This is a genomic window from Marvinbryantia formatexigens DSM 14469, from assembly GCF_025148285.1.
GTDB lineage: Bacteria > Bacillota > Clostridia > Lachnospirales > Lachnospiraceae > Marvinbryantia > Marvinbryantia formatexigens.
Map to the genome: position 1 here is coordinate 2774223 of NZ_CP102268.1, position 461373 is coordinate 3235595.

General features: G+C 48.7%; 425 protein-coding genes, 1 tRNA gene and 5 pseudogenes (2 of these 431 running past the window's edge). 339 read left to right on the plus strand and 92 right to left on the minus strand.

Annotated elements, in window-relative coordinates:
* From NQ534_RS13025 to truA, 16 genes are all read left to right on the plus strand, one after another.
* Nucleotides 1-1034, plus strand: the 3' portion of a protein-coding gene (locus NQ534_RS13025; RefSeq protein ID WP_040785182.1) for a sugar ABC transporter ATP-binding protein. It extends 478 nt beyond the left edge of the window; only the last 1034 of its 1512 coding nucleotides appear in the window; its start codon lies off the left edge, out of view; its stop codon occupies nt 1032-1034.
* Between the two features lie 16 nt (nt 1035-1050).
* Nucleotides 1051-2067 carry an ABC transporter permease gene (locus NQ534_RS13030; protein ID WP_006864130.1) on the plus strand — a complete coding sequence of 339 codons (1017 nt, stop codon included), beginning with the start codon at nt 1051-1053 and terminating at the stop codon, nt 2065-2067.
* A 69-nt stretch (nt 2068-2136) separates the two neighbouring features.
* Nucleotides 2137-3090: an ABC transporter substrate-binding protein gene (locus tag NQ534_RS13035; protein WP_006864131.1), complete on the plus strand. Its 954-nt coding sequence runs from the start codon at nt 2137-2139 to the stop codon at nt 3088-3090.
* 127 nt (nt 3091-3217) lie between these two features.
* Nucleotides 3218-4807, plus strand: a complete 1590-nt coding sequence (locus NQ534_RS13040) for a response regulator transcription factor (RefSeq protein WP_006864132.1) — start codon at nt 3218-3220, stop codon at nt 4805-4807.
* Nucleotides 4808-4821: 14 nt separating this feature from the next.
* The gene (locus NQ534_RS13045; RefSeq protein ID WP_006864133.1) at nt 4822-5874 is read left to right on the plus strand and encodes a sensor histidine kinase; all 1053 of its coding nucleotides are present in this window, start codon (nt 4822-4824) and stop codon (nt 5872-5874) included.
* Nucleotides 5871-7349, plus strand: coding sequence for an ATP-binding cassette domain-containing protein (locus tag NQ534_RS13050; protein WP_006864134.1), 1479 nt, complete (start codon nt 5871-5873; stop codon nt 7347-7349). Before NQ534_RS13045 ends, NQ534_RS13050 begins: the two co-directional genes overlap by 4 nt.
* An 84-nt stretch (nt 7350-7433) precedes the next feature.
* Nucleotides 7434-7952, plus strand: a complete 519-nt coding sequence (locus NQ534_RS13055; RefSeq protein ID WP_006864135.1) for a peptidylprolyl isomerase — start codon at nt 7434-7436, stop codon at nt 7950-7952.
* Nucleotides 7946-8875 (plus strand): GNAT family N-acetyltransferase, encoded by a 930-nt coding sequence (locus NQ534_RS13060; RefSeq protein WP_006864136.1) that lies wholly within the window; start codon nt 7946-7948, stop codon nt 8873-8875. The genes NQ534_RS13055 and NQ534_RS13060 overlap by 7 nt, the downstream gene beginning before the upstream one ends.
* 72 nt (nt 8876-8947) lie before the next feature.
* Nucleotides 8948-9844: a MetQ/NlpA family ABC transporter substrate-binding protein gene (locus tag NQ534_RS13065; protein WP_040785185.1), complete on the plus strand. Its 897-nt coding sequence runs from the start codon at nt 8948-8950 to the stop codon at nt 9842-9844.
* Between the two features lie 183 nt (nt 9845-10027).
* Nucleotides 10028-11038 carry a methionine ABC transporter ATP-binding protein gene (locus tag NQ534_RS13070; protein ID WP_040785220.1) on the plus strand — a complete coding sequence of 337 codons (1011 nt, stop codon included), beginning with the start codon at nt 10028-10030 and terminating at the stop codon, nt 11036-11038.
* Nucleotides 11028-11693 (plus strand): methionine ABC transporter permease, encoded by a 666-nt coding sequence (locus NQ534_RS13075; protein ID WP_006864139.1) that lies wholly within the window; start codon nt 11028-11030, stop codon nt 11691-11693. Before NQ534_RS13070 ends, NQ534_RS13075 begins: the two co-directional genes overlap by 11 nt.
* An 81-nt stretch (nt 11694-11774) precedes the next feature.
* Nucleotides 11775-13259 (plus strand): 4-alpha-glucanotransferase, encoded by a 1485-nt coding sequence (malQ, locus tag NQ534_RS13080; RefSeq protein WP_040785188.1) that lies wholly within the window; start codon nt 11775-11777, stop codon nt 13257-13259.
* Between the two features lie 113 nt (nt 13260-13372).
* Nucleotides 13373-14236, plus strand: coding sequence for an energy-coupling factor transporter ATPase (locus NQ534_RS13085; protein ID WP_006864141.1), 864 nt, complete (start codon nt 13373-13375; stop codon nt 14234-14236).
* Nucleotides 14227-15084 carry an energy-coupling factor transporter ATPase gene (locus NQ534_RS13090; protein WP_006864142.1) on the plus strand — a complete coding sequence of 286 codons (858 nt, stop codon included), beginning with the start codon at nt 14227-14229 and terminating at the stop codon, nt 15082-15084. Before NQ534_RS13085 ends, NQ534_RS13090 begins: the two co-directional genes overlap by 10 nt.
* A complete protein-coding gene (locus NQ534_RS13095) occupies nt 15081-15887 on the plus strand; it encodes an energy-coupling factor transporter transmembrane component T family protein (RefSeq protein ID WP_006864143.1) in 807 nt (268 codons plus the stop codon). The genes NQ534_RS13090 and NQ534_RS13095 overlap by 4 nt, the downstream gene beginning before the upstream one ends.
* A gap of 3 nt (nt 15888-15890) precedes the next feature.
* Complete coding sequence (truA, locus tag NQ534_RS13100) at nt 15891-16628, plus strand: tRNA pseudouridine(38-40) synthase TruA (protein WP_006864144.1); 738 nt, start codon at nt 15891-15893, stop codon at nt 16626-16628.
* A 318-nt stretch (nt 16629-16946) separates the two neighbouring features.
* Here the strand turns inward: truA and NQ534_RS13105 are convergent, their stop codons facing one another.
* Complete coding sequence (locus NQ534_RS13105) at nt 16947-17285, minus strand: helix-turn-helix domain-containing protein (RefSeq protein WP_006864146.1); 339 nt, start codon at nt 17283-17285, stop codon at nt 16947-16949.
* A 71-nt stretch (nt 17286-17356) separates the two neighbouring features.
* Nucleotides 17357-17806, minus strand: a complete 450-nt coding sequence (locus NQ534_RS13110) for a CYTH domain-containing protein (protein ID WP_040785224.1) — start codon at nt 17804-17806, stop codon at nt 17357-17359.
* Nucleotides 17807-18003: 197 nt separating this feature from the next.
* On the opposite strand from NQ534_RS13110, the gene NQ534_RS13115 reads away from it, so the two are divergent.
* Nucleotides 18004-18555, plus strand: coding sequence for a DJ-1 family glyoxalase III (locus NQ534_RS13115; RefSeq protein ID WP_006864148.1), 552 nt, complete (start codon nt 18004-18006; stop codon nt 18553-18555).
* Between the two features lie 24 nt (nt 18556-18579).
* Here NQ534_RS13115 and NQ534_RS13120 read toward each other — a convergent pair whose 3' ends face one another.
* Both NQ534_RS13120 and NQ534_RS13125 read right to left on the minus strand, forming a co-directional pair.
* Entirely contained in the window at nt 18580-19065 is a 486-nt protein-coding gene (locus tag NQ534_RS13120; protein ID WP_006864149.1) for a helix-turn-helix transcriptional regulator, read from the minus strand.
* On the minus strand, nt 19062-19532 hold the full coding sequence (locus NQ534_RS13125; RefSeq protein ID WP_006864150.1) for a cupin domain-containing protein: 471 nt from the start codon (nt 19530-19532) through the stop codon (nt 19062-19064). Before NQ534_RS13125 ends, NQ534_RS13120 begins: the two co-directional genes overlap by 4 nt.
* A gap of 229 nt (nt 19533-19761) precedes the next feature.
* On the opposite strand from NQ534_RS13125, the gene NQ534_RS13130 reads away from it, so the two are divergent.
* The 10 genes from NQ534_RS13130 (at nt 19762) to yihA (ending at nt 33283) form a co-directional block, all read left to right on the plus strand.
* Nucleotides 19762-21657, plus strand: a complete 1896-nt coding sequence (locus tag NQ534_RS13130; protein WP_006864152.1) for a DUF5696 domain-containing protein — start codon at nt 19762-19764, stop codon at nt 21655-21657.
* Nucleotides 21658-21842: 185 nt separating this feature from the next.
* Nucleotides 21843-23156: a Gfo/Idh/MocA family protein gene (locus tag NQ534_RS13135; RefSeq protein ID WP_040785190.1), complete on the plus strand. Its 1314-nt coding sequence runs from the start codon at nt 21843-21845 to the stop codon at nt 23154-23156.
* Between the two features lie 144 nt (nt 23157-23300).
* On the plus strand, nt 23301-24548 hold the full coding sequence (locus NQ534_RS13140; protein ID WP_006864154.1) for an ABC transporter substrate-binding protein: 1248 nt from the start codon (nt 23301-23303) through the stop codon (nt 24546-24548).
* 20 nt (nt 24549-24568) lie between these two features.
* A complete protein-coding gene (locus NQ534_RS13145) occupies nt 24569-25495 on the plus strand; it encodes a carbohydrate ABC transporter permease (RefSeq protein WP_006864155.1) in 927 nt (308 codons plus the stop codon).
* A 14-nt stretch (nt 25496-25509) separates the two neighbouring features.
* Entirely contained in the window at nt 25510-26337 is an 828-nt protein-coding gene (locus NQ534_RS13150) for a carbohydrate ABC transporter permease (protein WP_006864156.1), read from the plus strand.
* Between the two features lie 310 nt (nt 26338-26647).
* The gene (gene tig, locus NQ534_RS13155) at nt 26648-27934 is read left to right on the plus strand and encodes a trigger factor (RefSeq protein ID WP_040785193.1); all 1287 of its coding nucleotides are present in this window, start codon (nt 26648-26650) and stop codon (nt 27932-27934) included.
* A 33-nt stretch (nt 27935-27967) separates the two neighbouring features.
* Nucleotides 27968-28552: an ATP-dependent Clp endopeptidase proteolytic subunit ClpP gene (clpP, locus tag NQ534_RS13160; protein ID WP_006864159.1), complete on the plus strand. Its 585-nt coding sequence runs from the start codon at nt 27968-27970 to the stop codon at nt 28550-28552.
* 165 nt (nt 28553-28717) lie between these two features.
* Nucleotides 28718-30016 (plus strand): ATP-dependent Clp protease ATP-binding subunit ClpX, encoded by a 1299-nt coding sequence (clpX, locus tag NQ534_RS13165; protein ID WP_006864160.1) that lies wholly within the window; start codon nt 28718-28720, stop codon nt 30014-30016.
* 17 nt (nt 30017-30033) lie between these two features.
* Nucleotides 30034-32382, plus strand: a complete 2349-nt coding sequence (gene lon / locus NQ534_RS13170; RefSeq protein ID WP_040785228.1) for an endopeptidase La — start codon at nt 30034-30036, stop codon at nt 32380-32382.
* Nucleotides 32383-32665: 283 nt separating this feature from the next.
* Nucleotides 32666-33283, plus strand: a complete 618-nt coding sequence (yihA, locus tag NQ534_RS13175; RefSeq protein ID WP_050778379.1) for a ribosome biogenesis GTP-binding protein YihA/YsxC — start codon at nt 32666-32668, stop codon at nt 33281-33283.
* A 176-nt stretch (nt 33284-33459) separates the two neighbouring features.
* On the opposite strand, the gene NQ534_RS13180 is transcribed toward yihA, so the two are convergent.
* Nucleotides 33460-33786: a helix-turn-helix domain-containing protein gene (locus NQ534_RS13180; RefSeq protein ID WP_040785196.1), complete on the minus strand. Its 327-nt coding sequence runs from the start codon at nt 33784-33786 to the stop codon at nt 33460-33462.
* Between the two features lie 231 nt (nt 33787-34017).
* Between NQ534_RS13180 and NQ534_RS13185 the strand changes: the two genes are divergently transcribed.
* The 19 genes from NQ534_RS13185 to NQ534_RS13275 all read left to right on the plus strand — a co-directional run bounded on the left by NQ534_RS13185 (nt 34018) and on the right by NQ534_RS13275 (nt 53449).
* A complete protein-coding gene (locus NQ534_RS13185) occupies nt 34018-35178 on the plus strand; it encodes an Ig-like domain-containing protein (RefSeq protein ID WP_050778380.1) in 1161 nt (386 codons plus the stop codon).
* Nucleotides 35179-35256: 78 nt separating this feature from the next.
* Nucleotides 35257-36648 carry a hypothetical protein gene (locus tag NQ534_RS13190; protein ID WP_006864165.1) on the plus strand — a complete coding sequence of 464 codons (1392 nt, stop codon included), beginning with the start codon at nt 35257-35259 and terminating at the stop codon, nt 36646-36648.
* Nucleotides 36649-36769: 121 nt separating this feature from the next.
* Complete coding sequence (locus NQ534_RS13195; RefSeq protein WP_040785200.1) at nt 36770-38830, plus strand: zinc ribbon domain-containing protein; 2061 nt, start codon at nt 36770-36772, stop codon at nt 38828-38830.
* On the plus strand, nt 38757-39491 hold the full coding sequence (locus NQ534_RS13200) for a zinc ribbon domain-containing protein (protein WP_157200766.1): 735 nt from the start codon (nt 38757-38759) through the stop codon (nt 39489-39491). Before NQ534_RS13195 ends, NQ534_RS13200 begins: the two co-directional genes overlap by 74 nt.
* Nucleotides 39492-39506: 15 nt before the next feature.
* Nucleotides 39507-40031, plus strand: coding sequence for a hypothetical protein (locus NQ534_RS13205; RefSeq protein WP_006864168.1), 525 nt, complete (start codon nt 39507-39509; stop codon nt 40029-40031).
* 116 nt (nt 40032-40147) lie between these two features.
* Nucleotides 40148-41437 (plus strand): IS110 family RNA-guided transposase, encoded by a 1290-nt coding sequence (locus tag NQ534_RS13210; RefSeq protein WP_006863856.1) that lies wholly within the window; start codon nt 40148-40150, stop codon nt 41435-41437.
* A gap of 564 nt (nt 41438-42001) precedes the next feature.
* Entirely contained in the window at nt 42002-43441 is a 1440-nt protein-coding gene (locus NQ534_RS13215; protein WP_006863855.1) for a hypothetical protein, read from the plus strand.
* A 134-nt stretch (nt 43442-43575) separates the two neighbouring features.
* Nucleotides 43576-44202 (plus strand): hypothetical protein, encoded by a 627-nt coding sequence (locus tag NQ534_RS13220; protein WP_006863854.1) that lies wholly within the window; start codon nt 43576-43578, stop codon nt 44200-44202.
* Nucleotides 44203-44282: 80 nt separating this feature from the next.
* Complete coding sequence (locus tag NQ534_RS13225) at nt 44283-46025, plus strand: YARHG domain-containing protein (RefSeq protein WP_006863853.1); 1743 nt, start codon at nt 44283-44285, stop codon at nt 46023-46025.
* 93 nt (nt 46026-46118) lie between these two features.
* Entirely contained in the window at nt 46119-47225 is a 1107-nt protein-coding gene (locus NQ534_RS13230; protein ID WP_006863852.1) for an Ig-like domain-containing protein, read from the plus strand.
* A gap of 82 nt (nt 47226-47307) precedes the next feature.
* Complete coding sequence (locus tag NQ534_RS13235; protein WP_260042697.1) at nt 47308-47715, plus strand: XRE family transcriptional regulator; 408 nt, start codon at nt 47308-47310, stop codon at nt 47713-47715.
* 68 nt (nt 47716-47783) lie between these two features.
* Entirely contained in the window at nt 47784-47915 is a 132-nt protein-coding gene (locus NQ534_RS13240) for a hypothetical protein (RefSeq protein WP_006863850.1), read from the plus strand.
* 153 nt (nt 47916-48068) lie between these two features.
* Nucleotides 48069-49436, plus strand: coding sequence for a sodium-dependent transporter (locus tag NQ534_RS13245; RefSeq protein WP_006863849.1), 1368 nt, complete (start codon nt 48069-48071; stop codon nt 49434-49436).
* Nucleotides 49437-49592: 156 nt separating this feature from the next.
* Nucleotides 49593-49706, plus strand: a complete 114-nt coding sequence (gene rpmJ / locus NQ534_RS13250) for a 50S ribosomal protein L36 (RefSeq protein WP_003497809.1) — start codon at nt 49593-49595, stop codon at nt 49704-49706.
* Between the two features lie 414 nt (nt 49707-50120).
* Entirely contained in the window at nt 50121-50489 is a 369-nt protein-coding gene (rpsM, locus tag NQ534_RS13255; RefSeq protein ID WP_006863847.1) for a 30S ribosomal protein S13, read from the plus strand.
* A gap of 30 nt (nt 50490-50519) precedes the next feature.
* Nucleotides 50520-50915: a 30S ribosomal protein S11 gene (gene rpsK, locus NQ534_RS13260; protein ID WP_006863846.1), complete on the plus strand. Its 396-nt coding sequence runs from the start codon at nt 50520-50522 to the stop codon at nt 50913-50915.
* Between the two features lie 17 nt (nt 50916-50932).
* Nucleotides 50933-51526, plus strand: coding sequence for a 30S ribosomal protein S4 (rpsD, locus tag NQ534_RS13265; RefSeq protein WP_006863845.1), 594 nt, complete (start codon nt 50933-50935; stop codon nt 51524-51526).
* Nucleotides 51527-51843: 317 nt separating this feature from the next.
* Nucleotides 51844-52803 carry a DNA-directed RNA polymerase subunit alpha gene (locus NQ534_RS13270; protein WP_040784909.1) on the plus strand — a complete coding sequence of 320 codons (960 nt, stop codon included), beginning with the start codon at nt 51844-51846 and terminating at the stop codon, nt 52801-52803.
* Between the two features lie 109 nt (nt 52804-52912).
* The gene (locus NQ534_RS13275; protein WP_040784939.1) at nt 52913-53449 is read left to right on the plus strand and encodes a bL17 family ribosomal protein; all 537 of its coding nucleotides are present in this window, start codon (nt 52913-52915) and stop codon (nt 53447-53449) included.
* A gap of 134 nt (nt 53450-53583) precedes the next feature.
* Here the strand turns inward: NQ534_RS13275 and NQ534_RS21435 are convergent, their stop codons facing one another.
* Nucleotides 53584-54828: a VanZ family protein gene (locus tag NQ534_RS21435; RefSeq protein WP_074680274.1), complete on the minus strand. Its 1245-nt coding sequence runs from the start codon at nt 54826-54828 to the stop codon at nt 53584-53586.
* A gap of 267 nt (nt 54829-55095) precedes the next feature.
* Here NQ534_RS21435 and rpsL point away from each other — a divergent pair, with 267 nt between their 5' ends.
* The 4 genes from rpsL to tuf all read left to right on the plus strand — a co-directional run bounded on the left by rpsL (nt 55096) and on the right by tuf (nt 59756).
* A complete protein-coding gene (rpsL, locus tag NQ534_RS13285) occupies nt 55096-55518 on the plus strand; it encodes a 30S ribosomal protein S12 (RefSeq protein WP_006863839.1) in 423 nt (140 codons plus the stop codon).
* Nucleotides 55519-55854: 336 nt separating this feature from the next.
* On the plus strand, nt 55855-56325 hold the full coding sequence (gene rpsG / locus NQ534_RS13290) for a 30S ribosomal protein S7 (protein ID WP_040784907.1): 471 nt from the start codon (nt 55855-55857) through the stop codon (nt 56323-56325).
* Nucleotides 56326-56343: 18 nt separating this feature from the next.
* Nucleotides 56344-58461: an elongation factor G gene (gene fusA / locus NQ534_RS13295; RefSeq protein WP_040784905.1), complete on the plus strand. Its 2118-nt coding sequence runs from the start codon at nt 56344-56346 to the stop codon at nt 58459-58461.
* Nucleotides 58462-58562: 101 nt separating this feature from the next.
* The gene (tuf, locus tag NQ534_RS13300) at nt 58563-59756 is read left to right on the plus strand and encodes an elongation factor Tu (protein ID WP_006863836.1); all 1194 of its coding nucleotides are present in this window, start codon (nt 58563-58565) and stop codon (nt 59754-59756) included.
* Nucleotides 59757-60197: 441 nt separating this feature from the next.
* On the opposite strand, the gene NQ534_RS13305 is transcribed toward tuf, so the two are convergent.
* On the minus strand, nt 60198-61970 hold the full coding sequence (locus NQ534_RS13305) for an IS1634 family transposase (protein ID WP_006863835.1): 1773 nt from the start codon (nt 61968-61970) through the stop codon (nt 60198-60200).
* Between the two features lie 282 nt (nt 61971-62252).
* Between NQ534_RS13305 and NQ534_RS13310 the strand changes: the two genes are divergently transcribed.
* From NQ534_RS13310 to NQ534_RS13335, 6 genes are all read left to right on the plus strand, one after another.
* Nucleotides 62253-62723 (plus strand): very short patch repair endonuclease, encoded by a 471-nt coding sequence (locus tag NQ534_RS13310; RefSeq protein WP_006863834.1) that lies wholly within the window; start codon nt 62253-62255, stop codon nt 62721-62723.
* A gap of 2 nt (nt 62724-62725) precedes the next feature.
* Nucleotides 62726-64153: a Sau3AI family type II restriction endonuclease gene (locus NQ534_RS13315; protein WP_006863833.1), complete on the plus strand. Its 1428-nt coding sequence runs from the start codon at nt 62726-62728 to the stop codon at nt 64151-64153.
* A gap of 3 nt (nt 64154-64156) precedes the next feature.
* Complete coding sequence (locus NQ534_RS13320; protein ID WP_006863832.1) at nt 64157-65665, plus strand: Sau3AI family type II restriction endonuclease; 1509 nt, start codon at nt 64157-64159, stop codon at nt 65663-65665.
* Between the two features lie 89 nt (nt 65666-65754).
* Nucleotides 65755-67140: a DNA (cytosine-5-)-methyltransferase gene (dcm, locus tag NQ534_RS13325; RefSeq protein ID WP_006863831.1), complete on the plus strand. Its 1386-nt coding sequence runs from the start codon at nt 65755-65757 to the stop codon at nt 67138-67140.
* A 49-nt stretch (nt 67141-67189) separates the two neighbouring features.
* A complete protein-coding gene (locus NQ534_RS13330; RefSeq protein ID WP_006863830.1) occupies nt 67190-68605 on the plus strand; it encodes an SIR2 family NAD-dependent protein deacylase in 1416 nt (471 codons plus the stop codon).
* Nucleotides 68606-68637: 32 nt separating this feature from the next.
* The gene (locus tag NQ534_RS13335) at nt 68638-69000 is read left to right on the plus strand and encodes a hypothetical protein (protein WP_006863829.1); all 363 of its coding nucleotides are present in this window, start codon (nt 68638-68640) and stop codon (nt 68998-69000) included.
* Between the two features lie 75 nt (nt 69001-69075).
* Here NQ534_RS13335 and NQ534_RS13340 read toward each other — a convergent pair whose 3' ends face one another.
* Nucleotides 69076-70338: an IS110 family RNA-guided transposase gene (locus NQ534_RS13340; RefSeq protein ID WP_260042701.1), complete on the minus strand. Its 1263-nt coding sequence runs from the start codon at nt 70336-70338 to the stop codon at nt 69076-69078.
* Between the two features lie 315 nt (nt 70339-70653).
* Here NQ534_RS13340 and NQ534_RS13345 point away from each other — a divergent pair, with 315 nt between their 5' ends.
* From NQ534_RS13345 to NQ534_RS13360, 4 genes are all read left to right on the plus strand, one after another.
* Nucleotides 70654-71760, plus strand: coding sequence for a hypothetical protein (locus tag NQ534_RS13345; RefSeq protein ID WP_006863827.1), 1107 nt, complete (start codon nt 70654-70656; stop codon nt 71758-71760).
* Nucleotides 71761-72009: 249 nt separating this feature from the next.
* Nucleotides 72010-72714 (plus strand): response regulator transcription factor, encoded by a 705-nt coding sequence (locus NQ534_RS13350; protein WP_040784901.1) that lies wholly within the window; start codon nt 72010-72012, stop codon nt 72712-72714.
* On the plus strand, nt 72711-74141 hold the full coding sequence (locus tag NQ534_RS13355) for a sensor histidine kinase (protein ID WP_006863824.1): 1431 nt from the start codon (nt 72711-72713) through the stop codon (nt 74139-74141). Before NQ534_RS13350 ends, NQ534_RS13355 begins: the two co-directional genes overlap by 4 nt.
* A 116-nt stretch (nt 74142-74257) precedes the next feature.
* Nucleotides 74258-75841, plus strand: coding sequence for an urease accessory protein UreH domain-containing protein (locus NQ534_RS13360; RefSeq protein WP_006863823.1), 1584 nt, complete (start codon nt 74258-74260; stop codon nt 75839-75841).
* A gap of 349 nt (nt 75842-76190) precedes the next feature.
* Here the strand turns inward: NQ534_RS13360 and NQ534_RS13365 are convergent, their stop codons facing one another.
* Nucleotides 76191-76538, minus strand: coding sequence for a GNAT family N-acetyltransferase (locus NQ534_RS13365; RefSeq protein WP_006863821.1), 348 nt, complete (start codon nt 76536-76538; stop codon nt 76191-76193).
* 19 nt (nt 76539-76557) lie between these two features.
* Nucleotides 76558-77364 (minus strand): GNAT family N-acetyltransferase, encoded by an 807-nt coding sequence (locus NQ534_RS13370; RefSeq protein WP_006863820.1) that lies wholly within the window; start codon nt 77362-77364, stop codon nt 76558-76560.
* 335 nt (nt 77365-77699) lie between these two features.
* Here NQ534_RS13370 and NQ534_RS13375 point away from each other — a divergent pair, with 335 nt between their 5' ends.
* The 8 genes from NQ534_RS13375 to NQ534_RS13410 all read left to right on the plus strand — a co-directional run bounded on the left by NQ534_RS13375 (nt 77700) and on the right by NQ534_RS13410 (nt 84600).
* The gene (locus tag NQ534_RS13375; protein ID WP_006863819.1) at nt 77700-77951 is read left to right on the plus strand and encodes a fatty acid kinase subunit FakA-related protein; all 252 of its coding nucleotides are present in this window, start codon (nt 77700-77702) and stop codon (nt 77949-77951) included.
* Nucleotides 77952-78094: 143 nt separating this feature from the next.
* Nucleotides 78095-78823 carry a MerR family transcriptional regulator gene (locus NQ534_RS13380; RefSeq protein ID WP_006863818.1) on the plus strand — a complete coding sequence of 243 codons (729 nt, stop codon included), beginning with the start codon at nt 78095-78097 and terminating at the stop codon, nt 78821-78823.
* A gap of 176 nt (nt 78824-78999) precedes the next feature.
* Entirely contained in the window at nt 79000-80760 is a 1761-nt protein-coding gene (locus tag NQ534_RS13385) for a DUF2075 domain-containing protein (protein WP_006863817.1), read from the plus strand.
* Nucleotides 80761-80772: 12 nt separating this feature from the next.
* Nucleotides 80773-81135 carry a nucleotide pyrophosphohydrolase gene (locus NQ534_RS13390; protein ID WP_006863816.1) on the plus strand — a complete coding sequence of 121 codons (363 nt, stop codon included), beginning with the start codon at nt 80773-80775 and terminating at the stop codon, nt 81133-81135.
* Nucleotides 81136-81157: 22 nt separating this feature from the next.
* A complete protein-coding gene (locus NQ534_RS13395; RefSeq protein ID WP_006863815.1) occupies nt 81158-82192 on the plus strand; it encodes an alcohol dehydrogenase in 1035 nt (344 codons plus the stop codon).
* Nucleotides 82193-82414: 222 nt separating this feature from the next.
* A complete protein-coding gene (locus NQ534_RS13400) occupies nt 82415-83395 on the plus strand; it encodes a hypothetical protein (RefSeq protein WP_006863814.1) in 981 nt (326 codons plus the stop codon).
* Nucleotides 83396-83411: 16 nt separating this feature from the next.
* Entirely contained in the window at nt 83412-83645 is a 234-nt protein-coding gene (locus tag NQ534_RS13405) for a helix-turn-helix domain-containing protein (RefSeq protein ID WP_006863813.1), read from the plus strand.
* Nucleotides 83635-84600, plus strand: coding sequence for a hypothetical protein (locus NQ534_RS13410; RefSeq protein ID WP_006863812.1), 966 nt, complete (start codon nt 83635-83637; stop codon nt 84598-84600). Before NQ534_RS13405 ends, NQ534_RS13410 begins: the two co-directional genes overlap by 11 nt.
* A 61-nt stretch (nt 84601-84661) precedes the next feature.
* Here the strand turns inward: NQ534_RS13410 and NQ534_RS13415 are convergent, their stop codons facing one another.
* Nucleotides 84662-85495 carry a TrmH family RNA methyltransferase gene (locus NQ534_RS13415; RefSeq protein ID WP_006863811.1) on the minus strand — a complete coding sequence of 278 codons (834 nt, stop codon included), beginning with the start codon at nt 85493-85495 and terminating at the stop codon, nt 84662-84664.
* 168 nt (nt 85496-85663) lie between these two features.
* Between NQ534_RS13415 and NQ534_RS13420 the strand changes: the two genes are divergently transcribed.
* From NQ534_RS13420 to NQ534_RS13585, 34 genes are all read left to right on the plus strand, one after another.
* Nucleotides 85664-86386: an AzlC family ABC transporter permease gene (locus NQ534_RS13420; protein ID WP_040784900.1), complete on the plus strand. Its 723-nt coding sequence runs from the start codon at nt 85664-85666 to the stop codon at nt 86384-86386.
* A complete protein-coding gene (locus tag NQ534_RS13425) occupies nt 86376-86693 on the plus strand; it encodes a branched-chain amino acid transport AzlD family protein (RefSeq protein ID WP_006863809.1) in 318 nt (105 codons plus the stop codon). The genes NQ534_RS13420 and NQ534_RS13425 overlap by 11 nt, the downstream gene beginning before the upstream one ends.
* 343 nt (nt 86694-87036) lie before the next feature.
* A complete protein-coding gene (locus tag NQ534_RS13430) occupies nt 87037-87624 on the plus strand; it encodes a 50S ribosomal protein L25 (RefSeq protein WP_006863807.1) in 588 nt (195 codons plus the stop codon).
* A gap of 408 nt (nt 87625-88032) precedes the next feature.
* Nucleotides 88033-89604 (plus strand): asparagine synthase (glutamine-hydrolyzing), encoded by a 1572-nt coding sequence (gene asnB, locus NQ534_RS13435; protein ID WP_050778373.1) that lies wholly within the window; start codon nt 88033-88035, stop codon nt 89602-89604.
* Between the two features lie 8 nt (nt 89605-89612).
* The gene (locus NQ534_RS13440) at nt 89613-90422 is read left to right on the plus strand and encodes an HAD hydrolase family protein (RefSeq protein ID WP_242655407.1); all 810 of its coding nucleotides are present in this window, start codon (nt 89613-89615) and stop codon (nt 90420-90422) included.
* Nucleotides 90423-90527: 105 nt separating this feature from the next.
* Nucleotides 90528-90932, plus strand: coding sequence for a CGGC domain-containing protein (locus tag NQ534_RS13445; protein WP_006863803.1), 405 nt, complete (start codon nt 90528-90530; stop codon nt 90930-90932).
* 12 nt (nt 90933-90944) lie between these two features.
* A complete protein-coding gene (gene fliB, locus NQ534_RS13450) occupies nt 90945-92066 on the plus strand; it encodes a flagellin lysine-N-methylase (protein ID WP_006863802.1) in 1122 nt (373 codons plus the stop codon).
* 117 nt (nt 92067-92183) lie between these two features.
* Nucleotides 92184-93008, plus strand: coding sequence for a DUF5685 family protein (locus NQ534_RS13455; protein WP_006863801.1), 825 nt, complete (start codon nt 92184-92186; stop codon nt 93006-93008).
* A complete protein-coding gene (locus NQ534_RS13460) occupies nt 93001-93846 on the plus strand; it encodes a J domain-containing protein (protein WP_006863800.1) in 846 nt (281 codons plus the stop codon). Before NQ534_RS13455 ends, NQ534_RS13460 begins: the two co-directional genes overlap by 8 nt.
* Nucleotides 93847-93948: 102 nt before the next feature.
* Entirely contained in the window at nt 93949-95709 is a 1761-nt protein-coding gene (gene dnaK / locus NQ534_RS13465) for a molecular chaperone DnaK (RefSeq protein ID WP_040784898.1), read from the plus strand.
* 112 nt (nt 95710-95821) lie between these two features.
* Entirely contained in the window at nt 95822-97402 is a 1581-nt protein-coding gene (locus NQ534_RS13470) for an ABC transporter substrate-binding protein (protein ID WP_006863798.1), read from the plus strand.
* A gap of 9 nt (nt 97403-97411) precedes the next feature.
* Nucleotides 97412-98404, plus strand: coding sequence for an ABC transporter permease (locus NQ534_RS13475; RefSeq protein WP_006863797.1), 993 nt, complete (start codon nt 97412-97414; stop codon nt 98402-98404).
* A complete protein-coding gene (locus NQ534_RS13480; RefSeq protein WP_006863796.1) occupies nt 98401-99267 on the plus strand; it encodes an ABC transporter permease in 867 nt (288 codons plus the stop codon). Before NQ534_RS13475 ends, NQ534_RS13480 begins: the two co-directional genes overlap by 4 nt.
* 70 nt (nt 99268-99337) lie before the next feature.
* Nucleotides 99338-100399, plus strand: a complete 1062-nt coding sequence (locus NQ534_RS13485) for an ABC transporter ATP-binding protein (protein ID WP_081455630.1) — start codon at nt 99338-99340, stop codon at nt 100397-100399.
* Nucleotides 100396-100992 carry an ABC transporter ATP-binding protein gene (locus NQ534_RS13490; RefSeq protein ID WP_006863794.1) on the plus strand — a complete coding sequence of 199 codons (597 nt, stop codon included), beginning with the start codon at nt 100396-100398 and terminating at the stop codon, nt 100990-100992. The genes NQ534_RS13485 and NQ534_RS13490 overlap by 4 nt, the downstream gene beginning before the upstream one ends.
* 164 nt (nt 100993-101156) lie before the next feature.
* Nucleotides 101157-101573, plus strand: a complete 417-nt coding sequence (locus tag NQ534_RS13495; RefSeq protein ID WP_006863793.1) for a hypothetical protein — start codon at nt 101157-101159, stop codon at nt 101571-101573.
* 214 nt (nt 101574-101787) lie between these two features.
* Nucleotides 101788-102747: a fibronectin type III-like domain-contianing protein gene (locus tag NQ534_RS13500; protein ID WP_006863792.1), complete on the plus strand. Its 960-nt coding sequence runs from the start codon at nt 101788-101790 to the stop codon at nt 102745-102747.
* A gap of 208 nt (nt 102748-102955) precedes the next feature.
* Entirely contained in the window at nt 102956-103846 is an 891-nt protein-coding gene (locus NQ534_RS13505) for a LysR family transcriptional regulator (protein WP_006863790.1), read from the plus strand.
* Nucleotides 103847-103983: 137 nt separating this feature from the next.
* Nucleotides 103984-105327, plus strand: a complete 1344-nt coding sequence (locus NQ534_RS13510) for an MATE family efflux transporter (RefSeq protein WP_006863789.1) — start codon at nt 103984-103986, stop codon at nt 105325-105327.
* A gap of 555 nt (nt 105328-105882) precedes the next feature.
* Nucleotides 105883-107151, plus strand: coding sequence for a M56 family metallopeptidase (locus tag NQ534_RS13515; protein ID WP_260044002.1), 1269 nt, complete (start codon nt 105883-105885; stop codon nt 107149-107151).
* Nucleotides 107152-107173: 22 nt separating this feature from the next.
* Nucleotides 107174-107554: a BlaI/MecI/CopY family transcriptional regulator gene (locus tag NQ534_RS13520; RefSeq protein ID WP_006860019.1), complete on the plus strand. Its 381-nt coding sequence runs from the start codon at nt 107174-107176 to the stop codon at nt 107552-107554.
* 193 nt (nt 107555-107747) lie between these two features.
* Entirely contained in the window at nt 107748-108206 is a 459-nt protein-coding gene (locus tag NQ534_RS13525) for a DUF2712 domain-containing protein (protein WP_143115816.1), read from the plus strand.
* Between the two features lie 64 nt (nt 108207-108270).
* Nucleotides 108271-109083 carry a hypothetical protein gene (locus NQ534_RS13530; protein WP_006860021.1) on the plus strand — a complete coding sequence of 271 codons (813 nt, stop codon included), beginning with the start codon at nt 108271-108273 and terminating at the stop codon, nt 109081-109083.
* Nucleotides 109067-109900 (plus strand): hypothetical protein, encoded by an 834-nt coding sequence (locus tag NQ534_RS13535; protein ID WP_006860022.1) that lies wholly within the window; start codon nt 109067-109069, stop codon nt 109898-109900. The genes NQ534_RS13530 and NQ534_RS13535 overlap by 17 nt, the downstream gene beginning before the upstream one ends.
* Nucleotides 109901-109953: 53 nt before the next feature.
* Nucleotides 109954-110640, plus strand: coding sequence for a hypothetical protein (locus tag NQ534_RS13540; RefSeq protein ID WP_143115815.1), 687 nt, complete (start codon nt 109954-109956; stop codon nt 110638-110640).
* A 403-nt stretch (nt 110641-111043) separates the two neighbouring features.
* Nucleotides 111044-111376 (plus strand): hypothetical protein, encoded by a 333-nt coding sequence (locus tag NQ534_RS13545; RefSeq protein ID WP_157200709.1) that lies wholly within the window; start codon nt 111044-111046, stop codon nt 111374-111376.
* Nucleotide 111377: 1 nt separating this feature from the next.
* Nucleotides 111378-112025: an ABC transporter ATP-binding protein gene (locus NQ534_RS13550; protein ID WP_006860025.1), complete on the plus strand. Its 648-nt coding sequence runs from the start codon at nt 111378-111380 to the stop codon at nt 112023-112025.
* Nucleotides 112022-112582, plus strand: a complete 561-nt coding sequence (locus NQ534_RS13555; RefSeq protein WP_040781290.1) for a DUF5028 domain-containing protein — start codon at nt 112022-112024, stop codon at nt 112580-112582. Before NQ534_RS13550 ends, NQ534_RS13555 begins: the two co-directional genes overlap by 4 nt.
* A 233-nt stretch (nt 112583-112815) precedes the next feature.
* Nucleotides 112816-114978 carry an ABC transporter ATP-binding protein gene (locus NQ534_RS13560; protein WP_006860027.1) on the plus strand — a complete coding sequence of 721 codons (2163 nt, stop codon included), beginning with the start codon at nt 112816-112818 and terminating at the stop codon, nt 114976-114978.
* Entirely contained in the window at nt 114975-116801 is a 1827-nt protein-coding gene (locus tag NQ534_RS13565) for an ABC transporter ATP-binding protein (protein ID WP_006860028.1), read from the plus strand. The genes NQ534_RS13560 and NQ534_RS13565 overlap by 4 nt, the downstream gene beginning before the upstream one ends.
* A gap of 166 nt (nt 116802-116967) precedes the next feature.
* Nucleotides 116968-117465, plus strand: a complete 498-nt coding sequence (locus tag NQ534_RS13570) for a Uma2 family endonuclease (RefSeq protein ID WP_006860029.1) — start codon at nt 116968-116970, stop codon at nt 117463-117465.
* A 318-nt stretch (nt 117466-117783) separates the two neighbouring features.
* Nucleotides 117784-119052, plus strand: a complete 1269-nt coding sequence (locus NQ534_RS13575) for an NPCBM/NEW2 domain-containing protein (protein WP_006860030.1) — start codon at nt 117784-117786, stop codon at nt 119050-119052.
* A 43-nt stretch (nt 119053-119095) separates the two neighbouring features.
* On the plus strand, nt 119096-123751 hold the full coding sequence (locus NQ534_RS13580) for an NPCBM/NEW2 domain-containing protein (RefSeq protein ID WP_040781292.1): 4656 nt from the start codon (nt 119096-119098) through the stop codon (nt 123749-123751).
* 35 nt (nt 123752-123786) lie between these two features.
* Nucleotides 123787-125967, plus strand: a complete 2181-nt coding sequence (locus tag NQ534_RS13585) for a YARHG domain-containing protein (protein ID WP_006860032.1) — start codon at nt 123787-123789, stop codon at nt 125965-125967.
* Between the two features lie 237 nt (nt 125968-126204).
* Here the strand turns inward: NQ534_RS13585 and NQ534_RS13590 are convergent, their stop codons facing one another.
* The 4 genes from NQ534_RS13590 to NQ534_RS13605 all read right to left on the minus strand — a co-directional run bounded on the left by NQ534_RS13590 (nt 126205) and on the right by NQ534_RS13605 (nt 128420).
* Nucleotides 126205-126378, minus strand: a complete 174-nt coding sequence (locus NQ534_RS13590) for a hypothetical protein (protein ID WP_006860033.1) — start codon at nt 126376-126378, stop codon at nt 126205-126207.
* Nucleotides 126379-126504: 126 nt separating this feature from the next.
* Nucleotides 126505-127137, minus strand: coding sequence for a lactate utilization protein (locus tag NQ534_RS13595; protein WP_006860034.1), 633 nt, complete (start codon nt 127135-127137; stop codon nt 126505-126507).
* A 329-nt stretch (nt 127138-127466) separates the two neighbouring features.
* Complete coding sequence (locus tag NQ534_RS13600) at nt 127467-127739, minus strand: helix-turn-helix domain-containing protein (protein WP_176944201.1); 273 nt, start codon at nt 127737-127739, stop codon at nt 127467-127469.
* A 12-nt stretch (nt 127740-127751) separates the two neighbouring features.
* Nucleotides 127752-128420 (minus strand): GOLPH3/VPS74 family protein, encoded by a 669-nt coding sequence (locus NQ534_RS13605; RefSeq protein WP_006860037.1) that lies wholly within the window; start codon nt 128418-128420, stop codon nt 127752-127754.
* A gap of 824 nt (nt 128421-129244) precedes the next feature.
* Here NQ534_RS13605 and argS point away from each other — a divergent pair.
* From argS to NQ534_RS13715, 22 genes are all read left to right on the plus strand, one after another.
* Nucleotides 129245-131011 (plus strand): arginine--tRNA ligase, encoded by a 1767-nt coding sequence (gene argS, locus NQ534_RS13610; RefSeq protein ID WP_006860040.1) that lies wholly within the window; start codon nt 129245-129247, stop codon nt 131009-131011.
* Between the two features lie 163 nt (nt 131012-131174).
* A complete protein-coding gene (locus tag NQ534_RS13615) occupies nt 131175-132437 on the plus strand; it encodes an SH3 domain-containing protein (protein WP_050778256.1) in 1263 nt (420 codons plus the stop codon).
* 13 nt (nt 132438-132450) lie between these two features.
* Nucleotides 132451-133539 (plus strand): hypothetical protein, encoded by a 1089-nt coding sequence (locus NQ534_RS13620; protein ID WP_040781302.1) that lies wholly within the window; start codon nt 132451-132453, stop codon nt 133537-133539.
* A gap of 77 nt (nt 133540-133616) precedes the next feature.
* Complete coding sequence (locus NQ534_RS13625; RefSeq protein ID WP_006860043.1) at nt 133617-134573, plus strand: N-acetylmuramoyl-L-alanine amidase family protein; 957 nt, start codon at nt 133617-133619, stop codon at nt 134571-134573.
* Nucleotides 134574-134582: 9 nt separating this feature from the next.
* Entirely contained in the window at nt 134583-135224 is a 642-nt protein-coding gene (locus tag NQ534_RS13630) for a CPBP family intramembrane glutamic endopeptidase (RefSeq protein WP_006860044.1), read from the plus strand.
* Between the two features lie 11 nt (nt 135225-135235).
* Complete coding sequence (lepB, locus tag NQ534_RS13635) at nt 135236-135763, plus strand: signal peptidase I (protein ID WP_006860045.1); 528 nt, start codon at nt 135236-135238, stop codon at nt 135761-135763.
* A gap of 12 nt (nt 135764-135775) precedes the next feature.
* A complete protein-coding gene (locus tag NQ534_RS13640; RefSeq protein ID WP_006860046.1) occupies nt 135776-137152 on the plus strand; it encodes an aminopeptidase in 1377 nt (458 codons plus the stop codon).
* Between the two features lie 5 nt (nt 137153-137157).
* Entirely contained in the window at nt 137158-137799 is a 642-nt protein-coding gene (gene pduL, locus NQ534_RS13645) for a phosphate propanoyltransferase (protein ID WP_006860047.1), read from the plus strand.
* A gap of 72 nt (nt 137800-137871) precedes the next feature.
* Nucleotides 137872-141783 carry a phosphoribosylformylglycinamidine synthase gene (locus NQ534_RS13650; protein ID WP_006860048.1) on the plus strand — a complete coding sequence of 1304 codons (3912 nt, stop codon included), beginning with the start codon at nt 137872-137874 and terminating at the stop codon, nt 141781-141783.
* A gap of 176 nt (nt 141784-141959) precedes the next feature.
* Nucleotides 141960-142745, plus strand: coding sequence for a DUF7402 domain-containing protein (locus NQ534_RS13655; RefSeq protein ID WP_040781412.1), 786 nt, complete (start codon nt 141960-141962; stop codon nt 142743-142745).
* A 325-nt stretch (nt 142746-143070) separates the two neighbouring features.
* Nucleotides 143071-143496, plus strand: coding sequence for a MarR family winged helix-turn-helix transcriptional regulator (locus NQ534_RS13660; protein WP_006860051.1), 426 nt, complete (start codon nt 143071-143073; stop codon nt 143494-143496).
* A 1-nt stretch (nt 143497) separates the two neighbouring features.
* Nucleotides 143498-144871 carry an MATE family efflux transporter gene (locus NQ534_RS13665; protein WP_006860052.1) on the plus strand — a complete coding sequence of 458 codons (1374 nt, stop codon included), beginning with the start codon at nt 143498-143500 and terminating at the stop codon, nt 144869-144871.
* 326 nt (nt 144872-145197) lie between these two features.
* Nucleotides 145198-145488 (plus strand): DUF2316 family protein, encoded by a 291-nt coding sequence (locus NQ534_RS13670; protein WP_006860053.1) that lies wholly within the window; start codon nt 145198-145200, stop codon nt 145486-145488.
* 384 nt (nt 145489-145872) lie between these two features.
* Nucleotides 145873-146529 (plus strand): hypothetical protein, encoded by a 657-nt coding sequence (locus tag NQ534_RS13675; protein ID WP_040781304.1) that lies wholly within the window; start codon nt 145873-145875, stop codon nt 146527-146529.
* 381 nt (nt 146530-146910) lie between these two features.
* A complete protein-coding gene (locus NQ534_RS13680; protein WP_006860057.1) occupies nt 146911-147621 on the plus strand; it encodes a response regulator transcription factor in 711 nt (236 codons plus the stop codon).
* Nucleotides 147605-148930 (plus strand): sensor histidine kinase, encoded by a 1326-nt coding sequence (locus NQ534_RS13685; protein WP_006860058.1) that lies wholly within the window; start codon nt 147605-147607, stop codon nt 148928-148930. Before NQ534_RS13680 ends, NQ534_RS13685 begins: the two co-directional genes overlap by 17 nt.
* Nucleotides 148931-149108: 178 nt before the next feature.
* Nucleotides 149109-150578, plus strand: coding sequence for a biotin/lipoyl-binding protein (locus NQ534_RS13690; RefSeq protein ID WP_006860059.1), 1470 nt, complete (start codon nt 149109-149111; stop codon nt 150576-150578).
* On the plus strand, nt 150575-151258 hold the full coding sequence (locus NQ534_RS13695; RefSeq protein ID WP_006860060.1) for an ABC transporter ATP-binding protein: 684 nt from the start codon (nt 150575-150577) through the stop codon (nt 151256-151258). Before NQ534_RS13690 ends, NQ534_RS13695 begins: the two co-directional genes overlap by 4 nt.
* Complete coding sequence (locus NQ534_RS13700; protein ID WP_006860061.1) at nt 151255-153744, plus strand: hypothetical protein; 2490 nt, start codon at nt 151255-151257, stop codon at nt 153742-153744. The genes NQ534_RS13695 and NQ534_RS13700 overlap by 4 nt, the downstream gene beginning before the upstream one ends.
* Nucleotides 153745-153755: 11 nt before the next feature.
* The gene (locus NQ534_RS13705; protein ID WP_006860062.1) at nt 153756-155012 is read left to right on the plus strand and encodes an ABC transporter permease; all 1257 of its coding nucleotides are present in this window, start codon (nt 153756-153758) and stop codon (nt 155010-155012) included.
* 311 nt (nt 155013-155323) lie between these two features.
* Nucleotides 155324-155740 (plus strand): hypothetical protein, encoded by a 417-nt coding sequence (locus tag NQ534_RS13710; RefSeq protein WP_006860063.1) that lies wholly within the window; start codon nt 155324-155326, stop codon nt 155738-155740.
* Nucleotides 155741-155911: 171 nt separating this feature from the next.
* Nucleotides 155912-156271: a YccF domain-containing protein gene (locus NQ534_RS13715; RefSeq protein ID WP_040781307.1), complete on the plus strand. Its 360-nt coding sequence runs from the start codon at nt 155912-155914 to the stop codon at nt 156269-156271.
* A 180-nt stretch (nt 156272-156451) separates the two neighbouring features.
* On the opposite strand, the gene mscL is transcribed toward NQ534_RS13715, so the two are convergent.
* Nucleotides 156452-156910: a large conductance mechanosensitive channel protein MscL gene (gene mscL, locus NQ534_RS13720; RefSeq protein ID WP_006860066.1), complete on the minus strand. Its 459-nt coding sequence runs from the start codon at nt 156908-156910 to the stop codon at nt 156452-156454.
* A 186-nt stretch (nt 156911-157096) separates the two neighbouring features.
* Between mscL and NQ534_RS13725 the strand changes: the two genes are divergently transcribed.
* From NQ534_RS13725 to NQ534_RS13735, 3 genes are read left to right on the plus strand one after another with little or no spacing between them, the layout of a single operon-like run.
* Nucleotides 157097-159025 (plus strand): AAA family ATPase, encoded by a 1929-nt coding sequence (locus NQ534_RS13725; RefSeq protein ID WP_006860067.1) that lies wholly within the window; start codon nt 157097-157099, stop codon nt 159023-159025.
* Nucleotides 159022-160086, plus strand: a complete 1065-nt coding sequence (locus tag NQ534_RS13730; protein WP_040781309.1) for a metallophosphoesterase family protein — start codon at nt 159022-159024, stop codon at nt 160084-160086. Before NQ534_RS13725 ends, NQ534_RS13730 begins: the two co-directional genes overlap by 4 nt.
* Before the next feature lie 3 nt (nt 160087-160089).
* A complete protein-coding gene (locus tag NQ534_RS13735) occupies nt 160090-161676 on the plus strand; it encodes an ATP-binding protein (RefSeq protein ID WP_006860069.1) in 1587 nt (528 codons plus the stop codon).
* An 89-nt stretch (nt 161677-161765) separates the two neighbouring features.
* On the opposite strand, the gene prs is transcribed toward NQ534_RS13735, so the two are convergent.
* The 4 genes from prs to murC form a co-directional block, all read right to left on the minus strand.
* Complete coding sequence (gene prs, locus NQ534_RS13740) at nt 161766-162935, minus strand: ribose-phosphate pyrophosphokinase (protein ID WP_006860070.1); 1170 nt, start codon at nt 162933-162935, stop codon at nt 161766-161768.
* A gap of 91 nt (nt 162936-163026) precedes the next feature.
* Complete coding sequence (locus NQ534_RS13745) at nt 163027-164022, minus strand: ATP-binding protein (protein WP_040781312.1); 996 nt, start codon at nt 164020-164022, stop codon at nt 163027-163029.
* Between the two features lie 11 nt (nt 164023-164033).
* Entirely contained in the window at nt 164034-165299 is a 1266-nt protein-coding gene (locus NQ534_RS13750) for a DnaD domain protein (protein WP_040781315.1), read from the minus strand.
* A 381-nt stretch (nt 165300-165680) separates the two neighbouring features.
* The gene (gene murC / locus NQ534_RS13755) at nt 165681-167060 is read right to left on the minus strand and encodes a UDP-N-acetylmuramate--L-alanine ligase (RefSeq protein ID WP_006860075.1); all 1380 of its coding nucleotides are present in this window, start codon (nt 167058-167060) and stop codon (nt 165681-165683) included.
* A 348-nt stretch (nt 167061-167408) separates the two neighbouring features.
* On the opposite strand from murC, the gene NQ534_RS13760 reads away from it, so the two are divergent.
* From NQ534_RS13760 to NQ534_RS13775, 4 genes are all read left to right on the plus strand, one after another.
* Nucleotides 167409-168683: a glucose-1-phosphate adenylyltransferase gene (locus NQ534_RS13760; protein ID WP_040781318.1), complete on the plus strand. Its 1275-nt coding sequence runs from the start codon at nt 167409-167411 to the stop codon at nt 168681-168683.
* Entirely contained in the window at nt 168680-169798 is a 1119-nt protein-coding gene (glgD, locus tag NQ534_RS13765) for a glucose-1-phosphate adenylyltransferase subunit GlgD (RefSeq protein ID WP_006860079.1), read from the plus strand. Before NQ534_RS13760 ends, glgD begins: the two co-directional genes overlap by 4 nt.
* Nucleotides 169799-169889: 91 nt before the next feature.
* Complete coding sequence (gene spoVG, locus NQ534_RS13770; protein ID WP_006860080.1) at nt 169890-170168, plus strand: septation regulator SpoVG; 279 nt, start codon at nt 169890-169892, stop codon at nt 170166-170168.
* A gap of 140 nt (nt 170169-170308) precedes the next feature.
* Nucleotides 170309-171823 carry an alpha-N-arabinofuranosidase gene (locus tag NQ534_RS13775; protein WP_006860081.1) on the plus strand — a complete coding sequence of 505 codons (1515 nt, stop codon included), beginning with the start codon at nt 170309-170311 and terminating at the stop codon, nt 171821-171823.
* Nucleotides 171824-171912: 89 nt separating this feature from the next.
* Here the strand turns inward: NQ534_RS13775 and NQ534_RS13780 are convergent, their stop codons facing one another.
* Nucleotides 171913-172833, minus strand: coding sequence for an ArsR/SmtB family transcription factor (locus tag NQ534_RS13780; RefSeq protein ID WP_006860082.1), 921 nt, complete (start codon nt 172831-172833; stop codon nt 171913-171915).
* Between the two features lie 137 nt (nt 172834-172970).
* On the opposite strand from NQ534_RS13780, the gene NQ534_RS13785 reads away from it, so the two are divergent.
* The 9 genes from NQ534_RS13785 (at nt 172971) to NQ534_RS13825 (ending at nt 184396) form a co-directional block, all read left to right on the plus strand.
* Entirely contained in the window at nt 172971-173924 is a 954-nt protein-coding gene (locus tag NQ534_RS13785) for a glycoside hydrolase family 43 protein (RefSeq protein ID WP_006860083.1), read from the plus strand.
* A gap of 185 nt (nt 173925-174109) precedes the next feature.
* A complete protein-coding gene (locus NQ534_RS13790; RefSeq protein ID WP_006860085.1) occupies nt 174110-174307 on the plus strand; it encodes a hypothetical protein in 198 nt (65 codons plus the stop codon).
* Nucleotides 174308-175243 carry a DNA cytosine methyltransferase gene (gene dcm, locus NQ534_RS13795; protein ID WP_006860086.1) on the plus strand — a complete coding sequence of 312 codons (936 nt, stop codon included), beginning with the start codon at nt 174308-174310 and terminating at the stop codon, nt 175241-175243. It begins immediately after the preceding gene.
* A complete protein-coding gene (gene dcm, locus NQ534_RS13800; protein ID WP_006860087.1) occupies nt 175244-176671 on the plus strand; it encodes a DNA cytosine methyltransferase in 1428 nt (475 codons plus the stop codon).
* Between the two features lie 182 nt (nt 176672-176853).
* Nucleotides 176854-177324, plus strand: a complete 471-nt coding sequence (locus NQ534_RS13805) for a very short patch repair endonuclease (RefSeq protein WP_006860089.1) — start codon at nt 176854-176856, stop codon at nt 177322-177324.
* Between the two features lie 309 nt (nt 177325-177633).
* Nucleotides 177634-178971 (plus strand): MFS transporter, encoded by a 1338-nt coding sequence (locus NQ534_RS13810; RefSeq protein ID WP_040781319.1) that lies wholly within the window; start codon nt 177634-177636, stop codon nt 178969-178971.
* A gap of 15 nt (nt 178972-178986) precedes the next feature.
* Complete coding sequence (locus NQ534_RS13815; protein ID WP_006860092.1) at nt 178987-179697, plus strand: LytR/AlgR family response regulator transcription factor; 711 nt, start codon at nt 178987-178989, stop codon at nt 179695-179697.
* 3 nt (nt 179698-179700) lie between these two features.
* Nucleotides 179701-181032, plus strand: a complete 1332-nt coding sequence (locus tag NQ534_RS13820; protein WP_006860093.1) for an ATP-binding protein — start codon at nt 179701-179703, stop codon at nt 181030-181032.
* 295 nt (nt 181033-181327) lie between these two features.
* On the plus strand, nt 181328-184396 hold the full coding sequence (locus NQ534_RS13825) for a glycoside hydrolase family 3 N-terminal domain-containing protein (protein WP_006860096.1): 3069 nt from the start codon (nt 181328-181330) through the stop codon (nt 184394-184396).
* A gap of 159 nt (nt 184397-184555) precedes the next feature.
* Here the strand turns inward: NQ534_RS13825 and NQ534_RS13830 are convergent, their stop codons facing one another.
* Nucleotides 184556-184741 carry a hypothetical protein gene (locus tag NQ534_RS13830; RefSeq protein WP_006860097.1) on the minus strand — a complete coding sequence of 62 codons (186 nt, stop codon included), beginning with the start codon at nt 184739-184741 and terminating at the stop codon, nt 184556-184558.
* 205 nt (nt 184742-184946) lie between these two features.
* Here NQ534_RS13830 and NQ534_RS13835 point away from each other — a divergent pair, with 205 nt between their 5' ends.
* Together NQ534_RS13835 and relB (NQ534_RS13840) are read left to right on the plus strand one after the other, a co-directional pair.
* On the plus strand, nt 184947-185498 hold the full coding sequence (locus NQ534_RS13835; RefSeq protein ID WP_006860098.1) for a TetR/AcrR family transcriptional regulator: 552 nt from the start codon (nt 184947-184949) through the stop codon (nt 185496-185498).
* 339 nt (nt 185499-185837) lie between these two features.
* Nucleotides 185838-186611 (plus strand): type II toxin-antitoxin system RelB family anti-toxin, encoded by a 774-nt coding sequence (gene relB, locus NQ534_RS13840; protein WP_006860101.1) that lies wholly within the window; start codon nt 185838-185840, stop codon nt 186609-186611.
* Nucleotides 186612-186780: 169 nt separating this feature from the next.
* Here relB (NQ534_RS13840) and NQ534_RS13845 read toward each other — a convergent pair whose 3' ends face one another.
* Nucleotides 186781-187914: a glycerate kinase family protein gene (locus NQ534_RS13845; RefSeq protein WP_040781426.1), complete on the minus strand. Its 1134-nt coding sequence runs from the start codon at nt 187912-187914 to the stop codon at nt 186781-186783.
* A gap of 345 nt (nt 187915-188259) precedes the next feature.
* On the opposite strand from NQ534_RS13845, the gene NQ534_RS13850 reads away from it, so the two are divergent.
* The 9 genes from NQ534_RS13850 (at nt 188260) to NQ534_RS13890 (ending at nt 197908) form a co-directional block, all read left to right on the plus strand.
* Nucleotides 188260-188838, plus strand: coding sequence for an HDIG domain-containing metalloprotein (locus NQ534_RS13850; RefSeq protein WP_040781320.1), 579 nt, complete (start codon nt 188260-188262; stop codon nt 188836-188838).
* Between the two features lie 162 nt (nt 188839-189000).
* Nucleotides 189001-189366 (plus strand): GntR family transcriptional regulator, encoded by a 366-nt coding sequence (locus NQ534_RS13855; protein WP_006860105.1) that lies wholly within the window; start codon nt 189001-189003, stop codon nt 189364-189366.
* 1 nt (nt 189367) lies between these two features.
* Entirely contained in the window at nt 189368-190270 is a 903-nt protein-coding gene (locus tag NQ534_RS13860) for an ABC transporter ATP-binding protein (protein ID WP_006860106.1), read from the plus strand.
* Complete coding sequence (locus NQ534_RS13865; protein WP_006860107.1) at nt 190245-192239, plus strand: ABC transporter permease; 1995 nt, start codon at nt 190245-190247, stop codon at nt 192237-192239. Before NQ534_RS13860 ends, NQ534_RS13865 begins: the two co-directional genes overlap by 26 nt.
* 21 nt (nt 192240-192260) lie before the next feature.
* Entirely contained in the window at nt 192261-194138 is a 1878-nt protein-coding gene (locus NQ534_RS13870) for a beta-N-acetylhexosaminidase (protein ID WP_006860108.1), read from the plus strand.
* A gap of 76 nt (nt 194139-194214) precedes the next feature.
* Nucleotides 194215-195504, plus strand: coding sequence for a dihydroorotase (locus tag NQ534_RS13875; RefSeq protein ID WP_006860109.1), 1290 nt, complete (start codon nt 194215-194217; stop codon nt 195502-195504).
* A gap of 95 nt (nt 195505-195599) precedes the next feature.
* A complete protein-coding gene (locus NQ534_RS13880; RefSeq protein WP_040781323.1) occupies nt 195600-196322 on the plus strand; it encodes a dihydroorotate dehydrogenase electron transfer subunit in 723 nt (240 codons plus the stop codon).
* Entirely contained in the window at nt 196306-197217 is a 912-nt protein-coding gene (locus NQ534_RS13885) for a dihydroorotate dehydrogenase (protein WP_330371595.1), read from the plus strand. The genes NQ534_RS13880 and NQ534_RS13885 overlap by 17 nt, the downstream gene beginning before the upstream one ends.
* 52 nt (nt 197218-197269) lie before the next feature.
* Nucleotides 197270-197908, plus strand: coding sequence for a hypothetical protein (locus tag NQ534_RS13890; RefSeq protein ID WP_006860112.1), 639 nt, complete (start codon nt 197270-197272; stop codon nt 197906-197908).
* A gap of 111 nt (nt 197909-198019) precedes the next feature.
* On the opposite strand, the gene NQ534_RS13895 is transcribed toward NQ534_RS13890, so the two are convergent.
* Nucleotides 198020-198520 (minus strand): hypothetical protein, encoded by a 501-nt coding sequence (locus NQ534_RS13895; protein WP_006860113.1) that lies wholly within the window; start codon nt 198518-198520, stop codon nt 198020-198022.
* A gap of 169 nt (nt 198521-198689) precedes the next feature.
* On the opposite strand from NQ534_RS13895, the gene NQ534_RS13900 reads away from it, so the two are divergent.
* From NQ534_RS13900 to NQ534_RS13980, 17 genes and pseudogenes are all read left to right on the plus strand, one after another.
* Nucleotides 198690-200642 carry a hypothetical protein gene (locus NQ534_RS13900; RefSeq protein ID WP_006860114.1) on the plus strand — a complete coding sequence of 651 codons (1953 nt, stop codon included), beginning with the start codon at nt 198690-198692 and terminating at the stop codon, nt 200640-200642.
* 183 nt (nt 200643-200825) lie between these two features.
* Nucleotides 200826-202724 (plus strand): trigger factor, encoded by a 1899-nt coding sequence (gene tig, locus NQ534_RS13905; RefSeq protein WP_006860116.1) that lies wholly within the window; start codon nt 200826-200828, stop codon nt 202722-202724.
* 591 nt (nt 202725-203315) lie between these two features.
* Entirely contained in the window at nt 203316-203492 is a 177-nt protein-coding gene (locus tag NQ534_RS13910) for a hypothetical protein (protein ID WP_157200710.1), read from the plus strand.
* 276 nt (nt 203493-203768) lie between these two features.
* Nucleotides 203769-205172, plus strand: coding sequence for a radical SAM/SPASM domain-containing protein (locus tag NQ534_RS13915; RefSeq protein WP_006864458.1), 1404 nt, complete (start codon nt 203769-203771; stop codon nt 205170-205172).
* Nucleotides 205169-205357, plus strand: a complete 189-nt coding sequence (locus tag NQ534_RS13920; RefSeq protein WP_006864457.1) for a hypothetical protein — start codon at nt 205169-205171, stop codon at nt 205355-205357. The genes NQ534_RS13915 and NQ534_RS13920 overlap by 4 nt, the downstream gene beginning before the upstream one ends.
* A gap of 89 nt (nt 205358-205446) precedes the next feature.
* Nucleotides 205447-205608, plus strand: a pseudogene (locus NQ534_RS13925) (phospholipase D-like domain-containing protein); the annotation flags it as partial.
* A 131-nt stretch (nt 205609-205739) separates the two neighbouring features.
* Entirely contained in the window at nt 205740-206108 is a 369-nt protein-coding gene (locus tag NQ534_RS13930; RefSeq protein WP_040785462.1) for a hypothetical protein, read from the plus strand.
* 89 nt (nt 206109-206197) lie between these two features.
* Complete coding sequence (locus NQ534_RS13935) at nt 206198-207550, plus strand: hypothetical protein (protein WP_260042723.1); 1353 nt, start codon at nt 206198-206200, stop codon at nt 207548-207550.
* A gap of 32 nt (nt 207551-207582) precedes the next feature.
* A complete protein-coding gene (locus tag NQ534_RS13940; RefSeq protein ID WP_040781437.1) occupies nt 207583-208623 on the plus strand; it encodes an NAD-dependent epimerase/dehydratase family protein in 1041 nt (346 codons plus the stop codon).
* A 26-nt stretch (nt 208624-208649) separates the two neighbouring features.
* A complete protein-coding gene (locus NQ534_RS13945) occupies nt 208650-209312 on the plus strand; it encodes a hypothetical protein (protein WP_006860127.1) in 663 nt (220 codons plus the stop codon).
* Nucleotides 209313-209452: 140 nt separating this feature from the next.
* Nucleotides 209453-209842 carry a hypothetical protein gene (locus NQ534_RS13950; RefSeq protein ID WP_006860128.1) on the plus strand — a complete coding sequence of 130 codons (390 nt, stop codon included), beginning with the start codon at nt 209453-209455 and terminating at the stop codon, nt 209840-209842.
* Complete coding sequence (locus tag NQ534_RS13955; RefSeq protein WP_006860129.1) at nt 209839-210777, plus strand: alpha/beta hydrolase; 939 nt, start codon at nt 209839-209841, stop codon at nt 210775-210777. The genes NQ534_RS13950 and NQ534_RS13955 overlap by 4 nt, the downstream gene beginning before the upstream one ends.
* Nucleotides 210778-211136: 359 nt before the next feature.
* Nucleotides 211137-213527 (plus strand): glycoside hydrolase family 3 N-terminal domain-containing protein, encoded by a 2391-nt coding sequence (locus tag NQ534_RS13960; protein ID WP_006860132.1) that lies wholly within the window; start codon nt 211137-211139, stop codon nt 213525-213527.
* A gap of 164 nt (nt 213528-213691) precedes the next feature.
* On the plus strand, nt 213692-213925 hold the full coding sequence (locus NQ534_RS13965) for a hypothetical protein (RefSeq protein WP_006860133.1): 234 nt from the start codon (nt 213692-213694) through the stop codon (nt 213923-213925).
* An 87-nt stretch (nt 213926-214012) separates the two neighbouring features.
* Complete coding sequence (locus NQ534_RS13970; RefSeq protein ID WP_040781329.1) at nt 214013-214684, plus strand: response regulator transcription factor; 672 nt, start codon at nt 214013-214015, stop codon at nt 214682-214684.
* The gene (locus NQ534_RS13975; RefSeq protein WP_006860135.1) at nt 214681-215823 is read left to right on the plus strand and encodes a HAMP domain-containing sensor histidine kinase; all 1143 of its coding nucleotides are present in this window, start codon (nt 214681-214683) and stop codon (nt 215821-215823) included. The genes NQ534_RS13970 and NQ534_RS13975 overlap by 4 nt, the downstream gene beginning before the upstream one ends.
* Nucleotides 215759-216334 (plus strand): hypothetical protein, encoded by a 576-nt coding sequence (locus NQ534_RS13980; RefSeq protein WP_242655294.1) that lies wholly within the window; start codon nt 215759-215761, stop codon nt 216332-216334. The genes NQ534_RS13975 and NQ534_RS13980 overlap by 65 nt, the downstream gene beginning before the upstream one ends.
* A 41-nt stretch (nt 216335-216375) precedes the next feature.
* On the opposite strand, the gene NQ534_RS13985 is transcribed toward NQ534_RS13980, so the two are convergent.
* The 7 genes from NQ534_RS13985 to NQ534_RS14015 form a co-directional block, all read right to left on the minus strand.
* The gene (locus tag NQ534_RS13985; protein ID WP_006860137.1) at nt 216376-217014 is read right to left on the minus strand and encodes a helix-turn-helix domain-containing protein; all 639 of its coding nucleotides are present in this window, start codon (nt 217012-217014) and stop codon (nt 216376-216378) included.
* A 430-nt stretch (nt 217015-217444) separates the two neighbouring features.
* Nucleotides 217445-217621 carry a hypothetical protein gene (locus NQ534_RS13990; protein WP_006860138.1) on the minus strand — a complete coding sequence of 59 codons (177 nt, stop codon included), beginning with the start codon at nt 217619-217621 and terminating at the stop codon, nt 217445-217447.
* A 638-nt stretch (nt 217622-218259) separates the two neighbouring features.
* On the minus strand, nt 218260-218721 hold the full coding sequence (tnpA, locus tag NQ534_RS13995; protein WP_006862666.1) for an IS200/IS605 family transposase: 462 nt from the start codon (nt 218719-218721) through the stop codon (nt 218260-218262).
* Between the two features lie 277 nt (nt 218722-218998).
* Nucleotides 218999-219784 carry a hypothetical protein gene (locus NQ534_RS14000; RefSeq protein ID WP_006863683.1) on the minus strand — a complete coding sequence of 262 codons (786 nt, stop codon included), beginning with the start codon at nt 219782-219784 and terminating at the stop codon, nt 218999-219001.
* Nucleotides 219785-219926: 142 nt separating this feature from the next.
* Entirely contained in the window at nt 219927-221330 is a 1404-nt protein-coding gene (locus tag NQ534_RS14005; protein ID WP_050778371.1) for a HAMP domain-containing sensor histidine kinase, read from the minus strand.
* Nucleotides 221314-221985, minus strand: coding sequence for a response regulator transcription factor (locus NQ534_RS14010; RefSeq protein WP_006863685.1), 672 nt, complete (start codon nt 221983-221985; stop codon nt 221314-221316). The genes NQ534_RS14005 and NQ534_RS14010 overlap by 17 nt, the downstream gene beginning before the upstream one ends.
* A gap of 42 nt (nt 221986-222027) precedes the next feature.
* Complete coding sequence (locus NQ534_RS14015) at nt 222028-222210, minus strand: helix-turn-helix domain-containing protein (RefSeq protein ID WP_006863686.1); 183 nt, start codon at nt 222208-222210, stop codon at nt 222028-222030.
* Between the two features lie 160 nt (nt 222211-222370).
* On the opposite strand from NQ534_RS14015, the gene NQ534_RS14020 reads away from it, so the two are divergent.
* From NQ534_RS14020 to NQ534_RS14035, 4 genes and pseudogenes are all read left to right on the plus strand, one after another.
* Nucleotides 222371-222724, plus strand: coding sequence for a helix-turn-helix transcriptional regulator (locus NQ534_RS14020; RefSeq protein WP_006863687.1), 354 nt, complete (start codon nt 222371-222373; stop codon nt 222722-222724).
* A 231-nt stretch (nt 222725-222955) separates the two neighbouring features.
* Nucleotides 222956-223285: a plasmid mobilization protein gene (locus NQ534_RS14025; protein ID WP_040784816.1), complete on the plus strand. Its 330-nt coding sequence runs from the start codon at nt 222956-222958 to the stop codon at nt 223283-223285.
* Nucleotides 223246-224185: pseudogene (locus tag NQ534_RS14030) on the plus strand (relaxase/mobilization nuclease domain-containing protein); the annotation flags it as partial. The gene NQ534_RS14025 and the pseudogene NQ534_RS14030, both read left to right, overlap by 40 nt.
* Nucleotides 224186-224253: 68 nt before the next feature.
* Nucleotides 224254-224739 (plus strand): glycoside hydrolase family 3 N-terminal domain-containing protein, encoded by a 486-nt coding sequence (locus tag NQ534_RS14035; RefSeq protein WP_006863691.1) that lies wholly within the window; start codon nt 224254-224256, stop codon nt 224737-224739.
* Between the two features lie 164 nt (nt 224740-224903).
* Here the strand turns inward: NQ534_RS14035 and NQ534_RS14040 are convergent, their stop codons facing one another.
* On the minus strand, nt 224904-225926 hold the full coding sequence (locus tag NQ534_RS14040; RefSeq protein ID WP_176944211.1) for a sensor histidine kinase: 1023 nt from the start codon (nt 225924-225926) through the stop codon (nt 224904-224906).
* A 43-nt stretch (nt 225927-225969) separates the two neighbouring features.
* Nucleotides 225970-226650, minus strand: a complete 681-nt coding sequence (locus NQ534_RS14045) for a response regulator transcription factor (protein WP_006863694.1) — start codon at nt 226648-226650, stop codon at nt 225970-225972.
* 262 nt (nt 226651-226912) lie between these two features.
* Here NQ534_RS14045 and NQ534_RS14050 point away from each other — a divergent pair, with 262 nt between their 5' ends.
* The 9 genes from NQ534_RS14050 (at nt 226913) to NQ534_RS14090 (ending at nt 234085) form a co-directional block, all read left to right on the plus strand.
* Entirely contained in the window at nt 226913-227143 is a 231-nt protein-coding gene (locus NQ534_RS14050; RefSeq protein ID WP_040784818.1) for a hypothetical protein, read from the plus strand.
* Between the two features lies 1 nt (nt 227144).
* Entirely contained in the window at nt 227145-229346 is a 2202-nt protein-coding gene (locus tag NQ534_RS14055) for an efflux RND transporter permease subunit (protein ID WP_006863696.1), read from the plus strand.
* Nucleotides 229343-230290: a hypothetical protein gene (locus tag NQ534_RS14060; protein WP_006863697.1), complete on the plus strand. Its 948-nt coding sequence runs from the start codon at nt 229343-229345 to the stop codon at nt 230288-230290. Before NQ534_RS14055 ends, NQ534_RS14060 begins: the two co-directional genes overlap by 4 nt.
* 12 nt (nt 230291-230302) lie before the next feature.
* A complete protein-coding gene (locus tag NQ534_RS14065; RefSeq protein WP_006863698.1) occupies nt 230303-231637 on the plus strand; it encodes an ATP-dependent nuclease in 1335 nt (444 codons plus the stop codon).
* Between the two features lie 22 nt (nt 231638-231659).
* The gene (locus NQ534_RS14070) at nt 231660-232085 is read left to right on the plus strand and encodes a winged helix-turn-helix domain-containing protein (protein ID WP_006863699.1); all 426 of its coding nucleotides are present in this window, start codon (nt 231660-231662) and stop codon (nt 232083-232085) included.
* Nucleotides 232086-232325: 240 nt separating this feature from the next.
* The gene (locus NQ534_RS14075; protein WP_040784820.1) at nt 232326-232985 is read left to right on the plus strand and encodes a recombinase family protein; all 660 of its coding nucleotides are present in this window, start codon (nt 232326-232328) and stop codon (nt 232983-232985) included.
* A 47-nt stretch (nt 232986-233032) separates the two neighbouring features.
* Nucleotides 233033-233254, plus strand: coding sequence for a DUF5348 domain-containing protein (locus NQ534_RS14080; protein WP_006863701.1), 222 nt, complete (start codon nt 233033-233035; stop codon nt 233252-233254).
* A 46-nt stretch (nt 233255-233300) separates the two neighbouring features.
* The gene (locus NQ534_RS14085; RefSeq protein WP_006863702.1) at nt 233301-233621 is read left to right on the plus strand and encodes a hypothetical protein; all 321 of its coding nucleotides are present in this window, start codon (nt 233301-233303) and stop codon (nt 233619-233621) included.
* Between the two features lie 8 nt (nt 233622-233629).
* Nucleotides 233630-234085, plus strand: coding sequence for a tyrosine-type recombinase/integrase (locus NQ534_RS14090; protein ID WP_006863703.1), 456 nt, complete (start codon nt 233630-233632; stop codon nt 234083-234085).
* 77 nt (nt 234086-234162) lie between these two features.
* Here NQ534_RS14090 and NQ534_RS14095 read toward each other — a convergent pair whose 3' ends face one another.
* The 7 genes from NQ534_RS14095 to NQ534_RS14125 all read right to left on the minus strand — a co-directional run bounded on the left by NQ534_RS14095 (nt 234163) and on the right by NQ534_RS14125 (nt 240873).
* On the minus strand, nt 234163-235521 hold the full coding sequence (locus NQ534_RS14095) for an ATP-binding protein (protein WP_040784822.1): 1359 nt from the start codon (nt 235519-235521) through the stop codon (nt 234163-234165).
* A 32-nt stretch (nt 235522-235553) separates the two neighbouring features.
* Nucleotides 235554-235865: an LPD11 domain-containing protein gene (locus tag NQ534_RS14100; protein ID WP_006863705.1), complete on the minus strand. Its 312-nt coding sequence runs from the start codon at nt 235863-235865 to the stop codon at nt 235554-235556.
* Nucleotides 235866-236236: 371 nt separating this feature from the next.
* Nucleotides 236237-236671: a hypothetical protein gene (locus NQ534_RS14105; RefSeq protein ID WP_006863706.1), complete on the minus strand. Its 435-nt coding sequence runs from the start codon at nt 236669-236671 to the stop codon at nt 236237-236239.
* A gap of 40 nt (nt 236672-236711) precedes the next feature.
* On the minus strand, nt 236712-237098 hold the full coding sequence (locus NQ534_RS14110; protein WP_040784824.1) for a hypothetical protein: 387 nt from the start codon (nt 237096-237098) through the stop codon (nt 236712-236714).
* An 84-nt stretch (nt 237099-237182) separates the two neighbouring features.
* The gene (locus NQ534_RS14115) at nt 237183-237914 is read right to left on the minus strand and encodes a YkgJ family cysteine cluster protein (RefSeq protein ID WP_040784826.1); all 732 of its coding nucleotides are present in this window, start codon (nt 237912-237914) and stop codon (nt 237183-237185) included.
* Nucleotides 237915-237994: 80 nt separating this feature from the next.
* A complete protein-coding gene (gene ligA / locus NQ534_RS14120; protein WP_006863710.1) occupies nt 237995-239998 on the minus strand; it encodes an NAD-dependent DNA ligase LigA in 2004 nt (667 codons plus the stop codon).
* Between the two features lie 20 nt (nt 239999-240018).
* Entirely contained in the window at nt 240019-240873 is an 855-nt protein-coding gene (locus NQ534_RS14125; RefSeq protein ID WP_040784828.1) for a hypothetical protein, read from the minus strand.
* 563 nt (nt 240874-241436) lie between these two features.
* Between NQ534_RS14125 and NQ534_RS14130 the strand changes: the two genes are divergently transcribed.
* The 4 genes from NQ534_RS14130 to NQ534_RS14145 all read left to right on the plus strand — a co-directional run bounded on the left by NQ534_RS14130 (nt 241437) and on the right by NQ534_RS14145 (nt 243026).
* Nucleotides 241437-241700, plus strand: coding sequence for a type II toxin-antitoxin system prevent-host-death family antitoxin (locus NQ534_RS14130; RefSeq protein WP_006863712.1), 264 nt, complete (start codon nt 241437-241439; stop codon nt 241698-241700).
* Complete coding sequence (locus NQ534_RS14135) at nt 241693-241995, plus strand: type II toxin-antitoxin system RelE/ParE family toxin (RefSeq protein WP_006863713.1); 303 nt, start codon at nt 241693-241695, stop codon at nt 241993-241995. Before NQ534_RS14130 ends, NQ534_RS14135 begins: the two co-directional genes overlap by 8 nt.
* Before the next feature lie 96 nt (nt 241996-242091).
* Nucleotides 242092-242538: a hypothetical protein gene (locus NQ534_RS14140; RefSeq protein ID WP_006863714.1), complete on the plus strand. Its 447-nt coding sequence runs from the start codon at nt 242092-242094 to the stop codon at nt 242536-242538.
* Between the two features lie 77 nt (nt 242539-242615).
* Nucleotides 242616-243026, plus strand: a complete 411-nt coding sequence (locus NQ534_RS14145; RefSeq protein WP_006863715.1) for a TIGR04076 family protein — start codon at nt 242616-242618, stop codon at nt 243024-243026.
* 101 nt (nt 243027-243127) lie between these two features.
* Here the strand turns inward: NQ534_RS14145 and NQ534_RS14150 are convergent, their stop codons facing one another.
* The 14 genes from NQ534_RS14150 to NQ534_RS14215 all read right to left on the minus strand — a co-directional run bounded on the left by NQ534_RS14150 (nt 243128) and on the right by NQ534_RS14215 (nt 253556).
* Nucleotides 243128-243415: a hypothetical protein gene (locus NQ534_RS14150; protein WP_006863716.1), complete on the minus strand. Its 288-nt coding sequence runs from the start codon at nt 243413-243415 to the stop codon at nt 243128-243130.
* 20 nt (nt 243416-243435) lie between these two features.
* On the minus strand, nt 243436-243693 hold the full coding sequence (locus tag NQ534_RS14155; RefSeq protein WP_143115850.1) for a hypothetical protein: 258 nt from the start codon (nt 243691-243693) through the stop codon (nt 243436-243438).
* Between the two features lie 14 nt (nt 243694-243707).
* A complete protein-coding gene (locus NQ534_RS14160) occupies nt 243708-244307 on the minus strand; it encodes a hypothetical protein (RefSeq protein ID WP_006863718.1) in 600 nt (199 codons plus the stop codon).
* On the minus strand, nt 244307-245101 hold the full coding sequence (locus NQ534_RS14165; RefSeq protein ID WP_006863719.1) for a hypothetical protein: 795 nt from the start codon (nt 245099-245101) through the stop codon (nt 244307-244309). The genes NQ534_RS14160 and NQ534_RS14165 overlap by 1 nt, the downstream gene beginning before the upstream one ends.
* The gene (locus NQ534_RS14170; RefSeq protein WP_006863720.1) at nt 245040-245657 is read right to left on the minus strand and encodes a hypothetical protein; all 618 of its coding nucleotides are present in this window, start codon (nt 245655-245657) and stop codon (nt 245040-245042) included. The genes NQ534_RS14165 and NQ534_RS14170 overlap by 62 nt, the downstream gene beginning before the upstream one ends.
* Complete coding sequence (locus NQ534_RS14175; protein WP_006863721.1) at nt 245648-245911, minus strand: hypothetical protein; 264 nt, start codon at nt 245909-245911, stop codon at nt 245648-245650. Before NQ534_RS14175 ends, NQ534_RS14170 begins: the two co-directional genes overlap by 10 nt.
* A gap of 17 nt (nt 245912-245928) precedes the next feature.
* Nucleotides 245929-246459, minus strand: a complete 531-nt coding sequence (locus tag NQ534_RS14180) for a sigma-70 family RNA polymerase sigma factor (protein WP_143115849.1) — start codon at nt 246457-246459, stop codon at nt 245929-245931.
* A gap of 2 nt (nt 246460-246461) precedes the next feature.
* A complete protein-coding gene (locus NQ534_RS14185) occupies nt 246462-246980 on the minus strand; it encodes an AbrB/MazE/SpoVT family DNA-binding domain-containing protein (RefSeq protein WP_157200761.1) in 519 nt (172 codons plus the stop codon).
* Between the two features lie 64 nt (nt 246981-247044).
* Complete coding sequence (locus NQ534_RS14190; protein ID WP_006863724.1) at nt 247045-247761, minus strand: hypothetical protein; 717 nt, start codon at nt 247759-247761, stop codon at nt 247045-247047.
* A 236-nt stretch (nt 247762-247997) separates the two neighbouring features.
* Nucleotides 247998-249884: a vWA domain-containing protein gene (locus tag NQ534_RS14195; protein WP_242655399.1), complete on the minus strand. Its 1887-nt coding sequence runs from the start codon at nt 249882-249884 to the stop codon at nt 247998-248000.
* An 18-nt stretch (nt 249885-249902) separates the two neighbouring features.
* Nucleotides 249903-250148: a helix-turn-helix transcriptional regulator gene (locus NQ534_RS14200; protein WP_040784831.1), complete on the minus strand. Its 246-nt coding sequence runs from the start codon at nt 250146-250148 to the stop codon at nt 249903-249905.
* Nucleotides 250149-250162: 14 nt separating this feature from the next.
* Nucleotides 250163-251977 carry an AAA family ATPase gene (locus NQ534_RS14205; protein WP_006863727.1) on the minus strand — a complete coding sequence of 605 codons (1815 nt, stop codon included), beginning with the start codon at nt 251975-251977 and terminating at the stop codon, nt 250163-250165.
* Nucleotides 251978-251995: 18 nt separating this feature from the next.
* A complete protein-coding gene (locus tag NQ534_RS14210) occupies nt 251996-252778 on the minus strand; it encodes a hypothetical protein (RefSeq protein WP_040784833.1) in 783 nt (260 codons plus the stop codon).
* Nucleotides 252779-252866: 88 nt separating this feature from the next.
* A complete protein-coding gene (locus tag NQ534_RS14215; RefSeq protein WP_006863729.1) occupies nt 252867-253556 on the minus strand; it encodes a single-stranded DNA-binding protein in 690 nt (229 codons plus the stop codon).
* Between the two features lie 588 nt (nt 253557-254144).
* Here NQ534_RS14215 and NQ534_RS14220 point away from each other — a divergent pair.
* Complete coding sequence (locus NQ534_RS14220; RefSeq protein WP_006863731.1) at nt 254145-255035, plus strand: Abi family protein; 891 nt, start codon at nt 254145-254147, stop codon at nt 255033-255035.
* Between the two features lie 169 nt (nt 255036-255204).
* Here the strand turns inward: NQ534_RS14220 and NQ534_RS14225 are convergent, their stop codons facing one another.
* The 14 genes from NQ534_RS14225 to NQ534_RS14290 form a co-directional block, all read right to left on the minus strand.
* Nucleotides 255205-255840, minus strand: a complete 636-nt coding sequence (locus NQ534_RS14225) for a DUF6088 family protein (RefSeq protein ID WP_242655400.1) — start codon at nt 255838-255840, stop codon at nt 255205-255207.
* Between the two features lie 92 nt (nt 255841-255932).
* On the minus strand, nt 255933-256361 hold the full coding sequence (locus tag NQ534_RS14230) for a hypothetical protein (protein ID WP_006863733.1): 429 nt from the start codon (nt 256359-256361) through the stop codon (nt 255933-255935).
* A gap of 10 nt (nt 256362-256371) precedes the next feature.
* A complete protein-coding gene (locus tag NQ534_RS14235; RefSeq protein ID WP_006863734.1) occupies nt 256372-257058 on the minus strand; it encodes a hypothetical protein in 687 nt (228 codons plus the stop codon).
* A 19-nt stretch (nt 257059-257077) separates the two neighbouring features.
* Complete coding sequence (locus tag NQ534_RS14240; RefSeq protein ID WP_006863735.1) at nt 257078-257653, minus strand: sigma-70 family RNA polymerase sigma factor; 576 nt, start codon at nt 257651-257653, stop codon at nt 257078-257080.
* Between the two features lie 16 nt (nt 257654-257669).
* Nucleotides 257670-258080 carry a zinc-finger-containing protein gene (locus tag NQ534_RS14245; protein ID WP_006863736.1) on the minus strand — a complete coding sequence of 137 codons (411 nt, stop codon included), beginning with the start codon at nt 258078-258080 and terminating at the stop codon, nt 257670-257672.
* Between the two features lie 163 nt (nt 258081-258243).
* Nucleotides 258244-258522 carry a hypothetical protein gene (locus NQ534_RS14250; RefSeq protein ID WP_006863737.1) on the minus strand — a complete coding sequence of 93 codons (279 nt, stop codon included), beginning with the start codon at nt 258520-258522 and terminating at the stop codon, nt 258244-258246.
* A gap of 51 nt (nt 258523-258573) precedes the next feature.
* Nucleotides 258574-258936, minus strand: coding sequence for a hypothetical protein (locus NQ534_RS14255; protein ID WP_006863738.1), 363 nt, complete (start codon nt 258934-258936; stop codon nt 258574-258576).
* Between the two features lie 64 nt (nt 258937-259000).
* Nucleotides 259001-264124 carry a VaFE repeat-containing surface-anchored protein gene (locus NQ534_RS14260; protein WP_006863739.1) on the minus strand — a complete coding sequence of 1708 codons (5124 nt, stop codon included), beginning with the start codon at nt 264122-264124 and terminating at the stop codon, nt 259001-259003.
* Between the two features lie 25 nt (nt 264125-264149).
* Nucleotides 264150-267416: a TraG/VirB4 family ATPase gene (locus NQ534_RS14265; RefSeq protein WP_074680165.1), complete on the minus strand. Its 3267-nt coding sequence runs from the start codon at nt 267414-267416 to the stop codon at nt 264150-264152.
* Nucleotides 267413-268069, minus strand: coding sequence for a DUF5038 domain-containing protein (locus NQ534_RS14270; protein WP_006863742.1), 657 nt, complete (start codon nt 268067-268069; stop codon nt 267413-267415). The genes NQ534_RS14265 and NQ534_RS14270 overlap by 4 nt, the downstream gene beginning before the upstream one ends.
* Before the next feature lie 13 nt (nt 268070-268082).
* Nucleotides 268083-269834, minus strand: a complete 1752-nt coding sequence (locus tag NQ534_RS14275) for a lysozyme family protein (protein WP_006863743.1) — start codon at nt 269832-269834, stop codon at nt 268083-268085.
* 63 nt (nt 269835-269897) lie between these two features.
* On the minus strand, nt 269898-270869 hold the full coding sequence (locus tag NQ534_RS14280) for a hypothetical protein (RefSeq protein WP_006863744.1): 972 nt from the start codon (nt 270867-270869) through the stop codon (nt 269898-269900).
* 14 nt (nt 270870-270883) lie between these two features.
* Nucleotides 270884-271594: a hypothetical protein gene (locus tag NQ534_RS14285; RefSeq protein ID WP_006863745.1), complete on the minus strand. Its 711-nt coding sequence runs from the start codon at nt 271592-271594 to the stop codon at nt 270884-270886.
* A gap of 21 nt (nt 271595-271615) precedes the next feature.
* The gene (locus tag NQ534_RS14290) at nt 271616-271993 is read right to left on the minus strand and encodes a hypothetical protein (protein WP_006863746.1); all 378 of its coding nucleotides are present in this window, start codon (nt 271991-271993) and stop codon (nt 271616-271618) included.
* Between the two features lie 449 nt (nt 271994-272442).
* Between NQ534_RS14290 and relB (NQ534_RS14295) the strand changes: the two genes are divergently transcribed.
* The 7 genes from relB (NQ534_RS14295) (at nt 272443) to NQ534_RS14325 (ending at nt 277994) form a co-directional block, all read left to right on the plus strand.
* Entirely contained in the window at nt 272443-272763 is a 321-nt protein-coding gene (gene relB / locus NQ534_RS14295; protein WP_040784883.1) for a type II toxin-antitoxin system RelB family anti-toxin, read from the plus strand.
* A gap of 279 nt (nt 272764-273042) precedes the next feature.
* Complete coding sequence (locus tag NQ534_RS14300) at nt 273043-273636, plus strand: hypothetical protein (protein WP_143115848.1); 594 nt, start codon at nt 273043-273045, stop codon at nt 273634-273636.
* Nucleotides 273637-273778: 142 nt separating this feature from the next.
* A complete protein-coding gene (locus tag NQ534_RS14305; RefSeq protein WP_006863750.1) occupies nt 273779-274210 on the plus strand; it encodes a dihydrofolate reductase family protein in 432 nt (143 codons plus the stop codon).
* Complete coding sequence (locus NQ534_RS14310; RefSeq protein WP_006863751.1) at nt 274207-275082, plus strand: DNA/RNA non-specific endonuclease; 876 nt, start codon at nt 274207-274209, stop codon at nt 275080-275082. The genes NQ534_RS14305 and NQ534_RS14310 overlap by 4 nt, the downstream gene beginning before the upstream one ends.
* A gap of 12 nt (nt 275083-275094) precedes the next feature.
* A complete protein-coding gene (locus tag NQ534_RS14315; protein ID WP_006863752.1) occupies nt 275095-276165 on the plus strand; it encodes an alpha/beta fold hydrolase in 1071 nt (356 codons plus the stop codon).
* A gap of 129 nt (nt 276166-276294) precedes the next feature.
* The gene (ku, locus tag NQ534_RS14320; protein WP_242655402.1) at nt 276295-277065 is read left to right on the plus strand and encodes a non-homologous end joining protein Ku; all 771 of its coding nucleotides are present in this window, start codon (nt 276295-276297) and stop codon (nt 277063-277065) included.
* A complete protein-coding gene (locus NQ534_RS14325) occupies nt 277065-277994 on the plus strand; it encodes an ATP-dependent DNA ligase (RefSeq protein WP_006863754.1) in 930 nt (309 codons plus the stop codon). Before ku ends, NQ534_RS14325 begins: the two co-directional genes overlap by 1 nt.
* A gap of 980 nt (nt 277995-278974) precedes the next feature.
* On the opposite strand, the gene NQ534_RS14330 is transcribed toward NQ534_RS14325, so the two are convergent.
* From NQ534_RS14330 to NQ534_RS14350, 5 genes are all read right to left on the minus strand, one after another.
* Complete coding sequence (locus tag NQ534_RS14330; RefSeq protein WP_006863755.1) at nt 278975-279907, minus strand: hypothetical protein; 933 nt, start codon at nt 279905-279907, stop codon at nt 278975-278977.
* 18 nt (nt 279908-279925) lie between these two features.
* Nucleotides 279926-281875 (minus strand): VirD4-like conjugal transfer protein, CD1115 family, encoded by a 1950-nt coding sequence (locus NQ534_RS14335; RefSeq protein ID WP_074680159.1) that lies wholly within the window; start codon nt 281873-281875, stop codon nt 279926-279928.
* A complete protein-coding gene (locus tag NQ534_RS14340) occupies nt 281865-282971 on the minus strand; it encodes a hypothetical protein (protein WP_074680157.1) in 1107 nt (368 codons plus the stop codon). The genes NQ534_RS14335 and NQ534_RS14340 overlap by 11 nt, the downstream gene beginning before the upstream one ends.
* Nucleotides 282972-283110: 139 nt before the next feature.
* Entirely contained in the window at nt 283111-283782 is a 672-nt protein-coding gene (locus NQ534_RS14345; RefSeq protein WP_081455628.1) for a DUF6100 family protein, read from the minus strand.
* Nucleotides 283779-284315 carry a DUF5697 family protein gene (locus tag NQ534_RS14350; protein WP_006863760.1) on the minus strand — a complete coding sequence of 179 codons (537 nt, stop codon included), beginning with the start codon at nt 284313-284315 and terminating at the stop codon, nt 283779-283781. The genes NQ534_RS14345 and NQ534_RS14350 overlap by 4 nt, the downstream gene beginning before the upstream one ends.
* Before the next feature lie 396 nt (nt 284316-284711).
* Between NQ534_RS14350 and NQ534_RS14355 the strand changes: the two genes are divergently transcribed.
* Entirely contained in the window at nt 284712-285794 is a 1083-nt protein-coding gene (locus NQ534_RS14355; RefSeq protein ID WP_006863761.1) for a P-loop NTPase fold protein, read from the plus strand.
* A gap of 45 nt (nt 285795-285839) precedes the next feature.
* Nucleotides 285840-287564, plus strand: coding sequence for a hypothetical protein (locus tag NQ534_RS14360; protein WP_006863762.1), 1725 nt, complete (start codon nt 285840-285842; stop codon nt 287562-287564).
* 240 nt (nt 287565-287804) lie between these two features.
* Here NQ534_RS14360 and NQ534_RS14365 read toward each other — a convergent pair whose 3' ends face one another.
* The 4 genes from NQ534_RS14365 to NQ534_RS14380 all read right to left on the minus strand — a co-directional run bounded on the left by NQ534_RS14365 (nt 287805) and on the right by NQ534_RS14380 (nt 291129).
* Complete coding sequence (locus tag NQ534_RS14365; RefSeq protein ID WP_006863763.1) at nt 287805-288335, minus strand: hypothetical protein; 531 nt, start codon at nt 288333-288335, stop codon at nt 287805-287807.
* Nucleotide 288336: 1 nt separating this feature from the next.
* Nucleotides 288337-289494 (minus strand): MarR family transcriptional regulator, encoded by a 1158-nt coding sequence (locus NQ534_RS14370; protein WP_040784845.1) that lies wholly within the window; start codon nt 289492-289494, stop codon nt 288337-288339.
* 315 nt (nt 289495-289809) lie between these two features.
* The gene (gene cptIN / locus NQ534_RS14375; protein WP_006863766.1) at nt 289810-290295 is read right to left on the minus strand and encodes a type III toxin-antitoxin system CptIN family toxin; all 486 of its coding nucleotides are present in this window, start codon (nt 290293-290295) and stop codon (nt 289810-289812) included.
* A 264-nt stretch (nt 290296-290559) separates the two neighbouring features.
* Complete coding sequence (locus NQ534_RS14380) at nt 290560-291129, minus strand: helix-turn-helix domain-containing protein (RefSeq protein ID WP_040784847.1); 570 nt, start codon at nt 291127-291129, stop codon at nt 290560-290562.
* Between the two features lie 567 nt (nt 291130-291696).
* Here NQ534_RS14380 and NQ534_RS14385 point away from each other — a divergent pair.
* The 16 genes and pseudogenes from NQ534_RS14385 (at nt 291697) to NQ534_RS14460 (ending at nt 302180) form a co-directional block, all read left to right on the plus strand.
* Nucleotides 291697-291885, plus strand: coding sequence for a helix-turn-helix domain-containing protein (locus NQ534_RS14385; protein ID WP_040784851.1), 189 nt, complete (start codon nt 291697-291699; stop codon nt 291883-291885).
* Nucleotides 291886-291898: 13 nt separating this feature from the next.
* Nucleotides 291899-292984 carry a site-specific integrase gene (locus tag NQ534_RS14390; protein WP_006863770.1) on the plus strand — a complete coding sequence of 362 codons (1086 nt, stop codon included), beginning with the start codon at nt 291899-291901 and terminating at the stop codon, nt 292982-292984.
* Nucleotides 292981-293358, plus strand: a complete 378-nt coding sequence (locus NQ534_RS14395) for a plasmid mobilization protein (protein ID WP_006863771.1) — start codon at nt 292981-292983, stop codon at nt 293356-293358. The genes NQ534_RS14390 and NQ534_RS14395 overlap by 4 nt, the downstream gene beginning before the upstream one ends.
* A gap of 101 nt (nt 293359-293459) precedes the next feature.
* Nucleotides 293460-294440: an AAA family ATPase gene (locus tag NQ534_RS14400; protein WP_040784889.1), complete on the plus strand. Its 981-nt coding sequence runs from the start codon at nt 293460-293462 to the stop codon at nt 294438-294440.
* 319 nt (nt 294441-294759) lie between these two features.
* Entirely contained in the window at nt 294760-296109 is a 1350-nt protein-coding gene (locus tag NQ534_RS14405) for a plasmid recombination protein (RefSeq protein ID WP_006863774.1), read from the plus strand.
* Nucleotides 296110-296123: 14 nt separating this feature from the next.
* Nucleotides 296124-296438, plus strand: a complete 315-nt coding sequence (locus NQ534_RS14410; RefSeq protein WP_176944209.1) for a hypothetical protein — start codon at nt 296124-296126, stop codon at nt 296436-296438.
* Nucleotides 296439-296543: 105 nt separating this feature from the next.
* Complete coding sequence (locus NQ534_RS14415; protein WP_040784854.1) at nt 296544-296996, plus strand: HEAT-like fold family protein; 453 nt, start codon at nt 296544-296546, stop codon at nt 296994-296996.
* A gap of 192 nt (nt 296997-297188) precedes the next feature.
* Nucleotides 297189-297443, plus strand: a complete 255-nt coding sequence (gene cptIN / locus NQ534_RS14420; protein WP_006863777.1) for a type III toxin-antitoxin system CptIN family toxin — start codon at nt 297189-297191, stop codon at nt 297441-297443.
* Nucleotides 297444-297451: 8 nt separating this feature from the next.
* Nucleotides 297452-297652, plus strand: a complete 201-nt coding sequence (locus tag NQ534_RS14425) for a hypothetical protein (protein ID WP_006863778.1) — start codon at nt 297452-297454, stop codon at nt 297650-297652.
* A 414-nt stretch (nt 297653-298066) separates the two neighbouring features.
* Nucleotides 298067-298483, plus strand: coding sequence for a YjdF family protein (locus tag NQ534_RS14430; protein WP_006863779.1), 417 nt, complete (start codon nt 298067-298069; stop codon nt 298481-298483).
* An 80-nt stretch (nt 298484-298563) separates the two neighbouring features.
* On the plus strand, nt 298564-299070 hold the full coding sequence (locus NQ534_RS14435; protein WP_006863780.1) for a hypothetical protein: 507 nt from the start codon (nt 298564-298566) through the stop codon (nt 299068-299070).
* Between the two features lie 292 nt (nt 299071-299362).
* Nucleotides 299363-299875 (plus strand): RNA polymerase sigma factor, encoded by a 513-nt coding sequence (locus NQ534_RS14440; RefSeq protein WP_006863782.1) that lies wholly within the window; start codon nt 299363-299365, stop codon nt 299873-299875.
* A 2-nt stretch (nt 299876-299877) separates the two neighbouring features.
* On the plus strand, nt 299878-300633 hold the full coding sequence (locus tag NQ534_RS14445; protein ID WP_040784856.1) for a hypothetical protein: 756 nt from the start codon (nt 299878-299880) through the stop codon (nt 300631-300633).
* 242 nt (nt 300634-300875) lie between these two features.
* A pseudogene (locus NQ534_RS21745) lies at nt 300876-301106 on the plus strand (ATP-binding cassette domain-containing protein); the annotation flags it as partial.
* Nucleotides 301072-301881, plus strand: a complete 810-nt coding sequence (locus NQ534_RS14455; protein WP_242655406.1) for an ABC transporter permease — start codon at nt 301072-301074, stop codon at nt 301879-301881. The pseudogene NQ534_RS21745 and the gene NQ534_RS14455, both read left to right, overlap by 35 nt.
* Nucleotides 301800-302180 (plus strand): hypothetical protein, encoded by a 381-nt coding sequence (locus NQ534_RS14460; RefSeq protein ID WP_143115847.1) that lies wholly within the window; start codon nt 301800-301802, stop codon nt 302178-302180. Before NQ534_RS14455 ends, NQ534_RS14460 begins: the two co-directional genes overlap by 82 nt.
* 31 nt (nt 302181-302211) lie before the next feature.
* On the opposite strand, the gene NQ534_RS14465 is transcribed toward NQ534_RS14460, so the two are convergent.
* The gene (locus tag NQ534_RS14465) at nt 302212-302856 is read right to left on the minus strand and encodes a YesL family protein (RefSeq protein ID WP_006863787.1); all 645 of its coding nucleotides are present in this window, start codon (nt 302854-302856) and stop codon (nt 302212-302214) included.
* 248 nt (nt 302857-303104) lie between these two features.
* Here NQ534_RS14465 and tnpA (NQ534_RS14470) point away from each other — a divergent pair, with 248 nt between their 5' ends.
* The 9 genes from tnpA (NQ534_RS14470) to NQ534_RS14510 all read left to right on the plus strand — a co-directional run bounded on the left by tnpA (NQ534_RS14470) (nt 303105) and on the right by NQ534_RS14510 (nt 311604).
* The gene (gene tnpA / locus NQ534_RS14470) at nt 303105-303566 is read left to right on the plus strand and encodes an IS200/IS605 family transposase (RefSeq protein WP_006862666.1); all 462 of its coding nucleotides are present in this window, start codon (nt 303105-303107) and stop codon (nt 303564-303566) included.
* A 529-nt stretch (nt 303567-304095) separates the two neighbouring features.
* Nucleotides 304096-305358, plus strand: coding sequence for an ABC transporter substrate-binding protein (locus NQ534_RS14475; RefSeq protein ID WP_006864509.1), 1263 nt, complete (start codon nt 304096-304098; stop codon nt 305356-305358).
* 96 nt (nt 305359-305454) lie between these two features.
* On the plus strand, nt 305455-306348 hold the full coding sequence (locus NQ534_RS14480) for a carbohydrate ABC transporter permease (RefSeq protein ID WP_006864510.1): 894 nt from the start codon (nt 305455-305457) through the stop codon (nt 306346-306348).
* 13 nt (nt 306349-306361) lie between these two features.
* Nucleotides 306362-307204, plus strand: a complete 843-nt coding sequence (locus NQ534_RS14485) for a carbohydrate ABC transporter permease (protein ID WP_006864511.1) — start codon at nt 306362-306364, stop codon at nt 307202-307204.
* 100 nt (nt 307205-307304) lie between these two features.
* The gene (locus NQ534_RS14490) at nt 307305-308222 is read left to right on the plus strand and encodes an AraC family transcriptional regulator (protein WP_050778390.1); all 918 of its coding nucleotides are present in this window, start codon (nt 307305-307307) and stop codon (nt 308220-308222) included.
* A 20-nt stretch (nt 308223-308242) separates the two neighbouring features.
* Nucleotides 308243-309568: an alpha-glucosidase/alpha-galactosidase gene (locus NQ534_RS14495; RefSeq protein ID WP_006864513.1), complete on the plus strand. Its 1326-nt coding sequence runs from the start codon at nt 308243-308245 to the stop codon at nt 309566-309568.
* Between the two features lie 218 nt (nt 309569-309786).
* Nucleotides 309787-310119 carry a type II toxin-antitoxin system RelB family anti-toxin gene (relB, locus tag NQ534_RS14500; protein WP_050778391.1) on the plus strand — a complete coding sequence of 111 codons (333 nt, stop codon included), beginning with the start codon at nt 309787-309789 and terminating at the stop codon, nt 310117-310119.
* An 11-nt stretch (nt 310120-310130) separates the two neighbouring features.
* The gene (locus NQ534_RS14505; protein ID WP_040785544.1) at nt 310131-310952 is read left to right on the plus strand and encodes an ImmA/IrrE family metallo-endopeptidase; all 822 of its coding nucleotides are present in this window, start codon (nt 310131-310133) and stop codon (nt 310950-310952) included.
* A 145-nt stretch (nt 310953-311097) separates the two neighbouring features.
* The gene (locus NQ534_RS14510) at nt 311098-311604 is read left to right on the plus strand and encodes a PIN domain-containing protein (protein ID WP_006864517.1); all 507 of its coding nucleotides are present in this window, start codon (nt 311098-311100) and stop codon (nt 311602-311604) included.
* A gap of 16 nt (nt 311605-311620) precedes the next feature.
* On the opposite strand, the gene NQ534_RS14515 is transcribed toward NQ534_RS14510, so the two are convergent.
* Nucleotides 311621-312028 carry a MerR family transcriptional regulator gene (locus NQ534_RS14515; RefSeq protein WP_006864518.1) on the minus strand — a complete coding sequence of 136 codons (408 nt, stop codon included), beginning with the start codon at nt 312026-312028 and terminating at the stop codon, nt 311621-311623.
* 153 nt (nt 312029-312181) lie between these two features.
* Between NQ534_RS14515 and NQ534_RS14520 the strand changes: the two genes are divergently transcribed.
* The 16 genes from NQ534_RS14520 (at nt 312182) to NQ534_RS14595 (ending at nt 330278) form a co-directional block, all read left to right on the plus strand.
* Entirely contained in the window at nt 312182-313327 is a 1146-nt protein-coding gene (locus NQ534_RS14520) for an iron-containing alcohol dehydrogenase (protein WP_006864519.1), read from the plus strand.
* A gap of 93 nt (nt 313328-313420) precedes the next feature.
* Nucleotides 313421-314635: a helix-turn-helix transcriptional regulator gene (locus NQ534_RS14525; protein WP_050778392.1), complete on the plus strand. Its 1215-nt coding sequence runs from the start codon at nt 313421-313423 to the stop codon at nt 314633-314635.
* Nucleotides 314636-314786: 151 nt separating this feature from the next.
* The gene (locus NQ534_RS14530) at nt 314787-316145 is read left to right on the plus strand and encodes an MFS transporter (RefSeq protein ID WP_006864521.1); all 1359 of its coding nucleotides are present in this window, start codon (nt 314787-314789) and stop codon (nt 316143-316145) included.
* Between the two features lie 79 nt (nt 316146-316224).
* Nucleotides 316225-317553 carry a glycoside hydrolase family 1 protein gene (locus NQ534_RS14535; RefSeq protein ID WP_040785553.1) on the plus strand — a complete coding sequence of 443 codons (1329 nt, stop codon included), beginning with the start codon at nt 316225-316227 and terminating at the stop codon, nt 317551-317553.
* 56 nt (nt 317554-317609) lie between these two features.
* On the plus strand, nt 317610-319280 hold the full coding sequence (locus tag NQ534_RS14540; protein WP_157200771.1) for a tannase/feruloyl esterase family alpha/beta hydrolase: 1671 nt from the start codon (nt 317610-317612) through the stop codon (nt 319278-319280).
* Nucleotides 319281-319284: 4 nt separating this feature from the next.
* Nucleotides 319285-320391 (plus strand): phosphotriesterase family protein, encoded by a 1107-nt coding sequence (locus NQ534_RS14545; protein WP_040785537.1) that lies wholly within the window; start codon nt 319285-319287, stop codon nt 320389-320391.
* A gap of 26 nt (nt 320392-320417) precedes the next feature.
* Nucleotides 320418-322667, plus strand: coding sequence for a beta-glucosidase family protein (locus NQ534_RS14550; protein WP_006864525.1), 2250 nt, complete (start codon nt 320418-320420; stop codon nt 322665-322667).
* A gap of 133 nt (nt 322668-322800) precedes the next feature.
* A complete protein-coding gene (locus NQ534_RS14555) occupies nt 322801-324006 on the plus strand; it encodes a sensor histidine kinase (RefSeq protein ID WP_074679910.1) in 1206 nt (401 codons plus the stop codon).
* Nucleotides 324007-324108: 102 nt separating this feature from the next.
* Entirely contained in the window at nt 324109-324822 is a 714-nt protein-coding gene (locus NQ534_RS14560; protein ID WP_006861505.1) for a response regulator, read from the plus strand.
* A gap of 95 nt (nt 324823-324917) precedes the next feature.
* Nucleotides 324918-325784, plus strand: a complete 867-nt coding sequence (locus tag NQ534_RS14565; protein WP_006861506.1) for a DUF368 domain-containing protein — start codon at nt 324918-324920, stop codon at nt 325782-325784.
* A gap of 107 nt (nt 325785-325891) precedes the next feature.
* Nucleotides 325892-326449, plus strand: a complete 558-nt coding sequence (locus tag NQ534_RS14570) for a phosphatase PAP2 family protein (RefSeq protein ID WP_006861507.1) — start codon at nt 325892-325894, stop codon at nt 326447-326449.
* 84 nt (nt 326450-326533) lie between these two features.
* Entirely contained in the window at nt 326534-327643 is a 1110-nt protein-coding gene (locus NQ534_RS14575) for a bifunctional glycosyltransferase family 2/GtrA family protein (RefSeq protein WP_050778295.1), read from the plus strand.
* Nucleotides 327640-328842: a phosphodiester glycosidase family protein gene (locus NQ534_RS14580; protein ID WP_006861509.1), complete on the plus strand. Its 1203-nt coding sequence runs from the start codon at nt 327640-327642 to the stop codon at nt 328840-328842. The genes NQ534_RS14575 and NQ534_RS14580 overlap by 4 nt, the downstream gene beginning before the upstream one ends.
* 55 nt (nt 328843-328897) lie before the next feature.
* A complete protein-coding gene (locus NQ534_RS14585; protein ID WP_006861510.1) occupies nt 328898-329128 on the plus strand; it encodes a hypothetical protein in 231 nt (76 codons plus the stop codon).
* A gap of 168 nt (nt 329129-329296) precedes the next feature.
* Nucleotides 329297-329674: a methyltransferase family protein gene (locus tag NQ534_RS14590; protein ID WP_006861512.1), complete on the plus strand. Its 378-nt coding sequence runs from the start codon at nt 329297-329299 to the stop codon at nt 329672-329674.
* A 124-nt stretch (nt 329675-329798) separates the two neighbouring features.
* Nucleotides 329799-330278 (plus strand): hypothetical protein, encoded by a 480-nt coding sequence (locus tag NQ534_RS14595; protein ID WP_040782850.1) that lies wholly within the window; start codon nt 329799-329801, stop codon nt 330276-330278.
* 111 nt (nt 330279-330389) lie between these two features.
* On the opposite strand, the gene NQ534_RS14600 is transcribed toward NQ534_RS14595, so the two are convergent.
* Nucleotides 330390-330755, minus strand: coding sequence for a VOC family protein (locus NQ534_RS14600; RefSeq protein ID WP_006861515.1), 366 nt, complete (start codon nt 330753-330755; stop codon nt 330390-330392).
* Between the two features lie 267 nt (nt 330756-331022).
* Here NQ534_RS14600 and NQ534_RS14605 point away from each other — a divergent pair, with 267 nt between their 5' ends.
* A complete protein-coding gene (locus NQ534_RS14605; RefSeq protein ID WP_006861517.1) occupies nt 331023-331880 on the plus strand; it encodes an aldo/keto reductase in 858 nt (285 codons plus the stop codon).
* A 136-nt stretch (nt 331881-332016) separates the two neighbouring features.
* On the opposite strand, the gene NQ534_RS14610 is transcribed toward NQ534_RS14605, so the two are convergent.
* Nucleotides 332017-332913, minus strand: a complete 897-nt coding sequence (locus tag NQ534_RS14610) for an AraC family transcriptional regulator (RefSeq protein WP_006861518.1) — start codon at nt 332911-332913, stop codon at nt 332017-332019.
* Nucleotides 332914-333088: 175 nt separating this feature from the next.
* Between NQ534_RS14610 and NQ534_RS14615 the strand changes: the two genes are divergently transcribed.
* Both NQ534_RS14615 and NQ534_RS14620 read left to right on the plus strand, forming a co-directional pair.
* Nucleotides 333089-334498, plus strand: coding sequence for an MATE family efflux transporter (locus tag NQ534_RS14615; RefSeq protein ID WP_006861519.1), 1410 nt, complete (start codon nt 333089-333091; stop codon nt 334496-334498).
* A gap of 455 nt (nt 334499-334953) precedes the next feature.
* Nucleotides 334954-335859: a DUF362 domain-containing protein gene (locus NQ534_RS14620; protein WP_416388632.1), complete on the plus strand. Its 906-nt coding sequence runs from the start codon at nt 334954-334956 to the stop codon at nt 335857-335859.
* 114 nt (nt 335860-335973) lie between these two features.
* On the opposite strand, the gene NQ534_RS14625 is transcribed toward NQ534_RS14620, so the two are convergent.
* Nucleotides 335974-336573 (minus strand): TetR/AcrR family transcriptional regulator, encoded by a 600-nt coding sequence (locus NQ534_RS14625; RefSeq protein WP_006861523.1) that lies wholly within the window; start codon nt 336571-336573, stop codon nt 335974-335976.
* A gap of 284 nt (nt 336574-336857) precedes the next feature.
* Between NQ534_RS14625 and NQ534_RS14630 the strand changes: the two genes are divergently transcribed.
* From NQ534_RS14630 to NQ534_RS14665, 8 genes are all read left to right on the plus strand, one after another.
* Nucleotides 336858-337709 carry an aldo/keto reductase gene (locus NQ534_RS14630; protein ID WP_006861525.1) on the plus strand — a complete coding sequence of 284 codons (852 nt, stop codon included), beginning with the start codon at nt 336858-336860 and terminating at the stop codon, nt 337707-337709.
* A gap of 65 nt (nt 337710-337774) precedes the next feature.
* Nucleotides 337775-340666, plus strand: a complete 2892-nt coding sequence (locus tag NQ534_RS14635) for a glycoside hydrolase family 3 N-terminal domain-containing protein (protein WP_006861526.1) — start codon at nt 337775-337777, stop codon at nt 340664-340666.
* Nucleotides 340667-340755: 89 nt separating this feature from the next.
* Nucleotides 340756-343176, plus strand: a complete 2421-nt coding sequence (locus NQ534_RS14640) for a beta-glucosidase (RefSeq protein WP_006861527.1) — start codon at nt 340756-340758, stop codon at nt 343174-343176.
* 42 nt (nt 343177-343218) lie between these two features.
* Nucleotides 343219-344112: a LysR family transcriptional regulator gene (locus NQ534_RS14645; protein WP_040782855.1), complete on the plus strand. Its 894-nt coding sequence runs from the start codon at nt 343219-343221 to the stop codon at nt 344110-344112.
* A 278-nt stretch (nt 344113-344390) separates the two neighbouring features.
* Nucleotides 344391-345371 (plus strand): aldo/keto reductase, encoded by a 981-nt coding sequence (locus NQ534_RS14650; protein ID WP_040782939.1) that lies wholly within the window; start codon nt 344391-344393, stop codon nt 345369-345371.
* Between the two features lie 46 nt (nt 345372-345417).
* On the plus strand, nt 345418-346584 hold the full coding sequence (locus NQ534_RS14655; protein WP_006861530.1) for an iron-containing alcohol dehydrogenase: 1167 nt from the start codon (nt 345418-345420) through the stop codon (nt 346582-346584).
* Between the two features lie 306 nt (nt 346585-346890).
* Entirely contained in the window at nt 346891-347736 is an 846-nt protein-coding gene (locus NQ534_RS14660) for an aldo/keto reductase (protein ID WP_040782940.1), read from the plus strand.
* A gap of 121 nt (nt 347737-347857) precedes the next feature.
* The gene (locus tag NQ534_RS14665) at nt 347858-348568 is read left to right on the plus strand and encodes a flavodoxin (RefSeq protein WP_330371610.1); all 711 of its coding nucleotides are present in this window, start codon (nt 347858-347860) and stop codon (nt 348566-348568) included.
* Nucleotides 348569-348780: 212 nt separating this feature from the next.
* On the opposite strand, the gene NQ534_RS14670 is transcribed toward NQ534_RS14665, so the two are convergent.
* Nucleotides 348781-349413: an L-2-amino-thiazoline-4-carboxylic acid hydrolase gene (locus tag NQ534_RS14670; protein ID WP_006861533.1), complete on the minus strand. Its 633-nt coding sequence runs from the start codon at nt 349411-349413 to the stop codon at nt 348781-348783.
* A gap of 197 nt (nt 349414-349610) precedes the next feature.
* Between NQ534_RS14670 and NQ534_RS14675 the strand changes: the two genes are divergently transcribed.
* Together NQ534_RS14675 and NQ534_RS14680 are read left to right on the plus strand one after the other, a co-directional pair.
* Nucleotides 349611-350873 (plus strand): CobW family GTP-binding protein, encoded by a 1263-nt coding sequence (locus NQ534_RS14675; protein ID WP_006861535.1) that lies wholly within the window; start codon nt 349611-349613, stop codon nt 350871-350873.
* Nucleotides 350874-350888: 15 nt separating this feature from the next.
* A complete protein-coding gene (locus NQ534_RS14680; RefSeq protein ID WP_006861536.1) occupies nt 350889-351836 on the plus strand; it encodes a TIGR03943 family putative permease subunit in 948 nt (315 codons plus the stop codon).
* Nucleotides 351837-351965: 129 nt separating this feature from the next.
* Here NQ534_RS14680 and NQ534_RS14685 read toward each other — a convergent pair whose 3' ends face one another.
* The gene (locus NQ534_RS14685) at nt 351966-353288 is read right to left on the minus strand and encodes an MATE family efflux transporter (protein ID WP_006861537.1); all 1323 of its coding nucleotides are present in this window, start codon (nt 353286-353288) and stop codon (nt 351966-351968) included.
* A 179-nt stretch (nt 353289-353467) separates the two neighbouring features.
* On the opposite strand from NQ534_RS14685, the gene NQ534_RS14690 reads away from it, so the two are divergent.
* The 9 genes from NQ534_RS14690 to spoVT all read left to right on the plus strand — a co-directional run bounded on the left by NQ534_RS14690 (nt 353468) and on the right by spoVT (nt 363076).
* Nucleotides 353468-353989 carry a nitroreductase gene (locus NQ534_RS14690; RefSeq protein ID WP_006861538.1) on the plus strand — a complete coding sequence of 174 codons (522 nt, stop codon included), beginning with the start codon at nt 353468-353470 and terminating at the stop codon, nt 353987-353989.
* 18 nt (nt 353990-354007) lie between these two features.
* Entirely contained in the window at nt 354008-354583 is a 576-nt protein-coding gene (gene pth, locus NQ534_RS14695; protein ID WP_006861539.1) for an aminoacyl-tRNA hydrolase, read from the plus strand.
* Nucleotides 354580-358119 carry a transcription-repair coupling factor gene (gene mfd / locus NQ534_RS14700; RefSeq protein ID WP_006861540.1) on the plus strand — a complete coding sequence of 1180 codons (3540 nt, stop codon included), beginning with the start codon at nt 354580-354582 and terminating at the stop codon, nt 358117-358119. The genes pth and mfd overlap by 4 nt, the downstream gene beginning before the upstream one ends.
* Nucleotides 358120-358264: 145 nt before the next feature.
* Nucleotides 358265-359512 carry a hypothetical protein gene (locus tag NQ534_RS14705; protein ID WP_006861542.1) on the plus strand — a complete coding sequence of 416 codons (1248 nt, stop codon included), beginning with the start codon at nt 358265-358267 and terminating at the stop codon, nt 359510-359512.
* A gap of 176 nt (nt 359513-359688) precedes the next feature.
* Nucleotides 359689-360375: a response regulator transcription factor gene (locus NQ534_RS14710; RefSeq protein WP_006861544.1), complete on the plus strand. Its 687-nt coding sequence runs from the start codon at nt 359689-359691 to the stop codon at nt 360373-360375.
* Nucleotides 360365-361669, plus strand: coding sequence for a sensor histidine kinase (locus NQ534_RS14715; protein ID WP_006861545.1), 1305 nt, complete (start codon nt 360365-360367; stop codon nt 361667-361669). The genes NQ534_RS14710 and NQ534_RS14715 overlap by 11 nt, the downstream gene beginning before the upstream one ends.
* 101 nt (nt 361670-361770) lie before the next feature.
* The gene (locus NQ534_RS14720) at nt 361771-362010 is read left to right on the plus strand and encodes a hypothetical protein (protein ID WP_040782945.1); all 240 of its coding nucleotides are present in this window, start codon (nt 361771-361773) and stop codon (nt 362008-362010) included.
* Between the two features lie 11 nt (nt 362011-362021).
* Nucleotides 362022-362429 (plus strand): hypothetical protein, encoded by a 408-nt coding sequence (locus NQ534_RS14725; RefSeq protein ID WP_040782858.1) that lies wholly within the window; start codon nt 362022-362024, stop codon nt 362427-362429.
* 101 nt (nt 362430-362530) lie between these two features.
* The gene (gene spoVT, locus NQ534_RS14730) at nt 362531-363076 is read left to right on the plus strand and encodes a stage V sporulation protein T (protein ID WP_040782947.1); all 546 of its coding nucleotides are present in this window, start codon (nt 362531-362533) and stop codon (nt 363074-363076) included.
* Between the two features lie 113 nt (nt 363077-363189).
* On the opposite strand, the gene NQ534_RS14735 is transcribed toward spoVT, so the two are convergent.
* A complete protein-coding gene (locus tag NQ534_RS14735; protein ID WP_040782860.1) occupies nt 363190-364644 on the minus strand; it encodes a nicotinate phosphoribosyltransferase in 1455 nt (484 codons plus the stop codon).
* Nucleotides 364645-364973: 329 nt separating this feature from the next.
* On the opposite strand from NQ534_RS14735, the gene NQ534_RS14740 reads away from it, so the two are divergent.
* The 43 genes and pseudogenes from NQ534_RS14740 to NQ534_RS21970 all read left to right on the plus strand — a co-directional run bounded on the left by NQ534_RS14740 (nt 364974) and on the right by NQ534_RS21970 (nt 405436).
* Nucleotides 364974-365045: transfer RNA gene (locus NQ534_RS14740), tRNA-Gln, on the plus strand.
* Between the two features lie 77 nt (nt 365046-365122).
* Nucleotides 365123-365830: an acyl-[acyl-carrier-protein] thioesterase gene (locus NQ534_RS14745; RefSeq protein ID WP_040782949.1), complete on the plus strand. Its 708-nt coding sequence runs from the start codon at nt 365123-365125 to the stop codon at nt 365828-365830.
* 48 nt (nt 365831-365878) lie between these two features.
* The gene (locus NQ534_RS14750) at nt 365879-366715 is read left to right on the plus strand and encodes a CvfB family protein (protein WP_040782862.1); all 837 of its coding nucleotides are present in this window, start codon (nt 365879-365881) and stop codon (nt 366713-366715) included.
* A 93-nt stretch (nt 366716-366808) separates the two neighbouring features.
* Nucleotides 366809-367183 carry a RidA family protein gene (locus NQ534_RS14755; protein ID WP_006861553.1) on the plus strand — a complete coding sequence of 125 codons (375 nt, stop codon included), beginning with the start codon at nt 366809-366811 and terminating at the stop codon, nt 367181-367183.
* Nucleotides 367184-367340: 157 nt separating this feature from the next.
* A complete protein-coding gene (locus NQ534_RS14760) occupies nt 367341-367574 on the plus strand; it encodes a hypothetical protein (RefSeq protein WP_006861554.1) in 234 nt (77 codons plus the stop codon).
* Nucleotides 367575-367852: 278 nt separating this feature from the next.
* A complete protein-coding gene (locus tag NQ534_RS14765) occupies nt 367853-371305 on the plus strand; it encodes a DNA polymerase III subunit alpha (protein WP_006861556.1) in 3453 nt (1150 codons plus the stop codon).
* 117 nt (nt 371306-371422) lie between these two features.
* Complete coding sequence (pfkA, locus tag NQ534_RS14770) at nt 371423-372397, plus strand: 6-phosphofructokinase (RefSeq protein ID WP_006861557.1); 975 nt, start codon at nt 371423-371425, stop codon at nt 372395-372397.
* Between the two features lie 5 nt (nt 372398-372402).
* Nucleotides 372403-373185 (plus strand): TrmH family RNA methyltransferase, encoded by a 783-nt coding sequence (locus NQ534_RS14775; RefSeq protein WP_006861558.1) that lies wholly within the window; start codon nt 372403-372405, stop codon nt 373183-373185.
* 140 nt (nt 373186-373325) lie between these two features.
* Nucleotides 373326-374657, plus strand: a complete 1332-nt coding sequence (locus NQ534_RS14780) for a cell wall hydrolase (protein ID WP_242655335.1) — start codon at nt 373326-373328, stop codon at nt 374655-374657.
* Between the two features lie 510 nt (nt 374658-375167).
* Nucleotides 375168-375608, plus strand: a complete 441-nt coding sequence (locus tag NQ534_RS14785; RefSeq protein ID WP_006861562.1) for an NfeD family protein — start codon at nt 375168-375170, stop codon at nt 375606-375608.
* Nucleotides 375605-376528: an SPFH domain-containing protein gene (locus NQ534_RS14790; RefSeq protein WP_006861563.1), complete on the plus strand. Its 924-nt coding sequence runs from the start codon at nt 375605-375607 to the stop codon at nt 376526-376528. Before NQ534_RS14785 ends, NQ534_RS14790 begins: the two co-directional genes overlap by 4 nt.
* 77 nt (nt 376529-376605) lie before the next feature.
* Nucleotides 376606-377601, plus strand: a complete 996-nt coding sequence (argF, locus tag NQ534_RS14795) for an ornithine carbamoyltransferase (protein WP_006861564.1) — start codon at nt 376606-376608, stop codon at nt 377599-377601.
* A gap of 5 nt (nt 377602-377606) precedes the next feature.
* Nucleotides 377607-378587 carry a biotin--[acetyl-CoA-carboxylase] ligase gene (locus tag NQ534_RS14800; protein WP_006861565.1) on the plus strand — a complete coding sequence of 327 codons (981 nt, stop codon included), beginning with the start codon at nt 377607-377609 and terminating at the stop codon, nt 378585-378587.
* Nucleotides 378588-378655: 68 nt separating this feature from the next.
* Nucleotides 378656-378985: a DUF6145 family protein gene (locus NQ534_RS14805; RefSeq protein WP_006861566.1), complete on the plus strand. Its 330-nt coding sequence runs from the start codon at nt 378656-378658 to the stop codon at nt 378983-378985.
* The gene (gene dusB, locus NQ534_RS14810) at nt 378982-379983 is read left to right on the plus strand and encodes a tRNA dihydrouridine synthase DusB (protein WP_006861567.1); all 1002 of its coding nucleotides are present in this window, start codon (nt 378982-378984) and stop codon (nt 379981-379983) included. Before NQ534_RS14805 ends, dusB begins: the two co-directional genes overlap by 4 nt.
* Before the next feature lie 129 nt (nt 379984-380112).
* Complete coding sequence (gene greA, locus NQ534_RS14815; RefSeq protein ID WP_006861568.1) at nt 380113-380592, plus strand: transcription elongation factor GreA; 480 nt, start codon at nt 380113-380115, stop codon at nt 380590-380592.
* 123 nt (nt 380593-380715) lie between these two features.
* On the plus strand, nt 380716-382665 hold the full coding sequence (gene lysS / locus NQ534_RS14820) for a lysine--tRNA ligase (RefSeq protein ID WP_006861569.1): 1950 nt from the start codon (nt 380716-380718) through the stop codon (nt 382663-382665).
* A gap of 246 nt (nt 382666-382911) precedes the next feature.
* Complete coding sequence (locus NQ534_RS14825; protein ID WP_040782865.1) at nt 382912-383217, plus strand: hypothetical protein; 306 nt, start codon at nt 382912-382914, stop codon at nt 383215-383217.
* 8 nt (nt 383218-383225) lie between these two features.
* Nucleotides 383226-383390, plus strand: a complete 165-nt coding sequence (locus tag NQ534_RS21895; protein ID WP_416388633.1) for a hypothetical protein — start codon at nt 383226-383228, stop codon at nt 383388-383390.
* Between the two features lie 174 nt (nt 383391-383564).
* Nucleotides 383565-384047 carry a DUF2798 domain-containing protein gene (locus NQ534_RS14830; RefSeq protein WP_006861574.1) on the plus strand — a complete coding sequence of 161 codons (483 nt, stop codon included), beginning with the start codon at nt 383565-383567 and terminating at the stop codon, nt 384045-384047.
* 216 nt (nt 384048-384263) lie between these two features.
* Nucleotides 384264-385430, plus strand: coding sequence for an MFS transporter (locus tag NQ534_RS14835; protein ID WP_006861575.1), 1167 nt, complete (start codon nt 384264-384266; stop codon nt 385428-385430).
* A gap of 83 nt (nt 385431-385513) precedes the next feature.
* The gene (locus NQ534_RS14840) at nt 385514-386353 is read left to right on the plus strand and encodes a F0F1 ATP synthase subunit A (protein ID WP_143115734.1); all 840 of its coding nucleotides are present in this window, start codon (nt 385514-385516) and stop codon (nt 386351-386353) included.
* Nucleotides 386354-386405: 52 nt separating this feature from the next.
* Nucleotides 386406-386774: an ATP synthase F0 subunit c gene (locus NQ534_RS21965; protein ID WP_143115735.1), complete on the plus strand. Its 369-nt coding sequence runs from the start codon at nt 386406-386408 to the stop codon at nt 386772-386774.
* Between the two features lie 18 nt (nt 386775-386792).
* Entirely contained in the window at nt 386793-387296 is a 504-nt protein-coding gene (locus NQ534_RS14850) for a F0F1 ATP synthase subunit B (RefSeq protein WP_006861579.1), read from the plus strand.
* Nucleotides 387286-389061 carry a F0F1 ATP synthase subunit alpha gene (gene atpA, locus NQ534_RS14855; protein ID WP_006861580.1) on the plus strand — a complete coding sequence of 592 codons (1776 nt, stop codon included), beginning with the start codon at nt 387286-387288 and terminating at the stop codon, nt 389059-389061. The genes NQ534_RS14850 and atpA overlap by 11 nt, the downstream gene beginning before the upstream one ends.
* Entirely contained in the window at nt 389048-389941 is an 894-nt protein-coding gene (atpG, locus tag NQ534_RS14860) for an ATP synthase F1 subunit gamma (RefSeq protein WP_006861581.1), read from the plus strand. Before atpA ends, atpG begins: the two co-directional genes overlap by 14 nt.
* Nucleotide 389942: 1 nt before the next feature.
* A complete protein-coding gene (gene atpD / locus NQ534_RS14865) occupies nt 389943-391343 on the plus strand; it encodes a F0F1 ATP synthase subunit beta (RefSeq protein WP_006861582.1) in 1401 nt (466 codons plus the stop codon).
* Between the two features lie 12 nt (nt 391344-391355).
* Complete coding sequence (gene atpC, locus NQ534_RS14870; protein ID WP_006861583.1) at nt 391356-391763, plus strand: ATP synthase F1 subunit epsilon; 408 nt, start codon at nt 391356-391358, stop codon at nt 391761-391763.
* A gap of 147 nt (nt 391764-391910) precedes the next feature.
* On the plus strand, nt 391911-392756 hold the full coding sequence (locus NQ534_RS14875; RefSeq protein WP_074679914.1) for a glycosyltransferase family 8 protein: 846 nt from the start codon (nt 391911-391913) through the stop codon (nt 392754-392756).
* A gap of 100 nt (nt 392757-392856) precedes the next feature.
* Nucleotides 392857-393807: an acyl-CoA dehydratase activase-related protein gene (locus NQ534_RS14880; protein ID WP_006861585.1), complete on the plus strand. Its 951-nt coding sequence runs from the start codon at nt 392857-392859 to the stop codon at nt 393805-393807.
* Nucleotides 393807-394880, plus strand: a complete 1074-nt coding sequence (locus NQ534_RS14885) for a 2-hydroxyacyl-CoA dehydratase (RefSeq protein ID WP_006861586.1) — start codon at nt 393807-393809, stop codon at nt 394878-394880. Before NQ534_RS14880 ends, NQ534_RS14885 begins: the two co-directional genes overlap by 1 nt.
* Nucleotides 394877-395827, plus strand: coding sequence for an acyl-CoA dehydratase activase (locus NQ534_RS14890; RefSeq protein ID WP_006861587.1), 951 nt, complete (start codon nt 394877-394879; stop codon nt 395825-395827). The genes NQ534_RS14885 and NQ534_RS14890 overlap by 4 nt, the downstream gene beginning before the upstream one ends.
* 25 nt (nt 395828-395852) lie before the next feature.
* Entirely contained in the window at nt 395853-396551 is a 699-nt protein-coding gene (locus NQ534_RS14895) for a response regulator transcription factor (protein WP_006861588.1), read from the plus strand.
* A complete protein-coding gene (locus NQ534_RS14900; protein WP_006861589.1) occupies nt 396548-397777 on the plus strand; it encodes a sensor histidine kinase in 1230 nt (409 codons plus the stop codon). Before NQ534_RS14895 ends, NQ534_RS14900 begins: the two co-directional genes overlap by 4 nt.
* Nucleotides 397778-397913: 136 nt before the next feature.
* Nucleotides 397914-398609: an ABC transporter ATP-binding protein gene (locus NQ534_RS14905; RefSeq protein ID WP_006861590.1), complete on the plus strand. Its 696-nt coding sequence runs from the start codon at nt 397914-397916 to the stop codon at nt 398607-398609.
* Entirely contained in the window at nt 398593-400932 is a 2340-nt protein-coding gene (locus NQ534_RS14910; protein WP_006861591.1) for an ABC transporter permease, read from the plus strand. Before NQ534_RS14905 ends, NQ534_RS14910 begins: the two co-directional genes overlap by 17 nt.
* Before the next feature lie 158 nt (nt 400933-401090).
* Nucleotides 401091-401933 (plus strand): class I SAM-dependent methyltransferase, encoded by an 843-nt coding sequence (locus tag NQ534_RS14915; RefSeq protein WP_040782962.1) that lies wholly within the window; start codon nt 401091-401093, stop codon nt 401931-401933.
* Nucleotides 401934-402128: 195 nt separating this feature from the next.
* Entirely contained in the window at nt 402129-402764 is a 636-nt protein-coding gene (locus tag NQ534_RS14920; RefSeq protein WP_006861594.1) for an L-2-amino-thiazoline-4-carboxylic acid hydrolase, read from the plus strand.
* 118 nt (nt 402765-402882) lie between these two features.
* Nucleotides 402883-403380 (plus strand): hypothetical protein, encoded by a 498-nt coding sequence (locus tag NQ534_RS14925; RefSeq protein ID WP_006861595.1) that lies wholly within the window; start codon nt 402883-402885, stop codon nt 403378-403380.
* Between the two features lie 42 nt (nt 403381-403422).
* Nucleotides 403423-403995, plus strand: a complete 573-nt coding sequence (locus tag NQ534_RS14930; RefSeq protein ID WP_006861596.1) for a TetR/AcrR family transcriptional regulator — start codon at nt 403423-403425, stop codon at nt 403993-403995.
* Between the two features lie 234 nt (nt 403996-404229).
* Nucleotides 404230-404616, plus strand: coding sequence for an FMN-binding protein (locus NQ534_RS14935; RefSeq protein ID WP_006861598.1), 387 nt, complete (start codon nt 404230-404232; stop codon nt 404614-404616).
* A 41-nt stretch (nt 404617-404657) separates the two neighbouring features.
* Nucleotides 404658-405214: pseudogene (locus NQ534_RS21750) on the plus strand (MATE family efflux transporter); the annotation flags it as partial.
* A gap of 27 nt (nt 405215-405241) precedes the next feature.
* On the plus strand, nt 405242-405436 hold the full coding sequence (locus NQ534_RS21970; RefSeq protein ID WP_330371611.1) for a hypothetical protein: 195 nt from the start codon (nt 405242-405244) through the stop codon (nt 405434-405436).
* 72 nt (nt 405437-405508) lie between these two features.
* Here the strand turns inward: NQ534_RS21970 and NQ534_RS14945 are convergent, their stop codons facing one another.
* Complete coding sequence (locus tag NQ534_RS14945) at nt 405509-406651, minus strand: HNH endonuclease (RefSeq protein WP_006861602.1); 1143 nt, start codon at nt 406649-406651, stop codon at nt 405509-405511.
* 283 nt (nt 406652-406934) lie between these two features.
* Here NQ534_RS14945 and recD2 point away from each other — a divergent pair, with 283 nt between their 5' ends.
* From recD2 to NQ534_RS15055, 21 genes and pseudogenes are all read left to right on the plus strand, one after another.
* Complete coding sequence (recD2, locus tag NQ534_RS14955; RefSeq protein WP_176944181.1) at nt 406935-409943, plus strand: SF1B family DNA helicase RecD2; 3009 nt, start codon at nt 406935-406937, stop codon at nt 409941-409943.
* An 80-nt stretch (nt 409944-410023) separates the two neighbouring features.
* On the plus strand, nt 410024-412060 hold the full coding sequence (locus tag NQ534_RS14960) for a glycoside hydrolase family 31 protein (RefSeq protein WP_006861604.1): 2037 nt from the start codon (nt 410024-410026) through the stop codon (nt 412058-412060).
* A 230-nt stretch (nt 412061-412290) separates the two neighbouring features.
* Nucleotides 412291-412992 (plus strand): LytR/AlgR family response regulator transcription factor, encoded by a 702-nt coding sequence (locus NQ534_RS14965; RefSeq protein WP_006861605.1) that lies wholly within the window; start codon nt 412291-412293, stop codon nt 412990-412992.
* A gap of 2 nt (nt 412993-412994) precedes the next feature.
* Entirely contained in the window at nt 412995-414362 is a 1368-nt protein-coding gene (locus tag NQ534_RS14970) for an ATP-binding protein (RefSeq protein WP_040782871.1), read from the plus strand.
* A 215-nt stretch (nt 414363-414577) separates the two neighbouring features.
* On the plus strand, nt 414578-415246 hold the full coding sequence (locus NQ534_RS14975) for a hypothetical protein (RefSeq protein ID WP_040782874.1): 669 nt from the start codon (nt 414578-414580) through the stop codon (nt 415244-415246).
* 33 nt (nt 415247-415279) lie between these two features.
* Nucleotides 415280-416509: a glycoside hydrolase family 3 C-terminal domain-containing protein gene (locus NQ534_RS14980; protein WP_006861609.1), complete on the plus strand. Its 1230-nt coding sequence runs from the start codon at nt 415280-415282 to the stop codon at nt 416507-416509.
* Nucleotides 416452-418281 carry a glycoside hydrolase family 3 N-terminal domain-containing protein gene (locus NQ534_RS14985; RefSeq protein WP_081455587.1) on the plus strand — a complete coding sequence of 610 codons (1830 nt, stop codon included), beginning with the start codon at nt 416452-416454 and terminating at the stop codon, nt 418279-418281. The genes NQ534_RS14980 and NQ534_RS14985 overlap by 58 nt, the downstream gene beginning before the upstream one ends.
* Nucleotides 418274-418795: a hypothetical protein gene (locus tag NQ534_RS14990; RefSeq protein ID WP_006861611.1), complete on the plus strand. Its 522-nt coding sequence runs from the start codon at nt 418274-418276 to the stop codon at nt 418793-418795. Before NQ534_RS14985 ends, NQ534_RS14990 begins: the two co-directional genes overlap by 8 nt.
* Nucleotides 418785-419933 carry a glycoside hydrolase family 5 protein gene (locus NQ534_RS14995; protein WP_006861612.1) on the plus strand — a complete coding sequence of 383 codons (1149 nt, stop codon included), beginning with the start codon at nt 418785-418787 and terminating at the stop codon, nt 419931-419933. The genes NQ534_RS14990 and NQ534_RS14995 overlap by 11 nt, the downstream gene beginning before the upstream one ends.
* Entirely contained in the window at nt 419920-421413 is a 1494-nt protein-coding gene (locus NQ534_RS15000) for an MFS transporter (protein WP_006861613.1), read from the plus strand. The genes NQ534_RS14995 and NQ534_RS15000 overlap by 14 nt, the downstream gene beginning before the upstream one ends.
* 2 nt (nt 421414-421415) lie before the next feature.
* Nucleotides 421416-422183: an SGNH/GDSL hydrolase family protein gene (locus NQ534_RS15005; RefSeq protein WP_006861614.1), complete on the plus strand. Its 768-nt coding sequence runs from the start codon at nt 421416-421418 to the stop codon at nt 422181-422183.
* 228 nt (nt 422184-422411) lie between these two features.
* Nucleotides 422412-422849: a MarR family winged helix-turn-helix transcriptional regulator gene (locus tag NQ534_RS15010; protein ID WP_040782878.1), complete on the plus strand. Its 438-nt coding sequence runs from the start codon at nt 422412-422414 to the stop codon at nt 422847-422849.
* 306 nt (nt 422850-423155) lie between these two features.
* Nucleotides 423156-423938, plus strand: coding sequence for a transglutaminase domain-containing protein (locus tag NQ534_RS21990; protein WP_527250097.1), 783 nt, complete (start codon nt 423156-423158; stop codon nt 423936-423938).
* A complete protein-coding gene (locus NQ534_RS15020; RefSeq protein ID WP_334290760.1) occupies nt 423916-425259 on the plus strand; it encodes a citrate/2-methylcitrate synthase in 1344 nt (447 codons plus the stop codon). Before NQ534_RS21990 ends, NQ534_RS15020 begins: the two co-directional genes overlap by 23 nt.
* 4 nt (nt 425260-425263) lie before the next feature.
* Complete coding sequence (locus NQ534_RS15025; protein ID WP_040782885.1) at nt 425264-426091, plus strand: DUF5685 family protein; 828 nt, start codon at nt 425264-425266, stop codon at nt 426089-426091.
* On the plus strand, nt 426084-426839 hold the full coding sequence (locus NQ534_RS15030; RefSeq protein WP_006861620.1) for a J domain-containing protein: 756 nt from the start codon (nt 426084-426086) through the stop codon (nt 426837-426839). Before NQ534_RS15025 ends, NQ534_RS15030 begins: the two co-directional genes overlap by 8 nt.
* 70 nt (nt 426840-426909) lie before the next feature.
* Nucleotides 426910-427563: pseudogene (locus NQ534_RS15035) on the plus strand (Hsp70 family protein); the annotation flags it as partial.
* Between the two features lie 225 nt (nt 427564-427788).
* On the plus strand, nt 427789-429306 hold the full coding sequence (locus NQ534_RS15040) for a DUF1538 domain-containing protein (protein ID WP_040782892.1): 1518 nt from the start codon (nt 427789-427791) through the stop codon (nt 429304-429306).
* Entirely contained in the window at nt 429303-429998 is a 696-nt protein-coding gene (locus NQ534_RS15045; RefSeq protein WP_006861623.1) for a hypothetical protein, read from the plus strand. The genes NQ534_RS15040 and NQ534_RS15045 overlap by 4 nt, the downstream gene beginning before the upstream one ends.
* Before the next feature lie 186 nt (nt 429999-430184).
* Entirely contained in the window at nt 430185-432362 is a 2178-nt protein-coding gene (locus NQ534_RS15050; RefSeq protein WP_006861624.1) for an alpha-L-rhamnosidase, read from the plus strand.
* 84 nt (nt 432363-432446) lie between these two features.
* Complete coding sequence (locus NQ534_RS15055; protein WP_040782988.1) at nt 432447-433100, plus strand: HAD family hydrolase; 654 nt, start codon at nt 432447-432449, stop codon at nt 433098-433100.
* 237 nt (nt 433101-433337) lie between these two features.
* Here the strand turns inward: NQ534_RS15055 and NQ534_RS15060 are convergent, their stop codons facing one another.
* On the minus strand, nt 433338-434198 hold the full coding sequence (locus tag NQ534_RS15060; protein ID WP_040782991.1) for a phosphoribosylaminoimidazolesuccinocarboxamide synthase: 861 nt from the start codon (nt 434196-434198) through the stop codon (nt 433338-433340).
* A 255-nt stretch (nt 434199-434453) separates the two neighbouring features.
* Here NQ534_RS15060 and NQ534_RS15065 point away from each other — a divergent pair, with 255 nt between their 5' ends.
* Nucleotides 434454-435587, plus strand: coding sequence for a DUF2974 domain-containing protein (locus NQ534_RS15065; protein ID WP_006861628.1), 1134 nt, complete (start codon nt 434454-434456; stop codon nt 435585-435587).
* Here NQ534_RS15065 and NQ534_RS15070 read toward each other — a convergent pair.
* From NQ534_RS15070 to NQ534_RS15085, 4 genes are all read right to left on the minus strand, one after another.
* On the minus strand, nt 435535-436491 hold the full coding sequence (locus tag NQ534_RS15070; protein WP_050778296.1) for a sensor histidine kinase: 957 nt from the start codon (nt 436489-436491) through the stop codon (nt 435535-435537). The two genes, NQ534_RS15065 and NQ534_RS15070, sit on opposite strands and share 53 nt — an antisense overlap.
* Before the next feature lie 204 nt (nt 436492-436695).
* Nucleotides 436696-437469 carry an ABC transporter permease gene (locus NQ534_RS15075; RefSeq protein WP_006861630.1) on the minus strand — a complete coding sequence of 258 codons (774 nt, stop codon included), beginning with the start codon at nt 437467-437469 and terminating at the stop codon, nt 436696-436698.
* On the minus strand, nt 437463-438389 hold the full coding sequence (locus NQ534_RS15080) for an ABC transporter ATP-binding protein (RefSeq protein WP_006861631.1): 927 nt from the start codon (nt 438387-438389) through the stop codon (nt 437463-437465). The genes NQ534_RS15075 and NQ534_RS15080 overlap by 7 nt, the downstream gene beginning before the upstream one ends.
* A 156-nt stretch (nt 438390-438545) precedes the next feature.
* The gene (locus tag NQ534_RS15085; protein ID WP_006861632.1) at nt 438546-439235 is read right to left on the minus strand and encodes a response regulator transcription factor; all 690 of its coding nucleotides are present in this window, start codon (nt 439233-439235) and stop codon (nt 438546-438548) included.
* Between the two features lie 438 nt (nt 439236-439673).
* Between NQ534_RS15085 and NQ534_RS15090 the strand changes: the two genes are divergently transcribed.
* From NQ534_RS15090 to NQ534_RS15165, 16 genes are all read left to right on the plus strand, one after another.
* A complete protein-coding gene (locus NQ534_RS15090; RefSeq protein ID WP_416388634.1) occupies nt 439674-440882 on the plus strand; it encodes a substrate-binding domain-containing protein in 1209 nt (402 codons plus the stop codon).
* A 94-nt stretch (nt 440883-440976) separates the two neighbouring features.
* Nucleotides 440977-442485 (plus strand): sugar ABC transporter ATP-binding protein, encoded by a 1509-nt coding sequence (locus tag NQ534_RS15095; RefSeq protein WP_006861635.1) that lies wholly within the window; start codon nt 440977-440979, stop codon nt 442483-442485.
* 18 nt (nt 442486-442503) lie between these two features.
* Nucleotides 442504-444159, plus strand: a complete 1656-nt coding sequence (locus NQ534_RS15100; RefSeq protein ID WP_006861636.1) for a galactose/methyl galactoside ABC transporter permease MglC — start codon at nt 442504-442506, stop codon at nt 444157-444159.
* Nucleotides 444160-444409: 250 nt separating this feature from the next.
* Nucleotides 444410-445399, plus strand: a complete 990-nt coding sequence (locus NQ534_RS15105; protein ID WP_006861637.1) for a LacI family DNA-binding transcriptional regulator — start codon at nt 444410-444412, stop codon at nt 445397-445399.
* Nucleotides 445400-445486: 87 nt separating this feature from the next.
* The gene (locus tag NQ534_RS15110) at nt 445487-446767 is read left to right on the plus strand and encodes an ABC transporter substrate-binding protein (protein WP_006861638.1); all 1281 of its coding nucleotides are present in this window, start codon (nt 445487-445489) and stop codon (nt 446765-446767) included.
* Nucleotides 446768-446903: 136 nt separating this feature from the next.
* Nucleotides 446904-447722 (plus strand): carbohydrate ABC transporter permease, encoded by an 819-nt coding sequence (locus tag NQ534_RS15115; RefSeq protein ID WP_242655339.1) that lies wholly within the window; start codon nt 446904-446906, stop codon nt 447720-447722.
* Nucleotides 447719-448543, plus strand: coding sequence for a carbohydrate ABC transporter permease (locus NQ534_RS15120; protein ID WP_006861640.1), 825 nt, complete (start codon nt 447719-447721; stop codon nt 448541-448543). The genes NQ534_RS15115 and NQ534_RS15120 overlap by 4 nt, the downstream gene beginning before the upstream one ends.
* 60 nt (nt 448544-448603) lie before the next feature.
* Nucleotides 448604-449851: a family 43 glycosylhydrolase gene (locus NQ534_RS15125; protein ID WP_050778297.1), complete on the plus strand. Its 1248-nt coding sequence runs from the start codon at nt 448604-448606 to the stop codon at nt 449849-449851.
* A 161-nt stretch (nt 449852-450012) separates the two neighbouring features.
* Entirely contained in the window at nt 450013-450567 is a 555-nt protein-coding gene (locus tag NQ534_RS15130; RefSeq protein WP_006861643.1) for a GNAT family N-acetyltransferase, read from the plus strand.
* Nucleotides 450568-450959: 392 nt separating this feature from the next.
* Complete coding sequence (locus tag NQ534_RS15135; protein WP_006861645.1) at nt 450960-451262, plus strand: hypothetical protein; 303 nt, start codon at nt 450960-450962, stop codon at nt 451260-451262.
* 193 nt (nt 451263-451455) lie between these two features.
* On the plus strand, nt 451456-452022 hold the full coding sequence (locus NQ534_RS15140; RefSeq protein ID WP_040783000.1) for a Maf family protein: 567 nt from the start codon (nt 451456-451458) through the stop codon (nt 452020-452022).
* A 375-nt stretch (nt 452023-452397) separates the two neighbouring features.
* A complete protein-coding gene (gltB, locus tag NQ534_RS15145; RefSeq protein WP_006861648.1) occupies nt 452398-456936 on the plus strand; it encodes a glutamate synthase large subunit in 4539 nt (1512 codons plus the stop codon).
* A gap of 12 nt (nt 456937-456948) precedes the next feature.
* On the plus strand, nt 456949-458433 hold the full coding sequence (gene gltD, locus NQ534_RS15150) for a glutamate synthase subunit beta (protein ID WP_006861650.1): 1485 nt from the start codon (nt 456949-456951) through the stop codon (nt 458431-458433).
* 269 nt (nt 458434-458702) lie between these two features.
* Nucleotides 458703-458765, plus strand: a complete 63-nt coding sequence (locus tag NQ534_RS21755) for a putative holin-like toxin (protein ID WP_242655340.1) — start codon at nt 458703-458705, stop codon at nt 458763-458765.
* Nucleotides 458766-459129: 364 nt separating this feature from the next.
* Nucleotides 459130-459192 carry a putative holin-like toxin gene (locus NQ534_RS21760; RefSeq protein WP_242655341.1) on the plus strand — a complete coding sequence of 21 codons (63 nt, stop codon included), beginning with the start codon at nt 459130-459132 and terminating at the stop codon, nt 459190-459192.
* Between the two features lie 141 nt (nt 459193-459333).
* The gene (locus tag NQ534_RS15165; protein WP_006861653.1) at nt 459334-460011 is read left to right on the plus strand and encodes a response regulator; all 678 of its coding nucleotides are present in this window, start codon (nt 459334-459336) and stop codon (nt 460009-460011) included.
* 229 nt (nt 460012-460240) lie between these two features.
* On the opposite strand, the gene NQ534_RS15170 is transcribed toward NQ534_RS15165, so the two are convergent.
* Nucleotides 460241-461373: the 3' end of a glycoside hydrolase family 94 protein gene (locus NQ534_RS15170; RefSeq protein WP_040782901.1), read on the minus strand. The gene runs 1303 nt beyond the window's last position; 1133 of the gene's 2436 nt are visible here — the last part of the coding sequence; its start codon lies off the right edge, out of view; the stop codon is at nt 460241-460243.

Below are 461373 nucleotides of genomic sequence, written 5' to 3' on the forward strand. Positions count from 1 at the left end.
CCAAAATACTGATTATGGACGAGCCGACCTCCGCGCTGACGGCAAGAGAGATAGAAGATCTGTTCCGCATCATCCGCAAGCTGAAAGCGGAGGGACACGGAATCGTATACATATCGCACCGCCTGGAGGAACTGGCGCACATCGTGGACCGTGTGACGATTATGCGCGACGGGCAGTATATTACGAGCGGAAACTTTGCCGACATGACGATGGACCAGATTATCGCGAACATGGTCGGACGCGAGATAAAAGAAAAATTCCCGCGTGTGGAGTGCAAGAAGGGAAAGAAAGTATTCGAGGTCAAAAACCTCAATGCCGGAAAGATGGTCCGGGACATTAACTTCTCCGTCTATGAGGGGGAAATCGTCGGCTTTGCCGGGCTGATGGGCGCAGGCAGAACCGAGACGACGCGCGCCATCTTCGGGGTAGACTCCAAAGAGAGCGGTGAGATTTACGTGGACGGCAAACAGGTAAAAATCAACTGTCCGATGGACGCGATTAAAAACGGCGTGGTGCTGGCGCCGGAGGACCGCAAAAAAGACGGGCTCTGCACAAAGCTCAGCATCCGTCAGAATCTGTCGCTCCCGAATCTGGACTGGGTATGCAATAAGCTCGGCATTATCAGCAGCAGCAAGGAAGAAGCGCTCTGTGAAAAAGCCGTGCAGGACCTGAAGATCAAGACGCCGAATGTGGAAATCGATTCCGGAAATCTCTCCGGCGGAAACCAGCAGAAGGTGGTAGTCGGGAAATGGCTTGCGCGGGATTCCAGGGTGGTCATCTTTGACGAGCCGACCAGAGGCATCGACGTCGGCGCGAAGGTCGAGATTTACAATCTGATGAACCAGCTCAAAAAACAGGGCATCGCCGTTATGTTTGTATCCTCGGAAATGCCGGAAGTCATGGGAATCGCCGACCGCATCATCGTCATGTGCGACGGCAGGATCACCGGCGAGGTGATGGCGAAGGAGACGACGCAGAACGAAATTCTGACGATGGCAACGACCTTTGAAAATAAGAAAATCGGCAGTAATTGATGGGAGGAGAAAAAACATGAATAACAAAAATCAAAGCCCGCTGAAAAAGCTTCTGGGCATCCGGGGCATGGGCGCCGCGCTGACAGCGTTCGCCGGTCTGATTATTATTTACATAGCATTTGGTCTGATAAATCCGGCGGTGTTTTCCGGGCAGAACATTTTAAACCTGCTCCGCTCCATGTCGAAATATCTGCTGATAGGTATCGCGCAGAGTTACATTCTGATTACCGGAAACATTGACCTTTCCATCGGTTCGATGGTCGGCATGAGCGCCATGATTTCCGCGACTCTGATGACGCACGGGGTACATCCGCTTTTTGCCATTCTGGTGGCTCTGCTGGCGTGTCTGGCAACCGGCGTTGTCAACGGCTATCTGGTAGGAAAGTTTAAGCTGCCGCCGTTTATCGCCACACTGGGAACCATGTTTGTTACCAGAGGCGTTGCCTACATGGTAAACAGCAACCGCAATACTGACGCAATCGCGACCGGCATCGGCAAGGAAGCGGCGGACAAATTCCAGAATTTCTTTTACTACGGAAAGACACTGGGCGTATACAATACCTTCTGGATTGCCATCCTGGTATTTATCCTGTTCTTCTTTATTCTTTCAAAGACAAGAACCGGACGCCATATTTACGCGATCGGTTCCAATATCGATGCGGCAAAGCTCTCCGGCGTAAACGTGGTGGGAACGACCACCAAGGCGTATCTGGTAAGCTCCGTGTGCTCCTGTCTGGTGGGATTGATTCTCTGCGCACAGGCGGGCATGGGAAATATGGAAGCGGGCAACATGTATGAAATGTACGGCGTTGCGGCAGGCGTTATCGGCGGCGTATCACCGCTGGGCGGCACCGGAATCCTGCTCGGAACTCTGGCGGGCGCGGCTGTATGGCAGACACTGGAAAACGGACTGAACATGATTGGCGCACAGGTCGGCATCCAGCGGCTTGTAATCGGTATCATCGTAGTCGGCGCGGTGCTTCTGGATGTTGTTGTCAGAAGCGGGCAGTTCGGCAAAAAGAAAAAAGGCTGAGAAACAGAACTAGACCGCAGATACTGCGGATAGGAAATAAAAAAACATTTATTTAAGGAGGATTTTAAAATGAAGAGAAGAATGTTGGCGGCACTTACTGCATCAATGCTGGCTGTTACGGCGCTTGGAATGGGCGCTTCCGCAGAGGGAGAGAAAATTGCACTGATTACGATGGATTCCATCGACCAGCACTGGATCACCATGAACGAGGGCGCGCAGAAAGCGGCAGAAGAACTCGGCGTAACGGTTGATTTCATGTCCCCGAATACCAAGGATGATTCCCAGCAGATTGAGTGCGTAAACAACGCGGTTGCAGGCGGCTACCAGGCAATCCTCGTGGCGGCAAACGGTCCGGATGCGATTTCTTCCGCACTCACAGAGGCGGCGGGCGCAGGCGTTAAGATTGTTTATGTTGACTCTCCGGCAAACGTAGAGGCAGAGGCGACCTTCTCCACCGACAACAAGGCGGCAGGTCAGACGGCAGGCGAGGAAATGCTCAAAGCCCTGGAGGAAAAGGGTGTTACCTCCGGCAAGATCGGTATCATCAATGTAAATGCGGCGACGGATTCCTGCGTAAACCGTGAGGAAGGTTTCCGCGCAGCATTTGAAGGCACAGAGTTCGAGCTGATGGAAACACAGTACGGCGAAGGCGACGCGGCGAAATCCCAGAGCATCGCTGAGAACTATATCACACAGGGCGTTGTTGGCATCTTCGGATGCAACGAAGGTTCCACGACCGGCGCAGGCAACGCAATCAAGGCTTCCGGCAATACCGATATCGTTGGCGTAGGCTTCGATAAATCCGACGCTATCCTGAATCTTATCCAGGACGGCTATCTGCTGGCTACAATGGCGCAGAACCCGGATGTAATGGGTTACGAAGGCGTTAAAGCGGCAGTTGCGGCAATCGGCGGCGAATCTCTCGGCGGCGAGGTTACAGACACGGGCGTATCCGTTCTGACAGCAGAGACCATAGAGACGGGCGATGCAGCGGAAGAGACCACAGAGGCAGCAACAGAGTAAATAAAATGCAGACAGGTCTGTTAGAGGGGACCGCCGGCTGACCACCGGCGGTTTTCTGCATACAAAACTTGTAAAGCAGCCGGCTTCATGGTATCATGAAAATAGTAAAAAGCGTGAGGAAAAAAACATGTTAAAGGTAGTAATTGCAGATGATGAGGAGCGGATATGCCGTCTGATTGAGGCGCTTGCCGACTGGCGGGCGCTGTCTATGGAGGTCGTCGGCACGGCGCACAATGGTCTGGAAGCCTGTGAAATGGTAGAGAAGACCTGCCCGGACATTCTCATTACCGACATCCGTATGCCGGGGTGCAGCGGTCTGGAGCTTATCGAAAAGGTAAAAAAGAGCGCAGAGCAGCTGGAAATCATCATTATCAGCGGCTATGCGCATTTTGAATATGCGCAGCAGGCGATAAAATTCGGCGTGGGCGATTATCTGCTGAAACCGATAAGCAAAGCGGAGCTGACGGCGACGCTGGAAAAGCTGCGGGACCGTATACTGCAGCGGCAGGCGTCCGAGCAGGACCGGCAGGAGCTGAAGCGCAAGGCGGAGCTGGATGTGCGCCGCCTGCGGGAGGAGCTGCTGGAGGCATTGTTTTTGCAGAAGGACACGGAGCTTTCCGCGCAGACGCTGCAGGAAATCTATGGAATGCAGGTACAGCCCGGACTTTTCCAGGCGTTCTGCCTGAAGCTGGACTGCGGGCTGCAGGAGCCGGGAGAGGGACAGACGGCGGTGCTGCTTGGAAAGGCGCGCGAGATACTGGAGCGGGTGCTGAAGGAAAAATGCGCGGGCTTCCTGCTGGGCGTGCGCGGTTTCTGGTGTCTGGGCATCCTGAATTATGAAAAGGCGCGCCAGGAGGAGATACGGCGTGCGCTGAAGGACTGTCTCAGTCAGATTGAAATGCAGAAAAGCCTGTTCGGCTCCGCTTCCTTTTCCATGTCGCTGGGCAGAGCTGTCCGGCAGCCGGAACAGCTTGCAGCTTCAATGAAGGAGGCTGCAGAGCTGATGCAGGAGCGAATCGTCAAGGGCACCGGCAGAGTGCTGGAGCACATGGGCGGACCGTCCGCGCTGAAGAGCAGCAATGTGATGGAGCGCTATCTGCGGGAGATCACGCAGGCGGTGGAGCTGCTGAGTGTGGAGCGGGCGGACGCGGCGGCAGAGCTTTTGAAGGCGGAGGTCCGCGGGACGAAGGATGTGCGCGGCTGCGAGATCGCGGAGCTGGTATCCTCCGCCTGCGATATTTTTTCCGCGCATGTGCAGATGCAGGAGCGCTCGCAGAAAATGGAAAAATTCCGTCAGCGCTGCGGACAGTGCCGGAATATGGAGGAGCTGTTTGCCTGTCTGCAGGATTTCCAGCGGCAGGAAATCGAAGCGATGCTCAGAAAGCGGGAAAATGACACCGTCCGTCCCATCCGCATTGCCAAAGAATATATCCAGAACCATTACAGCGAGCCGATTACGCTGGAAGAGGTGAGCAGTGCGGTGGGCTTAAGCACCGCTTATTTCAGCACGCTCTTTAAAAAGACAGAGGGCGGCGGCTTTGCAAAATATCTGATACAGGTGCGGATGGAGCAGGCAAAGAGCCTTCTGCGCGAGACAAATACGCCGGTGGCGGAAATCTGCCGGCAGGTGGGCTACAATGATATCAAGCATTTCACGCACACCTTTGAGAAAATGGTCGGCGTGAAGCCGGCAACCTACCGGAAGCTTTACGGATAGAGGAGATAAGCGATATGAAACAGCCGGGAAAACTGAAATATATTTCCAGCCGCGTGGTCTGTGTTGCGCTGGTCTATGCCGCGGTCGCGGCGGCGCTGGCGGCGGTGCAGCTATATCTGATGTGGAAGGAAAATCCGTCCCCTCTGCCGACGGTTCTGCTGCTGTGTGCGCTGGCGGCGGCGCTGGCGGTATCCTGGGTGTGGATCGTTCTGCCGTACCGCCGCTGTGAGAGGATGCTGCAGCGTCTGGCGGAGGGGTATCCGTTTTCGGACGCGAAGGATTTCGACGACGCCGCGCTCACGCCGGTCATGCATTCCCAGCTTTCACTGATAGAGCAGAGCGCCCGCTCCCCGCAGTTTATGGACCTTAATAAGCGGCAGGCACAGTATCTGGCGCTGCAGAATCAGATTAACCCGCATTTTCTCTACAACACGCTGGAGAGCATCCGCGGGGAAGCACTGATTGCCGGGCTGGACAGCGTCGCCGATATGACGGAGGCGCTGGCGAAGTTTTTCCGCTATACGATTACCAAGGTGGAAAATCTTGTCTCGGTGGAGGAGGAGCTGGACAACTGCGAGACGTATTTCGGAATCCAGAAGTACCGCTTCGGGGACCGGCTGCAGCTTCATATCGAGTATGAGCCGGAGGAGTGGTCGGAGATCATGAACTGCCGTATCCCGAAGCTGACGCTGCAGCCGATTCTGGAGAACAGCATCATTCACGGGACGGAGCTGAAAATCGGCACGGGCAATCTGTATATCTGCTTTGCGCGCACGCAGGACCGGCTTTTGATCCGCATTTCCGACGACGGGGTCGGCATGGATGAGGAGACGCTTACGAAGCTGAACCGCAAGCTGGGAAAGAGCGCCGGACCGCTTGCCTCGCAGGAGGAGGAAAAGCAGGGCGGCATCGCGCTGGTGAATGTGAACAACCGCATTCATCTGATTTTCGGCGATGAATACGGCATACATGTCTACTCTGTTCCGCAAAGCGGGACGGATGTGGAGATTACACTCCCGATTGTGACGAGCGACCGGGAAATCAGAAACCGGGATGTGTTAGGATGAAGCAGGAAATATTCCGGATGGAGCGGGTGACTTATCTGGAACAGGAGATTATGCTGCTGGAGGACTTTAACCTCCAGATTTACCGCGGGGAGATCATGGGGATGATACCGGTCAACGCGCACGGGATGACGGCGTTTTTAAAGCTTCTGCAGAACAATCTTCCGCTCTATGACGGCTACATTTATTACGGCGGGGAAAAGATCAATTCCTGGAAGGAATCGAAAAAGCAGACCAACCGCATCAGCATCATCGAGGGAAAAAGCCGCCTTGTGGAAAATATGACGGTGCTGGACAACATCTTTGTACTGCGGCAGAGCTTCGGACAGGAAATCGTGCGCACAAAGCTGCTGGGCAGGCAGCTTGCGCCCTTTTTTGCGGATATCGGTATCGATATTTCCGCGGACGCCCGCGTGGAGACGCTGTCGGAATTTGAGCGGGTGGTGGTTGAGCTTTTGCGGGCGGTCGTCATGGGACACCGCCTGATTGTGCTGAACGATATCGGCACGCTGATCAGCTTCGAGGAAATGAAAAAGCTGCACGAGATTCTGCGCCATTACGCTGCGCAGGGCTTTTCTTTTCTCTATATCTGCCCGCATTTTGAGGAGGTCGTCATGATATGCGACCGTTCCGCCATGCTTTCCAACGGGCGTATCCAGAAAATTGTGCGCAGGGAGGAAATGGCGGATGAGATTCTGCGGCTGTATCCGGCGGAGTATGACCGCATGGTGCGCAGCCATCTGGAAAGCCGCCAGAACGACAGGGAGAGGCACGCGGAGGTTCTGCGCACCGACGGGCTGTGCGGGGAATACGTCCGCGACTTTGGCTTTGTGGTTTCCGGCGGCGAATGTCTGGTCATCCAGATTCAGGAAAACCATATTTTCCAGGAGCTGGTGCAGATGATCACCGGGGAGAAGGAGCCGGAAGCGGGAGAGCTGTATCTTCTGGGAAAACCGGCAAAATTTTCCGGAAATGAAAAGCTTGCCGTGATACAGGAGCTGCCCACAAAAAGCATGGTGTTTCCCAAACTCAGCTACATGGAAAATCTGTGTATCTCTCTTTCCGGCAGGATGCCCTTCATCTGGCTTGGCAGAGGAATCCGCAGCAGCATCCGGCGGGAGTATGGTCCCATACTGGGGGAGGAGGTCTTTGACATGTCGGTGGAGGAGCTGAGCGAGAAGCAGAAATATCAGATGATCTACACGCGCGTGCTGCTGCAGAAGCCGCGAATCGTATTCTGTGTCCAGCCCTTTAAGGGGGCGGACCTGCCGCACCGCATGTTTGTCTGGAAAATGCTGGAAATTCTGCTGGCAAAAGGTATCTCCGTGGTCATCCTCACAATGATGCTCTCCGATTCCCTCTCGCTGGCGGACCGCCTGCTGGTGGTGAACGAGGACGGCAGCGAAAAAGAGGTCATGCGCCAGGATTTCGCCTCCATTTCGTCCGTTACGCCGTGGATTCATCTTTATAAGAAGTAAAAGCGGAAAAAACTTGACTTTTTATGCAGACGGAAACATAATAATACCAGAGTTGCAAAAACTGAAATTGAAGGAGAAATCACAATGGCAAATCCGATTGTAACAATTACTATGGAAAACGGAGACGTGATAAAAGCAGAGCTTTATCCGGAAGTGGCTCCGAACAGCGTAAACAATTTTATCAGTCTTATTAAGAAGGGCTTCTACGACGGGCTGATTTTCCACCGCGTCATCAATGGCTTTATGATTCAGGGCGGCTGTCCGGACGGTACCGGCATGGGCGGTCCGGGATACAGCATAAAGGGCGAGTTTTCCGCAAATCATTTTCAGAATGATTTAAAGCACACGGAGGGCGTGCTCTCAATGGCGCGCGCAATGAACCCCAACTCCGCGGGCTCCCAGTTCTTCATTATGCATAAAGCGGCCCCGCATCTGGACGGTTCCTATGCGGCGTTCGGAAAAGTGATCGAGGGCATGGACGTGGTAAACCGCATTGCGGAGGAGGACACCGATTACAGCGACCGCCCGCTTGACGAGCAGAAGATGAAAACGGTGACGGTGGAGACCTTCGACGTGGAATATCCGGAACCGGAGAAATGCTGATTTCCCTGCGGGAGATTGCAGACGAAGAGGCGTGCCGGGCGGCGCTTGCGGTGCCCATCCGGATGGAGGAGCACGCCGTTTATGTGACGCGCCTGCCGGAGGCGGCGCGCGCCCTGGCGAAGAAAAAGCTTCCGTGCATTTTTCTGGAGAGCGCAGGGCAGCGGGAATCCGTCTGGGGCGTCGACCTGGTTCTGATGGAGGAACCATCGTGTCCGCCAGAGGCGGACGATGCTCGGCGCGAAGCGAGGACAGAACAGGGCGGCACGGATGCAGGCGCTGACATTAATTTGAATGGAATGACTGGCAACGTGTGCACTTGTATGAGCTGGAGAACGGACGATATATGCGGGCAGGTTGCCCGGCATCTTGGTGATGAGGCGCTTATGCGTCTCTGGCAGCGCCACTACGGACTTCCGTGGACGATTGCGCAGACGGAGCGCCTCCTGATCCGCGAGTCGGTGATGGAGGATCTGCCGGCGTTTCTTTCCATGTACGGCGAAGAGGCGGACAATCCGGATGTCACGCCGTTTCCGGATAACCCGGAGGAAATTTTTTATTCTTATGTGAAGCATCAGTATCCGCTCTGCGGGTACGGTCTGTGGACGGTCGTCGAGCGAAAGTCCGGCGCAGTGGCCGGGCGTATCGGTGTGGAGGATGATGAGACGGGCGGATGGCAGATGGCGTATCTGATTGCCCGGCGGTTCCGCCGCCGCGGTTATGCAAAAGAAGCCGCTGCCGCCGTGCTTGCATATGCGCGGGACGTTCTGCAGCTTCCGCAGTTAAAGCTGCACACGTCGGCGGGCAATACCGCTTCGCAGAAGCTGGCTGCCGGTCTTGGGTTTTCCGGAAATTCTTATACTGTCCATTCCGATGATTGTGAACAGCGATGGGATTTTTTCACAATAGACTTGACAGACCGGTAAAAAACGTGTATGATTAAAAATCATATATTTCCTACTGAAAAAGTAGGAAAAACAAAAAAGGAGGATAACATTATGAAAAAACTGACAGCAGTCGCATTTGCGGCAACTCTGACACTTGCTCTGGCGGCACCGGCAGCAGCAGAAGAGGGAACCATCACGGTAGCGGCATCCCCGACACCGCACGCACAGATCCTGGAGGCAGCGGCGCCGCTTCTTGAGGAAAAAGGCTGGAAGCTGGATGTTGTGGAATTCACCGATTACGTACAGCCGAACCTTGTTGTGGACAGCGGCGAAATGGACGCAAACTATTTCCAGCACATTCCGTATCTGGAGAGCTTCAATGAGGAGCAGGGCACCTCTCTGGTGAACGCAGGCGGCATCCACTATGAGCCGTTCGGCATTTATCCGGGCACAAAGTCCAGCATCGAAGAGCTGGAGGAGGGCGATGTGATCGCGGTTCCGAATGATACCACCAACGAGGCGAGAGCGCTTCTTCTCCTGCAGGACAACGGTCTGATCAAACTTGCAGACGGTGCAGGTCTTACCGCAACCGTAAATGATATCGAAGAGAATTCGCTGAATCTGGAGATCCTGGAGCTGGAGGCGGCGCAGGTTTCCAAATACACCGCAGAGGCAGCGCTTGTCGTTCTGAACGGCAACTATGCGCTGGATGCAGGTTTCTCCGTAGGCAAGGATGCGATCGCTTATGAGTCTTCTGATTCTGAGGCTGCAAAGACCTATGTAAATGTTATCGCAGTAAAAGAGGGCAACGAAAACAACGAAGGCATCAAGGCTCTGGTAGAGGTGCTGAAATCTGACGAAATCAAAGATTACATCAACGAGACCTTTGACGGCGCCGTAATTCCGTTTGAAGACGAGGCGGCGGATGCGGCGGAGGATGCGCAGGCAGCGGCAGACGAGGCAGCATCCGAGGCAGCGGAAGCAGAAACTGAGACAGAAGCTGAGTAGGAAGCGATGTTACTGTGAACGACGTGAACAGTAACGCGGCGACGCTATCATAACAGGCAGAAGATGATTTATGGGGCTGAGCAGGAATTCTATCTTGCATCAGCCCCGTTTTTGCGCTATACTCAAACATATTTGTGGAATGCGCAGCAATCCGGTATCATGGGGAGAGGGATGGAGGAACATATGGAACCGATTATCAAAATCGAACATCTGGAAAAAGAATTTAAGCTGAAGGAGATGGACGTTCACGCTCTGCGGGACGTCAGCCTGGATATCTATAAAGGCGACATTTACGGCATCATCGGCATGTCCGGCGCGGGAAAGAGCACGCTTGTGCGGTGTTTAAATTTCCTGGAGCGTCCGACAGCCGGGACGGTGACGGTAAATGGAAAAGATCTTGCAAAGCTCTCAGAAAAAGAACTGCGTGAGGCGCGCAAGGATATCGGAATGATCTTCCAGCATTTCAATCTGCTCATGCAGCGCAGCGTCATTGATAATGTCTGCTTTCCGCTGGAGATCGCCGGGATGAGCAGGGCGCAGGCGCGCAAAAAGGCGATGGAGTATCTGGAAATCGTCGGTCTTGCGGAAAAGGCGAAGGCATACCCGGTGCAGCTTTCCGGCGGACAGAAGCAGCGTGTGGCGATCGCCCGCGTGCTCGCCTCTGATCCGAAGATTTTGCTCTGCGACGAGGCGACCAGCGCGCTCGACCCGCAGACTACAAAATCTATTCTGCAGCTTTTGAAGGAGATCAATCAGAAGTACGGAATTACGATCGTTGTCATCACGCATGAGATGGCGGTCGTACAGGAAATCTGTACGCACGTCGCTATCATCGATCAGGGAAATCTGGCGGAGCACGGCACAGTGGAGGAAATTTTCCTCGCTCCGAAATCGCGCGAGGCGAAGCGCCTGATCTACCAGGGCTATGAGAAGGTAGCGGAGATGAAGGGCAAACGCTGCGTGCGCATTGTATTCTCGGAAAATTCGTCCTTCGAGCCGGTGATCGGTAATATGGTGCTGGCGTTTAAGTCGCCGGTGAATATTCTCTATGCCAACACAAGGGACCTGGACGGCGTGGCAAAGGGCGAGATGGTTCTGCAGCTTCCGGAGGACGAGGAGCTTGGGCGCAAGATGATCGCATATTTAAAGAGCGCAAGATTAACGGTGGAGGAGCTGGAAGGTTATGTTGACTGAAAAAGAAATTATGATGATTGTTGAAGGAATCGGCGGAACACTCTGGATGGTGCTGGCTTCCGTATTTTTCGGCTATCTGATCGGACTGCCGATGGGGATCGCACTGACGGTCACGGGCAGGGACGGCATTCGCCCGAATGCGGCTGTATATAAGGTCCTGGATGTGATCTCAAATATTTTCCGCAGCATCCCGTTCCTGATCCTGCTGATCCTTGTGCAGCCGTTCACAAGATTTCTGCTCGGAAAGAGCTACGGAGCGACGGCAACCATCGTTCCGCTGACGATCGCAGCAGGACCGTACATCGCAAGAATGGTGGAATCATCCTTAAAAGAGGTGGATCACGGTGTGATCGAGGCGGCGCAGAGCATGGGCGCGAGCACCTGGACGATTATTTTCAAGGTGCTGCTGACAGAGGCGCGCACCTCGCTGATCGTCAACGCTACCATCGCCACAAATACGATCCTGGGATACTCCGCGATGGCGGGCGCCTGCGGAGGCGGCGGACTTGGAGACATTGCCGTCCGTTACGGCTACAACCGCTGGAGACCGAACATCCTTCTTATCACAGTTGTGCTCCTGGTCGTGCTGGCGCAGGTATTCCAGATGGTCGGAATGTCTATTTCAAGAGCAGTCGACCGCAGACGGGTGGAGTAAAGGAAGCATGGAAAAGCCTGTGCCGCACACTGTCATGCCTGCCCGTGCAGGCATAACTACATATGAAAGAGAGAAGAAAAAGTGAAGAGAGCAAGTGGAATTTTACTGCCGGTGAGCAGTATCCCGTCCCCCTACGGGATTGGAATGTTTTCGAAAAGTGCCTATGATTTTATTGATTTTCTTGTGGAGGCGGGGCAGACCTACTGGCAGATCCTGCCGCTGGGACCGACCAGCTACGGGGATTCCCCCTACCAGTCGTTTTCCACGTTTGCGGGAAATCCTTATTTTATCGATCTGGAGGCGCTGATTGAGGAGGGAGTTCTTACAAAAGCGGAATGCAGAAAGGCGGACTGCGGGCAGGAGCCGGGCTATGTCGATTACGGTCAGCTCTACGACAAACGTCTCGCGCTGCTGAGAAAGGCGTATGAGCGCAGTGAGATCGGCAAGGACGCGGATTTCCTGAAATTTGTGGATGAAAATCAATCATGGCTGAAAGACTATGCATTATTCATGGCAGTGAAAAAGTGCTTTGACGGTGCTTCCTGGCTGGAATGGGCGGAGGATATCCGTCTGCGCTGGGGAAATGCTCTGGACTATTATTACAGGGAATATGCGGAAGAGATCGAATTTTATGAGTATCTTCAGTATAAATTCATGCAGCACTGGAAAAAACTGAAAAAATACGCCAACGAGCAGGGCATCCGCATCATCGGGGATATTCCGATCTATGTGGCGCTGGACAGCGCTGATGTGTGGGCGCATCCGGGACTGTTTCAGATGGATGAGACCGGCAAGCCGAAGGCAGTGGCAGGCTGTCCGCCCGATGCATTCTCCGAGACGGGACAGCTCTGGGGCAATCCGCTGTACCGCTGGGATGTACACAAAAACCAGGAATATGACTGGTGGACGCGCCGCATGAAGCACTGCTATGAGCTTTATGACGTAGTGCGCATCGATCATTTCAGAGGCTTTGACGAATACTTTTCCATCCCATACGGCGACAAGGACGCCACCGGCGGCAAGTGGGAGAAGGGACCGGGCATGGATCTGTTCCGCACGCTGGAGAGGAAGCTGGGCAAAAAGGACGTCATTGCGGAGGACCTTGGGCTCATGACGGATTCCGTGCGTAAGCTGGTGAAGGACAGCGGCTATCCAAATATGAAGGTGCTCGGCTTCGCGTTTGATGCCGACGGGCTCAGCGATCATCTGCCCCACAACTACGACAAAAACTGTGTGGTATACACCGGTACGCACGACAATGAGACGCTGATGCAGTGGTACGACGGCCTGAAGGGCAAGGAGCTTGCCTTTGTGCAGGATTACATGAACAATAAACGCACGCCGCGCGAGGAGGTCCGCTGGGATTTCATCCGCCTTGCGATGCTGAGCGTTGCAGATACCTGTATCATCCCGATGCAGGATTATCTGGGGCTGGGAAAAGAAGCGCGCATGAATTTTCCGTCCACGCTGGGGGAAAACTGGAAGTGGCGTCTGAAAAAGGGCGATATCACAAAAGCGCTGACAAAGGAAATTTATCACATAACAAAACTGAGCTGCAGGTTATGATGCCGGCGATACTCGTCTGGCACCGACCGGAGCAAAACGCAGACGCGCAGCACGGAATACTTTGCAGGCATTATTGTTTTGCAGGCGGCAGCAGAAGGGAATAAAGACGGAAAATGGGAATTATCGAGGCAAAAAAGCTTTCGCATGATTATCAGAAAATCGGGGAGGATGGCAGTGTGGAATCCGTCTACCGGGCGGTGGACGGCGTAGACCTGGATGTGGCTCCGGGGCAGTTTATTGCCATCTTAGGGCATAACGGCTCCGGAAAATCCACTCTGGCAAAGCATTTAAACGCTATCCTTCTGCCGAGCGAGGGCACGGTTTACGTGGATGGCATGGATACGAAGGATATGGACAAGCTGGAAGAAATCCGTCAGACGGCGGGCATGGTATTCCAGAATCCGGACAACCAGATCATTGGCACCGTGGTGGACGAGGACGTTGCCTTCGGACCGGAAAACATGGGAGTTCCCACGGAGGAAATCGTAAAGCGTGTGGAAAACAGTCTGAAAACGGTCGGCATGTGGGAGTACCGCAGCCATTCGCCGAACCGTCTCTCCGGCGGACAGAAGCAGCGCGTGGCGATCGCCGGCGTGGTGGCGATGGAGCCGAAATGCATCGTGCTGGACGAACCGACCGCCATGCTTGACCCGGTCGGGCGCAAAGAGGTCATCCGGGCGGCGCAGAAGCTTAACCGGGAAAAGGGTATCACCATCATTCTGATTACCCACTATATGGAAGAGGTGGTCGAGGCGGATCGCGTAATCGTGATGGACCAGGGAAAGATTCTGATGCAGGGCACGCCGCGCGAGGTATTTTCCAGAGTGGAGGAGCTGAAAGAGCACCGGCTGGATGTGCCGCAGGTGACTATGCTTGCGCATGAGCTGCGAAAGGACGGTCTGGACCTTCCGGAGGGAATTCTGACTATCCGGGAATTCGCGGACGTACTGGGAAAGGCGGGGCAGGAATGTCAATAAAGATAGAGCACTTAAATTATATATACAGCCAGGGAACCGCCTACGAAAAACAGGCGCTCACCGACATCAACCTGGAGCTGCCCGCCGGGCAGTTTGCTGGTATCATCGGGCATACCGGCTCCGGGAAATCGACGCTGATCCAGCATCTGAACGGGCTGGTGCGGGCGACGAGCGGCACGATATACTACAACGGCGAAAATATTTATGCAGAGGGCTACTCCATGAAGACGCTGCGCAGCAAGGTCGGACTGGTGTTCCAGTATCCGGAATATCAGCTCTTTGAGGTGGACGTATTTACCGACGTGTGTTTTGGGCCAAAGAACCTCGGTCTGCCAAAGGACGAGGTGGAGGCGCGCGCTTATGAGGCGCTGCGGCAGGTGGGTCTGAAAGAAAAATATTACAAAAAATCGCCCTTTGAGCTGTCGGGCGGACAGAAGCGGCGCGCGGCGATTGCCGGAATCCTGGCAATGCAGCCGGAGGTGCTGATTCTCGATGAGCCCACGGCGGGACTGGACCCGCGCGGGCGGGACAACATCCTCGACCAGATTGCGCTGCTGCATGAGGAGCGTAAAATTACAGTCATACTCGTTTCACACAGTATGGAGGATATTGCGAAATATGTGGAGCGCATCATCGTTATGCAAAAAGGGCATGTGCGCTTCGACGATAAGCCGCGGCAGGTGTTTGAGCATTATAAGGAGCTGGAGCAGATAGGTCTGGCGGCGCCGCAGGTAACGTACCTGATGCAGGAGCTGAAGGCGCGCGGGATGCAGGTGGACACCGGCGCAATGACGATTGAGGAAGCGCGCGCGTCTATTCTGGCGTGCATGGGGCAGGTGAAGCAATGATAAGAGATATTACAATCGGACAATATTATCCGGCGGATTCGGTCATCCACCGCCTGGACCCGCGCACAAAGCTGGTGGGCACGCTGGTATTTATTTTTTCCCTGTTTCTGTTCCGCTCCTTTGCGGCGTATGTGGTGGCGACCATCTGTCTGGCGTGTGTGATAAAGGCGTCGAAGGTGCCCTTTAAGTTCATGGTGAAGGGCCTGAAGGCGATTATGATTCTGCTGATGATCACGGTGGTATTCAACATGATCCTGACGCCGGGCGAGCCGCTCATCCGCATCTGGAAGCTGACCATCACGCGGGAGGGCGTACAGCAGGCGGTCTTTATGGCGATTCGTCTGACGTATCTTATCATCGGCTCCTCGGTGATGACGCTCACCACCACGCCGAACCAGCTCACGGACGGCATGGAAAAGGGGCTGCGTCCCTTAAATAAGCTGCATGTTCCGGTGCATGAGGTGGCGATGATGATGTCGATCGCGCTGCGTTTTATCCCGATCCTTCTGGAGGAGACGGATAAGATTATGAAGGCGCAGATGGCGAGAGGCGCAGATTTTGAGAGCGGCGGTCTTATCCAGAAGGCGAAAAGCATGGTGCCGCTGCTGGTGCCGCTGTTTATCTCGGCGTTCCGCCGTGCCAACGACCTGGCGATGGCGATGGAGGCGCGCGGCTATCACGGCGGGGATGGGCGCACAAAAATGAAGCCGCTGAAATACCAGAAGCGCGACCGCATAGCTTATCTGGCGATGGTGCTGTATCTTCTGGCAATGTACGCGGCAAAGAGAATCGCAGGGTTTTAGGGCATGAAAAGGGTAAAACTGATTGTTGCGTACGACGGCACCAATTACAGCGGCTGGCAGATTCAGCCAAACGCCGTCACGATAGAGAGTATGCTGAATCTGCACCTGTCAGAGCTCCTTGGCGAGCCCATCCGGGTAATTGGGGCGAGCCGGACGGACGCAGGGGTCCATGCGCTCGGAAACGTGGCGGTGTTTGATACATCGGCGAGGATGCCGGCGGAGAAGATTTCCTACGCGATGAATACAAGACTGCCGCAGGACATCCGCATCCAGGATTCCTGCGAGGTGGCGGCTGATTTCCATCCGCGCTTTTGCAAAACCATCAAAACCTACGAGTACCGCATCTTAAACCGCCGTTTCCCCGACCCGACCAGGCGGCTGTATTCGCTGTTTTACTACTATCCGCTGGACGTGGAAAACATGCGCCGGGCGCTCGCATATCTGGTGGGAGAGCACGATTTTAAGAGCCTGTGCACCCATAAAGAAGAGGTGGAAAACACGGTACGCACCATTTATGAGGCGGATATCCAGAAGGATGGCGACATGATTTCCATCCGCATCAGCGGGAATGGCTTTCTGTACAACATGGTGCGCATCATCGTGGGAACCCTCCTGCGCGTCGGCAGCGGCTACTACCCGCCCGAATACATGCAGGAGCTGCTGGCAGCCAAAAACCGCCAGGCGGCAGGCGAAACAGCGCCGCCCCAGGGGCTGACGCTGCTCGAAATCAGGTATTTGTAGTGCAATTTGAAAGGCATGGGAAATTACTGCAAGGGCATGGAAAGCTGCGTGAATGAATTTTGGCGAAATCCGGTGCCATATTTCCAGCGTAAGACGATAGGCAGATTTTTGAAAGCTTTGCGAGCATAGCGACAGCAATTTTGTCCGACCGGTTTTTATGGAGGCAAAATTGCTGTCAATCAGCGGCGCAGCAAAGCTCAAAAATCAACGTGTCTGCGCTGGAACATATGGCAGCCGGATTTCACTCAGAATCCCTGCGCAGCTTTCCGTGCACCTTTCATAATTTCCCGTGCCTTTTTTCTGTGCTGCGTGACGCAGCTAATGTATCCCTTTCTCCGACAACTGAAAATCTGCAAATGCGATGATGGTTTCCTGGATTCCGGGGTCGAGCAGACCAAAATTCTGAAAAAACCATTCGGCGGCATGTTTTCTGTGCCGGGGCGTTTCCGCATAATCAGAGCGTATCAGATATTCCACGGGGACGCCGTAGAAATCGGCGATAAGCAGAAGCGTTTCAAAAGACGGGATACGTTTATCATTCTCATAATTGGAATAAGCCGCGCGCTCAATGTGGAGCAGGGCGCTGACCTCTGCCTGTGTCAGATGCCGCCTCTCCCGCAGGGCGCGCAGCTTTTTTCCCAGACTGTTGTTTTTCATAACTACTTCTCCCTTTCCCGCAGACCAGACCGGTATCCGTAAGCAGACTGCCGCCTGGTTTTCCGGGATGCTTATAGTTTTACGGTGCTCAGATAGCTGTTGTGATATCTTCCGTCAAAGGTCACGTCCTCGCCGAACCATGCCGGCGGCACAAAGGCATTTGCCTGCTCCTCGCTGGGAAATTCCACCTCGGCAAGCATAAGCGGGGCAAACGGAGCGTCGAAAATATCAAGCTCAATCTTCAGACCGTTTTCAATCGGGATAACATAGCGCTTTTTGGAGATAAAGTTTCCGTCAGTCTTTTCCTTTAAATGCAGATAGGCGGTCTCGTTCAGCGGCAGGTTATATTCCTCGCGGCTCATCATGCCGCTGCCCTTCCAGGTGAAGATATAATCATTATCCTGCCTGCGGATGCGCATGACCGGTTCTGTGCACAGATAACCCTGCTCGATGATATGACAGGGATACGTATCCAGATTCTGCGGCAGCTCCTTTATCAGAAACTTTCTTTCGATTTCCATAAAATCCTCCTTTGTAATATGATGCCTGCGAAGCACAAAGCCTTTTATCCGCTTATAAGCGGGCTCATACGGGCTGAGAGTTTTTGCCTCTGGCATCATACTATATCTTGACGGCGAACAACAGATGCTATACAATATCTTTGAAATAATTTTAGCAAAGTCAAAAAATAGTGTCAAGGTGAAAGGGGCGACCGATTATGACTAAAGTATATGTGTTTCTTGCGGACGGATTTGAGGAAATAGAGGGACTGACAGTGGTGGATGTGCTGCGCCGCGCGGGAGCGGAGGTGACGACCGTTTCTATCAGTGACACAAAAAATATATGCGGCTCCCACGCGATAAAGCTGGAGGCGGATGCGCTGTTTGCGGAGACGGATTTTTCGGATGCGGCGATCCTGGTGCTGCCGGGCGGGATGCCGGGCACAAAGTATCTCGGCGCGCATAAGGGGCTGACGGAGCTGCTCGTAAAAACAAATGAGGCGGGCGGCGGCATTGCGGCAATCTGCGCGGCGCCCAGCGTGCTGGGGGACCTGGGAATCCTGAAGGGAAAAAAGGCGGTCTGCTATCCGGGCTTTGAGGAGCGCCTCACCGGAGCGGATGTACAGACCTGCAGCGTTGTCACGGACGGCAATGTGACGACCAGCCGCGGCATGGGAACGGCGATCGATTTCGCGCTGGAGCTGGTAAAACGGCTTTTCGGGGCGGAAAAAGCGGAGAATCTGGCAAAATCAATTATCTATTGCAGGTAAGCTGAAAACGTATTCCCGGACAATCTATGCTTCCCTTACGGGAGCGCTTCTTGCCGGAGCGTTTTTGAGCGCCTGCGAGATTCCCTTCACAGAGGAAGCATATTTTGCCGGGGACATACCCGTGGATTTTTTGAAGCATCTGGAAAAATACGGCAAAGAGCTGTAGGAGAGATAGTAAGCAATTTCCGTAAAATTCATGTTTCCATCGCGGATGATGTCCTTTGCCCGCTGTATTTTCAGCTCGCTGAAATATTCCATAGCTCCGCAGCCCTTTTCATTGTGAAAGAGGGTCTGCAAAGAAGAGCGGCTTAGGGAAAACTTTTCGCAGATGGTGGAAAGAGTCAGCCGTTCGCAGATATGGAACTGCATATACTGAAGGATTGGCTCAAGCCGCTTTTTCCTGTTAGGGGAAGCGTCTTCAAAAAAGCCGGGGTGCCGCACGGGCGGCGTTGTCTGTACGGAGGAATGGCTCTGTATTATGTCCAGAAGAAACAGCTCCAGATAAATCAAGATTTTCTGCTGGGAACCGAAGGGTGCGTCTTTCTTAAGTTCTTAAGCTTCACCTGTTCAATGGAAGGAATGTGCAGGGGAGTGGAAAGGCAGTCCTTCGCTGCGTTGATCAGGCAGGAGATGAGTGTGCGCTCCTCCATCGTCAGTGTATAATGTTTCTTTTGCAGAAATTCCATAGCGGGGGAAGAGGTTTCAAAAGAAACGGCGATCAGATTCGGGGAAGAAGATCCCACGGATTGGATTGCATGAAATTCATTGGGCATGTGAAAAATCACATCCCCTTCATTTAAAAGGTGATGCTCCTCTGCGGATCTCACGAGGACGCTTCCCTTGTCTACGTATAAAAATTCCCAGAAATCATGGGATTCTCCGTGAAATACAAAATCCTTCATATATTCAAAATAATGAATCGTGATGATTGAATCAATCACGATCTGGCGCTCTAACGTTGTCTTAACATATGCCATAGCGTATATTTTCCCCTCCGATTATAGTTGTTCCGTCGCAGCTTCTCAGCTATGTTGTCCAGATGATACCACGGATCACTGCGCGCTTTGCGCTCCATCCGTGGCATTATTTTATCAAAAAATGGATGATAAGACAATAATAATGTATAAAAATGCAACAAATATGCCAAAAAAGAAGATATAATAAAAATAATAATTTTTTTCAGAATGTTTTGCTGGAAGTGTGCGTATGAAGAAGATTGAGACGAAAAATGTAAAAGTATATCTGGATGAGACGGCGCTGACCGTAACGATGGAAAGCGGCGGCGCTGTCTGGGCGTGGAGAAGGGACTATGTTCCCCGCATGATTTGCCGGGAGGGTGAATTTTGCTTCCGGGACGCCGTGCAGATATCGCACGAGGAGTACGCGACGGGTACGGGAGCGGGAATCCGGAGCTGTTTTTCCGGAATGAAAAAAGACGGTGTGGTTTTTCCGTATGAATTTGAAACTCTCATCCGGGTGGAGGAGACTACGGGCGAGGTTTATTTTGAGTGGATTCCTGTACGGGAAGAGGGACTTCACGTACAGAGGGTGTTCTGGCCCGGTGAGATGGAATTTGAGGAAGCGAAGGACGGGTGGTATACTCTGCTGAATTGCCGTCAGGGGCTTTTGGTTCCCAACACATGGCCTGTGGAGCTGCGCACTCCTGTTTTTGACGGGCAGTTCGGAACTGCGGGCGGCTATATGTCATGGTTCGGTCAGGTGAAGGACGGAGCGGGTTATATTGCCATTTGCGAAACCCCGTGGAACATGGGATATTTTGCAGAGCATCCTGCGAACGGTCCCTACACCCACGTCGGCTTCTGGCAGGAGCCGAGCATGGGAAAAATGGATTACCGCAGAACCGTCAAATATAAACTGCTGGAAAATTGCGACTACAACGATCTGTGTAAGGTGTACCGGAAATACGTGGACGAGCGCGGAATGCTGCGCACGCTGGAGGAAAAGGCGGTGAAGAACCGTTCCGTAAACGATCTGGCGGGCTGCGCTTTCGTGCACCTTGGCGTTAAGACGCACGTTCAGCCGGAATCAGAGCTTTATGACCCCGAAAATCCTGAAAAAAACAACCGCGTCGTTACCTTCAGACAGAGAGGCGAAGAAATGCGCGCGCTGCAAAGGCTGGGAGTCAGGAAGCTGTATCTGCATCTGGACGGCTGGGGAGAGGCGGGATACGACAACCGTCATCCGGATTATCCACCCGCATGTAAGGAAGCAGGCGGCTGGGAGGAAATGAAGGCTTTGGCGGATACCGTCCATGCGTGCGGATATCTGTTTGGAGTTCACGACCAGTACCGCGATTATTATCAGAATGCACCAAGCTTTGACGAAAATTTTGCCTGCCGTCTTCCCGACGGAACGATTCCCCGGCATCGGAGATGGGCCGGAGGCTCGCAGGCATATCTTTGCGCTACGCAGGCGCCTGGTTATGTGAAAAGAAATTTTTCGGAATTAAAGGAAATGGGGATAAAGCTGGACTGCGCTTATCTGGACGTCTTTACCTGCAACGAAGGGGACGAGTGCTGCAATCCGGAGCACCGCATGACGCGAAGGGACTGCTATGAGTTCAGAAACTGGTGTTTTGATTATCTGCTTTCGGAAGGAATCCTGTCCAGCTCCGAGGAGGTAAATGACTGGTCGGTTCCAAGTCTGGTGTTCTGTCATTATGCTCCGTATGATTTTATGCTGGAAGCGCCGGGAAGTCCGAAGCAGGGGATACCCGTGCCGCTGTACAATCTGGTGTACCACGACTGCGTGATTCAGCCGTGGATGATGGATAAAGTCAGCGAAGAAGAGGATTATATGCTGTACGCTCTTTTAAACGGCGGTGCGCCGTATCTGATCCGGGAAGCAGCGTATCCCGGAATCGATGGGGCGTTTTTGGCAGAGAAAAACGCTGCAGATATAAAAGAGACAATACAGCGGTGCAATACGGTCTCCGGACTGCATGAAAAAGTGGCAAAATGCGAGATGCTGCGGTATGAGATAGACAAAGAGAACCCCGGCATACATCGGAGCTTTTTCAGCGACGGCACCGTCGTCGAGGTGGATTTCAGAAAACAGACATATAACATAACAAATGCGTAAGAAATACATTTCCTGAATAAAAAATACATTTCCCGAAACGGAAGTGATACCAAAGCCAAAGAGGGCGGATATGCAGCAGGCGCATACCCGCTTTTTTGTATAAAAACTGGAGAACAAAGGTACGGACCACAAAGGAGCATTCTATGGTCCGTGCATCCGGAACACAACAAGAAAGGGAGGATACTATGAACAGAACAATTAAGGTTGCTCTTGCCGGACTGGGCAGCAGAGGAAAGGACACCTATGCCCGCGCTGCGAAGGCATTTCCGGACAAAATGCAGATCGTTGCGATCGCGGATGTCAATCCGCTAAAGGTGAAGATGGTCGCCGAAGAATACGGGATTCCGGAAAACTGCTGCTATGCAAGCGCAGAGGAGATGCTCGCAGAGCCGCGTCTGGCTGACGTAATGTTTATTACAACGCAGGACCGCCAGCATGTGCCTCAGGCGGTGGCGGCGCTTAGAAAGGGCTATCATCTTTTGCTGGAAAAACCGATTTCCCCGGAGCTTTCAGAATGCAGGGAGATTGTAAAAGTCGCGAAGGAATGTGACAGAAAAGTGGTGGTGTGCCATGTGCTGCGCTATACGCCCGTTTTCCGGAAGGTAAAGGAGATCCTGGATTCGGGAGTGCTGGGAGATATCGTGGATATAAATGCCTCCGAAAACGTAGGGTGGTTTCATATGGCTCACAGCTTTGTGCGGGGAAACTGGAGAAATTCCGAAGAATCCAGCCCCATGATCCTGCAAAAATGCTGTCACGACATGGATCTGTACCTGTGGCTGGCAAACAAGAAGTGCAAATCCCTTTCCTCCTTTGGAAGCACCTACCTGTTTAAGGAGGAAAAAGCCCCTGAGGGGTGCGCCGCGCGGTGTCTGGACGGCTGCCGGGTGAAGGAAAAATGTCCCTACGACGCGGAGGCAATCTATCTGGACAACGAATGGATCGGGGCAAGAACGGGACATGCGGGCTGGCCGCTGAATGTGCTGACGGAGACGCCAACGCCGGAATCGGTAGAGCAGGCGCTGAAAACGGGTCCCTATGGCAGATGCGTATATCACTGTGATAACAACGTGCCGGATCATCAGGTTGTGAACCTGAACATGACGGACGGCTCCACTATGAGCTTTTCCATGTGCGGATTTACCGCCGATTTTGCCCGTCACGCGCAGTTCTGCGGAACAAGGGGCGAGATGAAGGTGACGATGGGCTCGTGGGACGCTCAGGACGACGTCATTGAAGTAAGCCTGTACGGGACGAAGCTGCAGACGCAGACCATTTGGGCGTCCGAACTGGCGGACGATTTTTCCGGTCACGGCGGCGGAGATCTTGTTATGGTAGAGGAATTTTTAGATATCTTGCTTGGAAACCGGGAGGAAAGTCCCTCCATCACCTCTCTGGAGGCATCGGTGGAGAGTCACTACTGCGCTCTGGCGGCGGAGCAGTCAAGGCTGCAGGGCGGCGCGGTGATTGATCTGGACACCATACGCGGCGAAGCATAAGTTTTTCCGATAAAAAACGCTTATATGATATGGGATATGCTGCAGCGCCGTTTGCAGAGAGGGAGTGCGGCTGCAAAACGGCGGACGTCCCGTTTTCATATAAAGTAACCCGTAAACAGAAAACAAAAAAAGGAGAGGAAAACGATGAAAAACAAAACAAAAATTGCTGTTTTAGGTATGGCGATGGTTCTTGGCACAGGAATGATGGCAAGTGCGGACGACAAGGTTGAGCTTTCGTTCGGCATTTGGGATGAGAATCAAAGACCGGCAATGGAGGCTATGGTAGAGGCATATGAGCAGGAGCATGAAAATGTTTCGATCGAGATCCAGCTCACACCGTATAAGGGCGGAGAATACTGGACGAAGCTGGAGGCGTCGGCTGTAGGCGGCACCGCGCCGGACGTATTCTGGCTGAACGTGCTTCATATGGATGCGTATTATGAAGGCGGTATCCTTGCCGATCTGACGGATGCGATCGCAGGCTCCGACATTCCGGAGAATTTTCCGGAGGCGCTGGTAAACAACTATGTGCGCGACGGCAAAAATTATGCGGTTCCCAAAGACTTTGATACAAACGCGCTCTGGTATAACAAGGAAATGTTCGACAACGCGGGAGTGGCATATCCCACGGACGATATGACCTTTGAGGATCTGGTTGCTCTGGCTGAGGAACTGAAGGATAAACTTCCGGACGGCGTATATCCGTTTGCGTGCCCGGTGGATTTCCAGACATGGTACTATCAGACCATATATGCGAACGGCGGCTGGATTCTGAATGAAGACGCGACGGAAACCGGATACGGCGATGAGAAGACGCAGGAGGGTATCCAGTGCTGGATCGATATGATCGACGCAGGCTTATCTCCCAGCGCGGCTACGCTGTCCGAGACAGGCTCCGATGCGATGTTCGAGGGCGAGCAGATCGCGATGACGCTGGCGGGCTCCTACATGGTTCCGGAGTATGCGTCGAACGATACTATTAAGGATAAAATCGACTGCGTAGAGGTTCCGACCTTCAACGGCATTGAGGACAACTGCATCAACGGTCTTGGCTATGCCGTATACGAAGGCTCCAAGAACAAAGAGGCGGCAATCGAATTTGCGCTGTGGCTTGGCAGCGAAGAAGCGATGAAGATTCAGGGCGAAACCGGCGTCGTTATTTCCGCAAGAAACGACGCGCAGGAATATTTTGCACAGGCAAACGATCAGTACAATCTGGCTGCGTACACCAACCATTCCGATATAGCGTATCCGCTTCCGGTTTGCAGCAAAGCGGCGGAGCTGTACGATATAGAAGCGCAGTGGCTGACGAAAGCTTATACAGGAGAGATGAGCCTTGCAGATGCCTGCGCAGGGCTGAAGGAAGAGGCGGACGCTTTACTGGCAAAGTAAGGGATTGAACAGGTGATAGAATGGCTGAAAGAATAGCGAAAGCGAAGACACCCCGCAGGAGGGTGTCTTCGAGGAAAAAGAAAGACTGGATAGCTGCATATATACTGATCGCGCCGCTTGTCGTCGGCTTACTGGTATTTTATATCTGGCCCTTTATTCAGAATTTCTGGTTCAGTTTTAATGATGTGAACAAATTCAATGTAACTACATTTGCAGGACTTGATAACTACAAAGAGCTTATCTCTGACAAAGAGGTATGGAAGACCTTCGGGAATACCCTGAAGTATGTTGTAATAACGGTTCCGGTGGGGCTGATCCTGTCTATTTTCCTTGCGGCATTGATGAATACGAAAATCAAAGGAAAGTCCATTTACCGCACGCTGTATTTTCTCCCGTCCATTACCATGTCGGCGGCAGTCGCTATGGTATGGAAGTGGATGTACAATGAGCAGATGGGTATCCTCAACAGCGCAATCGAGGCGCTCGGCGGAGAAGGCCACGGCTGGCTGACAGATCCCAAAACGGCGCTGTACTGCATCATGATTGTAGGACTGTGGATGACGGTGGGATATAATATGATTATTCTTCTGGCAGGTATGCAGGGGATCAACAAGTCCTATTACGAGGCCGCCGCGATCGACGGGGCGGGAGCATGGGCGAAGTTTAAGAACATTACGGTGCCGCTGCTTACGCCGACCATATTTTTTGTCGCGGTCACTTCCACCATCAGCGGATTTCAGGTGTTTGATGTGGTGTACATGATGATCGGAAAAACGAATCCGGCGTATGAAAGCACGCAGACGATCGTTATGCTGTTTTACCGGACGGCGTTTGATTATGGTTACAAGGGGTATGCCGCAGCAATTTCGATTCTGATTTTTGTCGTTATCATGCTGGTGACGGTCGTACAGCTTATCGGACAGAAGAAGTGGGTAAATTATGATTAAGGAGGGCGAAGAGTATGAGAAGTAAAATAAAATGGCAGAATCTGATCGTACATCTGGTCCTTCTTTCCGGAGTGGTGGCTGTGGCGTTTCCATTTGTCTGGATGATCTTAACTTCATTTAAGACGACGGGCGAGGCGATGCGGATCCCGCCGACGATCTGGCCGGAGAAGTTTGTGACGGATGCATATAAAACGATCGTCACGGCGCTTCCGTTCGGACAGATTTATCTGAATACGATAGGCTCCACGGTGGTTACGACGGTGATACAGGTGCTTTTTTGCTCGATGGCGGCGTATGCGTTTGCAAGAATTGATTTTCCGTTTAAAAATGCCATCTTTGTGCTGATTCTTTCGGTGCTGATGGTTCCGGGACAGATTTTCCTGATCCCGCAGTATCAGATTATCCAGAAAATGGGGCTGCTGGACAGCTTCCCGGCGCTGGTCCTCCCGAACCTGTTCAGTGCGTTCGGAACGTTCCTTTTGCGGCAGTTTTTCATGTCGCTGCCAAAGGAGCTTGAGGAAGCGGCAATTATGGACGGCTGCGGGCGGTTCCGGATCTACTGGAAGATTATGATGCCGCTGGTAAAACCGGGCATCGTAACTCTTGTGATCTTTACTGTGAAGTTTGCGTGGAACGATTTTATGTGGCCGCTGATCGTAAATACATCTCCGTCCAAGATGATCCTCGGACCCGCCCTGTCAACACTGCAGGGCCAGTACACGACGGAATATCCGATGCAGATGGCTGGAGCGGTTCTTGCCGTGCTGCCTCTGGTGGTGCTTTTCTTCATCTTCCAGAAGCAGTTCATCGAAGGCGTGGCGCAGTCCGGCATCAAGGGCTGACAGACTTTCGGAAACCCGGACGTCGGAATATCTTTTGACAGTGGTACGATATAAAAGAGGCTATATGTAAAAATACATGCGGAGCGGATTTATAAATTCCTTCCGCATGTATTTTATTACTGCGGGCAACGAGACAGGCGGAAATCGCTTATCACAAAAAAATACAGAATTTACTTATCGTGATTGTTTATCATAAAAAAAATACTAGCCTTTTTCGAAAATATGTGTTATTATCATACAATGACTGTGAATATGGGAACGTGCACCCATTTCAATCGAATGAATGTATGTTAAGGAGGAACTATCCAAGATGAGTCTGAAAGTGGAGAACTTAGAGCACAATATGGTAAAACTTACCATTGAAGCGAGCGCAGAAGAATTTGAAAAGGCAATGCAGAGCGCATATTTAAAAAACAAAGGAAGAATCAATATGCCGGGATTCCGTAAGGGCAAAGCGCCGCGCCAGTTGATTGAAAAAATGTACGGCGCAGGTATTTTCTATGAGGATGCGGCAAACGAAGTGATTCCGGCTGCATATGACAGAGAAGTGGCAGAGTGCGACCTGGAGCTGGTATCCCGGCCGAAAATTGAGATAACACAGATTGAAGAAGGAAAGCCGTTTATCTTCACTGCAGAGGTAGCGGTAAAACCGGAGGTAACACTTGGCGAATACAAGGGTCTGGAGGTGCCGAAGTCTGACACAGCTGTTTCTGATGAGGAAATCCAGGCAGAGGTAGATAAAGAGCGCGAGAAAAATTCCAGAATGATTGATGTGGACGACCGTGCAGTTGCAGACGGCGACAGCATCAAGCTGGATTTCGACGGCTCTGTGGACGGCGTTCCGTTTGAGGGCGGCAAGGCGGAAAATTACGATCTTACCATCGGCAGCGGCAGCTTTATTCCGGGCTTTGAGGAGCAGCTTGTCGGCGCGGAGCTTGGTAAGGAGCTGGACGTAAACGTTACCTTCCCGGAGGATTACCATGCAAAAGAGCTGGCTGGCAAGGCGGCGGTATTTAAATGCAAAGTAAACGAAATCAAGGTGAAGGAGCTTCCGGAGGCGGACGATGATTTCGCACAGGATGTTTCCGAGTTTGACACGCTGGCAGAGTACCAGGAAGATATCAGAAAGAAACTGACAGAGAAGAAAGAAACGGAAGCAAAGAATGCAAAGGAAACGGCGGCTCTGGAGAAGGCTGTGGAGAATGCGCAGATGGATATTCCGGAAGCTATGATCGACAACCAGGTAAGACAGATGGCGGATGATTTCGCAAGAAGAATCCAGTCCCAGGGAATTTCTCTGGAGCAGTATCTGCAGTTTACCGGCATGACGGCTGACAAGCTGCTGGAGCAGATGCGTCCGGAAGCAGAAAAGCGCATCAAAAATACGCTTGTGCTGGAAGCAATCGCGAAAGCGGAGGGCATCGAGGCAGGCGATGACAAGGTAGAGGAAGAAATCAAAAAGATGGCAGAGATGTATAAGATGGAAGCGGAGAATGTGAAGAACATGCTCGGCGAGCAGGGCGTGGAGCAGATCAGACACGACCTTGCCATCCAGGAGGCGGTAAACCTCCTCAGAGACTCTGCGGCAGAGGTTTAAAGTGCATCATAGTATGAAAAAGGAGGCAGGACTATGAGTTTTGTACCTTATGTTATTGAGCAGACCAGCAGAGGCGAGCGCTCCTACGATATTTACTCCAGACTGCTGAAGGACCGCATCATTTTCCTCGGCGAGGAAGTGACGGACGTCAGCGCAAATCTGATCGTAGCGCAGCTTCTGTTCCTGGAGTCGGAAGACCCGGCGAAGGATATCCAGCTTTATATCAACAGTCCGGGCGGTTCCGTCAGCGCGGGCTGGGCAATATATGATACCATGCAGTATATCAAATGTGATGTTTCCACGATCTGCATGGGCATGGCGGCGAGCATGGGAGCTTTCCTGCTTGCCGGCGGTGCAAAAGGAAAGCGCTTTGCGCTTCCGAATGCGCAGATTATGATTCACCAGCCGTCCGGCGGAGCCAAGGGACAGGCGAGTGATATCAAGATTGTGGCGGAAGAGATTTTAAAGAGCAGAAAGCGCCTGAATGAGTATCTGGCAGCGAACACCGGACAGCCGATCGACGTGATCGAGGCGGATACCGAGCGCGATAATTATATGACTGCCGAGGAAGCGAAGGCATACGGTCTGATTGACGCAGTAATCGCGAACAGACAGTAATAGAAAGACTCCTGCAGCGGGCTGCCGGGTGGCAGCCTGTGGGAGTCTTATTGTTATATTCGTGTTTTTGAGGTTCTGAAGTTATGTTTTTCACGCAGGTGTGAAACACATGATTTCTGGGGCCGGGTATCATAATAAATTGTGACATTTTATGAGGTGGAATATATGGCGGGAAGATTAGGGGAACCGAAAGTAAGATGCTCTTTTTGTAATAAGAGCGAAGACCAGGTGAGAAAATTAATTGCAGGGCCGGGCGGCGTCTTTATCTGCGACGACTGCGTGGAAATCTGCAGTGAAATTATAGAGGAAGAGCTTGCGGAGGAATATGCGCAGGAAGGAACGGAAGAAATCAATCTGCTGAAGCCGGAGGAGATCAAGGCGGTGCTGGACGATTACGTGATCGGGCAGGACAACGCGAAAAAAGCGCTGGCGGTGGCGGTTTACAATCATTATAAAAGAATACTGGCGGGCAAGGACCTGGGCGTGGAGCTGCAGAAAAGCAACATTCTGATGCTCGGACCGACCGGCTCCGGCAAGACCTATCTGGCACAGACGCTGGCGCGTCTTCTGAATGTGCCGTTTGCGATCGCGGATGCGACGACGCTGACGGAAGCCGGATACGTGGGCGAGGACGTGGAAAACATTCTGCTGAAGATTATCCAGGCTGCCGATTACGATATTGAGCGTGCACAGCACGGCATTATTTACATTGATGAAATCGATAAAATCACCCGGAAATCGGAGAATGCGTCCATTACCAGGGATGTTTCCGGAGAGGGCGTGCAGCAGGCGCTGCTGAAGATTCTGGAGGGAACGATAGCGAGCGTTCCGCCGCAGGGCGGAAGAAAGCACCCGCAGCAGGAGCTGATTCAGATTGACACGACAGATATCCTGTTTATCTGCGGCGGTGCGTTTGAAGGCATTGATAAAATCATAGAGACAAGAATGAACACGAAAACCATCGGCTTTGGGCGCACGCTTTCTGACAAGGCGCAGAAGAATGTGGGAGAGGTCCTGAAAGAGGTGGTTCCGCAGGATTTTGTAAAATACGGTATGATTCCGGAGTTTATCGGACGTGTGCCAGTCGTTGTTTCGCTGGATGCGCTGGATGAGGAGGCGCTGGTGCGTATCCTTAAGGAGCCGAAAAACTCCATCATCAAGCAGTACAAGAAGCTCTTTGAGCTGGATGGCGTCAAGCTTGACTTTGAGGACGACGCGGTCGATGCGATCGCGAAGCTTTCGATGGAGAGAAAGACAGGCGCGCGCGGTCTGCGTGCGGTGATGGAGCGTTCCATGCAGGAGCTGATGTACACGATTCCGTCCGATGAGACGATCACGGAGTGCACGATTACCAAAGAACTTGTGGAAGGCAAGGGAGAACCGAAGCTGATTCACAGTGAGGAAAGACTGATTCCGGTATACAATACGAAGAAGAAGGTAGTGATGACGCCGGAATCTGCCTGATGCAGGAGCAGAAAGTTATGACAGAAATGATAAAGAATATCCCTGCAGTTGCGCTGCGGGGAATGACGATTCTTCCGGCAATGATTGTCCATTTTGACATCAGCCGGAAGAAATCAATTAAGGCGATAGAACAGGCAATGCTGAAGCAGCAGAGGCTGTTTGTTGTGGCGCAGAGGAGCATGGAGACGGAAGACCCGGTGATGGAGGACTTATACCGGGTAGGCACGATTGTGGAAATCAAGCAGGTCGTCAAGCTGCCGAAAAATATTCTGCGCGTGCTCGCGGAGGGCATACAGCGCGCGGAGCTGACCGATCTGATGGAGGAGGACGGCTATCTGGAGGCGGATGTCGCTATTTTTGCCGAGGAGGAGCCGATGGACGAGACGACGAAGGAAGCGCTGCTGCGCTCCCTGAAGGAGTCGTTTGAGGTTTACTGCCGCGTCAACGGAAAGATGAGCAAGGAGCTGATTCACCAGATCTCGGAAATCCGGGACCTGGAGAAGGCGGCGGGGCAGATTGCCATGAATCTGCCGCTTTATTATGAGACGAAGCAGCAGGTGCTGGAGGCGGCGGATCTGCAGGAGCGCTGCGAGCTGCTGCTTACGGTCATGGGCAGGGAGATTGATATTCTCCAGCTTCGCCAGGAGCTGCAGGAGAAGGTGAAGCAGCGCATTGACAAAAACCAGCGCGAATATTTCATGCGCGAGCAGATGAAGCTTATCCGCGAGGAATTGAAAGAGGATAACGTAAACGAAGCAGACCAGTTCCTGGAGGAGCTGTCAAAGCTGAAGGCGTCGGCGTCGGTGAAGGAAAAAATCAAAAAGGAGATTGAACGCTACCGCAATGTCGGCATGAATTCCGGGGAAAGCCCGGTCATCCGCGGCTATATCGAGACGCTTCTGGATATGCCGTGGGATAAGGCCTCGCGTGATAGCCGCGATATTGTCAAGGCGCGTGAAATCCTGGAGGCGGATCATTACGGTCTGGAAAAGGTGAAGGAGCGCATTCTGGAGTTTCTGGCGGTGCGTATTCTGACAAAAAAGGGCGACAGCCCGATTCTCTGCCTGGTGGGACCGCCCGGAACCGGAAAGACCTCTATCGCAAAATCGATTGCGCGGGCGCTGGATAAAAAGTATGTGCGCATCAGCCTTGGCGGCGTGCGTGATGAAGCGGAAATCCGCGGACACCGCCGCACCTACATCGGGGCGATGCCGGGACGGATCGCAAACGGACTGCGGATGGCGGGCGTAAAGAATCCGCTGATGCTGCTGGATGAGATTGACAAGCTGAGCAGCGATTACAAGGGCGATACGGCGTCGGCGATGCTGGAGGTGCTGGATTCCGAGCAGAACAGCAAATTCCGCGACCACTACGTGGAGATTCCGCTGGATTTGTCGGAGGTGCTCTTTATTGCCACGGCAAATGATGTGCAGGGGATTCCGCGGCCGCTTCTGGACCGCATGGAGATCATCGAGATTACCAGCTATACGGAAAATGAGAAATTCCATATCGCGAAGGAGCATCTCTGGGGCAAGCAGGTGGAGCACAACGGGCTGACGCCGGAGCAGATTTCCATCAGCGACAGCGCGCTGCGCAAGGTGATTTCCGGCTATACGCGGGAAGCGGGTGTGCGCAGTCTGGAGAGAAAGCTTGGCGATATCTGCCGGAAGGCGGCACGTGAGATTCTGGAGACGAAGAAAAAATCGGTCCGTGTGACAGAGGAGAGTCTGAAAAAATATCTTGGCAAGGTGCGTTACACTATTCAGGAGCTGAACGATACCAACGAAGTCGGCATCGTGCGTGGGCTTGCCTGGACGAGCGTGGGCGGCGATACCCTGCAGATAGAGGTCAATATTATGCCGGGCAAGGGCGATTTCTGCCTGACGGGGCAGCTTGGTGATGTCATGAAGGAGTCGGCGCAGGCGGGTATCAGCTACATACGTTCCGTCAGCGCGCAGTACAATATTCCGGAGGAATTTTTCCGCAAGCACGACATCCATATCCATATCCCGGAGGGGGCGGTTCCCAAGGACGGACCCTCCGCCGGAGTGACAATGGCGACCGCCATGATTTCCGCAATCACCGGCATCCCGGTACGCGCGGACGTCGCCATGACCGGGGAAATCACGCTGCGCGGACGCGTCCTGCCAATCGGTGGACTGAAGGAAAAGCTGCTCGCAGCTAAAAATGCCGGCATGAAAACCGTTTTCGTTCCGGCAAAAAACAGGGCGGACGTCGAAGAAATTTCCAGGGAAATCAAAAAGGGACTGGACATCCGCTATGCAGAGACGATGGAGGATATCCTGCCGGGCGCGTTGGTGACGGCGCTGCCTGAGAAAAAGGCTCCGAAGAAAAAGAAGGTATAGGAAAAGCGGGCTGCTCTGCGCCATCCTGCGTGCAGGGCATTCCGCTGCAGACACGTTGATTTTTGAGCTTCGCTGCGCCGCTGATTGGCAGTCATTTTGCCTCCATAAAAGCGGGTCGGATAAAATGACTGCCGCTATGCTCGCGAAGCTTTCAAAAATCTGCCTATCGTCTGCAGGCGGAACACCCTGCACGCCGGATTTCCGCAGGGAGCCGCTTCTTGCAGGAAGGAGTGCTGGCAGGGAGCTATACGTCAGCAGGGAGAATTGCTTAAGGAGAACATATATGGTAATCAAGAATGTAGCTCTTGAGACGGTATGCGGCGTTACCAGCACGCTGCCGGTGAATGATAAAATCGAGGTGGCGTTTGCGGGCAAGTCGAATGTGGGGAAATCTTCGCTTATCAATGCGCTGATGAACCGCAAGGCGCTGGCGCGCACCAGCGCCCAGCCGGGCAAAACGCAGACCATCAACTTCTACAACATCAACAACGCTATGTATCTGGTGGACCTTCCGGGTTACGGCTATGCAAAAGTGGCACAGTCGGAGAAGGAGAAATGGGGCAGGATGATTGAGCGCTATCTGCAGAAGTCGCAGATGCTGAAAGCCGTCTTTCTGCTGATAGATATTCGCCATGATCCATCAGCGAATGATAAATTGATGTACGACTGGATTCTGTACAACGGCTACGAGCCGATCATCATCGCCACCAAGCTTGACAAAATCAAACGCAGCCAGGTGCAGAAGCAGGTGAAAGCCGTCCGCGAGGGGCTGGGCATGAAAGGCGGCACCGTAATTCCGTTCTCTGCAGAAACAAAGCAGGGGAGAGATGAAATCTGGGAAATGATCGATGCGTGGATTGCAGAGGCAGGCGCGGAGCAGCCGGGCGCATCGCAGCGCTAAAATATCACCGGCGAAAGCAGTAAATTTTAAAAGAACAATGATATTTTATAAAAGTGAATTTACATGAATATATACGAAAAATCACAGGTTCTGAAGAGAAGCCTGTGATTTTTTTGCAAAAAGCAGCTCTGTGAAAAAGTGTGATGGCATATATTTTGTTATGACCATCAGTCTTTTTATAATTCCTGTTCGGATAACCATATCAGGAAATTTTTGGCAAGGGAAAGCTTTTTCGGGTCAAAATTACGGAGAATCTCGGCCACATTTTTCCACTCTTCGTTTTCAGTCTGCAGTGTCCCGACTAAAAATTCGTCGGGTGTTGTATCAAGGGCAACAGCCAGACGCATAATGACTTCAATTGATGGGATAGAAATACTGCGTTCAATATTTGAAAGATACTTGTAACTGAGGTCTGCTTTTTCTTCGACTTCTGCTTGTTTCAGACCCAGTTGTTTCCGCCGTCGGGCAATTCTTCGACCAATTTCGTTGTAATCCAGTGTCATGCGTTCCTCCCTAAGGTTTTGTATTAATAATATGTAAAAAAGTCGCTTAATAAACCGATGAAAAAATGAATTTTCACTCTGTAACATGAAAAACACAGTAAAAATAAGATGTAAAAATGAATTTACGTCTTGAAAGACGAATGGTCGGATGATAAAATGAAAATACAATTTTAAATATGAATCTTATGCCTGGAAAGAAAAAAACTTATTGTGCTGACGGGGGGAATGATTATGGAGAAAATGAGTATGAAGTGCTTGAAAAGGGCAATTGTTGCATTGCTGATAATATGTACAGTTTGTCTGCCGGTTTCAGTAAGTGCGGCATGTGCGGTAAAATTAAACAGTACTGCGAGGACGCTGTATAAGGGGCAGTCTTATACTCTGAAGGTTTCGGGAACAAAGAAAAAAGTAAAATGGAAGACATCAAATTCGGGTGTGGCAAAGGTATCTGCTTCGGGAAAAGTGACTGCAAAAAAAGCAGGAACTGCTACGATTACAGCCAGTGTGTCGGGGAAAAATCTCAGGGCGAAGATAACTGTCAAAAATCCTACAGTAAAACTAAATAAATCATCTGCAACTATTTATACGTCGGGCACGACTTCTGTACAATTAAAAGCGACCGTAAAGGGAGCAAGCCAGAAGGTGACATGGCAATCCAGTAATAAAGCAGTTGCTATGGTCAATTCCAAAGGAAAAGTGACAGCCAAAAAGACAGGAACTGTTACGATTACAGCAAAAGCAAACGGGGTAATTGCAAAATGTAAGGTGACAGTAAAAAAGAAAATGCAGGGAGTTGCCGGAAGACAGGAGCAGCATAGAAAGTACGTTAATTATATTGCAAAATTTGACCAGAAAAATAAGAAGTCAATGGAATACTGTAAAGGAATTATGTATACAGGTTCTTTTTCAGCCAGAACATACTTCGCTTTTGCAGATATTGATGGAAATGGGATTGATGAGTGTATCGTACGGTTTACAGGTGCAAATGGAGAAAATACTGCTACTGGTACAGGAGGACCACTGGAAAGAACTGAGATATATACGATACAGGATAATAAGATAAAGGCAGTTGTGAAACAGGACGCGGCATGGTGTGGAAATTATCAAGGCGTGAGTGTTTATAAAAATAGTAATCTGATTGGATTTTATACATCGGGTCATTCGATAACTGAAAATGAATTATATGCATATGTAAATGGGAACCTTGCAAAGTCACCGAAGTATAGTTGCTGTTATGTAAGGAGCAACGCTTACTACATAAACGGAGATTATCAAACTGGGAGAAAAGTCACATATACGGAATATAAAACGTATTTGAACCATGCGAAAGCAAATTTGCAGGGCTATCCGATGTATGCGTATACATCAACGAATTTAAATAAATTTATTTGATATGGCAGAAGAATTAAAAGAGGTTTATCACCATTCTGAAAATTATGAAATGAAAGGATTAATAAAGGGAGAAAGCAGATGAAAGAGAATGAAACAAATGGTGTGGGAGTACGCCAGCTTGCAGAAAGATATAAATGGATTGCATTTATTATACACTGCTGTACGCTGTATCTTCTTTATGCAAAGGAATTTTTTACATTCTCAAGTGAAATTGTGGCAGAATTCAATGACAAGCTTGTGAGACTTTTGTATGGAAATACAGCAAACAGTATTGGAAATGGAAAACTGACATTAATGCAGTTTCACAACTTTCTGGTTGAATCTATTAATGAAGGAGTGGTGCGTGATGGTGACGGTGGTGGAGAATATATAGAAATAATGAGCGACGTTTTTTATAAAGCTATCGTTTTTTGCTTTTTTATTGCGCTTTTAGAATTGATTATGATTTGTGTGGGAGAAGTAGCTGTAGCTGATGCGATAAATATCATTTATGCATTAAGTGTATTTTTTCTTGTCAGTTTTAATCTTTTATGGTGTTACAAATTTAGGTCGTGGGATGAAGGACTGGATGGAAAGGCATTAAGTTTATCGGCTTGGTCTTTTTTATGGCTGATACTGCCGGTGGTGACGTCCGCTTTATTAAATAAGTGTGACAAATTTCTGAAAGCAGCACAAAATATGGCGGACGAGGAAAGCAGTTCTGAAGAAGCAGAAATTTCTTATACAAATGTGGAAAATTCCTGGACTGAGTATTGCCGGAAAAATAAGTCAGTGCTCATTATTACTATTCTGATATTATTGCTGGAACTGATTGTATATAAAGGGAGACCAGCTGTCCTCTACAATGAAACGGGAATTGTTGTATGGAAAATGGTGGAAGCATTTTTAATCGGAATGTCTGTAGTTTATGCAGCATCTGGCAGCTTACGTTTTCTGGGAATTCTGGCTTTTCTGAGCGCTTGCGGGTCTATGTTGATTTATAGCGAAAATTTGTGGTATTTTACATGGCAGATATGGGTTATAAATATAGTCCACATTGCTCTGATTGAAGCCATACTCTGGATTGAAAGTAAAGCGGTAAAGAAAAATCCTGCTGGGATTTATATTATGTTGTGTACGGCATGGGTTGTAGCAGTCCCGTTTTACCAGTCGCTTTCATGGGGAGGTATCCATATGAATTTTGGCATACGGACACTCTGTGAGACGATTGGACTGGTTTTTCCAGTATTGCTCTTTGTAAAAAACAAGACAGTTTTTGTGAAACTATTTCATATTAAGGACGAAAAGGTAAGTAATTTTGTGTGCCCGGAACGGAATATATTATTCAGAAATTTAGATGTGTTTGCGAAAAAATATCGGGAGGAAAAAACAGTTAAGATATGTCCAACGTGCGGGAAAATACAGAATAAACCGGGGAAATATTGTGGCTTCTGCGGACAGCTTTTAGAGGGACAGAATAAGAAACTGTAATTTGAGCGCGGGTCACATGGTAATCTGTGTTTGTGAGCACGCAGAAAAGAGGAATATGAATATCCGTTTTGCCAAAAGAACGGAATATATGTGGATGAGAGAAAAAGGGAGGATAGGGAGTATGTATTGTCCGGATTGTGGTCATGAAATAATGGATGGGGATAAGTTTTGCAGGAATTGTGGGAGAGAGGTAATAAAATATAAAAATACTGTTCAGGGAAAGCAGACGAAAAAAACAGCGCACAGGAAAAGAGGGGTTCCGTTTAAAGGGCTGGCTGTTGCAGCGGTGTTGGTTGTAATGGCGGGCGGTATTTTATATGGGGCGATAATAACAGGCGTGTTTGGCGGTAAAACAGATATGTCCGATTATTGCGTTACAATATCAGATGGGCAATATAAGCTTGTACCGTTTAAACAGAATTTGCGGGAGGAGGAGATAGTAATTGCCGGTCTTGAGTGGGATTCTTCCGGTAATGATACGTGGAGCTATCTTAATAATGATTATGCGCAACTGACAGAGGATGGCGAGTATTTGTATTTTTTCTCGAAGCTGAGTGATTATGGCGCAACAGGAAATCTGTATCGTGCAGAACTGGGAAAACTTCGACCGGACTCGGATAAAAATGATAAATATATTGTAAAAATTGCTTCTGATGTGGAAACAGACGGACTTTTTATCTGTAAAGATGGGACGGCTGTCTATCAAAAAAAGGAATCACTGGATGATAATGTATCCCGTCTGTATTATTTCGACGGAGAAAGGTCTGCTTCTGTTGCAAGGGATGTCTATATATCGGAGGTATGCGGGGATTACGTTTTTTATACAGTGAGTGAGGATGCCAGTGAAATATATACGCTATATGGTCAAATGCTTGGACATGAAGAGAGTGAGAGGAAGATAGCGGCATATACAGACGGCGCATTCTATATAAAGGACCCGGAACACATCGTTTATACTAAAACGCGAAGTGATGAATATAACAGCTACTGTGCACTTTATATAGCGGGATATTCTGCGGAACCTGAGAAGCTTTCAGATAATGTCTGTGAAGGAACCTGGTATAATTTTTCCTTTGAACAGACAGGAAGCTTTTACTACACAGAGACAGGCAGTGAGAAGGTGTATATGAGTGACTTCGTGGAGAACCCCTGTGCTGATGAGGATAAAGAAGCAGTTGAGCCGGATTATTATGATGAAAAATATGATGAGGATTATGCGGCATACGAAGCGGATTATGAGAAATATGAAATGGCATTGGAAAGACGTGATTTGATGGATTATTTATCAGAGTTATCGTGCGGAAGCAAAGCATATTCCCTGTATTACTATGATATTTCGGTGGGAGAGCCTGTTTTGATATCGGATTGGGTAGATGATTATCAGATAAGCTATCAGATGGCATATTCTAATAAACATAGTGCTATTGCATATTTTAAGAGACCGGATACTATTAGAAAATTAAACATTGAACAGGTGCAAAAGGAGTATGACGGGACATATTCTGATGCGGAAAGGATTGTTATGGAGTATCTCAATAGCAATTCTGCAAATACAGATATACTTTATTGTACAGTTGATGGGAGTGAAGAGCAGGGGATTAACCTGCAGGATGGCAGCGTTGGCGATGTTTTTGAGGGAGAAAACGGGGCGTATTTTATACTTGGGATTTATAATGAGGGTAATAATCTGGCGTTTTTTGGTGCAGAGTATGATTCGGCGTGGAATCGTACATACAGTGATGATATATATACGGTGACGGTCAGTGACAGGAAGATTGGAGAACTGGAAAGTATTTCGGCGACGGATGCAGTCAGTATTGGCGTTTATGGTGACCGGCTGGGCTATCATGATGCGGATGGATACTTTTATATGTACATTAATAACAAACACATTTTTGTGGTGGAGGACGAGTGCTACTCGGTTAATGCAAAAGGGTATGAAGATGGGAGTACACTGGTCTGGACCGATTATATGTATGAGAATGGTGGAATGCTTGCCAGAATATCAAAAACGGGGGAAGAGGAGCTGGTGGCAGAGGAGATATCCCGTTTTCGTGTGCTGAACGATGGGAAAATCCTATATCTTATAGATGATGAACTCAGATTATATGATGGCAAAGAAGATGAGGTTGTTGCCGGAGATACAGATTATTTCTGGTGTCTGGGTATGGAGGAATTATAAAAAGATATGGAGCGGAAGTTCAGTCTGGACAGAGAGGAGAGGAAAAATGTCTTTTTTAGAGCGCTTCAATAAAGCAAAAACGGAAATTAGTCAGAAGGTCATTCGGGAATCAAGGGGGACTGGCGAAAGTCTGCGGTTGAAGAGTGCCATTTCTGCTAATGAGCAGAAAATCCGACAACTGTATATAAAAATGGGTGAGATATATTATAATGAAAGAAAAGCGGAACCAGATGACTTCATAAAGCCTCTGGTAGAGGAGATATCTGTACTTATGGCGGAAAATGAAGAACACCGGAAAAGACTTTCTGTTCTGAAGGGTAATGTAATATGCCCAAACTGTGGCTTTGGAAACCGGCAGGGACTTAAATTCTGCGGGGAGTGCGGAGCTAAGCTTCCGGAACAAGAAACTGAGAAAGTACCGGCTGGGGACGGGCTGATTTGTCCGAAATGCGGGGCGGAAATGGAGGAAGGTATGCGTTTCTGCGTTTATTGCGGAACGGAGCTTGCAGGAGAAAGAAATGAAAAAGAGATACTTGACAACGATGAATCTGTCATAAAAGAGCAGACCATTAAAAAGTGTCCTGCCTGTGGGGATATACTGGGTCGAGGAGATTCATTTTGCGTAAATTGTGGACAAAGGATAGAAGAAAAACAGCAGTAAGGAGGGGAGAAGTGTATGAAGCGATATATGTTTAGAACGACAATGCTTCTGGCAATTATTCTGATTCTGCACGGAGCAGCAGCGTGCTATGCATCTTCTGAGGATAACAACCTGCAAAATGCCTGTGTATGGCTGACAGATGATGGATATTGGTTTGTGGAAGATATTGAGGCAGAAGGAATTTTACCTGTGAAGATAGCAGAGTTTTATAATGGCGGTGAATGGCCGGTTTTGGGCAGAACAGGGGAAAGGACATCTGTAGCATTGAAGTTCATAATTAGTGGCTGTGGTGGAAATTACGCAAAGATTACAGAGGATGGAAATCTGTATTTTATTTCTGATATTTCTTCTGATTTTGAGAAAGGTACATTGTATAAGGCAGATTTGAACAGGATTGACAGTGATTTGCAGACAAATAGTATCGTTAAGATTGATTCAGATGTAAACTGTCAGTATGGTGTTTCTAAAATAGACAGTGATAAAGGTATTTATTTGAAAGACAGCGGAGAACTGCGTTACTATGAGAAGCTTCTTGTATAATTCAAATATAAGGAATTCCGCGAAAGAAGGTTGAGAAAAAAATACCTCAGTGTAAAATAAGATTACTGACTTTGCACGGTTAGTAAAAAATCTTATTGAACAGAGAGGTATCTGAAATGAATTATAACACACAGAACGCAAAAATTGCATCTATTACGGAAAAAACTTTAATTGTTGGGATCGATGTTGGAAGTGAAACTCATTATGCAAGGGCTTTTGATTGGCGAAATTACGAGTACTCAAAAAAGCCGTTTGCTTTCAACAATGATGAAGCCGGGTTTGCTTCATTTAAGGCATGGATGGAAGATATAGCAGAGAAGCATGGGAAAGAGGCGGTGATTCCAGGGATGGAACCTACCGGTCATTACTGGCTGAACCTTGGAGCGTACCTGCAGGAACAGGGAATGAAGCCGGTGCATGTGAATCCGCATCATGTAAAGAAGTCCAAAGAACTGGATGATAACAACCCGAACAAGAATGACCGTAAGGATCCAAAAACAATTGCGGGACTGGTAAATGAAGGAAGATTTTCGTATCCGTATATCCCTACAGGAATATACGCAGAGATTAGAAATCTGTCAAATCTTCGTATTCAGACGCAGGAAGAACTTACAAGGATCAAAAACCGGATTGTCCGATGGTTCTGCATTTATTTTCCGGAAATAAAAGACGTTTATAAAAGTCCGGACGCGGTAAGCGGGATGATGGTGATTAAAAAGGCACCGCTGCCATGTGATATCAAAGAACTAGGCGTAGATGGTGTGAATCAGGTATGGAGGGATGCAAAGCTGAAGGGCGCTGGCTTAAAGAGGGCAAGGACCCTGGTATCAGCTGCGGAGCACAGCATCGGAAGTACGGAAGCACCGGGAAGTGCCAGAATAGAGATCCGAAACCTGTTGAACGATTACGAAGTATATAAAAACAGAATGGATGATCTGATGCAGGAGATAGAAGAAAAACTTTCAGAGATCCCATACATTGATAAACTGATGGAGATCAAGGGAATCGGTTTAAAAACCGTAAGTTGTTTTATTGCAGAGGTGGGTGACATTTGTCGTTTTGATAACCCAAAGCAGCTGCAGAAACTGGCAGGTTATGCCATTGTTGCAGACAGTTCCGGCAAACACAACGGAGAAAGCCGCATCAGCCACAGGGGAAGAAAGCGCCTGAGGTATGCATTGTATGAAGCTGCGATATCTGTGATAGCAAAGAACAAAGAGTTTAAAGAAATCTATGACTATTACAGGAGAAGGAGCCAGAATCCTTTGAAGAAGATGCAGTCGGTCATAGCGATTGCGTGTAAGCTGATCAGGATCTTCTACACGATATTAACAAAAGGTGTAGATTATGATGGTCAGAAGATGCTGAGTGATATCGTAAGACCGGAAACTATAATGGCAGCATAAAAATATCAGGAAACAGTATATCGTGGTTGGCCTGAGCATTTGAGTAAAGAATGCCTGAATGCTGAGACTGGCCACGGTAGCTGGAAGTATAAAAATCGGAATGCAACAGGAAAACGTCCACTGAAAAGTGCTGCTGCAGGAAGGAAGAAAGTCAGTAATAAAACATACAAAGAATGAGCCAGTAGTCGGCAGGAATATTTTCCAGAGGGCATGACCCTGATGAGGAGCTGAGCTGACACCCTGGTTATGGACAGGCGGGACGAGAGAAGTTAGGACTCAGCAATTGTCTGATGATCCTGGTAGACACGGGAGGTTCGCTGCCGTAGATGGATGGGTATACACAAGGCCATGTAAAACAGAAAACCAAGACGTTTTACTTCGTGTACCCAAAACCAGCTATTTTCGTACCAGATACAGAGAAATGTCCATTCCTATGGCTCCTTCTTCTGAGATATTTATTGATGATATATTGAAAAAATCCTTGATTTTTAAGGAAAAAAGACTTGACTTAATAGGGAGGAAAAAAACTCTTTAACGGATGTTGGTAGTGGAAGGTATTATCAAATGACGGATTCCGGTGTAGTTTTTTATAGCGAATACACAGGTGATAATAAATATTCATTATTCAGAACGGAAAACAGTGATGCAGCAGGCGAAGAAATTATTTCTGGAATTGAATTTGGAATGGTTTATAGAGAAGCTGATTTTGAGAGATATTCATTTATGGGTGGATATTTTACCATACTGGATGAAGAACATATTTGCTATATGACAAGAAATGGAGCGAGTGAGGACACTTATTACGAATCAATAAGCACGGATTATGAATCAGTGGATTTGTACATGATAGAGTATGGTTCAGAGCCAGAACTGCTGATCAAGAGGCTGATTCCCATAGAAGGTGATCCGGCAGATAAAACATTGGCTTATATTCTGGAAGATGACATATATACGATAAATTTGTATGCGGAGCTGATAGATACATCGAATTCGAGGCATAATGAAGCGGAAATTACTTCGTTGCTGGATCAAATTAAAGAAGAAGGTTCCATTGAGTATAAGCCGCTGTATTGCTATGATTTTGATAATAAAAGGGTTGTATGTATCTGCAATCTTTATGGTGAATACTCTGTTTATGAATACGAATACCTTATTGACTACAATGGCGGGATATTTGGCTGTTTATATTTGGAACCAATGGATTTCCTTGAAAATTATGAAAAAATTCCGGTAGATATGATTCTTGATGATGAAAGATATGATGAAGAAGATGCTGGTGCAATAATGGACGAATATATGGAACAGCAAATACCGGATATGGAAAACATCGTGTATCCTTGGAAAGGTCTGTTTATTAATGCCAGAACAGGGGATATATGTAATTCTATGGATCTGGATATAGGAGAGATATTTTATATGATGCAGGTTTTTGAACATGGACAGAGCCTGGCTGCGCTGAGTGAGGAGGGAGAGTTATATATTGCAGATAATAGGAGTGAAACCTGGGGAAAAGTGGAAAATTCCGGGGAGGAAGAGATATTTGAAATATATGAGTATGCAGATATGCTTTGCTATGATGTGAATAACACACTTTATGTATATAAGGGTGATGTTCAGGGAGTAGAACTGGGATATTATAAAATGGGAAGCAGTGATTTTCAGTTTGGTAAAGATAAAATGTTATATATGTTTGACGGAAATTATGATGCTGGATCTTATATATATTCCTTTTATGAAAATGGGAGCATTTTAATGGTTGATGATTATGTGGATTCACAATATGGTGGCACGCTTTATTATGTTTCTGATATGGGGGAAAAATTTAAGATAGCAGATGATGTTACTTCTTTCGTACAACTGCGATCGGGAACGATTTTATATCTTTCTGAACAGAAGCTTGTGTGCTATTCTGAAGGAGAAAGAAACAGGATAGCCGATGATGTCAGATTGGTCTGGAGTGCGAATGAGGAAAAATCTGTATCGGTGTCCCAGATGGGATGGTAGTCCTGTTCTGCATGGAACATTAGAAGCTGAATAAGTAAAAAGGCATTGGGGAGGAAAACATCTTATGCTGAATAAAATAAAGAATTTTTTTATAAGCTTTTTTTCTAAGCTTTTTTTCTATCATATGGGTTACTTTGACTGCCGTTATTCTGGCGTGTCCGGGGGAAGCCGGGGGCGCTGAAATAAATGGTTTCCTTGCGCTTCTGTTATGGATTTTATTTGTTTATCTTATTATAAAAAAACACGTAGCAATATCTTGCATTCTGAGTACAATTCTGGCATTCGGTATCAGAATTTATAAATTTGGCATGGGAGATATGTCTGGCGTTTCGGAGACGATAACACAGGTTATTTGCTGGGGTGTATTACTTTTTATATTTTATAAGCTGTTTTTTGGAAATGCAGACAGAGATACAGATAAAACGGCTTATCAAAGCAGAAAGCCGCAGAGGAAAAAGGATACTTCCGGTTATTATGAAGAGGATGATTATTCGTCCTATTATGAAGCAGAAGAGGATTCTTCTTACGAACGGCATAAAGATATTGGTCCTAAATTGAAAAACGGCTCCGAAGAATACTGGGAATATAAAAATGCTGCTGAAGCAATATACCGTGATTTTTGTAATGCGGATAATATTACAGAGAGAAGACATCATAAGAAGCGTGGTGATAAGCTTAAAGCGACTTTGATAAGTGAGTATGGCGCTAAAGATGAATGTGTGAAAAGCATTATTAATAATTTTCTGGATTTGCGTGTGTAGAAAAATTCAGAATAGCTGATTTGCTTATATGCAATTCCTGATTGGCAGATATTCTGTAAGTGAAGGAGAGGGGAAAAACAATGAAGTGGGCAAAAGAAAAGCTGTTTCTTCTGATATTTTTTGTATTAATTGTGGTTGGGATGCCTGTTGTCCATGCTCAGGATGTTACATCAGAGACGATTGAAAAAGCATATATGGAATTTCTCCACGAGTCAGTAAGTCCGGGGGCATATTATGCGATTGAAAATCTGGGGGTAGACCAGATGCCGGTTTTACTGATTGGAAAAGAAGGGCAGACAGAAGAAAACGGGGAAATTTTGTTTACAGCATGTGACATTTATTATTATACAGGCGGGCAGGTGACAGGGGGCGGCTCAGTCGCCGGTTTATCTGTTCCTCTTCGCATTGCCAGGAAAGAAGGACAGGATTATATCCAAAGCAGTCACAATGCTCATTCGAAGTGCTTTACTTTTTTGAAGGAGAGCGGCTTGTATTATTATGAATATGATAGTAACGAAGCGCTTGAGGCAGGAGTTACGCAGGAAGAAAATGGAGAATTTTATGCCTGTGGGGAGCGATTTGGGGAATATATTTCGGAGTATGCTGATATGGGCCCTGTCTGCTTCCGGAAAAATACAGATTCTGATTTTGACAGTATAGCATTTTATCAGACGTGGGTGCAGGAGCACATGGAGAAAACGCTTGGGATATGCGAAACAGGAACGTTTACCAGGACTATGCCGGGGGCAATGCCTGGTTGGTGTGAACAATCCGGGATAATAACATCCTATTGTGCAGACTTTAATGACAATGGGCGGGAAGAGTGTCTGGTAATATATCTTCAGGAAGAAAGCAATGGAAAGATGTTGCATCTTACCGCATTGTCAGTGGATGAGGCTGGAGAAGTACGGCAGCAGGATATCCGGATAGTGGGGATAGATATTAATCTGGGAAATGATACGAGAATTTATGTGACAAAAGGGAAAGCGGGAGGTGATATCATTGTACAGAACTTTCACACCCTGAACGGATGTGCGGATAATATTTATATTTTTGAAATTACGTCGGATGGAGCATTTTTCCTGAAAAGCTGGATTCTGGATCCAGGTGAATCGCCCGGAATTATTTTGTGTTCAAAATGGGCGCTGGAAGAAGGTGCCGGGATGCTCTGCGATGCAGAGTGGGAAGGATGGCAGACGACGCTTCTGTACGAAAACGATGCAACGGCGGACTGTGCGGAAGATTCGGCATATGGGGACTGTCTGAATGAAGCTTTGGGAGTGTATGATTTACATGCGTCTGTGTCGGAGACAATGTTTGGAAGATCCATGTGGCTTTTGGATGAGAAAGAGAAGATGTTGAAGCTTGCTCAGATTTACGGAAAATTCGGTTCTGATGCGGGCGAGTACCGGTATGATTATGGTATTTTTAACTATACAGATTTAAAGGACGGTGCCGGAAATGAATCTTCAGATGAAATTCTGCCGGATTCTGATATCAGATATTTAAGTGACAGTGAAATTCTGGACATGTCCCTGCAGGTCTTGAATTATGCGAAAAATGAAATATACGCCCGAAAAGGACGGAGATCCCGCTCTGTAGAGCTGCAGCAATACTTTGACAGTAAAAGCTGGTACCGCGGAACGATAGAACCGGGGGACTTCGATGAAGGAGTGCTGAATGCTTACGAACAAAAGAATGTACAGATGCTCAGTAGCAGGGAGCATGAGATAAATCCGGAAGGTTACAGGACAGACCAGATGGGATATTCTTTTGATGTCGTCAATGATTATATAGCTGCGAAACAGGAGGATTCGGAGTAAACAGGCGCGCTTTGCGTGTTGGTGATACGGGAGAAAAACTGCTTTACAAATAGATGTCGGACTTATCTGGAGCGAAATGGAGGGAGAAGCTTTATGAAAACAAGAATATCAAAAAAGGGAATTATGACATTGACGCTGGTTTTTATGTGTGCAATTTTCATGTCATTTACGGTGTCTGCGGCAAGTACCATAAAATTAAACAGCACTGCGAAAACACTGTATAAGGGACAGTCTTATACGTTGAAAGTTTTGGGAACGAAGAAAAAAACACAATGGAAATCGTCGAATTCAAAAATAGCGAAGGTAAGTGCAGCGGGGAAAGTGACTGCGAAAAAAGCGGGAAGTGTTACGATTACCGCGAAGGTGTCAGGCAGGACGCTGAGAGCCAGAATAACGGTTAAAAATCCTACAATAAAATTGAACAAATCATCTGTAACTATTTATACGTCGGGCACTACATCTTTACAGCTCAAGGCAACCGTAAAAGGCGCAAGTTCAAAAATTTCCTGGTCTTCCAGTAATAAGAAGATTGCAACGGTTAATTCTAAAGGGAAGGTTGTTGCCCAAAAAGCTGGAACCGCTACAATTACGGCAAAGGCAAATGGAAAAATGGCAAAGTGCAGGGTAACAGTGAAGAAAAAAGAGCAAAGTCCCCGATTATCGAAAGAGAATCAGCATAAGCTGTATCAGAATACAATAAAAAATTATGACAGGAAAATGAAACAGGGAGCGGCAAAGTGGGGAGATTCCGGGCGGGCTACTTACTATGCGTTCGCAGATATAGACAAGAATGGAATTGATGAATTAATCTTACGTTATGAGAATACTGAGCAGGCACTGCACAAAACGAATGTTGATTCCGGATATGGCGAGAATACCTATATCTATACGATCGATAATGGAAAAGTAAAAACAGTGCTGTCCAGCGGCGAGTATTCTCCCTGGTTGGAACATTCAAATTTTGTGAAGGTATATAAAAATAGTAATCTGATAAATCGTGGTTTTTCGCACATGCCTGCAGATGAAGTGTTTTACAGGTATAGTAATGGAGTGTTGTCTTCGAAAAGTTCTCTTTCCCTGGTAGGTGGAAATGTATGGACAATTAATGGCAAGAAGGCTACCAGGCAGGAATATATAAATGCTTTTAATAAAGCAACCAACAATGATACTGGATATCCAATGGAAAGATATAAAGGATAATTTGGTCAATGGACATTTGTATCTGCTTGCAAAATGTACGGCAGAGACAGTGTACAGACTGACAAAAGCGTTGGGAGTATCAATGGAAAATCTGCTGGAACCCTATATGCAGAAAAAAGAGCGGGTTGATTTTGAAATATATAAAAGCAATGTATGCCATCGTGTGAAAGAACTTGGGGATGTTGATTTTATTATTGAAACGCTTGAACAGGATAAGGTACATGCATATTATCAGCGGAAATGGTACCCGGAATGCTTTTACCTGCTGGCAATGGTGGATTATCTCAGCAGGACGAACGATGTGCCATTGTGTAAGGAATACGATGAGCTGCGCGGATATAAACTGGAAGAGACTGTTTATCCGGCAGGAGTTCTGAGTATATGTGCGGTATCTGGAAATGACGATGCAAAGAAGCGGGCGAAGGACGCTTCGATTCCGGAGTTTATGCGGTTTAATATTGTAGAAAGTGAAATACGGGATGTTGTCTGAAGAAAGAGGCTATCAATCATGTTGGTGACAGGTTTGGACTTCCGTATGGGTGGCTGAAAGCAGACTTTATGCAGACGAAGAGTAGTCTGATAGAATTTGAGCAGGCTTATCCGGGGATAGTTAAGAAAGAGAATGCAGATGATATTATCGAAAAGCTGAAGAGGAGAAAAAACTTACAGAATAGCACTTCACAGCTTTAAAGCGCTGCCAAACTTTTGAAAATACAAAGATATTTCTTCCATTATAACTTCATTTCGTGTAAAATAGGTTCATTGGTAACTGCTGCGGGCGGAGCTGGCGGCGACGGGGAATGCGCGGACATTCCCAAATGAAACATCTGGAGGATATGTGAAATGGAGAGAGAAAAATTCTCATCCAGACTGGGGTTCATTCTGATTTCGGCGGGATGTGCAATCGGTCTGGGAAATGTGTGGAGGTTCCCGTATATCACCGGGCAGTATAGCGGCGCGGCATTTGTGCTGATCTATCTGTTCTTCCTGGTTATTCTGGGGCTTCCGATTATGGTGATGGAGTTTGCAGTCGGCCGTGCGAGCCAGAAGAGCGCGGCGCTGTCGTTTGACGTGCTGGAGCCGAAGGGTACAAAGTGGCACTGGTACAAATGGGGTGCGATAGCGGGAAATTATCTGCTGATGATGTTCTATACGACCATCGGAGGCTGGATGATTCTTTATTTTGTGAAAATGGCTTCCGGCAGCTTTACGGGGCTTGACGCGGAGGGCGTGGCGGCAGAGTTTACCGGTCTGATGGGACAGCCGGGACTGATGACTTTCTGTATGATTCTGGTGGTGGCAGTCTGCTTTTTTATCTGTGCGGGCGGTCTGCAGAAGGGCGTGGAGCGCATTACAAAATATATGATGCTTTGCCTGCTGTTTCTGATGATTATTCTTGCGGTGCATTCCGTGTTCCTGGAAGGCGGCTCTGAGGGACTGGAATTTTATCTGAAGCCGGATTTCGGAAAGCTGGTGGAGGCGGGCATCGGGGAGGCTGTCTTTGCTGCTATGGGGCAGGCATTCTTTACCTTAAGCCTTGGAATCGGCGCGATTGCTATTTTTGGAAGCTATATCGGCAAAGAGCGCGCGCTCACAGGCGAGGCGGTGAGCGTTACCCTGCTGGATACCGGTGTGGCGCTGATGGCGGGTCTGATTATCTTCCCGGCGTGCTTTGCTTACAATGTGCAGCCGGACAGCGGTCCGAGACTGATTTTTATCACGCTGCCGAACGTATTTCAGTCGATGGCGGGCGGACGCATCTGGGGAAGCCTGTTCTTTCTCTTCATGACCTTCGCGGCGATGTCCACCATCATTGCGGTATTTGAAAATATTATTTCGTTTGCGATGGATCTGACAGGCTGCAGCCGCAAAAAAGCGGTCATCGTTAATTTCATTGCTATCGTGATTCTGTCGATGCCGTGTGTGCTCGGATTTAATCTCTGGAGCGGCTTTATGCCGTTTGGGGAGGGCACAAATGTGCTGGACCTTGAGGACTTCATTGTGAGCAACAATCTGCTTCCGCTGGGAAGCCTGGTTTATCTGCTGTTTTGTACGAGCCGCTATGGCTGGGGCTTCAAAAATTTCATGAAAGAGGCAAATACCGGCAACGGAATAAAGTTTCCAGCGTGGGCGCGGGTATATGTTTCTTATATCCTGCCGCTGATTGTTCTGTTTATTTTTGTGGAGGGCTATATTTCAAAGTTTTTGTAATCGCCCGGCAGAGAGAATTTGTTACGAATTTTTTTGAAAATTTTAAAATTTGTGCTTGCTTTTCCGGTACGCTGATGATATACTCATTAGCGTACCTTTTATTAGAAGGGGTTATTATGCCCAAAAGGGCGAGTAAATAGGAAAGGAGGATTTAACATGAAGGTTAGATCATCAGTAAAACCTATCTGCGAAAAATGCAAAATCATCAAGAGAAAGGGCAGTATCAGAGTAATCTGCGAGAACCCGAAGCATAAACAGCGCCAGGGCTGATCCTGTTGTTTATGCGGCTTGATTACGGCTTCAGTATGCGGTGGATTTTGTGCGCATACTGGGACAATATACGAACGGGACATCCCAATCCGCGGCAGGAAGCCGGACATATGATCCGGAGTGGACGGTGCACCGCATATAAGGCGTGCGCAGGATCCTTGGGCAGGATGTCTCACATATATTGCTTCTAATACCGCATTTCCGGGTACCGGCGGATTTGCGGAAAGGTCGTCAGTATTGCCGTTTGCTTATCAGACGGCAGTCATTTTTTGCGGCTGGGTGGTGGAAAAGATTTCCAAAACCCCAATTAAAGACAATATAGCGAAGCACCGGGCTGCGCACAACATTTCAGACGTCTTGCTATGGACGGGCTGCGTGATGACGGGAGCTTAGAGAAAATGGAGGAAAAATTACATGGCTCGTATTGCTGGTGTAGACTTACCAAGAGAGAAAAGAATCGAAATCGGTCTGACTTACATTTACGGGATTGGCAGAACAAGCTCGAACAAGATTCTGGAGGCGGCAGGCGTAAATCCGGATACCCGTGTCAGAGATCTGACGGACGAAGAGGTTTCCAAAATCCGTGACGTAATGGATGAACATTACACAGTGGAAGGTGACCTGAGAAGAGAAATCGCTCTGAATATCAAGAGACTTCAGGAAATCGGATGCTACAGAGGTATCCGCCATCGTAAAGGGCTTCCGGTTCGTGGTCAGAAGACAAAGACCAATGCAAGAACACGCAAGGGACCGAAGAAGACAGTAGCTAATAAGAAGAAATAATAGAATAGGAAGAAAGTAGGTTAGTTTATCATGGCTAAAAAAGTTACAAAAAAAGTGACAAAAAAGCGCGTTAAGAAAAACGTTGAACGCGGACAGGCACATATCCAGTCATCTTTCAACAATACCATTGTTACACTGACAGATGCTGCTGGAAACGCATTATCATGGGCGAGTGCCGGTGGTCTGGGATTTAAAGGTTCAAGGAAATCTACTCCCTATGCAGCACAGATGGCGGCAGAAACAGCAACAAAAGCAGCCCTGGTTCATGGCTTGAAGACCGTTGATGTTTTTGTAAAGGGACCGGGCTCAGGACGTGAAGCAGCGATTCGTGCACTGAGTGCATGTGGTCTGGATGTTATCAGTATTACAGATGTTACGCCGGTACCGCACAACGGATGCCGCCCGCCGAAACGCAGAAGAGTCTAATCAGGAGGTAAGTGAAGATGGCAGTAGATAGAACTCCGGTCTTGAAAAGATGCCGTTCCCTCGGCCTTGACCCGGTATATTTAGGAATTGATAAAAAGTCTAACAGAGAATTAAAGAGAGCAAACCGCAAGATGAGTGAGTATGGTCTGCAGCTCCGCGAGAAGCAGAAAGCAAAATTCATCTATGGCGTGCTGGAAAAACCGTTCCGCAACTACTATAAGAAAGCGGAGAGAATGCCGGGCATGACAGGTGCAAACCTTATGACCATGCTGGAGAGCAGACTGGACAACGTTATTTTCAGACTTGGTTTTGCAAGAACACGTAAAGAGGCAAGACAGATCGTAGACCACAAGCATGTGCTGGTAAACGGCAAGCAGGTGAACATCCCGTCCTACCTTGTAAAAGCAGGCGACACTGTTGAAATCAAAGAAAAATGCAAGGGATTCCAGAGATACAAAGAGATTCTGGAAGCGACCAACGGCAGACTGGTTCCGGACTGGCTGGATGTAGATACAGAAAACTTAAAAGCAACGGTTAAAGAACTTCCGGCAAGAGAAGCAATCGACGTTCCGGTAAACGAAATGCTTATCGTCGAGCTGTACTCGAAATAGTCGCGAAAGCATTAAGCCGTGCGCAGACGAAAAAAGATGTACGCGCTATGCTTGCATAAGCGCAAACATCTTTTTGAGGATGCATAGGGCGCAAGCCCGCGCACGAGCAGCGTAAGCTGCGAGGGGCGCAGCACGGCGTAAAAAGCCGTGTGAAGCGCAAGCCCGCGCACGAGCAGCATAGGCTGCGAGTAGTGCAGCACGGCGTAGAAAGCCGTGTGAAGCATGGGCCCGCGCACGAGCAGCATAGGCTGCGAGTAGTGCAGCACGGCGAATATATAACCCTCACAACAACAAACCCAGAAGGAGGGACCTTAGTAGTGTTCGATTTTAACAAACCGAGAATTGAGATTGCAGAAATCTCAGAAGACCGTAAATATGGAAGATTTGTCGTGGAACCGCTGGAGAGAGGTTATGGCACAACGCTTGGGAATTCCCTTCGCAGAATTATGCTTTCCTCCCTGCCGGGTGCAGCGGTAAGCCAGGTAAAGATTGAGGGCGTATTACACGAATTCAGTTCTATTCCGGGCGTAAAAGAGGATGTCAGCGAAATCATCATGAATCTGAAATCGCTGGCGATTAAAAATACCAGTAAGACAAATGAACCGAAGGTAGCATATATCGAGTATGACGGAGAAGGTGTTGTGACTGCAGCGGATATCCAGGTAGACCAGGATATCGAGATTCTCAATAAAGACCAGATTATTGCTACACTGAGCGGCGGTCCTGACAGTAAGCTCTATATGGAAATTACAATTACCAAGGGCAGAGGCTATATCAGTGCGGATGAAGGCAAGACGCCGGATATGCCGATCGGTGTAATTGCGGTTGACTCTATTTATACCCCGGTAGAGCGTGTAAACATGACGGTGGAAAACACCCGTGTGGCACAGGCTACAGATTTTGACAAGCTGACACTGGATGTATACACAAATGGAACCCTTGCTCCGGACGAGGCGGTCAGCCTTGCGGCAAAGGTGCTCAGTGAACATCTGAGTCTGTTTATTGATTTGTCCGAAAGCGCAAAAACAGCGGAAATCATGATTGAGAAAGAGGACAATGAAAAAGAAAAAGTTCTGGAAATGAACATCGACGAGCTGGAGCTGTCTGTTCGTTCCTACAACTGCCTGAAGAGAGCAGGCATCAACACGGTGGAAGAGCTGTGCAACAGAACTCCGGAGGACATGATGAAGGTCCGGAATCTGGGACGCAAATCCCTGGAGGAGGTTCTTGCGAAACTCAAAGAACTGGGATTGCAGCTTAATCCGAGTGAGGAATAAAGCGCGCATATAGCGCAGGATACGCCATGCGGCGTATGGAAGATTATTTTGGCACGGGGAGTAAGCCCGAAGAGCGTTCCCGCGTGCTCCGAAAATGGAGGAAAATAAAATGGCAGGTTACAGAAAACTGAGCAGAACATCCGCTCAGAGAAAAGCGTTACTGAGAAACCAGGTTACAGCTCTGCTGCAGCATGGAAAAATCGTTACGACAGAAGCAAAGGCAAAGGAAGTACGCAAGATTGCGGAGAGCCTGATTGCACTGGCTGTAAGAGAGAAAGATAATTACGAAACTGTTACGGTTACCGCAAAGGTTCCGCGCAAGGACAAGGACGGCAAGAGAGTAAAGGAAGTCGTAGACGGAAAGAAAGTAACTGTTTATGATGAAGTACAGAAGGAAATCAAGAAAGATGCTCCGAGCAGACTTCATGCAAGAAGACAGATGATGAAGGTTCTCTATCCGGTAACTGAGGTTCCGAAGGAAGCTGCCGGCAAGAAGAAAAGCACGAAGCAGGTTGATCTGGTAGACAAACTGTTTACAGAATATGGTCCGAAATACGCAGACCGCAATGGTGGTTACACCAGAATCGTAAAGATTGGTCTTCGTAAGGGCGATGCAGCAATGGAAGTATTGCTGGAGCTTGTATAAAACGGATGTAAAGATATAAAAAGATACGGCACCGCGCAGGCGGTGCCGTTTTATATTTCCCGAAAATTTCAGTAAAACAAAAAGATTCTCATTTAATTCCGGATACGCAGCAGGAAATCTGCAGCACCAGAATTTTATTTATTTCTGGATTCTGGTATCTGGTCATCGTATTGGTAAGACCTCGTATACGGACGATAGGGAACATTTACGGGAATGCCCTGTTCCTCAACGGACCGGGAATCCTGCGCGTCCGAAAAAGGCATATGCGGGCTGTAATCAGTCTGTGAAGCCTGCGTCTGCTGCGGCTGGTAATCAGTCTGTGAAGCCTGTGTCTGCGGCTGAAATGTCTCATCCGTGGACTGTATCGGGGAAGTTTCATGCATTCTTACTTTCTGCCGGACATATTCCGGATATCCTGTTGGCTGCTGCACATTCTCCGGAGCGAAACCATCATGATCCTGCGTCGGCTGCATTTGCTGCTGATTCTGCCGTGCATATTCACGGACTTGCCCGTCCTGCGTCGGCTGCATTTGCTGCTGATTCTGTCGCGCATATTCCTGGACTTGCCTGTCCTGCGTCTGCTGCGCTTGCTGCCAGCTCTGCTGTGCCTGGGACTGTTCGTTCTGCGGAGCAGGATTGTCATAATCCTGCATCGGCTGCGCTTGTTGCCAGTGCTGTCCTGCATACCCCTGCGGCTGCCCGCTCTGCGGAGCAGAACCGGTATATCCCTGTCCGGCATACCCCTGCCGGGACCGCTGCACCGGCGGCATCTGTCCCTGCATCCGGGGCTCCTGCCACATCTGCCCGGAACGCGCCTGCATCCGGGGCTCCTGCCATGCCTGCCCGGAACGCGCCTGCATCTGCGGCTCTGCTTCTTTTTTCTTTTTCTTCTTCCGCGGGCGGAAAATAGTTTTTCTTCCGGTCCAGCCGACGATTCTCACCAGAATGATTCCCCAGAAAACGCCAAAGCTGTCGATTGCCACGTCGCGGACGGAAGGACCGCGTCCCTCCACAAATGACTGATGGTATTCATCCCCGCAGGCAAAGCCCACGCAGATGAAACCGGCGAGAAGCATCAGCCAGATGCCGTGCACCCCGTATACATATAAAGGAAACGATACGGCAACCGCCAGTGCAAAATATTCTGTCATATGTGCCAGCTTCCGGACTAGACCGTGAATCCGGTAGACCCAGGTCTCAATCTCCCAGTCCGCCATTCCTGCGTTCAGCGTCTGATCCACGGTTTCCACTATTTTATAGCTGACTTTATAGCTGAGCTGCGAGGACACCTCGCCGGGCTGTGCCGAAAAACTGTAAATCATATACATCAGAAGAAGGGCGGGCACAAAGGAAAATGGTTTTAATAAAGTCCTTATCATTGTGTACCTCCTGTAATTTGTTTTCTGAATAAGTGTCATGATACCACGCCTGTTTTTGAATGTCCATCATTTTAAGAAAAATATAAGAAGAAACGCTGAAAAAACCGCTTCCTGCCAGGATTTTTTTCTTGACATCAGCGCCCGGACTATGTATACTAAATTCGTGCGCGGGAAGACGCAGGTCTTTTTTTGCGCCAAAATAGCGTTATTCATGACAGAATAACCGGCAACCACAACCCAGAGGGAATAACACAGGAGGTAAAAGGAATGCCAACATTTAATCAGTTAGTAAGAAAAGGCAGAGAGACGTCTACCAGAAAATCTACTGCACCGGCACTTCAGAAGGGCTTCAACTCTCTGAAGAAAAAGAGCACCGATGTATCTGCACCGCAGAAGAGAGGTGTCTGCACAGCAGTAAAGACAACAACTCCTAAGAAGCCGAACTCAGCTCTTAGAAAAATTGCCAGAGTACGTCTGTCTAACAACATCGAGGTTACGAGCTACATTCCGGGCGAGGGACACAATCTGCAGGAGCACAGCGTTGTTCTTATCCGCGGCGGACGTGTAAAGGACCTTCCGGGTACCAGATACCACATTGTACGTGGTACACTTGATACCGCAGGTGTTGCGAAGAGAAGACAGGCACGTTCCAAATATGGAGCAAAGAGACCGAAAGACGCAAAGAAATAGAGTGCGGGGAAGGAAAACAAGCGCGAGCAAAGCGGGCATTTGTTTTCACCCAGGCGATCACGGGAAAACCAGAATGTGCGTAAGCACAGCGGATGCGAAGCAGACGGGTTTTCGGGTCGCGTAAGACAGTAAGCAACAAAATCGTATCACAAACAGAACTAGTATTTGTGCCGGGATTCTATTACCAGGTGGTTGCAGGTTAAAAATAGAAGCTTTGGGCGCGAAACACATTAGAGAGACACATGTGAGTACCGATGAATTAATCAGCCTCTATAAGAGCAGCCGGATTATCATCTGCTGTTCTTGATAGACAACAATATTAAGGAGGGAAGTAACGTGCCGCGTAAAGGACATACTCAGAAAAGAGACGTATTGGCAGACCCGCTGTACAATAACAAGGTGGTTACGAAGCTTATCAATAACATTATGTTAGATGGTAAGAAGGGTATCGCACAGAAAATTGTATACGGTGCGTTCGACAGAGTGGCTGCAAAAACAGACAAGCCGGCTATCGAAGTATTTGAAGAAGCAATGAATAATATCATGCCTGTTCTGGAAGTAAAGGCAAGACGTGTAGGTGGTGCTACCTACCAGGTGCCGATTGAGGTAAGAGCAGACAGACGCCAGGCGCTGGCTCTTCGCTGGCTGACCATGTTCTCCCGCAAGAGAGGCGAGAAGACAATGGAAGAGAGACTGGCAAACGAGATTATGGATGCAGCAAACAATACTGGCGCATCTGTAAAGAGAAAAGAAGATATGCATAAGATGGCAGAAGCTAACAAGGCTTTCGCTCATTACAGATTCTAATTAGGAGGAGAAACTACCTTGGCTGGAAGAGAATATCCGTTAGAGAGAACCAGAAACATTGGTATTATGGCGCATATTGATGCCGGTAAAACTACCGTGACAGAGCGTATCCTTTATTATACCGGTGTTAACTACAAGATTGGTGATACTCATGAGGGTACTGCTACTATGGACTGGATGGAGCAGGAGCAGGAAAGAGGTATTACCATCACTTCAGCCGCTACAACCTGTCACTGGACATTGCAGGAAGAGTGCAAGCCGAAGCCGGGTGCCCTGGAGCATCGTATCAACATCATTGATACACCGGGTCACGTTGACTTTACAGTAGAGGTTGAGCGTTCCCTTCGTGTACTGGATGGCGCTGTCGGCGTATTCTGTGCAAAGGGTGGTGTAGAGCCTCAGTCCGAAAATGTTTGGCGTCAGGCTGACACTTATAACGTACCGAGAATGGCATTCATCAATAAGATGGATATCCTTGGTGCAAACTTCTACGGCGCCGTAGAACAGATTAAGACCAGACTGGGAAAGAATGCCATCTGCATTCAACTCCCGATTGGCAAAGAAGACGATTTTAAAGGAATCATTGACCTGTTTGAAATGAAAGCCTACATCTATAATGATGAAAAGGGCGATGACATTTCCGTTGTCGATATTCCGGAGGATATGCAGGAAGACGCAGAGCTGTACCGCACAGAGCTGATTGAAAAAATCTGCGAGCTGGATGACGACCTGATGATGGCTTACCTGGAAGGCGAAGAGCCGTCCGTTGATGAGCTGAAGGCGGTTCTGAGAAAGGCTACCTGCGAGTGCACAGCAGTTCCGGTATGCTGCGGAAGCGCATACAGAAACAAGGGCGTTCAGAAGCTTCTGGATGCAATCATTGAATTTATGCCGTCACCGCTTGATATTCCGTCCATTAAGGGTACCGACCTGGACGGCAACGAGGTTGAGAGACATTCTTCTGATGATGAACCGTTCTCCGCTCTGGCATTCAAGATTATGGCGGACCCGTTTGTCGGCAAACTGGCATTCTTCCGTGTGTATTCCGGTACAATGAACTCCGGTTCCTATGTACTGAACTCCACGAAGGGCAAAAAGGAGCGTGTTGGACGTATCCTTCAGATGCACGCAAACAAGAGAGCCGAGCTGGATAAGGTATATTCCGGCGACATCGCAGCGGCAGTCGGATTTAAGGTAACAGGTACCGGCGACACCATCTGCGACGAGCAGCATCCGGTTATCCTGGAATCAATGGAATTCCCGGAACCGGTTATCGAGCTGGCAATCGAACCAAAGACAAAAGCAGGACAGGGCAAGATGGGCGAGGCGCTTGCAAAACTTGCAGAAGAAGACCCGACCTTCCGTGCTCATACAAATCAGGAAACAGGACAGACCATCATTGCAGGTATGGGAGAGCTCCATCTGGAGATCATCGTAGACCGTCTGCTGCGTGAATTCAAGGTTGAGGCAAATGTAGGCGCACCGCAGGTTGCTTACAAGGAGACCTTCACCAAGGAAGTAAGCGTGGACAGCAAATATGCGAAGCAGTCCGGTGGACGCGGACAGTATGGTCACTGTAAAGTTATCTTCACCCCGATGGACCCGAATGGCGAGGAGACCTTCAAATTCGAATCCACCGTTGTCGGCGGTGCTATTCCGAAGGAATATATCCCGGCAGTCGGCGAGGGTATCGAGGAAGCTGCAAAATCAGGTATCCTCGGAGGATTCCCGGTACTCGGCGTTCACGCAAATGTATACGACGGTTCCTACCATGAGGTCGACTCCTCTGAAATGGCATTCCATATCGCCGGTTCTATGGCGTTCAAGGATGCTATGAAGAAGGGCGGAGCAATCCTGCTTGAGCCGATCATGAAGGTAGAGGTAACGATGCCGGAGGAATACATGGGCGATGTTATCGGTGATATCAACTCCCGTCGTGGACGTATCGAGGGTATGGAAGATATCGGAGGCGGCAAGATGGTGCGTGGCTACGTTCCGCTTGCAGAAATGTTCGGTTATTCCACCGACCTTCGTTCCAAGACACAGGGACGCGGCAACTACTCCATGTTCTTTGAGAAATATGAGCCGGTTCCGAAGTCTGTACAGGAAAAAGTACTGAGCAATAAAGGGAAATAAATGAAAAAGGGCTTGAAAATATCTATGATTTGAAATATAATCATAGATAGCCTGTTAAAAATTAAAAACGAAATCTGATTTTTTTAAGGAGGACATTCAAAATGGCAAAAGCTAAATTTGAAAGAACGAAACCGCATTGTAATATCGGTACCATCGGTCACGTAGACCACGGTAAAACAACTCTTACAGCAGCTATCACAAAGGTGCTTTCCGAGAGAGTTGCTGGTAACACAGCTACCGATTTCGAAAACATTGATAAGGCTCCGGAAGAGAGAGAGCGTGGTATCACAATTTCTACTGCTCACGTTGAGTATGAGACAGAGAAGAGACACTATGCACACGTTGACTGCCCAGGTCATGCTGACTATGTAAAGAACATGATCACCGGTGCTGCTCAGATGGACGGCGCTATCCTTGTAGTTGCTGCTACCGATGGTGTTATGGCTCAGACAAAGGAGCACATCCTTCTGTCCCGTCAGGTAGGTGTACCGTATATCGTAGTATTCATGAACAAGTGCGATATGGTTGACGACGAAGAGCTTCTTGAGCTGGTTGACATGGAAATCCGTGAGCTGCTCAACGAGTACGAGTTCCCGGGCGATGACACACCGATCATCCAGGGTTCTGCTCTGAAGGCTCTGGAAGATCCGTCGGGCGAGTGGGGCGACAAGATCATGGAACTGATGGACGCTGTTGATACCTGGATTCCGAATCCGGAGCGCGACACAGATAAGCCGTTCCTTATGCCGGTTGAGGACGTATTCACAATCACAGGCCGTGGTACTGTTGCTACCGGACGTGTAGAGCGTGGTACACTTCATCTGAACGACGAAGTTGAAATTATCGGTGTTAAGGAAACAGTTAAGAAGACTGTTGTTACCGGTATCGAAATGTTCCGTAAGCTGCTTGACGAAGCTCAGGCTGGTGATAACATCGGTGCTCTGCTTCGTGGTGTTCAGAGAACTGAGATCGTTCGTGGTCAGGTTCTTGCAAAACCGGGCAGTGTTAAATGCCACACAAAATTTACCGCTCAGGTATACGTTCTGACAAAAGATGAAGGTGGACGTCATACTCCGTTCTTCAACAACTACAGACCGCAGTTCTACTTCCGTACAACTGACGTTACCGGCGTTATCGAGCTGCCGGCTGGTACAGAAATGTGTATGCCGGGCGACAACGTAGAAATGACCATCGAGCTGATCCACCCGATCGCTATGGAGCAGGGTCTTACATTCGCTATCCGTGAAGGTGGACGTACTGTTGGATCAGGCCGTGTTGCTTCTATTATCGAGTAATCCAATCTGAAAATGGATTTGTTATTGCAGGATAACCTGTGGTTAAACGTAAGATACCCCAGAAACCTTGTGTTTCTGGGGTTTTTCTTTTGTTCGGAACAGATAAATAAATCGAAAAAGAATAACGAACGATAAAGAAAAGCGGTTGCCGGGAGAGTATCCTGACAACTGTTTGTGGAGTGGGTTGGGAGGACAAATAATACAAAGAGTGCTGCGGAAGAGATTGTGCTTCAGAAATTAATTTATATGTAATAAAAATATATAAAAGCTAAAGTGGAATATATTACGAAAGGGATACATTGATTGAAAAACGTGTCTTTTTTCTTTGGGCAAAGAATTGAATAGTAGTCGTTAGTTTGATACAATCCTGTCTTTGACAGTTGCGAAGAAACAAAACGCCAGAATCCTTAGTAAAATCAAGGGTTCTGGCGTTTTTGAGTTCTAAATTTTTTGCGTACTTTTTTGTGGCTTCTTTGTGTCTTTAAAAATTTTTTTCATTTGTTTTTCTGTAACAATGTCATAGTCGGTATGGAATCCAAACGCTTCATGGAGTGAATCTGTCAGATCTGTTCTTGTATACGTAGGCACATATCCTTCCCCAGCAACGGAAAGAAAGTTCATGCTCCGAAGTGTTTCCAAAATATCTTCACAGGTATACTTGTATTCGAGTTTTTGTTCTAAGTATCGGAATAATACCAGTGATAAAAAGCAGGTCATAAAGTGGGCTTTGATCCAGTTTTCTGTGCGGACGTAAGCAGGTCTTGACCTGAAGTCCGTTTTCATGATTCGGAAACATTCTTCAATCTCCCAACGGCTATGATTGATCTTTGCGATGACAGGCGGATCATCCTCAAGGTTTGTACATACTGCATAGAAACCGTCATATTCAGCTTCTTCTTCGATTACACAAGGATCCAGTTCATAGATTTCTTTTTCTGCCGCTTCACCATCAGCAGTTACACAGGTCTTCCTGATAAATCTCTTACAATCGTTTTGAACGTGCTTTTTTAGGGAAGAAAGATTCCCATCCAGTATCCTGGTCGCACGTTCCACCTGGCGTTGGCGTATTTTTTGTTGGTAAGTCTTATATTTGAGGGAAAAAGTTACAATTAGTTTTTGTTCCAGTCCGTCCTCTTTTATCCATCTTTCTTTGTAAAAAGTAGCGTTTTTAAGTTTTTCTGTTAATTCATCATCCTGCTGGAGCTCATCTATATTAAAAGTAACAGGTTTACCGTCCTTCCGTGTTTCGTGTCCTTCTAATGTCCAGCCTGCAGGATCCAGGCTCCAGTTTTTCAGATGCTTTTTTAGTTTCTTTATGGATTGGGTAGTAATAAAAGCCCTGTCCTGTTTGTTATTGAATTTTCTATTATCAGTAGAAGAGAGCCCTGCATCGGTACAGACGATAAATTTAGCGTGCTGAAAGTCCTTCATGATCTGTTCTTCCAGAGGAATAAGCGTCTGCTGCTCCCCTTTGTTTCCGGGATGGATGGAAAAGGCAAGAGGTATGCCGTCACCATCCATAAACAGTCCCATTTCGACGATGGGGTTCGGGCGGTGTTCTTTAGAAGGACCGTATTGTTTTATTCCATCTTCCTGTTCGATCTCAAAAAAGAAGTTCGTACAGTCATAAAAGAGTATCCTGTCATTCCTGTGGGAGACAGCTTTGCTGTTTTTGTATAGTTCCGACTGGATAAACGCGTCTTTTTCGCAAAGGATATCCAAAGCGCGGTAGACATGCTGGAGGATAAAGTCAGGCTGTTCCAGGAGTTTCTGTGCTTCCTGAAAAGTGTTCAACTTGGAGGAAGGAAAGAGAATCCTGCCGTAAAGGAGACGCGAGAGGATGGCGTCCAGGTTATAAGTAAACTTATATTCTTTAGAAATATCGGAACAGATCCTGTCAAACCCCAAAAAGTGATATAACTGCTGCAGAAAAAGGTAACCGCCATAAAAGAGATGCTGCTGGTCTTTCGTCAGTCGTTTTGACTGTTTGAATTTGACGATAACTTCCCGCTGCTGCATTTTTTCTTGCTGGTTAAGTCTTTCGATATACTGCCTGGCCCACTCATAGGGATCGGCTCCATTTAACTTTTCGCGCAGTTCTTTTTCGGTGCCAAGTTTTTCCACGGTAATAGTTCGTTGTTTTTTTCCCTCATAAATGGTTTTTGTAACATAAAGGGAAGCGGCATTTTTTGAACGGGATACTTTCAAACGCATAGATCATAACCTCCAATCCCTTATATTATAACACATCACGTAACATCACGCAATAATGAAGTGAAAAATTTGACAAAAAAATAAGCCTATTTCAAGGCTTTTAACGATTTCTCTTTTATGCAAGTGTCAAACTCCCGAAATATATAAAAGTTAAAGTGGAATATATTACGAAAGGGATACATTGATTGAAAAACGTGTCTTTTTTCTTTGGGCAAAGAATTGAATAGTAGTCGTTAGTTTGATACAATAAAATGGATTATACGGTATTGAAGGTGAAGAATTATGCCGACGAAAGAACCACGTTTTCATGGCGAAGTTACGGAAAAAAGTCATAAAAACATGAGTAGGATACGTGGAAAAGATACAAGTATAGAGATAGTTCTGAGAAAGGCTTTATGGCATAGAGGATTTCGCTATAGGAAGAATTATAAAGGATTGCCAGGAAGACCGGATATTGTTTTGACAAAGTATCGTATTGCGATTTTTTGTGATAGTGAGTTTTTTCATGGTAAGGATTGGGAAATATTAAAGCCTAAGTTGGAAAAGGGAAAAAATCCAGATTATTGGGTTAAGAAAATAGAACGCAATATCCAGAGAGATGAAGAAAAGGACCAGCAATTGAATTTTATGGGGTGGACTGTGATCCATTTCTGGGGAAAAGATATTTTAAAGGATACAGAGCAATGTATTAAGGTGATTGAAGAAACAATATTTGATCAAAAATTGGAAGAATATGATGAAGAGGAAATATAGTGATGGATTACTTTAAAGAATACGATGAAACGGATCCTATATCAATAGAAACATATGCAAAACGGTTAATTGGGAAAACGTTTGCGGATGTGTGTAAGCAGGACGATATTACGAAGGCAATGGTTGTCAGAGAGACGACAAATTATGAAGTAAAACATGAGAACAAGAAACGAAAAGGTGGACTGGGGGAAATAATAGAGGAGAGATTCTTTCATTATCAAACCAATAATGATGCACGTCCAGATTTTGATAAAGCAGGTGTGGAACTTAAAGTAACACCGTATAAGCAAAACAAAAATGGTACATTAGTAGCAAAAGAGCGATTGATATTGACAATGATAGATTATTTTTCGGTTGTTGATGAGACATTTGAAGATAGTCATATGTGGCAAAAGGCTCGATTGATTTTATTAGTGTATTATTTGTATCAACAAGAAATTAAGAACCGATTGGATTATCGTATTGGCTATGTGAAACTATTTGCACCGCCGGAACAAGACATAAAAATCATAGAACATGATTTTGAAGTTATTGTTGAGAAAATCAGAAATGGAAAGGCACATGAATTGTCTGAAGGAGATACCTTATATCTGGGAGCAGCACCCAAAGCGGCAACCTCGAAAGATAGAAGAAAGCAACCATTCAGTGATGAGTTAGCGAAACCACGGGCCTTTGCATTCAAAAATTCATACATGACCTATGTTCTTAATAATTATATTATTCCAGGAAAGAATACCTATGAGCCAATCATTAAAGAAAATGCAGAAGATTCTTTTGAAGATTATGTTGTGCGAAGAATAGATGCTTATTATGATTGGTCAGTTAGTGATTTATGCAATACATTTCATATTGAGTATCAGAAAAAGCCGAAAAGCCTGGAAGCAATGTTGGCATATCGGATGTTAGGAATAAAGGGAAATCATGCGGAAGAATTTGAAAAAGCTAATGTTGTAGTTAAAACCATACGTATTGAGAAAAATAACAAGATAAAGGAAAATATGTCATTCCCAACTTTTAAATTTAAAGAGTTGGTTAAGGAAGATTGGGATGATTCCACATTTGGAAACTATTTGCGTGAAACAAGATTCCTTTTTATTGTATATAAGTATGATCAACAGGGAGAGCTTCGGCTGAAAGGATGTCAGTTCTGGAATATTCCTTATGATGATTTGGAAGGTAATGTAAAATCAGTGTGGGAAAAGACACAGAAGGTGCTTCGTGAGGGTATTGAGATAGAACGGAGAAATGGAAAGAATTATAATAACTTTCCGAAGTCTACAGAGAACCCAGTATGTCATGTGAGACCACATGCACAGAATTCGAAAGATACTTATGAGCTTCCTGATGGAAGACAGTATCCGAAACAGTGTTTCTGGTTAAATAATAGTTACATTTTGTCACAGTTGGATAAGCGTTTTGTTGAGGATTGATAAATGAGTAATAAAGAATATAAAACACCAGAAGAAGTGAAAAAAAGAGCAGAAGAAGCAATTGGACATTCTTTTAAAGAAGTTTTTGAATTGGCACAGGAATTTCGTGAGAAAAATAACTTAAAAGAGAGACATGGAAAAGGAGATATTGGACAGGCATATGAAGAAGGTTGGTTCAATTATGCGTGTAATGAAGAGGCTGAACCGGATTTTAAAGAAGCTGATATTGAATTGAAAGTAACCCCGTTTTTAATCAATAGTAGAGGATATAGAGCAAAAGAAAGATTATCTCTTGGGAAAATCAATTATAGAGATGAAAACTGGAATGAGTATGAAGAAAGCAGATTTTGGACAAAAAATCATCATTTGCTTGTTATGTATTATCAGTATATTAAAGGTTTAAAACGTGAAAATTTTAGTGTAGAGAAGATAGATGAGATTTTGCTGGAAGAATTACCAGAAAGAGATCAGATGATTATTCGGCATGATTGGGAAAAAATTGCAAGTTATGTAAAAGAGGGGAAAGCACATGAATTGTCAGAACGGGACTTTATGTATCTGAGCCCTGCTAGAAAAGGCAGTGGAGGGGATGAAAAAGTAAAGTATGATGACAGATATCCTAAAGCAAAACCAAGAGCATATTCTTTTAAAAAGTCATATATGACAAAATTATTTAATGAAAGAGTGCTTGCCTCTGAGGAAACATCTTATATTTTGCCAGATACAGTATTGCCAAAGGAAAAAGAATTTGATGATATTTTGATGGAAACATTAAAACCATATTTTGGAAGGACTGTTGATTCGTTAAAAAAAGAATTTCCTAATTATCGAAGCGGATATAGCGAGAAGAACGATATCATCAAGCAGATATATAAGAGTAAGGGTGACTTGGAAGAAACAGATGAATTTCAAAAAGCTAACTATAGATTACGTACTCTTACAGTAGATGCAAAAGGAATGCCGACACAGGATATGTCATTTTCAGCGTTTGATTTTGAAGCATTAGTGAAAGAAAAAACTTGGAAAGATTCCATTGTCTATGATGAAATGATAGATTCAAAATTTTTACTTGTGATATTTTCTAAGAATTCAGAAGGAAAAGAAATTTTAAATAATGCTATGATATGGTATATCCCTAAAAAAGATGAGAATAAGGTAAAGGAAGTTTGGAAAGAAACGAGAAGTGTGATTAAGAATGGAATAGTATTACAACAGAGAGTATCACATGATAGAAATGGAAAACTGATATTTACATATGAGAATAATTTCCCAAAGAGCAAGTTCAATAAAGTTGCACATGTAAGAAACAAAGCCGGGGAAAGTGAATATTTTGGTGAAAGTGGCAATTCAGTGAAGCTGAAAAAGCCTGCAGAAGTTATCACCTTAAAAGTAATTCCAGAGGAATTAAAAGGTGTTCCGGTGCCTACAGGGGAATATATGACAAAACAGTGTTTTTGGTTCAACAAAAAATATATGAAACAGCAGATTAAGGATTATATAAAAACATACTAAAAATCAAAAAAGGATCTTTACAAGAATATAAAAATCAGTTATTATATTCAAGAACGATCGTTCGAATAAGAAAAGAAGAGGTAGGAAAAGTGAAGAAAACAGTTTGCGAATTGTTTGCCGGAGTAGGTGGCTTTAGATGTGGACTTAATAATATAAGAACAGCGGAAGATTATGGTAAAGAAGAAAAATGGGATACAGTTTGGTTTAGTCAGTGGGAGCCGGCGGAGAAAAGTACACAGTACGCACATGACTGTTATGTATATCGATTTGGAACAAGATTAGATAAAAATGGTGAAGATACTACTAACTACAATATTGAAGATGTAGATAAAACAACACTTCCAGACTTCAATTTGTTGGTCGGAGGATTTCCGTGCCAGGATTATTCAGTAGCATCTTCATTGGCTACGTCTAAAGGACTTGAAGGGAAAAAAGGAATTTTATGGTGGTCGATACGTGAGACATTGGAAGCAAAGAAACCACCATTTGTATTATTAGAAAATGTAGACAGATTATTGAAATCCCCAGCTAAACAAAGAGGCAGAGATTTTGGCGTGATTCTTGCATGTTTTCGAGATGAAGGTTACACCGTAGAATGGCGAGTAATCAATGCTGCGGAATATGGGTATCAGCAGAGAAGACGCCGAACATTTATTTTTGCTTATAAAAATGATACAAAATATGCGGATAGAATTTTAAAAGAAATTCAGTATACTGAGAAATTGGAAGAAGATAAAAAAATAGAGTGTATGGAAAAGGCAGTTATTGAAGATGGATTTTTCGCAAAAACATTTTCTGTAAATAGAGCGGAAAATGCTAAGATGAAAGTTAAGGAATTGCCAGCAGAAGTGGGAGAAGTATCAGATACATTTCAATGTGCATTTGAAAATTCTGGAATAATGAAGGACGGAATAATCTATACAATAAAAACTGTACCGAATTATCATGGAAAACAAATAACATTAGGAGATGTTATGGAGACTGGAAAAGTCGAAGAACAGTACTTCATTCCAGAGGAAAAATTATATTATACAGATCCGTCTGTGACACATAGTGATGAAACAGAGCAACGTCTTCCAAAAGAAGATAGACAGACTTGGCAGTATCTGAAAGGTGCCAAAAAATTGTTGCGAACAAGTTCTACTGGTCATGAATATGTTTTCTCAGAGGGAGCGATTTCTATGATTGATCAAGAAGACAAGCCAGCACGCACAATGCTGACATCAGAAGGTGGATTTAGTAGAACTACCCATATTGTGAAAGATAAGATGACAGGAGGAGTTAGATTGCTTACAGCCACAGAAGCAGAACGTATTCAGGGATTCCCTACTAATCATACGAAATATTGTTTGGTTAAAGGTGAAACAGTGGAAATGCCGTTGAGAAAACGTAGATTTATGATGGGAAATGCGTTGGTGGTTAATTTGGTTGAGGATATGGAGAAGACGTTGGATAACATATTCGATGAAGAGTGATGCGTTTACACTATTTGAAAAAAGTTATTTCTGCAAAAGAGGTATTTAGATGAATGATATGACTGTTTATTCTTATATAAATGATATTGCACAACGGTTAAAAAATCCAAGAAAATATGGCGATGTTTCGTTGATGATTGGAGCTGGATTTTCAAAAAATGCACGAAGTAAAGGTATGGCAAGTATACAGCCGCCAAATTGGAGTGAACTTGCAGAAAAAATGTATGAGGAGTTATATCCAGAACCATTAGAAGTACAAGAAAAAGAAGAATGGAATAAACAAAGGATTATAAAGACATCTGGAAAAAATGTCACAAAGCTGGCAGATGAATATATTGCTAATTTTGATAGAAATAAAATAAATAATTTAATAGAACAGTCTATTGCAGACGAAATGTTTGTCCCTGGAGAATTACACAAAAGACTTTTAAAATTACATTGGTCAGATATTTTTACGACAAATTATGATACTCTGTTGGAGCAGACGGTGGATATGATTTACCGTGAGAACAATTATGAAATTATATATTCTCAAAACGACTTGCCAGGAAGTATAAAGCCACGGATAATTAAGTTGCATGGCAGTATTCCCCATGTAAAACCATACATAATAAGTGATGAAAATTATAGGACATATCCAGACCAATATTCAGCATTAGTGAATACCGTACAGCAGGCGATGCTTGAAACCAGATTATGTTTACTGGGATTTTCTGGGGATGATCCGAACTTCCAAAGCTGGCTTGGATGGTTACGAGATAATATGGGAGAATACTGTCCTACGATTTATTTGATTGGTTTATATGAAAAACTCAGTGCGCCAGAGAAAAAGCTGCTGGAAAATAAAGGAATTACCATAGTAGATATTTCTGAATTAGTATCTCAACAGGAAGAAAATCGACATTATCAAGCAATTTCAGAATTTGTTGGTTTGTTAGAACAAAATCAAAGTGAAAAAGATATTTATTTAGAAAGACCGTACCGGAATGTTGATATGTTTTGGCAACCTAAAGATATGGAAAAAGAAGAATACCTTAAAAAATTAAATGACTATTCATGTAAAGTTGAAAAGCTGATAGAACCTTATATATTGTTGCCAGATGAAAAAAGAGTTCAATATGCTGATTACTTTTCGGAACATTTTAGTGTAATGTTGAAGTTGCTTCATAATCAGGAAAAAGTGCCGGAAAAGATTATTTCAACTATTATAAAAATATTAAGGAAATGTTTGGTTATTTTGGAAGATAAAAATGCTGAATACTTAGAAAAAATGGTAGAAATGTTAATTGAAAAAAACTTACAGATAGAAACCATATGTGAAATATTATTGTATTTAGCAGAAATGTATAGGATTGATGGAAAAAAAAGTTATATAAAACTTGCATGGAAAGATGTGAGGCGTATTGTGATAAAAATCCATATTACAAAAATGAATTTCTTATTGAAAAAACGAAACATCATATAGATGATTCGGAAAAACAGTGCCTTTTTGAAAAATTGATTGATGTTGTAAAATTATATTCAGAAAAAGATAGTTATGATAGAAAAAAATATTTTGTATCAGTGAAGAATATCTTAAATGTATTATCACGTTTAGTGGTGTTTATAGAAGATGTAAATATAATTACTTATTTGGAAATATTAAGTAGATTCAGTAAAAAGGAAGATTCGTTTATAGTTGGAGATATAAAAAAGATTTTACAGATAATTTCAACCAGATTTAACGGAAATATTGCAAATGCTTGTCAAAATATTATTTTCTCTGAGTTTGATGTGCGATATCATTTGGCTAGTTACTTTGATGATGTATCATTTGAAATATCTGAAGAAGATATGGAAGTATACTGTGAAAGAAAGTAGAGGACAGCCGATAAATGGCGCACTTTAATAAGCTGTCTTATGGCAGCAATTGAAAAAATGTATTGAGATAAAGTGTTAAGAAGCTAATTGCGATTCGGAAATTATCCCTTCGCTGATAAGTAGTTTCTTAGCCTGTTTGATAGCCTTTTCCTTCTGTTTTTCTTTTAGAGGTTCAGGCATATCAACCTTGTATAGGTCGGTCGGGTTCCACGCTTCACCAGTAGACAGCATCTGGTAGATAGCAGTGAGAATCATCCGGGCGATAGCAATGATGGCACGTTTTTTACCACGGCGCTTCCTGATGCGTTCATACTTCTGTTTGTAATAAGGAGATTTATCAGATTTCACGGCTGCATGGGCAACTTGTACCAATGCAGGTTTGAGGTAGACACCGGCACGTGTTATTCTGACAGACTTCTTCTTACCAGCAGATTCATTGCTTCCGGGAGTTAATCCCGCCCAGCAGCATAAGCGTTTGGAACTGGAAAACGGAGTCATATCGGTACCAGTCTCGGAGATAACAGTGACTGCACTGTTACGGTCAACACCCGGAATGGTACACAGTAACTGGACAGCATTTTCATACGGTGTAACCAAAGAATCAAGCATAGTGTCTATATCATTTATCGTGGATGTGATATAATCCAGATGTGCGCGGACGAGGCGCATGCGGTATTTTTGGGAGTCAGTCATCTGGTACCCTTCGATGGATTCAATGACACTGTCAGACTTCTTCTTTAGGGAACGGAGGAGTCTGGAGGCGATTTCTTCGTGGTTGATGGAATTGTCGGATTGCCCGATCAGGTAATCAATAACAGATGTAGCTGATTTCCCAAAGATATCGGAAACAACCGAATCTAATGCGACATTGCAGACAGTAAGCGCATTCTGGTATCTGTTCTTTTCGCTGGTACGGCAGGAGGTCAGTTTGTAACGGTATCTTGTAAATTCACGCAGGATACGGATTGGTTTACAGGGGATATAGCTTCCCGGAACCAGGCCTAACCGGAATAAATCCCTAATCCACCTGGAATCTTTTGTATCATCCTTATTGCCTTTGACTGCTTTTACCCATTTGGGATTGGCAATGGTGACATTGATTTCGTCCTCTAAAAGGTTGAATACAGGAACCCAGTATTTACCGGTAGATTCCATGCAGACATCCCGGCACTGGTTTTTCATAAGCCAGTCTTTGAATTGCAGGATAGAATTGTTGAAGGTAGAGAAACGCTTCTTTTGATAAGAAGGTTCTATACCGGAAGAGGTTTTGATGATTGTGGCAACGAGAAAAGATTTGTGAACATCGACGCCACAGCAGGTTTGGTAAACAACTTTCATGGTCAGAGCTCCTTTCAGAATGAGATAAAGAAGCCATTGACTGTTCCACCACACATTTAACAGAGAAGTTAAAACAATTCTTACTGTACGGTCTGACAGAGCCACTTATTTGTGCTTGAAAGATGAAACTTACACTGATTTTTATGCTGTCTAAAACGGAAGAAAGCCTTTACAACTTACCTCCCCGTGCTTTGTAGTATAGCTTCTTTAACAATTATTTTATCAGCAACGTGGGGAATTGGAAGACTTTCATTACTATTTGTGCCGCCAACTGAAAGGCGGCGGAATGGAGATTTTTATGAAAAAGCTCTTTGCATGGGTTCAAGTGAAAATATATCTGAAAGAGATAATGGATTAGCTTGCTTATTAGTATTGTGGAATAATAAACCGTTAGAAAAATACCAGGATGATATTGTAACAGTCTTTTGGAAGAATGACAGAGATGCTTTGCCGGTGACAGAATTATATTATTCATTCATTTGGGAGAGACTACCACATCCAGAGTCGGTCGAGTTTTCAAAATTATATTCTACATATTTGATGAAGACAAAATATGTAGAAAGCGTAACCCCAATTGGGCACGAAGTAAATAATTCATATGCAAGTGTTCGGGATTATTTTAGTTTCTTTTATTCAACATCGGAAATTTCGGTGAGAGAATGTAATAAGGTGATTTTAAATAAAGAACTTGCAAATACAATTTTGACTCGTTCATATGATTTCATAATTCATGAAAAAAGTTTATTGGAACATAATCTTATGGGAGAAAAAGAAGATTGTGAAAATAAATTTCTAGTAATTGAAGAACTTGTTGCACTTGTCTATTGTGAGGCAATAAAAAATCAGTTGATTACAGAAATATATCCATTGATTAAAAAAATTAAGATAGCATTATCAGATTGTCAAATTAGTACAATTGCAATTGATATGCTAGAAATGGTCGAGAAAAATGAAGTTGAAGAATGCGTAGATTTGTTCGAAAGTATTATTTTAACGAAAAATAAAAAGCTTTATTCAAGTGCATTTACAGGAATACAATGTTTGGTATTTATGAAAGAAAATTGTGATCAGGATGTATCGTTTGAAAAATTTTTCAGTTCAATCAAATATTTAGATATAGAGTATTCAAAGACATTATGGATTCATTTGACACCATTGCTTAGGCAACCTTTTTTTGCTAAGGAGGAAGCACAGAAATATATTACATTGTCTGTAAGCAAATGCATAGATATATATGAAAAATTGGCAAATCAAGGTGAACGTTATTATTTGGATGGTTTATATAATTGTGTGGATGCATTGCACCAATATTATAAAAATGTTAAAAGAACCGGAATGAACGAAACGGATGAATTAAAACAATGTATCGAAAAGGCTAAGAAAATAAAAAATTATGAGATTGCAAATATCTGGTCTTGTTAATAGTGTGATAACACTATGATAACAAAATCTCCAAAAAACACACGGACACAGCGGAAAATACGTTTTTTTCACACAAAACGAACGGAAAATAACCATTTAGCCTCTGCAACACGCCATTCTGATACCGTGAAGGTGGACGTACTGTAGGATTAGGCCGTGTTGCTTCTATTATTGTAAAATGGGCGGATTTGTGGCATACTGCTCTATAGAATTACCAATGATTGCATTTTGACAGAAAGAGGTATGTTTATGGAAACAGAAAAAAATGTGCTGATCGTGGATGACGAGACGATGATCTGTGATTCCGTTTCTGCTTACATAACAAAACAGGGATACCATGTGTTTACAGCCGGAGACGGCAAAGAGGCGCTGGAGATATTCCGGAAATATCCGATTATGTTTGTGATTCTCGATCTGATGCTGCCGGGGATGACGGGAGAAGAGATATGCCAGGCGATACGCAGACAGTCGAGAGTGCCGGTTATAATGTTGACGGCAAAGACACAGGAAGAGGATGTGCTGAACGGTCTGGACATCGGCGCGGATGATTATGTGACAAAACCCTTCAGTGTTAAGCAGCTATATGCCCGTATGGAGGCGATTCTGCGCCGGACTGGCAATGACCTGAAGCCGCTGGCGGAGAAATTTTCGTGGAATGACAATGACCTGCAGATTGATTTCGGGCATAGTGAGGTGCGCAAACAAGGAGAAGCGTTAAGCCTGACGCCGAGTGAGTGGAAAATTCTTTCCGCAATGATAAAACACCCCAAAAAGGTATTCTCGCGGGAAAATCTGATTGAACTTGTGTTTGGACCGGATTTTGACAGCTACGACCGTGTGATTGATACCCACATTAAAAACCTTCGCAAGAAGTTGGAAACGAATCCTAAAAATCCAGTCTATATAAAGACCGTGTATGGGCTGGGGTATAAATTCGGAGGTGAGGAAAATTGAGACGATACAGTCTCCGGCGCGTCCTCGCTGTCCGCTTCGCCCTGCTGGTACTGATTGCGATTTCCCTCATCAGCGTGGTGTCGAATATCATGATCAGCCGTGAGTTTGAAGAATATGTGGAAGAACAGCAAAGGCTGGAGGCGGATAGCATTGCGCAGAATATTTCCAGTCAATACCGCCTGGAGGATGGCGGCTGGAATATTGACTATGTGCATGGGATGGGGATGTATGCGCTGGAAGACGGATTTATTATCAAATTATATGACAAGGATGAAAATATCCTCTGGGATGCAGAAAATCACGATATGACGCTTTGCCATGAAGTGATGCAGTCCATCACTATTCTCATGGAGAAGGAGCGTGCGGAGCTGGACGGTAATTTTGTAACGCAAAGATATGATTTAAAACCATCAGAAGAGCTTGTGGGATATCTTGATATCAGCTATTACAGCCCTTATTACATGGATGAACATGATTTTCATTTTATTGCAGCATTGAACCGGATTCTGATAGCAGTTGGCAGTATTTCGCTGGTCAGCGCCATTATTATGGGTGTGTTGCTGGCGAATCACATTGCCAGACCGGTTTCTGAAGTAGTTGAGGTTACACAGAAGATTTCTGAGGGAGATTATACTGCGGGATTCAGAGATGGCGGCTGTGATGAGGGACTTACAAAGGATATCCGCACAAAAGAATTATATGAGCTGACAAACGCTGTCAGCCAGATGGCAAAATCCCTGAAGGAGCAGGAAGCCCTGCGGAAACGGCTGACGTCAGATGTGACGCATGAACTGCGGACACCGGTAGCGAATATATCGTCCTATATGGAAATGATGGCAGACGGGGTGATGGAGCCGACGACGGAACGGATGCAGAGCTGCTACGAGGAGCTGCAGCGCCTTTCCGGACTGATCTGTAATCTGGAGCGGCTGCGCCAGGTGGAAGATGAAAATCTTGTGCTTGATAAAACGGAGGTAGATCTGCTTGAATTGTCACAAAATGTTCTGGGAAATTTTGAAAGTCAGCTTTTGGAAAAGCATCTGAAGGGGCAGGTTTCGGGTGATGCCGCCGTTATCTTTGCAGATAAAGGACGGATCCAGCAGGTGCTTACTAATCTGGTATCTAATGCGATAAAATATTCAAACGACGGCGGCATGATTCACGTGGTCATTGAGGATACAAAAAATAGCGGTATCATACATGTCGAGGATAACGGAATCGGCATCCCACAGGAGGATCTCGGACGGATTTTTGAAAGATTTTACCGGACGGATAAATCCCGGAACCGTAAAACCGGCGGCGCAGGCATTGGTCTTACAATTGTCAGAACAATCGTACAGGCGCACGGGGGAAACATAAGCGTTGAAAGTAAAGAGGGAAAGGGGAGCTGTTTTACGATTATCCTGCCCAAAACGGATTCTCTTTAAAAGAAAGGGCAACAGTATCTTTTGTTTCAGATGCTGTAGCCTTTTTTGTGTATCCACATAAAAAACACAAATCTTCCTGTTAGACTGCACAGGAATGTGCAAGGAGGGAATGTGCAATGGAAAAAACAGTCCGGCTGCATATTGGCGGCATGACATGTGTAAACTGTGCTGACAAAATTAAGAAAACACTAAAGCGCACGAACGGCGTAATCCGTGCCAGTGTGAGCTATAACAATGCCATAGCTGATATTGCTTACGATGAGAAAATTATTTCTCTGAAAAAGATAATTACTGTTATTGAGAGACTTAACTACAAGGTGATTTTAAATCAGAAGGCTTCCGGAGCTGGCGTGGCGAAGACGACATGTATACTGGCAGTTATCGTTTTATTATATGTTGTATTGCAGGTGACAGGTATTCTGAATCTGCTGGCGCCGGGACAGCTTGCGGATGCAAAGATGAGTTATGGGATGCTTTTTGTGATTGGTCTGCTTACCTCGGTTCACTGCATTGCCATGTGCGGGGGCATTAATCTCTCGCAGTGTATTCCACAGACGGCGCAGGGAGAACCCGGTGACACTGGCAGACTGGCAGCATTTCGCCCGGCGCTGGCTTATAATATGGGAAGAGTGTTCTCTTATACGGCAGTCGGTTTTGTCCTTGGTTTTGCCGGCTCTCTGGCTGGCGGCGGTGCCGGAGCAGGACTGTCCGTATTTTTGCAGGGAATTCTGAAGATCATAGCGGGTCTGCTTATGGTCGTTATGGGAATCAATATGCTGGGGCTTTTTCCGTGGCTGCGCAAATTTACCATCCGTATGCCAAAGGCTCTTGCGCGGAAGGTGGGTGGTCAGAGGGCGAAAGCTGCCAGACCTTTTGCAGTCGGTATACTGAACGGTTTTATGCCCTGCGGACCGCTGCAGTCCATGTGGCTCGTTGCTTTGTCTGCAGGCAATCCGTTTGCCGGGGCGTTATCCATGTTTCTGTTCAGCCTTGGAACCGTGCCGCTAATGCTGGGACTTGGTTCGGTTGTTTCGGCCATTGGCAGAAAATTTGCAGATAAGGTGATGACAGCTGGCGCAGTGCTGGTCGTTGTCCTTGGGCTGGCAATGCTCTCACAGGGCGGCTCTCTCAGCGGATGGCTTCCGCCCGATCTGCTTCTGGTGCTTGTGATTGCCTTCGGTGTTGCGGGAGTGATGCTGAGTATTCCTATCGAAAAAAAGGTTTTCAAAAATATAGTTAATGTGGTGTCGCTGGCAGTTGTAATTGGCGCCTGCGCGCTGTGGAGCTATCAGGGAACGCAGACACAGCGTGGTCTGGCTGCGGACACAGGCATGGAAGCGGCTGATAGCGTGCAGGTGATCAACAGCACCCTGACTTATAGCCGTTATCCCGACATTACTGTACAGGCAGGGGTTCCGGTGAAATGGATTATTGATGCACCGGAAGGAAGCATTAACGGATGCAATTACAAGATTTTTATCCAGGATTACGGTATTGAATACACGTTTCACACGGGAGAAAATATCATTGAATTTACGCCGGAAGATACCGGTACGGTTCGTTATAGCTGCTGGATGGGAATGATTTACGGAAATATATACGTTACGGATGGAACAGAGAGCGGGGCTTCTGGTGCTGAAGGCAGCACGGCAGAGGCATCAGCGGGACTTATGTATTCCGGAAAGTCATGCTGTAACTAATCCTTGTAAATATCAGTTGCAAAGGACGGATTTTGAATGGGAGGTTTTCAAAAGTCCTTAAACGTTTCAAATGTTTTGTAGATTTTACAGAAGTCAACACAGATGTTCTGTTCTGGACAATAGCCGAACTCCGGAAATTCTGTGAGGGACAGAAAGTTACATAATGACAGAAAATAGCTGCCGCAAAGCTCAAGTATGATTGTGGATTGCGGCAGTTATTTTTTTAGCCTTCTTCGTCGGACAGCCTGTGTGCGGTACTCTTTCCGTTTTTCAGCTCCTGCACGGATTTCTTTACATAATTCAGATTTGCTTCGGAGAAAAACGAATCGGTATGGGAACAGAGAAACTGCTACTTTGAAATCACCAGATTATACCGGCTCCACAATTCATCTTTAAATTCAAAAACATTTTTTTCAAAATGGTTTTCAACGAATCCGATTTTTTCATAGCATCGTTTTGCTGCGGCGTTTTTGGCAAATACATTTAGCTGCACCAGCCCGGCGCCTGTTATATGAAAAGCATACTGTAATGCGAGATTTAGCATTTCTTTTCCATAGCCTTTTTGGCGTTTCTCTTTGTCCACTATGATAAATTTGAGAAATCCGGTATTATTTTCTGTGTCGACAGAATAGCAGAAGAAGCCGACCGGTTGTCCGGTATCCTCCGTTGCGACGTATGCGCAGCACGTCTGCTTCATTGAAAGTTTTTTCAAAAAGTTATGGAAGGATTCCTGCGTAACGGGAAAGGGCAGCATCAAGATACCCGCGTATTTCGATTGCAGTGTAGGTGTGACTGAAACGGTAGCCAAGCTTTTGCGCAAGCGCGGCGGAAGCCGCATTCTGCGCGTCCCAGCTTGGATAGAGATTTTGTTTCCGGCATTCCAGAATGAGTTTTGCACCGCACAGACAGGCGAATCCCTGTCTCCGGAAATCTTCTCTGGTATCAATCTCAACTTCGATGCCTTCCCGGTACCGGGTATAGGAGGAGGCGCCGGAGAGGATTACATGATTTTTATGTAACACCACCCCGGTTCCAAGCCGGTGGAATGTCTCATAATCCTTAAACTGCGCTACCAGGTCACGGCTCCAGCTCTCTGCCCTGCACAGATTGTAAAAGTGTTCATCAATTATGGAAAGGTCACAGTCTGCCGGCAGGCGGCTGACAATTTTCTCCAGCTTCTTTATATCAAAGATATCTGGTTCTTTATGGAAAGCGTAGCGGGTGACGATGGTTGCTTTTGTACCATAGCAGCGCAGCAGCAGTTCCTTCCACGCATCATTTTGCGGGACAAGGATAATAAAATCCTGGCGGCACCATTCTGGCTTATAGGCGGCAAGCTCTGCATCCGGTCTGCCGGCAAAAAAAGCAAAATCGGCGAGGATTGCCATAACAGCCGTCGGATTTTCCGTATCATTTGCATAAAGCTTTCCCATAACACCCTGCAGACAGGACCAGATAATGGTTTCTTCCCAGCCGTCAAACAGGCGGGCAATATGTGCGGTGACGGTAGTTTCGTATATCATTTTCCCAACCTCAACAATAAGTGAAATATCAGATATTAGTATAGCACATGGCAGTCGTGTCGCGCAATGCTGCTGTGTACATTATCCGATACATTCCTTAGCAGATAAATCGGCACGGTCTGTCTTCTCCTTTTTCCTGCATGCTTGAACTGTAACTATCTATATGTTACGCCTTATTCCGCTTGCAGCGGATGCCTGAGCCAGCTCAGGACAGCAGCGGTTATATTTCAGTGGAAAAAATTCCAGTAATATGATAAGATGGGCTGGAAACAGATGGATGCCAGAGCATTTGCCGGAGACATCACAAAAGAATAGTTAAGAAAGGGGAGGACAAAATGTTAGAATTTAAGTATGATACACAGTTATTGATTGAAGGAAAAGATTTGGACGAGGACGAAATCAGCGATTATTTTACAGAGCATTTCCAGGGAGACTGCCTGCTGGCAGTAGGAGACGAGGAGTTGATTAAAATCCATTTCCACACAAATAAGCCGTGGGAGGTGCTGGAATATTGTGCGACACTCGGCGAGATCTATGATATCGTTGTGGAGGATATGGACCGGCAGGCGCGTGGACTGAAGGGCTAAAGAGACGAAGTAAGAAGAAACGCATTTCAGCAAAAGCAGTATATTAAAAAGTAATATATTGAAAAGTAATATATTTCAAAAGTGCTTGACTCTTACCCTGCGTCATACTTTACACTGAATGTACACGGAAGGAGAGGAAGGCAATGAGAACAGTAAAAGAGGTCAGCAGTCTGACGGGCGTAAGTATACGTGCGCTTCATTATTACGATACCATCGGGCTTCTGCATCCGGCAGAGGTGACGGAATCGGGGTACCGGCTTTATGACGATAAGGCTCTGGAGAAGCTGCAGATGATTCTGCTGTTCCGCGAGCTGAAATTTCCGCTGAAGGATATTCAGAAGATTCTGCAAAGCACGGATTTTGACAGAGCAAAGGCATTGGAGCAGCAGATTGCGCTGCTTAGTCTGCAGAAGGAGCATATTGAAAATCTAATCAGCCTTGCCCGTGAAATACAGCAGACAGGAGTGAAAAATATGTTAGATTTCAGCGCATTTGATACGAAGAAGATGGATGACTATGCCAGGAGGGCAAAGGAAGCGTGGGGCAGCACAGAGGCTTATCAAGAGTTTGAGCAAAAAGCGAAATACCGCTCCGCCAGGGAGGAGCTGGGTCTCGGCGAGGGACTGATGGATATTTTCCGGGAATTCGGGCAGATGCGGGATACGGATGTGCATGATGGGATTGTGCAGCGGCAGGTGGAAAAGCTGCGCGATTACATTACCGCACATTATTACCAGTGTACGCCGGAAATTCTGCAGTCGCTTGGCTGCATGTATGCCGCTGGCGGAGAATTTACGGAGAATATTGACCGTGCGGGCGGCACCGGAACGGCAGTGTTTGTACAAAAAGCGATTGAGAGTTTCTGCCGGTAATCCACAGAATTGACTGCGCAGTGCAGCAGGCGTTTAAAGTTGGTGCGTACAATAACATGGCAGGTGGAGAAAAGTATGAAAGGGAAAGGCGTGGTTGTCTTTCTCTTTTTTCGATGCTATAATCATAAATATGTACAGGGATTCTGATATCACAAAATGCAAAAGAGGAATTGTGGATGAAGAAGAAGCTTGCAATGCCAGTCATACGCAAAATCGAGGACAATGAAGCCTCTCTGATAAAGTTTGAAGAGGAGCTGCGCGCTGATTCAGCAATAAAGGAGCAGGAAATCCTTCTGGATTATCCAACGGTGTATATTCATAACTGGAAGTATAAAAAGACGTATGAGGTATATATTGGTGAGACCAACAGTATTATTCGGCGTACCAGGCAGCATCTTACGGATGTGGAAAATGGGAAGAAATGGTCGGAAAAGCTCGTGGAAAATAAAGCAGAACTGTTGATTATTGGTCATGAGCACTTTAATACATCACTCACAAGGGATGTTGAGAACCGCCTGATACAGTATATGATGAGTATAGAAAGTGTACGGAAAGTTTATAATGTCCGGGGAAATCCGCAGAATAAATATTATCCGGAGAAGGAATTTGAATGGATTTTCCGGGAAATCTGGAAGAAACTGCGGAAAATAGATGATAATCTTTTTCTGGAGGAAAGTGCAATCAGGGATTCTGCGCTGTTTAAAGCATCTCCGCTGCATAAGCTGACGGCTGACCAGGAAAGAGCAAAGGAACTGATTGTTCGGAAAGTGATGGAAGCGCTGAAGGAAAATAAAAAGAAGCAGTTGATTTTTATTGAAGGAGAGGCGGGAACTGGAAAGACGGTTCTGAACAGCAGTACTTTTTATGAACTTTATAACCGTGCGGAAGAGTTTGGTCTGGGTAATTTGAAGTGTTATTTGATGGTAAATCACGAAGAGCAGCGTAAGGTGTATGAGCAGATTGCAAAGAAGCTTGGTTTAACAGAGCAATTTGGGGAGATTGTCTGCAAGCCGACCACGTTTATTAATCAGCATCGTCCAGAGAATCCTGTTGACGTAGCATTTGTTGATGAGGCGCATCTTTTGCTGACACAAGGCAGAATGTCATATAAAGGAAAGGGGCAGCTTCGTGATATTATAGACCGTGCGAGGATAACGGTAGTTATGTTTGATGAAAATCAGATTCTGACGGCAGATCAATACTGGGAGGCGGAGCTTCTGGAGCGGTATAAACAAATGGCGAAAGAACAGGGCAATTACCGTGAACTGAAAAATCAGCTCAGAATGGCGGCTGATGAGCAGACGATAGCGTGGATAGATGCTTTCACAAAGCAACGCAGACTGATAAAAATACCGGATGATTCAACTGGATATGAGATACGGGTGTTTGATGAGCCTGTAGAATTGGAGCGGGCGATAAAACAAAAAGGCAGATGCAGGAAAACAGCGCTTTCCCGTATGGTTGCTACTTATGACTGGAAGTATGATAAGAAAAAGCTGCCGGAAAACAGAGTAACAAAATACTGGGAGGTTATGATAAAGCATTGGCATAAGCCGTGGAATTATCAGCTTCAGAAGGATATGGAGGCAAAGGAGCGTAAGGATATAAAGGAGCTTGCCTGGGCGGAGCAGCCTCAGACTATCAATGAGATTGGCTCAACTTATACGATACAGGGATTTGATCTGAATTATGTGGGAGTTATTCTGGGACCGTCTGTAACATATCGCAATGGTGAGATTATTTTTGATCCTGGAAAAAGCTGTAATAAAAATGCAGTAAAAAACCGGACATTGTCCGACGGAACGAAGCGGAAATTTGGTGAAATGCTGATACAGCACGAGGTTCGGGTGCTGATGACGCGCGGTATAAACGGACTGTATCTTTACGCATATGATGAGGAGCTTAGAAAGGCGCTGCAGGATGCGGCGGTGAAGTGAGGAAGAAGGATTATGAATGAGAGTACGATAAAAGAACTGACTGGCAGAGTGCAGGCGTTTTGTGAGGAAAGGGACTGGGACCAGTTCCACAATCCGAAGGACCTGGCAATTGGTATCTCTACGGAAGCGAATGAATTGTTGGATATTTTCCGGTTTAAATCAGAGAGCGAGATGCAGGAAATTTTTGCGGATGAAGCAAAACGGGAGCATGTGGAGGAGGAACTGGCGGATACCTTTTTCTTTATTCTGCGGTTTGCCCAGAAAAACCAGATTGACCTTGGAGAAATCCTAAATAAAAAAATTGCCAGAAATGCGGAAAAATACCCGGTGGAAAAGAGCCGGGGAAGCAACTTAAAATATACGGAAATACGATAAGAACAGAGAAAGCAGGGAGAAAATGTTAGCATATACATATGTTGCACCGGGAGATTTCCGGCTTCTGGAAAAGCCGCTGCCGGAGCTTGCGGATGAGAAAGACGCTATTGTGCGGGTGACGCTGGCGAGCATCTGCACCAGCGATATTCACATTAAACACGGAGCGGTTCCGCGGGCAGTGCCGGGGATTACCGTCGGGCACGAAATGGTCGGGATTGTGGAAGCGGTGGGCAGTGCGGTCACAAAAGTGAAGCCGGGCGACCGGGTGGTCGTGAATGTGGAGACATTTTGCGGGGAATGCTTTTTCTGCAGGCATGGTTATGTGAACAACTGCACGGATAAAAACGGCGGCTGGGCGCTTGGCTGCCGGATTGACGGCGGGCAGGCGGAATTTGTGCGCGTCCCGTATGCTGACCAGGGGCTGACGGTGATTCCGGATACGGTCTCCTTCGAGCAGGCGCTTTTCGTGGGGGATGTACTGGCTACGGGGTTCTGGGCGGCGCGCATTTCAGAAATCACCGCGGAGGATACCGTGCTGATTCTGGGCGCGGGGCCGACCGGCATCTGTACGCTGCTCTGCGCGATGCTGAAGCAGCCACGACAGATTATCGTATGCGAGAAGGATGAGGAACGGCTGGCGTTTGTGCGCAGCCATTATCCGCAGGTAATTGCCGCAGCGCCGGAGGAGCTTACGCAGACGATTGCGCGGTACTGCCCGCACGGCGGCGCGGACGTGGTGCTGGAGGTGGCGGGCGCGAAGGACACCTTCCGGACGGCATGGCAGTGCGCAAGACCGAACGGAATCGTGACTGTGGTCGCGCTGTATGAGGAGGACCAGATACTGCCGCTTCCGCAGATGTACGGGAAAAATCTGACGTTTAAGACCGGCGGGGTGGACGGCTGCGACTGTGAGGAGCTGCTGGCGCTGATTGCGCAGGGGAAAATTGACACGACGCCGCTGATTACACACGAATATCCGCTGGAAAAAATTGCGGAGGCGTATGATGTATTTGAAAACAGAAAAGACCATGTGATAAAGGTAGCGGTGCGGTGCTGACAGGACAGCTTGACCGGACTGTCACGCTACGGCGAACGGAGCAAACAGTAACGCTGTTATGTCTCTGGTGCGGCGTCTGATAAAAAGATGGCACAAAATTATTGACAAACGATAATTTTGTGCTATACTTTTCTTAAAGAATTATCGTAAAACAATAATTTTTGCGAGGGAGACACGGTTTGGATAAACCAGAGCGAGGTCTGTCCGTCTGGAGGTGACGATATGAGATACCGGTATTTTTATTCTGCGCTGGCGTTGGAGGCGATTCTTTGTGTGATATTTGCATTGCCGCAGATACAGCTTTCCGGGGTGTTTACATCTATTGCGGCGTTTCCGTTTGAGCAGATTGGTCTGGGGCTGCGTATGCTTTCGCTGTCCGGGACGGCGGGCAATCTGGCAGCGATTTTGCTTTATCTGCTGCTGGGGCTGCTTCCGTGCGCTGTTTATTATTTCCTGCGGGCGAAAAAGCGTCTGTGCGGTGCGGACTGGCTGCTGATTGTTCTGAGCGTGCTGCTGTTTGTCGTAAATTATTATATGATTAATCCGGGGCTTCTGGGTGCGGGTGCGGCGGGCAGCGCAAAATGGATACCGGGCGGCACTTTTTATGCGGTGCTGTGCGGCTATCTGGCTCTGCGAATGCTTTGTATGTATGCGTCGGCTGATGCAAAAAAGCTGCAGGAGGCGCTGAAGCTTCTGCTGTTGTTTATGATGGCGGTTTTTGTCTACGGAGTGTCCGGGCAGGAGCTGGGATGGCTGTTTTCGGCGATACAGAATGTGCAGAGCGGCAACAGCATATCGGTGGAGGTGACGGCGCTGTATGGACCGGCGCAGGAGCTGATCCCCACGTATGTTTTTCTGGTGTTCCAGTTTCTGATAAGAGCGCTTCCCTGGTGCATGGACCTGGCGGCGGCATTTCTGGCGCTCCGGATGCTGGATGCGCTGGGAAAGGACCGCTATTCTGAAGAGGCGGTCGGCGCGGTAAAAAAGCTGGCGGACTTTTGCCGGATGGCGCTCTCTGTTACGATTGGGGCGGAAATTCTGTTTCATGTGCTGCAGTTTCTTCTGCGGGAGCGGCTTTATCAGATGGATATTTTTATCCGCTTTCCGGTACTTTCAATCGTATTTGTGCTGGCAATGCTGCTGGCGGCGCGTTATCTGCAGGAGGACCAGAGAATGAAGCAGGAACACGATTTATTTATATAACAGGCTGAGGAAAAATATGGGAATTCGGGTTTGTCTGGAAAATGTATTAAAGGAGCGGGGAATGACGTCGAAGGAGCTTTATGCGCTGGTTGGAATTACGGAAGCCAATCTTTCGGTGTTGCGCAGCGGAAAAGCAAAGGGCGTCCGTTTCCATACCATCAACCGTATCTGTTATTTTCTGCATTGCGATGTGGGAGATATTTTAAAGTTCGACGGGGAGCTTGGGGAGGAGGAAAATCATGAAACGTAAAGAATGTGCGGCGGCTCTGGGAATACTTTCGGCGATGATTTTGAGCGGCTGTTCTCTGGCGATTCCGGGCGCGGGAGCAGAGGGCGGGGAGGACCGGCTGATTGGCGCTTTTATTACGGAGGATTATCCGGACCTTTTTGATATGGAGGCATATCTGCAGGACCATGTCTCACAGTTTAAAAATGCAGGGGAAATCCAGATTGGAAATACCGTCGGCTACGAGCAGAAGCTGTATGCGGTAATCGATAAAAAGGGCAGTGAAAATGCGTCTGACTGGGATATTTCCTTTGGAGAGCTGGAGGGCATTTCCTTCTTTGCCGTGAACCATGAGAGCAGTGAGGGAGCGCAGACGTGGGATTCTGTGTATAGCGCTGGCATTTCGGATGTGAGCACAGATATCAATGTCACAGATGATAGCAGTGAATTAAGCCTGAAGGGGACGATTTATATCGTGCCGGGACAGGCAGATAAGGATATTGCCTACTATATGAACCCGGTGTTTCAGACTGCGGACGGGCGGATTTATCTGACGGGTGGCAGCGGCTTTAGTACAAGCGGGGAGTCGGGAGAGGAAAGCGTCTACTTTACGTCTACCCTGGATGGGGAGGTTCGGACTACGGGGAACGGAAAGTGCAAAACGGAAAAAAGCAGTGTCGCACTCAGCTATGCAACCATGTATCCGCCGGTCAGGATCACACTTTATCAGATGGATGAAGCGCATCAGTGTCTGAAAAAGCAGGAGTTTGTTCCAGGAACGCTCCCGGAAAGTCTGAAGCTGGAGCCGGGAGCGGCGTATCTTCTGACGGAGACAGAAAAAGAACGGCTGTCCGGCGAACGCTTTTTTACCAGAGCGGTATACGACAACCGGGAGGACGCGGAGAACATCATGAAGACCTGGTATGAATCCGGAAACGGGATCCTGGCGGGGCAGGAAACTGTTCTGGAATGGAATTAGGGGAGCCTCCGGTGCGAAAAGCTCTGGCTGCGGCGGCGCCGCGCAGGAGAATTTCCGGAAGCTATCCGGAGCATCTGCAAAGTTCCCAGAAGGCGACAGCGCTTGCCGCGGCAACATTCAGAGAATCAACGCCATGCGCCATCGGGATGCGGACGGTATAATCACAGTCTGCGAGCGTAGCGGCAGAAAGTCCGTCACCCTCCGAGCCGAGTATGACAGCAAGCTTTTCCTCCCCGGCGAGCCGCTGGTCAGAAACCGGGATGGAGCTGTCAGTCAGCGCCATTGCGGCAGTTCCAAAGCAGAGACTTTTCAGAAAGCGGACATACGACGGGAAATGCTGCGTTTCTTTGGCCGTCAGCCAGGTCCAGGGTATCTGGAAAACAGTGCCCATACTGACGCGGATGGAGCGGCGGTACAGCGGATTGCTGCAGTCGGGGGTGAGAAGAACGGCATCCATGCCAAGCGCCGCCGCAGAGCGGAAGATTGCGCCGACATTAGTGGGATTCATCACATTTTCCAGTACGGCGATCCGGCGCGCGCCGCTGCACACCTCCCGGACAGAGGGCAGGGGCGGACGTCGCATGGCGCAGAGCACACCGCGTGTCAGCGCAAACCCGGTAAGCTTTGTCAGCACATCAAAATCAGCCGTGTAGACCGGCACATCCCCGCAGCGCGCAAGGACATCGCGCGCCTCACCTTCAATGTGTTTTCGTTCCAGTAAAAGCGATACCGGAATGCAGCCGGCATCCAGCGCGCGTTCCACCACCTTAGGGCTTTCTGCGATGAAAAGCCCTTTTTCCGGTTCGTGGCGGTTGAGAAGCTGTCCTTCTGTGAGGCGGGCATAGACATCCAGCTCCGGGGCGTTAAAATTAGTGATTTCAATAATATGCGGCATGACGAATTTCCTCCTGCTTGAAATGATGGGTTTTATGTGATATCCCGGAATTATTATAGATGCTTCCGGCAGGGGTGTCAAAGAATTTATCAGTTTCTGATTGCAGTTCCGTATCGGGAGTGGTACAATAACAAAAGTCTGATTTTTGAGGAAACGGAGGGGCGTTTCATGAAACGCGAGAGCTTTAAAAGAGGTCTGCGGGATGGCGTGCCGATTGCGCTTGGATACTTTGCCGTATCGTTTACGTTTGGTATGATGGCAGTGTCCGGCGGGCTTGGCATCTGGCAGGCGGTACTGATTTCACTTACGAATCTCACATCGGCAGGACAGTTTGCCGGTCTGGATATCATACTTGCGGCGGGCTCTTACTGGGAAATGGCATTGACGCAGCTTATTATTAATCTGCGCTATTGTCTGATGTCTTTTTCACTTTCCCAGAAGCTGGAGAGAAATACCGCGCTGCCGCACAGGTGTCTGGTAGCATTTGGAATTACGGATGAAATTTTTGGCATCAGCGCCAGCCAGGAGGGAAGGGTAAGCCCCTGGTATAATTACGGAGCAATGTGTGTGGCGATACCGGGCTGGACCCTTGGAACGCTGGCGGGGGCTATTTCCGGTAATCTGCTCCCGGAATTTGTGGTAAGCGCGCTGAGCGTGGCGATATACGGTATGTTTCTTGCCATTATTATTCCGCCCGCCAAGAAAAGCCGCGCAGTGGCGGGTGTTGTGCTTGGTGCAATGGCAGTCAGCAGTCTGTTTGCGGTGGCCCCGGTACTGAAAAATATCTCATCCGGTTTTGTGATTATTATTACGACGCTGCTCGTGGCGGGCATTGCCGCGTACGTCAGCCCGATTAAGGAGGAACAGGAGGAAAGCGCTCATGAATCATAATATTTATGTGTACATTCTGGTAATGGCGGGTGTGACATATCTTATCCGTATGCTGCCGATGGCACTTGTAAAGAAAGAGATTACCAGTCCGTACATAAAATCATTTTTATATTATGTGCCGTATGCATGTCTGGCGGCAATGACCTTTCCGGCGATTCTCTCCGCAACGGAAAGCACTGTTTCCGCAGTCATTGGGTTTGTGGTAGCCGTAATTGCCGCCTATAAAGAAAAGAGCCTGCTTACCGTAGCGCTTCTGGCGTGCGGAGCCGTCTTTATCGTCGAGAGGATTCTGCCGCTCCTGCCATGATGGAGCCGCCTTCTGCTTCCGTGTGGAGAAATAATGCGGCGGCTGTATGAGGTTGACCTCGACACTTTTATCACGCCGCCTTCTGCTTCCGCGCGGAGAAATAATGCGGCGTCAGAAATTGCCGTGAGCTGGGGCGGCCCCTTCCAGTCTCGTGGACAATATATCGTGTGGATAAATGTTGTGCAGTTTTGTAAAAAAACGCACAGCATTTTTTTTCATTTTGTTTAATCTTTTTCTGCTATAGGTGTTATACTGTGAGTGTAACAAGAAGGAGATACTTAACAGACCTGCATTGTGGAATGTAAGCCTGCCAGGCATTCAGTGATTATGGAGGAAAAGATAAATGAATACTTTAAAAGCTGAAAAAAGAAGTTTGGACACAAAGGCAAAGAAACTCAGACGGGAAGGATATGTTACCGGAAATGTATTTGGAAAAGAACTGAAAGAATCCATACCGGTACAGATTACGAAAAAGGATGCAGAACGTCTCTTAAAAACATGTAACAAGGGCAGCCAGATTATGCTGGATGTAGAAGGCAGAAAGCTGGATGTGCTGATTAAAGAAATTGACTACAATTCAATGAAACGCCAGATTGATGAGATTGATTTCCAGGCGCTGGTAAGCGGTGAGGAAGTACATTCGGTAGCCGAGGTCGTGCTGCTGAATCATGAAAAAGTAGTAAATGGTCTGATTCAGTTAAAGCTTCATGAGATTGCGTACAAGGCAGTTCCGGAGGCGCTGGTGGATAAAGTGGAAATCAATATGGAAAATATGAAAATCGGAGACACGGTTCTTGTAAAGGATCTGGATATTGCCTCCAATGAGAAGATTCATCTGATGACAGACCCGGAAGCAGTGGTAGTAACAGTAACCGAGATTCACAATAAGGCGGTTCCGGAAGAAGAGACTGCAGCAGAGGAAGAAAAATAAAAGAGAAGAAACAAAAAAGAAACATAAAGAAAAAACCGTAAAGAACAAAAAGAGAATCAGAAAGAGCAGGGTCCAGGATGACCCTGCTTTTTTGGGTATTTTTTTGCATACCTTCGGGAACCGGTACTTGATTTTCCCGGTGCTGTACGGTATATTGAAAATGGACAGCGCGGGTATTGCGGCAGTGCTCCAACGAAAAACGTGATTTTAACCAGTACCTCACCTATATACACAACCAGGTCAGAGAGCTGCAGTCGCAGGTGATTATCAGCAATCGCCTGGATGTAACATGGAAGTGAGATGGAAGTAATATTGAAGTAATATTGGAATACTGCCGGTGCTGCATGGTCTGCAAATGGAATTTAACATGATATAATATGTGATATGATACATGCTGGGAGGATACAGATGATAACAGTAAAAGAATACAGAGGACATATCCGTAACTGGGAGGCGCTCTGCAAAGAGCTGGGTGTTGACATGGCGTTATCCAGAGAGGCGCGTGAGACAGAAATTCTCATAAAAGCTTATGAGACATGGGGCTGTCGGATGGCGGATCACATGCATGGGATGTTCGCTTTTGCCCTGTGGGATGAGGAGGCGCAGAAGCTGTTCTGCCTGCGGGATCAGTTTGGAACGAAACCGTTTTATTATTATGTGACGTCGGACGGCAGGCTGCTTTATGGTACGACTATCCGTCAGATTATGGAGCAGCCGGGCTTTGTGAAGGAATTAAATGAGGATATGCTGCAGATATATCTCAGCCTCACCTATGTCGCGGGAGAAGACACCTTTTTTAAAGGCGTGAAAAAGCTGATGCCGGGGCGCTATCTTATCTGGCAGGATGGAAAGCTGGAAATCGCCCGTTACTGGACGCCAAAGTTTGAACCGGATGAGAGCAAATCCCTGGAGGACTGGGCGGAGGAAATACATGAAACGATAAAGGAAATCATGCCGGAGGTAAAATCAGCGGAGGAAACAGCGGAATCCTTTTTGTCCGGCGGCGTAGATTCTTCCTATGTGCTGGCGATGTCGGATGTGCAGATGACGGATTCCTGCGGCTATGATGAGGCGCGCTTTGATGAATCTCCTCTGGCGCTGCGCACGGCGCAGATTCTCGGAAGGGCAAACAGCCGCTGCCGGATTACTCCGGAGGAATATTTTGCAATCGTACCATATGTGATGTATCATATGGAGCAGCCGCTGGGGGACGCGTCTGCGATAGCTTTCGCGATCGCCTGCCGGGAGACCGCAAAGCACACGAAGCTCTGTTATTCCGGAGAAGGCGCTGATGAATTTTTCGGCGGCTACAATATGTATCGTAATGCGGAGCGCTACGGCGATAATCTGAAGAATTTTTATGTCGGAAACACTAATATCATGAAGGAAGATGAAAAGAAGAAAATTCTGAAGCGTTACCGCGGGGATGTGCTGCCGATTAATCTGGTAAAAGAGATATATGAGGAGACGGAAGGGCTGGATGCACTTACAAAAATGTCGGATGTGGATATTCAGATATGGCTGGAGGGCGATATTTATCTGAATGTGGATAAGATGAGTACGGCGGCAGGGCTGGAAATCCGTATGCCGCTTACAGACCGGAGAATATTTGACATCGCGTCCCGGATGCCGTCCAGGTTTAAAGTAAACGACGAACAGAACAAGGTGGCTTTCCGCACAGCGGCAGCGAAGGTGTTGCCGGAGGAAATTGCATTCCGCAAAAAGCTGGGCTTTATTGTGCCGATCCGCATCTGGATGGCGGATGAGCGCTATAATCAGGACGTGCATGCGAAATTTAACAGTGATGCGGCGGCGGAGTTTTTCAATGTGGAAGAAATCAATGAGATACTTGCGGATTACATTGGCGGTAATTCGGATAACTGGCGCAAGGTATGGACCATTTACACATTTCTTGTGTGGTATGAAGAATACTTTGGCGCTCATGCGGATTCCGGCAGGAACGGAGCACATACTGTATGAGTTGCGTTTTGAAAAGGAAGCTGCTTGCGATTGATATGGATGGAACCTGTTTAAATTCCAGAAGCAAAATCAGCGATGAAAATCTTAAGTGGCTGCGCAGGGCAGGAGCGCAGGGGATAGAGATAGTTCCCGCGACCGGACGCGCGCTTACCTGCCTGCCGTATCAGTTGAAGAAGGAAAATCTGTTCCGGTATGTGATTACCTCAAATGGAGCGTCAGTGACGGATATCAGCACAGGCAGAGATATTTTCCGTGCACTGATTCCGCAGAAAACGGCTGTGGAGCTGATGCGGGAGTGCGGCGGAAAAGGTGTGGGAATGACGGTTCACATCGACCATGAGTACCTGGTGCAGGGAAAGCTTCTGGCGGCGCTTGGGCGGCTTCAGTATGGAAAAGATGCAGCCAGCGCAAAAGCGCTCCGGGATATTGTTGCTTATGCAGCCGGAATGCAGTCGGATGTGGAAGAACTTCAGTTTTTCTTTTTCAGTCAGAGTGCCCGCAGGCGCACGGAACAGGCGCTGAGGCATTATCCGGAGCTGGCTGCGGCGTATGCCGGAAATTATGTGGAAATCTATTCCCGAAACGCCACAAAAGGGACGGCGCTTGCCGCCGTGGAAAAGCATCTTGATATCGGACAGGAGGAAACGGCGTGCATCGGGGACGGCGAAAATGATTTTTCCATGTTCCGGGAGGCGGGGATGTGCTTTGCCGTGCAGAATGCGGTTGCGGGGCTGAAAAGCGCAGCGGACAGGGTAGTCGCCTCCAATGATGAAAACGGTGTGGCGGAAGCAATCCGGTATTTATTAGCTGTACAATAAGTGGCGCAGGAGGCGGTCTGAAGCGTAAGAACGCTGTTCCGGAAAACGACTTGCGGATGATAAGTCCGGCGGTCGTTTTCTGCATTTTGAGAAGAGGCGGCATATATGGCGCAGCAGGAGCGGACGGAAAAGAAAAATGGCTGTCTGGCGCAGCCTGGAAAGGAGAAAGATATGAAAAAAATTGCAATGCTGAATTGTCTGAAGGCAAATGAAATCTGTACCGGGGCATCCTGCTTCAGGGCATTTTTAAGAAAAGAGAAGAGCTTTGAGAGGTACCGGAATGAGGAAACAGAGCTGGCGGCGTTTTTCCGGTGCAATGGCTGCGGAAGGGATCCGCTTACGGATGCCGGTATACAGGAAAAGCTCCAGCGTCTGCAGGAGGAACATATAGAGGTGGTTCATGTGGGGGTCTGTACAAAGGACCGTGCAGGAAAACGCTGTGAGACGATACAAAAGATTGTGGAACAGCTGGAGAGCCGGGGGATTTCGGTTGTGGACGGAACACATTAAGGGGGAAGCACGTTGTTATATATAAGACCGGATTATTATACGGAATTTCACTGCACTGCCAGCGCCTGCGAGGATACCTGCTGCGCGGGCTGGCAGATTGTAATCGACAAAAAGTCACTGAAAAAATATAAGACGGTAAAGGGAAGCTTCCGGAGACGGCTGCGCCGTGGAACTGACTGGAAGGAGCAGGTTTTTCGTCAGAAGGAAGAAAAGCGCTGCGCGTTTCTGAATGATGAAAATTTGTGTGACCTTTATACCGCGCTGGGAAACGCAAATCTGTGCAGAACCTGCAGACGTTATCCGCGGCATATCGAGGAATTTGAGGGCGTGCGGGAAATCACGCTGTCCCTGTCGTGTCCGGAGGTTGCAAAAATTCTGATGCAGCATACTGCTCCTGTGACATTTCAGACGGCGGAAACAGCGCGGCAGGAAACCTATGAGGAGTTTGACGAACTGCTTTATTCCATGCTGTTTGACGCGCGCGATGTGATTCTGCGGATTCTGCAGAAGCGTGCGCTTCCGGTCGGTGTGCGGGAGCGGCTGTCCTACGGCATCGCACATGATATGCAAAGCCGCATAAACCGGGGAGAGCTGTTTGAATGCCGCCAGGTACTGGAAAAATATCAGAAAGAGACGGCAGAGCAGTTTGCCGGAGAGCGGATGTGCGAAGAGCAGGCGGATGCGGAAGGACGTTTTGCGGCGGCAAAAGAGAATTTCCGGGGGCTTTTTAAGCTGGAGCTGCTCCGGCAGGAGTGGGATGTGCAGCTTCTGGAGGTGGAGGAGCTTTTGTTCCTGGGGCATACGGCGCAGGAATATGCGCGGGCGACGGCGGAATTTCAAAGCTGGCTGGCAGAGAACTATCCCATGTGGGAAATCCAGAAGGAGCAGCTTCTGGTATATTTTGTGAGTACGTATTTCTGCGGGGCGGTCTATGACGGACAGGTGCTGCCCAAAATGAAAATGGCGCTGCTCGGCGCAGAAACCATTGAAGAAATTCTGAAAGCACGCTGGCTGAAAAATGGGCAGATGCTTGACGGAGAGGATATTGTCGATGTGGTGTACCGCTACTCCCGTGAGGTGGAGCACTCGGACGATAATCTGAGGAAGATAGAAACGCTGCCGTTTTCTTTCTGAAATATACAGGGAATTATAAAAAATTGTCCAGAACCATAAAAAAAACATAAAAGCCGTTGACTTATTTTCTGTGGAAGGTACAATTATCTGTAATGGACAAAATAAGGAGCAAAAGAAATGTTTGGATATATCATTTGCAACAGAAAAGGGCTCTCGCAGGAAGAGCTGGACCGGTATCAGAAAGTATACTGCGGCTTGTGCAAAAGCCTGGGGGACCGGTTTGGGCAGATGGAGCGCATGAGCCTGAATTATGACATGACGTTTCTGATATTGTTTCTTTCCTCCCTGTATGAACCGGAGGAGACGGAACAATGCTTCCGCTGCGCGGTACACCCCGCCCGGAAAAAGACGGCGGTGGAAAATATGTTTACTGAATACGCTGCGGATATGACGGTACTTTTATCTTATCATAAGTGTCTTGACGACTGGGAGGATGAACGCAGTCATCTGAAGTACCGCTACGCGAAGATAATGGAGAAAAGCTTCCGGAAAATCGTGCAGCAGTATCCAAGGCAGAGCCGGGCGGTGGCGGACAGCATCAAAGAGCTGGGTGTGATTGAAAAATGTCACACAAGTATGCCGGACGATGCGGTGAACTGTTCCGGGAAAATGCTTGCAGAGCTTTTTGTGTATAAGGAGGATTTCTGGAGCAACAGTCTGCGCACCTTCGGGTATGAGCTGGGAAGGTTTATCTATCTTATGGATGCTGTGATGGATTACAAAAAGGATTTAAAGAAAAAGAATTATAATCCGCTGGTTGGTATGCAGAAAAAGCCGGAGGAAATGGAAGCGACACTGACGATGGCAATCGGAAATGCCACACATCAGTTTGAGAAGCTGCCGCTGGTGCAGGATGAGCACCTGCTGAAAAATATTTTGTACGGCGGAGTATGGCAGCAATACTACGCACGGATACTGGGAAAGGAGAAATCCCATGATTGACGACCCATATAAGGTACTCGGCGTGTCAAGGGACGCGACGAAGGATGAAATAAAGCGGGCATACCGCAAAAAGGCGAAGGAATATCACCCGGACCTGCATCCGGACGACCCGGTGGCTGCCGAAAAGATGAACGAGGTAAATGAAGCATATGATATGTTGAATAACCCGGAAAAATATCAGAACCGTCAGCAGTCGCGCGGTCCCGGCAGCTCCTATGGCGGAAGCGGCTACGGAGGCGGCAACGGCAGTTATGGCGGAAGCGGTTATGGAAACGGTTCCGGCGGCTATGGCGGAAGCGGCGGCTATGGAAACGGTTCCGGCGGCTACGGCGGAAACGGCGGCTATGGAAATGGTTCCGGCGGCTACGGCAGACAGCAGGGCGGTTATGGAGGCTATGGCGGTTTTGGCGGTTTTGATTTTGACGACATGTTTGGCTTCGGACAGACGCGGGAAATGCCGCGACCGAGCGCGCAGCCGCAGGACAGCGCCGACATCCGGCAGGCAATCGACTTCATCAATATGAAACAATACAGCTACGCAAACCAGACGCTGAACAGCATTGTCAGCGCAAACCGCAACGCAAGGTGGTTTTATCTGAGCGCGCTTGCCAATTACGGGCTGGGCAATACGATTCTGGCGGTAGAGCAGATTCAGAAGGCGCTGCAGAGAGAGCCGGATAATACCGTTTACCGGCAGACGCTTCAATGTATGCAGCAGACCGGGGACACTTATAATCAGAACGGGCAGGAATATCAGAAATATGCGGACGGTTTCAGCCGGATGTGCATGAGCTTCTGTTTGCTGCAGTTCTTCTGCACTTTCTGCCGCTGCTGCTAGAGAGCAGAGAAAATGAAAAGTCACAGATTATTTCGGCAAATCCGGTTCAGATAACGGGAAATTGCTCCGGCATGACCGGACCAGATAACAGGAGGAAGAATTTTGGGTAAAGTAATTGGAATTGACCTTGGAACAACAAACAGCTGCGTATCGGTTGTGGAAAACGGGGAGCCGGTGATTATCCCGTCCGCCTCCGGCGCGATGACAACGCCGAGCGTGGTGGCATTTTCAAAAGCAGGCGAGCGCATTGTCGGGGATGCGGCGCGCAGACAGGCGGTGACGAATACCGACCGCACAATCAGCTCCGTGAAACGTCACATGGGGACCAACTGGAGCATCCGCATCGACGGAAAAGAATACAAGCCGCAGACCATCAGCGCCATGATTCTTATGCAGCTTAAAAAAGACGCGGAGAGCTTTACCGGGGAGCCGGTGACAGATGCGGTCATTACGGTTCCGGCATATTTTAATGATATCCAGCGGCAGGCGACAAAGGACGCCGGGCGCATCGCCGGACTGAATGTAAAGCGTATTATTAATGAGCCGACCAGTGCGGCGCTGTCCTACGGACTGAATCACGGGGAGCCGCAGAAGGTAATGGTTTACGACCTGGGCGGCGGTACCTTTGATGTTTCTGTGATTGAAATCGGCGAGGGCGTTATCGAGGTGCTTGCGACGGCGGGCGACAATCATCTGGGCGGCGATGATTTTGACGCGCGCGTTCGTGACTGGCTGGTGCGAAGCTTCCGCGAAGAACATCATATAGATTTAACACGTGACATTGCGGCGATGACGAGAGTGACCGAGGCGGCGGAGCAGGCGAAAAAGACGCTTTCCACCGCGGACAGTGCACATATTGAACTGCCGTACCTCACCACGGGCAGGGAAGGCCCGGTGCACATGGACGTTGTGCTTACGCGCGCCAAGTTTGAGGAGTTGATCAGGGATCTGATTGAGCGGACGGCGGGACCGGTGCAGAGCGCTTTAAACGACGCCGGAATTGCCGCTTCCGAGCTGGGAAAAGTGCTGCTTGTCGGCGGTTCTACCAGAGTGCCGGCAATCCAGGCAAAGGTGCGTGCTCTTACCGGAAAGGAGCCATCCCGGAATATCAATCCGGATGAGTGTGTGGCGAAGGGCGCGGCGATTCTCGGAAGCACGCTGCAGGGGAATGCGCTGGTGACAGCGGGCACCGGACAGGATCTGCTGCTTCTGGATGTGATTCCGCTCAGTCTTTCTATTGAGACGGTGGGCGGCGTTGCCACCCGTCTGATAGAGCGCAATTCCACGCTGCCGACACGCTTTTCGCGGGTATTTTCCACAGCGGCGCCGTATCAGCGCGATGTGGAGATACATGTGCTTCAGGGAGAACGCCCGATGGCGAAGGATAATAAAACTATCGGAAAATTCCGCCTGAAGGGAATCAAGCGTGCGCCTGCCGGTGTGCCGCAGATAGAGGTAACGTTCGACATCGATACAAACGGCATCCTGACAGTTTCGGCGAAGGATCTGGACACCGGAAAGGAGCAGTCCATCACGATTACGGCGAATGACCGTATGTCGGAGGCGGAAATCGAACAGGCAATCCGTGACGCGAGCGAATACGCCGGGCAGGACCAGATGCGCGTGGATGCGATGGAGCTGACGCGCGAAGCGCAGAGCCTGGTAACACAGGTGCAGCGTGCGCTGAAGGAAGAAAAGAAGAATTTGGACAAGGCGGACAAAAAGCAGATTAAAAATGACTGCAACACATTGCAGAAGTTACTTAATAAATGCCGCCTGGATAAAATCTCCGAATCGGAGCTGGAGGAAATCCGCAGGGCGAAGGAGCAGCTCACACAGTCTGCTACACAGATTATATCATAAGTAAAAAATTTTATCCCCCCACCGGGCTTGTGGGGGGATTTTTTTGTGGTTATAATGTACAAAACCGGTTTTTTACGAAAACTTTATGTGATAAAGAAGGGGGTAACACAGTATGAGGTTACGAAAAATAATGGGATTTTTGTGTGCTGTTTCTGCGGCGCTTGTACTTGGCACGGGAACAACGGCGCTTGCAGGTGCGGACGACAGCTCGGTGATCGTGACGATGCCAGCCAGCTCAGAACCGGCATCGGGGTTTGACCCGGCTTATGGCTGGGGAGCGGGCGAGCATATGCACGAGCCGTTGATTCAGAGCACGCTGGTGCGCACCACGACGGATCTGTCCATTGAAAATGACCTGGCGACGGAATATTCCTGCAGCGAGGATGGGCTGATTTGGACGGTAAAAATCCGTGATGATGTGAAGTTTACGGACGGAGAACCGCTGACGGCGCAGGATGTTGCATTTACCTATAATAACTGCCGGGATAACAGCTCGGTAAATGATTTTACCATGTTGAAGGAAGCGGTGGCGGTGGATGATACTACGGTAGAATTTCATATGAATACGCCGTACTCCATCTGGCCGTATACGATGGCAATCGTCGGTATTGTGCCGGAGCACGCCTATGACGAAAATTACGGATGGAATCCCATCGGTTCCGGACGTTACATTATGAAGCAGTGGGATCAGGGACAGCAGGTGATTTTTGAGGCAAATCCCGATTATTACGGGGAGGCGCCGAAAATCCAGAAAGTGACAGTCCTGTTTATGGAAGAAGATGCAGCACTGGCGGCGGCAATGGCGGGACAGGTGGATGTTGCGCATACCGCGGCGGCATACAGTGATATGGATATAGCGGGCTACAATCTGCTGAGTGTGGAAACGGTGGATAACCGCGGCATTAACCTTCCGACGATTGAGCCGACAGAAATTGACGGCGTTACTTATGGAAATGCATTAACATGTGATGTGAATGTGCGCCGGGCAATCAATCTTGCCATCGACCGGGAGGAAATGATTGCAAATGTCTTAAACGGTTATGGCACGGCGGCGTACAGCGTATGTGATAAGATGCCGTGGTACAATGATGCGGCGGAGACGGAATATAACCTCGACGAGGCGAAGCGGCTGATGGAGGAAGCAGGCTGGACGGAAGGAGCGGACGGTATCCGGGAAAAGGATGGCGTGCGCGCAGAGCTTACGCTGATGTTTTCCAACGGCGATTCGGTCCGGCAGGCGCTGGCGGAGGATACCGCTAACCAGCTGAAAGAGCTTGGCATTGATGTGACGACAGAGGGCGTGGGCTGGGATACCGCCTACACGCGAGCACAGTCGGATGCGCTTGTCTGGGGCTGGGGTGCGCACACGCCGATGGAGCTTTACAACATTTATCACACAACGGACAGCGGGCTGGCGGAGCTTTCGCCCTACGCAAATGAAACGGTGGACGCCTACATGGATGAGGCGCTGCAGGCAGATAATCTGGAGGATGCCTACGAGTTGTGGAAAAAAGCGCAGTGGGATGGCGAGACCGGCATCACACAGGAGGGGGATATCCCGTGGATATGGCTGTGCAACGTTGACCATCTTTATTTTGTGCGCGACGGTCTGACCGTAGCAGAACAGAAAATTCATCCGCACGGACATGGCTGGTCGATTATCAATAACGTAGACGAGTGGGAATGGGAGTAATCAGTTTTTATGAAACACAACTTATTGTTTGCCGGGAAAAACTTTATCAGAATGCTTCTTTTGCTGGTGGCGGTGAGCGTGGCGACCTTTGCGCTGGTATCCGCCTCGCCGATTGACCCGCTGCAGGCGAACGTGGGGCAGGCGGCGCTCGGCAGTATGAGCGAGGCGCAGAAGGAAAAGCTGCGCTCCTACTGGGGCGTTGACGAGCCGCCCGTCCAGCGTTACCTGAACTGGGCGAAGGATGCCCTGCGGGGGGATTTCGGTACCTCGCTGCTTTACCGTCGGCCGGTAACGGAGGTGATTGCGGTGAAGCTGTCGAATTCCCTGTTTCTGATGGGGCTGGCGTGGGTGATTTCCGGGCTGCTTGGTTTTCTGCTCGGAGTGCTTGCCGGAGTTTTCCGCGGCAGACTTGTGGATAAAGTGGTGAAGGGTTACTGTCTGGTGATCGCGAGCACGCCCTCCTTCTGGCTGGCGCTGCTGCTTCTGCTGATTTTCAGCGTATGGCTGAAGGTGCTTCCTATCGGCTTAAGCGTGCCGATTGGGGTGGAAGCGTCCGGCGTGACCTTTCTGGACCGCGTGCGTCACGCGATTCTTCCGGCGCTGACGCTGAGCATCACCGGGGTATCTAATATTGCCCTGCATACGCGGGAAAAAATGATTGATATCATGGAGAGCGACTATGTGCTGTTTGCTCAGGCGCGCGGGGAAAAAACGGGCAGTATCGTGCGCAGGCACGCGCTGCGCAATGTGTTGCTTCCGGCGCTGACGCTGCAGTTTACATCCATCAGCGAGATTATCGGCGGTTCGGTGCTGGTGGAGCAGGTCTTTTCCTATCCGGGGCTGGGACAGGCAGCCGTGGCGGCGGGCACCGGCAGCGATGTGCCGCTTCTGATGGGCATTACGCTGATTACGGCGGCAATCGTCTTTTTCGGCAATTTTATTGCGAATCTTTTGTACGGCGTGGTTGACCCGCGCATCCGGAGAGGAGGGCGCGGGGCATGAAACAGAGGTTAAACCAGAGGCAGAAGGCGCATAGCGTGAAGCAGAGATTAAACCAGAGGCAGAGAGCGCGGATATTGCTGATATTTTCTGTGATATTTCTGGCGGGCGTGGCAATCGCGGGAATTCTCTGTCACGATGCCGCGATGGAGACGGATTTCTCGCGAAAAAATCTGATGCCGTGCCTGGCGTATCCGTTCGGCACGGACTGGCTTGGCAGAAATATGCTGTACCGCACGCTGACCGGTCTGTCCATGAGTATTCTGATTGGCGTCTGCGCAGCAGGCGTCAGCGCGGTGATGGCGTTGTTTCTCGGCATTGCCGCGGCGGTATTCGGGAAAAAGGTGGACGCCGTAATCAGCTTTGTGATTGACGGGATTCTGGGAATACCACATATTCTTTTGTTAATTCTGATTTCCTACGCCTGCGGCAAGGGACTGAAGGGCGTAATTATCGGCGTGGCGCTGACGCACTGGACGTCGCTTGCCAGGCTGATACGGGCGGAGGTTATGCAGCTTCGTCAGAGCGAATATATTCTGATTGCGGAAAAGCTGGGACAGAGCAAATGGAAAATTGCCGTGAAGCATATGTTTCCGCATCTTCTGCCGCAGTTTCTGGTGGGTCTGGTGCTGATGTTCCCGCACGCGATTCTGCATGAATCGAGCATTACCTTTCTCGGCTTCGGGCTTTCCTCGGAACAGCCGGCAATCGGTGTGATTCTGTCGGAGAGCATGACCTACTTAATTATGGGCAAATGGTGGCTGGCGCTGTTTCCGGGCATTATGCTGGTGCTGACAGTGGCGCTGTTTGACCTTGGCGGAAATGCGCTGCGCAGGCTGCTCGACCCGAACAGCGTTCATGCATAGGTTTTATGTCTGGGCAGGTTGTCCGCTTTGCAAACCTGCCACAGAAAGTGTCTTCATACAGGAGGATTTTATGAGCTGTACAGAAAAACGTCACATTCTGGAAATCGACGAGCTGTCGGTTTCCTTTCTGCAATATGAGAATGATTACAGCAGCCGTCAGATAGAGCTGCCGGTGATTTCCAGACTGTCTGTCTCCGTGCACGAGGGCGAAATCGTGGCGGTGGTCGGCTCCAGCGGCTCCGGCAAAAGCCTGCTGGCACATGCGATTCTCGGAATGCTCCCATACAATGCGAAAACAGACGGTCAGATGTACTTTGACGGAGAGCTTCTGACGGAGGAAAAGAGGAAGGAGCTTCGCGGAAATAAGATCGCGTTTGTCCCCCAGAGCACAACCTACCTAGACCCGCTGATGAAGGTGGGCGAGCAGGTGAGCCAGGGCAGGAAAAATGCGGCGCGCCGCGAGCGTCAGAGGTCACTTTTTGCACGCTACGGTCTGGGAAAGGACGTGGACAATAAGTATCCTTTTGAGTGCTCCGGAGGTATGACGCGCCGTGTGCTTCTTACGTCGGCGCTGATGGGCGAGCCGGAACTGATTATCGCGGATGAGCCGACGCCGGGCATGGACCTGGCTCTGGCAAAGAAATCAATGGAGGATTTCCGCACCTTTGCGGATGAGGGGCATGGTGTGTTACTTATCACACATGATATCGAGCTGGCTCTGGAGGTGGCGGACCGGGTCGCCGTGTTTTATGCGGGGACAACGATTGAGGAAGCGCCGGTCGCGGATTTTGCTTCGGAAGAAACGCTGCGTCATCCCTACACAAAGGCTCTGTGGCGGGCGATGCCGCAAAATGGTTTTGAGCCGCTTCCGGGCGTGCAGCCCTATGTAAAAGATATGCCGCAGGGCTGTCCGTTTGGTCCGCGCTGCAGCATGTACTGTGAAAAATGCAGCGGTGATATACCTATGCGGCGAGTGGGCTGCGCGACAGTACGCTGCGTACAGTATACGGGCGAACCGCTGGCGGTGGAGGCGCATCATACGCATTATGAGACGGCGGCGGAAAAGTCTCATACACATTATGAGGCTGCGGAGCCATCAGTGGAGGCGCATCATACAGGAGGACATTTATGATACTCGAAGGACGCAATTTAACATTTTCTTATGAGGAGAAAGAAGGAACCGTTTTTCAGAATGTGTCCTTAAAGGTGGAAAGCGGCGAGCGCGCGGCAATTCTGGGACCGAGTGGCTTTGGCAAGACGACGCTCTGCAAAATCCTGGCGGGCTATCTGAAGCCGCAGGCGGGCGAGGTGCTTCTGGATGGAAAGCCGCTGCCGAAGAAAGGCTATTGTCCGGTACAGATGATCTGGCAGCACCCGGAGCGCGCGGTGAATCCGCGCCTGCGCATGAGAGACACGCTGGCGGACGGACAGGAGATTGAAGAGCGCATCATCCGGGAGCTTGGTATCGAGCAGGACTGGATGAACCGCTATCCGCAGGAGCTGTCCGGCGGCGAGCTCCAGCGTTTCTGCATTGCCCGCGCTCTCGGACGCGATACAAGATTTCTGATTGCGGATGAAATCAGCACCATGCTGGATATGATTACGCAGAGCCAGATATGGAATTTTCTGCTGAAAGAAACAAAAGAGCGGGAAATCGGACTGATTGTCGTATCGCACAGCGAGCCGCTGCTGCAGAAGATTGCGGCACGGAGTATCCGTTTTTAAACGGACAGGCATAGTAACAGGGCAGCCTGGCTGAACTGTTACCAGTCATAGTGAAATGTTTTGACTTATGTGATAAAAATCTTGCGAATCCCAGGAACATGCTATACAATAATAGATAAATAGCAATCGTGGAAAATATCACTTAAAAAGAGGGAGGGTTCAGGATGAAGTGTGGAAAGAAATGTGTGATATTCGCTTTTTGTGGGCTGATAGCGGCAGGCTCGGCGGTTTTTGCAGCGGGAGAGACGGTTCCGGTGACAGAAAACGGTTTCCTGCGTCCGTATGAGCAGGTGAAGGAGCGCGGCTGTTCTGCTCCGACCGGAATGGATGCGGAGGCAGTAGCTGCGGAGACGGAAGAACATGAATCATGTGGGATACTTGGCGACGCGTTTGCAAAAAAGATTTCCAAGACAGTCCCCAAAACCTACGTGGATGAAGCTTCTATTCCGGAAACATTGAATTATCGGGAGTATATAGACGGCGAATGGTACGGCGGCGTGCTTCCGGTAACAGATTATACTTATAAAAAAGGCTGCAAATTATACGAAGCAATATTTTCGGGAACGCTTTATAAACAGTAAGAGCCGCAATAGAGCTGTTCCAGGCTGAAGGGAAGCAAAGCGGCAGAGAAAATGGAAGACAGTAAAATAACGCAGATGCGGGATACGTCCGGAAAAAGGAGGTAGCCCGTATTTTTTGTTGTCGTGCGTACGACATAGACACCACGCAGACCACACAGACAGATGACGTCAACAGACCGCACAGACAGACGGCGCCCGCAGACCGCACAGACAGATGGCGCCCGCAGACCGCACAGACAGACGGCGCCCGCAGACCGCACAGACAGATGGCGCCAACAGACCGCACCAACAGAAGGAGCGCAGTGCGGAGTACCGGGAAGGGCTGTATGTGGGATACCGGTATTTTGAGACTGCCGGCGTATCCGTCCGTTTCCCCTTCGGATTCGGGCTGAGCTATACTACCTTTGCATATGAAAACCTGGAGGTGTCGGATAATGCGGTTTCCTTTGTGCTGAAAAATACCGGAGAAAGGGACGGGGCGGAGGTTGCCCAGCTTTATATCAGCAAAAATCCGGGGCAGGTATATCGTCCGGCGAAGGAGCTGAAGGGATTTGAAAAGGTATATCTGAAGGCAGGGGAAAGCCGGAGAGTGACGATTTTGCTGGATGATAAGGCGTTCCGCTACTATAACCGGAAAACCGGACGTTTTGAAACGGAAACAGGAGAATATACGGTTCTTATCGGGGCAAGCTGTGCGGACATCCGCCTGCGGGGAACCATTTTTGTGCAGGGAACAGGGGCGCCGGCACCCGAAGAGAAAACGGCGATGCCCTCCTATTTTTCCGGAGATATCCGGAATGTGCCGGATGCAGAATTTGCCGCGCTTCTGGGGCGCGACATACCGGACGGTCACTGGAGCGGGCTGCTGGACAGAAATGACGCCATATGCCAGATGTACTATGCAAAGGGCAGGGTGGCGCGCCTTGTATACAGGATTCTGACGGGAATGCTGAATAAGAGCATAAAAAAGGGAAAACCGGATTTGAACATCATGTTTATTTACAATATGCCATTCCGCGGGATTGGAAAAATGGCGGGCGGCATGTGCAGCCAGGAAATGGTGGACGGAATCCTGAAAGCAGTAAACGGTCATTTCTTTGCCGGAGCGGGACAGATTATAGCGGGATTTTTCAGGCAGCAAAAAATCAGGAAAAAAGCAGAAAAGATGAAATAATGGGGGATGCCCATTGCTTCCGCCTATGTACCGCCGGCAGTTTATAACCTGCTTGTCACCTTTATCACCGGCGGCGTATCTATGATAATCTTTTTCTTTGTATTTAAGATTATCTTTCCAGAAGGCGAGCCGGAAAAATAGAGGTCTGTATTGCCTTTCGGGCATATTCAGTGTATGATATAAAAAAGCCATAAAGGAAGGGAATGCTATGGAAATCAGAGTGCTCCGTTATTTTCTGACGGTTGTCCGGGAGGAGGGAATTAACCGGGCAGCGGAGGTTTTACATATCACGCAGCCAACGCTCAGCCGTCAACTGGCGCAGCTGGAGGATGAGGTCGGCGTTAAACTGTTTCACAGAGGCGCGAAAAAGATTACCTTAACGAATGAGGGGATTTTACTGCGGCGGCGGGCAGAGGAAATACTGTCTCTGGTTGACCGGACACAGCGGGAGCTCACCTGTCAGGAGGAGCTTGTGGAAGGAAGAATCGTGATTGGCGGCGGAGAGCTGGCGGCGATGCAGGTGCTGTCGGAAATCATTGAAGGATTTCATGAGAAATATCCGCTTGTGACGTTCGATATATTCACGGGAAACGCTGATCTGGTAAAAGAGCAGATGGAAAAAGGGCTGGTTGATATCGGGGCGTTGCTGGAGCCGGTTGATATAGAAAAGTTTGAATTTATCCGCCTGAGGGAAAAGGAACGGTGGGTCGTTCTGATGCGCCCGGATGATAAGCTTGCAGAGAAGGAAACGGTAAATATAAAAGATCTGGAGCATATGCCGCTCATTCTTCCGAGGAGGACAAATGTTCAAAATGAAGTGTCCAACTGGTTTGGCGACGCCTTCCAGGAACAGCAGGTTCTTTTTACCAGCAATTTGACTACAAACAGTGCTCTTATGGTTCAGAGAGGGCTGGCATACTCCATTGTGATAGAGGGCTCGATACCGTTCTGGGATAAAGAAAAAATTGCGTACCGGCCGTTATCTCCGGAGCTTACCGCAAACAGTGTACTGGCGTGGAAAAAGCAGCAGCCGTTCAGCCTGGCGGCAACAAAATTTATAGAATACATAAAATGCTTTCCAGGCATAACTAAGGTGTAAAAACTAAGCATTTGATATAATATGGCATTCCGTTTATAATGCAGGTGTGGAAAAAGGTGCAGTGCACTTTTTTTGCACCTGATTTTTAATGGTTGCAATTTCTAACGGGAAACACTTGAAAGGCAGAGGAAAAAGGTATGAATCAGCAAGTAGAATTATTTTCAGACAAAACATTAAAGGATATGATTATCCCCCTGTTTTTAGAGCAGCTTCTGGCAATGCTTGTGGGTCTGGCAGATACACTGGTGGTCAGCTATGCCGGAGAAGCAGCGGTATCAGGCGTTTCCCTGGTCAATCAGTTTAATACGATTTTTATTTATCTGTTTACGGCGCTGGCATCCGGCGGAGCAGTGGTAATCAGCCAGTACATTGGCAGAAAGAGGATGGATGCTGCCGGGGAATCCGCAAGCCAGCTTTTGCTGTTCTCTGTGATTTTTTCTGCAGTGATTTCGGTACTTGTGCTGATTGGAAATGAGAAAATGCTCCGGCTGATGTTTGGAAAAGTGGAGAGCGATGTGATGCAGGCCTGCATTACCTATCTGAAAATTTCCGCTTATTCCTACCCGGCTCTGGCGGTTTATAACGCAGGCGCCGCGCTTTTCCGCAGCATGGGAAAAACCAGTGTGACCATGTACCTGTCGGTGGCTTCCAATATCATCAATGTCATTGGCAATCTGATTGGCGTGTTTGTATTGCACGCAGGCGTTGCCGGTGTCGCCTGGCCTTCCCTGATTGCCCGGACATTTTCAGCGGTAGTTATTACCGCACTCTGCTTTTGCAGAAAAAATGATGTACGCTATACCGGAAGGTGGATTTTTCAGTGGAATGGGGAACTGATGCGGAATATTTTAAGAATTGCCGTTCCAAACGGGCTGGAAAACGGCGTTTTCCAGCTGGTAAAGGTGGCTTTAAGCAGTATCGTGGCACTTTTTGGTACCTATCAGATTGCCGCAAACGGCGTGGCGCAGAGTATCTGGTCTCTGGCGGCGCTTGCAGGAGTTGCTATGGGACCGGTGTTTATCACAGTCATTGGGCAGTGTATGGGAAACAGAGATATACAGGCTGCAGAAGTCTATTTTAAGAAATTGATGAAGATTACGCTGCTGCTCTCGTCAGTATGGAATCTTCTGATTTTTCTGCTGACGCCTTTATTTATGAGATTCTATGCGTTGGAGCCAGATACCAAGCAGCTTGTGCTCCAGCTGGTTCTGATACACAATCTGTTCAATGCCATCGCCTATCCCTTTTCCGGTGCGCTTAGTAATGGGCTGCGTGCCGCAGGCGATGTGAAGTTCACCATGTATGTTTCGGTTATCTCTACGATAGCGGTGCGGCTTCTGCTGTCCTGGGTTTTAGGGGTTGCCCTGCAAATGGGCGTCATAGGAATCGCGCTTGCAATGGTCAGCGACTGGGTCATCCGGGCGGTTATTTTCTTCTGGAGACTGAAATCCGGGAAATGGAAAACTTTTCAGGTGATATAAGTCGTGAAATGTTTTTGACACCTTAACTATAATTTGTCAGAAGAAAAATATTGAAACCCTTTGTAATCTGATGGAGAATTTAGGCTGGACAACAGAGCAGGCAATGACAGCTATGGGGCCAGTTCAGAAAAGGGTATTCTTATCAAAAGAATTTAGTGAATCATTAACAGGTCGATTAAAGCTTCAAAATTGAGCGATGGTCGGCTTTTCTTTTTCAGCCTTTAACGACTTCATGGGCGGAATTTTTCCATCAGCATTTGTTCAACAATCGGTTTGTTGGTGAGATTGGTATGCTACGCGGTGTAGAAGGTGTGACTCTGATATGAAAATTCAGATATATATTGTGGCATATTTCATTCGTATTATATACTTCGAAGATTGAACTTAATAAATTAGGACAAAATGCACTAAAACAATTAGGACAATTTATATAGTATGCCAGTAGATAATTTTAGGATAATGGTATAATATAATGCCAGAACGCGATGCCTGTTTTTGGAGGGAGAAGGAGATATGAAAAGCACTCTATTGACCTTGACGCTATCTGGTTCTGTAATGCTTCTGATTTTTTATATAGTATGTTCTTTATATGGGAACAGGATGAAGGCAAAGTGGAAGCGGTACATATTGCTGCTTGCTGCGATTTACTATCTGATTCCGTTTTCTTCTGAAAAATATACGGTAAACGGCTGGCTGAGAAGGCATCGCCTTCCGATGATGTTTCCGAAAAAGCTGACGGACGGAGTGATGGATAAAGCGGATATTGTATATGTCATTGATGGGCGGGCGCGGTTTGAATATACACAGCCACTGTTAATGTGGGGTACTGTTATATGCGGAATGGTTTCAATGATTTTCCTGCTGTATTTTATTTATACCTGTTGGTCGTTCAGAAAGAAAATAAAAGCATATAAAAGGCAGGAGGTTTCAGAGGAATGCAGGAGGGTATTTGAAAAAGCATTACACAGACTGGCGATCCGGCGGCATATTAGTCTGTATAAATCGCCTGATGTGGAAACTCCGGCTGCAACGGGGATTTTTAAACCGTGTATCTGGCTGCCGGAAAGAATGGACACTATTTCTGAAAGCGAAATGGAAAATGTTCTGGTACACGAACTGGCTCACATAAAGCATCATGATTTGCTGATGCAAATTGCCGGGCTTCTGGTGATTACAGTTCACTGGTTTAATCCGTTTTCATATTTATTGCTGCACTTTATACGCCTCACAAATGAAGAATATAGTGATGAAACTGCAGTAGAGCATATGGGACAGGAAGAGCGGATATCCTACTGCAGTACGCTGATTATGCTGGCATGTGGGAACAGGAAAAAATCCACACTGGGGCTGGGTTTTTCCAGACAGCCCCGAAAGCAGATAGAAAGGAGGATTGATTTTATTATGATGAAAAGAAAGAAAAATGTACTGGCAGCATGTATTGCCGGTGCATTTGGTATTATCGCCAGCACAGTCACAGTGTTTGCGTATGATCCACCGCAATATATTGTACAGGAAAGTGGTAAAGAGGTAAACCTGGAGGCAGAGGAAGCATTTTATGCCGGAACACTGGAGCTGGAAGTGGAAGAACTGCCGTATGATAATTTCTTCACAGACAGTGAAGGAAATATATATCCCATTACAGAAGAGCAGACAAGAAAGGAATGCAGGCACGAATATGAGCTGGGAATAAAAACGGAACATGTTCTGGATGGCAATGGAGGCTGTACGGTAAATTATTATCATGCGAAAAGATGTACAGTATGTGGAATTGTCGTATACGGAGAATTGTATGATTTTGTTACACGTAAAGTGTGCCCGCATTAATCTGACGGTAGGGAGTGAAAAGATGGACAAAAAATATGGGCTGACATCAACGGAATATGAGATTATGGAACTGTTCTGGGATACGGATGGAAAATTAAGCTTTAAAGAGGTTATGGAGTATTTCAATAGTACTAAGAACAAAAACTGGAAAAAGCAGACAGTAAGTACGTTCTTAAAGATCCTGCAGGATAAAGGGCTTATAGCATCCGATACTTCCGGAAAGAAATATCAGTATTATGCGACCTGCACAAGGGAGAAACATATTAATATGTGGGTGCGGCAAATGATGAAGGATTCATTTGATAATTCTATGGGACAGTTTTTGATGGCTTTTTCGGGTGGGGAGAAATTAAGTGAAAAAGATGCGGAGGAGCTGAGAGAATATTTAAAGAAGTATGAGTAATATGTAAAACAGACATGACCTAATAATATTAGTACAAAATGAACTAAAATGAATAGTACATTTTGACAAGTATGTCAATAGATATTTATTTGATAATAATATAAAATAAACATATCCCACATGATGAAATTATATACCGGTATATTTTAAAGTTTCATAAGAGGGAAGACAAGAGAAAGTGAGGGATATGTATATGAAGAAAAAGAGAATGCTGAATAGGATATTTGCTTTTTTGACAGCGGCAACACTGGCATTGCCAGTTGGCATGGCAAGCAGCGCTACGGCGAGTAACTGGACAGATACGGAGTATTACAAAGATTATAGCGGAGATGGCGGAGATGTGTATACGGAATGGCGCCAAAAGCAGGATAGCAGCTCCGTATATATTTGTCATCAAGGGTCTGTTGATGTATTTGCTGCTGTGCTGGTTAGTGGATACAACGGCATTTACAGTGGGTCTAATGGAATGTATGGGAAAGGCTCTTATGTAGGAGTACCGACAGGACAGGGATTTTACATTATTAACTATGTGGCGGAATCCTTTAAATCAGACTATAATAAAGGGAACTATAAATATATCAGATTAGCCCTTTGTCCGACAACACATAATCAGTGTTCCTTGTATGGAGTATGGAGCCCAGATAGCATTTAAAAAGCAAAATTAAACAGAAAACAATCCTTCCGGGTGTTATCCCGGAAGGAAATATGAGGCTTATATGAAGAGAAAAGCGGGGAAGATTGTTTTAACTATAATAATAATAGGGATGCTGGGAACGATTCTTTTCTGGGGATTCCGTTTTTTTGTAAAGAATCCATTTGTGAAGAATAGTATTTTTCAGAAAACAGAGAGTTCCTCTTCTAACCGGGAATCTGCAGAAAGTAAAGAAATGCCGGAATCACTGACATGGAAAGAGACGGGAATAATGGTGGATGCCAGTGCAGAAAATCAAAAGAATGTGTCGGAAGTAGTTGGATTATTGCCAGATGATACAAACACGTATAATATTGGCGAATCATTTCCACAGATATTTTTTGATATAGACCAGGGGAAAGAAGGGACGATAAACTGTCGAGTCAACAGCGTAGATTTTACGAAGGATAGTGTGGATTCAGATGCGGCATATTATTCATATGACAGAGTACGGTTTGATGAGGAATATAATATTACAAATGATTATACATACGTTGTTGCAAATGTGACATTTACCAATGAAGAAAGCGATGAATTGACAATATATGTAAACTGCGCAAAATATGTAGCAATTAATCCTAAAACGCAGGAAGTATATAATCCAGGAGAATTGCAGGGCTATAAAACAAGTGCGGATTTGCCGGTATATGACAAATCTTATGCAAAGGTGACGATACCGGCAGGAAAAGAATTTGAATGTAATCTTGTGTATATTCAGAGCGACGAATATATTCAAGGAAAAGAATGCTATCTGCATTTTAATTCTTCGGGGATTACCTTTCCTATACAGGAAGACGCATGTTATGTGAGGTTGAACCAAAATGATACGGATATTTAAAATAGAGATTCGCAGAGCTTTTACCGGTATAGGCACATGGATATCATTTGGCATTGGTATGCTTATCAGTATGATACATATTGTTCACTGGATACTCCCCAGGGCAGAAGCTTTCCGCGAGCAGCTGCTTTATTTTAAAAGTGATATGCAATATCCGGATTCACTTTACTGGGAGTGGATATGCGGAAACACATATAATCCGGAGGGCTTTTTGTATTTTCTTATATTTCCACTGCTGGCGGTTTTGCCGTATAGCATTTCTTTTTTTAACGATAAGGATAATGGATATATACGTCAGGTCTATATGCGTGCAGAGCGCAGGCGGTATCTGATGGCAAAAAGCGCAGCGGTATTTTTGACAGGCGGTTTTGTTGTGACTGCTCCACTGTTGATTAATTTTATAATTTGTGCGATGTTTCTTCCGGCGCTGCCGATGCAGCAGCTTGCCGGAAAGCTTATCTACGCTGCGGTAGTCTGGTATAAGATTTTTGAACAGTATCCATTGGTTTATGTGATGATTTTTATGGGACTTGATTTTATTTTTGCCGGGCTGGTCGCGTGCCTGCCGCTGCTTCTCAGCTTTTTTTCGGAAAAACGATATGTGATTCTGCTGATGCCGTTTGTACTGCAGATATTTATTTATGCGGTCTGCATGATGTCGGCAAATGTAGATGCTGTCATGTATTCAACGGTATATCTGTTTTTTGCAGGATTCGGGTGCAGGTCGGTGCTCGCTCTCGTAGGCTACATAGGAATATATGGTGTTTTGGGGGTAATATTGTTTTGGAAAATCGGAAACCGGGAAGATATTTTCTGAATACCTTTTTAAAAAAAGGTATCTGCATGATCCTGTATACAGGAGCTTTGACGGTGGGACTCTATTTTTTGCTGGCGCGCAGTGTAGATATCTGGAGAAATTATGGATATCGTTATTGTATGCTGGACTGTGTGAACCGCCTGGGGAAGGCAGATATTTATTTGTTTGTGTATTTGCCATTGACACTTATTCTGACGGTAAAGGATAACCGGATTTATAGGCAACCGGCTATGCTTGTTCAATACGGCAGGCTGGAAACCATGTGGAAAAGCATTTTCTGGAAACTGGTCTGGATGGCGGTTGTTTTTTCAGCTATTTATAGCAATGTATGCTGTATCCTGTCAGGGTTATCAGCGTCTGAAATATCAAACTGGCACCGGACGTCCGGGAGCTTTTATCTGGAAACAGAGCAGCTTTATGAAGGCACAGTGGGGAAAGTGTTTCTGTTTTTTTTCTTGATGAACGCAATAAAAACCATTATTGTTCTGGTCATAGCATTTCTTGCGGGGCTGACTTTTAAAAGACTGGTTCTGTGCCTTGCACTTTTCGTAGGCGACGCCATTTTGGAGTGGATACACCCGGAGACGATGCTGTTTTTTAACCTTTTTTCGATTTCCAGATGTAATTTTAAATGGGACGGTATGGTTTATCTGCTCACGGGCTGTGCTCTGACACTGTGCGCAGTGATTTACATGACAGGCAGAAACTATTGGAAAAAGAGGGAGTTTTATGGTAGCTGAAGGAAGGCGTAGAAAGTTATGGTATTTGTTTTCTGCCGCGATTGCGCTTCCAGGCTGTGTGACGGATTATCAGCAGGCAGGAGAGTTTTTTACAGCAGAACACTATCTGAACAGCTTCTTGAGAGGGCTGCCGACGATTCGAACGGGAGACGGGCAGAGTTTTTTGTTGCCGGGGGAATGGTGCCTTTTTTGCATCATTTTATTATGTCTCAATGGGAGAACGGCAAAGGATTTTGTCACTGGCATAGGTCTGCAGAGACTCATTAGGATGGAAGATGCAAATTTGATATGGCGAAGAAAATGGCGGGAATGTATTATGTGTGTATCCATATATTTTCTGGCTGCATACACAGGGATTGGAATATTTTGCACAGCAGTTGGACAGGTACAAAGCTTCCTGGAAATGCTGCAAAGCAGAAAGGTGATAAACGATTTTTTGATTCCGTTGCTTGCCGCCTGTGTAATTGCAGTCTGGCAGCTTGTTTTATCAATAAAAACGAATGCGCTGACTGGTCTGATTGCCGGTGTTTTTCTTCTGACATTTTCTGGCTATTTTTCAAAATGGTATCTGCCCGGAAATTATCTGATGAAGCTGCGTGTAGAAGAATTTTTAGAAAACGGAATAAAGGCGGAATACATAATCTGCAGTCTGCTGCTGGCGCTTGCGGCAGGTATCGGTCTTGGAAAATTTTTTATCAGAAATATGGATTATATGCAGATAAAAGGGGACTTCTGATATGAAAATAGAAATTGATAACATCACAAAAAAGATTGGGTCACAGACTGTACTGGATTGCATTTCTCTTTCGATGGAATCGCCAGCTATTTATGGATTGAAGGGGCGGAACGGCTCTGGAAAGACAATGCTCATGCGTGCAATATGCGGACTGATTCGGCTGTCGGAAGGAGAAATCCGGATTAATGGCGAAATTTTAAGAAAGGATATTTCTTTTCCGCGGAGCGTTGGAATTCTGATAGAATCGCCGGGGTTTATCAGCCATTATTCTGCATATGAGAACCTGGAAGCACTGATTTCCATAAAAAATATTGTTTCGAGGGAAAGAATCACTGAAACATTGGAAATGGTCGGGCTTGAACCGGGGGATAAAAAATCGTTTCGCAAATTTTCTCTGGGAATGAAGCAGAAACTGGGGATTGCAGCGGCTATTATAGAAGAGCCGGAGCTGGTCATTCTGGATGAACCGACGAATGCGCTGGATGAGCAGAGCCTGGAGAGACTGAAAAAGATTTTAGGGCATCTGAAAGAAAAGGGGGCGCTCGTTATTATCAGTTGTCATGATACGGAAGATTTATTGGCGCTGTCGGATGTGATTATAGAAATGCAGGATGGGAAAGTGATATCTGAATGGAAGATAAACAGATGAAAATACGGAAAAGAAAGTGGCTGTTGATAATACCAGGCATTTTTCTGATATGTCTTTGGATACATGCAGTTTATCGCATTAACCGGGAAATTCCGCGGACAAAAAGCATAGTATATCAGAATGGAGAATGGGTACCGTGGAAGAACGGCGTGGAAATTCTGGTAAAGGGCGGAAGTTTTATGGAGGATTCCCAGATACGCGGCAACCAGAATGTAACAGAAGGAATGCGCTATGCCGGAGAAATGAAATTGCTGTGGGTGGACATAGAACTAAAAAATACCAGCCAGACAGGTGCCAGGGTGGATTGTCTGGAACTGGGGGCAGAAGCTCCGGGCTGGGCGAATATTCCAAATCCGGATTTTTATTACACAATAAATGAAGGGAAAAACGGACTCCAGACGGAACTGGAACCGGGAGAGAATATAGAGTATAGCCTGCCATTTCTGCTTTTAAAAAATAACTTTAGAAATTCTGAATGGAAAAAAGTAGAACAGAAAGAGTATTATATAACACTGGCGTTGTATCCGGAAAAGAAAATGATTGCTGTTCAGACGTGAGATATTTCTTGTATCCAGAAGAATTGTAAAGAACTGAAAAATGCGTAAAGAACAGGAAAATGTACAAAGCAAAGACAGCGGGACATCTGCGAAAAACGGGATGTCCCTTTTTCTATAAAACTTTTATTAAATTTTTATAAAGATACTTGATTATTTATATATATGGTAATAAAATCTATAGACTTTGTTTTACAATAATTTGTTTTACAAGAAAAGGTAAGGGGAAAAAGAAAATGCTGAAACTGGTGAAGTATATGAAAAAATCGGCAGGTTATATCCTGCTGATTATACTGCTGCTTTTTTTGCAGGCGTTCTGCGACCTGTCGCTGCCTTCCTACACGTCAGACATTATCAATGTCGGAATCCAGCAGAAGGGGATAGAGGACGGCGTGCCGGAGCAGATCAGCGCGCAGTCTTTTGAACGTCTCCTGCTGTTTCTGGATGAGGGGCAGCAGGAGCAGGTGAAGGCGGATTACCGGGAGGCGGGCGATGCCTGGTACCTGCAGGAAATCAGCAAAGAGGAGCGGCAGGAGCTGAATGATATTCTGGGAAAGGCGGAGGTCGCTCTGGTGACGCTCACGCAGTCGGAGGAGACGACGGCGGCGATTAAGGCGCAGATGAACCTGCCGGAGGACGCGGATTTGTTTGAGACGATTGCGGCGCTGCCATCACAGGTGCGGGAGCAGATGCTCGCCGGTGTCAGCGGGCAGATGGAGCAGATGCCGGATTCGATTATCACACAGATGGCGGTCAGCTTTGTGCAGAGTGAATATGATACGCTGGGAGAGGACACGGACGCCATGCAGATGCGGTATCTGCTGTTCACCGGTCTGAAAATGCTGGCGCTGGCGTTTCTAGGCATGGTGGCGGCAATCAGCGTGACGTTTTTGTCGGCGCGCGTGGCGGCGGTCACCGGGCACGACCTGCGCGCGGTGGTCTACCGCAAGGTAATTGGATTTTCCAATGCGGAATTTAACCGGTTCTCCACAGCGTCGCTGATTACGCGCAGCACGAACGATATCCAGCAGGTGCAGCTTCTGATGGCAATGTTTTTCCGGATTGCCTGCTATGCGCCGATTCTTGGTATCGGCGGCGTGCTGAAGGTACTGCGCACGGATGTTTCCATGAGCTGGATTATCGGGCTGGCGGTCGTGCTGATTATGCTGGTCGTGCTGGTGCTGTTTAAGGTGGCGATGCCGCGTTTCAAGACGCTGCAGGTGCTGATTGACCGTCTGAATCTTGTCACGAGAGAGATTCTGACCGGTATTCCGGTTATCCGGGCATTCAGCCGTGAGAAGTATGAGGAAGAGCGTTTTGAGGAAGCAAACCGGAATCTGATGAAGACGAATCTGTTTGTCAACCGCTGTATGACGTTTATGATGCCGGTGATGATGCTGGTGATGAACGGCGTTTCGGTGCTGATCGTCTATAACGGCGCCCACGCGATTGACGGCGGAAGTATGCAGGTGGGCGATATGATGGCGTTTATCCAGTATGCCATGCAGATTATCATGTCATTCCTGATGCTGACGATGCTTTCTATCATGCTGCCGAGAGCCAGCGTTTCCGGAAAGCGTATCAGTGAGATTCTGGAGACGCAGGAAACCATCCACGACCCGGAGCGTGCGCGCGTGCCGAACGTGTCCATAAAGGGACGGGTGGAATTCGACCATGTTTCCTTTGCGTATCCGGATGCGGAGGAAGAGGTGCTGACGGATATCAGCTTTACGGCGGAAAAGGGTGAGACGGTCGCAATTATTGGAAGTACCGGAAGCGGCAAGAGCACGCTGGTAAATCTGATTCCGCGTTTTTACGATGTGACCGGGGGAGAAATCCGTCTGGACGGTGTGGATATCCGGAAAATGTCACAGAAGGATGTGAGAAGCCGTCTGGGCTACGTGCCGCAGAAGGGCGTGCTGTTTTCCGGAACGATTGATTCCAATATCCGTTACGGCAGACCGGATGCTTCGGAAGCCGAGGTGGAGCGGGCGGCGCAGATTGCGCAGGCAGAGGAATTTATTAAGGAGAAACCGGACGGGTACGCTTCCGCAATCGCGCAGGGCGGCACCAATGTGTCCGGCGGTCAGAAGCAGCGCCTTTCGATTGCGCGCGCGATTGAGAAAAATCCGGAAATCCTTATTTTTGACGACAGCTTTTCCGCGCTGGATTATAAGACGGATGTTGCTGTGCGCAGAGCGCTGCGGGAGGCGACGGCGGAGACGACGACCATTATTGTGGCACAGCGCATCAGTACGATTCTTCATGCCGATAAAATTATTGTGCTCGACGAGGGACACATGGCGGGCATGGGCACGCACAGGGAGCTGCTGGAAAACTGCGAGGTTTACCGGCAGATTGCCGAATCACAGCTTTCGAAGGAGGAGTTGGCAGGATGAGTGAGCAGAGAAGATTGGGAATGCGGGGTTCCAGAAGAATGGGAACGGAAAAAGCGAAGGATTTTGGCGGAACACTGTCAAAGCTTCTCAAATATATGAAGCGCTACCGGGTGCGTGTCCTTATTATGCTGGTTTTTGCTGTGGCGGGCACCACGTTCAGCATTATTGGACCGCGGATTCTCGGAAAGGCGACGACCGAGCTGTTTAATGGTCTGGTGGCGAAAATCCAGGGCACGGGCTCAATTGATTTTGGCAAAATCGGAACGATTCTGGCGGGGCTGATGTGCCTGTATGTGGCGGGCGCATTGTTTTCGTTTATTCAGGGCTATGTGATGAGCGGAATATCGAATGATATTTCCTACAGTCTGCGCCGGGACATTTCAAAGAAAATGAACCGTATGCCGCTGAGCTTTTTTGAAAGCCGCACAAACGGAGAAATTCTTTCGCGCGTCACAAATGATGTCGATACGCTGCAGCAGAGCCTGAACCAGAGCTTTACGCAGCTTATCACCTCCGCGACGACGATTATCGGCGTGCTGGTGATGATGCTGAGCATCAACGTCTGGATGACGCTGTGCGCGCTTCTGATTCTGCCGGTCTCTATGGGAATTATCGGGCAGGTGATGAAGCGTTCGCAGAAGTATTTCCAGCGGCAGCAGGCTTATCTGGGCGAGGTGAACGGTCAGATCGAGGAAATCTACGGCGGGCACAACATCGTGAAAGCCTTTAATAAAGAGGAGGATGTGATTTCCGTCTTTGAGGAGACGAATAAAAAGCTGTACGATTCCGCCTGGAAGTCGCAGTTTTTCTCCGGTATGATGATGCCCATCATGCAGTTTATCGGCAATCTCGGTTATGTGATGGTGGCGCTGCTCGGCGGTTTCTTTGCCATCCGCGGCGCCATTGAGGTGGGCGATATCCAGTCGTTTTTCCAGTATATCCGCAGCTTCACGCAGCCCATCCAGCAGCTTGCGCAGGTGACGAATATGCTGCAGTCGACGATGGCGGCTTCTGAGCGCGTCTTTGAATTCCTGGAAGAGGAGGAAGAGCAGCAGACGGCGGAGCATCCGGTAAGCATCGAGGGGCTGAAGGGAAATGTGGAATTTGAGCACGTATCGTTTGGCTACCAGCCGGATAAAATCATTGTGCACGATTTTTCGGCGGATATTAAGGACGGACAGAAAATTGCCATCGTCGGACCGACCGGCGCCGGCAAGACCACGATGGTGAAGCTGCTGATGCGCTTTTACGATGTAAACAGCGGCTCCATAAAAATCGACGGGCACGATCTGCGGGAATTTAACCGCAGCGAACTGCGCGAAATGTTTGGCATGGTGCTGCAGGACACCTGGCTGTTTTCCGGTACCATAATGGAAAACATCCGTTACGGCAGGCTGGATGCCACCGATGAGGAAGTCATTGCGGCGGCAAAGGCGGCTCACATTCATAAGTTTATCATGACGCAGCCGGGCGGCTACCAGATGGTGCTGAACGAGGAGACCAATAATATATCGCAGGGGCAGAAGCAGCTCCTCACCATCGCGCGGGCAATCCTGGCGGATAACCAGATACTCATACTCGACGAGGCGACCTCCTCCGTCGACACCCGCACCGAGGAGCGCATCCAGAAAGCAATGGATAACCTTATGGAGGGACGCACAAGCTTTATCATAGCCCACCGCCTCTCCACCATCCGCGACGCCGACCTCATCCTCGTCATGAAAGACGGCGACATCATCGAGCAGGGCAACCACGAACAGCTCATGCAGAAAGGCGGCTTCTACGCCAATCTATACAACAGTCAATTTGAAAAAGCGGTATAGCCGTGCAAAAAGCCAGCACAAGTTTGCGTGGGAGCTTGCTCACAAAGCAAATCTTGTGCTGAGCTTTTTATAGGGCGCTCGCCCACAGCAAATCCATTTAAACAGAGTAAGGCTTGAAAATATTTCCTGTTTTGGTATAATGGATATATAGAAAGAAGGTGAAGATATGAATACATTACCAATAGAAGATATGAGTAATACATTTATAGAGCATTCCTTCATTATCAATAATTTCGTGGTTATGGTGGGAAAACAGATAAAAGATTCTTTATGCCGTGTGCTGGGCGATGGTGTCCAATATCAATGGTATGAAAATGATAATAAGGTAATCATTCCGGATGCATCTATTAACTGTAATACAAGAGACCGGAAAAATGTATCCTTGACGGGAATCCCGCGAATGGTAATGGAAGTCATTTCTGAATCTACTGAGCAGTACGACCGTAATGAAAAGATGGAGATATACAGAAAAGTAGGAATATCGGAATATTGGATTGTTGACTGGAGAAAAAAGCAGGTGGAGATATATTTGAATGATGGAAAAGAAGATGGAACAACATATTTTTATCTTTATAAAACCGTTACAGTAGAAAACAAAGATGAACTGCAGCTTGTTATGTTCCCAAATTTGAAAACAGATTTTGACGAGCTGTTTAATATCTGATGGAAGGTGAATAGAATTACTATAAGAGTTGCAGGAAATAGCGCGGGGAACCGGTGGAAAACATATTTTTTGAATATCCAGATAGAATAAGGATTCAGAAAGCATCTGTTTATATGGCAGATGCTTTTATTATGGACAGGATATAAACTGAAAGATTTATAACAAGAATAATAACAAGAACACTTTCGATGAAAATTTTTTCAATTCTGACGAATGCTTATGTAAGTTTCCACAAATGTTTTGACACAGTGCAAAAAGATTGGTAAAATTAGATTAGTTTTTTAAATATTTTGGAAAATACCAGGACAGGGAGGGAATATGGTTATGAAATCAGGAAAGAGAAGATTTTATGCGGCTCTGCTGGCGGCAGGGCTGGTGCTGTCGGCCGGTGCCGGGGGAGCAGCGGAAGAAGCAGCAGGAACCGGCGTGGCAGAGGGCATGGCGGCAGAAACGGATACGGCAGGGAATCCGTCAGACAATGCAGCGGGAGCAGTGACAGACGCAGACGACGGTGTGGCAGAGAGTGCGGCGGATGGCGCGGCATCCGACGATACCCTGAACCAGGTGCCGCATGTTCTGGTGCCATATCAGACGGAGAATTTTGATTTGTGGGACGGCAATCCGACAAAAGCATTTTCCATGATGGCGGCGGAGTATCACCAGGGTCTGACGCCCGCCAACTACGACAGTTACCGGCAGGCGCTCTACAACCTGGACGGGAAATTTTCCAGAATGACGCTGGCGGTCGGTCACATCGACGGGGAGCGCGACGGGAGCGCATCGCTGTATATTTATAAGGACGGGGAGCTGGCGCAGACGCTGAATCTTACCAGCGACATGATGACGCAGAAGCTGGAGCTGGATACGACGGGCGTGAAGCAGCTCCGGCTGGACCAGGAGGGCGGCGATGCGGCATACGGCTATGCGGACGTGACAGGCTATGGCGGGCATAATTTCGTGGAAGAAATGTCACAGGTCGTTTCGGTATTCAGCGACGGCGTGTACACCTACACCTGCAAAGACTGCGGTTATTCCTACGGGGAAACGATTCCGGAGCAGAGCGAGTGCGTGCCGTACCTTACGCCCTACCAGACCACCAACATGTATTCCCTGGAGGATACAGAGGATACGCAGGACTGCTTCTATGTGATGGGCAAGGCGTATTACAAAGGAACGATTCCGGATAACTATGACAGCAGGCGGGAGGCGCTCTACAATCTCGGACAGAAATACAACAGCGTCACCTTTACGGTCGGGCACTGCGACAATGAGCGGAAGGGAAGCGCCGTGCTGCGTGTGTTTGGCGACGGCAATCTGATGAAAGAGCTGGAGCTGACAAAAGACATGCTGAATCAGACTGTTACCATCAATACGGTAGGCGTTACGCAGCTGAAGATTTCCTACGAGGGCGGCGACAGCAGCTACGCGATTTTCGATATGAGTTATGAATCGGCGGAGACCTGGGAGCACAATTTCACCAGAGAAGTCCTGCTGGAGGCAACGGTCGGACAGACCGGCATCAGCACCTATACCTGCGTAAATTGCGGAGCATGTTACACGGAAATCATTCCGGCGGTGGACGAGTAAAATACCCCGGTGCAAGCATACGGACAGAAGAGGGAGGAAGGCTATGTATTGTCATAATTGTGGGAAAGAGATAGAAAACGGCGTAAAGCATTGTCCGCACTGTGGAGCGCAGCAGATGGCGGTTCAGAATGATGCGTCGTCCGCACAGAGCAGCGGAAGCGGGAAAAACAGCGGAAAAAAGAAGCCGGTGGGGCTGATTGCAGCGGTTGCCATTGTTGCGGTCGTCCTTGTGGTGGCGTTTGTGATGCTCACCGGGAAGCGGACGCTGCATGTGGAGGATTATGTGGGACTGCGGGTGGAAGGACTGAGCACGGAGGGCACGGCGGCGGTTTCCTTTGATACAGACATGCTGCTGGCGCATATCGGTGAGAAAAAGACGCTGACAGAGCGGGAAAAAGAAGAGATTGAGGCGCTGATTGCCGGAGCCATGAAGGACTTTTCCCTCTCAAAGAGCAGCCAGCTTGCAAATGGGGACGAAGTGACCATTACGAGCAATCTGGACCAAAAGCTTTTAAATGATTATAAGATTTCACTGAAAAACGGTTCCGTCGTGGCGACGGTGGAAGGGCTTACCGAGATACAGGAAATCCATCTGAATGATTATATGAAGCTGGAATTTTCCGGCTTCGACGGGGACGGCTATGCTTACATAGATATGGATTATGAGAAGCTGCGAAGCGATGTGGAGGCACAGGTGCGCGCGCTGGCAGAGCCGCAGGAGGCGGAAAAATTCATTTCCGAAGAAATGGATAAATATCTGTATTCTCTTTTTCTGGTTACCAATCCAAGCGAAGGACTGAAAAACGGGGATGAGGCGACGGCTTCCATCAGTATGGATTATACGGAAATCAGCGAGTACGGCATCCGCTTTACCTGGGAGAACATAACGGAGACGGCGGAAGGTCTGCTGCCGACGTATACGGTTGCCCTGACGGACTATCTGGATTGTGCATTTTCCGGCTATGACGGCGCCGGATATGCGGACATAACCCTGGATACAGAAAAGCTGGCAGCCGATTTGCAGGCGGCGTTTGAGGAGGAAGGACGCGGCGTCTACGGCGCGCTGCAGGAAGATACGGATATGGCGGCGGACATTGCCAATGCCGCAGACATTATCCGCAGCAGCTGGCGCAGCAATTTTACCACGGCGGCGGATAAGGAGTCGGCGCTGGTAAACGGCGATACGGTAACAGTGGACTGCACATATGAGCAGGATACGCTTTATATTTATCAGATTGGCGTATATCTGGAGGGAGGCACGAAGGAATTTACCGCAGAAAATCTGGAGGAACCGCAGGAGGTAGACCTGGCGGAGGCGCTGACGGTGAATTTCTCCGGAATCTGCCCGAATGTATGCGCGGAGCTGACGATTGATTACGACCAGCCATATGTGTCGCTGACCTCGCTGTGGGATATGAACAGCAGAGAGTGGATTCTGGCGAAGGACGGCGATGTTTACGAGGGAGAAATCACATATGATGAGCAGGAAATGCTGGAGAACGGCTACCGTGTGACAAACAGCTCCTACAGCTATACGATTTCCGGGCTGAATACCTATGAGCTCACGGCGCAGTCGCTGGAGGATGAGACGGTCGCTGCGCTGTCATCGGAGCTGGAAGAGCAGGTGAGGACAGAAATTATCCGTTCCTCGGAGGGGATTCTGGATTATACCGGCGACAGATGGCTTATCTGGAATGAAAGCAGGATGGCGCTGGATTCCTTTAAAATCGCTTATCAGACCGATGAGGATGACACGGAAAACCGGCTGTATCTTGTGTATCATATGGCGGTTCCGGGCAGAAAGCTGAGCAGGCAGGAGGAGCAGCGGGATATCTTTGCGGTGGTGCGTTTCTATGATATAGAGCAGACGCCGCAGGGAGAGCTTGTGTATACGGATAACTGGAACATGCCGCTGTACACGACAGAGCAGGAGGTGCAGGACTTTATCGCGCAGGATATTGCTGAAATGGAAAATGCAAAGATTCTGGCGGAGGATGCGTCGGAGGAGACACTGGCTCTGGAGCTTCGCGATATACCGGAAATCCTGGGCGGGGAAGTGACAGATACGCAGGTACAGACCGGGGAATTTGCGGATAACGTAAAGAACCAGGCGGCGTGCTATCTGACATATGAAGAACATATTTACGCGCGGTTTGACATGAATCTTACCTGGAGCCTGGCGAATACCTTCTGCCAGACGGCGGGCGGACATCTTGCCACGGTTACCTCTGCGCGCGAAAAGGCGGTTATAGAGAAGCTTCTGGAGGATGCGCCTTACAGCGAATACTGGCTCGGAGCGACGGATGCCGACTGGGAAGGCGGCTGGCAGTGGGTAACGGGTGAACCGTTTGAATGGACAGACTGGGACAGCGGACAGCCGGATAACTCCAGCTATGCAGAAGAGGGCGAAAATCATCTGGAAATGGGAAGAGGCTTTGGAAACCGCTGGAATGACAATTACGGAGAAAACACAGACGGCGGCTTTATTCTGGAGATCGAGCCTGCGGAGACGGCGGACGCCGGTGCCGGAGAAAACGCGGAAATGACGGAAGAAGCGGACGCAGCCGGAGCAGAGGCAGAGGTCAGCGCATCGGCGTATCTGGCAGAGCTGACACCGTCCGCATCTTATAACAGCGGCATCGAAGAATATCTGACAGACCCGTATGGAAACGACCATTTTTACAGCCTGTACCTGGATGCATCCCAGAGCGGAAGTCTGGTGTACGATCTGGACGGCGGCTGGTCAGAGCTGACAGGAACGATCAGTACCTGGACGGAAGCGGAGAGCGACTGTTTCTTTGAGATTGCCATCTGGGGCGACGATAATCTGCTGTTTTCGAAATACAATTATCAGAAGGGCGATGCGCCGGTTCCGTTTGCCATTGACGTAAAAGGCGTGGAGAAGCTTTATATCCAGACAAAGGCTTACGGAAGCACCTACAACGGATATCTGTTCCTGAATGAGGGGCAGCTGACGGCGGATGGCACGGAAGAGACTCTGGAAGAGACGCGAAAGCCGCTTGGCGAGCTGGCGCTGATAAGCTCTGCCGGATACGAAAAGAAGGAATCCGGAACGTATACAGACATTTACGGAGACATTCACCGCGACGCTTATATGTTCTCTGCATCAGAAAATGGTTGTGCGCTCTGGAATCTGGACGGAAATTATACTTCCTTTGACGCGGTGCTTTTTGCAGCGGATAATTACGACGGTTATGGCACGGCGCAGGCGGGTCTGGAAATCCTGCTGGACGGAGAGTGTGTCTTTGAGGTGGAGGATTATTCCATCCTTGGCGGGGCGCTCCCGGTTTCCCTGGATGTGACCGGTAAAAAGACGCTGGAGGTGCGCACGCGGGGCAATGAGGAGAACGGCAGTCTGTACTTCTATCTGGGGGATACGATGCTGGGCGGAATACCTGCGCAGGCGGCAGAGACAGAAGAGACACCGGAATTTCCGGAAATTCCGGCGGTCGTAGAGCAGCGGGCGGCGGATATTGTGACGCAGGGAAATTACCGCTACTATTTATTTGAAGAGCCGCTCACCTGGGAGCAGGCGGAGGCGTTCTGCACATCGGCAGGCGGAGTGCTGGCGTGTCCGACGGATGCGGACAAAAATCTGGCGCTGCAGTATATGGTGTCAGCCGGACTGGGCGACAGCTACTGGATTGGCGGAAGACTGACAAAGGGCGTCTGGGGCTGGAGCAATGGAGCGGAATTTGGAAACTATCTGAACTGGGGAAGCGGAAAGCCGGATAACGTGGACAGTCTGGAATTTCTTCTGAGCATGGACTATGACGGCACCTGGAATGACCTTCCTGCGGATGCGACGAGAGGATTTATCATGGAGACAGCCGCCGTATCCGGACAGCAGGCGGAGGATACGGTGCGCCTGTCCGCTCTGGAATGGTCAGAGAGCAATTACTGCGAGGTTCTGGATGTTTATGATATGGACGAAACGCTGACGAAGGCGAAAACGCTGGAGATTGGCAGCGTGCGCATGGATGCTTCCAATAACGCGTACTTCCGCGTCCGGCTGGACGGAAAATACGGGACGCTGACGGGAACGGCGGAGCCTTATTCGGAAGCTTCGGAAAATGTGAATATGCAGCTTGCTGTGTTCGGGGACGGAAAGCTTTTGTGGGAGCTGCGCAATATACGGAAATCTGAGGAAGAGACGGCGTTTTCTGTGGACGTGAGCGGGGTAAACGTGCTGACGGTGGCGAGCTCCAATAATGGAAGCTACGATTATGGGCATCTGTATTTTACCGGTGCGCTTGCGGCGGGAGAAGCCGCAGGCGAAACGATGCAGATCCAGCGCCTGGCGGATCTGATTCAGGTATCTGAGACTGGCACGAACACGGAAAATACGCTCTTTACGGACGATTATGGAATCCTGCATGACCGCTTCCTGGAAATGAGCGCGCAGGAAAATTCCAGTGTGCTTTACAATCTGGCGAGGAATTATACGACCTTTACCGGCACGATTACTGCATGGACGGACGGGGCGACGGAGACAGACGCGCTTGTTCAGATACAGGCGGACGGAGAGACCCTGTATGAAATTTCCGGTTTTGATATTTCTGAGGGACCGGTTGCCTTTGAGGTGGATCTGACAGGAAAAGGTACGCTGGAGATCGCGGCGTCGTCGGAGGACAGAACATGGATTTATGTGACCGATGATGAGCTTGCGGTGAAGTAGGAAAGAGGAAGCGCAGACAGAAAGAGGGCGGTATTATGAAGCAGATGAAGAAACTGAAAAAAGCGGCGGCAGCCGGAATCTGCGCCTGCGTGGTGTTATCCGCGCAGGGCGCAGGCGGACTGGCTGCGGAAATAAAAGCAGGGACGACAGAGCAATCCCAGGCAGTCGGAGAAAACGGAGCGCCGGAGAAAACCCAGGCGACCGGAGAAAACGGAGCGCCGGGGAAAAACCAGTCAGCCGGAGAAAACGGGACATCAGAAAAGTCCGGAACGACCCAGGCGGCAGAAACGGCAGAGACTGTCTGGGAGCCTGGGGAAACGGAATATTATCTTGAGGAGAGCAACAGTCGTTTTCTGGAGGAAGAAGAGCTGCAGGGCTGGACGCGCAGGCAGCTGGAATATGCCCGGTATGAAATCTATGCGCGCCGCGGAATGCTTTTTGACGAGCCGGAGGTCGCGGAATATTTTTCCGGAAAAAGCTGGTATTTCGGGTTTATTAAGGAAAGCGATTTCCCGGAAAACATGCTGAACGAATATGAGGTGGCGAACGCAGAGCTGCTGGACAGACTGGCGGCGGAAGCGGAGGATACGGCGGAAACAGAGGCTGTATCGGAAACGGAGAAAGCGCTGGAAGAGGCGGACGACACGGAGACAGAAGAGGGAGCGGAGAGCACGAACGGGACGGAAGCGGCGAATGTGCCGGAAGAGCCGGAGGCAGAAACAGGGAATGCGGACGGGGCAGAAGCAGGTGCAGATGTATCTTCCGGAGCAGACGCAGAGCCGGGGGATTCGGAAACGGAAACAGATGCGAAACCGGAGGTTCATTATGTTCCGGGGGAATATACGGCGTATGCCGACGGCTATGCGGGGAAAATTATGGTGACCTGTACCTTTGATGAAACGGGAATCGTGAATATGGGCATGAACCTTTCCGGAGAGACGAAGGGACAGGGCGCGGAGATTGGAAACGATTTAATCAAGAGTATTCTGGAAGCACAGACAAGCGAAGTGGATGTAATCTCCGGCGCAACCGTAACATCCGGGGCAGTAAAAGAAGCGGTCGCGGACTGCATGGAGCAGGCGAAGGTGTCCGGGGAGGAAGAAACAGAGGCGCTGACCGAAGGTGAAACGGAAGCACAGAGCGAAAGCGAAGTCCAGGCAGAGATGGAAACTGCAGAGCCAGAACCAGAAACAGAAAGCGCAGCAACGGAAGCGGAAACAGAGCCGGAAACAGAAAGCATTGCAACGGAAGCGGAAATAGAGCCGGAAACTGCAGCGCCGGAAACGGAAGCCGGGGCGGAGGTGGAAACAGAAAGCACTGCAACGGAGGCGGAAGCCGGGGCGGAGCCGGAAACAGAAAGCGCAACAACGGAAGCGGAAACAGAAGCCGGATTCAGCAGAAACGAGGATCTGCATGATGTGGACATCATGGAGGAAATTGAAAAAATGGAAGCGGAGGAAAGCGGCGAAGAAGCGGAGCATGATGCAGAGGAAATGGCGGGGACGCAGGAAATAAAGGAACCGCAGGCGGAGGAAAGCGCCGACATGGCGCCTGTCATAGACTATATTTTCCCGGACGTAGCCGAGCGGTATCTGGATCGTTCGGAAGTGTCACGGCTCTCCCCGCAGGCAATCAGCTATGCGAAAAATGAAATCTATGCGCGCCACGGACGCAAATTTGCATCGCAGGAGCTGCGGGATTACTTTGGCACGAAGAGCTGGTATGCGGGGATAATTGACGCTGATGATTTCACAGACAAGGTGTTTAACGATTACGAGCAGAAAAATCTTCTGCTGATAGTAGAGTATGATACCTACAAGCTGGACCAGCCAGGCTACGACATTTACCGGGTGGAAGAAGAGCTTTCGCTGTTTGCGGCGGAAACGTCCGAGGCGACCATCGCGCCGGAATCCGGCTATCTGTCCGGGCAGTATATATTTGCGGACAGCGATATCCGCTATCTGACGGAGGAAGAGGTCAATGTACTCTCGGCACGCGTGGCATGTTATGCGCGCTATGAAATCTATGCGCGCCGGGGCGCCATCTTCACACCGCAGGAGCTGCAGGAATACTTTGGCGGCAAGGACTGGTATGCCGGAAGAGCGAGCCTGTCAGAATTTTCCTCGGAAATGTTTAATCAATATGAGTTATATAACATAAATCTTTTAAATGAGCGTGAAAAAGAATTGGAGCCGGACGGCTATCTGAACCGGTAACGGAGGTGATAGTGCAAATACCGTTTTCCATAGTACAGAGGATGTAGCCGAAACTGCCGCGGCAGTCATCTGTACAGTACAATGTGTGATTTTGGTTATATCCATATTTCCAACGGAGCGCGCCTTAAAAAGAATTTTTACGAGGACGGGACGCGCAGACAACATTAAAAGAGAACCTGCTGATGCAATATGTTGCAGAGCATCGGCAGGAACTCCGCTGATACAATGCGGATAGTATCAGTCAATATAATTTTGCGAGCACTTCACACAGGCGGAGTTGCGGCTGCACACAAAGGAGAGCATAATATCCTCCGGGTAGCGGCTGCAGCTCCCTTTCTTATATGTGACGGTATGTGTGACTACGGAAGCGTCCGTCGGGCATTTGCATTTGTAGTCTTTCGTGTATTCCATGAGAACTCCTTTCCTTCGCAAAGCGATTGGTTTTAAAGCGATTTGAAAATGCTGTGATGCCGGGGCACTCTATCTGCTCCGGCACAGCATTCCCGGAATCCGGGCATTTCGTCGTACAGAGCACTTTTAGAATCCGAGGGATTCTCCGACCAGGATGACCCGGATGCGTCCCGGAAAACGGTTGTAGTGCTGTACATGCAACATATTGCATATCTTCTCCGGGGAGAAGCAGTTGTGACAGACGCCGTCCTTCGCGCAGGGAGTGGAAAGACCGAGCCGGATGGCATTTGGCGGCGCGGCAATATTATGTACGCGCGCGATAGCGGCATCCAGATCCGGCACAATTTTGTTCATGCCAACCAGCAGAATCACACAATCCGGTCCGTAGGAGAGCGCGGCAACGCGGTTGCCCGTTCCGTCTATATTGACGAGCTGCCCGTCAAGCGTGACGGCATTTGCGCTCATCAGATAAAAATCTGCGGAAAATGCCTTGCGATAAAATGCTTTACGCTCCTCCTGCGGAATTTCAGCGCGGTCCCAGAGTTCTACCGGCGCATTTTTCAGAGCATCCAGCAGACCGCATTCTGTGATGGATTCCGAACCGCCCCAGGTAACGGTAGCGCCTTCCGGAATCAGAGACAATACTTTTTCAACAGCGCTTTTGCTGTCCGGGCAGTAATAGCCGTCCATTCCGCGCTTCTGCAGTGCTTTGATGACGGTTTCCGCCTGTTTCTCATAAAAAATGGACATTGCACTCATAAAAATCCTCCTTTTCTATCGCACAACTATCACATAAATTTTTTGCGGCAATTTAGACAGGCTGTCCGGTTGCCTGCAAAAATCCGTTGTTTTTCTTATCTTACCACCAGGTGCGTCAAAAATCAATGACGGTAAAAGACGAACTGCGTGAAGGATAAAACCGGACCGGACAAAAAGCAAAAACCGGACCGGGCAAGGGTCAAAAGCCTGACCGGGCGCAGGACAAAAACCGGACCGGGCAAGGGTCAAAAGCCTGACCGGGCGCAGGACAAAAACCGGACCGGGCAAGAGGCAAAAGCCTGACTAGGCGCAGGGAGCAGGACCCCTCTTCATTCCTCTGCCTGCTCCTGGCTGAGGATGACTTTGATTTCCGGGATGGTTTTCTTCTGCTCCCGCAGCTTTCGGATATAAGAGATACGCTCAATACTTTCCAACCGCCGGTAGCGCCGCGTCAGGTTTTCTTCCGCCTGCTCAAAGGGCAGCATACCCTCCTCGGTGTAAAATTTTAACGTGCTGTACCGTACATTTGTTAAGCGGACCAGCTCTCCGATTGTTACATATTCTGAGGCGGAGATTGCCTCCATTGTGCGTTGCCTTGACATGTGCTCACCCCGTTAGCTGTAAAAGACGGTCAGAGAAACGATGAGCGCAAACAGATTTTCTATATAAGCAACCATTGCGGCAACCGCTTTTCCGGCATCGGAGCCGGTGATTTCCTTCAGCTTCGCTTTGATTTCACGCTGCTCATATTTGGAAAAATAGGTTTTCAGCAGGTCGCTCTTATCCAGAAGAATGACAAGAGAAGCGATATCTTCTGTGACCTCTACGTTTTCCAGAAGCTCGGACCGTATCATATCGATAACATAATGAACAGCTTCTTTGCACGGAATGTAAGTGTTCCGTTTTCCAAGAAGCCCTGCCTTTGACACCTCTGCCAGCCCGATATTTTTCAGGGACATGCCGACAGAATCAAATAATGCGGTGATATTTTTGTCTGTAACAGAATACGTATAGGCTTCCAGAACCTTTTCTATTTTTACGGGCTTTCGCTGTGATGACTGATTCAAAAAGTCATACAGAGGCTTCAGATATTGCTTCTGCTCCGGAAGGGCACCGGTTACAGTGACCGTTTTTTGGTCGAGCAGGATACAACCCTCCAGCTGCAGCTCCAGCAACCCCGATGCCAGCAGGCAGACAAGCCTTTCTACATTAAAACTGGAAATTTTTCCTTTATTGTCCACCGCGCAGATCATGTACTCCTGTGTAAGTGTTAATTCATGCATAGTTGTTCTCCTCTCATCATTACTTACTACTTATCACTTACTACTTACGATTTAATATACCATCAGAACGAAAACAAGTCAAGAGCGAATATTTTAGAATTAAATTATAAAATATTTGTTGCATAAAAACATAATATATGATATATTAAAAACGAATTAGAACATGAAAAATTATTTGCATTTTTCTTCCTGGTTATATATAATATAAATACAGACAAATATGTCTGAATCGCAGATGAGACGAGTGACGGTTCCGACTCGTCGGTAAAATAAAAATGACCGGGCGATGAATGAAAACGGGAGGAGTTTATCCTCTCGTTTTTTTGTTGCCGGGCATCCAGAGAAAACTGCTGGTGGCAGGTCCTGCAAGTTGCCAGGCGTCCGGAGAAAACTGCCGGTGCGATAAGCCTGGCAGACGGTTGTAATGCCTGCACCGACAAACATTTGTCGTGTAAGCACAGAGGTGAGAAAAGAGTATTGGAAAGTATCATTTTTGACTATCAGATTTTAAATCTTACAGATATTTTCTTTGAGGAGCATCCGGAAAATCTTTTTCCGGAAATTCTGGATAAACGGAAAAGGGCATATAAAAGGGATTAGGCTATTACAGCCCGAAGAATTCAGACGCCGTTATCAATATTCTGCCCTGAGATATTTTGATGACCTGCTGAAGAATATAGAAATATAATTGCCTTTTCGGATGACTTCAGATAAGACTATATTTACCGGAGCTTCAGCGGTAAAATAAAAAATGATTGAAAAACCTCCGTTTTATCAGTATAATCGTCTGTAGACATTGATTAGTATACAGGAGTTTGACGAAGATGAAAAAAATACTTACGTTAATTGAGGAAGAACTGATTCCCGCGTTTGAGAAAGCGGGAGTGGATGCGTCTTACGCGAAGGTGACGGTTTCCAACCGTCCGGATTTATGTGAATTCCAGTGCAACGGCGCGATGGTGGCGGCGAAAAAATACAAAAAAGCGCCGATTATGATTGCAAAAGATGTAGTTGCCGCACTGCAGGGAGATGCAATGTTTGCGATGGCGGAGGCGGTAAATCCGGGCTTTATCAATTTAAAGCTGTCGGGTGAGTTCCTGGCGGGCTTTTTAAACGATATGCAGGCGGATGAAAACCTGTCTGTGGAAAAGACCGCAAAGCCGAGGAAGATTATCCTGGATTACGGCGGGGCAAATGTTGCAAAGCCGCTCCATGTGGGACATCTGCGTTCCGCCATTATCGGCGAGAGCATCAAGCGGATGGGACGTTTTATGGGGCATGAGGTGATCGGCGACGTCCATCTTGGCGACTGGGGGCTGCAGATGGGACTGATTATCACGGAGCTGCGCAGGCGGCAGCCGGAGCTGGTATATTTCCAGGAGGGCTACACCGGGGAGTATCCGCAGGAGGCGCCCTTTACCATCGGCGATCTGGAGGAAATCTATCCGGCGGCGAGCAAAAAATCGAAGGAGGACGAAGCGTACCGCGGGGAGGCGCTGGAGGCGACAAAGCAGCTTCAGCAGGGAAATCCGGGATACCGCGCGCTCTGGCAGCACATCATGCGCGTTTCCATTGCCGATCTGAAGAAGAATTACAGCCGTCTGAACGTGGAGTTTGATCTCTGGAAGGGCGAATCGGACGCGCAGCCGTACATTCCGGAGATGGTGCAGCGCATGAAGGACGAGGGCTTTGCCCACGAGGACCAGGGAGCGCTGGTGGTGGATGTGAAGGAAGAGACGGACACGAAGGAAATTCCGCCGTGCATCATCCTGAAATCAGACGGAGCGTCGCTGTATGCGACCACCGACCTGGCAACGATTGTGGAGCGCATGAAGCTCTACCAGCCGGACGAGATTTTCTACCTGACGGATAAGCGGCAGGAAATGCATTTCATCCAGGTCTTCCGCACGGCGCGGAAGACCGGGCTTGTAAAAGAGGACACAAAGCTCTCCTTCCTTGGCTTCGGCACCATGAACGGAAAGGATGGCAAGCCGTTTAAGACAAGGGACGGCGGCGTGATGCGTCTGGAAAATCTGATCGCGGATATCGAGGAAGAAATGTACCGCAAGATTATGGACAATCACGAGATCGACCCGCAGGAGGCGCGTGAGACGGCGAAAATCGTCGGACTTTCAGCGATTAAGTACGGCGATCTGTCAAACCAGGCGTCCAAGGATTACGTGTTTGATATAGACAGATTCACCTCCTTTGAGGGGAATACCGGACCGTATATTCTGTATACGATTGTGCGTATTAAATCGATCCTGAATAAATATCAGGCGGCGGGCGGCAGCACGGAAAACGGTGTTATGCTGGCGGCGGCAAATGAAAGCGAGAAGGCGCTGTGCCTGGAGCTGGGACGTTTTAACGGTGTGATGGAAAACGCCTTTGAGGAGACGGCTCCGCACAAAATCTGTTCCTATATATATGACCTGGCAAATGAGTTCAACCGTTTCTATCACGAAACGAAGATTTTAAGCGAGGAAAATGAGGCGCAGAAGGCTTCCTGGATCGCGCTGCTTCGTCTGACGAGGAGGGTGCTGGAGACGTGCATCGATGTGCTCGGCTTTGAGGCACCGGAGAGAATGTAGGGGAAGCTGCCGCTGCGGGAAAAAGCCGCTGTTTGCAGTATCTTTCGGTATGAGCGCGGGATTTCGGTAGTTTTTCTTGCGAATCTTAAGGAAACGTGAACAGCGGCAAAAAGATTGGACATTTGCAGAGGTGTGTGTTATTATCAACTATGAGGTGAGGAAAATGGCTGATAAGAGGAAAATATCAACGATTTTAGGAATCTGCGGCGCAACTGTGCTGGCAGCGGGCGGCAGTATTTTTCTGACAAATACAGGGCTTTCGCTGTTGGACCAGAGCCAGCAGGCAGAAGGAGAGACAGAACCGGGGCTTGGGGCACAGACAGGAGAAACCGAGACACCGATTACGGTCGAGCAGTTTTCAAAAACAGCAGATTCCTTTGTAGTATCATCTAAAACGGCGTCAGCGGCCGGAAAAGATGACGAAGAAGAGGAAACAACAGAGACAGAAGATAACAACGCTGCGTCAGAGGGCGGCACATCTGCAGCGGGCAGCAATGGCACCGCCGGGCAGGATGACAGCACGATGTACGCCACCGGCGGCGTGAATGTCAGAAGCAGCGCAGGCGTGGAGGGAGATATTCTCGGCACGCTTCAGACGGGCGAGGGTGTTACCGTTACCGGAAACCGCGAAGGCAACTGGGTGGAGGTAAGCTATAACGGGCAGACAGGGTACGTCAGCCAGAATTATCTGCAGACAGGCTCCGGCAGCAGCGCGTCCGGAAGCACATCGGGCGGCTCTTCAGACGGTTCCGGCGGCAGCTCATCGAATGGCAGCTCGTCGAACGGAGGCTCATCAAACAGCGGCTCGTCGAACAGCGGTTCATCAAACGGCAACTCGTCCGGCAGCAGCAATACGCCGGCTGTCATTACCTGGAATGTTACCGCCATGAGCGGCACCATGTATGCGACGGGCGATGTCAATGTGCGCAGCGGCGCGGGAACAAATAACAGCCGCATCGGTGGTCTGAGCGCCGGCTCTTCTGTCACCGTTACCGGTTCGACAGACAACGGCTGGATACAGGTAAGCTACGATGGACAGACCGGCTATGTGGCGGGCAATTATCTGTCCTGGAACAAGCCGTCATCCGGCGGCAGCTCATCGGGTGGCTCTTCAAACGGTTCCGGCGGCAGCTCTTCGGGCGCGTGGGACGACAGCTACACATACGATCTGAGCAGCCGTTACGTTTCCGCGGACGAGTTTGACGGATGGAGCGCGAGCGACCTTGCCATTGTGCGCAACGAGATTTTTGCGCGGCACGGACGTATCTTTACGACGCAGAAATATAAAGATTATTTTTCGCAGAAAACCTGGTATGAGCCGACTTACGACCCGTCCTACTTTGATGCGAATCTGGACAGCTTCCTGAACGATTACGAATGGGCGAACCTTGCGGTTGTTCAGAAACTGGAAGATGCGAGAAGCTAGGGAGGAAAATGTGATGACGGATAACAATCAGCAGTACAAATGGCGGCAGAGAAAACAGCGCAATACGCGTCTGGGGGTCTGGATCGTCGCGGTGATTCTTGTCTCCGTGGGCGGAACCTTTGTATATGAGGGCTTAAGAGACAGCGACCCGCAGAGAGTTGCCGAAGAATATGTGAAAGCCGCAACCGGAGTGGAGAGCTTTACGGTGGAGGCGGGCGACCGCTCCCTGAACGCGGACAACCAGTTCGTACAGGATTACACCTTCACTTATACGGTTGACGGAAAAGAAACCAGTCAGAGACTCAGTCTGACACAGCAGCAGGAAAAGAAATATGGTCTGTTTGACCAGTGGACCCTGCAGGCGGCGGGCGCCAATGCGGTCGATATGGACCTAATTGTCCCGGCGGGCGTGCAGGTCCTGATTGACGGGGTGAGCCCGGACGAATCCAGTATTGAGGAGGACGATACGCTCTCACCGGGCGCCATCCGCTACAAGCTGACCAGCGTGGAACCGACGGCGAAGCTTCAAATCAACGGGCTTCCGTTTGAATCCTATGAGGGCACTCTGGAGACGAGTAACGGGCTGCTCGATGTCCGCGACCGTCTGGAGGTCAGCGAAAACGCGAAGGTACAGATGGAGGAAATCGGCAAGAGCATGATTAACGAGCTGTATACTGCGGTAATGCAGGGAAAGACCTCCGCGGACCTTGGTGAATCATTTGCACAGGTTCCGAATAAGGACAATCTGTTTAAGGCAATTTCCAGCAATCTTTTCCGCGGCGATGAGCTGCAGGCGGACGATATCACCTTTGAGGGCTTCGAGCCGGTATTCGGGGATATCTACTATCCGGGAAGAGACGAAGAGAGCTACATCGGAATTGAAATGAAGCTTTCCTATACCTGCAGCTACGAGCAGGGAGAGGCAGAGACGGAAAGCGAGACAGAAACGGAAACAGAGACGGAAGCCGAAAGTGAAAGCGAAACGGATACGGAAACAGAAAATACCGCCGGTTCGGGAGAGCAGAAGGAAGCGACCTTCTACTTCCGTTATCAGGATGGAAACTGTATTGTGACCTCCGCGGAAATTCCAGGCGTGATTTAAAGCAGAAACGGAAATGATACGGTTTGCTTTGTTCACAGTAACGATGATACCATCATTTCCGGGCAGGAGTGGCAGAAATGAAAAAGCGTTTGAAAGGACTGGCGCTGGTTCTGGCGCTGGCGCTTGCAGGCACATATACATCATGTGCGCAGGCAATGCTGACGGAGGAAGAACAGCTTGCCGCCCGGCAGAAGAAAGCAGAGGCGGAAAAGGTCATAGATGCCGATAAAGAGGCGGGGGCTGACGAAGCGGAGACCGAAGCGGCTGCAGCGGACGGGCAGGACGGGAAGGCTGCGGAAACCGAAGCAGCTGCAGCGGACGGGCAGGACGGGATGGCTGCGGAAACCGGGCAGGAAGAGGAGACCGTGGAATCGGCGGACGGCATCCAGGGTACCGGGGACGGACCTCTGATTGCAATCGACCCCGGTCATCAGGGACCGGGACAGGATATGTCCGGCGTGGAGCCGGTCGGACCGGGTTCTGACGTTATGAAAGCGCGGCTTGCCACCGGTACAAGCGGATGCGTTTCCGGTCTGGATGAATACGAGCTGGACCTTGAGGTTTCCCTGAAGCTGCGCGACGAGCTGATAAAAAGAGGTTACCGTGTCATTATGACGCGCGAGACGCATGATATTGACATCAGCAATATTGAGCGATGCGATGTGGCGAATGAGGCGGGAGCAGATATTTTTCTGCGCATTCATGCAAACGGCTCGGAGGATGGCAGCGTGTCGGGTGCTCTGACAGCGGCGCCGTCCGCGTCAAACCCGTATGTATCCGATATATATGAGAGCTGCATAAAGCTGGCGGATGATCTGATTAACGCTTATTGCGAGACGACCGGGCTTTATAACCGCGGCATCTGGATTACCGACGACATGACGGGAATCAACTGGAGCGATATGCCGGTGACGATTCTGGAAATGGGCTTTATGACCAATCCGGGTGACGACGCCTATATGGCAGACGCGGCAAACCAGGATATCATGGTGCAGGGGATAGCAAACGGCGTGGATGTGTATTTCGGGAGATAGGCAGGGAATATGTTCTGGGAATGGGCGGATAAAACCGGAAGAGTTATCGGACCGGTGCTTGTGCATTATCTTGTGATAGTTATAATAAGTATGATGGGGCTGCATGCAGATGCAGCCTTTCTGACAAGCATGGCGGCAGTGATTGTACTGCCGTTGTTTTGGCGCATGTACAAAAAAGACGGCGCGCTCTGCGGCCGCGGGGAGGAGAGAAGGCTTTCCGCAGCCTCCTGTCTGCAGATTGCGGCGCTTGGCATTGTCTGCAATCTGGTGCTGACATTGGTGATAAACGGGATTCTTTCTTTCTTTTCTTTTTCCAATCAGACGCAGGAGGCGCTGTTTGCCAGCAATCTTATCGTACAGGTCGTTGGGATCGGGATAATCGTTCCGATTATGGAAGAAGTTTTATTCCGGGGTATTGTATATAATCGTCTGAAGGGTTATACTAAAAATGCGAAATCCGCCGCAATTCTGGCGGCAGTGATTTTTGCCGTGTATCATGGAAATGTGGTCCAGATGCTGTTTGCGTTTCCGATGGCGCTGATACTGATTGCGGTATATGAAAAATGGGGGACGCTGCGGGCGGACATCACCTTCCATATGGCGGTGAATTTAAGTTCCGTGATTCTTACGGCAATATTAAGCAGCAGATAAAGGAGAGGCTAATGAAAAAAGAGATTTTAAGCTGGATAGGATGTTTTGCGGTCGCGATTGCGGCGGCGCTGTTTATTGTAACATTTATCGGACAGAGAGTGGAGGTCGACGGGCGCTCTATGGAGCCGACGCTGGAGGATAAGGACAATCTTATCTGTGATAAAATCAGCTACCGCTTCAGCGAACCGGAGCGCTTTGATATTGTTGTGATTTACCCCTATGAGGGCAGTAAACAGGAACGCTGGATTAAGCGTATCATCGGTCTTCCGGGAGAAGAGGTGCGCATCGACCTGGACGGAAACATCTATATCAACGGGGAGATTCTGGAGGAATCCTACGGCAAGGAAGTGATCGCAGACCCCGGTATGGCGATTGAGCCGATTCAGCTTGGCGAGGATGAATACTGGGTGATGGGTGACAACCGCAATCACAGCAGCGACAGCCGCGTGATTGGTCCGGTGACAAAAGACCGCATCATCGGAAAAGCGTTTGTGCGTATTTATCCCTTCAGCAAGATTGGATTTATCAAACATCAGTAGAGGAGCAAGAAAATGGACAGAAAAAATGTGTGGAGCAGCTACAGCAAAAAGCAGCTTGCAGAGCTGGAGAAGCTGAACAAAGAGTACCGCCATTTCCTGGACCACGGGAAAACGGAGCGGGAGTGTATCAAAGAAGCGGTGAAGCTGGCAAAAGAAGCGGGCTACCGCGACCTGCAGGAGGTCATTAAGAAAAAAGAGACGCTCTCCGAGGGCGATAAGGTCTATGCTGTCTGCATGGAAAAGACGATCGCGATGTTCCATATCGGAAGCAAGGATATCGAAAAGGGCATGAACATCCTGGGCGCCCATGTGGATTCCCCGCGTCTGGATTTAAAGCAGAATCCGCTGTACGAGGACACGGAGCTTGCATATCTTGACACGCATTACTACGGCGGCATCAAGAAATACCAGTGGGTGACGATTCCGCTGGCGCTGCACGGCGTGGTGGCGAAGAAGGACGGAAGCATGGTGGATATCTGCATCGGCGAGAAGGAGGACGATCCGGTATTCTGCATCACCGACCTTCTGGTGCATCTTTCCGGCGAGCAGCTTGAGAAGAAGGCGGCAAAGGTAGTCGAGGGCGAGGCGTTAAACCTTCTCATCGGCAATATTCCGCTGGAGGATAAGGAAGAGACGGCGGTAAAGGCAAATATCTTAAAGCTTTTAAAACAGCAGTATGATATCGAGGAGGATGACTTCCTCTCCGCGGAGCTGGAGGTGGTTCCGGCGGGAAAAGCGAGAGAGTGCGGACTGGACCGCAGCATGGTGCTCGCGTACGGACACGACGACCGTGTGTGCGCCTACACCTCCCTGGCGGCGATGCTGGATATGAAAAAGGTAAAGCGGACAGCGTGCTGTATCCTTGTTGATAAAGAGGAAATCGGCAGCGTCGGTGCGACCGGTATGCAGTCACGTTTCTTTGAGAATACGGTGGCGGAGCTTCTGAACTGCATGGGAGATTATTCCGATATTAAGCTGCGCAGAGTGCTGGCAAATTCGCGGATGCTCTCTTCGGATGTAAGCGCGGCTTACGACCCGGAATTTGCGTCGGCGTTTGAGAAAAAGAATACGGCATACTTCGCACATGGCATCGTATTTAATAAGTATACCGGGTCGAGAGGAAAATCCGGTTCCAATGACGCCAACGCGGAATATATGGCGCAGCTTCGCGCAACGCTGGAGAAGCACGAGGTGGCGTTCCAGACAGCGGAGCTTGGAAAGGTGGATTTCGGCGGCGGCGGAACGATTGCCTATATTCTTGCTCTGTACGGTATGCAGGTGATTGACTGCGGCGTGGCGGTGCTGAATATGCATGCGCCGTGGGAGATTGTCAGCAAGGCGGATGTTTATGAGGCGAAGCGCTGCTATAATGCATTTCTGACGGAGTAGGTGCCATGAAATCGAAGATACCGATTGAGATCTCGGCAAAGCATATTCATCTTTGCCGGGAGGATTTTGAAGCCTTATTCGGGGAAGGGCGCGAGCTGACCTTTGTTAAGGAACTCAGCCAGCCGGGACAGTTCCTGGCAAAGGAGCGCCTGACGATCGAGGGACCCCGCGGTCAGATGGAGCATGTGGCGATTCTGGGACCTTTCCGGAAGGAAACGCAGGTGGAGCTGGCGATCACGGACACGCGCAAGCTCGGCATTGAAAAGGTCATCCGTCAGTCGGGCGATATTGCCGGCACGCCGGGCTGCCGCTTAATTGGACCGAACGCCAGCCTCGACCTGGAAAAAGGGGTAATTGTGGCGAAACGCCACATACATATGACGCCGAGCGACGCTTACCGTATGCATGTGAAGGACAATGAAGAGGTATTTGTGATTACGCAGAGCTATGAGCGGGCGCTGATTTACGCCAACGTGGTGGTGCGTGTGCACCCGGATTATGTGCTTGCGATGCATGTGGACACGGACGAGGGCAACGCTTTCGACCACAGCGAGGAGCAGTACGGCGTGATTCTGAAGCTGTTTGACGGCAATGCCTACAGTCTGAGCGACTGGGCGGACGAGCTTCTGTCCGGCATCCAGAGGTAAATTTTGAAGGCTTCCGGCAGATGAAATATCTGGCGGTGCGGAAATAGAAAACTTATATGATGGAGGAAACGTATGGGTAACGTAAAGAGAGTTTATGTGGAAAAGAAACCGGCTTTTGCCGTGCAGGCGAAGGAACTGAGGCACGAAATACGCAGCTATCTCGGAATCTCCGGGCTGACCGGCGTGCGCGTGCTGATTCGCTATGATGTGGAAAATATTTCGGAGGAAGTATTCGAAAAAGCGTGCAAGACGGTGTTTTCAGAGCCGCCGGTAGACACCCTTTATCAGGAAACTTTTCCAATGGGGGAGAGCGACCGCGTTTTCTCTGTAGAGTATCTGCCGGGGCAGTTTGATCAGCGGGCGGATTCTGCCGAGCAGTGTGTGCGGTTTTTGAATGAAGAGGAAAATCCGGTCATCCGCTCGGCGACGACCTATGTTATTGAGGGAACGCTGACGGAGGAAGAATTTGCAGCGGTAAAGAGCCACTGCATCAACCCGGTGGATTCCCGTGAGACGGGCATGGAAAAGCCGGAGACACTGGTGATGGTGTTCGAGGAACCGGCGGATATTCAGATTTTTGACGGCTTCTGCAATCTGGAGGAAGCGCCGCTGAAGGAGCTGTATTCCTCTCTGAACCTCGCCATGACCTTTAAGGATTTCCAGCATATCCAGCATTATTTTAAGGATGAGGAAAAACGCGACCCGTCCATGACGGAAATCCGTGTGCTGGATACCTACTGGTCAGACCACTGCCGTCACACGACTTTCTCCACAGAGCTGAAGGATATTACCTTCGGCGAGGGCGATTATAAGGAGCCGATCGTCGGCACCTATGAGAAATATCTGGCGGACCGTGCGGAGCTTTTCAAAGGGCGCGACGACAAATTTGTCTGCCTGATGGACCTGGCTCTGCTGGCGATGCGCAAGCTGAAAAAAGAGGGAAAGCTGGATGACCAGGAGGAATCCGATGAAATCAACGCCTGCAGCATTGTGGTGCCGGTGGAGATTGACGGAAAAACGGAAGAATGGCTGGTAAACTTTAAGAACGAGACGCACAACCATCCGACGGAGATTGAGCCGTTCGGAGGCGCGGCGACCTGCCTTGGCGGCGCTATCCGTGACCCGCTCTCCGGCAGAACCTACGTATATCAGGCAATGCGTGTGACCGGCGCCGCAGACCCGACCGTATCGGTGAAGGAGACTCTGAAGGGCAAGCTGCCGCAGAAAAAGCTGGTGCGCGGCGCGGCAAAGGGTTATTCCTCCTATGGAAACCAGATTGGTCTGGCAACCGGTTATGTAAAAGAGATTTATCATCCGGATTATGTGGCAAAGCGTATGGAAATCGGCGCGGTGATGGGCGCGGCTCCCAGAAAGGATGTAAAGAGACTGACATCTGACCCCGGCGATATTATCATCCTGCTGGGCGGACGCACCGGACGCGACGGCATTGGCGGCGCTACCGGTTCCTCGAAGGTGCACACCGAGGCTTCCATCGAGGTATGCGGCGCGGAGGTGCAGAAAGGTAATGCGCCGACGGAGCGCAAGATTCAGCGTATGTTCCGCCGCCCGGAGGTGAGCCGTCTAATAAAGAAATGCAACGATTTTGGAGCGGGCGGTGTTTCCGTCGCTATCGGCGAGCTGGCGCCGGGACTGCAGATTTACCTCGACAAGGTTCCGAAAAAGTACGCCGGTCTGGACGGCACGGAGATTGCGATTTCCGAATCCCAGGAGCGTATGGCGGTGGTTGTGGACCCCAAAGATGTGGAAGAATTTCTGAAATACGCCAATGAGGAAAACCTGGAAGCGGTAGAGGTGGCTGTTGTCACGGAAAGCCCGCGTCTGGTGCTCATCTGGAGAGATAAAGAGATTGTAAATATCAGCCGTGCCTTCCTCGATACCAACGGCGCGCATCAGGAGACCAGCGTGTTTGTGGAGATTCCGTCTGAGAAGGACAAATATTTCCGCAGGGACGAGGTGGCGGATGTCCGGGCGAAATGGCTGGATACTTTGAGTGATTTAAACGGCTGCTCCCAGAAGGGGCTTGTGGAAATGTTCGACAGCTCCATCGGCGCAGGCAGCGTGCTGATGCCGTATGGCGGAAAATATCAGCTCACTGAAACGCAGGCGATGGTGGCGAAGCTTCCGGTGCTGGAAGGAAAAACAGATACAGTAACGATGATGGCTTACGGCTTCGACCCGTATCTGTCGAGCTGGAGCCCGTATCACGGTGCGATCTATGCGGTGCTGGAGTCGGTGGCGAAAATTGTGGCGGGCGGCGGCGATTACCGAAAGATCCGTCTTACCTTCCAGGAGTATTTCCGCCGCATGACGGAGGATCCGAAGCGCTGGAGCCAGCCGTTTGCGGCGCTGCTCGGCGCATACGACGCACAGCTTGGCTTTGGACTGCCGTCCATCGGCGGCAAGGATTCCATGTCCGGAACCTTCAATGAAATTGATGTTCCGCCGACGCTGGTTTCCTTTGCGGTGGATGTGGCGAGCGATAAGACGATGGTGACACCGGAGCTGAAAAAGGCTGGCAATAAGCTGGTGCTGCTGACGATTGAAAAGGATAAATACGATTTGCCGGTCTATGAGCAGGTGAAAGACCAGTATGGAAAATTCTTTGAGGATGTAAAGGCGGGCAGAATCGTCTCCGCATATACTGTGGACGGAAAGGGACTGGCGCTGGCGCTTGCCAAGATGGCGTTTGGAAACGGTCTCGGCGTGAAGGTGGAGCACAATGTCGACGAGCGCGATTTGTTTACCGCCGGTTTCGGAAACATTGTGGCAGAGGTCCCGGACGGAAAGGTAGGCGAGCTTTCCATCACCTATACCGTAATCGGCGAGGTGCTTGCGGATGCGCATCTGGAGCATAAGAATGTATCGATTTCTCTGGAGGAAGCGCTGGAGGCGTGGAAGCGTCCGCTGGAGAGCGTATTTAAGACGGTTTCCGGAGAAAATGGCGGCACGGCTTTCCTGGAGGAAATGCAGGAGGATGCTGCAAAAGCGGATGCCCTGGCAGACAGCGCAGAGCCGGAGGGGGCTGCGGCAGTTTCTCTGACAGCGGGCGACGGACCGATAGCAGTATTCCTTGCGGGCAAATTAAATCCACAGGACGGTGCAATCTTTGAGGACGGCGTTTACAAAACGGACAAGGTTTATATCTGCAAACATAAAGTCGCAAAGCCGCGCGTGTTTATTCCGGTATTTCCGGGCACGAACTGCGAGTACGACAGCACAAAGGCTTTCGAGCGCGCAGGAGCGGAGGTAGACGTTAAGGTATTTAAGAATCTGACGGCGGAGGATATCCGTGATTCTGTAAATATTTTTGAGAAGGCGATTGACCAGGCGCAGATTATTATGTTCCCCGGCGGCTTCTCCGCGGGCGACGAGCCGGACGGCTCCGCGAAATTCTTTGCGACGGCGTTCCAGAACGCGAAGATGAAGGAAGCGGTTATGCGTCTGCTCAATGAGCGCGATGGTCTGGCGCTCGGCATCTGCAACGGCTTCCAGGCGCTGATTAAGCTTGGCCTGGTGCCGCACGGTGAGATTGTCGGACAGACGGCGGATTCCCCGACGCTGACCTTCAATACCATCGGACGTCATATCTCGAAGATGGTTTACACCAGGGTGGTATCGAACAAATCCCCGTGGCTGCGTCTGGCGACACCGGGCGCGACCTACTGCAACCCGGCTTCCCACGGCGAGGGACGCTTCGTGGCAAATGCCGGATGGCTGGAAAAGCTGTTCGCCAACGGACAGGTGGCGACGCAGTATGTATCCCCGGACGGCGAGCTGGATGTGAACAATGAAGAGTGGAACGTCAACGGCTCCTATCTGGCAATCGAGGGCATTACCAGTCCGGACGGACGTGTGCTGGGCAAGATGGCGCACTGTGAGCGCCGCGGCGATTCCGTAGCGATCAACATTTACGGTGAGCAGGATATTAAGATTTTCGAATCCGGCGTGGCGTATTTTCAATAATGATTGCGCGAATGCGCAGCATGGAGCAATCCGTGATACCTGGGGCAAAGTTTACATTTGCCCCCGCATCATCGAATGATGCCAGGGTCGGACAGATATAAAATCCGATACAGGAGGATTTTTGGCTGGATGATGGGATCTGCTGTATCATGGGAGAAAGGGAAGGAGACGAAAAAATGGAATTTTGTCTGAAGGTTTATGATAAAGAGGGAAAAATCGTCTGTGTCCGTCATGGAGAGGACGAGCTGAGTATGGTGTGCGCCAGAGAGTACCAGGAGGGAGACAGCTTCGGTCTGGAAATATCCGAAAAAAATGTATGGGTCTGGCTCCAGTGGGACGATGGTCTGGGAAAATCGCTGGTATATCTGACAGGCAACACAAATTATGTGATACCTTTCGGGGAGAAGCGCATCAGCATTTCGCCGAGGGCTTTTCACGGAGATAAGCATCTTCTGTATGTGAGGAAGGCGGAGGAATACGAGCGGACGGCGTACCGCAATCTCGCGTGCAATGTAAACGACTGGCACGACAGCAGCAACTGCTATCCGCACGCCTCTGCAAACGTGGAGACGAGAAACGAAGCCGTGTTTGCCGCCCGCAATGCGATTGACGGCGTGGTGGTAAACGACGGACACGGGGAATGGCCCTACGGTTCCTGGGGAATCAACCGCCGCCCCGATGCGGCGCTGCGGCTCGATTTCGGGCGCGTTATAGAGACGGATTGTATCGTGCTTTACACCAGGGCGGACTTCCCGCACGATAGCTGGTGGACGGAAGCGACTTTCACTTTCTCTGACGGAAGCACTCTCATCTTCCCGATGGAAAAAAGCACAGCTCCGCACAAACTTACGTTTGAGAAAAAGCAGATCGAGTGGGTGGAGCTGAGCGGTCTGAAAAAGGCGGAGGACGCCTCGCCCTTCCCGGCTCTGACGCAGATAGAAGTATATGGAAGTGACAGATAGCGGAATGGCATCCGCCGGACAGTATTGCAAATGAAAGATAGCGGAACCGCATTTATCAAACAATATTGAAAACAGTAGAAAGATAAGCGATACCTGGTTACGCAGCCGGGTACCGCTTATTTTTGTCGCCATACATTCGAAAGGAACTGCCGATGGCAGGTTGCCATGCATCGGAGGAACTGCCGGTGGCAGGTTCTGCAGGCTGCCATACATCCGAATGGAGTTGCTGGCGGCAGCTCCTGGAGGAGTCGCCGCAGATAATCCTTGACAAATAACATAGTATTACATATTATATATTAAGTATATTATATAGGAGGTTACTAAAATGTATTCTTTGCAGGAAACGATTTGCTTTAAGCTTATGCTGATACGCGACAGGGTGCATGAATATGCAAAACCATATTTCCGGGAAATCGGAATCACTTATGGAAATTATGTGACGATGCTGTTTTTGTATGAAAATCCCGGAATTACGCAGGCAAGGCTTGCGGAGTTGAATCACAAGGACCGGAATGTCATTGTGCAGACGATTGATAAGCTTGAGGAAAAGAATTATGTAAAACGTGTGCGTGCAAAGCACGACAGGCGCGCCTATACCCTGTATCTGACAGAGCAGGGGGAGGAGGTTATCAGAAAATACTGGAATGTCGTGACGGATGCTGAAAAAAATTTATCCGCGGACATATCAGAGGAGGAGCTCACCGTTTTCAGGAGCGTCATTGAGAAAATGTGTGAAGAAAAGGAGCTGTAATATGGCGGATACAAAAACTTATTCAGAAAACCCGATGGGGTATAAACCAATTCCAAAGCTGCTGTTTTCGCTTGCCGTGCCGGCGGTAATTGCGAATGTTGTCAACGCACTCTATAATATTGTCGACCAGATTTTTATCGGACAGGGGGTCGGCTATCTGGGGAATGCGGCGACGAATATCGCGTTTCCCATAACGACGATCTGTATGGCAATCGGACTGATGACAGGGCTTGGCTCTGCGGCGGCATTTAATCTGGAGCTGGGGCGCAAAAATCAGGACAAAGCGAAAAAAGCTGCCGGGACGGCTGTCACTATGCTGGTTATCTGCGGAATTCTTATCTGCATTCTGATAAGAAGCTTTCTGGAGCCGCTGATGATGGCGTTCGGTGCGACAGATGAGATTCTGGAATACGCAATGGAATATGCGGGAATCACTTCCTTTGGCATTCCCTTTTTACTGCTCTCCACGGGAATCAATCCGCTGGTGCGGGCGGACGGAAGCGCCGCCTATTCCATGACGGCGGTCATCACCGGAGCGGTTCTGAACACGCTGCTGGATCCGCTGTTTATGTTCGTGTTTGATATGGGGATTGCCGGGGCGGCATGGGCGACAGTAATCAGCCAGATCGTGTCCGCTGCCCTGCTACTGCTTTATTTTCCGCGATTTAAGTCTGTGCGCTTCTGCGCGGAGGATTTTATCCCGCGTATTCCGGCTGTACGGACGATTATATCCCTTGGAATTACTTCCTTTATTTTTCAGTTTTCTACGATGATTATTCAGATTACAACGAACAATCTGCTGAAGATATACGGGGAAATGTCCGTTTATGGCAGTGATATCCCGATTGCGGTCGCGGGAATCGTATCAAAAATAAATGTTATTTTCACGGCGGTGGTATTAGGCGTTGTGCAGGGCTCGCAGCCTATATGCAGCTTCAATTATGGAGCAAAGAAATACGACCGGGTGCGGGAAACCGTAAAAATCCTGCTGAAATCCACATTTTTGCTGTCAGTGATAATGTTTGCCATATTTGAGCTGTTCCCGTCACAGATTATTTCACTGTTCGGGGATGGGGATGAGCTTTATTTTGCATATGCCACAAAATATATGCGGGTATTTCTGTTTTTTGTATTTTTAAATGGCATCCAGATTGCGATAACGACCTTTTTCCCGTCCATCGGAAAGGCACTTAAGGGCGCGTTTCTGTCCTTATCGAAGCAGATTATTTTTCTGCTTCCGCTTCTGGTGATACTTCCGCGGTTCTTTGGCGTGGAAGGGATAATGTATGCGATGCCGGTTTCGGATTTCATAGCGTTTCTTATCGCGGCGGCGTTTCTGGCAGCGGAAATGAAAAAAATGCCGCGGGAAATCTGAGGGGTGCGGATAAGGCACATGAAGTATATAAAACATATAAGCGCATAAAACATATAACATATAAGCACATAAAACATATAAAACGTATAAAACATATAGAACATATAGAACATATCAGCACATAAAACATATGTGGCGGCTTTTGGCGTATAATTAAAAAACAAACAATGTAACATATGCAAAACGAGAACAGAAATAGAAAAGAAAGAGAAAAGAACGGGGCAGAATGAAAACAGAAAGAGAACATAATGCGGCAGAATGAAAACAGAAAGAGAATATAATGCAGCAAATTGAAAACCATATGAGAACAGAAAGGAGGCGGCGTCATGCTTACACCCATGCAAAAGAGGAATACCGCCAGAGAACTGCAGGAGAATTACAGAAGACTGGATATGGATTTGGCGTCAGTGCTTGCGGATTTGGGGATTTCGGAAGCTGAATTTAAGCGTGTTCTTGCAATGGACCATCCCGATCCGGCGCAGGTATGGATGGTCAGGGATTATCTGGAGGACAAATTAAAGGAGCAGGGAACGGAAATGTACCCATTTTCCAGACTTGCAGACCATAGCGCAAACAAATGGTTTTTCTATGAAACACCCTGGAGGAACAAACAATAAGTGCCGGTCAGAACAGGTGCTGACTGGCTGGTAGAATAAATAATAAGTGCCTGCCAGAACCGGTGCTGACTGGCTGACAGAATAAACAATAAGTGTATGCCAGAACAAGTGCTGACTGGCTGGCAGGACAGATAATAAGCGGCAGCCGGAGCAAAGAGAAACCGGCTGCCGGATTTTTTTCAATACTTCGTGCAACAATCTGTTGCACAGATGCGCACAAAAACTTAACATACGGCTGTTTTACGACCGGATGTTTCATCTTGTTGCAACATATGAAAAGTGCTTGAAAAACAAATCCCTATGCGTTTATGATAGGACTGTACAAATCAGGGACATCGAAGCGGAAGCTGGCGGTGTTCATAAAAAATGAAGGGAGTACTATCAATGGAACGTATGAGTGAGGGGACACAAATCTGCTACGCAATTCTGAGAGGCAAGGCAAACCAGCAGCTTTTTGAAGAGGAAATTCAAAAAATGAAGGTTCTGGATGTGGCTGCCAGTATCCGTAAGGATATGGAGCCGGAGGTCCGGGTCCTTGCCTACTGTGTGCTGGATAATGAGCTGCATCTGGTGCTGCAGTCCGCCGGAGAAGCAACCGCGGAAAAATATCTGGACAGAGTAATCCGGCGCTATGAGGAAACCTGCATTCCGGAAAACGATACGATGCTGCGCATTGACTATCTGCCGGATACCAGGCAGTTTCCGGAGGTAAACTCGTCCGTACACGAGCAGGGTATTGTGTACGGTATCAGCCGGAAAACGACACATTTCCGCAAAAATACCATGCATGTGTTAAAAGACATGAAAGCGGCGCTGCGCTGCTGCATGAAACTGCACATGCTGCCGGTGAAGGAACAGATTGTCAGCGCACCGGAGGATTACTGGTGGTGCAGTTATCCGGATTATCTGGGCAGGTGCTGGCTGCCGCTTACAAGTACCGGCGAACTGCTCGGCGCACTCGATGAGAACGAGAAGCAGGCGCAGAAAATGATACGGCAGAAGCATTTAGACGCACTTGCGAAATTATCTCCCGGTAACTAATACGTAACATAAAGGGGGATTGTGACGGAAATTTTTAAGATTTAAAATCACAGGGGAAAACGATAAAAATTTTTAAAAAATCCATGCAACAATCTGTTGCACAGATGCGCATGCAGAGTTTAGAATTATTAATGGTTCTTTCAGAAGCTGTTAAGATATTTCTGCGACAATAAAAACAGGAATCCGGTTGGGCGGCGGACCGGATAGCCTGCCGGGCTGGCAGGAAATTGTTACGCGGACCGGATAACCTGCCGGGCTGGCAGGAAATTGTCACGCGAACCGGATAGCCTGTCAGGCTGGCAGGAAGCTATCATCCGGACGACAATTACACACAGTCCGAAAAATACGCGCAGAGCCTGCCGCTTACGGAAAGGAGAAAGAATGGACAGGGAACAGGTACTGATTATTGAAGATGATGCGGATATCCGGGAGGGTGTGCGCATTCTTCTGGAAAGCGAAAACTATTGTGTGAGAGAGGCGGAAAACGGAAGAAAGGGTCTGGAAATGCTGGAGGATACGACAGACCTGGTGATTCTGGATATCATGATGCCGGGAATGTCGGGGCTGCGGACCTGCGAGGAAATCCGCAGAGTCTCCAATGTGCCGGTGCTATTTCTGACGGCAAAGGCGCAGGAATCGGATAAGCTGATTGGGCTGATGGCAGGCGGGGATGATTATCTGCCGAAGCCGTTTTCCTATGCGGAGCTGCTGGGAAGAGTAAAGGCGCTGCTGCGCAGGTACCGCGTTTATATGGGAAAGACAGGGGAAAGCACGGAAAAAGAAACTTATCTGGAAAGAGGAGGTATCCGTATCCACGAGACCTTTAATGAGGTCTGGGTGGACGGCGTTCTCAAAGAGATGACTGACATTGAATATCACATGTTGTTATTGATGATGCAGCATCCGGGCAGGATTTTTTCTGCGCAGAACCTTTACGAGAGCATCTGGGAGGAGCCATATTTTTATTCCTGCAACAGTACCATTATGGTACATATCCGAAAGCTTCGGGTAAAAATAGAGGCGGATCCCAAATATCCGAAATACATCCGGACCGTCTGGGGAAAGGGGTATAAATTTGACACGGACGAATAAGGGACATTCGATTTATCTGCAGCTTATCCTGCTGCTTACCGTTGCAGCGGCTGCGGCGGGGATAGCGTTTGTGGCGCTGGATACCGCCGGCACCTGGCTGATTGATAATTATTATGACACGCCGGAATTTAACCGGAAGAAGGATAGCTTCTACATAGAAAAGATGCAGCAGTATATCGACGAGAACCAGCTTGGCTATGAGGATGCAGCGGAGCTGAGAGCCTGGGTGAAAGAGCAGCAGGTAATCAGTGTCCGTATATACAAAGGTAACACATTGATGTTTAATTCGGACAATCCGGAGCAGCAGTCCATAGAGGAGGACGCCCAAGTGGAGGAATATGACTGGATTACGTTTTATCCGGTGGAATTTGCGGACGGCACGGCGATGGCGGGCATCTGGGGCTGGTATGTGTATCAGCTTTATAATTACGTATGGGTTGCCGCACTGATTGCTTCTTTTGTGTTGTTTCTGTTGCTTACGCTGACCGGCATCCGCCGGAAAATGGCGTATATTGCCAGACTCAGCACCGAAATCGGAATACTGGAAGGCGGCAGTCTGGATTATGAGATTACGGTGAAGGGACGGGATGAACTCTCCACGCTTGCCAGAGGGTTGGACGATATGCGGCTGAATTTCAGGAATATGATTGCCAGAGAAGCGGAAATGGTGCGGGAGAATCAGAAAACGATTACGGAAATGTCACATGATCTGCGCACGCCGGTCACGTCCATTCTGCTTTATACCGAGATTCTGAAAAAGGGCAATTACGCGGACCAGGAACAGCTTGCGGAGTATCTGGATAAGATTGACAGGAACGCGCGCCGTATGAAACAGCTTACAGACCATCTGTTTGAGTATTCCCTTGTGTCGGGCGGACAGGAAATTACGCTGGAAGAGCCGGAAAGCTACGAAGAACTGTTCTATGATCTGCTTTCGGAAACCTGTAGCTTCCTTGGGCAGCGCGGTTTTCAGATAGAGGCGCAGATGGAATGGCGCAGCACGAGGGTGAGGATTCATACAGAATATGTTGCGCGCATTCTGGATAACATCACCTCTAATATTTTAAAATATGCAAACCCGCAAACGCCGGTAAAAATTTCCACGCTGTATATCGGGAAAATGGCAGGGTTTGCTTTTGAGAATGAAATCCAGGAAAAGACAGAGCAGACGGACAGTACCTGCGTCGGTCTGCAGAGCATAAAAAATATGATGCAGAAAATGGGAGGAAGCAGCCAGACATATCAGCTGGACGGCAGGTTCCGGATTGAGATTCTGTTTCCATGTGAGCAGGAGGCTTCCGGGTCTTAGGACCTTGGACCTCCTGTTTTTTGCTGCACATGAAAATTCTCAGGATTTTCTGTAAAACCCAGGGTGCTCTGCGGGGATGCGTATACATGCGCAGAATTTAGAATTTTTCAGAAATGATTCAGAAATGGTTAAGAAAGAGGTTTTATACTGACAGAAAATCGAAGAGGCAGGGGAGTATATGAAAAAGAAGACAGGGATTCTGCTCGGATTGTGCGTGGCTGCCGCAGGCGTGTATTTTGCGGCAGGGCGCCCTCTGGAAAGCAGGAACGGCGGTGCAGAGGAGAGTAAGGATATTGTTTATGTGAACAGCGTGTCCGATATCACCGGCGAAGGCATGGATTATGCGGAGCGCTTCGGCGGCGTGATTGAGCCGCAGGCAACGGTGAAAGTAAAGCTGGATGCAGAGAAAAAGGTGAAGGAATGCCGGGTGAAGGAGGGCGAACAGGTAGAAGAGGGGCAGGTGCTGTTCGTTTACGATACGCGGGAGGACGAAAATAAGCTTGCGCAGCTTGAGATAGATATTGAAAAAGAAAAAAGCGAGATTGAGAGCACGAAGGCGGCGATTGCCCGGCTGGAGAAGGAAAAGCGCTCGGCGGGCGCGGACGACCAGCTCGCGTATACGACGGATATTCTTACACAGCAGAATAATATCAAAATGAGCGAGTATGAGATTAAGACAAAGACGCTGGAGATGGAACAGCTCAGGGAGACGCTTCAGAATGCGGAAGTGAAATCGGAGGTTTCCGGTATGGTGCAGAAAATTAATCCGCCCGACAGCGATGACATGAGTAATTCGGATGGTACCTACATAAAAATCCTGAAGGCGGGAGATTTCCGGATTAAGTGTAAACTGAATGAACAGAATCTGCCGATGGTGACAGAAGGAATGTCAGTCGTAATTTTTTCAAGGCTTGACAAAAACCAGAAATGGAAGGGAACCGTGACGGAGGTTGTCACTGACAATACACAGGAGGATGATTCGGAGGATATTTCCATCGGCGGCAGCTCCTCCGGCTCTTCCAATTATCATTTTTATGTGCAGGTGCAGTCGACGGACGGGATGCTGCTCGGTCAGCATGTCTATCTGGAGGAGGACAAAGGACAGGATGCTCAGAAAGAGGGACTCTGGCTCCCGGAAAATTATCTGATACAGGAAAACGGGAAATTTTTTGTCTGGAAGGCGGATGAAAGCCAGCATATCCGCAGGCAGGAGGTTACAACTGGCGGATACGATGAGGAACAGGGGAAATATCAGATTGTATCCGGGCTTACCACGCAGGACAGCATTGCGTTTCCAATGGACAGCATCCGGGAGGAAAGCCGGACAGTGCTGAATGAATATGACGGGGATGCCGACGCCGGGAACGCGGATAGCACAGACAACATGGATGAGGAAAACACGGGAGTTGTGGAGGAGCTGGACGATGATGCGGATGCAGAAGTTGTGGAGGAACCGGACGATGATGTGGATGCAGAAGTCGTGGAGGAACCGGACGATGATGCGGATGCAGAAGTTGTAGAAGAGGAAGACGATGATGCGGAGGTTATAGACGACGCCGATGCAGAGGTTATAGAAGAAACGGAAGAGGACAGCGGGGAGGCTGTTGTCTGGGATGACTTGGGGAATACGGGGGATATACAGGAGTGAGCGAAGCGATAGTGTGTTTAAAGCATATATATAAGGATTACCAGCAGGGAAAGCTGGTGGTTCCGGCACTGAAGGATATTTGTCTGGAGGTGGAAAAAGGCGAGTATGTGGCGGTGATGGGACCGTCCGGGTCCGGGAAATCGACTCTGATGAATATTATTGGCTGTCTGGATCGCCCGACCTCCGGCGAATACCGTCTGGCGGGTGAGGAGGTACTGAAGCTGAGTGACCGCGGGCTGTCGGATATGCGGTTGAAAAATCTGGGGTTTGTTTTCCAGAATTTCCAGCTTCTACCCAGGATGAATGCACTGGATAATGTGGCACTTCCGCTGGTATATGCGGGCGTGCGCAAATCCGTCCGGCGCAGACAGGCATATGAGGCACTGGTGAAAGTTGGTCTGGAGGACCGCGTGAAATTTCTGCCGACCCAGCTCTCCGGCGGACAGAAGCAGAGAGTGGCAATCGCCAGAGCAATGGTGAATCAGCCGGAGCTGCTGCTGGCGGACGAGCCGACCGGGGCGCTGGACTCAAAATCCAGCGGACAGGTGATGGAGCTGTTCTGTAAGCTGAATGAGGAGGGCGTAACGATTCTGATGATTACCCATGACCGCGGCATAGCGGAATATGCGCAGCGCATGGTGACAATTTTTGACGGAGAACTGAGCGAGGAAAAGCAATGAGGAAAGCGGCGATTTTAGGAACAGTAACATTAATCGTGTGTATCGGAGCGGCGGCAGGAGCCGTCTTCTTTTTGAAAGAAAAGAATCAGCCTGCGGTAAAGGTCGTGCCGGTGGCGAATGTAAACGCCGGGCAGATTAGCTTTACGGATGAGGGGATGCTCGGAAGCATCACATCGCGGGTGGAGCAGAACATAAGTCCGGATGCGTCGTACACAATAGACGAAGTATTTGTAAAGGCTGGCGACCAGGTAGAGGAAGGGACGCCCCTGTTCAGCTATGATATGACGCTGACGGAGCTGAAGCTGGAAATTGCGCGGTTGAAGCAGCAGACGGAGGAGCTGCATCTGCAGAAAATGGAAAAGGAGCTGAAAAAGCTTGGCGGGACACTGACTGCGCAGATGATTCCGAACAAAGCGGAGCAACTGGCGGCGGGGGAGCACACAGCGGGGGCGCCGGCAGCGGCGATATCGGAATCACCGGCAGAGCAGGCATCGGCGCGATTGGTATCACTGGCAGGGCAGGCGGAAATGCAGACTGTGCAGGGCGAAGCACCTGCGGAACATCTGGCAGAGACGCCGGCAGAATCCGCTACCGGGGCGCCGGCAGAACCCGCGACCAGGGCAATGACCGAAGCGCCAACGGAAGCGCCCACAGAAGCACCCACGGAGGCGCCGACCGAAGCGCCAACGGAAGCGCCGACGGATGCACCGACCGAAGCGCCAACAGAAGCAACGACGGATGCACCGACCGGGGCGCCGACCGAAGCACCAACGGAAGAACCCACCGAGACGCCAACGGAAGACCCCACTGAGACACCGACGGAAACGCCGACAGAATCTCCGACGGAAACGGAATCAGAATCTGAGACAGAAACGGAAACCGAGACCGAGACAGAAACCGAAACAGAAACCGAAACGGAGCAGCTTCCGGATGAGGAAACGCTTAAAAATCTGGAGCTTTACCGCAATCTGGCGGCGGAGGTTTTAAATGCGGCGGATGCGTCTGCGCAGGAAACGCTGGAAAACGGCAGGCGCGCAATCGAAATTTACCAGACCTGGCTGGCAGAGGCGAGGACAGCAAGAAATCCGGGCGACGGACAGAATGCGGCGGCAGGCGGTGGGCACGGTGCATCGGAAGCTGGCGGGAAGGATGCGGCGGCAGGCGGATCGCAGAGTGCGCCGGAAGATGGGGAGCAGATTGTATCAGCAGACGGGGAAGAGACGGAAATTAAGATGGAGGATTACCATCTGAAGCCGGAAATTACTTCCTGGCTGAAAAAGCAGGGACGGCAGGACGAGGCGGAAAAGCTGGCGGAGAGCTATAGGGAAATCTGTCTGCGCAACGCGCTGTACTGCGCGCTGACGGTAAACCCGGAGACGGTTTCGCGCGATGAGCTGAAAACTGTGATGGATGCTTACAATAAGCTGGGAAGCGGCTGGCAGCAGGAGGCGGAGCTTCGCTGGGCTGAACTGAAAAAAGATGCGGCAGAACCGGCGGCGGTGGTGCCGTCATTGCAGGATACGCTCAAAGCATATGATGTGACGCTGGGCATCCGAGAACTGGACCCGGCTTCCTTTGAGGAAAACCTGAGGGAATATCTGACTGCCCTGCGCGATTATTACCTGGCGCTTCCGGAGGAGGCGAGAGTGCTGGTGAGCAATGCGGAGGAATTTATCGGATTTCTGAAGCAATATGGGCTGTGGGAAGAAGAGGAACCGCAGGAACCGGGGTTTGAAATGCCGGATTTCCAGGAACCGGGCAATACGCCGGAGGAACGCCGGGAGCTGATAAAAGACAAAGAGCGGGAGATTGCGGCGCAGAGGCTGAATATCCGCGAGGCGGCGCTGGAGGTAAAGGAACTGCAGGAAACAGTGGACGAAAAGATTGTCAGAAGCAGCATCAGCGGGACGGTAATCAGCATCGGCACGGCGCAGAGCGGATCCGGCGATGAGTATTTTGCGCGGATTTCCAGCACCGAGGGGCTTTACGCAAAGGGCGTGCTGGATGAATTTTCCAGAGAGAGCGTGCAGCCGGGCGATACAATTAAGGGAACCTCTGTGGACACAGGAATGGAATTTACAGCGGTTATAAAGGAGGTTTCGCAGTATCCGGCTTCCGGAAGCGACAGTGATATCATTCTGTTCGGGGATGGAAACCAGAATACCTCATATTACACTTTTTTCGCGCTGATTGAAAATGCAGAAGGACTCCCGGAGGGAATGGCGCAGCTTTCTCTGCCGGGCGGCACCTCCGGAGAAGCTATCAGTCTGGAGCAGTATTTTGTGCGAACACAGGAGAACGGCACAAAATATGTGCTGAAGCGCGGGGAGGACGGCAGGCTCTGCAGGCAGACGGTAAAGACCGGGATTACAAATGGCTCTTATGTAGAGATTCTCGACGGGCTGACGCTGGATGACTGGATTGCTTTTCCGTACGGGAAGGACGCGGAAGCAGGGCGGCAGACCGTGGAAGCGGAAGAAATATAGAGGAGGGCGCTATGACGGAAAATATACGGTTATCGTTTCAGGGAATCTGGTCGCATAAGCTGAGGTCTCTTCTGACAATGCTTGGAATTATTATCGGTATCGCCGCAATAATTTCCATTGTATCCACGATAAAGGGAACAAATGAGGAAATTAAAAACAATCTGATTGGAGCGGGGGACAATACCGTACTCATCCAGATGGAACAGAACGGATTTCCGCTTTCTATTTTTTCAGAATCCGATATTCCCACCGGCGTGCGCGAGGTCAGCGCAGCGTGCATAGAAAAGCTCAGAGCCTGCAGTGGGGTAAAGAATGTCACTTGTTATACAGAAAGACAGAGCCCCGGCAACGTATTTTATAAAAACAAAGCGCTCTCTGACATCGGAATACGCGGGATTGACCGGGAATATTTTAACACCGGCAATTATTATATGCGCAGCGGCAGGAATTTTGACACGAAGGATTATGAAAATTTCCGCAAGGTGATTATCCTGGAACAGCAGGTGGCGGAGATGCTGTTCCAGAACCGCAGCCCCATCGGGGAGGTGCTGGAAATCGGCGGAGCGCCGTTTACAATTATCGGGGTCGTCGGAAAAGTACGCCGGGTCGAGCCAAAGATTAATTCCGTGGACGATTATCTGAATTATGTCACCGATTCGCCGGGTTATATTTTTATGCCGAAGGCATCCTGGCCGATTGCATTTTTCTATGATGAGCCGGAAAATGTCATTGTAAAGGCGGAGCGCGTGGAGGATATGGAAAGCGTGGGGAAGGAAGCGGAAAAAATATTAAATGCCGCCCTTTCACCGGAGCAGACGGAGGTACAGTATAAAGCGGATGATATTTTGAAAAAGGTGGAGGACTTGCAGAGTCTCGGAGCGGCGACGCAGAAACAGCTCATCTGGATTGCCAGCATTTCTCTTCTGGTGGGCGGAATCGGCGTAATGAATATCATGCTGGTTTCCGTCACGGAGCGCACAAGCGAGATTGGACTGAAAAAGGCGATAGGCGCCAGAAAGCAGAGCATCCTGCTGCAGTTTCTGACGGAGGCGGCTGTGCTGACGAGCATAGGAGGCGCCATCGGCGTGCTGTGCGGAATTGCGATGGCGCAGATTATCAGCCGTATCTCCGGCGTGGCAGTGGCGGTCAGCATTCCGGCGGCGGGCATCGCGGTCGTATTTTCGATGGTCATCGGCATTGTTTTCGGACTGCTTCCATCCGTGAAAGCGGCGAATCTGAATCCCATCGACGCGCTGCGCCGGGAGTAATAAATTTGCGCTGCGTGGGAGTAATAAATTTGCAATAAATTTGCGCTGCGCCGGGAATAATAAATTCTGCTTGACACAGACACCGGAATGTGTTATATTTTTAACAAGCAAGCGAAAGGGAGTAGCTAAACGGTTGAAAGACCGGGTTTGAGAGCGACATTCGATGCCGAAGGGCATCCGTATCAAATGAGAAAGCAAGACTTTTATTGTGGCAGGCGTCATGGTAAAAGTCTTTTTTTACGAAATCGGTTTTTATACATGGCGGCACCTGCGCAAGCCGAATAGCTTGCCCGGAATGGAGGGAAAAAAGGATGGAAAAAACAAGAGAACAGGAAATCCAGGAGGCAGTGAGAGCGGGAGAGAAGGCGCTGCAAAGTCTGTACAGAGCGCAGGAAAAGCTGAACAGTGCGAGAAACTGGGGAATTTTTGATTTGCTCGGCGGAGGCTTTTTTACAGACATGATGAAGCATTCGCGCATGAATGATGCGAAGGTTCTGATGGAAGATGCCAGAGCCGACCTGCTGATTTTTCAGAGGGAGCTGCGCGATGTCCATGTGCCGACGGAGCTTCGTATGGAGGTGGGAAGCTTTCTTACCTTTGCAGACTTTTTCTTTGACGGGCTGGTTGCCGATTATCTGGTGCAGTCAAAGATTGCGGAGGCGCGGGAGCAGGTAAATGACGCCATTTTGCAGGTGGAGCGGCTGCTTTATAGTCTGCGGGAGTTGTAGGTCTGCTGCCTACGGAGCTGTAGATTTATCGTCTGCAGGCTATAGATTTACCATCTGCAGGGATGCAGGCTGATTATCTGCGGGAATGATGGGTTTACCATCTGCAGGAATGCAGGTTTACCGTCTTTGGGGCGGCAGGATGAAAAATATGGAGAAAAGGGAGGATGAAGTATGGGGTGTCTTGGAAATGTGTTGTGGTTTCTCTGCGGAGGATGTATCGGCGGACTGAGCTGGTGCCTGGCAGGATGCCTGTGGTGTGTCACGATTATCGGAATCCCGGTGGGAATGCAGTGCTTTAAGCTTGCTTCCATGAGCTTTTTCCCGTTTGGAAAAGAGGTCGTTTACGGAGGAGGCGCGGGCTCGTTCCTGTTGAATATTATCTGGCTGCTCGTCTCCGGGCTGCCGTTGGCGCTGGAGCATCTGGCGTTCGGCGCGCTGCTGTGCATAACGATTGTGGGTATCCCGTTCGGGCTGCAGCACTTTAAGCTTGCGAAGCTGGCGCTGATGCCGTTCGGAGCGGATATCGTTTAAAAGAAAGAGAACCTGTCGTGCAAAAGACGCATGTGCAGGTTCTCTTTCTATTCATAAAATATTTCTGTATGCTGCAAAACCATTTCTGCGGATAAAAATGTTTCTGCATATTGCGCAATTATTTCTGCGCATCGGGAAAATCGTTCCTGCATATTCTGGAATGCAGATAAAGCGGAACGGTTATTCGATGACGGAAGTGCAGTGCGGACAGCGCGTTGCATTGATGTCGATTTCGCTCTGGCAGAACGGACATTTTTTCGTGGTGGACGCCTCTTCGACGGCTTTTTCGTGGTGTCCGATTGCGGCAAGCTTATTCATGCCTTTTACAAGCATAAAGATTACGAACGCCATGATAAGGAAATTGATGACGGCAGTGATAAAATTGCCGTAGGCAAAGACCGCGACGCCGGCTTCCTGCGCGGCGGCAAGCGTGGTGAATTTCTGGTCGCCACTGAGCTGGATGAACCAGTTGGAAAAGTCGATGCCGCCGGTAATCAGACTGATGACCGGCATGATGATGTCGTTTACCAGCGAGTTGATGATGGACTGGAACGCGCCGCCGATGATAACGCCGACTGCCAGGTCCATAACGTTTCCGCGCATGATAAATGTTTTGAATTCGTCCATAAGTTTCTTCATAGCTCACATTCCTCCTGTGTATAAAGTAGTTATTTTTATTTTAGCAAAACAGACCGGATATTACAATGCATCCGGAATGATTATTTTTATCTGCATGAAGTTTCGAAACGAAACATTCTGAAATGATGGTTGCATTTTGTGACGGCATGTGCTATAGTGAGGGAAAGGAAAAGAGGTGACCCGGTTATGAAAACAAAGTTCTGTGAGTATCTTACGATGTACCGCAGGCAGCGCGGCTATACGCAGGCGGAGATGGCGGAGAAGCTGGAGATTTCGCGCTCCACTTATACAAATTATGAAACAGGGAACCGTGCGCCGGACTTTGAGACGCTGATTCAGATTGGCGATATCCTGGATTGCTCTCTGGATGAGCTGTTCGGGCGGGACCGGGGAGGCAGCGCCCGGTATCCGGACAGGGTGCGGGAGGCGGCGCCGGTTTACCGGACAAATACGGAATATCGCGCAAAGCCTGAGAGACGGCTGGCAATCGGTCAGCAGGACTTCCGGGCTCTTCGTGAGCAGAATGCATACTACGTGGATAAGACGCGCATGATAGAGGAATTTCTGGGATCCTGGTACCAGGTGACGCTGATTACCCGTCCGCGCAGATTTGGAAAAACACTGAATATGTCTATGCTGGCGGAATTCTTTGACTGTACAAAAAATTCCGGCGATATTTTTGCGGGGACGTATATCAGCAGAAGCCGCGCGCGGGAGGAGATGAACCGGCAGCCGGTTATTTTTCTTTCGTTTCTGGATGTGAAGGCGGATTCTGCGGACGGTATGCTGGCGATGCTGGCGGACGTGCTGCGGGGGGAATACGGAAGATATTATCAGCTTATAGCGGATGGCAGCCTTCCGGATGTGCAGAAGGAGATATTTTATAAAAACTATAAAATGCTTTGCAGCAGGGGCATCACGGAGGAGAAGAAATACTGTATAAAAACGGCGGTGAAGGAGCTGTGCCAGCTGCTCGACATGCAGTTCGGGCAGAAGGTATATCTTCTGATTGACGAGTACGATACGCCCTTTATCTCGGCAAATGCAGGCGGATACTACAGTGAGATCCGGGACGTGCTGGCGGGTGTTTTCGGCACCTCCATCAAGGGAAATGCTTCGCTTGGAAGAGCGGTGCTTACGGGAATACAGCGGATCGCCAAAGAAAATATTTTTTCCGGTCTGAATAATCTCAGCGTCTGCACAGTGACGGACCGGGAGTATGAGGACTGCTTCGGCTTCACGGTGGAGGAAACGCGGGAGCTTCTGGAATACTGCGGCGTCGGGTTTCCGGAAGAGGTCAGGCTGATGTATGACGGCTACCGCTTCGGCGCGGCAGAGGTGTACAATCCGTGGTCTGTTTCTTGCTATGCTGCGCGGAAAAAAGCGGATTTTTACTGGGTAAACACCAGTGAAAACAGCATTTTAAAGGATGCGCTTGCCAAGCAGGGCCCTTCCTTCCGGGAGGAATACAACCATCTGATTGAGCAGGGAACAGTGACAGTGGAAGCGGAGCTGGCAGTGGCGTATTATGAAAAGCCGGGCGGCGCATCGTTCTGGGGGCTTCTGATCAATGCCGGGATGCTGACGGTGGAGGAAGAAACGGAAGACGGGCGGTATACGGTGCGGGTGCCGAACCGGGAAGTATGGAGAGCCTTCCGGGAGCTGACGGCTTTCTGCCTGCAGGTGGAGGAAACGGAAATCAGCCGGATGCTGTACGCCCTGCGCGACGGCAGACCGGAGGAGTTTGCCAGGATTTATCAGCGAATTCTGCTGGAGCTGCCCTCCTATCACGATCTGAAGGATGAAAACAGCTATCACATGATGCTGCTTGGCATGTGCGCTTTTATGCGGAAGGATTATGAGGTGCAGAGCAACCGTGAGAGCGGGGAGGGAAGATGCGATATTTTGCTATATTCCAGAAGGCAGAATCTTCCCGGAATCATTCTGGAATTTAAGTATACCAGAGAAGAATCGGAGGACCTGGAAGCGCTTGCGCAGAAGGCGCTCGACCAGATACGGGAGAAAAACTATGACGCCGGAATGCATGGCGGGAGCTGGCATTTCGGACTTGCGCACCGCGGGAAAAAAGCGGCGGTGAGATGGGAGAAACTATGAGATTTATACATATTGCAGATGTACATCTGGGCGCGGTGCCGGATAAGGGGCAGCCCTGGTCACAGACACGGGCGCAGGAGCTATGGAAGAGCTTCCAGAGGGTAATCCGGGAGGCGGAGCGGGAACAGGCGGATCTTCTTCTGATAGCCGGGGATCTTTTTCACCGGCAGCCGCTGGTGCGCGAATTAAAAGAAGTCAATTATCTCTTTGGCAGACTGAGCAGGACGCAGGTCGTCCTGATAGCGGGAAATCACGACTATCTGCACCGCGATTCTCCCTTCCGTAATTTTGAGTGGGCGGAAAACGTGATTTTTCTGGATTCCCCGGAATGTGAGAGCGTCTGCTTCCGGCAGCTTGAAACCACGGTCTATGGCTTCAGCTACTATAACAGAGAGATTACGGAGCCGCTTTACGATGATCTGGAGCCGGACGATGCACCGGGCTGTCACATTCTGCTGGCGCACGGCGGGGATGAACGCCACATCCCGATAGATAAAAAGCGTCTGGCGGCAAGCGGCTTCGATTACATTGCGCTTGGACATATCCACAAGCCGCAGATGCTGGTGGAAAATAAGATGGCGTATTCCGGCGCGCTGGAGCCGGTTGACAGCAACGATACCGGCGTGCACGGATATATTCTTGGAGAATATGAAGACGGGCGGCTGAGCACAGAGTTTGTGCCGTTTGCCAGCCGGGAATATATACAGATTTCGCTGGAGAGCACGCTGGAGACGACCGGTTACGGGCTGCAGGAGCAGCTCTCGCGGGAGATTGCCGCCGATGGCGCACAGAATATTTATAAGGTGGATATCATCGGACTGCGGGAGCCGGAAATGGCGTATCACACGGAGGAATGGTATGAGCTGGGGAACATTCTGGAGATTCATGATCTGACGGAGCCGGGCTTTTCCATCGAGGAGCTGCGGCGGCAGCACGGACGGGACCTCATCGGGCGCTATATAGAAAAGCTTTTGCAGAACGAAGGCGGTGAGGTCAGCCCGGTCAGACAGCAGGCGCTGGCGTATGGAATCGCCGCGCTGAAAAAAACGCAGAAGAGGTAGCAGATGGAAATAATAGAAATCAGAATGGACCATTTTGGGAAATTTAACGGGCAGAGCATGGAATTTCATCCGGGCATCAATGTCATTTACGGGGACAATGAAACCGGAAAGAGTACCATGCGCTCCTTTATCCGGGGGATGTTTTTTGGAATCGACCGGATGCGCGGACGCGCGGCGCAGCAGGATGAATACAGTCTGCGCCAGCCGTGGGAGAACGGCAGTTATTTTTCCGGCATGTTAAGATTTAAGAGCGGGGATAAGATTTACCGGATAGAGCGGAACTTTGAAAAACATGATAAGGAGGTGCGGCTGATCTGCGAGACAGACAGCCGAGAGCTGGAGCCGGAGGAGCTTTCGGATTTCCTCCAGGGGCTGGATGAGACCGCCTTTTCCAACACAGTGTTTTTCGGCGGCTGCAGTGCGGAGACGGACGACGGGCTGGCGAACGCCGTGCGTAATGGCATGATTAACGGCGGAAGTGGGGACCTGTCCGGGATAGACGCGGCAGCGGCGATGGAGGAGCTGAAGGAAGAGCGCAAAAGTCTGGAGCGCGAGAAAAAGAAGCAGGTGGCGGCAAAGATAGAAAAGATGCAGGAGATTTCCATGAAGATCGAGTATGCGCAGCAGGAGCTGGAGCAGCTTGCCGCGCAGGAGACGAAACACCGCGAGCGTCTGAAGGCGATGGAGGAGGAAATCCGGGAAGCCGGGGAGCTGTACGGCCGCGACGGGGAGGAAGCAGAAGAGAAAGCTGCCGGGACGATGGTCTGGAAGATAGGCAAAATTTCGATGGCGGTGATTGCGGCGGCTGCGCTGGTGACGGCGCTGGCGGTATCCTCTTTGCAGGTGCGCATCGGAGCGGTGGCGGTGATTATCCTGTCCTGTCTGGGCGTGCAGTTTTTCGGCGTGCGGGACCAGAAGCAGAAGGATATACAGCGGGAGGAGGAAGCGCGGCTGCGTGAACAGCGTCTGCGCCGCGAATACGAGCGGCAGAAGGCGCAGTATGAACGGCAGCAGAAGAACGCGCCGAAAAAGGAGCGGCTGCTTGCCAATCTGGAATGGACCGCCAATGCCCGCCGGGAAAAGCAGGTGATGCTGGAGGAGCTGCAGGAGCAGCAGCGGGCGCTGAAAATGCAGAATGGGGAAGTGGAGGCGCTGGATGAAAAGCTGTCCGCGGTATATCTCGCGATGGATACGCTCTCCGAGGTGACGGCGGAGATTTACCAGGAATATGCCCAGAAGCTGAACGCACGCATTTCAGAGATTTTGTCCGTCATCACCGGCGGAAAGTACACGGGAGCATATCTGGATGAAAATTTTCATGTGAGGGTGAGCACGCCGCAGAAGCTGCTGTCCATCTGGCAGGTCAGCCGGGGAACGATGGAGCAGATTTATTTTGCGATGCGCATGGCGTGCGCGGAATTTCTGAATGCGGAGGATACGCTGCCGCTGATTCTGGACGACGCGTTTATTACATACGACGACACCCGCCTGGAACAGACACTGCGGTGGCTGTCCCAAAGCGGGCGTCAGGTGCTGCTGTTCACCTGCCACCGGCGTGAGCAGGAAATTCTGCAGCGGATATACGAATAATGTCCGGATTCCGGAGCGCCGTGCGAGTAAATCTGCCTGGCGCGACCCAGAGCGCGGATTCGCGGTGCCGGAGCTTCCGGCGCATTTTATCAGTGGTTTGCTTTTTCCAGGAAACGCTGGATGCGGTCGAGCGGGCTTAACAGCTCGCTGATGGAAGCATCGTGGTTCAGCGTATCGATAATGTAGGCAAGATATTTGCTGAGGTCGCAGCTCGTATAATATTCTTTGGAGAGCAGCTCCGGCGTCTGATAAACCAGATTGGTCGTCAGAAGGTAGTCGAACACGCCGTCCTCGTATGCCTTGTCAAATTTCTCCAGACCGTTGGTGAAAAGCCCGAAGGTGGCGCAGAGGAAGATTCTTCCTGCTTTCAGCTTTTTCAGGGCGGAGGCAACCTCCAGCATACTGTCGCCGGAAGAAATCATATCGTCGATGATCACCATATCCTTGCCTTCCACATTGGAGCCGAGGAATTCGTGCGCTACAATCGGATTGCGGCCGTCCACGATTGTGGAATAATCTCTTCTTTTATAAAACATACCCATGTCCAGTCCGAGCACGTTCGCCATGTAAACGGCGCGGTTCATACCGCCCTCGTCCGGGCTGATAATCATCATGGTATTCTTGTCAATATGAAGACTCGGCTCTGCCCGGAACAGTCCCTTGATAAACTGATATACCGGCTGAATCGTCTCGAAGCCGTGCAGCGGAATCGCGTTCTGCACACGCGGGTCGTGCGCATCAAAGGTGAGGATGTTGTCAACCCCCATATTTGTCAGCTCCTGGAGTGCCAGCGCACAGTCAAGCGATTCGCGTCCGCTTCTTTTGTGCTGGCGTCCTTCGTATAAAAACGGCATGATTACCGTGATACGCTTCGCTTTTCCCTCGGCGGCGGCGATAATACGCTTCAAATCCTGGAAATGGTCGTCGGGAGACATATGGTTTGTGCGTCCGCTAAGGGAGTAGGTGAGACTGTAATTGCAGACATCAACCATAATATAGAGGTCGTTGCCGCGCACAGAATCGTTGATGGTACCCTTTGCTTCGCCGGAACCAAAACGGGGGACTTTTGCATCTACAATGTAGGTGTCCTTTTCATATTCGCGGAATGCGATGGTCGTTTTGTGTTCGTGGTCGCGCTCTTTTCTCCAGTTCACCAGATACCGGTCTACCTTTTCTCCGAGCTCGCGGCAGCTTTCAAGCGGAATCAGCGCGAGTGAGCCGACCGGAATAGTGTCCAGATTACGTTCTTCTGTCTGCATGATAATCCCTCCGTAAATTTTTTCATTAACATCATATCACAAAAGTCTGTTTATTCAAGGCTTTTTTTCCGTGCAATCCGTGTAAAACCGTTCAGACGGGTCTGTTGCGTGCCATCTTCTTTAAAAGGCGGATATCCTTTCCGAAAAGCTTCAGCATCGTATAGCTGGTCGAAATGCGCGAGAAAATGCGCTCCGAGTAGGTATCCTTGAACGCTTTCAGGGAAAGGTTTGTGGAAATAATGGTGGATTTGCGGGCGGTGAGCCGTTCGTTTATGCAGAGAAACAGCTCAGAGTTTACAAAGGTGTTTGTAAGCTCGGTGCCAAGGTCGTCAATAATCAGCAAATCACAGCCATAGACGGCATCCAGGATGCCCTCGGTCTGCTCTGTTTTTTCAAAACGCTTCTGTGCAATCAGCTCAAACAGCTCCTGGGCGGAAAAATAAACCACGGAGTGCGTGGTGTCCAGAAGCTCTTTGGCGATACAGTGCGACAGGAAGGTCTTTCCGACGCCGGTGTCGCCGTAAAAAAACAGATTTGCGTCCGCCGTATCAAAATCGCGGACAAACTGGCGGCAGGCGGCGTACACCTTCTTCATCCGCTCCAGGGAGGAGACGCCGCTGAGCTCTTCCTTCAGCTCGTCGGAATAGTAGTCGAAAGAGAAGGTCTGAAAATTTTCTTTCTCCAGAATGCCGCACAGATTTGACTGCGTATACAGAAGGTCGATTTCCGCCTTCTGGAAGCAGTGGCATTTCTGTCCGTTTACATAGCCCGAATCGCGGCAGTCCGGACAATCGTAGGTGAGCTCCAGATAATCTTCCGGAAAACCGCCCGCCAGAAGCACCTCCCGGCGTTCCTGACCGAGAAGGGCGATATGCTCCTTCAGCGCGGACAGGGAGCTGCCGCCTCCCGACAGAAGCTTTCTGGCGCACTGTACGCTTGCCGAGGCGATCTCATCGTCAATTTCCCGGATGCGCGGCAGCTTTTCACGCACCTCACGCACACGTTCCTCCTTCTGGCGGCGGTGCGTTGTCTGGCGGCGGTAGTAATCCCGCATAATAGCGTCATATTGTGAATTGTTCAGTGCCACGTCTCTCCTCCTCAGCAGTCCAGAAGCTGCTGTTCAAGCTTTTCAAAATCATAATCGCGTTGCGGAAAGTTGTTAAATTTGTTTGCCGCCGCCGTGCGCCGGTTTTTCTGCGGCTTCGGCGCGGACGCTGCGGCGGGAGCGGGGCGGTCCAGTGCGGCGATATCGCTCAGACGGGTGACGCCCGCGTTTTTCCAGCTTTCCAGAATCTTATCCGCATACTGGAAATTCGGCGCGTGTGTGCGGTTGATGGTGCGGCGGCATGCCTCCAGGACGACCTCCAGCGAGAAATGATACTGCGTAAACCAGCGCGCCATCATTTCTGCTTCCGCCTGTGCCGGACCGCGGTCCTTGATGCCGAAGGCGTTCAGGACAGCATAGTAATCCCGGCTGTAGAGGCTGGTGTCCTTTTTTGCCTCCGCGACGGTGGAGATCTGTTTGGAAGCCCATTCCAGCGCCACGGCGCGGATATAGCTGATACTGCGTTTTCCCTTTGAGACGCAGTATTCAATCAGGTACTCAATCAGGTCTACCGAAAAATGAAGTCCGTCGTAAAAATATAAAATATTGGTGACCTCCGTGCTGCTCAGTTTTTTTCCGAGATATTGCTGCGCAATATACATGAGCTGCTGGATATCCTCCTGCTCTGCCAGCTCCTTTTTCCGGTCGGCGGATATGGTGATCCGTGCCGGCTCGGAATCGCTGCGCAGCGGAAAACCGGCGGCGTGTGAGGCGTAGCTGTCCAGACGGTTGGCGGCGCCATCGCGGGTCTGCTCTTCACGGGAAGAAGCGCCCGCTGTCATATCTGCAGCCTGTCCGTCGAAAGCGGAAGAGCCGTCCGCCGCATCTTCTGTGAAACGGGTGCGCAGCGTCTGTCCGTCAAAGGCGGAAGAGCCATCCGCATTCTCTCTGGCAGAGCGGGCAGAAGCGGTCTGTCTGCGGAAGGAGGCGGTGCCATCTGCCGCGGCAGACTCCTCCTGGGAGGCGGGAATGGGCGCGCCGTCTGTCAGCGCAATGCTGGCAAGCTCGCCGTCCGGAGTGTAGGTGACATGCAAAAGCTTCTGTTTTTCCCAGTATGTGAGCGCGCGCCGGACGTCGCTCTCCGTGTGATTGAAGGTGTCCGCAATCCCGGACAGGGAAAGTTCGCGCCCGGTATCGCTGCTGCGCAGCAGATAAAGATAGATTTTCACGAACTCGCCGTTCGCCGAAAGCATGTATTCATCAAAAAAACGATTATGAACCAGCGTATATTCGCCGGAATGGTATTTATGTATGACCAAATTGCTCACCTGCTTATGTTTTTTTTAAAGAAGTGTGCGTTACTGTCCGCATAGGCCTCAGACAACTGCTGAAAACCGGACGAACAGCAACAGGCGGGACGCACGGATGTGTCCATATGCAGTATAACATACCTTTTTTAAAAAGAAAACAGATACTTATACCGGGGATTTTTTCCGAAAGACCGTGTGGATAATGTGGATAATGTGGATAAAAGAAAAACGGATATCCGGATTGCAACCGCCGGATAGCAGTAAATATCAAGGTTTGTCGAAATATAGGAGATTATGTCCCCGGAGTTATGTCGACAATAATGTGCACAAAAAATTCCACACGCTTTTCTGCCCGATTTTGTGCATAAGCGTGTGGATAATGTGGATAAGTTATTCTCCAAGAAGCTTTTCTCCGATTTTAACGATATCTCCGGCACCCATAGTTATCAACAAATCTCCGTGTACACATTTTTCCAGCAAAAATGTTTCAATCTCATCGAAGGACGGAAAATAGTAAGCTTCCGTGCCGAGCGCCTCTATTTTTTCGCGCAGCGTATCGGAGCTGATGCCGAGGTTATCCGTCTCGCGGGCGGCGTAGATATCCGCCAGCACGACCTTGTCGGCGAGGGAAAGCGCCTTTGCAAAATCGTCCATCAGCGCTTTGGTCCGCGTGTATGTATGCGGCTGGAAGACGCACCAGAGCGTTTCATGCGGACAGTTTTTTGCGGCTGTCAGGGTAGCGGTGATCTCGGTGGGATGATGCGCGTAATCGTCCACGATGGTCACGCCGCCCACCTTGCCCTTATACTGGAAGCGGCGGTCCGTGCCGGTAAAGTCTTTCAGACCCTTCTGCGCCGTCTGGCGCGGAATCTGCAGAAGGTCGGCAAGCGCAAGCGCAGCGACGGCGTTTTCCACATTGTGGATACCGGGCACGCACAGCTCGTAGTGACCGAGCAGCTCTCCGTCCCGCTTTAAATCAAAGGAGGCGCAGGCAAGCTCGTTGTAGCTGATATTTTCCGCAGAATAGCCGCGGCCCTCCTGGACGCCGTAATAAATGACGCGGCAGGCAAGTCCGTCCGTGATTTCTTCCACCTGCGGGATGGCGCGGTTGATGATCAGCGTTCCGTTCGCGGGAAGCAGCCTGGCAAAACGGCGGAAGGAATGGCGGATATCATTTATGTCTTTAAAGAAATCAAGATGGTCCGCGTCGATGTTCAGGATAATGCCGATTTTCGGAAAGAAGTCGAGAAAGCTGTTGGTGTATTCACAGGCTTCTGTCAGAAAAATATCTCCGCCGCCCACACGGATGTTTCCGTGGATGACCGGCAGGATACCGCCCACGGAAATGGTCGGGTCGTCGTTGTCGGCGAGCAGAAGGTGGGAAATCATCGAGGTCGTTGTCGTCTTGCCGTGCGTGCCGGATACGGCGATGGGAACCGGGTAGTTTTTCATAAGCTGTCCGAGCAGCTCCGCGCGGGTGAGCATGGGAATGCCGGCGTCTGCAGCCGCCTTATATTCCGGATTGTCCGGATGGATGGCGGCGGTGTAGACCACCAGGTCGGTGCCCTCTTTTATATTGGAAGCGCGCTGCCCGTAATATACGATGGCGCCCTGCTCTTCGAGATGCTTCGTGAGAGGGGATTCGCTGCGGTCGGAACCTGAGACCGGAAAGCCGCGGTCAAGCAGGACCTCCGCGAGACCGCTCATGCTGATGCCGCCGATGCCGATGAAATGAACATGTACAGGTTTCCGGAAATCTATTTTATACATAGTTTTTTCTCCTTAAATAGAATACTGTCGGGGTCAAAAACTCTAAATATGATGCCTGCGGATTTTTTGCCCCTGTTACCTACCATCATACCGCAATTTTGTGAAAAAAGAAAGTCTGATGACGGAAATAGTTCGTATTCCGTAAAAATAAATAATCACAGCTTCCAGAAAATGGACAAAATATACGAAAAAAATATTACTGTCGACAAAAATTGACATATGGGGCGGAAAATTTCATAAAAAGGCATCATCTGCTTTGTAATTTTTGTAAAAACTGCGTAAAAGGTGTTCACTATTTTGGAAAGCTGTGTTATAATCAATAAAAACATAACATCAAGAGGTGATAACGTGATTAAGAAAGAAATGATTGCCATGCTGCTGGCAGGTGGTCAGGGAAGCCGTCTCGGTGTTCTGACATCAAAAGTAGCAAAACCGGCAGTTACTTTCGGCGGGAAATATCGCATCATAGACTTCCCCTTAAGCAACTGTATCAATTCCGGGGTAGATACGGTAGGCGTTCTGACGCAGTACCAGCCGCTGCGGCTTAACACGCATATCGGCATTGGTATTCCCTGGGATCTGGACCGCAATATCGGCGGAGTAAGCATCCTGCCGCCTTACGAAAAAAGCACGGATACGGAATGGTATACCGGCACCGCAAATGCCATCTACCAGAACCTTACGTATATGGAAATGTTTCATCCGGAGTATGTGCTTATTCTGGGCGGAGACCATATTTATAAGATGGATTACGAGGTTATGCTGGATTTCCACAAGGCAAGCGGCGCCGCTGTCAGCATCGCGGTAATGCCGGTTCCGTGGGAGGAGGCAAGCCGGTTTGGCGTGGTCGTTACGGACGACAACAGCATTATTACAGAGTTTCAGGAGAAACCGAAGGAACCGAAGAGTAATCTGGCATCTATGGGAATCTACATATTCACATGGGACGTGCTGAAAGAAGCACTGATTGCCAATGCAAATGTACCAGGCTGTGATTTTGGAAAACACGTTATACCCTATTGCTTTGATAAAGGTGAGAAACTGGTAGCATACGAATACAATGGATACTGGAAGGATGTGGGAACATTAAGCTCCTACTGGGAGGCCAATATGGAGCTTATCGACATCATCCCGGAGTTCAATCTCTATGAAGAGTTCTGGAAGATTTATACTTCCAGCGAAATCATTCCGCCGCAGTATGTATCGGCGGACGCGAAGATTGAGCGCAGCATCATCGGCGACGGCACCGAAATCTACGGAGAGGTGAGAAGCTCGGTAATCGGAGCGGGCGTCACGATTGGAAAGGGAGCTGTGGTCCGGGATTCCATCATCATGAAGGGAACGGTGATTGGCGAAAACGCCGTTGTGGAGCGCGCAATCATCGCGGAGAATGTGGAAGTAGGTTCCGGCGTTGTGATGGGCATCGGAGAAGAGGTGCCCAATAAATACAAACCGGCGGTATATGCCGGCGGGCTTGTTACCATCGGCGAAAACAGTACCATTCCTGCAGATGTGAAGATTGGCAAAAATACCGCGATTTCCGGAAAGACAGCGCCGGAGGATTATCCGGACGGAATCCTGGAGAGCGGCGGAGCAATTATTAAGGATGGTGATGTGGCATGAGAGCAGTAGGAATCATTTTAGCGGGCGGCAACAACCAGAAAATGCGGGAGCTGTCAAACAAGAGAGCGATTGCGGCTATGCCGGTGGCGGGGAGTTTCCGAAGCATCGATTTTGCGCTGAGCAATATGACAAATTCGGGAATCCAGAAGGTAGCTGTCCTCACGCAGTATAATTCGCGTTCTTTAAACGAGCATCTGAGCTCCTCGAAATGGTGGGATTTCGGAAGAAAACAGGGAGGACTGTTTGTATTTACGCCGACCATCACCGTGGGAAACAATTTCTGGTACCGCGGGACAGCAGACGCGCTTGCGCAGAATCTGGATTTTCTCAGAAGATGTCATGAGCCGTATGCGGTGATTGCTTCCGGCGATGGAATTTATAAGCTGGATTACAGCAAAGTGCTGGAGTACCACATTGAAAAGAAGGCAGACATTACCGTGGTCTGCACGGAAGTGCCTGAGGGAGACGATATCAGCCGGTTCGGCGTTGTGAAAATGAATGACGACGGCAGAATCGAGGACTTTGAGGAGAAGCCGGTTGAGGCGTCCGGCAATGCTATCTCGGCGGGCATTTACGTTATCCGCAGACGTCAGCTTATCGAGCTGATTGAGAAGGCTGCCTCGGAAAATCAATTTGATTTTGTAAAAGATATTTTAGTCCGTTATAAAAACATGAAACGTATCTATGCATATAAAATGGATTCGTACTGGGCAAATATCTCTACGGTAGACGCTTATTATAAGACAAACATGGATTTTCTGAAACCGGAGGTACGGGATTATTTCTTCCGTCAGTATCCGGATGTGTACTCCAAGATAGAGGACATGCCGCCCGCGAAATACAATCCGGGTGCCGATGTGAGAAACAGCCTGGTATCTGCAGGATGTATCATCAACGGCAAGGTGGAAAATTCCATATTATTTAAGAAGGTATTTGTCGGAGAAAACTGTGTGATCAAAAATTCCATTATTCTCAACGATGTTTACATCGGCGACAATACATATATTGAAAACTGTATCGTGGAAAGCCACGACACTATCCGTGCAAATTCCCGTTATGTCGGGGAGGGCGGAGTGAAAATCGTGGTGGAAACGAACGAAAGGTATGTCATGTGATGTCCGTAGAGGGCAGAGCCCGACCGATAAAAACAGACTGAAATGCTACCTCTGCCCATAAAATACGATTTATGAGGAAGGAGGACCGGCTATGAATATCACAGACGTGAGAGTCCGCAAGGTATCAAAGGATGGAAAGATGAAGGCCGTGGTATCGATTACCATTGACGATGAATTTGTTGTTCACGACATCAAGGTGATCGACGGAGAAAAAGGCCTGTTTATTGCAATGCCCAGCAGGAAAGCTACGGATGGGGAATATCGCGATATTGCACATCCGATTAACTCTGAAACACGTGATAGAATACAGAATCTGATTCTGCGGAAATATGAAGAGGCTTTACTGGAAGCCGCTGAAGATACGCTGTAAAAGGGGTTTTACAGGCGTGGGGATGCCGTCATGCGCGGCGTCCCTTTTTTCTTCTGTTTCAAAGAATATGCTTGCTTATTTATTTTGATTAGACTATAATATTTTTACAAAATCTAAAATACTTATACAGGAGGGGCACTATGACAAAGCTTGTGATTAACGCGGCGAACAAAAAGAGCAAAATCAACAAAGAGATTTACGGTCATTTTTCAGAACATCTGGGCAGGTGCATCTATGAAGGAATTTACGTGGGAGAACACTCCGCGATTCCGAACCGGAACGGAATGCGCACCGACGTGGTGGAGGCGCTGAAGAAGATTAAGGTGCCGGTGCTGCGCTGGCCGGGCGGCTGCTTTGCGGATGAGTATCACTGGAGAGACGGAATCGGTCCGAAGGAGCAGCGTAAAAAAATGATCAATACCCACTGGGGCGGCGTTGTGGAGGACAACAGCTTTGGAACGCACGAGTTTTTTGAACTGTGCGAGCAGCTTGGCTGCGAAGCTTATGTGAACGGAAACCTGGGCAGCGGCACCGTGCAGGAAATGTCAGAATGGGTGGAATATATCACCTTTGGCGGGCAGTCCCCGATGACAGAGCAGCGGGCGGCAAACGGGCATCCGGATCCCTGGAAGCTGAACTTCTTTGGTGTCGGCAATGAAAACTGGGGCTGCGGAGGCAACATGAATCCGGATTATTATGCGAACGAATACCGCCGTTACCAGACGTATGTACGCAATTACGACAGCGCCAGCCCGATTTTCAAAATCTGCTGCGGCGCCAATGTGGATGATTATGAGTGGACGGAGGAAGTGCTGAAAACCTGCTTCCACCACAGCGAAGAGCGCGTGCACGGCTTTATGGACGGGCTTTCCCTGCATTATTACGTGTTCCCGGAGGGATGGGATACGAAGGGGAGCGCAACCGAATTTGATGAAAAGGTATGGTACAAGACGCTTGCCAAAGCATGGCGCATGAAGGAGCTGGTGGAGCGTCACGGAAAGATTATGGACCGGTTTGACCCGGAGAAAAAAATCGGCATGATCGTGGATGAGTGGGGCGCCTGGTATGACGTGGAGCCGGGCACGAATCCGGGCTTTCTGTATCAGCAGAATACTATCCGCGACGCGCTGGTGGCGGGCATTACCCTAAATATTTTCAACAAGCACAGCGACCGTGTGAAGATGGCGAACCTGGCGCAGATGGTGAACGTGCTGCAGTCGGTTATCCTGACGGACGGGGCGGATATGATACTGACGCCCACCTATCACGTATTTGATATGTATAAATATCACCAGGATGCACAGCTTCTGGACAGCTATATTGAGACGGAGGAGATTGGTCTGGAGGACGAATGGCGCGTGCCGAATCTGACGGAATCCGTTTCGCAGGCGCAGGACGGCTCTCTCCATATTACCATCACGAATCTGTCCGCAGAGGATGCTTATGACGTGGAAACAGCTCTGACGGGCTATCGTGCGGAGACGGTGACCGGAGAGATCGTGCACGGTGAAATGCATGAGAAGAATACCTTTGAGGAGCCGCAGAGAGTGCAGGTGCGCCCGTTTGAAGGAGCGCGTCTGGCGGACGGAAAAATCTGCTTCACCATTCCGGCGTGCAGCGTGTTGCATCTGGAGGTAAAGGGAACCGCCTGCTGACACCGGATGGTGCAGTGAAAACAGCGGACCGCCTGCTGGCAGGCGGTCGGTCTGATGGATGAGCAGGCGCAAAAATTTTGCCGGGGAAATTACAGCGGGCTGTAGGTGACGCGCACACTGATATCCTGGCTGTAATTTCCGAAGCTTCTGCCAAACAGCGTCAGTCCGCCGACATGGGCGGAGGGCTCCTGCGAGGAAAAGCGGAAGGTCATATCGTCCTGCGAGGTCAGAACGAGCTGCTGTGTGCTGACGTCCGATATTTTCACGCCGTCAATAAAGGTGCCGTTTTTGTCGATGACAAGCATTTTCAGCAGCCCGTACTGGTTCCAGTTGGGAAACCACCAGGCGGGCGTGAAGGTGCCGTGCATATCGCCGTAATCGCCGGGACTGGTCCAGGAGCCGATGGCTACGCTGTTGAAAAAGAAGGTGATATCGGAGGGCCAGTCGTTGTTGACGCCGGGCGCTTCGGAGCTGATTTCGAAGGAGAGCGTCAGACTGTCGATTTTCTGCCCACGCGGCAGCATGTTCGGAATCCGGTAATCGACATAACCCCTTCCGAACCAGAGAATCTGCGCGCCGGTGTGGTCGGGGTGGGCAAAATAGCGCGGGTCGTCCACCTCACCGATGAGCTTTTCGGCTGTGGAAAGCCCGCAGGTGGGGAAAACAGAATAGTCGGAATAGTTTCCGATGGGAATGTCGATGGTGTAGCTTTTCTGGGATATGCTCTCCCCGCCGGCTGCCACGTCCACCAGAATTTTGTCAACATTCACACGACAGATTTTCTGGTTGCCGTGTCCGGGATGGTCGGAGAGAATGGTGAGGATGCCGGCTTCCTCCAGCTTCTTTACATGACTTGTAAGGGCGCCGTTGGTGATGCCGAGGCTGACCGCCAGATCATTCATATTCATTTCTTTATTTTCCAGCAGAAGCTGTATCAGGCGGACGCGCAGCCCGGAACCAAGCGCCTTGAATACCGGAATCGCCTGCTCCAGATTTTTGATATATAACATATGTATGCCTCTCTCCAGATGGATGTCTATATATTTGTAACTACTCAGTTACGTACTTTTATTATAGCGTTCCGGGGAAAAAATCGCAATAGTTTTGAGTGCGGGCATAGCCCGACTTTAAAGAATGGAGGATTTTTATGGATAAACAGTTAAAATTTAATGAACCGTGGATTTTGCAGCGCGCGGACCCCTATGTGTACCGTCATACGGATGGCACCTGTTATTTTACGGCGTCGGTTCCCGCGTATGACCGCATCGTGCTCAGAAGCAGCAGGACGCTGGCGGGTCTGCCGGAGGCGGAGGAAGTAACTGTCTGGAAAAAGCATGAGGCGGGGATTATGAGCGAGCATGTCTGGGCGCCGGAGCTGCATTATCTGTCCGGAAAGTGGTATATCTATTTTGCCGCCAGCGATAAGGACGATATCTGGGCGCTGCGCCCGTATGTGCTGGAATGCACCGGACAGAACCCCATGAAAGATGCCTGGATAGAAAAAGGAAAAATGCAGTGCGCGCCGGAGGACGAATTTTCTTTCCGGGCGTTCTCGCTGGATGCGACGGTTTTTGAAAATAAAGGACAATATTACTACGTGTGGTCGGAGAAGGTGGGCGTCGGCAAACAGATTGCCAATCTTTATATCGCGCAGATGGAGTCGCCCTGCAGGCTGAAAACGGTGCAGGTGCTCCTCAGCTCGCCGGATTACGACTGGGAGCGCGTGGGCTTCTGGGTGAACGAGGGACCGGCGGCGCTGAAGCATGACGGCAGGATTTACCTTACATATTCCGCGTCGGAAACCGGTCCGGAATATTGCATGGGAATGCTGTCCATCGCGGAGGATGCTGACCTTCTGGACCCGCGCCAGTGGAAAAAGGAACGCTATCCGGTGCTGAAAACACAGGAGAGCAGGTCGATTTACGGTCCCGGACACAATTCCTTTACGACGGATGAGGACGGCAGCCCGGTGATGGTATACCATGCGAGAACGGAAGAAAAAATAGAGGGAAATCCGCTTTACAATCCGAACCGCCATGCCATGCTGATGCGGGTGCAGTTTGACAGCGCAACCGGGGCTCCGGTATTTTCTTACAGATAGCCTGCATATTCTGAATGCGCATTTACAGCGCCTGGGACCGCCTGCTCTGGCAGGCGGTCTTTTGCTGCATGGCTGACGCCCGAACAGTAACTTTGGAAGGCTGACGTGAACAAAAAAGACATTCTTCCTGTTTACACCATGATAAAAACAGTATATAATATGGAGGTTAAACGGAGGAAATCACAATGACAGATAAAAAACAGGGAAATTGCGGGAGACCGGCGGGACGCCGGAAAACAGCAAAAATAGAAATCTCGATTGAACCGTCCGTAAAAGAGGAGTTCATGACGCTGCTGAGAGAAGAGGGGAAGAGCGCGTCCGTGGAAATCGGTGTCTGGATTCGGGAATACATAAAAAACAACAGGCACAGGGAGGAAGCGTAGATGAAGGTAGTATCACTCTTCAGCGGAATCGGCGGGCTTGACAGGGGCTTTCTGGATACGGGGTACGATGTCATCTGGGCGAACGATTTTGACAAATATGCAGTGCAGACCTATAAAGCAAATTTCGGCGAACATATTGTACTGGGAGACATTAATGAGATACCGCTGGATGAAATCCCGGACTGCGATGTCCTGATTGGCGGCTTCCCCTGCCAGCCCTTCAGCATGATGGGACAGCAGAAGGGGTTTGAGGATACCAGGGGCACGCTGTTTTTCCGGATTGCGGAGATTATAGCGGATAAAATAAAAAAAGGCAGGAAGCCGGCTGCCATTGTCCTGGAAAATGTGCGCACGCTGAAAACACACGATAAGGGCAACACCTTCCGGGAAATTCGCAGGATTCTGCAGGATGAGCTGGGGTATGAGGTCTTTTGTGACATTTTAAATTCTGCGGACTTCGGGGTGCCGCAGACGAGAAACCGGACCTATCTGGTATGCTTCAGCAATCAGAAGGCGGAGTTTACATTTCCGCAGACAGAGCCGCTTGAGAGTACGCTGCAGGATCTGCTGGAGCAGGACGTTGCGGAAAAGTATTTTCTGTCAGAAAGAATTATTCCGACCATATTATCCAACGGAACCGGCGGCTATCAGGCGAAATCGGAAATCGATTTGAAAATTGCCAGACCGCTGTGCGCGACGATGGCAAAGATGCACCGGGCGTGCCAGGATAATTATGTAACCCAGAAAGGGAAAATAAGAAGATTAACACCGCGGGAATGCGCGAGACTGCAGGGCTTTGGGGAGGATTTTGTGATACCGGTATCCGACTGCCAGGCGTATAAGCAGTTTGGCAATGCAGTCACGGTAAACGTATCCAGAGCGGTTGCCGCATCGGTGAAGGATACCCTGATAAAGCTTGGAGAGTGGAAAAACTAGATGACGTACAAGGACGACAAAAATGAGTTTATCGCATTCGTGCACGCCGGCATCAGCGGACAGCCGGCTGAAAATGCAGCGGTCTGCATAAACCGTGTCACAAAAAAAACAGAAGATGCGTTCCGGAACGAAAGGGCGGCATGTTATCTGGAGGCGCTGAAGCAGGATGGCGCGCTGCAGGAGGCATTTGCAGAGCTTTCTGCGCTGTGCAATGCGGATGTGCAGGACTGCGCCGCGTGTCCGGTCTGTAAATACTGCAATACCTATATTGAAAATACAAGAAAAAACGCGGACAGGCAGGCGCCCAGGCTGGTGGATCTGTTCTGCGGGGCAGGCGGACTTTCGCTGGGCTTTGTGCAGGAGGGCTTTGCGGTAAGTCTGGCGAATGACATTGAGGAATGCTGCGTGGATACTTATGCGCACAACCATCCGGAGGTGCCGGAATCACATATTATCCGGGGCGACATTCACGACGTGGCAGGAGAGCTGGATGACCTGCTGGCAGACCGGCGGGTGGACATCGTAATCGGCGGACCGCCCTGCCAGGGCTTCAGTATGGCGAACCGCCAGCGGCTGATTGATGACCCGCGCAATCATCTGTACAAGACCTTTGTGGAGGTGGTGGGAAAGCTGCATCCCGCTTTTTTTGTGATGGAGAATGTAAAGGGAATGCAGTCTGTCGCAGAGCAGGTGAAGGACGATTTCAGAAATATCGGCTATACGGTGGAATGCCAGGTGCTGAACGCAAAGGACTTCGGGGTGCCGCAAAACCGGGAAAGACTGATTTATATCGGAAACCGGAAAGGCATTGATAATAAGAAGATTTTTAAGGAAATCAATAAGGCGGGAAGCGCTCTTCCCGGATACCGGCTGGCGGACGCGCTGTACGGGCTCCGCAGCCTGGAGGCATCCAGAGTAAAAAATGCCACCGAGACAGGGTCGCAGGCAAGCGGTTATAAAATAGAGAAAAATACGTTTTCCGGGACGAACGATTACATTGATTATATCAATCAGGGAAAGCGGATACCGGTTGTGCTGAATCATAAAGCGCGTTATAATAACGACAGGGATATTGAGATTTTTGGACGCATGGAGCAGGGCGACCGCTCGGACGACCCGAAAATTGCCGATATCATGCCGTATGCGCGGAGAAACGACATTTTCAAGGATAAGTATTTTAAGCTGGAAAATGATAAAATCTGCAAAACCATCACCGCGCATATGAAATTTGACTGCAACATGTACATCCACCCGACGCAGGCGCGGGGGCTTACGCCGCGGGAAGCGGCGCGCGTGCAGTCCTATCCGGACGATTACTTTTTCCGGGGCGCCTACACGAAAACCTATATGCAGATAGGCAATTCGGTGCCGCCGCTTCTTGGCAGGGCGATTGCAGGCGTGCTGAAGCGCTATATGAATACAGTTTAGCGCCGACCGGAGCGTAGACCGCACATCAGCCACAGCTAAGAAAAGGTCCCCCGGACCTTTTCACGCATGCATGGCAAGACGGGAGCTGCTTTAGCAGGCGGTCTGTGGTCTGCATGGCTGACGCCTGAAGAGCAATGCAGGAGACGCGTGACCGGGCAGGAGAGGCTGTATGAAGGGCGGAAATGACCGTGCAGGAGACGCGGGGTGATAATGTGACCGATGTTTTGACGAAAGAACAGCGTCATAAAAACATGAAGAATATCCGCGGAAAGGACACCAAAATAGAGGTGATACTGCGGAAGGCGCTGTGGAGCCGGGGCTACCGGTACCGCAAAAACTATAAAAAGCTTCCCGGAAGCCCGGATATCGTACTGACAAAATACAAAATCGCAATTTTCTGCGACGGAGAGTTTTTTCACGGCAAGGACTGGGAGGTATTAAAGCCGAGGCTGGAAAAAAGTGAGCGCAGCGAATTCTGGATCAGTAAAATATCGCGCAACCGGGAGCGGGACGACGAGATTAATAAAAAGCTGCTCTTTGAAGGCTGGACGGTCATCCGGTTCTGGGGCGACGATATCAAAAAGCACACCGATGAGTGTGTGAAGGTGATAGAGGAGACGATATTCGAGCAGAATATCGCAGATGATTTTTAATGAAGGAGGAAGGAAAAATGCCAATGGTTATCTGCAGCGCAGAAGCTCCATGCAAAGTCTTTCAGGGCAGGACTGCATGGAGCGAAGTATGACAGGGCAGTTTGTCTGAACTGTGGCAACGGAGAATCTGCCGTTGTCTGGCTTTTACGTTGTTGAGCATCCGGAGAAATCTGCCAGCGGCAGGTTTTGCAGGGATTACAGGACAGCCGGTATGGGTTGCTGTGCAGGCACGGGCAGCTGCCATCTGCCCAAAGACTTTGCAAATTTCAGATACAGTCACCATTTGAATTTGAAAAGGAGCAAAGTCTTATGAAAAATTATATAAAAAATTGTTTTAACACATTACAGGAAATGAAATTTTTTCTGCTGCTCTGGAGCACGCAGGCGTTCTCCGGGCTGGGGAGCGCCATGACGAGCTACGCGCTGGTTGTCTGGTCGTACACGCAGCAGGGGTCGGCGCTGATGACAGCGCTTCTGATGGTAAGCTCATACGCGCCGTATGTGCTGCTCAGTATCTTTGCGGGGGCGCTCAGCGATAGATGGAATAAGAAAATCACCATGCTGGCGTGTGATACCGTGGCGGCGCTGACGACTGTGACGATGCTGCTTCTGCTGCGCGCCGATGCGCTACGGCTCTGGCATCTGTACCTGCTCAACGCGGTAAACGGGCTGATGAACACGGTCCAGCAGCCGGCGGCGGAGGTGGCGACGACGCGCCTCCTGCCAGAGAAATACTATCAGAAGGTCGGCGGGCTGCGCTATTTTTCCAATTCCTTAAACTCCATCCTGTCGCCGGTTATTGCGACGGCGGTGCTTGGAATCGCAGGCATGGAAGCGGTCGTGGCGTTTGATTTATTTTCCTTTGGCGTGGCATTTCTGACGCTGGCATTCGCCATCCGGATTCCGGAAAAAAAGGAGACGGCAAAGAGCGGCGAAAAGCTGCTGTCCTCCGTGAAAAAAGGAATCGGCTATTTAAAGCAGGAGAAGGGAATCTTTCATCTGATTTTATTTCTGGCGGCGATCAACCTGGTGGCGTCCATTTACGACGCGGCGTTTCCGGCGATGATGCTCTCAAGAAACGGCGGAAGCGCAAGGGTGCTGGGCATAGCGAATGCCGTGATCGGCATCACCATGCTTGCCGGGAGTATTCTCGCTTCGTTTATAAAAGCGCCAAAGAGCCGGGTGCGCGTAATCTGCAACTGCCTGCTGCTCTCCATGAGCACGGAAAACTTTCTGCTGGCATTCGGAAGAACGCCGCTTGTATGGTATATCGGCGGATTTCTGGGCTGGATTCCCATACCGCTTATGAGTACGAATCTGGACGCCATTATGCGGCTGCACGTGCCGGAGCCGATGCAGGGGCGTGTGTATTCCGTGCGCAATTCCCTGCAGTATTTTACGATCCCGCTGGGATATTTTCTTGGCGGCGTGCTGGTGGATGCGGTCTTTGAGCCGCTGATGGCGGCGCAGGACGCCGGGAGCATTCTGGTGAAGCTGTTTGGAAGCGGCAAGGGTTCCGGGGCGGCGTTTCTGTTTTGTGTTATTGCGTTCGCCGGAATCGGGGTGTGCCTGTATTTCCGGCATGACTGGCATCTGTGGGAGCTGGAAAATATAAAAATGACGGATTTGTCCGGGAAAGAAGCATGAGAGGAGGGAGAAAAGGTGCGGTTCCGCGTTGCAATCGTAGAAGATGAGGAGAAGGCGGCTCAGGATTTGAAGAGCTGTCTGGAACGGCTTGGCGCCCAGATGGGGCAGGAGTTTCAAATCACACATTATTCAGATGCAAAGGTATTCCTCTGGCAGTATGAACCGGTGTTTGATTTGATTTTCATGGATATCAGAATGCCGGGCATAGACGGCATGACGGCGGCGGAAAAGCTGCGGGAAAAAGACACGGTGACGACGCTGGTATTTGTCACCAGCATGGTGCAGTACGCGATCAAAGGTTATGCGGTGGACGCTACGGATTTTATTGTCAAGCCAGTGCAGTATGCGGCTTTTTCCATGCGGATGAAAAGAGTGCTCCGGGCAATGCAGCAGAGACAGGGCAAGAGCATTGCAATCAGCACAGACGGCGGCAGCCGCATCATTCCCTCCAATTCCGTTTATTATGTGGAAGTGATAAATCATCAGGTGATTTATCACACAGACCAGGGCTGCTTTACCGTGCGGGGAAAGCTGAGCGATGTGGAGCAGCAGCTTCCCGCAGATGCGTTTTTCCGGTGCAGCATTTCTTATCTGATAAATCTGCGGTATGTGACGATGATGAACAGCGGAAGTGTGATCGTGGTGGGGGATGAGATAAAGGTAAGCCGTGCAAAACGAAAAGAGCTTGCCGCAGCGCTGGCTGTCTATATGGGCAAGGGAGGCTGAACCATGCTCACAGGGCTGAGTGTTTATAAAGTGATGTTTATGATACAGCTTCTGGCAGGCGAGGGGCTGTTTCTGGTACGCCTTTCGAGAAGAAAGGATTTTTATCTGCGCTGCAGTATTTTTGTGCTGGTGATGGTGCTGGCGGCGGCTGTATTTCCGGTGCCGTCAGACGGAGTCTGGTATATGTCTTTCCTGTATCTCAGCCTGTTTGCGCTTACGCTGGCAGGTCTGGCATTCTGCTTTGAGGAGCCTTTCTGGAACCTGGTATTTTGCGGTATAGGCGGTTATACGGTGCAGCATCTGGGCTATCTCCTTTATATGAGCTTCATTGACGGCACCGGGCTGGGACGGATTTACGGAACGGTGATTAACCCGTACAGCACCGGGGCGGTGGAGACGAACGACCTTGCCTTTCTGGAAATCGTATTTTATATTGACTTTTACTTTCTGGTGTATACCGGCGCTTTTGAAATATTTGACAGGCTGCTGCGCAAAAACCGCAATCTCTATCTGGGGCGTATTCATATGATTTTTCTTTCCGCGCTGCTGATAGGGGCGGATGTGGTTTTTAATATGATTACCAATTATTATACGACGGACAACATTGTGTCGCTGCTGCTGGAGCGGGGATACAATATTGTTCTGTGCCTTCTGATTCTCGGACTTATGTATTTCCAGCTTTCTCAGCGGGAGATGCGCGATGAGCTGCGCGTAGTGCAGTATATACTGCAGCAGGGAAGGCAGCAGTATGATCTGGCAAAGAAATCGCGGGAGCTGGTGAACATCAAATATCACGACCTGCGCCATCAGCAGGAACAGATGCGCCTGCGCGCAGCCAGCCGGGAGGAGCAGGACGAGCTGGAGAGTGTGCTTTCCGATTATGATGTGCAGGTTTATACGGACTGCGGGACGCTGGATGTGATTCTGACAGAGAAAAATATGCTCTGCAAGGACAGGAAGATTCAGCTTTTATGTATGGCGGACGGGGCAGAACTGGATTTTGTAAAGCCGCATCACCTCTATGCGCTACTGGGAAACGCGCTGGACAATGCCATTGAGGCGGTGCAGAAGCTTCCGGAGGAGGAGCGGATCATCAGCGTTTATATCCGCCGCCAGGGAGCGCTGGTATATCTTCATGTGGAGAATCCCTGCGAGGGGACGGTTCCTCTGCGGGACGGGCTGCCGGTCACCACAAAGGATGACCACAACTATCACGGATACGGGATGCTCAGTATGAAAACCGTGGCGGAACAATATGGAGGCGCTCTTTCGGTTCAGACAGAAGAGGGGATTTTCAGTCTGGATGTGGTGCTGCAGGAGCAGGCGATGGAATAAGAAGATTGCACTGCGATGCTGCAGGAGCAGGCGATGGAATAAGAGGACTGCATTGTGGTGCTGCGGGAGCAGGCAATGGTATAAGAAAACCGTCCTGTGATACGGCGGGAGAGAAAGAGCAGGGAAGAATGGCGGGCGTGCGGTAAAGTACGCCCGTTTTTTTGCAAAGTACGCCGGATTTCTCCTTTTTCTGGCAGAATGATTATAATAAAAATAACAAACGGAGAGCTGCCGGAGGGGCCCGCCGACAGCGCTGCCGAAAGCATAATGTTACATTTTAGAGGGAGGAACTGGCATGAGTGAAAAGAAAACAAAAAAAGCGGGCAGACCGATTGCCCGTACTGCAGTCGGCTGTGTGCTGATGGCGGGGACGCTGGCGGCAATGGCGGTGGCAAACGCGATGATTCCGCCGAACATGAATGCAATTAACGGATTCTTCGGAGATGCGGGAACGACTGAGATTAAACTGCCCAAAACGTATAACGAAGGGCTTAATCTGAATTATAACGAGGCGGATTATACGGCGGACGAAATGAAAACGCTGGAGCAGGCGCTGAACGAGGAAATCGTGGAGGAAGGAACGGTTCTTTTAAAAAATGACGGCAATCTGATGCCGTTTGCGGCGGGAACCAGCTTCAGCTTTTTCGGGAAATCGTCGGTAAAGCTGATGGGAAATAACTGGTATGATCTGATGGCGCAGATGGGAATTCCGGCGGATCCGGGACTCAGGCTGGATTCGGCTTTCACAGAAGAAGGGTTTCAGGTAAACGAAACTCTGTGGAAGTTTTATGACAGCGGCAATGGCAGCGGCTACGGTCTTGGTTCTGGCTCGCTCAATTACGGGGACGGAGAGGACTTTTCCATCAATGAGTGTCCGCTGGAGGTGCTGGAGAGCGAAGCGGGGCTGCTGGAAAGCGCAGAGGGAACGGTTCCGGTGTTTGTATGGAGCCGCAAGGTCGGCGAGGGACGCGATATGCCGCGTTCCATGTATAACCACGCGGACAATCCGGAGGACCAGGCGAAGAGCTATCTGGAGCCGGACAGCACAGAGCTGGAGATTCTGCAGTATCTGAATGACAATTTCGATGAGGTTGTCCTGCTGGTGAACGCTTCCGCTGCAATGGAGCTTGGATGGACAGAGCAGTTTCCGAGCATTAAATCCATTGTATACATTCCGAGCGTAGGAAATTACGGACTGAACGGTCTGGCGGACGTTTTCTCCGGAGCGGCGAACCCTTCCGGAAAAACGGTCGATACCTTTGCGGCGGATGCATCCAGCGCTCCGGCGGCGCAGAATTACGGCGATTATCAGTATGTGGACGAGAACGGGGAAATGACGAAGTATAACTACGTCAATTACCAGGAAGGCATTTACGTGGGCTACCGTTACTATGAGACGCGCTACGAGGATGTTGTTCTGGAGCAGGGGAATGCCGGAGACTACGATTATGCGTCCGAGGTAATCTATCCGCTCGGCTACGGTCTCAGCTACACGAGCTTTGAACAGAGCAATTTCCGGACGTCCTGGGAGGGCGACATCTGCACGGTCACAGTGGATGTGAAAAACACCGGAGATACGGTGGGCAAAGATGTAGTACAGGTTTATGCACAGGCGCCGTATACCGATTATGATAAAGAGAATAACGTGGAAAAATCCTCCGTGGTGCTGGTTGGTTTTGGAAAGACCGGGGAGCTTGCGCCGGGCGCTTCCGAGACGGTTGCGGTTACGTTTGATAAGGAACAGCTCGCTTCTTATGATTATAAAGGAGCAAAGACCTATATTCTGGATGAAGGCGACTATTATATCGCTGCCGGAACGGACGCGCATGACGCGCTGAACAATATTCTGGCGGCAAAGGGTATGACGGCAGCGGATGGAATGACGGCGGCAGGCAACGCGGACATGACCGCTATCTGGAGCAACGATGCGCTTGATACGACTACTTATGCAGTGAATGAAAAAACGGGCGTGGAAGTAACAAATCTGTTCGATTTTGCGGACAGCGGCTGCACCTATCTGAGCCGCTCTGACTGGCAGGGCACCTGGCCGGAGCATGACGGAGAGGTCAGCACGCAGGTTTCTACCTGGGGCAATGAAATTAACGGGGACGACGGCGTTTCCTATACCTATACCAAGGCAATCAGTGCGGAAGAACTTGCGAAGCTGGATTCCTTTGATTCACTGAATCCGGAGGATGCAGATGCGCTTACAGATACCCCGGTCTATGGGGCGGATAATGACCTCCGGCTGATTGACATGCGCGGCCTGGATTATGAGGATTCCGCATGGGACGCACTGCTGGATGAGCTGAATCCGGAGGATTACCAGACGCTGATTACGGCTTCCGGGTATGGAACGGCTGCGATCGACAGCGTAGGCAAGCCCTTTGCACTGGACCAGGATGCGGCGACCGGTCTGACGGGCGGCGGAACCGGCGTAAATTATTGCGGAACGCTTGTACTTGCCCAGACCTGGAACCAGGAGCTGGCGGAATATTACGGAGAGATAATCGGAAACCAGGCTCTTATCGGAGGATGCGTGGGCTGGTATGCGCCTGCCATGAATATTCACCGTCTGCCGTATTCCGGGCGCAACAATGAGTATTATTCCGAGGACGGCTTCCTTTCTGGCGTGATTGCTGCAGCGACCAGCCGCGGGGCGGCATCAAAGGGCATGTATACGTTTATTAAGCATTTTGCACTGAACGACCAGGAAAATCACCGGGGCGACCGGGAAGGAAACTTCGGCGTGTGTACATGGTCCAACGAGCAGGCTATCCGCGAAATCTATCTGAAACCGTTCCAGATGTGCGTACAGAATGATGCGATTACACTCAACTATCTGGAGGAGGACGGAAACGGCGGTTATCAGAATACTTCCAGAGAATATCCGCCGGTTACTGCGGTCATGACCGCTTTCAACCGTCTGGGCTATACCTGGACAGGCGGCTGCTATCCGCTTATCACGGAACTGCTGCGCAGCGAGTGGGGCTTTGACGGTTTCGTCATCACGGATAATGCCAATACCGGCTCTCCAACTTACATGAATGCGGAACAGATGATTGAGGCGGGAGGCGACGGCGCTCTGACAACTACGGAATATGCAGTCTGGGAGTTCGACAAGGACAGCGCAGCCGATTATCATTACGGCAGGGAAGCAGTACATCACATTTTGTATACTGTGGCAAACTCCAAGCTTATGAATGGTCTGATGCCGGGCGCCAGATTTGTCACTCCGCTGACCGTTGCCGAGAAAATCGTTATCGCAGTCAATGCAGTAGGCGTTGTTCTTCTCCTGCTGCTGGCATGGTTCATCTTCCGCGGCTTCCGGAGATGGAGAAGAAACCAGGTGCGGGTGGAATAAATGCAGGAGGCTATTACAACAAACGCCTATGCGGAACAAAACCGCATAGGCGTTTGAGTAATTCTTTGCATAACATATTTCTTACAGACTCACCCTGTATATAATTCCTTCGTTCCGTATAGTGCTTCAGTGAAATACGTTGTCATATTCGCAGTATAGTTAATTCTCCTTGTTCTGCTTTTTCATGTTTTCTTCTAACTTTTGGGAAAGCGGATTTTTCGGAAAATCTTTACCTGGTGTAAAGTGTTTAATTAGCTTCAAAATTCCCACAGTACCACCAAAGGCACAAACCATTACAACGGCAACCATTCCCAACTGCCGTAACTGCTCAATCAAAAAACTCATAGTGAATTTCCCTCCCTTATTGCTTCAATTTCACAAAGTTGTTTTATAGACAGATGTTGTTTTTCTGCCTTGCTTACAGTATAATAACGTTGTGAAAGAGGTTCAATCAGCAATATGAGAGTAAACGCAATTTAATAAACAGAAATTCGCCAAATGTTTAGAAATTATCAAAATCATAAAAATTGATGTTTAAGGGGAGTTAGATATGAGTACAGACGCACGGGTTCGGTATACAAAAATGGTCATTAAAAACAGTTTTATAGAACTGCTAAAGAAAAAAACGATAAATAAAATAACCGTAAAAGAAATTTGTGAGTTATCGGAAATAAATCGGACCACATTTTATAAATACTATTGCGACGCATACGATTTACTGGAAAAAATGGAGCAGGAATTTTTAGATGAATTGTTCCAAAATATATGTCCCCCTGTTCAGCATGACTTTAAAGATACGCTTACTCTTATTATGGTAAGCATAAAAGCAAATGCCGAAGTATATCAAACGATCGCTTCTGAAAATGGAGACAGACATTTTCCTAACCGTATTTTCACATTATGTTATAACAATCTGGCTGTACATATAGAAAAAAGATTTCCGAATTTTTCTCCGGCACAACAAAAATGGGTTTATTACTTTATTGCACAAGGCTGCAGCGGAATTTTAGACCAGTGGATTATTTCCGGCATGGTGGAACCGATTGATGAAGTTGTGAATTTTGCTGATAAGCTACTTCAACATACGTTAAAGCAATTTTGATACTGAATTTTTTCAAAAAAACTTTGACCGTAGAAAATAGCTCCGGTGTCCATGCCGGAGGAATTTCAGAATGAAGCAGAGCGGATTCTGCCGTTAGGTAGAGCGGATTCTACCGCCGGTAGATTGCGTTTTTTGTGATGTCGGGCTATAATATGCCCGGATATCACAGAAATAATGTGCTGCAACAGTGCTGCGCCGGAGCTGCAGAAGGTATTCCCACGGGCAACGGACCGGATGTACATATGCGGACACGTCCGACTGGGGACGGTCCCTTATGTGAGATGGGAAAGCAGTGCAGGGCGCGGCGCAGATTTGCAGTACAACCGGGAGGGATGACGTATGGATGAGACTGGAAAAGAGCAGTTTGGAAGATTTGTGGCGCAGCAGAGGAAGAAAAAGAAGCTGACGCAGAAGGAGCTGGCACAAAAGCTTTATGTGTCGGACAAGGCGGTGAGCAAGTGGGAGCGCGGCAGCAGTATGCCGGATATTGCCCTGCTGACGCCGCTGGCGGAGGCGTTGGGCGTGACGGTGACGGAACTTCTGGAAGGAAAAGAAATGGAAAAGACAGAAGAGAGCAGGATGGCGGATGATAGTCATCTGGAAATGTTACTGAAAAAAGCAGTGACCATCACAGAGGATACGCCGGAAATGCGCAGAGATAAGAAAAAAAGAAACGCGGTTATTTTTGCAGTGAGCGTGCTGCTGGGATTTCTGGAGGTTTTTCTCTTGCAGCTCTGTGGGCGTTCCGTTTTGCAGGCGCCGCCGGTTTTTCTGCTGTTTTTTCTGCTATCTCTGATGGCGGGTGTTTTTCTGTGGCTGCTTACAGACGACAGCCTTCCGTATTTTTACAGCGAATATAATATGCGATGTGACAGGCTCACAATGCCGTTTCCGCGTTATTTTATGTTCGGGAAGAGCATTACAAAGAAAAGCTGGCGCAGCATGGTAAAAGCGGCGCGCAGATGGGCAGTGGGAAGTCTGCTGGCGCTGCCGCTTCTGTATGCGGGAATGAGCATCTTCCCGGAGCTGCCCGGCATGGAAATCCTGCAGGTGATGACAGCGTTGCTGTACTTTGGAACGCTGATTGTCCCGGTAGCGCTTGCGGGAGAGTAAGCGTAAAGAAAACGGCGGAGCGCGCCGGGCGCGGCTTTGCCTGCGGAAGAAGCGTCTGCCGGGCTTGATTCCGTCTGCGGGAAGAATGTCTGTCGGGCGCGGCTCCGTCCGCGGAAGAACATCTGCCGGGCGCGGCTCCGTCCACGGGAAGAAGCGTCTGCCGCGCCGGTCAGGTTGCCGCCTGCAGCAGCCGCAGGATGCTGTCCACTGTATAGCCCAGGTTTTCGGCGCTGTATTGTCTGCTGACGGAGAAATCCTGCGGCAGCCGGTTGATGGGGAATACGGCGGTGACGCCCATTTCATAGGCGGACTGGATCTCGGCGTCCTCCGCGCCGCCGACAATGGCGATAACGGGCTTTTGCTGTCTGGCGGCGCGCTGTGCGATGCCGATAACAACCTTTCCGCGCAGGCTCTGGGAATCCAGCTTGCCCTCCCCCGTGATAATATAGTCGGCATCGCGGATGAGATCGTCAAATTTTACCGTATCCAGCACAGTCTGGATGCCCATCTGGAGCCGGGCATGGAAAAAGGCGATCATTCCGGCGCCCATTGCGCCTGCCGCTCCGGTTCCGGGAATCCGGCTGATGTCATTTCCGGTTTCCCGTGCGAGTACATCACTCAGATGATGTACGCCAAAATCAAGCTCTTCTACCATCCGGAAATCGGCGCCCTTTTGCGGACCGAAAACGAACGAAGCGCCGGCGGGACCGTACATCGGATTATCAATATCACACATTGCTATCATTTCAATATCTTTAAGCAGCGGAGACATTCCGGAAAAATCAATGCCGGCAATGTCACACAGTGTTCCTCCGGTCGGGACGAAATCCTTTCCGTTTTTATCATAAAACCGTATGCCGGCGGCGGCAGCGGCGCCGCAGCCTCCGTCGTTGGTGGCGGAGCCGCCAAGACCGAGAATGATTTTCTGCACGCCTTTTTGGGCGGCGGCAAGAATGAGCTGCCCGACGCCATAAGTTGTCGTCATTAGGGGATTTTTCCGGTTTTCCACAAGAGGAAGACCGGCGCAGGCAGCCATTTCAATGACGGCGGTCTGCCCGTTGTCAATCAGACCGTAGCTGGCAGGCATATCTTCGAAATAAGGCCCCTTTACGGTAACGGTTTCGCGTGTTCCGCCGACAGCCGTCAGAAAAGCATCGACGGAGCCCTCGCCGCCGTCTGCCACCGGAACAGAGACAATCTCTGCACCGGGAAAACGCGCTTTGATTTTTTCGTGACATATCGCACAAATTTGTGTGGAGCTTAAAGTGCCTTTAAAAGAATCGGGAATTAATACAAATTTCATAAGTGTCCTTTCTGTTACTGTGAGCGGTGTGAACAGTAACTCCTTTCTGTTTCCGTCCGGGCGGGAAACCATGATAAAACGTGATTTTCGTTTGCGTGAAATACGAGCCTCTGTCAGTTGCATCTGCCATAAAGCCGATGAAAAAGACATATCAAAAAAGTAGTTTTCAATTTCCTACGGATGTGGTAGGATAATTAATAGTTCCGGGGATGCCCGCTTTCGCGCGGGTTCTATAGACATGAAAATATGTAAACATGTTTCAGGTCCGGTTATCCCCTAGCTTATGATATGATTATAAAAAATCACAGAAAGAAAAGCAAGCATTATCAGAAGGAGGCTTTTGCTATGGAGAAGAAACTGTCGCGGGAAGAGGCATGGGAATTACTGCGAGAATATAATGAGACACCGGCGCTTTTAAAGCACGCGCTGGCAGTGGAGGCGGTGATGCGCCATTTTGCTGATCTGTCGGGCGAAGATGCGGAGGTATGGGGCGTTGCCGGGCTTCTGCACGACCTGGATTATGAGAAATATCCTAAGGAGCACTGCAAAAAGGCGGAGGAGATCATGCGCGGCCGGGGAATCGACGAGGTGTACATCCGTGCAATGAGCGCGCACGGATACGGCATCTGCACGGAGACGGAGCCGCAGAGCAGGATGGAGAAGGTGCTCTATACCATCGACGAGCTGACGGGACTGATCAACGCAGCCTGTCTGATGCGCCCGTCGAAGAGCGTGCTCGACGTGGAAGTGAAATCCATTAAAAAGAAATTTAAGGACAAGCGCTTTGCCGCCGGCGTAGACCGGGAGGTTATCCTGAAGGGCTGCGAAATGCTGGAAATGCCGCTGGATGACGTTATCCGCGAAACCATTGCGGGAATGCGGGAAAACGCGGAAGCAATCGGACTGAAGGGAAATATAAACTGATTGTCCGGTCCGGAACTTTTGGCTTGCTGCAGAGTCCGTAAGGGATTTTACAATTTAATCTGATTTTAATGCAGACCGGGTTGACAGACAATCCGGTCTGTATTATCCTATAGGTGTACTAACATGAATAATACACTTGAGACGGAAGGGGGGGGGTAATGCATGATTATCATAGATTACAAGGACCGGCGCCCGATATATGAGCAGATTGTGGAGCGGTTCCAGATGCTGATCGTCAAAGGCGTTCTGGAGCCGGACAGCCAGATGCCGTCGGTGCGCAAGCTTGCAACGGATCTGGCAATTAACCCCAACACGATACAAAAAGCGTATGCGATATTGGAACAGAATGGTTTTATCTATCCGGTAAAAGGAAAGGGAAATTTTGTGACCGGAGGGGCGAAGCTGATAGAGCAGAAGCAGGAAGCCCATCTGGAAAATGTCCGCGATGTTTTACGGCAGGCAAAGGAAATGGGAATTTCAAGAGAGCGCCTGCTGGAGAAGCTGGACGAGGTATACAAGGAGGACTGACATGATAGAAATGACGGGAGTAAGCAAAAGCTTTGACGGCATCCGGGCGCTGGACAATGTGTCGGCGCAAATCAGAGAGGGGAGCGTTTATGGAATCGTGGGAACGAACGGCGCGGGAAAAAGCACGCTGCTGCGCGTACTTGCGGGGATTCTGAAGGCGGACAGCGGCTCTGTGCGGATTGATGATATGGAGGTGTTTGAAAATGTACCGGCGAAGGAGCGCCTGTGCTTCATTCCGGACACGCCGCATTATTTTACCAATGCGCGCGTGAAGGATATGCTGGATTATTATGAGATAATTTATCCCGGATTTCAGCGCGCAAGGTTTAAGGATTTGTGTGGAAAATTTGAGCTTGATCTGAACCGCAAGCTGTCCACTTTTTCCAAGGGAATGAAAAAGCAGGTATTTGTGCTGCTTGGTATCTGTGCGGGTACACGTTACCTGCTGTGTGATGAGACATTTGACGGACTCGACCCGGTGGTGCGCCAGGCGGTAAAGAGCATTTTTATCGATGAGGTGATGAACAGGCAGTTTACGCCGATTATTGCGTCGCACAATCTGCGAGAAATGGAGGACATCTGCGACCATGTAGGGCTGCTGCACAAGGGCGGCATCCTGTTTTCGCGTGACCTGGAGGATATGAAAATGGATATTCACAAGGTACAGTATGTGATTATGAATCCGGTAAAGGAGCAGGAGCTGTCGGAAGAGCTGGATATTATCAAAAAAGACACGCGCGGAAATCTTTCCTGCATCACGGTGCGCGGAAGCCAGGAGAAAATTACGGCGGCTATCGAGGCGAAGGAGCCGCTGTTCTATGAAATCCTCCCGCTGTCCCTGGAGGAAATCTTTATCAGTGAAACGGAGGTGATCGGTTATGACATCAAAGATATCATCGGTTAAGCTTTTAAAAGAAGCGATGAAGCGCAGCGCGGCGCCCGGCATTTTTCTGCTGATTGGTTTTTTCTGTTACTATCCGGTTATCGGAATGATGTTCATGAACGAAAGATGGTTCCATGCTGTAAAGGATACAAAGCAGTATATTAATGAACTGAATGCGTATGGCGTTGCGAATCCTATATTATTCTGTGTGACCTTTGGAGCGGCGCTGCTTCTTGGAATTATGCAATTTTCCTACCTTCATTCTGCGGAAAAGGTGGATTTTTATCACAGTATCCCGGTAAGAAGAGAGAAGATTTTCGGTATCCGTTATGCGGCGGGCGTTCTGGTGTGGCTGGTGCCGTTTGCAGTGAATCTGATGCTGTTTGTATGTATCTGCGCAGTGAAAGGCTTTGCCGTGACGGAGGGCACGATGCCGGGAGCCTCCCTGCCGGCGCTGCTGGCAAAAGGGCTGATTGCACATATTGTGTGCTTCCTGCTGGTTTACAGTCTGACGATTCTGGCGATGATGGTGACAGGAAAGATATTTGCCGCAATCGCTGCCATGTTTGTATTCTGCGGATATGTGCCTGCGATTAAGATTCTGCAGGAGGTGCTGATGGATTTTTACTTTGCCACCTATTACGGAAGTCCGGATCTGGGAAACAGTCTTGCTATTCAGTGCACGCCGGTGTATGCTTATATTAGGGTATGCGGCGACCTGATGAACCAGGTATTTCCGCTGGACCTTCTGATAGCGATAGTGCTGATATCGGCGCTTATCTGCGGGCTGTGTCTGTATCTCTACCGTATGCGCGCCTCAGAAAAAGCCGGAAGACCGATGGCGTTTCATGGCATTGCCAGAGTGGTAAAATTTCTGCTGGTGGTGCCGGTGACACTTATCTGCACGGTGTGCTTCTATTTCGTTACCGGAAACAACATATTGTGGGAGATTTTCGGATTGATATTCAGCCTGCTGCTAATCAGCGGAATCATTGAATTTATTTATCGTATGGATATCCGGGAAATGTTCCGGGATAAAAAACAGATTGCGCTGTCCGGTGTGGTGACGCTGGCGATTCTGGCGGTCTTTCAGTTTGACCTGACGGGTTTTGACAGCTGGATGCCCGAAAAGACAGAGGTGGAGAGCGCGGATATCAGAACCGGCTATATGCTGGCAGATAAAGAGAAGATGGAGTATGAGCAGCTTGTGACAGGGGACGGAACCGTGGTACTCAGCATGAGAAAGCCGGAAGATTATGGAACCAGGGTGACCATCGGATATGGAATCACGGATCTGGATACGGTATTCCAACTGGTGGAGCACAGTACGTCTTTTTCCGGGGAAATGGCGTCGGAGATGGGGGATTACTGGGACTATTCCTACAGTATTTCTGTAACCTGGCATTTAAAGGACGGCACGCAGAAGGTGCGCGGCTATGAGTTCACGCGGGAAAATCTGCAGGAGTATATGGCTCCACTCTGGGAGACGGAAGAATACCGCCTGCAGAGCAATCCTGCTTTAAGCGTAGAGCCGGAGGATGTGCTGGCGATTTTTGTCGCCCCGTCAGATGTTTCTCTGCTGGATGCGATATCATTGAAGAGTCCGGCGGCGGACGACGCTGCGGCAGATGACGAAGAAGCGGGAAATGCGCGGACGGAAACCACAGCGGAGAGCGAAAAAGCAGAAAGCGCGCAGACGGAGAATATAGCGGAATACGCAGAAGAAGCAATGACGGACGCAGGGCTGCTCACCCCGGATAAGCCGCTTACTAATGCGCAGATGGAGACGCTGACAAAGACCGTTTTCCAGGATTTGAGAGAGGAGACGCTGGCGGAGGCGCTTACGTACGCGGACTGGAATCTGCAGATAATCTATCGCGGACAGGACGGCAGGGTCTACGGACAGTCCCAGAACCTGAACGGGGGATTTGCCGATACAATCACGCTTTTGAGGGAATACGGATATCCGCTTGCAGAGGAGGCTGCCTGACGGCAGAAGAAAGGAGAAGACATGGACGGACATGGAGCGGAGCTTTTCATTCTCCCGCAGCCGCGGGAATGGGAGCAGAGAGAAGGATTCTTTGAAATGAGGTATGACCAGTATCTGGTGCTGGCGGAGGGGACTGCCCCGCTGGCGCCGGAGAGCCTGGAGGATTTAAAGGAGGATATGCAGCGTTTCCTTGGGTTTACCCTGCAGGTGCGGCGCGGAAGCAGCCGCGCCGGGGATATGGTACTGCGGCAGACAGAAGAATTGCGGGAGCAGGAGTACACGCTGGAAATTGGCAGCGAAGGGATTCTGGCGCAGGCAGGCGGCAGGGCGGGGCTTTTGTACGCGGTGCAGACGCTCCGGCAGCTTATCCGTCAGTGCGGCGCGCTTCTGCCGTGCCTGCATATCCACGATTATCCGGCGATACCGGAGCGGGGATTTTATCACGATGTGACGCGCGGACGCATTCCGACGCTGGATTCTCTGAAAAAACTGGCATCCCGGATGGCGTTTTACAAGCTCAACCAGATGCAGATCTATATTGAACACAGCTTTCTGTTCCGCGATTTAAGCGAAGTCTGGCGCGACGACACGCCGCTGACGGCGGAGGAGATTCTGGAGCTGGACGCATTTTGCGGGAAGCTCGGCATCGAGCTGGTGCCGTCCCTGGCAAGCTTCGGACATCTTTATAAGCTGCTGCGCACCAGACAGTACGCGCATCTGTGCGAGCTGGATAATCCGGCGGCGGAGCCGTTTTCCTTCAGGGCGCGGATGGATCATCACACCATTAATGTGTCAGATTCAGAGAGCCTGGAGCTGATGAAAAAGCTGATTGGCGAATATATGGAGCTGTTTTCTTCGCGCCGCTTCAACATCTGTGCGGACGAGACTTTTGACCTGGGGAAGGGCAAAAACAGGGCGCGCGCCGAAGAGGAGGGCGTCTCCGGCATGTATACGGAATTTGTGCGGAAGCTGTGCGAATTTGTGAAAGAGCGTGGAAGAACGCCGATGTTCTGGGGCGATATTATCTGCGGCTTTCCGCAGGAATACCGGAAGCTCCCCGAAGGGACTATCTGTCTGAACTGGGGTTATGCGCCGCAGCAGAGCGCGGAGAGCACCGAAAAGCTTTATGAAGCGGGCGCTATCCAGTATCTTTGTCCGGGTGTGGCGGGCTGGAATCAGTGGATAAATAAAATAGAAGATTCTTATGAAAATATCCGAAGAATGTGCGGCTATGCGCAGCAATATCATGCGCTGGGGGTTTTAAACACCGACTGGGGCGATTTCGGGCACATCAATCATCCGGAGTTTTCCATCCCCGGCATGATTTACGGGGCGGCGTTTTCGTGGAATCCGCAGATTCCGCCCTTTGAGGAAATTAACCGGCAGATTTCACGGATGGAATACGGCGACGTCACGGGAGAGTTTGTCGCCGTTATGGCGGAGGCGGACCGGTACTGCGATTTCACCTGGGAGGCGGCGGTCTCCTTCCTTGAATGCAAGGAGGAGGAGAGGGAGCAGGTTTTCCGGGAATATACGGACGCCACAAAGCTGTCGCGCGGACAGGTGCGGGAGGATAATGAAAAGCTCCACGACCTTCAGAAGCAATTAAAGAAAAATCTTCCGGCAATGGACGCCGGAGGGCGGGAGACGGCAGCCGCCTGTGTACTGGCAACGGATGGAATCCGGATTTTCAATGAGACCGGCGCGTCTCTGGCGGCATATTACCGCAGGGAGGAGCCAGATGCCGGGAAAATGGCGGCGCTGGCAGAGAGACTGGAAAACTGGTTCTATTATTATAAGAAGCTCTGGCGGAGCGTCAGCCGGGAATCCGGGCTTTCACAGATACAGAATGTCATAGACTGGTACGCCGATTTGCTTCGCTCTTTCCTTTTCGGGTAAAACATGCTATACTGGAAAAAATTCACCTGCGCTTTGGATGGCAGATGCGCAGACGGAAAACAGTGGAGGATGAAATATGCTGATTATCAAAAACGGAAAGATTGTGGACCCGGCTTCCGGCATGGAGCAGACAGGCGACGTGGTAGTGGAGGATGGAAAAATTGTGCAGCTTGGCGGCAGCTTTGCCGGGCAGGCGGGCGCTTCCGATGAGGTGATAGAAGCGCAGGGGCTTGTGGTTGCACCCGGTCTGATTGATACGCATGTGCACTTCCGCGACCCCGGCTATACGTACAAAGAGGATATTTACACAGGAGCTCATGCGGCGGCAGCCGGCGGATTTACGACGGTGGTATGCATGGCGAATACAAAGCCGGTGGCGGATAATGAGGAAACGGTTTCGTACATTGTAAAAAAGGCTGGAAAGGCGTGCGTTCATGTGCGGACAGCGGCGGCGGTCACGAAGGGCTTAAAGGGGAAAGAGCTGACGGATTTTGAGGCGCTGTATCGCTGCGGCGCAGTCGGCTTTACTGATGACGGTATACCGCTGCAGGATGCGGCGCTTCTGGAGGAGGCGATGATGCAGGCGGCGCGGCTGGATGTGCCCATCAGTCTGCACGAGGAGGATTCCTCCATGATTCTCCGTCCGGGCGTCAATGCCGGAAAAGTGGCGGAGGCACTTCAGTATGGCGGTGCTCCGGCGGCGTCGGAGAGCACGATGGTGGAGCGCGACTGTGCGCTTGCCCTGAAGACGCGCGCTTCCGTGGTTATCCAGCATATCAGCGCGAAGAAATCGGTGGAGGCGGTGCGCAGTTACTGGCGCCGTGGCGCGCGGATACACGGGGAAGTGACGCCGCAGCATTTTTCACTGACGGAGGATATCGTGCTGGAGAAGGGCAGTCTTGCGCGGGTAAATCCGCCCATCCGCACGGAAGAGGACCGGCAGGCGCTGATTGAGGGCTTAAAGGACGGCACGCTGGATATTATCGCCACGGACCACGCGCCGCACAGCCGCGAGGAAAAGGCGCGCGACATCAAGGCGGCTCCCAGCGGGATGATAGGGCTGGAGACTTCCCTGGCGCTCGGCATCACAAATCTTGTGAAACAGGGGCATCTCTCCTTGATGGACCTTCTGGAGAAAATGACGGTCAATCCGGCACGACTTTACAGGCTGAATGCAGGTGCGCTCGCAGAGGGCGCTCCGGCGGATCTGGTTATTTTCGATGAAAACGAAAGCTGGACGGTGACGGATAATTTCCGCTCCAAATCCAACAACTCGCCATTTATCGGGCAGACGCTCACCGGCAGAGTGAAGTACACCATCTGCGGCGGAAAAACGGTCTACCGGGACGGGCAGACGGCGTTCTGAGCAGGGATGGAGCGAATGGTAACTACTCAGCATTTTTTTCTGATATTTGCCGCATGGCTGAGTAGTTATAAAATATGCGGGAAAGGAAGAGAAAAATGGGAAAAGTGATGAGCAACAGGGCGCTCGGTGAGGATTTCTATCTGATGCGCGTGGAGCAGAAGAATGATGCGCGGATGGGGCAGTTTTATATGCTGCGCTCCTGGGAGACGTATCCGGTTCTCAGCCGTCCAATCAGCGTGTACGACGCGGACGATGAGAGCGTCAGCTTCTTATATAAAGTGGTGGGAAAAGGAACGGAGCTTTTTGCGCGTCTGCAGGCGGGCGATGAAATTACGCTGGACGGGGCGCACGGAAACGGTTTTCCGTCTCTGACAGATAAAAAGCGCATTGCACTGGTGGGCGGCGGTGTGGGAATCGCGCCGCTTTATCTGGCGGCAAAGACCTATAAAAAAGAAAATCCGGAATGCAGCGTTGACATTTATCTTGGTTTCAGCGGCACACCGGTGCTGACGGAGGAATTTGAGACGGTCTGCGACCGGCTGACAGTGAATGTGGGCGGCTTCGTGACGGACGACATTGATCCGACAGCCTACGATGCCATCGTTACCTGCGGACCGACGGTGATGATGAAGGTACTCTATAACAAATGTGTGAAATGCCAGGCATCTGCGCCGCTCTATGTTTCGATGGAAAACCGCATGGCATGCGGCATCGGCGCCTGTCTGGTGTGCAGTTGTAAGACGAAAAACGGAAACCGCAAGGTCTGCAAGGACGGTCCGGTATTCTCAGGAAGCGAGGTGTTTGGCATTGAGCAGTAGATTAAAAACGACCTTTGCCGGCGTGGAGTTTAAAAATCCGGTGGTACTTGCCTCTGGCACCTGCGGCTTCGGCAGAGAATTAAATGAGTATTTCGATATTGAACGCCTTGGCGGACTCTGCTCGAAGGGGCTGCTCGACCATCCGCACGGCGGCAACGAGGGTATCCGTATCTGGGAGACGGCGAGCGGCATCATGAACAGCGTCGGACTGGAAAATCCGGGCGTCGACGCCTTTATCGAGAACGACCTGGACTGGGTAAATTCCAAAAATCTGGTGAACATCGTAAATCTGGGCGGGCATTCGCTGGACGGTTATCTGAGAGGAATGGAAAAGCTTAATCAGGTTGACCTGGATATTCTGGAGCTGAATATTTCCTGCCCGAACGTGAAGAGCGGCGGCATGAATTTCGGCACAAAGACGGAGGTTGCCCGCGAGATCGTGCGAAAGATCCGCGCCGCCTGCCGTCATAAGCTGGTGGTCAAGCTCTCCCCGAACGCGGAGGATATCGTGTCGCTGGCGCAGATGTGTGAGGAGGAGGGAGCGGACGGCGTTTCTCTTGTCAATACCTTCCTCGGCATGGCGATTGATTTAAAAAAGAAACAGCCTGTTTTTAATAATGTATACGCCGGGCTCTCCGGTCCGGCTATCAAGCCGATCGCGCTGCGGATGGTCCATCAGGTGTCGAAAGCCGTCTCCATCCCGGTGATGGGGCTGGGCGGCATCACCACCTGGGAGGACGCCATCGAATTTATCATGGCGGGTGCAGCCGTCGTGCAGGTCGGCACCGCCACCTTCATGAAGCCGGACATCAGCATGGACATCATCGATGGCATGGAGCGCTATCTGGAAGAAAACGGCTATGAGAGCGTGGAGGAAATCCGGGGGATTCTGTAGGGCGGTCTGAAACAGAATATTATACGGGAACGTACCGGGGAGCGGGGCTGTTATGAAAAGAATGATAAAAATTTTTTGTTTCTGTGCAATATGCGGCGTCCTGTCCGGCGGCAATGTCTGCGCGTCCGGGCAGCCGGAAACGGAAAACATGGAAGAAGAAAGCGTCCGGGAATTTAGTGCCGCTGATTTGAGTGATTTACTGTTGAAGACACGGGAAGCCGTTTATGAGAGCACGGAAATTACAGAAGAGCAGATAATACCTTATGATAAGCCTGCAGAGGGCAGCTTTATAGAAAATCTGGAAGCAGATGTCATGGTAAGCGGTCAGCCGTGCAAAATGCAGTTTTATTACAGGCCGGATGAAACATTGACACAGATTAACTGTATTTTCTCTGCCGAGGAGGGCTACAGCGACGATAAAGAAGAGCTGTGGCGCGTGGCTGCGGAAACGGTGGAATTGCTGGAGGAAAAATGGAAAGATGAGTTGGGGATATCCGGAAGCGCTTTCCGCGCAGAGAAGGCGCCGGATTTTGCAAAACCGGTTAATAAAAGGAAAAGCTTTTATATGAACAGCGGAATCTGCTACAATTTTTCTTTTGACTCCTTCCCGGCGGAAGAAGGGGCAGATGCCTGTGATATCGTTTTTTCGTTTCAGGCTGTCCGGTCAGATTTTTCGGATGCGGAAAAATAACAGGAACAGTGATCTGATGGCTGGGCGGTGATGATTTTCCAGGCGGTCCATAGCATATAAAAAGCCGCAGAATATAAAAAGGCTGCCGCATTTTCGTGCGGCAGCCGCGTTTTATTTTTTGGATTTTGCAGCCTTGCCGGATTTTGCCGGAGCTGCAGTTTTCTCTTCTGTTTTGTCTTTCCTGAAGCGGGCGAACAGTCCCTTTTTCTTTTTCGGCGGGGTCTCCAGCGGACCGCGCACGCCGCGCACCTCGGTTATGTAAATACCGCTTACGGTGGCTTTTACTTCTTTTTTCACCGGAATCAGATCAAAAATCTTGGCGTCTGCCACCAGCGTCATCACACGGGGACCGACCTTTGCCTTTACGATCGGAAGCTTTGTCCGGCGCATCAGCTTCGGCGTCTGGTCAATGACCATCTGGGGAAGACCGGATTCTTTGATTTTCATCATCTTTTTATCTATAATCAGCATGGAGACGGTCTGTTTCATTGCCTCCATCTGTTCCTGTTGCGCTGCCTGTTTTTTCTGTGCTTTTCTGCCGAAGAAATATAGTACGCCGAGAATGACGACTAATACCAGCAGAATGATCAAAAGAATGTTAAATACTGACATTTTTCTCCTCCTCAAAAGTTTGCTTTTTTTATTTTAGCATCCTTTTTTTAAAAGTGCAATAATCTTTCGCAATCCTGTGAAAAATCTGTGATAGTAATTGATTTTCGGGGAAATTTATGTTAGAGTGGCAGATAGGGAGTTGTACAGTTGTGCATTTTGTGGAGGAGCTATGAGCAGAAACAGGTACGAAAGGGGAGATTCTGGCGAAAGGCGGACCAGGCGCCGGGAAAGAGGCGTAGAAGCTGGCCCGGAAAGAACAGGCCAGGGAAGAGACGGATATGGTGATGCCGGCCAGGGAAGAACAGACTACGGTGACGCCAGCCAGAGAAGGACAGACTACGGTGACGCCAGCCAGGGAAGAACAGACTACGGTGATACCGGACGAAGAAGAGCAAAGCGCGATGATGGCAGACCGGAAAGAACAGAGCGCGGCAGACGCCGGAAGAAAAAAAGAGGCGGAGCGGCGGCAACTGTTATTTTAATCCTGTTGATTTTCATCGTGGCAGCAGGTATTATATTAGTGGCGTCCGACTGGCTTGGATTTGAAATTCCGTTTTTAAAGGCGGGAGTAAATCAGACGCTGGAGCAGGCGGAGGAGCTTGCGGCATCATACGATTACGACGGAGCTATTGCGACGCTGCAGAGCAATGAAAAGTACAGTACAAGCACGCAGCTTCAGGAGGCGGCGGCAGAGTACGAAAGCGCAAAGTCTGCGATGGAGACGGCGATAGACGGGGTGATTGCATCCGCGGAGGAGCTTGCGGCGTCATATGATTATCAGGGTGGCGCCGACCTTATAAAAGCAAGCCCGTATTACAGCGCGAGCAGTGTGCTGCAGTCTCTGGCGGCGCAGTATGAGGAATCGGAAAAGCATAAAAATGATATTGATGAAGGGACTCTTGCGGAGGCGGAGACGCTGGCGGCGATGTACGATTATGACGGGGCGATTGAGCTCCTGAAAGGGATGAACGCTTACCAGACGAATCAGGTTCTCCAGGAAAAGGTGCAGGAGTATGAGACGGCGAAGGCGGCGTGCGTGGCAATCAATCCGGAGGAAGTCACCCATATCTTCTATCATTCCCTGATCGTGGACCCGTCGAAAGCATTTGTCGAGGGGGACCCGGCGTATGCGGGCATGATGCAGTGGATGACGACCATTTCGGAGTTTGATAAAATCACGCAGTCGATGTATGACCGCGGATATGTGCTGGTAAGTATTTACGATCTGTTCACGAAGACGACGGCGGAGGACGGCACTGTTACGATTTCCCCGAACCAGATTTATCTGCCGGAGGGGAAAAAGGCGTATGTGCTGTCGCTGGATGACCTCAGCTATTATCATACGTATGATAATCATGGGATTGCGTCGAAGGTGGTGCTGGATGAGGAAGGAAAGCCGACCTGTGAATATATCCAGGATGACGGTACAGTCGTATACGGCGATTACGATGCGGTTCCGAGGCTGGATGCGTTTATTGAGGAGCATCCGGATGCCTGCTACCGCGGTGCGCGCGGCATTATTGCCCTGACGGGTTACAACGGGATTCTGGGCTATCGCACGGATGGCGTTTACAGCGCGGAGCATAATACCAACAGCGATATTTACTATGCGGATGAATTGCAGCTTAAATGGCTGGAGGAGCATCCCGACTTCGACTGGGAGCAGGAATGTGAAGAGGCGAAGAAGGTCGCGGAGGCGATGAAAGCGGACGGCTGGACATTCGCCAGCCACACCTGGGGGCATAAGAAGGTGGGCGAAGTGGAATATGACCGGCTGGTTCTGGATACGGAGCGCTGGATGCAGTATGTATCGCCGCTGATTGGCGGGACCGACGCTATTATCTTTGCGCACGGGGAGGACCTTTCTCCTACCGGAACCTACGATTCATCAAACGCGAAATACGTGTATCTGAAGAGCCAGGGATTTGACGTTTACTGCAACGTGGATTCTTCGCAGTACACAACTGCGGTGACCTCCGAATACTTCCATCAGGGAAGAAGAAATCTGGATGGCTACCGGATTTACCAGGATACGATTTCGGATAATCCAATGACGGCGGATTTGTTTGATGCGTCAGAGGTACTTGACCCGGAGCGTCCGGGACCGGTACCGGATTTATAAAGTCCTGCATCCCGGATGGGTTTTAAAAAATTCCGGAGGGGCACAAAGCACGCGGAAGGCGTGCGGGTACAGACGCCGGATAGAATTATGATATGATACGGTCTGACCGTTCATATAGGCAGACAGAAATGCCTGTCGGGGGAAAACAATGTGTGGAATAAAAAGAGAGGATAGGTAATTATTATGAAAAGGAAAGCAGTAGTAGCACTTTTAGCCAGTGTAGCACTGGTCGCAGCTGGATGCGGTTCTACGCAGAACGAGACGGAGGCTCCGACGGAAGCACAGACTACCGAGGCGGTTGCGGAGACGGAAGCGGCAGAGGAAGAAACCACCGAGGCGGCATCTGAGGAGGAGACTACCGAAGCAGCAGAAGAGGAGACGACGGAAGCAGCGGAAGAAGAAACCACCGAAGCAGCATCTGAGGAGGAGACTACCGAAGCAGCAGAAGAAGAGACAACAGAAGCAGCAACCGAGGAAGAGACGACGGAAGCAGCAACTGAGGAAGAGACAACGGAAGAAGCAACCACGGAAGAAGCGACAACCGAGGAAGAAACCACCGAGGCAGAAACTGAGGAAGAGACAACGGAAGAAGCGACAACCGAGGAAGAAACAACGGAAGAAGCGACAACCGAGGAAGAGACAACGGAAGAAGCAACAACCGAGGAAGAGACAACGGAAGAAGCAACAACCGAGGAAGAGACAACGGAAGAAGCAACAACCGAAGAAGAGACCACCGAGGCAGAAACCGAGGAGGAAATCACGGAAGCAGTAACCGAAGAAGCGACCACCGAAGCAGAAACTGAGGAGGAAACCACGGAAGCAGCAACCGAGGAAGAAACCACCGAAGCGGCATCGGAAGAAGAAACGACAGAGGCAGGCGAGGAATCCTCTGAGGATGCATCTGAGGAGACCACAGAGAGCGAGACAGAAGCTTTCCTGGAAATGCCGGAATATGTAGCGCTGGATTACATCACGCTTGGCGAGTACACCGGTCTGGAGATTCCGAAGGATCCGGTAGAAGTCAGCGACGAAGAAGTACAGGCTATGATTGATACCGAAACCGTTCAGACACTGACAGAAGGCACGGTAGAAGAGGGCGATACAGTAAACATTGATTATGTCGGAGAACTGGACGGCGAAGAATTTGACGGCGGTTCCGCTGAAGGCTATTCTCTGGAAATCGGTTCCGGCACCTTTATCGACGGCTTTGAGGATGGTCTTATCGGCGTAGCGGTAGGCGAGACGACAGATCTGGACCTGACCTTCCCGGAGAATTATCACAGTGAGGACCTGGCAGGCAAGGAAGTGGTATTCCATGTAACGGTAAATTCCCTGCAGCGTGTTCCGGAGCTGACCGACGAAGTAGCGGCAGAGGTAGCGGACGGTATGACAGCGGAAGAGTACAAAGCAAGCGTGCGCGAGGAGCTTGAGGAATCCGCAGCCGTACAGCAGGATAACCTTGCAAGACAGGATCTTCTGACAGCGGTTATCGACAACGCGACAGTAAACGGCTATCCGACCGAGTACCTTGAGTACAATATGGAAATGACCAGGAGAAACTATACGTCGATGGCGGAAATGTACGGCATGACGTATGAAGAGCTGATTGAAGCTTATGGGATGACGGAAGAGACCTTCACGGCAGAGATGGAGGAACAGCTCAAGACCGTTCTCCCGCAGGAAATGGTACTGCTGGCAATCGCAGAAACCGAGGATATCGAGCTGAGCGACGAGGAATATACGGACGGACTTGCTGAGCTTATCGCTTCACTGGAAGAGCAGGGCGTGACCGTTACCGCGGAAGAGCTGGAAGAAGAGTACGGCGTGAATTACCTCAGCAAATCTCTGCTGCTGGATAAGGTGATGGAGTTCCTGGTAGAGAACAACACCTTTGTTGAGGAAAGCGCAGACGCTGAGGAAACTGAGACGGAAGCAGAGAGCGAGACCGCAGCTGAGGCAGAGGACGAGACAGAGGCGGATACAGCAGAGGAAACAGACACTGAGACGGAAACGGAAACAGAGACAGAGACAGAAAGCGAATCTGAGACTGAGACCGAAACAGAAACAGAAACAGAAGCGTAAGAGAAAAGCAGGTATCTGCCTGCGGATAAGGAATGACAGCGTCAGAAGCTGCTGTATAAGGCAGATTTAAGGTGCAGTGTACGATGAGGGCATCGCAAAATCATCAAATAAGATGATGGAGCGATGCCCTCGTTTTGTATGTAAAAAAATCTTTTGAATGTTGACAATTAATATTTTGAAAACAAAAGAGCAACATGAGAAAAATAAAAGATTGTTATATTGCTTTCAACAGATTACGGAAAAAGTAATCAGGAAAGCAGGTTTGTCTGAAAATACTTTTGTCCCACATGCTATCTGCTCCTTGGAATTATGAAGGTTTACTGGCTTACAAAAAATTTCATGAAGTTAGCCCCGGAAAAAAGCAGGCGTCTGCAAAAGATTTCTGAGAAAAAGCTGAGGAGAATATACGGGGTACAGTTTATTGTCTTGTCAATTATTCTTGGCGGGGCAGTGATCCTTTTAGTCAATCTGGAAGGAGGAAAGGAATATCCGGGATATATGATTTATGTGGCAGCAGGATATTCATTTATAAAGGTTGTTTTGGCCGTTTCCAATATGATCAGGGAAAGAAAACAGGAGGTGAGAACCTGGTTGATTATACGGGATATCGGACTGGTAGATGCACTGATGTCTGTTCTGACATTGCAGACCGCTATGTTTGCAGCATTTGCAGTAGATGACAGAAATTTTCCGTTGAAGATGAATGACGTTACAGGGGCGGTGGTCAGCTTGATTATTTTGGGTATCGGGATCAGTTATCAGAGCTGACAAGGCTGCAGAGGAATTTTGAGGACTGTCTTGACCAGATGCTTTATTAATTACGAAGGGCTAAACAATGGTTAAAAACTAATAAAACAGAAACGTAAATAAAACAATACATAAAAATACAGATGGTAAAGTAATGGCATCAATGAGAAAGGAGGAAGGAGGATACCGAATCGTATCCGTATAAAAAAATAAAACAAAAGAGAAATTGGAAGTTTACAGTTTTTAATGAAACTCCCCACTTAGGGAGAAATACATAAGCGAAAGGGATAAAAAACAATGGCGATAAAAGAAAATGTAGAAGTATTTGCAGTGAAACAGGCGCTATCTTATCTGGATAAGGATCCGGAGAAGAACCTGCCGAAGCTTTTGGACTGGTTTGACCGTTTCGACCGGAAGGACACGCTGAAAACCCAGAGGGAGATGATCCGCAGCGTGGTCATGGATCCGGATAACAACTGGCATAAGCTGGTCATGAGTCTCTGGGAGGACATCGATCCGGGTGTGAGAAACCGTTTTTTTGAAAACTTTATTATCAACGGCTGTCTTTTAGGTTACCAGCGGCAGAAGGAATATAAGGAAAAATATAACTGCAACATCCCGTGGGCGATTCTTCTGGATCCTACCAGCGCCTGCAATCTGAAATGTACCGGCTGCTGGGCAGCGGAGTACGGAAACCATATGAACCTGACTTATGAGGAGATGGACGACATTGTAAATCAGGGCGTGGAACTTGGTACATATGTCTACTTATTTACCGGCGGGGAGCCGCTTGTGCGGAAAAAAGATATCATCCGTCTCTGCGAAGAGCATCCGGACTGTGTATTTTCGACTTTTACCAATGGCACCCTGATTGATGAGGCGTTTGCAAAGGAAATGCTCCGGGTAAAGAATTTTGTGCCGGCGATCAGTATTGAAGGCTTTGAGGATGCTACGGATTCCAGGAGGGGGAACGGCACTTATCAGAAGATCATCCGTGCCATGAATATTTTAAAGGAAAACAGGCTGCCCTTTGGAATTTCCTGCTGTTACACTTCCGCCAATGCGGAGGTCATCGGCAGTGAAGAATATTTTGACCAGATGATCAATATGGGCGCGAAATTCGCCTGGTTTTTCACCTATATGCCGGTGGGAAAAGGGGCGGTGAAGGAACTGATGGCGGACGCCGCACAGAGAGAAATGATGTACCATAAAATACGGGAGTTCCGCCAGACAAAACCAATCTTTACGGTGGATTTCTGGAACGATGGGGAGTACGTGGGAGGCTGCATCGCCGGAGGACGCTGCTACTGCCATATCAATGCCAACGGCGATATTGAGCCGTGCGCATTTATCCATTATTCGGATTCCAATATCCGGGAGAAGTCCCTGCTGGAGGCATACCGTTCCCCGCTGTTCATGGGCTACCACGACAACCAGCCGTGGAATGAAAATATGCTGCGTCCCTGCCCGGTGCTGGACAATCCCGGAAGCCTGACCAGAATCGTGGAAGAAAGCCATGCAAAAAGTACGGATTATCAAAATCTGGAAAGCGCGAAGGAGTTTTCCGATAAATGTGTGGATACGGCTGAAAAATGGGCTCCGGTAGCGAACCGTCTCTGGGAGGAATCTCATGGCGGATGCGCAGCCTGCGGACGATGCGGCAAAGCAGAAAATGAGAGAACCTTTCATCGCTGTCCATGAATATACTGACCGGTCTGTCTGAATTTGTGACGGGTATCCCTGCTCTGGTGGTAAAGGTGATCGTGATGTTGGTTGCGTCATTCTACATGACGGCGGATTATGACAGGATCATGGAGGCAGCCAGAAAAATTGCAGGAATCACGATCACATCAGTATGCCTGCCGGAAGACAGGTTTGATTATTAATGGTAGCAGCCGGTGAAAGAAACCAGGCTGCAGGCAGCTTACCTTCAGCGGGCAGCGGGAATGCCATGCTGCGGGAATACGCAGGTAACCTATTACAGAACCGGGCAGGAGTAAAAATCTATGAATATACGTCGGGGTTTATTCATGCCAAAAACTTTGTGTGTGACGACCGGTTTGCAGTATGCGGGACAATTAATCTGGATTACCGCTCCCTTGCGCACCATTATGAATGCGGCGTCTGGATGTACCGGACGGGCTGATAAATAATAATTCAGAAACCAAATCCGGACAAAACAGAAACAAAAGAATGCCATAATCCGGATATAGAAAAAACAAACAAGGCGCCTGTATCAGAAGGGTGCAGAGAAAGGCAGGTAAGAAAATGAAAAAAAGTAATTTTGTGGCAATGATCCTGGGAACTATCGGAGGGATTTTGTTTGCGCTTGGCATGTGCATGGCGCTGATCCCGGAATGGGATGCTTTCCAGCCGGGGATTGTGATGGGGACGATCGGGGCAGTGGTGCTTCTGGTCATGGTACTTGTGTGGAGAAAGATGGAAAATAAAAATCCCATCCGCTTGTCGGGAAAGACCATAGGGACTGTACTGCTTGGAATCGCAGGAGCGCTGTTTCTGGGCGTCGGGATGTGTATGGTCATGGTGTGGACCAATCTGGTTCCCGGAGTCGTGATCGGATTGCTCGGCATCGTTCTGCTGCTGTGTCTGATCCCCCTTACCAGGGGCTTAAAATAAATGCTGGAAAAACTTATGGACAAGCCATTTCAGACACCGCGGCGGCGTCTGAAATGGCTTTTTCAAAAAAAGGAAAGGGATGAAAGCAAATGGGAAGGAAAATGATGAAACTGGACAGCAGCGGGAATCTTTATCCGGCTATCGCGACCAGGGAATATCCGCAGATCTACCGGATCAGCATTGCGTTGGTAACGCCGGTGCTCCCTGCGCTTTTGAAGCAGGCGGTAAAGGAAACTCTCCCGGCGTTTCCGGCTTTTCATGTCTGCCTGAAGCGGGAACGGTTCTGGTACTATCTGGAAAATTCGGATAAACTGCCGGAAATCACACGACAGAAGGATAAGGGTATACGGCCGTTTCCGGAAAAAGGACTTCAGTTTCGGTTCCTGTACGAGAAGAACTGGATCCATCTTGAAACATTCCATGCACTGACAGACGGGACGGGAGCCATACACTTTCTCCATGCGGTATGCTACCGGTACTGCCAGCTGGCTTACCGGGGACTTTTATCCCGGGATGTCCTGGAAAAAAGATACGGTCTGGAAGGGGCGGAGAATATCCGGGATGCGTATCAGAGTTTTGGGACAAAGAGCGGAAGACCGTGGAAGCTGCTGAAAAAATCCCCTGCCTTCCGGATCTGCGGGAAAAAACAGCCGCAGGGCAATGTGGTTGTCTATACAGGGCAGCTTTCCTTAACCGAATTAAAGGAGGCATGCCGGAAATACCATGCGACGGTCTGTGAGCTGCTTACAGCTATAAGCCTTTATGCGCTCTGGCAGGAATACCGGGAAAAAGCAGTGCAGAGCAGGAGACGGTTCAGGGTTGCCATACCGGTAAACCTCCGGCCTTTTTTTCAGAAAAAGACGGAAAAAAATTTTTTCACCTGCATTCCCATTGAGGCTGACCCGGAAGAATATTATACGCTGGAGCGGCTGATCGGCGAAGTAAAGCGTCAGTTTTCAGATAAATGCAGTGAAAATTACCTGCGCAGCCAGGTGGCTGGACAGGTGACAGGGCAGCAAAGCCTGGTTTCCAGGTATGCCCCGGTTGTTTTGAAGAACTGGTTTTTAAAAACAATGTACCGGTACAACGGGTACAGCACGATGGTTCTCTCGAACCTCGGAAAAATGCAGCCCAGGAAGGAATTTGCTTCCTGTATCATCGGATACCGGTGTGTGCTTCCTGTCACCGGGCGCGAACCGGTCAAGATAGCGGTCTGCTCCTATCGGGATACGATAGAGCTGACCGTGACAAGCAATCTGGCGGAAGAAAAGCTGCAGGAGACGGTATTTGGGCTTTGCGCCCGGCTGGGCATTTCCATGGAAATCCAGAAAACAGGCATCGGAGGCGAATGGCCTGCCGAAAAAAAATCCGGATTAATAAATCAGAAACAGTTCTCAAACAGAAGGAAAACATTCCCCTGTTATAGTTTGCTCAGTAATTGAGACAGAGCAAAAAAGAAAGAGAGGTATTTGAAATGGAGAAGACAATGTATCTGGTAACAGGCGCGGCAGGATTTTTGGGAAGCCATGTATGTGATGAACTTCTGTCAAGGGGGGACCGCGTGCGTGCTCTGGTCCTGCCGGGCGATAAATCCGTAAAATATATTCCGGATGAGGTGGAAATCGTGGAAGGAAACCTGTGCGACATGGCATCCCTGGAAAACTTTTTTACGGTACCAAAGGGAAGCGCATCTGTGGTCATCCACTGCGCGAGCATGGTTACTACAAACGCGGAATTTAACCAGAAGCTGGTGGACGTCAATGTAGGCGGAACCCGGAACATGATCGAACAGTGCCTGAAGCATCCGGAATGTAAAAAAATGGTATATGTAAGCTCTACCGGAGCCATTCCGGAGCAGTCCAAGGGGACGCCTATCCGTGAGACGAAGAGATTTACTCCGATTGATGAAGAACGGCAGGTAGGGTGCTACAGCCAGACAAAGGCGATGGCTACGCAGGCAGTGCTGGATGCATGCAGGGAGAAGGGGCTGAAGGCATGCGTGGTCCATCCCAGCGGGATCCTGGGACCGAAGGATTACGCAATCGGAGAAACGACAGGGACTGTGATCAAGATCATGAACGGCAAAATGCCTGTGGGAATGGGCGGCTCTTTTAATCTCTGCGATGTGCGTGACCTGGCTTATGGCTGCGTGGCGGCAGCGGATAAGGGCAGGATCGGGGAGTGTTATATCCTGGGAAACAAAGAGGTAACGTTAAAGGAAATGTGCCGGATGCTCCATGCCGCCAGCGGATGCAGGACGCCATATTTCTATGTACCCATTGGAATGGCGTACAAGCTGGCGGCACAGATGGAGAAGAAGTCCAAAAAGACAGGGGAAAAGCCGCTGATGACTAATTTTGCGGTTTACAACCTGGCAAGAAACAACGAGTTTGATTATTCCAAGGCAGAGAAGGAACTGGGTTATCATACAAGGCCTTATGAGGAGACGCTGAAGGATGAAGCCGAGTGGCTGATGGCAGAGGGATATATCAGATGTGGGATGACTGAACAATAAACGAGAAGAAGAGAAAGGAGACAGAAATGAAAGACAGTATACTTCGGGAAACAGAAGACGGAACAAAAATGGTATTCAGCGGAGGAAAAGAATTTGTGGAAGCCGTGGCGCACGCTTCCTCCAAAGAAGAACTGAGACAACTGCTGAAAGCGGGAGGTATTTATGAATTCAGCGAGGAGGAGCTGGAGGAAAGCTATAAGAACCTGGCACTGTCCCAGGACTGGGAGGCTCTTTCGGAGCTGTTCCGGGACAGGGATTACGATAGCTGCAGAAGAAAGCTGGAGGCGCATGGCATAACAACGACCAGGGAGCATTTTGACCTGATTAATGAAGTGGTCGCTACCGCTTCCGATGACGCGCTGATCCGTGAAATCCTTCACAAGGAAGATATGGAAAGCACGCTGGAGGCGCTGCACCGGCATGGATACCGTCATATGACGGCGGATTTTCTGCTTCTTGTCCGGGAAAACGCCCTGTATTTTTATGAGGATGCCCTTCTGACGCCGCAGGAGATCCAGGAGCTTTCCGGAAAGGATTTTTATGAACGCTGTAAAAAATCAATCAATCTGATATTTGCTTTAAGCAGCATTGCGGGCCTGTCGCTTGGGATCAGCGGCGTGGCGGATCCGGCCCTGCTGATCGCCATTGCAGGGGGTATCAGCCTGATGTTCGGGGAAAACCAGCAGTGATAAAGAAATCGGAAAGTCAGAAAAAAACTGCAAATTAATATAGCAGAAACGAAAGTGTGACAATACATAAAAAAAACTCTGGTAAAGTAAGCGCATCAAACAGATAACGCCCTGGAAGGTAAGGAACAGGAGGAAAAAATATGGAGACAGCTTATGGCATGCAGCAGGGAATCTGGGACGTATTGAGCGTAATGTTTACCAGAGGAATCAAACAGATCCAGTTAAGAAGAAAGCGCCAGAAATGGAGCGTATTCGTGATGCTGGAGGAAGAAGCTGGGGAATACCGGATATGTGAAAAAAATGCACAGGTGGAGATCAGGGACGCGTTCAACAGCAACCTTGTAGCCCAGTATTATGAAGGGAAAGAAAAAAGAATCATTCTTTTTATTCCGCGGGGCTGGAAAGAAAAGGTAAGAATCTGCCTGAAGAAAGGCTGCGTCCGCTGCTTTCAGAAAAAGCCCTTTGAGTGTCTGGAAATATGGACGAGGAAAGGCGCAGTGATTTACGAAAATGAGGAGGAGCAGCTGTGAAAATCATCATCGGACTGGGAATTGTGGCAGCAGTAGTTTTTGTGCTGAGAAAACTGCTTCGGATTCGGTTTTACCTTATGCTGGCGGTAGGAAGGACGACCATGGTGCATGGTTTTCTGGATCGGATCCTCACCGGGAAAAAGGAAGACAGAAGGGTTGGGGAACAGATGGAGTGGCTGCATCGGCAGGAGCTTCAGGAAACAGAGATCCAAAGCCGGGACGGGGTATCGCTGAAAGGATATTTTCTGGAGCATCCGCAGGCAGAAAGGATTATACTGATGTTCCACGGATGGCGCGGCGGATGGGATAAGGATGGAGCCGCTTTGGCCCATGGACTGTATGAAAAGAAGTGCAGCGTCCTGTTGGTCAGCCAGCGCGCTCATGGTTTAAGCGGAGGCGAATATATCGGTTTCGGCGTATTAGAACGATACGATTGTCAGGAGTGGATCTATTATATGGATTGGTATACAGAGAAACTGCCCATTTATCTGGCCGGAGTTTCCATGGGGGCGTCTACGGTACTGATGGCTGCAGGAGAGCAGCTCCCGGAGCGTGTAAAGGGAGTGATCGCCGACTGTGGATATACTTCTCCTTATGAAATGGTTCGGCTTTTTGCCGAAAAATTCATGCGCATGGAAAGGGAAAAGGCGGAAAGCACGGTAGAAGAGGTCAACCGCCTTTGCAGGAAAAAGGCGGGATATGACCTCCGGGAGTACAGCACGGTTGAGGCAATGCATAACTGCAGGCTACCGATATTTTTCGCTCACGGTACAGAGGATCATTTTGTCCCTTATGAGATGACAATTAAAAATTATGAGGCATGTCGCGGAAAAAAGCGGCTTTATGCGGTGGAGGGTGCGTCCCATACGAAAAGCTACCTGTCAGAGCCGCATAAGTATATGGAAGAGGTGGCGTTTTTCTTCCAATGGGAATAGATTTGCCAAGTATAGAAGGAATAATTTATGGGTACGGAACTAAAGCGAAATGTGGAAAAATGAAAATAATAAGAAGCAAAAAAATTAGTATCCCTGTTGTACAAAAGACAGGAGAGAAAGAGAGGAATTTATGAAAACATTTTTAAAAGCGGCAGCAGGAATCGCAGTAATAGGACTGGTTATTTTGGGAGTGAAGAAGCTTTGGGATAAATATCATTGTTAAAGAGGAAAAATTGTGTTTATCTGCCAGACAATGATAATATAGAATTAATGATACTGACGCTTCAGATATCTGATAACTGCCCCAAATGAGTCCATAGGAAACTGAAGTCATTGCAGAGAAAAAGAAAGGAAACGAAATGAAAGATAGACAACAGATTAAAAAAACAGCACAGGAAATTATTGAGAACCTTACTGATGAACAGAAGCTTGCACAGCTTACCTGTATGTTTTGCGGAAATCAAATCCCATCAGCGCTTCTGCACCGGTTTGTGAACGGGTTAGGGGAGATTGCAGTAATGCCGGGAGATAATGATAAAGCGGAGAATGCGGCGGCAGCCAGGGAAGAGCAGGATATCGTGAAAGAGCACTGTGGTATTCCGGCACTTCGACATAACGAAGCAGTGACAGGGCTGATGACTGCGGACGGAACGGTATTTCCGTCTGCTATAGGACTTGGTGCTACATGGGATCCGGATATTGTGGAAGAAATGGCAGATATTATTCGGAAGCAGATGGTATCGACCGGTATGCGGCAGGCACTTTCTCCAGTCATGGACGTAGCGAGAGATCCCCGTTGGGGTCGGGTCGGAGAAACCTACGGGGAAGATCCGACGCTCAGCGCAGCCATGAGCGTCGCTTTTACAAAAGGGCTCCAGTCAGAAGATTTGGAAAACGGTGTGATTGCGACAGGAAAGCATTTCCTTGGATATGGCATGAGCGAGGGCGGCCTGAATATGGCGGTGAATGAGATTCCTGCAAGGGAACTCCGTGAGGTTTACGCAAAACCGTTCCAGGCAGCTATTACAGAAGCAGGGCTGGCCTCCATGATGAATTCTTATGGAGTGATCGATGGGGAGATGGTCATCGGTTCGGAGGAGATTCTGACGAAGCTTCTGCGTGACGAGATGGGGTTTGACGGCGTTGTTGTTTCAGATTATATGTCTATCAATAAGATGACAGATCTGAAGATCAGCGGATCATCGGAAGAGGCCGGAGTTCAGGCCTTAAAAGCCGGACTTGATTCGGAACTTCCGACGCCTTACGGCTATCGTGAGGGAATCCTGAAAGCAATTCAGGAGGATAAAGAAGCAAGGAAAGCATTTGATAGGGCTGTGCAGAAAGTGATCGAGGCGAAGGTGAAACTTGGGCTGTTCGAAAACCCTTATGGGAAAGAAGAGCTCCTCGAAGAGGCATACGACAGGGCGAAGACTGCTTCGGCGGCGCTGAAAGCAGCAAGGGAATCGATTGTCCTGGTAAAAAACGACGGAATCCTTCCTCTTGATAAAAAAATCAAGAGAATTGCTGTGATTGGTCCCCATGCTGATTCGCTTCGGCTCTTATTTGGATGTTATACTTATCCGGCAGTGCTTGACCGGAACATATCCGGATCTATGAGTGATATGGCGGGTATGCAGGATACCCGAAAAGAACAGGAAGAGAATCCTTATCAGATGCCTTATCTTCCGGGAAGCACGGTGCGCGGAACATCTCCTTATATTGAGGAACGGCTCAGAGAAGCGTTGGGAGACCGGACAGTTACGATCCTCCAGGCAATCCGGGAGAAATGCCCGGATGCAGAGATTTTATTTGAGAAAGGCTGCGACGTGGCAGGAAATGACAGAAGTGGATTTGAAGCAGCGGAGAAAGCTGCACGGGAAGCGGATGTTGTCCTCCTGATCGGCGGTGGAAAATACGGATGGGGATCAAACTGTACAACAGGAGAGGGCATTGATACGGACAGGATCGGGCTCCCGGGAGTGCAGGAGGAACTGGCAGCAAGGATTCAGGCGGCAGGAACTCCGGCAGTTTACGTGCATATGGATGCAAAACCACTGTCAAGTGAGTTCATCTCAGAAAACTATCCGGCAGTTATTGAGAACTGGTTCCCCGGAGAGACCGGAGGAAGAGCACTGGCTGATGTGCTGTTCGGAGATTATAATCCGGCCGGGAGACTGCCCATGACGGTGGTAAGGAATGCAGGACAGATTCCCATGTATTCTTCCCAGAAGAACGGCAGCGGATATCACGGCGGAGCAGGCATGGTGCTGTGTAAATACGTGGAGGGCAAAAAAGAACCGCTGCATTATTTCGGAGAAGGATGCAGCTATACAACCTTTGAATATTCTGATCTGAAAGTGCAGGAAAAAGCGGCTCCGGATGGAACCGTAGAAGTAGCCTGCACAGTGAAAAATTCCGGATCCAGAGATGGCGAAGAAGTTGTACAGCTCTATGTGACAGACGAACTGGCATGTATGATACGTCCGGTGCAGGAGCTTGCCGGATTTTACAGGGTTTTTCTGAGAGCTGGTGAGAGTAAGAGAGTTTCTTTCCGAATGAAGACAGACCAGTTCGCATTCCTGGATCAGAAAATGGGATGGCTTGTAGAAGCAGGAGAGATGACGGTCAAAATAGGAAGTTCATCGAGAGATATCCGTCTGACAGGAATGTTTAAAATCACAAGTAGTATGTATGTTGAAGGAAAAACCAGGGGATTTTATGCAAAAGCATGGGAAGGGAATCTTGCATGAATCAGAAGATAGAAAAAATCCTAAAAACCAGGCGAGAAATATATATTCCTTTCCTTCACGCAATTTACAATTAACAATACTCAAACAAAAATGAAATATTTCAAAAACAAATCATTGTTATGATAAAAACATCCATAGTAAAGTAAAAAAAGGAGACTTAAAATATGGCAAAATCAAAATTAGTAAAAGCAAATGAAAAGATTGCGGAAAAAGTTGTGGGCGGCTACAAAAAAATCGAGGAAGGTGCCGTAGGAGGATATAAAAAAATAGAAGAGAGCGCAGTCGGCGGCTTCAACAAAATGGCGGATAAATTTGTTGATAACTTCCTCACAAAGGATGGGGAATCAGTAGAAGAGGCGAAGACCCGGCTGGCAGCGGAGCAGAAGGCAAGACAATAGGGATATTGCTGCCAGAACATGCTATTGGAAGTATCTGTCCGGCAATCAAAAGGAAAGAAAAACGGGCAGATACAGGAGGGATTCGGAATGATAAAAATACTTGTAGTGGAAGATGATGAGAAACTGAATCAGATTGTCTGTACGTATCTGAATGACAGCGGTTTTCATGCAAAGGGATGCTTAAATGCCAGGAATGCTTATGACGAAATGTATAATAACCGCTATGACCTGATCATTTCCGATATCATGATGCCGGAGATTGACGGATTTGAATTTGCAGGTACGGTCAGGCAGGTAAGTCCAACAATACCGATCCTTTTTATGTCCGCAAAAGACGACCTGCCCTCCAAGCAGAAAGGATTTCAGTTGGGAATCGATGATTACATGGTAAAGCCCATTGAGCTTGCGGAATTGTTGCTTCGGGTACGGGCGCTTTTGAGGCGGGCAAATATTGAGATGGAACGGAAGATTACGGTTGGGAATCTCCTGCTGGATGCAGACGGTATGAGCGCCGAGATTGACGGGGAAGAAATCAGCCTTACGGCGAGGGAATTTAATCTCATTTATAAATTGTTGTCTTATCCGAAAAAGATATTTTCCAGGGCACAGCTTATGGATGAATTCTGGGGTGTGGAAAGTGAAGCCAGCCTGCGGGCAGTTGACGTTTATGTGACGAAACTCAGGGATAAGTTGTCGGCCTGCGACGGATTTAAGATCGTAACCGTAAGAGGACTTGGATATAAGGCGGTTTTAAAATGAATAAATCAGATCAGAAAGAGTCAGGACTGAGGCGGGAAAGCCTTTTTCCGCCCTCTCTTTTTGGCACATATTTAGGGGTTCTCCTGCTAATGTCAGGTCTTCATACAGGGCTTATTGTCTTATGTAATAGAGTCGGATGGAATGAACTTGTCCAGATAATCATTCCTATGGTCTATTGGGGGATCGTAGCAGTGGGACTTACTTTATTTATCAGAAAGAAAATGAAGGATACCTATGATGAGCCGCTGCATCATCTGGCCGAGGCCACCGATAAGGTTGCAAACGGTGATTTTTCTGTGTATGTCCCCACGATCCACACACAGGATAAATGGGATTATCTGGATGTCATGATTGTAGATTTCAACAAGATGGTGGAAGAACTGGGGAGTATCGAAACACTGAAAACGGATTTTGTATCCAATGTGTCCCACGAAATGAAGACACCCATTGCCATCATAAAGAATTATGCAGAGCTGCTGCAGACAGCAAGCGTCACAGAGGAACAGAGAAGGGAATATGCGGAAAATATCGAAAAGGCTTCTATGCGGCTGTCAAATCTGATCAGTAACATTTTAAAGCTGAATAAGCTGGAAAACCAGACGATTGTTCCGGATCCGGAAACATATGACGTGTGCCGGCAGCTATGTGAGTGTATCCTTCAGTTTGAAGAGTCCTGGGATGACAAAGAGCTGGAACTGCAGACAGAAATTGAAGATATTGCCATGGTGGAGGCGGACGAAAGCCTTCTGGAGCTGGTATGGAATAATCTTCTGTCCAATGCCATTAAATTTACGGAGAAGGGCGGCATGGTTACCGTGAAGCAGACATCGGATGAAAAAACGGTTACAGTGTCTGTTACGGATACGGGATGTGGTATGGCCCCGGATAGTGTAAAACACATTTTTGATAAATTTTATCAGGGGGATACCTCCCATTCAAAAGAAGGAAATGGGATCGGTCTGGCGCTGGTAAAACGGGTATTGGAACTGTCAGACGGTAATATCCAGGTTTTTAGCAGGGAAGGGGAGGGAAGCACTTTCGTTGTAACCCTGCCTGCTGCGGGAGCGCACGAAAATGGGAATGGGGGAAAGTATCATGACCTGTACGGAAAACAGGGGGAAGGAATTTGTAGGATATGAATACAAAGAAATCTGTACGGATAAGGATAAGGCTTCCTTTATAATGGACGGATATGAGAATTTCGGATGGGAGGTGGACGGGAATATCCGTGAGCGTGCGGATGCAGGGTGCAATCTGCATTTTCAGAATAAAGTGGTCCTGCATCTGAAACGGAACCGGAAGATTGTGAACCGGATGGAGCTTACCCGTCTGCAAAGGAATTTTGATGCGTGCGTGAATGAGATTGAAGCCCTGGAGAAGGAAAAAACATCTAAGGCGACCGTATATGCCCTGGCGGTCGGGATTGTGGGAACTGCGTTTATGGCAGCTTCAACCTTTGCGGTAACAGCACAGCCGCCCCACGTATTCCTGTGCGTACTCTTTGCAATACCGGGGGTTATTGGCTGGATACTTCCGTATTTTATATATAAGAGAACGGCCGCAAGGCAGACGGAAAAAATGAACCGGTTGATTGAAGAAAAATATGATGAAATTTATTTGATCTGTGAAAAAGGAAACCGGTTATTGTGAGATCAGGGGAAGGGACATTGGCATGGCCGATGTCCCTTCCCCTAATTTCTTTTATATTTTTGCCGGTAATCAGCAGGGGAGATACCGGTAATGGATTTAAATGCGTCCGTGAAATAGGTACGGGAGCAAAAATGAAGCTGCGCGCTGATTTCCTGAAGGCTGAGCGTCGTTGTTTTTAATAAAGTCTGGGAATGACGGATTCTCTCAGCTTTTAAATATTCATTGTAAGATACTCCCATTTCTTTTTTAAACTTTCTTGAAAAATAGTAGTCTGTATAGCCAAAGTATTTTGCGAGATTCTGCAGCGGAAGTTCATCTTCTATGTGCATCTGAATATAGTCGCAGCAGCTTTGGATGGTCTGTGAAACATTTTGACTGCATTTATATTTGTGGACTCTCTGGATAAAATCTTCGTACATGGTGTGTCCGATTGCCATAGCCTCAGAGACTGTTCTGCAGTCGATAATGCTTTGGATATAGCAATCGCCCAAGGCGTAAGCCGTATCCGGCGAGAGCCCGCCTTCGATGGCTGCACGGACGCATAATGAAATAAATACGATATAAGTAGTCTGGATCTGCTGCATAGGATTGTCAGAATTAACCTGAACGCCATGACTGACCGTGCTGGCCTGGTCGAAAATGGTTTTATAATTCAGGTTTCCATCCCGGATCATCTGCATCAGGGCCTGTTCCGTCTGCCAGACATGATGACGGTCTTTTTTGATTTGCTTTTACAATAGGAAATTAAACGAGAACAAAAAACAGAGCAAATAAACTGACATAAAGTATAATTTATAAGTTGTGTTGTTAAAGTAAATAAATATAATAAGATTATCAAGAGATAAGTCGACAAATCTCCCGAAACAATGAGGCGAAGCTTACATAAATAAAAAATAGTAGAATTTTTCACTCTGCCGCAAGATGATTTTAGGTCGGTTGAGGGATTAGAAAACGCCGGAAACCCGCATAAACTCTATGTTTTTGCGCGTTCTCGGCGTTTCTTTTATCGCCTGTATTAGTGGTGCTTTTTCGGTAAATGGTGCCCAAATGGTGCCCAAATCCCACGCGGGGCTATAAAACGATATAAGAAGCGGTAAAGAGATACAGCGGTTAAAGCTCTAAATCGCTGCTCTTTTTCTTTGCCGCGCTCTTTGCTTTCTTCGGCTCGGCTTTCTCTGCTTTTGCCGGGTCTGCCTGTTTGACCGCCCCATGATAAGCGTCTAAGACTTCTTTTTTGCGTTCAAGCCGCACGTCCACATAACGGGCGGTAACAGCTTCAAAGTTCATAGACAGCCCAAGCGATACGCCGATACCCGCAAGCGGTCTTCCTTTGCTCTGCGTCGCCGGATTTCCTCATGGGCGTTGCAGGCTTCGTTGTGCAGCACCCGTTTACAGAAACTTTGAAAGATACATTGCTTCTGAAATTCCACGCGATTAGGTTCCATGTTCTCACCTCCTTTCGTGTTGAAAGGTGGCGGTACCTCCCCTTTTCGCGGGATAATACAGGCGATTTTTTCAAACGCCGAATGAAAGCGAAACTTTTTTGAAAAAACCTCCCGAAAATACAAAATGCGCCTGTCTGCAAGACGCAGACAGACGCAAAGGAATTGTAAGCAGTATTCAGATGATTTGACAGTTCATATCTAGGGGTAAACGTGTCCCCGGCGGCGGTCGGGCTTTTTTTGGTAAGTCAAAGAAAGTAGAATATCGTCGATATGGTTTATCGCTCATGGCGGCTACCTCCTAATGCCGCCGTTTTATATAGCTATGGGTCGTCGGGCAAGTCGCTGCCACCCGTCTAACGGGTGGCTCGCGCTTCGGCTATAAGCCTTTGTTACTAGGCCCGCGTCTCAAGGCGCTGGCTCTCACTTCGTTCAAGCCACTTTGCTTTTCACTCGTCGCTGCCCCTTCAAGGGGCGTTTGTATTACCGACTACCCCTAAAGGGGTCCTCATATTCTTTCACGCTCAATTTATCCATCATAATATCCGCTCTCTCTTGCTCCTGAATGTACTTCTTTATGGTGTCCTCATTGAGACCTACTGTGCTGACATAGTATCCTTCTGCCCAAAAATGTCTGTTCCCAAATTTATATTTCAGATTTGCGTGGCGGTCAAACATCATTAGGGCACTTTTCCCTTTCAAATATCCCATGAAACTTGATACACTTATTTTGGGCGGAATACTTACCAGCATATGAATATGGTCTGGCATAAGATGACCTTCTATTATTTCAACACCTTTATAATTACAAAGTTGTTTTATAATATCTCTTAGGTCTTCTTTGTATTGATTGTAAATCATTTTTCGTCTATACTTTGGTGTGAAGACGATATGATACTTACACATCCACTTTGTATGTGCAAGTGAGTTGGCTTTCTTCGCCATTGAAATCACCTTTCCTTTCTATATAGTGGCTTGGACACCTCTATTATAGGCGTAAAGGTGATTTCTTTGTATAACAATCACCGCGCACCCGCATAGCGGGTGGTTGATATTTCGTGCGCTTTGCGCACTCAACAGGGTCGATGCCCCGCATAAAAGAAACGGCGGCTCTGAAAATCAAAGCCGCCGATTAAAAGGCGCGTGAAAATGCTTCTGCTCAACTACGGCTTTTTTTCTTTTGCCGTCGTCCGGCAGATAATAATTGTGTTATCACTTCTGATTATTGAGTAATTTCTGTTCCCGCATTATGGATTTCAATGCTACTGATTTCATAAGATAGGCTAATCTTTTCAGAGGACATACTATTTGCAAGTTCAGTAGCTTTATCCGAAAGCAATGTTTTAATATTACTATCCACGATTTCATTTACGCTTAAACCGTCAACATACTGTTGCATTTCTGCGCGAAATGCTTTTAATATACTATCTCTTTCTGCTACGGTTATAGCCGCTGGGTCTGGAAGCGTATAGTTAATGCTATAAAGCGCGTAAAAGAGAAAGTTATAAGACTGTTCTTCCGTAGAAAGAGAAGTTTCGTCGGGTAATGGCTCCACATTCATAGGCTGCTCTTTCTTGTCCAAATAACCGCTAAGGCTAAAAACAGTATTTTTTTCTACTTGCTCATAGTAAATCTCGTTAAGCGAAGCATTAAGCGTCAACATGATAAAATCATAATTATCGTCGTTTGGAGAAATAGCCGCCATTACGTCAGAGTGCGCTTCCAATAGTTCAAGAAAATCATTGTTATCCAATAATAAATTATTGAAGTCAGCTACACTTTGCTGTGAATAGTTATCTGTTTTATACGCAATCAGCTTTTCATACGCAGCAGACGTATTAGAAACAGAGAGGGAATTAGAGCTTTCGCTCACTGGGGCTGTTTCCGGATCAGTCGTTGTGGTGTTGAGTGCGTTGTCTTGTTTGGTCGGATTGTTTTTTCCTGCACACCCTGTTAGCGCACTCATAACTAAAAGAATGGCAAGAATGATTGATAAGTATTTTTTCATGGTAGAAGCTCCTTTCTGTTACCCTTTCCGGGTACAATTTAAGGATAGCGATTTGACTTGAATTGACATTGTATTGAATATGTTTTTTATGTGGAGATAGAAAAGGCGGCAAGCTGAAAAGCTCGCCGCCTGTGAGGATTTTCTAAAACTGTATGGAAACGATAACACCTTGAACAGAATTAGCAATTTTTATTTTTGCCCCATGCAGTTCCAGAATTGTTTTCACAATATATAAGCCTAATCCTGTGCCGCCCGTCTGCCGGTTTCGTGAATGGTCTACCCTGTAAAATGCTTCAAATAATTTTGGAATATCCTCGTCCGGGATATGTACGCCTATATTTTCAATCGTGAGGTTTACTTTTTCAAATTCTTTCCATAACTTGACCGATATATAATTTCCTGCTCCCGAATATGTTGCTGCATTTCCTAAAAGGTTATCTATTACCTTTTGAAGCAACTGAATATCGCCCGAAACATAAAGCCCCGGTATTATGGATTTTTCAACGGTCAGTTCTTTTTGCATGAATAAATCTTCATACGCTGCCAGACGTTCATTTGTGAGTTTACTAAAATCAATATCGGATTTTTTACAGGTATATCCCGGTGTGTCTAAACGGGAAATTGTCAAAAGCTCCTGCACCATTTTTTCCAAAGTATTTGTAACTTCTAAGGATTGTGCAAGGTATGTTTCCCTATCTTTATATCGTCCTACTTGATAGAGCATACCTTGAAGCTGCCCTTTAATAATAGTAATAGGCGTTTTCAATTCATGGGAAGCCGCTGAAAAAAACTCTATCCGCTGCTGTTCAAGCTGTCTTTCCATATCAATATCTGCTTGCAGTTTTTGATTAGTCGCCTGTAATTCAGAAAGTGCCGTCGTCAATTTCTGTGAAAGTGTATTTAGACTGTTAGACAACACACCTATTTCATCAGTACGTCCAGTAGGGCAAAACCCGTTGAAATCCATAGCTGCCATTTGCCTTGAAAGTTTACTAACTTTTTTAATGGGCGCGGTCATATACCATGTATAGAAAAATGCAGCAAGAGTAGATGTGCAAAGAATAACTACACTTAAAATCGGAATAGTTTTATTAAGTGCTTCTACTATTTGGCTTTGTTTGTCTGTGTTTTGAACAATAATCAAAAAGTATTGTTCGGTTCCATCTTGAAAATATATAGGAGTGCTTTCTGTTTTTTGAAAAGTATCAAAATCCTCAATTCTTTTTCCTGTGGGAATATCTAAATCTGATAGTGTAAGTTCTTCGCCAGAGCTTGTAAAAATATGCAAACTATACTCGTTATCATATTGCTCGTAAAGAATATTAGAGCAAACGTCAAAAAAGATAGGGCTTTCTTCACAACTATATCCCGACAATTCTTCTGCAAACTGATAAATGAGATATTCAATATCAGAAAGCGTGTATTTGTAAACGTAAGGGGCAAAGTGATATATACAAGTGCAGGTTATTGTTGAACACGCAATCATCAATATTGTAGTGAAAAGAAAAACTTTAACTGATAATTTACTTCTAATTCTCTTTATCAATTCTATATCCCACCCCTCTAATCGTTTCTATGTAGTCAGCAGTACCAAGTTTTTTCCGTAGGTTTTTTATATGCGTATCAATAATGCGCTCCTCCCCGAAAAATTCATATTTCCAAAGTGTTTGCAACAGATTTTGTCGTGTCAATATCCTGCCTTTGTGGGTCAGCAATTCTCGCAGTATTTCAAACTCGCGGGGAGTAAGGTCAACACTTTCTTGACCGTTATAAACTTTGTAACCGTCCAAATCCAGTGTTAAATCCTTATAGTTTATAGTTTGCGGCACGTCATCTTGCCTTGATGAACGCCGCAGAACAGCAGCTATTTTCCGCAATAGAACTGGCATAGAAAACGGCTTCGTAATATAGTCGTCAGCTTGCAAGTCTAAGCCCTTTATTTGATTTTCTTCGTTATCCAGTGCTGTAAGCATGATAATAGGCACGTTGGATTTTTGCCGGATAACCTCGCAAACACCGTAACCGTCTATTTTGGGAAGCATAATATCAAGTAGTACCAAGTCGAAAGTCTGTTCAGAATATTTTGCAAGGGCTTCCACACCGTCAGCAGCCAGTACAACGCTGTGTCCGGCTTCTTGTATAAAATCATGCAATAGTGCCTGTATGGATATATCGTCCTCAACAATCAAGATTTTACTCATGGCGCACCTCCTAACTGTAAATTGTAACAGGGTAATTTGAATCTATTGTGTAGATTTGATTTTTTTGTATCTTTTATCTTTTGGTTTCTGCGCGTCTTTTGGTATCAGCCACATATAACCGATTTTTGAAATACCCGGTATTCGATTGTCCTCACAAAGTTTCTGTACTCGTCTTTCTGAAATGCCCCATTTTTTCGCTGCTTCGGGGCAAGACATATATTCCATAATTCGCCCGTCCTTTCTTCAAACTCTATCAGTATAATTATATACGGGTAGCCGTATAATAGCAAGTGCCAAAGTATGAATTATTTTGGCTAATGATAAGAACTGTGTAGACATATCTAAACAAAGAAAGGAACAGTAAAATGTAGTTGGGTGAATTATTATGGCAAAAAGACCAGTACCTTTATATGACTTTGCAGCTTTCGGGCAAGCCATAAAAGCAGCGCGGACAGGCAGAAATGAAAGCCGCAAGAAAGTAAGCGACGAAATGAACATTTCCCCTCGCTACCTTGCGAATATTGAGAATAAAGGGCAACAGCCAAGCCTGCAAATCTTTTATGAGCTTGTTACCCGTTATGACATATCCGTAGACCAATTCTTTTTCCTGGATAAGGCAGCGGAAAAATCGACGCAAAGGCGGCAGCTCGACACGCTGCTTGACAGCATAAGCGATAAGGACATACGGATTGTTACCGCAACGGCGAAAGAAATTGCAGAAGTCGAAAACGAAAATTGAATAGGCTTTAGGAAGCGTTGTAATCTTTTTGAGATCGCAGCGTTTTTCTTTTGTGTAAGTTTGGCAAAACGGGGCTTTCCGTTGTAGTAGGGAGTAAGGAAAAACTTTCGTAGCAAGCATAGGAAGCGGGTATCCACTTCCGTATTTTCGCCCTCCTGCGCTGCGGCGCGTCGGTTGAAAATGGCTTGTTGGGAAGTGTCCCAAACCCTCGGAACGGAAAGGAGCGAAAGCATGGACGGACGCAAAAGAACGGTACAAATCAAGTTTAGAGTAACAGAAGCGGAACGGGATTTAATTCTTGAAAAAATGAAGCTCGTTCCTACCCGGAACATGGAAGCCTATTTGCGGAAAATGGCAATCGACGGGTACATTATCCAAGTAGACCATAGCGACATAAAAGCTATGACAGCGGAGATACAGAAAATCGGTGTCAACGTCAATCAGATTGCAAAACGCGTGAACAGTACGGGCAGCGTCTATCAAGAGGACATAGAGGAAATTAAGGGGGTACTTAATGAGATATGGCGGTTACAAAGATTAAGCCTATTAAAAGCACGTTGAGCAAAGCCCTTGACTATATCCAAAATCCCGATAAGACGGACGGGAAAATGCTTGTGTCCTCCTTTGGGTGCAGCTATGAAACGGCAGACATTGAGTTTGAATATACCTTGTCGCAGGCTCTCCAAAAGGGGAACAATTTAGCCTTTCATCTGATACAGTCCTTTGAGCCGGGGGAAGTGGATTATGAAACAGCCCACAAAATCGGAAAGCAGCTTGCCGACGCGGTAACAAAGGGGCAGTATGAGTATGTATTGACGACGCACATTGACAAAGGACACGTCCATAATCACATTATTTTCTGCGCGGTCAATTTTGTAGACCACCACAAATACAATTCCAATAAGCGCAGTTATTACGGCATACGGAACATGAGCGACAGGCTGTGCCGGGAAAACGGCTTATCCGTCGTTGTCCCGAAAAAAGGAAACAAGGGAAAGAGTTATGCAGAGTATCAAGCGGAAAAGACGGGAACCAGTTGGAAAGGTAAGCTGAAAATCGCCGTTGACGCACTCATTCCCCAAGTATCAAGTTTTGAGGAATTGTTACAACGGCTGCAAGCTGCGGGCTATGAGATAAAGCCGGGAAAATATGTGTCCTGCCGCGCTCCCGGACAGGAACGCTGTACCCGCCTTAAAACCCTCGGCGCAGAGCAAAGGTTATGAACACTGGGCGAAAATCCACAATCTGAAACAGGCAGCTAAGACCATGAATTTCTTGACGGAAAATAAGATTGAACAGTATGCGGATTTAGTCAGCCGGACCCTTGAAGTGGCAGCGGAAAGCGAACAGGCGGCAGACACATTAAAGAGTGTTGAAAAACGGCTTGCGGATATGGCGGTGCTGATGAAGCACGTCGCCACCTATCAAAAGACAAAGCCCGTTTATGACGCATACCGCAAGACCTGCTTGTTTCCGGCAAGATGGCGGCTGCCATTGTCCGCGGCGTGCAGTCCCATCCGGGGAAGGGCATGAGCATCAAGCATTTTGTGGCAAATAACTGTGAACTTCACAGGAATGAATCCTCCTCCAATATGAGTGAAAGAACGCTTCGGGAGCTGTATCTGAAAGGCTTTGAGATTGCGGTAAAGGAATCTTCGCCAATGACCGTGATGGCTTCCTATAATATGGTCAATGGAGTTTATGCTACGAATAACCATGATACTCTGGTAAAGGTTCTGCGGAATGAATGGGGATTTGAAGGCATGGTAATGAGTGACTGGGATTCTATCACATGTGAACGGGGAGACAGTATGAAAGCCAGAACAGCGGATATTTTAAAAGCCCCGGCGGCACAGTGCAATCTGATCATGCCGGGCCGTCCGGATCAGATCGAAGCATTAGAAAGAGGTGTGGAGGAAGGTCTGGTAAAGCTGGACGATCTGAAGCGGTGTGCGGCAAGAGTGCTGGAAATGGTAGCAGGAAATACTGTATACAAATATAAAATACAGGAATAAACTGGAAAACTGCTGCGGTCGAGTCCTGTTCCGGATAATCCAGGAAGCCTTACGAAACTTGTGGAAAATGCAGTGCTGTAAAAAAGTAATGCGTCTATATAGAAACATACGAGCCGCCGGAAGGTATGATGAATACCTGCCGGCGGCTCAATTTTTAAATTTGCTTAAAAGGTCAGGAAAACGGTGAAAACAGTTCCTTTTCCCGGAATGCTGCTTACAGAAATTCTGCCGTTATACAACTCAACGATTCTGGCTGCAATCGGAAGCCCCAGTCCGAGACCCTTGGAAGATTTCTCTTTCTTTACCTGATAGTATTTCTGAAAAATCTTTTGTATTTCCTCTTCTGTCATACCGATTCCGGTGTCGGAAACCGATATTTCATAAACGGAGTCCGTTTCTTTTGAAGAAATCGTGATACGCCCGTGCTCTGGCGTGTATTTCACTGCGTTGCCTATGAGGTTCTGCCATACATGCTGCATCAGTTCCTGATTTCCATAATAGGTCATGGGCGACAGTTCCACGGATACGTCAATATTTTTTTCCTGGCATTGCGGATAAAGGCAGATCACACAGGTACGGATCTGTTCATCCAGGGAATAGGGCTCTTTATCCGGCGGAAGCTGCTGGGTTTCCAGATTGGAAAGGAGAAGCTGGTTTTTGGTAAGCTCTGTGAGGCGGTCCGCTTCGTTTGCTATAATCTGCAGGTATTTTTCCCGCTGTTCTTTTGGCAGGTCGCGTTCCAGGAGCAGATGGGCAAATCCGCTGATGGACGTCAGTGGCGTTTTAAATTCATGGGAGAATTCATTGGTAAAATCCTCTTTTAGTGCTCTGACGCTTTTCAGCTCCCGTCCCATCTGGTTAAAATCGTGGTAAACCTCACGGAGGGGACCGGCATGGTCTTCATCCAGCAGCGTATCATAATCCCCGTCAGCAATCTGAGCCAGTCCGTGGGACAATTTAAGGAAATACCGGATCAGATACAGGCTGAAAGAGAACGACAGGGTGGCAACCAGAATGCCCATCGGAAATAGCATACCAAGAGAAATTATTGGATCTTCGCCAAGCTGGTGGTCAAAAAATTTGACAGCAATCGTCTGCACTGACAGAAATGTACAGGTTGCTCCAATGGAAATCGTAATAGATTCAAAAAGAATCCATTTTGTCAGGCTGTGAAGCTGCTTCCTCAATTTTTGATTCTGCCTGATCAGTTGTTTTAAATTTTTTACCGGATTATTCATGCGATGCACCTAAAACGGCTTTATATCCGAGCCCTTTGATTGTGATAATCTGAAATTCCGTAAAATCAGACACCCGGCTGCGCAGCCTGCTGATGTGCGTTTTGACAGTATCCTCGGAGCTGTCGGAATCAAATCCCCAGATATCGTCAAGCAACTGGCTTTTTGTAAAAATGATTCCCGGATAAGAAAGCAGCTTATATAATAATTCAAATTCTTTTTTGGGAAGTTCTATGGAGCAGGAAGCTTTACTTAAAGTATAAGTTGCTTCGTCCAGTACGGTTTCCCCAATTACGATTTTCCGTGCATTTGTAATATCCGCACGGCGCAGCAATGCGTCGATCCGCCAATGCAGTTCTTCATAGTTTACCGGTTTTGTCATGTAGTCGTCCGTCCCGATGGAAAACCCGATCCTTTTATCGTTGAAAGACTGTTTCGCTGTTAAGATTAATGCAGGCAGCTTGAAGCCGTTCCGGCGGATTTCCTTAATTAACTCAAAACCGTCCATACCCGGCATCATGACATCTGTCAGCAGCAGATCGACATGCCTGGATTCCAGAATCTCTAAGGCTTCCATGCCGTCAGATGCGAGAAGGATGGTATAGAAAGGTCTTAACCTTTCTGAAATAAGCAGGCGGATATTATCATTATCTTCCGCAATTAATATAGTAACCATAATAGAAAAACCTCCTTTTGTATGCCCGCTTTGCGGGCGGATTATATAGGAAAGCCCACGACTCCCACCGCACTCCTGCATGGAGACTGGGCTTTCATAGTAAATGACTGTATTTTACGGAAGAAAGGTAAACTATTCGTAAAAATTCTGGAGAAAATACGGAAAAAATTTCCACCTGCGTGGATAAAAAAATTTTGGCTGTTTACGATGATGTTACTTTCGGGGGATAACATACCCGCAGAACAGAAAAAGGAGGTAAAAGATGAACAGAATTATTTGTATCAGCAGAGAATACGGCAGCGGCGGTCATGAGGCTGCAAAGCGGATCGCCGGGCATCTGGCAAGCAGTATCTTTATAACTGCTCCCGCTGAATTCCGGGCAGGGAGAAAGCAAAGAGCATTTCCGGGGATGGAGAGCAAAAAAATGGAAGCAAAAATCCGGATGGCAGATCTGATTGCGGAATCCTTTGGGAAAATGAAGGAGGGACTGTAGGATGAACGGGGTTTCAAAATTTGTTGTGAAAAAGAAAGGGCTTATTGTAGCGCTGGTGCTGCTCCTGACGGTTGTTTTTACCTGGCTCTTTTTTCAGGTAAAAATCAACTACAATATGACGGATTACCTGCCGGAGGATGCAAACTCCACTGTTGCGCTGAACGTTATGGAGACAGAGTTTGGCGAAGCCATTCCAAACTGTAACGTGCTGATCAGGGATCTGTCGATAGAAGAGGCGCTGGGGACAAAGGCGCAGCTTGAAGAAATCGACGGCATTGAAAAGGTAAGCTGGCTGGACGATGTGGTTGACTTAAAAATGCCGCTGGAAGTCCAGGACCAGGATATGATCGATGATTATTACCGGAACGGGGATGCCCTGTTTTCTGTCACAATCGCTGACGGGCAGGAGCGGGCGGCTACGGACCATATCATGGAAACCTTCGGCGATGATGTCCTGATGAATGGGAATGCTGTGGAACAGGCGGATTCCCAGAGGCTTGCCATCACAGAGACGGTAAAGGCAATCTGTGTGCTGGGACCGCTTATTATCCTGATCCTGATGATTGCCACCACAAGCTGGCTGGAACCGTTTATCTATCTGACGGCGATCGGCGCGGCAGTGCTGATCAACCTGGGAACGGAAATTTTCCGGGGCGAAATCTCTTATGTGACACTGGCGGTAGCGCCCATGCTGCAGATGGCAGTATCCCTGGATTATGCGGTATTCCTGTCAGCCAGCTTCTCGAAGCGGAGGAAAACCTGCAAAGACGACGCGACGGCAATGCAGTATGCGATGAAGGATTCCATGAAATCCATTGCAGCCAGCGCCCTGACAACGATTTTCGGATTTTTCGCCCTGACCCTGATGGATTTCAAGATCGGTCCCGATATGGGGATCAGCCTTGTAAAGGGCGTGATCCTGAGCTTTGTTTCCTGTATGACTTTCCTGCCGGCGGCGATCCTTCTGCTGAATAAGTGGATCGATAAGACCCGCCACAGAAGGTTTCTGCCTGACTTTACCGGCGCGGGAAAAGTGGCGGTAAAAATCCGCAACCCGATTTTTCTTGTGGTAGCTGTCCTTGCAGTATTCTGCTATCTGGGGCAGGGAAAGAACCAGTTTACCTATGGTTCCGGGGATGCCGCGGGAAATACGGAAGCATCGGTTGCAATCAAAGAGGAATTTGGCGAGACAAATACAATGGTCCTTATGGTTCCCAATACAAACCGGAATTATGAAAAAGTGCTTTGCAACGAAATTGAGCAGATGGACCATGTGACGGATGTCATGTCCTATACCACCGAGGTGGGGGCAGAGATTCCGCCGGAATACCTGTCGGATGATATCCGGGAAAATTTCTACGGCGAGCATTATGCGAGAATCATCATCTATTCGGATCTTCCGGATGAATGCGATGAGGCGTTTACCCTGGTGGAAAATGTACGAGGTTCAGCCAGAGAGCTGTACGGGGACGATGTATTATCCTGCGGGCAGAGCGCAAACCTCTACGATATGAAGAACACCATAGAGGCGGATAATACCCTGGTAAATATTGTAACGGTAGCTGCAATTTATGTAATCCTGCTGATCATGCTGAAATCCTGGATCCTGCCGATCATTCTGATCCTGACGATTAAGATCGCAATCTGGATCAACATGGCGATCCCGTTCTTTGCGGGAAGCAGCCTGATCTACCTCGGCTATCTGGTGGTAAGCACGGTACAGATGGGAGCGACCATTGATTATGCGATCCTACTGGCTGACCATTATCTGGAAAACAGGAAGAAATGGCGGGCGAAGGAAGCAATGGAAAAGACCATGGGAGAGGTGATACCGTCCGTTCTGGTGTCTGCTTCGATCCTTGCGATTGCCGGATTCGCGCTGGCGCTGGTTTCTTCCAATGATATGGTAGTGGCGCTGGGAATCCTGATCGGCAGAGGCGCACTGCTTCCGCTGCTGGTGGTACATATTTTCCTTCCGGCATTGCTGATCTTACTGGACAAGCTGATTTTCACGGATAAGCGTGTGCCGGTTACCATGTGGGAAATGGAATATTACAAGGGTGATGAAAAAAATGCAGCAGCTTCCAGACGTCCGGAAAGTGAGGGAAAAGCTGCAGGCAGAACCGGTTTCCTGGGTGTGAAGCAGGAAGAAACGTATGAAGATCTTGATGATACTGATATCTGGACAGGAGGTAAAGAATGATGAAGAAAAGATATAAGAAAGCAACCGCACTGGCGCTTACCGCAGGGGTAATTTGCAGCATGGGAGTAACCATATCCGCAGCGACGAACGCGGAATACACCAAAAATGAGAATATTTATGTAAGACTGGAGCAGGACGGGCAGGTTGACGGCGTATATGTGGTAAACTCTTTCGATGTGACAAAAGCCGGAGAGATTTCTGATTACGGCGATTATGCAGCAGTTTATAACCTTACCAATCTGGATGAGATTGTGAGCGATAAAGAGGAACAGACCTTTGAGGCGGAGGAAGGAAAGTTTTACTATCAGGGAAATATTGAGAAGGCGGAGCTGCCCTGGACCTTTGAAATTGTATACACGCTGGATGGAGACCAGGTAGAAGGGGAAGAACTGGAAGGCGCGGAGGGCGAACTGGAAATGCAGATCCATATCAGGAAAAACCCGTCCTTTACGGAAGACGCATTCTTTAATACCTGCCTGCTTCAGGCAACGGTTACGCTGGATTCCGAGTTGTGCGACAATATAGCGGCGGAAAAGACCACCCTTCCCACGGAAGAGGGGACGGAGCCGACCGTGGAGGCAGCATCCATTGCAGATGCAGGCGGAAATGAGCAGATTACCTTTACCGTCAACCCCGGTACAGAAACGGACTTGACCGTAAAAACAGATGTGGAAAACTTTGAGATGGATGATATCTCCATTGCCGGCGTCCCGACAGGGGCGGTCGTGGCACAGGATGAGAATGCTGAGAACGCTGAAAATGCGGAAACGGCGGACGAGGGCAGTCAGCAGACGTTATCTTTTACCTCTGCGGAGAATAAACATACGGACCATATTGTGTTTGCAATATCCGCCCCCGGCGTCAAGATTCCCGACCCTGTGGCAACCAAGGTGATTGAAGAAAAAATAAGCTTCCTGGAGAAGGTGAAAAGCCTGTTTGAGTGAGGTGGATGATCAATGATAAGATTAACGAAGGTAAGGATCCATCAGTATAAAAGTATTGAAAATGCACTGGATATGGATGTGGAAAGCGATATTACCGTGCTCATGGGAAAAAATGAAGCCGGGAAAACGAATATACTGGAAGCACTGGCGAAATCCCGTTATTTTGACCGGGAGGATAAAAAATTCTGTTACGACCCGCTCCCGGATTATCCGAGGCGGAGGAAGAAAATACTGGACAGCCAGGAGACGACGCCGCTCGCCGTAACGGCAACGTACCAGGTATCGGAGCTTCTGCTGGAGCAGATCCAGAAGGAGATGCTGTTAGAGGCAAAAAGCAGCCAATTTTCCAGAATTACGGATTACAGGGGCAGGCACCAGGTTGTGGAAAGCGGGTTCGATTACGACCTTTATGAGTTCTGGGAAACTTATGTCTCCCGGAAGGAACCCTGTCTGGAACGATACCGCAGGCTTCTCGCATCCATCCGGACAAAGGAAGCCTTCCAGGAGTTCTACAAACAGGAAGCGCCAAGCTGCAGCATGGAGGAAAAGAACGCCCTCCGGAATATAGAAAAATTCTTCCGGAATCCACATAGATGGGCAAACCCGCTGAATGAGTATGTATACCGCACTTATCTGTTGCCAAATCTACCTAAGTTTATGTATTACGATGAGTGCTATATGCTGCCCTCACGGATCTCCCTGGACAGGCTGCAGAACGAAGAAGAATTAACACCGCAGGAGCGGACAGCAAAAGCATTCCTGATGCTGGCGGACATTGACGTGGATCAGGTAGTCCACGGCGGGTGCTTTGAAAATTATAAGTCTGAACTGGAGACTGCCCAGGGAAGGCTGAATGAAGAGCTGCTGAAATACTGGTCCGCCAACCGGAACCTGCGGATTGAGTTTGAGATCGTCCGGGAAGAACTGCCGGAGGCACAGCCGGAGAAAAAACGCAGGTTCTTCCTGTTCGGGAAAAAAGAAAAGGCAGAGCCCCGGTATACAAACTGGCTGGAGATTCGGATCAGGGATGTGCAGTCCATGATTTCACTCCCATTGGAAAACAGGAGTAAAGGCTTCAACTGGTTCTTTTCTTTCTGGGTGTGGTTTAAGGCAATCCGGGAATATGAAGAAGTGCCATACATCCTGCTTTTAGATGAACCGGGGATGCATCTCCATGCAACAGCCCAGCGCGACCTGGTAGATTTTATGAAGGATTTATCTGCGAAATACCAGATCGTTTATACAACGCATTCCCCGTATATGCTGGAGGAACTGAAGGAAAAGGTATACTGTGTGGAAAATGAAGGGAAAGGAACAACCATATATCGCCTAGACGAAAAAGATTAGTAAGATGTAAAAGGAAAATAGCATGGGGAAAATGATTGTCCTGACTTTTTCGGATTCTGAAGAATGTGCATTCGAAAAGATTATGGATACATTGTCTGATTCAGGGGAAATAGACCATTCATTGCATTTCCCTGAATCAAGTCTTGCCTTTCCTGGATTGGAAATTTCTCTGAAAGAAAAAACAGTATACTTAAACCATACCCCTGTTAATATGACTTATCCGGAATTCCATACGCTTACATATATGGCAAGGCATCCCGGATGGGTATTTACAAAGAAGCAGATTTATGAAGAACTCTATGAAGATGTGCAGACGGAAAATATAGATAATAGTATTTATTGTTTGATTCGTGGGCTAAGGAAGAAAATAGAGGCAGATCCAGGAAATCCAAAGTATATACAGACTGTCCGAGGCATAGGGTACAAATTTACAATCCCAGAGGAGTAACATCTTCTGGGATTTTTTATGCTTAAAATATGCAACTATAGTTTCCAGGAGTATTTAGATGAGTTGCGCTTTTGGATATTGCTCCGTATAAGATATTTTAAATAGCATATATCAAAAAGTACACTTTTCAATACGGTATAAAATCGGGGAGCTTTTTGTTTCAAAAAGTATGCACAGGGATTTTGGGGATATATCAGCAGGAATGTGGACATTTTGGGATATTTTCGGGAGGAAATGTGGATGAATGTGTATGGCTACCACAGGACGAGTACGAAAGAGCAGCATTTGGACCGGGGGATTGAAGAAATCAAAACGTATTGTAAGGAGCATCAGCTTAACCTTATCAGCATCTTTACAGATCAGCAGACTGGAAAGAATTTTAACCGGCCCCGGTACACGGTATTGGTTGAGGACGTGCTTCGCCCAGGAGATACATTGATTGTGACGGAACTGGATCGTCTTGGAAGAAGCAAGCGTGATACCATGAAGCAGATCCAGCGTTTCCGGGATATGGGGGTGCGGCTTATGGTACTGGAGCTGCCGACTACGTTAATGGATCTGTCTAAGATGGATAATTCCCTTGCAAAATTGATGATGGAAACCATCAATAACATGATGCTGGAGCTTTATGCTTCTATGGCGCAAGCAGAGCTGGAAAAGAAGGAAAAACGTCAGCGGGAGGGAATCGCCATGAAAAAGCAGCGGGGAGAATGGGACGATTATGGACGCCCCGCTGCGATTGGACAGGACGAATTTAATCAGGCATTTGCCAGGGTGGCATCAGGGGAGATTACGCCGACAGAGTTGCGGAATGAATTAGGACTGTCCCATGCGACTTTTTACCGTTATCGAAAGAAATGTTTGGAAAATTTTCCGGATATTTTGCAAACTGATAGATGATGTCACTATTACTTATATAGAAAAACTTATATCAAGGGAGGAACATCATGGCAACTATGCGTGAAGGAAACTTATTTTATGACAGGGCATGCGACCGGTACAATATCCGGTTTGGACTTGCTTCTTTTTATGGAGGATTGCATTGCGGAGAATGTTTTGATGTGAGGGTAAAGGATGCCTGGATTCCAGTACGGATTGAAATGGCGGACGACTGGTATCTGGTAGGGCTGCCCCATGCCAGGCTGGATGGATTGAGAGTCCGGATCTAAAAAAGGGGTAAGGGCAGAATGATTATTTTGCAGGAGGAACAGAAAAATGGTATCAGCACCGAAAAAGAAATACGAGAAACCGACATTAAAAGCAGTGACGGACGTGGGGATTATACTGGAATGCTTGTACGAGGCTTATGAAATGGAAGGGGAACTGGTAAGATCCAGAAAGAATATGTACGCAACCATGATTTATCCGTTTGTAAAAATGCTGGAGACAGAATGTACAGGCATCCGGGCGGATGAAATCCATAAGGAATTATGGGAATATTATTTAAGGCATTCCGGAAAAGATAATTTTATGAAGCTGGCGGGCAGATTTATGGAACCGTATCAAACCCGGCAGACCGTAAAGGCGGTTGTTTAGAAGGACAGGTGATTGATATAGAATATGAAATGAAACAGTCGGAGATAACAGGGCAGTACCGGATTATTTTAGACAAGCTGCTTAGGAAACGGGACCTGGAAACGGTGCTTTTTCTCCGGATATTAATGGAAACCGGCCTGCGCAGCAGGGAAGTATATTCCCTCAGACCGGAGGACATTGTACATAGGAAGGTATATCTGCCGATGAAATATTGGAAATTTTATAAAGAAGCGGAGAAATCTATGGGAGTTTTCCGGATTTCCCGCAGGACAGAGCAGATTGCCAGAGCCGTGGAAGGTGGCAGGAAAAGATATTTTACAAGATCCCATAGCTATTATCTGGCAAAGATCAAAAGGTACCGTACTGACAAGCGGTTTAACCTGCATATTATGCGGAATCTCCGAAAGAAAATTGACTGGTGGAATGCTATGGGGAAAATGAACAGGAAGGCTGTCCGGGATTAAAACCGGGCAGTTTCTTTATGCAATGAAAAGAGCCACCTGCATTCATGCAGATGGCCCGGTTATTTAAAGCGTCAGATTTAGTTGAACGAATAGCGTTCCAGCATGTAAATCGGGAAGGTTTCGATTTTACCATCCATTCCCCCTTTTGTATCGCTTTTCAGGTAAAGCAGTTTTTGTGCCTTGCCATGTTCCAGCGCTTTCAGGGCAGTCCCGGCAGTCCCTTTCCCGGATTTGACTTCCACCAGATAGCGGGTGGATGACTGGAGGCTCTGTACCACAAAGTCAATCTCACCGCCCCGGTAGGTTGCAAATGCCGGTGTCTCAAAGGATATCTCTTGCGGGAAATCCTGGCGTTTTTTCAGATTGATATACACGAAATTTTCATTCAGCGTGCCTGTCAGGACGCGGGGATCTGTGCCGGTACGCGTCAGGTAATAGTTCGCTAGTCCCACATCCATGAAATAGCAGCGGCTTGCCGCTTTGAAATCCAGGATATCCATTTCCGTGATCTTGGCGCAGAAACCAATGATACCGGAGAAGTAGAGCCAGCTTATGGCACGGTTGCAGGTCGCTTTGGAAATATTACTGGAATAGTCCCTTGTTACCAGCTTCTGCAGCTCCTCGCTGATGCTGTCCTCCGTAAGACCTTTCTTTTCCCGGTTTAAAATCCTGCAGATGGAATAGAAAATCTGGGTAAATACTCTGGTATCCAGAATATCGGTAAAATACCGGATGGATTCATTGGTAAAGGTATCAATGATTTTTACCAGTTCTCCCTGGGCCTGCAGAATATCTTTGTTCTCCAGATAGGCTTCTACCGCCTTTGGATATCCCCCAACCTGGCAATAGATGTCATAAACCTTTTTGAGTTCATCAAAAACGAAAGAATCGGAGGATGTGAAACTCAGCGTTTGGTACTTTGCATAAAGGCTGTTATCATAAGCCAGCAAAAATTCCTCAAAGGAGAGGGTATAAATGGTCAGCTTTGTCACGTCGCCGCTGGAGTAGCGGAAATCCGGATCGTAGATGCGCCCCAGATAGCTTCCGGTGACAATAAAGTGTGACCGAAACTGTCTCGTAAACTCCCGGATCCGGTTATAAAGCTCGGAAGATTCCTGTATCTCATCAATGATGATCACGGTATCATCCGAATCTTCAAAATCCGGTTCATAAAGCCGGAAGGCATCCATGAGCGGATGCTCCGGGCGCCGGGTTCCCGGCTTCCAGTCCGTTGCCTGCTTATAACATTCCAGAAACTGCCTGCCGCTCAGTTCAAACAGATTGATATATATCTTATGTTTATAATGTTCATCGGCGAATTTATTGATCAGATAGGTCTTGCCTACCTGGCGCGCACCGCCGACTTCCAGTGTACTATGGCCGTTTTCATTTTTCCAGTCCAGAAGCCGGTCATAGGTAAATCGTTTCAGATACATAGAAAGGCTCCTTTCTTTCCTGCGTATGCTTATTATATCAAAGAATCGGGTGTCCTTATAGTAGAAATCCGATTTTCTCTGCATATTTTCTTTTCATATTCCAGAATTTGAGTCCATGTCAGCCATTCAGGTTTTCCATCTATGGGAAGATCGCTCCACAATTCTTTCATACGGTTCAGATGTCCCTGTGGATTATCAGAGAGAATCCTTGGATTTTTATTTCCATATCCGAGGTAGTATTCGCAATCCGATTGCATCCTGCTTAACAGCATGTATTGGAATTCATTTTTATCCCTGCGAAATGGAGCAGACCGGAAAGAATATTTCTGTCTGATTGGGGACATCGGTTCCCCATCAAGTTCATTGGTGCTTACAGAATACAGACTGGGAGTATCATAGTTCCCCAGATCAATGTCTTTTCATAAATGTCCAAACTGGTCTTTATAAGTAGGGCAGGAAAAATCGTCCATACCGATATATTCCAAAATTAACGTTGTTGTACCTTTCTGTGTTGAGTTCATATAATCCACCTTTCATACGTGTGCTATTTTATTCTTAGGATTGGAGTTGAATATCGTCATATACTGTCTTGGTAAAAGTAATTGTACAAATCTTATTTTTGCTCACATTCTCTTGCCTTGAAGGTACTGCCATGAAAATGAGGCGGTTTTCTGTACAAAGATGATAACGGAAGGAGCCGCTACCTGTCGGTTATTTATGACATCGTGCCGCCATTCAGATAAAGCATTTCTGTTTCCAACCTCTGTAGTTTGAATATCTCATCGCATTGCTCATCTTCGGGAAAGCGCTGGTTGCGGTCGGGAATGACAGCGCGCAGCATCCTTTTTCCCTCAAATTCATGCTCATCCAGACGTACCGGGCAGTCTTCATAAATGCCGGATACCAGGTCGCCGGACCGGAATACCCTGCCCTCCTGTACCATGCGGCACAGGGAGTTCAGAAGGTAGCTGATCTCGTCCGGCGGCATATTTAACACGGACTGAAATTCCATATGCCCATATTTTTCCATGCCTTTCGTATGGGCATTGCAGGTATAGGGGAGAAATACATTGATCTCTCCGCAATGTTCACAGTAGCCGTTAGCGTATACATAGATTTTCCAGTCAATTTCTTTATTTTTGTTTGTCATAATGTCCTCCTTATAAGTGCAGGTGTGGAATTTACCGCACCTATCTCAGTTTTTCTTTTGGGTAATCGTATAGCAGATAGGCAACGCCCTGTGGGTGGTGCTCGTCAAACCAGTGCCACAGCTCTGTCCGTGTAATACCAGGAGGGAAAGATATCCCATGTAATGTCATGGGTTCCGCAATATATTCCTCCGCATTTTCCGGTGTTTCCAGTGGAATATCAGTCAGTGCTTCCCACATAGCTTCCACAATATGCCGGCATAAATCTGTCCTGTGATCATAGTCACAATTATCTGTGCATTCACCGCAGAGCAGAAGGTTATGGCTGCAGGAAGGGCAATTTGTGAGAAAGCCCTGTGTTTCAATGTCCCAGTAAACATGGATTTCTGTTTCGCAGTAAGGACACCATTCGTAAAGTTTCTGTTTCATAAGTATCTTTCCTCGTAATTTAAAGAAGAAAGGTACAGCGGATGCCGTACCTTAAATGAATCAACTGTTTGATTTTGAAGACTTTTATGTAGATTCCGGTGTCATAACTGATTTATTGAATTCAGATAGACTCTGAAGGAACTGTACACTGCTTTCAAGATTTATCTGTACCTGGGAATCAAAATCATCCGCCATATCATAATTCAGATACAGGCCTGCAAACAGTGCGTTATAGATGGCAGACATAGCCTTTTCTGTAGTATTTTTCTCAATAGATTTCAGGCATTTGGAAAGGAAAATCATGGCTTTGCTCCAGGAGACGAAAAATTCATCTTCTAAAGGAATCTGAAAGCGGTTAAACCATTCTCTTACCGTATGCTGCTCGGTATCGTCACCGCAGCCGGGATTCACAAAAATATATTTTATTTCTGTTTTGGAGAGGTGTTCTGTTTTTCCTTTCTGGATGGAAAGACCACGCCCGATAGGAAACATGGCGCATACGTATGGTTTCACGTCATGTACAGAACATTTTCTGTCCTTTAAAAGAGGACAGCGCTGTACCCTGCCACTGGGTTTTAAACGCACAACAGGCAGGTGGGAATCCCTACCGATGTATGTCTCGCAATACTGTTCTATGAGTTCCTTTGGGGAAACCTGGAATTTCCGGGCAATCCGGAATACATCTTTCGCCGTCAGAAGAATATCATCGCGATGGATACAGCATTTCCCGCACTGGGTGCAGTGAAAGGTAAAGGATTCGTCCAAACCAATTTGCATTTCCTCAAAATTGTGGAGCAATTCATTTTTATTGTTCATAGAGTTCTCCTTATTGTTAAGAAAGGTGCAGCATTGTGCCGCACCCTTCCGTTTTTTGATAAATTATCTGTTCGTACCATTTAAGCAATCATATCCAGAAATTCCTGTTCTGTAAGAACCGGGATTCCAAGCTCCTGCGCTTTGGACAGCTTGCTGCCGGCTTTTTCTCCGCAGATCAGATAGTCTGTCTTTTTCGTTACGGAGCTGCCGGGTTTTCCGCCAAGTTCAAGAATCTTAGTATTAATCCCATCGCGGGTAAAATGCTCCAACTTTCCTGTTGCGACTACAGTACGTCCTCTGAACGGGTTTTCTCTTGTTTCTTTCATGGTGTTTTCCTCCTTTGATTCAAATGTAAATTCTTTCTGCAGTTCTTTCCATAAATGCAGGTTTTCTTCATCGGAAAACCAGGAATGGATATTATGGTTCAGGATTTCTCCAAAATCCTCCAGAGTGGAAAAATCATAATCCCCTGCGGCTGCCGCTTCAAAGTCATCCAGGCTTCCCTGGAATATTTCATTTAAAATGCGGCTTTTTGTACGCCCGATCATGGGGATATCCATTGCGACCAGGTAACGGACAAAATCGGTATGCCTGCTTTTCTGTATGGAATCCCAGAGACGGTCAAACGATTTTTCGCCAAACCCTTCAAGCTGAAGGATCTGCTCCCGGTAACGGTCCAGATGATAGAGATCCTGGAAAGACATTATGTATCCGAGATCCAGAAACCGTTCCAGTGTGGCAGATGAGAGTCCTTCAATATTCATTGCCTTTTTGCCGGTAAAATGCTCGTATTTACGGAGAATCTGTGTGTCGCAGGACGGATTTCCGCAATGGACTGTCTCAATGATTCTGCCGTCAGATGCCTTTTTGCGGCAAATCCATGTTTTGGAGCTGCAGCAGGGGCAGAGCGGCGGAACAATATCATGGTACCGTCCACGGTCAAGATTTTCCTCAATATGGGGGATGATCATGTTCCGCTTTGAAACGAGAATCCGGCATCCTGGAACTAACTCCAGACCTTTGATAAAAGTAAGGTTGTGGAGGGATGCCCTGGAAACCTTACAGCCATCAATTTCAACCGTATCGAAGACTCCGACCGGTGCAATTTCCCCGGAGCGGGTAGGGGTCCATTCAATATCACGTAATACGGTTTCATACTGCTCATCTTCAAATTTATAGGCAAGCCCATCTTTGTAATGATGTCCGGTGCTGCCGCAGCTTTTGGAGTAGCTGAGGCTGTCGAAGATGGCAACAATACCGTCAATGGGGATCTGCTTTTCCGTTGCTTCCTTCCTGAGCTGCTCAATCGCTTCCTGTACCTGCTCCTGCGAAGGAACGGGATCTGTGAGGGCGATATACGGGCAGATGTCAAAACCGAACGGCTTTAACGAGGAAAGACGCAGCTTTCGGCTGTCGCTGTGAGGGATTTCCTCCAGTCCCTCCAATACATGGAATGGGGAGAAGTAGACACAGCGGGGAGCGCATTTTTCCGGATTCAGGCTTCGGACAGAGCCTGCGGCAAGATTCCGGGCATTCCGGTAAGGTTTGCCGCTGCTGTCAAAAAGTGTGTCCTTCAGCCGCAAAAAGTCGTCGGCATGGATATAGGATTCGCCGGTAATGACAAGCCTCTTTGTATAAGGAATAGTAAGAGGTACATTCCGGTAAGCCGGGATGTTATGGGTAATATCCTCGCCGGTTTCTCCATCGCCACGGGTAGACGCCTGTAAAAGCTTTCCGTTTTCATAGACCAGTTTTGTAGTCAGCCCGTCCAACTTCAGCATCAGCAGGGCTGGATTCCTAGTAAGGAGCGCGCAGATTTCCGATACCTGCTTTGTCTTGTCCAAAGAAAGCAGCCGGTGCGGGTGCGTTACCTTTGCAAGGCTGCTGACCGGATAATAGCCGACCGTCTGGGTAGGGGAATAGGAGAGAATGACTCCGGTTTCCTTTTCCAACGCAGCAAGCTCGTCGTACAGCCGGTCATATTCCTGATCCGTAATCGTGGGCGCATTTAAGTTATAGTAAGCGTTTCGGTGCTTATTCAGATTTTGGATAAGCTGTTTCATTCTGGTAATCTTTTGTTCCATTTTGGCCTCCTTTGAGCATTTTAATTGAATGGAAATCCTCCATAGTAGTGCTCCGGATAACGGAGCTGATTTCTGTTTTTCTTGGAACTGTTAGAAACAGAGCGGATGCTGCTGTTATCGTTTATCTCCCAGATCAGAGCACTTGAATCAACCTGCTCTATAAAAGAATTGTCGTTCATGCGCTGGACAGATGCATGCCCCCGAAGGGAAGATACACTGGCGTGATCAGACATGAAAAGCACGCGGGTATCCATATTCATACAGCCTATTCCGGTACTATCGCGCATACTTTTGACCAGGGTTGAATCGGACATGCTTTCTACATGGGATGTCTGGTTCATTTCACAGATAACAGAATATCCGCACAACTCTTTGATCTTGGAGAAATCATACATCTTACGGATACAGGAACTGCCGCATACGTATTCTGCAGTTGCGTGATTTCTCATCCGGTCGATGATAGAATCTTCACAGATGATGTGGGCGTTTCTGCAGACATCTTTTACATGGCAGTTTTTCAGAAAATAAAGACCGTCTGCGAGGACGCAAAGTTCCCTATGGAAAAAGACATGCTTTCTCCACCACCCGCAGGCTTCCTTCCGAAACATCTTGTCGTGCAGCTTGCTCTGGTACCAGTGTGGAAAAGTGGAAGAACCTTTATTCACATGCCATTTGGAAAAATGCTTTTTGGGGTCCATCCACCAGGCTCCATTGGCAGGAACCAGGGACAGGCGGATAAAATCACCGTCTGTCAGCATTTTCTTTTCCTCTTCTCCGATTTTATTGATTTCGCCTTCCAGATCCGGCAGCCCGCTTCCAGAAATAAAGACTGTGCCGTTCTTGAAAAGCATTCCATCAATGTACAGGTTCATCATAGAATCGTTCTCCTTTATTTTTATTTGTAAATATTGTTCGTATTTCCGGAAATTCGTTTCCGTTATCCTCCTTTCTTTCACGCACAGTTATCTGCTTTCGGATTTGCATAAAAAAAGAGAATGGACATTAAAATGCACATTCTCATACTTGCTGCAGGGGTCCTGCAAAATAAAAAAAGCCAGAAGCATCTGCGCAAGGGCAGAACTATCTTCTGACTGTCTTACAAACCTAAACCGCGTGTGATATATCCTTCTGGAATATACAAAAAATAATTACAGGATAAGTGTAACACTATATATAGAAAAAGTCAAACAATAAAACACTATATATTGTATAAAAGCAAAAAACATTATGTTTGGAGTAGGGGAATAAGAAATCTGTAATGGAACTGTATGATACAGCTTGCCATATTTATTAGCATAGCTGTTTCCTAAAATTGGTATGGGTTTTTGTGCAACTGGTTGAGAAAGAAGCGTATTTAATATGGCAGTATTTTATATAATTACCTTGTATTTTGTACATAATTCTGCTATAATAATGAACATGAAAGGAGGCGTATAGCATGCCACAGATTAGACCGATTACAGACCTTAGAAATACTACTGAGATTTCCGAGCTTTGCCATGCAAAGCGCGAACCGCTTTTTATTACAAAGAACGGCTATGGAGATTTGGTGGTTATGAGCATTGAAGCATACGAGGAACTGATAGAGACAGCGAGGACAGACGCAGCAATCAGTGAAGCTGAACAGGAATATGCTGCTGACGGCGTTTTACTGGATGCCAGAGAAGCGCTTTCTTCTTTACGGAGGAAACACTTTGGATAAATATGTTGTAAAACTCTATACACGCGCTTATCGAGATCTGGATGACATTTATACTTATATTGCCGAAGCTCTCTTAGAACCAGATACTGCTTTGAAAATGGTTGATGAATTAGAAGAGGCGATTTTCAGTCTTGAGCAGTTACCGGAACGTGGTGCAATTCGCCGTGTTGGCGCTTATGCAGGCGGAAATTACCGTCAGTTATTTGTCAAAAATTATTGTATTATTTACCGTTTAATGAAGAAAAACAAAGAAGTGCATATCCTTACAGTACGGTATACGCCGAGCAATTTCTAAAATCGAATAGACGGTAAATAGGAAAGAGGGAATCGTTTTCTCGCCATATCGGGTTTAACCCTTGACAGGCAAAATAAACATAACGGAGATATACATATGTTTGACGAAGATTTAAGAGAAGAGCTTACTCCTGTTTTCTATGTCGGAAAAACTGATATGGATGAATACCAGGCGGAACTGGCTCTTTTGAACTATTTCGGATCATTTGAAACAAATGATATAGCGGTGGAGATACTGGAGCGGATTTTAACGTTGGATACGAATGATGGCACAGGTGCTAATACAAACGATACGTCCCTCATCAATCGGGCAGAACTGAAGTCAGTGCTGGAAACAGCGGTAAATGGTGAAATCAGACTGATTGAAGAGATGGTTATTTCCGGTAGTCTGGACATTGACGGCGTACCAATGACAAGTGCTGCGATCTGGGAGGAAGACGCTGCCAAATTGCGGAAGCTGGACTTGAAAGCGGTATCAGAGAATATTTCGCCAGAGTTTTCCGGATGGCTTTATGAAGTCTATGAGAAAGTAAGAGAACTGTGAGCAATAAGAGAGCTATCTGAACTATAGTGGGAATGTATAAATTGGGAGCAGCACCAGGATAAACAGGAGGCAGGAAGATGCAGCATGAATGTAAGATAACGGTTCTGGAAACAAAGGTATTTGCGGATTATCAGGAAAAGTATCTTGCGGATCCGAAATCTGGCCCATGCCCGTGCTTTAAAGCAGGGGATATGTTTTTACTGAAAAGGACCAGCGAAAGAGACGATTTCTATCATTTGATGGATGGCAAATTCTGTGGTGAAGCATGGGATGCAATCAGCCGGTATGTTTACACGGCATTACAGGGAGGCTCTATCATGCACAAGTGGACGAATGATGAGCGGATGATGATCGCCTGTTGTAATGACGGAACCAGACCTGTCATATTTAAAATCGAGAGAATTGATATACCGGAAACGGAAGAAGAAAAACGATGGCTTGAAAAACAGAATTTTAAAAACTCGGCAGATGACGCATATACTGGATAGAACGGCTTAAATTCCGGAATAGAACGTTTTTCGCAGAAAACAGGAAGGATTGCAGATACTGACTCTAAAAACTGTAACTAAAAGAGCCGCTCGGAGGCGGCTCAGATATTTCTGTTTATTTTTTTTGAATGGATATAATTCCCTTTCGCATCATATTCTCCGGAGGCCAGCAACTCTTTGCGGAAACCATTGAGCAGGGAGCGGAATCTTTTCCCGCTTTCTACAGTGGTAAGCATGGTAAGCGCATCGATCAGGCCGTTGATATGTCCCTGCACCATACAGTAGTGGTACAGGTCATCATCAGGAGATAAGGAGGAAAGCGTATCCTCTAAAGCTTTTTGCTTTTGACGGAGCCATTCATTCCAGATGTCCAGTTCTAAATCAGTCATGGTTAAATTCCCCCAGATATTTATTTTTTCTTTGTCTCAAAATTTGGAAAAGGAAGCTCCACTTCAGTAATCGCCCATTCAATCCAGTCGCCGCTAATAACGGCAGTGGCACTGAAAGTATCAAGAGAGGTATTTTCTTTTTCATCCACTGTCTGGGTAATACCTTCTAAAGCTGTGCGGAAGCTTTTTTCCATTTTGTGATAAGCATCCTCGTAAGAGAAGGATACAAGCGGGTCATTTAATCCGGTATTATAGCTGGTTAAGATATAGATCTTCATGTACATTTCCTCCTTTAAGCCGCGGGATATTCCATCAGATTCGGATTTTCAAATTCATGGATATAAATGTCTGAATCCTTCAAAAGCACTTTGAGCGCATCCAGAGATTCCGCTTCATAGCCGAGATTCCGGAAGCATTCCAGGATGTCCTCTGCTAAAGCAAACGGATGATCATATTCCAGTTCTTCTGTGATGCGTTTCCCAGACGGTGTAATTAATTCCTCGTCCCGTATGCTGACCATATAGCGGTCAGGAAAATACTTTCCGGAAGTGTCTGTATTATAATAAATTCCTTCTCCGGGTTCGATACTCAGCATCACAAATTCCACGTCATAAATATCCGCTATGGCAGCATAGGCTTCAATAAGCGGAGTCCAGGCGGCTTCTGCGCTTAACAGAATATCATCTTCATTCCATTCCATGTAACTTACAACGCCGCGCAAATGGAGACCGGTGGCGTCAATTCCTTTATATTTAAAAAGGTTTCCAATTTGTGCTTTATCTGCATCCGGGCAGATAACAATGGATGCTTCCAAATCGTCCCAGAGAGACTGAAGTCCCTCCGGATTTGTTTTGGAAAAGAAGTAAACATCATCGTCACATATATTTGCCATTATTCGTCCTCCTCTGATTCTGCTTCTTCTCCGAAACCTGGGACAGAAAGAATATGGTCACAGCTTTTCAAATCTGGATCGTTCTGCAATTCCAGGTAAACGGCGTCACGCTGTTCGCTTGTAGCATAGTCTTCATCTAATTCCGTAATCTCAATCTGGATATTGGGATCAGACGAAAGGACGGCACTGATAATGCCGCCCTCGATGACAATGGCAACCCTGGGTTTGGGTGCTGGCTTTCTGCCTTTTTGCATGGATGATAAAACGTCACTATAATGCGCGGCTTCAGTAAGGTTTGCCGGATAAAATCCGGGAATTGCTGAAATCTGTTCAAGCATGGCATCATGTGTAGCTTCATCCATAGTAAAACAGTCAAGTTCAGCTATTACCACAGAGGTGTCCGGTGTCTGGCAAAGGACCTGGAGCAGTTCTTTTTCATCCATGAGCAGAATGATTTTTTCCGGTTCGGGCTGGTCTGCAGCCTTTTGGTATAATCCTTTGGAAATGCCGGATTCCATATCGTCAATTACGGCATCCAGGGTGTCATTATAAGCAATACCGCAGTCTTCTTTTTTCTGGTAGATTTCATAAGCGGCATCCAGCAGAGCGGCATCATCAGCCAGAGTTTCATAATTGAAATTGCGAAGACCAATTTCATCCTCCCGCCGTTCTATGCAGCGGTTTATAAAATCAGCTTCCCAATAGATCCGCTGCTGTCTGCGGTAGATTTCATCAACCGTCTGCTGTGGCAGGCTGATGGGCGTATTCGGATATATTTTCTGGTATTTGTTCATTTGTGTTTTCCTCCATAATGGGTTGTGAAATATCTTTTGGTTGCTTGATATAGATTAGGAGTTTTCCGCTAAGATCCAGATCCCGCTCTATCCAGGCATTATTTTCATAAACTTTTCTGGTAATTGTGTTATAAATAATCGGATCGGCGTCTAAATTTTCCGGGTCTGCTACAAGACAGTTTTTCATTGCAATATAAGGTTCAAGGGCAACTTCAATCTGCCTGCGCAGTTCCAGGGCGATTATATGCAGTTTATGTACATTATAGGTATGCGACAGGCAAAGACTAATCTGTCTTACCAGGCCGGATTCATCAATCGTCTGGTTAATAAGATCCGACTGCGCATCAATAGAAGCATCCGGGTTTACCGGGATGTCCGTGATTACAATTTCCCGCACGAATTCGCTGGCAGTTTCATTAATCTGCCGGAGCAGAGCCTCGTAAGGTTCTTTATAGACCGTCCGTAGCGTTTCCAACGGTACGTTTTCCCTGTTCTTTTTAAGAGTGGAGAGCAGCTTTTCCAGGCTGCTCCCCAGTTCATAAATGGTCAAGCGCACATCACCTCGTTTGTGTTTGGAACTGACGTATAACTGAGCCGGTAAAGAGTGTTGCAGGTACGAAATACCACGCCGCTGGACGATACTTCCAGAATTTCTTTTACTGGGGAGGTCAGGATAGAATTTTGTCCACCTTGTAAAATAAAAGCCCGCTCGTTTACGCGCAGAGGCAGGGATAAAAAGCCGCTTAAAGCAATCGTCTTTTCATTTCTGGTATTTACAGGATAAAATGTTCTGATTTTTTTATTTTTCATGTTTTTGTACCCTCCCTTCAGATCAGTTCCATTTTCCGAAGCCGACAACGCATCCTGCTGAAGCGGCTGCTGACACCGTAAACGGTAATGCTACATTTTTCAGCGATTTCACGGTAGGTATAACCATCGGCTTTTAAATGGACCATTTCTTTTTCCTTTGGAGTCATACAGGAAAGCAGCTCTGTCAGAAGAATTTGGTTGTCCAGAGCTTCTGCTAAATGTGCCAGCCTGTCAGGAAGAAACGCTTCCAGTTCCAGAACTTCCTCATTTAAGGAGGCAATGGCAGCGGTGCGCTTGTCACGGCTGCGGTTATAGTATTCTCTGGCAACACAGTCTTTCATATTGCGCCAGGCAATCGTGCTGAACGCATACCGGGAAAGCTCCGGTTTTTCCAGATATTCCTGTACAGCTAACAAATAACCGAAAATAACAATATCGTAAAATTCTGCCTCATCCAGTTGGTGATGGGATAAGAAGCGGGTTACGATGCTGTGATGGGTATCGGCAAACTGCCGCTGTTCTTCATTTAATTTACAAATTTTTCTCATGGTCATTCTCCTTCTTTTTCATTGATTTCGTGTTCCAACATACTGGCAATCAGCTTTGCACAGCAGTTTTCTGTATCTGTGAGGGGATCTTTGGAAAGCACCGCAAGAAACATGGGATGCCTGGTATGGATAGGAAAAATGGCGGATACGGGTTCACGGTAAGGAGGCATAAAAACTGCCTGTCCGGTATCCGTCGGTTTTTCCACTGATTTTTTCATATAAACAGACAGGGAATCCGGCAGGGAAGCACCATCCGGAAAGTATGCACCTGCAGCGGCAATTACCTGGCTCTCAGAACACAGGCAGACCGGATGCCGGATGCTGTTGTTCAGGATCGTCAGGAAGCTTTTGACCCGCCGGTAATCCGTAAGGATACTGCCGCATTTGCGCAGGTGGATTTCCTGGTCGATCAGCTCCACCTGCAGCGGTTCCCCATCTGTCAGTTTTAGAAATCTGCGGATTTTAGCAGGGATCACAATGCGTCCCTGGAAATCCATATTGCAGATATCTGCGTATTTCATGAAGGTCACCTTCTTTCTTCCAAAGAAAGAAGCAGCCTTTCGGCTGCTTCCATTCTGAAATCTGTTATGCGGCATAGGGAGAAGCCTGTGCCGGGTTCTGATATTGTCCGTTCTGCGCCTGTGCCTGCATCTGTTTCTGGGCCTGCTGGTTTGCGTATGCCTGTTTTCCATTGGTGATGAGGGCTGATGAGATACAGCTTTCCCAATTGGAAATATAAGAGGCAGTACGCATGAGCAGTGTATACAGATCCATATCCGTAAGCTGGATAAATGCGGTTTTCTCTGTAATGAAGCTGCCGGCTTTCATATAGGCGCCGCCATTCTGGTTTTGTATTTTGATGCCTTTCCCATTCACAATCTGGATCCGCCAGGGGCTTTTCATTGGCCGCCCGTTCGGATCGGTGGCATGGCGGGAAATGGAAAACTGCTGTGCAGTAGAATAACCCTGCCCGTCCGGAGCACCGTAGATTTTGCTCTGGGACCATTCATATTCCTGAAAACCGGCGGTGATCTTGCTTAAAAAGAACTGGATCTGCTCCGGAGCCAGGTTAAACTGGGTGATGATATTGTTCTGCCCGGTGCCGTTGGAATAATCCTGGACTGTCACGCCGATGAGGGAATGGACTTTACGCCCGTTCTCTGAATATTCTCCTTTGGCATGGAGCTGCGCATAATTGGTTAGGGATGCGTAGCGGAGGCGGTCATAGGTGGCAATCAGTTTCCGGTCTGTCTGTATTTTGACGATCTGATCGGAAAAGCGTTTTTGTTCATTTGCGTTCATATCTCTGTGTCCTTTCTTTTTTACACCAGATGCTGTTTTACCAGCAGGGCTGTGTTTTTGGGGAGATCTCCCAGATTCGTGATATCCAGGAAGCCATCCTTATAGATCCGTTTGATACATTCCTTATCTGAGCCGATAGCGGCGGCAAACAGGGTGATGCCCCGGCGGGCGTATTCTTTCTTGATCCCGCGTAGGTCTGCTTCTGCTTCCGTTCCATAATAGCCATCGTCAGCAGGCTACCCGTCAGAAATGATGATCAGGAGCTTCCGCTTTTCCGGACGTTTTACAAGGCGCTCCGCAGTAAAGCGGAGTGCTGCCCCGTCGCGATTCCCGCCCCGTGCGCTCATATCCATCAGGCGGTAACAGTCCGTATCATTTACGGAATCAAAGCTGGCATAGGAATAAAGCTCGACTCCGTATCCCGTGGAATGCCCGTAGATTTCAATGGGAATCCCAAGGCCGCGGCAGAAATTGTAAAGTACAATCGCTGTTTTGCGTGCATGGGTAATGCGGTCACGGGATGACATGGAACCACTTTCGTCGATCAGAACCGCAACCGCCATTTTCGCTTCCTCATCCGGAAGGCGGATCCGCATAAAAAAGGTACCGTCTTCATGATACAGGGAACGGGTATCCAGCCGTTTCCCGAACAACAGGTTCTTCATCTTCCCTCCTTCACTTTCTTCCCTTAAAAGCGGGGCAATGGTTGCCTGGAGCCTTTTGGAAGCCTTTAATAAGGGAGGGGCGATTGCCTGGTACTGGCGGATTATGTCCTCCGTCACATAGGCGATCCGGTTGACGGTTACATGGATACCGGCATGGGCATCTCCGTAATGGATGTCATTGGCTGCTTTTTGAAGTTCTTCTGTTAATTCCTGTTGGTACTGGATTTCTGCTTTCTCCTCTGCAACCTCATTGAGGATGCGGAAAAGGTCGTCGGCAGATTTTTCATAACCAGAACCGAGATACTGATGGTTGTAGGTAATTCCGGGATTGCTGCCCTCTAAAATTGCTGTGGTTTTCGCAAGGGCAATCCGGTTGCCTTCTTCCTTTACCACATCCTGTGCATGGCGCATCAGGTTCTGCCGGTTGTCGGCAGACATCTGAGGCGGCGTAGCTTCCTGTGTTCCTTTCCCATCTTCCTGCCCGGAGTCTTCTGTATCCTGATCGGATGGCAGCGGTGAGCCGCCCTGTATCTGCCCACCCAGGAGGGAATCCAGAAGGCTGCCTGCTTTTTCTTTTCCTTTGGATTTCAGGCGCTCTTCCATGTCTTTGACCAGAGGCTTGATATATTCCCATAAAAAGATGAGGAGATAGTTGGAAGCACGGTAGCGTTCCTTGACGTCATCGGAATACAGGGAATTATCAATCACCGGGATACAGTCTTCCAGGATATCCAGATATGGCCCTGTGTATCCGGAAAGGTTATTGATCGCCCCGGTACGGCAGTATTGAAGGATCAGGTTTACCATAATGGAAAAATCCTCATAGCCTTCGTCAATCTGCTGTTGGATGGACGGCATCTGCTCCGCCATCCGCAGGTTATTCAGCTCAATGCCCAGCTTAAAAGTACCGGGATAAGCTTCACACACGCAGCCTTCTATGTAGATATCCTCAAGGATGTTGCTGATGTGGGCGGCGCATTTCTCAAGAGTCATACAGCCTGCCTGACTTTTCACTTCCATAAGTTCCGTGATCTCATCCAGGTTCTGTTGGTACTGCGGGGAAGAGAGCGTGGGAGGTTCCGGGTAAAAGGAACCTTTGGATATGCTTTTTAAATACAGTGCAAGCGTTGTAAAATCTGTATACAGCAGATGCCCGGTTTCATGGCCGTTTAACCCGCTGATACTCTCAGACCGGAGAATGCGGGAAGGAAAGCTTTGCGTTATGCGGTTTGCAGCGTTGATATGGATCTTGTTATTATCCGTACACGCAACTCCGGCACTTTCAGAAGCGTCCCATTCCAACAGTACCTGAAGCCCTTGGCGGTAGCGGCTGGTAGCCGCTTTCGCCATAGAGGTCTGGTATTTCTGGTACGCAGAGGAAAGGAAAAGCTCCTCATCCGTCAGGGTAAGGGACTGGTCCCGGATCATCTGCTGTAATTTTTTCTGGTTGCTATTCAAGTTGTGTTTCACCCTTTCTTAATAGATTTTTTCTGTCAGAAGCTCCTCCATGGAACAACCGAAATAGGCTGCCATACGGTAGGTAATGTACGTGGGTGGGAGCGTTCTTCCGGATTCATAATGGATAATGGATTTCCGTGGAATGTGCAGGATCCTTGCCAGTGTTTTTTGGGAGAGCTGCCATCTTCTGGATTTTCTTAAGTAACGGAGATTTGACGAAAAAATTTCGCACATTTCCTCTTCCGTTACAGGATTCTTTGCCATCGCTGTCACCTCTTTTATGCTGCGAGTATGGAATCCAGGCATCCGGTTTCTATTTCGGCGCGGCTTTCTGCGTCTGCTGAGACAGAAGACAGGATGGTGTAGCGCGCCGCCTCCCGGATATCGCCGCATACCATGTAGGACTGCACCCAGGAGACCAGTTCACGGACACCGCAGCATCCATCGGTAATGAGGTTTTCCCTGCAGTATTCGGATACCGCTTTTATGATCCGTGCCATCGTCCGGACTGATTTTTTATCGGTACATCCGGTGATACCAAGCACGCGCTGGATCAGTGTTTCCTCATCCGGTTCCTCCAGATCAATTACCAGATTCATGCGGGAGATCACAGACTGGTTCATCTGTTTACAGCCCGCATAATCGTTGTTGGTCGTCACAATGATCGTGGTATCCGGGTGCCGGCTGACGATTTCTCCATTTGGCAGAAAGACGCTGCTGCAGCGGTCCAGAAGGGAATTGAGCCTTACTAAAACACCGGGATTCGCGATAACCGTAGGCTCTTGAAGCTCCACCAGATAACCGTAGCGGATCGCTTCCACAAGGGGCGTGTCCACATATTTGAATTTCTGATGGGAGGACTGGTCTTTATAATGCTGGTGCATTTCTTCAAAGATTGTGTCGATGAGCTTCTGGTAAACGGTATCTTCTGTGACATTTTCATCGTAGGTTCCCGTAAGCTTCTGGTAGGCGGTTGCCGGATCCAGGGTAATATCCTGGAAGGTCGGATATTCTGACTGCAGTGTGGAGAGTTTTCCATCCACATCAGGCAGAATCTGCCCTAACAGGTCAAAAATTTCCGTATTGGCGGAGCAGGTGATACAGCGGTAAGGCAGATGGAGCCCGGCAGCGATAGCCTTCGCGCCCTCTGTCTTTCCGGTCCCTGCAGGGCCGCGCAGTAAGAAATTACGCATCGGGGATACGGTAGAAGTTGTCAGTTTTGCGTGTTCACAGATCCGCTTGATCTCTGTCGGTATGATGTACCAGCTTTCAAGCCTGGGTACGGTAAGTTCTTCCTGGGGAGTGAGTGTCCGGGATTCGGACAGGATGTATTTTCCGATAAAATCTGACTGGGAAATAAATGCGGCTGCTTTTTTAATGGCAGCGCCGGGTTTGATTACCTGGAAGGTTCCCAGAATGGTGGTTGTCGGTGCGTAAGTGCCTTTCTGGACGGATAAGGGCGTTATTTTCTGGACGGTACCGCTTGACGGGATATCGTTGGGGATACCGCCGGTAGATAAGGATTTTGTATACCGGATGCGCCGGTAGAGGTTGTCACAAAGGACTGCGGCTGCTTTTACTGCTTCTTCCATATCTGCGTAGCCGTCATCCCTGCATTTCTTTAAAGTCTGGTAGTGTTCATTAAACTCATCATCTGCCATTGCCGTAGGCAGAAGCGCGAACAGAAGCGCAGCACCGCTGTTTTCCGTTTCCTTCATCAGGTATTTTTCCGGATCGCTTTCCGCATCGGCTGGCCTGGTATAACTGCCGGCAAAGAACTTGCCGTTGATCCGGTTGTAGACGATGACATGCAGCTTTCCGGTCCTGCTTGGATATTCTGCAATGGTAAAATTGTTTCCCTGGCTTCCCAATGCCCCCAGTTCTTCCGGGGATTTTGTGCCATCCGGGGATTCCAGCTCCATATAGGCGAGAATGGCCCGCAGCGTAGATGCGTGCAGGGTGGAACGCTTATTTGGCTGGATACAGTATTTCGAGTATACGTCTGTACGGATGTTGTTATCGGTGTAATCTTCAAAAGGTGACGGGAGATTACGTCCAAAGCTCCAGCTTGGGATAAGATTTCCGATAGCCATAATGATCTGCCTCCTTTATTATGTCCAGGATAATTCCAGTGTGTTTTCCGTTTCCTTTGCATTCAGCTCATCATGGATAAAGATATCAATGAGGGCGTTCCAGCAGCTTTTCGGCGGAAAATGTTCAAAGGCGGCTTTTATTTCCGGAGTATCTCCATTTAGGATGAAAATTTCCCCGGCTTCATTGATGAAAAGTTTCTGGTGTCCCCTGGCCTGGAGATCCTCGATCAGGTTCAGCAGAAGCGGCTTCCCAATCAGGGTATACCAGGACTTGGGATCTGCCTGCGGTGATTCATCAGAAGGAGCTCCTTTCCGGCGGGGCATTAGGGATTCTACTGTCATCATGGTAAGGTTCAGGTTGCCATAGGCATCCATAAATACTTCTGCAAAATTGTAATCTGCTGTGTGGAAGGTCCGGATGCGCAGGGTTTTCCCGCTAAGGAGCCTGTCAGCATTGGGACGCCTGGTAAAATCCCAGGTGGCTTCCGGGTAGGCGGATTTCAGTTTGCCGGTAATCTGGAAGCTGATCTGTCTCCAGAGCAGGGTTTCCAGGTCGGAAATTTTCTCCGGGCAGTCTGCATGATGCGCAGGTTTCTGTTTTCCTGCAGGTATGTGCCGCACCATTTTGGGAAAGAGCGGTACCAGAACCAGGAGAAAACTTACCACGATTCCGGTGACGGCGATCCATGTGAAAATGGGCTGATCCATATATTCTGGAAGAAAAACCAGAAGCAGGAGTAAAATGATGGCTGCGAGAGCCATGAATGTCCGGAGGCTGCTTTTTTTCTTTCGTCTTTTCATGAGAATCGTCCTTTCTTGAATTTTCGTAAAAAAGAGGAACTGCAGTGCCGTTTGGGCGTTGCAATTCCTCAAGCTGTGGGTTTCTTGTTTAATTAAATGGAAGCTGCCCTGCCATCCCTTCGGGAACGCTGGTAAAACCATTACCGGCAGCGGCATTCGGCATCATGCCATTGTTCGGAACCCCTCCGGGTGAGGGGTAAGCAGGCTGCTGATACATATTGCTTGCCGTAGCTGGATTCGGTGCAGGCGTCCCATAGGCGTTAGCCTGCATGGAAGCGCCGCTTGCAGGGACACCATTTGCTAATGGCGGATTGCCCGGGGCATTTCCATAGCCACCCTGCATTTGAGGGTTCGGCATATTTCCTGCACTGGGGGTAGCACCACCATTGTTCATCATTGTGCCGCCGGGGACTCCATTCGGAGCCATGTTTCCATTTGCCGGTCTGTTGGAAATACAAAATTCCCAGTCTTTGACATTGACATTTACACTGATGCCAGGCTGTCCTGCTTTTTGTCCCTTGTTATAAAGGAAGGGATGGATGTCTACGGTTCCGACAATGGACAGGCAGGTTCCTGTTTTTACGCCGGCTTTCAGCAGGCGATCTGCAAGATGCTTACTGAAGTAGCATTTATAGAAAATGCTCTCGGAAGGATTTGCCGGATCCTGGCTCCGCTGTGTTACGCCGATGTCCAGTGAGATATACTCAGCACCGCTGGTCTTTCCCTGCTGCATGACGGGATCGGTTGTCGGTCTCCCCATGAATTGAATAATTGCCATAATTGAATCTCCTTTCTGCCTCTTAGGGCGTTAAAATAATAAAATAGATAAAAGAATAGGAAACCTGCCCTGCAGATTTCCCATAAATAAAAAAAGAGCCATTAAGAACCGCATAATGCGGCTATCTTAATGACTCTGATTTCCAAACTTAAACTTGCGTGTGTCCTGGAAGAATGGTCCAGACTCCCGATGTGGGATAACACAAAAACTTAAATACAAGATTATAATAGCACAAGATATAGTATATGTCAAATAAAAAACACAATATATAGAACTGAGAAAGGAACTCAGATTTAAATAAGGAAGCTAGGAGTTGGGTGCCAAGCGGGAAGTGGAAAGTTGGGTAATAAATGCGTAATATATATAAAATGAAGATATATTGGCATCAAGGAATAATCAGATGTTGTATTGCATAAATAGTTGGCGTATAATTATTGAATAGGTTAGCGTACAATTTATACGAGGTGGGGATAACAGATGGGGGAACAAAACGAAAAGCTGAAGCTGACTGTAGAGGAACAGATTCAGGATATGGCAGAGAAAAATATATAATTTGAACTGTATTCCAAGGAAGATGCAAAGAAATTTTTGAAATATAATAATTACTATTTTAAGCTGAAATCTTATGCAAGGAATTATAATATAAATCCACAGACAAAAAAGTATTATAATTTAGATTTTGCATATCTTGTAGAATTATCGAAGCTTGATATGTACATCAGAAAAATTATTTTGGAATTGTCTTTAGATGTAGAACATTATTTGAAAGTACGATTACTGAATGATCTAAGTGATAATTCAAAGGAAGATGGGTATAATATTGTGGGTCTGTTTCTCCAATATCATCGAAACGCAGGAGCAGATATCCAGAGTAAAGCAGATAAATATTCTTTTTGTTCGGATTTGGCCGAGAAGCATCTGGATGAGTATAAAGAACCAAAGAAATTAGCTGTATGGAACATTGTTGAATTGCTTTCCTTTGGAAATTTTATGGAATTATATGAATTGTATTATCAAACGTATCCATCATTCAACTATTCAGACTATTTAAAGTCTATAAAGTTTATAAGAAATGCAGCAGCACATAATAATTGTATTTTGAGTACGCTAAGGAAACCTAACAGTCTTAAAAAGTTTAGTAAAACAAAAAAGCTGGCAAATATACTTGGAAAGATACCGGAATTTCGGGAACTTGAAAACAGAGATGCAATGATGAGAAATCCGGTTATCCATGACTTTGTAACATTACTTTTTGTGTATAATGATGTAATGAAGGTCTCAGCAACAAAGAATGTCAGAAATAAAAAAATGGAAGAGATTCGTCATCTATTTTGCGATGAGGATGGAAGAATAAGAAAGAATAAAATTTATTTTGAAAAAAATCCTTACATAAAGGAATCTTATTCGTTTATCTGTAGTATAATAAAGTATATAGATAAAAAGAACAAAAATCCTAAACATACAAATTTTTTGCAGTAGATGGTTGACAAGGGCATTTACAAAGAGTAGAATATCATCCATAGAACAAAAATCGTTAGAGGTTTTTACTAGGGCGGTGCGTGCACTAAACTAGATTTGAGCTTATTGAATAAAAAGGTTCACTAGAAAATATTATGTGTTTTCTAGTGAGCCTTTTTATTGTTTGCCATTATATGAATTCATAGATTAATCCCCATTCAATCAGTTTTTTTGCTGTCTGAGCAGTCATATAAGGCAGAACATCGGAGAGCTGTTTTCTGGTAAAACTATTTTGCCGGATATATTGTTTCAGAATAGCAGTAGTTTCCGATACCGGAAGTTCTGCGTATTTTTCTGAAGCAGATATGGCATCTGAAAACTGCAGGAGCAGTACATTTTTTTCTGTAATCATTGTGGAAGGACGTTTGAGCCGGAGATTTTGTCCTCCGATGGTAACGGTGCGTCCTTTGGTAGACTCCTTATTGGTGACGATTTCAATGGCTGCAGGCATCTGTGTCGTAAGCCGGAGCTGGTTGGCAAGGTATGCACCGGAAAAATACCCGAAGGTCTCAGAGCCATTTTGGATGTATTTCCGGCTCACTACTTTTAGCGGATCCAGGTAAGATTTTTTTAATAACCTGGATTGTTTGGGGAGATAATAAATTCCGGTATCGAAACGGATCAGATCGCCGGACTTTACCATGCGTTTAAAATACTGGCGCAGGGCATTGTCGTTTAGATTGTCCAGTTTGATTTCGCTGATAAAGATAGGCTCATTGCAGCCATAGGTTTCTTCTAAATATTCTTTCAGCATATCTGCATCCACTCCTTTCACCTCCATAATACTATATTTATACTGATGAAGTCAATAAATATGTCAAATATATTATGGAAGGAAAGTAAGTGGATTATTCAGCTTTAAATCGTATATGCTTTCTCTGGCTTTATGATCTCCTCAAATCCTAAAAAACCGTTGGAAATGGAAGCATCATCAGAGGGAGAAGGACGGAAGTAAATCTGATAGGTGTGTCCCTGCAGAAGCTTTACGTTCTTATCAACAGTAAAAACATGCTCAGAGCCTTCAAAATCTAACAGACGGATCTGCTGTGTCTTCCTGATGAAAGAAGGCTCCCTGCTGACACAGGTTCCGCTTATCGTCTGATAACGTTTCTGACAAATGGTACGGTGAAGCAGGATAAAGCGGACGATACAGCAGATGCCAATGGCAAGGCTCATGATGAAAAAAAGCAGGTCATTTGCATGGAAGGCAAATACGCTTCCGAAAACAATGCAGAACAAGCCGATTGCCGCCTGGGCAACCAGCTTGGAAAATAATGGTTTGGGCATAGTTCTCCTTTCAAAAAGACTGGAATAAAATTTGTTTGTTCAGGTACAGGTTGCCGACTGCCTGCAGGATGGGATATTGGGTGTGGCAGAGCTGCGCCTGGTCGGCTAATGTCTCGTAAGATTCTTCGGAACCCTCATAGAGCTGGCTCATTACATCTTCATTCTTTTGGGGAAGTCTGCCCCGGTCAACGCAGGTAACCAGCTCTGCCGTGGTAAGCGACACCTTTTTCGCCAGCTCCAGGACCATATTTTCGATTGGTGTATTCCGGGCCTTTTTCAGATATCTGCCGCATTCCCGGCAGGTAATTTTTCCTTTTGCAAGCAGCCGGATACAGGTAAAAAGCCGGACGCGGAAACTGTTGCGGACCGGAATGATGTGAAGCTTTCCGAGAAGCCCGTAAAGGGAATCTACGCCGGATACGCCGCAGCCTTTTGCTACCAGACCCCGCAGGATGAGCCGGTTTAAGTAGTGGGAAAAACCCATGCCTTCAGACATACTCTTGCCTTGGAGCCTTGCCTGGTAAACGGATTCCAGCTCGTGGATCTGCAGGATCTGAAAAGCAAGACAGCTCCACAGAAGCAGCTCGTGTTCGCTAAGCCTGTGTTCCCGGTGGCCATTGATGACAGTGGGGACAGAATTTCCAGTTCCGTTGTTTACAAATCTTAATGAACCGATTGCGGTATAAAGTGTCAGCATATATGCCCCTCCTTTTGTACTATGCTAAAAGCGCATAAAGTTCCTGATCCTGCCGCAGCAGTTTTTTTGCTTTGCTCTGCCATGCCCTTACCCGGTTAGGCGGAACCTGGTACAGCCTGCCAAGCTCAGCGCTGGTATAGCCGCTTTGCTGCAGACGGAGGGAAACGATCCCTTTTTGGATCATTCCCCTGCTTCTGTTTTCAAGCTGGGAGAGATAAGCAGCAGATTCTTTTTGCAGTATCTGGGATTCCGGCGAGTATTCTTCTTTGTCCGGGAATGGAAGCTCAGAAGCATCTCCATTTTCATCAGCCTGTATAGCATCCAGGGAGCAGAACAGATTTTTCTGCCTGGCGCAGTCCCGCCAGTAGTCGTAGATAGCATTGCGGATAGCTGTCCGTGCATAAGGTGCAAATGGCCGTTCCCAGTCATAACCGGAGGCTGCCTGGCACAGTGCCAGATAACCGATCTGTGTAAGCTCCTCGTATTCCTGAACAGGAAGATGGCTGTAAGAAAACGTCAGGGAACGGACTATTTTGGGAACCAGTTCCAGATGCTCCACGATCAGCCGGTTGGCAGCGGTAATCGCTTTTTCCATTGTGTAATTCCTCCTTTCAGACTGCCAGAGGAAGCGGTACATGGTTATTTTTCAGAACCCTGGCCGCTTCCAGAATAAGCTGGTCGCACATATATTCACTGAAATTTCCGATGTGCGCGTCTTTGAGCTTCAGGCAGAACTTGTCCGCCATCCAGCGGTAGGCATCTGGTTTGGATAAAATACCATTCATCCAGATCTGGTCGAAGATTTTGTGCGTGCGGATGCGTTTCCTTCGCAAGCTCTTATCTGCCAGGGTCCCTTTAGGCAGGGTAGTTCCGGGATGGACGCCAACATAGGAATCACAAACGGGGAACCGGCTGCAGACATAGAGCTGGCCGCCGTTAGACTTATCGTGATAGACGAAGGAGGCATCATGGAGGAATGCGGGGCTGCCGCAGTAAGGGCAGCGGATTTTCTTGGCTTTCATAAAAATTCACCTCGCTTTACGCTTTGTATACGTCGAATAGATTGAAAATCAGTAAAGTTTACGTTTTGTATACGTATATTGTAAGTAAATGCGTGATGAATTCCCAGAGGGCTGGGGCGGAAACAGGTGCCTTTTGGGGACATCCTGCCACAATCTGGCACGTTTATGCCGGAGCGGAATAGAAGATGGCCCGGATAAGAGGGAAAAGCCCGCTCTCTATAAAGCGTGGATAATTGACTGTGGTAAAAATAAATTTTGCGCAGAAATATCTGAGCAGGAACAAAATGACCAGAACCATGCAGATCCGGTAAAGGGTATGCGCTCTTCTTGTTCTCCGGTGCAGGGAAGAAATCCTGCAGTATAAAAGAAAGAGCATGGGAAGAAAGACCAGCGAAGTAAAAGCGTGGTCGATGGTATGGATGATCGTAGTCAGGTTTTGCATAGCAGGACCTCCTTTTTTATTCCTGTACGCAGAAGACGGCAGAAAAGCAACCTACCAGTCATAGCACTCATCTTCCTGGATTTTTAACAGTTCCATGCAGGGGCAGCCGCGGGCAGGGATCCGGTCAGTTTTTAAATAGCTTCCGTACATAGATAAGAAAACAACCAGATCCATACGGCAGAGGCATTCTTCCGGTTCCGGGGAACGGGAAAAAAGTGTATCCGCATCCGAGAGCGGAAGGATCAACGGGACCGCCCGCTCGTCCGGATGGAATAAAAATCCAGGTTTTGTGCAGGTTCCGGGAGCTTTGCATAAGGGACAGTCCACATAGATGCATTCATGCCAGTTCCCATCGCAGGTATCCAGAAAGCGGCGGATATGTTTGGCGTCGGTATTGATTCGTTTTGTTTCCATAATTCATCACCTTAAAATAACAGGCAGCCGGAAAGGGGCTGCCTGCAGAAATATTAGGAATGGGTTACTTCTTTTTGCTGTGCTGTTTCAGCTTGGGGATACCGGCTGCAGCGGCAATTACCAGCGCAGCAGCCGCTATGCCGAGATAGAGGAGGATCGGGGTGTCGTCTCCGGTCCTTACCGGCGTGGATACATCCGGGGTGTCTTTCTCTGGAACTTCCAGGGAAACGGTCTGACCTTTATCCTTGAGGTCCTCATGGCTGGTAATCTCTACCTCTGTTTTGTCCGTTGTGATAAAAAGCTTCTCAAATACAACAATATCGCCGGAGGTAAGGGCGGAAGCATCAAATCGGAAGGTTACCTCCACGCTACCCTCTGTCTTTTCCGGCTGGAAGACTGCTTCAGATGTAACTGCCTTGCCACCTGCTTCAACTGGTTTTCCGGTCTTTTTATCCATCAGGGTTCCAATGATTTTATATTCCATGCCGGGAGTCAGATTTTTGTAGGAAACGGTATCAACGATGCAGGCGTCTTTTTCTGCGAGGAGCTTCTGGTCTCCGTCTTTTTGGTCTTTGGCACTGGTTCCGATTTCCGGGAAATAAATACTCTGGTCGCCAGAATCAATTTCCGCATGGACAGCGATTTCCTTATCCTGATAGGAAACGGATTCAAAGACTACCAGTGTTTTGCCTTTCAACGCACTGGCATCGATGGTAAAGGTAAGTTCTACAGAGCCTTCCGGTTTTTCCGGCGTGAAAACCAGTTCAGAAGTAACTGGTTTGCCGTCAATTTTCAGTGCTTTTTTGGTTTCCTTGTCCATCAGCGTTCCGGTAAGCTTGTATTCCCTGCCGGGAATCAGATGGTAGGTGACGGTATCCTTGATCGTCAGTTCTTTTTTGGTAATTCCGGTCTGGCTGTTTGTATCCGGGCATTCTGCTTTTGTCCCGATCTCAGGGAAAAGAATCTGCTGCTCGGTATCTTCAAGATCCATGTGTACAGCAACCTCTTTGCCGTCCTGGGAGACAGATTCAAATACCACAATGGTTTTCCCTTTCAGTCCGGAAGCGTCAAATTCAAATATCACATCGACGGTGCCGCTGCTTTCCTCTGGCGTAAAGGCAGCCTGCGCAGTTACGACTTTCCCATTTATTAAAAGCTCTTTTCCGGTTTCTTTATCCATAAGGGTTCCCGAAGCGGCATATTCCAGTCCCGGAATCAATCCTTTATAGGAAATGGTATCCTGAATTTTTACCTTTTTATCTGCGGCAGCGAAATGCTCCGATGTCTGGGAATCCTTTGCCTGTGTGTGGATTTCCGGGAAATAAATGCTCTGGTCTTCAGAATCGATCTCTGCGTGTACGGCAATCTCTTTTTCCTCATAGGATACTGATTCAAATGCAACGATGGTTTTGCCTTTTAAAGCACTGGCATCAAAGGTAAAGGAAAGCTCTACAGAGCCTTCCGGTTCTTCCGGGGTGAAGACAAGTTCGGATGTAACCGTCTTGCCGTCCGAAAGGAGAGGCTCCCCTGTTTCTTTGTCCATCAGCGTGCCGGAAACCTTATATTCTTTTACTGGGAGCAGATGGTAAGATACGGTATCTGTAATGGTAAGGGACTCTTTTGCCTCAGCCATCTGGGAACCGGTGTCCGGGCAGGATGCTTTTGTCCCAATCTCCGGGAAGAAGATTTGCTGGTCGGTATCTTCTATATCCGCGTGTATGGCAATCTCCTTATCATCCTGGGTAAGGGATTCAAATACAACGGTAGTTCTTCCTTCTAATGAGGAAGCGTCAAAGGTAAACGTAACATCCACAGTACCGCTGTGTGATTCCGGGGTAAAAATGGTTTCGGCGGTTACTGGTTTGCCATCAACCAGGATTGGTTCTCCGGTTTCTCTGTCCATAAGGCGCCCATTTACGGTATATTCCAGCTCCGGGATCAGGCCTTTGTAAGTGACGGTATCAACCAGCGTCACTTTTTCAGAGGCTTTTGCTATGTGTTCCCCGGTCTCAGAATCTTTTGCCTGGGTTCCGATTTCCGGGAAGGCTACCTGCTGGTCCGTATCTGTTAAATCGGCATGGACTGCCAGCTTCAGGTTTTCCTGGTATAGCTCTTCAAATACAACAGTAGTTTTTCCGGCAAGCCCGGATGCGTCGAAAGTGAAGCTGATTTCTGTTTTCCCTTCCGGCTTTTTCGCGGTAAAGGTTTTTTCAGAAGTGACGGCTTTGCCGTCGATCAGCAGCGGCTCCCCGGTTTCTGCATCCATGAGGGTGCCGATCAGCTTGTATTCCTGGCCTTTCTTTAACCCGGAATACTCCACGGTATCTACAATGGTGATCTTTTCTTTCGGCTGGCTCATATGGGAGCCTGTGGATTTATCCAGGGCAGTGGTACCGATTTCTACAAAGTCATCGGTAAGGGTTCCAAGATCCACAAGGAAAGAGTCTTTGTATACCGTGATATTAAATTTCAGAAGGCTCATGCCTTCGTTTGCAGTGCAGCGCTGCTCCTCGATGGTATAGGTATCGTACAGCAGTGCGCCTTTGGAATCGTCCGGCGCACTGGTTCCAAACCAGATGCCGTCTTCGCTGGTTTTACCCTGGTTGGTGTTATGGGTATGCTTATTCCAGGAAGAAGCAGTGCTGGCATAGCCATTCTGGTCGGTTACAATGGTATGGCTTTCACCGGTGGTAACGGAGGTAATGGAAAATGGTACGCCAGCCAGGCGGTTTAAGTCCCCGTCAGAAACTTTGACAAGCTCCAGGTCACCTCGGATGACCTGATTATAAATGGAGTTCTTTTCTCCTGTCAGATCCACGATTTTGCCGTTTTCCGTAATGTCAAATTCTACTGCCTTTGCACCATCCGACAGGTAGCCTTCGGGGGCTTTTACTTCATCTAAGCGGTAATGTCCGTAGGGAAGGGCATTTTGGGCGGTTTCGGCGGTTCCGCTGGGATTCGTTTTCAGCGTCATGACCACCTGCCCGTTCTCATAGGTTTTCCCATCTACAACGACTGGGTTTGTACAGAGGGTGGTAATGGTAAATTCTGTGTTTTCCAGGGTGGCATTTCCCTGGGCTTTGGCTTCTTGTGTTTCCAGATCCCGCTTCTGGATCTTGACGCCGCCACGGATTACTTCATCATAGATGGAGGATTCTTCATCTGTCAGATCCACGATTTTGCCGTTTTCGGTGATGTCGAAAATGACTTCTGCTTCCTTGTTGTCCAGGTATCCCTGGGGAGCAGAAACCTCTGTAAGCTTATAGCGCCCATAAGGAAGCGCGTCTGCTGCAGTCGCTGCGACACCGGATGCGTTCGTGCGGATTGTCATTATCGTCTGGTTTTGGTCGTAAGAGGTTCCATTTACCACAACCGGAGACTCGTTCAGGGAAATGATGGAAAACTCTGCATTTTCCAGGGTGGCATTTCCCTGTGGGGAGGCAAGCTTTGTCTGGGCATCCCGCTTCTGGATTTTGACACCGCCCCGGATGACCGGATCGTAAATTGATTTGGCTTCACTTGTCAGATCTACGATCTTGCCGTCTTCTGTAATGTCAAATTCTACAGAAGCATTACTATCAAGATAGCCTTTAGGCGCTTTTGTTTCTGTGATCCGGTAATGGCCGTAGGGCAGCACATTGGCTTCGGTAGCCGCAAGACCTGAAACGTCCGTTGTGAGTTTCAGGACAACAGAATCTTTGGCGTAGGAAGTACCGTTTACTACGACAGGGTTTTCATTTAAGGTAGTAATGGAAAATTCCGTTCCTTCCAGGGAAGCCATGCCCTGTGGGCTGCTCTGTCTGGTATCAGCATCCCGTTTCTGGATTTTAATACCGCCATGAATTACGCGGTCAGAAGCGGAAGCATTATTTGCTCCGCTGAATACAGCGTTATTTTCCTGCTCTGTGATCTGTGTGACATATAATCCGGTGATTTTTTCTGACTTTCCGGATTCCTGCAGGTAAGCGCCTTCTAAAAGATATCCGGAGGGGGCCTGCTTTTCTGTCACGGTAAGCGTGCCGAGGGGAAGGACAATTTTTCCTCCCTGGGTGTAAAAAGCATCCCCGGATACTTTATAGGCATCGGAGAGGGAAGTAATATAATGCGTAGTTCCGTCACTTCCTTTTTCTGCCCTGGTCTGGGTAATCCAGGTGCGGTCAGGGGATTGGGGAAGGTTATCTTTCGTATAGTATCCATCATAATAACGCCATTCGAACTGTGCGCCTGCAAGGGAAGCATTGCCCTGGGGTGTATTTCCAGTTTCGGTATCCAATTTTTCGATGGAAAGATTTACTTCCGCAGTTTTAGGCGTATCCGTTACGTTTAGGACAGTTGTTTCACCGGCTGTGATTTTGACGGTATGTACAGTGTCATCCAAGGTAAAGCCTTTGGGTGCTTTTGTCTCTTTTACATAGTAAGTGCCTTCTGCCAGTTCAAGCTCATCGGAATTACCATTTTTATCAGTTTTGAAAGTTCCAGCTTTCTTGGTGCAGCTTTTGTCGGAGTAAACCGTATAGGTGGCTCCGGAAAGGGAATAGCAGTCATTCCCATTTGTAATGGAGGTATTAGCACTTTCTTTCTTCAGCTTTCCTGTTCCTGGATTTAATTCTGCAAAGAACTGTCCCAGGTTCTGGCCGCTGCCGATATACACATAGCCGTAGCAGGTATATTTGCCCTTGTTTTCTTTGGCGAATGCCAGAGAATTTTCAAATACCTCATCCTGTACTGCTTTGGAAACTTCGTCATAGGATGGGCGGGTCTGCCCGTATCCCCAGTCAAGGTATGCACTGAGCCTGCGCCATACAGTACATTGCTCCAGAAGATAACGCTGCTGTTTGGTAAGGGAATGTTCCCTGCTGTATTGCTTGACGTATTCCAGGCACAAGGCGATGTTGTCAATCTGGTTCTGCGTCAGCTCTGTTGTCGCATCCTTTTTTGTTTTGTATCCTGGTTCAAACAGGACTCCGAGCTGGATACAGTAGGCGGTTTCGCCGTCTGCATTCATGATGCTTTCTGAAAAGCTGGAATCCTCTGTGCCGTCATCCCTGGCTTTAATAACCGTGCCGGCTTTTTCAGGAGCATTGGTATAGACCTGCTCGGCGGCATAGACCGGGATACTGCCCAGCAGGGTAGTAACGGTCAGAATGAGGGATAAAAGCCCTGCCATAAGGGATTTTCTTTTTTCCATAATATTGTATCCTTTCTTTGGGTGGCTAACCGGTCTTTTGTTTCTGGCGTTCTATAATTTCCAGAAGCTCTTGCCGGTCAGTGGTAATCAGCTCTTTTTCCAGTGTGGAAGCCTTAAATTCCACAGTAATATTGTTATTATTGGTGGAGATCAGCCCGTTCCCCCTCTGGAAATGGGTGATGTTCATAACCTCCGTTTCGGAAAGATGGAGGATATTTTTGACTCTCTGCGCCTCTTCATCCTCCATATTGAGGATGATTTTGGTCTTGCAGTTGTTGATGATGCCTTTGCCATATTTTCCGTCGTCCAGCGCGAAAAAGTCATTGAGATCCTGGGTGGCAAAGATCCCTGCGCCGGAATATGCCCGGATGATCTTGGCAATCTCAAGGACAAATTCCGCAGCCAGACGGTTGCTGGAGGCGCCGATGAGCTGCCATACCTCATCCACAAAAATTGCCTTTTCCGCGGTCCGGTTTTCCTTTGCCTTATCCCAGACATAATCCAGCGCCACGAACATGCCGACGGTCAGAAGGTCTGAGGAGCCGGTCAGTTCGGAGATATCCAGTACCGTATACTTGTTGGTCAGATCCACGTTGGTCTGCTGGTTAAAAGAAGAGGCAGAACCGTGGACCAGACGATTCAAGATATTGGCAAGGCGCCTGGTATCCGGATTCTGGATCAGGATATCGTAGACGTCTTCGAGGATCGGCATTTTTTTGTAATGACTTGGATCCGCTGGATCGAGGAGGGACTCATTTTTATGGGTGATCCCTTTTAGCGCATACGTTTTGATCAGTGCTTCGTCCAAAAGCTGTTTTTCCTCATGGTTCATATCCGGAATCAAGAGGGAGAAGAAAATATGCAGCTTTTGTATCTTGGCAGCAAGTGCGGAGGCATCCATAGTCGGTCCATCGAGAAGTTCATTGACGGAGTTATCCACTTTGCGGATGTCCATGATATTGATGCAGCTGCGGCTGGCAGGGGAGATCTGGATAAATTCCCCGCCCACATTCTTGCAGGCCCGGTAGAATTCATGCCCTTTTAAGGGGGCGATAATAAATACCTGGATTCCCTTCCGCCGCATCCGCAGCGCCATTGTCTGCATGGTAAAGGTTTTTCCTGCGCCGGAGCATCCCAGGATGCAGATGTTGGAGTTTTTGTACTGCCGGGAATCAAAAATATCTGCAATTACCAGGGAATTGTTGTGCTTATTGACACCAAACAGAATCCCGTTGTCATCGCAGATACTGTAGCTGGTAAACGGATAGCAGCTTGCGGCTCCGGTAGTCAGCACATTCCGCTTGGACAGCTCAAAGAGTTTTTTGTCCAGGTTCGCCAGCGGCAGGGTGGATAAGAATCCCTGTTCCTGCAGGAAATAGCAGGAACGCAGGTCCATATCCTGGGAGATCAGAAGTTTTTTCATCTCCTGGATGCGCCATTGGAGTTCTTCCGCGTTGGAGGCGGTAATCGTAATAAGAAGGTTCATATAATAGAAATCCTCATTATTGGCAAGCCCGGCTTTTAGGAAGTAACCGGAACGGATGGCAGATTCCAGGTCGTCAAAATCCGCATTTGTGTCGGAAGCGTCCTTGATTTTTGAACGGTTGATCCGGATCTGCTGTCCTAACCGCTGCTGGATTTTATCCTTTGGCTGTTTGTGCAGGTAAAAGTCAATGTCGATACCTTCCCCGGCATTGATCAGCAGGGAAAGCCAGCCAGGTGCTACCTTGCTTTTATAGCCGTCGGAAGGGACGATCAGGTAGGCGTGGTAAACCCCGTTTATCCTGACATAGCTGCTGTGCTTAAAGTCAACAGATTCCGGGGAGATAAACTCATTGATCCGGATATGATCCATCTCGTTCTGCCGTCCCTCTGTCATGTAACGGGACAGGACATCGGTAATACGGCTTTGAAGCGGCTTGTCCGCACACAAGGAGCGGTTCAGCAGGGTGTAGAGGACATCTGCGGTAAATTCATCTTCATTGTCGTGGCTTACGACCTCATTACCACACTGGTAGAGGAAGGTTTTGGCAGTCTGTGCCGCGGTTTCCAGCGCCGCCAGGATCTCTTTTTCCTCCACTTTTCGGTTGATGTTAAACGGTTCGTATTCAAAAATTAGGAAGAACCGCCGGGAAACCGCTTCTTTGGAACTCAGCTTTTTTACAAACTGGATATAATCCTTCTGAAGCTCCCGGCAGCGGGGATCCGTTTCGCGGGAAAGCTCCAGGGCAGCTTGCTCCAGGTGTTTGTTGATGTCAGCTTTTTTGGAAATCATTTTGATCTGCAGTTTTACCGGGCTGATCTTCAGGTAGGCGATAAAACTGTAGATGATCCCCTGTTGCTCCAGTGTACTCCGAAGCAGGAAATTGATGGGTTCAATCTCCAGAATTTTTATATAACGGTGGTCGGTGGTATAGATGATTCCGTTTGCGATTTTGTCAATGGGGAAGTAATCCTCAAGCGTCATGTCCCTGCGGCGTTTCTTTTTCACCGGAGTATCTGCAGCGGCATCCATCTGCCTTTGCTGGCTGGCAGCATTCCTTTTTGCTGCTTTTTCGGCGCGCTTCGCCTCTTTCCTTTCCATTTTTTCAGTACGCGCCGCATCCCTGGCAGCCAGCTCTTTACTGCGAGCGGCTTCCCTTTGCTCCTCCTTTCTGAGCCGTTCCCGCTGTTTTTTTTCCCGCTTGGCTGTTTTTAGGGATTCCGCCTGGGCTCTTTGCGCCTGTTTTTTTTCATAGGTAAGGATACGGATGTCCTCCCTGGCCTGTTTTCTGATCCCACGCTTGGTGGAGGTATCATAGATCCGGCGTTCTTTTTTTTTACGCGGCGGTTCTTTTGATACAGGGGCATCCCCGGTACCAGTGGTCGTACCGGGGGTAGAAACTTCTTTTTGGGAATCGGTTTTTTGGGAACGCTTTTTCTTCTGCGTTTTTGGCTCCTTGCTGCGTGGCTTGGGAACCCGCTTTTTCTTCGGGAGTTCCGGACGGGTATCCAGGCGGTAGAGGATGCGCCGGTTTTTGACATAACGCAGGGCGTTCATTAAAAATGCGGTTAGGCTTTCACCGCCGATTCCGATCAGTGCCACCATAGCGGCAGGGAGCGCTGTCATGCAAAGGAGGATGATCCGGACAGTTACGGAGAGTGGCAGATGGATGACCGGGAGCGCAATCGCTATAGCCAGTACAGCCCCTTCAATGGCATTCCGGATCTTGAACATACCGCCCATGAAGGTACCACGCTCAATAAAATTGCGGGGAATCAGGGCTGTCTGCTGTTCTTCCGTATGGCTCATTCAGATTCCCCCTCTGTCGTGGGAACTGGCGCCTGCGTTTCAGCGGCTTCCGTGTTTCCTTCCGTTGTATCAGAAGGGGCTTCTGTAACAGTAGGTGTTTCTGCTTCGGTGTTCTGGGTGTCGGCAAATCCGCCTTCCTGCATATTTTCGATGTCGTCTGTGGAAACGTCCGGAAGGGTTTCATCTGTCTGGCGTTCGTATTTCCGGGTATCCTCCCGCACCTGCAGTTTTTCTGTCCCGAATAAAAAGGTTCCGGTGGGTAAGCTGTAGGTAACCGGAAGGGTGCTGCCATCAGAGAGGGCAAATTCCAGGAGCGTGTCGGTGGAAGAGGGATAGCTGGTCTTGTCTTCCAGGAATTTTACGGAGGAGATTCCGGAAAGCTCTTTTTTCTCAAGATACTCTGGGATCTGCTCCTTGAAATCTGTAATCTGGCTTTCGGAGAAGAAAGCGGTCAGTTTATCAAATTCCAGGAAGGTAAGTTCGGTATCCGTGAAATTTTCCGTTTCTTCTGACACGGTTTCGGAAATGTTTTCCGTTTCTTTTGGGGCTTTCTGGCGGTTTTTGTTCATCCGCCATACAGTGGGGATTACGATGCCCGCAGCGATGAGGGCTGCCATCAATACAATCGCGATTATCAGTTTTTTTCTGCTCATAAGATGTTCTCCTTTACTTTTTGTCGAAGATCCAGTATGCGTTTGCGGTAGAATGGATTTCCGACATCATATCGAATTCTCGGTTTATAAAATTTTTTGAGGAACTGTCATTCGGGTCATTTACCAGTACCTTCCCGGAAGCAGTTACCCCGCGCAGGACAATAAAATGCCCGCCGCTTGTAAAAATGCCGGCACGCTGGGAACTGATGACCGGACGCCCCTGGGACAGTGCGGTAAGGACGGCATTTGGATCACTGGTCTGGGTAACGGAGCCGCATCCGAAATGGCTGGCGGCAGCCGCAAAGTAAGACCAGTAGGTGCCGACACCCGGCATGTAATAGGAATTTCCGCACCAGGATACTGCGTCAATGGGGGAGATGGTGGTTCCGGTCAGATAGCTTGCCACCATTGCAAAACTGGTGGGACCGCATCCGCTGGAAGCAATGGAGCCTCCGCCGTAAGGAATGTTCCCATAGTCTGTCTGAAGATAATGGGGGATCTGCATCCCGTTTGCGGGATAAGTCCCGCCTGTGTTAGTGATAATGTAATACTGAAGCACATGGTCTACATATTCTTTGTCGCCATATCTGGAATAGGGCCAGCTTGGACGTGCGCACATCATGTCTGAGTAAGCGATGGCGTTTTCTTTGGTATAGCCGCCGTCCCGTTCCATTGCCCAGTCAATATAGCCGGAGCCGTAGTTATAGCCCTGCAGGGCAAGCTTGATGCGGTCCAGGTCCGTAGGCCCGGTACATCCGGCTTTGTCCAGTGCATACTTCAGTTCCTGGACGCCGCATTCAATGCTGTATTCCGGATCAGTTATGCCATTGGGTACGTGGGGATACCTGGTGTTAAAACCACCTTCTGCAGCCTGCATGACATCCAGGTACCGCCCTCCGGACTCCTGCATCATGACTGCCAGGATGAGGTCCACATAATCACTCATGCCGTATTTGGCGGCTGCCCGTTCCACGGCGGGACGGTAGGCCAGCACTTCATCAGAAACATTGGCGGTGGCAACGCCGGAAGCGGCTGTACCGAAGAAGCGTGTCATATTTTCCGCATAGGCTTCCGCCGTTTTTTTCTGCTGGTCTGTCAGTTGAAAGACATGATCGGCAAAATAAGAATCCCCGGCATATTTGATCTCAAAGTTATGGCGGGTAAAGGTAACGGTCTGTGTCTGGGCTTCTGTGGCCTGTTCACTTTCCCCCTCCACGCCGCCTTCTATGGTAACTTGCATAGTGACAGCTTCTGTGGAGACATCATAGGAAAACAGACCGCTTTTGTTTTTGCGGATGATCCGTTTCAATTCCCGGATATTGATGTCCTCGTAATTATCCCTGCTGGCACAGAACTGAGCGATCAGCAGGTTGGCATTGACGGAAATATAATAAGCATAGGGATCCGTAATGGAAACCGTATCGCCTTCCGGTATCCCGGATGCCGCCGCGTTGACTTCTGAGAGGATGTCATTATGGTTTTCGCGCAGCACTTCCACAATCGCCTGGTTTGCTGCCCGGATGTTGTCATTAATCTGGGCATTGCTGTTTAATGCCCCGGTGTTTTCCAGAAGGCTTCCAAAAATCAATCCCGGAAGCATCAGGACAAACAGGACCGGCAGCATCAGAAGGATGATAAAAACAAGAATGATTTTTTTAACGGTGCCCCGGTTCTGGATTGCCGCCCCGATGGCAGCACCAAGGGGACCTGCCGCCGCGCTTTTTACGGCTCCGGACAGGGAGGCGGCTGTCTTTGCAGTTTTCATATGTGTAACAGCAGTGGTGCCTACGCCGACTGCTTCATCAAATGCACTCTGGTTTTCTGCCAGTTAGATCCGGTCCTTTCTCTGGGGTACAGGCGGAAGCTGCTGGACGATGGTTTCATGGTAGGCAACTTTGCCATCGCCGGCATCGTAAGGTGTTTTGGATACGGCATCCTGTGCATACTGCTTGTACCAGGTAGAGCCGTCTACCGCCTGTACCGTTTCATAGGTTCCCGCCTGGGGAGCCATATACTGGTCCGCATGGTAAAGGGCAAATTCCCGGCTGCCGGAATCAGTGTTTTCCGTTCCGGTAATGCGCCCGCCGCCGATCTCCATGTTGGTAAAGGACGGCATGGACGTGTTTTCCACATGGCTTTCCACGGAATCTTCCACTTTGTTTGACACGGAATTCAGATTCATATAAGAGATATATGCTTTTTCCGCATCTGGACCTTTGATGGAACCCACCTGTCCGTAGTTTCCGCAGGCAATGCTGCTGATCACGTTATTGGCAAAGTCACCGCCCTTACTGAGGGAAGAACGGTAGATGGAGTTCCCGATGCTGGAGTGTTCGGTGTAACCGGTAGCGGCATTGACGGCGCTTCGTTCCACCTGCCTTCCCACGGCACCGGCAAGCCCTCCGGAGAGGAAGCTGTCGCCGACTGCGGCCGCGCCAGGGGAAGCGGTTTTCTGGTATCCGCCGCCTAAGCTTCTGCCGATGGAGCCGCCGTGGGAACTTACAGCGGCGCTGAGGCTTTTTCCTGCGATCATCAGTTCCGCCATCATATTCCCGCCGGTATTCCCCACGTTGATTCCGAGGCTCGCCATGAAGCTGTCAATCTTCTGGGATACCTTTAAAAAAGCAATGGCGCATAGAAACCAGATGAAGACATTTCCCGTAACGGTTTCCTTGCCCTGGCTTGCCACGGCCTGCTCCACATCTGCTTCAGTCAGTTTTGCTGCGAGAGCTGGAACTGAAAAAAAAAGAACCATGCAGGCGGCCAGTGCGGCAAACAAAAATAGTTTTTTATGTTTCATGTAGACCTCCTTTCTCAGATGGATAATGGGTTTGCGAGGAACGTGCCGACCATAGAGGTAAACAGCCGCAGGCACCAGGCGTTCATCAGCAGCAGGAAGAACTGACCGCCAAGCATCCGGCACCAGCTCTTGAAGATGTTGCTGACGGTCTGGGAGGAGCCGGTGGCAAACGCAACCGGTGCGGTGTATACCAGGACTCCTAAAAGGACGTAACGCTCTGCAGCTTCGAACAGGAGCTTGATATAGTTCCAGGCCAGCACCAGGAGCAGAATCAGCGATGCGATGGAAACCGCGCCGTTTGCGCAGACTCCAAGGATCACGGTGATGACAGAGTTAAAATCCGCGAATTTCAGCGGAGGAAGGTCCTCTGTCAGGATCCAGCTATAAGGTGTGCCTGCGATATTTAACAGCAGGTCAACGATGTCTTTGGCATAAAAGGTCAAAAACAGAAAAATAAAGGTGCGCATGGAAAGTTTTAATGGGTCCTCTGCCTCTATCCCTGCGCCAGCAAAATAATTTTTAAAGAGCTGCCATACCCAGTTCATGAGAATCAGCCCGATTGCCAGGGCAAGGAAGACCTGGTACATGCTTTCGGCTGCAGGAAAGTAACGCAGGAAGGTATCCATAGAACATCCCAATGCTCCCAGTACGGAAGTGGTAATCAAATCCAGGATGTTCATGACCTGCTCTGCGATCCATTCCACAATACCGTCTAATATTCCCATGTGCGAACCTCCTTTCCAGGCTTATCCATTCCACTGCCCTCCGGCAAAGAAGGGTGTGATATAAGCCATGATAAATCCGAGGCCGTTTAAGATAGCCCATGTGATGACGATCCGTTTCAGCCATGCCCGGGACTCATCTACGGTCTTTCCGGATTTGGAGAAATTCATCATCAGGAGAGCCACGGATGCAGTTACTACGGCGGCAATGGTGGAAATAAGGACAATCTGGTTGTAAACGTCCTTCATAATTTCACTGGCTTTCTCCCAGACAGTCGCAGCCATGACCGGCTGGACGGAGCATGTGGCAAGGGTAAATACCAGGAAAGCGGCATAAAGGTATTTCAGGAGGCCGGCAGGATTCTTTTTCACCGGCGGTCCTTTTTCTCTGTGTTTTCTCATAAAACCTCCTTCATGAAAGAAGGCAGAGCGGATAAACGCCCTGCCTGTCTGCTTATAGTTTCCTGCCTCTGGCCGGAAGATTCCGGCAGCAAAAAGGCAGCCCGGTCAATACAGGCTGCCTGATGCGGTAAACGATATGAAGTTGTAAGACGGATTTCACCTCCCGCAAGAAAATACGCAGCGGAAACCGGGAAGAGAGGCAAAGATCCCGGAACCGCTGCGCAGTCCTTGCATATAATTTTGACATTACCCATTTTAGCATGTGTCTATTTACATGTAAATCGCAGAAGTGTGCCAATTTGAGAAGGAAAGCTGCCATTATCCTGCCAGTTTCTATTTGGACAAGTACCGATTCTGATAGATACTGTTTGCCTTTTCGGTAAAAACTTATACTAAATGAAAGGGTTCCAACGCCAGGAGCGTTGGTGGAGAAAATGGAGGATAAGACAATGCACGGAATTGGAAGGCGGATTCAAAAGTGCAGAGAAGATGCGAAGATGACACAGGAGCAGCTGGCGGAAAAAGTAGGAATCAGTTGGAACTATCTCGGAGCCATTGAGAGGGAAACGAAAACACCAAAGCTGGAAACTTTGATAAAAATCGTGAATGCGTTGGGTGTTTCCGCAGATGATGTGCTTCTGGATGTGATTGATGTGGGACTGAAAGCCAGATGCACCAAGTTGGAGGAGCGTATTAGAAACCTTCCGGAAAAAGAACAGAAAAAAGTTTTGAGGATTATAGATGTCTTAATTGAAGAGGCAGAAAAATAGTCTGTACCGGTATGCGTACAGGCTTTTTCTTTTGCTGAAAAGTGTGCTATAGCGCATGATTATATTGATGAATATGTACTATATGGTGAAAACAGCCTTAATATTTGCTATACTGTTTCTAAAAGGATAGGTACTATTACTAATAGAACCACAGGAGGATCTATGAGGAAAAACTGTATAGCAATAGGGGTTTGTGTATTATGTGCTTTGGTTGGAATGAAAATTGGAGGGAGGACAGGACAGTATCGGGAAAAAGGGGTATCACAAATAAGTGACTGTATGGATGAAAAATTGAGTGTGCCGGTAGAAAGCCGGATAAAAAATATAGAAGAATGTTATCTGTGCGGGAACAGTAATCAAAGTCTGATGGATGTTTTCCGGTGGTACGATGATCTGGGAATTATTTGTGTAAATAACTGGTATGTAATGGATATGGGAATTAGGAATCATGATGAACGGGGAAATCTGGTTGGGGAGCAGGGTGGTTTCTGTATAGGATGGACGAATACTGAAAAAGGCGATTGCAGATTTCAGACAGAGGGAAATCCAGACAGGGGAATTTCGAATGTAACGGTAGAATACGGGGAGAATAGTGTTTTTGATGTGAAAAGAATACAGGATTATTTGTGCCAGGAATGTCTGGATAAGCTTTTGGCAGCAATGGAAAGGCCGGATGGAGGGCATGAATCGGAAAAAGTACGGGATGTATGCCTGGTAGATTTTCAGACGCTGGAGTTGTATTCTTTACAGGAACACAGAGTGTCTTATTATATTAGGGATTATTATGTACAGATGGAGCATCAAGAGAAGAAGCTGGAGATTACGGCGTTTTATGCCCCTGTGTTGGAAAATGGACACAAACCGGGAGAGTGATTGTAGTGATAAAGGAATTGAGATATAATGATAAAGAAACTCAAAGAATTTGGACGCAAGTCGCGTAGTGATCTGTGTTCATAGTATGTGGTAAAGCGGAATGCGAATGTCCGCTTTACATTTATGATTTGGAAGGAATAACATGGTAGCGATTTTTTGTATAGACGACAGAAAGGGAATGATGTTTAACCATCGGCGCCAGAGCAGGGATTCGATCGTTTGTGAGGATATCCTGAAGGAATGTAAAGGCAGGAAATTATATATGAGTGCGTACTCAAAAGCGATATTCCCAGAAGATTCAGAAGTGGATATTCTCATTGCAGAGGACGGGGCCTGTCTGGATACGGCTGAAGCGGAGGATTTTTATTTCATCGAAGATGCAAACATGATTGGGGATGAAAGCAAAATGAAAAAGCTGATCCTTTACCATTGGAACCGCAGGTATCCGGCGGATACTTATTTTCCATTGGAACTTTCAGAAGAAAATTGGGAGTTGGCAGAGCGGACAGAATTCAGAGGCTCATCCCATGAGAAGATTACGAAAGAAATATATAACCGGAGGGAGAACGGATGAAGTATCGGAATAGAATAGGGTATCTGTTTGTAGTGTTGATTTGCTGCTTTACTCTTGCGGGATGTGCAGAAATGGACATAAGCAGGTCGGCAGAAAATGACAAGGCTGTGGTTTCGTTGGAAGAAATTCCGGATTATTCTGGGGAGCCATATATTGTTCTGAATAATAATAAGCCCGACTTTTCGGAATCGGATTTAACAGAAACCCCATTTGAAACCTACAGCGAACTGGATGGATTAGGAAGGTGCGGAGCCGCTTATGCAAATATCTGCGAGGAAATCATGCCGACCGAAGAAAGGGAAAGCATTGGGCAGGTAAAGCCGTCCGGCTGGCATACGGTAAAATATGATAATGTAGATGGCAAATACTTATACAATCGCTGCCATTTGATCGGGTATCAGTTGGCAGGAGAGAATGCGAATGAAAAAAATCTGATTACAGGTACGAGATATATGAATGTGGAAGGGATGCTTCCTTTTGAGAATATGGTAGCGGATTATGTAAAAGAAACGAGGAACCATGTCCTCTACCGGGTAACCCCGGTTTTTGAAGAGGAAAATCTGGTGGCAAGCGGCGTTCAGATGGAAGCCATGTCTGTGGAAGATCAGGGCGAAGGTATTTTATTCCATGTGTATGTATATAATGTTCAGCCGGGGATTGCGATTGATTATGCAACTGGTGAGAGCAGCCTGGCAGGGGAAGTGCATATGCAGACAGAAGCTCAGGGAGAGATCAGGGGAAATTCCAGATCCAAAATATACCATTGCCCCGGGCAGGCGGCATATGACGAAATGGAGGATTCCAAATACTTGGTCATCTTTCAGTCTGAGCAGGAAGCGATAGAAGCAGGATATCGGAAAGCAAAACGGTAAGGGCAGGAGTGTATGAAGGTGAAAAAACAGAAAAGGTGGAATTGGAAAAGAAGTATTATTGTAATAGTCATTTTAGCAGTGGCGTTTCTGCTTTGGTATGTAAATGATTATTACCACAGTGATGAGACGGTTGATCAATATATGGATGGAAATACGCTGGTCGAGACAGAAGAAATCGATCAGGGATTGTATATAGATGGACCGGGAAATGAAAGCGCACTCATTTTTTATCCGGGAGCCAAGGTGGAATATACGGCGTATCTGCCCCTGTTATCCGAACTGGCAGAACAGGGGATTGACAGCTTTCTTATAAAAATGCCATGCAATCTGGCTTTTTTAGGGAAGAATAAGGCAGGGGACATAATGGACAGCTACGATTACAGCGGCTGGTATCTGTCCGGACATTCCCTGGGCGGAGCGATGGCTGCAGCTTATGCTGCGGATCATCTGGATGAATTGAAAGGTCTGGTATTACTGGCAGCTTATCCGACAAAAGACCTGAAGGCGGAAGGTTTTTCTGTCCTTTCTCTTTATGGCAGTGAGGATGGCGTACTTAATATGGAAAAAGTAGAGCAGGGAAGGACGTATATGCCCACTGGTTATACAGAAATCTGCATAGACGGAGGAAACCATGCACAGTTTGGAAATTATGGGGAGCAGAAAGGGGATAAGGAGGCGGCAATCAGCCGGGAAGAACAGCAGGATCAGACGGTAGAAGCAATCTGTAAGATGATAGAAGAACAGAAAAATAACGAAGAGGAGAAATCGAGTATGGGATACCAACAGATTACAGCGGAAAAAGCAAAGGAAATCATGGACAGTGGGGAAGATATTGTGATTTTAGATGTCCGGACACAGGAAGAATATGAATCCGGGCATATAAAAGGAGCCATCTGCCTTCCGAATGAAACGATTTCAGAGGAACCGGAGAATCTTCCGGATAAGACGCAGAAGATCCTGGTGTACTGCAGAAGCGGCAGGCGCAGTAAGGAGGCAGCCCAGAAACTGGCAGATATGGGGTACGAGAATGTGTTGGAATTTGGCGGCATTCTGGATTGGCCCTATAAGGAAATGGTGGAATAGAAAGAAAAACCTGGCATCGTCATTGGACGGTGCTTTTTTCTTAGCATAGAAAATACGGAGATGCAGATACTAAGAGAAATAATCGTTGAGGTGACAAAAATGGCAGTTGCACATAAAGGAAGTATTTCTATGGGGCTGGTACTAATTCCCATAGGAATGTACAAGGCGACAGTGGATAATGACATTCATTTTAACCAGCTTGAAAAGGAAAGTAAGGCCCGGATCAAATATAAGAAGTATTGTTCCCATTGTGGGAAGGAAGTTTCCAGCGCCGATATCATCAAAGGATATGAGTATGAGAAAGACCGCTATGTTGTGATGACGGACGAGGAGCTTGAGCGGATCAAAACAAAAAAAGATAAAACAATTCATATTTTGCAGTTCGCGAAAATGTCAGAGGTCAATATGATCTACTACGAAAAGGATTATTATGCAGTTCCGGATACAGGGGCAGAAAAGGCATATGAACTTCTGCGGCAGGCTCTGCTGGCACAGAAGAAGGTAGCCATTGCCAAAACTGTGATGGGAACCAATGAAAAACTTCTGGTGCTATACCCCACGAAGGAAGGCATTATTGTAAAAACACTTTTCTATCATGATGAGATTGCTGCCATACCCCGGACAGTTCCCAAAATGAAATTGGATGAAAATGAATTGAATATGGCTAAAATGCTGATAGAGAACATGACGAAGCCATTTGTGGCTGAAGATTTCCGGGACGAATATCAGGCACGGCTGCGGGAAGCGATCATGAAGAAAATACAGGGGCAGGAGATTGTCGCAGTGGATACCAGCGGTCCGTCCAATGTCATTGATTTGATGGAAGCTTTACAGAAAAGCCTGGAGCTTTCCGGGCATCCAGATAAAGGCAGTCAGAAGCGGCTGACGGGGACAGCGTGATGGATTTATTTGACAGCCGGAGCGCAAGCCCGATGCTGATTGCCCGGCAGATGGAGGCTTTTGATGATCCGGATTATATTTATGAACTGAAAATGGATGGTTTTCGATGCCTTGCCTATATACGGGATGGCATTGTAGATCTTCGCAACAAAAGAAATATGCAAATGCTGGGCAAATTTCCGGAACTAAAGAACATTTACCGGAATGTAAAGGGAACGTGTATCCTGGATGGAGAAGTTGTAGTTCTGGTAAACGGAGTCCCGGATTTTTTCAGACTGCAGAAGCGCACGCTGCTTACAGATCCTTTTAAGATAGATCTTGAAATGGCAAGGTATCCGGCAGCTTTTGTGGCTTTTGACTGTCTTTACCTGAAGGGGCAGGAACTGATCTGGAATCCGCTGATGGACCGAAAAGAGAAGCTTCAGCGGATTATTACGGAGAGCCCCAGAATCGCAGCTGCAAGATTCATAGAGGCACAGGGAAAAGCACTGTACCAGGCGGCGGATGCGCAGAAACTGGAAGGGGTAGTGGCGAAGAAAAAGGACAGCATCTATTTGATGGGAAAAAGGACGAAAGAATGGGTGAAATTTAAGCGGATGGCAGATGAGGAATTTGTCGTAACTGGATATATTCCCAAAGGACAGCGTATTTTCAGTCTGATTATTGCAAAGTATCATGGGGATATGCTTGTGTATAAGGGACATGTTACATCTGGTGTGACGAGAGAAGAGATTTCTTCTCTGGAAGTTTCCATGAGGAATCCCTTTCGGATGCTTCCGGTAGGAAATGAAGAGGCTATATGGGTGGTGCCAGATCATGTCTGTGTGGTGGAATATATGCCGAATACCTTAAATTCTCTAAGACAGCCAGTTTTCAAAGGATTTCGGGATGATGTTTTTCCAGAGGAGGTGCAAATAGAGAAAAAATAAGGTAGGTGGCACATTTATGTGAGATACTGCTTTTGACTTGTCAAGATATGGAGATTTTGGTAAAATATTTTCGGGCACTACTAGAAAAACGGTAGGCGGTTAGTCCTTCAGCAGAGGTTGCTGAGTGCCAGTGGCACTCGTTTAGCAACGACCGAAGCGGCAGCGTAGAACTGGACCCTCTGATTACATAGAAATCCCTACATGGGAAATCTGGGAAAGGAGGGCAAGCTTTATGAGTGATTTTGAACTGCTCTCCATCGTGCTGATGATACTTAGTATCGTGGTAACGATTCTGATTGCATACATAAATCAAACAAAAAAGTAACCGCCCCCGACCAAGGATTGCGGTTACTTTTCGTAACTAAATGACTTTGGACTAACCGCTTATCGGTAGTGCCTTTTTCTATTCTTATTCTAGCAAAAAGAGTGGGGAATGTCAAATAGCTTTTGTGCAGAGAGGAGAAGCTGTGAAAAATATTTTAGGTTGAACGCCATATTTAGCTTTGCAAAGTTCAATTTAGAATGTCCTTAATCTGCAAAAATAAAACTATTGCTTAAACATGAGATTTAATTTATAATATAGTTGTCGTATTAGTAACCGGCGTATCAAGTGGAGATGCGTCGCTAAACTCATATAGCTGGAGGCGTATTTATGGAGAAAAAAACTTTTTCTGCAACTCTGTCATTTTGTCACAAGCATACCGAGGGTATGTCTGATTATTCCGTTTCTTTTAACTCATCCTTGGAAAAATCCAAAAGAAATTGTAAAAAAGATTCATTTGGCGTGCTAAAAAGAATATGGTCATTTGTGCTATCCAATCGTGAAAAAATTCTAATGACATTTACTGGAAGTTGTCCCGTGTGGATGTCAAGTCTATTATTAGAGTTTTTGGCTTTTGTCTTTTCGTGTATTTTTCTTCAGTAGGGATTTGATGCAAGAGGGACTGGATATAGTCCCTCTTCACTGACCGGAAATATAATCAAATGTTTTGCTTAATAATTCTGGTAATGATTCCCACCGCCACATTCCGTTCCTCATCTATATGGGTAACGACAAAGGAAACATTATCCTTTTTGCCGACCGTCCGGTTGTCATAGCAGGAATGGGCGATAGCGTTGACGCCGATGGAGAGCCGGACGAAAACAGTGCCTTTGTGGATATCTTCGACGGTTCCGGCATATTTGCCCTGGACTTTGCATTTTTTCATGTTTTCCTTACTGGTATTGCCTTCAACGCTCTTTACATCCGCTTTAACGGAGATGTGATCGGGATCCTCTGCCTGGACATCCAGGATGCGTACCAGGATATGTTCGCCTACATGGAAGCGCTCCCTGGCATCTCCCATCCAATCGAACGACAGGCCACGGGCAAGGATGGATGTTTCCACACCAAAAATTTCAGCCCGGACAACTTTTTCAGCAACAGCAATGACTCTGGCCTGTACAACACGGTCTTCGTAGATTTTGGGCATATCGGAAGCATCTTTATCCAGATAAAAAATCTGGCGTTTCTTCAACATCGCGTCTTTTCGGCTGGCAACAATGCTGCGTGTCTTAGAGTCTAATCCTTTTACAATAAAGTCAATTTCGCATCCAAGCATATTATTAAGGACTTTGTTCTGCCGCAGGGAAATTTCGCCATAATCATGGTCTGCGTCCTGTACCAGATTGATCATCATTTCTGTTACAGGAATGACGATCCGGAAATCCTTGTAATATACAATGGTAATCAGGCTGCCGGTTTCTGTTTTTTCAATTCCACCAAGCATACCGGTCAGGATTTTACGGGTGCGGTAGGCATTCTGAATCTCGTGCCAGGTCAGTTCTGCCTTTAATTGGGCGGTTTCTATCTCGATATCAGAATCCAGGGTTAATATTGGCGCATTTGTGATTTTCATTTGTTCGTTTGGCATATATGTACTCCTTTCGCATTAAGACATGATTGAATTTTTATCTAATGGAATCATCGTGGATGAATCTTCCCAGCTATTTTCATAGGAATCCTCGGTATTACCCATAGATTCCGGATAAACAGGTTCCGTAAGTACAGGCTGCGGATCTTTCGGCTTCCGAACAGGAGCGGCTGTCCGCTGGCGGCGCTGCTTCGGCGGTTTGGGAAGATAATCGTATTCTTCTGTGCTGCCATTTTCCCGCCATTTGGGGATGTGTGCCGCCGCTTTCCTGGCAACCAGCTTTTTTGAGTCCGGATGCAGGGTGTAATCATATTTTTCGACTTTAAGGACTTTCTGACCTCTGAGGATAATGAGGGCTGTATCCAATGGAAGGCGCAGGATTTCATCCGGTGTCAGCAACTTCCGTTTTCCGATGGACTGGGTTTTTCGGTATTCCGGCGTGTAGTCGGATACCCGCCAGGTGTTGAGCTGCTTTGCTTCCGAGCTTACCCCTACGGTAACATCACCGCTCCGGGAAGAAATGAATTCTGCAGTGACTTCATCGGTACACCCAAGGAATAGCTGCGTATCGCAGTTGCCGATAATTTCCTGCCATTGATTCAGCGGGTATCGGTTCTGCATTTGCGGCAGATTCTGGAAGATGCAGGAAATACTGATATTCCGGGAACGGATGACGCTGATTTTTTTGTTCAGTTCCAGAATGGCTCCTGTGTTAGCCAGTTCATCTGCCAGGATATGTACCGGAACAGGCAGCCGTCCGTTTTCACCCTCCCTGTCGGCATAGCGGACCAGTTTGATAAATACAAACGTCATGAAGAGGGAAGACAGAAAATCAAAGGTACTGTCCTGGTCTGAAGTAATGCAGAAATAGGCGCATTTCTGCTTTCCCGGAAGCGTCAGGTCAATTTCGTCATAGGATGTGATCTGGCGTATCAGCCTGTTTTGGAATACCTGGAGCCTTGCACCCAGCCCTATGATGACGCCGGAGCGGACGGTATCACTGGCCTGCTTATAAATACAGTAGGGGACTTTGGCAGGATGGCTTACAGGCAGCAGGTCAAAGAGGCTGTTCAGTTCCTTCTCAGAACTGAGGGTCAGCAGCTTGTAGACCTGCCCGATATTTTTCGCTTCCGGCGGAAAGCCCTGTTCGACATAGAGCACCAAAGCTTTTAAAAGATTCAGTTCTGCGTTATCCCAGAAATGATCCCCTTTTGCAGAGCCGGTATTTTGGATGATGACATCCGAAAAGACCTGTGCCATTGTTTCCTGCCCTTCGATCTCCATCAGGCAGTTCCAACTGTCGGAGTTTTCCGGATTAACAAGGTTAAACATCTGGACAGTGTAACCCTCTTTTTCCAGATAGACCGCCATGCTCTCATACAGTTCCGATTTGGGGTCGGTAATGATCAGGCTCTCTCCGCGGGCAACGCACTGGAAAATCATATTTCTGGCAAACGCCCTGGATTTCATGGAGCCGCTGGCACCATATACGGCAATGTTGCGGTTCATGCGGGTTTTATATGGGAGGCAGACCGCTTTCCCATTCAGCTTTCCCAGGATCGTGCCTTTGTTTTTTTTTACATGATCCGTCAGTTCCAGAACCTTATACATTTCGTCCGGCGTCATAAAGCCGGAGGTGCCTTTGGAGGAGTAATTTAGGTTGCGTTCCTTGTCGAAAACCTCTCCGTTCCGGTCATAGCCCATCCGCATCAGCAGGAAGATAAGCAGGGCGAAGAGGAGGACGCAGATTACAGTCCCATACAGATTGTAGGGAAAAACAGTGAGTGCCAGAAAGCATGCCTTTGGGTGTATGGACGGTGCTGGTGGGTAAGTACCGTTTCCGGCAAAATTCCCGGCAGAACTCCAGGTTTGGTAATTACGGATAAACTGTGCCGCATAGCCGCCCACATATAAGAGGCACAGACAGATGGGAAGCAGGAAAACCAGCTTCCACCACTTACGGTTCATGGAAAAACCCCCTTTTAAATTTTTGCAGGTCAATACAGGAAAATTGAATGTTCGCAGATAAATACTCCTTCAATACGGGAAGCTGGAAGTCAAAGCAGATCAGATTTCCACAAATACCATAGACATTCAGGCCGGTATTGAACCGGTTGATTCGTTGCATGTCAAAATCATAGGCAAGCAGGGTGGGTGTGCCGTCCGCTAATACGGCATCATGTTCTACAGGAAACTCACTTCTGGGACTGCCCTGGTCGGAGAGCAGAAGGCGGTCTAACTGTGCCATCCGCTTCGGATCCGTCAGTAGCCGGAGCAGGGCTTCTCCCTCCGGATTATTTGGAAGGAAATGAAAATGCTCAAAGGAAGTATCCAGCATAAAAAGAGATCTCCGGTAGCCACCGGTGCTGGTCATCAGCTTGAAGGCGGTTTCCATATTGTCACCAAGCATGACTGCCCGTATCTGGGGGCGACCAGGATAAGGATGATCCTGCAGGTAATACTGCAGGAACGCATTCAGCCGCACTTCTGTTTTATATTCCCATTTGAGGATGCCGTTTCCTGTGTTGTAGAGTGCAAACACACACTGGGGAGCCAGCAGGATTCCCATACTCCGGGAGTTTTTGATCTTTGTAGTAATCTCACCCAATTCCTTTATTTCCCTGGAGGAATAAAAGAGCGGAAGGCTTCGCTGGTTTACGGAATCGGGGTTATCTGTACGGGAAAATATGTCCGGCTTTTCATCCGGATAAAATGGGATGCCGGCATGGGAAAGTGTCAGGTAGGTCTGGGCTTTCTGATGCAGGCGGACCCGACGGAACGGTTCGCTGCGGATCATGTTAGTTTCCGTATTTCCTGTGAGAAAATATTGAAACCGTTCCGGATGGCAGGAGAGTAGCATGTCCTTGGCTTTTCTGGTAAGGCGGTATCCCCGGAGCCTGTCTTTATAGTGTGTGCGGATCAGCTTTTCGGCTTTTAATTCCGTAATCACTTTTTCCGCATAGGAGGGGCTGGAAAAGAGCCGTCCTGTCTGGCTGGCAGGAAATTCCCCGCAGATCCCGATTAATTCCAGAAAACGGAATTTTTGTGAGCCGGGCTTTATCAAATAGGTATCACCTCTGTTCAAAAATTACCTAAGCAAGCCTATACTTGGGTAAAACGGGCTTGTTTTAAGGCATAAAAAAACAGGGAAATAAGGTTCCCTGAAAAGATTTTTACCCATGTCGGAAAAGGAATGAGAAAAATCATAAAATTTCCGATATGGTTTCCAGGCGCTCCCGGCGGCTTTTTACCCAGACGGGAAACGCAGATTTTTCCATAATATATACAACAGTGTAATCCCGTTCCCCAAGCTCTGTCGTATGGTAGGAGTCGCAGAATAATCCGGTATCGTCCAGAAGGACATAAGCGGCAATCGTATCGAGGATCTGTTTGAATTCCAGATTGTCATAATCCCGTATCCGTTGACGGGACAGGGACTTGTCATATACCTGGCTGAAGCAGACCACGCAATCCTGGTACAGGGACAGGTTATGGTTCTTTAAATATTCCTGCAGGACAAAGTTCAGAGGCTCATGGAGGAATGCCGTATTTGTCCGGATCCTCCGCTTGGGGAGCAGGCCGGGCAGTGTAATGGACAGGATTCCATCTTCTGATGAGATGGTAATTCCTTGGGCATCCGCTGCGAGCTTCAGGTAATCGTCTTTGCCGGATTGTTCTGTTATGAAAACAAGATTCCGAAGCTGGCATGCGATCCGTTCTGCCCGCAGGGCCGCATCTGTACTTAACGATTCGTAATTGGTGCCATATTTCTGGATATCTGTGGCCTTTAGGGCAAACAGGACGTTATTCAGCTTACTGATCTCAGCTTCTATATTTTGAAGCCTTTGGAAGATGATTTTTGTATTGAAAATCAGGACACCCCTTTCTTCTGGTAATAGCTGACAGTGCCATCAGGAGAAACCAGACAATAGGCAAGTACGCCGTCAACCGTAAGTTTGTCTGACTGGCTTTCCGATTCCAATATGAGGAGGCGCCGCGTGTCTTCCTCTTTCATGTTTTCAAAAACATGATTTACCAGCGCTTCCTGCCCGGTACTGACGTAGGCAACCTCATACATTTCATCATTGGCAAAGAAATTCAGTTTTATGGGAAATTCCCCGCAGGTATGGTAGATGATCGCCTTTTTGAAATCCAGCAATACCCAGAATGCGGCAATCGTACCGTAATCGGGGGAATCTGCGGATTGTGGACTGTCACACAAAAGGCCGGATTCTTTGTCATGGTAAATCCGTCCCTGCTTTATCAGGCTGGTAATGAGCGATTTTATGGAATCTTCGTTTTTGGGAAAGAGCTGCAGCACCTGGTCAAAGCGCAGCGCATGGTACGTTGTGATGAGCCGCAGGAGCCTTTCCCCTTCCCTGTTGTATATCTGGTCGCGTGTTTTCATAGATGTCTCCCTTCTATTTTGGTTGTAGATGAAGCTATAAGTATGTCTGTACGTACAGCATCCGTATAATGTCATACGTACACTGTGCGTATGAATGTACGTACAGCCTGCTGTCAGCGTTGGTTATGGATTCCGCTGCATTTGGGCAGCAAAAAAGCACCTCTGTGGGTGCTGGATAAAAAGAAAACTATAAGCAATACCTATTGTAGCATGGGTAAATTTGCGGTTCAATCGCAGAAGTGTGCCAATCCCGTGCCAGAATAATATTGTCTAAATATGAGGATAAATAGAACGACAGACACAAAAATATATAAATTTGGAATTGAAGTATGTTGTATGATGTGAGAAAATAAATCTTAGATATTTATGTTATTATAAGGATAAGCAGGAGAAAAAATGAATAAAGATGTGATAGAATTTTTAGAAAATCAGAAACTTTTTAGTTGGTATTTTAACCATCGTAATTGTATTTTATTATTAGTTATATTATTTTCAACGGTTGCATCTGTATATATGGGGAGAAAAGTTATACGTGCAGTAGGAAAAATAGATTGCAAAGAAATTTGTGGCAAGAGTTTTGGACATTTTGTAATTATAGTATTTTTAGGAACTGGATTGAACGCAGCGGGAATGGAATTCGAATTTGCTATAAACCTTATGCCGATATTATTATTTACAGGTGCTGTTCTAATAACACTAGGTATACAAATAGTGGAATTTATTAGATATTATAAAAATTGTGGAGAAGTAATTAATAGGACTAATATAATATGTATTGGGATTATGGAATGTGCGGTTTTATTGTTAGCGATAATGGGACGACTTGAAGTGGTAGAATTATTGGCAGCAGGAATAGTTTGCATTACATTAAAAATGGCTAATGTTTTTATGACAACATGCATCAGAACGAGGTTCAAATATAAAATAAATACTAATACTTTAATGAAAGATTGTCCAGTTAGCCAAGAGAGAGATTTGTTTGAATCTCGTAAACGACAATTAGACAGTTTGTGCAAGGAATTGGATAAGTTTTGTGGAGAACCTTATGCGGTTGCCATTTCTGGAAAGTGGGGAAGTGGAAAAACAAGTTTTGTAAATGCTTTAAAAGAAAAGCTTAGCGAAGCTGAATTTGTAAATGTAGAATGCAGTATAGAATATGATATTAAAGCTGTACTTAAAGACATTACATCACAAATACAGGAAATATACAGAAGAAATAATGTTTATGTAGGTAAGAATGGAGTCATTAATAAATATTTTAAAAAAATCGGAGAATTTGTAGACAATGCTGGGTATGGCGGCATGGCTAAGATTATTGACACGTTTCAAATCGAAGAAAAAAGTAGCTTTTGGGAAAACAAAGCTGCAATGAATAAAGCACTGGATAAATTTTATGGTTTAACCGGAAAACATATTTATTTTATTGTGGATGATATGGATCGTATTATAAATGATGAAATGAGAGCAGTGCTTTTTTAGGTAATTCGTGAAAGCGTAGGATTACATAATAGCATCACGCTATTTATGATTGATTATGGTAAACTTACAAGCGAATGTATGAGTAAGGAGTTTCTTGAAAAATATGTGAATCATCAGTTTGAATTGTGTGAGCCGGAGTTTGAAGAAATTGTTGATAAATATGAGGAATGTTATTTCACAGAATCCTTTTGGATAGGAAAAAGTGACTATATAAGAGAAAGAGGAAAAGCAGCTCAAAAGGATATAAAAAACAATGGTTCAAAATTTTTATCTGCCATTCGAGATAAAATAGAGAAGATAAGAGAGAGTTTTAACAAAGAAAAGGTATCAGATGAGGATAAGAAAATCAACCAAGAAAATTTGACCTATTTGATGGATGCGGAGATGCGTTTACACAGTAGGATGGGAAATCCAAGAAAAGTCAAAAGATATTTAGATAATATTAAAAAGATGCTTACGGTAGCTGATCTGGTATGGTTTCAAAGTGAAAACGCTGGTAATAACGAGTATTCCCGGGAAAATTGGGTTGAAACTATATTTGAGGTTGCTTTTTTAAAAGCATTTCTTTATGAAGAATATGATGAATTAATAAAGGCAGGCAATCTCCACTTTTTCAAAAGAGATAGAAAAAGTAGTTTTATTGTGGAATTTATTATCAGTGGATTTTGTTCTTGGTTTATACATGAAGGTACAAAAGAGCAGGTCGTGGAGATGGTAGTATATAGGTTATATGCACTAGACATTAGCACGGATAAAACAGAACATCAAAAACTAATGGAAGAACTTGATACGAATAATCTGCAGGAAAAGAATTTATCTTTATATGTGAATGCATGTTTGGGAATCAACTTCCATTATGAAAGAATGCAGAAAATACTTAGTTATTTAGAGAATCATACTTTTAAAGACCTAAGGTATAAATCAGAAGCTATCATAAATATAATGTCCACTATATCCAGAAATTACAATATATTGATACAAGGATTAAGCGACACCATGAAAAGAATTAAGGCAATTGTTGATGAAAGCAGAATGAATGGAGTCTTTACTCAGAAAGAATGGAATATGGTAGAACATTATACTAATGTTTTGCAGACAGGCCTTATTTTTAGCAATAGTAGTACTATATGTAATCTTTTGGGTACTCTATATAATGCGGAGCTTGCGGATTATTTTACTGATAATTTGGATACGATATCACGATTATATGATACGATTTTGAGGATAAATGAATCATATCCACTTTCAAAATTTACGATATCTGATACTGAATTAGAAACTTTAATAAATTATTTTCATAAGGTGGAAGAAAAGATTAGTAAGATAGAGTTTCGATATGCAGAGGAAGAAATCACATATTTTTTAAAGAAAATTATAGCTATGTTGGAAATATTGGATATTTGGTTTGGACAAAAAGAAAAACCAGAGTTCGAAAGGTATTATGATGGTATGAATGGTGAATTTAAACAGACTGCTCTGGAAAATGCGGATAATCTAATAAATAGTTTGAATGAATTGGAGAGTTATGCTTTGGCTTACCAAGAAGATGTAAATACAGGAGAAGCTTTTATCCAGCTATTATGTAATGTAGAAAAACTAGATAAAGAAGTTCCAAACTATTTTGGAAAAGACAAAAGGAGAGTGATTATTGCATTAAGTAATGCATATGAGCAGCTTGAAAAAAATCAAATCATTTCTCAAGCAATTGGAGATAGATGGAAATATTGTAAAATTCGATTATTCAGATTACGGAGAAATATGGGGCTGTGAGAAACGAATACTAGAGCTTTATATATTCAATTATACAAAGACCGCAATGATATATGATTAACGGTAAGCCTGGAACCTAAATTCTCGCAATCTGCGATTAAGCATTTGTACATGGAGATGATCTTAACCATTATGTTGAGAAATGAAAATACCTATAAATTACAAGTTTTTCCATAAATATAAGACACTCTTCTCAACATTTTTTGTTAATTATGAGTGTCTTTATTTATGAAATTTGTATTATTCCGGAAAAAATTCATTCAAGATACGGATCGTATCTTTAGCCGTGAATCCCCAGAGGATGGTACTGAGTGCTTCAATAGCGTCACGCCGTTTCCGGTAATAGGTCCGGTAGGAAATATTGCTGATGTGAGGCTCCAACTTCTCAAGAATTTCATCCGTATTTTTCAATTCCTGTGGAGACAGGAATGCATAGTACAAAATCCAGTAGTATTGTTCGCCATGCTTGTGATTGTTGCGGAGAAGATCTACAGAGGAATCCAGCAGCTTCAGCATTTTGTTGCTGCGCTCCACGCTTTTTGCGCGTTCAGCAATATCTGTCCCCGACAGTTCCACCCCTGCGGCATAAATGGAATCCAGAAAATCATCTACACTGGTCCCATATTCCATCCGAAACTGGGTTTCCATCTGCCGGACAACCACCTTCAGGCTGTATGTAGCATCCCGATATCGTTGCAGGAATTTGTAGGTATCATGAAAGCGAGGATCCTCTTCCGGTGTTGGAAAGCCTTGATTTTTCTTTGTACCCATTTTACACACCTCCTTCCAGTGCCGGCTGGCTTGCTTCTGGTGCCATTTGGGCAGACGGATCCTCCGGGGTAATGCTCAGTTCAAACCGGTAGGCAGTGTTCCCGTAGGGGCAGATAATACTTAGAGTATATAGATTAACTATATCTTTGCAGGCTGATAAAGGAGATAATATATACTGGGTCTGAGGGCATTCGCAACATGGAATCCCTTGTGTTTTCAGCAATTCTGCGACTTTTCGGATGATAAATTTCATATGCGATTCTGGAACGCAGGATTCATTTTCTGAAACAGTGATTTGTTCGTCTGTGACCGTTTCTGATACGCAGGATTCCGCTTCGTTTTCGGGAATATGAATTGGTAACTGCATCTTCATGGCGATTTCCTCCTTGTCAATCATCACGTCACTGATATCGAACATGACAGACAGGTAGTAGTTCAGATAGATCATACTTCCATGCCTGCCTTTGAACGATACCAGAGTGATAAGGTTTTGTTCTTCAAATTTTTTTAGGATACGGGATATGGTTGCCTTGGAATGGTTCCAACGGTCTCCAAGCGTTTGAAAACTGGTTAATGGGTTGCCGGAATTGTTTCGATAATACACAACGGGGGCAGAGTAGGAGCCTTGTACGGAGGGATCATTGTAGACAGCATGAATCCACAAATCCAGAAGGATGTCCATTTCAGAACATTTTCCCATACTGATGAACTCGTGGACTCTGGCAATGGGAAAGAAGAAAAGTCCTTCATCCTTTTTGCATGGGCAGTTATATTCCAGAACAGTATTATCTTTCGGCCAGTCTGTGATCTTGAATTTTACTACTTTGTTCTTTTCAAGCAGGGTAAAGGTAATGCAATTCTGGTCTTTCAGATGATTTAGGATAGAAAGTGCCTGATGCTGGAAGCGGCAGCGGAACCATGCCTGAAGGTCAGCAAGCGTACAGATCCATTCACCGGGACCAATCTGGTAAGTGATGTGCTCCATGCGCCGATAGGATGAACGGTAATTTGCATATGAACAGAGAACAATGTAATAAAAAAGAAAAGAGCCTCCGTTTGTGCGGATGCTCTTGTTGGCGATTAATGATCGAACAAAGTCTCTGTAAATTCTGCATCGTGGGAAATCCACAATTTGTTTTATTTCTAATTGATATTCCATATTAGTGTCCTCACATTCTTTGAATTTTATTAAAGAAGGTATTGAAGTAATTCCAGATGCGATTGAGCTTAGCGGCATAGCCAGATGTACTCATTGCATTTTGATTGCATTTTTAAAATTCTTTCATCTTTTTTCAAACTCTATTAAATTGCCGGAAATAGGCTTAAATTCAGTGATATTCATTTATATTCCTTACCGTCAGTCTGGAGTTTGAATAGTAAACAGAGAGCCGGGAAGCCGCATAAACAGCGGACTTTCCGGCTCTTAGTGTGTGGCGTGATACCTTTTTGATACCAGAATTATAAAAAACATTCATTAAAGATCAGAAATTAATTCTTGACGCATTTTAAGGATATTAGTAAAAGTTAATTTTTTTCCTTTTTTAGCTAAGCGTAATATTTTTCTTGCCTTAGCATTTAACTCTCTTTTTAAATCATTAGGTATATGTACAGGATTTTGAGAATCTGCATAAAAATACTGGTTTAATATATATTTACTAGTTATTGGGCACATATTCTGCAAAAGAAAAGCATTAAATTCACCTTTTAAATAACCAAAACTTATAGTATCGCACATACCATATTTTTCTATACTTTTGTTATATTCATCTAAAAACTTATCAGTTTGTGATGAAACCGGTATCATCCAAAATATTTGCTTTTTATCATCGTCTTGAAATGAATAATAACACGGGCGATTATGTGCTTCGCCATTGACAATTTCCTTGTTTGTCATTAATTTTTCGTTACTAAATTTATTATAGTATTCATCCGAAATAAAGTAAAAGTATCCTTTTTCCATTGTTCTCCTTTGACATGAAAATATCCCACTACTAAAGTGGGATACTTTCATTTAAATCTTACCCTTTTATTAGCCGCTGATAAGTTGCGGAAAATATTTAAACCTTAACCTTTTATTAATCGCTGCTAAGTCGCGAGAAAAGAAATCTTCCGATTCCTTAACTTTATTATATTCATTTACAATAGAAAAATCCATAGGCAAAGTGCACAAAAGATAAGAAAAATATGGATATATTTATGAACTATAGATTTGAAAAAGTCGAAATTATATTTTTCTCCACGGGTAGCTGTTATTTTTCTTGTCATGTCCTTTTTCATCAACGCTACTGCTGGAAGCAGGCCAGTTGATTTTCCACTCAAAGTATTCGTCCTCCGAGATTTCACCATTCTTTAACTGCTCTTTTCGCAGACACCATTCCCTTAGAAATTCATTGACAAGACCATAATCAATCCACATACCGACAGGGGCATGAGCAGGCCATTCGTCACTATCATTATAGCGAACAGACTTATCATCAGAAGCGTTGCACTTGTCGGGATTGCGGACAAGCTGGAACAGATGAAAGGTATTGCAGTTGTCCTCGTCAAGCCAGAAAAAAGTCTGCATAATGTCCTCAGCGCAGCCGGGGACTTCGGTAATAAAATTGATATAGTTGACATTCAAAATCCTGGCAATTTCCATGAGAGTATCTTTTTTGGGAACACGATAACCGGATTCATATTGTGCTACGCGAACATCAGCGTTCCGTTCTTCATATCCAAGTTTCAAGCCTAATTCCCGTTGTGTCAATCCTCGAAATGTGCGGATTCTCTTAATTCGTTCTCCCAGCATCATAATCCTGTGTCCTTTCTGAAAAATTATATGGATAGCAACAAACATACAGCGTGGCAGGCCGACATAATAAACGGACCAACTGTGCGCATTTTACTTTTTATAATGATACCGATAATACAGTCAACTAGCTGTACTATTAGCATTGCCGCTGTGACAACAAATAAAATGGTAGGTGTATTTCTACATACAGGAATGACAGCGGCACACGTTAATGCAAGACTTCTGGCGAACATATACAGAGCGTTTGTCCGGCTGTTTTCCTTTTCTTTTATGACAGCCGCTATTGAAAAGCAAATGCCCAGAGCCGCACTGATTAGTGTTGTGTATGCGTTTATATAGTATATCAAATTCTGCCCTCCTGCTCTTGGATAACATTGCGAATCTTCTCTTATCCCCTACATTGTAACATAACTAAAATAATACGGCAACAAAAACTTATCAAAAATGCTAAATTTAATAAAAAAGATAAATTTAACAAAAAAGCTATTGACAATAACAAAAATGTTAAGTATACTGAAAATACAAAGTTTAACAAAAAAGTTAAAAAATAAAAAGGAGGACGTGTATTTGAAAAATGATTTATTTGTAACAGCCGGAGAAGTGGCGCAGGATTTAGGCGTTTCCAAACCATTTGCTTATAAGCTGGTACGGCAGATGAATGAAGAACTGGAAGAAAAAGGATTTATCACAATCGCCGGACGAGTAAGCAGAAAATACTATGAAGAAAAATTTTATGGCATGGCGCAGGCGAATTGAAAGGAGTGAGATTATGGCGGCGTATAAAGATGAACAGCGGGGAACGTGGTATGTGTCCTTTCACTACTATGATTGGACTGGTAAGAATTGTCGGAAAGTCAAGCGGGGATTTAAGACTAAACGGGAAGCGACAGAGTGGGAGCGGCATTTTCGCATGAAAGAAGCGGCTGACTTGGATATGACTTTTGATGAATTTGTTCAGGCATACACAAGAGATATGAAGCCGAAGCTGAAACAAAATACTTGGCTGACAAAAGAGCATATTTTGAGGACAAAGTTGCTGCCCTATTTCAAGGACAAGAAAATGCGTGATATTCGTCCGAAAGATATTATCCAGTGGCAGAATGAACAGATTTCCTATCGTGATGAAAAAGGAAAGCCTTATGCTCCGACTTATTTGAAAACTTTGCAATCAGAATTGAGCGCACTGTTCAATCATGCGGTACGGTTCTATGAACTGAATAGCAATCCTGTTGTAAAGGCGGGGCCGTTGGGAAAGGGGAAAGCGGAGGAAATGCTGTTCTGGACAAAAGAGGATTATTTGAAATTCATTGAAGCAGTAAAGGATAAACCGTATTCCTACCATGCATTTCAGATATTGTACTGGTGCGGTTTACGAGTGGGTGAACTGTTAGCCCTCACACCGCAAGATATAGATTTTGATAACAAGGTCATTCGGATAACAAAATCTTATCAGTGGTTGGAGGGTAAAGACGTAATTACAGACCCAAAGACGCCGAAAAGCAAGCGAAATGTGAGTATGCCGGATTTCTTATGTGAAGAACTGAAAGATTATATCGGCAGATTGTACGGGATTCTTCCCACTGATTGTATCTTTCATCTGACAAAAAGTTTTCTGCACCATGAAATGACGAGAGGGGCAGAGAAAGCGGGAGTGAAACGCATTAGAATCCATGATCTTCGACATTCTCATGTATCGCTGCTTATCAGCATGGGATTTTCGGCGGTATCAATTGGAAACAGGGTGGGGCATGAAAGCGTGGATATTACTTATCGCTATGCTCATATGTTCCCGACAAAGCAAACACAAATGGCAAAATTGCTGAATGAAGAATTTAAGGAGGGCGCAGAGGAATGAGTGGCACACACAAATATCTGACAATCAGTTTCCGTATTTCTCCCAGAGAGCGGGAAGAAATCGAAGCAAAGATTTTCGCAAGTGGCATGAAGAAAAAAGATTATTTTGTCCGTTCCTGCATTTATAACCGGGTGTGCGTGGTAGGCAAGAAAGAAACGGTCTATCAGATTGTGGAACGGTTGCAGAAAATGGAAAATCGGCTGGTGGAACTGGCGGAGCAAATTGATAGCAAAAAGCCGGAGATTACTTCCGAAGAAATGAGAGATTTGCAGGAAGCCTATGAAGATATGCTGAAAGCAATTCTCTGGATGCTGGACGGTGCAAAGTATCTGTGGCAAGGCGAAGAAAAAAGCCCCGACAGCGGCAACTGTTAGGGCTGTGATAACTGGAAAACCTCTGCTATCAACAATCACAATTCAAGTATAGCAGGGGTTTCTTCCAGTGACAATGAAATTTTTCAGAAATGGAGGACTTTATGGAGGGAACCAGAACAGAATTACAGATGATTAAAATGTCGGAGATACAGTCGCAGGAGGTGGCGTGGCTGTGGTATCCGTTTATCCCCTATGGAAAACTGACGATTGTGCAGGGCAATCCGGGAGACGGTAAGACAACGCTGGTGCTGAATATAGCGGCGAAGCTGTCAAAAGGCGAGGGCATAGACAGCGAGATGAAGCTAACGGAGCCGCTGACTGTGATTTATCAGAGTGCGGAGGACGGGCTTGCCGATCCGGTGAAGCCCCGGTTGGAGGCGGCAGGAGCGAACTGTGAAAATATTTCCGTCATTGACGAGAGCATAAAATCACTTTCCATGATAGATGAACGTCTGGAAGAAGCGGTCATAAGGACAAAGGCGAAGCTGCTGATTTTGGACCCGATACAGGCGTATCTCGGCGGCGGTATGGATATGAACCGGGCAAATGAAGCAAGGGATATGACAAAGAAGCTGGCGGCTCTGGCGGAGAAATATCAATGTGCCATTGTACTTGTAGGGCACATGAACAAAGCGGCTGGAAATAAAGCGGCGTACCGGGGTATGGGTTCCATTGATTTTTTTGCGGTAGCAAGAAGCGTCCTGCTGGTCGGCAGAGTGGAGGGAGAAGCGAATATAAGGGCGATAGTCCAGATAAAAAACAATCTGGCGGCGTTCGGACACCCGAAAGCCTTTGAATTGTCGGAAGACGGTTTTTACTGGCTCGGAGATTACGAGATTACCGCAGATGAAGTGTTGGGCGGTATTGCTCCGAAAGCGAATAAGCTGGAGCAGGCAAAGCGTCTGCTGCGGGAACTGACAGAAACAAATAACGCCATGCAGAGTAATGAGATTTTCAATCTTGCGGAGGAACAGGGCATATCCAGACGGACGCTTGAAAACGCGAAAAAGGAATTAGGTATCAGAGCAAAGCGGATAAACAATTCGTGGTATTGGGAACTGGATAAAATCAAACCGGAATAAGGTAACAACGCAACAATGCAGAGTATATAGAATTTGCGGGCTTGGTATCTGCAAGGTTGCAAAAGATATAGACCTTGCGTTGTTGCGGTCTTAAACTTGAATGAGCCGGGAAGTGGCGGTATAAAGCGGCTGGAAGACACACCGTCCATAGGACGGAAGAGCTCTCGGCAGAGCGCAAAGGTAGCTTTTGATAGAGCGGAGCCTGTCAAAAGTGCTTTTGCGTTACTTTCGGCGAAAGTAAGAAAGCCTATGCGCCGTATCCGGCGCTGATTACCCAGACAGGGAGAAAGGATATTGATTGAAGCAAACAATTAGCTTTATGACAGGAAAAGGTTCTGTCAACCATAACAGCAGAAAATTCCATGCAAAGAATACTGACTCGGAGCGAAGCTGTCTGAACGTGGAATACTGCAACGAAAATGTTAAGGACGTATATCACGAATTATTTGATGAAGCACTCACCCGGTACAATGAGAAACAGACCAGAAGTGACCGCCGGATTGACGATTATTACAATAAAATACTGCGTGGAAAGCAGGAAAAACCATTCCATGAAATCATTGTGCAGATAGGCAATAAGGACGATATGGGGGCGAAAACAGAGGACGGACAGCTTGCGGCAAAGGTACTTGATGAATATATGCAAGGTTTCCAGCAGCGCAATCCCACTTTGAGGGTATTTGCTGCCTATCTTCATATGGACGAAGCTACTCCACATTTGCATATTGATTTTGTACCTTATACGACAGGAAGTAAGAGAGGACTTGACACAAGAGTGTCACTAAAACAGGCGTTATCGGCTCTTGGATTTAAAGGTGGTACAAGGAGAGAAACGGAGCGGAATCAGTGGGTAGCCTATGAAAAAGAACAGCTTGCCGCTATTATGCTGGAGCATGGAATTGATTGGGAGAAAAAAGGTACACATGAGAAGCATTTATCCGTTCTGGATTTTGAGAAAAAAGAGTGGGCAAAGGAAGTTGCGGAACTGGAACAATCTATTTCTGACGGGAAAGAGCAGTTATCAAATATTCAGATTCAGCAGAGAAAAGCGGAGCAGGAAACAGAGCAGATACGACAGGAGGGCGAAGCAATCCGGCAGGAAGTATCGGAGCTTTCGGAAACAAGTAATTTGCTGAAGGAGCAGGCGGCAACGCTGGCAGGGGATAAGGAAAAGCTACTATCTGACAATGAGAAGTTGGAGAAGCAACAGAAGAAATTACAACAGGAGATTGAGAAAATGGTTCAATCTAAGGCGGTCATGGAACGGAACATATACGCCTATGATGAGGACGAGAAGTGGCAGTTGCCGGAGCCAGTGACCTTGATGTCTGCAAAGGCTTATAAGGATAAAAAAGCTTCGCCGCTTGTGGAAAAATTGAAAGAAACGATAAAAGCACTAACGATTAAATGCGTCCAGCTTGCGGAACAGGGAAAGAAACTGAAAGATAAAGTTACCCGGCAGGAGCAGCAGATCAGCCGGCTGACAGATAAGGTCATGGAGCAGAGCAACACTATTGACCGATTGCAGGAGAAAGTGGCAGATTTGGGGCGATTAGAGCGCTATTTCGGCATAGAACAGGTTCTGTCGATAGTTGAGCGGTCTAAGACTCTGGAACGGGCGGAAAAGGTAAATAAGTGTCCGAAACGTGCATTTGATATGAGCAGATAGGGAGGATTGATAGAGTGACCGATATGGAGAAAAAAGTCATGGTTCGGCTGTGTGCGAAAATTCTTTCGGAAACAGATTTGTACGATACAGATATGGAAGTACGCAATCTGATTGACTGGATATGTGTGTCGGAGCAGATAAAATCAAATAATAATGAGATACGCAGTTTGATCGGGGAATATAAGAGGATAGAGCCGGATTGCCGGGAGGGTGTGAGGGCGCAGTTGGAGCGCATGAAATCACTCTGTAAAGAACGTGACAGCTTGTATGAGAAGCAGAATGATTTGAAAGGGCAGAAACAGAAAATTGAAAGAGCATTGAAACGGTAGGAATTTGGGGCATGGCGGCGGCTGTGCTCCTTATTTCTTGTGGCAAATTATGTGATGATGTGCTATGCTTAGAACAATAAATCGGTGCTTGTACAGGAGGACATTATGTCGTCTAATATAGCAAAAATATTTGAATTACTATTTGATAAAAATAATAATGTTGCATATAAGGCATTATGGGAATTGATAAAAGAAAGTGAAGAAACGGATTGTGTTTATCCTTATATGGATAGGCTGAGTGATATGCTTGATAACGATAATTCTTATATTCGTACAAGAGGGCTTACACTACTTGCCTATAATGCAAAATGGGATAAAGATTATAAGATTGATGAAATTATTGATAGATATTTAAAACACATAACAGATGTTAAGCCCATTACAGCAAGACAATGTATCAAGTTGCTGCCGATTATTGCAAAATATAAGCCGGAATTAAAGGATGATATTCTTTCAGCACTTCATAAGGCAGATATATCTGGTTATGACAATAGTATGCGACCATTGGTTTATAAGGATATTCAAAAAGCATTGAAAGAAATACAAAAATTGATTTAAGTTCTATTGACTTTCCTCTTTGCACTTGCTAGAATGTAGGTACAAAGAAGGTCTACCACTGACCGATATGTGGTATATAAATGGTCGGGTTGAAAGTTTACCGCTGACCGATATGCGGTATATAAATGGTTGGGTTGAAAGTATAGTCCTTCGCCGCAAGGCGAGGGACTTTTCCGTAATGAGGACAGGCAAATGAAGAAAACAGGCTTTTATATTATCAAGGATAAATTTTTTGAAGATATGCCAGACCCGTATCTCAAAGGTAATAGGGCTGGAAATAGACCGCATTATTACTGTTTTGAAGATACAAGTACCGGGATATACTGGATGATACCATTGTCTAGCCGCATTGACAAATACAGACGGATTATGGAGAAAAAACCGGGAAACCTTGCGACATTCTTCATATCGTCAAACTGGACGACAGCCGGGAGAGTGCATTTCTGATACAGGATATGTTTCCGATAACAGAAGAATACATAGAGCGGGAATATATAATCGCCGGAAATCATCTGATGCTGACGAGTGAGCATACCGCCAGAGAGATTGAGCAGAAAGCGAGAAAAGTTATGGGTATGTTAAAGCGTGGTATCAAGCTCACTCCAACGCAGCCGGACGTTATGGCGATATTAGAGAAGCTGAGAGAGCGCAGATAGCTTTTCTTGTTGGGGTAATAATTACATGGTGCTAGCACCATGTGGATAGGGCAGAAACAGAAAATTGAGAGAGCGTTGGAATTGTAGAAATTCGGGGCATGGCGGTTGCTGTGCCCTTTATTTCTTGTAGAAAAATCGCTGATAGTATGGTAAAATCAAGGAACAGAGATAAAAACACAACGTAAGGGATAACATTTCTTACAGAGCCGGTAGGTAGTCCGGCCGCACCGCTATGGCTGTCATGCATCCGTAAGGAACTGCCAGTGACAACTGCTGCAGGTGTAAGTAACCCTCCCTCCTTGGGTCGTCCGTTCTTTGTTCAGTACAATTTGCGCGGGGAATGAAGAAATGTCCTGCTTGCAGGAATATTCGACGAATACCGCGACAGCCGCAGGGCATTAAGGAGGAATTGTCATGGACAAAGTAGCGGGCAGGCTGACAGTATATTTTGAGGAACCATTCTGGATAGGCGTATTTGAATGCATATCTGAGGGGAAGTTGTCTGTATGCAGGGTTACGTTTGGAGCGGAGCCGAAAGACTACGAGATATACGATTTCGTTCTGAAAAATTACTATCGGTTGCGGTTCAGTCCGGCTGTGGCAACTGATGTAAAAGAATCTGACCGTAATCCGAAAAGAGTACGGAAGGAAGTGCGGAAGCAGGTAAAGAATACCGGGATAGGTACAAAATCGCAACAGGCTTTGAAATTACAGCAGGAGCAGTTGAAAACGGAACGCAAGACTGTGGGCCGTGAAAAACGGGAGGCAGAGAAACAGCGTCAGTTTGAGCTGAAACAGCAGAAAAAGAAAGAAAAGCACAGGGGCAGGTAATGTCTGCCCCGATTTTCTCAAGTGCAGTATTTACATGGGGTTGGTATCATGTTGCATTATAAAACAATTGGGGGATTGAAATGATACGATGGATGTGTTTTCCCAAATACAGAAATATTGAAGCACATATGTACGATATCATAAAAATATTCGAAACAGTATATCCGGAAATCTCTTCGGAAAATCACGCAAAGCAAAGTAACGAGGTATTATCCATAGTTACGGAAGGGCTTAAACAGCTTGGATATTTTGTGGAGCAGGGGAAGAAAAAAGAACAGAAGATACGTGTTCCTGTTTCATATGGAGAGAATGGAAAGACGGTATTATCTTTTGAGGCGGATGCCTATAATGAAGAACTGAAGACGGTAATAGAAGTGGAAGCTGGACGGGCAGTTATGAATTATCAATTTCTGAAGGATTTTTATGAGGCCTGTCTGATGCACAATGTTGATTATTTGTGTATTGCTGTCCGGCAGAAATACAAGAGGAGTTGTGACTACCAAAAGGTGTGCGATTTTTTTGACGCTTTGTATATGACGAACCGGATGCAGGTTCCATTGAAAAGTATTGTGATAATTGGCTATTAAGCCAGCAATGGTAGTATTATAGTAAAGCGAACAGGCAGGGGACTTTCTGGAAAACGGGAGGTCCTTTTTTGCTGCCATGCATAAGACAAAAATGTCCGGTGGACATTTTTAGTGAGAATTATAGTCCACCTCCGCTGCACTGTAATTTCCGCAAAAGAGGTGTTCAGGTCGTCTTTTGCATTTTCTGTAAAAATAATAGTTCTGACTATCTTTTTACCAGGCTCATTCGTTATTTATAATAGAAAGTGCAAATATTACCGCGTGTGGAGGAGAACGGGGAGGGAGGTAAAGCGTGGATGCGGATTTTCTTTTGATTCATAAGATGAAAGACGGGGATGAAACGGCGATGGAACTGTTTGTGAAGAAATACTATCCCGCCATCCGGAATTACTGCTGTTCCCACACGTATACGATTGCGGATGCGGAGGACCTGGCAAAGGAAACCTTTGTGCGCTTTTTCCAGGCGTTTCCGTCGTACCGCCATACCGGGAAGCTTGCCAATTATCTGTATGTTATTGCGGGGAATCTGTGCCGGGACAGTTATAAAAAGAAACAGGATCTTCCCGCGCAGGAACTGCCGGACAGGGGAGAAAACACGATGGATGCAGCGGAGAGCAGAATAGATATGGAGCAGGCGCTGAAAAAGCTTCCGGAGGAGCTGCGGGAGGTGATTATTCTGCATTATTTTCAGGAGCTGAAGTTAAAAGAGGTGGCGGAGATTACCGGCGCCGGGCTTCCGCTTGTCAAATACAGAATAGGAAGAGCAAAAAAACTGCTGGGCTGTTATCTGGGAGAGGAGGAATGAAAATGACGGTTGAAGAGAGACTGTGCGCATATGCAAGGGAGCAGAACAGGAATGATATAGAAGAGGAAAAACTTCAGCAGACGATCAGAAAAGCAAAGGAAGCATACTGGAGGGCAGAGAGCCGACGAAGTCTTACATGGATGGAATTTTTATATCAGCAGGCGGGCTATATACAGAAACGCTGGTGGTTTGCGCAGGGAGCGCTGCTGCTGCTTCTTTATCTGGGGCTGTATCTGTCGGAGAGCAGTATTTATGAAAGGCGCTGCATGGGAATTCTGGCGCCGGGCTTTGCCATCCTGATTCTTCCGGAACTCTGGAAAAACAGAAGCAGCGGGGCTGTGGAGATAGAGGGGGCGTCTTACTATTCCCTCAATAAAATATATGCCGCCCGGATGCTGCTGTTTGGCATGGCGGATGTCTGTCTGCTGAGTATTTTTTTTATTATAAGCGCCTTTACTCTGCGGATTGCGGTTCTGGACATTTTAATTCAGTTTCTGCTGCCAATGAATGTGACCTGTTGTATATGTTTCCGGACATTGTATACAAAGCGGAGCAGGAATGTTATTTCACCGTTATTCCTGTCCTTCATCTGGATTTCCGTATGGACATTCATAATCCTCAGGGACAGGATTTACAGCCGCATTTCTGTACCGGTATGGATGGGACTGCTGATATTTTCGGCAATCTATCTTTGTTATAGCATCCGGCAGGCGCTGAAAAACAGTGAGAGCTTCTGCGAGTACAGCAGCATAGTCTGACAAAGACGGAGCTCTTTGAGATAGTACAGCGGGACAGAGGAAGAGCTCTTTGTAACCGCAGTTTTGATTCCTGCAAAGACCAGAGTGTCTGTGCAGGAAAAGCCAGAACCGCCTGCGCACGCAAAACGAAAGCTGCCAGCATTGGAAAAGCCGAACCGCCTGCATGCAAAACGAAAATTGCCGGCACGGCAAAATGGAAACAATATATGCAGACAACGCAGGCAGCATGAAAGGAGCCGGATATGGAAATAGAATTAAGAAAACTGACAAAAGAATTTCAGAAGACGAAGGCGGTGGATAACATCACACTGACGCTGAACAATGGGGTGTACGGACTTCTCGGAGCCAACGGCGCCGGGAAAACGACGCTGATGAGGATGCTCTGCACACTGCTGAAGCCCACTTCGGGAGAAATTCTCTGCAATGGGAAGGACATTTTTGAGATGGACGGGGGATATCGAAAGCGGGCTGGCGGCCATAGCAAAGGTACGGGAACAGAAAAAAGAATGGGCAGGGGAGCTGACCGAAGAAAAGATACGAAAGGTCATAGAGAAAAACGCAGAAATTTCCAACACACCGGAGGCGCTGTCGGAGGATTTCCGGCAGAATAACATTGCATACAACAGGAAGCAGGGCTTTGTGGACATAAGGAATCTGCTGAACTGCTCCTATGCCGGTTTTAATGATTATGATTATTATCTGGCGGATTCGCTTGCGCCGGAGGATGCGGGCAGCTTTTACCAAAACCGCATGGATAATCTGAAGATATGGCTGGAAAATGACGCGAAGGACCAGTTTTCGGAAAAAGAAAAGGAATATCTGATTGCCAGATACGAAGCGCTGGAGACGCCGCTGTATTACGATTACCAGGCGGGCTGGAAAAGCCTCTTCCAATATGCGCCAACTATCATCATGATTCTGACACTTGTTCTGGGATTTCTCTGTGCCGGTATTTTTTCCGGAGAATTCCAGCAGAAAGCAAATGCGGTCTTTTATGCTGCCCGCTATGGACGCGATAAGGCGATATGGGCGAAAATAAAAGCAGGGCTTGTGATAATCAGCGTCCTTTACTGGGCAGTCATGCTGCTTTATACGGCGCTGGTTCTGGGCATCCTGGGCGCGGACGGGGCCAAATGTCCGATTCAGACTGTCATGAGCGGAAGAGCATGTACAATATTACCAATATCCAGGAATATGTTCTGGTTGCGGCGGGCGGCTATCTGGGATGTCTGTTTATGCTGGCGCTGACGATGCTGGTTTCCGCAAAGACCAATTCGTCAGTAATTGCGGTGACGGTGCCATTCGTCCTGATTTTTCTGCCGTCCTTTCTGTCCGGGACCAGCCTTCCGCTGCTGAATAAGATTCTGGGGCTTCTTCCGGACCAGCTTCTGCAGATGAATCAGGCAGTGAAATACTTTAACGTGTATGAAATCTTTGGCAGGGTATACAGTGCCGTTCCGGTTTTAATTATTTTGTATACAGTATTGATACTGCTGACGGTCCCGGTTATTTACCGGGTCTACCGCGGAAAAGAAACCATCAGCTGAGGGATTCTGACTGGGAGATTTCTGCGCTGCATCAGGCTTCCCGGATATCCTCTTCGGGAGGGAGGAGCTTTTTAAAGATGCGGTAGAGCAGAAGCGAATTAAGAAAAGCCGTCAGCCCGAAACCGAAAAAGAACCAGCAGAAGGCGTACAGAGGCAGCAGCTCCAGATCCTGGCAGGTGATATACATTGGCAGGAGGGTGATGACCGCGAGCAGAAGGGTCGTGGGAAAATGCATAAACGCCAGCAGAAACGCGTTCCGGCATAGGGCGGACAGCCTGTTGGAAAAGGCGGCGATTACCGGAAAAATATAGAGAGCAAAGAGAAACAAGAGACATAGGATTCCGGCGGAGCACCAGAGCAGCGCCAGAGCTGCGCTCTCCGTGCGGCTCTGGAGAAAACGGATATTGAAGAGCAGAATCAGACCGGCTGCCAGAATAAGCAGCCACACGGTCAGAGACTGGCGGAAATTCTCCCGGAATGCGCGGAAAAAGGTTTTCACTGCTCCGTTCAGATTTCCCTTCACGGTGCGCAGCATGCAGTGATACAGAGCAGTCAGGGACGGACCGATGGTGACGACCGGAATGCAGCACAGAAGAAAGAGCAGATTACAAAGCACGATATCACCGATTTTGTTCAGAATGACATGCACAATATTGTCCTGGTTCATAAGATTCATATGCGTTCACCTCGTAAAAAATATTGCAAAAACAAAAGAAGTCTGGTTCCGTTACCATGCGCCCGCAGCACAGAAATCTGCGGAGCGCATTCTTTTTATGCGGGGCATCGACCCTGTTGAGTGCGCAAAGCGCACGAAATATCAACCACCCGCTATGCGGGTGCGCGGTGATTGTTATACAAAGAAATCACCTTTACGCCTATAATAGAGGTGTCCAAGCCACTATATAGAAAGGAAAGGTGATTTCAATGGCGAAGAAAGCCAACTCACTTGCACATACAAAGTGGATGTGTAAGTATCATATCGTCTTCACACCAAAGTATAGACGAAAAATGATTTACAATCAATACAAAGAAGACCTAAGAGATATTATAAAACAACTTTGTAATTATAAAGGTGTTGAAATAATAGAAGGTCATCTTATGCCAGACCATATTCATATGCTGGTAAGTATTCCGCCCAAAATAAGTGTATCAAGTTTCATGGGATATTTGAAAGGGAAAAGTGCCCTAATGATGTTTGACCGCCACGCAAATCTGAAATATAAATTTGGGAACAGACATTTTTGGGCAGAAGGATACTATGTCAGCACAGTAGGTCTCAATGAGGACACCATAAAGAAGTACATTCAGGAGCAAGAGAGAGCGGATATTATGATGGATAAATTGAGCGTGAAAGAATATGAGGACCCCTTTAGGGGTAGTCGGTAATACAAACGCCCCTTGAAGGGGCAGCGACGAGTGAAAAGCAAAGTGGCTTGAACGAAGTGAGAGCCAGCGCCTTGAGACGCGGGCCTAGTAACAAAGGCTTATAGCCGAAGCGCGAGCCACCCGTTAGACGGGTGGCAGCGACTTTGTGGATTATAGCATAAGTGCAATCCGGCTGTAAAGTGTCCCGCCTGCACGACCGGAGCGCATATTTCCTGGAAATGGGCGGATTCTGGCATGGAAAAATAAAATCCGCAGCGCACAGGAAACTGTGAAAAAGAAGTACAATGTATACAAAAACCAGAACCGGGAAATGGGGAAAATGCACAGTATTTTGTCTGAAAAGGCGGAATATAAGCCATAGTGTACAAAAACCAACATTTTTCCATGCGATGCTTACATAAATCCATTTATTATTTTTCTATGTGCAATTATAATAGATTTGTCATCCGGGGATGAAATAAAATCGTAGAAAAAGCACAAAAAATATAATTGTGAAGAAAATTATTATTACAAAAAGGAGGACCAGTCTATGAATTTCAAGAAAACAGCAGCATTATTACTGACAGGAGCGATGATAATCGGAGCGGTTCCCGTTTATGCGGAGGAGGGCGGTTCGGACGTAACGCTTTCCGTATCCATCTGGGACAGCTACCAGGAACCTGGAATCAAGGAAATCCTGGCAGGCTTTACGGAGAAGACCGGAATCAAGACAGAGCTTTCCGTTATCAAATGGGATGAATACTGGACCATGCTTGAGGCCGGCGCGCAGGGCGGGTCACTTCCGGATGTATTCTGGATGCACTCCAACGAAAGCGAACGATATATGTCGAACGATATGCTGCTTGATCTGACGGATAAGATCGCGGAGAGCGACGCGATTGATCCGGCAAATTATCCGGAGGATATCTGGGGACTTTATACATACAATGACAAATATTATGCAGTTCCGAAGGACGTGGATACTATCGCGCTGTGGTACAATAAGACCATGTTCGATGAGGCGGGGCTGGATTATCCGACGACGGACTGGACATGGGACGATATGTTCGAGGCGGCGAAAAAGCTGACGAAGGAAGACGGCTCCCAGTATGGTCTGGCTATACGGAGTGACAACAACCAGGCGGGATATTATAACCTGGTTTATGACAACGGTGGTTATATCATCAGTGACGACAAGACAAAATCAGGCTGGGACGATGAAAAGACCATCGAAGCGATGCAGCAGCTGGAGGAATGGATTAACGCGGGCGTGATGCCGTCTCTGGAAACTATGTCTGAAAACGGCGAGGATGTGCTGTTCCAGTCCGGCAAGGTTGCAATGGTTCTGCAGGGCTCCTGGATGCTGGCGGCGTATAAAGAGAATGAATATACGAGCGCAAACTGCGATGTGATAGAGCTTCCGAAGAGTGCCGAAACAGGCAGAAGAGTATCTGTATACAATGGACTTGGCTGGGCGGCTTCGGCATCCGGAGAGCACACGGAGGAAGCATGGCAGCTGATCGAATACCTTGGGTCTGAAGATGCGCAGAAGCAGCAGGCGGAGCTTGGCGTGACCATGTCCGCATACACCGGCACCTCTGACGCCTGGGTAAATTCTGCACCCCAGTTTAATCTGCAGGCATATCTGAATATGATGGAGGATATGGAAATCCGCCCGTATTCCCGCTCCACTGTTGCCTGGGAGAATGAAAACGCTGAAATTCTGAAGGGCGTTTATACCGGTGAACTGACGATGGAGGAAGCATGCAGACAGATGGCAGAGCAGATGAACGAAAAGCTGGCGGAGGAATAACGGCGGTGCTGCCCGTGCAGGCGGGAAAACGAAAACGAAGACCAGGGGCTGCCGCGCCGGCGGCGGCCCTTTGTACAGCAAAGAGGTGATTCGGAAATGATACAACAGAAAAAACATACGGGAAGGGCGCGCAGCGAGTTTTTGTGGGGCTGGCTCTTCATCCTTCCGACGATGATCGGACTGGTTATTCTGAATATTATCCCTATATTCCAGACGATTTACCAGAGCTTTTTCAAGACGGGAGATTTTGGAAAGGGAAATATCTTTATCGGTCTGCAGAACTACGAGAAGGTGTTTGGAGACGGCGAGGTCTGGCAGGCGCTGATAAACACATTTAAGTACGCGATCGTGGAGGTTCCCTTCTCCATTGTGATCGCGCTGGTGCTGGCGGTGCTTCTTAATCGGAAGATAAAAGGGCGTTCCGTATACCGGACGATTATTTTCCTCCCGATGGTGGCGGCTCCGGCGGCGGTGGCTATGGTCTGGCGGTGGCTGTTTAACTCGGATTTCGGTCTGATTAATAATGTATTTCACATACATGTCAACTGGGTATCCGACCCGGATATCGCAATATATTCCATAGCGATTATCGGCATCTGGTCCATTCTCGGATACAATATGGTGCTTTTCCTGGCGGGGCTCCAGGAGATTCCCGGCGACTACTATGAAGCGGCACAAATCGACGGCGCTACGGGTGTGAAATCCTTTTTCCACATTACGATTCCCCTGCTGTCCCCTACCATTTTCTTCGTGCTGGTTACGCGCGTTATCAGTTCGCTCCAGCTGTTCGATTTGATTTACATGGTCATTGACAAGTCGAATCCGGCTCTGCAGAAAACCCAGTCGCTGGTGTATCTGTTTTATAAATATGCTTTTATTAATAAGAATAGGGGCTATGGAGCGACCATCGTTGTTCTTCTGTTTGTGATTACCCTCATTTTGACGGCATTCCAGATGATAGGGCAGAAAAAGTGGGTTTTCTATAATTAAGGGGGGGATTGCGATGGAGCACAGTTATACAAGAAAGAAAAAACTTACCACTGTTGTGATTCACGTCATTCTGATTCTGGTATCCATCACTATGCTGGTGCCGTTTATATGGATGATTCTGACAGCCTTTAAGTCTGTGACAGAGGCAACCTCTGTAGATCCCTTCACCATTTTTCCGAGGGAGTGGAGAACAGACGCGTTTACCACGGTTTTAGAAAACATGAATTTTCTGATGCTTTACAGAAATACCCTGCTGCTTATTTTCTTCCGGGTGGTCTGTGCTGTGCTGACAGCGACAATGGCAGGCTATGCATTTGGACGGCTGCATTTTAGGGGACGCAATTTCTGCTTTTCTCTGGTGCTGATTCAGATGATGGTTCCGTCGCAGATATTCATTATTCCGCAATATCTGATGATAAGCAAAATGGGAATGCTCAACACGATTTTTGCCCTCGTATTTCCGGGCATGGTGACGGCTTTTGGCACTTTTCTTCTCCGTCAGGGGTATATGGGACTGCCGAATGATCTGGAGGATGCCGCCAGACTGGACGGCTGCAATATCGGTCAGACGTTTTTATATGTGATGGCGCCGCTCACCAGATCCAGTATGGTGGCGCTGGGAATTTTTACAGCGGTGTTTGCGTATAAGGATCTGATGTGGCCGATGATTGTAAATACAGACAAGGATATGCTGGTGCTTTCCTCGGCTCTTGCCAAGATGCAGGGACAGTATGTGTCAAAATTCCCGGAGCTGATGGCGGCGTCCCTGATTGCCTGCATCCCGATGATTGTTATTTATATCATCTTCCAGAAACAGTTCATTGAAGGAATCGCGACAAGCGGCGGAAAGCTGTGATATACTAAAGATAAAACCAGAGACTAAAAAATCCGATATTTGCAGAATGCCGGAGAGATAGACGGAACATGGCGACACACAGGGCGGGAGGCAGATAAAGTTGGTTCATACAGTGGGATATACAAATTCGGCAAGCTATAAATGCCTGGAAAATCTGAAGGGCAGCTCCACGAACCTCTATCTGATGTACTGCGGCTGGGAAATCTGCGACCCAGGACACCGGTTCGGACCGAACAGGCGCAGCTCGTATGTGCTTCATATGGTACAGGAGGGCAGGGGATATCTGGAAATGGGAGAGGCGCATTATACGCTGGAAAAGGGCGATGTGTTTCTGATTCCGGAGGGCGTTGAGGCATGGTACGAGGCAGATAAGGAAACTCCGTGGTCTTATCGCTGGATCGGTTTTGAAGGGGTAAGCGCAAGGGAATGTCTGGAGAGTGCGGGCTTTACGCCGCAGAAGCCGGTGCGCAAGGTCCGGTGTCTGGATAAGGTCGGCGGATATATTGACCAGATGCTGAAATGTCATCAGCTTTATTATGAAAACGAGCTGAAGCGCAACGCACTGCTGATGCTTGTGTTTGCGGAGCTGATTACGGATAACCGGAAAAATCTGGCAGGGATGGGAAAATACCCGTCGGAGCACCGGTATCCAAGCTCCGTGTATGTGGAGCATGCGATTGAGTACATTAATGAAAATTACAGCAAACGCCTGCGCATTAATGAGCTGGCGGATTATATAGGAGTAAACAGAAGCTATCTGACCAGCAGCTTTCAGGAAAATATCGGCTGCTCGCCCAGAGAATATCTGATGAAACTGCGTATGGAAAAGGCAAAGACCCTCCTCAAAAATCCGGACATCCAGGTGAATGAGGTGGCGGCTATGGTGGGCTATACAGACCCGCTTGCGTTTTCGAAAATATTTAAGAGCCGTACAGGCAGAAGCCCGAAGGAATACAAGGAGGAGAAAAGCCGTCTTGTAGTAGGAAAAAAGAAGGGCGACTGTACTGGAAATGTATAAAAGAAAAGGAGAAAGATAGCATGGTTAAAATTACTTTTATGGGTGCCGGAAGTACGGTTTTCGCCAGAAATGTGCTGGGAGACTGCATGTGTACCCCGGCATTGCGGGACAGCGAGATTGCGCTGTACGATATTGATGAAAAGAGACTGGAGGATTCCAGAATTATTCTGAGCGCGATTAATCATAATGTCAATGAGGACAGAGCGACGATCCGTACATATCTGGGAGCAGAAAACAGAAAGGATGCGCTGAGGAATGCGGATTTCGTGGTCAATGCCATCCAGGTGGGAGGCTACGAGCCCTGCACGGTGACGGATTTTGAGATTCCGAAAAAATACGGTATCCGGCAGACCATAGCGGATACGCTCGGCATCGGCGGCATCATGCGCGCGCTGCGTACCATTCCGGTACTGGAGGAGTTTGCAAGGGATATGGAGGAAGTGTGCCCCGATACGTTATTTCTGAATTACTCAAACCCGATGGCAATGCTCACCGGCTATATGCAGCGGTTTACAAAAATCCGTACCGTCGGGCTCTGCCACAGTGTGCAGGTATGCTCTGAGAAGCTTCTGGAGGGCATGGGTATGCAGGATAAGCTGGAGGGACGGACGGAGCTGATTGCCGGAATCAATCATATGGCGTGGCTTCTGGAAATCCGCGATAAGGACGGCAACGACCTTTATCCGGAAATTCGCAGGATCGCGGAGGAGCGCAATACTTCCGGGGAAAAGCATGACGATATGGTGCGCTACGAGTATATCCGCCAGCTGGGCTATTATTGTACGGAATCCAGCGAGCACAACGCGGAGTACAATCCGTTCTTTATTAAATCAAAATATCCGGAAATGATAGAGGAGTTTCATATTCCGCTTGACGAATATCCGAGGCGCTGCGTCAATCAGATAGAGGGCTGGGAAAAGGAGCGGGAGGATATCCTGCGCGACGGCAAAATCACGCATGAGAGAAGCAAAGAGTATGCTTCTTATATCATGGAGGCGGTTGTGACCAATACGCCGTATAAAATCGGCGGCAATGTGCTGAACAACGGTTACATTGATAATCTGCCGGCGGATGCCTGCGTGGAGGTGCCCTGCTATGTTGACGGCACCGGAGTCCACCCGGTAAAGGTGGGTAAACTTCCGACGCAGCTTGCGGCGATGAATTCCTCCAATATAAGTCCGCAGCTTTTAACGATAGAAGCCGCTGTCACGAAGGACCGCCAGAAAATCTACCAGGCGGCGATGATGGATCCGCACACAGGAGCGGAGCTGAATATCCGGGACATCCGGGCGATGTGCGATGAGCTGATTGAAGCACATGGCGAATACATGAAAGATTACAGATAAATTCCATGATGCCAGGGCAGAAAGCCCGGAGCGCGGTGCAGCGTAAAGCTGTCCGGCTCCGGGCTTTGCCGGAGTCTGCAGAAATGGAAATCCTTTTTACAAGAATGTAATATTTGTAAAACATGAAATAATTTTTGAGTTACAAAATTATAACATAATGGGTTGACATAGAGGGGATTTGTGGTACAATAGATTTAAGCAGAAGTGGAGGGATGGTCATGAATGAATTGCTGGGAGGACGCATTAAAGCGTTAAGGAATGCAAAAAATTTTACGCAGGAACAAATTGCCGACCGGATTGGTGTGAGCAGACAAAAATATGCCCGCATTGAGAACGGCGCGAACAGCATTACGCTGGATATTCTCTCCGCAATTGCAGAGGTACTGGATGTTACGGTGGGAGATATCACAAAGGTGCTTGATGAGAAGCCGGCTGTCGCTTACAGAGCAGGAGAGGGAGGCTCTTCTTCTGCAAAGATATTTGATATGCTTGATTTTTTCTATGCAAATAAGCATTTGTATGCAAAGCTTCAGCAAAGAGATATGAAGTGATGGAGGAGCACATGCAGGAGAGCAGACGGAGAGAAATACGAATCCAGGCGGACTTATTCAGAGCAAAATGTAAGGTAAGCTGTTATGGCATTATTGATTTATTTAAGGACTGCGAAAGACTCGGATATAAGCTGATTCGTTACCCGCTGGGAGAAGCGGCAGAACTGGGATTTGTCTTAATGAAAGACAACGATATTGTGATTTTTACCAATACAAGCAGCCGGTTATCCAGGGAAATTTTTACCCTTGCCCACGAGATTGGTCATGCAGTGCTTCATATGGATGGCAATACATCATTTATAGATGATGGTGCGACGATTTCAGACAGAAGCATTGATGAGAAGGAACGTGAAGCGAATTACTTTGCAGCCTGTCTGTTGATGCCTGCTGACGAAGTGGAAAAATTTTTAGACTTGAAAGTTGCAGATTTTCATAAAAATGGTTTGTCTGCAATGGATATAGCAAGGATAATGTCTGAGTTTAATGTAAGCTTTGATATGGCGCTGAACCGTCTGGAAAGTCTCGGAAAAATTAATATGAGCGAAAAACTGAAGCTCGACAATGAGCGTAATGAAAAACGGGTCGGAAATCTGCTCAGAAGTGTGGGAGGAAGCTACAGACTAAATATTCCGGGAAACGAAATTGACATACCCGGTGAATATCTGGATTATGCAATATATAATTATAATCATAATGCGATTCCGGAAGGTACGCTGGAACGGATGCTGGCATATTATCACCTGAGCCGGGAGGATGTCAGTGACAGATTGTCAGAGCCTCAGGAGGATGACGGGGATAATCTCGATGCACTTATAGGAGGATTAAAGGATTGAGAGCCTCTTTGGATACGAATGTGATTATCCATTTTTACAGAGCGCGGCTTCAAGAGATTTTATTCAGTTTTTTGATGAAGGAGTATTTATATATGAGCAGATTCGAACGGCTGAGTTAAAAAATCATGGGAAAGATGTGCTGGAAATGGTTGACGCTGATATTGCTTCCGGTAAAATTGAGATATATACGAACCAGAGGCTGAAAGAAATGGCTGTTTACCGGATATTTGAAAACAATGTCAGAGAAAACCGTATCCTGTATGACACAGGAGACCTTGGCGAGGTCTACGCCATTTCGCTGGCGCAGACCCTGGGAGCGTACGCTCTTGTTACGGATGATATAAAGCAAGGCGGACCGTACATGTCGCTGCTTCAATTTGAAGATGAGGCGATGCCGTTTACATTTGCCGATGTCCTGATACTGAGATATCTTACCGGAACAGTTGATGAGATGCAGACAGTAAAGGATTTTCATGCTATCAATGATGCATCGGATCTGAAATGGGTTTTTCAAAGCCATCTGAAAAAGTTTATCCGGAGATTCTGGTACGACCCATACAGAAAAGGGGATACGGCATGGATTGAAAAGCTTACCTCTGAAAAAGGAATTAACGTAAAGAGTAAATTGATGGCTCTGAGAAAACTGATGTAGTCAGGGCGGCACCTGCCTACTCCTGTTCATGGCACGGTATCAGATTGCTGACATACGGGCGTGCGCCGGAGAGCACTTCATCATAAAAATTCTGCTTCCAGTCAATATAGGCAATGCTGTCCTGCAATTCCTCAATAGAAGAGCGCAGCTCCTGCTGTTTTTTGGTCAGCATTTCCTTGCGCTGCGGGATGGTGGATTCTCCCAGCAGGCACAAATCCAGATACTCTTTCATTTCCTGGATACTCATGCCGCATTTTTTCAGGCAGGTGAGGTCCTTGATCCATTTTACATCTCTTTCATCAAAAATCCGCCGGTTGTTACGGTCACGTTTCACATTGGGAACCAGTCCCTCATTGCAGTAGAATTTCAGAGTCTGGTAGGTCATATCCAGCTCCCGGCAGACCTGCATCATCGTATACATCATGTGTTCCTCCTGTTGTTTTTTATAAACGTTTTTTTATAAAAAGCTATTGACCGATAGTTACTATCGTAAAATATAATCGGTTATGAGAAGCGGTTCAATAAACCGGATTGTAACATAAAAACTGCAGGATTGCAATAAAAGGAGGATTTTCACATGGACAAATTTACATTTTCTTATCCGACAAAGGTTTATTTTGGGGAAGGGAGCGCGGCGCAGGCGCTGGGCGCGGAGCTTTCCGGGACCGGGGAGACCGTGATGCTGGCATATGGCGGCGGCTCCATTAAAAAGAACGGGATTTATGATGAAATCAGAGCGCTTCTGGAGAAGGCGGGCAAAAAAGTGGTGGACTTTTCCGGTATCATGTCAAACCCCACTTATAAAAAAGCGCAGGAGGGCGCGGCTCTGGTGCGTGAACAGCACGTGGACTTCATTCTGGCGGTGGGCGGAGGCAGCGTCATCGACTGCTGTAAGGTCATTTCCGCACAGGCAGTGCTGGAGGAAGATATCTGGGATATGGAATATAAAAAAGGAAAATTCCCGGCAGGCGGAATCCGGATGGGTGCGGTCGTGACGGCTTCCGGTACCGGAGCGGAAATGAACGCGGGCGCGGTCATCACGTATGAGGAAAAGAAGTGGAAGGGACCGGTCTTTGGAACGGCGGCTTCCTTTGCCGTGCTCGACCCGGCGTATACGATGTCGGTACCTCAGATGCAGGTGCTCTCCGGCGCGTTTGACACCCTGAGCCACGCGATGGAAACCTATCTGGGCACATCTGATAAGGATAATGTGTCGGATGATGTGGCGCTGGCGGTTATGAAAAATACGGTGACCAATATGCGCCGCCTCCTGAAGGACAGCGGCGACTGCCAGGCGCGCAGCAATCTGATGTGGGATTCTGCGATGGCGGAGAACGGAATTCTGAAATGCGGTCGTCTGACAGATTTCCAGGCGCACCAGATTGAACACCAGCTGGGCGCCTACACGGACTGCAACCACGGACAGGGGCTTGCGGTCATCCAGCCCGTCTATTACCGTCATATCGTGAAGGATGCGCCGGAAAAATTCACCCGGTTCGCCAAAGTCGTTTTCGATGCGGACAGCGCTGAAGCCGGTCTGGACGCGCTGGAGGCTTTTATCAGAGAGTGTCATCTGCCAACGAAAATGAGGGAACTGAAATCCACGGTGGAAATTACGCCGGAGGTGCTGCGCCAGGTGGCGGATACCTGCAATATCATCAAATGCAATCCCCGCGAGCTTGACAGGGAGGAAATCTATCAGATTCTTCTGGAGTGCCTGTAAAACAGGCATCCGGACTGCCGGTGCGCATGATGGCGCGCCGGCACGGAGAAAGCATCCGGGCGTCTGATGCAGAAAAATGTATCGGAGGGGAAAATGGATATCGATAAACTGGAGCTGCTCAGAAATGTGATTGACGCATATGGGGTGAAGCTGTGGATTCTGCAGGATGAGACGGAGCAGACGCCGGAATTTGATGAGGGTCTGAGAAAACAGCTTTATCAGAACTATGATTACTCTTTTCTGGCAGAGCAAATCAGAAAAAACTGTCATCCGGACAATGTCTATCGGGTATATGATAATTTTGCGCTCCATTATCTTATATTTCTTATGCCGCCGTCCGGGCCGGAGGGCAGGAAGTACATTATTATAGGCGCTTATTTTATGGAGCAGGAAAAGCCGGACGCGGTGCGCATTGCCGATGAGGCGAAGCTGGAGCTGTATCAGGTGCAGACCCTGAAGGAGTATTATTACGGCACGACGAGCGCCGCCAACATCGAGCATGTTGTGTGCTCGTTGCTGAGAATGCTGTACCCGGAAATCAACTGGAAAATCGAAAAGACAGGAATCAGCCTGCGGGAGCCGCAGACAGACGGAATGCGCCCGCGCCCGCAGGCGGAAGACGAGCTTTCCATGAGGATGATAGAGGAGCGCTATAAATGCGAAAATGAGATGCTGAACGCGCTCGCCCAGGGAGATGCGGATAAGGTGGAGGAGAAGATGAGCAGGCTGGTAAAATTCCGCCTGGAAACCAGAAGCGACAGCAGTCTGAGAGACGCGAAGAACAATCTGGTTATCATGAACGTCCTGTTCAGGAAAGCGGTGGAAAATGCGGGCGTTCATCCTTATTATATCGATAAGCTGTCCTCATCCCTGGGAAAAAGAATTGAGGCGGCGAGAAATATGATAGATATCGTCAGCATCAACCGGGAATTTGTGCGCCGGTACTGTCTTCTTGTCAGAAATTATGCGCTGCAGGGGTATTCGCCGGTTATCACAAAATGTCTGAATTACATCGATTTTAACCTCACGGAAGAACTTACGCTGAACAGCCTGGCGGAAAGGTTTTCCGTCAATGCAAGCGCCCTGTCCAAGAAGTTCAGAAGTGAGCTGGGAATGACATTGACCGATTACGTGAATAAAAAGCGGGTCGATTCCTCCATGCTTCTTCTGGCAACGACGAAGCTGCCCGTCGGGGAGGTCGCGGCGCAGGTGGGGTATCTGAATGAAAATTATTATTCGCGGATATTTAAAAAAATCCGCGGCATTTCTCCAAGGGAATACCGGGAAATTATGACCGGAAAAGAATAGACGGATTTTTTCAAAAAACCTCCGGTCGGGAGAAATCGTGCTAAAAACTGCCAAAGCAGGGATAAAGGTTTTTCTTCTTTTCACTTATAATAGTCTCATAAAAAGTTCGGGAATGCGCAATACCGTAAACGAAAGAAAGTGAGAGAAGATTATGAGTAAGAAAAAGAAAGAAAACAGGGTGGGACTGGGAAGGCTTCTGATCTGGAAAAGCTCTGACATTTCACAGGCTGCGGTCCAGTCAATCGTTCTGGGGTATCTGTCGCTGTACTGTACGGATACCCTGGGAATCGCACCGGCGCTGGTGGGCGTGCTGCTGGCGGCAAGTAAGGTGGCAGACGCATTTACAGACCTCTTTGCAGGCTGGCTTGTGGATAACACAAATACGAAGCTGGGAAAGGGCAGACCCTATGAGCTCTGCATTATCGGCGTAATGCTGTGCTCGATGGGACTGTTTATGGCAGACCCCGGCTGGAGCATGTTCTTTAAGTGTGCATGGATTTTCTGCATGTATACACTTGTATTTTCTGTTTTTACAACATTTCGTCAGGCAGGGATGGTGCCGTATATGATTCGTGCATTCAGCAATAATCAGGTGCTGATTACGAAGGTATCCTCCTATGGCGGTATTATCACAATGGCAGGCTCGATTATAATCAGTATGCTGTTTCCGAGGGTGATGGGAAGGCTTGCCACCAGCGCATCCGGCTGGACGGCAACGGTTGCCATTTTCGTGATACCGCTGACGCTTATCGCTCTGCTCAGATTCCTTTTTATCAAAGAAGACCCGTCGGTGGAGACCGGAGGGCAGCACAAGAAGGTGTCAATAAAAGAAATTTTTTCCATGCTGAAGGTAAATAAATATGTCTGGCTCTATGCGGGCATTATGCTGTTCTACAACATCAGCACATCGCTCGGCGCGGCGACTTATTTTTTCCGGTGGGTGATGGGAGATATCGGGCTGATGTCCTTTGTCGCGATGCTCTCTGTCGTTGTGATTCCAGTGATGTTTATATTCCCGGTTCTTATGAAGAAAATCGGTTCTATGGGAAATATGATTGCCTACTTCGCGGCGATTGGCGTTGCCGGCTATATCATTGTTTTCTTATCCGGAACCAATTTTGCCGGAATTATGTTCGGAATGCTCCTGGGCTCCTTTGCGGGACTGCCGATCGCGTATTACGGGGTGCTTTTCGTTATGCGCTGCTGCACCTATAACGAAATGAAGGGAATGCCGAGAATGGAGGCGTCCTCCAATATCATGGCGAATTTTATGTCCAAGGTCGGAGCGGCGGGCGGTTCTCTGATTACCGGCGTGCTTCTTGGTCTGGCGGGCTATGTATCGGGGGATAATGTGGCTGCCCAGCCGGATAGCGCCATTATGATGATACGCCTTCTCTTTTCGGTTGCGCCGGCTGTCTGCATGGCGGTAATCGGAATCTGCTCAAAGCAGTTTGCGGCGCTGGAAAAAATGATTCCGGAAAAACAGGAAAATTGTGCTAAAGATAGCTGAAATCGGTATAAAGAAAAAAGGAGCGGAAGTTTATAATTTATATGAGCCAGAAACAAATATGGAAGGGAGACAGACTGATATGAAGAAATTTCCGGAGAATTTTATGCTTGGCGCGTCAACCGCGGCGCATCAGGTGGAGGGTAACAATATACACAGCGATTACTGGGCACAGGAGCAGATGGAGCATTCCAGTTTTGTGGAGCCGTCTCTGGATGCGGTGGACCATTACCACCACTATGAGGAGGATATCCGGCTGATGGCGGAGGCGGGACTGAATGCGTACCGTTTTTCCATTGAATGGGCGCGGATTGAGCCGGAGGAGGGGAAATTTGATATAGAGGAGCTGGAGCATTACCGCAAGGTAATCCGCTGCTGCCGGGCAAACGGCATCGAGCCGGTTGTCACCTTGCTTCATTTTACCAGCCCCAGATGGCTTATTGAAAAGGGCGGCTGGGAAGCGGAGAGCACGGTCACCTATTTTGCGCGCTACTGCGCGTATGTTGTGATACAGCTTGGCGAGGAGCTGAATTACGTCTGCACGATAAATGAGGCGAATATGGGGCTGCAGGTTGCCGCGATTGGCAGACGCTATATGCAGCAGATGCAGAAGCAGGCGGCAGAGCAGAAAAATGGCGGCTCTGCAGAAAAAGAAGGCACGGCGGCAGAAAAGCTGGAGGGCAGCGTGCAGGTTGGCTTAAATATGGAAAGCCTTCTGAAAAGGCAGAAGGCGGTGGAGGAGGAAAACATCCAGGTGTTTGGCACTGCCAATCCGCAGATTTTTGTGTCCTCCAGAACGCCGGAGGGGGATCTGCTGGTGATGCGCGCGCATGAGGCGGCAAGAGACGCCATGAAGGCGATACGCCCGGATCTGAAAATCGGGCTGACATTAAGTCTGCACGATATACAGGCGCAGCCGGGCGGAGAGAAAGCCGCAGAAAAGGAATGGGAGGAAGAATTCCGCCATTATCTGCCGTTTATCAGAAATGATGATTTTCTGGGCGTGCAGAATTACACCAGGACGCTTATGGGAGCGGACGGAAGCCTTCCGGCGCCGGAGGGTGCGGAGCTGACGCAGATGAATTATGAATTTTATCCGGAAGCGCTGGAGCATGTCATAAGGAAGGTGGCAGAAGAATTTCAGGGAGAGCTTCTGGTGACGGAAAACGGAATTGCGACGGCGGATGATACGCGGAGAGTGGAATTTATCCGCCGGGCGCTGCAGGGCGTGCAGGCGTGCATACAGGATGGGATTCCGGTGAAGGGCTATATGCACTGGAGCCTTCTGGATAATTTTGAATGGCAGAAGGGATTCTCCATGATGTTTGGGCTGATTGCGGTGGACAGAAAGACCCGGACCAGATATCCGAAGCCGAGCCTTGCTTATCTGGGAAGCTGGCGGCAGGCGTAAAATGGCAGATGCCGCGGATGAAAAAGATTTGGAAAAAGAAAGGGGAAGATTTGCTTATGGCACAGTCATTTATTTATAAGGAAACAGCAGTCAATCAGTGGATCTGGACGGAGGAAAACCAGGAGCCGGAGAAGCTTTATGCCCGCGCGACCATTGAGAATATAAAGGAAGCGCTGAAGGAGCATGAAAATGTCACGGTGGTTTCCGCACAGTGGGAGCCGGTGCACGACGACTGGAAGGAGGTATTCCGGGTGGTGCTGTCGGAGGAGGGCTACGGCGCCCATCCGGCAACGATACAGGTATTCTGCCCGCTGGACTGGAACGGAAGATTTCTTGCCTGCACCGGCGGCGGTATCCGCACGCATCATATATATGAGATTCTTGGAAGGGAAAACCGCATTGTAATGCCGTTCAACGCAGTGGCGAACGGATTTGCCGCTGCCAATACGGACGGCGGCGTACCGGGCGACGTGTTCTGCTTCGGACTGGATGAGGAGACAAAGAAGATTGATTACGAGCTGATTTTAAATCTGGCATACCGCTCCACCCACAGCATGGCGGTGATCGCAAAGAAGGTAATCGAAGCGGTTTACGGTGAAAAACCGGCGTATTCCTATATGCAGGGTGCTTCCGGCGGCGGACGCCAGACGCTGACGGAGGCGCAGCTTTACCCGGAGGACTTTGACGGCTTCTGGGCGGTGGACCCGGCAATCAACTGGAATGAAATGATAGTGAGCGATACCTGGGGAATGCTTGTGATGAACCAGGAAGAGCACGTGGTAGCGCCCGGAAAAATGGAAGTATTCCGCAGAGAGGCAATCCGGCAGAACGGCGGAAGATATGACTTTATTGAGACGTCGGAGCCGCTGGTATTTGACCCGGCATCCTGCGTCGGGATGGAATCCGCGGACGGATGCATCACAGAAGAGGATGCAAGGGTCATGAAGCTGATTTTTGACGGACCTGAAACAAGGGACGGTCACGCCATCTGGTACGGCTTCCGTCCGGGCACGCATTTCTGGAGTTCGGGCGCCATCGGGGAGCAGGGCGGCGGATGCAACATACGCTCTCTGGCGGACGGCAGCTACCAGCCCATAATGAACAGCATGTTTGAGAGCATCGTGGATGCATGGGTAATGAGAGATATGCAGTATGACTGGTCGAAGGTCGATTACCGGGGGCTGGAGGAATTTTATAAAGAGGCGGTGCGGGTAACCGGCTGCCTGGAGTGCAACAATCCGGACCTGTATCAGGCAGAGCAGTCCGGCGCGAAAATTCTGCTTACCCATGCCGTAAATGACGACACGATTCCAAGCGACGGAACGATTGATTATTATAAGCGGGTCGTTGCCTATATGGGGCAGGAAAGCGGAGTACAGAAGTTCCTGCGGCTCTTTATGACACCCGGCGGCGGTCACACGGATATTACAAGTCCGGGATTAAATCTGACGACCTCCATCGGAATGACGGCGCTGATGAAGTGGGTAGAAGAGGGCGAGGCTCCGGAGCTTCTGGACGGCGTACAGTACGATTTTGAGCAGAAGGCGCCGCTGCTGACGGGAAAAGTTTCGCTGTACAGCCTTGATAATCCCGGCAGATGCGTGGAAGTGGCAGAGACGTCGGCATACGCGAAGCGCGATGCATATGACGCTGCACAGCGTAAGGATGAGTTGTTTATGTTGAAAAAAGAAAAAACAGACCGCTATTATGGAAAGACGGAGGAATAAGGATATGAGTACGATTAAGACGGTATGCAAAGAAATCAGACCGGAGGAGCTGGGCTTTACCTCTATGCACGAGCATCTGCTCTGCGATTTTACAGAAATGATGAAGCTGTCCATCGAGCCGGAGATACGCGCGCGGATTGATTATATCCCGGAATCAATGCTGAAATTAAATCTGGGAAATCTGTATGCGCTGCGGACCGGAATGGGCACCTTTTCAAAAGATTGCGCATCGCTCTACGATATGGATTATATGGTGGGAGAGCTGAAAGCGTTTGCAGCGATGGGCGGGAAAGCCATCGTGGACGCTTCGCCGATAGCGGCAAAGGCACAGAAGAATGTGCGCGGACTGCAGGAGCTATCTGAAAAATCGGGTGTCCACGTTGTAACCTGCACGGGGCTTTATACGGCGGCGACGCAGCCGGAGGAATATAAGGCGATGCCGGAGGAGGAGCTGGTGGCGTTTTTTAAGAAGCAGATGGAGGAAGGTCTGGACGGCACCGGGGTGAAGCCGGGATTTATGAAATGCGCCATCAATACGCCCGGCGACTGCATGGGGGTGGACGCGTCGGAGATTAAGGCGGTCCGTGCCTGCGCCCGCGTTGCGGCGGAGACGGGATGCTCCATCCACATCCACAACGGATATCCGATGGGCATGGAGGAGTGCGTTCCGGTTGCGCAGATGGTGCTGGATCTCGGTGTGAAGCCGGACAAGCTGCTGATGCTTCATATGGATTCCCTGATACTGAGACCGCACACGGATATGGAGTATATTTCTGATTTTGCGGCGGTAAAGACGGTGAATATCGATTTGATGCTGCGTCTGCTGGATATGGGCGTGAACGTCGGATTTGATTCCTGGGATATGCTGGTCGGGGGATTTCCGACGAACACAGACCGCCTCAAAGCACTGGCGGAGCTGCTGAGGAGAGGCTACGGAAATAAGATTGTCATGGGACACGACGCGTATGATAAGTCGCGCTCCGTGGCATACGGATACACCGGATTTACCGGCTTTATCCGCAATGCGCTTCCGGTTCTGCGCCAGCTAGGCTACGAAAAGGAAATCGGAATGCTCACGACAGAAAATCCCGCACGCATCCTGGCATTCTGATAAAGGCAGAAAAACGGAGAACGAAGATGGGTATGGATATCAGAGAATGTCTGAAAAATATGACACTGGAAGAAAAGGTGCTTCTTCTGGAGGGTGCGGACAAGGGCTTTACGAATCCGGTGAAGCGGCTGGGTATCCCGCGGATTCTGCTGGCGGACGGTCCCCACGGGGTGCGCGTGGAAAAGGGAACGGAGCCGGACGGCGACGCTCCGTACACGATGACGGGAGAAATGGAGGAGACGACCGCTTTCCCGTGTGAGGCGGCGATGGCGGCGACCTGGGATGCAGGGCTGCTGGAGAAAATCGGGCGGTGCATGGGAGAGGAATGCCGTGCTCTTGGCGTGGGCGTGCTGCTGGGACCGGGAGTGAACGGAAAGCGTTCCCCTCTGGGCGGGAGGAATTTTGAGTATTTTTCCGAGGATCCGTATCTGTCCGGAAAGCTTGCGGCGGCGCTGATAAGGGGCGTGCAGTCGCAGGGCGTGGGCACATGCCTGAAGCACTATGCGCTGAACGACCAGGAGAGCCGCCGCACCTCTGTGAACGTTCACATAGACGAGCGGGCGATGTGGGAAATTTATCTGAAGCCCTTTGAGATTGCAATCAGAGAGGCGGCTCCGTTTAGCGTCATGGCAGCCTATAATAAAGTGGACGGCCATTATATGAGTGAAAATGAGGAAATGCTCGCCCATATCCTGCGGGAGCGCCTGGGCTTTCCGGGCGCTGTCGTCTCTGACTGGGGAGCGGTCCACGATAAGGTCAGCGCCGTGAAAGCCGGGCTGAGCCTGCAGATGCCGGGACCCGGAAGGGACGCCGGGCGGGTGATAAAAGCCGTAGAGGACGGGGAGCTTACGGAAGCGGAAATTGACAGGCGCGCAGGCGAGGTGCTGCGGCTGGTAAAGAAGGTGACGGAGGCGCGCGGCAAAAAACAGGCGGAGCCGGACTGGCAGGAGCATCACCGGGCTGCCGTGCAGACGGCGGCGGAGGGGATGGTGCTTCTGAAAAACGAAGACGGCATCCTGCCGCTGAAGCAGGCGGGCACGCTGGCGGTGCTCGGAGAGCTGGCAGAAAAGCCCTGCTTTGTGGGCGGAGGAAGCTCCAGCCTGACACCGCGTCAGATGGATATGCCGCTGGAATGTCTGGGCGGAGAATATACGGTTTCCTATGCGAAGGGCTATGCGGCAAACCGGACGACAGAGGAGCTGTTAAACCAGGCGGTGCGTACAGCCGGGACGGCGGATACCGTGCTGCTTTTTGCCGGCGTCAGCACTTCGGAAAGCCTGGACAGGGATACAATTCTGCTCCCCAGGGAACAGATCAGACTGGTGAGAGCGGCTGCCGCGGTCAATCCCAATATCGTGCTGGTCACACAGTGTGGTTCGGCAGTCGATTACAGTGAAGCCGAAAAGTATGTGAAGGCAATCCTTCACGTCTGGATTCCGGGCGAGGGCTTCGGGGCGGCGCTTGCCGCCATTCTTTCCGGCAGGATATCGCCGTGCGGAAAGCTGGCGGAGACCTTTCCGGTCTGCCTGGAGAACACGCCGGCATATCCGGATTTTCCCGGTGTAAAGGATGAGGTGTATTACCGGGAAGGGCTGCTGACGGGCTACCGCTTTTATGACACCAGGAGGATTCTGCCCCGGTATCCGTTCGGCTTCGGGCTTTCCTACACCACCTTTGCGCTGGAAAATCTGAGGCTGTCTTCCCACAGAATTTGCAGCAGGGAAGAACTGACGGTTTCTGTCGATGTGAAAAATACCGGGAGCATGGCGGGAAAAGAAGTGGTGCAGCTTTATATCCGGGATGAAAAATCTGCGTTCTTCCGCCCGGAAAAGGAGCTGAAGGAGTTTGCGAAAGTAAAGCTGGAGCCGGGAGAGACAAAAACCGTTGTGCTGAAGCTGACAGAGGACGCCTTTTCCTACTATGTGCCCCATCTGGGACGGTTCGCGGTGGAATCAGGAAGCTTTGCTGTTCTGGCGGGCACCTCCAGCCGGGATATCTGTCTGGAGGATACGGTGGAAGTTATCTCGGAAGATGAGGTGCGGCTTCCGCTCGGCATGACGGATTCCTTTAAGGATTTTCTGGAGGATGACCGGTATACGGTGTACGCCCGACAGTTCCTCGCGGCGCTCCGGGTGGATGAATCCCATATGTTCTATCAGATGCTTCTGGGGGTAAATCTGATTCAGATGCAGGAGCTTCTGGCGATTATGGGAATTGATGAGGCGACAGCGGGACGTATGACGGAAAATCTGATAAACCGACAGAGCGAATTTTGAATGGATTTGCGAAGGCTGCTGTAAATGGAGTGAGCAGTAATGTGTTTAGAAATTGTTTAACAAATCTGTCCTCTTTGTTTAGCTATCTGCGCTATTATGGGTTATAATAGAACCTGTACGGGAGGGCTGTGTGATGGGAAAGCGGACAGTAAAGAGAAGGATTTTTGTATCAAACGCGCTGATGGTTTTTGTGACGCTTGCGTTGTTTCTGCTGATAAGCGTATTTGTCCTCAAAATATATTCGGAATCCATTGAGACGGAGCTGAAGGCATCGGTGGAAGCCGGGATAGACGCGGACGGCTGGGACGACTGGATTGAGGAATGGACCATACACCGGGACGAATTTCTGCTTCTTTTTCTGGCGGAGGGGATGCTTGGCATTGCGGTGCTGGTGGTTGTGAGCCAGTTCTTTACGCGCAATCTGGTGCGTCACATCATGGAGCCGCTGGACGCGCTGTCAGCGGGAGCGGAAAGAATCCGGAACCACGATCTGACACAGGATATTTCCTACGAGGGGGAGCGGGAGTTTGAGGACGTCTGCGCCAACTTCAATGAAATGCGGGCGTCTCTTCTGGAGGCGCAGGAAAAAAACAGGAAGTACGAAAAAGCAAGAACTGATATGATTGCCGGCATTTCCCACGACCTGCGCACGCCCCTCACCGCCATCCGCGGGACCATTAAGGGACTGCTGGACGGCGTGGCGGCAACACCGGAGCGGCAGAAGAAGTTTCTGGAAACCGCATACCGCAGGACAGGGGAAATGAACGTGCTGCTGAACCGGCTGTTTTACATTTCAAAGCTGGAAACCGGAAACATGCCGCTGCATATGCAGACTATTGAGATTGCTGATTTTATCCGCAATTATGTGAGAGGAAAGCGGGAGACGCTGGAGAATGAGCCGGTGGAGCTGACTGCCGATATCAGAGCGGCGGGCGCGGTATCCGCCGATGCGGAGGAGCTCTGGCGCATTTTTGATAATCTTCTGGAAAACAGCAGAAAATACGGAGGCGCAGTACCGCTGAAGGTAAAAATTGTGCTGGATAAAACGCAGGAGGGATTTCGCATCTGCTTTTCCGATAACGGAGCGGGTGTGCCCGAAGAAAAGCTGCCCTTTATTTTTGATGAATTTTATCGCGGGGACGAATCCAGAAACCACAGGGATGGAAACGGGCTGGGGCTTTATATTGTCCGCTATCTGATGGAGGCGATGGGCGGAAGCGTCCGGGCGGAAAATGCGGACGGGCTTGCCGTTTATCTGGAGCTAAAGGAGATTGCGCGCCCCGGCGGGCAGCAGTCCCGGATAGATTCCAATGAAAGCGGGGCGGACGGCAGGAAATGATGCTTAAAGGACAGAAGCGGGGCGGACGGCAGGACATGATGCTTAAAAGACAGGAGCGTACCGACGGCAGAGCAGGCTGCAGAAAGGAGACCGGAGCGGAATATGGCGGAGAAAAGACGGGTGCTGATTGTGGAGGACGACGAGGATATCAGTATGGTGGAGGAGGCTTATCTGGAAGCGGCGGGCTTTGATACGGCAATCTGCCGGGATGGCGGGGAGGTCGCCGGGCTGCTTGGGAAGGAAAGCTTCGATTTGATTTTGCTGGATTTGATGCTTCCGGGGAAAAGCGGCTATGATATCTGCCGGGAAATACGGGAGCAGGTGGATATTCCCATTCTCATGGTGACGGCGCGGACGGAGACCGTGGATAAAATCAGAGGGCTGGGGCTCGGCGCAGATGATTATATCGCGAAGCCGTTTGACCCGGCGGAGCTGGTGGCGCGCGTGACGGCAAATTTAAGGCAGTATGACAGGATGATGCGGAAAATTCCGGAGGAAAAAACGGAAGAGCCGGAGGAAATCTGTGTCGCTGATTTGCGGATTCTCGTTAATAGCTGGAAGGTTTATAAGGGAGAGCGGGAAATCAAATTTCCGAACCGGGAGTTTGAGCTGCTGAAATTTCTCGCCATGAACCCCAACATCGTGTTTTCCAGGGAGCAGCTTTTTGAAAAGATATGGGGGTACGATTACGTGGGCGACAGCGTCACAGTCATGGTGCATATTAACCGCATCCGGGAAAAAATCGAGGACGACAGCAAAAATCCGAAGATTCTGGAAACGGTGTGGGGTGCCGGATACCGGTTTAATAAAGATTGAAAAAGTGTTTAGGATTTGTTTAGAAAAAATCCCTCTGTTTGTTTAACGCAGGTTGTTAAGATAACCGCAGAAAATAAAACAGGAGGGATTTTTTTATGATAAGAGAGGGAATAAATGGATTTTGTATGGCGCTGGCGGACAGTGTGCCGGGCGTATCGGGAGGAACGGTTGCGTTTATCCTGGGATTTTACGATAGCTTTATCGGTTCCATCCACGACCTGGCATTCGGCAGGCGGACAGAGAAAATGCGCGCCGTCCGCTATCTGGCAAAGCTGGGCACTGGCTGGGCAGTCGGAATGGTGCTGGCGGTGGTTGCCCTGTCGGCTTTGTTTGAGAGCCACATTTATGGAGTAAGCTCTTTATTTATCGGGTTTATCGCCGGGGCGATTCCGCTGATCGTAATAGAGGAGAAGGAGAGTATGCGGGAAGCCGGAAAGGGAATCCCGTTCTGTCTGCTCGGAATTGCGCTGGTCGCGGGCATTACCTGGGCGAATGGCAGAATTGGCGGCGGGGCGATGGACCTTAGTCAGTTTTCCGCGGGGATGGCGGTGAAGCTGTTCTTTATCGGAATGATTGCGATTTCCGCGATGTTTCTTCCGGGAATCTCCGGCTCCACGCTGCTGCTTATCTTCGGAGCGTACATTCCGGTGATTACGGCGGTGAGAGGCGTTCTTTCCCTGGATTTTTCTTACATTCCGTGTCTTATCTTTTTCGGATGCGGCGTGCTGACCGGTGCGCTGACTGTGGTAAAGGCAATTAAAATCTGCCTGGAGCGGTTCCGTCCGCAGACCATATACATGATTCTGGGAATGATGATTGGTTCCTTTTATGCCATCGTTATGGGACCGACCACGCTGGAGGCGCCGCAGGCGGCTTTAAGCCTTTCAAATTTTCAGCCCGTCGCTGCGGTTGCAGGGGTATTGCTGGTACTGGGGATGCAGAAGCTTAAAGCAAGAAGGTGACAGCCATGAGTGTGACAGGAGCAATTTATCTGGCAATTATGCTGCTGATTTTTCAGATTCCCGCTATCATGGGAGAGCGAGAATGACGGGAGGTGAAAAGCACAGAAATGGGTAATATTGAGTGGATGATTCTGGACTGGATACAAAGCATCCGGACGCCGGCGGGCGACGTTATCATTCCCTTCATTACGAAGCTGGGAAACATGGGAATGATATGGATTTTACTTGCAGTGCTTCTGCTGCTGATTCCGAAGACACGGAAAGCCGGAGCGATAATGCTGGCGGCATTATGTGTGGATTTGATTTTGTGCAATGGGATACTGAAGAATCTGGTCGGCAGGCTGCGCCCCTGCGATGTGAATACGGGCGTTCAGCTTCTGATTGCAAGACCGCATGATTTTTCCTTTCCGTCGGGTCACACGGCGTCTTCTTTTGCGGCGGTGACGGCGCTTTATCTGGCAGGGGAGAGGAAGCTGTGGAAACCGGCGCTTGTGCTTGCGGTTCTGATAGCGTTTTCAAGGTTGTATTTATATGTGCATTATCCAACAGACATTTTCGGAGGCGTGGTTGTCGGAATTATTTCCGGAATCATCGGCTTTTGGGCAGTCGGAAGACTGGAGAAATGGAGAAAAAGACACGGCGGCATGGAAGAAAAGGCACAATGAGGTTTTTAATGAAATGCTGCGGAAGACAGGAAAGTGACAGAGAGTTTGGAACTGCCTGGGAAGGCAAAAAAGGAGGCATACAGTATGGCGGTTGTGGTTATTCCGGCATATAAGCCGGATGAAGAACTGATGAAAATAACAGACAGGCTCTGGGCATATGGCTGCCGGATGATTGTAGTGGACGACGGCAGCGGGGAAGCATACAGAGCGGTGTTTGATAAGATAAAGGATGTCTGCGTGATTCTTCATCATCCGGAGAACCGGGGAAAGGGCGCTGCGATTAAGACGGCACTGTCTTACCTGAAAAATGGGGCGCCGCAGGAGGAAAAACAGAGCGGCGATGTGATTGGCGTCATGGACGCCGACGGACAGCATCTGCCGGAGGACATGATGAGACTGCTGAATTTTGCGGAAACGCACAGAAAGGCGCTGGTGCTGGGTGTGCGGACGGTCGGCAGGGAAATGCCGCTGAAATCAAGGCTGGGAAATCAGATTACCAGAATGGTTTTCCGCCTGGTCAGCGGCGTGGCAGTGTCCGATACGCAGACGGGCTTACGGGCGTTCGGCCCGGAGCTGATTACAAAATTGCTTTCGGTCTCCGGGGAGCGCTATGAGTATGAAACGAATGTGCTGATGGCGTGCGCAAAGGGAAGGGTTCCGATTGAGGAGTTGCCCATCGACACGATTTACCGGGACAGGAGCAATTCCAGCTCGCATTTTCACAGCATCCGGGATTCGGTGCGCATCTACCGGGATATGCTGAAGTTTACGCTTTCGTCGTTTTCTGGCTTTGTTCTGGATTATCTGCTGTTTTCATTGTTTTTGCTGTTTCTGCCGCACACGGCGTTCTGCGTGCTGCTGGCGAATATTGCAGCGAGGGCGGTCAGCGCTTTTTGTAATTACAGCATGAACTGCTGTTTCGTGTTTCACACAAACCGGAGAATGCAGACAGCCGCCCGGTATTTTGCGCTGGCGGGCGTTATATTGCTGCTGAATAATCTGATTCTGGGAATGCTTGTGCAGGTGCTTCATGTGCCCGTCCATCCGGCAAAGCTGCTGACGGAATGCCTGCTGTTTCTCTTTAGCTGGCTGATGCAGAACTGCGTGATATTCCGGAGAGAAAGGGTTTACGCCCTGCCGGAAGGAAAAGAAGGAAGCTGTGCCCATCCGGGCGGAAAGGTCGGGATGATATGAAAAAGAGAATTTTGTGGCTGGCGCTGGATACGATTGCGGCGGCGCTGATACTTCTCGCGGTGTGGATTGTAGATTATAAGCTTCCGCAGAAAGGAATCCGGGCAGCCGCTTTTGAGGAAACTCTGGAGGCGGCGGATGCCAGGGAGAGCAGCAGCGCGGACGCGAATGTGGGCGGAAGCACAGCCGCGAATGCGGGCGCAGGAGGAGCCGGTACGGATAATGGTGCAGAAGCTGGTGCGAATGCAGGCGCAGGAAATGGCGTGGAAGCCGGTGCGGATGTGGGAATCGACGGGGCAACGGAAGAACAGTGGGAGCAGCAGGGGATGCTGCAGAGCACAAATGTGGTACGGGATACGCAGGACTGGCATCAGAAATTTGCAGATAAATTTACGGATACAGTGGTTGCCACGGACACGTCCTATACCAGCCCGGATTTGTCCATTCAGCTGACTTATAATCAGTATGATACCGGAAAGCTGGATAAGTCAGGCTCCGGAAAGCATGAAAAATACGGAACACAGATATCATATGTGCTGGCGGATATTTACGTGGGAGATATCACCTGCCTGCGCACTGCTTTTGCGCAGGATACCTATGGGGTGGGATATTCGGAAAAGCTGTCGGGGATGTCGGACAGAATGAAGGCGGTGCTTGCCGTGAACGGCGATTCCTACAGCAACAACCGTCACCGGAATAACGGAACCATCATCCGCAACGGCGTCATCTACCGGAGCCAGGCGACAGACGCGGAAACCTGCGTGCTGAACTGGGACGGAACAATGGACATTTATACTCCGGACCAGATGGATATACAGAAACTGATAGAGCGTGGAGCATATCAGAGCTGGGTATTCGGACCGTCCCTGCTGGATGAAAACGGAAAAGCAAAGGACAGCTTTCTTACCTGGGACTATATCCGGCAGTCGCATCCGCGGACAGCAATCGGCTATTATGAGCCGGGACATTACTGCCTGCTGCTGGTGGATGGCAGGCAGAAGGCTTCCAGAGGCATGTTCCTGGATGAAATGGCGCAGCTGTTTGAAGAACTTGGATGCAAAGCGGCTTACAATCTGGACGGCGGTCACTGCTCCTTCATGAATTTCCAGGGGCAGACGGCAAACCATCCTTATAAGCCGGAGCATACGGTCTCCGATGGAATTTTTATTGTCGCGGGCAACGATCCAGGCGGACAGGCTTAACTGGTCCGATGTCCCGTGTGTCTGTATCGGGGTATTTGAATGTGGAGGAATCAGAATGAACAGATTAAGAGAAATTTTGTTACATATGTGTGCGATATGCAGTCTTATCTGCATTTCGGCAAAGGTGCTGGACTGGTATAATCCGTATATGGACTTTTCCGGACATATATGGGGCATCCAGATGGCGCTCTGCCTGGCGGTGCTTGTGCTGGCGGCTTTCCAAACCCCGGTCCGCCAGCAGAAAATCCCCGGAAAACGAAATGTAAAAAGAAATAAAACGGCATAGTAAAAGGAGACTTGCGCTTTGAGCAAAAAACTGCTAAACTCATATTAGAAAACAGTGCAGAAACAAAGCCGCAGGCAGAAAAAAATGACGGGCATACCGGGCGGCAGCGCGGAATGCCTGTTTTTTGGAAATGAAAGTTAGAAAAAACTAACCAAAAGGGGAGAGAGCATGAAAGCAAAGAAAACACATCTGCCGGTGTATGGGGTTGGTCCCTTATACGGCGTGGTTATTATCGGACTGACTGTCCTGTGGATTGTTTCAAGCGCGCACAACCGGATTCCTGTTATCCGGTATAAGGGAGCTTCTGTGATTATGCTGATTGCGGGAATCTGTCTGATTATCTGCGGAATCTATCTGTGGTATGCGGCGGTAATCCGGGGTAAAATTGATGACGGTATCCTGAATAACCATCTTGTGACGGACGGCATTTATGCAAAGGTGCGCAATCCAATCTATTCGGCATTTTTGTTTGCCTGCACGGGAGCTCTGCTGATTTACGGAAATATTCTGCTGCTGTTTCTGCCTTTCTTTTATTGGGGTTTCTGACGGTGCTGATGAAAGGCACAGAAGAAAAGTGGCTGCGGGAGCTTTACGGCGAAGAGTATAAGGAATACTGCAGATGTGTGAACCGCTGTATTCCGTGGAGAAAAAACAGAAGGAGCACAGGAAAATGATAATTATCCAGTTAGTATTGTATTGTCTGCTTTTTACGGGAATGGTGAGACTGTCGGTGCGCGGCGGAGCGATTGACGGATTGTATTTTTATCCGGAACCGGTGCAGGAGAGGGCGATTGCGATTGGTCTGACAGACCGTGATACGGTAAGGAGAAAAAAGAAGCGCTTTATGACCTCGTTTTATCTTGTGATGCTGGCGGCGCTTCTGCTGATTGTCGGCTTCTGGAACCGGGCGGCGGATTTTAAGACAGCCTATCTGCAGTCGCTGCTTTTTCTGGAAGTGATGAACTGGTATGACGGAATCGTGATTGACAAAATCTGGGTGGGACACAGCAAATTCTGGGTGCTCCCCGGAACAGAGGATATTCCGTTTGTCCAGACCTGGAAGCAGGTATTGAAGAAGCGCGGACTGCTCACATTAATATGGGTCGTGGGAGCCGCTGTCGCAGCGGGGCTGGTGGTTTTGCTTTTTTAAAAGTCTTCCGTCCTTCCAAAGCGCCTGCACCGGACAATAAACCGTAGCGGTTTACGGAGCAGGCGTCCTGTTCATCCAGAGCGCCTGCTCCGGACAATGCATTGTAGCGGCTTACGGAGCAGGCGTTCCCACCTCAATCAGATTGCCGTCTAAATCGTAAAAGCGGATGACCTTTTTCCCGGAGGTATACGTCGTAAGAGGGGTGACGTACTGAACGGAGGGGTAAAGCTGTTTCAGTTTTCCGGCAAATGCTTCGATATCCGGCTCCTCAAAATACAGCTCACAGGAATTACTTTGCAAAATAACCTCTTTCCCAAGACACGCTTTCCAGATTTTTTCCTCCTGCAGTACAAAACCTTCCGTCAGAATTACGTTTCCGTCGCTGTCGAGGATCACATCCAGACCAAACAGGTCATGATAAAACTGCTTAGATTTTTCGATATCTTTCACAACAATCAAAATATTCTTTAACTTCATTGCCGGTACCTCCGGAAAAGTGGTAATTGAAAAGCAGTATATGTATCAATTCTATTATAACGGAAGACGCCTGGGCAGGCAAGCGTAAAACCGCTTTTTTTCAGAGCTGGGAAGATTCGCAAGCGGCTGATAAACCAGGGTTATAGCAGTATTCTTTATTGGCATTGTACATTCTGGGTAATAGTATTTATAATTTAAACTGGAAACAGGATAACAGCCAGAAACGGACGCTTTGTCGTCCGTGTTAAGAAAGATGAGGTAATATTTATGGAGTTTATTACACTGAATACAGGCGCAAAGATGCCGCAGGAGGGCTTCGGGGTATTTCAGATCCCGGACGCCGCGCAGTGCGAGCAGGTTGTTTACGATGCGATCAAAACGGGCTACCGGCTGCTGGATACGGCGACCGCATATGCCAATGAGGAGGCTGTCGGAAAGGGCGTTGCGCGGGCAATCGCGGACGGTCTGACGACAAGGGAAGAGCTGTTTATCACCACGAAGGTATGGGTGAATGATATGGGCAGCGAGGAAGCCGCATACGAGGCGGTGAAGGCGTCGCTTGGAAGACTTGCGATGAATTACGCGGACCTGATTTTGCTGCACCAGCCGATGAAGGATTATTTTGCGGCATACCGCGGCATCACAAAGGCTTACCGGGAAGGGCTTGCAAAAGCAATCGGAGTGGCAAACTTTTATCCGGCAATCCTTGCGAATCTCTGCGAGACGGTGGAGGTCATTCCGGCAGTCAACCAGGTGGAGCTGCACCCGTTCTTTGTGCAGGAGAGCGCGCTGGAAAACATGAAAGCGTACGGTGTCATCCCGCAGGCATGGGGACCTCTGGCGGAAGGAAAACATGGCATCTTTACCGACCCGGATCTTGTGGAAATCGGCGCAAAATATGGAAAATCGGCGGCGCAGGTAGCGCTCAGATGGAATGTGCAGCGCGGCGTGTCCATTATCCCGAAATCGGTGCATGTAGAAAGAATGCAGCAGAATATCGATATCTGGGATTTCACGCTCACAGAAGAGGAAATGGCGAAAATCGCAGCCAAAGACCTTGGACACAGCGAAATTGTAAACCATGACGACCCGGCGTTCGTGAAATTTGTATTGAATCTGCACTGAAAGCAGGGACCGACCGCCAGACCTATGTTTACGGGAGAATGTGCCGGGAGCGACTGAAGCGGATGTCACGTATCTTCCGCCTGCCAGACCCGCGTTTACGGTGCGTACCCGGAAAACGCCAGGGTTCTCACAAATTTTATGGGATAAGCTGCGCCCTCCGGTACTGCGTCGGCGTGCCGCCGGTAATCTGCCGGAAGGTCTTGGTAAAGTAGCTGGGGCTTTCGAAGCCGCAAAGATTGCTGATTTCCAGAACCGAGAGGTCGGATTCGCGCAGCAGGATGCAGGAGCGCGCAATCCGATAGCGGATAAGGTACTGAATCGGGGAGAGATGCAGCACCTTCTGGAAGCAGCGCAGGCATTCGCGCTCGCAGATATTGGCGTGCGCCGCCAGCTCGGCGACGGTGACGCGGCGCGTATAGTTTTCCTGCAGATAACGGAGCATCTGCTTGATGCGGGCGTTCTCGGAAGCCGTTGCCGCGGACGTTTCCGCCGCTGGAGCGTTCCGATAGCAGTACAGATCAAAAAATATTTCGGACAGCAGGCTCCGCACCGTAAATTCATAGCCCTCCGGCTCGTTCTGACACAGCCGGACGGCTTTTTTTATGCGCGAAAGAATCTCCGCGTGCCAGGATACAGTTCTGCGCAGGATAAGCGTCTGGAACGCGTCCGGAGCGGAGAGCGGCTGCACGTATTTCTGGTACAGGACACTGTCGCGGGAGCCGTAAATCAGACGGCCGTGGAAGACCAGGTCGCTTTTTTTTAAGGAGCCCGCCGGAGCAACCTCCACTGTGTGCAGCGTGCCGGAATTCAGAAAAATACCGTCGCCCTCGCCCAGCCGGAATTCCCCCTGCGGGGTATGATAAGTAACCGCACCGTGAAAGACATAAGAGCATTCGTATTCCTCGTGCCAGTGCCACGGGACCTGGACCTCCGGCGACGCATTGTAGCAGCCGCACGGGAAAAGTCCGGTGCCGTGCTGCTTCAGCTCCTGCCCGTTGGCGTTTACTGCATCAGAGTGAAAAATGGATGTCATAAGCCTGCCTCCTGTAAATCGACCGTTTTGCGCTGCTGCCTGCGCCAGCCTGCCGCCCGGTTCATAATCGCTTATAATATAGTCGCTTTTGTTATAGTATATAGCGGTTTTATTATAGAAACAAGTGAAAAAATTCTTTATTATTACAAAAATAAAACACGTGGGAGGCAGTAAAATGACAAAGAATATGACGGAGGGAAAGCCCCTTGGGCTGATTATCGGATTTGCGGTGCCGATGTTTCTGGGGATGCTGTTTCAGCAGTTTTACAGCATGGTGGATACGATTATCGTCGGGCAGTTTCTTGGCGTAAATCCGCTGGCAGGGGTCGGCGCGACAGGCTCTCTGAATTTTCTTGTAATCGGATTTGTGACGGGGGTCTGTAACGGATTTGCGGTGCCGGTGGCGCAGATGTTCGGCGCGAAAAAGGAGAGCGAGCTGCGCCGGTATGTGGCAAATGCCGTGTGGGTGACGGTATTTCTTGCGGTTGTGCTGACGGCGGTTGTCGTGGGCTTCTGTCGTCCGCTGCTTACGCTGCTGCAGACGCCGGAGGATATTTTTGAGTATGCGTATGTCTATATTGTGATTATTTTCTGGGGAATCCCGTGCACGTTTCTGTACAATATACTGGCGGCGGTTATCCGCTCGCTGGGGGACAGCAGGACACCGGTCGTATTTCTGGCGCTTTCCTCGCTGATTAATATTGTGCTCGATATCGTGTTTATTGTGGTATTTCACATGAACGTTGAGGGACCGGCGCTGGCGACCGTGATTTCGCAGGGCGTCTCCGGGCTTATCTGCCTGTGGTATATCCGGCGGAAATTCCCTATCCTGCGGATGAGCCGCGAGGAATGGCAGCCAAAACGCAATTATATCTGGAAGCTCTGCTATATCGGAATCCCGATGGGGCTGCAGTATTCGGTGACGGCAATCGGCACGCTTGTCATCCAGGTCGCCATCAACGGCTTCGGTGCGCTTGCGGTGGCGGGCGTGACCGCCGCACAGAAGATTAACAACTTCCTGTGCTGCCCGATTGAGGCGCTCGGCGCGACGATGGCGGCTTACTGCGGGCAGAATATGGGAGCAAACCGGATCGACCGTATCAAAAAGGGCGTGAAGGATGCGCTGCTCTGCGGCTTTGCTGTATCCATCGTGCTGCTTGGCGTGGTGCTGCTGTGCGGCCGCCAGCTTTCACTGATATTCCTGGATGAACCGAATGAGCAGGTGTTGGATTATTCGTATCAGTTTCTGGTTGCTTCGGCGGCAGGTTACTGCCTGCTGACTATTGTGAATGTCGTAAGATTTACCATCCAGGGAATGGGCTTTTCGGTGTTCGCCATCACCTCCGGCGCACTGGAAATGCTCGCGCGCGGAATCGCCGGCACGGTGGTAGTCGCCGCGGTGGGCTTTATGGGAATCAGCCTGGCAAATGTGATGGCGTGGGTGTTTGCGGACTGCTTCCTGCTCCCGGCATTTGCGTACTGTATCCGCGTTACGCAGAAAAAGCTGGGCGGGTCTGAACCCGGAGGACGGAAGGTGTGGAAAAAACGAAAATTGCAGACGCTATTGACAGAACGCGGTGCGTGATGCTTTTACGCTGCAGATTGATAAGTAAATATAGAAAACCGGTGAAATGCGGACACATGGACAGAGCATATACCTTAAAGTATAAACTGGTAAACAAAAAGGAACTTCTGACGGAGTTCTTTTTTGTTTATAATTAAAAAAAGCAGGAAAGTAAGCTCCGGCAGAGCAGAAGGAACACAGGCAGCAGAAAGAACACAGGCAGCAGCGGGAGGGAAAGGCAAATGGCAGGAGGTAAAAAAAGAAAAAGACGCATCTGGAAAATTATCGCCGTGATTCTGGGCATTCTTGTGCTTGCTGGAATCGTCTGGTATGCAGTGCGGCGCGTGCAGACGGGCGAACGGCTCAGAGAGGGGCAGCAGTCTTATCAGCAGGCAGAGCTGACATCGGAAGAATACGTACAGAGCACAGACGGGCAGGCGCAGAACGGAACGGCAGGCGAAGAACAGGCAGAGACAGTGCAGGCAGGTGCAGAGCAGACGGAAGCGGCGCAGGCGGATTCATCTGTTGTATTTTTTACATCTGATATCAGCCCGGAGGGGCTGCGGGAAGTGTATGACGCTCTTGCGTGGACACCGGAGGGAAGTGTGGCGGTGAAGCTGAGTACCGGGGAGCCGCCCGCCAGCAATTATCTGGAGCCGGAGCTCATCAGGGAGCTGGTGCAGTCCGTGGATGGCACCATTGTGGAAAACAATACCGCTTACGGCGGTTCCAGAGCGGAAACAGCCATGCATATGCAGGTGGCAGAGGACCACGGATTTACAGATATCGCGGATGTGGATATTCTGGATGCGGATGGTTCGCTGGAAATTCCGGTGGAGGGAGGAAGCAGACTTACCTCCAACCTGGTAGGCTCTCATTTTTCCGATTATGATTCCTATCTGGTGCTTTCCCATTTTAAGGGTCATGCGATGGCGGGCTTTGGAGGCGCTATCAAGAATATTTCCATAGGTATGGCGTCGCAGGAAGGAAAGTGCCTGATTCATACATCCGGAAAAAGCCATACAAGTCCCTGGGGAGGAGATCAGACTGGCTTTACGGAATCTATGGCGGAGGCGGCAAAGTCCGTATCGGATTACCTTGGAGACGGCGAGCGGATCGTCTATATAAATGTGCTGAACAATATTTCCATCGACTGCGACTGTGACGGCAACCCGGCGGAACCGGATATTCACGACATCGGAATCGTAGCGTCCCATGACCCGGTCGCCGCCGACCAGGCGTGCATCGACCTTGCGTTTGCCGCGGAGGGAAGCAAATCCCTGCAGAACCGGGTGGCGTCGCGGGACGGTCTGCACACGCTGGAACATGCGGAAGAAATCGGTCTTGGAAACAGGGCTTATCAACTTGTAAATCTGGACTGAGCGGAAGAGGTCATTTGTCTGCGCCGATCCGTGAACCACAGACAGAAGAACAGTTTTTGATAAACAGATACCCCGGCGGGAACGCCGGGGATATTTCATGCCTGCCTGGACGCATCAGATTGGCGGGAGCGTCCGCTTATCAAGATACGCCGGTATACTCAGCACGCCGTTGCAGACCAGCTCGGTGGCGACGTCGATAAATTCATCCAGGGGAATCCGTTTCTTATCCGCCACCCATTTGCGGTACATGCCCAGGCAGGACATATTCAGGTAGGCGATGATAATGTTTTTCATATACGGGCTGACCCTGCCCAGGTCATCCACATGGCGCTGGTTACTGTCGCTGATTTTGCGGTTGATCCGGTCGCTGATGTATTTAAAATTTGCGTTGCAGATAATCTTTTCGTGCAGCGCGTCCTGCTGTGCGAAGCACAGAAGAAAGGTGCGGGCGATTTCCCGCTGATCCGAATAGCCGTTCATCGCATTTGTTTTCTGTACATAGCCGTCGGCAATCTCATCAATCAGCTCATTTAAAAGCTCATCTATGGAAGCGTAATGCAGGTAGAAGGTCCGCCGGTTGATATCTGCGCGCTCCGTCAGATTTTTAATCGTAATCTGGTCATAATCCATTTCTATAAGCATTTCCCGAAAGGTTTTTCCGATAGCCGCGCGGGTTTTCCGTGCGCGCATATCCTCCTGCTTCTGTATCATCATATCTGCACTCCTTACATAGTTTGTACACTTTTATCACTTTCTCGGAATCTGCCGAAACGAAAAGAGAAAAACTGCCGGAAATAATGCACATTTTTCTGCTGCGTGAGAATTATTACACAAATCTGGACCGGGTGTTGTAGTGTTTTTATATGCATTTATTATAATAGAATTATAAAAAATATACAACAAAAACAAACGCGAAGCAAATTTTAAATGGATTTGCGAAAATTACTGCGAACGAAGTGAATAGTAATGTTGTATATAAAAACGAAGGAGGGAGGAGGATGGAGTATCTTTCACTGAAAAACGGGGTAAAAATGCCTCTTGTCGGGTACGGCGTTGCCGATATCAGGGATGAAGCCCGGTGCGGGGCTCTGCTGGCGGAAGCACTTGCGGCAGGGTATCGGATGATTGACACGGCGGCGGCATACGAAAATGAGAAAGCAGTGGGAAACGCTGTGAAAAAGAGCGGAATTCCGAGAGAAGAACTATTTCTTACGACAAAAATATGGATTCAGGATTATGGATATGAAAAAGCGAAAAGAGCGTTTCAGAAATCCCTGGAGCGTCTGGGAACAGATTATATAGACCTGTATCTGATTCACCAGCCAATCGGCGATATCCATGAGACCTGGCGAGCAGTGGAAGAGATGTACCGGAAGGGTTACGCCAGAGCGGTGGGAGTATCGAACTTTGAAATGGGAAAGGTGGCGGAGGTATCCGTCTTTCACAGTCAGATGCCTTATGTAAATCAGATTGAAATGAATCTTTTGTGCCAGCAGAAGGAGCTGCTGCAATACCTGAAGGAGAACGGGATCGCGGCGGAAGCATGGGGTGTTTTTGCGAGAGGCACAATGGGGATTCTGGAAGAGCCGGTGATAAGAAAGCTTGGGAGAAAGCACAAAAAGACACCGGCGCAGATTATTCTGAGATGGATGACGCAGAGAGAGGTTCCGGTACTGATACAGTCGGAAAATGGTGTGCATATGAGAGAAAATCTGGATATTTTCGATTTCAGGCTGGAAGAGGAGGAGCTGGAGCAGATTGCAGAGCTTGATCTGGAGCGGAGCGTATATCTGAATTACAGCCTTCCGGAGACAGTCGCCCGGCTGGGAACCGCCCGGTTTAACACCTGAATGCAGCGCAGCGGACTGCGGTATCCGCTTTTATACCGCACACAAAAATTAGGAGGAAAGAGAAAATGCTGGATATTAATATGAGTGACGTTATGAACGTCCTGGGGCTTATCCGCCCTTATCTGATTGCTTTCGGAGTGATTCTTGCTGCGGCAGTGATCCTCATTCTTGCAGTCAGAAAAGTAAAAGAACCGCGAAGATACCTTATTCGGTCACAGGCGAGGGTTGCCGTTGTAATCTCGCTGATGGTTGTGGTCAGTCTGATCTGTACCGGACCGTTATCGACCCTGCTCTCTCTGGTGAGCGGGTCCGGAGCAATTACGGCGGACACGCAGGCAGCGGCGGAAGCGCTTGGCATGGAAATTGCCGACGAGGGCATTGTGCTTCTGAAAAATGAAGAGAACCTGCTGCCGATGACGGATAATAAAAATCTGAATGTGTTCGGCTGGGCATCCACCAATCCCGTTTACGGCGGCACGGGCTCCGGAGCGCTCTCGGATGCTTACGAGATTGTCAATCTGACAGCAGGTCTGGAAAATGCCGGATTTTCGCTGAATACGGAGCTGTCTGATTTCTATACGCAGTATCGGGCGGACCGTCCGGTGGTCGGCATGTGGGAGCAGGAATGGACGCTGCCGGAGCCGTCCGTGGACAGCTACACGGAGGATATGCTCAATAGCGCGAGAGAATTTTCCGATACGGCGATGGTTGTTTTCTCCCGTCCGGGCGGAGAGCATATCGACCTTCCGGAAAATATGGAGGGGCTGAATTACACCAACAATTCAGACGAATACGAAGACTTCACCGAAGGAATGCACTACCTTGAGCTGAGCCAGAGCGAGCGCAACATGCTGGAGCTGGTATGTGATAATTTTGAAAATGTAATCGTCATTTACAACGGCGCTAATACGATGGAGCTGGGCTTTGTAAACGAGTATCCGCAGATTAAGAGCGTGCTCTGGGTTCCGGGCACTGGTCAGAACGGCTTCAATTCCCTTGGCAGCATTCTGGCGGGCGGGGTGAATCCCTCCGGAAAAACGGCGGATACCTTTGCGGCGGATCTGACGGCGTCCCCGTCCTTCAACAATTTCGGCGATTTTACATATGACAATATGGAGGAATTCCGGATTGCCGACAGCGACCAGTTTGTGCCGGGAGCGCTTCCGCATTTTGTGAACTATGTGGAGGGCATTTATGTAGGCTATCGTTTCTACGAGACGGCGGCGGAAGAGGGACTGATTGATTACGACGAGGCGGTCACGTACCCGTTCGGATACGGACTTTCCTATACAACCTTTGCGCAGGAAATGGGAGAGCTGACGGAAGAAGACGGAATCCTTTCCGTGGATGTGACCGTGACAAATACGGGCGATACTGCGGGCAAGGATGTCGTGGAGCTTTATTACAATCCGCCGTATACCAACGGAGGAATCGAAAAAGCTTCCGTGAATCTGGCGGCCTTTGACAAGACGGATGAGCTGGCTCCGGGAGAATCCCAGACGCTGACCTTAAGCTTTTCCGCTGAGGATATGGCTTCCTACGATTACCGGGATGCGCAGGCGTATGTGCTGGAGGAAGGCGATTACGAAATCAGCCTGCGGACAGATTCCCATACGGTTGTGGATACACAGACCTACACGGTCGATGAGACGGTTGTCTACGGAGAAGAAAACAAGCGCTCCACGGACGAAGCGGCGGCGGTGAACGCCTTTGACTTTGCGGAGGGCGAGGTGGAATACCTCTCCCGTGCGGACGGATTTGCAAATTATGAGGAAGCGGTGGCGGCTCCGGTGACCTTTAGTATGCCGGAAGCGGACAAGGCGCTGTTTACCAACAACTCCAACTGGGAGCCCCAGGAGGATGCGGAGGCGGTAATGCCGGTAACAGGCGCAAATAACAGACTTACTCTTGCAGATATGCGCGGTCTGGATTATAATGATGAACAGTGGGAGGCTCTTCTTGACCAGCTCACAGTGGATGAGATGAATCAGCTTGCAGCGCTGGGCGGCTACCAGACAGCGGCGGCGGAAAGCGTGGGAAAAGTGCAGACGACAGACTGCGACGGACCGGCATCCATCAACAACAACTTTACCGGCGTTGGCTCCATCGGATTCCCCTGCGGCGTTATGATTGCCAACACCTTTAATGAAGATATTGCCAGAGAATTCGGACAGAGCATCGGCACGATGGCGGATGAGATGAACGTGTCCGGATGGTATGCTCCGGCAGTAAATATTCACAGAAGCGCATTTGCGGGACGGAACTTTGAGTATTATTCCGAGGACGGACTCCTGGCAGGCAAAATCGCTTCCCAGGCAATCCAGGGCGCGGCTGAGCACGGCGTATATGCTTACGTGAAGCACTTTGCAATGAATGAGCAGGAAACGAACCGCTGGGAAATGCTCACCACCTGGTCTAACGAGCAGGCTATCCGCGAAATCTATCTGAAGCCGTTTGAGCTTGCCATCAAGGAAGGCGGCGCGATGGCGGTCATGTCCTCGTACAACTACATCGGTTCGCAGTGGGCGGGCGCGTGCAGCTCCCTTCTGGAAACGGTGCTCAGAGACGAGTGGGGCTTTGAGGGCTTTATTCTGACCGATTATTTCGCAAGCTTTGGCTATATGGATGCGGCAAGGTCGATTTATAACGGCGGCAGCACCTGTCTGGCAAGCTATGACACAGGAACAAACTATATAACCTATACGGATTCCGCGACCATGATGCAGCGTATGCGCGAAGCATGCCATCGGATTTTCTATACGGTAGTGAACAGCCGGGCATACGAGCCGGAGAACATCAATACCGGGCTGCTCCTGTATCAGATTATTCTGATTGCGGCGGATGTGATCGTGGCAGTGCTGCTGATACTCTACGAGGTATTCCGTGTGCGTAAGGTATATAGAAAACGGAAAGATGCCGCGCATGTTGTGAGCGCAGAAGAGCTGAAAGCAGAGTAGAATCGGGGCAGGCTTTGGCGGGAATACCATAAGCCTGCCTTTCGAAACAGGCATGTATATGCACGAATCATCACAACAAGGAGAACACGATGAAGCATCAGGAAACGATTAAAAAAATGACATTAGAGGAGAAAGCGGCTTTTTTAAGCGGAAAGGGCGAGTGGCAGACATGGGATTTCCCCCGCCTGGGTATCCCCTCCATGTATTGCTCGGACGGACCGCACGGCATCCGTAAGCAGGCGGGAGCGGGCGACCATCTGGGGCTGAATCCGTCTCTTCCGGCAACCTGCTTTCCGACGGCGGCGACGATGGCGAACAGCTGGGACCCGCAGCTTGGCAGCGAGATTGGAAAAGCGCTGGGAGAAGAAGCGGCGGTGCAGGGAGTGCACGTCGTGCTCGGACCGGGACTGAACATCAAGAGAAGCCCGCTGTGCGGACGAAATTTTGAATATTTCTCCGAGGACCCGTATCTTGCCGGAAAGATGGCGGCGGGATATGTGCAGGGCATCCAGAGCCAGGGCGTGTACGCCTGCCCGAAGCATTTTGCGGTGAACAGCCAGGAGCTCAGAAGAATGGCGATGAACGCGGTGCTCGATGAGCGGACGCTGCGGGAGATTTATCTGACCGGCTTTGAGATTGCCGTAAAAGAGGGCGGCGCCGGAGCAATCATGACGAGCTACAACCAGGTGAACGGCACCTATGCCAATGAAAATGAGCACCTGCTGAAGGATATCCTGCGCGGCGAGTGGGGATATAACGGTATTGTTATCACAGACTGGGGCGGCTCCAACGACCACATCAGAGGCGTGGCGGCAGGATCGGACCTGGAGATGCCGACGCCCGGAATGGATTCCGCCCGGCAGCTCGTGGAAGCGGTGCAGACGGGAAAGATTTCGGAGGAGACGGTGGACGCCTGCGTGGACCGGATGCTGGAGGCGGTGCTCACGCTGACCGGAGGGCAGAAAAAGACGGCGGAATTTGATGAGGAGGCGCATCATGCGCTTGCCCGCAGGGCGGCGGCGGAAAGCGCCGTGCTTCTGAAAAACCAGGAGAAGATACTTCCGCTGAAGCCGGGGACCAGGGTGGCGCTGATTGGAGATTTTGCCTTTGAGCCCCGCTACCAGGGCGCCGGTTCCTCGATGGTAAATGCCACAAAGCTGGATAAGATGTCGGAGCTGATAAAGGAATACAATTTGAACGTTGTCGGTATGGCGAAGGGCTATATGAGAAGCGGAGAGATTAACGAGGTAATGGAAAAGGAGGCGGTGGATCTGGCGCAGTCGGCGGATGTGGTGCTGTACTGCTTCGGGCTGGATGAGCTGAGCGAGTCCGAGGGCATCGACCGTACGCATATGAGGATTCCCCAGAACCAGGTTACGCTGCTGGAGGCGATTGCCCGCGTCAATGAAAATATCGTGGGAATCTTAAGCGCGGGAGCGGCGGTGGAGATGCCGTGGCACACGAATCTCAGAGCGCTGCTGCACGTCTATCTGTACGGACAGGCGGGAGCGGGAGCCGTGCTCGATATCCTTACCGGAAAAGTCAATCCGTCCGGCAGGCTGAGCGAGACCTGTCCGATACGGTACGAGGATACGCCGGCGTTCCGCTATTTCCCGGCGGCGGAGAGAAATTCCGAGTACCGGGAGGGCCTTTACGTGGGATACCGCTATTACGATACCGCGAAGGTGCGGGTGCTCTATCCCTTTGGTTTTGGCTTATCCTATACGGAATTTGCATACAGCGATTTGAAGGCAGACCGGGACGGCGTGGAATTTACCGTCAAAAATACCGGAAAGATGGACGGTGCGGAGGTGGCGCAGCTCTATGTGGGACTGCCGGATGCCAAAGTTTTCCGTCCGGAAAAGGAGCTGAAAGGCTTCCGGAAGATTTTTCTGAAAGCGGGAGAGAGCAGGCAGGTGCGCATTCCGTTTGACGATAAGACCTTCCGCTACTGGAATGTGCGGACAAGCCGCTGGGAGACGGAGGGCGGCGTTTATACTGTCATGATTGGCGCAAGCTGCCTGGACATCCGGCTGAGGGCGGAAGTGACGGTGGAGGGCACCACGGAAACCTACCCCTACTACACAAACCGGATGCCGTCTTATTACTCCGGGCTTATCAGCCAGGTGGAGGATAAAGAGTTTGAAGAGCTGCTCGGACATCCGGTTCCATCGGGCAAATGGAGCGGAAATCTGACGGTGAACGACGCCATCTGCCAGATGTATTATGCGAAGAGTCCCATTGCGCGGTTCGCTTATAATAAGCTGACGCAGATGAAAAAGAAGAGCGAGGAAGCCGGAAAACCGGATCTGAATATCCTCTTTATTTATAATATGCCGTTCCGTGCAATCGCCAAGATGACGGGCGGAATGGTGAGCATGGAAATGGTGGAAGGAATCGTGACGATGGTGAACGGTCATTTCTTCCGGGGACTGGGGCGCGTTATCGGCGGATTTTTCCGCAATCAGAGCCGGAACCGGAAGTATGTGAAGCGCATCACGGAAAAATAGAAGAGGCACAGGCAGGAAAAAGGATGAGGGGAGGCGATGGGGATGTACAACCCGCAGCTTGAAACATTTCTCCGGGTGGCGGATGCAGGCAGCTTTAATAAGGCGGCGGAGCAGGCGTATATTACACCGACGGCGGTCATCAAGCAGATCAATCTGCTGGAGGCGGACCTGGACGTGAAGCTTTTTGAGCGGACGCACCGCGGACTGATACTGACGAAGGCGGGCAAATCCTTATATAATGATACAAAATATATCATTCAGTATTGTAAGGATTCCGTCATCCGGGCAAGGAACGCGATGCAGGAGGACGATAATGTGATACGCATCGGCACCTCCCCGATGACGCCGGCGGGCGTGCTGGTGGAACTGTGGCCGAAGATTCACGAGCTCTGCCCGGAGATTAAATTCCAGCTTGTTCCCTTTGAAAATACGCCGGAAAATGCCAGAGAGATTCTGAAAAATCTCGGACAGAATATTGACGTGGTTGCGGGCATCTTTGACGATACCATGCTGGATCTGCGAAGCTGCGACGGTTTTGAGATTTCCAGACAGCCCATCTGCTGCGCGGTGTCCGTCCACCACCGCCTTGCCGAAAAAAATATGCTGACGGTACAGGACCTGTACGGGGAACGGCTGATGCTGATGCACCGGAACTGGAGCCATTACGTGGACGTGCTGCGGGACGACATCTGGCAGAACCACAGCCAGATACAGATCGTGGATTTTGATTTTTACAGCGTGGATGTATTTAACCGCTGCGAAAACAGCAACGATGTGCTGATGGCGGTCCAGGCGTGGGAAAACGTGCATCCCCTGCTGAAGGTGATACCGGTGGAGTGGAAGCATTCCATCCCGTACGGTCTGCTCCATTCCCGCACGCCGTCGGAAACGGTAAAGCGTTTTCTGGAATCCGTCCGGGAAGTATTGCAGCAGTAAAGCGTTTCCGGCATTCATCCAGAATGCCGTGCGCCGGTAAACACTTTCCGGATGGTATGGGCGGTCGGGATATGGACTTTGCTGTAACCTAAAGGTATAAACAGATGAACAAAACGAGACTTCTGCGGAGGTCCCGTTTTTTTTATACTTATAGAGAAGGATTGCTGTGAAGGGAGTAAACAGTGCCGGAACAGTGACGGGACAGGGCGCCCGCATATTATTACGGCATGGCAGTCAGAACACCGGGCACCAGAAGAAAGGAAAGGGTGAAAGAGAATATGGAAACAAGAATATTGGGGAGAGGTTTAGCGGTTTCGGCTGTCGGTCTTGGCTGTATGGGCTTCAGCCATGCATACGGCGCGCCGACGGAGGAGCGGGATACCATCCGGATGATACGCAATGCGTATGACATCGGCTATACTTTTTTTGACACGGCGGAGGTCTACGGCACTGAGAACGACCCGCATATCAATGAGCAGCTCGTGGGAGAGGCGCTGAAGCCGTTCCGCAATCATGTGCAGATTGCCACAAAGTTTGGCATTCATTTTGACATGACCGGCTCCCAGGTGAACTACCCGCTGATTCCGGACTCCCGCCCGGAAGTCATCAGGGCGTCGGCGGAGGGTTCGCTGAAGCGGCTGCAGACGGATTACATCGATTTGTATTTTCAGCATCGCATCGACCCGGCGGTGGAGCCGGAAACGGTGGCGGAGGTGATGGCGGAGCTGATAAAAGAGGGGAAAATCCTGCACTGGGGAATTTCGGAGACCAGTGAGGAGTATCTGCGCCGCGCCCACGCCGTCTGCCCGGTGACGGCAGTGGAAAACCGCTATTCTATGATGGCGCGGCAGTATGAAGCGCTGTTTCCGGCGCTGGAGGAGCTGGGCGTCGGTCTGGTTGCTTTCTCGCCGATGGCGAACGGATTTTTAACTGGAAAATACGGCAAAGGCGTTCAGTTTGACCCCAAGTATGATTACCGCAGCAACATGCCGCAGTTTACGGATGAGGCGATAGAGCAAAACCAGGGGCTGCTTGCGCTGCTCGGTCACATCGCGGAGGATAAAGAAGCGACGCCGGCGCAGATTTCTATGGCGTGGATGCTCTGCAAAAAGCCCTGGATTGTTCCGATTCCGGGCACCCGCAGGCTGGAGCGGCTGAAGGAAAATGCCGGAGCGGCGGAGGTGCAGGCGCTGGACGACGCGCTGAGCCGGATAGACATGTCGGAGGTATTTGGCGGCTCGAAAATCGTAAAAGGATGAAAGGCTGTCAGAGATTGATAAATATTACAGGAGGCTTCCCGGAATTATGAATAACTTTATTTATGAAAACAGCACAAAGGTTTACTTCGGGCGCGGCTGCGTAAAGGAATTTCTGATTAGTCTGGTGAAGGATTACGACACCATCCTGCTGGCTTATGGCATGGGCTCTGTTAAGAAAAACGGTATTTACGACGAGATACTGGGGATTCTGAGGAAAGCCGGAAAGAATGTGGCGGAGTTTTCGCAGATTATGCCGAATCCGACTTACGAGAAGGTGCTGGAGGGCGCGCAGCTGGTAAAGGAAAGCGGCGCGCAGATGATTCTTGGCATCGGAGGCGGGTCTGTGATGGATTGCTGTAAGGCGGTATCCCTGGCGGCGCGCTGCGAAGCGGCGCCCTGGGAGAATTTCTGGGAGCGTAAGGGGATTATTACATTTGAGCCGGTACCTGTGGGAGTGGTTGTCACGACATCCGGAACCGGAAGCGAATGCAACGGGGCGGCAGTGATTACCAACGAAGAAAAGAAGGTAAAAACCGGGTACGATTATCCGGCATGCAATCCCGTCTTTGCGCTTATGGACCCGGAATACACCTTTACCGTGCCGAAGGTGCAGATGGTCTCCGGCGCTTTTGACAGCCTGTCTCATCTGATGGAAACTTATTTCAGCCGGCCGGATGGGCAGAATGTCTCCGATGAGATTGCAGAGGCGCTGATGCGCAGTATTATCCGCAATCTCGGTCTGGCGCTGGAAAATCCCGGAGACTATACCGCCAGAAGCAATCTGATGTGGGCGGCTTCCCTCTCAGAAAACCGCCTTGTCAAGCTGGGAAAGCAGTGCGATTTTGCCTGCCATCTGATGGAGCATCAGCTCAGCGCCTATACGGACTGCAATCACGGACAGGGCATGGCGGTTCTGCATCCGGTGTATTACCGTCATATCTGTAAAGACGGGGAGGAAAAATTTGCGCGCTTTGCCCGCAATGTGTGGGAAATTCCCGGAAAAGGGAAAACAGACAGGGCGCTGGCGGAAGCCGGAATCGAGGCGCTTGCGCAGTTTATCAGAGAGGCGGGGCTTCCCACAAAGCTGAGAGAATTGGGCGTTGCCGATAAAAAGCAGCTGAAAGAAATTGCGGATTCCTGCCATTATTCTCCGGGCGCTTACCGGCGGCTGGAAACAAGGGAAATCCGGGAGATATTTATGGAGTGCTTCTGAGGGATGGGAGAATCCGGAGAATTCTTGCAGAACGTTTCCGGGGCAGGAACATCCAGGAGATTTTTACGCAGTGGCTTGAAAGAAAATACACTGAGCTATAACCCGAAAGTATAAACTGAGAAACGAAGTGGAACTTCTGCTTCTTTAAAAGAAGAGCTATACTGTCAGTGTCAGGAAAATCAGATGGCGACGGCATCATCTGATGTCCTGCGGCGACAGACGGAAAAACAGGCGGACATGCCTGCCCGGTACGATGCCTGTGGAAATGAATGCAGCGAAATTCAGAAATATGTGAGGAGGATTATCATGGAATATGCAGTATTAAATAATAAAGTAAAAATGCCGATGGCAGGGATTGGAACCTTTCTTCTGACACCGGATGAGGCGGAAAATTCGGTTGCTCATGCGCTGGAGGACGGCTATCGTCTGATTGATACGGCGAATGCTTATGTAAATGAAAAGGCGGTGGGACGCGCCATAAAGAAATCCGGTGTTGCCCGCAGCGAAATATTCCTGGAAACGAAGCTGTGGCCGTCCTTCTACGAGCAGGAGGATGCGGTTGAAAAAACGCTGGCGAGACTGGATACCGATTATATTGACCTTCTTCTGATTCACCAGCCGGCGGGAAATTATGCGGCGGGCTACCGTCTGATGGAGAAAGCGTATAAGGAAGGAAAGGTGCGGGCGATCGGTCTTTCCAATTTCAACGAGGAACAGATACAGGAAATTCTTGATACCTGCGAGGTAAAACCGGCGGTGCTCCAGACAGAGGTGCATCCTTACGACCAGGAGAAAAAGCTGAAGGATTTTCTGGAAAAATCCGAAATGGTAATCCAGGCGTGGTATCCGCTGGGACACGGAGACGCCGCGCTGCTGCAGGAGCCGGTATTTGCGAAGCTGGGAGAAAAATACCGGAAGAGCCCGGTTCAGATTATCCTTCGCTGGCACATACAGGACGGCAACATCGTTATCCCCGGTTCAAAGAATCCGGAGCATATCCGCGATAACTTTGCTTTGTTTGATTTTGCGCTGACAGAGGCGGAAATGAAGGGAATTGCTGCGCTGGATAAGAATAAGAGATATTACACCAGCACGCCGGAGCTGCTGAGAAGCTATGCGGCGATGGTTCCGCCGGTCGACGAGCAGAAATAACGGAAACCGGGATAAAGGAAATTCCGGCCAGGGAAACGGAAGTAAGGAAAAACGAGATGCGAAAACGGAAATTGAAATAAAGAAAAATGAAATAAAAAAATGGAATAAAGAAGGTGGGATAATGATGAAGGCAAAAAAATTATTCGCGGTGATATTAACGGGAATTACGGCAGCAGGGCTTCTTGCAGGGTGCGGCTCTGCTGCAGGCAGCCAGACACAGAGCACGTCCGGTACGGAAGCGAGCACGACAGAAGAGGCGCAGAGCACATCCGGCACAGAGACGAGCACGGCAGAAGCGGCGCAGAGCACATCCGATACTGAGGCGAGCACGACAGAAGAGGCGCAAAGCGGAAAGGTGCTTGTGGTTTATTACTCAGCAACCGGCAATACCGGAGAGGTGGCAGGGTATATTGCAGACGCGATGGACGGCGACCTCTTTGAGGTGGAACCTGCAGAGCCGTACACCGACGAGGATTTAAACTGGACGGATGATAACAGCCGTGTGACACGGGAGCACGAGGACGAAAGTCTGAGAAATGTAGAGCTTGTATCGACGACGGTAGAAGACTGGGATTCCTACGATACCGTATTTATCGGCTATCCCATCTGGTGGGGTATCGCCGCGTGGCCGATGGACACTTTTGTAGAGGCAAATGATTTTACCGGCAAGACGGTCATCCCGTTCTGCACCTCCGCATCTTCGGGGCTGGGAGAGAGCGGCGAGCTTCTGGCGGAACTGGCAGGCACTGGCGACTGGCTGGAGGGAGAGCGCTTCCGCTCCGGCGCAGACGAGGGCGACGTGCAGGAATGGGTGGAAGGTCTCGGACTGTAAGTGCGGTGCGGAAATGAGTGGGCAGCTGCAGGAAAATCATCACGGTGTGGAAATGAGTGGGCAACTGCAGAAAAATCATCACAGTGCAAAAATGAGTGGGAAATCTTAGAGGAATCATCATAGTGTAGAAACGAGAGCATGACCTCAGAGTATCCGACATAGACACTATAAGAGCGGGAGGCTCGTCAGAGAGCGGTCCCGCCCTTATGAATTTATATGTTTTCTTTGTCCCCGGTAATATAATAATCGCAGTAGCCGCCGCCGTCCGCCAGGGTTTTGCTGCGGTGCAGGACTCCGTGCTGGAGCGTAATCATCACATTATCCAGCTCGCAGAACAGCGGCATCAGCTCATCCACGCCCAGTTTTTTTGCATAGGCGCAGATAGGGCAGCGTGTAATCCGGTAATAACATGCTCCTTCGCAGGGCTGACCGACGAAATCCACCTTAAAGGAGGTTGGGTAGCGCTTCTCTTTTTCCGGTGTGTACCATTTCACATATTTTACAATATTCTTCTTGTTCTCACGTTTTCCGCGGTCCGTGTTCAAATCGGTCCGGCTGAAATACCATTTAATATGATACAGGGAACGGCGCATCATTTCCTGCACGATTGCGGGCGGAATTTTTTTCTGGCTTGCCACATAGGGGGAGACGAAAACAAGGGCGAACAGCTCATTGTATGCCATCGGATTATCGTTTCCGATATCGTCGGCTTCCGCAACAAGCTTCCGATAGGTCTTCCGGCTTTTCTTTATGATTTCATCCGCATAGGCTTTGCCGTAATTTTCTCTGAGCACCTGTTTCATCGGGCGCCTGAACAGCCAGAAATAAAAACCGTTATATTTCATGATAGTATCTCCTGCGTAGTTGATTTTTCGGGATATCTTTTTTTATCATACCACAATTTTGCGTGAATGGATACCATCCGGACATAAAAAAGTTTGCGAAAACTAACTTTTTTAAAAATTATAAATATTTTATACTATGTTTACTTGCCGTTTTGAAAAAAAGGCAGTATACTATCTGGGAATAGGAGGCGGTTAGTATGACCAAAATAGATATTATTTCCGGCTTTCTGGGCGCCGGAAAAACAACACTGATTAAAAAGCTGCTGAAGGAGGCGTTCTCCGGAGAGCAGGTAGTATTGATTGAAAATGAGTTCGGAGAAATCGGCATTGATGGCGGTTTCCTGAAGGAATCCGGCATTGAGATCCGGGAGATGAATTCCGGCTGCATCTGCTGCTCGCTGGTGGGGGATTTCGGAAAATCCCTGAAAGAAGTGGTGGACACCTATCATCCGGACCGTATTCTGATTGAACCGTCCGGCGTCGGCAAGCTGTCGGATGTGATCAAGGCGGTACAGGATGTACAGGAAAAGATCGACGCAAAGCTGAACAGCTTTACAACGGTTGTGGATGTTACGAAGTGTAAGCTTTATAATAAAAACTTCGGGGAATTTTTCAGCAATCAGATTGAATACGCAGGCGCGATTATTTTGAGCAGAACGGATAAGGCGAAGCCGGAAAAGGTGCAGGAGAGCCTGGCGATTCTGCGCGCACTGAATGCGAAGGCGCCGATTATCACGACGCCGGTTGCCAGTCTGCCGGGTGAAAAGCTTCTGGAAACGATGGAAGGAAGCAAATCTCTGGAGGAAGAGCTGCTTGCGGAGCTTCGTTGCCCGGAGTGCGGGGAAATCCATGAGCATGGAGAAACGTGCGGCTGCGGACATGACCACGACCACGAACATCATCATGACCATGAGCATGACGGACATGACCACGAACATCATCATGACCATGAGCACGATGACCATGACCACCATGAGCACGAAGACCATGAACACGGCGACCATGACCACCACGGGCACGAAGACCATGAGCATGGTGAGCACGACCATCATGGACATGAGGAACATGACCACGAGCATCATCACGACCATGAGCATGAGGAGCACGAACATCATCACGACCATGAATGCGGCTGCGGACACGATCATGACCATGAGCACCATCATCACGGACATCATCATGCGGATGAAGTCTTTACGAGCTGGGGCTGTGAGACGATTAAGACGTATACGAAGGATGAGATCAGCCGGATTCTGCAGACGCTGGAGAATGACAGCCAATATGGCACGATTCTGCGCGCAAAGGGCATGGTAGCCGGAGCGGACGGAGAGTGGATTTATTTTGACATGGTACCGCAGGAGCATGAGGTTCGCAGCGGTGCGGCGGAATATACCGGTCGTCTCTGCGTAATCGGTTCTGCTTTGAATGAAGCAAAGCTGGCAGAGCTTTTCGGCGTGTAGGACGGAGGGATTTTTATGAACCAGCCGGGTGTTATGGTTTATCTGATGACCGGGTTTCTGGACAGCGGGAAAACACAGTTTCTGAAATTCACGCTGTCCCAGGATTATTTCCAGATTCGCGGAAAGACGCTTCTGCTTCTCTGCGAGGATGGCGAGGAGGAATACGATCCGGAGGAACTGAAAAAGTATCACGTGGTAATCGAGCGGGTGGAACGGCAGGAGGACCTGACGGAGGAGTATCTGAAAGCGCTTGACAAAAAGCACCGCCCGAAGCGCGTGGTCGTGGAATACAACGGCATGTGGAAGGTAAGTGATTTTGAAAAACTGAAGCTTCCGAATGGCTGGGAGATAGAGCAGAAGCTGACGACGGTGGATGCCAGCACCTTCCAGGTATATCTGAATAACCTGAAGCCGCTGTTTGTGGAAATGGTGCGCGGCTCGGAGCTGGTGCTCTTTAACCGCTGCGAAGAAATCAAGCCGCTGGCGGGTTACCGCAGGAGCGTTAAGGTAGTCAGCCCGCAGGCGGAAGTGGTTTTTGAGGATGAAGAGGGCGAGATTGAAAATATTTTCGGGGATGAAATGCCCTACGATATGAATGCGCCCGTTATTGAGATACGTCCGGAGGACTACGGAATCTGGTACGTGGATGTTATGGAAAACCAGGAGCGCTACCGGGGAAAAACTGTGGAGTTTACGCTGCAGGCGAAGAAATATCCGGGCTTCCCGTCCGGCGTGTTTGTGCCGGGACGCATGGCAATGACCTGCTGTGCAGATGACACCACCTTCCTTGGCTATGTCTGCAAATGCGGGCAGCAGCCGGAGCCGGAGGACGGCGCCTGGGTGAAAATCCGGGCAAAAATCGGATTTGCGCATCTTTCCGTGTACCGCGGCGTCGGTCCGGTGCTGAAAGCACAGCTTATAGAGCCGGCGGAAGAAATCAAAGAGATGGTATATTTTAATTAAGCGATGTCAGGGCGCCGGCAATTACAGTGCATATTTCTGCAGCAGGGGCGCCGGCAATTACAGTGCATATTTCTGCAGCAGGGGCGCCGGCAATTACAGTGCATATTTCTGCAGCAGGGGCGCCGGCAATTACAGTGCATATTTTTGCAGCAGGAGCGCGCCGGTAATATCCGCCAGTATCCAGCCGATGGGGATGGAGACCCAGATGCCGGTGACGCCAATCTGCGGGATCGCGGAGAGCAGATAGGCGAGGATGACGCGCGTTCCGAGTGAGATAACCGTGAGTATAACGGAAATACCGGGGCGGCCGACTGCGCGGAAATAACCGTAAAAAAGAAACAGGATACCGATGCCGGAATAAAAGACGGCTTCGATTCGCAGATAGCCTGCGCCGATGGCAATGATATCGGCGCGGGAGCTGTCGACGAAAAGCCCCATCAGCGGGCGTGCAAAGAAGCAGACGGACAGCCCCACAGTCAGACTGAAGACAACGGCAGTGACGGCGGCACTGCGGATACCGGAGCGTATGCGTTCCTTTTTGCCTGCGCCATAATTCTGCGCGATAAAGGTGGAAAATGCATTGCCGAAATCCTGCACGGGCATATAGGCGAAGGAATCAATTTTGACAGCGGCGGCAAAGGCCGCCATCACGGCGGTGCCGAAGCTGTTTACGAGTCCCTGCACCATCAGAATCCCCAGATTCATCACAGACTGCTGCAGGCAGGTAAGTGCGGACAGTCCGGCGATATCCTTCAGAATAGAAGCATTCCAGCGCATATGCGCTTTTTTTATGCGCAGATGCGGGAAGCACAGATAGTAGTAAAGCAGGATACCGGTGCCGGAGACATACTGCGAGAGTGCCGTGGCGATAGCGGCGCCTTTTACGCCCCAGTGAAATACCAGCACAAACAGCAAATCAAGTGCTACGTTAAGAAGTGCACAGACGGCAAGGAAAATCAGCGGTATCACAGAATTTCCGACCGCGCGCAGAAGACTGGCAAAGTAGTTATAAAGGAACGTGGCGAAAATGCCGGCAAATACATACAGCAGGTATTCCTGCATCAGCGGGCGTATACCGGAAGGCACGCGCATAAACGTCAGAATAAAGTCCATACCGGGATAGACCAGGATATTCAAAAGCAGCGTGACAGCTCCAATCAGAAGAAAGGACAGAAAAAAACCGTTTTTCATACAGTCAAAATCCCGCCTGCCAAACTGCATGGAAAAAAAGGCTCCGCTTCCCATGCAGAGACCCAGCAGGATGGAGGTAAGAAACACCATTAGCGTATAGGAGGAGCCGACGGCGGCGAGGGCATCCGCGCCCAGAAAACGCCCGACGATCCAGGTGTCTGCCACATTATAAAGCTGCTGAAGAAGATTTCCTGCTATCAGCGGGAGCGCAAACCTTAAAAGCTTCTTTGTAATATTTCCTTCGGTTAGATCGTACTGCATACCGATACCTTTCTATACAGATCCATGTGGAAAATGCATTTCATATCTTTCAAATTATAGCATCCGGGCGCGGTCTTGCCAAGAAAATTGTGCAGAAGAAACAAAGAACAGTGGTTCACAAATTTTACCATAAATGATACAATAAATACGCAAATGCGAGTTTGAGAGGAGGATTTATCATGAGCAATACATTAGATACCATACTGACGAGAAGAAGTATCCGCAAATATAAACCGGACATGGTTCCGAAGGAAATTCTGGATAAAATCGTGCAGGCGGGCACGTATGCTGCTACCGGACTGGGAAAGCAGTCGCCCATTATCCTGGCAGTGACAAACAAAGAGCTGCGCGATAAGCTTTCGAAAATGAACGCGGAGGTTATGGGGACATCCTCGGACCCGTTTTACGGGGCGCCGGTCGTTCTGGTCGTGCTGGCAGATAAAAGCCGCGGGACTTATGTCTACGACGGCAGTCTGGTGATGGGAAATCTGATGCTGGCGGCGCATGAGCTGGGCATTGCAAGCTGCTGGATTCATCGCGCAAAGGAAGAGTTTGAAAGCCCGGAGGGAAAAGAAATTTTAAAATCTCTCGGAATCGAAGGCGATTATGAGGGAATCGGACACTGCATTCTGGGGTATGCTGATATGGAAGCACCGGAGGCGGTGCCGCGGAAAGAAAATTACGTATATTATGTAGAATAGAAACGGTGGAAACGGAAAATGTATATTATCGCAGGACTTGGCAATCCGGGCAGACAGTATGCCCACACCCGGCACAACGTGGGATTTGATACCATAGATGTGCTTGCAGAGAAATATAATATAAAAGTAGAATATGAAAAGGGCAGGGCGCTGACCGGCAGCGGCAGAATCGAAGGACAGAGCGTGCTGCTGGTAAAGCCGCTCACCTTTATGAACCTGAGCGGGGAGAGCATCCGGGCGCTGGCGGACTTTTATAAAATTGACGGGACATCGCAGCTTATTGTAATCTACGATGATATCAGTCTGCCGCCGGGGCAGCTTCGCATCCGCGAGAAGGGAAGCGCAGGCGGGCATAACGGCATAAAAAGCATTATCTCCCACCTGGGCGGACAGGAGTTTCTGCGCATTAAGGTGGGCGTCGGGGAAAAGCCAGCCGGATGGGATCTTGCGGATTACGTGCTCAGCCGTTTTTCGCAGGAGGAGCGTCAGAAGGTGGAGGAAGCGCTGAAGCGCGCCGCCGATGCCGCCGTGTGTCTGATGACGGACGGCGTGGAAGCGGCAATGAATGAATATAACAGGAAGGTATCAGAATGAAGGCATTTACTGCTCCGCTGAAAAATCTGGAGGAGTTTGAGCAGCTATGCTCCGGTCTTAAGAAAAACCGGGGGATTCTGCAGGTATCCGGCTGTATCGAGGCGCAGAAATCGCATCTGATGTACAGTGTTGGAGAGCCGTACAAAAAGAAGCTCATCATCACCTACAGCGAGCTGCGCGCAAAAGAAATCTATGAAAACTACCGGTTCTTCGACTCAAAGGTGCTGCTGTATCCGGCAAGGGACCTGATGTTTTACAGCGCGGACATCCGCAGCCATCAGATCGGACAGCAGCGCATGGCGGTTCTGCAGGCGCTTCTGGAGGAGGAGCAGGTGACCGTCATTACCACCCTGCCGGGGTGCATGGAGCATGTGCTGCCGCTTTCCTGCATCCGCGACCATGTGCTGGAATTTGCGCAGGACAGTGAGCTGAATCCGGAAAAGCTTTCGGGGCAGCTCATCGAGATGGGCTATGAAAAAACAGTGCAGGTGGACGCGCCGGGGCAGTTTGCCGTCCGCGGCGGAATTGTTGATATCTTTCCGCTGACGGAGGAAAATCCGGTCCGCATCGAGCTGTGGGGCGATGAGATTGATTCTATCCGCAGCTTTGACGCCGAAAGCCAGCGTTCCATTGAAAATCTGGAGACGGTGCGCATTTATCCGGCGGGTGAGGCGGTCATCAGCGACGTCCAGGCGGCAAAAGCGGCGGAGCGCATAAAAAAAGAGAGCAAAAAGCAGGAGAAAATCTTCCGTGACGCCATGAAAACGGAGGAAGCGCACCGTGTAAGAGAGACGGCGCAGGAGGTCTGCGAGCGTCTGCTGGAGCTGAAGGAGCGCACCGGGCTGGAAGCGTTTACTCCTTATTTATATGAAGAGACGGTATCTTTTCTGGACTATTTCGGCACGGACGCCCTGATTATGCTGGATGAACCGAACCGCATTGCCGAGGAAGGGCGCGCGGTGCAGGAGGAATTTTCAGAGAATATGAAAAGCCGCCTGGAAAAGGGCTATATTCTGCCGGGACAGACCGGGATTCTGTACGGGCAGCAGCAGATTATCGGAGAGCTGAACCGCAGAAACTGCCTGGCGCTCTGCATTATGGATCTGCCGCGCGATGAGTGGAACGTCACCGGCAGGTACAGCATGACCGTGCGCTCCATCAGCTCCTACAACAGCAGCTTTGAGCAGCTTGTAAAGGATCTGAAACGCTGGAAAAAGGAAGGCTACCGGGTAGCGCTGCTCTGCGCGTCGCGCACGCGCGCCATGCGTCTGGCGGAGGATTTGCGGGAACACGAACTGAACAGCTTCTTTACGGAGGATATGGACCGGGAGATTCAGCCGGGGGAGATTCTGCTTGCGCGGGGCAATACGCACAAGGGCTATGAATACCCGCTTATCCGCTTTGCGGTGATCACGGAGAGCGATATTTTTGGAAAAGAGAAGAAGCGGCGCAAAAAGCAGCGGCGCTATGAGGGTACCAGAATCGCCAGCTTCGCAGAGCTGAATGTCGGCGATTACGTGGTGCATGAAAGTCATGGTCTGGGTATTTACCGCGGCATCGAGAAGATAGAAGTGGACCATGTCATGAAGGACTACATGAAGATTGAGTACAGCGGCGGCAGCAATCTTTATGTGCTTGCGACACAGTCGGACGTCATCCAGAAATATGCCGGCTCTGAGGCAAAAACGCCGAAGCTGAACAGGCTGGGAACGCAGGAGTGGAACAAGACGCGCACCCGTGTGCGCGCGGCGGTGCAGAATATTGCAAAAGACCTGGTGGCGCTCTATTCCCAGCGTCAGAACCAGAAGGGCTTTGCCTACGGACCGGATACGGTCTGGCAGCGCGAATTTGAGGAAATGTTCGAATTTGAGGAGACGGACGACCAGCTTGCCGCGATTGAAGCAACCAAGCGCGACATGGAGAGCACAAAAATCATGGACCGTCTCATCTGCGGGGACGTGGGCTTCGGAAAGACGGAAATTGCCATCCGCGCCGCGTTCAAGGCAGTGCAGGAAGGCAAGCAGGTGGTGTACCTGGTGCCGACCACCATCCTTGCGCAGCAGCATTACAATACCTTTGTGCAGCGTATGAAGGACTTCCCGGTGCGGGTGGATTTGCTGTGCCGATTCCGCACGCCCGCGGAGCAGAAAAAAACGCTGGTTGATTTAAAAAAGGGACTTGTGGACATCCTGATCGGTACGCACCGCGTGCTTTCAAAGGATGTGGAATATAAGGACCTGGGGCTGCTTGTGATTGACGAGGAGCAGCGCTTCGGCGTCACGCATAAAGAAAAAATCAAGCAGCTAAAGACGAACGTGGATGTGCTCACGCTTACCGCGACGCCGATTCCGCGCACGCTGCATATGAGCCTGATCGGTATCCGCGATATGAGCGTGCTGGAGGAGCCGCCGATGGAGCGGACCGCCATCCAGACCTATGTGATGGAATATAATGAAGAAATGGTGCGCGAGGCAATCAGCCGCGAGCTGGCGCGGGGCGGGCAGGTTTACTATGTCTACAACCGTGTCAACACCATCGTGGAAATGACAAACAAGATCGCAAAGCTGCTGCCGGAGGCGAACGTGGCGTTCGCGCATGGGCAGATGAAGGAGCGCGAGCTGGAGCGCATCATGTACGATTTTATTAACGGAGATATTGATGTGCTGGTGTCCACCACCATTATCGAGACCGGTCTGGACATTTCCAACGTCAATACCATGATTATTCACGACGCCGACACGATGGGGCTTTCCCAGCTCTATCAGCTACGCGGGCGCGTGGGGCGTTCCAACCGGACGGCATATGCCTTTCTGATGTACCGCAGAAACAAGATGCTCAAAGAGGTGGCGGAAAAGCGTCTGCACGCTATCCGGGAATTTACCGAGCTGGGCAGCGGCATCAAAATCGCCATGCGCGACCTGGAAATCCGCGGGGCGGGCAACCTGCTCGGCGCAGAGCAGCACGGGCACATGGAGGCGGTCGGCTATGATCTTTACTGCAAGATGCTCAATGAATCCGTCCGCGAGCTGAAGGGAGAGGCGGACCCGACCGATACCTTTGAGACGACGATTGACCTTGACATTGACGCTTATATTCCGGAAAAATATATCCGCAACGAATATCAGAAGCTGGATATCTACAAGCGGATTGCGGCTATCGAAAACCAGGAGGAATACGACGATATGCTGGAGGAGCTGATGGACCGCTTCGGGGAGCCGCCCAGAGCCGTGCAGAACCTTCTGGCAATCGCGCATCTGAAGGCGGTCGCGCACAGAGCCTACGTGACGGAGCTGACGCAGAAGGGCGATTTTATCAAGTTTGTTATGTACGAAAAGACGCCGGCGGATCCGCGGAAGATAGAGAGCTGTATTGCAAAGCATCATGGCAGGATGAAATTTGTGATGGAGAGCAGCCCCTATTTTTTGTATACCAGAGGGCGCGTCACCAAAAAGAACAGCACCGACGTGCTTGCGCTTACACGGGAGCTTCTGGAGGATATCGGAGGATGCCTGGCAGAGAAATACGCGTCTGAATGAAGAAAATCGTTGCGGTATTTGAAAAAACGCGTTATACTATTTTAAATGGTGCCATGAAGCGTGCAGTGCGGAAACTATGCAGGCATCATAGCTGGAGCATTTGCTGCGGCATTTTTATAATGAAGGTAAAGCGAGGAGAATATTTATGATGAAGCCTGGAAAAAGATGGATTACAGCGGGGATTTGCGCCGGACTGGCGATGACGGCACTGACCGGTTGTTCTTCTGTGAATAAAAGTGATGTGCTGATGACAGTGGACGATACAAAGGTAACGCTTGGCGAGGCGGCATTCTGGCTGCGCTACAATCAGGCAAATACGGAAATGTATCTGGGCGGTCTTTTCGGGGACGGCAACATGTGGGAGCAGGACCTTTTCGGAACGGGCGAGGCTTATGGCACGACCATGAAGGAGCAGGTTCTGGACGATATTAAGGAAATGGTGCTGATGGAGCAGCATATGTCCGATTATGATGTTGAACTGACCGCGGAAGAGGAGGCGTCGATTGACGAAGCTGTGCAGGCGTTCCTTGATGCAAACGACGATAAGACGCTGAAGGCGATGTACGCCGACGAGGAGACCGTGGACCGGATGCTGACGCTGCGCACGGTGCGTGAGAAAGTGGAGGCAGCGGTGAAAGCCGGTGTTGACACGAATGTGACTGATGAAGAGGCGGCGCAGAAATCAATTCAGTACGTAAGCTTTACTGCCGCATCGACAACGGACGAGGATGGCAATACGGTAGAGCCGACAGACGAAGAGAAGGAAGCTGTAAAGCAGCAGGCGCAGGATGTCATTGATGCGGTAAACGGCGGAGAAACGCTGGAGGATGCCGTGGCTGCGGTGGACGAGGAGAAGAATGTTGTTTCCGCCTCCTACGGAGACGATGACACTACCTTGAACGATGCGCTGAAGGAAGCGGCGGATGCGCTCTCAGACGGCGAGATCTGCGCGGAGCCGGTGGAAATGAGCAGCGGAAACGGCTGGTATGTTGTTTACATGGTATCCACGTTTGATGAGCATGAGACGGAACACCGCAAAGAAGAAATCATTACCGAGCGCGAGGACGAGCTGCTTACTACCACGCTGGATGGCTGGGAGCCGGAGGTTTATGAGGTAGATGAGGAGCTCTGGGATAAAATTACCTTTAACGTAGGCTTCAATTCTCCGGAGGCGGAGACGGAAGCGACAGAGGCAGGCAGCACGGAAAACGCGACGGAGGTAACGGAAGCGGATACCACGGAAGCAGAGACGACGGAGGCAGAAACCACCGAAGCTGATACGACAGAGGCAGAAGCTTCCGAAGCGGAAACCACGGAGGAAGCATCCGAAACAGAAACGGAAGCGGAGACATCTGCGGAGACAGAAACAGAGACAGAATCAGAAGACGCCTGAGGCGAATCCGGGCAGTAATAAAGGCAGAATGTGTGGGGATGGTGCTTCGGCATCATCCCTTTTGTTTTATATATACGACAAAAATGTCCGGTGGACGTTTTTGGGTTGCTATACATTTGCAGGGCAGGATTTTTCACAGTTTTCCGGTATGAGAGAAAGAGCGGGAGAGGAAGGGCATGAAGAAGAACAGGATTTTGATTGTGGAGGATGAGGAAAAGCTGGCAAGGACGATGGGGGACTTTCTGAAGTTCCAGGGCTATGATGTCTGCTGCGCGGCAAACGGCAGGGAGGCGCTCGCCACCTTTTATAAGGAGCGCAAAACACTGGATCTGATCCTGCTGGATATCATGATGCCGGATATCAGCGGCTATGAGGTTTTGAAGGAAATCCGCAAAACCTCCAACATCCCGGTGATTATGCTTACAGCGCGGTCGTCGGTGGAGGACCAGATGAGCGGGTTTGAGAAGGGCGCGGATGATTATATTACAAAGCCTTATACGCTGGAGCTGGTCAGGCTGCACATAGAGGCGGTTCTGAAGCGCGCCGGAAAGCTTGCGAATATTCTGGAATACCAGGATATCAGCGTAAACCTTGACGCAAAGAAGGTTTACTGGAAGGATAAATATATCGAGACGACCCGCAAGGAGTATGAGCTTCTTGTATATTTTATAGAAAACAGCGGAATCGTGCTGGCGCGCAACAATATTCTCGACGCGGTCTGGGGCTACGACTATGTGGGCGATATCCGCACGGTGGACACGCTGGTAAAGCAGCTCCGCAAAAAACTGACAGAAGAATGTACGTATATCAAATCGGTTTATGGAGTCGGCTATTTATTTGGGGAAGGAAATTATGAGGAATAGCGAAGAACAAAAACTGCGGAAAAATCCGGCGTTTTTGCTGCTGATTTCGGCACTGCTGGTTATACTGCTTTATGCGTTTCTGGCGTATCCCATCTATACCCGCATGAAAATGCAGGTGCTGAAGCGTGCGTATAAAGAGGTCAGCGCGATGAATCTGGCGGTGATGGACGAGGAGGAGACGGAGATTCTGCAGAGCTTTTATGCGGATAAGCTGGAATTTCTGATTACGGATGAAGATTTTGCGCTTGTCTATACAAATAAAAGCCAGCCGCCGGAGCAGCAGATTGAGCGGTACGTGAAATCACACATTGAGGAATATGGACCGGAACCGGCGCTGTCCGTCCGGGAGTATGGCTCCTTCTGTGTTATCCGCCTGCGGGCGCTGCTGGAATCGCAGGGAAAGCAGTATTATGTATTCATCCGCTGCGAAATCCACCAGGCGCATGAGATTATCGGCTACACGACCGGGTATCTGATCCTTGCGGTTCTGCTGCTTGCCGGCGTGTGGTACCTGTTTCTGGAAAAACGGGGACGGCGCCTGGCTTTTGCGGATGCGGGGGAGACGCCGCAGAATGCTGCCGGGGAGCAGGATGGAAATAACGCCGGAGTGCAGCACAGCATTGACGAGGCGGAGAAGGAATTTGTGGCGAATATTTCCCACGAGCTGAAAACGCCGCTGGCAGTGATTTCCGGACAGGTGGAAATGCTGCAGTATATGGGCTCCGAGATTGACCGGGATTATTATTTTTCTTCTATCCGGGAAGAAATCGACAAAATGACGGAGCTGGTGGGCAATCTTCTGGACATCACGATTATGGACCATCACATGGAAAAGATGGAAATGAGCGAGGTCAATCTTTCCGATATGATGGAATACATGGTCCTGAAATACGATGCGCTTTTTAAAAAGAACAGGATAAAGCTGCAGAGCTCGCTGGAAAAAGACTGCATTGTCCGCGCGAACCGTATGTATCTGGAGCAGGCGGTCAATAATTATATGATGAACGCATTCCAGCACACCGCGCAGGGAAAATGTATGCGCATCCGGCTTTTACGGCGGGATGACGCGGCACGCATCGAAATCTACAACGAGGGACCGCAGATTCCGCCGGAGGATTTGCAGCGTATCTGGCAGAGCTTCTATAAGAGTGGACGTGAAAATCCGGAAAAAAATAACGGCCTCAGCAATGCCGGGCTCGGACTTTACATGGTGAAAAAAATTGTCGAGCAGCATGGCGGCCGCTGCGGAGCCGAAAACTGCGAAAAGGGCGTACTGTTCTGGATGGAGCTATAAAATTTTTGCGAATGGCCGGATGGAAGTTGACAAAAACTATGAAAAAGCATATTATAATGATGGGTGGGAAATCCCACTGCAATCAATAGGAGGTGACGATGATGGAAGCAGTAAAAGATTATACGGTCCATATTGACAGCAAGAAGCGTGTAACACTTCGTGGCGCGGCATATCAGTATTATAATGTAAAAGAGTACAAGAATGGCTGTATTATTCTGGAGCCAAGAGAGCTGACCGTTCCGGAGTCTGTCTCTGCAAAAACTCTGAGCGTTATGGACAGGGCGATTGCTAACTTCAGAAAAGGCGATGTATCGGAAGCAGTTGATCTTTCAGATTTCTAATGAGGTCAAGTATGGGGTTTACAATCAGAATGGGTATTCCGGAGATGCTGGCACTCTGGACAGAGCTGCAGACGAAGCACCGGAATGGAACAATTAAGAAAAAGGATGAAGAACTTTATAAGAAATGGGGTAACGCGTTAAAGAAACTGTCCGCTGATCCGTTTTATCCGGGATTACAGACGCATGAGATTCCACCATTATCTAAGCGATATGGAGTAAAGGTCTGGCAGTCCTATTTGGAAAATAAGAACAGCGGAGCTAGACGAATGTACTGGGTATATGGTCCGAACCAGCAGGAAATTACCATCATTGGTTTGGAGCCACATCCGGAAGATTCAAAAAATGGCGCATACGATAGAATCGCATTATCTGATTTACCAGAAAACGGAATACGCAATACGATGAGACCAATCAATTGAAATTTGAACGGAAAACAACCTGGAAGATGAGGTATAAAAATCCTCCGTTTACAGATACTATTTCAAGCAAGGGAAATGTACTGCAAATGGAGGAATTTTATATGAAAGCTACAGGAATTGTCCGCAGGATTGACGACCTCGGAAGGGTGGTCATTCCGAAGGAAATCAGAAAAACGTTAAGAATAAGGGAATCCGACCCGCTGGAAATTTTTACCGACCGGGAAGGAGAAATCATACTGAAGAAATATTCCCCAATCGGGGAGCTGGGCAGCTTTGCCAAGGAATATGCCGAGTCACTGGCGCAGACGACCGGTCACAGCATCTGCATTACCGACAAGGACCAGATAATTGCCGCGGCAGGGGGCTTAAAGCGCGAGTACGTGGGGCGCCCCATCAGCGGGTCGCTGGAGAGCCTTATCGGGGAGCGCGAAAATGTGCTTTACAATATGTCAGACAGGGAGTACATTGAAATCTTCGACAGCAGCGAGGAAAAGCGACCGCAGGTCATCAGCCCGATTATCTGCGAGGGAGACGCCATCGGCGCCGTCGTGATGGTGGGAAGAAGCGATAAGGTCACGATGGGGGAAACTGAGCAGGTGGTGGCAAAATGCGCGGCAAATTTTATGGGAAAACAGATGGAAGCATAAAATAAGCGGCTCCGGGAAACTTTTATCCCGGAGCCGGTTAAATGTGCATTTGAATCGGGCGCTTAAAATATCCGCCCGGATCAGCGGCTGAAACGATTATCGCCCCTGCTGCTTTACATATCCCTGCTCATTTCACTGAGCAGATTTTTCTTCATTTCATACAGCTTGTCGGAGAGGTCGACATACATCTCGTGCGGGTTGACAAGACGCCGCGTCTCGTCCCAGAGGGTATCCAGCTCTCTGGTGCAGATATCACGGATTTCCATGACGCTGGGCGAGGTATAGACACACTCGCCGTTTTTAAATACCGGTACCAGCAGCTCACGCATAGTGTAGGTGCCCGCTTTCAGCCGGGTGTGCTTCCAGGTCTCCGCCGGGTCGAAAATGACAAGGTCTTCGGATTCGTCAAAGGTTTCGTCTGCAAGAGAGATGAGGTCCGCTTTCACCTTGTGGGCATCCTTTTCGTAGATGCGGTAAATGGTCTTGTTGCCCGGATTGGTGATTTTCTCCGTGTTGTCCGAAAGCTTGATCTTCGGAAGAAAATTACCGTTTTCGTCCTGGATAGCAGCCAGCTTGTACACGCCGCCGAAGGACGGGCAGTCCTTGGAGGTGATCAGGTTTGTGCCGACGCCCCAGGAGGTGATGCGGCAGCCCTGCGCTTTCAGACTGTCGATCAGATATTCATCCAGGTCGCTGGAAGCGGAAATGTAGGCGTCAGTAAATCCGGCGGCATCCAGCATCCGGCGCGCCTTCTTCGAAAGGTATGCGAGGTCGCCGCTGTCCAGACGGATGCCGTAATTTTTCATCTCAAGACCGGAATCGCGCATTTCCGTAAAGACACGGATTGCATTCGGAACGCCGGATTTTAAGGTATCGTAGGTATCTACCAGCAGGCAGCAGGCATTCGGATAGAGGTCCGCGTAGGTTTTAAAAGCAGTATATTCGTCCGGGAAGCTCATAATCCAGCTATGTGCGTGCGTGCCCTTCACCGGAACATCGAAAAGCTGTCCGGCAAGCACGTTGGAGGTTCCGATACAGCCGCCAATCATTGCGGCGCGCGCACCGTACACACCGGCATCCGGTCCCTGCGCGCGGCGAAGCCCGAACTCCATAATGCCGTCTCCCTGCGCGGCGTAAACAACGCGGGAAGCCTTTGTGGCAATCAGACACTGGTGGTTGATAATCGTCAGAATGGCGGTCTCCACGAGCTGCGCTTCCATAATCGGCGCGATAACTTTAATAAGCGGCTCGCGCGGGAAAACAACGGTGCCCTCCGGAATGGCATAGATATCGCCGCTGAACCGGAAGGTGCTGAGATAGTCGAGAAAATCTGCATCAAAAATATGCAGCCCCTCCAGATATGCAATGTCCTCTGCCGAGAAGCGGAGATTCTTGATGTATTCGATTACCTGCTCCAGCCCGGCCGCGATTGCGTAGCCGCCGTCGCTGGGATTGTGACGGTAAAACATATCAAAAACTACCGTTTCGTTTGTGCGGCTCTTAAAGTAGCCCTGCATCATGGTCAGTTCATAGAGGTCAGTCAGAAGACTGATATTCATTGTGCTCATGATTGTTTCTCCTGTCCTTTTACATAGTATATTTGCCGTGTGAGTGAGAAATATGCGGCTTATTTCGTCCATTATAGCACAGTTCGGGAAGATGCGGTATGTAAATTGAAAAAATTTGCGGCGGGAATGGAGTCCCCTGCGCTCCGGATTATGAAAGTTTACTCTTGCGCGGTACTTTGAAATGTGTTATTGCTAATCTATATGGTTTTTGCCGGGAATCTGCAGTAAAAGAATCTGAAGATAAAAATGTTTGAAAAAATTTGAAAAAAATGCAAAAAAGGGCTTGCATTTTTTTCAAACCTGTTCTATAATACATCGTGTTGTGACATTGGGCTATCGCCAAACGGTAAGGCAACGGACTCTGACTCCGTCATTTCAAGGTTCGAATCCTTGTAGCCCAGCTAAGAGGAAGGAGTTGCTGAAGCAGCTCCTTTTTTGTCTGACAGAAGATTGTCTTATTACAGAAAGGATGATTTATATGGCATATCAATACCGCAGCCGCATCCGCTACAGCGAAATTGGCGAGGACAAAAAGCTTACGCTGCCCGGTCTGGTGAATTATTTCCAGGACTGCAGCACCTTCCAGTCGGAGGCACTCGGCATAGGGCTGGACACGCTGGGAGCGCGCCAGCGGGCATGGCTTCTGGCGTCCTGGAAAATTGTAATAGACAGGCTGCCGCGGCTTGGGGAGGAGGTTGTGACGGAGACCTGGCCATATGGCTTTAAGGGCTTCCAGGGAAACCGCAACTTCCGTATGCTGGACCAGGAGGGACATACACTGGCTGCAGCGGCATCCGTCTGGATTTATTTAAATGTGGAAAGCGGGCATCCGTGCCGGATTGACGGGGATGTTCTGGAGGCATATGAGCTGGAAGAGGAGCTGCCGCTCGGTCCGTTTTCGCGCAAGATTCCGGTTCCGGAGGAAAGCACGGAGCGGGACAGCTTTCTGGTGATGCGCAGTCACCTGGACACCAATCACCATGTCAACAACGGGCAGTATATACTGATGGCGGAGGAATATCTGCCGGAGGGCTTTAAAGTAAAGCAGATACGCGTGGAGTACCGCAAAGCCGCCGTTCTGCACGATACGATTGTGCCGTTTGTGTGCACAGAGCCGCAGCGCTGCACGGTCAGCCTTTGCGGAAGTGATGAAAAGCCGTTTGCCGTCGTAGAATTTTCGGAATAACCAGTGAAAAACGCCGGAGCAATAAGCGGACATAAGAGGGAGGAAATTATGCTGGAGCTGGGGAAAAAGCAGATACTGACAATTCTGAAAGAAACCGATTTCGGAGTTTATCTCGGAGAAAAAGAGAATCCGCAGGAGCGCGTACTGCTCCCGAAAAAAGAGGTGCCGGAGGAAGCGGCGACTGGCGATACGCTGGAGGTCTTTTTATATAAGGATTCCAAAGACCGCCTGATTGCCACGCGCAGGGAACCGGCGATGACGCTTGGCGGCGTTGCCGTTGTGAAGGTTGCGCAGGTCGCATCCATCGGAGCTTTTCTTGAATGGGGGCTGGAGAAAGACCTGCTGCTGCCGTTCAGAGAGCAGACGGCAAAGGTACAGGCGGGGCAGTCCTGTCTGGCGGCGCTGTACATTGATAAAAGCGGGCGTCTCTGCGCCACGATGAATGTTTATCCGTATCTTCGCACGGATTCGCCCTATAAAAAGGACGACCATGTCACCGGGACGATTTATCAGATAAGTGAAGAATTTGGCGTATTTGTGGCGGTGGACAACTGCTATTCCGGTCTGATCCCGCGAAAAGAGGCGGCGGGACATTTCCGTATCGGCGATACCATCCAGGCGCGAGTGACAGAGGTAAAGGAAGACGGAAAGCTGAGTCTGTCCGCCCGCGAAAAAGCATACCTGCAGATGGACGAGGATGCAGAAAATATTATGCAGATAATTGAAGGGTATGACGGCGTACTGCCGTTTAATGACAAAGCGTCGCCGGAAGTGATAAAGCGTGAATTCGGACTGAGTAAAAACGCGTTCAAGCGCGGCGTCGGCAGACTTTTAAAAGAGGGACGCGTGGAAATCACAGAGAAATCTATCCGCAAAATAAAATAAGATAACTGAATAGTTATTAAAATGAGCGGATTTTGAAAAACGGTGGAGGCTCATTTGACGGGCATCCCCCAATAATACGAGGAGGAAAAAGCGATGAAACAGGTAATCAGCACAGACAAGGCACCGGCGGCAATTGGACCGTATTCGCAGGCAGTCGAGGTAAACGGGATGGTCTATACCTCCGGAGTGATTCCGGTAAATCCGGCGACCGGGGAAATCCCGGAAGGCGTGGAGGCACAGGCGAGACAGGCGTTCTCCAATCTTTCCAATCTGCTGGAGGCGGCAGGCACTTCGATGGCACAGGCGGTGAAAACCACGGTGTTTATTAAAGAAATGAATGACTTTGGAAAGATTAATGAAATTTATGCGGAGTATTTTACAAAGCCGTATCCGGCGCGCTCCTGTGTGGAAGTTGCACGACTTCCGAAAGATGTTCTGCTGGAAATTGAGGTAATAGCACTGAAATAAAAGCTTATCCCGGCAAAACTGCCTGTGAAAAAGGGAGAAACTGCCAGAGGTACTTGTAAATGCGGCATTCCTGCGGTATGATAGAGCTGTAACAGAACAAAGGCAGCAGGGCGCCACGGCGAAACTGCTGTCAGGCAAAAAAGGGAGGAGTAAACGCATGAAGGTACAGAACATTACAGATATTAATAGATTTTTTGAAGTAATCGACAGCTGCAAGGGAAAGGTAGAACTGGTGACAGGCGAGGGAGACAGACTGAACCTCAAATCAAAGCTCTGCCAGTATGTTTCTCTGGCGAACATTTTTTCAAACGGAGAAATCCCGGAGCTGGAAATTCTGGCATATGAGCCGGAGGACATCGAAAAACTGATCTCCTACATGATGAACAGCTAAGAGAGCGCATGTGGGGGAAGTACTGGTTGCTCCGTTTACTGTAACGCGGGTGAAGTACTTTTTGCACGGTAATTAAAAAAAGAGATGAAAAGACCGCCATAAAATGGTATACTATGGGTATATTATTTTACGGCGTTTTTTTTTGCTGCCATGCATGCGACAAAAACGTCCGGCGGACGTTTTTAGTTGTCGGTGACGGATGCCCGGATACAGCGGGGAAGCCCGGTCTGCCTGTGGCTGTCTGCCGGCAGCGGACACAAAAGAAATGAGGTACAGACTTGAATTTTACGCATTTACATGTTCATACGGAATACAGTCTCCTGGACGGTTCGAATAAAATAAAGGAATATGTGGCGCGGGTGAAGGAGCTGGGCATGAACAGCGCCGCCATCACCGACCACGGCGCGATGTACGGCGTTATCGATTTTTACCGGGCGGCGCGGGCGGAAGGGATTAAGCCGATTCTGGGCTGCGAGGTATATGTGGCGCCCAATTCCCGTTTTGACCGCGAAAACACCGGCGGCGAGGACCGGTACTACCATCTTGTGCTGCTGGCGGAGAACAATACCGGCTATGCCAATCTGATTAAAATCGTATCGGCGGGCTTTGTGGAGGGCTACTATTACAAGCCGCGCGTCGATAAGGAGCTGCTTCGGCAGTACCACGAGGGAATTATCGCTCTCAGCGCCTGCCTGGCGGGAGAGATTCCGCGCTATCTGGTGCGCGGATTATACGAGGAAGGAAAAAAGGTTGCGCTGGAGTATCAGGAAATCTTTGGCAAAGGAAATTTCTTCCTGGAGCTGCAGGACCACGGCATCGCCAATCAGCAGATCGTCAACCAGCAGCTTCTGCGCATGAGCGCGGAGACCGGCATAGAGCTGGTGGCGACGAACGACGTGCACTATACGCTGGCGTCCGATGCCGAGCCGCACGACATCCTGCTCTGCATCCAGACCGGAAAAAAGCTGCAGGACGAGGACCGTATGCGCTACGAGGGCGGTCAGTATTACGTGAAATCGCCGGAGGAGATGGCGCAGCTCTTTCCGTATGCGCTGCAGGCGCTGGAAAATACGCAGAAAATCGCGGACCGCTGCAATGTGGAAATTGAATTCGGCGTGACAAAGCTGCCGCGCTTCGATGTGCCGGAGGGGTATACCTCCTGGGAATATTTAAACAAGCTCTGCTTCGACGGGCTTGCGCTGCGGTATCCGCCGGAGCAGGCAGAAGAGCTGAAAGAGCGGCTGAATTATGAGCTTGGCATCATTCAGAAGATGGGCTATGTGGACTATTTCCTGATTGTATGGGATTTCATCCGCTACGCGCGCGACCACGATATCAGCGTTGGTCCGGGGCGCGGCTCGGCGGCGGGCAGTCTGGTGTCCTACACGCTGGGTATCACCAAGCTGGACCCGATTAAATATAACTTACTGTTTGAGCGTTTTCTGAATCCGGAGCGTGTCTCCATGCCCGATATTGATATCGATTTCTGTTTCGAGAGACGGCAGGAGGTCATTGACTATGTTGTCCGCAAATACGGCAAGGACCGCGTTGTGCAGATTGTTACCTTCGGTACGCTGGCGGCGCGCGGTGTCATCCGCGACGTCGGGCGCGTCATGGACATCCCCTATTCGGTGGTGGATTCCGTGGCGAAAATGGTGCCGCAGGAGCTGAACATCACGCTGGATAAGGCGCTGCAGGAAAACAGCGAGCTGCGCAAAATCTACGAGGAAGATCCTCAGATGCACCGGCTGATAGATATGGCAAAGCGTCTGGAGGGGCTGCCGCGCCACACCTCCATGCACGCGGCGGGCGTTGTTATCTGCCAGAAGGCGGCGGACGAGTACGTGCCGCTCTCCCGCGGAAGCGACGGTTCCATCACCACGCAGTTTACCATGACGACGCTGGAGGAGCTGGGGCTTCTGAAAATGGACTTTCTCGGACTGCGCACGCTGACGGTGATACAGGACGCTGTCAAGCTGGTACAAAAAGACACCGGAGTGCTGCTGGACATGGATAAAATCGACTACGACGATAAAGCTGTGCTGAATTCGCTCGGTACCGGAAAAACGGACGGCGTATTCCAGCTTGAAAGCGCCGGGATGCAGAATTTCATGAAGGAGCTGAAGCCGCAGAGCCTGGAGGATCTGATTGCCGGTATCTCGCTTTACCGTCCGGGACCGATGGATTTCATTCCGCAGTACATCCGCGGGAAAAATCATCCGGAGACCATCACCTACGACTGCCCGCAGCTGAAGCCGATTCTGGAGCCGACCTACGGCTGTATTGTGTACCAGGAGCAGGTTATGCAGATCGTGCGCGACCTCGGCGGCTACACGCTTGGAAGAAGCGATTTGCTGCGCCGTGCCATGTCGAAAAAGAAAGCATCTGTTATGGAAAAGGAGCGCCGCAACTTTGTGTACGGAAATGAGGAGGAGGGCGTGCCCGGCTGCATCAAAAACGGGATTTCCGAGCAGGTGGCGAATAAAATCTACGACGATATGATAGATTTTGCAAAATACGCCTTCAACAAATCCCATGCGGCGGCTTACGCGGTCGTTTCTTACCAGACAGCGTGGCTGAAATATTACTATCCGCTGGAATTTATGGCGTCTCTCATGACGTCCGTAATCGACAATCCGCCGAAGGTGGCGGCGTATCATATGACCTGCCGCAAGATGGGCATCGAGATTCTGCCGCCGGATGTCAACTGCGGGGAGGGCGGTTTTTCCGTGGAAAACGGCAAAATCCGCTATGGACTTTCCGCCATCAAGAGCATTGGCAGACCGGTGATTGCCGCGCTCGTGGAGGAGCGCGAAAAGAACGGACGCTATACCTCGCTGAAAAATCTCGTCGAGCGTATGTCCGGCAAGGATATCAACAAGCGCACGCTGGAGAGCTTTATCAAATCGGGCGCTCTCGACAGCCTGGGCGCGACACGCCGGCAGATGATGACGGTCTACTCGCAGGTGTGCGACGCGGTTAATCAGGAGCGGAAAACATCGCTTGCCGGGCAGATGAGCCTTTTCGATTTTGTGGGCGAGGAGGAAAAAAAGCATTACGAAATCTCCATGCCGGATGTGGGCGAATACGAAAAGGAGCAGCTTCTGGCATATGAAAAGGAGGTGCTCGGCTTTTACGTAAGCGGACATCCGCTGGAGGCTTACGAGGAGCTCTGGCGCAAGCGCATTACGAATGTTACCACCGATTTCCAGCCGGATGAGGAGACCGGGATTCCGCTGGTGCAGGACCAGAGCCGCGTGACGGTGGGCGGCATGATTACTGCAAAAACGATTAAATATACAAAGACCAACAAGACGATGGCGTTTCTGACGCTGGAAGATCTGCTGGGAACGGTGGAAGTGGTGGTGTTCCCGCGTGATTACGAGAAAAACAGAAGTCTTCTGAACACGGATGAAAAGGTATTCATCACCGGAAGAGTTTCCGCGGAGGACGACAAGGCGAGCAAGCTGATTTGCGAGAGCATGACATCGTTTTCCGATATCACAAAGGAAATCTGGATACAGTTCCCCGACATGGCGAGCTACCAGGCGGGCGAGCAGGAAATGTACCGGATCCTGCGCGGCTCGGACGGCAGGGACAGGGTGGCAATTTATGTCCGCTCCCCGCGTTCCGTGAAAAAGCTGTCCGAAAACTGGGCGGTAAATGCCGACGCGGAGCTGCTGGCGGCGCTGGCGGAGAAATTTGGCAGTGAAAACGTAAAAACTATTTGAAAATACACGCAAAATGCATTACACTATGGGCAGAGGGAAATCCCATCCGGAGTGGATTTGAAATTGTGTCTGTAAACGGAGTGGACGATAACATAACTTTCGAAGGAGGGCTTCAAAATGGCAAAAGAGGTAAACACCATCGGCGTACTGACAAGCGGCGGCGACGCATCCGGCATGAATGCGGCAATCCGTGCCGTGGTCAGAAAAGCCATATATAATGGGAAAAAGGTAAAGGGCATCTACCGGGGATACAGCGGACTTCTGAACGAGGAAATCCGCGACCTCACGGCGCGGGATGTATCCGATACGATTTCCCGCGGCGGCACCATTCTCGGAACGGCGCGCTGCTCGGAATTCCGCACGGAAGAGGGGCAGAAGCTCGGCGCGGAAATCTGCCGGAAGCACGGCATCGAGGGACTGGTAGTCATCGGCGGCGACGGCTCCTTTGCCGGTGCGCAGAAGCTGGCCGGGCTCGGTATCAATACCATCGGCGTTCCGGGTACGATTGACCTGGATATCGCCTGTACCGAGTACACCATCGGTTTTGATACGGCAATCAATACGGCGATGGAGGCGATCGATAAGGTGCGCGATACCTCTACCTCCCACGAAAGATGCAGCATTATCGAGGTAATGGGCAGACAGGCGGGCTATATCGCTCTGTACTGCGGCATTGCAAACGGTGCAGAGGATATTCTGGTGCCGGAAAAATATGATTTTGACGAGCAGAAGCTGATTAACAATATTCTGAAGAACAGAAAGCGCGGCAAAAAGCATCATATTATCATCAACGCGGAGGGCATCGGGCACTCCACCTCTATGGCACGCCGTATCGAGGCGGCTACCGGCGTTGAGACGCGGGCGACCATTCTCGGACATATGCAGCGCGGCGGCAGCCCGACCTGCAAGGACCGCGTGTATGCTTCCATGATGGGCGCTTATGCGGTGGATCTGCTCTGCGCGGGTAAGACAAACCGTGTAGTAGGCTACCGTCACGGCGATTTTACAGATTTTGACATCGATGAGGCACTGGCAATGCAGAAAGAACTTCCGGAATATATGTGGGAAGTGGCATATGCTCTTTCGGTATAAGTATTATGATTAACAGTACGTCGAATAAACAGATAAAAAATCTCGTGCAGCTCCTTACAAAGGCGAAGGCGCGCAGAGAGCAGGGGCTTTTTGTGGCGGAGGGCGTGCGGATGTACCGCGAAACACCCAAAGACGACCTCGTAAAGACCTATGTATCTGAGAGCTTTTATGAAAAAGAAGAAAACCGTGCGCTCCTTCAGGGGACGGAGCTGGAAATCGTGACGGACCGGGTCTTTGCGTCCACGTCGGATACAAAAACGCCGCAGGGCATTCTGTGCCTGGTCCGGCAGCGTGAATATACGCCAGCACAGATGCTGCGGGCGGAAAATCCCCTTCTGTTGCTTCTGGAGGATATCCAGGACCCCGGAAATCTGGGGACGATTTTCCGCGCGGCGGAGGCGGCGGGGGCCACAGGAATTATTATGAGCAGCGGGACAGCGGATATCTATAATCCCAAAACCATCCGTTCCACGATGGGCTCCATCTACCGTATGCCTTTTCTGTATACAAAGGACATTGCGGCAATGCAGGAGAAGCTTAAGGCACGCGGCATCCGTACCTATGCGGCGCATCTTAAGGGAAGCTGCACGTATACGGAGCAGGCTTACCGGAAGGGCTGCGCGTTTCTGATTGGAAACGAGGGCAGGGGGCTTAGTGATGCGCTGGCGGAAAAAGCGGACGCCCGTATAAAAATCCCCATGTCCGGGGAAGTGGAATCGCTCAATGCGGCGGTTTCCGCGGCAATCTTAATGTTTGAAGCAAAAAGGCAGAGAAGCGGCGGTTTATAATAAAATCGCCGTTTTAAAATCTTCCTATTGACAAAAAATATTAACTGTTATAAAATAGACGCGTAATAAAGTTAACAAATTTGTAACAAACAGGCAGGATTCATGGAAAACTGTTTGTATATAGGAGGTTTTAATTGCTTATGAAAAGACGAATGAAACAGGTTCTCTGCACAACCATGTCTACGCTTGCACTCGCTGCGGCGGTGGGCGGCGCGGCATCTGCATCTGCTACGGCAGATAAATGCGGCGGCAAAAATATTGCAGTGGCAAATGTAGAGACAGACCTTCTCATCCGTGAGGCAGCATCCGGAGACAGCAGGGTAATCGGTTTTGTGCCGGGCGCGGCAGGCGTTATTGTGCGCAGCATGGACGAAGAGTGGACGCTGATTGAATCGGGAGATATTACCGGGTATGTAAAAACAGACTATCTTGCATTCGGAGATACCGCGGAACAGTTAAAATCCATTTACGGAGTTCTCGGTGCGGTGGCGAATTATAACGGCGTAAAAGTATTTGCGGACAATGAAAACTTATCTTCCGTAATCGGCACGCTGAACGAGGGCGAGGGCTATGAGGTGCTCGGAAGCACTGCCAACTGGGTGGAGGTCCAGCTTTCAGACGGCACGATGGCGTATGTGGCAGCGGAAGATGTGGAAATGACAACGGTACTCGATACCGCGATTGCTACTGATGCATACGTGGCTCCGGCACAGACAGAGGCGGCGCAGAGCACTCCGGAGACGGAAAGCTATGCGGAGACAGAGAGCTACGTGGAAACGGAAGCCTATGTGGAGACAGAACCCTACGTAGAAACCGAGGGTTATGTGGAAACAGAAGCTTACGTAGAAACTGAGGGCTATGTAGAAACAGAAGCTTATGTGGAGACAGAGCCCTATGTAGAAACAGAAGGTTATGTGGAAACGGAAGCTTACGTAGAGACTGAGGGCTATGTAGAAACAGAAGCTTATGTGGAGACAGAAGCCTATGTGGAAACGGAAAGCTGGAGTGACGGAAGCTCAGACGGTACATACGAAGAAACTGGTGTTTGGGAGGAAGGCGAGGACGACGGACTTGGCGGAGACGAGTACGTAGACCCGTCGGCAGATGCGGGCAGCACAGACAGCTCCTCCGGTTCCAGCTACAGCGCGAGCGACCTGGACCTTCTGGCGGCGCTCATCTACTGCGAAGCCGGAAACCAGAGCGAAGAAGGAAAAATCGCAGTCGGGCAGGTCGTTATGAACCGTGTCAACAGTTCATCCTTCGCGGACAGCATCTCCGGTGTTATCTATGAGAGCGGTCAGTTCACACCGGCAAGCACCGGCTGGCTCGACCAGGTAATCGGCAACGCTCCGCAGGACTGCTACGACGCAGCAGCGGCGGCGCTCAGCGGAGCAGGCACCGTAGGCGATGCCCTCTACTTCAACGCCGGCAGCGGTCAGGGACAGCAGATCGGCGACCATCAATTTTATTAAACAATGAGCCGTGCAAAGCCCACGATTCAGATTTTGCTCATGCTTGCATGAAAGCAAAAGCTTGAATCGTGGGCTTTATTGGGCGAATGCCCAAAAACGAAGGAACGAAGTTCCTGAGTGTAGCACGGCGGAGCTGGCGAAGGCGTCATGGAGGATGTGCGTGCTGGCACGCAAACATCCGCGCATGGCGGTATTTTTATGGGACGAAAGTCCCAAACGAAGGAACGGAGTTCCTGAGTGTAGCATGACGGGGCGGAGAGAAGCCGTCGAAGGAACGAAGTTCCTAAGTGTAGCACGGCGGAGCTGGCGAAGGCGTCATGGAGGATGTGCGTGCTGGCACGCAAACATCCGCGCATGGCGGTATTTTTATGGGACGAAAGTCCCAAACGAAGGAACGGAGTTCCTGAGTGTAGCACGGCGGAGCTGGCGAAGCCTCAAAATTCCTGTTTACCTTCCCTCTTCTTTGGTGTATAATAACCACATAGGCGATACAGGGAAGGGAGGATTTCTATGGAACCGATATACTGGCTGATTCTGTTTGCCCTGCTTCTTGTCATAGAGGTGCTTACGATGGGGCTGACGACCGTATGGTTTGCCGGCGGCGCGATTGCGGCGATGGTAGTCTGTATGCTTGGTGGGAACATATGGCTGCAGTGCGGTGTTTTTCTGGCGGTATCTTTTGCGCTGCTTGTGTTTACCAGACCGTTTGCCGTGCGGTATGTAAACCGCAAACGCGAGCGGACCAATGCGGACGGGCTGATTGGACAGAATGCATGTGTCACAGAGACCATCGACAACCTGCAGAGCACCGGAAGAGCACAGGTGCGCGGACAGGAGTGGACCGCACGCTCGGCGGATGACAGACAGATTATCAAGGCGGGCAGTACCGTACAGATCGCTGCGATTGAGGGTGTAAAACTGATTGTGAAGGAAAAGGAGAAAACGACATGACTATAGGGATTATTCTGGCGCTGGTTCTGATTGTGCTTTTACTTTTAACCTCCTGCGTAAAGGTGGTACCGCAGGCATACGGCTATGTTATCGAGCGTCTGGGCGGCTACCAGACGACCTGGGGCGTTGGCGTACATTTCAAAGTGCCGCTTATCGACCGGGTAGCGCGTAAGGTGCTCTTAAAGGAACAGGTAGTAGATTTTGCTCCGCAGCCGGTTATCACAAAGGATAACGTAACCATGCGGATCGACACCATCGTGTTTTTCCAGATTACCGACCCGAAGCTTTATGCATACGGCGTGGAAAATCCGATTATGGCGATTGAAAATCTGACGGCGACCACGCTGCGTAACATCGTCGGCGAGCTGGAGCTGGACGAAACACTCACCTCCAGAGACGTGATAAATACAAAAATGCGCGCTGCGCTGGATCTGGCGACCGACCCGTGGGGCATCAAGGTAAACCGTGTTGAGCTGAAGAGCATCATTCCGCCGGCGGCTATCCAGGAAGCGATGGAGAAGCAGATGAAGGCGGAACGTGAGCGCCGCGAGACCATTCTGGTAGCAGAGGGTGAAAAGAAATCCGCTATTCTGATTGCGGAAGGTAAAAAGCAGTCTATCATTCTGGATGCGGAAGCGGAAAAGCAGGCGGCAATCCTGCGCGCAGAGGCACAGAAAGAAAAGATGATTCGCGAAGCGGAAGGTCAGGCGGAGGCGATTCTGAAGGTGCAGCAGGCAAATGCGGACGGTATCCGTTTCCTGAAAGAAGCGGGCGCAGATTCCAGCGTGCTGGCGCTCAAGAGCTTTGAGGCGATGACAAAGGTAGCGGACGGACAGGCGACCAAGATTATCATTCCGTCGGAAATGCAGAATATGGCGGGCTTCGTAAAAGCCGCCGCAGAAATCGCGAAGAGCGAATAAAGACCGGATAGTCCGGATGGCTGTGCCGGAAACAGCGGATACGGAAAAATTGGAAATTGAGGAGTGCAAAAAAGAAAATGACAGATTTAAAGGGACGCAATTTTTTAACGCTGAAGGATTTCACACCGGAGGAGATTTCCAGTCTGCTGGAGCTTTCCGCGGAATTAAAGGAAAAGAAGAAAAAAGGCATACCGGTGGACATCCACCGGGGCAAAAATGTTGCTCTGATATTTGAAAAAACAAGTACGAGAACGCGCTGCTCCTTCGAGGTGGCGGCGCACGACCTCGGCATGGGAACCACCTATCTTGACCCGAAAAGCTCACAGATTGGAAAAAAAGAGAGCATTGAGGATACGGCGAGGGTGCTCGGAAGCATGTATGAGGGCATCGAGTACCGCGGCTTCGGGCAGGAAATCGTGGAGGAGCTGGCACGCTATGCAGGAGTGCCGGTATGGAACGGTCTGACGAACGAGTATCACCCGACACAGATGCTGGCGGATATGCTCACCATCCAGGAAAATTTCGGCAGATTAAAGGGTATCCGTCTGGTCTATCTGGGGGATGCGCGCTATAACATGGGCAATTCCTATATGATTGCCTGCGCAAAAATGGGAATGCATTTTGTAGCCTGTGCGCCGAAGAAATACTTCCCCTCGCAGGCGCTGGTGGAGGAGTGTCAGGAGTACGCAAAGGAATCCGGGGCTACCATCACGCTGACAGAGGACGTAAAAGAGGGCACAAAGGGTGCAGACGTCATCTGTACGGACGTCTGGGTATCAATGGGCGAGCCGGACGAGGTCTGGGAGGAGCGGATCCGCGACCTTACGCCCTATAAAGTGACCAGGGAGGTTATGGAGAACGGAAATGAGCATGTTATTTTCCTGCATTGTCTGCCGTCCTTCCACGATTTGAACACCGGAATCGGCAAAGAAATGGGTGAGCGCTTTGGTCTGACAGAAATGGAAGTGACGGACGAGGTATTCCGCAGCGAACGCTCAAGGGTATTCCAGGAAGCGGAAAACAGAATGCACACGATAAAAGCAGTCATGCTGGCAACGCTTGGAGAAGCATAGGTGCTATGAAAAGTGAGATTTTAAGTGCGCTGCGCGCGCAGAAGGATTATGTGTCCGGACAGGAGCTCTGCGGACAGTTCGGCGTGACACGGGCTGCCGTCTGGAAGGAAATCCGGCAGCTTAGGGAGGAAGGCTATGAGATAGAGGCGGTACCGAATAAAGGCTACCGCCTGACGGCGGCGCCGGACACGGTCTCCGGCGCGGAGCTGAAGAGCCGGCTGGAAACGGCGTGGGCGGGACAGAATCTGGTGTATCTGGATACTGTGGATTCTACGAACGATTACGTTAAAAAGCTGGCAGAGCAGGGAGCGCCGCACGGCACCCTGGTAGTTGCCGATTATCAGAGCGGCGGCAAGGGACGGCGCGGGAGAACGTGGATTACGCCGCACGGGACGACGATCGCCATGAGTATTCTGGTGCGTCCGCAGATTCGTCCGGAAAAGGCGTCCATGCTGACGCTCGTAACCGGAATGGCGGCGGCGGAGGCGGTCGGTCAGATTACCGGTCTGGATGTAAAAATCAAATGGCCGAATGATCTGGTCATTCACGGGAAAAAGCTCTCCGGCACGCTCACAGAAATGAGCGCGGAAATGGAGGGCGTTCATTACGTGGTGATTGGAACCGGTATCAACGCCAACATCACGGAGTTCCCGGAGGAATTGAAGGATCTTGCATCCTCCCTGCAGCTTGAGCTGGGGCATCCGGTCGACCGCGGCGCAATCATCTGCACGTGCATGAAATATTTTGAGAATTACTATGAGAAATTTATCACGACACAGGATATGTCGCTGCTCATTGACGAGTATCAGAGACTGCTTGCCAATATGGACCGTCAGGTGCGCGTGCTCGACCCTGCCGGAGAATATGGTGGTATAGCAATAGGCATTGATGAGCAGGGACAGCTTCTGGTGGAAAAAGAGGACGGAAGCATTACCAGGGTATACGCCGGGGAGGTTTCTGTCCGCGGCATTTATCAGTACTGCTGAGGTCATCTGCCGGGGCTTTAAAGCCTCCGGCCGCAGCGGGGCTGGTCTGACAAAAAGAGGAAACAGGTATGTATGAAGAAAATGTAGTGCTGTGCGCGGCGAGCGCGTACAACGAAAAATATTATCTGAATGAGGATTTCGAAGCGCTTCCGGATACCGTGAAGGATGAGCTGAAAATCATGTGCGTGCTCTACACGCAGGATGTCGGCGGTATCCTCACGCTGGAATTCGATGCGGACGGAGAGCTGCAGTTCCGCACGGAAGCAGCCTCCGATGATTTTTTTTATGATGAGATTGGCAGCGTTTTAAAAATCCGCGAGCTGCAGCGGACGAAACAGGATCTCCTGGAATCGCTGGAAATGTATTACCGGGTGTTCTTTCTGGAGGAAGATACATGAGTCTGAAAATAGGAAGCGTGGAGCTTGCAAATCCGTATATTCTTGCTCCGATGGCAGGTGTCACTGACCTGCCATTTCGTTTGCTCTGTAAGGAAATGGGCGCAGGCCTGCTCTGCACGGAAATGGTCAGCGCAAAAGCTATTTCCTTCCACAACAAAAACACAGAAAGACTGATGGAGACCGGGGATGGCGAGCACCCGGTTTCGCTGCAGCTTTTCGGAAGCGACGCGGATTTAATCTGCGAGGTGGCGCGGCAGATTGAGGAGCGTCCGTTTGATATTCTCGATTTTAATATGGGCTGCCCGGTCCCGAAGGTAGTAAACAACGGGGAAGGTTCTGCGCTGATGAAAAATCCCGCGCTTGCGGAGGAGATTGTCCGGAAAACGGCGGCGGCAATCAAAAAGCCGGTGACAGTGAAATTCCGAAAGGGCTTTGACGACGACCATGTGAATGCGGTGGAATTTGCAAAACGCATGGAGGCGGCAGGCGCGGCGGCGATTGCGGTGCATGGCAGAACAAGGGCGCAGTATTATGCCGGACGTGCTGACTGGGATATTATCCGGCAGGTAAAAGAGGCGGTAAAAATCCCGGTGATTGGCAACGGGGATGTGGACGGTCCGGAGAGCGCCCGGAAAATGTTTGCGGAAACAGGCTGCGACGGCATTATGATTGGCAGGGCGGCCAGGGGAAATCCGTGGATATTTCAGGAGCTTGCAGCATATGATAAAGGAGGTTCTATCCCGGAAAGACCGCAGCCTGCAGAGGTGAAGAACATGATTCTGCGTCACGCCGCACTGCAGATTCAGTATAAAGGAGAATACACCGGGATCCGCGAAATGCGTAAGCATGTGGCGTGGTATACTGCCGGATATCCGCACAGTGCAGCGCTTCGCAGAAGAGTAAACGAGATCGACAGCATTGCGCAGCTTGAGGCGATGCTGGAGCTCTGGGTTGCCATGCATACGACAAAAACGCCCGGTGGACATTTTTTAGGGTAATGCGCAGGCAGGTAAAAAACGTTACGGCGCGCTTGACAGCGGCGGCATCATGAGCTATAATACTGTGAATGTTGCATCATTGGGGAAGACCAGTATTTTAGCAGTATATAAACAGGAAGGTGTAAATCAATGGAAGGAAAAAAGAACTTATTAACTTATTCGGGGTTAAAAGCATTAGAAGACGAAATGCATGATTTAAAGGTGGTCCGCAGAAAAGAGGTCGCCGCAAAAATCAAAGAGGCAAGAGAGCAGGGCGACCTGTCAGAAAACGCGGAATATGACGCGGCGAAGGACGAGCAGCGGGACATCGAGGCGAGAATCGAGGAGATTGAAAAGATTCTCAAAAATGCCGAGGTGGTTGTGGAGGACGATGTTGACCTGAACAAAATCAATGTCGGCTGCACCGTAAAGCTTTTCGACGAAGAATATGAAGAAGAGATAGAGTACCAGATTGTCGGTTCGACGGAGGCGAACAGCCTTATGGGTAAGATTTCCAACGAATCTCCGGTGGGCAAAGCGCTTATCGGCGCCAGCATCGGACAGGAAATCGAGGTAGAGACACAGGTCGGAGTATGCAAATACCGCGTACTCGGTATCCAGAGATCATAAGTTTAAGAGCCTGTAGCTTTTAGAAGCTCATGGCGGCAGGCATTTGCAGTTTTCAGAAACTCATGGCTTTTAAAAGTCATGGGTTTATAAGCTTTTAATAAGGAAAGAACAGGAGAGGTAAGCATGGCACAGGAGAACAATAAACAGAAAAACGTCCAGGAGGTTGATGAAAATCAGCTTCGCAAGGTGCGCCGCGAGAAGCTGGAAGAGCTGGTAGAGAGCGGCAGAAATCCTTTTGAAATCACAAAATACAGCCGTACACATCACAGCCAGGATATCAGAGAGCATTTTGAAGAGCTGGAGGGAAAAACGGTTACTCTGGCAGGGCGTATGATGTCAAAACGTGTCATGGGAAAAGCCTCCTTCTGCAATATCCAGGATCTGAAGGGCAATATCCAGTCCTATGTGGCGCGCGACAGCATTGGCGAGGAAGAATACAAGGCGTTTAAGAAAATGGATATCGGAGATATTGTCGGCATTAAGGGTGAGGTCTTCAAGACAAAAACCGGGGAAATCTCCATCCATGCATCGGAGGTCACGCTGCTTTCGAAGAGCCTGCAGATTCTGCCGGAGAAATTCCACGGACTTACCAATACAGACCTGCGCTACCGTCAGCGGTATGTTGATCTGATTATGAATCCGGAGGTAAAGGATACTTTTGTTAAGCGTTCCCGCATTATTTCCGCCATCCGCAGATATCTGGACGGACAGGGCTTCATGGAGGTGGAGACGCCGATGCTGGTGCAGAATGCCGGCGGAGCGGCTGCGCGTCCGTTTGAAACGCACTTCAATGCGCTGAATGAGGACCTGAAGCTGCGCATTTCGCTGGAGCTTTACCTAAAGCGTCTGATCGTGGGCGGTCTGGAAAAGGTGTACGAGATTGGAAGAGTATTCCGCAATGAAGGCCTGGATACCAGACACAATCCGGAGTTTACGCTGATGGAGCTGTATCAGGCGTATACTGACTACAATGGTATGATGGATCTGACGGAAAACCTGTACCGCTATGTGGCGCAGGAGGTTCTCGGAACCACGAAAATTGTATATAACGGCGTGGAGATGGATCTTGGTAAGCCATTTGAGCGCATCACAATGGTTGACGCTGTGAAGAAATATGCCGGCGTGGATTTCAACGAAATCCATACGCTGGAGGAAGCGCGGGCTGCGGCAAAGGAGCATCATGTGGAATATGAGGAGCGCCACAAAAAGGGCGATATTCTGAACCTGTTCTTCGAGGAATTTGCCGAGGAGCACATGATTCAGCCTACCTTTGTCATGGACCATCCGATTGAGATTTCGCCGCTCACGAAAAAGAAACCGGAAAATCCGGAGTACGTGGAGCGTTTTGAATTTTTCATGAACGGCTGGGAAATGGCGAATGCTTACTCGGAGCTGAACGACCCAATCGACCAGAGAGAGCGCTTTAAGGAACAGGAAGCACAGCTTGCCCAGGGAAATGAGGAAGCGAACACCACCGATGAGGATTTCCTGAACGCACTGGAAATCGGTATGCCGCCCACAGGCGGAATCGGTTTCGGAATCGACCGCATGTGCATGTTACTTACTGATTCACAAGCAATAAGAGATGTTTTGCTGTTTCCCACTATGAAATCGCAGGGGACGGCAAAGAATGAAGCAAATAACGCGGCACAGAGTGCAGCGGCAGCTTTGGCGGCGGAAAAGCCTGCGGAGAAGATAGATTTTTCCAATGTAAAAATCGAACCGCTTTTTGAGGAAATGGTTGATTTTGAAACCTTCAGCAAATCCGATTTCCGCGCCGTGAAGGTGAAGGACTGTGTGGCGGTGCCAAAGAGCAAAAAGCTCCTGCAGTTCACCCTGGACGACGGAACCGGCGCAGACCGCACGATTTTAAGCGGTATTCACGAGTATTACGAGCCGGAAGAGCTGGTCGGAAAGACCTGCATTGCTATCGTAAATCTGCCGCCGCGCAAGATGATGGGAATTGATTCCTGCGGAATGCTGATATCGGCGGTTCATGAGGAAAACGAAAAAGAGGGTCTTCACCTTCTGATGGTGGATGACCGGATTCCGGCGGGTGCGAAGCTGTACTAAGAAAAACAGAAAAGGCAGAAAAATACAAAGAAGCAGTGGAATTGCAATGGGTTTGTGATTCCACTGTTTTTGTCTGTTCAGCGTGGGGCTCTGGTGAGTGAAGTTGTTCCAGGTCTGTATTTTTGAGTAAATGAGATACGGAATAATTGTTTATATCCGCCCATTTAGTATATGCCTTTCATACTATTTAACGGCATATCTTTTGGCAAAATAATAAAAAATTGCCGAAAGATATGGGGCGGTAAAATGTGGTGTGAAGATGTTGTTTGCAAATTGAATAAAGAACAAGTATATACAAGGCAACAGATATATGAAGCATTAGTTGATGAAAAACCTGAGCTAACATATAATTCTTTTAAGTGGATTATTTCAAAAATGGTTGATAATGGGATTATTTCCAGAAAGCAACGTGGAGAATATGTTTTGCAGAGTAATCCAATTTCAGAGAAACAAATTTATAAGCCATTAATGAATGTGCAACTTCAGGAGATTAGTGAAAAGATAGAAGTGAATTACCATATATCTTTAAAAATGCTGAGAAATCATATTTGATAGATTATGTGAGGTTATTGCGCTATGCGAGAAGAAGAGGTAAAGCGGATGAAGTAAAAAAATACATAACCTGCAGCCGGGTCCTCGATTGCTCCTCAGAGCAGCTGTCAGCGGCAGGGGAAAAACTTTACAAAAAAACTTACAATATACACTGTATAAAGTGCCGAAAATGAAAAAAGCACTTACGAACCAAAACAGTCAGCGGTATAATTATATTGAAGCGAAGGAGCGGGGAATGCTCCGGAGCGCTGATATAAAAAACGCAGTGAGATGCACACAGGGAAGCAGTGGAGTCGCAACGAGTTTGTGATTCCACTGTTTTTTTGCTGCAAAAAAGGAGGAAAATTATGCCACAGAACAAAAGAGAAAGTCTCATTTATACCGTGATGATGTGTTTTTTAATGGTATTTTGGATGAGCATGTACAACGTAACGCTCCATATGGGGCATTTTGGACTGGATACCATCAGGGAAGGCTGGATAGGATTTCCTGCCGCCTATGTTTATGCCATGCTGTTTGACTGGTTTGTGGTTTCCGGGATTGCCAAAAAGTTTGCTTTCCGTTTTCTGGTTAAGCCGGAAAGCAGTACCAGGAAAAAGATCATTGCCGTATCCTGCTGCATGGTGATTCCGATGGTATTTGTGATGTCACTGTACGGAGGACTGGAAGCCTGCGTGAAATCCGGGGATTGGAGTGCCCTGTTTTTAATCTGGATGACCAACATTCCCAAAAATCTGGTAATGGCGCTGCCGTTTCAGCTTATTGTTGCGGGACCGGTTATAAGGAAGCTGTTCCGCATCGCATTCCCGGAAGGGAAGATACTGGCGTGATGAATCGATGCGCGGCAAATTCTGCACGAAAATGGAAGGATTAGCTTTCCGTGGCTGAGGGATGCCGTTGCTTCATTTCCTTCTTTTCATAACCAATCGTTATTAATGATAACATATTTTCAATTAACAGTGCGGGATGAAGCTGTTATATTAATAAATTGGAAATAAAAGAAGAAGGAGGAAGTGGCTGCAAAAATTTCAGCAGCCCGGAAGTATATGGAAAAAATATGGAATAAAAAATTTGTATTGCTATTTATTACGAACCTGTTGATGATGGCAACCTTTTATGCCTCGGTGCCTATTTTGCCGATTTATTGTCAGGAAAACGGGATAACCGGTTCCAAAATCGGTATCGTATTGACGGCAATGTCAGTAACCACGGTATTGTTCAGACCGTTTGCGGGATATATTCTTGACAACTTCAACCGTTATCATGTTTATATGCTGTTTCTGGCTCTGTTCTGTCTGCCATTTCTGGGGTTCGCCGCATTTCCGGTTTTCGGAGTGCTGGTAGTGCTCCGTCTGTACATGGGCGTTGTATATTCTGTATGTGGCTCGGCGACAACGACCCTGGCAGGGGACGTGCTTCCGCCCAGCATGGTAGGAAAGGGCGTCAACCGGTTTGCGCTTACCATTTCACTGGGAATGGCGGCAGGTCCGTTCATTGGTATCCAGGTCCAGAACCATCTGAGCAGTCAAGCATCTTTTCTTGTTCTGTTTGCCTTAACAGTGATTGCTCTGATTTGCGTATCGTTCTGCAGGATTGAGTATCCGAAGGTAGAACGTAAGAAATTTGTTCTGGCGGATGCGTTCTATAAACCGGCGTTACCGTTTATGTTTAACATGATGTTTATCATGATTCCGTTTGGGGCAGTCATTGCATATTCCTCAATTTTTGCACAGGAAAAAGGACTGTCTTCGGTTATCCCGTATTTCTACGTATTTTTGGTAGCGGGAATGTTAATCTCCAAGTTTTCGACACAGAAAATGATTGATGCCGGCAAACACAAAATCCTTGTTGTGATAAGCCTGGTGATTGTATTTTTCACAATGGCAAGCTATTCCTTTATGAATCATGGCGCGCATCTGCTGCTGGCGGGATTTTTGCTGGGCCTTGGCTATGGTGTGCTCCAGCCGCTGTTCCAGTCGTTTGTAACAGGAACAACACCGGCGCCCAAACGTGGTACGGCAAATGCGACGTATCTGCTTTCCTATGATATTGGTATCGGTATCGGTTCCTTCCTGATGGGAATGTTCCAGGAGAGCATCGGGCTGGCAAACGGATTTGCGCTTACGGCGGCAGCGTATGTTATTGGCGGCATTATCTATGCGGTATACGTTGACCGTTATTATGCAAAATTACTTCAGCAGAAAAATAATTAAATGAATACGGCGAAAATGTGCCGTTACTGCTCTGACGGCGGTTCTCTGCCGGACGGGCAGCCTGCTGAAACGGGGTGATGAAGATGACAAAAAAGAAAAGAACAAAGGTTTTCCTGACGCTGCTGGTGATACTTATTGTTCTGCTTGCAGGAATTATACTGACGAATTCCTTTGGCGGGCGGCAGGAAACCATACAGGAAACAATGCGCGACGCAGTCCTGCATGAAACCGGAAAAATCAGCTTTCTGGGAATAAAGGATGTAAATCCGGCGTTTCTTTCCGCAGTTACAGTAACCGTGGTCCTGCTGATCGCGGCAGCGCTTATCCGGATATTTGCGGTACCGAAGTTTACATATATACCGGGAAAATTCCAGATGCTTCTGGAGCAGGTGGTCGGTCTGTTTGACGGACTGGCAAAATCAAACAGTCCGCATAGAAACGGTTTTCTGGGCGCCTACGTGTTTGCCGCGGGAGTATATATTTTCTGCGGAACATTGTTTGAGCTGTTCGGCTTCCAGGCGGTAACAACGGCGGGGGAATCGATTGCCCTCCCGGCGCCGCTTTCCGATATCAATGGAGCGATTGCACTGGGCTGCCTGTCCTACTGTATTATTCTATCCGGCGGAATTGCCGGAAACGGAGTACGGGGAATTGGAAAAACGCTGAAGGATTTTTCACTCCCCATTTCTATGAGCTTCCGTCTGTTCGGAGCGCTGCTCAGCGGTCTGCTGGTTACGGAGCTGGTATATTATTACATTCATTTAAGCTTTGTGCTTCCGGTTGTTGTTGGGGTATTGTTCACATTGCTCCACGCGCTGATACAGACGTATGTGCTTACGATGCTGACCGCCCTGTTTTACGGGGAGGTATCGGAACCGGTCAGGAAAAAAGAAAATGCAGAAAGACAGAAGAAGGCTGCCTGATAAAAACAGAAAAGATTATTTCAGATAAGTGTGAATGAAGGAGGAAACGAAAATGAAGAACGTAATGAAAAAGATTCCGGCAATATTGATGATGGCAATGATTCTGTTTACATTATCAGCTCCCGTATATGCGGAGGAGACGACAACTGTCGCAGCGCAGACAGCAGAAACAGAACAGATTACGGATACGGAGGATGCTACCGGCGACAAGGCGCTGGGCGCCGCTATTGCAGTAGGACTTGCGGCGGCCGCGGGCGCTGTCGGTATGGGTATCGCGATTGCAAAATCTTCGGAAGGAATTGCAAGGCAGCCGGAGGCGGAAGGAAAGATCCGTACCAACCTGATGCTGGGTCTGGTATTTATTGAGACGGCGATTATCTATGCGCTGATTGTCGCGATTCTGATTATATTTGTACTGTAAATAAGGAGATGGATCGCTATGAATATCCCATTGAATATTGACTGGCAGCAGATATTGCTGCATCTGTTCAACTTTGCAATCCTGGCGGCCGGCCTTTATCTGCTGCTTTATAAACCGGTAAAGGATTTCATGGAAAAACGGACGGAGTATTATAAAAAAATGGACGCTGAAGCAAAGCAGGGCGTCCGGGATGCAGAAAGCATGAAGGCAGAGTATGAAAAGCGCCTGGCTTCGACGGGACAGGAAATTGCCGGGAAAAAGGCAGAGGCGGACAGGGAACTGGAACAGATGAAACAGCAGAAGCTTAAGGAAGCGTCGGAAGAAGCAGAGCGGATTGTGTCAGAAGCCAGAGTAAAAGCGGAAAAGGAAAAAGAAAAGCTGCTGGCGGACGCCGGGGAGCAGATTGCAGACACGGCGATTGCCGCGGCGAAAAAGCTGGTGAAGGATACGATTTCACAGGAACAGGAAAAAGCCTTATTTGAGGAAATTCTGAAAAAGGCAGGTGAGAGCTGTGGCAACTGATTTTACGAAGAAATTTTTTGAGGACAACAGGATTTTAAAAGCCCGTGTCAGTTATGCAAAAAGACCCTCCGCAGAAGAGCTGGAAAGGCTCAGCCAGTCGTTAAAGGAAACATACCATGCGACGGAGGTCATTCTGGAGGAGGAACAGAACGAAGAGCTGATCGGAGGCTATGTCCTGCAGGTGGGAGACCGGATTTTTGATAATTCCGTGAAGGCTTCCTTTGACAAGCTGCAGGAACATTTCAAACAGGAAAAAGGAAATGGAAATGTCATTTCTGTTTTAAAGAGCAATCTTGACGGATTAAACGGAGAGATTGCAGAGACGGAGGGCGGACATATTCTGCGGCTTCATGACGGAATTGCGGCTGTGGACGGGATGTCACAGGCTGTCTACGGAGAAATTGTCCTGTTTGAAAACGGAACAAAGGGTCTGGTACAGAACATTGATGAGACGGAGGTCCTCTGTATTGTCCTGGGAGATGAGCAGGAGCTGGAGGAAGGCGACCGGGTGATACGGACCGGAAAACGGGCAGGAATCCCGGTGGGAAAAGAAATCCTCGGAAGAGTGGTGGACGCACTGGGCGCGCCGATTGACGGAGCGGGACCGTTCCGGGAGGAGGACTGGTATCTTATCGAGAGAAAAGCTCCGGGAGTTCTGGAGCGCCAGCCGGTAAACGTGCCGATGCAGACCGGTATTCTGGCGATCGATGCGATGTTCCCCATCGGAAGGGGACAGAGAGAGCTGATTATTGGCGACCGTCAGACAGGAAAAACTTCGATTGCCATTGATACGATCATCAATCAGAAGGATAAGGACGTCATCTGCGTTTATGTGGCGATCGGTCAGAAGGCTTCTACGGTGGCGCAGATTGTGTCCAATCTGAAGAAGCATCATGCGATGGATTACTGCGTGGTAGTATCCGCCTCAGCCAGCGAGCCGGCCGCCCTGCAGTATCTGGCGCCTTATTCCGGCACGGCGATCGCGGAGTATTTTATGGACCAGGGGAAGGATGTGCTGATTATCTATGACGACCTGTCGAAGCACGCCGTGGCATACCGGGCCCTGTCGCTGCTGCTGGAGCGGTCTCCGGGACGTGAGGCATATCCGGGCGATGTATTTTATCTTCATTCCAGATTGCTGGAGCGGTCCAGCCGGATGGACGAAGCACATGGCGGAGGCTCCATCACGGCGCTTCCCATCGTGGAAACGCAGGGCGGGGACGTGTCCGCCTATATTCCCACGAACATTATTTCCATTACAGACGGGCAGATTTTTCTGGAGAGCGATCTGTTCTTTGCGGGAAACCGTCCTGCGGTAAATGTGGGTCTGTCCGTATCGCGAGTGGGCGGTGCAGCGCAGACAAAAGCGCTGAAAAAGGTGTCGGGCACGCTGAGGATAGACCTTGCACAGTATAAGGAAATGGAATCCTTTGCACAGTTCAGCTCAGAGCTGGATTCGGAAACAAAAGAGCAGCTTGCCTATGGGGAACAGCTGATGGAGCTGTTAAAACAGCCGCTGTATGAACCGAAATCGATGGAAAAGCAGGTGATTATTTTAGGGGCGGCAACGCACAGAAGCTTTCTTGGGATTCCCGTAAAAGAAGTCCGGGCATTCGCGGAAGAATTTTACCAGTGGTTTGCCCAAAACTATGCGGCGGTTCTGGATGAAATCAGAGATACCGGAAATCTTTCGGATGATGCACTGGAAATTATCCGGAACGGAGCGGAGGAATATAAGAAGGTGAAAGGCTATGGCAAACAGTAAAGAGATTCAGGAACGCATGAACGGAATCCGGGACACGCTGAAGATTACAAACGCCATGTACCTGATTTCCTCTTCGAAGCTCAGAAAGGCAAGAAAGAACCAGCAGCTGGTGGAGGATTATTTTCAGACAATCTGTAATACCATCGGAGATATCCTGAATCATATGCCGCAGATGGAGCATATTTATCTGGAATCTGCCGGGCAGGAAAAGAAAGGCAGGAGCCGCCGGGCGTATATTGTCATTACCGCTGACAAAGGACTGGCGGGAGCATATAACCTGAATGTGATAAAGCTGGCGGAGCAGGAAATAGAAAAATATCCGGATGCAAAGCTGTTTGTTATCGGACAGATTGGGAAGCATTATTTTGAAGAAAAGAACATCCCGATAGAAGAGGGGTTTCTTTATTCCTCCCAGAATCCATCCCTGCAGCGCGCAAGGAACATTACAGTGGAGGTTCTGGAGCAGTTTCATGAGGGCAGAATCGACGAGGTGTTCATTCTGTATACGAAGATGAAAAATGCGCTCCAGTCGGAGGCTGTTATGATGCAGCTTCTGCCGCTGTCCAGGGAACAGTTCCGGAAACGCGGAAATGAGAGCAGGCACACGGAATCTTTTTTTCCGGATGCCAGGTCTGTGTTTAACCAGATTGCGCCGATCACGATGCACGGGATTATTTTCAGCGCCATGACGGAAAGCTGGTGCGCGGAGCTAAATGACCGTATGACTGCGATGGATGGCGCGTCCAAAAGCGCAAAAGAGATGATCGCTGCACTAAAACTTGCGTACAACCGCACAAGGCAGTACAGTATCACGCAGGAGATCACCGAGGTAAGTGCGGGGGCAAAAGCCCAGAAGAAAAAGAAAGCCAGGAGGAAATAAAATGAAAGAAGGGAAAATCATTCGGATAATGGGACCTGTCGTGGATGTCCGTTTTGCGGATGAGAAGGTTCCGAAGATAAAGGAAGCCCTTACCGTGGAAGCGGAAGGACAGAAGCGGACGATGGAAGTGGCGCAGCAGCTTGGAGACGGCGAAGTACGGTGCATTATGCTGGATGCCAGCGAGGGTCTGTCAAAGGGAATGCCGGTGTCCGCGACGGGAAGCGGCATCAGCGTCCCGGTGGGAAAGGACACGCTGGGAAGAATGTTTAATGTACTTGGAGAAGCGATTGATGAGAAAGAAACGCCGAAAGGAGAAGAAACCTGGTGCATCCACCGGAAGGCTCCGGCGTTTGAAAAGCAGAGCCCGGCGGTGGAGATACTGGAGACAGGCATCAAGGTCATCGACCTTCTGGCGCCTTACGCGAAGGGCGGAAAAATCGGACTGTTCGGCGGCGCGGGCGTAGGAAAGACGGTTCTGATTCAGGAGCTGATCCACAATGTGGCGACAGAGCATGGCGGCTATTCTATTTTTACCGGTGTGGGTGAGCGTTCCCGTGAGGGAAATGATTTGTATCTGGAAATGAAGGATTCCGGAGTGCTGGATAAAACGGCGCTGGTATTCGGACAGATGAACGAAGTGCCGGGAGCCAGAATGCGTGTGGCGCAGACCGGACTTACGATGGCGGAATATTTCCGGGACAAAAAGCAGCAGGATGTGCTTTTGTTTATTGACAATATTTACCGGTTTGTGCAGGCGGGTTCTGAGGTGTCGGCGCTTCTGGGGCGTATGCCCTCCGCGGTGGGATATCAGCCTACCCTGGCAAACGAGCTGGGTGAGCTGCAGGAGCGGATTACTTCGACCACCGACGGCTCCATTACCTCGGTGCAGGCGGTGTATGTTCCGGCGGACGACCTGACGGACCCGGCTCCGGCGACCACCTTCGCCCATCTGGATGCGACTACAGTGCTTTCCAGAAAGATTGTGGAGCAGGGCATTTATCCTGCCGTGGATCCGCTGGAATCCTCTTCCCGCATTCTGGAAGCGGAAATCGTGGGGGAGGAGCATTACGATACCGCCATGAAGGTGCAGCAGCTTTTGCAGAAGTACCAGGAGCTGCAGGATATTATTTCCATTCTGGGAATGGATGAGCTGGATGAGGAGGATAAAACAGCCGTTTACCGGGCAAGAAAAATTCAGAAATTCCTTTCGCAGCCCTTCTTCGTAGCAGAGAATTTTACGGGTGTGAAAGGCGTTTATATTCCGCTTAAGGAAACGATCCGCAGCTTCCGGGCGATTGTATCCGGAGAGATGGACGATTATCCGGAAGCCGCCTTCTTTAATGTGGGAACGATTGACGATGTGAAGAAAAAGGCGGAGAAAATGAGCCGGAAGTCCGCTTAGGAGGAGGCAGGCATGAATACATTTCAGTTAAAGATTACCTCCAGCAGCGGCTGCTTTTATGACGGTCCATGCGAAAGCCTGATACTTCCTACGGATGACGGGGCATACGGCATACAGGCAAACCATGAATCTATGGTGATAGGCATATGCATCGGAGAGATGCGCTTCCTGAATGAGAACGGATGGCAGAGCGTGATTCTTGGGCAGGGATATGCCAGAAGCGAAGATAATCACGTGACGCTGGTCGTGGACAGCGCGGAACGCCCGGAGGATATCGACGAGAACCGTGCAAGGGCGGCAAAGCAGCGCGCCGAGGAACGACTGGCGGTCCAGAACAGCAGGAAGGAATACTACCGTGGAAAGCTTGCTATGACAAGAGCCATGACGAGACTGAAGGTAAAAGAGAAGAAATATTTGTAGGAGGCGCAGCCGCGCCTCCTTTTATGTCACAAACAGGTTTTTGTCTATTGTGAAATATTTCCCGATTTATTATAATACTCGTGAGTGATCTAACAGAAGAGTACACCCTGGGGCGGGAAGCCTCAGAGCGGGAAGGAGCGGTTTGTATTGAATATTTTATTTACAGTGAACAGAGGATATATGGAGCATGTGCTGGACTGTATACGGTCGATTGTGCGATTCCCGTCTGAGGACGGATACGATATCTATATTTTACATTCCGACTTGCAGGAACAGGACCAGAGCGATGCCGCCGCGCAGGTCGAGGATGGGGATACAAGGCTGCATTTCCGGTTTGTGGAGCCGTCTGTATTTGCCTCCTTTCCGGAGAGCGAGAGATATCCCAGATTAATTTACTACCGTATTTTTGCCGCCTCTCTGCTTCCGCCGGAGATGGACAGGATTCTGTATCTGGATGGCGATACGCTTGTCATCAATCCGCTGGATGAGCTGTACAACATGGATTTTGAGGGCAATTATTTTCTGGCGTGCACGCATGTGCGGAAATTCCTGACGAAGGTAAACCAGTACCGGCTCGGCATGGAGGAAGTGAGCACCTATATCAACAGCGGGGTTCTGCTGATGAATTTAAAGGAGTTAAGAGAAAAGCAGGATTTTGAAGAAATCGCGTCGTTTGTGGAGAAGCGGGGGCGGTATCTCACCCTGCCGGACCAGGATATCATAACCGCTCTGTACGGAAACAAAACGGGAATTCTGGACACCATGAAATATAATCTGAGCGACAGGATGATTTCCGTCTATAATACGGAGCCGGGGCACAAAAGAATCAATCTGGAATGGGTGCGGGAAAACGCGGTCGTTATCCATTATTATGGAAAGCAGAAGCCGTGGAAAAAGCCGTATCTGGGGATGCTGGATGTTTTTTACCGGGAGCTGAAAGAGGAAGAGCCGGGGAAAATCTGCGGCGCCGTCCAGAATGAACCGGAGGCATAACGGGACAGAGGATAAGAATACGGAAACGCAATAAGGCGGAAACACCGGCGCCGGAAGGTCACGGAAAGCCTGCCGGAGACAGAGAAAGAGAGGATGTATTATGGCAAAGAAAGAATTGGGCGCAGTCAGGCAGCTTCCGGTAATCGGACTGCCGCGGGCGATGCTGTATTACCGCTATGCGGTACTGTGGAAAACATTTTTTTCCCAGCTCGGCATCAGGACGATTACCAGCGAGCCGACGACAAAGGGCGTTCTGGAGGAAGGAACCGCCTGCGCCATCGACGAAGCGTGCCTGGCGACGAAAATTTTTATGGGACATGTGAAATCCCTGATTGGAAAATGCGATTATATACTGATTCCGCGGATTTCCAACTTCGGTCTGCAGCGCAGTATGTGCACGAAGTTTGAGGCGCTTTACGATATGACGGCAAATACGTTCCGCGGCACCGGACAGAAATTTCTCTCTTATAATGTGGATGTAAGGCACAGGCAGGACGAGGAAAAAGCCTTCCTGGATATGGGCGTTTCTCTTGGCTTCCACAGAAAAGAGGCGGAGAGGGCATACAAAAGAGCGAAAAAGGCGGAGCTGGAGGACTGGAAGCAGAAGGTAAAGGAGCAGGAAAAGCTGTACCAGCTTCCGAAAACGAAGATTCTGCTGGCGGGACACAGCTACATTACAGAGGATGCGTATATCGGAAAGCCTGTCCGGAAAATGCTGAGAAAGCTGGACGCGGTGCCCATCCGGGCGGATATTATCGAGCGCAAAGCGGCTCTGGAGCAGAGCCTGAAGCTGTCGCCCACCCTGAAGTGGGAGGTCAACCGTGAGATTGCCGGAAGCGTTTATAAAAACCGGGACCGCGTGGACGGTATCATTCTTATGAGCGCATTTCCGTGCGGACCGGATTCTATGGTGAATGAAATGCTCATGCGCAGAAACAACGGCGTTCCGATTCTGAATCTGGTGATGGACGGACAGAACGGGGATGCCGGAGTGGAGACCAGGGTGGAAAGCTTCCTTGATATTATCGGATTTAAGAAGGGGAAATTATAATGGAAAAAGAGACAAAAGTAGCGTTTCCCATGATTGCAAGATACAATTACGCTATCCGCTATATTGTGGAGAACGGGCTTGATATAAAATATGTGATGCAGCCCCGCATGACCAGGCGGACGATGGAGCTGGGCAGCCGCTACAGTCCGGATTCTGTCTGTACACCGTTTAAGAGCACGCTCGGCAGCATGATCGAGGCGCTGGAGGCGGGAGCAAATACCATTCTGATGGTGAACGGGCTGTGCCGCCTGGGCTATTACGGGGAGCTGCAGGAGCAGATACTGCGCGACCTGGGCTATCAGTTTGAGTTTATCAATTTATCGGAATATACGACCGGAAAGAAAAGAGACTATCTGAAAGCGGTAAAAAGGCTGAACCCGAAATATAAAGTTGCCAGGCTGACCGCCGCCGCCATTGAAGGTGTCAAAATGGCGGAATATATCGACGAATTAGAGGGGATATATTATAAAAGCTGCGGATTTGAAGCGGAAAAGGGAAGCTGCAAAAAGATTTTTGATGATTTTTTAAATGCTATGCAGGCAGCCTCGTCAAAATCAGAAATCGAATCGGCGTACCGGAAGGCGAAGAGCGCCTTTTCGCAGGTGCGGCTGAACAGACCGGAGCCGCTGCTGCGCGTGGGAGTTATCGGCGAATATTTCACGGTGATGGACAGTTTTTCCAATCTGGAGCTGGAGCAGAAGCTGGCGGATATGGGAGTGGAGGTGCACCGGTGGATGAACATTACCAACCGCAACCTGCATTACAGCGGCGAGAAAAACATGAATGTGCGGATAAAGGACCTCTGCACCTACGAGATGGGACCGACCTCCACGGCGAATATCTGGTGTGCCAGAGATTACGCCGAGCGGGGCTTTGACGGCATCATCCATGTAAAATCGGCAGGCTGTACGCCGGAGATGGACATCATGCCGGTGCTGCAGAACATCGGCGCGGACTATAAAATCCCCATTCTGTACCTGACGTATGATTCGCAGACAAGCGATACGGGACTGATGACCAGAATCGAGGCATTTTACGATATGATTCAGATGAGAAAGAAGGTAATCCGATGAAGGAAGCATATCTGGGAATCGACGTGGGGTCGATTTCCACAAAAGGAGTTATTATAAATAAGGACAACGAGGTGCTGGCGAGCGAGTATATCTGGACCGAGGGGGACCCCATCGGAGCGGCAAAAAAGCTGGTCGCTCTGCTGGAAAAACAGTTTGACAAAGCATCTTACCGGATTGTGGCGACGGGAACCACCGGGAGCGCCCGGCGGCTGGTGGGCACGATTGTCGGGGCAACGATGGTAAAAAATGAAATTACCGCCCATGCCGTTGGCACGACGACCTTTTATCCGGGCGTGCGGACCATCCTGGAGATCGGCGGACAGGATTCCAAAATCATACTGGTGGAAAACGGGGTGGCAGTGGATTACGCCATGAACACCCTGTGCGCGGCGGGAACCGGAGCTTTTCTCTCCAGCCAGTCAAAGCGTCTGGGAATCGAGGTGGAGGATATGGGCGAGATCGCGCTCCATTCGAAGCATCCGACGCAGATCGCGGCAAGATGCACCGTCTTTGCGGAATCGGACCTGGTCCATAAAATCCAGATGGGACATACGAAGGAGGACATCATTGCCGGGCTCTGCAACGCGGTCGTTTCCAATTACCTGAATAACGTGGGAAAGGGCAAGAAGATTGTCCCGCCGGTCGTTTTCCAGGGCGGCGTAAGCAAAAATATCGGCGTGGTGGAGGCGTTCCGCAAAGCGCTCGGATGCGAGGTGCAGGTAGATGAAAACGGGCATCTGATGGGCGCGCTGGGAGCGGCGATTCTGGCAAAGAAGAGCGAAAAGAGAAAAGAATTTGACTTTTCGATGGAGGATATGAACTTCCGCACGCGCGAAATCTGCTGCGGGCGCTGTTCCAACAACTGCGAAATCATGTGCGTATACCGCGACGATGTGCTGATAGACAGTTGGGGGAACCGCTGCGAAAAAGGGGAGCTGGTGCACTGACAGAATTTAACAGGAGGGACGGAACATGCACAGAATCTTACTGCTGGAGGATGACGCAAATTTAATCGACGGTCTGCAGTATTCTCTGAAAAAGAACGGCTTTGAGGTGGATACGGTCCGCAGTGTACATGCGGCGATGCAGCGCCTGGCGGATATGGGAAAATATGATCTGCTCCTTCTGGATGTGACGCTGCCGGACGGGTCGGGCTTTGAGGTGTGCGGATATGTGAGGGAGAAAAATCCCCGCATTCCGATTATTTTTCTGACGGCGGCTGACGAGGAGGTAAATATTATCCGCGGGCTGGACCTCGGCGGGGATGATTACATCACGAAGCCCTTTAAGCTGGGTGAGCTCTGCTCGCGCATCCGGGCGCTGCTGCGCAGGGCGGGTATCGCGGAATCCTCCGGGGATACGGCGCTCGTCTGCGGAGATATCACGGTGGACCTGCTGGGAAGCCGCGTGCTGCTGGGCGGTGTGAATCTGGAGCTGACCGGGGCGGAGTACCGTCTGCTCTGTCTTCTTGTGCGGAACGCCAACCGCATCGTGACGCGGGAGACGATTTTAAATGAGCTGTGGGACGGCACCGGCGATTATGTGGATGACAATACCCTGTCCGTGTATGTGCGGCGGCTGCGGGAAAAGGTGGAAAAGGAACCCTCGCGCCCGCAGCATCTGATTACGGTGCGGGGCTTCGGATATCAGTGGAGGGAGGTGCCGGCATGAGCTTTCTGGAGGACAGACAGGTAAAGAGATACTGGTATTTTCTGCTCCTTTTTCTTTTGCTGCTTTTTCTGACCGGAGCGCTTGGCGTGCAGCTGCAGAGCAGGGGGATGCAGAAGGTGATGCTCTCCCACGACAATGCGGTGGCGACGGCTCTTCTGGATAAAGGCGTTTCGCGGACGGTGATAGCGGAGGCACTCGCCAGTACAGAGGAGCGCGCCGACGGGGCAGAATTTCTTGCTGTTATCGGCAGGACAGAGCAGACGGCGGCAGGACTGTTTCCGCTGAATTCCCGGTTCCGGCAGAAAATGACGCTTGGTCTGCTTGTGCTTGCGGGACTTTTGTCTGCGGTGCTTCTGGCAGGCTCTTTTCTTTTTTTCTGGAGGCGTGAGCGGCTGTACCGGGAGGCGGCGGATATTATTGCAGATTTTGCGGACGGAAATTATGTCCGCCATCTGCCGCAGAGCAGCGAGGGAGAGCTTTACCGGGTATTTGCCGGGATAGACCGGCTGGCGACCATGCTGCGCTCAGAAAATGAGACGCAGCGCCGGACAAAGGAATTTCTGCGGAACACCATTTCGGATATTTCACATCAGTTAAAAACACCGCTGGCGGCGCTTGCCATGTACCAGGAAATCATTGAGGAGGAGCCGGAGCATACTGGCGTGGTGAAGGAATTTGCGGCAAAAATGCGTGCGCCGCTGGAGCGCATGGAGCGGCTGATTTCCTCCATGCTGAAGATTACCCGGCTGGATGCCGGCTGCATTGTTTTTGAGAAAAAGCCGTACCAGGTGTCGGAAATTCTCTGGCGGGCAGTCGGTGAATTTTCGGAACGGGCGAAAAAGGAAGAAAAGGAGATTCTTCTGGAGGGAGCGCTGGAGGATACTCTTTTCTGCGACCTGGAATGGACAGCTGAGGCGGTCGGAAATATTGTGAAAAACGCCCTGGACCATACGGCGGCGGACGGAAAAATCCGTATTGCGTATGAGCGCTCGTCCTGCATGGCGAACATCGTGATAAGCGATAACGGACCGGGCATTCTGCCGGAGGATATCCACCATATTTTTAAGAGGTTTTACCGCAGCAAAAATTCCGGCGACACGCAGGGCGCCGGCCTGGGACTTCCGCTGGCGAAAGCCATCATCGAGGGGCAGGGCGGAACCATTTCTGTGAAGAGCGGCGCCGGGGAGGGCACTTCCTTTACCATTTCTCTGCTTACAAAACTGTAAGCTGAAATTCACCGGATTGTAAGCCTCTTTTGTTATCCTTTTCCGGAAGGGAGGGACAGACGCTGCCGTCTGCGCGGATAACGGACGGACAAAGACCGTACAGAATCTGACGAAGGAGACGGCGGCGGAGGACGAAATGAATATATTACGTGTAGAAAATCTGTGTAAGACCTACGGAAATGGCGGGGCGAGGGTGGAGGCGCTGAAAAATGTCTCATTCTCCATGCAGAAAGGAGAATTTGCCGCCATTATCGGAGAATCGGGCTCCGGAAAGAGCACGCTCTTAAACTGCATCGGAGCGCTGGATACGCCGACCTCCGGGAAAATCTATGTGGACGGGCAGGATCTGTTTTCCATGAAGGAGGAAAAGCGGACCATCTTCCGGCGGCGGAACATCGGCTTTGTGTTTCAGTCCTTTCATCTGGTTACGGAGCTGACGGTGGAGCAGAATATCATGTTTCCGCTGCTGCTGGATTACCGCAGACCAAAGAAGGAGGAGCTGGAGGAAATCCTGGAGGAGCTGGGGCTCTCTGACAGGAGAAGTCATCTGCCGGGACAGCTCTCCGGCGGCCAGCAGCAGCGCGTTGCCATCGGCAGGGCGCTGATTACAAAGCCGCGGCTGATTCTCGCGGATGAGCCGACTGGAAATCTGGACTCAGAGAACAGCCAGGAGGTCATCGGGCTGCTGACGCAGGCGTCGAGGCGCTATCAGCAGACGATTCTGATGATTACGCACAACCGGAATTTAACCGCTTCCGTGGACCGTGTGATGCGGGTATCGGACGGAATTCTGACAGATCTGGGAGGGAACGCCGATGAAAAGTTATCTTGAACTTATTCCGGTTTCCGCCAGGGCACACCGGAAGCAGACGCGCATGACCCGGCTGTGCATCACGATTTCCGTTTTTCTGATTGCGGCGCTCTTTGGCATGGCGGATATGTTCCTGCGCAGCCAGAAAAACCAGGCAATCCAGTCGGACGGCGCATGGCATGCGGCGTTTAAGTTGCTGGATGAGGAGCAGCTTGCCCTGCTTGGTGCAAGACCGGAGGTAAAGGGACTCTGCCGCTATGCGGCGACAAATTACCGGCTGGATATGGAGTATGAAATCGGGGAGACCCGGACGGTGCTGTGCGGCTTCGACGAGACATTTTTTGAACTTTTTCCGGGGATCCATCTGTCGGACGGAAACTTTCCCAGGAAGGAGAACGAAGCGCTGGTCACAGAAAGCGTAAGAGACAGTCTGCAGCTTTCGGCGGGAGATACGGTGGAAATGACGACGCCGGAGGGAACGCTGTCTTTTTGCGTCAGCGGCTTTGTGGAGGACACCTCAAATCTGCTCAAAGGCGGAGCTTTCGGCGTTTTTGTGAACATGGATACGTACTTTGTCTGCTTTGGTGATGCGACGCTCAGGGAGGACGTCGTCTGCTACGTGGAATTTAAAAGCGGGTGCCGGATCCAGAAGGCGCTCGACGATATCTGCGGACAACTGGATATCCCGCGCGATGCGGTCTCAGAGAATGCCAAGCTGATGGGACTTCTTCTGCAGAGCCGGAATAATTATATTATGGCGCTGTATATGGCGGCGGCAATTCTGGCGGTGCTGGTTGCCTTTGCCGGGATGCTGATGATTCTGGGAAGCCTGAACAGCAATGTGGCGCAGCGGACAGAATTTTTCGGGATGATGCGCTGCATTGGCGCGACAAAGACGCAGGTGAAACGGTTTGTGCGTCTGGAAGCGCTCTTGTGGTGCCGCACGGCGATACCGGCGGGAATTGCCGGGAGCATGGTTATCATCTGGATTCTGTGCGGCATCCTGAAGCGCGTCTCGCCTACGTACTTCGGAGAAATGCCGGATTTCGGAATCAGTCTGCCGGGGATTGCCGCCGGACTTCTGATTGGTCTTCTGACGGTTCTGGCGGCAAGCGGTGCACCGGCGAAAAAAGCCGCCAGGGTGTCTCCGCTGGCGGCGGTTTCCGGAAACGCCGGCACTGTGTTTGCGGCAAAAAGGGCGGCGGATACCCGCATCCTTCCGGTTGAGGCGGCGCTTGGTATCCACCATGCGACAGGGAGCAAAAAGAACCTGCTTCTGCTGACGGCTTCCTTTGCTTTTAGTATCATTTTGTTTCTGTGCTTCGGCACCGGGGTGGATTTTATGCAGCATGCGCTCACGCCGCTGCGTCCCTATACGCCGGATGTGTCAGTGGTCAGCCGGGATAACGGCTGCGATATTCCGGACAGCCTGTCTGCAGCGCTGAAGGAGAATCCGGCGGTAAAAAGGGTCTTCGGGCGCAGCTTTGCCTACGACCTGCCGGTGACGCTGCAGGGGGAGGAAAAGAAGGTAAATCTGATTTCTTATGAGACCTTTCAGTTCGGCTGGGCAGAGGGAGACCTGCTGGAGGGAAGCATGGAAAGCGCAGAAAACGGAGAGGGCGTCCTCCTGGTAAAAAAGGAGGGATTTCCGGCGGAAACAGGAATGGAAATCGAACTGCAGACGGAAAACGGTGTGCAGAAGGTAACGATAGCTGGTGTTTTGAGCTACGCGCCGTTTGATGGCGGGGATGAGACCGGCATTCTGATTTGCTCGGAGGACCTGTTCCGGCAGCTGACGGGTGAGACGGGCTACACCATTCTCGATATCCAGCTTGAGGATAAGTCGGACAGCGCGGTCGACGAAATCCGCAGCCTAGCCGGAAATGGCTATACCTTCTCCGACCAGCGGATGAGCAACCAGGAGGTGCGGGCGCTTTACTATTCGTTTTCGCTGTTTGTCTATGGATTTCTGGCAATCATTGCGCTGATAGCGGTATTTAATATCATCAACAGCATCGGCATGAGCGTATCGGCGCGAATGCGTCAGTATGGCGCGATGCGGGCAATCGGGACCAGTATCCGCCAGCTCGGAAGGATGATTGCGGCGGAAACGGTGACGTATCTTTTCTGTGGTCTGCTGCTTGGACTGGCGGCGGGACTGCCGCTCCACTACCTGCTGTACACGCAGATAATCACCGGGCGGTGGGGCGATGCGTGGAGCGCGCCGGTTCCGGAATTTGGCTTTATCGCGCTTGTGATGGTGGCAGCGGCGGCAGCCGCGATTGCCGGTCCCATGCGCCGCATCCGCCGGATGTCCGTCTCACGGACCATCCGTGCGCAGTGAGCTTACGTTAAAAATAAAACCTGAAAAAGGATTGATAACGCTATTTTTCAGTGCTATAATGATTTTTGAATTAGTTAAGACTAACCCGGTGCTCATACTCTTACCGTATGGGCACCGGGAAGGCCACAAAAACAGGAAAAAGAAAGCGGATTATAAGAATGAAAAAGGTACATATTGAGCGAAACACTGTCCAGGAAACGCTGGTTATTCCGCTGTATGCCCGGAAGCTCTGCACGGAACAATATCCCCGTCTGTTCCGGGACCCCCGCGCGGCGGAGCTGATGGGGCGGATGGACTACGATTTTTCGGAGTATGAGCAAAAAAGCAGGAGTATGACGTACCGTTTCGGCGCGCTGGAAACAGCCATGCGGCAGTATGACCTTGCGTGGGAAGTGCGGGATTATCTCAGAACCCACCCGAAAGCCGCTGTGGTCAATCTGGGCTGCGGTCTGGATATGACGGGAGAGAATTGCGACAACGGTCAGTGCCGGATTTACAATCTGGATTTTCCAGAGGTCATCGCATTGCGGGAGCAATTGATTCCGGGGACGGAACGGGTAAAAAATCTGGCCGTGGACTTAAACGATACCGGCTGGTTTGACAAGATTGACGCCGCAGGCGGGGCGGTGTTTTTTGCCGCCGGGGTGTTTTATTACTTTCGCACGGAGCAGGCAAAGCCTCTGTTTCTGAAAATGGCAGATCGGTTCCCAGGCGGAAGACTACTTTTTGACACCGCAGGAAAGACTGCGGTGAAGCTGATGATTAAAACATGGGTCAAGGCTTCGGGCATTACGGATGTGGGGGCATATTTCTATTTAAACAACCCGGAGAGGGACCTGCAGCCGTGGATGGAAAATGCAGATATTTCCTCCCGCGGCTATATGCTGGGATACGACAATCTGAAAGATTCGTCTGTCAGTGGCTTTTTCCGCTTCCTCTCCCGGATAGGAGACGGCATGATGAAAATGCGGATTGTGCGGCTGGACTTTCACAAACCGTAGGATATAAAAGCAGTCGCAGAGGGGATGGACTCCGGTGTTGCAGGGGTTCTGAAACCTGGCGGGTATTTCATGATTGTTAATGAACCGGATGGTCTGGATGCAACAAGACGGAAACCGTGGATTACCGTGCTTGCAAAAAAATAAAAGGATTTTGCGTGAAGCGTTATATAGAATTGTCGGTTTGGAGGAGAGAGTATGAAATATATCGGAATGCCTATGGGCATGTGGGCACTGTTTGCAAAGTCATTTCAGAGGCAACTGACGGCGGTGTTCGATTACAATGCGGATACCGCAAAGGATATCAGGAAAAATGCCAGGAAAAAATATCGTACCATCATCACAGGTCTGCCGGAATTTGAAAAGACGGACCGTTTCAAAATGAATATCGTGAATTGCGCCATGCTGGGCGCGTTCGTTCTCTCCATGCCGCAGCGCCCGGATGTAGAGCGGCTGACGGATTATTACGCCAGAGCCATGATGACAAAGCCCATGAAATGGTTCTGCCGCCAGAGCGGGAAAGCAAAATACACCCCAAAGGATATTGCCGGGATGAAGGCAACCGCAGCTCTGAAAGCTGCTGACCGCAACCCCTATTCCTGGAATATGGAATTTTATGAATACCCGGACGGCAGTGGGTATGAAGGGCGATTTACGAAATGCGGCATCTGCATGCTGATGCGGGAGCTGGGGCTTTACGACTTGACGCCCGCCCTGTGTCATCTGGACTACACCATGAGCGAGGCGGGCGGCGCAACGGATTTCGTCCGGATGTATACACTTGCCGAAGGCGGACCGTACTGTGACTGCGGATATAAAAAGAAACGGGGATGAGGTGAAAGAATATGAAATACTTTGAATTTGGCAAAGAACGCCTGGAACGGATGGTGATGCTTTACGGCAGCGGGGGAATATCCGGAGCAGTTTTCGCGGAAAGGGCAGAGAGGTGCGTATGAATCCTGTAATTATTTTTATTGAAATTATCATTATGCTTCTGGCATTTGGTTTTTTGGTGTTCGGGATGCTTTATATCAGTCCGCTGACTTTTATCAGCGACTATCCACCGGAGATTCAGGAGGTATACTACCGGACACAGCGTAAAGAAGCGACAAAGAAAAAGCTGACCGTGGCAATGAAGATGAAGAAGCTTGTCGCTCTTATCGCATTTATGTTTCTCTTTGCATGGATGCTGCATCTGGCGGGAGCGGAAACCTTCGCAGAGGGGCTGCTGCTTTCCTATGCATATATCCTGTGCCTGTTTGCCTGGGACACTTTTTTTCTGGACTGGGTACTGTTTGCCAACATAAAGCGAATCCGGCTCCCCGGTACGGAACACATGGAAAAGGAATACCATCAGAAATGGTTTCATGTAAAAGTGTGCCTTCCGATGATTCCTGTTTTCGCGGCTGTGGGAGCGCTCAGTGCACTGCTTATGATTTGGATTTGGTAGCACTTTATGTATTTTCAATGATTGTGGGGGAGAACAGCAAATATGAATCCTTATCAATATATTACAAACATAGAAAAGAAAGTCAATACAGATGCACAGTGTGCTTTGCAGAAAGCGTTAATTGATCTGAATCAGCGGAAAGAAATTCATGCAATCTCTGTGAAAGAACTGTGTAATCAGGCGCATGTGGCACGAAGTACATTTTACTCTTATTACGATAATGTAATGCAGCTTAAAGAAGAAATTGAAGATATTTTGCTGTATCAGCTTCTTGAGGTCAATGAAGATTTTGGCAGGACAGCCATTGATTTTAAAAGCGGATTTCCATTTTTTCAAAATACCTGCCATCTCATTGAACAAAACAAGCAGGTATTTTATGCCTTTCTGATTGCAAATCCGAATATTCAGTTTATTCAGAAATGGCAGACAGGAATTAAATACCATTTCTGGAATCAGCTTTTCCAGGATAAAAGTATAAAAAATGAAAACATGATATTGGAAATGGTTTCGACACTTTCCATATCAGCCTTTGTTTACTGGCTGAAAAATCCCTATGATGTAGACATTGACAGCATGAATAAGCTGATTATAAAATCCTTTGAAATCTTTAAGTAGAGCGGAGCCGCTGCGGTTCCGTTTTTTTTCGTTGCCATGCATACGACAAAAACGTCCGGTGGACGTTTTTTCGTACACAATCGCCGTTTATGTCGTTCCTATCGTCATTTCATACTTCTACACTGTTACATGGGAGCAAAGTGAAGCGATACAGAAAAGACGGAGGATATTCATCGATGTCATGGCAGCAGCTTATTTGTTCTGGAATCGCAACAGATACGAGGAGGAGTGAATATGAAAAGACAGATAATTGCAATCAGTATCCTGCTGGCAGCCGGCATGACGATTTTATCCGGGTGCGGCGCTTCCAATACGGATACGAAGGAGACTTATGAAATTGGGGAAGCCGGGACATGGACAGACGGCACTTATACAGAAACAGCAAAAGGAAAAAACGGAAGTTTTGATGTTACGGTTGTCATTGAAAACGGAACAATTTCCAGTGTAACAGTCGGAGATAATAAGGAAACTCCTGACAGAGGAGGCATTGCGATTGATCAGCTTCCCGGTCAGATCGTGGAAGAACAGTCTTATGAGGCAGACGTTGTTTCCGGCGCGACCGTAACTTCAAATGGAATTAAAGACGCTGTAGCGAGGTGCCTTGAAAAAGCGTCTCAGTAAAGCACCGGGTATTCGGAAGGAAAAGGAGATGAAAAACCGGAATGACAAGCCAGTCAAAAACAGCCTTATTTGAAGAAAAGCCTGTGCCGGAGGCAGTTATGAAACTTGCAGTCTCTACTATGATCAGCTCGCTGGTCATGGTAATTTATAACCTTTCCGACACCTATTTTGTGGGAATGCTGGGCGATCCCGTTCAAAATGCGGCGGTCACACTGGCTGTCCCCCATGTTATTAGCTTTTAATGCCATTAACAATTTGTTCGGAGTAGGCAGTTCCAGCATGATGAGCCGCGCACTGGGAAGAAAAGACTATGATACCGTATATCGCAACTCCGCTTTTGGCTTCTACCTGGCTTTGCTCTGCGGTATCCTGTTTTCCGTGATTTATACGGCTTTCAGCGGTCCTGTTCTGAACCTGCTCGGTACGTCTTCCGATACCTCTGCGGCAACAGCCGGGTACCTGAGATGGACAGTAACCTGCGGAGCGGTCCCGGCAATTTTAAATGTCGTAATGGTTCCTTTCAAACTGTGCCGCCTGTATCTACTTCTTTGTTTTACTGTTTGTAAAACGGAAAAGCACCTGTGTCTGCATTCGTCCGTCGATGCTGGGCTTTCGGAAAGATATTGTGACCGGCGTGTGCGGCGTGGGACAGAAAACGCTGGTGTTTGCCATCCTTCGTAAAATCGTACTGGAAATACCGGCTTTATTTATTTTGGATAAGCTGTTCCCGCTTTATGGTCTGGCATATGCGCAGTTTACAGCCGAATTGATACTGTCAGCAATCGGAATGATTACTCTGAGCCGGTTTTTTAAAAATTAGGAGAAATCGCACATGACACATGAGTGTTGTATGCCGGACGCCAGCTGCACGGACAATCCGTGCGCAGCAGAACTAGTAGAAGGACTTCAGCTGCTCAAGCGTAATGGAAAGATGGTACTGCTTCAGTATCTCATGGCGTTCTTCGTATAACTGCGTGAGCATTTCATCTACATCAGCCCGGCAGCCGTGATGCAGTCTGCGGTGGCAGAGCGGGCAGAGCGGAATCAGGTTCGCCATTGTATCAAGCTTGTACTCGAAAGCGGGCTGCTGCTTCAATGGAATCAGATGATGGACCTCCAGATAGGGCGTGCCGTCCGGCTTGAGGAAGGTTTTGTGCGGCTCTGCATCGGTGGAAAAAATGCATTTGTAGCCGCTGCGTTTTATTGCCGCTTTACCCAGCCGTGGATTTGTGGCGGGGCGGTCAGAAGAGACGGACCTTTCAGCAGCGGGAGGGATATATTTTTCCGCTGCATATTCCGCCGGGGAAATATCGCCATCAGCTTCGTTGACAAGCTGCTGGTAAATGCTGTCTGAAATGGCTTCAGCGCCGGTAATCATGACACCGGCATCCACAGAATCTGACACTTCTTTTAGAGCGCTCTTTACAGTAACGCTTCCGGGACTTTCCAGATGCTTCAGAAGACCTTCCTGGGGCAGCTCGTAGTTCCCCTGATAAAATTCAGCCGGAATACCGACTGCAAAAAGTCTGTCGCTGTTCTTATACTTCAGAAATATCAGCAAATCATGTGTATACAACGCTTTGCGCAGGCGGATAAATTCTCTGTCATCCTGGCGGACCTTGCTGATTTGCACCTGTGCGTCCTGTGTCATGCGGTATGCAATTTTTTTCATGAAAAATGTATCGCAATTTTCCATAGATGAGAATGTATGCAATGTATGGTCTGTCATATGCTGTACATTGGCTTTTGAGAGCACGGCGGGCTGCTTCCGGTCAGAGGAAGACTCTGTTGCGGCGTCGATTTCCGGGGCGGGGAAAAAGAAGTAGCGGTTGTCACCGGTCACATGGATATGTGTCTGCTTGCTCCGGGACGCTTCCGGCTTGTTTGACGGCAGCAGGCAGACATCCGGGAGACAGAGCACCAGACCGGTGTCAAAACGCTGAGCGGTGAAAAATGCGGCGGCTTCGTCTGCAAGACCAAGCGTGGCAAAATAACTCTGGATAAAAGACAGTAATGTTTTCTGGCTGATTGTCATGAAAAGACCTCCTTACATAGGGCATTCTTTCGGGCTGCATTTTAGAAAATAAAATTCCGGATAAAACAGATAAAATTATCGGGAACTCTTCTGAGCCTATCTTAACATCATTCCCCGAATCTGTCAACAGAAAAATCGGGGAATTGCGTATTTCCTGTAAATGTGTTACTATTACTTTATAGTCGCGAAGCGACCGGCGATGTGGAATATATGAAATAGGGAATACCCAGAGCGGTATTACCTTGCAGCCGCGAAGCATATGGAATGGGGATGGGACACTGCTGTGCTGGGGGACAAAAGAGGAAGATTACTAAATAAATATGTTGCGGATTATGTGGTGTTTGACCTTGAGACGACCGGAATCTCCTCGAAATACGACGAGGTAATTGAGATTTCGGCGGTGAAGGTGGAAGCCGGGCAGGTGACGGGCGAATTCAGCACCCTTGTAAATCCGGGGCGGAAGATTCCGCCCGCAGCCAGCCGGGTAAACGGAATCACCGATAAAATGGTTGCCGGGGCGCTGCCGTTTTCGGAAGTTCTGGGGGATTTTTTTGCGTTTGCCGGGGATTTTGTTCTCGTCGGGCACAATATCAACAGCTTCGATATGAAATTTCTGTATCGCGACGCAAAGAAATATTTTCGGAAAGTACCGGACAATGATTATGTAGATACGCTGCTTCTGGCGCGTGCGGCGCTGCCAGAGCTTTCGCATCACAGACTGGTCGACCTGGCGGAGCATTATGGAATCTCAGCAAAAGGCGCGCACCGGGCGCTGAACGACTGCCACATGAACCAGAAGGTATACGGAAAGCTGGCGGAAGAAGCGGAGGCGGCCCGGCAGAGACGGCAGAAGGGCGAGCAGATGCCGGGCAGCGCCGGAGCACAGAAGGGCGGGCAGATGCCGGGCAGCGCCGGAGTACAGAAGGACGGGCAGATGCCGGGCAGCGCCGGAGCACAGAAGGATGGGCAGATGCCGGGTACTGCCGGAGTGCAGAAGGGCGCACCGGCGCCGGTGCACCATACGGTGAAGTTGCGCGGCGTGGTGGAGCGGATTACTTACCAGAATCCGGAAAACGGCTACACCGTTTTAAAATGCGCGGTAAAAGATGACGGCAATCTGGTGACGGTGGTCGGGAGCCTTTTGGATGTTAATGTCGGTTCCGTACTGCTGATGGACGGAAACTGGAGGATGGACAGCCGCTACGGGCGCCAGTTTGCGGCGGAGACGTGGGAGGAGACACTGCCTGCCACGGTTTATGGCATCGAGAAATACCTGGGTTCCGGTCTGATAAAGGGCGTCGGTCCCCGGTTTGCACAGCGGATTGTCCGGAAATTTGGGACAGATACCATCGAGGTGATTGAAAACGAAATCGGACGTCTGCGCGAGGTGGAGGGAATCGGAGAAAAACGTATTCTTCAGATTAAGGAAAGCTGGGAACGGCAGAAGGAAATCAAAAATGTGATGCTGTTTTTGCAGGACCACGGCGTGAATACCTCGTTTGCCGCAAAGATTTACCGGCAATACGGAAATGAAAGTATCGCGAAGGTGAAGGAAAATCCGTTCTGTCTGGCGGACGATATCTGGGGCATCGGTTTTAAAACGGCGGACAGCATTGCGGAAAAGCTGGGATTTCAGAAGGAATCCTTTGTCCGTCTGCGCAGTGGTATTATGTATACACTGAGCAGTCTGGCGGACGAAGGGCATGTATACGCGGGCAGGGACCAGCTTATCCGGAAGGCGGTGCAGCTTCTGGAAGCGGAAGAGAGCAGTATTGTCATGACGCTGGACCAGATGATTGCGGATAAGGATGTGATACGGGAGAAGATTACGCAGACAGAACCGGAGGCATCTGTGCAGATGTATCCGGAGGGGAGGGAAGGGCAGAGAGCTGACCGTGAAGAAAACGGCACAATCGACGCAATTTACCTGCCGCCGTTTTACTATGCGGAGACGGGGATTGCAGACAGGCTGAAAAGGCTGGCGGAAACTCCGGCGCAGGACCGGTTGTGGGTGCAGCTTATGCAGGCGCGCAAGCAGACCGGGAATCCGGAGCTCTCCATCGACGTATCACATATTGAAAAGAAAATACATATGGAATATGATGAAATCCAGGCGGATGCCATAAGAAAAGCAGCGACCTCAAAGGTGATGATTCTCACCGGTGGACCGGGTACCGGAAAGACCACTACGGTACAGGGAATTCTGGCGGCGTACCGCGCGTTCGGGCTGAAAATACTTCTGGCGGCGCCCACCGGAAGAGCGGCAAAAAGGCTGGAAGAGACCACCGGCATGGAGGCAAAGACCATCCACCGCCTTCTGGAGTATAAGCCGCCGGAGGGTTATCAGAAAAATGAGGAGCATCCGCTGGAAGGGGATGTTCTGGTCGTGGATGAGTGCTCGATGATAGATATTATCCTGATGAATGCGCTCCTGAAAGCGGTTCCGCCCGGAATGCGTTTTGTTCTGGTGGGTGATGTGGACCAGCTCCCGTCAGTCGGGGCGGGCAACGTGCTGCGCGACATGATGGATTCCGGCTGCTTTCCGGTCATCCGCCTGACGCGGATTTTCCGGCAGGCGCAGACCAGCCGTATCGTCATGAACGCGCACCGGATTAACGAGGGCAGGCTCCCGGATATTTCAAATGGAAATGACGCTGACTTTTTCTTTATTGAAAAAGAGGAGCCGGAGGAAGCAGTCGCCGAGATAGTAAATCTTGTGCAGCAGAAATTATCACGCTTTTATCATACGCCGGTCAGTCAGATTCAGGTGCTCACACCCATGCAGAAGGGAGCCGTTGGCGCGGCGAATCTGAATCTGGCGCTGCAGGAGGCGCTGAATCCGCAGGGAGAGGGACTGCGCCGGAGCGGCTTTGTCTACCGCATGGATGATAAAGTGATGCAGATAAAAAACAATTACGACAAGGAAGTATTTAACGGCGATATCGGATTTATCGAGTCAGTGGACGTGGGCGCCCGCACGCTGAAGGTAAGCTTTGACGGGCGTATTGTGGAATACGACGCTTCGGAGCTGGATGAGCTGGTTCATGCCTACGCGACCACCATCCACAAAGCGCAGGGCTCGGAATATCCAATCGTTGTGATGCCGGTTCTGATGAATCATTATGTGATGCTGCAACGCAATCTGATTTATACGGGCATCACCCGCGCGAAAAAAATTCTCGTGATGGTTGGCACGAAAAAAGCGCTGGCGTATGCGGTGCGCAATGTCACCGTAACAAAACGCAACACGCTGCTGAAGGAGCGGCTGCAGGATACGATGAAGAGAAAATAATCTGCAGAAAACGGGGCAGCGGATAAATATCCGGGGCAGAAACGGAACGGAGATAACAATTTGTACAGGGAGGATGCAACATGCTGAAAATCGAAGAAGGAAAACTGAAATACCATTACGATGCGGAAGAACTCTGGATAGAGCCCTGGGGACAGAATTCCCTGCGCATCCGCGCGACTAAAAACAACTGTATGCCGGAAAATGACTGGGCGCTGCAGAAGCCGGCAGATGGGCAGCAGTGCGCAGATATTGCCCCGGCACAGGAAAGCGGCAAAGAGAAGAATACAGAATACAATATCCGTGAGACGGCGCAGGGAGCGGAGATTGTAAACGGCAAAATTACCGCAAAGATTTCGCAGTCCGGGAAAATCATGATTTATAACCAGAAGGGAGAGATTCTTCTGGAGGAATACTGGCGGAACCGCCGGGATGTCCGGGATGCAAAATGCAGCGCCATCGAGGTGGAGGCGCGCGAATTCCGGCCGAACATTGCCGGGGATTACCGTCTGACAATGCGCTTTGAATCGAAAGACCCGCATGAGAAGATTTTTGGAATGGGGCAGTATCAGCAGCCGTACCTGGATCTGAAGGGCATGGACCTGGAGCTGGCGCACCGCAATTCGCAGGCGAGCGTTCCGTTTCTGATTTCCTCGCGCGGATACGGTCTTTTGTGGAACAATCCCTCCATCGGGCGTGCGGTGTTCGGCAGAAATATTATGAGCTTTGAGGCGTATGCCACGAAGGCGCTCGATTACTGGGTGACGGCGGGCGATACGCCGAAGGAGATCGAGGAGGCATATGCGTCTGTTACCGGAACCGTTCCGATGATGCCGGAATACGGGCTTGGCTTCTGGCAGTGCAAGCTGCGCTATCAGACCCAGGAGGAGCTTCTGGAGGTGGCGCGGGAATATAAGCGCCGGAATCTGCCGATTGATTTGATTGTCATAGATTATTTCCACTGGCCGAAGCAGGGAGAGTGGAAATTTGACCCGGTTTACTGGCCGGATCCGGAGGCAATGGTAAAAGAGCTGAAGGAGATGGGAATCGAGCTGATGGTTTCTATCTGGCCGACCGTGGACAGAGAGTGTGAAAATTTTGAGGAAATGCTGGAGAAGGGCTATCTTATCCGGACGGAGCGGGGATTCCGCACCGGACAGTATTTCCTGGGCGCCACACTTTATTATGATGCAACGAATCCGGGCGCGCGGGAGTATGTCTGGGAGAAGGCAAAGAAAAATTATTATGAAAAGGGCATCCGCGTGTTCTGGCTGGACGAGGCGGAGCCGGAGTATTCCGCGTATGATTTTGACAATTACCGCTATTATCTGGGAACAGACCTGGAGGTCGGCAATCTTTATCCGCTGGACTACGCCCGCACCTTTTATGAGGGCATGGAAGCGGAAGGGCAGAAAAATATTGTCAATCTGCTGCGCTGCGCCTGGGCGGGCAGCCAGAAATACGGGGCGCTTGTGTGGTCCGGCGATATCGCTTCCAGCTTCGAGAGTATGAGAAACCAGCTTGCGGCGGGGCTGAACATGGGGCTTGCCGGGATTCCGTGGTGGACGACGGACATCGGCGGTTTTCATGGCGGAGACCCGTCCGACCCGGCATTCCGGGAGCTGTTTGTGCGCTGGTTCCAGTGGGGCACCTTCTGCCCGGTGATGCGCCTGCACGGCGACCGTGAACCGCGTCAGCCGCAGTTCGGCACCACGGGCGGCGCCGCCTGCCTCTCCGGCGCGCCGAACGAGGTATGGAGCTATGGTGATACAGTATACAATATCTGTGTGAAGTATCTGAATCTGCGTGAGCAGATGCGCGACTATACGCGCGAACTGATGAAAGAGGCGCATGAGAAGGGCACGCCGGTCATGCGGACGCTGTTTTATGAATTTCCGGAGGACAAAACTGCCTGGGAGGTGGAGGACGAATACCTCTACGGCAGCCGGGTGCTGGCGGCACCGGTCCTGGAGGCGGGTGCAAAAACACGCAGGGTCTACTTACCCGGCAGCGGCGTTATCTGGAAGGATGCCTGGAACGGACAGGAATATCCGGGCGGAAGCTGGATTACCGTGCAGGTAACGCTGGAGGATATGCCGGTATTTGTAAAGAAGGAGTAAGGTATTACGTGATATAAAGAAACCGGGCAGCCGCATGTCGTAAAGTATTGTGAACAAAAACGAAAGAGAATATGTTATATAAACGGATTATCCTTTCGCTTGACATGAGCAATGGGCGTTTCGTATAATTATAAAAAATCTGCGATTTATGTAATTACAGGAAATCTGTGATTTAATGATAAGACGGAAATTTTTTCGACGCCGTATGTTATGCAGGAAAGGTAAAGTTTATGAGAGTGGCAGTGATTGATGATGAAAAGGAAGTGAGAGACAAGCTTACCAAATATATCAGACGTTTCTCAGAAGAATCGGGCGTAAAGATGGAGGTGAGCACATTTCCGTCCGGAGATGCTTTGCTGGCTGAGTATCAGCAGGTATGGGATATACTGATATTTGATATTGATATGCCGGGAACGAACGGGATGGAGACATCAAAGAAAATCAGAAAACGGGATAAGAATGTAACCATACTTTTCATCACGAATGTGGCACAGTATGCGATAGACGGATATGGCGTTGATGCGGTGGACTATATTCTGAAGCCCATCAATTATTATGAATTTTCCATGAAATTCCATCGGACAGTGGCAAAGGCTGCTCATAGCAGGGAACGCGCGGTTATGGTGGACACTATAGAGGGAACACGCAGAATTCGGATAAAAGAGGTCGAATATGTGGAAGTACTTGCCCATTATATTTATATCCATACGCAGGAAAGGGAATTCAAAGCACGTGGGAATATGAAAGAGTGGGAGGAAGAGCTGAAGCCATTTGGGTTTTCACGTGTGCATAAATCCTATCTGGTTAATATGGCGAAAGTAGAGGGAATACAGGGAAAAGAACTGACGGTGGCAGGGCATGTAATTCCGGTGTCCAGAAACTACAGAGATTCTTTCATGCAGGACTATATGAAGTTTTACAGAGGAGAATGAGGATGGAACTTACACCGGTAAATGTAATCAATCAGATTGTGGCATGGTTTGCGGTGACGATTCTTGAAATGATTTTTATCATTGATAATGTTCCTTACTGGAAATCAGTTATTCCAAAATGGATTGCTGGAAATGCGGCAGGAATTATTTTTGTGTTATTGTATTTTCCTTATTATGACCTGGCAAAATTTACGGCTTCCAGACAGCTTGAGACAGTAATGATTTATATCTGGTGGATTGTTTTTTATTTTTTGACAATCCTGCTGATGCGGTGGTGGTTTGGGCTTTCCATTGGACAGACAATGGTCCGGTGCATTATGGGGATATGCCTTTTTGCCATTGGAAATGCGGTTATACAGAATTTTATTCTGGGATTGTGGTTTCCGGAGCTTGCAGAAAAGGATACGATGCTGTATCTGTTGCTTTATACGGCATGTTATTTTCTTCTGGGAGCTACAGGGTATTTCTTCTTTGCAAGAAACATGCGCCTGGTGGAGAATCTTTATGGGATAGATTCGCCTATGGTTTGTGGTTTTTTAAGTATCCTGCTCATTTTTGCCAATATCGTCTGGGATATATCAAATGGAATATTCAAGCACGGAATTGAACCGCTTATGCTGACGGATAAATATAATACTATCGTTAGTACCGTACAGTATTTCTGCGCTTTTACAAGTGTTGTTTTTAGTTTATTTGTGCTAGGAATTCTTTTTCTTTTTTACCGGATTACGTATCTCAGGCAGGAAGAGAACATGCTGCAGTATCTGCAGAATGAGAAAGAAAAGCAGTACGAATATTCAAAGCAGAACATGGAGGTGATTAATCAGAAATGTCATGATTTGAAACGGCAGATACAGGCTTTGCGTTTTTCAAGGGATGAAGAAAAGGAAAAACTGTACCAGGAAACGCAAAGTGCGGCTGATTTCTTTGATTACGTTGTAAAGACAGATAATGAGATATTGAATACGATTCTTACAGAAAAAGGGCTGATCTGCCATAACAAGCGGATTCGTCTGACGTGTACTGTAAATGGAGGCGATTTTAACCGTATATCGGTGATTGACCTGTATACAATATTTTCCAATGCACTCGATAATGCGATTGAGTGTGTAGAAAAATATGAGGAAGAAAAAAAGATTATAGCAGTTAACATTTCTCAGATAGGAAAAATGAACTGTATTATGATTGAAAATTATTTTGATGGAGAACTTATTTTTCAGAACGGACAGCTTCTGACGAGTAAAGAAGACACATATTATCATGGATTTGGCGTAAGGAGTATTCAGATGCTGTCAAAAAAATATAAAGGTGATATGCGAATAAGCCATACAAATCATACTTTCTCCCTGCAGATTATGCTGCCGGCGTGAAGGTATTTGGGACATTTAAATCAGATTTCAGAAAAAGCCAGATGTAATCAGTGAAAACATCTGGTTTTTTGTTGTTGGACTGCATTTTATGCCTGAAAAATGCATGATATGCCACACATATTGCATAATTTTCTGCCTTGATTTAGTCTAAGTATAGCAAAAATAAACAAACGGATATCAATATGATAATTCGCACAATTTCAGGAGGTAGGAAAATGAAAAAAGCAATGGCGGTAATCTTAACAGGGGTTGTGACACTTGGACTGGTGGGCTGCGGGAGCGGAAGTGAATCCGGGAACAAAGACACAGCAAAAAAAACTATGGCTGAAACTTATACGATTTCCTTTAATCAAAATAACGGGAATACGGTTGATATGCCAGCATACCAGTTCTTAGGAGGAGATCTTTCAGGAATGATAAATTATGAAGGACGCCTTTACACAGATATAACACTGGAATTAAGTGGCGATGGAACCTATGAACTGACCTCGGATGCGTATACCGGCTCAAATGGCGAGCGGATTGAAGTAGGAGCAGGCGATGGCATCGGTATTGTATGCATAGTAAGCGCAGAAGGTACTTATGAGGATAATGGCGATGGAACGGTAACGGTATCTGCCGCAGAGCATGCTACATTTAAACTCGAAACGGATACATATTCGAAAGAAATTGTTTCGAATGCAGGACTTGCAGCAGTAGAGGGCGAAGATTCCGGAGAATATGACAGCGATGATACGCCGGGCATTCTGGACTGGATTCCGGAAACAGTCTTTACACTTGGTGAGAACGGAGAAATTGTAACCTATGTAAAAGCCGGTGAAACGGAAGAAACCTCTGAAGCGGACACCGCTGCGGAAGAGGAGACAGCTATAGCGTCAGATTAAATCGGGGTAGTGCATAAAAAGGAGCAGTGTGAAATGAAAAAAAAGAGAATAAAACCCAGTCCCCGGTTTTTCAGAGGAATGACAGCTATTTTTTCTGCGCTTTTAATCCTGACAGGGAGCATCCGTACCGTTGCGTTTGACTGGAAAGATAAGGTAAATGAAATGCTTGGAGTTTCCAGTGAAGGCGTGAAACGGAGCCAGAATCCGGATGATTACATCTATCTGTCAGATTATGACACAGCGGCAGAGCTGGTCGAAGCAGAAATCGGACTTGCGACAAGAATCCAGGCTGAGGGAACAGTGCTGCTGAAAGGAACCGCTGAGGCGGGTGGAACAAATGTGACGCTGTTTGGTATGCGCAGCCTCAAAATGCAGTACGGTGGTACGATGGGCGGAAAAGTATCCGAAAAACAGTGCGTCAGTCTTGCGGATGCTCTGACAGAATACGGATTCAGTGTCAATCCAGTAATGCAGCAGTTTTATATGGATATGACACAGACCTATACTCCGGGAAACGCTGCAGGAGCAACCAATATAGATACAAATACAGGAACGACTGTCAATGAAGTTCCGGTAAGTGAATACACACAGACGCAGGAAGACAGCTACGATACGTACAGCGACGCTGCAATCATTGTGCTGGGCAGGGATTCTTCTGAAGGAAGCGACTATTATCCGGGAGCGGAAGGCATTGCAGACGCGGACGAGTTTTCCGGGAGTCCGACAGGAAATATCCTCGGTCTGTCAGATGATGAAAGAGAGCTGATAGCCTATGTGGAATCCCAGGGATTTGGAAAAGTGATTGTGCTGATTAATTCCGGAAGCGCTATGGAACTCGAAGAGCTTGATATGGATGACAGTGTGGATACGATCATGTGGATTGGCAATCCGGGATGCTATGGCACATATGGTATCGCGCAGATATTAAGCGGCGGGGTGCTCCCGTCGGGACATCTGGCGGATACTTATGCAGTTAATTCGGCACTTTCGCCGGCGGCAGTAAACTACGGTGCATACACATTTACAAATGCGGCTGATATCGATTCGTCTCCGAATGATGCGCTTCGTTCGAGCTGGTATCTGGCAGAGCTGGAGGGGATCTACATTGGATATAAATATTATGAGACCAGATATTATGATACTGTCACAGGAGCGGGAAATGCATCGGAGGCAGCGCACGGTGAAACGGCTGATGGCAAAGATGTATGGAATTATATAGCAGTATCGACTGGTCCGGCGTGGAAGATTCTGCAGTCACTGTGAGGGTGACGAATACAGGAGATGCGGCGGCAAAGCATGTGGTACAGCTTTATGTAGCCCAGCCGTATACAGACTATGACAGAGAGAACGGCGTAGAAAAACCGGCAATCCAACTCGTAGGATATGCAAAGACCGGAGAGGCGTCTGAGTCTGATTATACGCAGTCGGTGCTCCTGAATCCGGGTGAGAGTGAGGAGGTTACTGTGATATTTAATACGGGTGATTTCCGGACTTATGATGATACTTATGTGCACGACGATGTGACAGGCGCATATACGCTGGAAGCAGGAGAATATGTGTTCTCGACAGGTAATGGTGCGCATGATGCAGTACAGTCTGTACTGAAATACCAGTATCCGGAGCTGATGCAGAATGTAACGTCGTCCGGCGTGACGCTTGCAGTTGAGCTGGAGGAAGACATGGCGTTTACAGAGTCCAATGGTACGGTGATTCAGAACCGGCTTGCGGATGCCGATCTGAACACGTGGGCTTGCGGAACGGAGGTGACATATCTGACAAGAAATGACTGGGCAGGAACATTCCCGACAGAGGTAATGTTTGTAACGGCGACAGAAGAAATGATTACACTCCTGCAGAATGCCACCTACGATGCAAATGAGGTAAATGCACAGTATGACGGAGAAACTGAGTGGGAATATGAGCAGAATCTGGGAGTTGTGGCGGCGCAGCTTTTCGGTGCGGATTATAACGACCCGCTATATGAGGATTTAATGCGGGAAGTCAGCCTTCAGGATATGCTGGACCAGTATACCGCTAACACGGAGACGCTGAAATCGATAGGTCTGCCAAAGGTAAATGGTGCAGACAGCCCGCTTGGCATTATGGGGATACTTGGAAGATTTACAGAGGGGACAATTTATGAGATAGAAGAATCAGATGAATATTACGGATATGAGACGAACGTATATGAAAGTGAAGTCGTAGTTGCATCGACATATAGTCATCTGCTGGCTTCAGAACAGGGAAGGATGGTCGGAAATGATTCAATCTGGACTCTTGTGACCCAGTGGAATGCGCCGGGACTTAATGTACACAGAAGTCCGTATAATGCGAGAAATTATGAATATTATTCAGAAGATTCCGTACTTACGGGAAATATGGGTGCAGATGTGGTGAGAAAAGCACAGGAATATGGGGTGTCAGCAACAGCAAAGCATTTTGCATTTAATGACCAGGAAACGGATCGTGATGGCGTAGCTGTATTTATTGACGAGCAGGCCGCAAGAGAGAATGAACTCAGAGGTTTTCAGATTGTGATTGAAGACGGTGACCTTATGAATCTGATGACTGCATTTAACCGGATAGGTCTTACTCATTGCGGGGCAAGCCAGGAACTGATGAATGGTATTCTGCGCGGAGAATGGGGATACAACGGAAGAGTGATTACCGATTCTGTGAAATCTGCACAATATTTTCTTCCGAGCGAATGTCTGATGGCAGGCAATGATCAGATGCTTGGCGGTGGTAACAGCTCTGCTGCGTGGGGGTACAGTGTGGAAGTGTTTGAAGAGGATACTGCACTTCAGGCACAGCTTCGTGAATCATACCACCGTTATCTTTACACGGCAATCAACAGCAATCGCATGAACGGCATTACGGAGGAAAGCTCTGTGGCCAGTGCATACACGGCGTGGCAGTGGATTCTGACGGGTATATGGGGCGCATGTATTGTTCTGGCAGCGGTATCTGCTGTCCTGTGGGGATTAAGTGTCCGATGCAGAAGGAAAACAGACAGGGAGAAAACATATGAGTAAGAAGAAAAGAAAGACAGGATTAGATATCGCAATGATGGTGCTGACCGTAGCGGGCATGGTGCTGTTCCTGCTCAGTTATACAACCGGATATTATGTGTTCGGTCAGATGCACAGTGTGGCAATTCTGATTTGCCTGTTTACAGCGGTAGTTGTGGAAATGGCCGGAGCATATGTGCGGGAACGCGGGCTTGTTAAAATATCGGGTAAAATATCCAATAATGCGGAAATCGGCGTTTATGCGCAGAAAAAAAGCCCGGAAAAAGAATGGACTTATATACTTGTAATCGCGATGATTGTTCTGCTCTGCCAGGCAGTGGGAATGATTCTGATGGACCGGGTGGAAGCTGTGGGAAACTGTATCGTGACGGATTTTGATTCCGGACACGGCGGTGAGGAAGCAGTATATATGTCATTTGCCGCAATCGGTTTTTTCCTTATCACGGTTATACTGGGAATCGTGAAGAGTTTTCTGGGAGGAAGAAGAATAGAGGTGGTGGAGACAAATGAAGATTAAAGGCGTGAATTTCGGAAACTGGCTGGTTCTGGAAAAATGGATGAGTCCGGAGCTATTTGAGGGAATTGATGCAGAAGATGAAGTGTGGCTGAACCGTGTTATGGACCAGACAGAGAAGGAAGCGCTTCTTAAGCAGCACAGGGATACCTATATAACAGAAAAGGATTTTAAACAGGTCGCTGACTGGGGACTGAACCTGGTCCGGCTGCCCGTTCCGTTCTTTGTATTCGGTGACCGGACTCCCTATGCCGGTTGTATTGAATATGTAGATAAAGCGTTTGATTGGGCAGAAAAATACGGCGTGCAGATTCTTGTGGATCTGCATACCGTGCCCGGCAGCCAGAATGGATATGACAATGGCGGTATCATCGGAGTCTGCAAGTGGTGCAAAAAACCGGAGGAAGTGAAATTTGCTCTGAGTGTACTGGAACGGCTGGCACAGCGTTACGGAGAACGGAGGGGATTGTACGGTATTGAAGTGCTGAATGAACCAATAAGCCGGCTTGTCTATATGACAGCGCCGTCAACGGGAAAAGCGAGGGACAGGGAAGAGGCGAAAGGCTCTTCCTATGTACCGATGAAGTTTTTAAAGCCGTTCTATATAGAAGCCTACAAACGGCTGAGAGCAATTTTGCCGGAAGAGAAAACCATTGTGTTCCACGATGGATTCCGGCTGGGAGCATGGAAGGATTTCTTTAAGAAGGCAGGCATGAAGAATGTGGTGATAGATACCCATATTTATATCAGCGCTATGGAGAATATGTTGCCTCTGCATTTTCTGCCTGTATATAAAATATATGTGTGGTACAACATGCGTGTCATTAAAAAGACTGCGCGCTGGACGCCTGTGATAGTCGGCGAGTGGAATATTGTAAATAAAAGAGCGCTTATCCTGGCAGAGAAAGAAAAAGATGCCGGACGACAGAAACAAATCTGCCGGATGGAACACTGGAAGATTGAGGATATGGAGCGGAAGGCATGGGAATCCTCGGCTGGATGGATTTACTGGAATTACAGGTTGCATAAGGATACGGACTGCGACGATGCCTGGAAGAATATCAGAAACACACTGGACGGATGGGATTTTACAAGGACGGTTGCACATGGATGGTGGAGAGAATTGTATGACGAACAATAAGACAGAAGAAAGCGTAGCAAAAAAGAAGACGGGTTTATGGAATAATAAAAGATTCCACACGAAGATAAAAACAAAAGATGTGAATTTTTGGGAAATGGTGTTTGGATATTTCCTGGGTCCTCTGGGCGTGCTGATTATGACAACACTGGTCAGTACATACTATCTGACCTATTACCGGACTTATGACGATATTGTTGCGCAGGGAACATTTCTGACGCTTTTACCGCTGATTTCCGTAATCCCAATGGTGCTGTCAAACATTATTGCAGGCGTATTGATTGGCAGGACGAATACAGGAGAGGGAAAGGCAAGACCATATATACTGGCTGCAGCGCCTCTGCTTCTAGTATCCGGTATCCTGGTATTCTGTATTCCTTATCTGAGCCTGGAATTTCGCATGGTCTGGATGGTGCTGACCTATAATCTGTTTGCTGCGGTGGCAAATCCATTGTATTCTACTTCGCATTATCTAATGGTTTCGCTGTCTACGAGGAATCTGGAACAGAGGGGAAAACTGTCTGTAGTGGCAAACATTCCTGCGGTGGCAGCAAACGGACTCTTTAGTAGCATCGTTATGCCGTTGATTTTGAGCTGGATTAAGTCGGCGGCAGATAAGCAAGGCGTACAAAACCGATGGCAGTGTATCATGGTCATGTTCTCTGTTATTGCATTTTTTGCATGTATCCTGGAATATTATTTTACGAGAGAGCGTATCACGGAGGAAGGGAAAGGCTCTGAAGAAGAGGAAGAAAAGGTTTCTTCCGTAAAGCAGTTAAGGGCGGCGATGAGCGATAAATACTGGTGGATTATCATGATTTTCTACGCTCTTTATCAGGCGGGAGTTATGTTTAAAGGCGGATTTATCTTTAATATTTATTGCAATGAGTTTTTTGCAGAGACGCAGGTGTTTGGAATGCAGCTTAACGGGGAGATGGTACAGTCCGTGCTGGCGCTTATAAGCGGGATCCCTCTTGCTGCCGGGATGTTGTTTATCTCGCCACTTGCGAATAAATTCGGCAAGAGGAGCGTGATCATCGCCGGACTGGCATTCTCTATTGTGGGAAGTATCATTTGCATATCGGCTCCGGACAGTTTTATGGTGGTGCTGATTGGGCAGACATTCAAGGGGATAGGAAGTATTCCAGGAGCGTACATTATGATGGCGCTTTTTGCAGATGTACTGGAGCATCTTGAAGCGAGATTCGGTTTCCGCTGCGATGGCGTTTCCATGTCTGTATATAATGCGATTCTGACGGTTGTAAATGGGCTTGCGACGGCGTTTTTCCTGTTTTTTTATGATAATTCTGCTTTTTCCCCGGCAGGAGTGGCAGAGTTCTTTTTCGTGGGATATGAAATTATTGCACATGCGGTATTGATAATACTGCTCCTGTTTATGAATGTTGAAAAGGGCATAAAAGAGGATCAGAAAATCATTGCAGAAAGAAAAAAGACGGCAAAATCAGCAGTAAAGGGAGAATAGTGATGAAAAAGAAAAAGCTGACATTAATCATTTTAAGTATAGCAGTATTGTTTATGACAGTTTCGGGAATATACTTGTCTGTGGTAAAAAAGCCTGCCGCAGACCGGAATAATCAGGAAAAAGAACCGGTCCTTGCAGAAGAACAGAAAGAAAGCCCGCTATACGGGAAAAGGATAATATTTCTCGGCTCTTCTGTAACATATGGAGAAGCAGCAGACGGATATTCATTTGTAGACTATCTGGAAGAAAAAGATGGAATAAAAGCTGTGAAGGAGGCTGTTTCGGGCACGACTTTGACAGACAGTGGCGGTGATTCGTATGTGCAGAGAATGAAAAACAATATAGATAAAGATATGGAAGCTGATGCATTTGTCTGCCAGTTATCTACGAATGATGCGACACAGCGAATGCCGCTGGGAGAAATCGCGGATACGAAAGAGCTGGAGGATTTTGACACAGGCACTGTTACAGGTGCGATAGAATATATTATAGGCTATGCATCTGAAACGTGGGACTGTCCTGTTATTTTTTATACAAATTCAAAATTCGGGCATAAAGGTTATGAAGAAATGATAGATGTCATGACCGATATCCAGAAAAAATGGAATATCGGGTTTATTGATATGTATAATGATACAGAATTTAATGATATTTCAGATGAGCAGAAAAAAGAATATATGGCAGATTATATTCATCCGACGCGGCAGGGATATATTCAGTGGTGGGCACCCTATATAGAAGACTATCTGATTACTTATTTGGCGGAGTGATGGAATTAAGAGGATAAATGAGAGAATCATATTCTGGTATGATGTCTCTCATTTATTCTGATTAAAACAGGTGTTATTTAAAAAATATAATCGGATATGAGGAGGACGGAAGATAAAAAGAAGAGAAAGTGTATGAAAGAACTATAAAACGTATTGACAAATCGGGGCAGCATGCTATCATCTTAAAAATAAATAGTTTAAATTTAAAATAGAATGGAGGAAAAGAAAATGAATTATTCTCTTGAATCATTATTGTATGGGATGCAATTCAGAAAATTATTGGAAAAGAAGCTGGCGCCTTTAGAAAAAGAGTACGGATTACATAAGATAGATATGCAGCTCTTGTTTTACCTTTCTCATGCAGGGGAAAAAAATACATCGTCTGATATGATGGAGCTGAAAATGTTTACCAGAGGACACATTTCACAGTCATTAACTCGGCTCCAGAAAAAAGGTTATATTCAGATGGAGCAGGATCTGGAGGACAGGCGGTGTACACATAATTATCTGACGAAGGAGGCATATGTTGTAATAGAACAAGTGGAAAAGATTTATGAAAGCGGGCAGAATATTATTATGAAAGGCGTGACGGAAGAGGAAAGGCGGATCTTATTGGTTGTTGCACAAAAAGTAAACCAGAATATTAATGACGAATTAGGAAATTAGTATGACTGATTCGGAATAGCCGAAAGCGTTGTTTTTTATTCAAATATTTTAATTTTAAAATATTTATAAATAAATCAAGAAACAAGAATTGAATATTCAGAGAGAAAAAAGAGCAGTGAAAATGGCAGCAACGACAGATATTTAGAATTTACAAACCTGACTAAGCCAGATGCTGAAACCAAATGCCTTAATAAAGAAATAGGAAAAACCGGAGGAGGAAATTTTGTAAGAGCTGTTTATATCATGGAAAGTCTGTGGCATTTAACAGAAAAGCCGGATGCAAAACCAGAGAATTTTTTGCATCAGATGCTTTGTATATGCCGTATGAACGGGATTCCTGCAAAATGCGTGTGCGGCATAATTTCCGGAAATGAAAAGCTGCAGTCCTGGGTTGAGGTATCTACGGATTATGGATACGTGGGAGTCGATCCATGGAACCGCTGCCTGACAGATGAAACATACATGAAACTGGCACAGGGAAGGGATCTGGAAGAGTGCGCAATATTTGAAGTAAAAAAAGAAAGGCAGAATTATTCACTGGATATTCAGATAACTACTGCAGCAGAAGAAAATAGTGACAGAGGAACAGGAGGTGTCGGAATGATTCAAAAAAATATAGATAAAGATGGCATGGATTTTTCGGGACAGGTGGTGGAAAAAAGCAGTTATGACGGCATGAGAGAAACACTTCACAAGATGCTGTCCTCGGATGAACTGCTGATATGGACAATCACAAAGAGATTGGGACTTCAGCGGACAGACAAGAGAATGTACCTGGAAGAGTTTTCTGAAAAAATGAATCTCCCGCTGCGGAAATCCTCCATGCTTGTAAAACGTCTGCAGGATGCCGATTATGTGGATTGGAAATATGATGGATTGGGGGAAGAAGGAACTTATGTTGAATTCACCGGCAAATGGTGGGAGGCGGTTGAAAACCAGAAAAGAGGCATGGAGAAAGTATATGGCGGCACTGTTGAAAAATTCGGAAAGGACAGGTTCCTTCAGTTGTTAAGCGAGATAGAGGATTTCAATGAAACCGTCAAAGAAATTACCGATATGAATGGAGATGAAATCGATGGAACAGAATAAATTGAGCAGTTATGCAGAAGGGAAAAAACAGATCTGCATGGAAAACGATAAAATACCTAAAAAACTATATGAAGAATATGGCGTGAATTGTGGACTGCGAGACGAAAACGGGAAAGGGGTATTAACCGGATTAACCCGTATTTCTAAAATTGTATCTTTTCGCAAAAATAAAGAGGGAACGCTGCAACCATGTGATGGAGAATTATGGTATCGGGGGTATCACATCTTTGATTTGATTGATTCTCTGAAAGGCGAATATGGTTTTGAAAAGATTGCATATCTGCTGTTATTTGGTAATTATCCGGACGCTAAAGAGGAAGAAGCCTTTTTTCAGGTTTTGAGCGAAGCAAGGGAACTGCCGCAGAATTTCACGAGAGATGTACTTATGAAAGCTCCGTCTAAGGATATTATGAATTCTATGACGAGAAGCGTATTGACGCTTGCATCTTATGATAAGCGCAAAGAGTTTAACACGCTGGAAGATAATATCCGGCAGGCAATTCAGATGATTGCCGTTTTTCCTATGCTGGCTGTTTATGGATATCATGCGTATAACCATTATGAGAATCATGCCAGTATGTATATACACCGTCCAGATCCGAAATTATCAACAGCAGAAAATATTCTCAGGATGTTAAGGCCGGATGCTTCTTATACACAACTGGAAGCAAAAGTGCTGGATGTGGCTCTGATACTCCATATGGAGCATGGCGGCGGAAATAATTCTACATTTACGACCAGAGTCGTAACCTCTGCAGGTTCTGACACGTATTCTGCGGTAGCGGCGGCGATGTCTTCATTAAAAGGTCCGAAACATGGCGGAGCAAATATAAAAGTCATGGAGATGATACAGGATATCAAAGATCATGTGCCAGACTGGGAAGATAAAGAAGCAGTTGAGAATTACCTTGCAAAAATACTGGACAAGGAAGCCTTTGACCATAAAGGGCTGATTTACGGAATGGGACACGCCGTATACTCTGTTTCTGATCCGAGAGAAAAAGTGCTGAAATTCTACGTACAAAAACTTGCAAAGGAAAAAGGGAGAGACAAAGATATGGCTCTGTATGATGCGATCGAGGAAGCAGCACCTGTACTGATCGCACAGAAACGGCATATTTTCAAAGGAGTCAGCCCTAATGTTGATTTTTACAGCGGATTCGTATACGAGATGCTGGGAATACCAATGGAGCTTTATACGCCTTTATTTGCGGTGGCCCGCATTGTCGGCTGGAGCGCACATAGACTGGAAGAGCTTGTAGGAATGAATAAAATTATCCGTCCGGCTTACATGAGTGTTATGCGGGAAAGGGAGGAGTGATTTCATGTATGGATATATCTGTTGTAATAAAACGGGGTTAAGTGAAGAAGAAATCAACCGTTATCAAAGTGCTTACTGCGGGTTATGTAATAACTTAAAAACAAGGTACGGGCAGTTGGAAAGAATCAGTTTAAGTTATGACATGACATTTGTGATTCTGTTTTTGTCGTCGCTCTATGAGCCAGAGGAAGAAGCAGGGGAGTTCCGGTGCGGAGTCCATCCGTTACATAAAAAGACAGAGACAGAAAATAAATTTACGGCGTATGCTGCGGATATGACGATTGCCTTATCTTATTACAAATGTATGGATGACTGGAAGGATGAAAAGAAATATTTGAAGCGCCTGTATGCGAGAAGCATAAAGAAACAGTATCAGGAGGTTGCTGAAAAATACCCCCGGCAATGTAAGGCTATTTCGGAAGGCATCAGGGAATTGGAGCAGATAGAAAATTCAACAGCGGATACAAAGCCGGATGATGCGGTTAAGTGTTCTGGAAAAATGTTGTCGGAACTTTTTGTTTATGAAGAGGATTTTTGGAGTAACAGCCTGCGCTCTTTTGGATTTGAACTTGGGAAATTCATCTACCTCATGGACGCATCCATGGATTACAAGGAGGACATCAGGAAACATAATTATAACCCACTGATCGGGATGAATAAAAAACCGGAGGAAATGAAAGAAATCCTTACAATGTGTATAGGGAATGTGACACAGATTTTTGAAAAGCTGCCTTTGGTCCAGGATCAACATCTGCTGAGAAACATCTTATATGGAGGCGTGTGGCAGAAATATTCTGAAAAAATGCAGAGGAAGGAGAAAAAGCATGGTTGATGATCCGTATAAAGTTCTCGGCGTACCCGAAAATGCAACAAAAGATGAGATAAAGAAAGCATACCGAAAAAAAGCAAAGGAATATCACCCCGATTTACATCCGGATGATCCTCAGGCAGCGGAAAAAATGAATGAGATAAACGAAGCCTACGATATGTTGAATAATCCTGAAAAATATAAGAAAGAACAGCAGAAATCTCAACAGAACAGTTATTCCTATGGAAACACATATGAAAGAAACTCAGAGAGAGGTTCCACATACGGCAATGGCTGGGGAGGCTATCGGAATGAAGGGAATGGCGGAGGATATGGCGGATTTGGAGATTTCAACTTTGACGATCTGTTTTCCTTCCGGGGCAGAACATACACGCCGCCGAAGGCAAAAGTGGAGCCGGGTGACAGTGAAGAAATCCGTCAGGCAATTGATTTAATAAATATACGTGAATTTGCAAGAGCCAATGAAATTTTAAACCAGATTTTAGGAAAGGACAGGAATGCAAGATGGTATTATCTGAGTTCCTTATCGAATTATGGGATGGGAAACCATATACAGGCTGTTGAGCAGATTCAGAAGGCAATACAGAAGGAACCGGAAAACAGACTCTATCAGAACACGCTGCAGAGCTTTCAAAATTCCGGGACAGCATACAATCAGGACGGGCAGGAATATCAGAAATATGCGGATGGGATGAACAAAATCTGCCGGAGTTTCTGTGTGATACAAATGTTTTGCATGTTCTGCAGATGATGAATCCGATAAATGAAGAATGAAACAGGAGGCATGGATCATGAGCAAAGTAATAGGAATCGACTTGGGAACGCCGCTGAGCTTGTCCATAGAAACAGTCGGCGGAGTGGCGACACGTCTGGTAGAAAGAAATTCCACTTTGCCCACCCGCTATTCACAGGTGTTTTCAACAGCGGCGCCATATCAGAAATCTGTGGAAATCAATGTCCTGCAGGGAGAACGGCCGATGGCGAAGGACAATAAAAGCATAGGTAAGTTTAAACTGAAAGGGATCAAGGCGGCTCCGGCAGGTGTGCCGCAGATTGAAGTGACATTTGACATAGATGCAAACGGAATACTGATGGTTTCTGCAAAAGATCTGGATACGGGGAAACAGCAGTCTATTACCATTACTGCCAATGACAGGATGTCAGATGCCGAAATCGAGCAGGCTATGGAAGATGCAAGAAACTATGCAGGACAGGATCAGGTGCGCCGGGAGGCGGCGGAACTGTTGAATGAGTGCCAGAGCCTGCTAAATGAAACAGGGCAAAAAGTAAAGGATGCAGGAAAACAGCTTGATAAATCAGTGAAAAAACGGATAAAAAAGAAAAGTAATACGTTGAGAAAGCTGGTAGATAAATGCCGTTTGGATAAAGTAACAGAAACTGAAATCAATGATATGAGATCAGAAAAAAGCCAGTTGGAAAATCTGGTGTCCGGTGCATTTGGGTCTGAACAATAAGAAAGGCAGGTAACAAAAGATGAAAGGCTGGAAAGATAAATTTATGAGCTATGTTGAATTGGTAAAGATGAATTTTGAACAGCGCAAAACACATAGGATATTTATGTGTAAGGTATGTGGGAAAAAAGTAAGAGTACCCAAAGGAAAAGGAAAAATAGAAATAACCTGTCCTTCGTGTGGAAACAAAATGACGCATCATACATAAGAAAGAGGCGACGGACGAGCATGGATAAACTAAAGGAAAAAGTGGGGGAATCACTCACAAGCGTTCTGCCTGTTACAATGATCGTACTGTTTTTAAGCATTGTATTAGTGCCTGTAAAAATTGAGGCGATAGCAATGTTTCTGGTTGGAGCGGTGTTATTGATTATAGGTATGGGATTTTTTCAGCTTGGAGCGGAAATGTCAATGACGCCATTGGGACAGGGCATTGGCGGACAACTTGTAAAAAAACGAAAACTCCCATTGATTATCTGCGGATGCTTTTTGATGGGAACGCTTATCACTATTTCAGAACCGGATCTCCAGGTGCTGGCGAATCAGGTTGCATCCATCCCAAATTCAGTGCTGGTACTGTCGGTTGCTATTGGCGTGGGACTTTTTCTTGTTGCGGCGGTTTTGAGAATTTTATATAAAATACCGATTACCTATTTATTGATTGGAATGTATCTGATTCTTTTGGTTTTGGCAATGGCAGCTCCATCAGATTTTCTGGCGGTGGCATTTGACGCCGGGGGTGTTACCACCGGTCCGATGACAGTTCCCTTTATTATGGCTTTAGGAATTGGGCTTTCTGCATCGAGAAGTGATAAAAACAGTGCCAGCGACAGCTTTGGACTGATTGCATTGAGCAGTGTCGGACCGGTTCTGATGGTACTTGTCCTGGGTATTTTTTATCATCCGACGGATGCGGTTTATACGACTACGGTTATTCCCAATCTTGTCACTATGCAGGATGTTGTACACCAGTTTGTACGGGCGATACCACAGTACGCAAAAGAAGTTATCGTCAGTATGCTTCTGATCATTGCGGTTTTTGTGGTATTCCAGGTTTGTACACATAAATATCACAGGCGTCAGCTGCTAAAAATGAGTGTAGGATTTGGATATACGATTATTGGTCTGATTCTCTTCCTGACAGGAGTAAATGTTGGTTTTGCGCCAGTAGGAAATTTGTTGGGAGAAGGTCTGGCGGCAGGGACCTATAAATGGTTGACTGTACCAATCGGAATGCTGATCGGGTATTATATTGTGAAGGCGGAACCTGCCGTTCAGATTTTAAACCGACAGGTAGAGGATATTACGGGAGGCATGATTTCCAGTAAGCAGATGAATCAGTGTCTCTCAATCGGAGTAGCCTGTGCAGTGGGGCTGGCGATGCTGCGTGCATTAACGGGAATCGCAATTTATTGGATTTTGATTCCCGGATATGTAGCGGCGTTCGTTTTAAGTATTTTTGTTCCGCAGGTTTTCGTAGGCATTGCGTTTGATTCCGGCGGGGTGGCCAGCGGTCCCATGACGTCTACATTTTTGCTGCCATTATCAATGGGTGTATGTACTGCTGTGGGCGGGAATGTGGTGACAGATGCTTTCGGTGTCATAGCATTAGTGGCATTAGCTCCTCTGATTGCAATACAGATTATGGGAATTATTTATAAATGCAAGATGAAGAAGAATACATTGCCGTCTGAAAAAGAAATAGCAGAAGATACGATTATTGAACTGGAGGAGGAATCGTTATGAAATCGAATATGCTGGCTATGCGTCTGCTGTTTACAATAACGGATGTGAAAGAGGCGAAAAAGATAGAAGAATTGCTTTTTCAAGCTCATTTACCTATTTATTATCAATGCAGAGGGCAGGGAACGGCGAAGTCAGAATTGCTGGATATTTGCGGGTTAAGCGGGAGAGCAAGACTGATCACAGTGACAATCCTGCCTCAGAAATTAGTGGATTCAATATTTACCAGTCTCTCGCAAAAGTATCATATTACCAGAAAGGGAATGGGGATAGCCGGAACCATTCCGATAACTGGAATACAGGAAATCGTGCTGAAGATGATGGATGAAGAAATGCGCAGAAAACTGGAAGAAAATATTGAAAGGAATGAAATCGAAATGAACAAAGATGCCATGTATACAATGGTTTTGACGGCAGTAAAAGAAGGATATAGCGATCATGTAATTGATGCTGCACTAAAGGCAGGCGCAAAAGGCGGTTCTGTAATTCGGGGCAGACGGAGGGGAAATGAAGCGATTGTACAGTTTTTGGGAATTTCCATGCAGGAAGAACAGGAATTTGTACTGGTAATTGTTCCAAAAGATAAGAAGGCAGATATTATGAAATCTGTCAGTGATTCCTGCGGATTAAAAACACCGGCAAAAGGAGTGATACTTTCGGTTCCTGTTGAAGAGATTGCCGGTATGGAGAATTAACAGCAGGGAGATTTAGAAAAGATGATGGAATGACTGTTGTTTACGAAAGGTATATCAGACTGCCGGTTGTGCCGGGAAAATGCAGGATGTGCCAGAAACCTTGAAATGAGAGAAAATATGGGTTACCGTTGGGGAGAACTATAAAAACTGTTTTTTATATTTTAAACGAACGGAGGGACAGGAATTATGCAGGCAATGTGGATTACTGTATCAGAAGATCTGGGGGATATCTGCCCCGTATTCAGGAAAACATGGAATTGCAGCGGACATGTAAAATGCGCCAGAATTATGATGAGTTCTCTTGGAGTGTATGAAGCAGAACTGAATGGAAAACGAATTAGCGATTACGTGCTGGCACCTGGGTGGACGAGCTATAAAACACGTTTACAGTATCAGGAGTATGATATCACGGAAATGCTGGAAGAGAAAAATACGCTGGAGATAACGGTGGGAAAAGGATGGTTCCGTTCGCGTATGGCTGACTTTGCATATCCGGAAGAAGCAGAGAAGCGGCAAAAACAACCCTGCGGTCTTATTGCACAGCTTTCTGTTATCTATAAAGACGGAAAACAGGAAGAGCTGTATACGGATGAAACATGGGAATATGCAGAAAGTCCTGTCCGATTCAGTGAAATCTATGACGGTGAAGTATATGATGCATGTTTTTGTCCGGCGGACTGGAAACGGGCGGTGATACTAAACTGGTCTAAGGATATTCTGATTCCGCAGGAAGGATGTAAAATCAGGGAGATGGAGCGTATTTACGCAAAATCTGTGTTTCGAACACCAAGGGGGGAGTTAGTCGTCGATTTTGGACAGGAGGTGACCGGATATGTAGAATTTTCAGTGAATGCGCATGAGGGAGAGCGGATTCACATATTGCATGGGGAAATGACTGACCATGAGGGGAATTTCTATAACGAAAATTACAGAAGCGCAAAGGCGGAAATTACTTATATCTGCCGCGCAGGGAGACAGACGTGGCATCCCCGGCTTACATTTTTCGGATTCCGCTATATCATGCTGGATGAGTTCCCGAAAATGGAAGACAGTGAATTGTATACGGAACAGTTTACGGCAAATGCAGTTTATTCGGATATGGAACAGACCGGTCACATTGCATCATCGGATAACAGGCTTAATCGTCTTGTATCCAATATAATGTGGGGGCAGAAAGGAAATTTCCTTGATGTTCCCACGGACTGTCCACAACGTGATGAGCGTCTTGGCTGGACCGGGGACGCCCAGGTATTTGTGAAAGCCGCTTGCTATAATTTCGACACCGAGAAGTTTTTTACGAAATGGCTGCGGGATCTTGCGGCGGAGCAGAGGAAAGACGGGGCAGTGACGACGGTCGTACCGGATTATATGCCGGGGGACAGACCAAGTGCAGCATGGGGAGACGCGGCAGTAATCTGTCCGTGGCAGATTTACATGATATATGGGAATGAGAAAATTCTGGAAGACCAGTTTGACAGCATGAAAAGGTGGGTGGACTACATCACTGCTTCGACAAAGAAGCCCTTCCTCTGGACTGGCGGAGAACATTATGGAGACTGGCTGGGTCTCGACGCACCTGCGGGCAGCTATAAAGGATCCAGCAGGGAAGATTTGATTGCCACGGCTTATTATGCATATTCTACGGAGCTGCTGATAAGAGCGGGCAGAGTAATAGGAAAAGATATGGGCGAATATGAGGAGCTGCATAGAAGAATTGTCAGTGCTTTTCGGAAGACTTTTCCCGGATATTACACGCAGACCGAGCATGTATTGGCAGTACATTTTGGACTTGCAGAAGATGTACAGAAGACAGCGGATGACCTGGCGGAGCTGATCATACAGGATGGAACACAGATAAAGACCGGTTTTGTCGGTACGCCTCTGATTCTGCATGTGCTGAGCAGTTACGGGCATACGGCTCTTGCGTATTCTCTCCTGCTCAGAACCGGGTATCCCTCCTGGCTGTATCCCGTGGAAAAAGGAGCGACCACGATTTGGGAACACTGGGATGGCATACGGACTGACGGAAATTTCTGGAGCGCAGATATGAATTCTTTTAATCACTATTCTTACGGAGCAGTAGCAGACTGGATTTATGAGGTTGCAGCGGGAATCACACCAGTGGAGAAAGCACCGGGATTTCGCCGGGTAAGGATCGAACCGCACCCGGATGGAAGAATTGGATGGCTGGAGGTTTCCGTCAGGACAAGGAACGGAATGGTATCTTCAAGGTGGAATTGCGAAAAAGACAGTATCCGCTACGATATTAAGACAGAGATGCCCGCAGAAATCATAATCGACGGAAAAACTATGAACGTAGAACCGGGAAAATATACATTCTGGGGCAGATTGCAGAATACCTGAATTATTTTTTAATTGTGCAGCAGGGAGTGCCGTGGTAGAATAAAGAGCAGCCAACAGATGGTTATGGAAAGGAAGTACGGCATCATGAGTTATAAGCTTGCGATTTTTGATATGGATGGAACGATTCTGGATACACTGGAGGATCTGGAGAGCAGTCTGAATTTTGCACTGACGGAAGCGGGATTTCCTGTGCGGAAACGGGAGGATGTGCGGCGTTTCCTGGGCAACGGGATGCAGAGGCTGATTGAGCTGGCGGTTCCGTCAGACTGCCCGGAAGAAAAGAAAACGAAGATTCTGGAGCGTTTTAAGGAGCATTACAAAATACACTGTGCGGACAGGACAAAGCCCTATGACGGCATCACGGAGCTGCTGCAGGATTTGCGGAAGAGCGGCTGCCGGACAGCGGTTGTCTCCAATAAGGGGGACTTTGCCGTGCAGGAGCTGAATCAGCAATACTTTGCAGGGCTGATGGACTGCGCAATCGGCGAAAAGGAAGGCGTGAGGAAGAAACCGGCGCCGGACTCTGTGAACGAGGTTTTGAAAAAACTGCAGATTGACCGGCAGGATGCTGTATACATCGGCGATTCGGAGGTGGACATCCATACGGCGAAAAATGCCGGGATGGACTGCATCATCGTGAGCTGGGGCTTCCGGGAGCGGGATTTTCTTACTGCGCAGGGGGCGGAGCTGATCGTGGATTCTGCAGAGGAGCTGGAAAGACAGATTCTGGGGGCGTAGACCAAGCCGCCGTTCTGCCCGTACGGCTTCAATTCAACAGACCATTTTCCGAAGCTCTCCGGGGAGTTTTACCGTACAGGCGGAGTTTTTTCATGGTGTTGCTGTTTATATGATAAAAATGCCGCTGCTATCTTCGCAATGAGCAAAGAACGCAGCGGCATTTTTGAATTCATGGGAATTTCTTAAATTTTCCCATGAGAAAGCAAATTTTACATACCTGGAATCTGCAGAGGGACTTTACAGCTTCTCTCCGGTGAGCAGCTCGTAAGCCTGCAGGTATTTATCGATGGTTTTCTGTACGATATCCTCCGGCAGCGTCCAGTCGTTGCCCGGATTTGCTTTCAGCCAGTCGCGGGCGAACTGCTTATCAAAGGACGGCTGACCGTGTCCCGGCTCGTAGCCCTCTGCCGGCCAGAAACGGGAGCTGTCCGGGGTGAGCATTTCGTCGCCTATCACGAGATTGCCGTTTTCGTCCAGACCAAATTCAAATTTGGTATCCGCGATGATAATGCCGCGGCTGAGAGCGTAATCCGCACATTTTTTGTAAAGTGCGATCGTGCAGTCGCGAAGCTTTACAGCATACTCCTCACCCTTGCCCGGAAAATATTTTTCCAGATGTGCAATGCTCTGCTCAAAGGAAATATTCTCATCGTGGTCACCGATTTCGGCTTTGGTGGACGGGGTGTAAATCGGCTCCGGCAGCTTGTCGGATTCCTTCAGTCCTTCCGGAAGGCGGATGCCGCATACGGTACCGTTTTCCTTATAGCTTGCCCAGCCACTGCCGGTGATGTAGCCGCGTACGATGCATTCAATCGGAAGCATTTCCAGCTTTTTGCACATCATGCTGTTGCCGTCAAAACGGGGCTGGCGGAAAAATTCCGGCATATCGTTCACATCTGTGGAAATCATGTGATTCGGAAGGATGTCTTCGGTCATATTAAACCAGAATTTTGACATCTGCGTAAGTACCGTGCCCTTTTTCGTTACCGTATTGTTCAGAATCACATCAAAGCAACTGATGCGGTCTGTGGCAACCATAATAAGGCTGTCGCCGTTGTCATAAATTTCACGGACCTTTCCTTCTTTTATCGGTTTCATTTCTTCTGCGCTCATTCGTATCCACTCCTGTTTCAGTTATTATTTAAGCTATTACAGATACACTATACCATAGTTTATTTTATTTTGATATACCAAAATAAAATATATTTTTGCCTGTGCCGGGTGCACGTTACTGCGAACGAAGTGGACAGTGCCCTGTGCACGGTTATGTCTGTTCAAACGGAAGGTCTTCTGATATAATGAATTTATTCTGGCGGAAATTCGCAATAAGGCGGAAAGGATGGCGTGAGAGCGATGAATAATATGATTACTTATGCGGAAACGATGATGGACAGCTTTGCGGTGCGCCCGTTTAATTCGGTGGACAGTCTGATTTTGTCATGGGTTTCGTATATGCGTTTTCCGGAGTCAATGAGTGAAATAAGGAGCTGGCGCGGAATGGGTATCCGGGAGCTGCTTTGCGCGGAATATTTCTCGGAAATGTTTGCGGATTTATGGAATCCGGAGGGAAACCGGCAGCTTTTATTCGCGCTGGCGGCAAGTCCGCGGTTCCGCGGGATTACAGTCTGCGGCTATGTGGAGCAGCTTGACAGAGAGCGGGAAAAGCAGTTTTCTGCTACCACTTTCAGAATCGGACCGGAACTTTCTTATGTTGCATTCCGGGGAACGGATGATACCATTGTGGGGTGGAAAGAGGACTTTAATATGGCGTTCCAGTGCCCGGTCCCCTCGCAGGAAGCCGCTGTGGGATATCTTAGTGAGGCGGCTTTGCACACGCAGGGAACGCTTCTGACAGGAGGACATTCCAAGGGTGGAAACCTGTCTGTTTATGCGGCGGCAAAGTGCGCTCCCGAAATCCGGGAACGTATCCGGAAAATATACTCGCACGATGGTCCTGGCTTCCAGGAGACGGTGCTGAGCAGCGAAGCGTTCCAGCACACGCTGCCAAAGGTGGAAAAGACGATTCCGCAGTCGTCTCTGGTGGGAATGCTTCTGGAAAACCAGGAGGATTATCTGGTGGTCAGAAGCAGCAGCGTCAGCCTCTGGCAGCACGATCCGTTTTCCTGGATGGTGGAGGACGGGCAGTTCTGCATGTTAAGCGGGCTGACGCCGGGCGCGAAGATGCGGGACGCCGCGCTGAACGAATGGATTCGCAACCTCTCGGAGGAGGAACGGGAACGGTTTGTTGATGCGTTGTTTGAGGTAATTGCTGTAAACGGGATAGACACCATTTCCGAGTTTAGCTCCGGCTGGAAGAAAAACATTCCGGCGGCATTCCAGAAGGTATCGCAGCTTGATGCGGAAACGCGGGAATTTGTGTTTTGTGCGCTCAGAAATCTGGCGTCGCTCCGCATGAAGAACTTCCCGGAGCTGTTTAAGGTGCCGCGCAGCCAGGAACCGAAGAAGTCTCCGGAACCGGAAACATAACCTGTATGGTAAAAAGCGGGAGGGTACCCCCGGCGCGGCAGGAGGCGCTGATGCTGCCGCCCATGTGCTCCGTCAGACTTTTGCTGATGGTGAGACCGAGACCGGTGCCGCCGCGGCTGCGCGACTGCTCCTGCATATAGAAGCGGTCGAAGAGGCGGGTGGGGTCGGAGGGCGCCTGTTCCGGCAGGATATCGTTTTCAAAAAGAAAGCAGACGCTGCCGCCCGCCGGATTTTCCTGCACGCGCACAAAGATATGGCTTTGTGCGTAGCGCAGGGCGTTCTGCAGCAGGTTGACAAAGATGCGCTTCAGCGCATCTGCATCCCCGTGAATGCATATTTCGTGCGCGGGAAGCTGGCAGTTTATCTCCAGATGCGCTGCTTCAAACTGCGCATAATGCTCCAGACAGGTTTCACGCAGAATCCGCGCCGCGTCCACGGATTCTTTTTTGACGGAAAAATCCTGTGAGGTGACGCGCGAAAGCTCGTAAAACTGTGCAATCAGCGTCTGCAGCGATTCAGCTCTGCGGATGGCGGTCTCCAGATATCCGGCGTCTGCCGTATCCAGGGAATCTTTATTTATCAGCTTCAGATAGCCGAGCACGGCTGTCAGCGGCGTGCGCAAATCGTGGCTGATGTTCTCAATCTGCTCCTTCAGGAGCTTTTCCTGTTTTTGATAGGTGATGTGCTCCTGCCGGATGGCGGTGAGATTTTCATTGATTACCTGCAGAAGCTCCTCCAGAGAAGCTTCATGAACGGGCAGCTTTACGATGCGGTTTTCTGGAAGAGCATCGTTTATTTCCCGCAGAGCGGCGGTGGTCTGGCGGATGGATTTTTGCAGCAGGAAGAAACGGTATGCAAAATACACTGCCGCCAGAATAAATAAAATAAGTAAAATTGTCTGCATAAAAGTTCCTCCCTTCAAAGCCAGTCGTCCGCGGCAGAGTGAAAGTGTGTAAAGCCAGCCGTCCGCGGCAGGGCGTCAGCAGATAGAGCCCCCACGATGGATAGAGCCCGCCACGATGGATGCGGCGGCCGCGCATTGTCCGGCGGAGCGCCAGCGCTTAAGTCGCCGTGCATACGACAAATGCGCCAGGCGGACGTTTTTTGCTTACAGCTCCAGGCGGCGCAGGCGAAGCACGCCCCAGATAAGAAAGATAACACAGCCGATAACGCCGGCGGCGATGCAGTGCAGCATCCCTCCTGCGGTATCCCAGATACTGTTGTAGGTGTTCATGGATACGACTACGTCCATGCGCAGGAAGTTGTACGGCATCCATTCTGCGATACGCGCAAAGAGCGCAGATTTCAGACCGATAAGAAAGCACGCCATCGGAATGCCGTAGAAGAGCAGGACCCACCAGAGCATGCCGGTTATTTCTTTGCGGCAGAGCATGAATATGACATTCGCAAAAATCAGAGAGGCAACGGCGCTCGGCAGGGAGGCGGCGATAGCAAGCAGCATCTGCTGCACCGGCAGCCACTCCGGCTCCCGCAGGGTGAGAAAAGCACATGCAACATAAAATATAAAAACGACGAGAAGCAGGAGCAGGGCGGTCAGCAGGCTGACGATACACTTGCCAATCAAAATGCTTTCGCGGGAAATGCCGTAAGCGACGGTCGTTTTCAGAACGCCGGATTTCCGGTCTTCATTAAAGAGCACGCCCGCCACAGCGGCGCCGAGAATTACCATAATAAACGGCTGCGCCACAAAGTTATTTAGGGAAAAGCGCACGGTGTTATAAGCAAAATCCGGGGTGAGCGCAGCGCCGATAATTAAGGCAATATGCGTAAGCAATACAATTCCACAGAGGACTGCGCCGAAGATATAAAGGGAGCGGCTGTGCAGGATACGGTAAATTTCACTTCTTATATAGTTTAGCATGTTTTTGTACCCCCGTTTTTCAGATTCATGTAATATTCTTCCAGCGACTGGTGACAGCGCATAAGGCTGTGCACTGCAAGGTGTGCGTCAACTGCCAGGGCGCTGTAGGCTTCCGTCGGGCGGTCCGCCTGTAATATGTGAATTTTCCCCTCCGGCAGAATCTGATAGTGCGTATGTCCGAATTTCTGCTCCAGAAGAACGGCGTAGACCTGCGCGTCCGACACCTGGATTTCCACATAATCAGCGCATTTTTTATAAAGCGCTTCTGCGGAAATCTCCTCCAGCAGCTTCCCTCTCTGCAGAAATCCGAAAATGGTAGCAATCTGCTCCAGCTCGCTTAAAATGTGGCTGGATAATAAAATGGTGATGTTTTTCTCGCGGTTCAGCTTCAGAAGGAGGTTGCGCATTTCCAGAATCCCGCTGGGATCCAGTCCGTTGATGGGCTCATCGAGCAGCAGAAATTCGGGCACGCCGAGCAGGGCGACGGCAAGACCGAGGCGCTGCTTCATGCCAAAGGAGAGCTCCCGGCAGGATTTCTTACGGAATTCAGACAGACCGGTCATCTCCAGCGCCTCCTCCAGAGGCTGTTTTCCGGGGATACCCTTCTGCAGACGGTAATATTCCAGATTCTGCTCGACGGTGAGCGTCGGATAAAAACCGGCCTCCTCAATCAGCACGCCGATACGGGAGCGCGCGCTTTGCAAATCCTTCTGTGTGTGCTTTCCGAACAGGGACAGCTCCCCGGCAGTCGGAAAAATCTGTCCCGAAAGAAGCTTCAGAAAGGTTGTTTTGCCGGCGCCGTTGTCGCCGACCAGACCGTAGATTTCCCCGCGTTTTATGGAAATAGACACTTTATCCAGCGCGCAGAAATTATGGTAATACTTTGTGAGTTCACAGGACCTTGCAGTATAAGTTTCCATAGCTTTCTTAATTCCTTTCTCTATCAGTCGGCCGTTTGCAAAGCAGGGCTGCTTATGCCGGTAAAGCTTTTGCTTAACGGTCCGTTATGGATTGTATTATAAAATCTGCACTTTAAATAAGTCCTCAGGAAAGTTTAAAGAAATCATAAAGATTGCCTACGCCATTTTAAAACCAATGCCCCAGACTGTTTTTATGTATTCATTGTCTGCGTCGCAGGCGGCAATTTTTTTGCGCAGGTTGCTCACATGGACATTCACGGTGTTGTCCTCGCCGTAGTAGCCTCCCTGCCAGACGCGTTCATAGAGCGTCTCGCGGGAGAAGACCTTCTCAAGTTCCCGCGCAAGAAGCAGCAGGATGTCATATTCGTGGGGCGTGAGCACAAGCTCCTGCCCGTTTACCGTCGCTCTGCGCGCGGCGGGGCAGATGCACAGCTTTTTATAAGAAATGTCATCTGCGGCAGGCTTTGCCGCGGGCATTCTCTGCGCTCTGCGCAGGCAGGCGGTAATGCGCGCCAGCAGCTCCTCCGGCTCGAAGGGCTTTGTCATATAATCGTCCGCGCCGCCGGTCAGAAGCTGCACCTTGTCCGCCAGGGATGATTTTGCGGAGAGCACCAGAACCGGGATATCCGGCTGCTTTTCTGCGCGTATTCTTTTCAGCAGCTCCTCGCCGGTCATACCCGGCAGCATCAGATCAAGAATTATCATATCAAAGCTTTCCAGCTCCAGCCGCAGGAGAGCCTCCGTGCCCGAAAATGCCTGCGCTGTCTGCAGCCCGTTTTTTTCGCAGATACTGCGTATCAGATGATTAATGTCCGCGTCGTCCTCGGAAATCAGAATTTTTGCCATATGTTTTTCTCCTGTCTTTATCTGGTCTGATAAGGGAAACCGGGACCTGAAGCACCGGACCCATGTCATAGAATAGCATATCCGGGGCGGATGCGCTACTGGATTCCTGTGTTTTTCGCCGGGAGGCAGCCGCCTGATTCCTGTTCAGGCGTAAGCTATGCAGGCGGCAGACCGCCAGCTAAAGCAGGCTATCCGCTGCTGCCATATCTCCTGTCTGTGGCAGAACGGTGGAAGAAATGACGGCGTTTCTGAAAAAAACATAAATTTATTGTATAATATAACGAAAAAATCTTAAAAATTTCAATGTAAAAAGAAAAATATTCTATGTTTTTTCCGGAACAACATCGTGTATAATGTCGATATCAACAAACGGCACGGACAGAGGTCCGGTCAGAAGGGAGAATTTCAAGTATGAAAAAGAGAATTTTTGCACTGACAATGGCAGCAGTTATGGGTCTTTCCATGACAGCATTTGCTGAGGGCGAGGTGGCTAACAAAGATAAGCCGCTTGTATGGTTCAACCGTCAGCCGTCCAACAGCTCCACAGGTGAGCTTGATATGGCGGCTCTGAGCTTCAACGAGAATACCTATTATGTAGGATTTGACGCAAACCAGGGCGCAGAGCTTCAGGGAACAATGGTAAAGGATTATATCGAGGCACATGCAGATACGATCGACCGCAATGGCGACGGCGTAATCGGTTACGTTCTGGCAATCGGCGATATCGGACACAATGATTCCATCGCACGTACAAGAGGTGTTCGTAAAGCTCTTGGCACAGGCGTTGACAAAGACGGCGACATCAACAGCGATCCGGCAGGTACAAATACCGACGGTTCCGCAAGCGTGGTACAGGACGGCACACTGGAAATCAACGGCACGACCTACGTGGTACGTGAGCTGGCTTCCCAGGAAATGAAGAACTCCGCAGGTGCTACATGGGATGCAGCTACCGCAGGAAACGCAATCGGTACATGGTCCGCTTCCTTCGGCGATCAGATTGATATCGTTGTTTCCAATAACGATGGTATGGGCATGGCAATGTTCAATGCATGGTCCAAAGACCAGGGCGTGGCAACCTTCGGCTACGATGCAAACAGCGACGCAGTAGCAGCTATCGCAGAGGGCTACGGCGGAACCATCAGCCAGCACGCAGATGTACAGGCTTACCTCACACTTCGTGTTCTGCGCAACGCACTGGACGGCGTAGATATCGACACCGGTATCGGCACAGCAGATGATGCAGGCAACGTTCTGACAGACGATGTATATGTATACAATGAAGAGCAGCGCTCCTACTACGCATTGAACGTAGCAGTTACCGCTGACAACTACGAAGATTATCTGGATGCTACCGTAACCTACGCTCCGGTATCCAACCAGCTTGATGAGAGCGCACATGCAACGAAGTCTGTATGGCTGAACATCTACAACGCAGCAGATAACTTCCTCAGCGCTACCTACCAGCCGCTCCTTCAGAAGTATGATGACCTTCTGAATCTGAATGTGGAATACATCGGCGGCGACGGACAGACAGAGTCCAACATCACAAACCGTCTCGGAAATCCGAGCCAGTATGATGCATTCGCAATCAACATGGTTAAGACAGACAACGCAGCTTCCTATACATCTCTGCTTAGTCAGTAAGGTTGTTTGGATAAAGATGCAAGGATTATCAGGGAGAAGAAATTCTCCCTATTCCTTTTAGTAGGGGAAAATATCAGGCATAGGAGTAATAAGAATGGCAGATAAGAAAGATGTAAATGTCTTATCAATACGCGGCATGAGCAAATCCTTCGGCAGAAACCGGGTGCTCGACCACATCAATCTGGACGTGAAGCGCGGGACGGTTATGGGTCTGATGGGCGAAAACGGCGCCGGCAAATCGACGATGATGAAATGTCTTTTCGGCACCTATCAGAAGGATGAGGGCACCATTTTCCTGGATGGAAAGGAAGTAAACTTTTCCGGACCGAAGGATGCCCTGGAAAACGGTATCGCGATGGTTCACCAGGAGCTGAACCAGTGTCTGGAGCGGAACGTAATCGACAACCTTTTCCTTGGCCGCTATCCGGTCAATTCACTGGGCGTCGTTGATGAAGGCAGAATGAAAAAAGAGGCTTCGGAGCTTTTCCGTAAGCTTGGAATGACAGTAAACCTTACGCAGCCGATGCGGAACATGTCCGTATCACAGCGGCAGATGTGTGAGATTGCCAAGGCAATTTCCTACAACGCGAAAGTAATCGTTCTTGATGAGCCGACCTCCTCGCTTACCGTACAGGAGGTAAACAAGCTGTTTGAAATGATGCGGATGCTGAAGGAGCAGGGCATTGCACTGGTCTACATATCTCATAAGATGGATGAGATTTTTGAAATCTGCGACGAGATTTCCGTACTGCGGGACGGTAATCTGGTCATGACCAAGGAAACAAAAGAGACCAATATGAACGAGCTGATCGCGGCGATGGTAGGGCGTTCCCTGGAGAACCGTTTCCCACCGGTGGACAACAAACCGGGAGACGTGGTGCTCTCCATCCAGAACCTTTCCACGAAATACGAGCCGCATCTGCAGGACATCTCCTTCGATGTGCGTGAGGGAGAAATCTTCGGACTGTATGGTCTGGTCGGCGCGGGGCGTACAGAGCTTCTGGAGACGATCTTCGGCGTCCGCACCAGAGCGGCGGGGCGCGTGTATTATAAGGGACAGCTTATGAACTTTGAAAATGCCAGGGAAGCGATGGATCATGGCTTTGCGATGATTACTGAGGAGCGCAAGGCGAACGGGCTTTTCCTCAAGGAGGACCTGACGTTCAATACCACGATTGCGAACCTCGACCAGTATAAATCTGGCATTGCGCTTTCCGACCCGAAGATGGTAAAGGCGACGGCGAATGAAATAAAGGTTATGCATACAAAGTGCATGGGACCGGACGATATGATTACCAGCCTTTCCGGTGGCAATCAGCAGAAGGTCATTTTCGGAAAGTGGCTGGAGCGCAGCCCTAAGGTATTCATGATGGACGAGCCTACGCGCGGTATCGACGTAGGCGCGAAGTATGAGATCTACGAGCTGATTATCAGCATGGCAAAGCAGGGAAAGACCATCATCGTGGTTTCCTCTGAAATGCCGGAGATTCTGGGAATTACAAACCGCATTGGCGTTATGTCGAACGGGCATCTTTCCGGTATTGTGAATACAAAGGAAACAAACCAGGAAGAGCTTCTGCGGCTCAGCGCGAAATACCTATAGTGAGGGAGAACGATAAATATGGCAAATGGAAATGGAAAAATTCTGACGGCAGAGCAGGAGAAAAAGCTGCTTGCGCCCATTGAAGAATATGTCGGCAAGATTCAGAAAAAAATAGATGCGCTCAGAGCAGATGGCACCGATAAGGTCATCGCTGCCCAGAGCAGTATCGATGCAATTAAGAGAGACCGCACGATGCCGGCCTCCGAGAAAGAAGCCGCGATTGCAAAGCTCCGCAGCGAGATGGAAAAGGCAAAGAGCGTAGAGGCGGCAAACAAAAATGAAGTCTCCAGGCTGATTGCCGATGCGGAAAACTATCTGAAGGCGCATTTTGATAAAGAGTATTATCAGCCGGTGAAGGAGAGCTGCGAGCAGGAAAAGGCGCTTGCCAAGACCGCCTATGAGGAAAAGGTGGCGAAATTAAAGGCGGAGCACCAGACGACGGTAGCGAAGCTGTCCAACAGCCAGGAAATCAAGGATGAGAAATATGTACATAAAAACCGTCTGTTTGACGCAAAAATGAGTCTGGAGAAGGATCTGCAGACGATTAAGGACCGCAGACACGCAGCTTACAGCTACAAGTATCATCTGATCGACCTTCTGCGGATGTCGAAGTTCACCTTTGCGGAGACGCAGGCGCAGAAATGGGAAAACTACAAATATACCTTTAACCGCAGGGCATTCCTCCTGCAGAACGGTCTGTACATTGCAATCGTGATTATTTTCATTGCGCTGTGTATCATTACGCCGATTGTCAAGCACACACCGCTGCTGACATACAATAACGTACTGAATATTCTGCAGCAGGCATCGCCGCGAATGTTCCTTGCGCTCGGCGTAGCCGGACTGATCCTTCTTGCAGGTACCGACCTTTCCATCGGACGTATGGTAGGTATGGGTATGACGACGGCGACGATTATCATGCATCAGGGCGTCAACACCGGTTCCGTATTCGGACATGTGTTTGACTTTACCGGAATCCCGGTGGTGGGGAGAGTCTTCCTCGGACTGCTTGCCTGCGTGGTTCTGTGTACGTTCTTCACAACGATTGCGGGCTTCTTCACGGCGAAGTTCAAGATGCATCCGTTTATTTCCACGATGGCGAACATGCTGGTAATTTTTGGTCTTGTAACCTATGCGACAAAGGGTGTATCCTTCGGTGCGATTGAATCCTCGATTCCGAGCATGATTATCCCGAAGATTAACGGCTTCCCCACCATCATTCTCTGGGCGGTGGCAGCGGTCATTATCGTATGGTTTATCTGGAACAAGACAACGTTTGGTAAGAATCTGTACGCGGTCGGCGGAAACGCTGAGGCGGCGGCAGTTTCCGGTATCTCGGTATTCAAGGTAACCGTTGGCGCATTCGTTATGGCAGGTATCCTTTATGGTTTCGGTTCCTGGCTGGAATGTGCGAGAATGTTCGGTTCCGGTTCCGCAGCTTACGGGCAGGGCTGGGAAATGGACGCTATCGCAGCCTGCGTAGTAGGCGGCGTATCCTTCACCGGTGGTATCGGTAAGATTTCGGGCGTAGTAGTCGGTGTATTCATCTTCACCGCACTTACCTACTCCCTTACCATCCTCGGTATCGACACAAACCTGCAGTTCGTGTTCTCCGGTATCATCATTCTGGTGGCGGTAACACTCGACTGTCTGAAATATGTGCAGAAAAAATAAGAAGTTTTGCGAAAGAGCCGGCGGTGTCCGGCTCTTTTTTAATGTATAAGAGCAGCTTTTTCATGCAGAGCATGGAGTTATTCCAAATAGTATTCTGCTTAAAACTGCAGTAATAGAAAGAAATTGTAAAATACGACAAATACAAGGTCGGATTTATTAAAAATTATTAATTATTTTATGTGCAAAAATAATATTGACACCGCTCCCATTTTATTGTAATATGTCAATATAACGAAGCGGGAGATAAAAAATGGCAAATATTGATGATGTTGCAAAAAAAGCAGGAGTATCCAAAAGCACGGTATCACGCGTGCTGCTGGGGGGAAACAAGGTAAAACCTTCTACAAAAGAACGTGTATTAAAAGTAATAGAGGAAATGAACTATAGTCCGAATACTGCAGCACGTACACTGGCGGCGGGAAAAAGTCATAATATTGGAGTAATCAGCAGCTATACATTGAATGACCCGTTTTACTCGGCGGCAGGCGAGGAGATTTATCATGTATGTGGAGAAATGGGCTATAGTACGCTGTTTGTCATTAATCGTACAGATAAGAATGAGCATAAAGACCCGATTGCACTTCTGCACGGAAAGGTAGATGGATTTTTGTTCATGGGAGATAATTCTGTGACAAAGGAGCAGCTGGAAAAGCTGACAAAAATGGAACTTCCGACTGCGGTATTTAAAACGGGAGAATGGATTCCCGGAATTATTCAGGCAGATACAGATAATATAGATGGAGCATGCAGAGGAACAGAATATTTAATTCGTCTGGGACATAGAAGAATAGCGATTCTTACGGGAAAGGAAAATTATTATGAGAGCATCGACCGAATGAAGGGGTATCAGAAAGCGTTGGAAGAAAATCATATCCGGTTTGAATCTGAACTGGTCTTTCCAGGTCAATTCTCCTATGATAAGGCGAGAAATCTGGCAAAAGAAATTATTGCATCAAGAGCGACGGCTGTCTTTTGTTTTAATGATGTAATGGCACATGGTTTTATTCAGGGAGCAGGAGAGTGTGGATACCGGGTTCCGGAGGATATTTCTGTTCTGGGGTATGATAATATTATGTTCAGCAATTATGACTCTTATGTGCATTTATCAACGGTAAAACAGCCGATAAAGGAGATGAGTGCCTATCTTGTCAGAGCTCTGATTGCCCAGATTGAAGATGGACAGCCGCCTGTTCAGAAAATTTTTCCGACGAAAATTTCAGAAAAAGAAACTACGCGATAAGCGTATGTTTTTTTACCTAAAAATGGTAGCGCTACCATTTTTGGGGAAACATATAAACAAACTATAAAGTAGAAAAGGAGTAGAAGAATGAAGAAGAAAATTTGTGTACAAATGGCAGTGATGATGGCAGCAGGAAGTCTTATATCGGTTCCGGTACTGGCGGAAGAAAGTACAGATACATCGTCTTTAGAAGGAACGTTGACAATCTGGTCATGGACAGACGACCCTGTTTATCAAATTGAGGCTTTTGAAAAAGCATATCCGAATGTAAAGGTAGAATTTACACAGATTGGACAGGATTATGATGTAAAAATGCAGACGGTAGTGGAAAATGAAGCAGATGGACCGGATGTTTTTTGCGCGGATGTTAAAACTCTGAAAAATTATATCGAGGCGGATGCATGGGAAAACTTAAGTGCGGAACCCTATAATGCAGAAGAAACAGTGGGAGAACTGATTGACTATACGAAAGAAGTGGCATCCGACGCAGAAGGAAATTTACGCGCGGTAAGCTGGCAGGCGACACCGGGTGGGTTCTGGTATAAAAGAAGCCTTGCAAAAGAATATCTGGGAACGGATGACCCGGAGGATATTTCTTCCATGCTCTCTACTATGGACGGCTTTTTGGAGACAGCACAAAAAGTTTATGATGCAAGTGATGGAAAGACAGCCTTTATTCCGAAGTATGATGATATCTGGACATTTGCATGCTACAGTGAGCGTGAAACGCCGTGGGTAGTGGATGGAGTTTTTCAGATGGATTCTTATGTAGATACTTATTTCGATATTTGCAAACAGGTTCGTGACAATGGATATGATGCAAAGCTGGATGCATGGTCAACGGCATGGTATGCGGCAGCGGCGGATGATTCGTTGTTTGGATATGTATTGCCAACATGGGGTATGCAGTATGTGATTCAGGGGAGTGCTCCGGATTCTAAGGGAGACTGGGCGATTGCTTCCATGCCGAATTCCTACTTTAATGGCGGGACTTATATGGGTATATACAAAAAAAGTGAGAATAAGGAACTTGCATGGGAATATCTGAAATTTGTTACGACAGATGAGGATTATCTGAAACAGTATATCGCGGATAAGTCTGATTTTCCGGCTTCGACAAAAGTGGTTGATGAGGTAGTAGCTGATTATGCTGATGAATGGTGTGCGGGTCAGAATACGTTCAGCTTTTTTAAAGAGGAGGCAGAAAAAATAGACGTTTCTCTTGTAACAAAATATGATGACACCATCAATAATCTTCTGAATCAGAATGTGGAATTATATGTGCAGGGAGAACTGGATAAGGACGAAGCAATTTCGCAATTTAAAGAAGACGTTGCAACGGCATATCAGAGTATTCTTGTAGAATAAGCAGGGTCTGTAAAATGGGGCGGGCGGTGTCCGCCCCTGTTTTCAACCATAAGAGAAAGGAAGGGGAATGTCCATGAAACAAAAAAGAGCCAGATGCGGATACTTGTTTGTAACGCCATATCTGATTGTATTTCTGGTGTTTCAGTTGTATCCGATTTTATATACATTCGGATTGAGTCTGACAACAGACTATGATAAATCGTTTGCAGGATTGGCGAACTATGAGCATTTGCTAAAAGACAAGGTTTTTTGGAAGAGTGTAATAAATACCTGGAAAATATGGCTTGGCTGTATTGTTCCGCAAATGATTTCGGCACTGATTCTGTCGGTTCTTTTATGCCAGTATCGTTTAAAAGGGCAAAACGTATTCCGGGCATTGTTTTATCTGCCGAATCTGGTGACAGCAGCTTCGATTGGTATTTTATTTGGCGTATTGCTTGATTGGCAGACTGGTACAGTTAATAAAATATTGCTGCAGTTAAACCTGATTGAAGAACCGGTAAACTGGATGGGAAGTCCTTCCTTTGCGCAGGGTATTACTTCCGCGATACAGTGGTGGATGTGGTTTGGACACAGTACGATTCTGCTGACTGCCGGTATAAAAGCCATTCCAAATGAGGTGATTGAATCTGCCGTGGTAGATGGAGCAGGAAGCGTACAGCGTTTTTTTAGAATTACATTGCCAATGATACGACCAACACTGCTGTATGTGGTGATTACTTCTTTGATTGGCGGCATGCAGATATTTGATATTCCAATGGCACTTACCGGAGGCGATGGGGAACCGCAGAAATCGCTGATGACGATGGTGTTATATTTGTATAATTCTGCGTTTAAAAATAAAAATTATGCATATGGAGCGACGGTCTCTTATGGGCTGTTTGCAATAATTCTTATATTTTCTGTACTGTTTTTCCGTGTATTGAATCCTAAGGAAGAAGGTGAGAATGGATGAAAAGAAAATCAATATCAAGAGTTCTGATTTATCTTCTGTTGATTTTACTGACTATTATTTGTTTTTTGCCATTTTATATTATGATTATCAATGCAACGCATAGTACAAACGAACTTATGACAGGGCTATATCTGCTTCCTGGTGACAGTCTGATTGAAAACTATCATAATATGACGAATATGATTGATATTGGCCGGGGATTTTTAAATAGTATAATTATAACTGTTAGCAGTACCGTTTTAAGTGGGTATTTTGGAGCATTGACAGCCTTTGGGCTTACGAAATATGAATTTAGGGGAAGAAATATTATTTTTGCGATTATCATGATGTCAATGATGATTCCGTCCCAGCTTGGAATTATTGGATTTTTCCGTCTGTGCAAATATATGGGAATACTGGATACCTTTTTCCCTCTGATTCTGCCATCTATTGCAAATGCAAGTACAGTATTTTTTATTATGCAGTATATTCGCTCCTCGCTTCCGGATTCATTACTGGAATGTGCAAGGATGGAAGGCTGCGGGGAATTTCTGATATTTAACAGAATTGTAATTCCGCTTATTAAACCAGCGATAGCGACAATGTCTATTTTTAATTTTGTAGCATCATGGAATAATTTTATGGTACCAATGATTGTATTGTTTAGTCAGAAAAATTTTACTTTGCCGCTTCTGATTATGAATTTACGTGGTTCTTTTAACAGAGATTATGGTGCTACATATACAGCGCTGGCAATTTCGATTGTCCCCATTATGATTGTATATGCCTTTATGTCAAAGCATATTACGGAAGGGGTAACGGCAGGAGCCGTAAAAGGATAAAACATTGTCAAAGATGAAGTGGACAGTATTATAAATGAGATTGAGGGAGGAAGCTTACAAGTGAATCCGATATTACCGAAAAAATATTATATTCCTGATGTTGAAGCACGTCAGTGGAACAATGGAAGAATGTATTTATATGGGTCAAATGACTGGCCGGGAGAGAGGTACTATTGCAGTGATATTTATCGGGTATTTTCTTCAGATGATTTATGCGTCTGGAGAAATGAGGGAATTTCTTTTACAGGCAGGGAAGAAGGAGAAAACCATGCGGCGGAACCAGGTATTCTGTATGCACCGGACTGTATGTACATAGATGGTAAATATTATCTGTTTTATTGTCAGTCAAAGGGGGAGGAAGGAATTGCTGTCAGTGATTATCCGCAAGGACCATTTTGCGGGGCAAAACCAATTAAATATGCAGACCGAACACAGATAGACCCGGCAGTATTTGTAGATGACGATGGAACAGTATATTATTATTGGGGTCAGGTATCGGCAAAAGCAGGGATTCTGGATATTGAAAAGAGAGCGATAAAAAAAGAAACAATTATTGATGGAATTCTTACAGAAAAAGAGCATGGTTTCCATGAAGGAATTTCTATGAGGAAGAGAAACGGAATATATTATCTGGTATACACAGATATTTCCAGAGGAAGAGCAACGAGTATCGGATATGCCACCAGCCTTTCACCGCTTGGTCCTTTCAAAAAACAGGGAATTATTATTGATAATACGGGATGTGACCCTGGAAGCTGGAATAATCATGGTTCTATCGCAGAATTCCGCGGACAGTGGTATGTGTTTTATCATCGCTCTACACATAATAGTGAATTTAGCAGACGCGTGTGCGTGGAGCCGATTTATTTTGATGAAAATGGGCTGATAAGAGAGGTGGAAATGACAACGCAGGGAATTCATGGTCCGATTAAAGCGTCTGTCTGCATGGATGCAGCGAATGCGTGTCTGCTGCATGGAGGAATTTATATTGATTCAGATGGCAAAGAGGAGACCTTTTATGAATATCTGGGGCATATAAAGTCCGGTGACTGGGCGGCATATAAATACCTGCAGTTTGATGGACGGGAAACGGCGTTGGTTATACGATGCCGGAAGGGAAAAAACTGTAAGGTTTTTGTGAGATTAGATAATCCGGAAGGACAGTTGATAGCGCAGGGGAATCTCCGAACAGGAAAAAATTGTATGAAGCTGATAAAACAAGTATCTGGTCGACATGCATTGTATTTGTGTTTTGACGGTACAGAAGAAGATTTACAGATTGTAGATTTACAGTTTGCAGTAGGTTAAGCAAATACAGAAATAGTAATATATTTTGTTGCCGGACGAATTCCTGCATGGGAAAGCGTCCGGTTTTTTGTTTTTTTTGGAAAGGTCTTTGCCGGTCTGTACAAAAAAGCGGGATTGTGTTAAAATAGAGCACATTGAAAGCTTGCGGACAGGGAGGAAATATGAGCATAGTTTTAGAAACAGAAAGACTGATACTGCGCCGGTGGGAGGAGAGCGATGTGGAAAGTCTGTATGAATACGCAAAAGACCCGGATGTCGGTCCGATTGCGGGCTGGCCGCCTCATCAGAGCATTGAGGAAAGCAGGGAGGTTATCAGAAATGTCTTCTCCGGAGAGGAAGCATACGCCATCTGCCTGAAAACAGACAGGAGGGCAATCGGAGCGATAGAGCTGATGCTAAATGGTCATACGGATATTACTGAAAAAGAGGATGAATGTGAGCTGGGCTACTGGATCGGCAAGCCGTTCTGGGGACAGGGGCTGGTGCCGGAAGCGGCGAAAGAGCTGCTTCGCCGCGCATTTGAGGACCTTGGCATGAAAAAGGTCTGGTGTGGCTATTACGAAGGAAACAGTAAATCCCGCCGTGTCCAGGAAAAATGCGGTTTCCGCTATCAGCGGACCGAGAAAAATGTGGATGTTCCGCTTCTGCACGAAAAACGGACGGATTATATCAATCTGCTGACAAAAGAAGAGTGGGAGCGCGGCAGAAAACAATAAATTCTGTGGGTAATAGTTTGAAAAAACAGCTGGCAGAAGCATGATTCAATCTTTTGTGATGGAATATCGAGGCGCAGGCTGTATCCCCGGACGCTGTCAGACAAAGAAAATGATAGACCGGCGACTGCGCTTCACAAGTTTTGTGCCCGGACGAGGAGCAGACGAATTTATCGCGAACGATGTCCGGGCAGATAAAACGCAGTGAAGCAAGGGAAGCCGGTCGTATTTTCGTGCCTGACAGCGTCCGGGGATAACAGACGTCACGGGATATTCTGTATCGGATAACAAATGTCACGGGATATTCTGTATCGGATAACAAATGTCATGGGACATTCTGTGTTGAATAACAGATATCACAGAACACTTTCATCATACATACAGGCGGGGAAATCATGAAATTTGTATACGAACCCGCGCTGCAGGAATACATGCAGCGCAGACGAAAAAATAAAATTGTTGTGGAGGTCATCACAAGCAACAATTCCGACTTTGAAGTGACAGAGCTGCATGTGCATCTGGCTGACGAAAAGCGGGCAGCGTTCTTTATCGAAAAAAAGCATTTCCGGGCACATGAAACGGAGTATGGCAGCGTACTGCTGCCGCCGTACCGCCTGGAATACGAAGAAACCGTTATCTTCGGGCTGAGAAAAATTCTGTTTGTGCACTGGCTGACCTGGCAGGGCATCCGTCTGTAAGAAATTCAGTCCATACCAGCCGGGGCGGACAGACAAAATGAAAATGCAGTCCCGCGCTGGGTGCACATAGACAAAATGAAAATGCAGACCCGCGCTGGGCGCATACAGGCAAAGTGAAAATGAAGCACTGCGCCCGTATGTACACGGCAGATAATATAGCTGATTGGCAGGGGAATGGGAAAAGGAGAAAAATATGGAAAAAATAATTTTGGCGTCCGGTTCGCCCAGACGCAGCGAGCTTCTGGAGCAGGCGGGCATTCCGTTTGAGGTAATCAAAAGCGGTGCGGAAGAAATCATCACAAAAACAGAGCCGGGAGAAATTGTGAAAGAACTGTCCTTTTGCAAAGCGCGGACCGTGGTGGAAGAGCATCCGGGGTGTCTGGTGCTTGGCGCGGACACCATCGTCGTGCTGGACGGGCAGGTGCTCGGAAAGCCAAAAACAAAGGAACACGCCATGCAGATGCTGCGAGAAATGCAGGGAAGAGCGCATCAGGTCTACACCGGCGTCACGGTAATCCGCGACGCACAGACAGTATGCTCATTTTATGAAAAAACGGAGGTTGTTTTCTATCCGATGACGGATGACGAAATCCGTTCCTATGTAGAGAGCGGCGACTGCATGGACAAGGCGGGCGCTTATGGAATCCAGGGCAGCTTTGCGGTTTACATAAAAGAAATTCACGGGGACTATTACAACGTCATGGGGCTGCCGGTCGGGAAACTGTGGCAGGAGCTGAAAGCATGCCATATAGCAGAATGACATTAATGGAAGTTAGGAAAGCGCCGGCTTGCGGGGACATCCTGGGAGAGAAAAAGAGCAGGCCGGTCACATTTTTATTCGAAAAAATTTCCTTTAAAACCGTGTTATTATGCAGCATTTGCACGAATGAGAAGAACAATTCAGAACAATTCACTACAAAAAATGGATAGAGATACATAAAGTCTAATAATCTGACAACTCTATAAAAATTTCCTATTTACAACTGAAGAAAAAGGGTGTATGATAATGCGTAAATAAAATGCAAAATAAAATTCAATCGAAAAAATGAATTGATATGATGCATAAAATACGGCAGAGGCAGAAACGGGAGAAAAGCCCCGAAGACTGTGCGCCGTGAAAGAAAGGAAGAGGGTTATGGCAAACAAGAGCACACGAAAGGCTCCGCCGCTGTACCGGCAGGAATTTGAGCATGACAACTGCGGAATCGGCGCAGTCGTAAACATTAAGGGAATCAAGACCAGAGAGACCGTAGAAAATGCCTTAAAGATTGTAGAAAACTTAGAGCACAGAGCCGGCAAAGACGCCGAGGGAAAAACAGGGGATGGTGTAGGAATCCTTTTACAGATTTCGCACAAATTCTTTTCCAAAACCTGTAACGCCCTCGGTATTTCTTTGGGCAAAGAACGCGAGTACGGCGTCGGACAGTTCTTCTTCCCGCAGGATGAGCTGAAGAGAAAACAGGCAATGAAAATGTTCGAAATCATTCTGAACAAGGAAGGACTGGAGTTTCTGGGATGGCGTACCGTTCCGACGGTGCCGGAAATCCTCGGACAGAAGGCGCTCGACAAAATGCCGTACATCATGCAGGCGTTTATTAAAAAGCCGGCGGATGTGGAGGCGGGGCTTCCGTTTGACCGCAGGCTGTATGTGGCGCGCCGCGAGTTTGAGCAGAGCAACGAGAATACCTATGTCGTTTCCCTCTCCAGCAGGACCATTGTTTACAAGGGCATGTTTCTGGTAGGGCAGCTCCGCAAGTTTTTCACCGATCTGCAGAGCCCGGATTACGAATCGGCGATTGCCACCGTGCACTCCCGTTTCAGTACGAACACCAATCCGAGCTGGGAGAGAGCGCATCCGAACCGTTTTATCGTTCACAACGGAGAAATCAATACCATCCGCGGCAACGCTGACAAGATGCTGGCGCGCGAGGAAACGATGGCGTCCCCGTATCTGCAGGATGATTTCCACAAGGTGCTGCCGGTCATCAATATGGCGGGTTCTGATTCTGCCATGCTGGACAATACGCTGGAATTTCTTATCATGAGCGGCATGGATATGGCGCTTGCCATGATGATTCTGATTCCGGAGCCGTGGGCGAACAACCAGAATCTCTCGCAGAACAAGCGTGATTTCTATCAGTATTATGCGACCATGATGGAGCCGTGGGACGGTCCTGCCGCTATCATGTTCAGCGACGGCGACCAGGTGGGCGCGGTGCTCGACCGCAACGGTCTGCGTCCGTCACGCTACTACATCACAAACGACGGCTACATGATTTTATCCTCCGAGGTGGGTGTGCTGGATATTCCGCCCGAAAAGATTGTCCGCAAGGAGCGCCTGCATCCGGGTAAAATGCTTCTGATTGATACCGTAAAGGGAAAAATCATTGATGACGAGGAATTGAAAGAATACTATGCATCGCGCGAGCCTTACGGAGAGTGGCTGGACAGCAATCTGGTATGTCTGTCAGACCTGAAAATCCCCAATGTGCGCGTGCCGGAGTACACGGATGAAGAGCGTGCAAGGCTGCAGAAGGCATTCGGCTATACCTACGAGGAATACCGCACTTCCATCCGCAACATGGCATTAAACGGGGCGGAGGGAATTGCCTCGATGGGTATCGACACGCCGCTGGCGGTGCTTTCCGATGAGCAGCAGCCGTTGTTTAATTACTTCAAACAGCTGTTTGCGCAGGTAACAAACCCGCCCATCGACGCGATTCGTGAGGAAATCGTGACGTCGACCACCGTTTATATCGGTGAGGACGGCAACCTGCTGGAGGAAGCGCCGGAGAACTGCAAAGTGCTGAAGGTAAATAACCCGATTCTGACGAACACCGATATGCTGAAAATCAAGCATATGAAGGTGGATGGCTTCAAGGTAGCGGAGGTTCCGATCACTTATTATAAGAGCACCAGCATTGAGCGCGCGATTGAGCGTCTGTTTGTGGAGGTTGACAAGGCGCACCGCGATGGCGCGAACATTCTTGTGCTGACTGACCGCGGTGTGGACGAGAATCATGTGCCGATTCCGTCACTGCTTGCCGTATCCGCCGTGCATCAGTACCTGGTAAAAACGAAGAAGAGAACGTCGCTTGCCATCGTGCTGGAATCCGGCGAGCCGCGCGAGGTGCATCATTTTGCAACGCTGCTCGGTTATGGCGCCTGCGCAGTCAATCCGTACCTGGCGCAGGAGACTATCCGTCAGCTCATCGATAACAAGATGATTGAGAAGGATTACTATGCGGCAGTCAACGATTATAATTCGGCGGTGCTGCACGGAATCGTCAAGATTGCGTCGAAGATGGGTATTTCCACCATCCAGTCGTACCAGGGATCGCAGATTTTTGAGGCGATCGGCATCAGCAAGGAAGTAATCGACAAATACTTTACAAAAACAGTTAGTCGTGTGGGCGGCATCACACTGCAGGATATCGAGAACCAGACAGAAGCGCTGCACAACGAAGCGTTTGACCCGCTGGGACTGGGCAACGATCTGACGCTGAACAGCATCGGACGTCACAAATCGAGAAGCCAAGGCGAGGAGCACCGCTACAATCCGCTGACGATTCATCTGCTGCAGGAATCGACGAAGCAGGGCAATTATCAGATGTTCAAGGAATACACGGCGCGCGTAAACCGCGAGGAATCCGGCTATCTGCGCAGTCTGATGGATTTTAACTATCCGGAGGAGGGCGTGCCCATCGATGAGGTGGAGAGCGTGGATGAAATCGTGAAGCGCTTTAAGACGGGCGCAATGTCTTACGGCTCGATTTCGCAGGAGGCGCACGAGACACTGGCAATCGCCATGAACCGTCTGCACGGAAAATCAAATTCCGGCGAGGGCGGCGAGAGCGACGAGCGTCTGGCGTCGGCGGGAACGGCAAACGACCGCAGTTCGGCGATCAAGCAGGTGGCGAGCGGACGTTTCGGCGTGACAAGCCGCTATCTGGTGAGCGCCAAGGAGCTGCAGATCAAGATGGCGCAGGGCGCGAAGCCGGGCGAGGGCGGACATCTGCCGGGCGGAAAGGTATATCCGTGGATTGCCAAAACAAGGCATTCAACGCCGGGCGTAAGCCTGATTTCCCCGCCGCCTCATCATGATATTTATTCGATTGAGGATCTGGCGCAGCTTATTTATGATTTGAAGAATTCCAATAAAGATGCGCGTATTTCCGTAAAACTGGTGTCGGAAGCGGGCGTGGGCACTGTTGCGGCGGGCGTTGCCAAGGCGGGCGCGCAGGTAATCCTGATTTCCGGTTATGACGGCGGTACCGGTGCGGCGCCGCGCAGCTCCATCCACAATGCCGGTCTTCCGTGGGAGCTCGGACTTGCCGAGACGCATCAGACACTGATGATGAACGGGCTGCGCAACAAGGTGCGCATCGAGACGGACGGTAAGCTGATGAGCGGACGCGACGTTGCTATTGCGGCGATCCTCGGCGCGGAGGAGTTTGGTTTTGCCACCGCTCCGCTGGTAACGATGGGCTGCGTGATGATGCGTGTCTGCAACCTGGATACCTGTCCGGTGGGCGTTGCCACCCAGAATCCGGAGCTGCGCAAGCGTTTCCGCGGTAAACCGGAATATGTCATCAACTTTATGAGATTTATTGCGCAGGAGCTGCGTGAATATATGGCGAAGCTTGGCGTGCGCACGGTCGATGAGCTGGTCGGCAGAAGCGACCTTTTAAGAAAGGGCGAGGGCTTCTATAAGGAGAAAGCGGCGCGTGTGGATTTAAGCGCCATCCTTGATAATCCGTATGTCGGACAGAAATGCACGTTTGAGCCGGAGCATGTTTACGATTTCCATCTGGAGAAGACGGCGGACGAGCGGATTCTGCTGAAGAAGCTGAAGGGTGCGCTGGAGAAGAAGCAGAAACGCAGCATCGAGGTGGATGTATCCAATGTGGACCGTGCGTTCGGAACGATTTTCGGTTCGGAGATTACGAAGCTGTACGGTGATACGCTGGAGGACGATACCTTTACCGTGAAATGTACCGGTGCGGGCGGTCAGAGCTTTGGCGCATTTATCCCGAAGGGACTTACCCTGGAGCTGGTGGGCGACAGCAACGATTATTTTGGCAAGGGACTGTCTGGCGGCAGACTGATTGTGTATCCGCCGAAGGGCATTACCTACAAGCAGGATGAGAACATTATCATCGGCAACGTGGCGCTTTACGGCGCGACCAGCGGTAGCGCCTACATCAACGGCGTGGCAGGCGAGCGCTTCTGCGTCCGCAATTCCGGCGCGATAGCGGTGGTAGAGGGTGTCGGCGAGCACGGCTGCGAATATATGACAGGCGGCAGGGCGGTCATCCTCGGAAAAACCGGCAAAAACTTTGCGGCGGGCATGAGCGGCGGTATCGCCTATGTGCTGGATGAGGACAACGACCTCTATAAGAAGGTCAACAAAGAGATGGTTTCCATCGAAAAGATGACGAGCAAATATGATGTGGAAGAATTGAAGAAGATGATTCAGGACCATGTGGCTTACACAAATTCTGTGAAGGGCAAGGAGGTTCTGGAGCATTTTGAAGAATATCTGCCGAAGTTTAAGAAGATTATCCCGAACGACTATAAACGGATGATGAACACGATTATCCAGATGGAGGAAAAGGGATTGAGCAGCGAGCAGGCACAGATTGAGGCGTTCAACGCCATCAAGAAAGGATAGGAGGAGACGAAGATGGGAAAACCAACAGGATTTATGGATTATGAACGGGAGACTGCAGCGGCGGTTTCCCCGAAGGTCCGTATCAAAAATTTTAATGAATTCCATACTCCGCTCTCCAGAGAGAAGCAGCGCCAGCAGGCGGCAAGATGTATGGCGTGCGGCGTGCCATTCTGTCAGTCGGGCATGATGATCGGCGGTATGGCGTCCGGCTGTCCGCTGAAGAATCTGGTGCCGGAGTGGAACGACCTTGTTTATACTGGAAACTGGGAACAGGCGTATCTGCGTCTGATGAAGACGAACTGCTTCCCGGAGTTTACATCGCGCGTATGCCCGGCGCTCTGCGAGGCGGCATGTACCTGTAATCTGAACGGAGACCCGGTGTCAACGAAGGAAAATGAGCGTGCAATTATCGAGAACGCTTACGAGAAGGGGCTGGTAAAGCCCAATCCGCCGAAGGTGCGCACCGGCAAGAAGGTGGCGGTGGTCGGCAGCGGTCCGTCCGGACTTGCTACGGCAATGCAGCTTAATATGCGGGGGCATTCCGTAACGGTTTTTGAGCGCAGCGACCGCATTGGCGGGCTTCTGCGCTATGGAATCCCGAACATGAAGCTGGAAAAGCATATCATTGACAGACGACTGGCGATTATGGAGGCGGAGGGTATTACCTTCGTGACAAATGCCAATATCGGAGAGGATATTCCGGCGGAGCAGCTCCTAAAGGATTACGACCGCGTAGTGCTTTGCTGCGGCGCTTCCAACCCGCGCGATATCAAGGTGCCGGGACGCGAGGCAAAGGGCATTTATTTTGCGGTGGATTTTCTGAAGGCGACTACAAAGAGCCTGCTGGATTCCAATTTTGAGGACGGAAAATTTATATCTGCAAAGGGCAAAAAGGTGATGGTGATCGGCGGCGGCGATACCGGAAATGACTGTGTCGGCACCTCTATCCGCCTTGGCGCGGCGAGCGTGCTGCAGCTTGAGATGATGCCGAAGGCGCCCGATACGCGCGCGGCAAACAATCCCTGGCCGCAGTGGCCGAGGGTCTGCAAGACCGATTATGGTCAGCAGGAGGCAATCGCCGTATTCGGGCACGACCCGCGTGTCTACCAGACGACGGTTACGGAATTTATCGCTAACAAAAAGGGCGAGGTCTGCCAGGCGAAGCTTGTGAAGCTGGAAGGCAAGCGCGACGAAAAGAGCGGCCGCACGGTGATGGTGCCGGTGGAAGGCACGGAGGAAATCGTCGATGTCGATCTGGTGCTGATCGCAGCCGGCTTCCTTGGTTCCCAGAAATATGTGACCGATGCCTTCAAGGTAGCGCTTGATGGACGCACCAACGTGGCGACCGATCCGGGCAAATACCAGACCAGCATCCCCAACGTCTTTACCGCAGGCGATATGCACCGCGGACAGTCGCTCGTCGTGTGGGCGATCCGCGAAGGACGCGAAGCGGCGAGAGCGGTGGATGAATCGCTGATGGGATATACAAATCTGTAGAGGCGAGCTCCGTGATGTGCAAACGCTGCTGAAGAAAGGAAAGATCATATTTAGGGCTTCTGACCCCAACATCATAATATAGAAAGAGCTGTGTAGGAAGAAAAATGCTATATAGCTCTTTTTATGATTACATTGCAAATTAAGTTGCAAAAATTGTGTTTATGTGATAATCTAAATAATAGACAACCGTGTTACAGGGTGGTGAGCCTCCCGTACTTGCAAAAGAAGGGAGGTGGTGTGAAATGTCTGTATTCGAAGCGATTTCCTTAATGGTTTCATTCGGTATATTCGTAGTAACACTGCTTGCTTACATAGAAAACAGGCGAAAATAAAAATAAGCCTACCTTGTACTTGGCCGTCTGGGTAGGCTTATAATCCAAACCAGGAGGCTAACCACTTTGTGGGCGGTTGTTCTTCCTTGTTTTTACTATAACACAGTTTGTTTTTTGATTCAAGTTTTTTGTGAGGTTTTTGAATGGTTTGCTGGTGAAAATTGTATCCGATGATTCCGAAGCAGGAAGAATGTCCGACGGGATAGATGTTTGATACATTTAAATAAATTATAAATGAGTTGCAAAAATTATGTTTATGTGATAATCTAAATAATAGACAACCGTGTTACAGGGTGGTGAGCCTCCCGTACTTGCAAAAGAAGGGAGGTGGTGTGAAATGTCTGTATTCGAAGCGATTTCCTTAATGGTTTCATTCGGTATATTCGTAGTAACACTGCTTGCTTACATAAACAGCGGGCGAAAATAAAAATAAGCCTACCTTGTACTTAGCGGTCTGGGTAGGCTTATAGTCAACCACGGGAGGCTAACCACTTTGTGGGCGGTTGTTCTTCCTTGTTTTTACTATAACACAATTTGTTTTTTGATTCAAGTTTTTTGTGAGGTTTTTATGGTTTTTACGGATGTTTTGCTGGTGGAGGACGACCAGGCGATTGTGGAGAATCTGACAGGATTTTTGAAGGAGGAAGGCTTCTGCGTGACGGCGGTTTCCGGGCAGGCAGCGGCGATGGAAGCGCTGGAGGCACGGGAGTTTGCACTGGTGCTTCTGGATGTCACGCTGGCGCAGGGGAATGGTTACAGCACCTGCACGGCAATTAAGAGCCGGGGAGATATTCCGGTGATTTTTCTGACGGCGCTTGGCGATGAATTCAGCGTGGTCACAGGGCTGGATATGGGGGCGGATGATTATATCAGCAAGCCATTCCGTCCGCGAGAGCTGGTTTCGCGCATGAGGACAGTGCTGCGCCGCAGCGGACGGAGCCAGCGGGTGATGAAAATAGGAAATCTTTCGGTGGACATGGTGAAAGGAACGGTAGAAAAAGAGGGCAGGGAAATATACCTGTCAGCGATGGAGTACCGTCTGCTGCTGATTTTCCTGAACCACAGAGGAATGGTGCTTACGCGGTCAGTGCTTCTGGAAGAAATCTGGGATGCGGCGGGTGAATTTGTGAACGATAACACGCTGACGGTATATATTAAGCGTCTGCGCGAGAAAATTGAAGATGACCCGGCAAACCCGCAGATTCTTCTGACTGTGCGTGGAGTGGGATACCGCCTGGGTGTGTAAGCTGTTCTTGTATGGAACGAAGCACAAACGGAGGAATGGCGAAAATATCCGGTGCGCGGAGAATCCCGGACATATAAGGGAAAGGTACAATATATCAGAAAAGCTAAAAAACAGGAAAGCGCAGCGCAAAACTGCATTCTTTCCTGTTTTTGTGTATCTGTGCCGCCGTATCTGCGCCGCCCTGTCCGCATCCGGACCGCTTTGCGGGGACAGTGTATCCGCGCTGCTCTTATCCCATCCGCACGGTTACGTGATATTCTGTTTTTCCGGCTTCCACTGGAATCAGATTGCCGGCAATTTCTTTTCCGTCGACAGAGATTCCGGAGACGCCCTTCTGTACGCCGTCCGGATTTTCCACGTCGATGTAGTAGGTGGAGCCGCGGAACTTTCGAATCAGCCGGAAGCTTCCGAAGGAGGATGGCACGCAGGGGTCGATGCGCAGTCCGTCGTAGTCCGGCTGCACGCCGAGGATTGCCTGGGAGATATTGACAAAGGTCCATGCGGCGGTGCCGGTCAGCCAGCTGTTCTTGGCCTCCCCGTGATAAAAGGCATCAGCGCCGGCAATCATCTGGGAGTAAACGTACGGTTCTGTCCGGTGAATCTCGCTGATATGCTCAATGCAGGAGGGACAGGTTTTCTCGTAAATCTCAAAAGCGCGGTCGCCGCGTCCGATGACAGTTTCCGCGATGGAAATCCACGGATTGTTGTGACAGAAGATACCGGCGTTTTCCTTGTATCCCGGCGGATAGGAGGAAATTTCACCGAGGTTCAGATAATACTGCGTGTAGGCGGGCTGCAGAATCATGATACCATACTTTGTATCCAGCCGTTCCTTTACGGAATCCAGCGCTTTTTCCGCCAGTCCCTCTTCTACGCCGATGCCCGCCATAACGCAGAAGCCCTGCGGCTCGATATAAATCTGACCTTCTCTGCACTCCTTTGAGCCTATCTTTTCGGAGCTGGCGTCGTAAGCTCTGAGGAACCATTCCCCGTCCCAGCCGGCATCCAGAACACTCTGGTACATCTGCTCTGTGGCACGGAGGGCTTCCTCTTCATAATCCGTTCTGCCGGTCTGATGGCAGATTTCGGCAAATTCCCTGCCGTATTTTACAAACATACCGGCGATAAACACAGATTCCGCCACCGGACCCTCCGAAGGACCAGTCGTCTGGAAAGGCTCTCCCGGCTCTTTTGAGAAGCAGTTGAGGTTCAGACAGTCATTCCAGTCGGCGCGGCCGATAAGCGGGAGCTTATGCGGACCCAGGTGCGTACAGGTGTAGCGGAAGGAGCGGTACAGATGCTCCAGAAGCGGCTGTGCCAGCTCCGGGCGGTTGTCAAAGGGCACCACTTCATCCAGAATGG

Coding starts and splice junctions, on each gene's coding strand:
- NQ534_RS13970 (WP_040781329.1), top strand. CDS start 214,013: ATGATAAAAATACTTGTAGTGGAAGATGATGAGAAACTGAATCAGATT.
- NQ534_RS14600 (WP_006861515.1), bottom strand. CDS start 330,755: ATGAAGTTAAAGAATATTTTGATTGTTGTGAAAGATATCGAAAAATCT.
- NQ534_RS14790 (WP_006861563.1), top strand. CDS start 375,605: ATGACTATAGGGATTATTCTGGCGCTGGTTCTGATTGTGCTTTTACTT.
- NQ534_RS13475 (WP_006863797.1), top strand. CDS start 97,412: ATGAAACACAACTTATTGTTTGCCGGGAAAAACTTTATCAGAATGCTT.
- NQ534_RS13895 (WP_006860113.1), bottom strand. CDS start 198,520: ATGTCAGTATTTAACATTCTTTTGATCATTCTGCTGGTATTAGTCGTC.
- NQ534_RS14130 (WP_006863712.1), top strand. CDS start 241,437: ATGCCACAGATTAGACCGATTACAGACCTTAGAAATACTACTGAGATT.
- NQ534_RS15135 (WP_006861645.1), top strand. CDS start 450,960: ATGAAATTTGTATACGAACCCGCGCTGCAGGAATACATGCAGCGCAGA.
- NQ534_RS13125 (WP_006864150.1), bottom strand. CDS start 19,532: ATGGCATATGTTAAGACAACGTTAGAGCGCCAGATCGTGATTGATTCA.
- NQ534_RS14230 (WP_006863733.1), bottom strand. CDS start 256,361: ATGCCCAAACCATTATTTTCCAAGCTGGTTGCCCAGGCGGCAATCGGC.
- NQ534_RS14330 (WP_006863755.1), bottom strand. CDS start 279,907: ATGCCAAACGAACAAATGAAAATCACAAATGCGCCAATATTAACCCTG.
- lepB (WP_006860045.1), top strand. CDS start 135,236: ATGAAAAAAGAGATTTTAAGCTGGATAGGATGTTTTGCGGTCGCGATT.
- NQ534_RS13640 (WP_006860046.1), top strand. CDS start 135,776: ATGGACAGAAAAAATGTGTGGAGCAGCTACAGCAAAAAGCAGCTTGCA.
- NQ534_RS13965 (WP_006860133.1), top strand. CDS start 213,692: ATGGCAAAATCAAAATTAGTAAAAGCAAATGAAAAGATTGCGGAAAAA.
- NQ534_RS14185 (WP_157200761.1), bottom strand. CDS start 246,980: ATGAAATACGCAGATATCTGCAATATGGATTTCCAGGGACGCATTGTG.
- NQ534_RS14520 (WP_006864519.1), top strand. CDS start 312,182: ATGGACAAATTTACATTTTCTTATCCGACAAAGGTTTATTTTGGGGAA.
- NQ534_RS13580 (WP_040781292.1), top strand. CDS start 119,096: ATGTATTGTCATAATTGTGGGAAAGAGATAGAAAACGGCGTAAAGCAT.
- NQ534_RS14015 (WP_006863686.1), bottom strand. CDS start 222,210: ATGGAATATATGTCTTGCCCCGAAGCAGCGAAAAAATGGGGCATTTCA.
- NQ534_RS13870 (WP_006860108.1), top strand. CDS start 192,261: ATGGACGGACATGGAGCGGAGCTTTTCATTCTCCCGCAGCCGCGGGAA.
- NQ534_RS15050 (WP_006861624.1), top strand. CDS start 430,185: ATGCAGGCAATGTGGATTACTGTATCAGAAGATCTGGGGGATATCTGC.
- NQ534_RS13820 (WP_006860093.1), top strand. CDS start 179,701: ATGCTCACAGGGCTGAGTGTTTATAAAGTGATGTTTATGATACAGCTT.
- NQ534_RS14035 (WP_006863691.1), top strand. CDS start 224,254: ATGAGCATCAAGCATTTTGTGGCAAATAACTGTGAACTTCACAGGAAT.
- rpsD (WP_006863845.1), top strand. CDS start 50,933: ATGGCAGTAGATAGAACTCCGGTCTTGAAAAGATGCCGTTCCCTCGGC.
- NQ534_RS13810 (WP_040781319.1), top strand. CDS start 177,634: ATGAAAAATTATATAAAAAATTGTTTTAACACATTACAGGAAATGAAA.
- NQ534_RS15020 (WP_334290760.1), top strand. CDS start 423,916: ATGAAATCGATGGAACAGAATAAATTGAGCAGTTATGCAGAAGGGAAA.
- NQ534_RS15120 (WP_006861640.1), top strand. CDS start 447,719: ATGAAAAGAAAATCAATATCAAGAGTTCTGATTTATCTTCTGTTGATT.
- NQ534_RS13415 (WP_006863811.1), bottom strand. CDS start 85,495: ATGCCGCATATTATTGAAATCACTAATTTTAACGCCCCGGAGCTGGAT.
- NQ534_RS14605 (WP_006861517.1), top strand. CDS start 331,023: ATGGAGTTTATTACACTGAATACAGGCGCAAAGATGCCGCAGGAGGGC.
- NQ534_RS14725 (WP_040782858.1), top strand. CDS start 362,022: ATGGGGTTTACAATCAGAATGGGTATTCCGGAGATGCTGGCACTCTGG.
- NQ534_RS13060 (WP_006864136.1), top strand. CDS start 7,946: ATGCTGATTTCCCTGCGGGAGATTGCAGACGAAGAGGCGTGCCGGGCG.
- NQ534_RS14155 (WP_143115850.1), bottom strand. CDS start 243,693: ATGAAGATCTATATCTTAACCAGCTATAATACCGGATTAAATGACCCG.
- NQ534_RS13065 (WP_040785185.1), top strand. CDS start 8,948: ATGAAAAAACTGACAGCAGTCGCATTTGCGGCAACTCTGACACTTGCT.
- NQ534_RS14985 (WP_081455587.1), top strand. CDS start 416,452: ATGGAATTATATAGCAGTATCGACTGGTCCGGCGTGGAAGATTCTGCA.
- lon (WP_040785228.1), top strand. CDS start 30,034: ATGACAGAAATGATAAAGAATATCCCTGCAGTTGCGCTGCGGGGAATG.
- NQ534_RS13565 (WP_006860028.1), top strand. CDS start 114,975: ATGAGTGAGCAGAGAAGATTGGGAATGCGGGGTTCCAGAAGAATGGGA.
- NQ534_RS14415 (WP_040784854.1), top strand. CDS start 296,544: ATGTCGTCTAATATAGCAAAAATATTTGAATTACTATTTGATAAAAAT.
- NQ534_RS14575 (WP_050778295.1), top strand. CDS start 326,534: ATGGCGGTTGTGGTTATTCCGGCATATAAGCCGGATGAAGAACTGATG.
- NQ534_RS14615 (WP_006861519.1), top strand. CDS start 333,089: ATGACAAAGAATATGACGGAGGGAAAGCCCCTTGGGCTGATTATCGGA.
- NQ534_RS13370 (WP_006863820.1), bottom strand. CDS start 77,364: ATGATATACGAAACTACCGTCACCGCACATATTGCCCGCCTGTTTGAC.
- NQ534_RS13680 (WP_006860057.1), top strand. CDS start 146,911: ATGGACAGGGAACAGGTACTGATTATTGAAGATGATGCGGATATCCGG.
- NQ534_RS15000 (WP_006861613.1), top strand. CDS start 419,920: ATGACGAACAATAAGACAGAAGAAAGCGTAGCAAAAAAGAAGACGGGT.
- rpsM (WP_006863847.1), top strand. CDS start 50,121: ATGGCTCGTATTGCTGGTGTAGACTTACCAAGAGAGAAAAGAATCGAA.
- NQ534_RS13070 (WP_040785220.1), top strand. CDS start 10,028: ATGGAACCGATTATCAAAATCGAACATCTGGAAAAAGAATTTAAGCTG.
- NQ534_RS14925 (WP_006861595.1), top strand. CDS start 402,883: ATGAATCCTGTAATTATTTTTATTGAAATTATCATTATGCTTCTGGCA.
- rpmJ (WP_003497809.1), top strand. CDS start 49,593: ATGAAGGTTAGATCATCAGTAAAACCTATCTGCGAAAAATGCAAAATC.
- clpX (WP_006864160.1), top strand. CDS start 28,718: ATGGCGGGAAGATTAGGGGAACCGAAAGTAAGATGCTCTTTTTGTAAT.
- tnpA (WP_006862666.1), top strand. CDS start 303,105: ATGGCGAAGAAAGCCAACTCACTTGCACATACAAAGTGGATGTGTAAG.
- NQ534_RS14655 (WP_006861530.1), top strand. CDS start 345,418: ATGAATAACTTTATTTATGAAAACAGCACAAAGGTTTACTTCGGGCGC.
- NQ534_RS13195 (WP_040785200.1), top strand. CDS start 36,770: ATGTATTGTCCGGATTGTGGTCATGAAATAATGGATGGGGATAAGTTT.
- NQ534_RS13600 (WP_176944201.1), bottom strand. CDS start 127,739: ATGTCAAGGCAACGCACAATGGAGGCAATCTCCGCCTCAGAATATGTA.
- NQ534_RS13890 (WP_006860112.1), top strand. CDS start 197,270: ATGAAAAGAATGATAAAAATTTTTTGTTTCTGTGCAATATGCGGCGTC.
- NQ534_RS13350 (WP_040784901.1), top strand. CDS start 72,010: ATGGAAACAGAAAAAAATGTGCTGATCGTGGATGACGAGACGATGATC.
- NQ534_RS13235 (WP_260042697.1), top strand. CDS start 47,308: ATGGAAAATCTGCTGGAACCCTATATGCAGAAAAAAGAGCGGGTTGAT.
- prs (WP_006860070.1), bottom strand. CDS start 162,935: ATGCAGACAGAAGAACGTAATCTGGACACTATTCCGGTCGGCTCACTC.
- NQ534_RS13735 (WP_006860069.1), top strand. CDS start 160,090: ATGGAAATAATAGAAATCAGAATGGACCATTTTGGGAAATTTAACGGG.
- NQ534_RS14645 (WP_040782855.1), top strand. CDS start 343,219: ATGTACAACCCGCAGCTTGAAACATTTCTCCGGGTGGCGGATGCAGGC.
- gltD (WP_006861650.1), top strand. CDS start 456,949: ATGGGAAAACCAACAGGATTTATGGATTATGAACGGGAGACTGCAGCG.
- NQ534_RS13930 (WP_040785462.1), top strand. CDS start 205,740: ATGAAAAAAAGTAATTTTGTGGCAATGATCCTGGGAACTATCGGAGGG.
- NQ534_RS14065 (WP_006863698.1), top strand. CDS start 230,303: ATGATAAGATTAACGAAGGTAAGGATCCATCAGTATAAAAGTATTGAA.
- NQ534_RS14180 (WP_143115849.1), bottom strand. CDS start 246,459: ATGAGAAAAATTTGTAAATTAAATGAAGAACAGCGGCAGTTTGCCGAT.
- NQ534_RS13210 (WP_006863856.1), top strand. CDS start 40,148: ATGAATTATAACACACAGAACGCAAAAATTGCATCTATTACGGAAAAA.
- NQ534_RS13835 (WP_006860098.1), top strand. CDS start 184,947: ATGAGTACAGACGCACGGGTTCGGTATACAAAAATGGTCATTAAAAAC.
- NQ534_RS21990 (WP_527250097.1), top strand. CDS start 423,156: ATGCTTTGTATATGCCGTATGAACGGGATTCCTGCAAAATGCGTGTGC.
- NQ534_RS14535 (WP_040785553.1), top strand. CDS start 316,225: ATGAAGAAATTTCCGGAGAATTTTATGCTTGGCGCGTCAACCGCGGCG.
- NQ534_RS13575 (WP_006860030.1), top strand. CDS start 117,784: ATGGTTATGAAATCAGGAAAGAGAAGATTTTATGCGGCTCTGCTGGCG.
- NQ534_RS21965 (WP_143115735.1), top strand. CDS start 386,406: ATGAAGAACGTAATGAAAAAGATTCCGGCAATATTGATGATGGCAATG.
- NQ534_RS14895 (WP_006861588.1), top strand. CDS start 395,853: ATGCACAGAATCTTACTGCTGGAGGATGACGCAAATTTAATCGACGGT.
- NQ534_RS13900 (WP_006860114.1), top strand. CDS start 198,690: ATGAGCAGAAACAGGTACGAAAGGGGAGATTCTGGCGAAAGGCGGACC.
- greA (WP_006861568.1), top strand. CDS start 380,113: ATGGAAGGAAAAAAGAACTTATTAACTTATTCGGGGTTAAAAGCATTA.
- NQ534_RS14910 (WP_006861591.1), top strand. CDS start 398,593: ATGAAAAGTTATCTTGAACTTATTCCGGTTTCCGCCAGGGCACACCGG.
- NQ534_RS14585 (WP_006861510.1), top strand. CDS start 328,898: ATGAACAGATTAAGAGAAATTTTGTTACATATGTGTGCGATATGCAGT.
- NQ534_RS14100 (WP_006863705.1), bottom strand. CDS start 235,865: ATGTCCCCAATCAGACAGAAATATTCTTTCCGGTCTGCTCCATTTCGC.
- NQ534_RS14980 (WP_006861609.1), top strand. CDS start 415,280: ATGAAAAAAAAGAGAATAAAACCCAGTCCCCGGTTTTTCAGAGGAATG.
- NQ534_RS13030 (WP_006864130.1), top strand. CDS start 1,051: ATGAATAACAAAAATCAAAGCCCGCTGAAAAAGCTTCTGGGCATCCGG.
- NQ534_RS13400 (WP_006863814.1), top strand. CDS start 82,415: ATGAGATACCGGTATTTTTATTCTGCGCTGGCGTTGGAGGCGATTCTT.
- NQ534_RS13425 (WP_006863809.1), top strand. CDS start 86,376: ATGAATCATAATATTTATGTGTACATTCTGGTAATGGCGGGTGTGACA.
- atpD (WP_006861582.1), top strand. CDS start 389,943: ATGAAAGAAGGGAAAATCATTCGGATAATGGGACCTGTCGTGGATGTC.
- NQ534_RS14085 (WP_006863702.1), top strand. CDS start 233,301: ATGGTATCAGCACCGAAAAAGAAATACGAGAAACCGACATTAAAAGCA.
- NQ534_RS14835 (WP_006861575.1), top strand. CDS start 384,264: ATGGAAAAAATATGGAATAAAAAATTTGTATTGCTATTTATTACGAAC.
- NQ534_RS13460 (WP_006863800.1), top strand. CDS start 93,001: ATGATTGACGACCCATATAAGGTACTCGGCGTGTCAAGGGACGCGACG.
- NQ534_RS13135 (WP_040785190.1), top strand. CDS start 21,843: ATGAACAGAACAATTAAGGTTGCTCTTGCCGGACTGGGCAGCAGAGGA.
- NQ534_RS14260 (WP_006863739.1), bottom strand. CDS start 264,124: ATGGAAAAAAGAAAATCCCTTATGGCAGGGCTTTTATCCCTCATTCTG.
- NQ534_RS13420 (WP_040784900.1), top strand. CDS start 85,664: ATGAAACGCGAGAGCTTTAAAAGAGGTCTGCGGGATGGCGTGCCGATT.
- NQ534_RS14720 (WP_040782945.1), top strand. CDS start 361,771: ATGGAAGCAGTAAAAGATTATACGGTCCATATTGACAGCAAGAAGCGT.
- NQ534_RS14235 (WP_006863734.1), bottom strand. CDS start 257,058: ATGCTGACACTTTATACCGCAATCGGTTCATTAAGATTTGTAAACAAC.
- clpP (WP_006864159.1), top strand. CDS start 27,968: ATGAGTTTTGTACCTTATGTTATTGAGCAGACCAGCAGAGGCGAGCGC.
- NQ534_RS13105 (WP_006864146.1), bottom strand. CDS start 17,285: ATGAAAAACAACAGTCTGGGAAAAAAGCTGCGCGCCCTGCGGGAGAGG.
- NQ534_RS14150 (WP_006863716.1), bottom strand. CDS start 243,415: ATGACTGATTTAGAACTGGACATCTGGAATGAATGGCTCCGTCAAAAG.
- NQ534_RS14805 (WP_006861566.1), top strand. CDS start 378,656: ATGTATGAAGAAAATGTAGTGCTGTGCGCGGCGAGCGCGTACAACGAA.
- NQ534_RS14210 (WP_040784833.1), bottom strand. CDS start 252,778: ATGAAAAGACGAAAGAAAAAAAGCAGCCTCCGGACATTCATGGCTCTC.
- NQ534_RS14070 (WP_006863699.1), top strand. CDS start 231,660: ATGGGGAAAATGATTGTCCTGACTTTTTCGGATTCTGAAGAATGTGCA.
- NQ534_RS13630 (WP_006860044.1), top strand. CDS start 134,583: ATGTTCTGGGAATGGGCGGATAAAACCGGAAGAGTTATCGGACCGGTG.
- rpsK (WP_006863846.1), top strand. CDS start 50,520: ATGGCTAAAAAAGTTACAAAAAAAGTGACAAAAAAGCGCGTTAAGAAA.
- NQ534_RS14610 (WP_006861518.1), bottom strand. CDS start 332,913: ATGACATCCATTTTTCACTCTGATGCAGTAAACGCCAACGGGCAGGAG.
- NQ534_RS13360 (WP_006863823.1), top strand. CDS start 74,258: ATGGAAAAAACAGTCCGGCTGCATATTGGCGGCATGACATGTGTAAAC.
- dcm (WP_006860086.1), top strand. CDS start 174,308: ATGAAGGTAGTATCACTCTTCAGCGGAATCGGCGGGCTTGACAGGGGC.
- pfkA (WP_006861557.1), top strand. CDS start 371,423: ATGGCAAAAGAGGTAAACACCATCGGCGTACTGACAAGCGGCGGCGAC.
- NQ534_RS13650 (WP_006860048.1), top strand. CDS start 137,872: ATGGGTAACGTAAAGAGAGTTTATGTGGAAAAGAAACCGGCTTTTGCC.
- NQ534_RS13880 (WP_040781323.1), top strand. CDS start 195,600: ATGGGAAAAGTGATGAGCAACAGGGCGCTCGGTGAGGATTTCTATCTG.
- NQ534_RS14965 (WP_006861605.1), top strand. CDS start 412,291: ATGAGAGTGGCAGTGATTGATGATGAAAAGGAAGTGAGAGACAAGCTT.
- NQ534_RS14365 (WP_006863763.1), bottom strand. CDS start 288,335: ATGGGTACAAAGAAAAATCAAGGCTTTCCAACACCGGAAGAGGATCCT.
- NQ534_RS14480 (WP_006864510.1), top strand. CDS start 305,455: ATGATACAACAGAAAAAACATACGGGAAGGGCGCGCAGCGAGTTTTTG.
- NQ534_RS14270 (WP_006863742.1), bottom strand. CDS start 268,069: ATGAGCAGAAAAAAACTGATAATCGCGATTGTATTGATGGCAGCCCTC.
- NQ534_RS15065 (WP_006861628.1), top strand. CDS start 434,454: ATGAATAATATGATTACTTATGCGGAAACGATGATGGACAGCTTTGCG.
- NQ534_RS14390 (WP_006863770.1), top strand. CDS start 291,899: ATGGCGGCGTATAAAGATGAACAGCGGGGAACGTGGTATGTGTCCTTT.
- NQ534_RS15105 (WP_006861637.1), top strand. CDS start 444,410: ATGGCAAATATTGATGATGTTGCAAAAAAAGCAGGAGTATCCAAAAGC.
- NQ534_RS14495 (WP_006864513.1), top strand. CDS start 308,243: ATGGTTAAAATTACTTTTATGGGTGCCGGAAGTACGGTTTTCGCCAGA.
- NQ534_RS14475 (WP_006864509.1), top strand. CDS start 304,096: ATGAATTTCAAGAAAACAGCAGCATTATTACTGACAGGAGCGATGATA.
- NQ534_RS14920 (WP_006861594.1), top strand. CDS start 402,129: ATGAAATATATCGGAATGCCTATGGGCATGTGGGCACTGTTTGCAAAG.
- NQ534_RS13690 (WP_006860059.1), top strand. CDS start 149,109: ATGAAAAAGAAGACAGGGATTCTGCTCGGATTGTGCGTGGCTGCCGCA.
- NQ534_RS13245 (WP_006863849.1), top strand. CDS start 48,069: ATGGAGAGAGAAAAATTCTCATCCAGACTGGGGTTCATTCTGATTTCG.
- NQ534_RS15095 (WP_006861635.1), top strand. CDS start 440,977: ATGGCAGATAAGAAAGATGTAAATGTCTTATCAATACGCGGCATGAGC.
- NQ534_RS14570 (WP_006861507.1), top strand. CDS start 325,892: ATGGGTAATATTGAGTGGATGATTCTGGACTGGATACAAAGCATCCGG.
- NQ534_RS14675 (WP_006861535.1), top strand. CDS start 349,611: ATGACCAAAATAGATATTATTTCCGGCTTTCTGGGCGCCGGAAAAACA.
- rpsL (WP_006863839.1), top strand. CDS start 55,096: ATGCCAACATTTAATCAGTTAGTAAGAAAAGGCAGAGAGACGTCTACC.
- NQ534_RS13110 (WP_040785224.1), bottom strand. CDS start 17,806: ATGGAAATCGAAAGAAAGTTTCTGATAAAGGAGCTGCCGCAGAATCTG.
- NQ534_RS14525 (WP_050778392.1), top strand. CDS start 313,421: ATGGATATCGATAAACTGGAGCTGCTCAGAAATGTGATTGACGCATAT.
- NQ534_RS13730 (WP_040781309.1), top strand. CDS start 159,022: ATGAGATTTATACATATTGCAGATGTACATCTGGGCGCGGTGCCGGAT.
- NQ534_RS14960 (WP_006861604.1), top strand. CDS start 410,024: ATGCTGAAAATCGAAGAAGGAAAACTGAAATACCATTACGATGCGGAA.
- NQ534_RS13395 (WP_006863815.1), top strand. CDS start 81,158: ATGTTAGCATATACATATGTTGCACCGGGAGATTTCCGGCTTCTGGAA.
- gltB (WP_006861648.1), top strand. CDS start 452,398: ATGGCAAACAAGAGCACACGAAAGGCTCCGCCGCTGTACCGGCAGGAA.
- NQ534_RS13545 (WP_157200709.1), top strand. CDS start 111,044: ATGCTGCAAAGCAGAAAGGTGATAAACGATTTTTTGATTCCGTTGCTT.
- NQ534_RS13775 (WP_006860081.1), top strand. CDS start 170,309: ATGACAAAGCTTGTGATTAACGCGGCGAACAAAAAGAGCAAAATCAAC.
- NQ534_RS13230 (WP_006863852.1), top strand. CDS start 46,119: ATGAAAACAAGAATATCAAAAAAGGGAATTATGACATTGACGCTGGTT.
- NQ534_RS15075 (WP_006861630.1), bottom strand. CDS start 437,469: ATGCTAAACTATATAAGAAGTGAAATTTACCGTATCCTGCACAGCCGC.
- NQ534_RS14990 (WP_006861611.1), top strand. CDS start 418,274: ATGAGTAAGAAGAAAAGAAAGACAGGATTAGATATCGCAATGATGGTG.
- NQ534_RS15025 (WP_040782885.1), top strand. CDS start 425,264: ATGTATGGATATATCTGTTGTAATAAAACGGGGTTAAGTGAAGAAGAA.
- NQ534_RS15085 (WP_006861632.1), bottom strand. CDS start 439,235: ATGGCAAAAATTCTGATTTCCGAGGACGACGCGGACATTAATCATCTG.
- NQ534_RS13410 (WP_006863812.1), top strand. CDS start 83,635: ATGAAACGTAAAGAATGTGCGGCGGCTCTGGGAATACTTTCGGCGATG.
- NQ534_RS13700 (WP_006860061.1), top strand. CDS start 151,255: ATGAGGAAAGCGGCGATTTTAGGAACAGTAACATTAATCGTGTGTATC.
- NQ534_RS13145 (WP_006864155.1), top strand. CDS start 24,569: ATGGCTGAAAGAATAGCGAAAGCGAAGACACCCCGCAGGAGGGTGTCT.
- NQ534_RS14430 (WP_006863779.1), top strand. CDS start 298,067: ATGGACAAAGTAGCGGGCAGGCTGACAGTATATTTTGAGGAACCATTC.
- truA (WP_006864144.1), top strand. CDS start 15,891: ATGAAAAGGGTAAAACTGATTGTTGCGTACGACGGCACCAATTACAGC.
- atpG (WP_006861581.1), top strand. CDS start 389,048: ATGGCAAACAGTAAAGAGATTCAGGAACGCATGAACGGAATCCGGGAC.
- NQ534_RS13615 (WP_050778256.1), top strand. CDS start 131,175: ATGGCTGATAAGAGGAAAATATCAACGATTTTAGGAATCTGCGGCGCA.
- NQ534_RS14080 (WP_006863701.1), top strand. CDS start 233,033: ATGGCAACTATGCGTGAAGGAAACTTATTTTATGACAGGGCATGCGAC.
- NQ534_RS15005 (WP_006861614.1), top strand. CDS start 421,416: ATGAAAAAGAAAAAGCTGACATTAATCATTTTAAGTATAGCAGTATTG.
- NQ534_RS14830 (WP_006861574.1), top strand. CDS start 383,565: ATGCCACAGAACAAAAGAGAAAGTCTCATTTATACCGTGATGATGTGT.
- NQ534_RS14045 (WP_006863694.1), bottom strand. CDS start 226,650: ATGGTTACTATATTAATTGCGGAAGATAATGATAATATCCGCCTGCTT.
- NQ534_RS13495 (WP_006863793.1), top strand. CDS start 101,157: ATGAAGTGTGGAAAGAAATGTGTGATATTCGCTTTTTGTGGGCTGATA.
- NQ534_RS13875 (WP_006860109.1), top strand. CDS start 194,215: ATGCTGATTATCAAAAACGGAAAGATTGTGGACCCGGCTTCCGGCATG.
- NQ534_RS14370 (WP_040784845.1), bottom strand. CDS start 289,494: ATGGAATATCAATTAGAAATAAAACAAATTGTGGATTTCCCACGATGC.
- NQ534_RS13940 (WP_040781437.1), top strand. CDS start 207,583: ATGGAGAAGACAATGTATCTGGTAACAGGCGCGGCAGGATTTTTGGGA.
- NQ534_RS13915 (WP_006864458.1), top strand. CDS start 203,769: ATGGCGATAAAAGAAAATGTAGAAGTATTTGCAGTGAAACAGGCGCTA.
- NQ534_RS14800 (WP_006861565.1), top strand. CDS start 377,607: ATGAAAAGTGAGATTTTAAGTGCGCTGCGCGCGCAGAAGGATTATGTG.
- cptIN (WP_006863766.1), bottom strand. CDS start 290,295: ATGGAAAAAGGATACTTTTACTTTATTTCGGATGAATACTATAATAAA.
- NQ534_RS13115 (WP_006864148.1), top strand. CDS start 18,004: ATGACTAAAGTATATGTGTTTCTTGCGGACGGATTTGAGGAAATAGAG.
- tig (WP_006860116.1), top strand. CDS start 200,826: ATGAAAAGGAAAGCAGTAGTAGCACTTTTAGCCAGTGTAGCACTGGTC.
- glgD (WP_006860079.1), top strand. CDS start 168,680: ATGAGAGCAGTAGGAATCATTTTAGCGGGCGGCAACAACCAGAAAATG.
- NQ534_RS14825 (WP_040782865.1), top strand. CDS start 382,912: ATGTGGTGTGAAGATGTTGTTTGCAAATTGAATAAAGAACAAGTATAT.
- pduL (WP_006860047.1), top strand. CDS start 137,158: ATGAAATCGAAGATACCGATTGAGATCTCGGCAAAGCATATTCATCTT.
- NQ534_RS13480 (WP_006863796.1), top strand. CDS start 98,401: ATGAAACAGAGGTTAAACCAGAGGCAGAAGGCGCATAGCGTGAAGCAG.
- NQ534_RS13470 (WP_006863798.1), top strand. CDS start 95,822: ATGAGGTTACGAAAAATAATGGGATTTTTGTGTGCTGTTTCTGCGGCG.
- NQ534_RS13935 (WP_260042723.1), top strand. CDS start 206,198: ATGGGAAGGAAAATGATGAAACTGGACAGCAGCGGGAATCTTTATCCG.
- NQ534_RS13190 (WP_006864165.1), top strand. CDS start 35,257: ATGAAAGAGAATGAAACAAATGGTGTGGGAGTACGCCAGCTTGCAGAA.
- NQ534_RS13215 (WP_006863855.1), top strand. CDS start 42,002: ATGACGGATTCCGGTGTAGTTTTTTATAGCGAATACACAGGTGATAAT.
- NQ534_RS13075 (WP_006864139.1), top strand. CDS start 11,028: ATGTTGACTGAAAAAGAAATTATGATGATTGTTGAAGGAATCGGCGGA.
- NQ534_RS14505 (WP_040785544.1), top strand. CDS start 310,131: ATGCAGGAGAGCAGACGGAGAGAAATACGAATCCAGGCGGACTTATTC.
- NQ534_RS15080 (WP_006861631.1), bottom strand. CDS start 438,389: ATGGAAACTTATACTGCAAGGTCCTGTGAACTCACAAAGTATTACCAT.
- NQ534_RS14735 (WP_040782860.1), bottom strand. CDS start 364,644: ATGAGCACAATGAATATCAGTCTTCTGACTGACCTCTATGAACTGACC.
- NQ534_RS14240 (WP_006863735.1), bottom strand. CDS start 257,653: ATGGAAAAAGCGATTACCGCTGCCAACCGGCTGATCGTGGAGCATCTG.
- NQ534_RS13780 (WP_006860082.1), bottom strand. CDS start 172,833: ATGTTATATATCAAAAATCTGGAGCAGGCGATTCCGGTATTCAAGGCG.
- NQ534_RS13520 (WP_006860019.1), top strand. CDS start 107,174: ATGGACAAAAAATATGGGCTGACATCAACGGAATATGAGATTATGGAA.
- yihA (WP_050778379.1), top strand. CDS start 32,666: ATGGTAATCAAGAATGTAGCTCTTGAGACGGTATGCGGCGTTACCAGC.
- NQ534_RS14465 (WP_006863787.1), bottom strand. CDS start 302,856: ATGAATCTTATGAACCAGGACAATATTGTGCATGTCATTCTGAACAAA.
- NQ534_RS14640 (WP_006861527.1), top strand. CDS start 340,756: ATGAAGCATCAGGAAACGATTAAAAAAATGACATTAGAGGAGAAAGCG.
- NQ534_RS13240 (WP_006863850.1), top strand. CDS start 47,784: ATGCAGACGAAGAGTAGTCTGATAGAATTTGAGCAGGCTTATCCGGGG.
- NQ534_RS14405 (WP_006863774.1), top strand. CDS start 294,760: ATGACAGGAAAAGGTTCTGTCAACCATAACAGCAGAAAATTCCATGCA.
- NQ534_RS14075 (WP_040784820.1), top strand. CDS start 232,326: ATGAATGTGTATGGCTACCACAGGACGAGTACGAAAGAGCAGCATTTG.
- ku (WP_242655402.1), top strand. CDS start 276,295: ATGGGGCTGGTACTAATTCCCATAGGAATGTACAAGGCGACAGTGGAT.
- NQ534_RS14975 (WP_040782874.1), top strand. CDS start 414,578: ATGAAAAAAGCAATGGCGGTAATCTTAACAGGGGTTGTGACACTTGGA.
- NQ534_RS14285 (WP_006863745.1), bottom strand. CDS start 271,594: ATGGGAATATTAGACGGTATTGTGGAATGGATCGCAGAGCAGGTCATG.
- relB (WP_040784883.1), top strand. CDS start 272,443: ATGCACGGAATTGGAAGGCGGATTCAAAAGTGCAGAGAAGATGCGAAG.
- NQ534_RS13860 (WP_006860106.1), top strand. CDS start 189,368: ATGATAGAAATGACGGGAGTAAGCAAAAGCTTTGACGGCATCCGGGCG.
- NQ534_RS13715 (WP_040781307.1), top strand. CDS start 155,912: ATGGGGTGTCTTGGAAATGTGTTGTGGTTTCTCTGCGGAGGATGTATC.
- pth (WP_006861539.1), top strand. CDS start 354,008: ATGTATATTATCGCAGGACTTGGCAATCCGGGCAGACAGTATGCCCAC.
- NQ534_RS13960 (WP_006860132.1), top strand. CDS start 211,137: ATGAAAGATAGACAACAGATTAAAAAAACAGCACAGGAAATTATTGAG.
- NQ534_RS14425 (WP_006863778.1), top strand. CDS start 297,452: ATGTTTCCGATAACAGAAGAATACATAGAGCGGGAATATATAATCGCC.
- NQ534_RS13790 (WP_006860085.1), top strand. CDS start 174,110: ATGACAGATAAAAAACAGGGAAATTGCGGGAGACCGGCGGGACGCCGG.
- NQ534_RS13180 (WP_040785196.1), bottom strand. CDS start 33,786: ATGACACTGGATTACAACGAAATTGGTCGAAGAATTGCCCGACGGCGG.
- NQ534_RS13185 (WP_050778380.1), top strand. CDS start 34,018: ATGGAGAAAATGAGTATGAAGTGCTTGAAAAGGGCAATTGTTGCATTG.
- NQ534_RS21435 (WP_074680274.1), bottom strand. CDS start 54,828: ATGATAAGGACTTTATTAAAACCATTTTCCTTTGTGCCCGCCCTTCTT.
- spoVT (WP_040782947.1), top strand. CDS start 362,531: ATGAAAGCTACAGGAATTGTCCGCAGGATTGACGACCTCGGAAGGGTG.
- NQ534_RS14275 (WP_006863743.1), bottom strand. CDS start 269,834: ATGAAAACTGCAAAGACAGCCGCCTCCCTGTCCGGAGCCGTAAAAAGC.
- NQ534_RS13660 (WP_006860051.1), top strand. CDS start 143,071: ATGTATTCTTTGCAGGAAACGATTTGCTTTAAGCTTATGCTGATACGC.
- NQ534_RS13705 (WP_006860062.1), top strand. CDS start 153,756: ATGACGGAAAATATACGGTTATCGTTTCAGGGAATCTGGTCGCATAAG.
- NQ534_RS13980 (WP_242655294.1), top strand. CDS start 215,759: ATGGGAATGGGGGAAAGTATCATGACCTGTACGGAAAACAGGGGGAAG.
- NQ534_RS13430 (WP_006863807.1), top strand. CDS start 87,037: ATGAATACTTTAAAAGCTGAAAAAAGAAGTTTGGACACAAAGGCAAAG.
- NQ534_RS13845 (WP_040781426.1), bottom strand. CDS start 187,914: ATGAAATTTGTATTAATTCCCGATTCTTTTAAAGGCACTTTAAGCTCC.
- NQ534_RS13035 (WP_006864131.1), top strand. CDS start 2,137: ATGAAGAGAAGAATGTTGGCGGCACTTACTGCATCAATGCTGGCTGTT.
- NQ534_RS13985 (WP_006860137.1), bottom strand. CDS start 217,014: ATGCAGATGATCCGGGATGGAAACCTGAATTATAAAACCATTTTCGAC.
- NQ534_RS14880 (WP_006861585.1), top strand. CDS start 392,857: ATGGCAAAGAAAGAATTGGGCGCAGTCAGGCAGCTTCCGGTAATCGGA.
- NQ534_RS13850 (WP_040781320.1), top strand. CDS start 188,260: ATGGAGAAGAAACTGTCGCGGGAAGAGGCATGGGAATTACTGCGAGAA.
- NQ534_RS14935 (WP_006861598.1), top strand. CDS start 404,230: ATGAAAAGACAGATAATTGCAATCAGTATCCTGCTGGCAGCCGGCATG.
- NQ534_RS13455 (WP_006863801.1), top strand. CDS start 92,184: ATGTTTGGATATATCATTTGCAACAGAAAAGGGCTCTCGCAGGAAGAG.
- NQ534_RS15055 (WP_040782988.1), top strand. CDS start 432,447: ATGAGTTATAAGCTTGCGATTTTTGATATGGATGGAACGATTCTGGAT.
- NQ534_RS13710 (WP_006860063.1), top strand. CDS start 155,324: ATGGAAAAAACAAGAGAACAGGAAATCCAGGAGGCAGTGAGAGCGGGA.
- NQ534_RS14310 (WP_006863751.1), top strand. CDS start 274,207: ATGAAGTATCGGAATAGAATAGGGTATCTGTTTGTAGTGTTGATTTGC.
- NQ534_RS14715 (WP_006861545.1), top strand. CDS start 360,365: ATGAGGAATAGCGAAGAACAAAAACTGCGGAAAAATCCGGCGTTTTTG.
- NQ534_RS14760 (WP_006861554.1), top strand. CDS start 367,341: ATGAAGGTACAGAACATTACAGATATTAATAGATTTTTTGAAGTAATC.
- NQ534_RS14530 (WP_006864521.1), top strand. CDS start 314,787: ATGAGTAAGAAAAAGAAAGAAAACAGGGTGGGACTGGGAAGGCTTCTG.
- NQ534_RS14250 (WP_006863737.1), bottom strand. CDS start 258,522: ATGCAAAACCTGACTACGATCATCCATACCATCGACCACGCTTTTACT.
- NQ534_RS14395 (WP_006863771.1), top strand. CDS start 292,981: ATGAGTGGCACACACAAATATCTGACAATCAGTTTCCGTATTTCTCCC.
- NQ534_RS13330 (WP_006863830.1), top strand. CDS start 67,190: ATGAATGATATGACTGTTTATTCTTATATAAATGATATTGCACAACGG.
- NQ534_RS14840 (WP_143115734.1), top strand. CDS start 385,514: ATGACAAAAAAGAAAAGAACAAAGGTTTTCCTGACGCTGCTGGTGATA.
- NQ534_RS14750 (WP_040782862.1), top strand. CDS start 365,879: ATGCTGGAGCTGGGGAAAAAGCAGATACTGACAATTCTGAAAGAAACC.
- NQ534_RS13490 (WP_006863794.1), top strand. CDS start 100,396: ATGATACTCGAAGGACGCAATTTAACATTTTCTTATGAGGAGAAAGAA.
- NQ534_RS13320 (WP_006863832.1), top strand. CDS start 64,157: ATGAGTAATAAAGAATATAAAACACCAGAAGAAGTGAAAAAAAGAGCA.
- NQ534_RS14160 (WP_006863718.1), bottom strand. CDS start 244,307: ATGGCAAATATATGTGACGATGATGTTTACTTCTTTTCCAAAACAAAT.
- NQ534_RS13570 (WP_006860029.1), top strand. CDS start 116,968: ATGAATACATTACCAATAGAAGATATGAGTAATACATTTATAGAGCAT.
- NQ534_RS13945 (WP_006860127.1), top strand. CDS start 208,650: ATGAAAGACAGTATACTTCGGGAAACAGAAGACGGAACAAAAATGGTA.
- NQ534_RS14660 (WP_040782940.1), top strand. CDS start 346,891: ATGGAATATGCAGTATTAAATAATAAAGTAAAAATGCCGATGGCAGGG.
- NQ534_RS13830 (WP_006860097.1), bottom strand. CDS start 184,741: ATGAGTTTTTTGATTGAGCAGTTACGGCAGTTGGGAATGGTTGCCGTT.
- NQ534_RS14915 (WP_040782962.1), top strand. CDS start 401,091: ATGAAAAAGGTACATATTGAGCGAAACACTGTCCAGGAAACGCTGGTT.
- NQ534_RS14785 (WP_006861562.1), top strand. CDS start 375,168: ATGGAACCGATATACTGGCTGATTCTGTTTGCCCTGCTTCTTGTCATA.
- NQ534_RS14175 (WP_006863721.1), bottom strand. CDS start 245,911: ATGAAAAATAAAAAAATCAGAACATTTTATCCTGTAAATACCAGAAAT.
- NQ534_RS13825 (WP_006860096.1), top strand. CDS start 181,328: ATGAGTGAAAAGAAAACAAAAAAAGCGGGCAGACCGATTGCCCGTACT.
- NQ534_RS13595 (WP_006860034.1), bottom strand. CDS start 127,137: ATGAGTGCAATGTCCATTTTTTATGAGAAACAGGCGGAAACCGTCATC.
- NQ534_RS14650 (WP_040782939.1), top strand. CDS start 344,391: ATGGAAACAAGAATATTGGGGAGAGGTTTAGCGGTTTCGGCTGTCGGT.
- cptIN (WP_006863777.1), top strand. CDS start 297,189: ATGAAGAAAACAGGCTTTTATATTATCAAGGATAAATTTTTTGAAGAT.
- NQ534_RS13805 (WP_006860089.1), top strand. CDS start 176,854: ATGACCGTGCAGGAGACGCGGGGTGATAATGTGACCGATGTTTTGACG.
- NQ534_RS14300 (WP_143115848.1), top strand. CDS start 273,043: ATGGATGAAAAATTGAGTGTGCCGGTAGAAAGCCGGATAAAAAATATA.
- NQ534_RS14705 (WP_006861542.1), top strand. CDS start 358,265: ATGATGAAGCCTGGAAAAAGATGGATTACAGCGGGGATTTGCGCCGGA.
- NQ534_RS14780 (WP_242655335.1), top strand. CDS start 373,326: ATGAAAAGACGAATGAAACAGGTTCTCTGCACAACCATGTCTACGCTT.
- NQ534_RS13150 (WP_006864156.1), top strand. CDS start 25,510: ATGAGAAGTAAAATAAAATGGCAGAATCTGATCGTACATCTGGTCCTT.
- NQ534_RS14745 (WP_040782949.1), top strand. CDS start 365,123: ATGGCATATCAATACCGCAGCCGCATCCGCTACAGCGAAATTGGCGAG.
- NQ534_RS14060 (WP_006863697.1), top strand. CDS start 229,343: ATGATGAAGAAAAGATATAAGAAAGCAACCGCACTGGCGCTTACCGCA.
- NQ534_RS13725 (WP_006860067.1), top strand. CDS start 157,097: ATGAAAACAAAGTTCTGTGAGTATCTTACGATGTACCGCAGGCAGCGC.
- NQ534_RS13205 (WP_006864168.1), top strand. CDS start 39,507: ATGAAGCGATATATGTTTAGAACGACAATGCTTCTGGCAATTATTCTG.
- NQ534_RS14670 (WP_006861533.1), bottom strand. CDS start 349,413: ATGAAATATAACGGTTTTTATTTCTGGCTGTTCAGGCGCCCGATGAAA.
- relB (WP_050778391.1), top strand. CDS start 309,787: ATGAATGAATTGCTGGGAGGACGCATTAAAGCGTTAAGGAATGCAAAA.
- NQ534_RS13920 (WP_006864457.1), top strand. CDS start 205,169: ATGAATATACTGACCGGTCTGTCTGAATTTGTGACGGGTATCCCTGCT.
- NQ534_RS13385 (WP_006863817.1), top strand. CDS start 79,000: ATGAAGAAGAAGCTTGCAATGCCAGTCATACGCAAAATCGAGGACAAT.
- NQ534_RS14315 (WP_006863752.1), top strand. CDS start 275,095: ATGAAGGTGAAAAAACAGAAAAGGTGGAATTGGAAAAGAAGTATTATT.
- NQ534_RS13560 (WP_006860027.1), top strand. CDS start 112,816: ATGCTGAAACTGGTGAAGTATATGAAAAAATCGGCAGGTTATATCCTG.
- NQ534_RS14110 (WP_040784824.1), bottom strand. CDS start 237,098: ATGAAACAGAAACTTTACGAATGGTGTCCTTACTGCGAAACAGAAATC.
- NQ534_RS13530 (WP_006860021.1), top strand. CDS start 108,271: ATGAAGAGAAAAGCGGGGAAGATTGTTTTAACTATAATAATAATAGGG.
- NQ534_RS14190 (WP_006863724.1), bottom strand. CDS start 247,761: ATGAACGCAAATGAACAAAAACGCTTTTCCGATCAGATCGTCAAAATA.
- mscL (WP_006860066.1), bottom strand. CDS start 156,910: ATGAAGAAACTTATGGACGAATTCAAAACATTTATCATGCGCGGAAAC.
- NQ534_RS14945 (WP_006861602.1), bottom strand. CDS start 406,651: ATGACAATCAGCCAGAAAACATTACTGTCTTTTATCCAGAGTTATTTT.
- tnpA (WP_006862666.1), bottom strand. CDS start 218,721: ATGGCGAAGAAAGCCAACTCACTTGCACATACAAAGTGGATGTGTAAG.
- NQ534_RS14255 (WP_006863738.1), bottom strand. CDS start 258,936: ATGGAAACAAAACGAATCAATACCGACGCCAAACATATCCGCCGCTTT.
- NQ534_RS13090 (WP_006864142.1), top strand. CDS start 14,227: ATGTCAATAAAGATAGAGCACTTAAATTATATATACAGCCAGGGAACC.
- NQ534_RS14540 (WP_157200771.1), top strand. CDS start 317,610: ATGGCACAGTCATTTATTTATAAGGAAACAGCAGTCAATCAGTGGATC.
- NQ534_RS13505 (WP_006863790.1), top strand. CDS start 102,956: ATGGAAATCAGAGTGCTCCGTTATTTTCTGACGGTTGTCCGGGAGGAG.
- tuf (WP_006863836.1), top strand. CDS start 58,563: ATGGCAAAAGCTAAATTTGAAAGAACGAAACCGCATTGTAATATCGGT.
- NQ534_RS14200 (WP_040784831.1), bottom strand. CDS start 250,148: ATGGCAAAGAATCCTGTAACGGAAGAGGAAATGTGCGAAATTTTTTCG.
- NQ534_RS13535 (WP_006860022.1), top strand. CDS start 109,067: ATGATACGGATATTTAAAATAGAGATTCGCAGAGCTTTTACCGGTATA.
- NQ534_RS15090 (WP_416388634.1), top strand. CDS start 439,674: ATGGCAGCAGTTATGGGTCTTTCCATGACAGCATTTGCTGAGGGCGAG.
- NQ534_RS13045 (WP_006864133.1), top strand. CDS start 4,822: ATGAAACAGCCGGGAAAACTGAAATATATTTCCAGCCGCGTGGTCTGT.
- NQ534_RS14685 (WP_006861537.1), bottom strand. CDS start 353,288: ATGCAGTACGATCTAACCGAAGGAAATATTACAAAGAAGCTTTTAAGG.
- NQ534_RS15100 (WP_006861636.1), top strand. CDS start 442,504: ATGGCAAATGGAAATGGAAAAATTCTGACGGCAGAGCAGGAGAAAAAG.
- NQ534_RS15110 (WP_006861638.1), top strand. CDS start 445,487: ATGAAGAAGAAAATTTGTGTACAAATGGCAGTGATGATGGCAGCAGGA.
- lysS (WP_006861569.1), top strand. CDS start 380,716: ATGGCACAGGAGAACAATAAACAGAAAAACGTCCAGGAGGTTGATGAA.
- NQ534_RS13445 (WP_006863803.1), top strand. CDS start 90,528: ATGGCGCAGCAGGAGCGGACGGAAAAGAAAAATGGCTGTCTGGCGCAG.
- NQ534_RS14630 (WP_006861525.1), top strand. CDS start 336,858: ATGGAGTATCTTTCACTGAAAAACGGGGTAAAAATGCCTCTTGTCGGG.
- NQ534_RS14280 (WP_006863744.1), bottom strand. CDS start 270,869: ATGAAACATAAAAAACTATTTTTGTTTGCCGCACTGGCCGCCTGCATG.
- dusB (WP_006861567.1), top strand. CDS start 378,982: ATGAGTCTGAAAATAGGAAGCGTGGAGCTTGCAAATCCGTATATTCTT.
- tig (WP_040785193.1), top strand. CDS start 26,648: ATGAGTCTGAAAGTGGAGAACTTAGAGCACAATATGGTAAAACTTACC.
- NQ534_RS14625 (WP_006861523.1), bottom strand. CDS start 336,573: ATGATGATACAGAAGCAGGAGGATATGCGCGCACGGAAAACCCGCGCG.
- NQ534_RS14115 (WP_040784826.1), bottom strand. CDS start 237,914: ATGAACAATAAAAATGAATTGCTCCACAATTTTGAGGAAATGCAAATT.
- NQ534_RS13605 (WP_006860037.1), bottom strand. CDS start 128,420: ATGCATGAATTAACACTTACACAGGAGTACATGATCTGCGCGGTGGAC.
- NQ534_RS13555 (WP_040781290.1), top strand. CDS start 112,022: ATGAAAATACGGAAAAGAAAGTGGCTGTTGATAATACCAGGCATTTTT.
- NQ534_RS14930 (WP_006861596.1), top strand. CDS start 403,423: ATGAATCCTTATCAATATATTACAAACATAGAAAAGAAAGTCAATACA.
- mfd (WP_006861540.1), top strand. CDS start 354,580: ATGAAGGCATTTACTGCTCCGCTGAAAAATCTGGAGGAGTTTGAGCAG.
- NQ534_RS13315 (WP_006863833.1), top strand. CDS start 62,726: ATGGATTACTTTAAAGAATACGATGAAACGGATCCTATATCAATAGAA.
- NQ534_RS14900 (WP_006861589.1), top strand. CDS start 396,548: ATGAGCTTTCTGGAGGACAGACAGGTAAAGAGATACTGGTATTTTCTG.
- NQ534_RS13275 (WP_040784939.1), top strand. CDS start 52,913: ATGGCAGGTTACAGAAAACTGAGCAGAACATCCGCTCAGAGAAAAGCG.
- spoVG (WP_006860080.1), top strand. CDS start 169,890: ATGAATATCACAGACGTGAGAGTCCGCAAGGTATCAAAGGATGGAAAG.
- NQ534_RS13510 (WP_006863789.1), top strand. CDS start 103,984: ATGAATCAGCAAGTAGAATTATTTTCAGACAAAACATTAAAGGATATG.
- NQ534_RS14635 (WP_006861526.1), top strand. CDS start 337,775: ATGCTGGATATTAATATGAGTGACGTTATGAACGTCCTGGGGCTTATC.
- dcm (WP_006860087.1), top strand. CDS start 175,244: ATGACGTACAAGGACGACAAAAATGAGTTTATCGCATTCGTGCACGCC.
- NQ534_RS14125 (WP_040784828.1), bottom strand. CDS start 240,873: ATGATGAACCTGTACATTGATGGAATGCTTTTCAAGAACGGCACAGTC.
- NQ534_RS14885 (WP_006861586.1), top strand. CDS start 393,807: ATGGAAAAAGAGACAAAAGTAGCGTTTCCCATGATTGCAAGATACAAT.
- NQ534_RS15030 (WP_006861620.1), top strand. CDS start 426,084: ATGGTTGATGATCCGTATAAAGTTCTCGGCGTACCCGAAAATGCAACA.
- NQ534_RS14775 (WP_006861558.1), top strand. CDS start 372,403: ATGATTAACAGTACGTCGAATAAACAGATAAAAAATCTCGTGCAGCTC.
- NQ534_RS13525 (WP_143115816.1), top strand. CDS start 107,748: ATGAAGAAAAAGAGAATGCTGAATAGGATATTTGCTTTTTTGACAGCG.
- NQ534_RS15130 (WP_006861643.1), top strand. CDS start 450,013: ATGAGCATAGTTTTAGAAACAGAAAGACTGATACTGCGCCGGTGGGAG.
- NQ534_RS14590 (WP_006861512.1), top strand. CDS start 329,297: ATGAAAGCAAAGAAAACACATCTGCCGGTGTATGGGGTTGGTCCCTTA.
- NQ534_RS14995 (WP_006861612.1), top strand. CDS start 418,785: ATGAAGATTAAAGGCGTGAATTTCGGAAACTGGCTGGTTCTGGAAAAA.
- NQ534_RS13345 (WP_006863827.1), top strand. CDS start 70,654: ATGGGTTCAAGTGAAAATATATCTGAAAGAGATAATGGATTAGCTTGC.
- NQ534_RS13865 (WP_006860107.1), top strand. CDS start 190,245: ATGACATCAAAGATATCATCGGTTAAGCTTTTAAAAGAAGCGATGAAG.
- NQ534_RS13620 (WP_040781302.1), top strand. CDS start 132,451: ATGACGGATAACAATCAGCAGTACAAATGGCGGCAGAGAAAACAGCGC.
- NQ534_RS13095 (WP_006864143.1), top strand. CDS start 15,081: ATGATAAGAGATATTACAATCGGACAATATTATCCGGCGGATTCGGTC.
- NQ534_RS15070 (WP_050778296.1), bottom strand. CDS start 436,491: ATGCAGACAATTTTACTTATTTTATTTATTCTGGCGGCAGTGTATTTT.
- NQ534_RS15140 (WP_040783000.1), top strand. CDS start 451,456: ATGGAAAAAATAATTTTGGCGTCCGGTTCGCCCAGACGCAGCGAGCTT.
- NQ534_RS15060 (WP_040782991.1), bottom strand. CDS start 434,198: ATGAAACCGATAAAAGAAGGAAAGGTCCGTGAAATTTATGACAACGGC.
- NQ534_RS13365 (WP_006863821.1), bottom strand. CDS start 76,538: ATGAAGCAGACGTGCTGCGCATACGTCGCAACGGAGGATACCGGACAA.
- NQ534_RS13390 (WP_006863816.1), top strand. CDS start 80,773: ATGAATGAGAGTACGATAAAAGAACTGACTGGCAGAGTGCAGGCGTTT.
- NQ534_RS14755 (WP_006861553.1), top strand. CDS start 366,809: ATGAAACAGGTAATCAGCACAGACAAGGCACCGGCGGCAATTGGACCG.
- NQ534_RS14550 (WP_006864525.1), top strand. CDS start 320,418: ATGGGTATGGATATCAGAGAATGTCTGAAAAATATGACACTGGAAGAA.
- NQ534_RS13585 (WP_006860032.1), top strand. CDS start 123,787: ATGAAGCAGATGAAGAAACTGAAAAAAGCGGCGGCAGCCGGAATCTGC.
- NQ534_RS14335 (WP_074680159.1), bottom strand. CDS start 281,875: ATGAACCGTAAGTGGTGGAAGCTGGTTTTCCTGCTTCCCATCTGTCTG.
- NQ534_RS14025 (WP_040784816.1), top strand. CDS start 222,956: ATGGACGGACGCAAAAGAACGGTACAAATCAAGTTTAGAGTAACAGAA.
- NQ534_RS14545 (WP_040785537.1), top strand. CDS start 319,285: ATGAGTACGATTAAGACGGTATGCAAAGAAATCAGACCGGAGGAGCTG.
- NQ534_RS14435 (WP_006863780.1), top strand. CDS start 298,564: ATGATACGATGGATGTGTTTTCCCAAATACAGAAATATTGAAGCACAT.
- NQ534_RS14515 (WP_006864518.1), bottom strand. CDS start 312,028: ATGATGTATACGATGATGCAGGTCTGCCGGGAGCTGGATATGACCTAC.
- NQ534_RS13200 (WP_157200766.1), top strand. CDS start 38,757: ATGATGGCAAAGAAGATGAGGTTGTTGCCGGAGATACAGATTATTTCT.
- NQ534_RS14710 (WP_006861544.1), top strand. CDS start 359,689: ATGAAGAAGAACAGGATTTTGATTGTGGAGGATGAGGAAAAGCTGGCA.
- NQ534_RS14665 (WP_330371610.1), top strand. CDS start 347,858: ATGATGAAGGCAAAAAAATTATTCGCGGTGATATTAACGGGAATTACG.
- NQ534_RS14510 (WP_006864517.1), top strand. CDS start 311,098: ATGGTTGACGCTGATATTGCTTCCGGTAAAATTGAGATATATACGAAC.
- NQ534_RS13590 (WP_006860033.1), bottom strand. CDS start 126,378: ATGGAATACACGAAAGACTACAAATGCAAATGCCCGACGGACGCTTCC.
- NQ534_RS14595 (WP_040782850.1), top strand. CDS start 329,799: ATGATAATTATCCAGTTAGTATTGTATTGTCTGCTTTTTACGGGAATG.
- NQ534_RS13055 (WP_006864135.1), top strand. CDS start 7,434: ATGGCAAATCCGATTGTAACAATTACTATGGAAAACGGAGACGTGATA.
- NQ534_RS13950 (WP_006860128.1), top strand. CDS start 209,453: ATGGAGACAGCTTATGGCATGCAGCAGGGAATCTGGGACGTATTGAGC.
- NQ534_RS13040 (WP_006864132.1), top strand. CDS start 3,218: ATGTTAAAGGTAGTAATTGCAGATGATGAGGAGCGGATATGCCGTCTG.
- NQ534_RS13670 (WP_006860053.1), top strand. CDS start 145,198: ATGCTTACACCCATGCAAAAGAGGAATACCGCCAGAGAACTGCAGGAG.
- NQ534_RS14890 (WP_006861587.1), top strand. CDS start 394,877: ATGAAGGAAGCATATCTGGGAATCGACGTGGGGTCGATTTCCACAAAA.
- NQ534_RS14105 (WP_006863706.1), bottom strand. CDS start 236,671: ATGACAAACAAAAATAAAGAAATTGACTGGAAAATCTATGTATACGCT.
- argF (WP_006861564.1), top strand. CDS start 376,606: ATGACAGATTTAAAGGGACGCAATTTTTTAACGCTGAAGGATTTCACA.
- NQ534_RS13305 (WP_006863835.1), bottom strand. CDS start 61,970: ATGCGTTTGAAAGTATCCCGTTCAAAAAATGCCGCTTCCCTTTATGTT.
- NQ534_RS14050 (WP_040784818.1), top strand. CDS start 226,913: ATGAACAGAATTATTTGTATCAGCAGAGAATACGGCAGCGGCGGTCAT.
- NQ534_RS13855 (WP_006860105.1), top strand. CDS start 189,001: ATGATTATCATAGATTACAAGGACCGGCGCCCGATATATGAGCAGATT.
- atpC (WP_006861583.1), top strand. CDS start 391,356: ATGAATACATTTCAGTTAAAGATTACCTCCAGCAGCGGCTGCTTTTAT.
- argS (WP_006860040.1), top strand. CDS start 129,245: ATGAAAAAAATACTTACGTTAATTGAGGAAGAACTGATTCCCGCGTTT.
- NQ534_RS14095 (WP_040784822.1), bottom strand. CDS start 235,521: ATGTATCTGAAACGATTTACCTATGACCGGCTTCTGGACTGGAAAAAT.
- murC (WP_006860075.1), bottom strand. CDS start 167,060: ATGTATAAAATAGATTTCCGGAAACCTGTACATGTTCATTTCATCGGC.
- NQ534_RS13225 (WP_006863853.1), top strand. CDS start 44,283: ATGAAGTGGGCAAAAGAAAAGCTGTTTCTTCTGATATTTTTTGTATTA.
- NQ534_RS14460 (WP_143115847.1), top strand. CDS start 301,800: ATGTACAATATTACCAATATCCAGGAATATGTTCTGGTTGCGGCGGGC.
- NQ534_RS14690 (WP_006861538.1), top strand. CDS start 353,468: ATGAGCAATACATTAGATACCATACTGACGAGAAGAAGTATCCGCAAA.
- NQ534_RS13085 (WP_006864141.1), top strand. CDS start 13,373: ATGGGAATTATCGAGGCAAAAAAGCTTTCGCATGATTATCAGAAAATC.
- NQ534_RS14010 (WP_006863685.1), bottom strand. CDS start 221,985: ATGAGTAAAATCTTGATTGTTGAGGACGATATATCCATACAGGCACTA.
- NQ534_RS14445 (WP_040784856.1), top strand. CDS start 299,878: ATGACGGTTGAAGAGAGACTGTGCGCATATGCAAGGGAGCAGAACAGG.
- NQ534_RS13375 (WP_006863819.1), top strand. CDS start 77,700: ATGTTAGAATTTAAGTATGATACACAGTTATTGATTGAAGGAAAAGAT.
- NQ534_RS14305 (WP_006863750.1), top strand. CDS start 273,779: ATGGTAGCGATTTTTTGTATAGACGACAGAAAGGGAATGATGTTTAAC.
- NQ534_RS14680 (WP_006861536.1), top strand. CDS start 350,889: ATGAACCAGCCGGGTGTTATGGTTTATCTGATGACCGGGTTTCTGGAC.
- NQ534_RS14265 (WP_074680165.1), bottom strand. CDS start 267,416: ATGAGCCATACGGAAGAACAGCAGACAGCCCTGATTCCCCGCAATTTT.
- NQ534_RS14245 (WP_006863736.1), bottom strand. CDS start 258,080: ATGAAAGCCAAGAAAATCCGCTGCCCTTACTGCGGCAGCCCCGCATTC.
- NQ534_RS13380 (WP_006863818.1), top strand. CDS start 78,095: ATGAGAACAGTAAAAGAGGTCAGCAGTCTGACGGGCGTAAGTATACGT.
- NQ534_RS15165 (WP_006861653.1), top strand. CDS start 459,334: ATGGTTTTTACGGATGTTTTGCTGGTGGAGGACGACCAGGCGATTGTG.
- NQ534_RS14380 (WP_040784847.1), bottom strand. CDS start 291,129: ATGATGCTGGGAGAACGAATTAAGAGAATCCGCACATTTCGAGGATTG.
- NQ534_RS13485 (WP_081455630.1), top strand. CDS start 99,338: ATGAGCTGTACAGAAAAACGTCACATTCTGGAAATCGACGAGCTGTCG.
- NQ534_RS13625 (WP_006860043.1), top strand. CDS start 133,617: ATGAAAAAGCGTTTGAAAGGACTGGCGCTGGTTCTGGCGCTGGCGCTT.
- NQ534_RS14140 (WP_006863714.1), top strand. CDS start 242,092: ATGTTTGACGAAGATTTAAGAGAAGAGCTTACTCCTGTTTTCTATGTC.
- NQ534_RS14145 (WP_006863715.1), top strand. CDS start 242,616: ATGCAGCATGAATGTAAGATAACGGTTCTGGAAACAAAGGTATTTGCG.
- NQ534_RS14355 (WP_006863761.1), top strand. CDS start 284,712: ATGAATAAAGATGTGATAGAATTTTTAGAAAATCAGAAACTTTTTAGT.
- NQ534_RS14360 (WP_006863762.1), top strand. CDS start 285,840: ATGATTGATTATGGTAAACTTACAAGCGAATGTATGAGTAAGGAGTTT.
- NQ534_RS13675 (WP_040781304.1), top strand. CDS start 145,873: ATGGAACGTATGAGTGAGGGGACACAAATCTGCTACGCAATTCTGAGA.
- NQ534_RS13500 (WP_006863792.1), top strand. CDS start 101,788: ATGGCGCCCGCAGACCGCACAGACAGACGGCGCCCGCAGACCGCACAG.
- NQ534_RS14485 (WP_006864511.1), top strand. CDS start 306,362: ATGGAGCACAGTTATACAAGAAAGAAAAAACTTACCACTGTTGTGATT.
- NQ534_RS14290 (WP_006863746.1), bottom strand. CDS start 271,993: ATGAGAAAACACAGAGAAAAAGGACCGCCGGTGAAAAAGAATCCTGCC.
- NQ534_RS13140 (WP_006864154.1), top strand. CDS start 23,301: ATGAAAAACAAAACAAAAATTGCTGTTTTAGGTATGGCGATGGTTCTT.
- NQ534_RS13550 (WP_006860025.1), top strand. CDS start 111,378: ATGAAAATAGAAATTGATAACATCACAAAAAAGATTGGGTCACAGACT.
- NQ534_RS13405 (WP_006863813.1), top strand. CDS start 83,412: ATGGGAATTCGGGTTTGTCTGGAAAATGTATTAAAGGAGCGGGGAATG.
- NQ534_RS14215 (WP_006863729.1), bottom strand. CDS start 253,556: ATGGCAATTATTCAATTCATGGGGAGACCGACAACCGATCCCGTCATG.
- NQ534_RS13990 (WP_006860138.1), bottom strand. CDS start 217,621: ATGAACTTTGAAGCTGTTACCGCCCGTTATGTGGACGTGCGGCTTGAA.
- asnB (WP_050778373.1), top strand. CDS start 88,033: ATGATAACAGTAAAAGAATACAGAGGACATATCCGTAACTGGGAGGCG.
- NQ534_RS13130 (WP_006864152.1), top strand. CDS start 19,762: ATGAAGAAGATTGAGACGAAAAATGTAAAAGTATATCTGGATGAGACG.
- NQ534_RS13975 (WP_006860135.1), top strand. CDS start 214,681: ATGAATAAATCAGATCAGAAAGAGTCAGGACTGAGGCGGGAAAGCCTT.
- NQ534_RS14000 (WP_006863683.1), bottom strand. CDS start 219,784: ATGAAAAAATACTTATCAATCATTCTTGCCATTCTTTTAGTTATGAGT.
- NQ534_RS14905 (WP_006861590.1), top strand. CDS start 397,914: ATGAATATATTACGTGTAGAAAATCTGTGTAAGACCTACGGAAATGGC.
- NQ534_RS15040 (WP_040782892.1), top strand. CDS start 427,789: ATGGATAAACTAAAGGAAAAAGTGGGGGAATCACTCACAAGCGTTCTG.
- NQ534_RS14565 (WP_006861506.1), top strand. CDS start 324,918: ATGATAAGAGAGGGAATAAATGGATTTTGTATGGCGCTGGCGGACAGT.
- NQ534_RS14580 (WP_006861509.1), top strand. CDS start 327,640: ATGAAAAAGAGAATTTTGTGGCTGGCGCTGGATACGATTGCGGCGGCG.
- relB (WP_006860101.1), top strand. CDS start 185,838: ATGGATGAGACTGGAAAAGAGCAGTTTGGAAGATTTGTGGCGCAGCAG.
- NQ534_RS14400 (WP_040784889.1), top strand. CDS start 293,460: ATGGAGGGAACCAGAACAGAATTACAGATGATTAAAATGTCGGAGATA.
- NQ534_RS14850 (WP_006861579.1), top strand. CDS start 386,793: ATGAATATCCCATTGAATATTGACTGGCAGCAGATATTGCTGCATCTG.
- NQ534_RS14560 (WP_006861505.1), top strand. CDS start 324,109: ATGGCGGAGAAAAGACGGGTGCTGATTGTGGAGGACGACGAGGATATC.
- ligA (WP_006863710.1), bottom strand. CDS start 239,998: ATGGAACAAAAGATTACCAGAATGAAACAGCTTATCCAAAATCTGAAT.
- NQ534_RS13340 (WP_260042701.1), bottom strand. CDS start 70,338: ATGAAAGTTGTTTACCAAACCTGCTGTGGCGTCGATGTTCACAAATCT.
- NQ534_RS13785 (WP_006860083.1), top strand. CDS start 172,971: ATGGATAAACAGTTAAAATTTAATGAACCGTGGATTTTGCAGCGCGCG.
- NQ534_RS13310 (WP_006863834.1), top strand. CDS start 62,253: ATGCCGACGAAAGAACCACGTTTTCATGGCGAAGTTACGGAAAAAAGT.
- NQ534_RS14970 (WP_040782871.1), top strand. CDS start 412,995: ATGGAACTTACACCGGTAAATGTAATCAATCAGATTGTGGCATGGTTT.
- NQ534_RS13655 (WP_040781412.1), top strand. CDS start 141,960: ATGGAATTTTGTCTGAAGGTTTATGATAAAGAGGGAAAAATCGTCTGT.
- NQ534_RS13665 (WP_006860052.1), top strand. CDS start 143,498: ATGGCGGATACAAAAACTTATTCAGAAAACCCGATGGGGTATAAACCA.
- NQ534_RS14325 (WP_006863754.1), top strand. CDS start 277,065: ATGGATTTATTTGACAGCCGGAGCGCAAGCCCGATGCTGATTGCCCGG.
- NQ534_RS13515 (WP_260044002.1), top strand. CDS start 105,883: ATGCTTCTGATTTTTTATATAGTATGTTCTTTATATGGGAACAGGATG.
- NQ534_RS14350 (WP_006863760.1), bottom strand. CDS start 284,315: ATGAAAACACGCGACCAGATATACAACAGGGAAGGGGAAAGGCTCCTG.
- NQ534_RS14165 (WP_006863719.1), bottom strand. CDS start 245,101: ATGAACAAATACCAGAAAATATATCCGAATACGCCCATCAGCCTGCCA.
- NQ534_RS14555 (WP_074679910.1), top strand. CDS start 322,801: ATGGGAAAGCGGACAGTAAAGAGAAGGATTTTTGTATCAAACGCGCTG.
- NQ534_RS14055 (WP_006863696.1), top strand. CDS start 227,145: ATGAACGGGGTTTCAAAATTTGTTGTGAAAAAGAAAGGGCTTATTGTA.
- NQ534_RS15010 (WP_040782878.1), top strand. CDS start 422,412: ATGAATTATTCTCTTGAATCATTATTGTATGGGATGCAATTCAGAAAA.
- NQ534_RS14205 (WP_006863727.1), bottom strand. CDS start 251,977: ATGGCTATCGGAAATCTTATCCCAAGCTGGAGCTTTGGACGTAATCTC.
- NQ534_RS15045 (WP_006861623.1), top strand. CDS start 429,303: ATGAAATCGAATATGCTGGCTATGCGTCTGCTGTTTACAATAACGGAT.
- NQ534_RS14020 (WP_006863687.1), top strand. CDS start 222,371: ATGGCAAAAAGACCAGTACCTTTATATGACTTTGCAGCTTTCGGGCAA.
- NQ534_RS13050 (WP_006864134.1), top strand. CDS start 5,871: ATGAAGCAGGAAATATTCCGGATGGAGCGGGTGACTTATCTGGAACAG.